The sequence below is a fragment of the Bradyrhizobium sp. Pha-3 genome, from assembly GCF_042258615.1.
Taxonomy (GTDB): Bacteria; Pseudomonadota; Alphaproteobacteria; order Rhizobiales; family Xanthobacteraceae; genus Bradyrhizobium.
In genome coordinates, this window is the sequence record NZ_CP170152.1 from 5,038,264 (window position 1) to 5,495,630 (window position 457,367).

General features: G+C 64.2%; 400 protein-coding genes, 4 tRNA genes and 7 pseudogenes (2 of these 411 only partly in view). 189 read left to right on the forward strand and 222 right to left on the reverse strand.

Going from position 1 to position 457,367, the window contains the following annotated elements:
• Positions 1-272, forward strand: partial view of a type II toxin-antitoxin system RatA family toxin gene (locus ACE10Z_RS24070; protein ID WP_375782989.1) — the 3' portion only. Its footprint begins 196 nt before the window's first position; the window shows 272 of its 468 coding nt (coding positions 197-468); its start codon lies off the left edge, out of view; it ends in the stop codon at positions 270-272.
• A gap of 86 nt (positions 273-358) precedes the next feature.
• On the opposite strand, the gene ACE10Z_RS24075 is transcribed toward ACE10Z_RS24070, so the two are convergent.
• From ACE10Z_RS24075 to ACE10Z_RS24085, 3 genes are all read right to left on the reverse strand, one after another.
• Positions 359-745: a BA14K family protein gene (locus ACE10Z_RS24075; protein ID WP_375782990.1), complete on the reverse strand. Its 387-nt coding sequence runs from the start codon at positions 743-745 to the stop codon at positions 359-361.
• Between the two features lie 172 nt (positions 746-917).
• The gene (locus ACE10Z_RS24080; protein ID WP_375782991.1) at positions 918-1,517 is read right to left on the reverse strand and encodes a CinA family protein; all 600 of its coding nucleotides are present in this window, start codon (positions 1,515-1,517) and stop codon (positions 918-920) included.
• A gap of 1 nt (position 1,518) precedes the next feature.
• On the reverse strand, positions 1,519-2,715 hold the full coding sequence (locus ACE10Z_RS24085) for a bifunctional 2-C-methyl-D-erythritol 4-phosphate cytidylyltransferase/2-C-methyl-D-erythritol 2,4-cyclodiphosphate synthase (protein WP_375782992.1): 1,197 nt from the start codon (positions 2,713-2,715) through the stop codon (positions 1,519-1,521).
• Between the two features lie 285 nt (positions 2,716-3,000).
• On the opposite strand from ACE10Z_RS24085, the gene dusB reads away from it, so the two are divergent.
• The 3 genes from dusB to ntrC are packed head-to-tail and all read left to right on the forward strand — an operon-like array spanning position 3,001 to position 6,626.
• Positions 3,001-4,002, forward strand: a complete 1,002-nt coding sequence (gene dusB / locus ACE10Z_RS24090; protein ID WP_375782993.1) for a tRNA dihydrouridine synthase DusB — start codon at positions 3,001-3,003, stop codon at positions 4,000-4,002.
• Entirely contained in the window at positions 3,999-5,174 is a 1,176-nt protein-coding gene (locus tag ACE10Z_RS24095; protein ID WP_176531356.1) for a nitrogen regulation protein NR(II), read from the forward strand. The genes dusB and ACE10Z_RS24095 overlap by 4 nt, the downstream gene beginning before the upstream one ends.
• A 9-nt stretch (positions 5,175-5,183) precedes the next feature.
• On the forward strand, positions 5,184-6,626 hold the full coding sequence (gene ntrC, locus ACE10Z_RS24100) for a nitrogen regulation protein NR(I) (protein ID WP_029084144.1): 1,443 nt from the start codon (positions 5,184-5,186) through the stop codon (positions 6,624-6,626).
• A 68-nt stretch (positions 6,627-6,694) separates the two neighbouring features.
• On the opposite strand, the gene ACE10Z_RS24105 is transcribed toward ntrC, so the two are convergent.
• Together ACE10Z_RS24105 and ACE10Z_RS24110 are read right to left on the reverse strand one after the other, a co-directional pair.
• Positions 6,695-7,459 carry a DUF5677 domain-containing protein gene (locus ACE10Z_RS24105; RefSeq protein WP_375782994.1) on the reverse strand — a complete coding sequence of 255 codons (765 nt, stop codon included), beginning with the start codon at positions 7,457-7,459 and terminating at the stop codon, positions 6,695-6,697.
• Positions 7,460-7,603: 144 nt separating this feature from the next.
• The gene (locus tag ACE10Z_RS24110; RefSeq protein ID WP_375782995.1) at positions 7,604-8,332 is read right to left on the reverse strand and encodes a DUF3800 domain-containing protein; all 729 of its coding nucleotides are present in this window, start codon (positions 8,330-8,332) and stop codon (positions 7,604-7,606) included.
• Between the two features lie 263 nt (positions 8,333-8,595).
• Here ACE10Z_RS24110 and ACE10Z_RS24115 point away from each other — a divergent pair.
• The 7 genes and pseudogenes from ACE10Z_RS24115 to mgtE form a co-directional block, all read left to right on the forward strand.
• A pseudogene (locus tag ACE10Z_RS24115) lies at positions 8,596-8,775 on the forward strand (helix-turn-helix domain-containing protein); the annotation flags it as partial.
• Between the two features lie 189 nt (positions 8,776-8,964).
• Positions 8,965-11,433, forward strand: coding sequence for an ATP-binding protein (locus ACE10Z_RS24120; protein ID WP_375782996.1), 2,469 nt, complete (start codon positions 8,965-8,967; stop codon positions 11,431-11,433).
• A 17-nt stretch (positions 11,434-11,450) separates the two neighbouring features.
• Positions 11,451-12,821 carry a sigma-54 dependent transcriptional regulator gene (locus ACE10Z_RS24125; RefSeq protein WP_028331957.1) on the forward strand — a complete coding sequence of 457 codons (1,371 nt, stop codon included), beginning with the start codon at positions 11,451-11,453 and terminating at the stop codon, positions 12,819-12,821.
• 371 nt (positions 12,822-13,192) lie between these two features.
• Positions 13,193-13,441, forward strand: a complete 249-nt coding sequence (gene hfq / locus ACE10Z_RS24130) for an RNA chaperone Hfq (protein WP_006020546.1) — start codon at positions 13,193-13,195, stop codon at positions 13,439-13,441.
• 11 nt (positions 13,442-13,452) lie between these two features.
• On the forward strand, positions 13,453-14,847 hold the full coding sequence (gene hflX, locus ACE10Z_RS24135) for a GTPase HflX (RefSeq protein ID WP_375782997.1): 1,395 nt from the start codon (positions 13,453-13,455) through the stop codon (positions 14,845-14,847).
• Between the two features lie 43 nt (positions 14,848-14,890).
• Positions 14,891-16,066 carry an FAD-dependent oxidoreductase gene (locus ACE10Z_RS24140; RefSeq protein WP_375782998.1) on the forward strand — a complete coding sequence of 392 codons (1,176 nt, stop codon included), beginning with the start codon at positions 14,891-14,893 and terminating at the stop codon, positions 16,064-16,066.
• Between the two features lie 160 nt (positions 16,067-16,226).
• Positions 16,227-17,597, forward strand: coding sequence for a magnesium transporter (gene mgtE / locus ACE10Z_RS24145; protein ID WP_375782999.1), 1,371 nt, complete (start codon positions 16,227-16,229; stop codon positions 17,595-17,597).
• A 145-nt stretch (positions 17,598-17,742) separates the two neighbouring features.
• Here the strand turns inward: mgtE and mazG are convergent, their stop codons facing one another.
• Positions 17,743-18,597: a nucleoside triphosphate pyrophosphohydrolase gene (gene mazG / locus ACE10Z_RS24150; RefSeq protein ID WP_375783000.1), complete on the reverse strand. Its 855-nt coding sequence runs from the start codon at positions 18,595-18,597 to the stop codon at positions 17,743-17,745.
• 128 nt (positions 18,598-18,725) lie between these two features.
• On the opposite strand from mazG, the gene queC reads away from it, so the two are divergent.
• On the forward strand, positions 18,726-19,445 hold the full coding sequence (gene queC, locus ACE10Z_RS24155; RefSeq protein ID WP_375783001.1) for a 7-cyano-7-deazaguanine synthase QueC: 720 nt from the start codon (positions 18,726-18,728) through the stop codon (positions 19,443-19,445).
• Positions 19,446-19,776: 331 nt separating this feature from the next.
• On the opposite strand, the gene ACE10Z_RS24160 is transcribed toward queC, so the two are convergent.
• The 3 genes from ACE10Z_RS24160 to nthA are packed head-to-tail and all read right to left on the reverse strand — an operon-like array spanning position 19,777 to position 21,439.
• On the reverse strand, positions 19,777-20,154 hold the full coding sequence (locus tag ACE10Z_RS24160) for a nitrile hydratase accessory protein (RefSeq protein WP_375783002.1): 378 nt from the start codon (positions 20,152-20,154) through the stop codon (positions 19,777-19,779).
• Positions 20,154-20,813, reverse strand: a complete 660-nt coding sequence (gene nthB, locus ACE10Z_RS24165) for a nitrile hydratase subunit beta (protein ID WP_375783003.1) — start codon at positions 20,811-20,813, stop codon at positions 20,154-20,156. Before nthB ends, ACE10Z_RS24160 begins: the two co-directional genes overlap by 1 nt.
• Positions 20,810-21,439 (reverse strand): nitrile hydratase subunit alpha, encoded by a 630-nt coding sequence (gene nthA / locus ACE10Z_RS24170; RefSeq protein WP_173643615.1) that lies wholly within the window; start codon positions 21,437-21,439, stop codon positions 20,810-20,812. The genes nthB and nthA overlap by 4 nt, the downstream gene beginning before the upstream one ends.
• Before the next feature lie 74 nt (positions 21,440-21,513).
• Here nthA and ACE10Z_RS24175 point away from each other — a divergent pair, with 74 nt between their 5' ends.
• Entirely contained in the window at positions 21,514-22,320 is an 807-nt protein-coding gene (locus ACE10Z_RS24175) for an enoyl-CoA hydratase/isomerase family protein (protein ID WP_375783004.1), read from the forward strand.
• Positions 22,321-22,654: 334 nt separating this feature from the next.
• Here ACE10Z_RS24175 and ACE10Z_RS24180 read toward each other — a convergent pair.
• Together ACE10Z_RS24180 and ACE10Z_RS24185 are read right to left on the reverse strand one after the other, a co-directional pair.
• A pseudogene (locus ACE10Z_RS24180) lies at positions 22,655-23,770 on the reverse strand (integrase core domain-containing protein); the annotation flags it as partial.
• A gap of 155 nt (positions 23,771-23,925) precedes the next feature.
• Positions 23,926-25,173: a DUF763 domain-containing protein gene (locus ACE10Z_RS24185; protein WP_375783005.1), complete on the reverse strand. Its 1,248-nt coding sequence runs from the start codon at positions 25,171-25,173 to the stop codon at positions 23,926-23,928.
• Between the two features lie 234 nt (positions 25,174-25,407).
• Between ACE10Z_RS24185 and ACE10Z_RS24190 the strand changes: the two genes are divergently transcribed.
• The 5 genes from ACE10Z_RS24190 to ACE10Z_RS24210 all read left to right on the forward strand — a co-directional run bounded on the left by ACE10Z_RS24190 (position 25,408) and on the right by ACE10Z_RS24210 (position 35,457).
• Complete coding sequence (locus ACE10Z_RS24190; RefSeq protein ID WP_375783006.1) at positions 25,408-26,109, forward strand: L,D-transpeptidase; 702 nt, start codon at positions 25,408-25,410, stop codon at positions 26,107-26,109.
• A 727-nt stretch (positions 26,110-26,836) separates the two neighbouring features.
• Positions 26,837-30,397: an Ig-like domain repeat protein gene (locus tag ACE10Z_RS24195; protein WP_375783007.1), complete on the forward strand. Its 3,561-nt coding sequence runs from the start codon at positions 26,837-26,839 to the stop codon at positions 30,395-30,397.
• Between the two features lie 444 nt (positions 30,398-30,841).
• Complete coding sequence (locus tag ACE10Z_RS24200; protein ID WP_176531343.1) at positions 30,842-31,861, forward strand: TRAP transporter substrate-binding protein; 1,020 nt, start codon at positions 30,842-30,844, stop codon at positions 31,859-31,861.
• Between the two features lie 34 nt (positions 31,862-31,895).
• Positions 31,896-33,782 (forward strand): TRAP transporter large permease subunit, encoded by a 1,887-nt coding sequence (locus ACE10Z_RS24205; protein ID WP_375783008.1) that lies wholly within the window; start codon positions 31,896-31,898, stop codon positions 33,780-33,782.
• Between the two features lie 25 nt (positions 33,783-33,807).
• Positions 33,808-35,457 carry an acyl-CoA synthetase gene (locus ACE10Z_RS24210; RefSeq protein WP_375783009.1) on the forward strand — a complete coding sequence of 550 codons (1,650 nt, stop codon included), beginning with the start codon at positions 33,808-33,810 and terminating at the stop codon, positions 35,455-35,457.
• A 9-nt stretch (positions 35,458-35,466) separates the two neighbouring features.
• On the opposite strand, the gene ACE10Z_RS24215 is transcribed toward ACE10Z_RS24210, so the two are convergent.
• The 8 genes from ACE10Z_RS24215 to ACE10Z_RS24250 all read right to left on the reverse strand — a co-directional run bounded on the left by ACE10Z_RS24215 (position 35,467) and on the right by ACE10Z_RS24250 (position 43,481).
• The gene (locus ACE10Z_RS24215) at positions 35,467-35,934 is read right to left on the reverse strand and encodes a MarR family winged helix-turn-helix transcriptional regulator (protein WP_375783010.1); all 468 of its coding nucleotides are present in this window, start codon (positions 35,932-35,934) and stop codon (positions 35,467-35,469) included.
• On the reverse strand, positions 35,915-36,673 hold the full coding sequence (locus ACE10Z_RS24220) for a nitroreductase family protein (protein ID WP_375783011.1): 759 nt from the start codon (positions 36,671-36,673) through the stop codon (positions 35,915-35,917). The genes ACE10Z_RS24215 and ACE10Z_RS24220 overlap by 20 nt, the downstream gene beginning before the upstream one ends.
• 153 nt (positions 36,674-36,826) lie before the next feature.
• Complete coding sequence (locus ACE10Z_RS24225; RefSeq protein ID WP_375783012.1) at positions 36,827-37,633, reverse strand: MBL fold metallo-hydrolase; 807 nt, start codon at positions 37,631-37,633, stop codon at positions 36,827-36,829.
• Positions 37,630-38,421 carry a TatD family hydrolase gene (locus tag ACE10Z_RS24230; protein WP_375789905.1) on the reverse strand — a complete coding sequence of 264 codons (792 nt, stop codon included), beginning with the start codon at positions 38,419-38,421 and terminating at the stop codon, positions 37,630-37,632. Before ACE10Z_RS24230 ends, ACE10Z_RS24225 begins: the two co-directional genes overlap by 4 nt.
• A gap of 14 nt (positions 38,422-38,435) precedes the next feature.
• Positions 38,436-40,409, reverse strand: a complete 1,974-nt coding sequence (gene metG / locus ACE10Z_RS24235; RefSeq protein ID WP_375783013.1) for a methionine--tRNA ligase — start codon at positions 40,407-40,409, stop codon at positions 38,436-38,438.
• Between the two features lie 87 nt (positions 40,410-40,496).
• Positions 40,497-41,537: a DNA polymerase III subunit delta' gene (locus ACE10Z_RS24240; RefSeq protein ID WP_375783014.1), complete on the reverse strand. Its 1,041-nt coding sequence runs from the start codon at positions 41,535-41,537 to the stop codon at positions 40,497-40,499.
• The gene (gene tmk, locus ACE10Z_RS24245; RefSeq protein ID WP_375783015.1) at positions 41,534-42,220 is read right to left on the reverse strand and encodes a dTMP kinase; all 687 of its coding nucleotides are present in this window, start codon (positions 42,218-42,220) and stop codon (positions 41,534-41,536) included. Before tmk ends, ACE10Z_RS24240 begins: the two co-directional genes overlap by 4 nt.
• A 1-nt stretch (position 42,221) precedes the next feature.
• Entirely contained in the window at positions 42,222-43,481 is a 1,260-nt protein-coding gene (locus ACE10Z_RS24250) for a D-alanyl-D-alanine carboxypeptidase family protein (protein WP_375783016.1), read from the reverse strand.
• Positions 43,482-43,643: 162 nt separating this feature from the next.
• On the opposite strand from ACE10Z_RS24250, the gene ACE10Z_RS24255 reads away from it, so the two are divergent.
• Positions 43,644-44,579, forward strand: coding sequence for an alpha/beta fold hydrolase (locus ACE10Z_RS24255; protein WP_375783017.1), 936 nt, complete (start codon positions 43,644-43,646; stop codon positions 44,577-44,579).
• A 33-nt stretch (positions 44,580-44,612) separates the two neighbouring features.
• On the opposite strand, the gene ACE10Z_RS24260 is transcribed toward ACE10Z_RS24255, so the two are convergent.
• Entirely contained in the window at positions 44,613-45,545 is a 933-nt protein-coding gene (locus ACE10Z_RS24260) for a septal ring lytic transglycosylase RlpA family protein (RefSeq protein ID WP_375783018.1), read from the reverse strand.
• Positions 45,546-46,390: 845 nt separating this feature from the next.
• On the opposite strand from ACE10Z_RS24260, the gene ACE10Z_RS24265 reads away from it, so the two are divergent.
• The gene (locus ACE10Z_RS24265; protein ID WP_375783019.1) at positions 46,391-46,825 is read left to right on the forward strand and encodes an NUDIX domain-containing protein; all 435 of its coding nucleotides are present in this window, start codon (positions 46,391-46,393) and stop codon (positions 46,823-46,825) included.
• Here the strand turns inward: ACE10Z_RS24265 and ACE10Z_RS24270 are convergent.
• The gene (locus ACE10Z_RS24270; RefSeq protein WP_375783020.1) at positions 46,818-47,249 is read right to left on the reverse strand and encodes a low molecular weight phosphatase family protein; all 432 of its coding nucleotides are present in this window, start codon (positions 47,247-47,249) and stop codon (positions 46,818-46,820) included. The two genes, ACE10Z_RS24265 and ACE10Z_RS24270, sit on opposite strands and share 8 nt — an antisense overlap.
• Here ACE10Z_RS24270 and ACE10Z_RS24275 point away from each other — a divergent pair.
• On the forward strand, positions 47,248-47,424 hold the full coding sequence (locus ACE10Z_RS24275) for a hypothetical protein (protein WP_375783021.1): 177 nt from the start codon (positions 47,248-47,250) through the stop codon (positions 47,422-47,424). The two genes, ACE10Z_RS24270 and ACE10Z_RS24275, sit on opposite strands and share 2 nt — an antisense overlap.
• A 518-nt stretch (positions 47,425-47,942) precedes the next feature.
• On the opposite strand, the pseudogene ACE10Z_RS24280 reads toward ACE10Z_RS24275, so the two are convergent.
• The 3 genes and pseudogenes from ACE10Z_RS24280 to ACE10Z_RS24290 form a co-directional block, all read right to left on the reverse strand.
• Positions 47,943-48,096, reverse strand: a pseudogene (locus tag ACE10Z_RS24280) (cold-shock protein).
• A 394-nt stretch (positions 48,097-48,490) separates the two neighbouring features.
• On the reverse strand, positions 48,491-48,823 hold the full coding sequence (locus ACE10Z_RS24285) for a hypothetical protein (RefSeq protein WP_375783022.1): 333 nt from the start codon (positions 48,821-48,823) through the stop codon (positions 48,491-48,493).
• A gap of 75 nt (positions 48,824-48,898) precedes the next feature.
• Positions 48,899-49,258, reverse strand: a complete 360-nt coding sequence (locus ACE10Z_RS24290; RefSeq protein WP_375783023.1) for a nuclear transport factor 2 family protein — start codon at positions 49,256-49,258, stop codon at positions 48,899-48,901.
• Positions 49,259-50,068: 810 nt separating this feature from the next.
• Between ACE10Z_RS24290 and ACE10Z_RS24295 the strand changes: the two genes are divergently transcribed.
• Both ACE10Z_RS24295 and ACE10Z_RS24300 read left to right on the forward strand, forming a co-directional pair.
• Positions 50,069-50,428 carry a tyrosine-type recombinase/integrase gene (locus ACE10Z_RS24295; RefSeq protein WP_375783024.1) on the forward strand — a complete coding sequence of 120 codons (360 nt, stop codon included), beginning with the start codon at positions 50,069-50,071 and terminating at the stop codon, positions 50,426-50,428.
• Positions 50,406-50,495 (forward strand) — tRNA-Ser (locus tag ACE10Z_RS24300). The genes ACE10Z_RS24295 and ACE10Z_RS24300 overlap by 23 nt, the downstream gene beginning before the upstream one ends.
• Before the next feature lie 137 nt (positions 50,496-50,632).
• Here ACE10Z_RS24300 and ACE10Z_RS24305 read toward each other — a convergent pair.
• The 6 genes from ACE10Z_RS24305 to ACE10Z_RS24330 form a co-directional block, all read right to left on the reverse strand.
• Positions 50,633-51,199, reverse strand: a complete 567-nt coding sequence (locus ACE10Z_RS24305; RefSeq protein WP_375783025.1) for a hypothetical protein — start codon at positions 51,197-51,199, stop codon at positions 50,633-50,635.
• Positions 51,200-51,202: 3 nt separating this feature from the next.
• The gene (locus ACE10Z_RS24310; protein WP_375783026.1) at positions 51,203-51,925 is read right to left on the reverse strand and encodes a hypothetical protein; all 723 of its coding nucleotides are present in this window, start codon (positions 51,923-51,925) and stop codon (positions 51,203-51,205) included.
• A 71-nt stretch (positions 51,926-51,996) separates the two neighbouring features.
• Positions 51,997-52,725, reverse strand: a complete 729-nt coding sequence (locus ACE10Z_RS24315; RefSeq protein ID WP_375783027.1) for a hypothetical protein — start codon at positions 52,723-52,725, stop codon at positions 51,997-51,999.
• A gap of 369 nt (positions 52,726-53,094) precedes the next feature.
• Complete coding sequence (locus tag ACE10Z_RS24320; protein ID WP_375783028.1) at positions 53,095-53,949, reverse strand: helix-turn-helix domain-containing protein; 855 nt, start codon at positions 53,947-53,949, stop codon at positions 53,095-53,097.
• A 101-nt stretch (positions 53,950-54,050) separates the two neighbouring features.
• Complete coding sequence (locus tag ACE10Z_RS24325) at positions 54,051-54,431, reverse strand: hypothetical protein (protein WP_375783029.1); 381 nt, start codon at positions 54,429-54,431, stop codon at positions 54,051-54,053.
• A gap of 3 nt (positions 54,432-54,434) precedes the next feature.
• On the reverse strand, positions 54,435-54,620 hold the full coding sequence (locus tag ACE10Z_RS24330; RefSeq protein WP_375783030.1) for a helix-turn-helix domain-containing protein: 186 nt from the start codon (positions 54,618-54,620) through the stop codon (positions 54,435-54,437).
• A 679-nt stretch (positions 54,621-55,299) separates the two neighbouring features.
• Here ACE10Z_RS24330 and ACE10Z_RS24335 point away from each other — a divergent pair.
• From ACE10Z_RS24335 to ACE10Z_RS24345, 3 genes are all read left to right on the forward strand, one after another.
• The gene (locus ACE10Z_RS24335) at positions 55,300-56,040 is read left to right on the forward strand and encodes a hypothetical protein (protein ID WP_375783031.1); all 741 of its coding nucleotides are present in this window, start codon (positions 55,300-55,302) and stop codon (positions 56,038-56,040) included.
• A 111-nt stretch (positions 56,041-56,151) separates the two neighbouring features.
• Positions 56,152-56,484, forward strand: coding sequence for a hypothetical protein (locus tag ACE10Z_RS24340; RefSeq protein ID WP_375783032.1), 333 nt, complete (start codon positions 56,152-56,154; stop codon positions 56,482-56,484).
• On the forward strand, positions 56,481-56,837 hold the full coding sequence (locus ACE10Z_RS24345; protein ID WP_375783033.1) for a hypothetical protein: 357 nt from the start codon (positions 56,481-56,483) through the stop codon (positions 56,835-56,837). Before ACE10Z_RS24340 ends, ACE10Z_RS24345 begins: the two co-directional genes overlap by 4 nt.
• A 7-nt stretch (positions 56,838-56,844) precedes the next feature.
• On the opposite strand, the gene ACE10Z_RS24350 is transcribed toward ACE10Z_RS24345, so the two are convergent.
• The 5 genes from ACE10Z_RS24350 to ACE10Z_RS24370 form a co-directional block, all read right to left on the reverse strand.
• Positions 56,845-57,258, reverse strand: coding sequence for a hypothetical protein (locus ACE10Z_RS24350; RefSeq protein WP_375783034.1), 414 nt, complete (start codon positions 57,256-57,258; stop codon positions 56,845-56,847).
• 532 nt (positions 57,259-57,790) lie between these two features.
• Positions 57,791-58,564 (reverse strand): competence protein CoiA, encoded by a 774-nt coding sequence (locus ACE10Z_RS24355; RefSeq protein ID WP_375783035.1) that lies wholly within the window; start codon positions 58,562-58,564, stop codon positions 57,791-57,793.
• Between the two features lie 100 nt (positions 58,565-58,664).
• Complete coding sequence (locus ACE10Z_RS24360) at positions 58,665-59,870, reverse strand: tyrosine-type recombinase/integrase (protein ID WP_375783036.1); 1,206 nt, start codon at positions 59,868-59,870, stop codon at positions 58,665-58,667.
• A gap of 294 nt (positions 59,871-60,164) precedes the next feature.
• Entirely contained in the window at positions 60,165-61,037 is an 873-nt protein-coding gene (locus ACE10Z_RS24365; protein WP_375783037.1) for an alpha/beta fold hydrolase, read from the reverse strand.
• A 395-nt stretch (positions 61,038-61,432) separates the two neighbouring features.
• On the reverse strand, positions 61,433-63,919 hold the full coding sequence (locus ACE10Z_RS24370; protein WP_375783038.1) for an alpha/beta hydrolase: 2,487 nt from the start codon (positions 63,917-63,919) through the stop codon (positions 61,433-61,435).
• Between the two features lie 130 nt (positions 63,920-64,049).
• On the opposite strand from ACE10Z_RS24370, the gene ACE10Z_RS24375 reads away from it, so the two are divergent.
• From ACE10Z_RS24375 to ACE10Z_RS24395, 5 genes are all read left to right on the forward strand, one after another.
• Positions 64,050-64,976: an alpha/beta fold hydrolase gene (locus ACE10Z_RS24375; protein WP_375789906.1), complete on the forward strand. Its 927-nt coding sequence runs from the start codon at positions 64,050-64,052 to the stop codon at positions 64,974-64,976.
• Positions 64,973-65,578, forward strand: coding sequence for a hypothetical protein (locus ACE10Z_RS24380; protein WP_375783039.1), 606 nt, complete (start codon positions 64,973-64,975; stop codon positions 65,576-65,578). Before ACE10Z_RS24375 ends, ACE10Z_RS24380 begins: the two co-directional genes overlap by 4 nt.
• Before the next feature lie 92 nt (positions 65,579-65,670).
• A complete protein-coding gene (locus tag ACE10Z_RS24385) occupies positions 65,671-66,318 on the forward strand; it encodes a CoA transferase subunit A (protein WP_375783040.1) in 648 nt (215 codons plus the stop codon).
• 3 nt (positions 66,319-66,321) lie between these two features.
• Positions 66,322-66,972, forward strand: a complete 651-nt coding sequence (locus tag ACE10Z_RS24390) for a 3-oxoacid CoA-transferase subunit B (RefSeq protein WP_375783041.1) — start codon at positions 66,322-66,324, stop codon at positions 66,970-66,972.
• An 18-nt stretch (positions 66,973-66,990) separates the two neighbouring features.
• Positions 66,991-67,449, forward strand: a complete 459-nt coding sequence (locus tag ACE10Z_RS24395; RefSeq protein WP_375783042.1) for a MaoC family dehydratase — start codon at positions 66,991-66,993, stop codon at positions 67,447-67,449.
• A 16-nt stretch (positions 67,450-67,465) separates the two neighbouring features.
• Here ACE10Z_RS24395 and fabI read toward each other — a convergent pair whose 3' ends face one another.
• The 4 genes from fabI to ACE10Z_RS24415 are packed head-to-tail and all read right to left on the reverse strand — an operon-like array spanning position 67,466 to position 72,676.
• Positions 67,466-68,257: an enoyl-ACP reductase FabI gene (fabI, locus tag ACE10Z_RS24400; RefSeq protein ID WP_298362461.1), complete on the reverse strand. Its 792-nt coding sequence runs from the start codon at positions 68,255-68,257 to the stop codon at positions 67,466-67,468.
• Positions 68,254-69,468: an acetate/propionate family kinase gene (locus ACE10Z_RS24405; RefSeq protein WP_375783043.1), complete on the reverse strand. Its 1,215-nt coding sequence runs from the start codon at positions 69,466-69,468 to the stop codon at positions 68,254-68,256. The genes fabI and ACE10Z_RS24405 overlap by 4 nt, the downstream gene beginning before the upstream one ends.
• A 5-nt stretch (positions 69,469-69,473) precedes the next feature.
• Positions 69,474-70,439, reverse strand: coding sequence for a phosphate acetyltransferase (locus ACE10Z_RS24410; protein WP_375789907.1), 966 nt, complete (start codon positions 70,437-70,439; stop codon positions 69,474-69,476).
• Positions 70,440-70,465: 26 nt separating this feature from the next.
• Positions 70,466-72,676, reverse strand: coding sequence for a DUF3141 domain-containing protein (locus ACE10Z_RS24415; RefSeq protein ID WP_375783044.1), 2,211 nt, complete (start codon positions 72,674-72,676; stop codon positions 70,466-70,468).
• Positions 72,677-72,792: 116 nt separating this feature from the next.
• Between ACE10Z_RS24415 and ACE10Z_RS24420 the strand changes: the two genes are divergently transcribed.
• Both ACE10Z_RS24420 and ACE10Z_RS24425 read left to right on the forward strand, forming a co-directional pair.
• A complete protein-coding gene (locus ACE10Z_RS24420; protein WP_375783045.1) occupies positions 72,793-73,311 on the forward strand; it encodes a GNAT family N-acetyltransferase in 519 nt (172 codons plus the stop codon).
• A gap of 225 nt (positions 73,312-73,536) precedes the next feature.
• Entirely contained in the window at positions 73,537-73,773 is a 237-nt protein-coding gene (locus tag ACE10Z_RS24425; protein WP_375783046.1) for a hypothetical protein, read from the forward strand.
• Positions 73,774-73,868: 95 nt separating this feature from the next.
• Here ACE10Z_RS24425 and ACE10Z_RS24430 read toward each other — a convergent pair whose 3' ends face one another.
• Entirely contained in the window at positions 73,869-74,546 is a 678-nt protein-coding gene (locus ACE10Z_RS24430; RefSeq protein WP_375783047.1) for a MarC family protein, read from the reverse strand.
• A 443-nt stretch (positions 74,547-74,989) separates the two neighbouring features.
• Between ACE10Z_RS24430 and ACE10Z_RS24435 the strand changes: the two genes are divergently transcribed.
• Positions 74,990-75,277, forward strand: a complete 288-nt coding sequence (locus tag ACE10Z_RS24435; protein WP_375783048.1) for a DUF5658 family protein — start codon at positions 74,990-74,992, stop codon at positions 75,275-75,277.
• A gap of 145 nt (positions 75,278-75,422) precedes the next feature.
• Here the strand turns inward: ACE10Z_RS24435 and ACE10Z_RS24440 are convergent, their stop codons facing one another.
• Entirely contained in the window at positions 75,423-76,343 is a 921-nt protein-coding gene (locus tag ACE10Z_RS24440) for an alpha/beta fold hydrolase (RefSeq protein WP_375783049.1), read from the reverse strand.
• A gap of 149 nt (positions 76,344-76,492) precedes the next feature.
• Between ACE10Z_RS24440 and ACE10Z_RS24445 the strand changes: the two genes are divergently transcribed.
• Positions 76,493-76,963: a winged helix-turn-helix transcriptional regulator gene (locus ACE10Z_RS24445; RefSeq protein ID WP_375783050.1), complete on the forward strand. Its 471-nt coding sequence runs from the start codon at positions 76,493-76,495 to the stop codon at positions 76,961-76,963.
• 85 nt (positions 76,964-77,048) lie between these two features.
• A complete protein-coding gene (locus ACE10Z_RS24450; RefSeq protein ID WP_375783051.1) occupies positions 77,049-77,216 on the forward strand; it encodes a hypothetical protein in 168 nt (55 codons plus the stop codon).
• A gap of 107 nt (positions 77,217-77,323) precedes the next feature.
• Here ACE10Z_RS24450 and ACE10Z_RS24455 read toward each other — a convergent pair.
• Positions 77,324-77,368: pseudogene (locus ACE10Z_RS24455) on the reverse strand (hypothetical protein); the annotation flags it as partial.
• Positions 77,369-77,581: 213 nt separating this feature from the next.
• Between ACE10Z_RS24455 and ACE10Z_RS24460 the strand changes: the two are divergent.
• The gene (locus ACE10Z_RS24460; protein WP_375783052.1) at positions 77,582-77,839 is read left to right on the forward strand and encodes a hypothetical protein; all 258 of its coding nucleotides are present in this window, start codon (positions 77,582-77,584) and stop codon (positions 77,837-77,839) included.
• Positions 77,840-77,989: 150 nt separating this feature from the next.
• On the opposite strand, the gene ACE10Z_RS24465 is transcribed toward ACE10Z_RS24460, so the two are convergent.
• From ACE10Z_RS24465 to ACE10Z_RS24475, 3 genes are all read right to left on the reverse strand, one after another.
• Complete coding sequence (locus tag ACE10Z_RS24465; protein ID WP_375783053.1) at positions 77,990-79,333, reverse strand: PQQ-dependent sugar dehydrogenase; 1,344 nt, start codon at positions 79,331-79,333, stop codon at positions 77,990-77,992.
• A 139-nt stretch (positions 79,334-79,472) separates the two neighbouring features.
• Positions 79,473-80,966 carry a sensor histidine kinase gene (locus tag ACE10Z_RS24470; RefSeq protein WP_375789908.1) on the reverse strand — a complete coding sequence of 498 codons (1,494 nt, stop codon included), beginning with the start codon at positions 80,964-80,966 and terminating at the stop codon, positions 79,473-79,475.
• A 16-nt stretch (positions 80,967-80,982) separates the two neighbouring features.
• Positions 80,983-87,264 (reverse strand): HAMP domain-containing protein, encoded by a 6,282-nt coding sequence (locus ACE10Z_RS24475; RefSeq protein WP_375783054.1) that lies wholly within the window; start codon positions 87,262-87,264, stop codon positions 80,983-80,985.
• Between the two features lie 283 nt (positions 87,265-87,547).
• Between ACE10Z_RS24475 and ACE10Z_RS24480 the strand changes: the two genes are divergently transcribed.
• Positions 87,548-89,503 carry a PAS domain S-box protein gene (locus tag ACE10Z_RS24480; RefSeq protein WP_375783055.1) on the forward strand — a complete coding sequence of 652 codons (1,956 nt, stop codon included), beginning with the start codon at positions 87,548-87,550 and terminating at the stop codon, positions 89,501-89,503.
• Positions 89,504-89,517: 14 nt separating this feature from the next.
• On the opposite strand, the gene ACE10Z_RS24485 is transcribed toward ACE10Z_RS24480, so the two are convergent.
• Together ACE10Z_RS24485 and ACE10Z_RS24490 are read right to left on the reverse strand one after the other, a co-directional pair.
• Positions 89,518-89,736 (reverse strand): hypothetical protein, encoded by a 219-nt coding sequence (locus ACE10Z_RS24485; protein WP_375783056.1) that lies wholly within the window; start codon positions 89,734-89,736, stop codon positions 89,518-89,520.
• A 130-nt stretch (positions 89,737-89,866) separates the two neighbouring features.
• Positions 89,867-90,187, reverse strand: a complete 321-nt coding sequence (locus ACE10Z_RS24490) for a hypothetical protein (protein ID WP_375783057.1) — start codon at positions 90,185-90,187, stop codon at positions 89,867-89,869.
• A gap of 61 nt (positions 90,188-90,248) precedes the next feature.
• Here ACE10Z_RS24490 and ACE10Z_RS24495 point away from each other — a divergent pair, with 61 nt between their 5' ends.
• Together ACE10Z_RS24495 and ACE10Z_RS24500 are read left to right on the forward strand one after the other, a co-directional pair.
• Positions 90,249-90,449 carry a DUF3072 domain-containing protein gene (locus ACE10Z_RS24495; protein WP_246787591.1) on the forward strand — a complete coding sequence of 67 codons (201 nt, stop codon included), beginning with the start codon at positions 90,249-90,251 and terminating at the stop codon, positions 90,447-90,449.
• Positions 90,450-90,552: 103 nt separating this feature from the next.
• Positions 90,553-90,807, forward strand: coding sequence for a hypothetical protein (locus tag ACE10Z_RS24500; RefSeq protein WP_375783058.1), 255 nt, complete (start codon positions 90,553-90,555; stop codon positions 90,805-90,807).
• A 160-nt stretch (positions 90,808-90,967) separates the two neighbouring features.
• Here the strand turns inward: ACE10Z_RS24500 and ACE10Z_RS24505 are convergent, their stop codons facing one another.
• A complete protein-coding gene (locus ACE10Z_RS24505) occupies positions 90,968-91,225 on the reverse strand; it encodes a hypothetical protein (RefSeq protein WP_375783059.1) in 258 nt (85 codons plus the stop codon).
• A 112-nt stretch (positions 91,226-91,337) separates the two neighbouring features.
• Between ACE10Z_RS24505 and ACE10Z_RS24510 the strand changes: the two genes are divergently transcribed.
• Positions 91,338-93,407 (forward strand): ATP-dependent helicase, encoded by a 2,070-nt coding sequence (locus tag ACE10Z_RS24510; RefSeq protein WP_375783060.1) that lies wholly within the window; start codon positions 91,338-91,340, stop codon positions 93,405-93,407.
• Between the two features lie 143 nt (positions 93,408-93,550).
• Here ACE10Z_RS24510 and ACE10Z_RS24515 read toward each other — a convergent pair whose 3' ends face one another.
• The gene (locus tag ACE10Z_RS24515; protein ID WP_375789909.1) at positions 93,551-94,282 is read right to left on the reverse strand and encodes an adenylate/guanylate cyclase domain-containing protein; all 732 of its coding nucleotides are present in this window, start codon (positions 94,280-94,282) and stop codon (positions 93,551-93,553) included.
• Positions 94,283-94,365: 83 nt separating this feature from the next.
• Positions 94,366-94,617, reverse strand: coding sequence for a PilZ domain-containing protein (locus tag ACE10Z_RS24520; RefSeq protein WP_375783061.1), 252 nt, complete (start codon positions 94,615-94,617; stop codon positions 94,366-94,368).
• 267 nt (positions 94,618-94,884) lie between these two features.
• Here ACE10Z_RS24520 and ACE10Z_RS24525 point away from each other — a divergent pair, with 267 nt between their 5' ends.
• The 3 genes from ACE10Z_RS24525 (at position 94,885) to ACE10Z_RS24535 (ending at position 98,014) form a co-directional block, all read left to right on the forward strand.
• The gene (locus ACE10Z_RS24525; protein ID WP_375783062.1) at positions 94,885-96,291 is read left to right on the forward strand and encodes an MFS transporter; all 1,407 of its coding nucleotides are present in this window, start codon (positions 94,885-94,887) and stop codon (positions 96,289-96,291) included.
• Positions 96,292-96,302: 11 nt separating this feature from the next.
• Positions 96,303-97,490, forward strand: a complete 1,188-nt coding sequence (locus ACE10Z_RS24530; protein ID WP_375783063.1) for an acyl-CoA dehydrogenase family protein — start codon at positions 96,303-96,305, stop codon at positions 97,488-97,490.
• 122 nt (positions 97,491-97,612) lie between these two features.
• Positions 97,613-98,014 carry a VOC family protein gene (locus tag ACE10Z_RS24535; protein ID WP_375783064.1) on the forward strand — a complete coding sequence of 134 codons (402 nt, stop codon included), beginning with the start codon at positions 97,613-97,615 and terminating at the stop codon, positions 98,012-98,014.
• Positions 98,015-98,392: 378 nt separating this feature from the next.
• Here the strand turns inward: ACE10Z_RS24535 and ACE10Z_RS24540 are convergent, their stop codons facing one another.
• Positions 98,393-99,139 carry a Spy/CpxP family protein refolding chaperone gene (locus ACE10Z_RS24540; protein ID WP_375783065.1) on the reverse strand — a complete coding sequence of 249 codons (747 nt, stop codon included), beginning with the start codon at positions 99,137-99,139 and terminating at the stop codon, positions 98,393-98,395.
• 453 nt (positions 99,140-99,592) lie between these two features.
• Between ACE10Z_RS24540 and ACE10Z_RS24545 the strand changes: the two genes are divergently transcribed.
• The 9 genes from ACE10Z_RS24545 (at position 99,593) to ACE10Z_RS24585 (ending at position 109,036) form a co-directional block, all read left to right on the forward strand.
• The gene (locus ACE10Z_RS24545) at positions 99,593-100,933 is read left to right on the forward strand and encodes an ABC transporter substrate-binding protein (RefSeq protein WP_375783066.1); all 1,341 of its coding nucleotides are present in this window, start codon (positions 99,593-99,595) and stop codon (positions 100,931-100,933) included.
• A 117-nt stretch (positions 100,934-101,050) separates the two neighbouring features.
• On the forward strand, positions 101,051-101,989 hold the full coding sequence (locus tag ACE10Z_RS24550; protein ID WP_375783067.1) for a carbohydrate ABC transporter permease: 939 nt from the start codon (positions 101,051-101,053) through the stop codon (positions 101,987-101,989).
• On the forward strand, positions 101,989-102,900 hold the full coding sequence (locus ACE10Z_RS24555) for a carbohydrate ABC transporter permease (protein WP_375783068.1): 912 nt from the start codon (positions 101,989-101,991) through the stop codon (positions 102,898-102,900). Before ACE10Z_RS24550 ends, ACE10Z_RS24555 begins: the two co-directional genes overlap by 1 nt.
• A gap of 20 nt (positions 102,901-102,920) precedes the next feature.
• Positions 102,921-104,021 (forward strand): ABC transporter ATP-binding protein, encoded by a 1,101-nt coding sequence (locus ACE10Z_RS24560; RefSeq protein WP_375783069.1) that lies wholly within the window; start codon positions 102,921-102,923, stop codon positions 104,019-104,021.
• Between the two features lie 29 nt (positions 104,022-104,050).
• Positions 104,051-105,040 (forward strand): hydroxyacid dehydrogenase, encoded by a 990-nt coding sequence (locus ACE10Z_RS24565; RefSeq protein ID WP_375783070.1) that lies wholly within the window; start codon positions 104,051-104,053, stop codon positions 105,038-105,040.
• Positions 105,041-105,111: 71 nt separating this feature from the next.
• Positions 105,112-106,536, forward strand: a complete 1,425-nt coding sequence (locus ACE10Z_RS24570) for an amidase (RefSeq protein WP_375783071.1) — start codon at positions 105,112-105,114, stop codon at positions 106,534-106,536.
• A 91-nt stretch (positions 106,537-106,627) separates the two neighbouring features.
• Positions 106,628-107,284, forward strand: a complete 657-nt coding sequence (locus ACE10Z_RS24575; RefSeq protein WP_375783072.1) for a hypothetical protein — start codon at positions 106,628-106,630, stop codon at positions 107,282-107,284.
• A 51-nt stretch (positions 107,285-107,335) separates the two neighbouring features.
• Positions 107,336-108,109, forward strand: a complete 774-nt coding sequence (locus ACE10Z_RS24580) for a transporter substrate-binding domain-containing protein (RefSeq protein WP_375783073.1) — start codon at positions 107,336-107,338, stop codon at positions 108,107-108,109.
• 186 nt (positions 108,110-108,295) lie between these two features.
• Positions 108,296-109,036, forward strand: coding sequence for a DUF2147 domain-containing protein (locus ACE10Z_RS24585; protein WP_375783074.1), 741 nt, complete (start codon positions 108,296-108,298; stop codon positions 109,034-109,036).
• 162 nt (positions 109,037-109,198) lie between these two features.
• Here the strand turns inward: ACE10Z_RS24585 and ACE10Z_RS24590 are convergent, their stop codons facing one another.
• Both ACE10Z_RS24590 and ACE10Z_RS24595 read right to left on the reverse strand, forming a co-directional pair.
• A complete protein-coding gene (locus ACE10Z_RS24590) occupies positions 109,199-109,603 on the reverse strand; it encodes a cupin domain-containing protein (RefSeq protein WP_375783075.1) in 405 nt (134 codons plus the stop codon).
• Between the two features lie 23 nt (positions 109,604-109,626).
• Positions 109,627-110,325 (reverse strand): ribonuclease activity regulator RraA, encoded by a 699-nt coding sequence (locus tag ACE10Z_RS24595; RefSeq protein WP_375783076.1) that lies wholly within the window; start codon positions 110,323-110,325, stop codon positions 109,627-109,629.
• A 213-nt stretch (positions 110,326-110,538) separates the two neighbouring features.
• Between ACE10Z_RS24595 and pxpB the strand changes: the two genes are divergently transcribed.
• The 4 genes from pxpB to ACE10Z_RS24615 all read left to right on the forward strand — a co-directional run bounded on the left by pxpB (position 110,539) and on the right by ACE10Z_RS24615 (position 113,680).
• Entirely contained in the window at positions 110,539-111,270 is a 732-nt protein-coding gene (gene pxpB / locus ACE10Z_RS24600; protein WP_375783077.1) for a 5-oxoprolinase subunit PxpB, read from the forward strand.
• The gene (locus ACE10Z_RS24605; RefSeq protein WP_375783078.1) at positions 111,267-112,301 is read left to right on the forward strand and encodes a biotin-dependent carboxyltransferase family protein; all 1,035 of its coding nucleotides are present in this window, start codon (positions 111,267-111,269) and stop codon (positions 112,299-112,301) included. The genes pxpB and ACE10Z_RS24605 overlap by 4 nt, the downstream gene beginning before the upstream one ends.
• Before the next feature lie 32 nt (positions 112,302-112,333).
• A complete protein-coding gene (locus tag ACE10Z_RS24610; RefSeq protein ID WP_092114433.1) occupies positions 112,334-113,107 on the forward strand; it encodes a LamB/YcsF family protein in 774 nt (257 codons plus the stop codon).
• A 150-nt stretch (positions 113,108-113,257) separates the two neighbouring features.
• Positions 113,258-113,680, forward strand: coding sequence for a hypothetical protein (locus ACE10Z_RS24615; protein WP_375783079.1), 423 nt, complete (start codon positions 113,258-113,260; stop codon positions 113,678-113,680).
• 74 nt (positions 113,681-113,754) lie between these two features.
• On the opposite strand, the gene ACE10Z_RS24620 is transcribed toward ACE10Z_RS24615, so the two are convergent.
• The 3 genes from ACE10Z_RS24620 to ACE10Z_RS24630 all read right to left on the reverse strand — a co-directional run bounded on the left by ACE10Z_RS24620 (position 113,755) and on the right by ACE10Z_RS24630 (position 115,919).
• The gene (locus tag ACE10Z_RS24620) at positions 113,755-113,907 is read right to left on the reverse strand and encodes a hypothetical protein (protein ID WP_167351881.1); all 153 of its coding nucleotides are present in this window, start codon (positions 113,905-113,907) and stop codon (positions 113,755-113,757) included.
• 267 nt (positions 113,908-114,174) lie between these two features.
• Positions 114,175-115,332, reverse strand: a complete 1,158-nt coding sequence (locus ACE10Z_RS24625; RefSeq protein WP_375783080.1) for a CmpA/NrtA family ABC transporter substrate-binding protein — start codon at positions 115,330-115,332, stop codon at positions 114,175-114,177.
• A complete protein-coding gene (locus ACE10Z_RS24630; protein ID WP_028332037.1) occupies positions 115,329-115,919 on the reverse strand; it encodes an ANTAR domain-containing response regulator in 591 nt (196 codons plus the stop codon). The genes ACE10Z_RS24625 and ACE10Z_RS24630 overlap by 4 nt, the downstream gene beginning before the upstream one ends.
• Positions 115,920-116,038: 119 nt before the next feature.
• Here ACE10Z_RS24630 and rimO point away from each other — a divergent pair, with 119 nt between their 5' ends.
• Together rimO and ACE10Z_RS24640 are read left to right on the forward strand one after the other, a co-directional pair.
• Entirely contained in the window at positions 116,039-117,364 is a 1,326-nt protein-coding gene (rimO, locus tag ACE10Z_RS24635) for a 30S ribosomal protein S12 methylthiotransferase RimO (RefSeq protein ID WP_375783081.1), read from the forward strand.
• Positions 117,365-117,653: 289 nt separating this feature from the next.
• Positions 117,654-118,850 (forward strand): acetylornithine transaminase, encoded by a 1,197-nt coding sequence (locus ACE10Z_RS24640; protein WP_375783082.1) that lies wholly within the window; start codon positions 117,654-117,656, stop codon positions 118,848-118,850.
• Between the two features lie 133 nt (positions 118,851-118,983).
• Here ACE10Z_RS24640 and ACE10Z_RS24645 read toward each other — a convergent pair whose 3' ends face one another.
• The 3 genes from ACE10Z_RS24645 to pcsA all read right to left on the reverse strand — a co-directional run bounded on the left by ACE10Z_RS24645 (position 118,984) and on the right by pcsA (position 121,493).
• The gene (locus ACE10Z_RS24645) at positions 118,984-119,958 is read right to left on the reverse strand and encodes a quinone oxidoreductase (protein ID WP_375783083.1); all 975 of its coding nucleotides are present in this window, start codon (positions 119,956-119,958) and stop codon (positions 118,984-118,986) included.
• Positions 119,959-120,042: 84 nt separating this feature from the next.
• Positions 120,043-120,768, reverse strand: a complete 726-nt coding sequence (locus ACE10Z_RS24650) for a TerC family protein (RefSeq protein ID WP_375783084.1) — start codon at positions 120,766-120,768, stop codon at positions 120,043-120,045.
• Positions 120,765-121,493 (reverse strand): phosphatidylcholine synthase, encoded by a 729-nt coding sequence (gene pcsA / locus ACE10Z_RS24655; protein WP_375783085.1) that lies wholly within the window; start codon positions 121,491-121,493, stop codon positions 120,765-120,767. Before pcsA ends, ACE10Z_RS24650 begins: the two co-directional genes overlap by 4 nt.
• Positions 121,494-121,626: 133 nt before the next feature.
• Between pcsA and ACE10Z_RS24660 the strand changes: the two genes are divergently transcribed.
• Positions 121,627-122,811, forward strand: coding sequence for a UbiH/UbiF family hydroxylase (locus tag ACE10Z_RS24660; protein ID WP_375783086.1), 1,185 nt, complete (start codon positions 121,627-121,629; stop codon positions 122,809-122,811).
• Positions 122,812-122,982: 171 nt separating this feature from the next.
• On the opposite strand, the gene ACE10Z_RS24665 is transcribed toward ACE10Z_RS24660, so the two are convergent.
• Positions 122,983-123,936 carry an AEC family transporter gene (locus tag ACE10Z_RS24665; RefSeq protein ID WP_375783087.1) on the reverse strand — a complete coding sequence of 318 codons (954 nt, stop codon included), beginning with the start codon at positions 123,934-123,936 and terminating at the stop codon, positions 122,983-122,985.
• A gap of 121 nt (positions 123,937-124,057) precedes the next feature.
• On the opposite strand from ACE10Z_RS24665, the gene hspQ reads away from it, so the two are divergent.
• On the forward strand, positions 124,058-124,390 hold the full coding sequence (gene hspQ / locus ACE10Z_RS24670; protein ID WP_229169915.1) for a heat shock protein HspQ: 333 nt from the start codon (positions 124,058-124,060) through the stop codon (positions 124,388-124,390).
• Positions 124,391-124,440: 50 nt separating this feature from the next.
• On the opposite strand, the gene ACE10Z_RS24675 is transcribed toward hspQ, so the two are convergent.
• Together ACE10Z_RS24675 and ACE10Z_RS24680 are read right to left on the reverse strand one after the other, a co-directional pair.
• A complete protein-coding gene (locus ACE10Z_RS24675; protein WP_375783088.1) occupies positions 124,441-125,715 on the reverse strand; it encodes an MFS transporter in 1,275 nt (424 codons plus the stop codon).
• A 391-nt stretch (positions 125,716-126,106) separates the two neighbouring features.
• On the reverse strand, positions 126,107-126,940 hold the full coding sequence (locus ACE10Z_RS24680) for an invasion associated locus B family protein (RefSeq protein ID WP_375783089.1): 834 nt from the start codon (positions 126,938-126,940) through the stop codon (positions 126,107-126,109).
• A 384-nt stretch (positions 126,941-127,324) separates the two neighbouring features.
• Between ACE10Z_RS24680 and ACE10Z_RS24685 the strand changes: the two genes are divergently transcribed.
• From ACE10Z_RS24685 to ACE10Z_RS24695, 3 genes are all read left to right on the forward strand, one after another.
• Entirely contained in the window at positions 127,325-129,061 is a 1,737-nt protein-coding gene (locus ACE10Z_RS24685; protein WP_375789910.1) for an extracellular solute-binding protein, read from the forward strand.
• An 88-nt stretch (positions 129,062-129,149) separates the two neighbouring features.
• The gene (locus ACE10Z_RS24690; protein ID WP_375783090.1) at positions 129,150-130,664 is read left to right on the forward strand and encodes an AMP-binding protein; all 1,515 of its coding nucleotides are present in this window, start codon (positions 129,150-129,152) and stop codon (positions 130,662-130,664) included.
• A 106-nt stretch (positions 130,665-130,770) separates the two neighbouring features.
• Positions 130,771-131,997 (forward strand): GGDEF domain-containing protein, encoded by a 1,227-nt coding sequence (locus ACE10Z_RS24695; RefSeq protein ID WP_375783091.1) that lies wholly within the window; start codon positions 130,771-130,773, stop codon positions 131,995-131,997.
• A gap of 101 nt (positions 131,998-132,098) precedes the next feature.
• Here ACE10Z_RS24695 and ACE10Z_RS24700 read toward each other — a convergent pair whose 3' ends face one another.
• The 4 genes from ACE10Z_RS24700 to ACE10Z_RS24715 all read right to left on the reverse strand — a co-directional run bounded on the left by ACE10Z_RS24700 (position 132,099) and on the right by ACE10Z_RS24715 (position 144,766).
• Positions 132,099-137,678, reverse strand: a complete 5,580-nt coding sequence (locus tag ACE10Z_RS24700; RefSeq protein WP_375783092.1) for an AIDA repeat-containing protein — start codon at positions 137,676-137,678, stop codon at positions 132,099-132,101.
• A 371-nt stretch (positions 137,679-138,049) separates the two neighbouring features.
• Positions 138,050-138,208: an SEL1-like repeat protein gene (locus tag ACE10Z_RS24705; protein WP_375783093.1), complete on the reverse strand. Its 159-nt coding sequence runs from the start codon at positions 138,206-138,208 to the stop codon at positions 138,050-138,052.
• Between the two features lie 176 nt (positions 138,209-138,384).
• On the reverse strand, positions 138,385-144,264 hold the full coding sequence (locus ACE10Z_RS24710) for a hypothetical protein (RefSeq protein ID WP_375783094.1): 5,880 nt from the start codon (positions 144,262-144,264) through the stop codon (positions 138,385-138,387).
• 319 nt (positions 144,265-144,583) lie between these two features.
• Positions 144,584-144,766, reverse strand: a complete 183-nt coding sequence (locus ACE10Z_RS24715) for a hypothetical protein (RefSeq protein ID WP_375783095.1) — start codon at positions 144,764-144,766, stop codon at positions 144,584-144,586.
• 143 nt (positions 144,767-144,909) lie between these two features.
• On the opposite strand from ACE10Z_RS24715, the gene ACE10Z_RS24720 reads away from it, so the two are divergent.
• Positions 144,910-145,152, forward strand: a complete 243-nt coding sequence (locus ACE10Z_RS24720) for a hypothetical protein (RefSeq protein ID WP_375783096.1) — start codon at positions 144,910-144,912, stop codon at positions 145,150-145,152.
• A gap of 404 nt (positions 145,153-145,556) precedes the next feature.
• Here ACE10Z_RS24720 and mfd read toward each other — a convergent pair whose 3' ends face one another.
• Together mfd and ACE10Z_RS24730 are read right to left on the reverse strand one after the other, a co-directional pair.
• Positions 145,557-149,075, reverse strand: a complete 3,519-nt coding sequence (gene mfd / locus ACE10Z_RS24725) for a transcription-repair coupling factor (protein WP_375783097.1) — start codon at positions 149,073-149,075, stop codon at positions 145,557-145,559.
• Positions 149,072-149,362 carry a succinate dehydrogenase assembly factor 2 gene (locus ACE10Z_RS24730; RefSeq protein WP_375783098.1) on the reverse strand — a complete coding sequence of 97 codons (291 nt, stop codon included), beginning with the start codon at positions 149,360-149,362 and terminating at the stop codon, positions 149,072-149,074. The genes mfd and ACE10Z_RS24730 overlap by 4 nt, the downstream gene beginning before the upstream one ends.
• A gap of 240 nt (positions 149,363-149,602) precedes the next feature.
• Between ACE10Z_RS24730 and recG the strand changes: the two genes are divergently transcribed.
• Entirely contained in the window at positions 149,603-151,711 is a 2,109-nt protein-coding gene (recG, locus tag ACE10Z_RS24735; RefSeq protein WP_375783099.1) for an ATP-dependent DNA helicase RecG, read from the forward strand.
• 212 nt (positions 151,712-151,923) lie between these two features.
• Here the strand turns inward: recG and ACE10Z_RS24740 are convergent, their stop codons facing one another.
• Positions 151,924-152,709: a DUF502 domain-containing protein gene (locus tag ACE10Z_RS24740; protein WP_375783100.1), complete on the reverse strand. Its 786-nt coding sequence runs from the start codon at positions 152,707-152,709 to the stop codon at positions 151,924-151,926.
• A gap of 197 nt (positions 152,710-152,906) precedes the next feature.
• Positions 152,907-154,733: a glutamine--fructose-6-phosphate transaminase (isomerizing) gene (gene glmS, locus ACE10Z_RS24745; RefSeq protein WP_375783101.1), complete on the reverse strand. Its 1,827-nt coding sequence runs from the start codon at positions 154,731-154,733 to the stop codon at positions 152,907-152,909.
• Positions 154,734-155,267: 534 nt separating this feature from the next.
• Between glmS and ACE10Z_RS24750 the strand changes: the two genes are divergently transcribed.
• Entirely contained in the window at positions 155,268-157,235 is a 1,968-nt protein-coding gene (locus ACE10Z_RS24750; protein WP_375783102.1) for an oleate hydratase, read from the forward strand.
• A gap of 69 nt (positions 157,236-157,304) precedes the next feature.
• On the opposite strand, the gene ACE10Z_RS24755 is transcribed toward ACE10Z_RS24750, so the two are convergent.
• Entirely contained in the window at positions 157,305-158,099 is a 795-nt protein-coding gene (locus tag ACE10Z_RS24755) for an adenylate/guanylate cyclase domain-containing protein (RefSeq protein ID WP_375783103.1), read from the reverse strand.
• A gap of 140 nt (positions 158,100-158,239) precedes the next feature.
• The gene (locus ACE10Z_RS24760) at positions 158,240-159,304 is read right to left on the reverse strand and encodes a carbon-nitrogen hydrolase family protein (protein ID WP_375783104.1); all 1,065 of its coding nucleotides are present in this window, start codon (positions 159,302-159,304) and stop codon (positions 158,240-158,242) included.
• 162 nt (positions 159,305-159,466) lie between these two features.
• On the opposite strand from ACE10Z_RS24760, the gene ACE10Z_RS24765 reads away from it, so the two are divergent.
• From ACE10Z_RS24765 to ACE10Z_RS24775, 3 genes are all read left to right on the forward strand, one after another.
• A complete protein-coding gene (locus ACE10Z_RS24765; RefSeq protein WP_375783105.1) occupies positions 159,467-160,417 on the forward strand; it encodes a LysR family transcriptional regulator in 951 nt (316 codons plus the stop codon).
• 78 nt (positions 160,418-160,495) lie between these two features.
• Positions 160,496-160,798 carry a DUF485 domain-containing protein gene (locus ACE10Z_RS24770; protein WP_375783106.1) on the forward strand — a complete coding sequence of 101 codons (303 nt, stop codon included), beginning with the start codon at positions 160,496-160,498 and terminating at the stop codon, positions 160,796-160,798.
• 14 nt (positions 160,799-160,812) lie between these two features.
• Entirely contained in the window at positions 160,813-162,396 is a 1,584-nt protein-coding gene (locus ACE10Z_RS24775) for a cation acetate symporter (protein WP_375783107.1), read from the forward strand.
• 277 nt (positions 162,397-162,673) lie between these two features.
• Here ACE10Z_RS24775 and glmU read toward each other — a convergent pair whose 3' ends face one another.
• Positions 162,674-164,032: a bifunctional UDP-N-acetylglucosamine diphosphorylase/glucosamine-1-phosphate N-acetyltransferase GlmU gene (gene glmU, locus ACE10Z_RS24780; protein WP_375783108.1), complete on the reverse strand. Its 1,359-nt coding sequence runs from the start codon at positions 164,030-164,032 to the stop codon at positions 162,674-162,676.
• A 183-nt stretch (positions 164,033-164,215) separates the two neighbouring features.
• Here glmU and ACE10Z_RS24785 point away from each other — a divergent pair, with 183 nt between their 5' ends.
• Both ACE10Z_RS24785 and ACE10Z_RS24790 read left to right on the forward strand, forming a co-directional pair.
• Positions 164,216-165,559, forward strand: coding sequence for a hypothetical protein (locus ACE10Z_RS24785; protein WP_375783109.1), 1,344 nt, complete (start codon positions 164,216-164,218; stop codon positions 165,557-165,559).
• A 96-nt stretch (positions 165,560-165,655) separates the two neighbouring features.
• On the forward strand, positions 165,656-166,036 hold the full coding sequence (locus tag ACE10Z_RS24790; protein ID WP_018271584.1) for a hypothetical protein: 381 nt from the start codon (positions 165,656-165,658) through the stop codon (positions 166,034-166,036).
• Here ACE10Z_RS24790 and ACE10Z_RS24795 read toward each other — a convergent pair.
• Positions 165,996-167,624: a beta-(1-6) glucans synthase gene (locus ACE10Z_RS24795; RefSeq protein ID WP_375783110.1), complete on the reverse strand. Its 1,629-nt coding sequence runs from the start codon at positions 167,622-167,624 to the stop codon at positions 165,996-165,998. The two genes, ACE10Z_RS24790 and ACE10Z_RS24795, sit on opposite strands and share 41 nt — an antisense overlap.
• Before the next feature lie 244 nt (positions 167,625-167,868).
• Between ACE10Z_RS24795 and ACE10Z_RS24800 the strand changes: the two genes are divergently transcribed.
• From ACE10Z_RS24800 to rfbG, 6 genes are all read left to right on the forward strand, one after another.
• A complete protein-coding gene (locus tag ACE10Z_RS24800) occupies positions 167,869-168,480 on the forward strand; it encodes a beta-1-3, beta-1-6-glucan biosynthesis protein (protein WP_375789911.1) in 612 nt (203 codons plus the stop codon).
• A gap of 193 nt (positions 168,481-168,673) precedes the next feature.
• The gene (locus ACE10Z_RS24805) at positions 168,674-171,502 is read left to right on the forward strand and encodes a glycosyltransferase (protein WP_375783111.1); all 2,829 of its coding nucleotides are present in this window, start codon (positions 168,674-168,676) and stop codon (positions 171,500-171,502) included.
• Between the two features lie 177 nt (positions 171,503-171,679).
• A tRNA-Lys gene (locus tag ACE10Z_RS24810) sits at positions 171,680-171,755 on the forward strand.
• 699 nt (positions 171,756-172,454) lie between these two features.
• Positions 172,455-174,314 (forward strand): hypothetical protein, encoded by a 1,860-nt coding sequence (locus tag ACE10Z_RS24815; protein WP_375783112.1) that lies wholly within the window; start codon positions 172,455-172,457, stop codon positions 174,312-174,314.
• Between the two features lie 136 nt (positions 174,315-174,450).
• Positions 174,451-175,452 (forward strand): glycosyltransferase family 2 protein, encoded by a 1,002-nt coding sequence (locus ACE10Z_RS24820; RefSeq protein ID WP_375783113.1) that lies wholly within the window; start codon positions 174,451-174,453, stop codon positions 175,450-175,452.
• A gap of 19 nt (positions 175,453-175,471) precedes the next feature.
• Positions 175,472-176,548: a CDP-glucose 4,6-dehydratase gene (rfbG, locus tag ACE10Z_RS24825; RefSeq protein ID WP_375783114.1), complete on the forward strand. Its 1,077-nt coding sequence runs from the start codon at positions 175,472-175,474 to the stop codon at positions 176,546-176,548.
• Here rfbG and ACE10Z_RS24830 read toward each other — a convergent pair.
• Positions 176,545-177,684 (reverse strand): Gfo/Idh/MocA family oxidoreductase, encoded by a 1,140-nt coding sequence (locus ACE10Z_RS24830; RefSeq protein WP_375783115.1) that lies wholly within the window; start codon positions 177,682-177,684, stop codon positions 176,545-176,547. The genes rfbG and ACE10Z_RS24830 overlap by 4 nt on opposite strands.
• Before the next feature lie 201 nt (positions 177,685-177,885).
• On the opposite strand from ACE10Z_RS24830, the gene ACE10Z_RS24835 reads away from it, so the two are divergent.
• The 3 genes from ACE10Z_RS24835 to ACE10Z_RS24845 are packed head-to-tail and all read left to right on the forward strand — an operon-like array spanning position 177,886 to position 180,675.
• Entirely contained in the window at positions 177,886-179,136 is a 1,251-nt protein-coding gene (locus tag ACE10Z_RS24835) for a class I SAM-dependent methyltransferase (protein WP_375783116.1), read from the forward strand.
• 51 nt (positions 179,137-179,187) lie between these two features.
• A complete protein-coding gene (gene rfbF / locus ACE10Z_RS24840) occupies positions 179,188-179,958 on the forward strand; it encodes a glucose-1-phosphate cytidylyltransferase (RefSeq protein WP_375783117.1) in 771 nt (256 codons plus the stop codon).
• 6 nt (positions 179,959-179,964) lie between these two features.
• Positions 179,965-180,675: a class I SAM-dependent methyltransferase gene (locus tag ACE10Z_RS24845; RefSeq protein WP_375783118.1), complete on the forward strand. Its 711-nt coding sequence runs from the start codon at positions 179,965-179,967 to the stop codon at positions 180,673-180,675.
• 302 nt (positions 180,676-180,977) lie between these two features.
• Here the strand turns inward: ACE10Z_RS24845 and ACE10Z_RS24850 are convergent, their stop codons facing one another.
• Both ACE10Z_RS24850 and ACE10Z_RS24855 read right to left on the reverse strand, forming a co-directional pair.
• Positions 180,978-181,223: a hypothetical protein gene (locus ACE10Z_RS24850; RefSeq protein ID WP_375783119.1), complete on the reverse strand. Its 246-nt coding sequence runs from the start codon at positions 181,221-181,223 to the stop codon at positions 180,978-180,980.
• A 208-nt stretch (positions 181,224-181,431) separates the two neighbouring features.
• The gene (locus tag ACE10Z_RS24855; protein ID WP_223975152.1) at positions 181,432-181,626 is read right to left on the reverse strand and encodes a hypothetical protein; all 195 of its coding nucleotides are present in this window, start codon (positions 181,624-181,626) and stop codon (positions 181,432-181,434) included.
• A 256-nt stretch (positions 181,627-181,882) separates the two neighbouring features.
• Here ACE10Z_RS24855 and ACE10Z_RS24860 point away from each other — a divergent pair, with 256 nt between their 5' ends.
• Complete coding sequence (locus ACE10Z_RS24860; protein WP_375783120.1) at positions 181,883-182,122, forward strand: hypothetical protein; 240 nt, start codon at positions 181,883-181,885, stop codon at positions 182,120-182,122.
• Between the two features lie 39 nt (positions 182,123-182,161).
• On the opposite strand, the gene ACE10Z_RS24865 is transcribed toward ACE10Z_RS24860, so the two are convergent.
• From ACE10Z_RS24865 to ACE10Z_RS24885, 5 genes are all read right to left on the reverse strand, one after another.
• A complete protein-coding gene (locus ACE10Z_RS24865) occupies positions 182,162-182,644 on the reverse strand; it encodes a hypothetical protein (RefSeq protein ID WP_375783121.1) in 483 nt (160 codons plus the stop codon).
• A 37-nt stretch (positions 182,645-182,681) separates the two neighbouring features.
• On the reverse strand, positions 182,682-182,846 hold the full coding sequence (locus ACE10Z_RS24870; protein ID WP_375783122.1) for a hypothetical protein: 165 nt from the start codon (positions 182,844-182,846) through the stop codon (positions 182,682-182,684).
• Between the two features lie 87 nt (positions 182,847-182,933).
• Entirely contained in the window at positions 182,934-183,194 is a 261-nt protein-coding gene (locus ACE10Z_RS24875; protein WP_375783123.1) for a DUF3551 domain-containing protein, read from the reverse strand.
• A 299-nt stretch (positions 183,195-183,493) separates the two neighbouring features.
• The gene (locus ACE10Z_RS24880) at positions 183,494-184,345 is read right to left on the reverse strand and encodes a 3-hydroxybutyryl-CoA dehydrogenase (protein WP_375783124.1); all 852 of its coding nucleotides are present in this window, start codon (positions 184,343-184,345) and stop codon (positions 183,494-183,496) included.
• 140 nt (positions 184,346-184,485) lie between these two features.
• Entirely contained in the window at positions 184,486-184,677 is a 192-nt protein-coding gene (locus ACE10Z_RS24885) for a hypothetical protein (protein ID WP_375783125.1), read from the reverse strand.
• 529 nt (positions 184,678-185,206) lie between these two features.
• Here ACE10Z_RS24885 and ACE10Z_RS24890 point away from each other — a divergent pair.
• From ACE10Z_RS24890 to ACE10Z_RS24915, 6 genes are all read left to right on the forward strand, one after another.
• Positions 185,207-185,422 (forward strand): hypothetical protein, encoded by a 216-nt coding sequence (locus tag ACE10Z_RS24890; RefSeq protein ID WP_375783126.1) that lies wholly within the window; start codon positions 185,207-185,209, stop codon positions 185,420-185,422.
• A 127-nt stretch (positions 185,423-185,549) separates the two neighbouring features.
• Positions 185,550-185,807, forward strand: coding sequence for a hypothetical protein (locus tag ACE10Z_RS24895; RefSeq protein WP_375783127.1), 258 nt, complete (start codon positions 185,550-185,552; stop codon positions 185,805-185,807).
• A 216-nt stretch (positions 185,808-186,023) separates the two neighbouring features.
• The gene (locus ACE10Z_RS24900; RefSeq protein ID WP_375783128.1) at positions 186,024-187,313 is read left to right on the forward strand and encodes a hemolysin family protein; all 1,290 of its coding nucleotides are present in this window, start codon (positions 186,024-186,026) and stop codon (positions 187,311-187,313) included.
• A gap of 119 nt (positions 187,314-187,432) precedes the next feature.
• Complete coding sequence (locus ACE10Z_RS24905) at positions 187,433-188,032, forward strand: formyltransferase family protein (RefSeq protein ID WP_375783129.1); 600 nt, start codon at positions 187,433-187,435, stop codon at positions 188,030-188,032.
• Between the two features lie 193 nt (positions 188,033-188,225).
• Positions 188,226-188,585 carry a hypothetical protein gene (locus ACE10Z_RS24910; protein WP_375783130.1) on the forward strand — a complete coding sequence of 120 codons (360 nt, stop codon included), beginning with the start codon at positions 188,226-188,228 and terminating at the stop codon, positions 188,583-188,585.
• Positions 188,530-189,084, forward strand: a complete 555-nt coding sequence (locus ACE10Z_RS24915; RefSeq protein ID WP_375783131.1) for a hypothetical protein — start codon at positions 188,530-188,532, stop codon at positions 189,082-189,084. Before ACE10Z_RS24910 ends, ACE10Z_RS24915 begins: the two co-directional genes overlap by 56 nt.
• Positions 189,085-189,169: 85 nt before the next feature.
• Here the strand turns inward: ACE10Z_RS24915 and ACE10Z_RS24920 are convergent, their stop codons facing one another.
• Positions 189,170-189,568, reverse strand: a complete 399-nt coding sequence (locus ACE10Z_RS24920; protein ID WP_375783132.1) for a RidA family protein — start codon at positions 189,566-189,568, stop codon at positions 189,170-189,172.
• 142 nt (positions 189,569-189,710) lie between these two features.
• Here ACE10Z_RS24920 and ACE10Z_RS24925 point away from each other — a divergent pair, with 142 nt between their 5' ends.
• Entirely contained in the window at positions 189,711-190,586 is an 876-nt protein-coding gene (locus ACE10Z_RS24925; protein ID WP_375783133.1) for a DMT family transporter, read from the forward strand.
• Positions 190,587-190,657: 71 nt separating this feature from the next.
• Here the strand turns inward: ACE10Z_RS24925 and ACE10Z_RS24930 are convergent, their stop codons facing one another.
• Together ACE10Z_RS24930 and cysK are read right to left on the reverse strand one after the other, a co-directional pair.
• A complete protein-coding gene (locus ACE10Z_RS24930) occupies positions 190,658-190,903 on the reverse strand; it encodes a BrnA antitoxin family protein (RefSeq protein ID WP_092114100.1) in 246 nt (81 codons plus the stop codon).
• A 3-nt stretch (positions 190,904-190,906) separates the two neighbouring features.
• A complete protein-coding gene (cysK, locus tag ACE10Z_RS24935; protein WP_375783134.1) occupies positions 190,907-191,881 on the reverse strand; it encodes a cysteine synthase A in 975 nt (324 codons plus the stop codon).
• A 227-nt stretch (positions 191,882-192,108) separates the two neighbouring features.
• On the opposite strand from cysK, the gene ACE10Z_RS24940 reads away from it, so the two are divergent.
• On the forward strand, positions 192,109-192,324 hold the full coding sequence (locus tag ACE10Z_RS24940; protein WP_298363274.1) for a hypothetical protein: 216 nt from the start codon (positions 192,109-192,111) through the stop codon (positions 192,322-192,324).
• A 9-nt stretch (positions 192,325-192,333) separates the two neighbouring features.
• Here ACE10Z_RS24940 and tgt read toward each other — a convergent pair whose 3' ends face one another.
• Positions 192,334-193,467 (reverse strand): tRNA guanosine(34) transglycosylase Tgt, encoded by a 1,134-nt coding sequence (gene tgt / locus ACE10Z_RS24945; protein WP_375783135.1) that lies wholly within the window; start codon positions 193,465-193,467, stop codon positions 192,334-192,336.
• Between the two features lie 240 nt (positions 193,468-193,707).
• Here tgt and ACE10Z_RS24950 point away from each other — a divergent pair, with 240 nt between their 5' ends.
• From ACE10Z_RS24950 to ACE10Z_RS24965, 4 genes are all read left to right on the forward strand, one after another.
• On the forward strand, positions 193,708-194,841 hold the full coding sequence (locus tag ACE10Z_RS24950) for a patatin-like phospholipase family protein (protein WP_375789912.1): 1,134 nt from the start codon (positions 193,708-193,710) through the stop codon (positions 194,839-194,841).
• 97 nt (positions 194,842-194,938) lie between these two features.
• Positions 194,939-195,676: a TetR/AcrR family transcriptional regulator gene (locus ACE10Z_RS24955; protein WP_375783136.1), complete on the forward strand. Its 738-nt coding sequence runs from the start codon at positions 194,939-194,941 to the stop codon at positions 195,674-195,676.
• Between the two features lie 306 nt (positions 195,677-195,982).
• Positions 195,983-196,585, forward strand: coding sequence for a PepSY domain-containing protein (locus ACE10Z_RS24960; RefSeq protein ID WP_375783137.1), 603 nt, complete (start codon positions 195,983-195,985; stop codon positions 196,583-196,585).
• A 249-nt stretch (positions 196,586-196,834) separates the two neighbouring features.
• The gene (locus ACE10Z_RS24965) at positions 196,835-197,872 is read left to right on the forward strand and encodes an aspartate-semialdehyde dehydrogenase (RefSeq protein WP_097672138.1); all 1,038 of its coding nucleotides are present in this window, start codon (positions 196,835-196,837) and stop codon (positions 197,870-197,872) included.
• 49 nt (positions 197,873-197,921) lie between these two features.
• On the opposite strand, the gene queA is transcribed toward ACE10Z_RS24965, so the two are convergent.
• From queA to coaD, 5 genes are all read right to left on the reverse strand, one after another.
• Positions 197,922-198,998, reverse strand: coding sequence for a tRNA preQ1(34) S-adenosylmethionine ribosyltransferase-isomerase QueA (gene queA, locus ACE10Z_RS24970; RefSeq protein WP_375789913.1), 1,077 nt, complete (start codon positions 198,996-198,998; stop codon positions 197,922-197,924).
• 142 nt (positions 198,999-199,140) lie between these two features.
• Positions 199,141-199,605 (reverse strand): peptidylprolyl isomerase, encoded by a 465-nt coding sequence (locus ACE10Z_RS24975; protein ID WP_016846097.1) that lies wholly within the window; start codon positions 199,603-199,605, stop codon positions 199,141-199,143.
• Positions 199,581-200,021, reverse strand: a complete 441-nt coding sequence (locus ACE10Z_RS24980) for a hypothetical protein (RefSeq protein ID WP_375783138.1) — start codon at positions 200,019-200,021, stop codon at positions 199,581-199,583. The genes ACE10Z_RS24975 and ACE10Z_RS24980 overlap by 25 nt, the downstream gene beginning before the upstream one ends.
• Positions 200,022-200,027: 6 nt before the next feature.
• Positions 200,028-200,591, reverse strand: a complete 564-nt coding sequence (locus tag ACE10Z_RS24985; RefSeq protein WP_173643492.1) for a peptidylprolyl isomerase — start codon at positions 200,589-200,591, stop codon at positions 200,028-200,030.
• A 46-nt stretch (positions 200,592-200,637) separates the two neighbouring features.
• Positions 200,638-201,135: a pantetheine-phosphate adenylyltransferase gene (gene coaD / locus ACE10Z_RS24990; RefSeq protein ID WP_375783139.1), complete on the reverse strand. Its 498-nt coding sequence runs from the start codon at positions 201,133-201,135 to the stop codon at positions 200,638-200,640.
• A 267-nt stretch (positions 201,136-201,402) separates the two neighbouring features.
• Here coaD and ACE10Z_RS24995 point away from each other — a divergent pair, with 267 nt between their 5' ends.
• On the forward strand, positions 201,403-201,660 hold the full coding sequence (locus ACE10Z_RS24995; RefSeq protein WP_375783140.1) for a hypothetical protein: 258 nt from the start codon (positions 201,403-201,405) through the stop codon (positions 201,658-201,660).
• A gap of 312 nt (positions 201,661-201,972) precedes the next feature.
• Positions 201,973-203,871, forward strand: a complete 1,899-nt coding sequence (locus ACE10Z_RS25000) for a potassium transporter Kup (RefSeq protein ID WP_375789914.1) — start codon at positions 201,973-201,975, stop codon at positions 203,869-203,871.
• Positions 203,872-203,984: 113 nt separating this feature from the next.
• Here ACE10Z_RS25000 and ACE10Z_RS25005 read toward each other — a convergent pair whose 3' ends face one another.
• Both ACE10Z_RS25005 and ACE10Z_RS25010 read right to left on the reverse strand, forming a co-directional pair.
• Positions 203,985-204,176 (reverse strand): hypothetical protein, encoded by a 192-nt coding sequence (locus tag ACE10Z_RS25005; RefSeq protein WP_375783141.1) that lies wholly within the window; start codon positions 204,174-204,176, stop codon positions 203,985-203,987.
• Complete coding sequence (locus tag ACE10Z_RS25010) at positions 204,173-204,982, reverse strand: transglutaminase family protein (RefSeq protein ID WP_375783142.1); 810 nt, start codon at positions 204,980-204,982, stop codon at positions 204,173-204,175. Before ACE10Z_RS25010 ends, ACE10Z_RS25005 begins: the two co-directional genes overlap by 4 nt.
• 244 nt (positions 204,983-205,226) lie before the next feature.
• Between ACE10Z_RS25010 and ACE10Z_RS25015 the strand changes: the two genes are divergently transcribed.
• Complete coding sequence (locus ACE10Z_RS25015; protein ID WP_375783143.1) at positions 205,227-205,406, forward strand: hypothetical protein; 180 nt, start codon at positions 205,227-205,229, stop codon at positions 205,404-205,406.
• Between the two features lie 413 nt (positions 205,407-205,819).
• Here ACE10Z_RS25015 and gyrA read toward each other — a convergent pair whose 3' ends face one another.
• From gyrA to ACE10Z_RS25030, 3 genes are all read right to left on the reverse strand, one after another.
• Positions 205,820-208,549: a DNA gyrase subunit A gene (gene gyrA, locus ACE10Z_RS25020; protein WP_375783144.1), complete on the reverse strand. Its 2,730-nt coding sequence runs from the start codon at positions 208,547-208,549 to the stop codon at positions 205,820-205,822.
• 234 nt (positions 208,550-208,783) lie between these two features.
• The gene (locus ACE10Z_RS25025; protein ID WP_375783145.1) at positions 208,784-209,182 is read right to left on the reverse strand and encodes a DUF2306 domain-containing protein; all 399 of its coding nucleotides are present in this window, start codon (positions 209,180-209,182) and stop codon (positions 208,784-208,786) included.
• Positions 209,183-209,438: 256 nt separating this feature from the next.
• Entirely contained in the window at positions 209,439-209,933 is a 495-nt protein-coding gene (locus ACE10Z_RS25030; protein WP_097672149.1) for a single-stranded DNA-binding protein, read from the reverse strand.
• A 445-nt stretch (positions 209,934-210,378) separates the two neighbouring features.
• Here ACE10Z_RS25030 and ACE10Z_RS25035 point away from each other — a divergent pair, with 445 nt between their 5' ends.
• The 4 genes from ACE10Z_RS25035 (at position 210,379) to uvrA (ending at position 215,579) form a co-directional block, all read left to right on the forward strand.
• Positions 210,379-211,122, forward strand: coding sequence for an outer membrane protein (locus ACE10Z_RS25035; RefSeq protein WP_375783146.1), 744 nt, complete (start codon positions 210,379-210,381; stop codon positions 211,120-211,122).
• Positions 211,123-211,137: 15 nt separating this feature from the next.
• On the forward strand, positions 211,138-211,464 hold the full coding sequence (locus ACE10Z_RS25040; RefSeq protein WP_375783147.1) for an outer membrane protein: 327 nt from the start codon (positions 211,138-211,140) through the stop codon (positions 211,462-211,464).
• A gap of 294 nt (positions 211,465-211,758) precedes the next feature.
• A complete protein-coding gene (locus tag ACE10Z_RS25045; protein WP_375783148.1) occupies positions 211,759-212,358 on the forward strand; it encodes an outer membrane protein in 600 nt (199 codons plus the stop codon).
• A gap of 245 nt (positions 212,359-212,603) precedes the next feature.
• Positions 212,604-215,579 (forward strand): excinuclease ABC subunit UvrA, encoded by a 2,976-nt coding sequence (gene uvrA, locus ACE10Z_RS25050; protein ID WP_375783149.1) that lies wholly within the window; start codon positions 212,604-212,606, stop codon positions 215,577-215,579.
• A 91-nt stretch (positions 215,580-215,670) separates the two neighbouring features.
• On the opposite strand, the gene ACE10Z_RS25055 is transcribed toward uvrA, so the two are convergent.
• The 5 genes from ACE10Z_RS25055 to ACE10Z_RS25075 all read right to left on the reverse strand — a co-directional run bounded on the left by ACE10Z_RS25055 (position 215,671) and on the right by ACE10Z_RS25075 (position 219,156).
• Complete coding sequence (locus ACE10Z_RS25055) at positions 215,671-216,039, reverse strand: VOC family protein (RefSeq protein ID WP_375783150.1); 369 nt, start codon at positions 216,037-216,039, stop codon at positions 215,671-215,673.
• Between the two features lie 193 nt (positions 216,040-216,232).
• Positions 216,233-216,565, reverse strand: a complete 333-nt coding sequence (locus ACE10Z_RS25060; RefSeq protein WP_050400497.1) for a PRC-barrel domain-containing protein — start codon at positions 216,563-216,565, stop codon at positions 216,233-216,235.
• A gap of 187 nt (positions 216,566-216,752) precedes the next feature.
• Positions 216,753-217,691: a cytochrome D1 domain-containing protein gene (locus ACE10Z_RS25065; RefSeq protein ID WP_375783151.1), complete on the reverse strand. Its 939-nt coding sequence runs from the start codon at positions 217,689-217,691 to the stop codon at positions 216,753-216,755.
• Between the two features lie 2 nt (positions 217,692-217,693).
• Positions 217,694-218,233 (reverse strand): SRPBCC family protein, encoded by a 540-nt coding sequence (locus ACE10Z_RS25070; protein ID WP_375783152.1) that lies wholly within the window; start codon positions 218,231-218,233, stop codon positions 217,694-217,696.
• A 155-nt stretch (positions 218,234-218,388) separates the two neighbouring features.
• On the reverse strand, positions 218,389-219,156 hold the full coding sequence (locus ACE10Z_RS25075) for an AAA family ATPase (RefSeq protein WP_375783153.1): 768 nt from the start codon (positions 219,154-219,156) through the stop codon (positions 218,389-218,391).
• A gap of 177 nt (positions 219,157-219,333) precedes the next feature.
• Between ACE10Z_RS25075 and ACE10Z_RS25080 the strand changes: the two genes are divergently transcribed.
• Both ACE10Z_RS25080 and ACE10Z_RS25085 read left to right on the forward strand, forming a co-directional pair.
• Complete coding sequence (locus ACE10Z_RS25080) at positions 219,334-219,741, forward strand: PaaI family thioesterase (RefSeq protein ID WP_375783154.1); 408 nt, start codon at positions 219,334-219,336, stop codon at positions 219,739-219,741.
• A 22-nt stretch (positions 219,742-219,763) separates the two neighbouring features.
• Positions 219,764-220,069 (forward strand): hypothetical protein, encoded by a 306-nt coding sequence (locus tag ACE10Z_RS25085; protein WP_375783155.1) that lies wholly within the window; start codon positions 219,764-219,766, stop codon positions 220,067-220,069.
• 253 nt (positions 220,070-220,322) lie between these two features.
• Here ACE10Z_RS25085 and ACE10Z_RS25090 read toward each other — a convergent pair whose 3' ends face one another.
• The 3 genes from ACE10Z_RS25090 to ACE10Z_RS25100 form a co-directional block, all read right to left on the reverse strand.
• Complete coding sequence (locus ACE10Z_RS25090) at positions 220,323-221,198, reverse strand: PCC domain-containing protein (RefSeq protein WP_375783156.1); 876 nt, start codon at positions 221,196-221,198, stop codon at positions 220,323-220,325.
• Positions 221,199-221,202: 4 nt separating this feature from the next.
• Positions 221,203-222,843 (reverse strand): acyl-CoA synthetase, encoded by a 1,641-nt coding sequence (locus tag ACE10Z_RS25095; protein ID WP_375783157.1) that lies wholly within the window; start codon positions 222,841-222,843, stop codon positions 221,203-221,205.
• Between the two features lie 215 nt (positions 222,844-223,058).
• A complete protein-coding gene (locus ACE10Z_RS25100; protein ID WP_375783158.1) occupies positions 223,059-223,460 on the reverse strand; it encodes an SPW repeat protein in 402 nt (133 codons plus the stop codon).
• Between the two features lie 345 nt (positions 223,461-223,805).
• Between ACE10Z_RS25100 and ACE10Z_RS25105 the strand changes: the two genes are divergently transcribed.
• Entirely contained in the window at positions 223,806-224,078 is a 273-nt protein-coding gene (locus tag ACE10Z_RS25105) for a GNAT family N-acetyltransferase (protein WP_375783159.1), read from the forward strand.
• Positions 224,079-224,250: 172 nt separating this feature from the next.
• Here the strand turns inward: ACE10Z_RS25105 and ACE10Z_RS25110 are convergent, their stop codons facing one another.
• On the reverse strand, positions 224,251-225,042 hold the full coding sequence (locus ACE10Z_RS25110) for a fumarylacetoacetate hydrolase family protein (RefSeq protein ID WP_375783160.1): 792 nt from the start codon (positions 225,040-225,042) through the stop codon (positions 224,251-224,253).
• 138 nt (positions 225,043-225,180) lie between these two features.
• Positions 225,181-225,594, reverse strand: coding sequence for a DUF3597 domain-containing protein (locus tag ACE10Z_RS25115; protein WP_375783161.1), 414 nt, complete (start codon positions 225,592-225,594; stop codon positions 225,181-225,183).
• A gap of 288 nt (positions 225,595-225,882) precedes the next feature.
• Between ACE10Z_RS25115 and ACE10Z_RS25120 the strand changes: the two genes are divergently transcribed.
• Positions 225,883-226,794, forward strand: coding sequence for a DUF2189 domain-containing protein (locus ACE10Z_RS25120; protein ID WP_375783162.1), 912 nt, complete (start codon positions 225,883-225,885; stop codon positions 226,792-226,794).
• A gap of 233 nt (positions 226,795-227,027) precedes the next feature.
• The gene (locus ACE10Z_RS25125; RefSeq protein ID WP_298363315.1) at positions 227,028-227,843 is read left to right on the forward strand and encodes a lytic transglycosylase domain-containing protein; all 816 of its coding nucleotides are present in this window, start codon (positions 227,028-227,030) and stop codon (positions 227,841-227,843) included.
• A 149-nt stretch (positions 227,844-227,992) separates the two neighbouring features.
• Here the strand turns inward: ACE10Z_RS25125 and ACE10Z_RS25130 are convergent, their stop codons facing one another.
• Complete coding sequence (locus tag ACE10Z_RS25130) at positions 227,993-228,280, reverse strand: hypothetical protein (RefSeq protein ID WP_375783163.1); 288 nt, start codon at positions 228,278-228,280, stop codon at positions 227,993-227,995.
• 734 nt (positions 228,281-229,014) lie between these two features.
• Between ACE10Z_RS25130 and ACE10Z_RS25135 the strand changes: the two genes are divergently transcribed.
• The 4 genes from ACE10Z_RS25135 (at position 229,015) to ACE10Z_RS25150 (ending at position 232,285) form a co-directional block, all read left to right on the forward strand.
• Positions 229,015-229,167 carry a DUF1127 domain-containing protein gene (locus ACE10Z_RS25135; protein WP_016846063.1) on the forward strand — a complete coding sequence of 51 codons (153 nt, stop codon included), beginning with the start codon at positions 229,015-229,017 and terminating at the stop codon, positions 229,165-229,167.
• Positions 229,168-229,382: 215 nt separating this feature from the next.
• On the forward strand, positions 229,383-230,816 hold the full coding sequence (gene trmFO, locus ACE10Z_RS25140; RefSeq protein WP_375783164.1) for a methylenetetrahydrofolate--tRNA-(uracil(54)-C(5))-methyltransferase (FADH(2)-oxidizing) TrmFO: 1,434 nt from the start codon (positions 229,383-229,385) through the stop codon (positions 230,814-230,816).
• Positions 230,817-230,821: 5 nt separating this feature from the next.
• Positions 230,822-231,925: a serine/threonine protein kinase gene (locus tag ACE10Z_RS25145; RefSeq protein WP_375783165.1), complete on the forward strand. Its 1,104-nt coding sequence runs from the start codon at positions 230,822-230,824 to the stop codon at positions 231,923-231,925.
• 120 nt (positions 231,926-232,045) lie between these two features.
• The gene (locus ACE10Z_RS25150; RefSeq protein WP_375783166.1) at positions 232,046-232,285 is read left to right on the forward strand and encodes a DUF1488 family protein; all 240 of its coding nucleotides are present in this window, start codon (positions 232,046-232,048) and stop codon (positions 232,283-232,285) included.
• Here ACE10Z_RS25150 and ACE10Z_RS25155 read toward each other — a convergent pair.
• Genes ACE10Z_RS25155 through yajC form a run of 5 tightly spaced genes read right to left on the reverse strand, consistent with a single transcriptional unit; the run spans position 232,282 to position 236,563 of the window.
• The gene (locus ACE10Z_RS25155) at positions 232,282-233,145 is read right to left on the reverse strand and encodes a phytoene/squalene synthase family protein (RefSeq protein WP_375783167.1); all 864 of its coding nucleotides are present in this window, start codon (positions 233,143-233,145) and stop codon (positions 232,282-232,284) included. The two genes, ACE10Z_RS25150 and ACE10Z_RS25155, sit on opposite strands and share 4 nt — an antisense overlap.
• Positions 233,142-233,525, reverse strand: a complete 384-nt coding sequence (locus ACE10Z_RS25160; RefSeq protein WP_375783168.1) for an Mth938-like domain-containing protein — start codon at positions 233,523-233,525, stop codon at positions 233,142-233,144. Before ACE10Z_RS25160 ends, ACE10Z_RS25155 begins: the two co-directional genes overlap by 4 nt.
• A 6-nt stretch (positions 233,526-233,531) precedes the next feature.
• Positions 233,532-234,560 (reverse strand): protein translocase subunit SecF, encoded by a 1,029-nt coding sequence (gene secF, locus ACE10Z_RS25165; protein WP_375783169.1) that lies wholly within the window; start codon positions 234,558-234,560, stop codon positions 233,532-233,534.
• Positions 234,561-234,570: 10 nt separating this feature from the next.
• On the reverse strand, positions 234,571-236,166 hold the full coding sequence (gene secD / locus ACE10Z_RS25170) for a protein translocase subunit SecD (protein WP_375783170.1): 1,596 nt from the start codon (positions 236,164-236,166) through the stop codon (positions 234,571-234,573).
• Positions 236,167-236,206: 40 nt separating this feature from the next.
• Positions 236,207-236,563 carry a preprotein translocase subunit YajC gene (gene yajC / locus ACE10Z_RS25175; RefSeq protein ID WP_050400518.1) on the reverse strand — a complete coding sequence of 119 codons (357 nt, stop codon included), beginning with the start codon at positions 236,561-236,563 and terminating at the stop codon, positions 236,207-236,209.
• 304 nt (positions 236,564-236,867) lie between these two features.
• Between yajC and ACE10Z_RS25180 the strand changes: the two genes are divergently transcribed.
• The 3 genes from ACE10Z_RS25180 to ACE10Z_RS25190 all read left to right on the forward strand — a co-directional run bounded on the left by ACE10Z_RS25180 (position 236,868) and on the right by ACE10Z_RS25190 (position 240,282).
• Positions 236,868-237,749, forward strand: a complete 882-nt coding sequence (locus ACE10Z_RS25180) for an ATP-binding protein (protein WP_375789915.1) — start codon at positions 236,868-236,870, stop codon at positions 237,747-237,749.
• A 66-nt stretch (positions 237,750-237,815) separates the two neighbouring features.
• A complete protein-coding gene (locus ACE10Z_RS25185) occupies positions 237,816-238,295 on the forward strand; it encodes a hypothetical protein (protein ID WP_375783171.1) in 480 nt (159 codons plus the stop codon).
• A 358-nt stretch (positions 238,296-238,653) separates the two neighbouring features.
• Positions 238,654-240,282, forward strand: a complete 1,629-nt coding sequence (locus tag ACE10Z_RS25190) for a porin (RefSeq protein WP_375783172.1) — start codon at positions 238,654-238,656, stop codon at positions 240,280-240,282.
• Positions 240,283-240,357: 75 nt separating this feature from the next.
• On the opposite strand, the gene ACE10Z_RS25195 is transcribed toward ACE10Z_RS25190, so the two are convergent.
• Entirely contained in the window at positions 240,358-241,734 is a 1,377-nt protein-coding gene (locus tag ACE10Z_RS25195) for a peptidoglycan DD-metalloendopeptidase family protein (protein ID WP_375783173.1), read from the reverse strand.
• 110 nt (positions 241,735-241,844) lie between these two features.
• Positions 241,845-242,501: a protein-L-isoaspartate(D-aspartate) O-methyltransferase gene (locus ACE10Z_RS25200; protein WP_375783174.1), complete on the reverse strand. Its 657-nt coding sequence runs from the start codon at positions 242,499-242,501 to the stop codon at positions 241,845-241,847.
• Positions 242,502-242,872: 371 nt separating this feature from the next.
• Here ACE10Z_RS25200 and ACE10Z_RS25205 point away from each other — a divergent pair, with 371 nt between their 5' ends.
• Positions 242,873-243,250 (forward strand): response regulator, encoded by a 378-nt coding sequence (locus tag ACE10Z_RS25205; RefSeq protein WP_026192734.1) that lies wholly within the window; start codon positions 242,873-242,875, stop codon positions 243,248-243,250.
• A 121-nt stretch (positions 243,251-243,371) separates the two neighbouring features.
• On the opposite strand, the gene surE is transcribed toward ACE10Z_RS25205, so the two are convergent.
• The 12 genes and pseudogenes from surE to ACE10Z_RS25265 all read right to left on the reverse strand — a co-directional run bounded on the left by surE (position 243,372) and on the right by ACE10Z_RS25265 (position 255,992).
• Positions 243,372-244,139, reverse strand: coding sequence for a 5'/3'-nucleotidase SurE (surE, locus tag ACE10Z_RS25210; RefSeq protein WP_375783175.1), 768 nt, complete (start codon positions 244,137-244,139; stop codon positions 243,372-243,374).
• Between the two features lie 94 nt (positions 244,140-244,233).
• Positions 244,234-245,055, reverse strand: coding sequence for a hypothetical protein (locus ACE10Z_RS25215; protein WP_375783176.1), 822 nt, complete (start codon positions 245,053-245,055; stop codon positions 244,234-244,236).
• Positions 245,056-245,155: 100 nt separating this feature from the next.
• Entirely contained in the window at positions 245,156-246,487 is a 1,332-nt protein-coding gene (serS, locus tag ACE10Z_RS25220) for a serine--tRNA ligase (protein ID WP_375783177.1), read from the reverse strand.
• Between the two features lie 204 nt (positions 246,488-246,691).
• The gene (gene tatC / locus ACE10Z_RS25225) at positions 246,692-247,486 is read right to left on the reverse strand and encodes a twin-arginine translocase subunit TatC (protein ID WP_375783178.1); all 795 of its coding nucleotides are present in this window, start codon (positions 247,484-247,486) and stop codon (positions 246,692-246,694) included.
• On the reverse strand, positions 247,483-248,028 hold the full coding sequence (gene tatB, locus ACE10Z_RS25230) for a Sec-independent protein translocase protein TatB (RefSeq protein ID WP_375783179.1): 546 nt from the start codon (positions 248,026-248,028) through the stop codon (positions 247,483-247,485). The genes tatC and tatB overlap by 4 nt, the downstream gene beginning before the upstream one ends.
• 162 nt (positions 248,029-248,190) lie before the next feature.
• On the reverse strand, positions 248,191-248,424 hold the full coding sequence (locus tag ACE10Z_RS25235; RefSeq protein ID WP_375783180.1) for a twin-arginine translocase TatA/TatE family subunit: 234 nt from the start codon (positions 248,422-248,424) through the stop codon (positions 248,191-248,193).
• Between the two features lie 162 nt (positions 248,425-248,586).
• Positions 248,587-249,498 (reverse strand): annotated as a pseudogene (scpB, locus tag ACE10Z_RS25240) (SMC-Scp complex subunit ScpB); the annotation flags it as partial.
• 22 nt (positions 249,499-249,520) lie between these two features.
• Entirely contained in the window at positions 249,521-250,342 is an 822-nt protein-coding gene (locus ACE10Z_RS25245) for a segregation and condensation protein A (RefSeq protein ID WP_375783181.1), read from the reverse strand.
• Positions 250,339-251,361, reverse strand: coding sequence for a beta-N-acetylhexosaminidase (gene nagZ / locus ACE10Z_RS25250; RefSeq protein WP_375783182.1), 1,023 nt, complete (start codon positions 251,359-251,361; stop codon positions 250,339-250,341). Before nagZ ends, ACE10Z_RS25245 begins: the two co-directional genes overlap by 4 nt.
• Positions 251,362-251,407: 46 nt before the next feature.
• On the reverse strand, positions 251,408-252,859 hold the full coding sequence (locus ACE10Z_RS25255; protein WP_375783183.1) for an SPOR domain-containing protein: 1,452 nt from the start codon (positions 252,857-252,859) through the stop codon (positions 251,408-251,410).
• A gap of 118 nt (positions 252,860-252,977) precedes the next feature.
• Positions 252,978-254,774: an arginine--tRNA ligase gene (gene argS, locus ACE10Z_RS25260; RefSeq protein WP_375783184.1), complete on the reverse strand. Its 1,797-nt coding sequence runs from the start codon at positions 254,772-254,774 to the stop codon at positions 252,978-252,980.
• Positions 254,775-254,783: 9 nt separating this feature from the next.
• Positions 254,784-255,992 (reverse strand): deoxyguanosinetriphosphate triphosphohydrolase, encoded by a 1,209-nt coding sequence (locus ACE10Z_RS25265; protein ID WP_375783185.1) that lies wholly within the window; start codon positions 255,990-255,992, stop codon positions 254,784-254,786.
• Positions 255,993-256,130: 138 nt separating this feature from the next.
• Between ACE10Z_RS25265 and erpA the strand changes: the two genes are divergently transcribed.
• Positions 256,131-256,460 (forward strand): iron-sulfur cluster insertion protein ErpA, encoded by a 330-nt coding sequence (erpA, locus tag ACE10Z_RS25270; RefSeq protein WP_021081206.1) that lies wholly within the window; start codon positions 256,131-256,133, stop codon positions 256,458-256,460.
• Between the two features lie 62 nt (positions 256,461-256,522).
• On the opposite strand, the gene ACE10Z_RS25275 is transcribed toward erpA, so the two are convergent.
• Together ACE10Z_RS25275 and ACE10Z_RS25280 are read right to left on the reverse strand one after the other, a co-directional pair.
• Positions 256,523-259,651, reverse strand: a complete 3,129-nt coding sequence (locus tag ACE10Z_RS25275) for an efflux RND transporter permease subunit (RefSeq protein ID WP_375783186.1) — start codon at positions 259,649-259,651, stop codon at positions 256,523-256,525.
• A gap of 3 nt (positions 259,652-259,654) precedes the next feature.
• The gene (locus tag ACE10Z_RS25280) at positions 259,655-260,788 is read right to left on the reverse strand and encodes an efflux RND transporter periplasmic adaptor subunit (protein ID WP_375783187.1); all 1,134 of its coding nucleotides are present in this window, start codon (positions 260,786-260,788) and stop codon (positions 259,655-259,657) included.
• A 162-nt stretch (positions 260,789-260,950) separates the two neighbouring features.
• On the opposite strand from ACE10Z_RS25280, the gene xth reads away from it, so the two are divergent.
• The gene (gene xth / locus ACE10Z_RS25285; RefSeq protein ID WP_375783188.1) at positions 260,951-261,742 is read left to right on the forward strand and encodes an exodeoxyribonuclease III; all 792 of its coding nucleotides are present in this window, start codon (positions 260,951-260,953) and stop codon (positions 261,740-261,742) included.
• A gap of 36 nt (positions 261,743-261,778) precedes the next feature.
• Here the strand turns inward: xth and ACE10Z_RS25290 are convergent, their stop codons facing one another.
• From ACE10Z_RS25290 to ACE10Z_RS25320, 7 genes are all read right to left on the reverse strand, one after another.
• Complete coding sequence (locus ACE10Z_RS25290; protein WP_171947562.1) at positions 261,779-262,615, reverse strand: tetratricopeptide repeat protein; 837 nt, start codon at positions 262,613-262,615, stop codon at positions 261,779-261,781.
• Positions 262,602-264,326 (reverse strand): dihydroxy-acid dehydratase, encoded by a 1,725-nt coding sequence (gene ilvD / locus ACE10Z_RS25295; protein WP_375789916.1) that lies wholly within the window; start codon positions 264,324-264,326, stop codon positions 262,602-262,604. The genes ACE10Z_RS25290 and ilvD overlap by 14 nt, the downstream gene beginning before the upstream one ends.
• Positions 264,327-264,729: 403 nt before the next feature.
• Positions 264,730-266,301: a diguanylate cyclase gene (locus ACE10Z_RS25300; protein ID WP_375783189.1), complete on the reverse strand. Its 1,572-nt coding sequence runs from the start codon at positions 266,299-266,301 to the stop codon at positions 264,730-264,732.
• A gap of 219 nt (positions 266,302-266,520) precedes the next feature.
• Positions 266,521-267,447: a hydroxymethylglutaryl-CoA lyase gene (locus tag ACE10Z_RS25305; protein WP_375783190.1), complete on the reverse strand. Its 927-nt coding sequence runs from the start codon at positions 267,445-267,447 to the stop codon at positions 266,521-266,523.
• On the reverse strand, positions 267,444-269,453 hold the full coding sequence (locus ACE10Z_RS25310; protein WP_375783191.1) for an acetyl/propionyl/methylcrotonyl-CoA carboxylase subunit alpha: 2,010 nt from the start codon (positions 269,451-269,453) through the stop codon (positions 267,444-267,446). Before ACE10Z_RS25310 ends, ACE10Z_RS25305 begins: the two co-directional genes overlap by 4 nt.
• Before the next feature lie 14 nt (positions 269,454-269,467).
• Positions 269,468-271,072 (reverse strand): carboxyl transferase domain-containing protein, encoded by a 1,605-nt coding sequence (locus ACE10Z_RS25315; protein WP_375783192.1) that lies wholly within the window; start codon positions 271,070-271,072, stop codon positions 269,468-269,470.
• Between the two features lie 85 nt (positions 271,073-271,157).
• Positions 271,158-272,330, reverse strand: coding sequence for an isovaleryl-CoA dehydrogenase (locus ACE10Z_RS25320; protein ID WP_375789917.1), 1,173 nt, complete (start codon positions 272,328-272,330; stop codon positions 271,158-271,160).
• Positions 272,331-272,522: 192 nt separating this feature from the next.
• Here ACE10Z_RS25320 and ACE10Z_RS25325 point away from each other — a divergent pair, with 192 nt between their 5' ends.
• Both ACE10Z_RS25325 and ACE10Z_RS25330 read left to right on the forward strand, forming a co-directional pair.
• On the forward strand, positions 272,523-273,176 hold the full coding sequence (locus ACE10Z_RS25325; RefSeq protein WP_375783193.1) for a TetR/AcrR family transcriptional regulator: 654 nt from the start codon (positions 272,523-272,525) through the stop codon (positions 273,174-273,176).
• Between the two features lie 2 nt (positions 273,177-273,178).
• Positions 273,179-273,676, forward strand: coding sequence for an Lrp/AsnC family transcriptional regulator (locus ACE10Z_RS25330; RefSeq protein ID WP_375789918.1), 498 nt, complete (start codon positions 273,179-273,181; stop codon positions 273,674-273,676).
• A 29-nt stretch (positions 273,677-273,705) separates the two neighbouring features.
• Here the strand turns inward: ACE10Z_RS25330 and ACE10Z_RS25335 are convergent, their stop codons facing one another.
• A complete protein-coding gene (locus ACE10Z_RS25335) occupies positions 273,706-274,011 on the reverse strand; it encodes an ETC complex I subunit (RefSeq protein WP_223967722.1) in 306 nt (101 codons plus the stop codon).
• Positions 274,012-274,253: 242 nt separating this feature from the next.
• Here ACE10Z_RS25335 and ACE10Z_RS25340 point away from each other — a divergent pair, with 242 nt between their 5' ends.
• Positions 274,254-275,417: an OpgC domain-containing protein gene (locus tag ACE10Z_RS25340; RefSeq protein WP_375783194.1), complete on the forward strand. Its 1,164-nt coding sequence runs from the start codon at positions 274,254-274,256 to the stop codon at positions 275,415-275,417.
• Between the two features lie 9 nt (positions 275,418-275,426).
• On the opposite strand, the gene ACE10Z_RS25345 is transcribed toward ACE10Z_RS25340, so the two are convergent.
• On the reverse strand, positions 275,427-276,317 hold the full coding sequence (locus ACE10Z_RS25345; protein ID WP_375783195.1) for a VOC family protein: 891 nt from the start codon (positions 276,315-276,317) through the stop codon (positions 275,427-275,429).
• Between the two features lie 266 nt (positions 276,318-276,583).
• On the opposite strand from ACE10Z_RS25345, the gene ACE10Z_RS25350 reads away from it, so the two are divergent.
• From ACE10Z_RS25350 to ACE10Z_RS25360, 3 genes are all read left to right on the forward strand, one after another.
• Positions 276,584-276,991 carry a hypothetical protein gene (locus ACE10Z_RS25350; RefSeq protein ID WP_375783196.1) on the forward strand — a complete coding sequence of 136 codons (408 nt, stop codon included), beginning with the start codon at positions 276,584-276,586 and terminating at the stop codon, positions 276,989-276,991.
• A 184-nt stretch (positions 276,992-277,175) separates the two neighbouring features.
• Entirely contained in the window at positions 277,176-279,428 is a 2,253-nt protein-coding gene (locus tag ACE10Z_RS25355) for a TOMM precursor leader peptide-binding protein (RefSeq protein ID WP_375783197.1), read from the forward strand.
• Between the two features lie 30 nt (positions 279,429-279,458).
• Positions 279,459-280,907 carry a SagB family peptide dehydrogenase gene (locus ACE10Z_RS25360; protein WP_375783198.1) on the forward strand — a complete coding sequence of 483 codons (1,449 nt, stop codon included), beginning with the start codon at positions 279,459-279,461 and terminating at the stop codon, positions 280,905-280,907.
• Positions 280,908-280,947: 40 nt separating this feature from the next.
• On the opposite strand, the gene ACE10Z_RS25365 is transcribed toward ACE10Z_RS25360, so the two are convergent.
• From ACE10Z_RS25365 to ACE10Z_RS25390, 6 genes are all read right to left on the reverse strand, one after another.
• A complete protein-coding gene (locus ACE10Z_RS25365; protein ID WP_375783199.1) occupies positions 280,948-282,765 on the reverse strand; it encodes a carbamoyltransferase in 1,818 nt (605 codons plus the stop codon).
• Positions 282,766-283,773: 1,008 nt separating this feature from the next.
• Positions 283,774-284,550, reverse strand: coding sequence for a cyclase family protein (locus ACE10Z_RS25370; protein WP_375783200.1), 777 nt, complete (start codon positions 284,548-284,550; stop codon positions 283,774-283,776).
• 877 nt (positions 284,551-285,427) lie between these two features.
• Positions 285,428-285,504, reverse strand: a tRNA-Pro gene (locus tag ACE10Z_RS25375).
• A gap of 115 nt (positions 285,505-285,619) precedes the next feature.
• The gene (locus tag ACE10Z_RS25380; RefSeq protein ID WP_375783201.1) at positions 285,620-286,099 is read right to left on the reverse strand and encodes a DUF192 domain-containing protein; all 480 of its coding nucleotides are present in this window, start codon (positions 286,097-286,099) and stop codon (positions 285,620-285,622) included.
• 122 nt (positions 286,100-286,221) lie between these two features.
• On the reverse strand, positions 286,222-286,884 hold the full coding sequence (locus ACE10Z_RS25385) for a cold-shock protein (protein ID WP_375783202.1): 663 nt from the start codon (positions 286,882-286,884) through the stop codon (positions 286,222-286,224).
• A 212-nt stretch (positions 286,885-287,096) separates the two neighbouring features.
• A complete protein-coding gene (locus ACE10Z_RS25390; RefSeq protein WP_375783203.1) occupies positions 287,097-287,858 on the reverse strand; it encodes an NAD-dependent deacetylase in 762 nt (253 codons plus the stop codon).
• Between the two features lie 266 nt (positions 287,859-288,124).
• Here ACE10Z_RS25390 and ACE10Z_RS25395 point away from each other — a divergent pair, with 266 nt between their 5' ends.
• The gene (locus ACE10Z_RS25395) at positions 288,125-288,286 is read left to right on the forward strand and encodes a hypothetical protein (protein ID WP_171947559.1); all 162 of its coding nucleotides are present in this window, start codon (positions 288,125-288,127) and stop codon (positions 288,284-288,286) included.
• Between the two features lie 147 nt (positions 288,287-288,433).
• Here the strand turns inward: ACE10Z_RS25395 and ACE10Z_RS25400 are convergent, their stop codons facing one another.
• The 3 genes from ACE10Z_RS25400 to ACE10Z_RS25410 all read right to left on the reverse strand — a co-directional run bounded on the left by ACE10Z_RS25400 (position 288,434) and on the right by ACE10Z_RS25410 (position 289,801).
• On the reverse strand, positions 288,434-288,706 hold the full coding sequence (locus ACE10Z_RS25400) for a hypothetical protein (RefSeq protein WP_375783204.1): 273 nt from the start codon (positions 288,704-288,706) through the stop codon (positions 288,434-288,436).
• Between the two features lie 317 nt (positions 288,707-289,023).
• The gene (locus tag ACE10Z_RS25405; RefSeq protein WP_375783205.1) at positions 289,024-289,209 is read right to left on the reverse strand and encodes a hypothetical protein; all 186 of its coding nucleotides are present in this window, start codon (positions 289,207-289,209) and stop codon (positions 289,024-289,026) included.
• A 244-nt stretch (positions 289,210-289,453) separates the two neighbouring features.
• Entirely contained in the window at positions 289,454-289,801 is a 348-nt protein-coding gene (locus tag ACE10Z_RS25410; protein ID WP_375783206.1) for a GrlR family regulatory protein, read from the reverse strand.
• A gap of 167 nt (positions 289,802-289,968) precedes the next feature.
• On the opposite strand from ACE10Z_RS25410, the gene ACE10Z_RS25415 reads away from it, so the two are divergent.
• The 3 genes from ACE10Z_RS25415 (at position 289,969) to ACE10Z_RS25425 (ending at position 292,363) form a co-directional block, all read left to right on the forward strand.
• Positions 289,969-290,142, forward strand: a complete 174-nt coding sequence (locus ACE10Z_RS25415; protein ID WP_375783207.1) for a hypothetical protein — start codon at positions 289,969-289,971, stop codon at positions 290,140-290,142.
• Positions 290,143-290,923: 781 nt separating this feature from the next.
• The gene (locus ACE10Z_RS25420) at positions 290,924-291,376 is read left to right on the forward strand and encodes a VOC family protein (RefSeq protein ID WP_375783208.1); all 453 of its coding nucleotides are present in this window, start codon (positions 290,924-290,926) and stop codon (positions 291,374-291,376) included.
• A gap of 345 nt (positions 291,377-291,721) precedes the next feature.
• The gene (locus ACE10Z_RS25425; protein WP_375789919.1) at positions 291,722-292,363 is read left to right on the forward strand and encodes a glutathione S-transferase family protein; all 642 of its coding nucleotides are present in this window, start codon (positions 291,722-291,724) and stop codon (positions 292,361-292,363) included.
• Positions 292,364-292,375: 12 nt separating this feature from the next.
• On the opposite strand, the gene ACE10Z_RS25430 is transcribed toward ACE10Z_RS25425, so the two are convergent.
• The 7 genes from ACE10Z_RS25430 to ACE10Z_RS25460 form a co-directional block, all read right to left on the reverse strand.
• Positions 292,376-292,621, reverse strand: a complete 246-nt coding sequence (locus ACE10Z_RS25430) for a hypothetical protein (protein ID WP_375783209.1) — start codon at positions 292,619-292,621, stop codon at positions 292,376-292,378.
• A 157-nt stretch (positions 292,622-292,778) separates the two neighbouring features.
• Positions 292,779-293,036 carry a PilZ domain-containing protein gene (locus ACE10Z_RS25435; RefSeq protein ID WP_375783210.1) on the reverse strand — a complete coding sequence of 86 codons (258 nt, stop codon included), beginning with the start codon at positions 293,034-293,036 and terminating at the stop codon, positions 292,779-292,781.
• A gap of 459 nt (positions 293,037-293,495) precedes the next feature.
• Positions 293,496-293,963 carry a nuclear transport factor 2 family protein gene (locus ACE10Z_RS25440; RefSeq protein WP_375783211.1) on the reverse strand — a complete coding sequence of 156 codons (468 nt, stop codon included), beginning with the start codon at positions 293,961-293,963 and terminating at the stop codon, positions 293,496-293,498.
• 1,097 nt (positions 293,964-295,060) lie between these two features.
• On the reverse strand, positions 295,061-295,201 hold the full coding sequence (locus ACE10Z_RS25445) for a hypothetical protein (protein ID WP_375783212.1): 141 nt from the start codon (positions 295,199-295,201) through the stop codon (positions 295,061-295,063).
• An 84-nt stretch (positions 295,202-295,285) separates the two neighbouring features.
• The gene (locus ACE10Z_RS25450; RefSeq protein ID WP_375783213.1) at positions 295,286-296,272 is read right to left on the reverse strand and encodes a DUF6538 domain-containing protein; all 987 of its coding nucleotides are present in this window, start codon (positions 296,270-296,272) and stop codon (positions 295,286-295,288) included.
• An 85-nt stretch (positions 296,273-296,357) separates the two neighbouring features.
• Positions 296,358-296,432, reverse strand: a tRNA-Glu gene (locus ACE10Z_RS25455).
• A gap of 385 nt (positions 296,433-296,817) precedes the next feature.
• Complete coding sequence (locus ACE10Z_RS25460; RefSeq protein WP_375783214.1) at positions 296,818-297,159, reverse strand: hypothetical protein; 342 nt, start codon at positions 297,157-297,159, stop codon at positions 296,818-296,820.
• 158 nt (positions 297,160-297,317) lie between these two features.
• On the opposite strand from ACE10Z_RS25460, the gene ACE10Z_RS25465 reads away from it, so the two are divergent.
• Positions 297,318-298,565, forward strand: a complete 1,248-nt coding sequence (locus ACE10Z_RS25465; RefSeq protein ID WP_375783215.1) for a Zn-dependent hydrolase — start codon at positions 297,318-297,320, stop codon at positions 298,563-298,565.
• Positions 298,566-298,569: 4 nt separating this feature from the next.
• On the opposite strand, the gene ACE10Z_RS25470 is transcribed toward ACE10Z_RS25465, so the two are convergent.
• Positions 298,570-298,788, reverse strand: a complete 219-nt coding sequence (locus ACE10Z_RS25470) for a DUF2061 domain-containing protein (protein WP_176531511.1) — start codon at positions 298,786-298,788, stop codon at positions 298,570-298,572.
• Positions 298,789-298,996: 208 nt separating this feature from the next.
• On the opposite strand from ACE10Z_RS25470, the gene ACE10Z_RS25475 reads away from it, so the two are divergent.
• From ACE10Z_RS25475 to ACE10Z_RS25490, 4 genes are all read left to right on the forward strand, one after another.
• On the forward strand, positions 298,997-300,034 hold the full coding sequence (locus tag ACE10Z_RS25475) for a PrsW family glutamic-type intramembrane protease (protein WP_375783216.1): 1,038 nt from the start codon (positions 298,997-298,999) through the stop codon (positions 300,032-300,034).
• 153 nt (positions 300,035-300,187) lie between these two features.
• Positions 300,188-301,978, forward strand: coding sequence for an acyltransferase family protein (locus ACE10Z_RS25480; protein WP_375789920.1), 1,791 nt, complete (start codon positions 300,188-300,190; stop codon positions 301,976-301,978).
• A gap of 89 nt (positions 301,979-302,067) precedes the next feature.
• Positions 302,068-302,640 (forward strand): HdeD family acid-resistance protein, encoded by a 573-nt coding sequence (locus ACE10Z_RS25485; RefSeq protein WP_375783217.1) that lies wholly within the window; start codon positions 302,068-302,070, stop codon positions 302,638-302,640.
• A gap of 234 nt (positions 302,641-302,874) precedes the next feature.
• Positions 302,875-303,960 (forward strand): 3-deoxy-7-phosphoheptulonate synthase, encoded by a 1,086-nt coding sequence (locus tag ACE10Z_RS25490; protein WP_375783218.1) that lies wholly within the window; start codon positions 302,875-302,877, stop codon positions 303,958-303,960.
• 66 nt (positions 303,961-304,026) lie between these two features.
• Here the strand turns inward: ACE10Z_RS25490 and ACE10Z_RS25495 are convergent, their stop codons facing one another.
• The 4 genes from ACE10Z_RS25495 to epmA are packed head-to-tail and all read right to left on the reverse strand — an operon-like array spanning position 304,027 to position 306,670.
• Complete coding sequence (locus ACE10Z_RS25495; protein WP_375783219.1) at positions 304,027-304,287, reverse strand: hypothetical protein; 261 nt, start codon at positions 304,285-304,287, stop codon at positions 304,027-304,029.
• Positions 304,288-304,309: 22 nt separating this feature from the next.
• Positions 304,310-304,561: a hypothetical protein gene (locus ACE10Z_RS25500; RefSeq protein WP_375783220.1), complete on the reverse strand. Its 252-nt coding sequence runs from the start codon at positions 304,559-304,561 to the stop codon at positions 304,310-304,312.
• On the reverse strand, positions 304,530-305,621 hold the full coding sequence (locus ACE10Z_RS25505) for a lysine-2,3-aminomutase-like protein (RefSeq protein WP_375783221.1): 1,092 nt from the start codon (positions 305,619-305,621) through the stop codon (positions 304,530-304,532). Before ACE10Z_RS25505 ends, ACE10Z_RS25500 begins: the two co-directional genes overlap by 32 nt.
• Complete coding sequence (epmA, locus tag ACE10Z_RS25510; protein WP_375783222.1) at positions 305,618-306,670, reverse strand: EF-P lysine aminoacylase EpmA; 1,053 nt, start codon at positions 306,668-306,670, stop codon at positions 305,618-305,620. Before epmA ends, ACE10Z_RS25505 begins: the two co-directional genes overlap by 4 nt.
• Positions 306,671-307,033: 363 nt before the next feature.
• Here epmA and efp point away from each other — a divergent pair, with 363 nt between their 5' ends.
• Both efp and ACE10Z_RS25520 read left to right on the forward strand, forming a co-directional pair.
• On the forward strand, positions 307,034-307,600 hold the full coding sequence (efp, locus tag ACE10Z_RS25515; protein WP_092125602.1) for an elongation factor P: 567 nt from the start codon (positions 307,034-307,036) through the stop codon (positions 307,598-307,600).
• Positions 307,601-307,757: 157 nt separating this feature from the next.
• Positions 307,758-309,344, forward strand: a complete 1,587-nt coding sequence (locus tag ACE10Z_RS25520; RefSeq protein ID WP_375783223.1) for a M23 family peptidase — start codon at positions 307,758-307,760, stop codon at positions 309,342-309,344.
• A gap of 458 nt (positions 309,345-309,802) precedes the next feature.
• Here the strand turns inward: ACE10Z_RS25520 and ACE10Z_RS25525 are convergent, their stop codons facing one another.
• The 4 genes from ACE10Z_RS25525 to ACE10Z_RS25540 all read right to left on the reverse strand — a co-directional run bounded on the left by ACE10Z_RS25525 (position 309,803) and on the right by ACE10Z_RS25540 (position 312,443).
• Positions 309,803-310,225, reverse strand: a complete 423-nt coding sequence (locus ACE10Z_RS25525; protein ID WP_375783224.1) for a chorismate mutase — start codon at positions 310,223-310,225, stop codon at positions 309,803-309,805.
• A gap of 116 nt (positions 310,226-310,341) precedes the next feature.
• Positions 310,342-311,235 (reverse strand): dihydrodipicolinate synthase family protein, encoded by an 894-nt coding sequence (locus tag ACE10Z_RS25530; RefSeq protein WP_375783225.1) that lies wholly within the window; start codon positions 311,233-311,235, stop codon positions 310,342-310,344.
• A gap of 184 nt (positions 311,236-311,419) precedes the next feature.
• Entirely contained in the window at positions 311,420-311,926 is a 507-nt protein-coding gene (locus ACE10Z_RS25535; RefSeq protein WP_375783226.1) for a cupin domain-containing protein, read from the reverse strand.
• Between the two features lie 37 nt (positions 311,927-311,963).
• Positions 311,964-312,443 (reverse strand): carboxymuconolactone decarboxylase family protein, encoded by a 480-nt coding sequence (locus ACE10Z_RS25540; RefSeq protein WP_375783227.1) that lies wholly within the window; start codon positions 312,441-312,443, stop codon positions 311,964-311,966.
• Positions 312,444-312,526: 83 nt separating this feature from the next.
• On the opposite strand from ACE10Z_RS25540, the gene ACE10Z_RS25545 reads away from it, so the two are divergent.
• Together ACE10Z_RS25545 and ACE10Z_RS25550 are read left to right on the forward strand one after the other, a co-directional pair.
• Positions 312,527-313,099: a MarR family winged helix-turn-helix transcriptional regulator gene (locus ACE10Z_RS25545; RefSeq protein WP_375783228.1), complete on the forward strand. Its 573-nt coding sequence runs from the start codon at positions 312,527-312,529 to the stop codon at positions 313,097-313,099.
• A 55-nt stretch (positions 313,100-313,154) separates the two neighbouring features.
• Positions 313,155-314,390: a lytic murein transglycosylase gene (locus ACE10Z_RS25550; RefSeq protein WP_375783229.1), complete on the forward strand. Its 1,236-nt coding sequence runs from the start codon at positions 313,155-313,157 to the stop codon at positions 314,388-314,390.
• 127 nt (positions 314,391-314,517) lie between these two features.
• Here the strand turns inward: ACE10Z_RS25550 and ACE10Z_RS25555 are convergent, their stop codons facing one another.
• The 7 genes from ACE10Z_RS25555 to ACE10Z_RS25585 all read right to left on the reverse strand — a co-directional run bounded on the left by ACE10Z_RS25555 (position 314,518) and on the right by ACE10Z_RS25585 (position 322,297).
• A complete protein-coding gene (locus ACE10Z_RS25555) occupies positions 314,518-315,336 on the reverse strand; it encodes an SDR family NAD(P)-dependent oxidoreductase (RefSeq protein WP_375783230.1) in 819 nt (272 codons plus the stop codon).
• Between the two features lie 18 nt (positions 315,337-315,354).
• The gene (gene recJ, locus ACE10Z_RS25560) at positions 315,355-317,196 is read right to left on the reverse strand and encodes a single-stranded-DNA-specific exonuclease RecJ (RefSeq protein WP_375783231.1); all 1,842 of its coding nucleotides are present in this window, start codon (positions 317,194-317,196) and stop codon (positions 315,355-315,357) included.
• A gap of 153 nt (positions 317,197-317,349) precedes the next feature.
• The gene (locus ACE10Z_RS25565) at positions 317,350-318,069 is read right to left on the reverse strand and encodes a haloacid dehalogenase type II (protein ID WP_375783232.1); all 720 of its coding nucleotides are present in this window, start codon (positions 318,067-318,069) and stop codon (positions 317,350-317,352) included.
• Positions 318,070-318,191: 122 nt separating this feature from the next.
• Entirely contained in the window at positions 318,192-319,190 is a 999-nt protein-coding gene (gene glpX, locus ACE10Z_RS25570; protein WP_375783233.1) for a class II fructose-bisphosphatase, read from the reverse strand.
• Between the two features lie 79 nt (positions 319,191-319,269).
• The gene (locus ACE10Z_RS25575; RefSeq protein WP_375783234.1) at positions 319,270-320,589 is read right to left on the reverse strand and encodes a homoserine dehydrogenase; all 1,320 of its coding nucleotides are present in this window, start codon (positions 320,587-320,589) and stop codon (positions 319,270-319,272) included.
• Positions 320,590-320,627: 38 nt separating this feature from the next.
• Positions 320,628-321,848: an LL-diaminopimelate aminotransferase gene (locus ACE10Z_RS25580; RefSeq protein ID WP_375783235.1), complete on the reverse strand. Its 1,221-nt coding sequence runs from the start codon at positions 321,846-321,848 to the stop codon at positions 320,628-320,630.
• A gap of 215 nt (positions 321,849-322,063) precedes the next feature.
• The gene (locus ACE10Z_RS25585; protein WP_375783236.1) at positions 322,064-322,297 is read right to left on the reverse strand and encodes a hypothetical protein; all 234 of its coding nucleotides are present in this window, start codon (positions 322,295-322,297) and stop codon (positions 322,064-322,066) included.
• Positions 322,298-322,643: 346 nt separating this feature from the next.
• Here ACE10Z_RS25585 and ACE10Z_RS25590 point away from each other — a divergent pair, with 346 nt between their 5' ends.
• Together ACE10Z_RS25590 and ACE10Z_RS25595 are read left to right on the forward strand one after the other, a co-directional pair.
• Positions 322,644-324,452, forward strand: a complete 1,809-nt coding sequence (locus ACE10Z_RS25590) for a PHA/PHB synthase family protein (RefSeq protein WP_375783237.1) — start codon at positions 322,644-322,646, stop codon at positions 324,450-324,452.
• A 109-nt stretch (positions 324,453-324,561) separates the two neighbouring features.
• Entirely contained in the window at positions 324,562-324,960 is a 399-nt protein-coding gene (locus tag ACE10Z_RS25595) for an MAPEG family protein (RefSeq protein WP_212317462.1), read from the forward strand.
• A 42-nt stretch (positions 324,961-325,002) separates the two neighbouring features.
• Here ACE10Z_RS25595 and ACE10Z_RS25600 read toward each other — a convergent pair whose 3' ends face one another.
• The 6 genes from ACE10Z_RS25600 to ACE10Z_RS25625 form a co-directional block, all read right to left on the reverse strand.
• Entirely contained in the window at positions 325,003-325,596 is a 594-nt protein-coding gene (locus ACE10Z_RS25600; protein ID WP_375783238.1) for a class I SAM-dependent methyltransferase, read from the reverse strand.
• A 16-nt stretch (positions 325,597-325,612) separates the two neighbouring features.
• Entirely contained in the window at positions 325,613-326,593 is a 981-nt protein-coding gene (gene argC, locus ACE10Z_RS25605; RefSeq protein ID WP_375783239.1) for an N-acetyl-gamma-glutamyl-phosphate reductase, read from the reverse strand.
• 121 nt (positions 326,594-326,714) lie between these two features.
• Entirely contained in the window at positions 326,715-327,761 is a 1,047-nt protein-coding gene (gene argC / locus ACE10Z_RS25610) for an N-acetyl-gamma-glutamyl-phosphate reductase (RefSeq protein WP_375783240.1), read from the reverse strand.
• Entirely contained in the window at positions 327,761-328,432 is a 672-nt protein-coding gene (locus tag ACE10Z_RS25615) for an FMN-binding negative transcriptional regulator (protein ID WP_375783241.1), read from the reverse strand. The genes argC (ACE10Z_RS25610) and ACE10Z_RS25615 overlap by 1 nt, the downstream gene beginning before the upstream one ends.
• A gap of 220 nt (positions 328,433-328,652) precedes the next feature.
• Positions 328,653-329,642 carry an MBL fold metallo-hydrolase gene (locus ACE10Z_RS25620; RefSeq protein WP_375783242.1) on the reverse strand — a complete coding sequence of 330 codons (990 nt, stop codon included), beginning with the start codon at positions 329,640-329,642 and terminating at the stop codon, positions 328,653-328,655.
• 153 nt (positions 329,643-329,795) lie between these two features.
• Positions 329,796-330,326, reverse strand: coding sequence for a DedA family protein (locus ACE10Z_RS25625; protein ID WP_375783243.1), 531 nt, complete (start codon positions 330,324-330,326; stop codon positions 329,796-329,798).
• 188 nt (positions 330,327-330,514) lie between these two features.
• Between ACE10Z_RS25625 and ACE10Z_RS25630 the strand changes: the two genes are divergently transcribed.
• From ACE10Z_RS25630 to ACE10Z_RS25645, 4 genes are all read left to right on the forward strand, one after another.
• Complete coding sequence (locus ACE10Z_RS25630) at positions 330,515-330,883, forward strand: hypothetical protein (RefSeq protein WP_375783244.1); 369 nt, start codon at positions 330,515-330,517, stop codon at positions 330,881-330,883.
• A 128-nt stretch (positions 330,884-331,011) separates the two neighbouring features.
• Positions 331,012-333,072: a DNA topoisomerase IV subunit B gene (parE, locus tag ACE10Z_RS25635; RefSeq protein ID WP_375783245.1), complete on the forward strand. Its 2,061-nt coding sequence runs from the start codon at positions 331,012-331,014 to the stop codon at positions 333,070-333,072.
• 226 nt (positions 333,073-333,298) lie between these two features.
• Positions 333,299-334,090, forward strand: a complete 792-nt coding sequence (locus ACE10Z_RS25640; RefSeq protein ID WP_375783246.1) for an outer membrane protein — start codon at positions 333,299-333,301, stop codon at positions 334,088-334,090.
• Positions 334,091-334,288: 198 nt separating this feature from the next.
• Positions 334,289-335,059 carry a glucose 1-dehydrogenase gene (locus tag ACE10Z_RS25645; RefSeq protein ID WP_375783247.1) on the forward strand — a complete coding sequence of 257 codons (771 nt, stop codon included), beginning with the start codon at positions 334,289-334,291 and terminating at the stop codon, positions 335,057-335,059.
• Between the two features lie 73 nt (positions 335,060-335,132).
• On the opposite strand, the gene ACE10Z_RS25650 is transcribed toward ACE10Z_RS25645, so the two are convergent.
• The 3 genes from ACE10Z_RS25650 to ACE10Z_RS25660 all read right to left on the reverse strand — a co-directional run bounded on the left by ACE10Z_RS25650 (position 335,133) and on the right by ACE10Z_RS25660 (position 338,916).
• Positions 335,133-335,909, reverse strand: a complete 777-nt coding sequence (locus tag ACE10Z_RS25650) for an outer membrane protein (RefSeq protein WP_375783248.1) — start codon at positions 335,907-335,909, stop codon at positions 335,133-335,135.
• Between the two features lie 199 nt (positions 335,910-336,108).
• Complete coding sequence (locus ACE10Z_RS25655) at positions 336,109-337,353, reverse strand: FAD-dependent oxidoreductase (protein WP_375783249.1); 1,245 nt, start codon at positions 337,351-337,353, stop codon at positions 336,109-336,111.
• Positions 337,354-337,419: 66 nt separating this feature from the next.
• Positions 337,420-338,916 (reverse strand): caspase domain-containing protein, encoded by a 1,497-nt coding sequence (locus ACE10Z_RS25660; protein WP_375783250.1) that lies wholly within the window; start codon positions 338,914-338,916, stop codon positions 337,420-337,422.
• 249 nt (positions 338,917-339,165) lie between these two features.
• Here ACE10Z_RS25660 and ACE10Z_RS25665 point away from each other — a divergent pair, with 249 nt between their 5' ends.
• The 4 genes from ACE10Z_RS25665 (at position 339,166) to ACE10Z_RS25680 (ending at position 347,755) form a co-directional block, all read left to right on the forward strand.
• On the forward strand, positions 339,166-340,119 hold the full coding sequence (locus tag ACE10Z_RS25665; RefSeq protein ID WP_375783251.1) for a helix-turn-helix transcriptional regulator: 954 nt from the start codon (positions 339,166-339,168) through the stop codon (positions 340,117-340,119).
• Between the two features lie 520 nt (positions 340,120-340,639).
• Entirely contained in the window at positions 340,640-344,506 is a 3,867-nt protein-coding gene (locus ACE10Z_RS25670) for an autotransporter domain-containing protein (protein WP_375783252.1), read from the forward strand.
• Between the two features lie 370 nt (positions 344,507-344,876).
• Positions 344,877-346,370 (forward strand): DEAD/DEAH box helicase, encoded by a 1,494-nt coding sequence (locus tag ACE10Z_RS25675; protein ID WP_375783253.1) that lies wholly within the window; start codon positions 344,877-344,879, stop codon positions 346,368-346,370.
• Positions 346,371-346,687: 317 nt separating this feature from the next.
• A complete protein-coding gene (locus ACE10Z_RS25680) occupies positions 346,688-347,755 on the forward strand; it encodes a GGDEF domain-containing protein (RefSeq protein ID WP_375783254.1) in 1,068 nt (355 codons plus the stop codon).
• Between the two features lie 152 nt (positions 347,756-347,907).
• Here ACE10Z_RS25680 and ACE10Z_RS25685 read toward each other — a convergent pair whose 3' ends face one another.
• From ACE10Z_RS25685 to ACE10Z_RS25720, 8 genes are all read right to left on the reverse strand, one after another.
• The gene (locus tag ACE10Z_RS25685) at positions 347,908-348,384 is read right to left on the reverse strand and encodes a TfoX/Sxy family protein (protein WP_375783255.1); all 477 of its coding nucleotides are present in this window, start codon (positions 348,382-348,384) and stop codon (positions 347,908-347,910) included.
• A gap of 143 nt (positions 348,385-348,527) precedes the next feature.
• On the reverse strand, positions 348,528-348,917 hold the full coding sequence (locus tag ACE10Z_RS25690; protein WP_018271449.1) for an iron-sulfur cluster assembly accessory protein: 390 nt from the start codon (positions 348,915-348,917) through the stop codon (positions 348,528-348,530).
• A 167-nt stretch (positions 348,918-349,084) separates the two neighbouring features.
• The gene (locus ACE10Z_RS25695) at positions 349,085-349,456 is read right to left on the reverse strand and encodes an SUF system Fe-S cluster assembly protein (RefSeq protein ID WP_028342143.1); all 372 of its coding nucleotides are present in this window, start codon (positions 349,454-349,456) and stop codon (positions 349,085-349,087) included.
• A complete protein-coding gene (locus tag ACE10Z_RS25700; RefSeq protein ID WP_375783256.1) occupies positions 349,453-350,700 on the reverse strand; it encodes a cysteine desulfurase in 1,248 nt (415 codons plus the stop codon). Before ACE10Z_RS25700 ends, ACE10Z_RS25695 begins: the two co-directional genes overlap by 4 nt.
• Positions 350,697-352,019: a Fe-S cluster assembly protein SufD gene (gene sufD, locus ACE10Z_RS25705; protein ID WP_375783257.1), complete on the reverse strand. Its 1,323-nt coding sequence runs from the start codon at positions 352,017-352,019 to the stop codon at positions 350,697-350,699. The genes ACE10Z_RS25700 and sufD overlap by 4 nt, the downstream gene beginning before the upstream one ends.
• Positions 352,020-352,036: 17 nt before the next feature.
• Positions 352,037-352,789, reverse strand: a complete 753-nt coding sequence (sufC, locus tag ACE10Z_RS25710) for a Fe-S cluster assembly ATPase SufC (RefSeq protein ID WP_375783258.1) — start codon at positions 352,787-352,789, stop codon at positions 352,037-352,039.
• A gap of 58 nt (positions 352,790-352,847) precedes the next feature.
• Complete coding sequence (gene sufB / locus ACE10Z_RS25715; protein WP_375783259.1) at positions 352,848-354,344, reverse strand: Fe-S cluster assembly protein SufB; 1,497 nt, start codon at positions 354,342-354,344, stop codon at positions 352,848-352,850.
• 96 nt (positions 354,345-354,440) lie between these two features.
• Complete coding sequence (locus ACE10Z_RS25720; protein ID WP_375783260.1) at positions 354,441-355,598, reverse strand: cysteine desulfurase family protein; 1,158 nt, start codon at positions 355,596-355,598, stop codon at positions 354,441-354,443.
• A gap of 460 nt (positions 355,599-356,058) precedes the next feature.
• On the opposite strand from ACE10Z_RS25720, the gene ACE10Z_RS25725 reads away from it, so the two are divergent.
• A complete protein-coding gene (locus ACE10Z_RS25725) occupies positions 356,059-356,706 on the forward strand; it encodes an alpha/beta hydrolase (protein ID WP_016843213.1) in 648 nt (215 codons plus the stop codon).
• 107 nt (positions 356,707-356,813) lie between these two features.
• On the opposite strand, the gene ACE10Z_RS25730 is transcribed toward ACE10Z_RS25725, so the two are convergent.
• The 3 genes from ACE10Z_RS25730 to ACE10Z_RS25740 form a co-directional block, all read right to left on the reverse strand.
• Positions 356,814-357,143 carry a DMT family transporter gene (locus ACE10Z_RS25730; RefSeq protein ID WP_375783261.1) on the reverse strand — a complete coding sequence of 110 codons (330 nt, stop codon included), beginning with the start codon at positions 357,141-357,143 and terminating at the stop codon, positions 356,814-356,816.
• Between the two features lie 3 nt (positions 357,144-357,146).
• Complete coding sequence (locus tag ACE10Z_RS25735) at positions 357,147-357,824, reverse strand: glutathione S-transferase family protein (RefSeq protein ID WP_375783262.1); 678 nt, start codon at positions 357,822-357,824, stop codon at positions 357,147-357,149.
• Between the two features lie 83 nt (positions 357,825-357,907).
• The gene (locus ACE10Z_RS25740; protein ID WP_375783263.1) at positions 357,908-359,011 is read right to left on the reverse strand and encodes an anhydro-N-acetylmuramic acid kinase; all 1,104 of its coding nucleotides are present in this window, start codon (positions 359,009-359,011) and stop codon (positions 357,908-357,910) included.
• Positions 359,012-359,163: 152 nt separating this feature from the next.
• Between ACE10Z_RS25740 and tyrS the strand changes: the two genes are divergently transcribed.
• Both tyrS and ACE10Z_RS25750 read left to right on the forward strand, forming a co-directional pair.
• The gene (tyrS, locus tag ACE10Z_RS25745; protein ID WP_375783264.1) at positions 359,164-360,417 is read left to right on the forward strand and encodes a tyrosine--tRNA ligase; all 1,254 of its coding nucleotides are present in this window, start codon (positions 359,164-359,166) and stop codon (positions 360,415-360,417) included.
• A gap of 56 nt (positions 360,418-360,473) precedes the next feature.
• Entirely contained in the window at positions 360,474-361,721 is a 1,248-nt protein-coding gene (locus ACE10Z_RS25750) for an MFS transporter (RefSeq protein WP_375783265.1), read from the forward strand.
• A gap of 117 nt (positions 361,722-361,838) precedes the next feature.
• On the opposite strand, the pseudogene ACE10Z_RS25755 reads toward ACE10Z_RS25750, so the two are convergent.
• Positions 361,839-361,985: pseudogene (locus ACE10Z_RS25755) on the reverse strand (IS630 family transposase); the annotation flags it as partial.
• A 715-nt stretch (positions 361,986-362,700) separates the two neighbouring features.
• Here ACE10Z_RS25755 and ACE10Z_RS25760 point away from each other — a divergent pair.
• The gene (locus ACE10Z_RS25760; protein WP_375783266.1) at positions 362,701-364,035 is read left to right on the forward strand and encodes a TAXI family TRAP transporter solute-binding subunit; all 1,335 of its coding nucleotides are present in this window, start codon (positions 362,701-362,703) and stop codon (positions 364,033-364,035) included.
• Between the two features lie 432 nt (positions 364,036-364,467).
• Positions 364,468-365,217 carry a DUF4239 domain-containing protein gene (locus ACE10Z_RS25765; protein WP_375783267.1) on the forward strand — a complete coding sequence of 250 codons (750 nt, stop codon included), beginning with the start codon at positions 364,468-364,470 and terminating at the stop codon, positions 365,215-365,217.
• Positions 365,218-365,505: 288 nt separating this feature from the next.
• Here ACE10Z_RS25765 and ACE10Z_RS25770 read toward each other — a convergent pair whose 3' ends face one another.
• Complete coding sequence (locus ACE10Z_RS25770; protein WP_375783268.1) at positions 365,506-365,904, reverse strand: hypothetical protein; 399 nt, start codon at positions 365,902-365,904, stop codon at positions 365,506-365,508.
• Between the two features lie 552 nt (positions 365,905-366,456).
• Here ACE10Z_RS25770 and ACE10Z_RS25775 point away from each other — a divergent pair.
• On the forward strand, positions 366,457-368,898 hold the full coding sequence (locus tag ACE10Z_RS25775; RefSeq protein ID WP_375789921.1) for an arylsulfatase: 2,442 nt from the start codon (positions 366,457-366,459) through the stop codon (positions 368,896-368,898).
• Between the two features lie 334 nt (positions 368,899-369,232).
• Complete coding sequence (locus ACE10Z_RS25780; protein WP_375790118.1) at positions 369,233-369,367, forward strand: hypothetical protein; 135 nt, start codon at positions 369,233-369,235, stop codon at positions 369,365-369,367.
• Between the two features lie 252 nt (positions 369,368-369,619).
• Here the strand turns inward: ACE10Z_RS25780 and ACE10Z_RS25785 are convergent, their stop codons facing one another.
• Complete coding sequence (locus ACE10Z_RS25785; protein ID WP_375783269.1) at positions 369,620-371,395, reverse strand: adenylate/guanylate cyclase domain-containing protein; 1,776 nt, start codon at positions 371,393-371,395, stop codon at positions 369,620-369,622.
• A gap of 162 nt (positions 371,396-371,557) precedes the next feature.
• Between ACE10Z_RS25785 and ACE10Z_RS25790 the strand changes: the two are divergent.
• A pseudogene (locus ACE10Z_RS25790) lies at positions 371,558-371,852 on the forward strand (MFS transporter); the annotation flags it as partial.
• Positions 371,853-371,935: 83 nt separating this feature from the next.
• Here ACE10Z_RS25790 and ACE10Z_RS25795 read toward each other — a convergent pair.
• Together ACE10Z_RS25795 and ACE10Z_RS25800 are read right to left on the reverse strand one after the other, a co-directional pair.
• On the reverse strand, positions 371,936-373,690 hold the full coding sequence (locus tag ACE10Z_RS25795) for a hypothetical protein (RefSeq protein WP_375783270.1): 1,755 nt from the start codon (positions 373,688-373,690) through the stop codon (positions 371,936-371,938).
• A 218-nt stretch (positions 373,691-373,908) separates the two neighbouring features.
• Positions 373,909-377,610: a DUF3971 domain-containing protein gene (locus ACE10Z_RS25800; protein WP_375783271.1), complete on the reverse strand. Its 3,702-nt coding sequence runs from the start codon at positions 377,608-377,610 to the stop codon at positions 373,909-373,911.
• A 228-nt stretch (positions 377,611-377,838) separates the two neighbouring features.
• On the opposite strand from ACE10Z_RS25800, the gene ACE10Z_RS25805 reads away from it, so the two are divergent.
• Complete coding sequence (locus tag ACE10Z_RS25805) at positions 377,839-378,573, forward strand: peroxiredoxin (RefSeq protein ID WP_375783272.1); 735 nt, start codon at positions 377,839-377,841, stop codon at positions 378,571-378,573.
• Positions 378,574-378,672: 99 nt separating this feature from the next.
• Entirely contained in the window at positions 378,673-380,037 is a 1,365-nt protein-coding gene (locus ACE10Z_RS25810; protein ID WP_375783273.1) for a peptidoglycan DD-metalloendopeptidase family protein, read from the forward strand.
• Between the two features lie 71 nt (positions 380,038-380,108).
• On the opposite strand, the gene ACE10Z_RS25815 is transcribed toward ACE10Z_RS25810, so the two are convergent.
• Positions 380,109-381,350 carry a DUF5666 domain-containing protein gene (locus ACE10Z_RS25815; RefSeq protein ID WP_375783274.1) on the reverse strand — a complete coding sequence of 414 codons (1,242 nt, stop codon included), beginning with the start codon at positions 381,348-381,350 and terminating at the stop codon, positions 380,109-380,111.
• Positions 381,347-382,222, reverse strand: coding sequence for a DUF6502 family protein (locus ACE10Z_RS25820; RefSeq protein ID WP_375783275.1), 876 nt, complete (start codon positions 382,220-382,222; stop codon positions 381,347-381,349). The genes ACE10Z_RS25815 and ACE10Z_RS25820 overlap by 4 nt, the downstream gene beginning before the upstream one ends.
• Positions 382,223-382,386: 164 nt before the next feature.
• Here ACE10Z_RS25820 and ACE10Z_RS25825 point away from each other — a divergent pair, with 164 nt between their 5' ends.
• From ACE10Z_RS25825 to ACE10Z_RS25850, 6 genes are all read left to right on the forward strand, one after another.
• On the forward strand, positions 382,387-382,821 hold the full coding sequence (locus tag ACE10Z_RS25825) for a hypothetical protein (RefSeq protein WP_375783276.1): 435 nt from the start codon (positions 382,387-382,389) through the stop codon (positions 382,819-382,821).
• A gap of 195 nt (positions 382,822-383,016) precedes the next feature.
• Positions 383,017-383,283 carry a hypothetical protein gene (locus tag ACE10Z_RS25830; protein WP_375783277.1) on the forward strand — a complete coding sequence of 89 codons (267 nt, stop codon included), beginning with the start codon at positions 383,017-383,019 and terminating at the stop codon, positions 383,281-383,283.
• A 17-nt stretch (positions 383,284-383,300) separates the two neighbouring features.
• Positions 383,301-385,241: a glycosyltransferase gene (locus ACE10Z_RS25835; protein WP_375783278.1), complete on the forward strand. Its 1,941-nt coding sequence runs from the start codon at positions 383,301-383,303 to the stop codon at positions 385,239-385,241.
• Between the two features lie 4 nt (positions 385,242-385,245).
• A complete protein-coding gene (locus tag ACE10Z_RS25840; protein WP_375783279.1) occupies positions 385,246-385,986 on the forward strand; it encodes an ABC transporter ATP-binding protein in 741 nt (246 codons plus the stop codon).
• Complete coding sequence (locus ACE10Z_RS25845) at positions 385,983-387,398, forward strand: glycosyltransferase family 4 protein (RefSeq protein WP_375783280.1); 1,416 nt, start codon at positions 385,983-385,985, stop codon at positions 387,396-387,398. Before ACE10Z_RS25840 ends, ACE10Z_RS25845 begins: the two co-directional genes overlap by 4 nt.
• Before the next feature lie 7 nt (positions 387,399-387,405).
• Positions 387,406-388,716 carry an O-antigen ligase family protein gene (locus tag ACE10Z_RS25850; RefSeq protein ID WP_375783281.1) on the forward strand — a complete coding sequence of 437 codons (1,311 nt, stop codon included), beginning with the start codon at positions 387,406-387,408 and terminating at the stop codon, positions 388,714-388,716.
• Positions 388,717-388,953: 237 nt separating this feature from the next.
• On the opposite strand, the gene ACE10Z_RS25855 is transcribed toward ACE10Z_RS25850, so the two are convergent.
• Complete coding sequence (locus ACE10Z_RS25855; RefSeq protein WP_375783282.1) at positions 388,954-390,189, reverse strand: ABC transporter substrate-binding protein; 1,236 nt, start codon at positions 390,187-390,189, stop codon at positions 388,954-388,956.
• 160 nt (positions 390,190-390,349) lie between these two features.
• Between ACE10Z_RS25855 and ACE10Z_RS25860 the strand changes: the two genes are divergently transcribed.
• Entirely contained in the window at positions 390,350-392,503 is a 2,154-nt protein-coding gene (locus tag ACE10Z_RS25860; RefSeq protein ID WP_375783283.1) for a carbamoyltransferase C-terminal domain-containing protein, read from the forward strand.
• Here ACE10Z_RS25860 and ACE10Z_RS25865 read toward each other — a convergent pair.
• From ACE10Z_RS25865 to ACE10Z_RS25885, 5 genes are all read right to left on the reverse strand, one after another.
• Entirely contained in the window at positions 392,463-393,398 is a 936-nt protein-coding gene (locus tag ACE10Z_RS25865; RefSeq protein ID WP_375783284.1) for a DMT family transporter, read from the reverse strand. The genes ACE10Z_RS25860 and ACE10Z_RS25865 overlap by 41 nt on opposite strands.
• Before the next feature lie 84 nt (positions 393,399-393,482).
• A complete protein-coding gene (locus ACE10Z_RS25870; protein WP_375783285.1) occupies positions 393,483-394,352 on the reverse strand; it encodes an NAD(P)-dependent oxidoreductase in 870 nt (289 codons plus the stop codon).
• 3 nt (positions 394,353-394,355) lie between these two features.
• Positions 394,356-395,487 (reverse strand): peptide chain release factor 2 gene (gene prfB, locus ACE10Z_RS25875; RefSeq protein WP_143046567.1). Its coding sequence is split into 2 segments (ribosomal slippage): positions 394,356-395,417 and positions 395,419-395,487, totalling 1,131 coding nucleotides; the frame shifts between segments, so codons are not numbered across the junction.
• A gap of 208 nt (positions 395,488-395,695) precedes the next feature.
• On the reverse strand, positions 395,696-398,197 hold the full coding sequence (locus ACE10Z_RS25880) for a penicillin-binding protein 1A (protein WP_375783286.1): 2,502 nt from the start codon (positions 398,195-398,197) through the stop codon (positions 395,696-395,698).
• A 287-nt stretch (positions 398,198-398,484) separates the two neighbouring features.
• On the reverse strand, positions 398,485-399,795 hold the full coding sequence (locus ACE10Z_RS25885; RefSeq protein ID WP_375783287.1) for an N-acetylmuramoyl-L-alanine amidase: 1,311 nt from the start codon (positions 399,793-399,795) through the stop codon (positions 398,485-398,487).
• Between the two features lie 705 nt (positions 399,796-400,500).
• Here ACE10Z_RS25885 and ACE10Z_RS25890 point away from each other — a divergent pair.
• Positions 400,501-403,722, forward strand: a complete 3,222-nt coding sequence (locus tag ACE10Z_RS25890) for an Rne/Rng family ribonuclease (RefSeq protein ID WP_375783288.1) — start codon at positions 400,501-400,503, stop codon at positions 403,720-403,722.
• 106 nt (positions 403,723-403,828) lie between these two features.
• A complete protein-coding gene (locus ACE10Z_RS25895) occupies positions 403,829-405,061 on the forward strand; it encodes an NAD(P)/FAD-dependent oxidoreductase (RefSeq protein ID WP_375783289.1) in 1,233 nt (410 codons plus the stop codon).
• Between the two features lie 246 nt (positions 405,062-405,307).
• Here ACE10Z_RS25895 and ACE10Z_RS25900 read toward each other — a convergent pair whose 3' ends face one another.
• Positions 405,308-406,642 (reverse strand): dicarboxylate/amino acid:cation symporter, encoded by a 1,335-nt coding sequence (locus ACE10Z_RS25900; protein ID WP_375783290.1) that lies wholly within the window; start codon positions 406,640-406,642, stop codon positions 405,308-405,310.
• 185 nt (positions 406,643-406,827) lie between these two features.
• The gene (locus ACE10Z_RS25905) at positions 406,828-408,015 is read right to left on the reverse strand and encodes a pyridoxal phosphate-dependent aminotransferase (RefSeq protein ID WP_375783291.1); all 1,188 of its coding nucleotides are present in this window, start codon (positions 408,013-408,015) and stop codon (positions 406,828-406,830) included.
• Between the two features lie 227 nt (positions 408,016-408,242).
• On the opposite strand from ACE10Z_RS25905, the gene ACE10Z_RS25910 reads away from it, so the two are divergent.
• The 11 genes from ACE10Z_RS25910 to ACE10Z_RS25960 all read left to right on the forward strand — a co-directional run bounded on the left by ACE10Z_RS25910 (position 408,243) and on the right by ACE10Z_RS25960 (position 418,643).
• Positions 408,243-409,664, forward strand: a complete 1,422-nt coding sequence (locus ACE10Z_RS25910) for a M48 family metalloprotease (protein WP_375783292.1) — start codon at positions 408,243-408,245, stop codon at positions 409,662-409,664.
• An 86-nt stretch (positions 409,665-409,750) separates the two neighbouring features.
• The gene (locus ACE10Z_RS25915) at positions 409,751-410,518 is read left to right on the forward strand and encodes a DsbA family protein (protein ID WP_298363556.1); all 768 of its coding nucleotides are present in this window, start codon (positions 409,751-409,753) and stop codon (positions 410,516-410,518) included.
• A gap of 132 nt (positions 410,519-410,650) precedes the next feature.
• Entirely contained in the window at positions 410,651-410,971 is a 321-nt protein-coding gene (locus ACE10Z_RS25920) for a hypothetical protein (RefSeq protein ID WP_375783293.1), read from the forward strand.
• A 125-nt stretch (positions 410,972-411,096) separates the two neighbouring features.
• Entirely contained in the window at positions 411,097-411,954 is an 858-nt protein-coding gene (locus ACE10Z_RS25925; RefSeq protein WP_375783294.1) for a DUF1236 domain-containing protein, read from the forward strand.
• Positions 411,955-412,254: 300 nt separating this feature from the next.
• On the forward strand, positions 412,255-412,716 hold the full coding sequence (gene aroQ, locus ACE10Z_RS25930; protein WP_342711091.1) for a type II 3-dehydroquinate dehydratase: 462 nt from the start codon (positions 412,255-412,257) through the stop codon (positions 412,714-412,716).
• A 52-nt stretch (positions 412,717-412,768) separates the two neighbouring features.
• Positions 412,769-413,263 (forward strand): acetyl-CoA carboxylase biotin carboxyl carrier protein, encoded by a 495-nt coding sequence (accB, locus tag ACE10Z_RS25935; RefSeq protein ID WP_375783295.1) that lies wholly within the window; start codon positions 412,769-412,771, stop codon positions 413,261-413,263.
• Positions 413,264-413,287: 24 nt separating this feature from the next.
• Positions 413,288-414,646: an acetyl-CoA carboxylase biotin carboxylase subunit gene (gene accC / locus ACE10Z_RS25940; RefSeq protein ID WP_375783296.1), complete on the forward strand. Its 1,359-nt coding sequence runs from the start codon at positions 413,288-413,290 to the stop codon at positions 414,644-414,646.
• Between the two features lie 100 nt (positions 414,647-414,746).
• Positions 414,747-416,288 (forward strand): CHASE3 domain-containing protein, encoded by a 1,542-nt coding sequence (locus tag ACE10Z_RS25945; RefSeq protein ID WP_375783297.1) that lies wholly within the window; start codon positions 414,747-414,749, stop codon positions 416,286-416,288.
• The gene (locus ACE10Z_RS25950) at positions 416,285-416,725 is read left to right on the forward strand and encodes a response regulator (protein WP_375783298.1); all 441 of its coding nucleotides are present in this window, start codon (positions 416,285-416,287) and stop codon (positions 416,723-416,725) included. The genes ACE10Z_RS25945 and ACE10Z_RS25950 overlap by 4 nt, the downstream gene beginning before the upstream one ends.
• Positions 416,722-417,813, forward strand: coding sequence for a sensor histidine kinase (locus tag ACE10Z_RS25955; protein ID WP_207839408.1), 1,092 nt, complete (start codon positions 416,722-416,724; stop codon positions 417,811-417,813). The genes ACE10Z_RS25950 and ACE10Z_RS25955 overlap by 4 nt, the downstream gene beginning before the upstream one ends.
• Before the next feature lie 152 nt (positions 417,814-417,965).
• On the forward strand, positions 417,966-418,643 hold the full coding sequence (locus ACE10Z_RS25960; RefSeq protein ID WP_375783299.1) for a hypothetical protein: 678 nt from the start codon (positions 417,966-417,968) through the stop codon (positions 418,641-418,643).
• Between the two features lie 239 nt (positions 418,644-418,882).
• On the opposite strand, the gene ACE10Z_RS25965 is transcribed toward ACE10Z_RS25960, so the two are convergent.
• From ACE10Z_RS25965 to ACE10Z_RS25995, 7 genes are all read right to left on the reverse strand, one after another.
• Entirely contained in the window at positions 418,883-419,233 is a 351-nt protein-coding gene (locus ACE10Z_RS25965) for a BA14K family protein (RefSeq protein WP_375783300.1), read from the reverse strand.
• Between the two features lie 11 nt (positions 419,234-419,244).
• Positions 419,245-419,556 (reverse strand): hypothetical protein, encoded by a 312-nt coding sequence (locus tag ACE10Z_RS25970; RefSeq protein WP_375783301.1) that lies wholly within the window; start codon positions 419,554-419,556, stop codon positions 419,245-419,247.
• 8 nt (positions 419,557-419,564) lie between these two features.
• Positions 419,565-421,052 carry an efflux transporter outer membrane subunit gene (locus tag ACE10Z_RS25975; protein ID WP_375783302.1) on the reverse strand — a complete coding sequence of 496 codons (1,488 nt, stop codon included), beginning with the start codon at positions 421,050-421,052 and terminating at the stop codon, positions 419,565-419,567.
• Positions 421,053-424,337: an efflux RND transporter permease subunit gene (locus tag ACE10Z_RS25980; RefSeq protein ID WP_375783303.1), complete on the reverse strand. Its 3,285-nt coding sequence runs from the start codon at positions 424,335-424,337 to the stop codon at positions 421,053-421,055.
• A 3-nt stretch (positions 424,338-424,340) separates the two neighbouring features.
• Positions 424,341-427,448 carry an MdtB/MuxB family multidrug efflux RND transporter permease subunit gene (locus tag ACE10Z_RS25985; protein ID WP_375783304.1) on the reverse strand — a complete coding sequence of 1,036 codons (3,108 nt, stop codon included), beginning with the start codon at positions 427,446-427,448 and terminating at the stop codon, positions 424,341-424,343.
• Positions 427,445-428,764: an MdtA/MuxA family multidrug efflux RND transporter periplasmic adaptor subunit gene (locus ACE10Z_RS25990; RefSeq protein ID WP_375783305.1), complete on the reverse strand. Its 1,320-nt coding sequence runs from the start codon at positions 428,762-428,764 to the stop codon at positions 427,445-427,447. The genes ACE10Z_RS25985 and ACE10Z_RS25990 overlap by 4 nt, the downstream gene beginning before the upstream one ends.
• Before the next feature lie 178 nt (positions 428,765-428,942).
• Entirely contained in the window at positions 428,943-430,388 is a 1,446-nt protein-coding gene (locus ACE10Z_RS25995) for a DASS family sodium-coupled anion symporter (protein ID WP_375783306.1), read from the reverse strand.
• Positions 430,389-430,610: 222 nt separating this feature from the next.
• Here ACE10Z_RS25995 and aat point away from each other — a divergent pair, with 222 nt between their 5' ends.
• Entirely contained in the window at positions 430,611-431,291 is a 681-nt protein-coding gene (aat, locus tag ACE10Z_RS26000) for a leucyl/phenylalanyl-tRNA--protein transferase (RefSeq protein WP_375783307.1), read from the forward strand.
• Between the two features lie 143 nt (positions 431,292-431,434).
• Here the strand turns inward: aat and ACE10Z_RS26005 are convergent, their stop codons facing one another.
• Entirely contained in the window at positions 431,435-432,454 is a 1,020-nt protein-coding gene (locus tag ACE10Z_RS26005; RefSeq protein ID WP_375783308.1) for a DUF2155 domain-containing protein, read from the reverse strand.
• Positions 432,455-432,690: 236 nt separating this feature from the next.
• Here ACE10Z_RS26005 and ACE10Z_RS26010 point away from each other — a divergent pair, with 236 nt between their 5' ends.
• The 4 genes from ACE10Z_RS26010 to ACE10Z_RS26025 all read left to right on the forward strand — a co-directional run bounded on the left by ACE10Z_RS26010 (position 432,691) and on the right by ACE10Z_RS26025 (position 436,395).
• Positions 432,691-433,467, forward strand: coding sequence for an SDR family NAD(P)-dependent oxidoreductase (locus ACE10Z_RS26010; protein ID WP_375783309.1), 777 nt, complete (start codon positions 432,691-432,693; stop codon positions 433,465-433,467).
• A gap of 36 nt (positions 433,468-433,503) precedes the next feature.
• On the forward strand, positions 433,504-434,445 hold the full coding sequence (locus ACE10Z_RS26015) for an alpha/beta hydrolase (protein ID WP_375783310.1): 942 nt from the start codon (positions 433,504-433,506) through the stop codon (positions 434,443-434,445).
• Between the two features lie 168 nt (positions 434,446-434,613).
• A complete protein-coding gene (locus ACE10Z_RS26020) occupies positions 434,614-435,837 on the forward strand; it encodes an SLC13 family permease (protein WP_375783311.1) in 1,224 nt (407 codons plus the stop codon).
• Positions 435,838-435,960: 123 nt separating this feature from the next.
• Positions 435,961-436,395: a hypothetical protein gene (locus tag ACE10Z_RS26025; RefSeq protein WP_375783312.1), complete on the forward strand. Its 435-nt coding sequence runs from the start codon at positions 435,961-435,963 to the stop codon at positions 436,393-436,395.
• Positions 436,396-437,111: 716 nt separating this feature from the next.
• Here ACE10Z_RS26025 and ACE10Z_RS26030 read toward each other — a convergent pair.
• On the reverse strand, positions 437,112-438,050 hold the full coding sequence (locus tag ACE10Z_RS26030; RefSeq protein ID WP_375783313.1) for a GlxA family transcriptional regulator: 939 nt from the start codon (positions 438,048-438,050) through the stop codon (positions 437,112-437,114).
• A gap of 129 nt (positions 438,051-438,179) precedes the next feature.
• Between ACE10Z_RS26030 and ACE10Z_RS26035 the strand changes: the two genes are divergently transcribed.
• On the forward strand, positions 438,180-438,878 hold the full coding sequence (locus ACE10Z_RS26035) for a DJ-1/PfpI family protein (RefSeq protein ID WP_375783314.1): 699 nt from the start codon (positions 438,180-438,182) through the stop codon (positions 438,876-438,878).
• A 42-nt stretch (positions 438,879-438,920) separates the two neighbouring features.
• Here ACE10Z_RS26035 and ACE10Z_RS26040 read toward each other — a convergent pair whose 3' ends face one another.
• On the reverse strand, positions 438,921-439,676 hold the full coding sequence (locus ACE10Z_RS26040; RefSeq protein WP_375783315.1) for a molybdate ABC transporter substrate-binding protein: 756 nt from the start codon (positions 439,674-439,676) through the stop codon (positions 438,921-438,923).
• Positions 439,677-439,883: 207 nt separating this feature from the next.
• Between ACE10Z_RS26040 and ACE10Z_RS26045 the strand changes: the two genes are divergently transcribed.
• On the forward strand, positions 439,884-440,753 hold the full coding sequence (locus ACE10Z_RS26045) for a LysR family transcriptional regulator (RefSeq protein WP_375783316.1): 870 nt from the start codon (positions 439,884-439,886) through the stop codon (positions 440,751-440,753).
• A gap of 402 nt (positions 440,754-441,155) precedes the next feature.
• Here ACE10Z_RS26045 and ACE10Z_RS26050 read toward each other — a convergent pair whose 3' ends face one another.
• Positions 441,156-441,566 (reverse strand): NADH:ubiquinone oxidoreductase subunit NDUFA12, encoded by a 411-nt coding sequence (locus ACE10Z_RS26050; protein ID WP_298363605.1) that lies wholly within the window; start codon positions 441,564-441,566, stop codon positions 441,156-441,158.
• A gap of 265 nt (positions 441,567-441,831) precedes the next feature.
• Between ACE10Z_RS26050 and ACE10Z_RS26055 the strand changes: the two genes are divergently transcribed.
• Entirely contained in the window at positions 441,832-442,410 is a 579-nt protein-coding gene (locus ACE10Z_RS26055; protein WP_375783317.1) for a BA14K family protein, read from the forward strand.
• Between the two features lie 49 nt (positions 442,411-442,459).
• Here the strand turns inward: ACE10Z_RS26055 and ACE10Z_RS26060 are convergent, their stop codons facing one another.
• Positions 442,460-443,356 carry a DMT family transporter gene (locus tag ACE10Z_RS26060; protein WP_375783318.1) on the reverse strand — a complete coding sequence of 299 codons (897 nt, stop codon included), beginning with the start codon at positions 443,354-443,356 and terminating at the stop codon, positions 442,460-442,462.
• 180 nt (positions 443,357-443,536) lie between these two features.
• Here ACE10Z_RS26060 and ACE10Z_RS26065 point away from each other — a divergent pair, with 180 nt between their 5' ends.
• Together ACE10Z_RS26065 and ACE10Z_RS26070 are read left to right on the forward strand one after the other, a co-directional pair.
• Positions 443,537-443,941: a response regulator gene (locus tag ACE10Z_RS26065; RefSeq protein ID WP_092113679.1), complete on the forward strand. Its 405-nt coding sequence runs from the start codon at positions 443,537-443,539 to the stop codon at positions 443,939-443,941.
• 19 nt (positions 443,942-443,960) lie between these two features.
• Complete coding sequence (locus tag ACE10Z_RS26070; protein WP_375783319.1) at positions 443,961-446,198, forward strand: CHASE3 domain-containing protein; 2,238 nt, start codon at positions 443,961-443,963, stop codon at positions 446,196-446,198.
• A 200-nt stretch (positions 446,199-446,398) separates the two neighbouring features.
• Here the strand turns inward: ACE10Z_RS26070 and ACE10Z_RS26075 are convergent, their stop codons facing one another.
• A complete protein-coding gene (locus ACE10Z_RS26075; RefSeq protein ID WP_375783320.1) occupies positions 446,399-447,292 on the reverse strand; it encodes a DMT family transporter in 894 nt (297 codons plus the stop codon).
• A gap of 833 nt (positions 447,293-448,125) precedes the next feature.
• On the opposite strand from ACE10Z_RS26075, the gene ACE10Z_RS26080 reads away from it, so the two are divergent.
• A complete protein-coding gene (locus ACE10Z_RS26080) occupies positions 448,126-451,899 on the forward strand; it encodes a vitamin B12-dependent ribonucleotide reductase (RefSeq protein ID WP_375783321.1) in 3,774 nt (1,257 codons plus the stop codon).
• 228 nt (positions 451,900-452,127) lie between these two features.
• Entirely contained in the window at positions 452,128-452,910 is a 783-nt protein-coding gene (locus tag ACE10Z_RS26085; RefSeq protein ID WP_375783322.1) for an ImmA/IrrE family metallo-endopeptidase, read from the forward strand.
• A 205-nt stretch (positions 452,911-453,115) separates the two neighbouring features.
• On the opposite strand, the gene ACE10Z_RS26090 is transcribed toward ACE10Z_RS26085, so the two are convergent.
• Entirely contained in the window at positions 453,116-453,397 is a 282-nt protein-coding gene (locus tag ACE10Z_RS26090; protein ID WP_375783323.1) for a hypothetical protein, read from the reverse strand.
• 402 nt (positions 453,398-453,799) lie between these two features.
• Between ACE10Z_RS26090 and ACE10Z_RS26095 the strand changes: the two genes are divergently transcribed.
• Positions 453,800-454,246 carry a hypothetical protein gene (locus ACE10Z_RS26095; RefSeq protein WP_375783324.1) on the forward strand — a complete coding sequence of 149 codons (447 nt, stop codon included), beginning with the start codon at positions 453,800-453,802 and terminating at the stop codon, positions 454,244-454,246.
• A gap of 69 nt (positions 454,247-454,315) precedes the next feature.
• On the opposite strand, the gene panD is transcribed toward ACE10Z_RS26095, so the two are convergent.
• Positions 454,316-454,705 carry an aspartate 1-decarboxylase gene (gene panD / locus ACE10Z_RS26100; protein ID WP_375783325.1) on the reverse strand — a complete coding sequence of 130 codons (390 nt, stop codon included), beginning with the start codon at positions 454,703-454,705 and terminating at the stop codon, positions 454,316-454,318.
• A gap of 451 nt (positions 454,706-455,156) precedes the next feature.
• Here panD and ACE10Z_RS26105 point away from each other — a divergent pair, with 451 nt between their 5' ends.
• Complete coding sequence (locus tag ACE10Z_RS26105) at positions 455,157-455,342, forward strand: hypothetical protein (RefSeq protein WP_162136641.1); 186 nt, start codon at positions 455,157-455,159, stop codon at positions 455,340-455,342.
• Positions 455,343-455,407: 65 nt separating this feature from the next.
• Here the strand turns inward: ACE10Z_RS26105 and ACE10Z_RS26110 are convergent, their stop codons facing one another.
• The 3 genes from ACE10Z_RS26110 to ACE10Z_RS26120 form a co-directional block, all read right to left on the reverse strand.
• Positions 455,408-455,704 carry a lysozyme inhibitor LprI family protein gene (locus ACE10Z_RS26110; protein WP_375783326.1) on the reverse strand — a complete coding sequence of 99 codons (297 nt, stop codon included), beginning with the start codon at positions 455,702-455,704 and terminating at the stop codon, positions 455,408-455,410.
• Between the two features lie 240 nt (positions 455,705-455,944).
• Positions 455,945-456,214 carry a DUF2312 domain-containing protein gene (locus ACE10Z_RS26115; RefSeq protein WP_097675372.1) on the reverse strand — a complete coding sequence of 90 codons (270 nt, stop codon included), beginning with the start codon at positions 456,212-456,214 and terminating at the stop codon, positions 455,945-455,947.
• Between the two features lie 434 nt (positions 456,215-456,648).
• On the reverse strand, positions 456,649-457,367 hold the 3' portion of the coding sequence (locus ACE10Z_RS26120) for a metallophosphoesterase (RefSeq protein ID WP_375789922.1). 406 nt of this gene lie beyond the right edge of the window; 719 of the gene's 1,125 nt are visible here — the last part of the coding sequence; the start codon falls outside the window, past its right edge; it ends in the stop codon at positions 456,649-456,651.

Consider the following 457,367-nt stretch of genomic DNA (forward strand, 5'->3'; position numbering starts at 1 on the left):
CCTTCACCAGCAGGGTGACGCTCGACCGGCCCAACCTGAAGATCCTGGTCGAATACCTGCGCGGCCCGTTCAGCAATCTGGAGAACCGCTGGAGCTTCGAGCCGAAGTCGGAGACCGAATGCGATGTCGGCTTCTTCCTGAACTACGAATTCAAGAGTCGAATGCTGGCGATGTTGATGGGCTCGATGTTCGACGCCGCATTCTCGCGCTTTGCCGCCGCGTTCGAGAAGCGCGCCGACCAGGTCTACGGCAAGCCTCAGCTGTCGACGTAGCGAACCGTCTCGTTTGCATCCCTGGAACGAAAATGCCCGGCACAAGGCCGGGCATGACAGATGATGCGGTCGATTCGTTCGCCGACTTACGGGCAGGAACGCCGCACGCCGCCGGACGCGATGTAGGTGCCGGATGCGGGGTCGTAGGAGCGGAAACGCTGGGAGCAATAGGCGTCGTTGTTGGCCTTGGCCTGGCTTGCCGCGATGGCGCCGCCGATGATCGCGCCGGCTGCAAGGCCGCCGATGATCGCAGCGCCGTTTCCACCACCGTCATGGCGATGACCATAATAGCCGCCGCGATAGCCGTGACGCGGGCCGCCATGCCAGTGACGATACTGCACGTGCTCGACGGAGGTCGGCTGGTCCTGCAACCGCGCGGGCGCGAGCGGTGCGGCGAACGAGGGGGCAACAGTCGACAGCGTCATGGCGCCAGAGGTGATTGCGGCCACGACCAAAGTTCCCAACTTCATCATTTTCTCCTTGTTGTGGGATTTTGCTGTTTGGAAAAACAATTCAAACAGCAGAGTTGGAACAATGGAAAACGGCGAAGCGACGTCGCAGTTCCACCTGAGATAGGTGGCACAGGGTCGCAGTTGACAGAGGGGTGTGTGAGGTTGGCCTTCGCGCGACTCGACTTGCGCAGGCCTATCCGCGTGGCGGCCGCCGGCGTTTCGCAGTGTGGCTTCGCGGCGAACGGGCCACGCGTGGCCGCAACCGGCTGGCGGTCTCGCGGCGCGGCTTTGCCGCCTGCGGCGGGCGCGCGAGCTCCATCAGCATGCGCAGCGCCTCGACCACCGAGCGTTGCCGCACAGTGCTACGGCCGATCGCGCCAAATCGTTGCTCCCGATGAACGATGCGGCCGTCGCGCGCGGCGACGGCGAAGTGCACCAGGCCGACCGGCTTGCCAGGAGTGGCGCCGCCCGGGCCCGCGATCCCGGTGATCGAGACCGCAAGGTCGACGCCGGCCTTTTCCAACGCGCCGATCGCCATCGCGGTCGCGGTTTCCTTGCTGACCGCGCCGAACGTCTCCAACGTCGCCGCCTTGACGCCGAGCATCACCCGCTTGGCCTCGTTCGAATAGGTGACGAATCCGCGGTCGATCACGTCGGACGATCCGGGAATGTCGGTGAGCGCGCCGGCGACGAGGCCGCCGGTACAGGATTCGGCGGTCGCGATGGTCAGCTTGCGCATCCGGCACAGGTCGAGCAGCGCGCGGGAGAGGGCACGAGCGTCGCTGCCGCCCATGTCAGGCACTCCAGCCGGTTTCATCCCAGGGGAGGCGAACCGTGGCGCTCGCGGTCGCCGCGATGCCTTCCTCGCGGCCGGTGAAGCCGAGCCGCTCGCTGGTGGTGGCCTTGACCGCCACGCGCGAGATGTGGACGCCGGAGATTTCCGCGATCTTCGCCCGCATGGTGTCGCGCAGCGGCCCGATCTTCGGCCGCTCGCAGATCAGCGTCACCTCGAGATTGGCGATCCGTCCGCCGCGCGCGGTGACGCGCTCGACGGCATATTTCAGGAACTGGTCGGAGGAGGCGCCCTTCCACTTGGCGTCGCTCGGCGGGAAGTGCGAGCCGATGTCGCCGTCGGCCAGCGCGCCGAGGATCGCGTCGACCAGCGCATGCAGCCCGACATCGCCGTCGGAATGGGCCAGGAAGCCTCTGGTGTGCGGCACGCGCACGCCGCAGATCATCACATGGTCGCCGTCGCCAAAGGCGTGCACGTCGTAACCGGTGCCGGTCCTGATGTCGCCGAGCTGGCTTGCGAGCCGCGCTTCCTCGCGCACGAAGTCTTCGGGTGTGGTGAGTTTCATGTTGGCAGCATCGCCTTCAAACGTCGCAACGGTCAATCCCGCCCATTCGGCAAGCGCGGCATCGTCGGTGAAATCGCTGCGGCCCTCGCGCGCGGCACGACGATGCGCCTCCAATATTACGTCGAAACGAAATGCCTGTGGCGTCTGCGCGATCCGCAAGCGGGCGCGCTCCGGTGTCGCCTCGACATCGCCGGTATCGCCGGTGAGCTTGATCGTGTCGGTGACGGGAATGACGGGGATCGCAGCGCCGGTCCGGCCGGCCGCGGCGATCGCGCGCGAGATCACTGCCGACGTGACGAAGGGGCGCGCGGCATCGTGGATCAAGACGATGTCGGGCTTCTCGCTCGCGAGCGCCTCGAGCCCGGCATGGACCGAGGCCTGCCGGGTCGCGCCGCCCGGCGTCGGCGATTGATGGCGCAGGCCTGCGACCGCTTCATCGAACAGCGCGGCATCGTCAGGATTGACCACCGGCTGCACCGCAAACACGTCGGGGTGTCCGGAGAACGCCTCCATGGCGCGGTAGATCACCGTCTGTCCGCCGATCGTCCGGTATTGCTTGGGCCCGCCTGCGCCGGCGCGCAGTCCACGGCCGGCTGCGACAAGGATGGCTGCGGTACGCTCAGGCTTCGGCATGTTGAACCAGTGACAAACAAATCGGGGATGAGGGGAGCGGCGGGGACCGCCGCGCACAGCCCTTAGCATGACCGCTGCGCAAAAACAGAGCGTTTGCCGATGACTGTGGGAAAAGCAGATTTTGTTGCAGTGCACTTGTACAGGTGGTAGGAATGTCTAAACCGTAGGCATGAGCCTTGACTGCACAAGAATTGTGCGCAGAATAGACGACGTCAGCTGCAATGGCGTAGCTGACAGAACGACGAGACGGCTGTGACCGGCGTGCAAAGTATTCCTCGTAACCCATTGAAGATAGGCGATATTGCTGTCGCCAACCGGGTTCTCCTCGCGCCCATGTCCGGCATCACCGACGCGCCCTTCCGGCGACTCGCTGCCAGTTTGGGTGCTGGACTGGTGGTCTCCGAGATGACCGCCAGCGACGATCTGGTGAACGGCAAGCCGATGTCGAAGCTGCGTTGTGAGGCAGCCGGGATCGGGCCGCATGTGGTCCAGCTTGCCGGCTGCCAGACCCACTGGATGGCGGAGGGCGCGCGGATCGCCGAGGGCGCCGGTGCCGACATCATCGATATCAACATGGGCTGCCCGGCGCGCCACGTGACCGGCGGCCAGTCCGGTTCGGCCCTGATGCGCGACCTCGACCACGCGGTGACGCTGATCGAGGCGACGCTGTCGGCGGTCAAGGTGCCGGTGACGCTGAAGATGCGGCTCGGCTGGGACGATCGCTCGCTCAATGCGCCCGAACTGGCGCGCCGCGCCGAGGCATCGGGCGTGCAGATGATCACCGTGCATGGCCGCACCCGCTGCCAGTTCTACAAGGGCGATGCCAACTGGAACGCCGTGCGCGCGGTCAAGGATGCCGTCACGATCCCGGTCGTGGTCAACGGCGACATCACCTCGTTCGACAAGGCGCTCGACGCGCTGGAGATGTCGGGCGCCGACGCCGTCATGATCGGACGCGGCGCGCAGGGCCAGCCCTGGCTGCCCGGCCAGATCGGCCGCCGGCTCGATACCGGGGTTGCCGAGGCTGCGCCGTCGCTCGCCGAGCAGCTCAAGCATGTTCGCGCGCTCTATGACGAGGTCTGCAGCCACTATGGCCTGCGCATCGGGCTCAGGCATGCGCGCAAGCATCTCGGCTGGGCGCTGGAGACCGCTGCGGCCTATAGCTGCGCGCCGGCGGCAACGCTGAAGACCTGGCGGCAAGCGATCCTGACCTCCGAGCAGCCGTCCAGCGTGCATCGCGCGCTCGAGGACGCTTACGACGATTTTGCCTGGAGTGCTGCCGCATGACGTCAGCCATGGAATTTCGCCGGCCCGTGCCCACCGACGGCGAGGCCATCCTCAACGCGCTGCCCAATCCGGTGCTGCTGGTCGCACCCGACGGACGGATCGTGGATGCCAACATCGCCGCAGAATCCTTCTTCGAGATCTCGACGCAGTTTTTGCGCCGGCAGTCGCTGAAGGAGCTGGTGCCGTTCGGCAGCCCGCTGCTCGCGCTGATCGAGCAGGTGCGGGCGAGCGGCTCGCCGGTCAATGAATACAAGGTCGATCTCGGCACGCCGCGGATCGGAGGCGATCGCCAGGTCGACCTGCACGTCGCGCCGCTGACCGAGCGCCCCGGGCATATCGTGGTGATGCTGCAGGAGCGCACCATCGCCGACAAGATGGACCGCCAGCTCACCCATCGCAGCGCGGCGCGCTCGGTGATCGCGCTGGCCGCGATGCTCGCCCATGAGATCAAGAACCCGCTGTCGGGCATCCGCGGCGCCGCGCAGCTGCTGGAGCAGCAGGCGTCCTCAGAGGATCGGCTGCTGACGCGGCTGATCTGCGACGAGGCCGACCGCATCGTGACGCTGGTCGATCGCATGGAAGTGTTCGGCGACGACCGTCCGGTGGCGCGCGGGCCGGTCAACATCCATTCCGTGCTCGACCATGTGAAGCGGCTGGCGCAATCCGGCTTCGCCCGCAACGTCCGCTTCATCGAGGACTATGATCCGTCGCTGCCGCCGGTGCTCGCCAACCAGGACCAGCTGATCCAGGTGTTCCTCAACCTCGTGAAGAACGCGGCCGAAGCGGTCGCCGATCTCGGCACCGATGCCGAGATTCACCTCACCACGGCGTTCCGGCCAGGGGTGCGGCTGTCGGTGCCCGGCAAGAAATCGCGGGTCTCGCTGCCGCTGGAATTCTGCGTCAAGGACAATGGCTCAGGGGTGCCGGAAGACCTGCTGCCGAACCTGTTCGATCCCTTCGTCACCACCAAGCAGACCGGCAGCGGGCTCGGCCTAGCGCTGGTCGCCAAGATCGTCGGCGATCACGGCGGCATCATCGAATGCGAGTCGCAGCCGCGCAAGACCACCTTCCGCGTGCTGATGCCGATGTACAGCGCCGCCAAGCAACACGATCACAGCAACCGCGATGACGTTCCGGGTACGTCCTCGCCTGCCTCTCAGGGCGCACGATGAGGAACAACAATGCCTGCAGGTAGCATACTTGTCGCTGACGACGACACCGCCATCCGGACCGTCCTGAACCAGGCGCTGTCGCGCGCCGGCTACGAGGTGCGCCTGACCGGCAACGCCGCCACGCTGTGGCGCTGGGTCAGCCAGGGCGAGGGCGATCTCGTCATCACCGACGTGGTGATGCCCGACGAGAACGCGTTCGATCTGCTGCCGCGGATCAAGAAGATGCGGCCGAACCTGCCGGTCATCGTGATGAGCGCGCAGAACACCTTCATGACCGCGATCCGCGCTTCCGAGCGCGGCGCCTACGAATATCTGCCGAAGCCGTTCGACCTGAAGGAACTGATCACCATCGTCGGCCGCGCGCTGGCCGAGCCGAAGGAGCGGGTTTCCAGTCCCGCCGATGACGGCGAGTTCGACTCGATTCCGCTGGTCGGCCGCTCGCCGGCGATGCAGGAGATTTACCGCGTTCTGGCGCGGTTGATGCAGACCGACCTCACCGTGATGATCTCGGGCGAGTCGGGCACCGGCAAGGAGCTGGTCGCGCGCGCGCTGCATGACTATGGCCGGCGCCGCAATGGCCCGTTCGTCGCGGTCAACATGGCGGCGATCCCGCGCGACCTGATCGAATCCGAATTGTTCGGCCATGAGCGCGGCGCGTTCACCGGCGCCAACACCCGCGCCTCCGGCCGCTTCGAGCAGGCCGAGGGCGGCACGCTGTTCCTCGACGAGATCGGCGACATGCCGATGGAGGCGCAGACCCGTCTGCTCCGGGTGCTGCAGCAGGGCGAATACACCACCGTCGGCGGCCGCACCCCGATCAAGACCGACGTGCGCATCGTCGCGGCCTCCAACAAGGATCTGCGCATCCTGATCCAGCAGGGCCTGTTCCGCGAAGATCTGTTCTTCCGCCTCAACGTGGTGCCGTTGCGGCTGCCGCCGCTGCGCGAGCGGATCGAGGATCTGCCCGACCTGATCCGGCACTTTTTCTCGCTCGCCGAGAAGGACGGCCTGCCGCCGAAGAAGCTCGACACCCAGGCGCTGGAGCGGCTGAAGCAGCACCGCTGGCCGGGTAACGTTCGCGAGCTGGAAAACCTCGCCCGGCGGCTCGCCGCGCTCTATCCGCAGGACGTCATCACCGCCTCGGTCATCGACGGCGAGCTGGCGCCGCCGGCGGTCACCTCGGGCAGCACCGCGACCGTCGGCGTCGACAATCTCGGCGGGGCGGTGGAGGCGTATCTGTCCTCGCACTTCTCCGGGTTCCCGAACGGCGTTCCGCCGCCGGGCCTCTACCACCGGATCCTCAAGGAGATCGAGATTCCGCTGCTGACCGCCGCGCTGGCGGCGACCCGCGGCAACCAGATCCGGGCCGCCGACCTGCTCGGATTGAACCGCAACACGCTGCGCAAGAAGATCCGCGACCTCGACATCCAGGTCTACCGGAGCGGGGGCTAGGGGCTGACGGGGCGGGGCGCAAGCCTCGCTACCCTCAGTTCGGTGCAGCGGTTCTGCTTCGGCATCGACTAATCTAGCTTGTTGGTGCCCTTCGAAGCGTTCGACAGGGCAGATTGCCGACCCGCCAGAGCATTTAGCCGCGCTCCGCCCGCCGTGCCTCCCAACAGTTGATTGGCACCAACACAGACGCCCAGACAGGCCATAGCCAAGTACTCATAAGTTTCGATGGTCTCGCCCGGGCGGACAACAGGTTCGGTATCGAAGCCTGGCCCCTCAGGATGATCGGCTACGACATATCGACTGAGTGCCGACACTGATGGGTGAGCAGCGTCGGACGAGAGCTGCGCATAGAATATGTAGGTCTTACGAAAGTCTTCGCGGATTCCCGCGACGCCTCTCGGGTTCAACGTCTTGGTCGTGGACCCATCTTTGTTGAGCTTGCGCATGAACGCCCGGAGGCGATCCTCGACCTCTCCATCAAGCGCGACATCCATCTCAAAGAACGATTGACCGGTTAACCGTCTGTGGGTCAGCTCGTCGTCTTGCATCTGCTTGACGAATTCGTCGCCATGCTCAGCAAGCCCCACAGTCCAGTAGAGATTTTCGAGACAGCACCGCGTGATGGTTCGAGCCTCAACGATCAAACTGGCATCCAGCAGAATGAGGGCCCCCTTCAGATTTGAAACACACCGAGCGAGCAAGGCCAGCGCAAGGAATTGCGGGTCGGCAAAGCCCTTTGGTGTGATCTTGACGTCGGCGGTCGCGAAGATACCCATCGCGCACGTCTCGATCTCAGAGCAAAGAGACCGCCAATCCGCGATCAGAGGGGACATGTCTTCGTCTCTAAGGTTTTTTGGGGGTCTACAGAACCGATTCTATCGTGTCAGTTCGGCACGATATCAGCCCGTGCTGGGGTGCGGTTAGTCCGAAGCGGTTCGCCGAGACCCAATTGAGGGGAGAAGACGGGTAAGGCAGCGTCAGCGTGTAAGGGAATTCTGCAGGGCCGACCTGAAGAACGCCTCGTCATATACGGAGTGGAGTCGCTTGATTTCGCGTTTTGCTCCCCACGGTAACGCGATTTGCTTCACTCCGTTCTCGTTCCCATCTTCGTACCATTTTCTTACCCACCAAGCCCAAAGGTCGGCGGCCTGCAGCGGCATACACTTTTCGTCATCTCGGTAAGTCGGATTGCGCCCCATCAACCTCCCGACTTCTGACCTGAGTGACGCGCGAAAGCGATCCCAATGCGGTGATAATTTCTTTTCTTCGGCCTCATTGTCGAAAACAAAGTCGACGGGCCCCTTTAAGCCCATTTTCTCCTGCGTAAGGGCCAAATTTTCGACGATCTGCCTGGCGGCGTAGAGGTATGGATTTTTCAACGCCCTGATATCGAGCCCGGGCGAAGGCGGGACAAACTCATCAACGAACCGTACCAGTGCCGCTGTATCAAAAACACATGAGATCGCGGCCAAGATATCGTGCTCTTCGATAGTTCTGTAGAAATAGGCGACAAATTCCAGCTGCTGCGCCATCTCGTTCATCTTAAATCGACGCAACCGCCTTTGACCGAGTTTTTCCTTCCAAGCTTCAGAAAATTTTGCCCATTCGCCGGCCCGTGCGACGTATCCCGCAACGACTAAGACGTTCGGGTCTCCCTTACCACTTGCGTCCACAAATGCTTGAAGTGGGTCGTCGGCGGAGATCACGGCACTCTATCCCCTCACTTGAAAGTACCAGATAGGCGTATCGGCATAGATCGCAACATCGAGCTAGGTCGGGGTCAAGAAGGCTTACCCATGACTTTCAGACCGGATGATGGAATTCCCGGCAAACTGGAGGTCTCCTGCGAGAACGGGCACACTGGACTCAGCATTGAGATGGCCTCCGCGGAGGCCAGTTTAACGGCGGCATCCGTGTCGGTCACAAACCCGTGCCCGCTTTGGGCGGCAAGCTGGGCGCTTCCGTCGCGCCGCCGCCGGGCCTCTACCACCGCATCCTCAAGGAGATCGAGATACCGCTCCTGACCGCTGCACTGGCGGCGACCCGCGGCAACCAGATCCGGGCCGCCGACCTGCTCGGATTGAACCGCAACACGCTGCGCAAGAAGGTCCGCGACCTCGATATCCAGGTCTACCGGAGCGGGGGCTAGGGCTGACGGGGCGGGGCGCAAGCCTCGCTTGAAGCCTCGCTATCGTTTTTGAGTAGTCACAAATGGTTTTGAGGACACGGCGCCGCACCAAGGTTTGCGCCGCGGAAATGTCGCAATTCGGCAACATTGTGATATGATTGCATCAGTTCGCAATTCCCGCGGGCGATCGCACTCAGCTCAATTGCCGGTATGACCAGCGCAGAGACCACCGCTTCAACGTTACACGCGCCCCCGGCCGAGCCCAATGCAGAGGCGCGGGGCTTCCCGCTGCGGCGCTGGCTGGCGCCGTTCGCCGTGGCGATCGCGCTGCTGTCGGCCTTCCTGACCTTCGTGGTGCTGACCGGCCTGACCCCCATCGAGCCGACGTCCGAGGTCGTCCGCTCCTTCCTGATGATCAACGCCGCCACGATCCTTCTGCTGGTCGGCATCATCGTCCGGGAAGTCTGGCAGATGGTGCAGGCCAGGCGGCGGGGGCGGGCGGCGGCACGGCTGCATGTGCAGATCGTCGGCCTGTTCTCGGTGATCGCGGTGCTGCCCGCCGTGCTGGTGTCGATCGTTGCCAACGTCACCATCGAGCGCGGCCTCGACCGGCTGTTCTCGGGCCCCACCAAGCAGGTGATCCAGAACTCGCTGACGATTGCCAGCGCCTACATGCAGGAGCACGCACAACTCATCAACGGCGACACCCTGGCGATGGCCAACGACCTCGCCCATGCGCGGCCGCTCTACGACCAGGATCGCATGACGTTCCTGCAGCTGATGACGGCCGGCGCCGAGTCCCGCAACCTGCCGGTCGCGGTGCTGATGGACAAGGACGGCAAGATCGTCGCCAGCGCCGAAACCGGCGTCCGCCTGAACTATGAAGCGCCGCCGCCGGACATCCTCAAGGACATCAACGAAACCGAGCCGAAGATCTCGGTCTTTCCCGAAAACTACGTCGCCTCCGTGGTCCGCCTGCGGGCCTATGACGACATGTTCCTGTACGTGGCGCGCCTGCTCGATCCGGCTGTGGTTGCCCAGCTCAAGCAGACCCAGACCAGCGCGGCCGAATACGCCCAGCTCGAGACCCGCAGGCTCGGCATCCAGGTGGCGTTCGCGCTGATGTTCGCGGTGATCGCGCTGACCATCCTGATGGCCTCGGTGCTGATCGGCCTCAACTTCGCCAACGGGCTGGTCTCGCCGATCCGCCAGCTGATGGGCGCGGCGAGCGAGGTCTCGACCGGCAACCTCAATGTCCAGGTGCCGGTCAACAAATCGGCAAGCGACCTCGCACTGCTCGGCGAGATCTTCAACAAGATGACCCAGGAGCTGCGCACCCAGCGCAACGAACTGGTCGATGCCAGCGAGACCATCGACAGCCGCCGCCGCTTCATCGAAGCGGTGCTGTCGTCGGCCAGCGCCGGCATCATCGGCGTCGACGCCTCAGGCACCATCGGCGTCCTCAACCGCTCGGCCGAGAAATTGATCGGGCATGCCGAATCGGAGACGCTCGGCCATCCGCTCTCGGACGTGCTGCCCGAGCTCGACGAGATGATGAAGACGGCGCGCGAGGGCACGCAGCGCCTGGTGCAGGGGCAGGTCACGATCCTGCGCGACGGCAATGAGCGCAATCTGTCGGTTCGCGTCTCCGCCGAGCAGACCAGCCAGTCGCGCGACAGCTACATCATCACCCTCGACGACATCACCGAATTGGTCTCCGCGCAGCGTACCTCGGCCTGGGGCGACGTCGCCCGCCGCATCGCCCACGAGATCAAGAACCCGCTGACCCCGATCCAGCTCTCGGCCGAGCGCATTCGCCGCAAGTTCGGCAAGACCATCACCGAGGAGAAGGACAAGTCGATCTTCGAGCAGTGCACCGACACCATCGTGCGCCAGGTCGACGACATCAGGCGGATGGTCGACGAGTTCTCGCGCTTTGCGCGGATGCCGAAGCCCGTGATGGAAGGCGAGGACGTCGCCGACGTGGTGCGGCAGGCGGTGTTCCTGATGAAGGTCGCGCATCCCGATCTCGACATCGAGGCGGACATCAAGCAGTCGCCGCTGCCCGCACAGTTCGACCGCCGGCTGATCTCGCAGGCGCTGACCAACATCATCAAGAATGCCACCGAGGCGATCGAGCAGGTCCCGCGCGAGGAACTCGGCAAGGGCCGCATCGACGTCGTGGCGCAGCGCGAGGATGACGACATCCTGATCGATGTCGTCGACAACGGCATCGGCCTGCCCAAGGTCGCCCGTGCGCGCCTGCTCGAGCCCTATGTCACGACGCGGGCGAAGGGCACGGGGCTCGGCCTTGCGATCGTCGGCCGCGTTCTGGAGGACCATGGCGGCCGCATCGAGCTCAAGGATGCGTCCGATTTCCGCGAGGGCCAGCGCGGTGCCTGGATGCGGTTGCGCTTTTCCGTCACGGGCCAGGCGGCCAAGCCCGAGAACAAGCCGGAGAACAAGGAACAAAAGCCGGACGGGAAATCATCCGGCCCCGACAGCGAAAAAAATCCGCCGCAAGAGCCGACCAACGGCCCGGCACAGGCGACCAACAATGAACCAAAAATCCAAGAACAGATCCAAAAACCCGATCAGCAAGAACCAAATAACCAAGAGCCAAATGCGCAAGAGCCAAGAAGCCAAGAACCAAGAATCAAAGCCGCGACGGGCGACTGACAACGCAGGTGTAACCCATGGCAAGTGACATTCTGATTGTCGACGACGAAGCTGACATTCGCGACCTCGTTGCGGGTATCCTGGACGATGAGGGGTTCTCCACGCGCACCGCGCGCGACAGCGATTCGGCGCTTGCCGAGATCGCCAACCGCCGCCCGAACCTGGTCTTCCTCGACATCTGGCTGCAGGGCTCCAAGCTCGACGGCCTGCAGCTGCTCGAGCAGATCAAGAAGGACAATGCCGATCTGCCGGTCGTGATGATCTCCGGCCACGGCAACATCGAAACCGCCGTCGCGGCGATCAAGCGCGGCGCCTATGACTTCATCGAGAAGCCGTTCAAGTCGGACCGGCTGATCCTGGTCGCGACGCGGGCGCTGGAGACCTCGCGGCTCAAGCGCGAGGTCAAGGAGCTCAAGCAGCTGGCGCCGGCAGCCAGCGTCCTGACCGGCCGCTCGGCCTGCATGAACCAGCTGCGCCAGACCATCGACCGCGCCGCCAAGGCCAACAGCCGCATCCTGATCGTCGGCCCCTCCGGCGCCGGCAAGGAACTCGCCGCGCGCACGCTGCATCACGCCTCCGGACGCGCCGAGGGGCCGTTCGTGGTGATCAATGCGGCCGCGATCACGCCGGAGCGCATGGAGATCGAGCTGTTCGGCATCGAGGGATCGAACGGCGAGCAGCAGCGCAAGGCCGGCGCGCTCGAGGAGGCGCATGGCGGCACGCTGTTCATCGACGAGATCGCGGACATGCCGCGCGAGACCCAGAACAAGATCCTGCGCGTGCTGGTCGATCAGACCTTCCAGCGTCAGGGCGGCACCGGCAAGGTCCATGTCGACGTCCGCATCATCTCCTCGACCGCGCGCAACCTCGAGGAGGAGATCGCGGCGGGCCGTTTCCGCGAGGATCTCTATCATCGCCTCTCGGTGGTGCCGATCCGGGTGCCGCCGCTGTCGGAGCGCCGTGAGGACATCCCCGAACTGATCGACTATTTCATGGATCAGATCTCGGCGGCCACCGGCCTGCCGAAGCGGCAGATCGGCCAGGATGCGATGGCCGTGCTGCAGTCGCATGTCTGGCCCGGCAACGTCCGCCAGCTCCGCAACAACGTCGAACGCGTGATGATCCTGGCCGGCGGCGGCCCGGAGGCGATCATCACCGCCGACATGCTGCCGCAGGACGTCGGCTCCATGGTGCCGGCGATGCCGACCTCCAACAATGGCGAGCACATCATGGGGCTGCCGCTGCGCGAGGCGCGCGAAGTGTTCGAGCGCGATTATCTGATCGCCCAGATCAGCCGCTTCTCCGGCAACATCTCGCGCACCGCGGAGTTCGTCGGCATGGAGCGCTCGGCGCTGCATCGCAAGCTGAAGGCGCTCGGGGTCGGCTGACCCCGATACGGCTGGCCGGCAAATGCCGGCGGCTTGGCGCGAAGTCCCGGCGGTCACCCGCCGGGGAAGCAGGGCCAGGCTCGGGACGTGGTGGGCCGGCGCGCGAGGCGAGGGCAGGGCCGGCACAACCGGGGATTTATCCACTCTCCACGAGAATATTCGTCTCTTTCCCTGCGCTTTCTTAGAATTGCCACCGTGTTCCTACCGACTGCTGCGCGAACCGGCTTGCCTAAAAACCGCGCGTAGCCTCTAATCCTACCGCTACGCCTGCCAGAGGGGGATCTCAGGGCAGGCGGGCAGCCGGAGGAGGCTCCGTCAGAGAGCCGCAACCGGTTCAATAAAAAGAAGCACAAGCTTGCGGGACAAAAACAATGGCGGCAGACCGCGCACAAAATCTACAAGACACCTTCCTTAATCACGTTCGTAAAACAAAAACGCCACTGACGATATTTCTGGTCAACGGGGTAAAGCTGCAAGGCATTGTCACATGGTTCGACAATTTCTGCTTGCTGCTGCGGCGCGATGGTCACTCGCAGCTTGTCTACAAGCACGCGATCTCGACCATCATGCCCGGCGCTCCGATTCAGCTGTTCGAAGGTGGTGAGGACGCACCGGCTTGAGAGTGAACTGATTGGAACCCTTCAATCGTGAAGGGGGCGCCGACCGGACCAAGTCTAGGCCCGGGTCGGCGGGGGAGCTGAGCACCGGGCGGGTGATCGTCATCGGCCCGTACCTGCGCATGCGCCGTGGCGACGGCGATGCGCAAACGGATTCCTCTGTCCGCGACTATGAAGCGCGGATCGAGGAAGCCGCCGGCCTCGCCGGTGCGATCGACCTCACCGTGGTGGAATCCGTCGTCGCGCCGATCAGCCAGATCCGGCCCGCGACCTATCTCGGCAAGGGCAAGGTCGAGGAGATCAACGGCCTCGTCGCCGGCGACAAGGTCGAGCTCGTGGTGATGGATTGCGCGTTGTCGCCGATTCAGCAGCGCAATCTCGAGAAGGCCTGGAGCACCAAGGTGCTCGACCGCACCGGCCTGATCCTGGAAATCTTCGGCCGCCGCGCCAAGACCAAGGAAGGCGCGCTGCAGGTCGAGCTTGCCCATCTCAATTACCAGCGCAGCCGCCTGGTGCGGTCGTGGACCCATCTCGAGCGCCAGCGCGGCGGCTTCGGCTTCATGGGCGGCCCCGGCGAGACCCAGATCGAGGCCGACCGCCGCCTGATCGGCGACCGCATCACGCGGCTTGAGAACGAGCTGAAGAAGGTGCAGGCGACGCGGCGATTGCATCGCGCCGGACGCCAGCGCGTACCGTACCGCGTGGTGGCGCTGGTCGGCTACACCAATGCCGGCAAATCGACCCTGTTCAATCGCCTGACGCGCGCCGACGTGCAGGCCGCCGACATGCTGTTTGCGACGCTCGACCCGACCCTGCGTGCGCTCAACCTGCCGCATGGCGGCAAGGCGATGCTGTCGGACACGGTCGGCTTCATCTCCAATCTGCCGACCCAGCTGGTGGCCGCGTTCCGCGCCACGCTGGAGGAGGTGCTGGAAGCCGACATCATTCTGCATGTCCGCGACATCTCGCACGAGGATGCGGAGGCGCAGGAGCGCGACGTCGAGGCGGTGCTGCACCAGCTCGGGATCGATCCGGACGCCGACGGCGGCCAGCGCATCATCGAGGTCTGGAACAAGATCGATCGCTTCGATCCCGAGGAGCGGGACAATCTGCGCAACATCGCCGCGCGGCGGCCGCCGGAGCGGCCGTGCTTCCTGGTCTCGGCCGTGACCGGCGAGGGGATCGAGGAGCTCTTGACCGCGATCGAGGATCGCCTCGCGGCCAAGCGCATCACGCTCAATCTTTCGATCGATGCCTCCGACGGCGCCGGCATCAGCTGGCTGCATCGCAATGCCGAGGTCCTGAACAAGGAGCTCAATGGCGAGCGCTTCGACATGACGGTGCGGGTCGACGAGACCAAGCGCGACATCGTCATGTCACGATTCGATGCTCTGCCGCACGGGACGTAACGTCCGGACATCCGCGGCGGCAAGGGGGATCGAAGTGGGATCGATGTTCAACCGTCGAACATTTCTCGGCGGCGGCATGGCGAGCGCTGCGCTCGCGGGCATTTCAACGCGTGGGGTCGCCGACAATGCTGCCTTCGTCGACGCACCCGCGCTCCGGCCGGTTCTTGCGCGTCCGGACCGCATGTTTCGTGTCACCGTATGCCTGCGTCCGTTCCGCGCTGCCGGTCCGCGCATCGAAGCGGAATGGATCGACAGCAAATATGTCGTCCACAATTACGGACATGGCGGCAGCGGCTGGTCGCTGTCCTGGGGCGCCGCGCAGGAGGCCGTGCCGCTCGCCCTGCAATTGAGCGCGCGCAACATCGCCGTCCTCGGCGCCGGTGCGATCGGTCTGACGACGGCGATCACCGCGCAGCGGATGGGCGCGACCGTCACGATCTACGCCAAGGAGCGCTTTCCGCAGGTGCGCTCGGCACGTGCGACCGGGGACTGGTCGCCGGATTCGCGGATCGCGATGGAAGCAGACGTCGCGCCGGACTTTGCCGACCGCTGGGAGCGGATGGCGCGCACGACCTTTGCCACCCATCAAAGCTATCTCGGCCTTGCCGGCAATCCGATCGAATGGACGGATCGCTATCTGCTCTCCGACGATGCGCCCGATGCCGACGGCCGTCCGCACAGGCGCCAGCATGCCGCGGGCGATGGCCAGAAGAAATTCCTCGAATTGCGCGGCCGGATCAGGTCGCTCACGCCGCGATGGGACTTGCTGGCCGCCGAATCGAATCCGTTTCCCGCGCCATACGCCTGGAAAAGCGCTTCGCTCACCTACAACGTCACCGATCTCTACCGTCAGCTCGAAGCGGAGTTTCAGGGTGCCGGAGGGCGCTTCATGCCGATCGAGCTGCACGCGCCGTCCGATCTGTCGAAGCTCCGCGAAACCGTCATTGTCAACTGCACCGGCTACGGCGCCCGTGCGTTGTTTCGTGACGAGAGCATCGTTCCGGTGCGCGGCCAGATCGCCTGGCTCATTCCACAGCCGGATGTCAATTACGGCGTCTTCTACCGTAACCTCAGCGTCCTCGGCGGGCGCGACGGCATCGTCGTCCAGCCGGTCGGCGAGAACGACTATTTCGGCTTCAACGACGACAACGAAACGCCGGACCTCGCCGCCGCGCGCCAGGCGGTGGAAGACGCCGCGAGACTGTTCAGCCGGGCCTGATCGCCCCTCCGGCACGGCACCGCGCAATCTCCCAAAATGTGACGGCGCCGTGACGCGATCTCACTCGACCGCGCCTGCGACGTGCCGCCGCACTTTCTGTTTGAAATCTGCGCTGCCTTGGTTCATTGCGCTCTGCTGGACGTAAAGCCGAGGGCGATCGATGCAGGACACCAGCCAAACCATCACCCACGACACGCTCGCCGGCCAGAACGGGGATCTCGCGCATGTGCGGGCGCCCGAGATCGTCGATGCCCTCAATGCACGGGAGCCGGCGGATGCGGCGAAGCTGCTGCAATCGCTGCCGGCCGAGAAGGCGATCGAGGTGCTCGACCTGCCTGGGCTCGACAACACCTGCGAGATCCTGGCCGAGCTGCCGAAGAACGCGGCGGTGTCGCTGCTGTCCGGCGTCTCCGACGACCGTGCCGCCGACATCTTCAAGGAACTGGTCGAGCCGCTGCGCACCACGCTGCTGAACGGCCTTAATCCGGATACTCGTAACGTCATCTCCGGGCTGCTGGCCTATCCCGAGCGCAGTGCCGGCAGCATCATGACGACCGAATTCGTCAGCGTGCCCTCGAACTGGACCATCGCCGAGGTCCTGCATCATATCCGGATGGTCGAGCGCACCCGCGAGACCGTCTACTCGATCTTCGTGATCGACCCGGTCAAGAAGACCCTGATCCAGGCGGTGCCGCTGCGCCGCCTGATCTCGGCCGATCCGCATGCCAATGTGCTGACCGCGGCACCGGCGCGGAAGCCGCTGATGATCTCGCCGGAGGCCGACCGCATGGAGGCGGCGCGGCTGATCTCGCGCTACGATCTGCTCGCCGTCGCGGTCGTCGACGGCCCCGGCCACATCCTCGGCATCGTCACGGTCGACGACGTCATCGACGCCATCGTCGAGGAATCGACCGAGGACGCCCAGAAGTTCGGCGGCATGGAAGCGATCGACGAGCCTTATCTGCGGATCGGCTTCCTCGAAATGATCAAGAAGCGCGGCGGCTGGCTGTGCGCACTGTTCCTGTCGGAAATGCTGACCGCAACCGCGATGCAGTCGTACCAGAGCGAACTCGAGAAGGCGATCGTCCTGACGCTGTTCATCCCGCTGATCATGAGCTCCGGCGGCAATTCCGGCTCCCAGGCCACCTCGCTCCTGATCCGATCGCTGGCGCTGCACGAGGTTCGGCTGCGCGACTGGTGGCGCGTTGCCATGCGCGAACTGCCGACCGGTATCGTGCTGGGCTCCATCCTGGGCTTGATCGGCATCGTCAGGATCACGGTCTGGCAGACCCTCGGCCTGTTCGACTACGGCCCGCATTGGGTGCTGGTGGCCATCACCGTCGGCGCCGCGCTGGTCGGCATCGTCACCTTCGGCTCGCTGTCCGGATCGATGCTGCCGTTCATCCTCAAGCGTATCGGCTTCGATCCGGCGAGCGCGTCCGCGCCGTTCGTCGCGACGCTGGTCGACGTCACCGGCCTCGTGATCTATTTCGGCGTCGCGGCGGTCATCCTGCACGGCACGCTGCTGTAGAGAATTTGCGGGCAGGGTCGCTACGCCACATCCATAAATTCACTGTCGTCCCGGCGAAAGCCAGGACCATAACCACCGGCCTCGTTGTTGAGGACAGTCGCAGTGCCGCATGAGTGCGGTACCGGCACCGTCAGTCACCCATAGATCACGCGGTATGGGTCCCTGCTTTCGCAGGGACGACAGCAGTGACGGCGGTCTTCGCTTCGTTCCACAGCGCGTCCATTTCCTCAAGTGTAGCGTTGTCGAGCGAGCGGCCCTTCGCGGCGAGCGCCTGCTCGATATAGGCAAAGCGTCGCTCGAACTTGGCGTTGGTCGCGCGCAGCGCGGTTTCCGGATCGGCGTCGACGTGGCGGGCGAGGTTGACGAGCGCGAACATCAGGTCTCCGGTCTCTTCCGCGACTTCGTCCTTGTCGTTGCGGTCAAGCGCGGCCTCGATCTCGTCGGCTTCCTCGCGAATCTTGGCGAGCACGGCGCGCGGGTCGTTCCAGTCGAAGCCGACCGTGGACGCCTTACGCTGCAGCTCCATCGCGCGCGTCAAGGCGGGGAGGCCGGCCTTCACACTGGCAAGCAAGGAGTTGTGCGCGGTCTCCTCCGGCTGCCGCCGCGCGGCGCGCTCGGCCTTCTCCTCCGCCTTGATGCGCTCCCAGGCGCTCTTGACGCCGGCGGGCTGGATATTGCCGTCCTTGTCGGCAAAGACGTGCGGATGACGGCGGATCATCTTCTTCGTGATCGCCTCGACCACGTCTCCGAACGCAAAGGCGTTCTGCTCCTCGGCCATCCTGGCGTGATAGACCACCTGCAGCAGCAGGTCGCCGAGCTCCTCGCGCAAATCATCGAGATCGCCGCGCGTGATCGCATCGGCGACCTCATAGGCCTCTTCGATCGTGTAAGGCGCGATGGTCTCGAAATTCTGCACGAGGTCCCATGGGCAGCCGGTCACCGGCGTTCTCAGCGCGGCCATGATCTCGATCAGGCGGGAAATGTCGCGGGAAGGGGTCATGGGACACCGGCATCAGGGAGGTCCTGGCTTTATGCCAAAACACCCCTCCCGATCCCAGCAAAACACGCCGGAAACGCGGCGCTGTCCACGGATTGGCCGCGGCGCCGTCAGGTGCTAAATCGCGTCTCATGACCGATCAGAACAATTCCGACACCGCGCTGGTGCTGTTTTCCGGCGGCCAGGATTCCACCACCTGTCTGGCCTGGGCGTTGGACCGCTTCGCGCGCGTCGAAATGCTCGGCTTCACCTACGGCCAGCGCCATGCGATCGAGCTCGACTGCCGCGACCGCCTGCTGGACGGCATCCGGGCTGTGCGGCCGGACTGGGCAGCAAAGCTCGGCGACAGCCACACCCTGGCGATCCCGACGCTGTCGGAGATTTCCGACACCGCGCTGACCCGCGACGTCGCCATCGAAATGGGCGCCGACGGATTGCCCAACACCTTCGTGCCCGGCCGCAACCTCGTGTTCCTCACCTTCGCCGGGGCGTTGGCCTATCGGCGCGGCATCCGCCACATCATCGGCGGCATGTGCGAGACCGACTATTCCGGCTATCCAGACTGCCGCGACGAGACCATCAAGGCGCTGCAATCCGCGCTCAGCCTCGGCATGGCCAGGGACTTCGAGCTGCACACGCCGCTGATGTGGCTCGATAAGGCCGCCACCTGGCGGCTCGCGCACGAGCTTGGCGGGGCAGGGCTGGTCGACCTGATCCGCGAGCACTCGCACACCTGCTACCTCGGCGAACGCGGCGCGCAGCACGATTGGGGTTACGGCTGCGGCGAATGCCCGGCCTGCAGCCTGCGGGCCAAGGGCTGGCGGGAGTATGTCGCGCAGGGCGGCCCGTAACCTTGGGCGGATAGCCGTCCGCAGGGGCGCACTGCCAAAATATCGAAAACAACCCCATGCAAAGGAGTCGGCGGTCGCCGCCGTTCGACACGGCAACTTGACACGTCGGGCAACTCAGCGGTAACCTTCTATTATTCCGAAATTGTGTAAGGCGCCAAGACGACGGTGTGTGAGGCGCCCACACTGTCATCGCCCGGCTCGACCGGGCGATCCAGTACGCCGCGGCTTCTCGGCTCAAACACTGGCGTCTCTGGAATACTGGATCACCCGCTTTCGCGGGTGATGACACCGAACAAGCTGTTGAGCGAGCGTCGATGCGAAGAGCCTGCCGCTACTCGAAATCCGCCGCCGTCAGCACGATCGGCTGGCCGTGCGGGGTGCGGTCGGCGGCGTGGTCCCAGGCATCGCGGTAGCGGTGCAGCGCGTCCTTCGTCGTGACGCCCTTGGCGGCCACGAGGTGTTCGAGCGTCGCAAGCCAATGCTGGTAATAGGTCTCGCCGGTGTCGGGATCGCCGGCTGCCTGCGCGCGCTTGATCTGATCGGCAAGCGCCGCCGCCCATTCGGTCCAGGTGAACACGCCGCGGTCATGCAGCGTCAACGCCATGGCGAACGCCTGCGCCTCCCACGGTGCACGGAACACCGGGCCGTCCTGATCGCGGGGAATGCTGGACACGGCGCTGGTCGCGCGCGCGGCGGCGCCGGTATCCATCAGACCGCCTCCAGATACGGCTCGAACGCGTCGATCGAGACCTTGATGGTCGGATCGGAGTCCGGTCCCCACAATTCGCGTCCATCGAACACGACGGTGTACAGCCATTGCGGATGCTCGCCGGCATCATTGGCCACCGTATCGGGAAACACGTGACAGCCGTGATCGCGCTCGACCACTCCGACATGACCGCGAACGTAGCGCGGCAGCCGCGTGTGCGTGGCGGGATGGATGTTCTTCGCCCGCACCCGATCGCCGGCCTTGAATTTCGCCGGCGCCGGTGCGGCGCGGCCGAACTTGCCGCGCACCATGATGCGCTCGACATCGGCCATGGAGAATTTGCCGTGCTTGAGCGATTTCGCCGGCGCGACGGAATGTCCGGCTGCGACGTCGTCCTTGGAGATATAGCCCTTGTCGAGCAGCAGGGCCTCGAGCCCGAGCAGCCATTTCCTGTAGTAGGAACTCGACAGATAGACCTGCGGGGGCAGGGTCTCGCGATAGAAGCGCGATGCGTCGATGTTGAACGCACCCGCCGCGCCCATCGCGCGGACCATGGCGAGCACCCGCGATTCCCATTCCTGATGGAACATCGGCTCGTTGGGCTCGGGCTCGACCTTGCCGAACCCGTCCATGCCGCCCATGTCGTGGACCCCGTTCACGACGGTGCTCCCGGGGTTTTCGGGAATCCGGTGCCGATCATGGAATCGCGCGTCACGAGGTCGGCGAGCTGCTCTTCACTCCACCCCTCGGTGCCCGCGGGCCGCATCGGCAGCACCAGGAAGCGTGTTTCAGCCGTCGAGTCCCAGACCCGGATTTCCGTCTCCTTCGGCAGGCTGACGCCGAAATCGGCGAGCACGCCGCGCGGATCCTTGACCGCACGCGAGCGATACGGCGAGGCCTTGTACCAGACCGGCGGCAGGCCGAGCATCTCCCAGGGGTAACAGGAGCACAAAGTGCAGACGACCATGTTGTGGCGGCCAGGCGTGTTCTCGATCGCGACCAGATGGTCGCCGACCCGGCTGACATGGCCGAGGGTGCCGACCGCCTTGCTGGCGTCTTCGAGCAGCGCCTTCTTGAAGGCGGGATCGGTCCAGGCCTTGGCGACGACCCGGGCGCCGTTATGCGGGCCGATCTTCGTCTCATAGGCCTGCACGATGGCGTCGAGCGCGGCAGCCTCGACATAGCCCTTTTCGGTCAGGATCGATTCCAGCGCGCGGACGCGCAGCTCGGTCTCCGACAGTTCGGAATGGTCGTGATCGTGGTGGTGATGATCATGTTCGCTCATGCCTACAGAATAGGCGAAATGGCCATGCTATGTCGAGGCAAGCAGTACACAACAATGCGAGCAGGGAGGTATGCGTGGTTGACGATGTGACGATCGAGAAGGGCCTCGGACCGGAGGGACGCATCGCCGTGGTGCGGTTCGACCGTGGCGACGGTATCAACGCGCTGTCGCCGGAGGCGCTGCGGCAGCTGACCGATGCGGCGCGCAGCTTCGAGGACGATGGCGAAACCTCGGTGGTGGTGCTCACCGGCGGCGCCAAATCGTTCAGCGCCGGCTTCGACCTCAAGGATGCCGAGGGGCGCTCGAGGCAGACCATGGATATGGGCACGCTGCGCCGTCACCTGAAGCTCGGGCCGCGGCTGACGCGCGCCTGGCAGGAGATGGAGCAAGTCACGATCGGCGCGATCGAGGGCTTTTGCGTCGGCGGCGGCGTGGCGCTCGCGGTCGCGCTGGATTTCCGCATCATGGCGCGCGATGCGCATCTGCGCGTGCCGGAGATCGCGCTCGGCATGAACATGAGCTGGCAGAGCGTGCCGCGCATGCTGCATTTGATGGGGCCGGCGCGCACCAAGCAGGCCGTGATCCTGGCCGACGACCGGATCTCGGCCGACGAGGCTTACGAATGGGGCCTGGTGGAGCAGGTGGTTGATTCGGGCAAATCCTACGAGGCCGCGATGGCGTTCGCGGCCAAGGTCGCCGCGCAGCCGCCGATTTCGGTGGCGATGACCAAGCTGACGGTCAACCGGCTGGCGCATGCGCTCGACGATCTCGCCAGCCACATGGATCTCGACCAGTTCGCGCTGGCGAGCCTGACCGACGACCATAAGGAAGGCGTCGCGGCGTTCCTCGGACGGCGCAAGCCGCGCTTCAGGGGACGCTGACAGGTACGCCTAGAGAGGGATGAGTTTTGGTTGAATCGGCTTGCCGCGCTTTCGGTTCACCTCTCCCCGTGGGGAGAGGTCGGATTGCGAAGCAATCCGGGTGAGGGCTCTTGCTCTCTCGATAGACCGTAACCCCTCACCCGATTTGCTGCGCATGAGCAACCGGCAACATGGGTAACAGTTCAGACCGACGACATGGGTAACACAATTCTCGTTTCGTTCAGGTCTGTTGTTGTTGAGGCTGTGGACCCTGAGGGCAACGCGCAGCGTTGTCCTCAAGTCCACAGCCTCTTGCTTTGCGTCTCGGCCTGCGGAGTTGGTCACCGCGGCGAGCGATCGTGCCGAGCACGATCGGGCCATAGCTGACGGTCCAGCCGTCTTGGTCCTCGGCCAGGCCGACGGGCTCACCGATCAGCGCTTCGCTGATGTAGATCGTGTTGCCCAGCCACTTGATCTCTCCGTTCTGCCGGACCGAGCGGACCTCCTGATCGTCAGCGTATTCCGGCTCGCGCAAGACACCGTGGAAGCGGCGCGAGGAGGCTTGGTAACGGTCGGCTGGCGTGGCGTTGTCGAGCGATTGGTGCGGACGTTCTTGGTTGTAGAGATGCTGGAAGCTGTGCAAGCGCTTGAGCTGCTCGCGCATGGTGGGAGCCGGCGGACTGGCAACGTCTTGCAGCAGGGTCAGATGCATGCGTTCATGGCGGCCGTTCTGCTGAGGTTTGCCCGGTGCAATGCGCTCTGGCGTCACGCCGGCTTTGATCAGCTTGACCGACAGCCGCGACAATCCTCCGGCGCCGCGCGAGGCAAACGGCGAGCCGTTGTCCGAGCGCATGTAATGCGGCAACCCAAACTCGCGGAACGCCGCGTCCAGCACCGGCCAGACATGATCCGTGTCGGTGCGCGCCAGAACCTGGCAGCGCAGCAGGTAGCGGCTGTAGGCATCGGTGATCGTCAGCGGCTCGCAGCGCATGCCGTCCCCGGTCAGGAACCAGCCCTTGAAGTCGATGCACCAGGTATCGTTGGCTGCATCGCAACCGGCAAAGGGCGCGCTCGAGGGCGGGCTACGCCGGCGCAGCTTGCGCTTCACCGTCAGGCCCTCACGATCGAACAGCTCGCCGATCGTGCTTGCCGCAGGCCATGCCGTCCGAGGTGACTTCCGTTCAAGAAAGGCCAGCACCTTGATCGGCCCCCAGGTCGGATGCGCCCGACGCACCTCAAGGCAGCGCTCGGCGATCTCCTCCGCAACGCTTTGCGGACGATGCAGAGGAGCTCGCGGACGATCGAACAGTCCGGCCGCGCCTTCTTCCTCGAACCGTGCAAGCCATTTGTAGCCCACCCGACGGCTCACTCCGAACCGCCGACACACCGCCGCAAATGACTCCTCGTGCTTTTGCGCCGCAACCACAAACCGCATCCGCTCATCCACAGCACAGGTCTCCATCCACCCCATCGGCAAGCTCCTCCTTGCCGATCAGTTGACCTGTTACCCATGTCGCCGGTCTATTCTGTTACCTATGTAGCCGGTTAGGACCCGCAAATCGACCTCTCCCAACGGGAGAGGTGAACGTTCGACGCCGTTCCAGTTCAGCCTAATCTCATCATGCTTTAGCGTTTGGTGATGCGGTCGCGGCCGGCGAGGTCGGCCTCCCAGCCGAACACCGAGCGGCCGTCGAGGTCAGGCGAGCGCGCGCGCTCGTTGGCGACGTAAGCATCGAAGGACGGCCCGGTTGCGGTCAGCTCGAGCCTGCGGGCCTGGTCATCCAGCCGCTTCAGCGCCTGCAGCTCCTCGTCGCGGCCGAGCTTCGCCTGCTGCACCGCCGATTTCAGCACGCCGATGGTCTCGTCATAGACCTTGATCGGCACTGGAAACGGATGCCGGTCCTTGCCGCCATGCGCGAGCGAGAAACGTGCCGGATCGCGGAAACGGTACGGCGTCCCGTGGACGACCTCGGCGACCATGGCGAGCGACTCCACGGTGCGGGCGCCGACGCCGGGCGTGAGCAGCAGTTCGGGGAAATCCAGCGGCCCGCGTTCCGCTGCGGCGGCGAGGGTGCCGTGCAGGCGGCGGATGAAGACATCGCTCGAGCGCACATCGTGATGCGCAGGCATGATCAGGTGCAAAAGATCGCCCTGCGCCGCCACCTTCTCGGTCAGCTCGGCATATTCACGCGCGACGCCATCCGGGCCGAGCGCAGCAAGCAGATCGAGCTGAGCCTGGCGCGAGGCGTCGGCGCGGTGGTCGGTGAGATTGACGATCTCGCCCTGCGATGGACCGTCGATCGCGCTGTGCGGCTCGTCGACGAAGCTGCGCAGCCCCTCGGAATGCCAGTGGTAGCGTCGGGCCTGCCGCTTGTGATCGTTCATGCCTTGCTGGACCACGGTCCATTTGCCGTCCGTGGTGACGAAGAAGCCGTGCAGATAGAGCTCGAAACCGTCCTGAACCGCGGCGCTGTCGACCTTGGCGACCAGACGGCTGGCGCGGGTGAGGGCAACGCCGTCGAAGCCGGTCCGGTCGCCCAACGCCGACAATTCGTCCGGTGTGCGCCGCGAATGCTTGCCGCGGCCGCCGCAAACGTAGATGCCGAGCTCGTCCTGCAGCGGCGCGAGCCCGCGCTTGAGCGCGCCGATGACGCTCGTGGTGATGCCCGACGAATGCCAGTCCATGCCCATCACGGCGCCGAACGACTGGAACCAGAACGGATGCGAGAGCCGCTGCAGGAACGCGTCACGGCCGTAATGATGGACCACGGCCTGGGTGATGATGGCACCCAGCGTCGTCATGCGCTCCGCCAGCCATGGCGGCACACGGCCACCATGGAGAGGCAGATCGGCGCTGCCGGTACGTCGGGCCATCGGTCTCCAAGCCTCGAACTGGTGTCGTTGAGTCGGGGCAGACTATCAGGCAAAGCCTTCGGGGGTTGTTGAATCCCCGCATAAGACCGACACACAGAACGGAATTCCTTAGCTTTTTCTTGAAAGTTTCCCTTCATAAAAAAGCGCGAAATCCTCCATAAGGGTGTCGTAACGGGGTGGTTCCCCGACATAAGATTGTCGTGCCTTCTGGAAAAGCTCGGAAAACCCGAAATCATGATCATGGACCGTGGAATTGCCGGCGCGATGGGCAAGGGCGCTCTGTCCAGGCCTCGTTCGCCGTGTCTCAACCGCCGGGCGTTTCTATTCGGCTCCGCTGCCGGTCTTGCAGCACTGGGCCTGGCCGGTTGTGCATCCGACTACATGAGCCTGGCCGAGGCTGAGAAAGTCTACGGGCCCGTACCTGACGAGAAATTCCCGATCCCTGCGGTCGATGTAAGCAAGGTCAAACCGCAATATTTTCGCAAGACAGTGCGCTACGACAGCGACGAGGCACCCGGTACGATCATCATCGATCCGAGCAAGTACTATGTTTACCGCATCGAAGGTGAGGGAAACGCGACCCGCTATGGCGCCAATGTCGGCCGCGATGGATTCCGGTGGAGCGGGGAGGCTTATGTCGGGCGCAAAGCCGAATGGCCTATCTGGACGCCACCCAAGGAGATGATCGCGCGCCAGCCGGAGGCAGGCAAATATGCTCGCGGCATGCCGGGAGGTCTCGACAATCCACTCGGTGCCCGCGTGCTCTACCTCTATCAAAACGGGGCGTACACACTTTACACGATCTATAGCACCAGCGACCCCGAAACGATCGGGAACGGCATTACGAGCGGCTGTACCGGCCTCCTCAGCCAGGACATGATCGACCTCTATTCGCGAACGCCGCTCAAAACGAAGGTGATCGTGCTCCCGGCCTAGGCAACGGCAGGCCGAGGATGCGCTCGCATCCGAGCAGGCGGCCGTTCACCGCGATCCGGCTGTTCGCGCAGATGCTTGGTGAAAGCCTTCTGCAAATCTTTCGATTGCGCCGCCTTCGCCATCTTCGGCAGCGTCTTCACCTGCGGCTATGACCGACACCGGCGTGTCGCAGACGTCGCAAGGATATCGCCCAACTCCGTGGCCAGGGCAAATCCTACGAGGCCGCAATGGCGTTCGCGGCCAAGGTCGCCGCGCAGCCTCCGATTTCGGTGGCGATGACCAGGCTGACGGTCAAGCCGCGCTTCAGGGGGCGCTGACAGGTGTCGCAGCCGAGCTTCGCCCGTCGCTCAACGCGAGTATCCAAAACGAGCCACACTTCAAGATTTTCTTTTGGGATACGCGAGTTTGTCCTGTCGCGCCATTTACGCGGGAACAAAGCCGCCGTATTCGTTCAGCAGAGGTGGCTTGGGGATTTGGGAGTGGTTGGCGCGAGTAGGGGCGTTTTCGTGATCCCGAATTTGGATTCGAGATGGAAATGCAATCTCGACAGGTTTCTGGGAATAGCGGTAGCAGCGGCTGCTAAGAGCCTTACGCAGGGGTTGGCGGCCATGTCCGATGCGCGGCCGGCGCGCGCATCGAAGCTCAATTTTTCCGGTTATTTTGCGACCCGCAGATCGGCGCTGCCCATGGCGCGTACCTTCTTGGCGATGAGAAGGACCTGATACCCATGCTGGCCGTTTCGAGTTTGGCGCGATCGAAGTCCTTCGCAATCGCTCTGCTTGTTGCCTTGCTTTACTTCGTTCAATCGTCGTCGGCATTCGCGGCCGTGGCGGCTGGGCCGGTCAGCGCCACGGTCGCCTATGACAGTTCGGCAAATCCGATCACGTTGAATCTCAGCGGCGGCGCGCCCGCCTCGGTGGCTGTCGCGACGGCGGCAGCGCACGGGACGGCGACGGCATCCGGCACCGGCATTTCCTATACGCCGGCGCCAGGTTTTTTCGGCGCGGACAGCTTCACCTACACCGCGACCGATGGTACCGGCACATCCGCTCCTGCCACGGTCTCGATCATCGTCTCGGCGCCGATGATCACGGGCGGTCCGTCGGTCTTGACGCCGGGTACAGTCGGGAGCGCCTATAACCAGTCGCTGATGGGACTCGGCGGTCAGCCGCCCTATAGTTTCACAATCGCATTCGGAGCGCTGCCGGACGGCCTCAGCCTCGCCAGCAACGGCGCAATCACCGGCACGCCGACCCGCGGTGGCACATTCTTCTTTATGGTGAGCGGCACCGACAGCAGCACGCCCACCAACGCCTCCTTCACCATCCAAACCTTCCTCACTATTAGTAACGTGACCGTGCCCAACGCGCCGGTGATCGGCACTGCGACAGCCGGCAATACCCAGGCGCAGGTGAGCTTCACTGCGCCGCCGTCCAACGGCGGACCGGCGATCATCGGCTATACGGTGACGTCGACGCCCGGCGGCGCGACCGCCACGGGCAGTGCTTCGCCGATTACGGTGACAGGGCTGAGCAACGGAACGGCCTATACGTTCACGGTGACGGCAACCAATAGCGTCGGGACCGGCAGCGCCTCCGCCGCGTCCAATTCGGTCACGCCCCTCGCGCCGCCGACGGCAACCCAGGCGATCACCTCGACGATACTGACGCAGAACCACGCGGCAACGTCTTTTACGCCGGTCATCGGCTCCGGCGGCGCGGCGCCGCTCACCTATAGCGTCTCACCGAGCTTGCCGACAGGGTTGAGCATGGCGTCGGGCACCGGCGCGATCACCGGCACGCCGACGGTCGCAAGCTCGGCCACGACCTATACGGTGACGGTGACCGACGCCAACAGCGCGACGGCGACCGCGACCTTCAGCCTCACGGTCAACGGCGCCGTGACGGCAACCCAGGCGATCGCCTCGACGATACTGACGCAGAACCACGCGGCAACGTCTTTTACGCCTGTCTCCGGCTCCGGCGGCGCGGCGCCGCTCACCTATAGCGTCTCACCGAGCTTGCCGACAGGGTTGAGCATGGCGTCGGGCACCGGCGCGGTCACCGGCACGCCGACGGTCGCAAGTTCGGCCACGACCTATACGGTGACGGTGACCGACGCCACCGGCGCGACAGCGACCGCGACCTTCAGCCTCACAGTCGCGCCTCCGACGCCAACCCTTGCGGTTGCGATGTCGGGATCGCCGGCCACCGTAACGGCCGGCGGCAACATCACCTATTCAGCCGCCGTCACCGTCAGCGCAGGCACGGCGACCGGCCTGTCCCTGTCCGATAGCCTGCCGACCGGTCTGACCTTCGTCGGCGCGACCCCGCCGGGAGGCTGGCTCTGCACGACGCCGGCGGTGGGTGCCGCCGGCACAGTCAATTGCTCGATCGCATCCGCAGCGCCAGGCACTTATAATTTCTCGATTGTCGCCCGGGTTGTCGCGGGTACCACCATGGTCAACACGGCGACCGCCAGCGCCACCAACGCAACATCTGCGTCCGGCAGCGCGACGAACTCTATCAGCTTGCAGACAACGTCCGCTGCGATCGTATCGTCGCTCAATCCGAGCGCGTCGGGGCAGGGTGTTACGTTCACGGCGACGGTAACCGCCGCGGCCGGCACGCCGACCGGCACGGTGACGTTCAGGGAAGGCGCGGCGACGCTCGGCACCGGCACGCTCAACGGCGGCGGGGTCGCCATGCTTGCAACCAGCGCGCTGACCGGCGGTCCGCATGCCATCACCGCGACCTACAATGGCGACAGCAATTTTTCCGGCAGCACGTCACCCGCGCTGACGCAGACGGTCAACTTGACAACGGCGACCACGGCATCGCTTGCGTCGTCCGCCAATCCGAGCGCGCCGGGGCAGGCGGTGACCTTCACCGCGACCGTGGCAAGCGCGGGCGGCACGCCGACCGGCACCGTGACCTTCCGCGACGGCGGCGCCGCGATCGGCACCGGTTTATTGGCAGGCGGCGTTGCCACCTTCGCCACCGCGTCGCTGGCCGCAGGCACCCACAGCATCACCGCGAGCTATGGCGGCGCGACGGGCTTTGCCGCGAGCACGTCGAGCGCGTTGACGCAGACGGTGGCGATCCCGGCCGACAGCGTGAAGCTGCGGCAAATGCAGGTGGTGGTCACCAAAGTGGTGGCGCAGAATTCAGGGCAGGCGATCGCCGGCTCGATCGACAACGCGATCGCCGACGGCTTCGGCGACGGCGGCAGCCTGGTGACGCCGAGCGGCACCGGATTGCGCTTCAACTTCTCGGCCGATCCGGACCAGGTGAGCGCGACAGACGGCGAGAGGGTGGTGTCCGACCGCTGGAACGGTACCTTCGGCCGCGATGGCGCTTCATCGAATGATGCGCGCGGCTACGCAGGCAACCAGCGCAACCCCTCACGTGTCGACGACGCCTTCGCCGCGATCAATCGCAACACCATGGCAACAAAAGCGCCGCCGCTGACGGCGCGTACGCCGAAGGAGTGGCTGTTGTGGGCGGACGTAAGGGGCTCCGGCATCGACCGCTGGGGCTCGACCATAGGCAACGGGGAAGCGCCGCTTTATGGCTCGCAGGTCAACGCGCTGCTCGGGCTGACCCGCAAGCTGACGCCGTCGTTCCTGGTCGGCGTGGTCGGCGGCTACGAGACGTTCGATTACACGTCGAGCGACATCAACGGCAAGCTGAAGGGCAATGGCTGGACGGTCGGCTCCTATCTCGGCTGGAAGCTGTCGCCGGCGATCCGCTTCGATGCGGCGGTGGCATATTCCGGCATCGGCTATGACGGCACGGCAGGAACGGCGCAGGGCAATTTCGACGGCCGTCGCTGGATGGTGTCGAGCGGGTTGACGGGTAACTACCAGGCTTATGGGTTCGACTTCGAGCCGTCGGCAAAAATCTATGCGCTGTGGGAACACGAGAATGCCTACACCGACTCCTTGGGGACGCAACAGGGCAATCGTGACTTCGCCACCGGCCGTGCCTCCGCCGGCATGAAGCTGGCCTATCCGTTTGCCTGGAGCGACACCGTTGCGCTCGCACCCTATGCAGGCCTTTACGGCGACTATTATTTCACGCGCGACGATGCGGCCGCGATCGTGGCGGCGGGTGCACTGCCGCTGGCCTCGACGCCGCTACTCGACGGCTGGTCGGCGCGGGGGACTGCCGGCCTCGCAGCACGATTTGCGAGCGGCGCCGCAATTGCTGTGGGCGGCGAACTCGGTGGCATCGGATCGGGCACCCACATCTGGACCTACCGTGCCCGGGCAGCAGTGCCGTTTTAAACGCAGATGCATCCGGAAAAAGGCCGAGTGCTTAAGGCCTGTGGCCGAACCCAAACACGTCGGTGCCTAAGTCGATCGGGGACGAGGCCTCGGCGTCAAGCGATACGGTCGCCCATATCCGTAATTCGCATAAGGTATATTATGGAATATTTATATCTACAATTAGATCAGATATTTAGTGGGAAATCTTCGCAGCCGTCTGTAAGTCTGCGACCGTCCCGAGAAGTCTGCGACCGTCCCGAGCCGCTCCGACCGTTCGTTCGGTTGATCCAACCGCCACGCTGATCCGCACACATGCATCTCGTCTTAAAGCCGATATTGCCGCGGCGTACGGACGCTGCAATAAGCGCCAGCTGTGCAGAGATCGCTGGTGACCCCGCGGCATCAGGTCCGTATAGGATGGCATCTCAGAACAACAACAAGCCTCTCGAGGGAGCAAACCCAATGAGCTTTTCACGACGCACGCTGCTGAAGGTCTCCGCCGCTTCCGCCGTCCTGGGCGGAATTGGCGCACCGTATGTTGCGCGCGCCCAGTCGGCTGAGTTCTCGTACAAGTTCGCCAACAACCTGCCGGAGTCGCATCCGTTCGTGGCGCGCGCCCGGGAGATGGCTGCGGCGATCAAGACCGAGACCAACGGCCGGTTTGACCTACAGGTATTCCCGAACAGCCAGCTCGGCTCCGATACGGACATGCTGAGCCAGGTGCGTTCCGGCGGCGTCGAGTTCTTCACGCTGTCCGGCCTGATCCTGGCGACCCTGGTGCCGGCAGCCTCGATCAACGGCATCGGCTTCGCATTCCCGGACTATCCCACGGTCTGGAAGGCCATGGATGGCGAGCTCGGCGCCTATGTGCGCGGCGAGATCAACAAGGCCGGCCTCGAGGTCATGGACAAGATCTGGGACAACGGCTTCCGCCAGACCACGTCGTCGACCAAGCCGATCAACGGTCCTGATGATCTCAAGGGCTTCAAGATCCGCGTGCCGGTGTCGCCGCTGTGGACCTCGATGTTCAAGGCGTTCGATGCGTCGCCCGCCTCGATCAATTTCAGCGAGGTCTATTCGGCGCTGCAGACCAAGATCGTCGAAGGCCAGGAAAACCCGCTGGCGCTGATCTCGGCGGCGAAGCTGTACGAGGTGCAGAAGTACTGCTCGATGACCAACCACATGTGGGACGGCTTCTGGTTCCTGATGAACCGCCGGGCCTGGGCGGCGCTGCCGGACGATATCAAGACCATCGTTGCCAAGAACGTCAACGCAGCCGCCGTCAAGGAGCGCGAGGACACCGAGAAGCTCAATGCCACCGTGAAGCAGGAGCTCACGGGCAAGGGCCTCGTGTTCAACCAGCCCGAGGTCGGGCCGTTCCGCGACAAGCTGCGCGCCGCCGGCTTCTATGCCGAGTGGAAGGGCAAGTACGGCGAGAAGGCCTGGGATCTGCTCGAGAAGTCTGTCGGCAAACTGTCCTGATCGATCAAGCGGGAGGCGTGCCAGGAGGATTGCCATGGCTCATGTCGAGATGACGCCGGCCGTGGCCGGCGAGGCGGCGTCACAGCCCCCTCGCCGCCGCTCTGTTCTCGGTTCCATCGAGGCTGCGCTCGGATGGCTGGTCGAAATCCCGGCGGCGATCCTTGTGGTCGCCGAGGTCGTCATCCTGTTCGCCGGCGTGGTGTCGCGTTACGTGCTCCACGCGCCGCTGATCTGGTCCGACGAGCTGGCGTCGATCCTGTTCCTGTGGCTTGCGATGCTCGGATCCGCGGTCGCGTTCCGCCGCGGCGAGCACATGCGGATGACGGCGCTGGTCGCGAGCGCCGGACCCCGGCTGTGGGGCTACCTGGACGTGGTCGCGACCTGCGCGGCGCTGGCGTTCCTGATCCTGATCGTGCGGCCGGCCTACGAATACGCCTACGAGGAAAGCTTCATCACCACGCCGGCGCTGCAGATTTCCAACACCTGGCGCGCGGCGGCGCTGCCGGTCGGCACCTGCCTGATGGGGCTGTTCGCGCTGCTGCGGCTGGCGCGGGTCGGCGACTTCAAAACCTTCCTGCTGGCGGCGCTGACGGTCGTCGCGCTGATCGGCGTGTTCTGGCTGGCGCAGCCGATGTTGCGGCCGCTCGGCAACCTCAATCTGATCATCTTCTTCGTCGGCGTGGTCGGCTTCTGCGTGTTCGCCGGCGTGCCGATCGGCTTTGCCTTCGGCATGGCGATCTTCGGCTATCTGGCGCTGACCACGCGGACGCCGCTGATGGTGCTGGTCGGCCGGATGGACGAGGGCATGAGCCACCTCATCCTGCTGTCGGTGCCGCTGTTCGTCTTCCTCGGCCTCCTGATCGAAATGACCGGCATGGCGCGCGCGATGGTCGCGTTCCTGGCGAGCCTGCTCGGGCACGTCCGCGGCGGCCTGCATTACGTGCTGGTCGGCGCCATGTACCTGGTGTCCGGCATCTCCGGATCGAAGGCCGCCGACATGGCCGCCGTCGCACCCGTGCTGTTCCCGGAAATGAAGGATCGCGGCGCCAAGCCGGGCGATCTGGTCGCCCTGCTCGCCGCCACCGGCGCGCAGACCGAGACCATTCCGCCGAGCCTCGTGCTGATCACGATCGGCTCGGTCACCGGCGTCTCAATCTCGGCGCTGTTCACCGGCGGCCTGCTGCCGGGCGTCGTGCTGGCAATCACGCTGTCGGGGCTGGTGTGGTGGCGCTACCGCGGCGAAGACTTGAGCCACGTCCAGCGCGCCACGGGCAGCGAGATCGGCAAGGCGTTGGTGTTCGCGCTGCCCGCGTTGGCCCTTCCTTTCGTGATCCGTTACGCCGTGGTCGAAGGCATCGCCACGGCCACCGAAGTCTCGACCATCGGCATCGTCTACGCCTTCGCCATCGGCCTGTTGATCTACCGCAAGTTCAACTGGCGGCGGCTGGTGCCAATGCTGATCGACACGGCGTGCCTGTCGGGCGCGATCCTGTTCATCATCGGCACCGCGACCGGCATGGCCTGGGGCCTGACCCAGTCCGGTTTCTCGCGGGCGCTGGCAGCGTCGATGACCGGGCTGCCGGGCGGCTCGGCGACCTTCATCGCCGTCTCGATCCTGGCCTTCGTGGTCCTCGGCAGCGTGCTCGAAGGCATTCCGGCCATCGTGCTGTTCGGGCCGCTGCTGTTTCCGATTGCGCGCCAGGTCGGCGTCCACGAGGTGCACTATGCCATGATCATCATCCTGGCGATGGGCATCGGATTGTTCGCGCCGCCGTTCGGCGTCGGCTATTATGCCGCCTGCGCCATCGGGCGCGTCGATCCGGCCGAGGGTATCCGGCCGATCTGGGGCTATATGCTGGCGCTGTTGATCGGCCTGATCATTGTCGCCATCTTCCCCTGGATATCGATCGGTTTCCTTTAAGGCACCTTGCGGATGGGATAGAGCCATGAGTGCAGCTCAAAACCAGTACTCGATCGGGCTCGACAAGACGCCCGCCAACTACGTGCCGCTGACGCCGCTGAGCTTCCTGGCGCGCTCGGCCGCGGTCTATCCCGACCACGTCAGCGCGGTCTATGAGGGCCGCAGCTGCACCTGGAAACAGACCTTTGAGCGCTGCAAGCGCTTCGCGTCCTATCTCGCCGGCCATGGCATCGGCCATGGCGACACGGTGGCCGCGATGCTGCCGAACATCCCGGCGATGAACGAGCTGCACTTCGCGGTGCCGATGACCGGCGCGGTGCTGAACGCGCTGAACATTCGCCTCGATGCGGAATCGATCGCGTTCCAGCTCGATCATGGCGGCGCCAGGATCGTCCTCGTCGACCCCGAATTCTCCGGCGTGATCGCGGAAGCCCTGACACTGATGAAGGGCGCAAAGCCGTTCGTGATCGACGTCGATGATACAGCCTTCGCCGGCGGCAAGCGGATCGGCGAGATCGAGTATGAGGCGGCGGTCGCCTCAGGTGATCCCGCATTCGTGGAGCGGCCGCCGGCCGACGAATGGAATGCGATCGCGCTGAGCTATACGTCGGGCACGACGGGCAATCCGAAGGGCGTCGTCACCCATCACCGTGGCGCCTATCTCAACGCCGTCAGCAACATCCTCGCCGGCAATCTCGGCCAGCATCCGGTCTATCTCTGGACGCTGCCGATGTTTCACTGCAACGGCTGGTGCTTTCCCTGGACGATTGCGGCGACCGCCGGCGTCAATGTCTGCCTGCGCAAGGTCGATCCGGCCAAGATCTTCGAATTGATCCCGAAACACGGCGTCACCCACATGTGCGGCGCGCCGATCGTCTACAACACGCTGATCAACGCGCCCGATGCACCGAAGGGCGGCAAGGCGAAGCCCGTCGTCGGCCTGATCGCGGGCGCGGCGCCGCCGGTTGCCGTGCTCGAAGGCGCCGAGCGCATCGGCATCAAGCTGACCCATGTCTACGGCCTGACCGAAGTCTACGGCCCCGCCTCCGTTTGCGCCGAGCAGCCGGGCTGGGACGAGCTGTCCGCCGATGCGCGCGCGCAGCTGAAGCGGCGTCAGGGCGTGGCCTATCCGTTGCAGGAAGACGTCACCGTGCTCGATCCCGAGACCATGCGCGAAGTGCCGCGCGACGGCGAGACCATCGGCGAGGTCATGTTCCGTGGCAATATCGTGATGAAGGGTTATCTGAAGAACGAGAAGGCGACGCAGGAAGCCTTCGCCGGCGGCTGGTTTCACACCGGCGATCTCGGCGTGCTCGACGAGCACGGCTACGTCATCATCAAGGACCGCTCCAAGGACATCATCATCTCCGGCGGCGAGAACGTCTCCTCGGTCGAGGTCGAGGACATCCTCTACAAGCACCCGGCCGTGCTGTTTGCCGCTGTCGTCGCCAAGCCCGATCCGAAATGGGGCGAAGTGCCCTGCGCCTTCCTCGAACTGAAGGACGGCGCCAAGGCAACCGAAGCCGAGATCATCGCCTATTGCCGCGAGCATATGCCGGGCTTCAAGACCCCGAAGTCAGTGGTGTTCGGCGTGATCCCGAAGACCTCGACCGGCAAGATCCAGAAATTCCTGCTGCGCAACGAGGTCGGATCGGCCAAGGCGATTTCGGCCTGAGCGGCTGGCTCAGCCTTCCGCAAGGCGGCCGAGCAATTCGTACAGCAGTCGCCTCTGGTCGGCCTTGAGCGGCGCGAGCGTCGTCGCGGTGCATTCGATCTCGATCGGGATCAGCTGCTCGACCAGCGCCACGCCGGCTGTGGTCAGATCGATCAGGATCAGCCGCTTGTCGGTCGCATCGCGCCGGGTCGCGACCAGGCGGCGCTTCTTCAGCCGCAGCACGACGTCGCGGATATTGGCCGGCTCCATCGCGACCAGCCGGCCGAGCAGGTTCTGCGACAGCGCTCCGCGCTCATAGAGCCGGGCCAAGGTCGCATATTGCGGGGCCGTCAGGTCGTAGGATCCGATCCGGTCGACCAGGTTGGACGAAGCGCGCTGATACGCCTTGCGCAGCAGGAAGCCGACCTGGTCCTCCAGCCGGTAGTCCGACGCAACGCGCCTGACCGGCGCGTCCGCTTTAGTCGACGTTCTCGGCATCCCGGTACATCACCTTGTGGCGCGTGGTCGAAACCCATTCATCGATCTGGGATTCGGTCATGAAGTGCTGGTCATCGAACCTGTTCCAGTTGCTGATGTCAGCCAGGCTCTTCTTCCAGCGCTTGTACGGCGGCTTGGCCGGCGGACCGAAGCACATGATGTCGAGCACGGACAATTCCTCGGGGATGCCGAGCAGCGGCTTCATCGCCTGCTGCGCCTTCTCCTGCCCGATCGCGGTCACCCACCAGACGTTGTAGCCGAGCGCGGCCGCCGCGAGATGCGCCGACATCGTCGCCGCCGCCACGCTCTGCAGCAGGATGCGCTCGGCATTCTCCTTGTACATCTTGTCGAGCTCGGAGCCGTCGTTGAGCACGGGAAACGCCTTGACCCAGCGGAAATCGCTGGCGACGACGATGAAGCCGGGGGCCGACGCGAGGCCGCGATAATCGGGGGTTGGAAACTTCATCTTGAGCCGGGCGCGGGCGACCTGCTCCTCGCGGAAATACTCGGTGATCCGGTTCTTCAGATCCTGATCGGTGACGGCAATGAAGTGCCAGGGCTGGGCATTGGCGCCCGACGGCGCGTGCCGCGCAGCTTCCAGGATCATGTCGTAATGCTCCGGCGGCATCGCGTAGCTGGAATCGAACGCTCGGGTCGTCAGGCGGTTCTTCACGACATCCATCAGCGCGTCATATCGCGTGCGATCGGTGTAGTCCCGCACTGCCACAGCTTCCGCCATCGAGGCCTCCCGATATTGTTATGATCATAACGATATCGAAAACACGCAAAAGGTCAATGCCCGAATGCGATCGAGCGCGGTCAGTTTGGCGATCGGAACCACGTGCGACCTGATGGACGCGCGTGATCCCGCCAGCTCATGGTTGTCGAGGTTTCAGCCTGCCCGATCGAGCGTCAGGCGCATGCCGTCATAGGCCGGGATCACGCCGGCCGGCAGGCTCTGCCGCAGCACCTCGTAGTCGAGGTCGGAATGCATGTTGGTGATGACCGCGCGCTTCGGCTTGAAGCGCTCGATCCACGACAGCGCGTCCGCAACGCTGAAATGGCTGGGATGCGGCGCATAGCGCAGGCCGTCGACGATCCAGAGATCGAGACCTTCCAGCGCCGGCCAGCTCTCCGCGGGAATGTCGTGCAGATCGGGCGTGTAGGCGGCGTCGCCGATGCGGTAGCCGAGCGCAGGAATCCGTCCATGCTGCACCAGGAAGGCCTCGAGCTTCAGCGGACCGCCCTTCCCCGGCACCGTGTGGCTCTCGCCGGCCTCGATCGAATGCCGGGTCAGGATCGGCGGATAGTCGCTGCCTTCCGGCGAGATGAAGCAATAGGAGAACCGCGCCATGATGTCCTTGGCGGTCGACTGGTTGAAGTAGACCGGGATGCGACGGCGCTGATGCAGCACCACCGAGCGCAGATCGTCGATGCCGTGGGTCTGGTCGGCATGCTCATGGGTCAGGAACACCGCGTCGATATGCTCGACGTCGCCGTCGATCAGCTGCTCGCGCAGATCGGGCGACGTATCGATCACGACCCGCGTGGTGCCGTGCTCCATGGTGCGCTCGGCCATGATCGAGCAGCGGCGGCGGCGGTTCTTGGGATTGTTGGGATCGCAGGCGCCCCAGCCGAGCGCCGGGCGCGGCACGCCGGCGGATGAGCCGCAGCCCAGAATGGTCAGTGTCAGCGTCATGCAGCAACCTTCGGCGCCGGCACCTTGGAGAACAGCCGGAAGAAGTTTTCAGTGGTCTGCCGCGAGATCTCCTCGAGCGAGACGCCGCGGGTTTCGGCGAGCATCTTGGCGACCTCGACGACGTAGGACGGCTCGTTGCGCTTGCCGCGGAATTTTCCGGGCGCAAGATACGGCGCATCGGTCTCGACCATGATGCGGTCGGCCGGCAGCTCCGCGGCCAGCGCGCGCAGGGTGTCGGACTTCTTGAAGGTCAGGATGCCCGTGAACGAGATCGACAGCCCAAGCGCAATTGCCTTCATCGCCAGTTCGCGGCCACCGGTGTAGCAGTGCAGGACGGCCTTGAACGGCCCCTTCGCGACCTCATCCTCCAGGATGCGGCCGCAATCCTCGTCGGCCTCCCTGGTGTGGATGACGAGCGGCAGGCCGGTTTCGCGGGCCGCAGCGATGTGCGCGCGAAAGCCGCGTTCCTGGGCCTCGCGCGAACCATGCTCATAGAAATAGTCGAGCCCCGCTTCGCCGAGCGCCACGACCTTCGGATGCTTGGTCAGTTCGATCAATTCGCTGGCCGGAATGCCGTCCTCTTCGTCGGCATGATGCGGATGGGTGCCGACCGAGCAGTAGACGTCGGGAAACCGCTCTGTGATCGCAAGCAGGCCGCCGAGCCGCCTCACCCGGGTCGAGATCGTGACCATGCGGCCGATGCCGGCCGCTTCGGCGCGCCCGACGATCCCGTCGAGATCGTCGGCGAAATCAGGGAAATCGAGATGGCAGTGACTGTCGACCAGCATGACTTTCGAACCGCTCACTCGGTCTTCGGTTCCACATAGCGCGGAAACACGCCGACCGGCGCCGGCAGAACCGTGCCCGGCTTGATCCGCTCGGCGATCGCCGCGAAGCTGCGCGCATCCGCTGATATGCCGAGGCTGTCGAGCATCTTGCCGCAGGATTCCGGCATCACGGCCTGCGCCATGATCGCGATCTGGCGCACGACTTCGGCGGTGACATAGAGCACCGTCTTCTGGCGGGCCGGATCGGTCTTCGCCAACGCCCACGGCGCCTCGCCGGCAAAGTAGCGGTTGGCTTCGGCGACCACGGCCCAGACCGTGTTGAGCCATTGATGGATCTGCTGCGTCGCCATCGCGGTCCGCGACGTCTCCAGCATGGCGTCGGCTTGCGCCAGGATCGCCTTGTCGGTGTCGCTGAACTCGCCGGGCTCCGGCAGCACGCCGCCGAGTTGCTTGGCGATCATCGACAGCGAACGCTGCGCGAGATTGCCGAAATCGTTGGCGAGGTCGGCATTGATGCGCGCGACGATGGCCTCGTGGTTGTAGTTGCCGTCCTGGCCGAACGGCACTTCGCGCAGGAAGAAATAGCGCACCTGGTCGACGCCGTACTGGTTGGCCAGATTGAAGGGATCGACAACGTTGCCGACCGACTTCGACATCTTCTCGCCCCTGTTGAACAGGAAGCCATGCGCATAGACGCGCCGCTGCAAGGGGATGCCGGCCGACATCAGGAAGGCCGGCCAGTACACCGCGTGGAAGCGGATGATATCCTTGCCGATGATGTGCACATCGGCCGGCCAGTAGCGCCAGTGCTTGTCGCTCTCGTCGGGATAGCCGACGCCGGTGATGTAGTTGGTCAGCGCATCGACCCAGACATACATCACGTGCTCGGGATCGTTGGGGACCTTGACGCCCCAGTCGAAGGTGGTGCGCGAGATCGAGAGGTCCTTCAGCCCGCCCCGCACGAAGCTCATCACCTCGTTGCGGCGCGAATCCGGGCCGATGAAATCGGGTTGGCTCTCATAGAGGTGCAAGAGCCTGTCCTGGTAGGCCGAGAGCTTGAAGAAATAGCTCTTCTCCTCGACCCATTCGACCGGCGTGCCCTGCGGGCCGCGGCGGACATTGTCCTCGCCGACGGTGGTCTCATCCTCGGCGTAGTAGGCCTCGTCGCGCACCGAATACCAGCCGGCATAGGCGTCGATATAGATGTCGCCATTGTCCTGCATGCGGCGCCAGATTTCCTGCACGGACTTGTGGTGAGCGGGTTCCGAGGTGCGGATGAAACGGTCGAACGAGACATTGAGCCGCTCGTCCATTTCCTTGAACCGCGCCGCGTTGCGGGTGGCGAGATCGTACGGCGTCATCCCCTCGCCGGCCGCGGTCTGGATCATTTTCTGTCCGTGCTCGTCGGTGCCGGTCAGGAAGAATACGTCCTTGCCGTCGAGCCGCTGGAAGCGCGCCAGTGCGTCGGTCGCGATCGCCTCATAGGCGTGGCCGATATGCGGCTGGCCGTTCGGATACGCGATCGCGGTCGTGATGTAGTAGACGTTGCCGCGGTCCGCGGCAGGTGCCGGGACCGACGCGCGCGCAGCAGCCTTGGCTGCGGGTTTGGGTTGCATGGGCGCGCGGACCGTTGCCGTCTTCGGGGCCTTCTCGGCCGCTGGAGCTTTCGGCGCAGCGGGCTTCCTTGCAGCCGGAGCCACGGCCGCTGCGGCTGCCTTCTTCGGCGGAGCCTTGGTGGGCTTGGTGGCGGTCTTCCTGGCCGTCTTCTTCGCAGCCTTCTTGACGGCCTTTTTGGCGACCTTTTTCGCAGCCGACTTCTTGGCTCCTGTCTTGGCCTTTGCGGCTTTCTTCGCCTTCTTGGTGACGCGCCCACTCTTCTTGGTCTTGGCAGCGCGCGACTTCGCCGTGGCTTTGCTGGTCGCGCGGGCGGGCGATGCCTTCTTCGTCTTCTTGGCCTTTTTCGACGATTTCTTGTTAGCGGTCGCCACCACGGAATCCTTTGCAGATCGAAACGAGATTGTCGGGAGTGTTGTCAGACAGGTGTTTTCAGACGGATGTGTTGTAAGACGAGGCGTCTATCGGGTCGCGTCCGCGAGCATCGAAAACACCGAGAAAACCAGCGGCTTGCGCTCCAGATTGTAGGCTTCGGTATCGCGCGCGGCGCGGACGATCTTTTCCCATACCTCCGCCAGCCGTGCAAGGCGCGGCAGATTGGCATTGGCGTCGCCGGTTCGCATGCGCTCGCTCATCCAGCGATCGATGCCGTCGATGAAAGCGGCAAGCGCGACGCGGTCGCTGGTGCCGAGCGCATCGCCCAGTGCGTGCAGCTCGCGTGGATCGACGCTCGGAAGCGTTGCCAGCAGCGCGGCCGTGCGTTGCTGCAGCTTGAGCGCGTCGCCGCCGAGCAGCGATAGCGCCCGCCCGACGCTGCCCTCGGACGCTGCCGCAGCTTCCGCCAGCGCGGGATCGTCGGCCTCGATGCCGGTTGCAGCCGTGGCCGCGCGCACCACATCGCCCGTCTCCAGCGGCCGCAGCAGCAATTTGCGGCAGCGGGATAGAATGGTCGGCAGCACCCGTGACGGCGCGTGGCTGACCAGCAGGAACAGCGACTGCTGCGGCGGCTCCTCGAGGATTTTCAGCAGCGCATTCGCGGCATTGGGGTTGAGCTCATCGACGGTGTCGACGATGCAGACGCGCCAGCCGTCGACCGCCGCGGTCGAGCCGAAGAACGAGATCGTCTCGCGCGTCTCGTCGACCGTGATCACGGTGCGCATCACGCCGCGGTCGTTGAGGCCACGCTCCAGCACCAAGAGCCCGCCATGCGCACCGGCGGTGATCTGGCGCGCCACCGGGTCGGACGGATCGACCCGCAGCGTCGGCGCCGCCTGCACCTGGGACGACTTCGGATTGCGGAACGCCAGCACGAACCGCGCCATGCGGTAGGCCAGCGTCGCCTTGCCGATGCCCTGTGCGCCGCCGATCAGCCAGGCATGCGGAATTCGCCCGCTGCGATAGGCGTCGAGCAAGGCGGTCTCCGCCTCACGATGCCCGAACAGATCGGGGGTTTCGCGCGGGTGGCGAGCGGGGTTCTCCTGTTCGACCTTGCGTGCGCTCATGCGGGAGTATCTGCCGTGAGTGTTGTGCGCAGATGCTCGCGCAGCGCGGCCCATATCCTCGCCGCGACCGTGTCCGGATCGGCCGTGGCGTCGATCAGCACGCAGCGCTGTGGATCGTCCGCCGCGATCTTTTGGTAGGCGTCACGCAAATCCTGATGGAACTTGATGCCCTCGGCCTCGAAGCGATCCGCTGTGGCATTGCCGCGGCGCAGGGCGGCGCGTTGCAGTCCGACTTCGACCGGCACATCGAGGATGAAAGTCAGGTCGGGCTTGAGATCGCCGATGGTGACGCGCTGCATGGCATTGACGAGGCCGGGCGACACCTGCCCGAGCTGGCCCTGATAGGCACGCGTGGAATCGAAGAAGCGATCGCACAGCACCCAGATGCCCTGGTTAAGCGCCGGCAGGATCACGGTGCGGACGTGGTCGTCGCGCGCGGCGGCAAATAGCAGTGTCTCGGCTTCCGGCCCGAGCAGCTTGCCCATCCCCGACAGCACGAGGTGACGTATGATCTCCGCCCCGGGCGAACCGCCGGGCTCGCGGGTCACGATCGCGCGCAGCTTGGCGACATCGAGCCGTTCGGCGAGCTTGCGGATCTGGGTCGATTTCCCCGAGCCCTCGCCGCCCTCAAAGGTGATGAAGCGACCGCGCAAGCTCGGCCGTTGGACTGCTGCTTCCGCCATGTCAGAGCTTCTCGACCCCTGCGCGGAACATTCCGATGACGAGCTCCTGGACGCCGTCGAGCGCACGGCGCATCGTCGATCCCGTGCCGACGGCATCCGCCGCGAACACCGGAGTTTCCACCGCGACATTGCCGCCGCGCCAGACCCGGACGACACCGATCTGCTGGCCGGCGGTGATCGGTGCCTTGACCGGACCATTATAGACGACGCGCGCGAGCAGCTTGTCGTTGCCGTTCTTCGACACCATCACCTTGATCGGATCGGGGCTGACCAGCTTGACCGAACGGCTCTCGCCGCCGAACACCCGGGCGTAGCCGACCGGCTGGTTGGCCGCGATCAGGACCCGGGTCTCGAAGCTGCGGAACCCCCATTCCAGCATCTTCTTGGCTTCGGTCGCGCGGTCTTCGGAATCCTCGAGACCGTTGACCACGACGATCAGCCTTGTGTCGTTCTGCACGGCCGAGCCAACCATGCCGTAGCCGCCTTCCTTGGTGTAGCCGGTCTTCAGGCCGTCGGCGCCGGGCAAAGCGTTCAGCAGCGGGTTGCGGTTCTGCTGGCGGATCTTGTTCCAGGTGAATTCCTTCTCGCCGAACAGCTTGTAGCGGTCCGGGTAGGTCAGGATGATGTGGCGCGCCAGCACGGCGAGTTCCCGCACTGTCATCTTGTTGGTCGGGTCCGGCAGCCCGTTGGAATTGCCGAAGGTCGACTTCGTCATGCCGAGCTCGCGGGCGCGCTTGGTCATGAAGTCGGTCGCAAAGGTATGCTCGTTGCCGGCGATGCCTTCGGCGAGCGCGATGCAGGCATCGTTGCCGCTCGGGATGATCGCACCGTGCAGGAGGTCGTCGACCGAGACCTTGCTGTTGATCGCCGCGAACATCGTGGAGGTCCCGGACGGCGCCCCGCCCCGCCGCCAGGCGTTCTCGCTGATCCGGTACTCGTCTGACAGCTTGATGTCGCCCTTCTTGATGGCGTCGAACACCACCTCGGCCGTCATCAGCTTCATCATGCTGGAGGGCGCGCGGAGCTCGTCAGCGTTCTTCTCGAACAGCACGCTGCCCGAGGATGCCTCGACCAGGATCGCGGTCGGCGCATCGCCGTCGAACCCGCCCTCTTCCTTCTTGGCGCCCTGGACGCTGTTGTTGGCGGCATAGACCACCCCGCCGCAGCCGATCGCCAGCACGACCGCGACCGCGACCAGGCCACGCCAGCAACGCCCGGCGCGAGCGAACAACGTGCGGGGAATTGCGGTCTCGGATGCCATCGGCGATGTCCTGAAAGACTGCGTTCTAACAGCTGGAAGTATCGCAAACAACTGAGGTTTCGCCGCTTGTACACGACCGGCTGGATTGCCGGCTGCGCTGAACGCCCGTATCCTTGGAACCAGCTAACGACAGCAGAACCGGCAAACAAGGCGGAAACGCGAATGCCATCCTCCCGCACCATTTCCGCCAACGGCATCGACATGTTCGTGCGCGACGCCGGGCAAGGCCCACTGGTCGTGCTCTGCCATGGCTGGCCGGAGCTGTCCTATTCGTGGCGGCACCAGATCGCAGCGCTCGCCGCGGCGGGCTTTCGGGTCGTTGCCCCCGACATGCGCGGCTTCGGCCGGACCACCGCGCCGGCCGATGTCGGCGCCTACACGATCTTCGATACCGTGGGCGACATGGTCGGGCTGGTGGCCGCGCTCGGCGAGCAGCAGGCGATGATCGTCGGTCACGATTGGGGCGCGCCGGTCGCCTGGCACGCGGCCCTGTTCCGCCCTGACATCTTCACCAAGGTCGCCGGCCTCAGCGTGCCGCCACCGTTCCGTGGCCGCGGCCGTCCGCTGGAAACCCTGCGCGAGGGCGGCATCACCAATTTCTATTGGCAATACTTCCAGCCATCAGGCGTGGCAGAGGCGGAGTTCGAGCGCGACATCGCCCACACCATGCGGCTGGTGCTCGGGCGCGGCGTCTCCGATCCGAGCTCGATGTTCGTCGACGAGGCCAAGGGCTTCCTCGGCAAGCTGCCGGCCGGAATGCCGCTGCCGGCCTGGTTGACTGAGGCCGATATCGCCGAATTCGCCGAAGGCTACCGCCAATCCGGCTTCCGCGGTGGCCTCAACTGGTACCGCAATCTCGATCGCAATTGGGAGCTGACCGCGCCCTGGCAGGACGCGCAGATCCATCAGCCGTCGCTGTTCATCGCCGGCTCGAACGATTCGGTGATTACCGGGCTGATCGGTGCCAAGCGGGTGGCGGACATGGAGCGCGTGCTGCCGAACCTGCGGCAGAAGCTGATCATCGAGGGCGCCGGCCACTGGATCCAGCAGGAGCGCCCGGACGAGGTCAACGCGGCGCTGATCGCATTTCTGAAATGATCAGGCCAAGAGCCTGATTCGCAACGGCTTGATTCAATAGAGGCCGCGCCCGCTCAGGACTTCGGCCGGTCCACGTGCGTCGATCGGCACATAGGCCGCCGCCGGGCTCGGGGCCGCGGCGTAGCGCGCGTCACCCTCGTAGGAGACTTCGCGCGGATTGTTCGGCACGCGGCGGTGCGACCGGCTCGAGGCCGACATTTCCGAGGTGGCGTTGACCGAGGCATAGTCGGCCTGGGTGTTGCCGAGGCTGTAGGGCCGCCCCTCCGGCAACGGGACGTCGCCGCGCACCCGGCCCGACGAGGACGACATCTCGGGCACGAACGGCCGGGCGGAGGCGACCCGGACCATCGATGGGGACGGCGCCGGCGTACCGGTGCGCAGGGTCGCCATCAGCTGGCGGTCGTCGGAGCCTTCGAGCGGCGCCCGGCCGACATATTCGACGCGGACGCGCGCAACGCCATTGCCTTTGAAATCAAGCAGTTCGGCGGCCTTGTTCGAGACGTCTATGAGGCGATTGCCGTGGTACGGGCCGCGATCATTGACGCGCACCACCAGCGACTTCCCGTTGCTCAGATTGGTGACGCGCGCGTAGCTCGGCATCGGCAAGGTCGGATGGGCGGCCGTGAGCGAGCCCATGTCGAACACCTCGCCATTGGCGGTCAGGCGGCCATGGAAATCATCGCCATACCAGGACGCCATGCCCTCGGCGCGATAGTTCTCGTTCTCCTCCGGTACATAGGTGCGGCCGGCGACGACATAGGGTTTGCCGATGCGGTAGGTACCGCCGCCCTTCGGCACGGGGTCACCGAGCGCCACCACACGCGGGCTCGACGACACGCCGTACTTGGGATCGACCCGGCTGGCGAACTGGTTCGACGAGGCACAATTTGCGAGGACAAGGCACGAGGCCGCCGCAACGGCGCCGCGCGCCGTCCGGATCATCGAATCTGGCCGTCTAATCCCCATCTGCCCCAAGTACCATTCTGCCCGGACCCGCGCCTACTCCGAGGCGTCGGGATCGATTCTGTCACTGTGCGGCCCACCTCCGCACCGGATGGTGAAGATATCGCAACCGGAACACGGCGGAAATGGGGTGAGCCGTCGGGTGGTGGCGCCTTGGTGAATGGTCCGTTGCGCTTCCTCCGTCCTTCTACGGACCTCGATGCGCGCAGAACGCCCTCGCCTGTCCCGCCATCAGACACACTGTTGCAGCAAATCATCAGTCGGGGGGCATCTTCAATTCCAACAATTGAATCTTTTTGACTGTGCAAGGCTGCAATCGTTTTCTCTCGGACGTGGGGCGCAAAGGAAGTTTGCGATGATCGAGACGGTTACAGCGGTGATGGGCCTGGTGAGTGCGGCGATCTTCTTGGCGCACGCCGTGGAAGGCTATCGATACCGGGCCTGACAGTCCGTTGAAGGCGGAAAGACGCGTCACCTCTTTCCTGGAGAGAAGTTCGGAAAGCTTTAATCAATTCGGATGAGCATCGGTTGAAGGCAGGTGTATCATGCGTGGTCACGATTTGGTCTCCGACGGTTTTCTAACCCTGACCGCAGCAAGCCTCGTGCTGCTGTGCTCGAGCCTGCTGGCATTTGCCTTCGGCTGAACACACGATGTCTTGGGCGCCATCTGCGCCCATGCGAAAGACCGCGGCGACCCTCGCCGCTCGACCTGCGGCTTCAGCGTTGGAGTGCTGGCGATACCAGCCAGACGTCTACCCAGCCGAGATGATCCGCGCAGCAAATCCGCCGCCTTCTCCCAGCCCCAGTCCTGACGCACGCTTCTACCTTTCCCGCGAGAGGATTCGCGCATGACCGGCGGGTTACGAGAAGGAACGTCCGCCCTGCTGGTCAGCACGGATGGCCGGTTGCTGATGCAACTGCGTGACGACTCTCCTCACGTTTCCGATCCCGGCAAGATCAGCCTGTTTGGCGGGCGGCGCGAAGGCAGCGAGACCTTCCTGGAATGCGTGGTGCGCGAAATCCACGAGGAAATTGGCCATTACCTGCCGCCCGAGCGTTTTGAGCTGATCGGTCGTTACTTCGGACCGGATCATTCGACGCCAGGCGGCACCCTTCACGGCGAGGTGTTCCTCGCGCGGGACGTGCCGATCGACCGGTTGAAGGTCACTGAAGGCCGCCTCGCGATCGTGGCCGTCGATGACCTCGAACGCGTCAGCGGCAGGCTCGCACGCCCGGCAGAATATGCGCTGGCGATCTTCCTGAAGCGCGAACCGGTTACCTGAGCGATGAAACCAGCGCGCGGACGAGCTCGTCGATCATTGGCAGCGCATCCGCGGGATGGGCAACGTCGATGTCGTGCACATGCCAGTAGGTCACCTTGTCGGCGACCTCGGGGAACCGCCGCTCGATGAGCGGACGGTGCTCGGCCTCCTTGAGCGCGATCACCAGGTCGACGCCGTCGAAATCAGCCAATGAACATGGCTGCGGATAGCGCGCTGCGCCCTCCGGAACGATGCCGTTGGCGCGAAGGCGGTCATCGGCAAACACCGACATGGCGCCGACATTGTCGGGCGAGCCCCGTTCGGCCGCGCCTCTCGAGGAGGCACGCCACGGCAGGTTCTCGCCGCGGGCAAGATGATTGAACAGCTCCTCTGCATATCGACTGCGGTAGTAGTTGCCGGTGCAAAGGAAGAGGACGCGCTTCATGGACATCATGATGGCCAACGGCGGTGGCCGCGGTCAACTGTGGAGCGTGCATGCGACGATGACCCGCGGCCTATTGCTGGGCCTCGGCTGCGTAGCATCGGATCAAGGCCAACTTGTCCTCGCGCTCCAATTCAGTTGGTTCGATCGCGGTGCCAGTATCGAGCCGGAGCCGTAACGGAAAACGACCTCAGCGTGGGGATCGCTGAGGCCGTCATTCCGTCTGCTTGGGGCGCGGGCGCCAGTAAGTAGGCCGCCTCGATTCAGCAGAGCGCCGGTACATCCGCGGCAGCTCGAATTGTACTCGACGTTGGGGCGTGGTTGCCGAGGTCTCACGGGGTACCCCACAGGGCGCATCCGGGGGTCTGCCGTCAGATAATCCGACAGCGCATGTCCTGCTTCGCGCTATTACCGCAACGTAAGCCCCCAGAAGGCGATGAGCAGCAGGGCGCAAGCGCCCAGTCCCATCAGCGGCACGACGGCTTCCAGCATCATGGCCGAATCAACTCCGTCCGTAGCCGAAGCATGCGCGCGAGCGGAGCGTTTGTCGTCGCCCACCTCTAACGCCACCCCAATAAAAACGACCTCGACGCAGGGAGCGTCGAGGCCGCATTCAATCTCCCGCAGTCGGGGTTGGGCAACTGAGACGACGGGAGCAGTGGACTACTCCCGACCCTTCCACTTGTTCCCGGGGCGTCAACCCACCCTCAAATTTTCAGCGGATGTCTTGCCGCGATTTTGGACTTCGTAGCTTACCCTCCCCCTCATCGAGGCTGCTCCGTCCCGCTTTGGCGACCGCTGAGATGTGCACGAAGACGTCTTTGACCGTCCCGCGGTGCGATTGCGCCAGACGGTGAAACGAGACTGAGTCGCTCGAGATATTTGGGCAGCAAGGGTGACGCTGGTCCGGCGTTTTCCACACGAAAGACCGGTGGCAGGCCATTTTCGAGGAACGCACGAAACCGGCCTGAAACAATGGACAGATACCACACCTTCCCGAATAGATCGGGGGTAAGCGTCATGATGGAAGCCGCTATCGTCGTATTGCTATGCCTGAGCGTTGCGATCTTGGGTGCCCACGCTTACGACGCCTTCCGCTTTCGCGCTGATTGACAAAGCTGCTTGGTGGCCGGGTGAGCGATAGCGAACGATGAAAATGACGGAGGAACGCTCCTGGGCCGTTTCAGAGGGCGCCGCTCGCAGAATCATGGCGCACACTCGAGCATTTGAGCCGACGGGTACGCCTAAAACTTACGCCCGGAGGAGTCCATCCTTTTGCATTCCCCGCTGACTGTGAGGGATTTCCGTTCCGTCGACAGGGTTTTGGTAGCCTTGCCTGACTGTCGGGAAATAGTGATCGAAAGCGAAGCTGTGTGATCCTTTCCACCGATGGTAATTTCTGTCGGGCCATCGAAAGAGAAGGAATCCTGGTTCACTCTCCAGCCTGCTGCTGTATCGATGTAGTACTGGAGGGTCGACGCGGCCATGGTCCAATCATCAGTTGAGGCAAGCGGAAAATCGCACTCCAATGATGCGACCAGAGTTTGCGCCTGACCTTCCAAGGTCAACGCTCCCAAGGTCAACGCTCCCAAGGCCAGAAGCGATAGAAATCCATTCCGTATGACTTGCACGTAACAACTCCTCGAAGCGGCTTATCGTCTTGTCGACCGGCGATCTCCCTGTGGCGCCGCTAGAGCGCCCCATTCCATGTAAGCAATCTTGCCTTCTGCATCGAATTCCATAATCGCGGTCGTTGCACCACGCGGTGTAACGAACGATATCGATGTTCCATTCAAGACCGGCTTTAGATCGCCAAGCTCGGACGGAACGCAGTCGTCCAAACGCTCTTTCCAGAAGGCCATCAACCGCGCTTCGCTGGCGACGGTTTCCCTAACGCAGCATCGACAATCCACGACAGCTGAGTCGGCGTGCATCTGTACAATCGCGTTAAGGTCGCGCGCGCGATAGGCGTCCAGCCAATCGATCGCCGCGGCCATCGGGTCAAAGGACATATTTCCTCACCTACATCCGTATCGTAGCTGAGGAATAGAGCGCTTCCAGGAGGAACCGATACTGGGAAAAATACTGCCCGGGTGAAAGCTGCCTCAGCTGGCGGCGTCGTTCAAAAGCAGACGCTGCCGCAAATCGATTTGGTCGCGGGCCTGCGATGCCAGACGCAAGCCACCGTCGGCGGCATCGCGGTTTCGTGAGAAATCCCCGATGTGCACATACTCCGAATTTGACGGTCGCCGCGAACTGGCAGTCATCGTGGCGTCGATACTTGCATGTAAAGTGATGACCAACCGGCGCGAAAGCGCCTCCGAGACACAGGGGGCGTAAATGGAAGAACGAAGGATCGCGATGTTGCGCGTGCACGAGCAAAACATCGAGCATTACCGAGGGTTGCTTCGCACCAGACTTAGCGAAATCGAGACTCACTTCATCGAACGGCGCTTATCCGAAGAGCGTTTCGCAATCGAGATGCTGAAGTTTATGACCCGTGGGGAAACATCACCCAGGACGGATCTGTTCGCATAAGGCGACGCCACATACCCCTTCGGTAGTACCCCGTTTGCGAGATGAACCTTGGCACGCTTTGTGCTGACCCTTCACATGTCGGGATTTTGCACATCCTTCCCGGGGCTAGGATCAACGCCGCCAGCGAGCATTTTAAGCCTGGCGGCGTTGTTGCGCGTAAGCTCAGGTCATGCCCTTCACGCGAAAGCCAATCGAGATCCGGCCGGAATTCGCCGCCAGTCCGCAGCGGACCCGCGCGCCTGTCACGGCTCAAGCTGGGCACCGTAAGGCTTCCTGACGATGCAATGCTGTTCGCCGGCCTCGACGGCGCCCTGCCTTCTCAGAAACGCTACAGCAAAGGCCTGGAGCGACTTCCAGCCCAACACGGGTTCCACAATCTCCGGCACCCCCTTGCGTCCCAGCTGTTCGATGCCGGCGTGGATATCGTCACTATCTCAAAGCGCCTTGGGCCCGCGAAGCCGGACATCACCTTGCGCGTCTACGCCCACTTGTTTAGGAACGACGACGGCAAGGCGGCGGCGGCGATCAATGCGGCGCTGGCGCGTCAGGTGCCAAATCGGGTGCCAATTTCGCGGTTCGTTCTCTTCGAGTCCGCCGCTAAGCACTTGAAACTGTTGGTTTGGAAGGGTGGCCGAGTGGTTTAAGGCACCGGTCTTGAAAACCGGCGTGCCCGCAAGGGTACCGTGGGTTCGAATCCCACCCCTTCCGCCACCTTACTCCCGTATCATATTGAATCTATTTAAGATTGCTGTATTCGGCCCGGTGTGTCCTAGCAGATGCCCTAGCAGCTGCAAGAGCCACCCTGGAGACGGCCAGCGAACGAGCCGCACAGAAAGACCACGTTTGCCTCAGGTAGGTCTGATTTTGTGGAAGAGCGCCAACAGCGCCGCTTTGCCCCGCTCCAAGGCGGTTTTTTCTGGCTCGTTTTCGAGATTGGCTTCAGGCAAGAGGTTGATCTGATCTGGATGGATCGCGTTGAACTTCTTGCTCAATTCCAGAATGAATCGATCGCGTTCAGCCGTTTTCTCGGCCGGCACATTACCGGTGAACGTTAGATCCGAGTGCGCCTGATCACCGCCGTCGATCGGGGTAAAATGGACGCCGAGCACGAGGTTTTCGATTGTCTGTCCGGCGAGTTTCTCTTTTGGAAACATCAGGCCGTAGAACGTCCTGTTGATCCTCTTGCAGTACTCGATGCAGTTCGCACCGACGTCGTCAATCGACCCGGCAAGCGAACGCAGACGGCCCGACGTCTCGGCATCCCAAGGTCGATTCTTATCAGCAGGCGGCGGATTCAAGAACTTGCCTTGAAAGGCGGCGTGCTGGATACGCCCCTTCGTGATGTGATCCTTGCTCGTGAGGATGCGATACCAGATATCACCCTCCGGCGCCGGGTCCCCATCCGTGAGCGCCATTCTTTAGAAACTCAGTTGCTGGAAAATCGTCCGGAGAGTTTCTTCTGTACGATCGGTGAAACCCTCGTGCGTGACCCGGCCGAACTCTCCGTTCCGGAGCGACCAGTAGGCGCGCCACCGCTCGCCCGGCCCGATGTCGAGGAAAAGACGATCGAGCTTATGGTTCAGATCTTCTGGAACCCATTCCAGCGCAACCGAGCCGTCACCAGCCGGGGCCGCGTCCGGATTCCCCAGCGTAGGTGGCATGATCTCCATCAACTTCCGCGCATAAGCGAGTGTCTCAGGCGTGATCGCTTCCGCCCCCTGACCGTCCCAATTTGCTGAGTGAAATTCTTCATATCCTTTTAGCGGCGTAACGGCGTGAGCCGGCCTGCCGTAAAACAACATTGCAGGCTTAGGAATCTCAGAAACGGTCACACTGTTGCAAATGATCGAAAAGACGCCCCCGCTCACCGCCTTATTCACTTCGTCGCGCCACAACAGCACCTGATCACTATCAGGGCCTTTGAATAGACAGGTTTGCCCGAAGAGCAAATTGTCTCTGGTCAAATCGTGGACTGTAAAGAAGTGATCGATGTCAATCGGCGTGTATCGGACGACACAATCTTTAGGTGTGTCAAACGGGCGGTAGCCCAACGCGGCAATCGTCGTCAGGTTGCTATTCGGCAGGTAAGCGTCCGGCTCCGTCCAGTTGGGCCCGTTCGTTCCTGCGGCGACGACAGTCATTGATTCGCCGGCACGCAAAATGGCCCCCGGAGGTGGGGTGGTGTCATTGGTTCGGAAAGTGCGTGCCCGGGTCACAGAACTTCGCCTAATATGGCATTTTCCAACGCAAGGTCGGCCAGCTCCCTATATATGGGAGCCAGTAACGCCGCGTCAAATGCGGTGGCATGCTTGACATCAGTATTATGATCCAGCTCAAGCCGCAGCGCATGCGTGATATCGTCGGAAAAAGCCGCGGGATTAACTGCATCCGGGGTGAAAACCTGCAGTTGAATTTGGACTACCGACCAAGTGGTTATCCGATTCAATCTCAGCGTGCTATCGGTCTTGCTGGCGACGGGCCAATTAATACGAAAGTGGAGGTCATGCAATTTGTCAGCTGGATGCTTGATCGACTTCACCAGCGACGTCAAAGCCTTGTAAGCGTCGAGCCGTTCTGGGAATGGAAGCAATAAAATTGGGGCAAACCCGACTCTGGCGACCGGAAACGACATCCTTTCGAGGAGTGGGATCGTCTTCTCCAAAAACGAATACATAGCGCCCGGCCAGGCTCCCAAAGAAGGGACCCCTGACGCCCCCGGTACGCCCGGAATCAGAACACAGTCACAGCGATTTCCTAACGCTCCGAGGGAAAGCTGACCGCCCATCAGGTTCGACACGAAAATGTGGCGACCACCCCCTTTTTGTTCTTGCTCTGCCTCGTCTTGGCCTGTGAGCCGCTTCCAATCTTCGCCGGTGATGCTGGCGGTCCCGGTTGAGAAGGCCGTTAGTCGGAGACTTTCGCAAATCCAATCAAATGACATCAACCATCCTCGGTGGGCCAACCAACGGTAGCACCGACCGATTAAGGAAAATAGCGGGGACCGGTCCCAAATCGAGCCATTGCGCACGTGCTCAGGGCGCACCTACCGCCTTCCGGTACACGTCCGCGCGGGCCGCTGTATCGTTCGTTGGCGCAGCGAGAAACCCATTTCGGAGCAGCCTGAGACCCGCTTTCTGGTACCCGCGCTAGGGCAGCCGTTAGGGCGCCCTCACCCATCCAACGAGATTGTTGATTGATTTCAGAACGGTGGTCTTCCAACGGGGCGGAGAAGAGATCCGACAAAGTGGCTTCGTGCAGCACTCGCCCTCCCCGCGCGGCCTTGGGTTTCTGTTTCACCGTACGTGCTTGTTCAGTCATCTCCGTCCGCATAACGCGTCTCGTATCGCGCCACAAAGCCACCCAACGACGGCACCTGAGCTTCCGGCGTTTCGCTGAGAAACCAATGAGCATCCGCTACGATGTCGGCCGCGCAATGGCCGGAGCGCAGCAGCTTGTACCAGTTGACCAGCAAGCCCCGTTCCGATCGGTCGCCCAACTCGACGAATGGATCATCCCATTCGGTCCTGAAACCCATCTGCTGAAGCTCGCGCAGCGCACGGGCGGCTTCCTCTCGGGTTTGCCTGTACGGCGGCTTTGGCTTGGCGTCGCTCTTCTGCGATGGCTCAAACTTCAAATCGACATCGCTTGGCCCCGACGCGTTTTCGGCGCCGGGAATGTTGTTAGTTGGTTGTTCTAATTTATTGTTAGATGATTGTTCTGGGTGCGCATCACATGCGCCCCCCTGCGCACCTGCTGCGCTCTCTGCGCGCACGTGCTGCGCCCCCTCGTGCACGTGCTGCGCATCATCCTTCGATATCGCATTGAGCTCGCCACACCCAACCTTGATATTGTAGACAGCTGCAGTGTCGCTTCCGTTCGCGCGGTATCGCTCCGTTCTGAAGACGAGCCCCAAGGTCTCCAGCTTGCGAAGGTGGATTTGGACGGTCCGGCGCGATAAGCCGGTAATGTCGCATATCGTGCTGACTGATGGCCACGCCTTGCCCTCGTCGTTTGCGTGTTTGCACAAGGCGACCAAGACGAACTTCGTCGTAGGATCAGCCAGGCGAACCTGCCTGAAGGCCCAATCAACGGCCTTGATGTTGGTGAAGCTTCCGACGTGCATATTCATATTTGACGATCCGTTTCCGTTGACGGGCATCGTCATCGCGAGACTTGATTTCCAGCTGATGCTGAATCATATTGCTCGCCGCTGAAGCGACGCCCCTTGCATGGATAGTTTCAGTTTGTCTCTCGAGCTCGCACAGTTCACAGGCTGTGCGGGCTCTTCTTTTTGCTGTGCCCAAGGGCTGCTGCTACCGGCGCGGCCGGCTTGCGCTCGACCACCTGCGAGGCAATTGGTTTTTTCCGCTTGTAGCGATGCGGCCCGGACTCGCCGTTCTCGCGGCGGTACGAGTAGCGCGGCAACGCGGATAGGATCGTGACGGCGGCCGGATCGATGTCGCCACAGCGGTGTCTGACGAATTCGAGCAGCATTTCGCGACTCCGGATAGCGTAGAGGCCGCGCCATGCTCCGTCTTCATCTAGCTGTTCGATCCTCCACGCCGCGCATTTCCACACACCCTTGTCGTGGACGAAGGTCACGCGCCAGTCCGCGTTGAGCTGCGCGACAAGAAGCCTTTCGGTCATGATTCACTCGGCTGCGATCAGACGGTGCTTGGGTTCGTAGCTCGGCAAGTCCTCCAGCCAGCGCTGAAGATCCTCGCGCAGGATCAATGTTTTTTTGCCGAGCTTACGCGCGCGCAGAGCGCCTGAATCGACGGCCTTGTAAAGCGTGTTGCGCCCGACCCTCGCAACTAGGCACGCTTCATCGATCATGAAACACAGCGGCTCTATGTGCTCCGGCGGTAAGGGAGCGATCTGCCGCGATACAAAGGGTTTCCGTTGGTCCATAGCACATTGCCTTTCCCCCGGAAAAACCGGGGTTAGTTGGCGGGCGCGGACCGTCTGTGAAACGGGGCGACCGGCAAGTGCTCCTGTGGACGGATGCAAGCAATCACAAAGAGCGTACGCGCGCTAGTCCGGTAACAAGGAAAATTTTGCGCGCGCGGTTGGCCGACATCCTGATCGCGCGCATGACGGTTGGGGCAGTTGCTAGGACAGCGTCGAGCGCGCGGCGACAATCATCGGAAAAGCACGGCCGGCGCGCGCCATGTGTGGCGGACAGCATCTCCGCCTTCCGAAGCAATGACCCGCTGCGCCATGACTCGAAACGCAGCGGGCATCGCGATCGACGGCGCGTACATCCGGCGCCGCATCTCGACTCAAAAAGATCGCCCGCCGGTTTGGGACGGCGGGCGATCCAACACGAAGAGGACTGCGGTCACGATCAGCAACGATCTTGGAGACCATGATCATCATCGCACGATATCGAAGCGTGCACAACATCGCGCAACTACAGGGTAACAAGGGCGAAGGAAGTCGCGCGCGATCGCGACATGCTGTAGGTTTGCAATTCACAGGAGCCACATCACGCAACCCACAAAGGACTGTGAAAATGGCTGACGAAAAGAACGAGACTCTCGATGCCGAGAAGTTGCTGGCCGGGCTCACTGCGCTCGCAGATGCATTCTCCGCTCACACCGAAAAAGTCGATGCGAAACTCGCGGAGATCGAGCGACGATGCGACGCCGTCATCGAGTCGCGGGGCGTGGGCGGCCGGATGGACGGAGGCGATGATCGTGTAATGGCTGAACGGGTCGCAGCCGACGCAGTTGGTCATGGAGAGTTCGCGGCGTTGGCATCGCGTGTAGGCCAGCTTCATGACCGCATGTATCGCAAGACGGACGTCGACAAGCTCGCGGAGACGCAATCGCGCTGTGACAGCGTTTTCCGGGCTCTGGGCGGCCCGGCTGAGCCGCCGATGAACGGTGAGAACCACGTCGACTATGAAATTCGCCTGCACCGCCAATTGCAGAAGCACAGCGCGCGGTGGAAGGGCGCCGACCTGAGATCCCTGAGCAACGATCAGAGGGTGCTTTCGAACGTATGCGCTGACATCCGTGCAGATGCTTTGCAGGCCGGTCTCAATCCGCCCGACCTGAAGCCGTTCGAGCATCGCATGATCGTCGAACGTCCGGAGTCCGGCCATACCGTTCGGCGCTTTATCGGCAACGGCACGATCTACGCGCAAATGTCTCGGCGGCCCATGCGAGTGCGTTCGTTCGGCGCCGACGATCGGTATGGCCGCTCGGCTGGCGGCAGTGTTCAAGCGGCCGGTGCGTCCAGCCCCGTGTAACGTCAAAGCAGAATGGCTGCCTCGCGTAAAAACGCGGAGAGAACGCGGGGGCGCCCGTTCGCCCCCGGCAATGCCGGCCGACCGAAAGGCGCTCGGAACAAGACGACGGTCATGGCTGAGGCGTTGCTCAGCCAGGACATCGAGGCCGTGATCGGCAAAGTTGTCTCAAAGGCGAAGCGCGGAGACATGCAGGCGGCCCGATTGATCTTGGACCGCGTCATGCCGCCGCGCCGGGGCCGCACCGTGCGGTTTCCGTTACCGAAGATGGAAACCTCGGCCGACGTCGTTAGCGCACTGGCGGCCGTCGCAAAGGCGATGGCGGCGGGGCAGCTCTCGCCGGCTGAGGCCGTAGAGGTCGCTGGCGTCATTGAAATGCAGCGGCGCGCGATCGAAACGCAACAGTTGGAGACCAGACTCCACGCACTAGAGGATCGATTTAGATGACCAACGATCTCATTCGCCGTCTTGAGGCATTGGAGCGCCGGATGAATGCAGAACGACCTTCGGGCACGTTGCCGCCGGGCGGTCCGCTTCGAGTGACGATTATCCACGGCGGGCTGCCGCCGGGCGATCCGCTGTTTGCCACGGCGGGCGCTCATGAATGGCTGCGCGAGCCGGGAGAAGACCTCGATGCATTCGCTGATCGGGCGCGCGCGGCCGCGCTGGAGCTGAAGGAGCCGCTGCTGGTGATTGGCGGCCTGCCGGCGACGCAGGCGCAACAGGACGTAGCGATGGCTGCTTATGACGCGTGGCTGCTGACCGACGATGGCGTCCCGCCGTGCGAGCCATCGCGTTGAGATCGGTCTAGTCGACGGGATCGTCCTTCAAGCACGACCGATAAATCCATTGCGGAAAACCGCCTCGCACCAATCTGTAAATGGACTGAGACGATCGGAGCACCTGAATCTGCTTCGTGATTCTCATCATGGCCCCAAGGGCAATCATGTCTGGGTCAGGTGTTTTGCCGACGGCGGACGCCGCCGTTCTCGCCGCCTCTTGGACGCCCCATTGCAGCATCGCATTGATAGTAGCGCCCTTGGCGGAAAGGTCGGCCAGACCGTTCGCATACCGCAGCGAACTAGCGCACGCCGCCTGCAAAGAGGGAAGCTCTGGCTTAGCTGACCACTCACGCATTGACCCCAAGAGTTCATTGTCATCCGCAATGGCTTCGCGGCGAAAGATCAAGAGGGCAAAAAGAAGCGCAAACAATCTAGCCATGTATCTTCCCTGTGTTCGTGCAACCGCCCGCGCCCGCACCGGCTGGCGCCGGGACGGGTGATTGCGCGTGAACACAGGGCTCAGCACGCCCCACGTATTCCCCCGTGGGGTATTATATTTCGTGAGCCGCCCGACATAGCGGGAAGCCCTGTGTCTCAACGCGCATTGCGTATCCCTCAGCCGCAATCACTCGGCGCGGGGATTGAGACAATTAGCCCTATTTGGGCACTCAAGGAAAGATCGAATTGCGATTTTAACCATCTCAACATGGCCGTGCCGGTCGACGGCAAAGTCACCCACACAGCATCGGAAGCAACTGCGCGAGGCCGAATGGGAGTTGCCGCGCCCTTATTCAATCGATCACGGCCCGGGCGGCCGTCTCGACGCTGGGGCCTGCGTTGGGGCACGCGCGCCCAACGCGCAGCATTCTTGATTGATTTCAGTGACCTTAGGCTTCCGATATGGCGGACGAAGCGTCCGCCTACCGTCCGCTTAGGGCCAGAAAGCTGACGATGGTGTAGGCCGAGCTACACTAGAGACGCCGAATGCTACGCCTTCTTGCGAGGTGCTGCGGGAAGCCCGGCAACGGCTGGGGTCTTTGCGCCGCGCGATGAAGACCCTCGACAATCACGCCAACGCCTGCCGAAAACTGCTCCTCGGCGTCGAGTCCTTGGCGATGTGTGTGCAAGAAGGACTCGCGCGACACGGGCGTTAAATACACTCTGCCATTTCGGCTGATGGGATCGCGCCGCCAAACGACGGGCGTTCCATCCTCATTGCCCAAATCAAAATAGACCGGCACGGGGCTAGAATTCCAATCGCGCAACAGCGCGCATTCTTCGTGGTGGTTGGCGACATAAAGAATGCACGGTGGCTGGCCCCACACGCATGGGCCGATACACTTCAATAGCTGGGCGGCATCGCGCTTGCGTCTGCGCCCGTCTACCACCCAAACCATCTTGCGATAGAACGACTCTCGCGCCGCGCGCTCCTCCGCTTTGAGGAACGAATGCTGAAACTCAATGACCATCCCGCTTTGCGTCTTTACGTCGGCGACGTGCTTCTCACCGCCCTGCGCGAAATGGACAGTCTCCTGCCAGTCTGTCGGAAATTCATTCTTCCAAGCTCGATGCCATTCTGTTTCCGGCTCCCACCACGGATCGCAGACGCGAACACCTCGGTGTGCCCAGTGCCAGACTCTGTGATCGCCGCACTTGGCAATGACGGGAGCCCCGCAAGATGGGCATGTAGCGGAAAGCCCAGGTTGAGCCTCGCGACGTTGGCATTCAATGGCTGCGAACTTCATTCTCTGTCATGTCCTCAACCGCAAAGTAGAGCTATCGTAACGGCAAACAGGGGCGCGTTGAAAGGCACGTTTGATGTCCGCTACAAGCGTGACTGCAGCCCTAACCGCTCACATGCTTGCCGCTGAACTGCACCACCTTGCTAGCCTTCGGCGTCGAGCAGAAGATCGCCCAAGCTTCCATCAGCTTGCGCCGCTTCTCGAAGAGATCGCCGCGCCGATACGCGGCTTCCACCTTGCTCTCGATCACGTGTGCGAGTGCAGCTTCGCACACCTCCCTGCTAAAGTTGGTGCACTCGGAGGCCCAATCTCTGAACGAGCTACGAAAACCGTGCGGCGTCGCATCTTCGATCTTCATGCGGCGAAGCATCATCTCCATCGCCATCCCCGACAGAGGTTTCTTGGCTTTCTGACCGGGAAAGACGTGTTCGCCAACTCGGACCTCGTGCAGCGCCTTCAGGATCGCCACTGCGCGCTTCGGCAGTGGGACCCGATGCTCAATGCCGCCCTTCATCCGCTGCGGCGGCACAGTCCACACAGCACGGTCGAGATCGATTTCCTCCCAGCGTGCGCCCAGTGTCTCCCCCGAGCGCGCAGCGGTGAGGACCGTAAATTCGAGAGCACGCGCAGCAACAGCATCGCGAGCTTTCAAATCGCTCATGAACGTGGGGACATCCGCATAGGGCATCGCCGCGTGGTGGCCACGCGTCAGCTTGGATTGCTTCGGCAGCAGATGGTCTAAGTGTCCGCGCCAGCGCGCCGGATTTTCGCCTGAACGCAAGCCCTGCGCCTTAGCAGCGTCTAAAACCTTTTCGATCCGGCCGCGAAGGCGGGACGCGGTTTCCGGCTTGCTCTGCCAGATTGGCTTCAGGACTTCGAGCACGTTATCGACGGTCACCTCCCCGACAGGCAGGCGTCGAAGGGGAGCGGCATAGTCTCGGAGGGTCATCGTCCACTGCGCGCCGTGCTTCTCGTTACGCCAAGAAGGCCGCATGGCCTCAATCAGTCGGTCTGCACATTCGCCGAATGTAGATCCTCCTGCCGGCTTCCGAGCGCCCTTTGGATTGACACCTTCCGCAATCTGCGCGCGCGCCCCGCCGGCAAGCTCTCGTGCGCGTGCCAGCGACACATCGCGTGCGGAGCCGAATCCCAGCTCCGTAGGTTTGCCGTGCCAGCGATACAAGAACGTCCAGCGCCGGCCGCCGTTCGGTGAGATCGAAAGATACAGGCCGCCACCGTCAGCATGGCGGCCGAATTCCTTGATCGTTGCGACTGATCTCGCGTTGAGCCGGTTAATTTTCCGGGCCATCGCCTTCTCCCTGCCCTACTTCGTGCCCTAGCACTTGAGCCGGATTGTAGAAGATGAAGGCAAGCAATGAAAGGCAAGTGCAACGAGAAACCCCTGAAAAACAGGCATATCTCCAATCAACTATGGGCACACACAAGCATTGGCAACGAGTAGTACGGAGGACACCCCTTCCGCCAGTCCATTGCCTGCACCGACCGGTATTGCGGGGTTCTGTGACCATTGGCCGCCGCGCCACGGTTGAATTCCACGGTTGTTCGACCGAATGCCGCGTACGGGACGATTGAGCACGTACCCTCACCGCCGCTCGTCGCCCAAGCCGCCGAACCAGGCGCCGAAATAGCCGGCGTAGAGCGGCGGCATTTCCAGGTTCATCGAGTGGCCGACGCCCGGCACGATCACCAGGCGGCAGTTCGGCATCGCCGCCGCCATGGTCCGCAAATCATCGGGCGCGATCCAGCCGTCGCCCTCGCCCCAGACCACGAGATGGGGATGCCGGATTTCGGGCATCCGCCGCTCGAGTTCGCGGCTCTCCCGTTCCCGCGTGAGATTGACCGGAGTGCCGATCCATACGCCTTCGGAGACGCCAAACGTCTGATCCAGGATGCGCTCGAACAGGGTCTGGATTGCGCCCAGCCCCTCGCGGAACACCGGCACGGCATTCGGCCCAATGCTGTCCGGAAGGAACAAGGAAGATGCGGCCGTCGCCATCATCGCGCGCGTGACCTCACGGCTCGCCATCATTGCGCGGAATAGCCCAATCTGCTCCGCGCTGAACGCGAGTCCAAGTGGCGTCACGGGATCGAGCGCAAATACCCGGCCAAACCGCTCCGGCTGCATCAGCAGCATCCGCGCCGCGATGATGCCGCCAGTGGAATGCGTCGCGAGATGACAGAACGGGATCTGCAGTGCATCGAGCGCCGCCAGCATATCGAGCGCATGTTGCTGCATCGAGTAGTTGGCATAGCCAGCTGTCGCGGGCGGGCGATCGCTGTCGCCACAACCGCGCCAGTCGATTCCGATGACCCGAAGGCCGCTCGGGAACAGGGAGGCGGCGAGTTCGATCCAGTCCTTGCTGGCAAGATTGCCGTGGATGAAGACGACCGTGGTGTCGCCCTGACCCCACTCCCGCCAGCCAAGGCTGACTTCTCCGGCACGAACTTTGGGCATTGCAACCTACCGATTCAATCATCCGAAACCCGGCAGACAACCCTCACTTCTCATCGGCGCCTTGGCGCGTCTCTTATGACGCGCCGCTGAGTGGCGATCTGACGATCTGGAAGCCCCTCGCTTCCAGCTCACGCATGATGGCCTGGGTCAAGTGCGCGCATTCCTCGGGCAGTATCCAATCGGGACCCCGCCAATCTGGATCGCCTTCCTTTGGATAGAAGGCAAACGCTGACCGAATGGCCGTTGCTATGGCATCTGCAGGATCGTCTGACATAGCCGTTGCTTCCCACTGATGACGAGCCAACGCTACAAGCGAAGCCAGGGAACGGAGGACGGTGCTGCCGCGCTCCGTTCACTGCAGGCTTTATCTCCCGATGCGCAACTCACCTTCGACTCTACTTGTTCAAACCGGCCGTCGGATTCGGTCCATCCGGCGTTGGCGCAACAGCCATCGCTGAAACGACGCCATTGATGAGGCGATCGATCTCGATCGGCGAACTGGTATCGAGATTTCCAGTCAACGCGAAATCGGTCACGTCGGCCGGAAATTCCACCGGATTGTCGGTATGGATGAAGTGTCCCGTATCCGGATAGATCTTCAGGATCGGGCGGTTGTTCGCCCGCGTCATCCGCATCATGAACGGCGTGATGATGTCGCGCCCGAGGTCCTTCAACCCGTTAAAGGGAGTGCCGGGAATGAAAGGCTCCTTGTCGCCGAAGGCCAGGAAGATCGGGGCCTTGATGTCGGTCAGCCGCCGGTACAGATTCTTGGGATCATCCTGCTGCAGCTCCGACACCATGCCGTAGATGTCGAGAATATACACAGTGGCCCACTGCTCGAGCTCCTTCGGATCGCCCTTGGTGAGACCGACGCGCTGCTCGGTATGGAACCGTGCATACTCGCTGTCGTTCATGAAGTAGCCGCTCTTGCTGCGTCCAACCACGCCGGTGACGGGATCGCGCTTCTTGAAATAGAAGAAGTCGCGAATGTTCTGCTCGGGACGGGCGATTTCGTTCGCGAGGATCTGGGTCGGTCCCCAGACATCCTTCCATTTCTCGAAGTTGTGCTCGAGCGAGGCGTCGAACAGCTTTGCGGTCTTGCCCGGCGCAATCGTTACTTCGCGCGGATATTCCTCCAGGCCGGCCGGCGCCTCGAGGATCAGGCTCTTCACGGCGTCGGGATATGTCAGCGCGTAGCCCAGGATTAATTGGCCACCCAGCGAATGGCCGAGATAGGTCGCCTGTTTGACCTTGAGCTGGTTGACGACGAGGTCATAGACCACCTCGCGCATGTCCTGCATGGTGCGCGCAGGGCTCTTGTCGAGATTGCCCGGACCTGACATGCCATAGTGCGGCAAGTCGGGCGCGATCACGCGCAGCCCGCTGCGCAGCGCGTACTGCATGATATTGCCGTAGTGGCCGGCGAACGCCCCCTTGCCATGAATGATGACGAGGACCTTCGGATCCTTCTCGTTGCCATTGTATTCATCCATGTAGCCGATCTGCCAGGCCGTACCTTTGGCGTCCTTGGCGTTGGCGTACTTCACCGGATAGGGATAGGTGACATACTCCTTCCAGAAGGATTTCTTCGGATCGATGTCGGATGCCACACCCGGCGTGCGGAAGTTCTTGTCGACGAACTGCTGCGCTCGGTCGAGGCTGGCAACGTCCTCCATGAAGGCCACGAATTTCGGGTCGTTCTTGTGGCCATTGATGATCGAGAATACGCCGTAGTGCGCAACCGGGCTCTCCTCGGCAATCAGGTCGGCGCCCGGGATGTTTTCGACTGCTTTCTCGGCGAGCTTGAAGTTGAGCCACAGGTCGTTCTTGATGTGCATGACCAGTGTGCGCGACTGGATGCGGCCGAGGTCGTTGTTGATATTGTGAAGCTCGCCGACGCGGTTGCGCCAAACAAGGTCAACGGCGTCATATAGCTTGGAGCGATTGATCACGTTGAGCCCGGCCTTCTCGTTCGGCGGATCCCAATAGAAGATTTCGGGCTGCACTGCGGTGAACGCCTGCGTGGTCCGGTACGAGAGATCGTATCCGGTCAGGCCCAATACCGACCAGCCGAATGCCATGCCCATCAACGGGTGCTTCTCCTTGGGCAGCTTGTAGTAGTCACCGTTGGTCTGCTGCCAGACGGGATCGGACTCGATCGCCGCCGTCATCAACTGGAACGTCCAATTGCCGACGGGATCTCCGGCGTCCGATTGCGTCGTGCCGCCGATCGGCATCAGCGCACTGACATATTCCGGATGCATGACGCCCCAAACATAGGTCTGGGTGCCCCCCATCGAGACGCCGGCCGCGAGCGCGACCCGGGCGACTTTCAGATGATCGCGAAGCATCCGGTAGTTTGCCTGCACCATGTCGAAATAGGTGTACTGGGGAAACTTGATCCCGAGGCCATCCGAAGGCTTGCTGGCACCCCAGGTCCCAAGCGGATCGACCATCACGACGTAATAGCGGTCAGTGTCGATCGGCCGGCCCGGTCCGATGATCGGCACGCCGCCGGACAGTGCGGCGCCCTTGACCCACTGCTCATACATGTCGGTCGAGTCGCCGGAGTAATAGGAGTTGATGACCACAGCGTTGGTGATTTCGCCGGCCGCGTTTCGCCGCGGCGTACCAACCGCGATGTAGGCGGTGCGCAGTTTTCCGCCGCCGAGTGATTCAAGGGTGACACCCCCCTCACCGCCGTTTTCCCACTTCGAAGGATTGGCCAGGTCATACTTGCCGCCGAGCTTGAAGTCGGCGATCTCGTAGTATTGCTTCAGGCCGTCATGCTGGACTTGCGACGAGCGGCGCGTGAACGGCTGAGCGGTCGCAACCGATGCGCTAAAAGCCAGCAGCAACAGGCCAATGAAAAGGCGCCTCATGGAAATCCTCCCTGACCGGATTTTGGGGAAGGTTCCGGCGGGCATGCGCGGCCGTCGTTGACCTAAGTCAAGGGAACGGCCAGGTGCGCGCCGCAACTTGACGCTCGAAAGCATCGACCAAGTGAAGCGAATGCCGTTCCTGTCGCATGGGTCGCACCGCATCCGTTATGAGCTGGACGGCCCCACTGACGCGCCGGCCTACGTGCTCGTTAACGGGCTGACCCAGTATTCGGAGCTCTGGGCAGCCTATCGGGACGCGTTGATCGCTAAGGGATTTCGTGTCGCGACTTTCGATCTGCTCGGCCAGGGCGCCTCGGCCAAGCCGGAGCTGTTCATCAGCCAGGATGACCAGGTTGAGGCGCTTCGGCTCCTGATCGAAGCGCTCGGTGATGGTCCGATATTCCTCGGCGGCATCAGTTTCGGCGCACTGATCGCGCTGCGCTACGCGATTCTGCACGGAGATCGACTGTCGGGCCTGGTGCCTATGAGCGCCTTCGCAGAATTGTCGCCGCAGCTCCTGCTGCTCGGTAATGCACTGCGCACCGCCTTGATCCTGGGCGGCACCAGCTATTTGCAGGATTTGTTGCTACCGATGAACCTTTCCGATTCATGGCTCAAGCCGCTGCTTGGCAAGCTCGACGCAGTGAAACGGCAGGGCTGGTTGGTCAACGACGTCTATGCGCTGCAAAATCTGATGGAGTCCTTCCTCGACTTCCAGCCGCTGACGCCGCAACTGGCCTCGATCAAGACGCCGACGATGATCCTCAACGGCGAATTCGACTTCCTCACCCCGCGTTCCCTGCACGAAACCCTGCGCATTCACATCTCCGACAGCTCACTTGTCATCATTCCGAATGCCTATCACGCCTTCACGCTCGAGAAGGCCGCTCTGACGGCAGACCTGCTGGCACGCTTCGCCGAAGACGTGCTGGCGAAGCGCTGGCAGGGCAAACAGGCGGTATGGATCGCACCCGACGACGCAGGTGGCGAGATGATGCCTTTCCCTGCCGGCTTCGACCACCTGCGCGCGATCCCCGTGCCAAGGACCATGTCATGAACCGGTTCCTCGGCCCGCTGGACTCTTCCGGGCGCGTGCCGCCGCTGCAGCAAACTCGGGTCGCATCATTCCTGGTCTCGGTGCATGGCGCGCTTGCACGGCAGCTGGCTTTCGCCTTGCCAGGCCAGTTCAATGCCGGCTGGCAAACCGAGCTGAACACACAGTTGCATCGCGAGACCGAGATCGTTTCCCTTCTCCTGCGCGCGACTTCGTGGGCGCCTGATGTCACGACCTTCTACACCACGCTGATCTGGAAAATGGCTTGGATGCCCAATCCGGTTTCCGGCGTTGCCGATCACCGGCTTGCCACGACGATCGACATTGCGGCCCTCGGGCACGCCGCGCACGGCGCCATCCGGCCCGCCGCCCTGCTGCCCGTCGAGGCGTCCGCGGATGATCCCTTTGTCGTGGCCTTGCGCCGGATCGAATTTGAAAGCAGCCGCCTGATCCAGGCGCAAATCCATTTTCTGAAGGGTGACGATCTCAAGCCCGTCCGCGACGCCGTCAGCGCGGCCGTGAACGATCGGCATCGGCAGGTGCGCAAATTGTGGACGGACGTGCTGACCAGCATTGGGATTGACCGTCACGCAGACGACGAATGACGCGAGCCTTGACCCAGATCAACGTGAGGACCACGCCAAACGGCAGTGTTTGCTGAAACATCCCGCCTCGGATTGATTGCCGGAGCCCAATCATGAAGGCCGTATCCGCCGAAGAAGCTGTTGCGATGATCCCGAACAACGCGCGCATCATGGTCGGCGGATTCATGGGCGTAGGCACGCCGGAACGCTTGCTTGACGAACTGGTCCGACAGAACAAATCGGGCCTCTTGCTGATCAGCAACGATGCGGCAACGCCCCGAAAGGGTGTCGGCAAACTGTTCGAAGGCTCGCAGGTGTCGGGCATGATCGGCACCCATATCGGGCTGAATCCGACGGCGCAGAAGCAAATGCTGGGCAAGCAGATCACGGTCGACCTCATTCCGCAGGGCACCTTCGTTGAACGCATCCGCGCGGGCGGCTGTGGTCTTGGCGGCGTCTTGACGCCCACCGGCGTCGGTACGCTGGTCGAGGAAGGCAAACAGAAGATTGAAGTCGACGGCAGGCCGTACCTGCTGGAGACCGCACTGCGCGCCGATTTCGCGCTCGTACACGCCTTCCTGGCCGACTACGCAGGCAACCTGTCCTATGCTCTCACCGCACGGAATTTCAATCCGGTAATGGCGATGGCGGCCGACACCGTGATCGTGACCGCCGAACATATCGTTCCGGTCGGCGTCATTGCTCCCGATCACGTCGTCACGCCAGGACCACTGGTCGACTATCTCGTCGCGAATGGGTGAACCATGGATGCCCAAACCATCATCGCGCGTCGTGTGGCGAAGGAACTACGCCCGGGTAACCTCGTCAATCTCGGCATCGGGATTCCGACCTTGGTTGCGAACTACGTTCCCGCCGAGCTCAGGGTGTTCTTCCAGTCCGAGAACGGCTTGATCGGCACCGGCCCAATTCCCGAACAAGGTATGGCCCATCCGCTGCTGACCGATGCCGGCGGCAAGCCGATCAGCGCGTTGCCCGGCGCGGCCACCTTCGATAGCGCGATGTCGTTCGGCCTGATCCGTGGCGGCCATGTCGACATCACGGTGCTGGGCGGCCTGCAGGTCGACGCCGCGGGTCATCTCGCCAACTGGATGATCCCGGGCAAGATGGTGCCTGGCATGGGTGGCGCCATGGACCTCGTCAGCGGTGCCAAGCGCGTCATCGTCGCCATGCAACATGCGGCAAAGGGAAAGTCGAAGATCGTGGCCAAATGCAACTTGCCTCTGACATCCGCGCGCTCCGTGGATCTCGTCGTGACCGATCTTGCGGTGATCGCGTTCCCGGGCGGCAAGGCGACCCTCCTGGAAACGGCGCCGGGCGTGACTGTCGCCGAGGTCCTGGCGGTGACGGACGCCGAGCTCACAATTCCCGATGCTGTTCCGGAAATGATCCTCTGAAGGGAGCAAGCCGACGCCATGCGGATTTTCAACGGGTTTGAAGAACTCAAGGAAGCGGTAGGCACCGAAATCGGCGTCAGTGACTGGCTCGAGGTAACGCAAGAGCGCATTAGCAAATTCGCGGATGCCACTTGCGACGAGCAGTGGATTCATGTCGACCAAGAGCGCGCGAAGGCCGAAATGCCTGGAGGCATGACGATCGCACATGGCCTTCTGTCGCTCAGCCTGACACCGATGTTCATCCGCTCGGTAATGGGCCTGAAAGGGCTGAAGAACACGCTCAACTACGGGGCAGATCGGATCCGGTATCTAGCGCCGGTGCCGGCTGGATCGAAGCTGCGCGGTCGCGTCAGCATTGTCGAGGCCGTCGACGTGCCACCGAACGGGCTGAGGGTCAACTACCGCGTAGCGATCGAGATGGAGGGCGGCACGCGCCCGGCTTGCGTCGCCGACGTCATCGGCCTGCATTACAGCTAGCTGGACCTCCCGCCCTCTAATCGATGATGTGGTAGCCCCCGTCGACATAGAGTACGTCTCCCGTGATCAGCTTTGCACCGTCAAGGGCAAGGAACGCTGTAGCCTTACCGACGTCGTCGATGCTGACGAGGCTGCGCGTCGGCGCCTGCGACTGCGCCTTGTCCATCAGTTCGTCGAATTCTGGAATGCCGGATGCTGCGCGCGTGGCAAGTGGCCCAGGCGAGATGGCATGGACCCGAATGCCTTTTGGTCCGAGCTCGGCGGCGATGTAGCGCACCGCCGCCTCGAGCGCCGCCTTCGCGACGCCCATGACATTGTAGTTCTTCACCACCATCTGGCTGCCGTAATAGGTCATGGTGAACATCGTGCCGCCGTTCTTCATCAGCGGTTCGGCGAGATGGGCCATGCGCATGAACGACCAGCAGGATACATCCATGGTCTTCTGGAAGCCCGCCCGGTCGACGTCGACCACACGGCCATGCAAGGCTTCTTTCGGTGAGAACGCGATCGAGTGAAGCAGGAAATCGAGCTGCCCCCACTCCTTTCCGATCCGCTCGAAGACTTTTTCGGTCTCGCCCTCGACCATCACGTCGAGCGGCATGAAGATCGGCGATTCCAGCGCCTTGGCCAGCGGTTCGACGTGCTTCTTGGCCTTCTCGTTCAGGTAGGTGACAGCGAGCTCGGCACCGAGCGCGCGAAACGCCTTGGCACAGCCCCAGGCGATCGATTGGTCATTGGCTATGCCGACGATCAAACCCTTCTTGCCTTTCAGCGCGACATTGGTCTCGGGATAAACCGGGATGTTCATGACACTCTCTCGCGTTTTGGATTTGGCGATGGCTGGTTCATGAGCAGCGTCAGCGTATGCTGCGCGATCATCAGTTCCTCGTCGGTCGGCACGACGTAGACGGGGATTCGGCTGTCCGATCGGGATATCCTGGTGGCATGCCGTGCGTTCTCGACTGGATCGAGCTCGATCCCGAGCCATGCCAGCCGTTCCGAGATGCGGGCACGGATCGAAACGGAGTTTTCGCCGATCCCCGCGGTGAAGACGAAGCCGTCTAGCCCCTCCAGCGCGGCTGCCAGCATGCCGGCGTTGAGGCCAACGCGATAAATGAAATAGTCGACCGCAAATACAGCCCGCGGGTCGGCGCTATTCTCAAGCTCGCGCATGTCGTTGCTGACGCCGGATAGACCTTTCAGGCCGCAATCGCGGTACAGGAAGTCCTGCACCTTGGGCGCGGACATTCTCTTCTCGCTGAGCAGATACAGGACGACACCGGGATCGATCTGGCCGGGCCGCGTTCCCATCGCGAGGCCATCGAGAGCCGTAAATCCCATCGTGCTTTCGACACTCCGGCCTGCCCGCATCGCACACATCGAGGCGCCGCTGCCGAGATGAGCCACGATCACACGACCGACCGCGACCTCCGGCGCCAGCTGCGGCAGCCGCTTGGCCACATATTCGTAGGACAGGCCGTGGAAGCCGTAGCGCCTGACGCCTTCGGCGTACAGCTGGTGCGGAATGGCATAATGGTCCGCCAGCGGGTCATGATCGCGGTGGAACGCCGTATCGAAGCAGGCCACCTGCGGCAGGGCCGGAAAATTGGCTAGCAGGGATTTGATGGGCGCCAGATTGTGTGGCTGGTGCAGCGGCGCCAGCGGCGCGTAGCGTTCCAGCCGCGACACGACCACAGGGTCGATCAGCACTGGGTGCCCGTAATCCGGGCCGCCGTGAACAACCCGATGGCCGACGGCCACAGGGTTGATGTTGAGCTCATCTCTCAGCCAGGCGCCGGCGACGGACATAGCGGCAGGAACGTCGGCAACTGCTTCGATCGGATAGGCCCGGTCGACCAGCGGCTCGCCGCTGGGGCCGCTGGCACGCATCCGCGGCCGGCTGCCGATGCCATCGATCTGGCCCTTTAGCTGCCGCGCCAGCCGGCCCTCGGCCTCCACCGCGAAGACCTGGAATTTCACGCTGGAGGAGCCGGCGTTGACGACGAGGATCGTATCCATGACAGTCACGCGGCAGCGATGGGAGCACCGCGACGCCGGGCCGCCGCGTACAGGCAGGCCACCGCAGCGGATGCCATCCGTGACCGCGCAGAATCGGCGCGCGACGTCAGCACGACCGGCACCCGTGCGCCGAGCACGATGCCGGCGCCATCCGCCTTGGCGAAATAGGCCAGGTTCTTCGCCAGCATGTTGCCTGACTCGAGGTCGGGCACGACCAGAATCTGCGCCCGGCCAGCGACCTCGGACCTGATGCCCTTGATCCGCGCCGCCTCCATGTCGATCGCATTGTCGAAGGCAAGCGGACCATCGAGCAACGCGCCGGTGATCTGCTTGCGGTCTGCCATCTTGCAGAGCGCCGCCGCTTCAATCGTCGACGGAATCTTCGCCGTCACCGTCTCGACTGCCGACAGGATCGCCACCCGAGGTGTCGTGCCGAAGCCGGCCTGATTGTAGAGGTCGACGGCATTCTGGATGATGTCGCGTTTGTCGTCCAGGTCGGGGAAGATGTTGATGGCGGCATCGGTGACGAACACCGTTTCGGAATACGCCGGCACGTCCATCACGAATACGTGGCTGATGCGCCGGTCGGTGCGCAACCCGCCGACCTTTGCTGTCACGCTGCGCATCAGTTCATCGGTGTGGAGGCTGCCCTTCATCAGGACTTCGCCTCGACCTTCATGAATCAACTCGACGCCCCTGGCCGCGGCAGCAGCCTCAGTCGGCGGCGTGTCGACGATCTCACAGTCCGCAATATCGATATTGTGCTTCACCGCGGTATCTCGGATCCGCCCAGCCGGCCCGACGAGAATCGGCTTGATGATGCCAGCCTCGGCGGATTCGATCGCACCTCGCAGCGAGCTCTCATCGCAGGGATGCACGACGATCGTGGAAACCGAGGGAACGCCCTTCGCGGCGACGATGAGACGATCGTATTTTGATCCTGGCTGGGCTTGGTTCGGTCCGGCTGTCATGACACCCATTACTCCGCTCCGACTTGCTATGACGCCCGGGCCTTCGGATCGAAGGGGACGGTGTTGTTGTGACCGTCGAGCCCGAACAGCCCGGCGACCTGATTCAATCGCGTGGCCACTTCGCCGGATATCTCCGCACTGGCCGACAGCACGTCTTGAATGGCTGCAAACGCCCTGCGGCGCGCGTCCATGTCGTCCGGCAGGAGTTTTGGAATGGCCGCCAGTGCGGCCTCTCGATTGAGCAGCAGCATGAAGAACTGCTCGCGGACCAGCATCTTGAATTCCGCGAGTGTCACGCGCGCGGCCTCATCGGCCTGGCGAAGCCGCCGCAGCGCCTCGAGACTGCGCTCGTCCACCATGCCCCGGGCCGATCCGACATAAAGCAAGGCCCGAATGCCGGCCTCTCGCATGCCACCGGAGTTGATCCGGGATGTCAGCTCCGCGATACGAGCTTGCAAGAGCTCTCGGTGCTTTGGATCCATCTCGCGGCGTTGGGAGGGGGTCGACTGCGGATCAACCCCGACCGCGGCCTGCAACGCCGGCGAGCCATAGATGGCAAGGAACATCGCCTCGCTCAGCGCCTCCTGCGAGTCGCGCCACTGATCGAGCGAACTGACGATCTGCTTCGATACCCGCTCCTGGAACGCCAGGAAGGGATTGTCCTTTGCGACCGGCTTGCGCGCTTCGCGGGCCTTGTCCGCAGCGTTCTCCACCATCTTCATCCAGGGGTTCTCGCTGCTGAACGCCTCGTATTGCAGGCGGAGCGGATGCCAGTTGCGCATCATCTCCGCCATCTGTGGCGTCACCATCGATTTGACCCAAGGCTGCACGAATTTCTGATAAGCGGCGAGATTCATTTCGGAGACCCGTTTGGCAGTCTCGAACCGCCGCTCGTCCTCCGGCGAGTTCCCACCCATCGCGCGGATGTCGTCGAGCGTACGGGCCTCGCAGCGCATCACCCACTGCCCAACCGCAAGCTCATCATTGAGCGTGTCGGATCCCCTCGCCTCGAACGTCGCCTCGTAAAGGCCGGGTGGCAGCACGTCGATCAAATCGATGTTGCTCGAGAATTCCGCATGCTCTTTCTTGGCGACGCCACCGGAAACGAATATGCCGAGATGACCGACCGTCTCATGCACGGTGTAGACAATGGTCTGCCCATGCGCCCTGATCTCGTCGACATCCGCATAGAGATCCAGAATCCAGTCCAGCGCCTGTTGCGGAGGCGTGATGTTGTCCCCTTTTGAGCAGAACACCACGATCGGCGAACGAATATTGCGCAGATCGACTGCGGTCCCGTCGGACATCTTGACGCGCCCCGCGGCCAAGTTGTTGCCGATGAAGAGTTCATCGACAATGAACTGGATCTCCTCGGCATTGAGGTTGACGTGCCCGCCCCACCAGCGTTCGAACTCGAGATAGCGATCCGCCTCGGTGTCGACCTTGGTGTAGACGTTGTACTGCTTGGTCCACAACGTATTCGATGGATTCTGGCTCTCGAAGTTTTGCACCAGCCAGGCACCGTCAAACTTGCCGGCGCCGAGGTCACTGGAAAGCGCCGTCAGCCAGCTTCCGCCAAGCAGCCCGCCGGAGTAACGCATCGGATACTTGCCGTGGACGCCGGCCCAATAAGCGAGCGGCGCGCCCGCCACGATCACCGGACCGAACAGTTCCGGCCGTAATGCGGCCAGGATCATGATCGCCCAGCCGGCTTGGCAGTTGCCGATCACGCACGGTTTGCCGTCAGCCTCGGGATGCCGCTCGATGACCTTTTCGATGAAGATGGCTTCGGCGCGGGCAATGCGCTCGATGGTCTGGCCCGGCATTGGCTCGGGCAGGAAGCCGATGAAATAGCAGGGATGGCCTGCCTTCATCGCGACGCCGATCTCACTGTCGGCCTTGAAGCCGCCGATCCCCGGGCCATGACCCGCACGTGGGTCGACGACAACGAACGGGCGGCGGTCGCGGTCGATTTCCACACCCTTGGGCGGGATGATACGCACCAACGCATAGTTGACAGGCTGCTCGAGCGTGCGGCCGTCCAGGATGAGCTCGGCTGCATAGCTCAGGACGTGGGGCGCCGTCTGGGCAACATGCTCGCGATACTGATCGCCGCGTTGGCGCAGGATATCCAGAAGCAGCACGCTACGCTGCCCGGCATCTACCATGTACTCCACGGCCTTGGCGACGACCCCAGACATTGGGCCGCCCGGGAGTTGCGGATTGTCCAGCGACATCGTTTCGGTCCCTCCGCCAACGCCCCCGATTGAAAGCATCTGGCGCGCCCGGATCGTTGATTTAGGTCAAGCCACGGGCGCGGCCGTGCGCCTTTCTGGCGCCGGAGGACAGGTTGATGCCCGTGCCTGAGAATTATGCAGCGAGCGAACGTCTGCGCGATGGCCGGAGCGTCGAGATCCGCATGTTACGGGCTGATGACCAGGACGATATGTTGGCTGCGATCGGCCGCACGAGCAGCCAGTCGCTGCAACGTCGCTTCTTCGGTCCCAAGCGAAGCTTCTCGAAGAAGGAAGTCGATTTCTTCATGAACATCGATTTCACCAGTCACGTCGCCTTGATCGCGCTTGCCGATGAGGACGAACACGAGGTGATCATCGGCGGCGGTCGCTACGTCGTCACGGACTCCGGAATGGCCGAGATCGCCTTCGTGACCATCGACGACTATCAGGGACTGGGCGTTGGCACCTTGCTGATGCGCCACCTTATTATTCTGGCGCGCACGGCCGGGCTCGAGCAGCTCGTCGCCGACGTCCTGCCGGAGAACACGGCGATGCGGAAGGTTTTCGCCAAATTTGGCTTTCAGGAGCGCCACGGAGGGGATCCGCAGGTCATTTGCCTGGCGTTCCCCCTGTGATGATCAGAAACACCTCGGCACTTCCCAGCGAAGGATCAACGATCGAGACACTGCTCATTGCTCTGGAGGAAAATGTCATGGGGAAGTCACATGCCGGAGAACGGGCCGAAAGCAGCTTCGCGAAGCCTCATCCAAAAGCATCGAACAAGGCGGCGGAAAGCAACGACGTTCCCCCCACAATCGAGCCTTGGGATTGCGCAGCCGTCAACATAACTGGATGGCTTCGTGAACACGGCACTTGGCAAGTCCATCTCGGCAAGCCGCCACGGACCCGGCGTTGACCTGTTCCTCCAGACCCGAATGGCACAAAGTGCACTTTCGGAGAGAAATCCTCCCGGCCTATACTTAAAGGTGCCTCTGTCGATCGTGGGGGTGCTTATGGCCGAAATTCTCTTCCGCTCGGGCATCATCGTCCTCGGACTTTGCCCTATCGCACTGGTAGCGGCTGCCCTGCTTATTTGAAAGCAAGGGCACCGCCTGGCAGGTACGCGCCAACCGGGTCGGTCGACGGCCCCGGCAACTGCTTGGGGCGCGCCCATCCCGTCGATCGAGGCGGACTACACAGAGATGCCGGTCACCGACCGCGCGACCTCGACCACGCCGGTGATCACGATCTGAACCCCAATACACAGCAGCAGAAAAGCGGAAAGCTTCGTGACCACGCTCGTTCCCTCTTCCCCGAACAGCCGGGCCATCGCGCTCGACCTTCGATAGGCATGATAGATCGTTGCGGTCACACACACCGTAACGAGCAGGAACACGACGGACGAATAAAACAGGCCATCCATGTCGTCAGGGCGATTGGTGCCGATTGCGATCGCAGTCGCGATTGTTCCCGGCCCCGTCGTCAAGGGGATCGTCATCGGGAAGAACGCCATTCGCCGGATCGCCGAAAAGCCCGCGGTCGACGTCGCATGCACGTCGTGCGCGACCGGCGCGGCGTGGAGCATCGACCAGCCAGTCGCTGCAACAACAAGGCCGCCTCCGATCCGTAGCGCCGGCATCGTGATGCCAAAGAAGCGAAGAACATGACCTCCCACAAAGAGAGACATGAGAATGACTGCGAACGCATACACCGCAATGCGAAGAGCGATGCGGGCACGCTCGCGATCGGTGAGCCCGATCGTTCTATCGTGGAAAATGAAGGCCAAGCCGTAAGGATTGATGATCGCAAACAACGCACCGAAAGCGAACAAGAAGTCGCCCAGCCAACGGGATGTGATAAACTCTGTCATAAGAGCTTTGCGCTTCCAAGCCGGACGGTGAACAAGAGCCGCGCGACAACGATCGCCGGCTCTCGGCGATCACCGCGACATATTTCCGTTTGGCGGTTGATCTAAATCAAGACGACGCAAGCGTGACATCTCCCTCCGTACAGCCGCAGCGACGGCCCAAAAGCCAATCGGTGGCGATCCGAGGTATTCGCCGAGAGGACGAGCGGCGCTAAATGTCACGGCCATTCGTCTGTGTGCCCCCGCGATCGAAATGTACGGTTCCGTCAGGGGCGCTGGTGTCGTTTAGAGCAAATGCAAGGGGGGTAACCGACGCAGCGGTATGCTGACTGGCCGGGCGCTCATCCCGGTGCGGCGGTTGAATCTCCTGCCGCAACAGACAATTAACGAATCAGCCCAAATGATAGGAACATTGCTAGGCTGGCGCTCGGCACCAAGAGGCTGAAATGAATTGGGTGAAGGCACTGCTGCTGCTCTCCGTGCTGCTCCTTGGATGCGCGGACCTCGCGACCACCAACAGGATTTTGGAGCTCGGGTTCGGCGAGGCAAACCCGTTCATGGAGATGGCCCAGACCTGGTTCGGTGCCCGGTGGCTGATCCCGAAATTGGGTTTGACGTACCTCGTCATCGCGCTGCTCTGGCGCAGCGAAAGCCTTTCCAGGATTGCCCTTGTGGTGGCGTTCTGCTCAACGCCTGTCATCAACAACCTCATCATTATCGCAGGCGCGAGCTGAGCCAATCACACGCCAATCGAGATTTGGCGATGTGACCGTCCTGCTCGTTCCTTGCGAGCAGGCATGATCCGATCAACGTCAGAAGCCTCTGCCGCCTGACCGGCGCCTTTGCTGCCCTGCCCCTCGCACGCGATCGGGCACGCAGTCAGGTCTGCCGAATGAACTCCGCGATCAGGCCGCCGATTTCCTCCGGGGCATCCTCAAGACAGTAATGCCCGACGCCGGCGAGACGCCTGACCGGTGCCGCCGGGAAGATCGCGGAAAACAGCGGCAGGAAATGCCCTGCGTGCAGCGTGCGGTCCGCCTCGCCCCAGATGGCGAGCGCAGGCTTGCTGCGGATCGCGCGGTCGGCGGCGGGATCCGGCGCGTCGAGCCTGTGCGCACCGGTCGCAAAGCCCCTGGCCCATCCGATCGCACCGAGGCAGTCAGCCGGGCGCGCGAAGGGGGCGCCGTAGGCGGCAAGCCATGCGTCGGTGATGACGGCGTTGTTCTCGAAGCCGTTGAGCTTGAGCGTGCTCAGGATGTTGAAGCCGAGTTGGCCGAGAACCGGCTCGAGCTCGCCGTTCGCTTCGGCTTTTGCGATCCATTGAAACCACGGCGAAGCCGCCGCATTGGCGGCGACGCGCGCGAACAGATCGCTCTGCCCGAACGGCGTCGGCCCGTTTGCGGAGATGATGCGGCGGATGCGATCCGGATGGCGGACGGCGAACCCCATGCCGACCGGGCCGCCAAAGTCATGCATGACCAGCGTTACGTCGGTGAGATCGAGCGCGAGGACCAGCGCTTCGAGATTGTCGACATGGTCCTGCAGCCAATAGCTGCGCTCCGCCGGCGTCGCGCTCTTGCCGAACCCCATGTGATCCGGAACGACCACGCGGTGCGTCGCGCTGAGGGCCGGCACCAGATGGCGAAACAGGTAGCCCCAGGTCGGTTCGCCATGGAGGCAGAGCACCACCTCGCCGTCCCGTGGGCCTTCGTCGACGTGATGCATCCGGAAGCCAGGGGCCGTGCTGAAATGCGGCGCGAAAGGAAAGGTGCCGTCGAAGGTGGCGTCGGCTTGGATCATGGCTTGGCCCCGGTTGGTTTTAGATTGAAACCACCGTGTATCGCTTGTGGTTTTACTTTGCAACCGATATATCGAGCTTCCGACTGGGCGATCTTTCGGGCCGCGCCCACCGATCAGAACATGGATTGAGCAGCGTCAGGCGGACCACGATGGCGAAGCGAGTGAGCCACAGGGACTCGATGTGCGGCGTGGCCCGGCCGCTGGATGCGATCGGCGACTGGTGGTCGCTGTTGATCGTCCGCGATGCATTCGACGGGCTGCGCCGGTTCGGCGAATTTCAGAAGAGCCTCGGGCTTGCCAAGAACATCCTCGCCGCACGGCTCCGAAATCTCCTGGCGCACGGAATCATGGAGACCGTGCCCGCAGCGGACGGCAGCCCGTATCAAGAATATGTGCTGACCGAAAAAGGACGCGGGCTGTTCCCGCTCCTTGTCGCGCTCCGGCAGTGGGGTGAGGATTTTTTCTTCGAGCCCGACGAAGCGCATGTGCTGCTGGTGGATCGAAAGAACGGGCTGCCGGTGCGCCGCCTCGAGCTGAGAGCGCAGGATGGACGCGTCGTCGGCGCAGAAGACACCATTGTGCGGCTGCCGCAGACTTCACTTGAGAACGGCAGCGCGTGAGACGCGCGTGCGCCACGCAGGACCGCTGTCAGCAACCGGATCTTAACCCTCCTTGCCGCAGCATCCGCGCGTGGAGGTTCGACCAATGCAGACATTCCGGGTATCGCTGAGCGATGGGGAGCGTAAATTCCACACGGCGATTCAGGCGCCGGATCCCGCGTCCGCGCGGATCAAGGCCGCCTACTTCTTCGATATATCGAAGTGGCGGATCTTGAGTGTGTCACTGAGCGGAGCCAGCGCCGCGGCGGCTTAGCGCTGCGCGCCCTACGCCATCCGGTCGATCTCGGCGAGCGGATCGTCATCGCCAAGGAACCATGCCGCCGACAAGCCGGTCCAGGCGAGGATCCATGACAGCAAGCGCCGGCGATCCAGCTTTGGATGCCGCCGTGCGCCTCGCCGAGAGATAGGGTTCGAACATCGGGCGGGCTGACTCGCTGATGAAGGGACGTAACCGTCGTTCTAAGCATTGCCTGCGCGCGCCGCCACGCTGGTTCCCTGCGGCGCATCGTGGCAGCGCCGCGCCAACCGGTTCCTGGCCGCCCTGCCCATGTTGGTTGATGACAGCCCCCACCCATCTCGCGCTACAATGTCGCAGCCGGTGTGACGGAGGGTGTGGTGATGCCGCGAAAGGGAATTACCGGGCACGACGATTGGGTGGTCACGGAAGCGCTGGCCACTGCGCTGGTCGCGCTCGAACAGTTGCCGTCGAAGCATCAGCCACGCGCGCATATGGAGGACGTGCGGAAGCTCCTGGCCGCGAGATGTGAGGCCGGAGCCGTCACGCTGCATCTTGCGCAAGCCAAGTGCCGGTTGTTTCCCGATACCGATCCCTTGACGATCTATGAGGAATACGGCCTCAAGGACGGACTGGGCTAGCAGCCGTCGCCGCGGCGATGCCCTGAAAACCCCGGCGAAGATCGAACGGCTAAAGCATGATCCGGAAAAGTGTGAAGCGGTTTTCCGAAAAGATCATGCTCAAACAAGAAGCTAAAGCGCGATGACGATTCAACCTGATCTCATCGCGCTTTAGTCGTGGCTGACGCGCCAGATCGTGCCGTTGCCGTCTTCGGAGACCAGCAGCGCGCCGTCCCGCGCCACGGTGACGCCCACCGGACGGCCCCAGACCTCATTGTCGCCGATGACGAAGCCGGTGACGAAATCCTCGTACTCGCCGGTCGGCACCCCGTCCTTCAACCTGATGCGGATGATCTTGTAGCCGGTGCGCTTCGCGCGATTCCACGAGCCGTGTTCGGCTGCAAACGCGTCGCCGCGATACTCGGCCGGAAAACTGCTGCCGGTGTAGAAGGTCATACCGAGCGAGGCCGAGTGCGCCTGCAACAGCACGTCGGGAGTAGTCACCTTGTCCTTGAGGTCGGGCCGCGCGCCGGCATGCGCGGGGTCTTCGTTGGCGCCGATATAGTACCAGGGCCAGCCGTAGAACGCGCCCTCGCGGATACGCGTCACATAGTCGGGCACGAGGTTGTCGCCGCGGCCGTCGCGCTCGTTGGTCGAACACCAGGGTGTGCCGCTTCCAGGCTGGATCGCGAGACCGACGCAGTTGCGGATGCCCGTGGCGAACAGTTTCTGGTTCTTGCCGTCGGGATCGAAGGCCAGCACGGCCGCACGATCGGTTTCCGATCCCCAGGCGGCACCAAGCGCGTGGTCGCGGCTCCAGCTTTCGATACCTTCCGGCGGCCGGCCAAGCCCCTCGCCTGCGTTGCCGGCGGAGCCGACCGACACCAGCATGCGCTTGTCGTCTGATGTGAACACGATGTCACGCGTGGAATGGGCGTAACCGTGGGGAAGGTTTGCGACGATGCTCTCAGGCTTTCCCGACGCCTTGAGGTCACCGTTGCGGTAGGCAAAGCGCACGACGCTGTCGGTGTTGGCGACGTAGAGCCATTGCGGATTGTCGCCGTTTGGAAAGAACGCGATGCCGAACGGCCGGTTCAGTCCGGATGCGTAGACCTCATTGGTCGCCGGCCTTGTGGCGCCGTCGGCGCTGCGCAGGACACGGATGCGGCCGGAGCTGGTTTCCACGACGAAGATATCGCCGTTGGGCGCGGTCCGGATAATACGCGGACCACTCAGCCCACTCGCAAACAGCTCGACCTTGAACCCCGCCGGCACCTGGGGCACCGCCGATGCGGGGCGCGACACGACGCGGGACCAATTGCTGCTGGAAGCCGTTTCGCCCGGCTTGGGCAAGTCCTGCGGCGTGATCAAGCGCACCGTGCCCGGTCTGTCGCGCTGCCAGTCGCCGAACGCCTCCGCGCCTTTCAGCACAGATTCAGCGCCCGACCGCGCGATGCCGGTCGCTGCGAGGATGACGACCGACAGACCTACGCCGGCAAGGTTCATTTTGGGCATTTGCTCCTCGCGCGACGTCCCTGTCACACGCGCAGCTCATAGCGCAGCTCGCGCTCAAGCTGCGTTCACAATGTCGTCTGCATCAATGTCCATTGAGAGGCGCCGTCACATCAGCAGGCGAGCTGCTCCGCAGCACGCACTACACGGCCCTGGAACGGACCATGGGCTTGCGCTCGGCCGTCGTCGGTTCGCGGAACGCCGGCGTGTCTCCAACAAGCGGCTTGAGAGGAACCGTCAGCCGGCAGATCAGGCCCTCGGCGCGCCAATCGAAGTCGGCCCGTCCGCCGAGTTGGGTCTCGATGCTGGCGATGACACTTCGTGTGCCGAAGCCCTTCTGCTTCGGCTTGGTCACCGGAGGCCCGCCGGACTCCACCCAGGCCAGGATCAGCGTGTCGTCCTCCACTTCCCAGGTAATCGCGAGCCGGCCCGGCAACACCGACAGGCTGCCATATTTGGCGGAGTTGGTGACGAGCTCGTGCAGCGCCAGTGCCAGCGTCTGCGCGGTCGCGGGCTGCAACTGCACCTCGCCGCCGGCGATCTGGATCTGCCCGGCCTCGGAATAAGGCGCGATCTCCTCGGTCACCAGCCGCCGGATTTCGGCGCCCTGCCAGCTCGACAGCGACAGTACGGTATGAACCCGCGCCAGCGCCGTGATGCGGCCCTCGACCGCCCGCACATAGGCGGTCACGTTCTGCGCGCGCGTCAGGCGCACGATCGACTGCGCCAGCGCGAGCGCGTTCTTGGCGCGATGGTCGACCTCGCGGGTCAACAGGCTCTGCCGTTCCTCGGCCTTCTTGCGATCGGTGATGTCGACGGTGACGCCGCTGACCCGCACCACCCTGCCGTTCCTGTCGCTGGTCGCCGCGGCCGTGCCGACGCACCAGCGTATCTCGCCGTCCGGCCGCACGACGCGGAATTCGGCCTCATAAGAGGTGTGGCCGTTGCCGAAGCCGGTCCAGCCCTGCCTGAGTTCCTCGACATCGTCGGGATGAAACAGCCTTTGGATATTGTCGGAGGTCAGTGCGAAGGATTTCGGATCGACGCCGAAGATCTTGTATTGCCCCTCGTCCCACATCCAGTCGCCGTTGACCCAATCCCAGTCCCACGAGCCCATCTTGCCCGCGGCAATCGCCATGCTGCGGCGCGCCTCGCTCTCGACCAGCCGCGTGGTCGACTGCTCGAGCTCGGCAGTGCGCGCGCGCACCCGGTCCTCGAGCTCGGCATTGAGGCGCTCGAGTTGCCGTGTCTTGCGGTAGAGCTCGGCGAACACGCGGATTTTTGCGCGCAACACTTCCGGCACAACCGGCACCGGCACGTAATCGACCGCGCCCATCTCGTAGCCGCGCAGCCGGTCGATGTCGCTGACCTGGATTGCCGAGATGAAGATCATCGCGGTCTTTTGAAAGCGCGGATGCTCGCGGATCATCGCCGCGAGCTCGAAACCGTCGAGCTCGGGCATGCAGACGTCGACCAGGATGACCGCCACTTCGTTCTTGAGCAGGAACTCCAGCGCCTCGCGACCCGACGAAGCGGCGACCAGCGTCTCGCCGAGCTCCTTCAGGATGACCTCATAGGCCAGCAGCTTGGCCGGCTGGTCATCGACCAGAAGGATGTTCACCTTTTCATGGTCCATCATGTTCGATCGCCGATCAGCGGTGCAGCCACATGCGGATCGCCAGCAGCAGTTGCTCGGTATTCACGGGTTTCGCCAGATAGTCGGATGCGCCTGCCTCCAGGCATTTCTCGCGGTCGCCTTTCATCGCCTTCGCGGTCAGTGCAATGATCGGCAGCCGCGCAAAGGCCGGATTTAGCCGGATGGCGCCGATGGTCTGGTAACCGTCCATCTGCGGCATCATGATGTCCATCAGCACGATCGCGATCTTCGGACTGGACTCGACCAGCGAGATCGCCTCGTGACCGGTTGTCGCAGTCAACACCTTCATACCTCGCCGCTCCAGCACGCTCGACAACGCGAAGATGTTGCGGGCGTCGTCGTCGACCAGGAGCGCGGTCTTGCCAATAAGATCCTCATCGGAACTATTGAGCTTCTCCAGCATCCTTTGTTTTTCGACGGGCAATTCCGTGATCACACGGTGCAGGAACAGTGACGTTTCGTCGAGCAGACGTTCAGGCGACTCCACGCCTTTGACGACGATGCTGCGCGCCATCGTGTGCAGTTCCGCATCCTCTTCAGCCGAAAGTTCCCGGCCGGTAAACACCACAACAGGAATATTGGAGAGCGTCTCGTCCTTGCGGATCTGATCCAGCACCTCGAAGCCGCTCATGTCGGGCAGGCGCAGATCGAGCACGACACAGTCGCACGGATGCTCGCGCAACGTCGAGAGCGCCCCTGCCCCGGTTCCGCTGGTCACGATCTCGATATCCTCGTGGCCGAGCAACTCGGTGATGCTGAGCTGCTCCGCCGCATTGTCCTCCACAATCAGCAGACGCTTGCGACGCGGTCTGGCGTATTCCTTGATCTGCGACAGCGCCGCGCTGACGCCCTCGGTCGTGGTCGGCTTGTTGACGAAGGAGAAGGCGCCGCGCGCCAGCGCATGTTGCCGGTCCTCGTCGAGCGTAATGATCTGGACCGGAATGTGACGGGTCAGCGGATTGTGCTTGAGCTGGCTCAGCACCGTCCAGCCCAGCATGTCGGGCAGGAAGACGTCGAGCGAAACCGCGCTCGGCTGGAACTGCTTGGCGAGATCCAGCGCCTCGGCGCCGCGGCTTGCGACCAGCACCTTGAAGCCCTTGTCGCGCGCCAGATCGATCAGCACCCGCGCGTAATGCGGGTCGTCCTCGACGATCAAGAGGATCGTGTCGCCGGGCTCGAGGTCGAGCCGGTCGTCCGCCAGCTGCTCGATCACACGCTCCTGTACGCCTGACGATTGCAGCGCCGGCGCCGCCGTGTGCGGCATCGCCAGCGCCTGCGGGCGCAAGGCCACCGACGGTCCGGCATATTTCAGCGGCAGATAGAGCGTGAAGGTCGAACCCTTGCCCGGTGCGCTCCGCAGATGGATCTCGCCGCCGAGCAGGCCAGCCAGTTCGCGGCTGATGGCAAGGCCAAGGCCGGTGCCGCCATATTTGCGGCTGGTGCCGGCGTCGGCCTGCTGGAACGCCTCGAAGATCAGCTTCTGCTTGTCCTGGGGAATGCCGATGCCGGTATCCGACACTTCGAATGCGACGACGGCAGGTGCGGCGTTCAGGATCGGATGCTCGGCGCTCCAGCCGCCGAGCGCAGCCGACACGGTCAGGCTGACGCCGCCATCCGCGGTGAACTTGAACGCATTCGACAGCAGGTTCTTCAGCACCTGCTGCAGCCGCTTGGAGTCGGTCACCATGCTGCGCGCAAGGTTGCCGTCGACATCGATGCTGAAGGAGAGGTGCCGGTTCTCCGCCTCGTGCCGGAACGGCCGCCCGACGGTCTCGAGCAGGCTCGACGTCAGAATTTCCTCTGCATCGACCGTAACCGTACCGGACTCGATCTTGGACAGATCGAGGATGTCGCTGATCAGGTTCAACAGGTCGGTGCCGGCGCCATGAATGGTGCGGGCGAACTCGACCTGCTTGCCGGTCAGGTTGCCGTCGGGATTTTCGGTGAGCTGCTGGCCCAGGATCAGGATCGAGTTCAGCGGCGTGCGCAGCTCGTGCGACATGTTGGCAAGGAATTCGGACTTGTACTTCGAGGTCAGCGAAAGCTCGGTCGCCTTTTCCTCCAGCGCGCGGCGGGCCTGCTCGATTTCCTGGTTCTTGCGCTCGACGTCGACGTTGCGCTCGGCGAGCTGCTGGGCCTTCTGCTCGAGCTGGTCGTTGGTCTGCTGCAGCTCCCTCTGCTGGGTCTGGAGCTCGCCGGCGAGCGTCTGCGACTGCTTGAGGAAGGCCTCGGTCTGCATCGTCGCCTCGATGCTGTTGAGCACGATGCCGATGCTGTCGGTCAACTGCTCGAGGAAGGTGATCTGCGAGGTCGTGAACGACGAGATCGAGGACAGCTCGATCACCGCCTTGACCTGGTTCTCGAACAGCACCGGGAATACGACCAGGTTCTTCGGCATGATCCGCATCAGCGCCGAATTGATCGGCACCGCGTCGCCCGGAATGTCCGAGACCAGGCGCTGGCGCTTGTCGAGCGCACATTGACCGATCAGACCCTCGCCGAACTGGACGATCTGCGAATGCGGGTTGCTGCTGTCGTTGGCGTAGGCAGCAAGCAGCCGCAGTTGCGGGCTCTCCGGATTGTCGACCTGATAGATCACGCCCATATGCGCGTTGATCAGCGGCGCCAGCTCGGTCAGCAGCAGACGGCCGACGGTCGCAAGGTCGCGCTGGCCCTGCAGCATGTTGGTGAAGCGTGCGAGGTTGGTCTTCAGCCAGTCCTGCTCGGTGTTGCGCTCCGTGGTGAGACGGAGGTTCCCGATCATGGTGTTGATGTTGTCCTTCAATTCCGCGACCTCGCCGCGAACGTCGACCTGAATCGAGCGCGTCAGGTCGCCCTTGGTCACGGCGGTCGCCACCTCCGCGATGGCGCGGACCTGGGACGTCAGGTTGGCGGCCAGCAGGTTGACGTTGCCGGTCAGATCCTTCCAGGTGCCGGCCGCACCGGGCACGTTGGCCTGGCCGCCCAAGCGTCCTTCGACGCCGACTTCGCGCGCGACGCTGGTGACCTGGTCGGCGAAGGTCGCAAGCGTCTCGGTCATGTTGTTGATGGTGTCGGCGAGCGCGGCCACCTCGCCCTTCGACTTCACCGTCAGGTTCTGCTTGAGGTCGCCGTCCGCGACCGCGGTCACCACCTTGACGATGCCGCGCACCTGCTCGGTCAGGTTCGCCGCCATGACGTTGACGGTGTCGGTCAGATCCTTCCAGGTGCCGGCGACGCCGCGCACTTCGGCCTGGCCGCCGAGCTTGCCCTCGGTGCCGACTTCGCGCGCCACGCGCGTCACCTCTCCGGCGAAGGCATTGAGCTGGTCCACCATCGTGTTGATGGTGTTCTTCAGCTCGAGGATTTCGCCCTTCACGTCGACGGTGATCTTGCGCGACAGGTCGCCGCGCGCTACGGCCGTCGTCACTTCGGCGATGTTGCGGACCTGCGTGGTCAGGTTCGCGGCCAAGAGGTTGACGTTGTCGGTGAGGTCCTTCCACGTGCCGCCGACGCCGGGCACCACGGCCTGGCCGCCCAGCCGCCCTTCGGTGCCGACCTCGCGTGCCACGCGCGTCACTTCGGCGGCAAACGAGCGCAGCTGCTCGACCATCGTGTTCAGGGTGTCCTTGAGCAGCAGGATCTCGCCGCGCACGTCCACCGTGATCTTCTTCGACAGATCGCCGCCGGCGATCGCGGTCGCGACCTCGGCGATGTTGCGGACCTGCGCGGTCAGGTTCGAGGCCATGAAGTTGACGTTGTCGGTCAGGTCCTTCCAGGTGCCGGCGACACCGGGCACTTCGGCCTGGCCGCCGAGCTTGCCTTCGGTACCGACCTCGCGCGCCACGCGCGTCACTTCACCCGCGAAACCGTTGAGCTGGTCGACCATCGTGTTGATGGTATTCTTCAGCTCGAGGATTTCGCCCTTCACGTCGACCGTGATCTTGCGCGAGAGGTCGCCGCGCGCCACCGCGGTCGTCACTTCGGCGATGTTGCGGACCTGCGCCGTCAGGTTGCCGGCCATCGAGTTGACGCTGTCGGTCAGATCCTTCCAGGTGCCGGCAACGCCGGGCACGTTGGCCTGGCCGGCCAGACGTCCCTCGGTGCCGACCTCTCGCGCCACGCGCGTCACCTCACCCGCAAAGCGGTTGAGCTGGTCGACCATCGTGTTCAGCGTTTCCTTCAACTGGAGGATCTCGCCGCGGACGTCGACCGTGATCTTGCGCGAGAGGTCGCCGCCGGCGATCGCGGTCGCCACTTCCGCAATGTTGCGGACCTGCGCCGTCAGGTTGCCGGCCATCGAGTTGACGCTGTCGGTCAGGTCCTTCCAGGTGCCGCCGACGCCGGGCACTTCGGCCTGGCCGCCGAGCTTGCCATCGGTGCCGACCTCGCGCGCCACGCGCGTCACTTCGCCGGCAAAGGCGTTGAGCTGGTCGACCATCGTGTTGAGCGTTTCCTTCAGCTGAAGGATTTCACCCGACACGTTCACCGTGATCTTCTTCGACAGGTCGCCCTTCGCCACGGCGGTTGCGACCTCGGCGATGTTGCGCACCTGTCCTGTGAGATTGGAGGCCATCGAGTTGACGCTGTCGGTCAGGTCCTTCCAGGTGCCGGCGACGCCGCGCACCATGGCCTGACCGCCGAGCTTGCCTTCGGTGCCGACCTCGCGCGCCACGCGCGTCACCTCGCCGGCGAAGGCGTTGAGCTGGTCGACCATCGTGTTGATGGTGTCCTTCAGCTCGAGAATTTCACCGCGCACGTCCACCGTGATCTTCTTCGACAGGTCGCCGTTGGCGACCGCGGTCGTCACCGCGGCGATGTTGCGGACCTGGGCGGTCAGGTTCGACGCCATCGAGTTCACGCTTTCGGTGAGATCCTTCCACGTGCCGGCGACGCCGAGCACGTTGGCCTGGCCGCCGAGTTTGCCCTCGGTGCCGACCTCGCGCGCCACGCGCGTCACTTCCGACGCAAACGCGTTGAGCTGGTCGACCATCGTGTTGAGGGTCTCCTTCAGCTGAAGGATCTCACCCGATACGTTCACCGTGATCTTCTTCGACAGGTCGCCGCCGGCGATCGCGGTCGCGACGTCGGCGATGTTGCGAACCTGGGCGGTCAGGTTCGAGGCCATGAAGTTAACGTTGTCGGTCAGGTCCTTCCAGGTGCCGGCGACGCCGGGCACCTGGGCCTGGCCGCCGAGCTTGCCTTCGGTACCGACTTCGCGCGCCACGCGCGTCACTTCCGAGGCGAATGAATTGAGCTGGTCCACCATCGTGTTGATGGTGTCCTTCAGTTCGAGGATCTCGCCGCTGACGTCGACCGTGATCTTGCGCGACAGGTCGCCGCGCGCCACGGCCGTGGTCACGTTGGCGATGTTGCGGACCTGGGCGGTGAGGTTGCCGCACATCGCGTTCACCGAGTCGGTCAGGTCCTTCCAGGTGCCGGCAACGCCGGGCACGATCGCCTGGCCACCGAGCTTGCCGTCGGTGCCGACCTCGCGCGCCACGCGCGTCACTTCCGAGGCGAATGAACGCAGCTGATCGACCATCGTGTTGATGGCCTCCTTCAGCTGCAGGATCTCGCCGCGGACGTCGACCGTGATCTTCTTGGACAAGTCGCCGTTGGCGACCGCGATCGTCACCTCGGCGATGTTGCGGACCTGGCCGGTCAGGTTGTTGGCCATCGAGTTGACGCTCTCGGTCAGGTCCTTCCAGACGCCGGTCACTTCCGGCACCTGGGCCTGGCCGCCGAGCTTGCCCTCGGTGCCGACTTCGCGGGCCACGCGCGTGACCTCCGAGGTAAACACCGAGAGCTGCTTGATCATCGTGTTGACGATGTTCGCCGATTGCAGGAATTCGCCGCGTAGCGGCCTGCCCTCGACGTCGAGCTGCACGGTCTGCAGCAGGTCGCCCTGCGCCACCGCAGCCACCGCGCGGGTGACTTCGCGGGTCGGCCACAGCAAATCGTCGATCAGGGTGTTGACCGAGCTTTCCATATCGGCCCAGGCGCCGCTGGCGAGGCCGAAATTGACGCGCTGGCGGGTCTGTCCCTCACGGCCGACGACCTGTCCGACGCGCGCCAATTGCTGCGCCATGCGCTCGTTGGCGGCTGCGATTTCGTTGAAGGCGTCCGCGATCTTGCCGTCGATACCGAGATAATCACCACGCATCCGAACCGAGAAGTCGCCGCCGCGCATCGCCTGCAGCGATTGCAGCAGATCGTGCGAGGAATCGAGGCTTCCGTTCGATGATTGAGTGCGGCGATCAGCACGGGGACGAGGCGGCGAACCGAGATCGGTCATGTAATTTCCCCTACGCGCTGGCCACGAATCCAGGGACTCGGAAAAGCCAGTGTGACCATAAGAATGACTGCCCTTGACCTGTTCAAGCGGGAAAACGCCAAAACCGCGATTTGTGACGCAAACCGAGGGACTTAATCGTCGATGGAACCAAAAGTTCCAATGCGCATTGGAACTTTTTGCGCAGCAGCATAAGCCGTTCGTATTGCTTGGGCCCGATCGGCGCATTTGATCGCATTGGAACATTGGCCTCGCCGGAACGTTCCCGGCGTTGGCAGGATTGGTGATGGTTAAGAAATCAGATCAGCTCAAGCGGGGCATTTTCGAGAGTGAGCGCAGCTTCCGGCTGTTGGCTGGAGGGGCGATTGACTATGGGATTTGCACGCTCGCCCCCGACGGACGGGTGATCAACTGGAACAAGGGCGCCGAGCGCATCACCGGCTATCCGGCCAAGGCAATCCTCGGGAAGCACTTCTCGGTCTTCTATCCGGTGGAGGATCGTGCATCGGGCCTTCCCGCGAAGGCGTTGCAGATGGCGCGGAAGGAAAAGCACGCCGTGGCCGAGGGCTGGTGCATCCGCAAGGACGGATCGCAATTCTACGCCTCTGTCGTCATCGATCCGATCTACGAGAAGCGCAAGCTGATCGGCTACGCGATGGTCACCCGCGACGTTACCGAGCGCCAACAGGCGCGCGCGAATCTCGACGCCAGCGAAAGCCAGTTCCGCCTGCTGGTGAGCAACGTCACCGACTACGCGCTGTACATGCTGACGCCGGCCGGCATCGTCGCCAACTGGAACGCCGGCGGCGAGCGCATCAAGGGCTATTCACCCGGCGAAATCATCGGCCAGAGCTTCGCGCGGTTCTATACGCCGGCCGACCAGGCCGCGGGCAAGCCGGCCCGCGCGCTCAAGATCGCGGAAGAGACCGGGCACTACGAGGAGGATGGCTGGCGGGTCCGCAAGGACGGCTCGTTCTTCTGGGCCAGCGTCGTGATCGATCCGATCCGCGACAGCGACGGCAGTCTGGTCGGCTTTGCCAAGATCACGCGGGACATTTCCGAGCGGCGTGACGCGCAGCAGAAGCTCGAACAGGTGCAACGACAGCTGGCGGAATCGCAGAAGATGGATGCGCTGGGCCAATTGACCGGCGGCGTCGCGCACGACTTCAACAACCTGCTGATGATCATTTCGGGCAATCTGCACCGGATCAAGCGCGAGGTGACGAGCGAGCGCGGCCAGCTTGCCCTGAGCGCGATCGAGACCGCATCCGAGCGCGCCGCATCCCTGACCAGCCAGCTGCTCACCTTCGCGCGCCGGCAGAGCGTCAACCCGCAGACCATCGATGTCGCCGACAGGATCACCGCGGTGCGCGAGGTGCTGAGCAGCGCGCTCGGCGGCTCGATCGAGCTGAACGTGGAAATCCAGCCGGATCTCTGGCCGATCTTCGTCGACCCGAACGAGTTCGAGACCGCGCTGATCAACCTCGTCGTCAATGCGCGGGACGCGATGGCCAATGGCGGTGCGCTGACCGTCTCGGCCCGAAACCTTCCCGAAACCACCGAGGTGGCCGTCAGCGTGGCCGATACCGGCGAAGGCATCCCCCAGGATGTGCTGAGCAAGGTCTTCGATCCGTTCTTCACCACCAAGCCGGTCGGCAAAGGGACCGGCCTCGGACTGTCCCAGGTCCACGGCTTTGCGCACCAGGCCGACGGCCGGATCGAGATTGCAAGCACGCTTGGCAAGGGCACCATGGTCAGCATCTGTCTCCCGCGCGGGACCGCGGTCGCAACGGCTACTACCGCGGGCCACAGCGTGCGCGGCTCCGCAACCGTCCTGCTGATCGAGGACAATCCGGCCGTCGCGGATGCGAGCACCGGCCTGCTCGAACAGCTCGGCTACACCGTGCGCTGGGCTTCGAACGCAGAGGCCGCGTTGTCGGAAATCGAGACCAACGGGGTCGACGTCGTGTTCAGCGACATCGTGATGCCGGGCAGGATGGACGGGCTGAAGCTGGCGCGCGCGATCCGGGACAGGAAGCCCGAGCTGCCGATCCTGCTAACGACAGGCTACAGCGAGAGTGCGCGCCACGTGCGGTCCGACTTTCCGGTCCTGCGCAAGCCGTACCGCATTCAAGACCTCAGCCGCGAGCTCTCGAAGCTGACGGAGCAACGCTCTGAAAGCGTGTCGGACGATCTCCCGGCGGATGAACATGCGCCCAGAAAGGCGAGAGCGCGGTCATAATTTCAAAGGGACTGCTATCGGTCGGCTGGCCAGGTTCGCCGCACCAACAACACCCGTTCGACGCGGCTGCATTGTTCGCAGCGGTATTGAAGGATGTCCTTGCCTTCGCTGCCCGGAGAGCTGCTCTCAAGCCGCATCGTCCTGATGCAGCTGATGCAGGAGATCAGCGTCAGCAGCGGACTGCGATCGTCATTCATCGATGCCCGCGGTGGCGCGGTCGGATCGGCGATCATGGCGCTGGGCGATGCTATGGTGTTGGCTCTCACCACAAGAAAATGCCCACCCTTGGCTAGGGTTCCCGCCTCGAAACCAGATTTGGGCCCGAGCCGGTGTGTGACCCGCCCTCCCGCTCGGGTGGACCGATCAAACCCTCGCGTTGTTCTGGCCTGGCCTGAGCCTGCCTTTGTCCGGTTTGCCGGGAGCCGGCTTGCCGGTCGCAACGGAGCGGTCCGCAAAACTTCGGCTCAGCCGCTCCCGCACAGTCGGGAGGCGCTCGCCGCCGCCGGCGGCCTTCCACCGGCCAATGAGCTCGGCCACTTCGGCGCGCATCGCCATCAGCCGGTAGGACGCTTCGCTGCAATCCAGATCGCGGTTGACCTGATCCCGGATCGACGCCTCGACCAAGGTCATCTCAGCCCGCAAAGTGCTGATCTTACGACGAATTTCATTGATCTTATTGTCCATGGCTTGTTAGAACAAAAATAGAACATATTGTCAAGTCACGATCCGGCAAGCGAGGTGAGCGATGAGCATGGCAGCGGTGAGATTTGGCGGGGTTGCGGAGCGGCTGGGCGGGCTGATGTCGCGTGCCCAGGCGCTGCGGTTGAGGAGCCTGGCCGAGGAGGCCTACCAGCCGAACCAGTACGCGCGCGACCTGACATCGGAGGAAGCCGAACGGCGCATCGATGCCCTCAGGGCGGAGATCGCACTGGCGGATTCTTTCTGAACCGCCCACTCCGACCGAGCCGGACACTCCCTTAAGGCTTTGATATAGCGGCGCAGCTAGGTCTGTTCTGTTATTGCTGTTTGCCTTTTTGGGGGAGCCTTTCGTGCTGGAGCTGGAGAAGCGGTCGCCGCTTGCGTTCCCGATCACGCTGAAGGACGGGCGAACACTCGCGACCGTTGGCGACGCGGCGGATTACCTGTCAGCACTGAGCGCGGATCAGCGCGACCGCGGATACTGGAAGACGGCAATCATGATGTTCAACAACGCCATGCGCGAACCCGGGTATCTGAGGATCGCAACGATGAATCTGCGCTCTGCCCTTGTGTACGACCGCCTCGTCGACGACGTCGGCCACTGATTGTGGTGTTGCAGCTACAGCCGAATCGGCGCGCCTTTCGTAAGGCCCGTCCGTTATGGCCGCAAACAAGGTAACGGCGGTACACGCGACGGCCGGGTGCGCAATGCGCTTCGGCCGCACTCTCGGGCCGCCGTGGAGGGCCAAGGCGGCCCATTTCTTTTCAAAGCAGTTTCGCGCGGACGAACAGCATCCGCAGCGCGGAGGTTGCTTGCACCGTCAGCATGGCGTTACCGGCCGCGCGCTCCAGCGCGACCAGCGCGTCGTCATGCAGCGAGCGGAACTCCATCCATTCGACGGCGCTGAGATTGCTGATGAAGTGGTAGGCCTGACCGACGGTCGAGAGCGTCACCGTCTCGCCGTTCAGCCGCACCTTGAATGTCGCCTTCAGCGGCGTGTCGGATTTGGAAACGTCAGCCATGGCGCGGTTGTGCTCCGCGGTGCGTTAATGTCAATCTAATTTCTCTGCTCCCTCGCCGGTGCGCCGGCTCCACGGAATCGCAATGTCTGTTAGCGTTTCGTGGGGGTGATTCGTGCCTGATGTTGCCAACACAGCCTATCTCGATGCGCTCAATTCGGAGCAACGTCGCGCCGTCGAGCACGGGGTCGGCGAGGATGGCATCGTCGGCGCCCCGCTGCTGGTGATCGCGGGCGCAGGCTCCGGCAAGACCAATACGCTCGCCCATCGGGTCGCGCATCTGATCGTCGCGGGCGCCGATCCGCGCCGCATCCTGTTGATGACCTTTTCGCGACGCGCAGCCGCCGAGATGGCCGGCCGCGTCGAACGCATCGCGCGGCGCGTGCTCGGCGATCGCGCCTCCGTCATGACCGATGCGCTGAATTGGGCCGGCACGTTTCACGGCATCGGCGCGCGGCTGCTCCGGGAATTCGCTGAACGCATCGCGCTCGACCCGGCCTTCACGATCCATGACCGTGAGGACTCCGCCGACCTGATGAACCTGGTCCGCCACGATCTCGGTTTCTCCCGCACCGAAAGCCGGTTTCCCACCAAAGGCACATGCCTTGCGATCTACTCGCGCTGCGTGAACGCGGAGATGCCGATCGAGGCCGTGCTGGGCCAGTTCTTCCCGTGGTGCTCCGGCTGGGCCGGCGAGTTGAAGCAATTGTTCGCGGCCTATGTCGAAGCCAAGCAGCGGCAGAACGTGCTCGATTACGACGACCTGCTGCTCTACTGGGCGCAGATGGTGACGGATACGGCGCTCGCAGAGGAGATCGGCGGCCGCTTCGACCACGTGATGGTCGACGAATATCAGGACACCAACCGTCTGCAGTCCTCAATCCTGCTTGCGCTCAAGCCGGCGGGACGCGGGCTCACCGTGGTCGGCGACGACGCGCAGTCGATCTATTCGTTCCGCGCCGCCACCGTGCGCAACATCCTCGACTTCCCGAGCCAGTTCAGCCCGGCCGCCGAGATCGTCACGCTCGACCGCAACTATCGCTCGACGCAGCCGATCCTGGCGGCCGCCAATGGCGTGATCTCGCTCGCCAAGGAACGCTTCACCAAGAACCTGTGGACCGACCGGACCTCGAGCCGCAAGCCGCTGCTCGTCACGATCCGCGACGAGGCCGACCAGGCTCGTTACATCGTCGAACAGGTGCTGGCCAACCGTGAGGAAGGCGCGCTGTTGAAGCACCAGGCGGTGCTGTTCCGCACCTCCTCGCACAGCGGTCCGCTGGAGGTCGAACTGACCCGCCGCAACATTCCCTTCGTGAAATTCGGCGGCCTCAAATTCCTCGACGCCGCGCACGTTAAGGACATGCTGGCGCTGCTGCGCTTCACCGCCAATCCGCGCGACCGGGTCGCCGGCTTTCGCATTCTGCACCTGTTGCCCGGCGTCGGGCCGGCCTCGGCGCAGCGCGTGCTCGACCGCATGGCAGAAGCCGCCGATCCGATCGCGGCGCTCGTGGCGCTGCCTGCCCCGCCCCGCGCGGGCGCCGACTGGCGGCTGTTCGTCGAAGCGATCGAGAACCTCCGCTACTCGGAATGGCCGGTCGACATCGAACGCGCGCGCCTCTGGTACGAGCCGCATCTCGATCGAATCCACGAGGACAGCGAGGTCCGCCGCGCCGACCTCATTCAGCTCGAGCAGATCGCCGCCGGCTGTCCGTCACGCGAGCGCTTCCTCACCGAGCTCACGCTCGATCCGCCCGACGCGACCAGCGACCAGGCCGGCGTGCCGCTGCTCGACGAGGATTATTTGATCCTGTCGACCATCCACTCCGCCAAGGGGCAGGAATGGAAATCCGTCTACGTGCTCAACGTCGTCGACGGTTGCATGCCCTCCGATCTCGGCGCGGGCACATCGGCCGAACTCGAGGAGGAGCGCCGCCTGCTCTATGTCGCCATGACCCGCGCCAAGGACGATCTGCATCTGTTGGTTCCGCAGCGTTTTTTCGTCCACGGCCAGGCCGCCAAGGGCGACCGCCACATGTACGCCTCGCGCACCCGCTTCATCCCGGAACGGTTGCTGCCGATGTTCGAGCGAACCAGCTGGCCGCGCGCCGCCGCAGCGCAAGCCTCGACCGCCAACCGTGCCCCGCCGATCGACATCGGCGCCCGGATGCGCGGCATGTGGCGCTGACGCGGCGCAAAAGGATTCCGTCCGGGCGGGAACGAAGTCGCCCGGTCCCGCGTTGAGGGACGTTCGTAATCGGCAAACGACCATCCCGACGGCTTCGGCGTGCAGTTGCACTGCTGGAGCCGTCTTTTTTGCGTCGCGTCAATTCACGCGGAAAACAGCGTAACCGGCTGGTCGAAGCCCTTCAGCGTATAATCGGAACCGGTAGCCGTGATCATGTCGCGGGTTCGGTCCCGCACGGCCGTCGTGACAAGGATCTCGCCGGATTTCGCGGCGGCCTGGGCGCGTGCCGCCCGATTGACCACCGTGCCGACGGCGGTCAGGTCGCGATGGGTCTGGCCGAATTCACCAAAATTGGTGTCACCGCTATCCAATCCGATGCCGATGCCGATCTCGATGTCGCCGGCGCCGATCACCCGCACCAGCGCATCGTGCCTTTCCCGGAAACGGCGCTGGATGTCGCGGGCCGCCAGCAGGGCCTGCACGGCATGATCCTCCCGCCGCACCGGAAAGTTGAAGATCGCGAACACGGCATCACCGATCGTCTTGTTGAGAATGCCGTCATAACGCCAGATCGCGGCGGCGCAGTCGTCGTAGAACGCATCGAGCAACGACGTCAGCCCGGCCGGCGCGATGGTCTGCGTCAGTGTGGTGTAGCCACGCAGATCGGCGAACAGGAGGGTGGCGTCGATGGTCACGGCGCGCGCCTTCATGATCTTCGAGAAGGCCATTTCGCAGATCGTGCAGGTGTTCGGGTTCATGCGGCTCGGCCGGACGCCGAACAGTCGGAACGGTGCCGACAAGGGGCCGCGCAGCGGGATCGGCATGTGCAGGTTTTGCCAGCAGCCGAGGCAGATCGTTGCGGGTTCCGGAGTCATCGGTGCCTCATCTGCTGTTCCAGTAGCGAAACCCACCCCACCGTGGCACGGTCGGTCATGGCATCCCCACGAGATTGCCGCGCTCAGGCGGTCGTCACAAAGCTCACTCCAATCCGCGTCTTCTTGCTCCAGATCATCTGGCACTCATAGACAACCGAGGCGTCCCGGGCCATCACAAGGCGGAACCTGTGCGGCACGAAGGCCGGATTCTCGACCTCGATGGCGGCCCCCTCAGGCGACATGTTCACGATCGTGCAATGCATGACCGAACCGCCCGACGAGACATAGCCGGGTTCGTTGACCTCGGTTCTCGGATGCTTGCGCTTTTCGTCCACCCGGCCTGCCCCTCAAGCTTTCCTCACGCAAACGTGGGCGATCGGCATTGCTGGAGTCAACGGCTCCCGCGGCCGGCATCCGGCTTTCGCACCACGATTTGTGCGCAGCAGTAAACCGGATTGCGTATCGCACCCATGCAGATGAGCCCCGCGTCGGTGCGGGCTTGCCGTGCGCGACGGCGCGAGGATAGCCTCATCCTATGGGCGATGCGCCGGCGCAACGCACGCTCCCAGCAACAACGAACAGGCGCCATGGGGAGACGCGCCATGTTCGAGATTCTCGATCGCCGGACGACTCTGACCGGCAACCAGATCAAGATCCTTGCGGCGGCCATCATCGGCGATGCGCTGGAATTCTTCGACTACTTCCTGATCGGCTTTGTGCTCGCGTTCCTGATCGGGCCGTGGAAACTCACCTTTGGCCAGTCGGCCACCGTGCTGATGAGTTCCGGCATCGGTGCCATCCTCGGCGCCTATCTCTGGGGCTGGCTCGCTGATCGGGTCGGACGCCGCGTCGTCTTCATCGGCACGGTCCTGAACTTCTCGATCGCAACCGGCCTGCTCTATTTCACGCCCGACAACGGCTGGGTTTACCTCGCGATCCTGCGCTTCTTCGTCGGCACCGGCGTCGGCGGACTCTATTGCGTCGACCTGCCGCTGGTGCAGGAGTTCATGCCCTCGCACAAGCGCGGCTGGGTCGGCGGGCTCGTCACCTGCGTAATCCCGCTCGGTGTCGGTCTCGGCGCGGTGCTGGGCGCGATCATGGGCACCGATCAGTGGCGGCTGCTGTTTGCGATCGGCGTGCTGCCCGCTGTCCTGGTCCTGCTGGTCCGGCTCTGGGTTCCGGAGTCGCCGCGCTGGCTGTGCCGGCAGGGCCGCTATGACGAAGCCCGAAAGTCGCTGGCCTGGGCCCTGCAGGTGCCGCCATCGGAGCTGCCGTTGCCGAGCGCAGCCGACGCCGGCCCGATCGTCAGGACAAGCTGGTTCGACCTGTTCAAATATCCACGCAGCCTGATCGTCTCCTGGCTCGGCAATGCCGGGGCGCAGACCGGCGTCTACGGCATCACGCTGTGGGCACCCGCGCTGTTCGTGCTGCTGCTGAAGGTCACGCCGCAGGAGGCCGCCAAGATGATGATCCTGCTCAGCATCACCGGCTTCCTCGGACGCATCTCGTTCTCCTGGTTCTCGGAACTGCTGGGACGGCGCATCGCCGGCGGCCTGCTCGGCTTCGGCGCCGGCGCGCTGACCATCATTGCCGGCTATCACTACGACGCGAGCCTGTTCGGCATGTCGGCGTTCTGGCTGCTGCTCGGTGCCGCCTTCTTTTTCGCCGACGGCGGCTTTGCGATCGTCGGGCCCTATGCCGCGGAGGTCTGGCCGTCGCATCTGCGCACCACGGGCATGGGATCGGCTTACGGCTTCGGCGGCATCGGCAAGATCATCGGACCGGTCGGGCTTGCCCTGATCGTCGGCTCGAACAACTACCTCAAGCCGGATGTGCCGCTCACCCAGATTCCGACCGCCTTCGTCTATCTCGGCTGCTGGTTCCTGATGGCGGGTGCCGTCTATCTGTTCTTCGGGCTCGAGACGCGGGGCAAGTCGATCGAGCAGATCGACAAGGAGCTCAACGCGACGGCTGACGTCGCAGCATCCGCAACCATCCGGCGCGCCTGAGGGAGGCCAACATGAGCGCGATTTCTGCCGATCTTGCCGGCGATCGCGAGGTGGTCGCCCGCGCCGACGCGGTCAGGGACGCGGTTGCGGCCGCCTCCGACCAGATCGAAGCGACGCGCCGCCTGCCGCCCGATCTGCTCGACCGGCTGCATGAGGCGCGGCTGTTCCGCCTGCTGTTGCCGCGTTCGACCAACGGGATCGAGACCGATCCCGTCACCTTCTTCCATGTCATCGAGACCATCGCCAAGGCCGATGCCTCGACGGCGTGGTGCCTCAGCCAGGCCGGCGGCTGTGCGATGTCGGCGGCCTATCTCGACCTGCCGGTCGCGCAAGAGATGTTTGGCGACCCGCGCGCCGTGCTCGCCTGGGGACCCGGCCCGAAGGTCAAGGCGGTCGAGTGCGCGGGCGGCTACCGCGTCACCGGGGTCTGGTCGTTTGCCTCCGGTGGGCGGCACGCCACCTGGCTCGGCGCCCACTGCCCGGTCTATGCCGCGGACGGCTCGCCGCGCCGCGACGCCAATGGCGAGCAGGTCGAGCGCACCATGCTGGTGCGGACCGAAGACGTCGAATGGACCGACATCTGGAACACGGTCGGGCTGCGCGGCACGGCCAGCGACCAGTTCGCGCTGAACGACGTCTTCGTCCGCTCGGACCATTCGATCACCCGCGAATTCGATCGCGAATGCCGCGAGAATGGTCCGCTGTACCGGATGAGCAACCACACCTGCTACCAGGTCGGCTTCGCCGGGGTTGCCTGCGGCATCGCCCGCAGTGCGCTGGACAATTTCATCGACGTCGCCCGCAACAAGGTGCCGCGCGGCATGAAGAAGACGCTGCGCGACAATGCCGTGGTGCAATCCGGCCTCGCCCAGGCCGAGGTCAATCTGTGCGCCGCCCGCGGCTTCCTGCTGCAGTCGATGGCCGATATCTGGCAGGACCTGGTTGCCGGCCACAGCATCACGGTCGCACAGCGCATGACGATCCGGATGGCGGCAACGCACGCCATCCACAAGGCGCGGGAAGCCGTCGACTTCGCCTACAACACGGCCGGCGCCACCGCGATCTTCGACGGCCATCCGCTGGAACGGCGCTTCCGCGACATCCACACCGTGACCCAGCAATTGCAGGGCCGCCTCAGCCATTTCGAGACCGTCGGCGCCTGGATGCTGGGCGTCGATGCCGACCTCAGTTTCGTCTAGAGCCTCGGTCCGATTGAATCGGACCGAGGCTCTAGATTCTTGTTTTGACGCATTTTCTTCACGCGAACCGGTACCCACTTCGCTCGAAAACGCTCTAATCTGAATTCTCAAGGAGAAGAACCATGCCATTGGGCGGACTACAGCATTACACCATCGAGCCACAGGACCTCGAGCGCACCAAGGCTTTCTATTGCGATGTGCTCGGGCTCGAGAATGGCGATCGCCCGCCGCTCGATTTCCCCGGCTACTGGCTCTATTCCGGCGGCCAGGCCACCGTCCATTTAATGGGCACCCGCAAGCCGCGCGACGGCATCGTGGTGCGCGGCACCGAGAAGAAATATGAAGACACCGGCCGGCTCGATCATATTGCCTTCGCCGCCACCGACGTCGACGCCGTGCGCAAGCGCCTGCAGTCGAACAACGTCAGCTTTCGTGAGCAGATCGTGCCGCGCACCGGCGACACCCAGATCTTCCTTTACGATCCCGACGGCGTCGGTGTGGAGCTGAACTTCCCGAAGAGCTGAACCGGTCTTCGCCGGATTTTGCCCCCTGCTCAACAATTGGCCGGCGCATATGCCGGCCTTTTTTCATGTCAGCAAGGCGGTTCCTGACAAGGCCCTGACTCGGCCATCACTCGGGCGTGATCCGGTCCGTTTTTCTTCAACATTGAATGACGAATTAGCCGGGCCGCGCCGCTGCGGCAGAATAGCCGGGTGCTGCGCCTTTAACCTACCCCAGGGCATGGTGGCCCGGCTATTCGTCCCCACTTCACCTCGACAGGTCCTCAGACCGTCTTCAAGCGAACCTTGTCCCGCACTTGATGCGGGATGGATACCGGTTCGCGTAACGAAAGCGCGTCAGATCAAGAGCCCCGTTCCGATTCGACCGGAACGGAAATGGCGCTAGTCGAGCCCGCGTTCGCGGCTGAGGCGGACCATCTCGTTGATGAAGATTTGTTTCTGCTTGTCGTCGAGGCCCGCATAGAGCGGCTCGGCGGCGTCGGCGACGCCGCGCTGATCGACTGCGCGGTCATTGAGGAACTGGGCCTCGTTGCGCATCTGCTCGATAATGTCGTCGGGCGGATCGCGCTGCGCACGCGCAATGCGCAAGTTGAGCCGGTCGGCGCCATTGTGGCCGAGATAATGCATCGCACTGTTGAAACCGGCCCAATTCTTCTCCTGCTCAGGCGTCAGGTTGAGCTCCTTCTTGATCCGCTCGATGTTGGCGTCGCTGTTGGCGACGATCTGTTCGGCCGTGAGCTGCGGTGCGCCAGCCTGGGTCAGCACGGTCGGCGCTTGTTTTGCACCCTTGTCCCTGGCGGCGGCCTTGGCCGATTTGGCGGCTTTGGCGCCCTGCTTGTCACCGGACGCCGGAGCCTGTGCGTTCTTGCCGCTGCCGGCATTGGCGTTGTTGTTGCCGGTCAGCACCCCGGTCACGCCGGTCACCACCCCGACAACGCCGCCGATTGCTCCGCCCAGAACGCCGCCAACCGGTCCGGCGGCTTTGTTGCCTTCGCGCGCGCCGTTTTCGACGCCCTGCACGATCTGCGCATCGACCATATGAGGCACCACAAGCAGGGTGACGGCGGCGGCCCCAACCGCAACGCACAATCTCCATTGTGCTCGCAGCTTCGCTACCGGGATGAGCATGATCGGGTCTCCGTGATCGATGGTGGATTGCAGGACTGACGCGGCGGGCAGGTTCGACGATCCGGACTTTATCGTTTCCGGCTTCGGCAAGTCTATCGGTCGCGCTGGCCATCAACATGACGGAACACGGCTCGATCAGGCCTGGCCGGAAGCCTGCGGCTCAACCGCGCACCGTCCGCGAGCATCGCTATGCCAGCCTCCGCGTGCGTCGCAGCATGATCACCGAAAGCGCGGCAAACCACCGGCAACTGCTATGATGCCGATGACACTGCCTGCGATTTGACCTCAACGTTAGTACTACTTGGCACAGGCATCTCGTTTCTCGACAGCAGCCGGCAATTCTGTTCTGATCAGTGTGAATGAAATCCCGCGACGTCGCGCGAACGCGACGCACAAAAACAACAACGGGATTCAAAAAGCCTTTTGTCCGTCGGCTACCAGGGAGGGAATGCCATGTCACGGAAGAAGCTTTCGCGCCGCGAATTCGTCGCAGCGACAGCGCTGTCATCGGCGGCGCTCATTACAGCCCCCTACGTGCGTGGCGCCTACGCTGCCGGAAAGCTCTCGATGGGCTTCTGGGATCACTGGGTGCCGGGCGCGAACAGTGCCTCCACCGAGCTCGTCAATGAATGGGCCGCCAAGGAAAAGGTCGAGGTCCAGCTCGACTACATCACCAGCCAGGGCAACAAGAACATCGTCACCATCGCCGCCGAGGCGCAGGCGAAATCCGGTCACGATATCTTCCAGATGCCGACCTGGTGGCCACAATCCAATGCCGAACTGCTCGAGCCGGTCAACGACATCATGGACCCGCTCATCAAGCTGAACGGCGACGTCAACGGCACGGTGAAGTATCTCGGCCAGGCCGACGGCAAATGGCTCGGCGTTCCCGCCAGTGTCGGCAGCCAGATCAAGGGTCCCTGCTCGCGAATCGACCTGATGAAGAAGTACGCCAACATCGACGTCCAGGAGATGTATCCGGCCGGAAGCCCGCCGAAGGCGGACAACTGGACGCTCGATACGTTCCTCAAGGCGGCCGAAGCCTGCCACAAGGCCGGCTTCCCGTTCGGCATCGGTCTCGGCGAGACCAGCGACAATGTCGACACCGCCGGCGCCATCTTCCAGTCGTTCGGCGCGCAGCTGGTCGACGCCAAGGGCAACCTCACCGTCAAGACCGACGCGGTGCGCCAGTCGCTCGAATTCTACAAGAAGCTGCTGGCGTTCCTGCCGCCCGACGTTGCCGCATGGGACGATGCCTCCAACAACAAGTGGCTGGTCGCCGGCAAGGGCGCGATGATCATGAACCCGCCGAGCGCCTGGGCGGTCGCCAAGCGCGATGCGCCGCAAGTCGCGGAGCAATGCTGGACCCACGGGTTCCCGGCCGGGCCGAAGGGACGCTTCGCGCCCTATCTGCCGTTCTTCTGGTCGATCTGGTCGTTCTCGAAGAACAAGGAAGCCGCCAAGAGCCTGCTGTCGTTCCTGTCGCAGCCCGCATCGATCGAGAAGATGGTGGTCGCGAGCGGCGGCTACGACCTGCCGGCCTATGAGAAGCTCACGACGTTGAAGGTCTGGGAAGAGCAAGGGCCGCCGAAGGGCACGCTCTATCACTATCCGAACCCCTACAAGCACCAGACGCTGTCGATCGCGGCCTCGCCCGCGCCGCCCAAGGTCGCGCAGCAGATCTACTTCCAGGCTACCCTGACCAAGATGTGCCTGCGCTACTACCAGGGTGAAGGCATGGAAAAGACACTCGCCTGGGCCGAAGGCGAGTGCGAAGGCTTCATGCGAAGCTGACGAACGGACGAGCTCGCGCGCGGCCGCCGATCGTGCTGGCCGCGCGAGGTCTCGCCATTATAGCCCAACCGCCGAACCGGCGAGCCGTGCAACCGACCCGCGCGAGGAACCTGCGTAATGGTTGATGTCGCATTCCAATCCAGCCGCACAGCTGCGGCCCAGGCAGGGCGAAGGCGCATCGGCCTGCGCAACGCGCTGCGGCGTAAGTCGATGGCCGCGTTCCTGATGACGTTGCCGCTGATCCTCCTGATCGCGGTTCTCGTGCTCTACCCGGCTCTCTACTCGCTGCACCTGGCGACGCTGAACAAGGCGATGACGAAGTTCGTCGGCTTCGGCAATTTCGAGTTCCTGTTCAAGCGCGAAACCTTCTGGCTGGTGGTCAAGCAATCCTGCATTTTCGCGATCTCGGCGGTGGTCTTCAAGGCGCTGATCGGTTTCATCGTCGCGCATTTCGTGCACAACGTCCCCGCCAACAAGCAGCGCAAATGGCGTGGCATGCTGCTGGTGCCATGGGTGATCCCGCCGGCCATGAGCACGCTGGCCTGGCTATGGTTGTTCGACCCGTCCTACAGCGCCTTCAACTACACGCTTTCGTTCTTCGGCCTCGGCCCGATCCCGTGGACCGGCGACGCCATGTGGGCGCGCTTCTCGGTGATCCTGGTCAACGTCTGGTACGGCGCGCCGTTCTTCATGATCATGTATCTGGCCGCGCTGAAATCGGTGCCCGAGCAGCTCTATGAAGCAGCCGCGATCGACGGCGCCAATTGGTGGCAGCGGATCTGGTACGTGACCCTGCCGATGATGCGCAACATCATTGCGATCACGACGCTGTTCTCGCTGATCGTGACCTTCGCCAATTTCGACATCGTGCGCATCCTGACCGCAGGCGGGCCGCTCGACCACACCCACATCTTCGCCACCTGGGCGTTCCGCGTCGGCATCGAGGGCAGCGACATTCCGCTCGGCGCCAGCGTCTCGCTGTTCATGGTGCCGATTCTCGCGATCGCGGCGATCTTCATCCTGCGCGATATCACCAAACGCGGGAATGAATCCTGATGAGCACAGTGACGATCGACAAGTCGGGGCCGACCCGCAAGATCAAGTACGGCAGCATGAGTCGCGACCGGACCTGGGCGCTGCGCTGGTCCTACTTCTTCCTGACGCTGTTTGCGATCTTCTCGCTGGTGCCGCCGTTCTACATGCTGATCACCTCCCTGAAGGGCAGCGCGGAGATCTCGGCGGCGACCAATCCGTGGTGGGTGTATCACCCGACATTCGAGAACTACATCCAGCTGTTGACCTCGAACGAGTTCCTGCGCTTCTTCTGGAATTCGGCCTGGGTGTCGATCATCGTCGTCACCATCACGATGCTGATCAGCGTGCCGGCGGCCTTTGCGCTGGCGCGGATGAAGTTCTGGGGTTCGGCGACGCTCGCGACCGGGGTGTTCCTCACCTATCTCATTCCGGACAGCCTGCTGTTCATCCCGCTGTTCAAGATGTTTGCCGTGTTCGGCGACTGGACCGGCATCCAGCTGGTCAATCGCTGGTATGTGCTGCTGTTCATCTACCCGACACTGACGGTGCCGTTCTGCACCTGGATCATGATCGGCTATTTCGCCTCGATCCCGAAGGAGCTCGACGAAGCCGCAATCATCGACGGTGCGAGCTGGTTCCAGACCCTGACCCGGATCTTCATCCCGGTCGCCCTGCCCGGCCTGATCGCGGCGACGATCTTCGCCTTCACCGTCTCCTGGGCCCAGTTCCTTTATCCCCTGGTGTTCACCACCTCGACCGATCAGCTGGTGCTGCCGGTCGGCATCATCACGACCCTGATCAAGGGTGACGTCTTCAACTGGGGGCAGATCATGACCGGCGCCCTGCTCGGCGCCGCGCCGCCGCTGATCATCTACGCTTTCCTGATGGACTACTACATTGCCGGCCTGACCGCCGGTGCGACAAAGGGCTGAACGCGACAAAGGTAGGATTCATGGCCGACGTGAGTTTGCGCAAGGTGGTGAAACGTTACGACGAGGTCGAGGCGGTGCGCGGCATCGACCTCGACATCGCCGACCATGAGTTCGTGGTGCTGGTCGGGCCGAGCGGCTGCGGCAAGTCGACGACGCTGCGGATGATCGCCGGCCTCGAGGACATCTCCGACGGCGATATCATGATCGGCGGCGATGTCGTCAACGACGTGCCGCCGAAGGACCGCGACATCGCGATGGTGTTCCAGAACTACGCGCTGTATCCGCACATGACCGTCGCCGAGAACATGTCGTTCGGGCTGCGGCTGAAGCACTACCCCAAGGCCGAGATCAAGAGCCGGGTGACGGAAGCCGCCAGGATGCTCGACATCACCGACCTGATCGACCGCAAGCCGAAGCAGCTCTCGGGCGGCCAGCGCCAGCGCGTCGCGATGGGGCGCGCGATCGTGCGCAACCCGAAGGTGTTCCTGTTCGACGAGCCGCTGTCCAATCTTGATGCCAAGCTGCGCGTGCAGATGCGGATCGAGATCAAGAAGGTGCACCAGAAGGTTCGCACCACGACCGTCTACGTCACCCACGACCAGGTCGAGGCGATGACGCTGGCCGACCGCGTGGTGGTGATGAACCACGGCAAGATCGAGCAGATCGGCACGCCCAACGAGCTCTATCACAAGCCGGCGACCCGGTTCGTCGCAAGCTTCATCGGCTCGCCCGCGATGAATTTCGTGCCGTGCCGACTCGAGGACGTCGGCGGAAGGCTCAACGTGCGGCTGACCGATCGCCTCTCCTTCCCGCTGCCGCCGGCGCGCGCCGCCCGCTACCAGGCGCTTTCCCGCACCGACAAGCTGCTGCTGGGTCTGCGGCCCGAGCATGTCATGGAGGCGCGGCCGCATGCCGAGCCCGGCATCGAGCCGTTCGATGCGGTGCTCGACGTTACCGAGCCGATGGGCATGGAGACACTGGTCTACTTCACGCTCGAGGGCTCCCAGCTCTGCGGCCGGGTCAATCCCAATGCCGGCGCGCAGGATGGCAGCCCGCTCCGATTGGCTGTGGACCTCAACAATATGCATTTGCTAAACGAGGTGACCGGCGCCGTGCTTTGACGGCGCACAAGAAACCTCAAGGGCAGGAAATGGCTACCAACAAGAAGAAGATTTTCATCACCCAGACTTTGTCGCCGGGGGCACGGGTCCTCCTCAATGAACGGGATGATGTAGAACTCGTCGAATTTCCCAACCTGATCTCGGCCAGGGACTTCCAGGCGATGCTGGAGCAGCATGCGCCGGTCCATGGCGTGGCGCTCGGCGCGACCCGTTTCGGCGAGGCGGAGCTGGAGGCGTCCAAGGGCATGTTGGTGGTGACCCGGATCGGGGTCGGTTACGACGCGGTCGACGTTCCGGCGCTGTCCCGCCGCAAGGTGCCGCTGATGGTCGCAGGCACCGCGAACTCGCCGTCGGTCGCAGAGCACGCCCTGTTCATGATGCTGACGCTGGCCAAGCGCGCGCAGGAAATGCACGCGATGGTCAAGGAAGGCACCTGGGCGAGCCGGCTCGGCGTGCTGCCGTTCGACCTCTACGGCAAGACCGTCCTGATCGTCGGCTTCGGCCGCATCGGAACCCGCACCGCCAAGCGCTGCCTCGCGATGGAAATGAACGTGCTGGTCTACGATCCCTACAAGGCGGCCGACGAGATCACCGCGGCCGGCTGCGAGGCGGTGCCGAGCCTCGAAGGGGCGCTGCCGCGGGCTGATTTCGTCACGATCCATTGCCCGAAGTCGCCCGAGACGGTCGGCCTGTTCAACGCCGCGCGGATCCGCCTGATGAAGCCGACCGCCTATCTCATCAACACCGCCCGCGGCGGCATCGTGGACGAGAAGGCGCTGCACGACGCGCTGGTGTCGGGCAAGCTCGCCGGCGCCGGCCTCGACGTGTTCGAGGTCGAGCCTCCGCCGGTCGGCCAGCCCCTGCACGCTTTGCCAAACGTGATCATGGCACCGCATGTCGCCGGCGTGACCGTCGAGGCCGTCGATCGCATGAGCGAGCAGACCGCGCGCAATATCCTGAGCGTGCTGGACGGCAATCCGCTGCGCCAGAACGTGATCAATCAGGACGTCCTCGGCTGAGCTTTCAGCCCCTTCCTCGTTTGCGCCGCGGCCGATCCCGCGAGGTCGGCCCGGCGATGCGGAGCATGCACATGGCTTTCAAGGAATTCGGCAACTACGATGCGGTCGGTCTTGCCGAGCTCGTCCGCAAGAAGGACGTCACGCCAAAGGAACTGCTCGACGAGGCGATTGCGCGCACCGCCGCCGTCGATCCTGACATCAACGCGGTCGTCGTCAAGCACTACGACTACGCCGAGCGCCAGATCGCCAAGGGATTGCCTGACGGCCCCTTCACCGGCGTACCGTTCCTGCTGAAGGATCTCGACCTGCTCGAGGGTACCCGCACCACGTCGGGCGCCAGCCTGCTGAAGGACTTCGTCGCCGACCACAATAGCACGCTGACGCAGCGCTTCCTCGATGCGGGTCTTGCGATCTTCGGCAAGAGCGCGAGCCCGGAATTCGGCCTGATGCCGACGACGGAATCGCGCTTGTTCGGCCCGACCCGCAATCCCTGGAATCTCGACCATTCCTCCGGCGGCTCGTCCGGCGGCGCGGGGGCTGCGGTCGCCGCGCGCATCCTGCCCGTTGCGCATGCCAGCGACGGCGGCGGCTCGATCCGGATCCCCGCCTCCGCCTCCGGCGTGTTCGGCATGAAGCCGACGCGCGCCCGCAACCCGTGCGGTCCCGATCGCGGTGAAGGCTGGGGCGGCTTCTCCGTCGGCCATGTGCTGAGCATTACAGTCCGCGACAGCGCGGTCATGATGGATGCGATCCATGGTCCGGAGCCGTCGAGCCTCTATGTCGCGCCGCCGCCGGAACGGCCGTTTTCCCAGGAGGTCGGCCGCGACCCCGGCCATTTGCGCATCAGCTTCACCGACAAGTCGCCCTATGGCGATCCGATCGATCCCGAGATCGCCGCGGCAGTTCGCGACATCGCCAAGCTGCTGGCGGGCCTCGGCCATCATGTCGAGGAGCGCGCTCCGCCGCTTGCCGCCGATCCCGCCGCGGTCATGACGACCATCGTCGGCGGCAACACGGCGCTGACCATCCGCCTGCTCGAGCAGCGCGTCGGGCGCACGCTGACGTCGGACGATGTCGAGCGGCTGACGCTCGCCAGCGGCCAGAACTCGGTCAAGATGACCCCGGCGGACTACGTCGCCGCACAGCTTGCGGCGTTCCAGATCTCGCGCGGGCTCGCGACCTTCTTCGAGGGCTGCGACATCTTCCTCAGCCCGACGCTGTGCGCGCCGCCGCTTCGCATTAGCGAGCTGAACACGATGTCCGAGGACCTGAGCCACATCGCGCCGGTGCTGCGCCGCTACATGCCCGGCACCTCGATGTTCAACATGTCCGGGCAGCCGGCAATGTCGGTGCCGCTGGCCTGGAACAAGGCCGGTCTGCCGCTCGGCATGATGTTCGCGGCCAAGCTTGGCGAGGAAGGACTGCTGTTCCGCCTGGCCGGCCAGCTCGAACAGGCTCGTCCCTGGAAGGACCGGCATCCGCCGGTCTGCGCCTAGCTTAATCGGACGCGACAAAGGGCAGTCCAATCAGGTAGATAGGAAGGGCGCCGGCACGATCCCGCCGGCGTCATGCCTGGGAGACCGAACCGTGAGTGACCCGACCGACAATGCGCTCGCCGCCATCGCGAGCATTCTCGATCAGACGACGACGCCTCCCGAGAAGTCCAAGTCATCTGACAACAAGTCGTCCGACAAGACCGCGGACAAGGCATCCGAGCCTGCCGAGGAGCCGCCGGTCTCGATAGCGATGCCGCCGCCCCTGCCATCATCCGTCGAGGTCGTCACCGTCGAGACGGTAACCATCAAGACCGTGTCCGTGGAGACCGTGCCTGCCGAGCCGCCGATGGTCGAGCCGCCGATCGAAGAACCCGAGCTACTGGTCGAACAGTCTGAGCCGAGCGAGACCGAGGTGAGCGAACCCGAGCCGAGCGAGCCGGAGCCCGAGCCTATCCTGCCGCCCCAGCCGATCGAGGCCAATGGCTATTCCAAGTCCGGACCAGGCCCGATGGCCGCGCTGCGCTTCCGCTGGACGGTGCGCGAGGACGGCGCCCAATACTATGTCGACGAGACCGTCGGCGAAGGATCGACTCCGCTGGTCAACGGCCCGATGGACAGGGACGCCGCGATCAAATTCGTCGACGATCGTGAGGCCGAAGCGCGGCGGCGCTTCGAGCATTTCAAGCACGAGATCGCCAGCCGCACGGCGGCCGCCCTCCAGGCGAGCAGGGACCGCCACGAGGCCTGACACGCGACACGTGCTCACGGGCATCGCTAAAAAGCGGATGGAGAAAACTTGATGTTTCGCGTGCTGGCCGGCCTCGCTCTCGCTTTGCTCATTTCTGCCGCGCAAGCGCAGCCGGCGCCGTCCCGGCTCGATGAGATCGTCAAGCGCGGCACGCTGCGCGTCGGCATGACCGGCGACTACTTGCCCTTCACGGCGCTCGACAAGGAGACGAACGCGTTTCGCGGCTTCGACGTCGACATGGCGCAATCGCTCGGCAAGGCGCTCGGCGTCAAGGTCGAGTTCGTGCCGACATCGTGGCCGCAGATGACCAGGGATTTCGAGGCAGACAATTTCGACATCGCGATGGGCGGCGTCTCCATCACTTTCGATCGGCAGAAGAAGGGCCTGTTCTCGACGCCGATCATGCGCGAGGGCAAGACGCCGATCGCACGCTGCGCCGACAAGGGCAAGTTTGAGACGATCGCCGAGATCGACAAGCCCGGCACCCGCGTCATCGTCAATCCCGGCGGCACCAACGAGCGCTTTGCGCGCGCCAACGTGAAGGCCGCCGACATCCGTGTCTTCAACGACAACACCAAAATCTTCGACGAGATCGCCAAGGGTGACGCCGACCTGATGATGACCGACGCGTCCGAGACGCGCTATCAGCAGAAGCTGCATCCCGGCGTGCTCTGCGCCGTGCATCCCGACAAGCCGTTCGACTTCGCGGAAAAGGCCTACTGGATGCAGCGCGACGTCGCGTTGAAGGCGTTTGTCGACCAGTGGCTCCACATCGCGCGCGAAGACGGCAGCTACGCGAAGATCTATGCCGCGTGGTTCGAATAGCCTGCGTCGGGTTTGCTGCTCGCGTGCCGCAAGTTGATGCGTACGGCCTGAAACCAGATCGCAATCCAGTGATTTGAACCTGGGGCGCGAGGACACGACTCATGTTCTGACCGTGATTTGGAGCACGTTCAGCGAGGCGGCCACCAAATAGCCTCGCGAACGGGATTCCCTGCACTGGAGGTCGAGATGAGAAAGCTTCTGGCGATCGCCACGCTGGTGCTGGCGAGCACGGCGACAGCGCAGGCGCAATACACGTTCGATTACGGCGGCCGCACCATTCGCATCGATCCGGATCGCGGAACGGTCTCGATCCCGGGTGTCTATGACAATACCGGCCGCAGCAGCAAGCGCACCAAGCACAGGGACGCCGAGCAGAAGCGCGAAACGGCTCCGAAGGACGCCAAAACGGATTCTCCGTCCATGCCTGCCACGCCGCCTGCGGCCGCTGCCGCACCCTCTCCGCCTGTCGTTGATCAGGCCGCGGCCCCGGCGCCGACAGCAACAACGACAGAGCCCGCGCCGCCAGTTGTGCAGCAAAGCGCGACGCCGGCGGCAAAGCCGGCCTCAGCGCCGACGGTCGGCGCCGTATCGCCTGCGCCCGAGCCGGCAGCGCCCCCCGTGCAAGCCGCCAACTCGCCGCTCGGCGTCTGGTTGACCGAAGAGAAGGAAGGCAAGGTCCGCATCGAGCAATGCGGCGCCAATCTCTGCGGCTACTCGGTCGACAAGAAATCGAACGCCAACGGCGAGCAGGTTCTGATCAACATGAAGCCGGGCAAGGACAAATGGAGCGGCCGCATCTTCGATCCCAACAGCGGCAGCACCTACGATTCCACCATCGCGCTGAAGAGCCCCGACACGCTGCGCGTCCAGGGCTGCGCGTTCGGCGGCATGTTCTGCGGCGGCCAGACCTGGACGCGGGTGAATTGATCCGCGAGGAATCGTAGCCCGGATGGAGCGCAGCGTAATCCGGGGACATCGCCACATGAAACACCGCCCCGGATTGCGCTTCGCTCCATCCGGGCTACGGGTACGAGTTACAAAAAGCCCCGCTCGATGAGCGGGGCTTTTCCGTTGGCTCGCAGCAGCGCCTCAACCGACCTTGCCGTTGTATTCCTCGTCGGTGACGTGCTCCATCCAGGTCGAATAGACGCCGTCGAGCGCCTCCTGCATGGCGATGTGGGTCATGCTGTTGTCCGGCGAGGCGCCGTGCCAATGCTTCTCGTTCGGCGGGATCCAGACGACATCGCCTGGGCGGATCTCCCGGATCGGACCGCCCTTGGCCTGCACGCGGCCGATGCCTGAGATCACGTACAGCGTCTGTCCGAGCGGATGGGTGTGCCAGGCAGTGCGCGCTCCGGGCTCGAACGACACGCGCGAGGCATTCAGCCGCGCCGGCGCCGGCGCCGTGTTGATCGGGTCCTGCAGCACGCTGCCGGTGAAATTCTCCTTCGGCGCGCGGCGGGTCGGCCGCGAGCCGGAAATGTGGATATCCATGGGGTTACCTCCCTCTCTTGACGTTATTTCTTGGTTGCGGCGTAACGCGCCTTGGTCTCGGCGTTCATCGGATACAGGCCGGGCAACTGGGCGCCATTGTTCACCTCGTTGACGATCCAGGCTTCCATCCGTTCCTGCTCGGGTCCCTCGGCCAACACCTGGTCAAGGAACGCCTGCGGGATCAGCACCGCGCCGTCCTGGTCGGCCACCACCACGTCGTTCGGAAATACGGCAACGCCGCCGCAGCCGATCGGTTCGCCCCAGCCGACGAAGGTCAGGCCTGCAACCGACGGCGGCGCGGCGTAGCCGTCGCACCACACCGGCAGGCCGGTGCCGAGCACGCCCTCGACGTCACGCACCACGCCATCGGTGATCAGCGCCGTCACCCCGCGCTTGACCATGCGGGCGCAGAGGATGTCGCCGAAAATGCCGGCATCGGTGATGCCCATGGCATCGACCACGGCAATGCAGCCAGTCGGCATCGCCTCGATCGCGGTGCGGGTCGAGATCGGCGACGACCAGGATTCCGGCGTCGCCAGATCCTCGCGGGCCGGCACGAAGCGCAGCGTGAAAGCCGGTCCGACCAACCGCTTCTGCCCGGGCTTCAAGGGCTTGGTGCCGCGCATCCAGATGTTGCGCAGGCCCTTCTTGAGCAGGACCGTGGTGATGGTGGCGGTGGACACGTGCGACAGCGTCGCGATCGCTTCGGCGGACAGTGACATCTGGAAAGCTTGCTCCGATGGGAGGAAAAGACCGGCGCATGTTGCCGGGCGAAGGCCCTGCGTCAAGGGCTGCGCGAAAAAGCTCCGATCATCCAAATTTATCGCCGGCATGCCGATTAATTTATTGAAGTTGCTGCATCATTTTGCACGAAGCGAATTCCGTTTTTAATCGAAACACGCTAGCTTGATAGCCTATCCAATCTGCTTGAGCCGATGGCCGAACCCTTAAGTCCTCCCCGCCTTTTGCCGAGTGGCGACAGCGCCATCACGGTGGAATTCAGCCGCACCATCGATGACGCCGCCAACCGGCGGGTGCTCGCGCTCGACCGCGTGATAGCAGCCGAGCCGATCGCCGGTATCACAGAGACCGTGCCGACCTACCGCTCGCTGCTGGTGCATTACGATCCCGTGCAGATCACCTTCGATGCGCTTGGCGAGCAACTGTTGGCGCGCGCCGCCAAGGCACCGCCGACCGAGACCGGAACGCGGCGCTGGCGCATTCCCGTCAGCTATGGCGGCGAGCACGGCATCGATCTGGACGATGTGGCGAAGGCGCTCGGGACCACGCCCGATGAAATCGTCGCGCGCCATGCCGCCGGCGACTATCGCGTCGCCATGATCGGCTTCACGCCCGGCTGGTCCTATCTCAGCGGGCTGGACAAGTCCCTTCATCTGCCCCGGCGCAAGGACCCGCGGCTGCTGACCCCGGCCGGCACCATCTCGATCGGCGGCATCCAGACCGGTGTGCAGTGCCTGGCCGGCCCGAGCGGCTGGCACCTGCTCGGCCGCACCCCGGTGCGAACCTACCAATTGCATCGTGATCCGACCTTCCTGCTGGAGCCGGGCGATGCCGTCACCTTCACGGCGGTGGATGCCAAGACCTTTGCCGAACAGGATCGCGCCGCCGAGGCCGGCGCATTCGTCGCAGAACTGGTGACGCCATGAGCAAGCTCGTCGTCACCTCGATCGGCCCGGCCAGCTCGGTGCAGGACAGCGGACGTCCGGGCTCGCAGCGCTACGGCCTGACGCCGAGCGGCGCGATGGACCGGCTTTCGCTGGCGGCCGCCAATACGCTGGTCGGCAACGAGCCGTTCGCCGCCGCGGTCGAGATCGGCCCGTTCGGCGCCACCTTCACCGCGCGCGGCAGCGCCGTGCGTATCGGGCTCGCCGGCGCATCGCGCAATGCTGACATCGGTGGCCGGCCGGTCGCCTTCGACAGTTCGGCAACCCTCGCCGAAGGTGAGACGCTCAATCTCGGTTTCGCGCGCGGCGGCTCGTTCAGCTATCTCGCGATCGAGCACGGCATCGAGGGCGAGCCGATGTTCGGCAGCCTCGCCGTCAACGCCCGGGCCGGGCTCGGCAGCCCCTACCCGCGCCCGCTGCAAAGCGGCGACGAGTTGGAGACGAGAGCCGCAAGCGCGACCGCCGAGCGCCGCATCGAATTGCCGGCCGCCACCGATGCGCCGATCCGCATCGTGTTCGGCCCGCAGGACGACGAGTTCACCGAGGACAACAAGAAGCAGTTCCTCGACAGCGAGTGGAAGATCTCGGCCACCAGCGACCGCATGGGCTACCGGCTCGAAGGGGCTGTCATCAAGCACCGCGACGGCCACAACATCGTCTCCGACGGCACCGTCAACGGCAGCATCCAGGTGCCCGGCAACGGCCAGCCGATCGTGCTAATGCCGGACCGCGGCACCAGCGGCGGCTATCCGAAGATCGCAACCGTGATCACGGCCGATCTTGGCCGCTTCGCGCAGACCTCCGCCGGCCGGCCGTTCCGCTTCAAGGCTGTGACGATGGCGGAAGCGCAGGCCGAGGCGATCAAGTTCCACGTGCTGCTGCATTCGCTGTCCGACCGCCTTCGCGGAATCGAGGATTTCGGCCTCAACATCGAGGCGCTGCGGGATGCGAATGTCGCGGGTCAGGCCGTCAGCGCCGTCGATGTGTCGACCTGGCAAGTTGCGCTACCCTGAATCAAATACGAACAACAAACGGATCGATCGTCATGACTGCAACCATCGACCTCAACTGCGATCTCGGCGAAAGCTTTGGCCCCTGGGAAATGGGCAATGATGCGGCGATGATCGAACTTGCGACGTCGGTCAACGTCGCCTGCGGCTTCCACGCCGGCGACGCCGACATCATGCGCAAGACGGTCGAACTCGCGAAGGCGCGCGGCGTCAGCGTCGGCGCCCATCCCGGCTACCGCGACCTGCACGGTTTCGGCCGCCGCCCGATGCCGGGGCTGACATCCTCCGAGATCGAGAACCTGATCGCCTATCAGATCGGCGCCTTGCAGGCGATCGCAACCGCGGCCGGCCACAAGGTCACCCATGTGAAGGCACACGGCGCGATCTCCAACGTCGCCTGCGAGGACGACATGACCGCACGCGCGATCGCCAATGCGATCAAGGCGGTGGACCGCAATCTCATCTTCGTGGTGCTTGCCAACTCGAAGCTGGTGCGCGCGGGCGAAGCCGCCAATCTGCGGATGGCGCATGAAGTGTTTGCCGACCGCGCCTATGAGGACGACGGCAATCTGGTGTCGCGCAAGAAGCCCGGCGCGGTGCTGCACGATCCCAAGGCAATCGCCGAGCGTGTGGTGCGGATGGTGCAGGACGGCGCGGTCGTCTCCGTCACCGGCAAGGTGATCAAGATGCAGACCGATACCGTCTGCATCCACGGCGACACCCATGGCGCCGTCGAGATCGCGCGCGGTCTGCGCGAGGCGCTGAGCAAGGCCGGCATCACGGTTGCGCCGTTCAAGACCGCACACTGAGCCGCGAAAACATCGATTGAAAAGGGTCGGCCGTCGCGCCGATTCTTTTAGATTCCGTTAAGAGTCTTCTTAAACCCAAACTTGCCGTTTGATTGCTAGGTGCAGCTTCCGAGCCTTTGATTGTCCTCTCAGGAAATTGGGTACGAAAGCATGTTCCGCACCAGCCTCTCCCTCGCAATTGCTGCGGTGGCCACGGCCGCCTTCACCAGCGCGGCCTCCGCCGGCTGCTACAGCTGCTATACGCCGCCGCCCCAGCCCTGCACGACCTGCTATCAGGTGCAGACCGTGCCGCCGCAGTATCGCACCGTGCAGGAGACCGTGATGGTGGCGCCGGGCCGCGTCATCGCGCATCGCACACCGGCGCAGTATCGTACCGTGATGGTGCCGAGGACCGTGATGGTCGCGCCCGAAGGCGTCGCCTATGAGCGCATCGCGCCGCAATACGCCACCCAGGAACGCACGCAGATGGTCTCGCCGGGCTATTCCTACTACGCGCCGGTCCAGCCGACCTGCAACACCTGCGGCGGTGGATATGGCTACGGCTACGGATATGGACGCGGCTACGGCTACTGATCCGTCAGCATCCAGCCAACACAAAGCCGCCGCCTGAGGCTATCAGACGGCGGCTTTTCAATTCTCTGCGTCGCTCAGAACGGGTGGACGGACAGCGTGCCGAACACGATGGCCGCGATCACCGCAAAGGCGCTGTAGAGCGCCGCAGTGTGAATTCCGGCCCCTGACTTCCTTGAAATTTGTCGCGCGTAAAAGTGCAGGCGGGCTTCCGCCGATAGCTCGCGCATGGTCGATCTCCAACGCCCCATTCTCGGGCATATGGAATAGCGTTCGCGCGCGGATTCAAGCGGGCGGCAGAAATAGCGATGCCGCCGCCTTCGGGAACAGAGTTCCGAGAGGAATATTCTTTCTCGCGCACTGACCCGAGAATCTTATTCGTTGCAATTCGAGGCGTCGGGAACCCGCGCCAAGCCTGCAATAATCGAAAATCTCGAAAACAACCCCATGCAAAGTAGCCGGAGGTGGATAGCTGAGGCGCGGCCGCTGCACCGCGCTCAGGGCTTCCAGCGCCCGATCTTGAAGGCCGCCAGGTGGCCCGGAACGTCATTCGGATCGAACGGCGGACCGGCGAACGCGCCGATGGCGTTGGAGGTGCCGGCCGGGCGCCCGGATGCGGCGTCGTAGAGGTCCGGCCTGAACACCGCCATGGCGGCCTTCAGTGCCTCCGGCCGGTACGGCGTCTGGCCCCAGCGAACCATCTGCGCGTAGAGCCAGGCCGCCTGCCCCGGGTCCGGCCGCGCCGCCGCCTCGCGCCCGACCAGCAAATAGCGGCTGCTTTCGCGCATGGTGCCGTCGGGCAGGATCTTCAGCCGGCCATCGAACGTGCGCTGGATGACGCTGGCGTCGACGCCGAGCCGCTCGGGCTGCGCCAGGATGCGCGCGACCTCGGGCCGGTTTTCCGGCTGCTCGATGAACTCCGCGGCGCGCAGATGCGCGCGCACCAGCGCGGCCACGACGTCGGCGTGCTTCTCCGACCAATTCTGGCGCACCGCCAGCACCTTCTCCACCGCGCTGAGCAGGATGTCCGAGACGAAGTGCAGGATGTGGCCGACGCCGAGATCGACCGCGATCGAATTCCAGGGCGCGCCGACGCAGAACGCGTCGACATGCCCGTTGGCGAGACTGTCCACCATGTAGGGCGGCGGCAGCACCACGAGCTGGACGTCCTCGTCGGGATCGACGCCGCCGGCGGCCATCCAGAACCGCAATTGATAATTGTGGGTCGAGAACGGAAAGGTCATGCCGAACGTCAATGGCTCCGCCCCGCTCTTCCGCCGTTTTGCAACCACGCGCGCGAGCGCCCGCGCGGTCGCCATCGGATCGAAGCGGTCGCCGTCTAGTTCCTCCAGCAGCGCGGCGTGCAGCGCCGGCGATACCGTGATGGCGTTGCCGTTGAGGCCGAGATTGAACGGGGCTGCGATCGGCACCTTGACGTGGCCGAGCCCGAGGTGTGATGCGATCGCCACCGGCGCCAGCAGATGAGCCGCGTCGAACAGGCCTATATTGAGCTTGTCGCGGACGTTCGACCACGACACTTCGCGCACCAGCGTGACGTCGAGGCCCTCGGCCGCAGCAAACCCCTTGTCGACCGCGACGATCAGGGCGGCAGCGTCCACCAGCGGAATGAATCCGATGTGCAGGGGTGTGGTCATTTCAACAGCTCCGACGCCGTCAGGATCGATTGCGCGATCTCGCCGATCTTCTTCTTCTCGCGCATCGCGGTCGAGCGCATCAGCACGTAGGCCTCTTCCTCGGTCAGCCCCTTCACCTTCATCAGGATGCCCTTGGCGCGGTCGATCACCTTGCGCTCCTCCAGCGCATGCTTGGTACGGTCGAGCTCATCCTGCAGCTTGGCGAAGGCATTGAAGCGGGAGACGCAGAGATCGAGGATCGGCTTCATCCGCTCCTTCTTGAGGCCGTCGACGATGTAGGCCGAGACGCCGGCCTCGACCGAGGCCTGGATCGAGGCGGCGTCGCTCTGGTCGACGAACATCGCGATCGGCCGGCGGACGGCACGGCTCACCTGGAACATTTGTTCCAGCACGTCGCGGCTGGGGTTCTCGAGGTCGATGACGATGATCTCGGGATCGAGCGCATAGATCCGCGACAGCAGGCTCTGCATCTCGCTGATGTGGACCACGTCCGTGTAGCCGGCCTCCCGCAGCCCCTCCTCCAGGATGGCCGCACGGATCGGGCTCTCGTCGACTATGACGATCTTTGGAGAGGACTCAGCGCTCATCGACCACTCTTAAGAACCCGGCAACGAGCATCCATATCATGCCGGAAGCCCCGGGAAAGGGTTGTAATTCTCGGCAATTGGGACTAGCTCCTGCCCATCAATCAGGCAGATTCAGAGATATGCAAGAGGCCGCGACGCCGAAAGTGAGCTTTGTGTCCTTGGGGTGCCCCAAGGCGCTGGTCGATTCCGAGCGCATCATCACCCGGCTGCGCGCGGAGGGCTATGAGCTCGCGCGCAAGCATGATGGCGCCGACATCGTCATCGTCAACACCTGCGGCTTCCTCGACAGCGCCAAGCAGGAATCGCTCGCCGCGATCGGCGAGGCCATGGCCGAGAACGGCAAGGTCATCGTCACCGGCTGCATGGGCGCCGAGCCGGAGCAGATCGAGAGCGCCTATCCCGGCGTGCTGTCGATCACGGGGCCGCAGCAATATGAGAGCGTGCTGGACGCGGTGCACCGCGCGCTGCCGCCGGCGCACAATCCGCATCTCGACCTGGTGCCGCCGCAGGGCGTCAAGCTGACGCCGCGGCACTACGCTTACTTGAAGATTTCCGAAGGCTGCAACAACCGTTGCAGCTTCTGCATCATCCCGAAGCTGCGCGGCGATCTGGTGTCGCGGCCGGCCAATGACGTGCTGCGCGAGGCCGAGAAGCTGGTGAAGGCCGGCGTCAAGGAATTGCTCGTCATCTCGCAGGACACCTCGGCCTATGGCGTCGATCTGAAATACGCCGAGAGCCCGTGGCAGGATCGCAGCGTGCGCGCGAAATTCTTCGATCTCGCCAAGGAGCTCGGCGAGCTCGGCGCCTGGGTGCGGCTGCAATATGTCTACCCCTACCCGCATGTCGACGAGGTCATCGGCCTGATGACCGAAGGCAAGGTGCTGCCCTATCTCGACATCCCGTTCCAGCATGCAAGCCCCGACGTGCTGCGCGCGATGAAGCGCCCGGCGGCGCAGGAGAAGACGCTGGCGCGGATCCAGAAGTGGCGCGAGCAATGCCCGGAGCTGACGCTGCGCTCGACCTTCATCGTCGGCTTCCCCGGCGAGACCGATTCCGATTTCGCCTATCTGCTCGACTGGCTGGATGAAGCCGGGATCGACCGCCTCGGTTGCTTCAAATACGAACCGGTTGCCGGTGCCGCATCGAACGCGATCGGGAATGCCGTGCCCGACGAGGTCAAGCAGGAGCGCTGGAATGCGCTGATGGCACGGCAGCAGAAGATTTCGGCCCGGCGCCTGAAGCGCAAAGTCGGCACCCGGCAGCAGGTGATCATCGACGAGGTCGGCCCGACGGTCGCCAAGGGCCGGTCAAAGGCCGACGCGCCCGAGATCGACGGCGCCGTCTATCTCACCAGCCGCCGTCCGCTCAAGGTCGGCGAGATCGTCACCGCCAAGATCGAGCGCGCCGACGAATACGACCTGCACGGCAGCGTCGCCGGGTTCTGAACGCGCCTCACACGCAGTCCGCGCCGCGGCGAGCGCGGGATCCGATCACCTCCCGCTTGACACCACCGCCCCTTCGGCTGTATGGGCCTGCGCCATGAAGCTGAACCGGACCCACTGCCGCGCCATCAACCGTCGTCGCACCCGCGACGATGCTGGGCTGCGCCGTGTCCGACGCCATCGCTGATTAGCTAAATCAGCCAAGGTTTTCGAGAAGGCCGCGCCCCCAAAGCGCGGCCTTCTTGCTTTTCGGCCTGACCATAATCCCCACACCGACCCAGAGGAGATCGACATGACCAACGCTACCCATCCGTTCGATGCGCTGATGGACATCACCGCTCGCCCCGAGGTCGTGTTCGTGCGCGGCGCAGGCTCGTATTTGTGGGACGCCAACCGCAACCGCTATCTCGATTTCGTGCAAGGCTGGGCCGTCAATCCGCTCGGCCACTCGCCGGTCATCGTGGCCGACGCGCTGGCTGCGCAGGCCAGGCGGCTACTGACGCCGAGCCCGGCATTCTACAACGAGCAGAGCCTGAAACTGGCGAAGATGCTGGTCGACAAGAGCTGCTTCGACCAGGTGTTCTTCGCCAATTCCGGCGCCGAGGCCAATGAAGGCGCGATCAAGCTCGCGCGCAAATTCGGCGCCAAGTACAAGGGTGGCGCGCACGAGATCATCACCTTCGAAGGCGGCTTCCACGGCCGGACGCTCGCGACCATGTCGGCCTCGGGCAAGAAGGCGTTCGAGCCGCTGTTCGAGCCGAAAGTCTCCGGTTTCCGGAAAGCGCGGCTGAACGACATCGAGTCGGTGCGGCAGCTGATCAATTCGTCGACGGTCGCGGTCATGCTGGAGCCGATCCAGGGCGAATCCGGCGTGTGGCCGGCGACCGACGCGTTCCTGCAAGAGTTGCGGGCACTGACCCAGCAGCGTGGCCTGCTGCTGATCGTCGACGAGATCCAGACCGGCATCGGCCGGACCGGAAAGCTGTTCGGCTATGAGCACGCCGGAATCGAGCCCGACATCATGACGCTCGGCAAGGGCATCGGTGGCGGTGTGCCGCTCGCGGCGCTGCTTGCGACCGAGCACGCCTCCTGCTTCGATCACGGCGATCAGGGCGGCACCTTCAACGGCAATCCCCTGATGTGCGCTGCGGGGTTTGTCGTGCTCGATCAGATCGGCCGGCCCGATTTCCTGAAATCGGTCACCGACACCGGCCTGCTGCTCGAGCGCGAATTGCAGCGGCTGTCGGCGCGGCACGGGCTCGGCGAGATCAGAGGCCGCGGCCTCCTGCTCGCGCTCGATCTCAAGATGCCGATCGGCGCGGCCGTCGTCGCCGAGGCGTTCGCGGCCGGCGTGCTGGTCAACTCGCCGCAGCCGGACACGCTACGCTTCATGCCGGCACTCAACGTCACGCGGGAGGAGATTTCCGCGATGATCGATTGTCTGGATGGGGTGCTGACGAAGGTCGGTGCGGCCAGACGGGTGGCGTAGGATTGTCGTCATTGCGAGCGAAGCGAAGCAATCCATCCCTCCGCGTATGCGGGACGATGGATTGCTTCGTCGCTTCAGCGCAATATTGCTCTGCAATTTTGTCGCGAGCTCCTCGCAATGTCGGAAGAGAGACCTACGGCCGCAAAATCGCAGCGCCCGTGGTCGCCCGGCTCTCCAGATCGATATGCGCCTTGGCGACGTCCTTGAGCGCATAGGCGTGGTTGATCGGCACGTGCAGCTTGCCGTTGATCACGGCGGCAAACAGCGTGTCGGCGCCTTCGAGCAATTCCTTGCGGGTGCCGACATAGTCGTTGAGCTTCGGCCGCGTCGCGAACAGCGAGCCGTGGTTGTTGAGCTCGGCGAGCGGGAACGGCGGCACCGGACCCGAGGCGTTGCCGAACGAGACGAACAGGCCGCGTGGCCGCAGGCACGACAGCGATCCCGGGAACGTGGTCTTGCCGACGCCGTCATAGACGACGTCGCAAAGTTCGCCGCGGCTGATCTGCTTGACGCGTTCGACGAAATTCTCCTCGTTGTAGAGGATGACGTGGTCGCAGCCATTGGCGAGCGCGATATCGGCCTTCGCCTTCGAGCCGACGGTGCCGATGACGTGCGCGCCGAGCGCGTGGGCCCACTGGCAGGCCAGCAGTCCGATGCCGCCGGCCGCGGCGTGGATCAGCACCCGATGGCCCTGCTCGACCTTGAAGGTCTTATGCAGGAGGTACCAGACCGTGAGGCCCTTGAGCATCAGGACGGCGCCCTGCTCGTAAGTGATGTGGTCGGGCAGCTTGACGAGCTTGTCGGCCGGGATGACGCGCTCGGAGGCGTAACCGCCGAGGTTGTAGTAATAGGCCACCCGATCGCCGGGGTGGAAATTGGTCACCCCCGGACCGACCGCCAGGACCTCGCCGGCGGCCTCGTTGCCGGCGATGAACGGCAGGCCGGGCGCCTTGTAGAGGCCGGTGCGGAAATAGACGTCGATGAAATTCAGCCCGACCGCATGCTGCCGGATGCGGACCTCGCCGGTCCCCGGCGCAGCCACCTCGACATCCTCATAGGTCAGGACCTCAGGGCCCCCCACCTTGTGCACCCGCACAGCCTTGGTCATGTCGTCGCTCCCCTCAAGATAACAGCGTCAGGCGAGCGAATGCCATCGGCGCCGCCTTGTCAACCAAGCGGCCTGGAACCGAGGCTATCGCGCCGGCCTCTTGCGGTTGCGCTTCGCCAGCACGTTGAACATCTCGACCGCCGCCGAGAACGCGATCGCGAAATAGATGTAGCCGCGCGGGATGTGGAATTTGAATCCGTCGGCCACCAGCGCCACGCCGATCAGCACCAGGAACGCCAGCGCCAGCATCTTGGTGGTCGGATGTTCCGCGACGAACCGCGCCACCGGTCCCGACGAGACGTACATGATGATGCACGCGATCACGACCGCCGCGATCATGATCTCGATGTCCTGCGCCATGCCGATCGCGGTGATGATCGAATCCAGCGAGAACACCAGGTCGATGATGATGATCTGCACGATCACCCAGAAGAACGCGTTGGGGCTTGGCTTGTCATTCTCCGCGGCGTCGCGCGCCTCGACCTCGGCGTGGATCTCGTGGGTCGCTTTCGCAATCAGGAACAGGCCGCCGCCGATCAGGATGATATCGCGCCACGACAGCGCGACACTCTCGATGGTGATCACGGGCTGCGTCAGCCCGATCAGCCAGACCAGGACGCTGAGCAGGATGATGCGGAACACCAGCGCGAGCAGCAGGCCGATCTGCCGCGCGCGGGTGGCCATCGGCTGCGGAATCCGCGAGACCAGCACCGACAGGAAGATGACGTTGTCGATGCCGAGCACGATCTCGAGCGCAGTCAGCGTCAGCAGCGCCGCCCAGGCTTCCGGGCTGGTGATCAATTGCATCATGCTCTGAACGCTTTCATCCGGCGGATCAGGGTATCGCTGCCGACGATGTAGACGGCGATGGCGCAGAGGCCGAAGGTGATCGGGGCTCCGACCACGAAATCGTTGGCGAGCGTGTACATGCCGAGCAGCGCCCAGGCGCCGAGCAGCCACAGCGTCAGCCAGCGCAGCCGCACCACGCGGAACGGGTGCAGGACATGGAACGGCGCAAAGGTCAGCGCGATCAGCAGCGCGACCACGATCGTCGACAGCACCGGCGGCAAATGCAGCAGGAACAAATAGAACGCCGCCGCATTCCACAGCGCCGGGAAGCCGCGGAAATGATTGTCGTCGGCCTTCATGCGGCGGTCGGCGAAATACAGCGCGCTGGAAACCACGATGCCGACGCCGAGGATCGGCGCGGCCAGCGGCAGCAGCATGCCGCTCGCGGTGATCGCATAGGCCGGCACGAATACATAGGTGACGAAATCAACCACCAGGTCGAGCACCTCGCCCGACCAGTTCGGCTGCAGCCGCACCACGTCGAGCCTGCGCGCCAGCGGGCCGTCGATCCCGTCGATGATCAGCGCCACCCCGAGCCAGGCGAACATGTTGGCCCAGTGCTCGCGCACCGCCTCCAGCATCGCCAGCAGCGCAACCCCGGCGCCGAGCGCCGTGAAGATATGAACGGAGAATGCGGCGGTCCGCATCCGTTCTGGCAACGCATCCGGCTGGCTCGAGTGCTCCATCGGCCGAAGTGCTATCAGGAATCGGTCACCTTTGCATATGCAGTCTTGCGGCGTGCCGCCGCGCAAACCGTTGGAAACTCTTGGTGGTTACCGATGGCTTGAAAATCGGGCCAGGCATGTCAAATGTCCTGATATGACCGACAGCTCGCAGGATTATGACGTTATCGTAATAGGCGGCGGCCCGGCCGGATTGACGGCTGCGATTGCCCTCGCCGACGCCGGCGCGCGGACCGCGCTGTTGGCGCGCCGCGCCCCCTATGCCGACAACCGGACCACCGCGCTGCTCGGCGCCTCGACCGAGATCCTGGAGCGGCTCGACGTCTGGCGGCGCTGCAGCGACAAGGCTGCCGCGCTCAAGACCATGCGCCTCGTCGACGACACCGGCCGCCTGATCCGCGCGCCGGAGGTGCGGTTCTCCTCCGACGAGATCGGCCGCGAGCAGTTCGGCTTCAACATCGACAACCGCTCGCTGGTCGCAGCGCTCGAGGATCGTGCCGGCGAGATGGCCGCGCTGACGCGGTTCGACGACGAGGCTGCCTCGGTGCAACCGGAGGATACCGCGGTCACCGTGGTGACGCGGCAGGGCCAGTCGCTGTCGGCCCGGCTCGTGGTCGGCGCCGACGGACGCAATTCGCTCTCGCGCGAGGCCGCCGGCATCGAAGTGGTCAGCCGCGAACTCGGCCAATCCGCCCTCACCTTCAACATCACCCATACCCGGCCGCACAACAACATCTCGACCGAGTTTCACACCGAGCATGGCCCCTGCGTATTCGTGCCGCTTGCCGGCAACCGGAGCAGCGTGGTCTGGGTCTCGGCGCCCAAGGAGGCCGAACGGCTGAAGGCGCTTGGCGATGACGAATTGTCCGAAGCGGCCGAGCGGCAGTCGCATTCGATTCTCGGCCGGGTCGAGGTCCAGGGTGGTCGTCACGTGTTTCCCCTCGCGATCGAGCGGCCCCGGCAATTCGCCAAAAACCGTATCGCGCTGGTCGGGGAATCCGCCCATGTGCTGCCGCCGATCGGCGCGCAGGGGCTCAACATGGGGCTGCGCGATGCCGCCGACATCGCCGAGATCACAGGCCAGGCAATCGGCCGCGGCGAGGATCCCGGCGCGCCGAATGTGCTGTCGCGCTATCAGGCGGCGCGGCGTCCCGATGTTGCGAGCCGGACCTGGGCGATCGACATCGCCAACCGGTCGCTGCTCAGCGATTTTCTCGGCGTGCAGACGGCGCGGGCCGCGGGCCTGCATCTGCTCGGCGCCTTCGGCCCGCTGCGGCGGCTGGCCATGCGCGAGGGTCTCGCGCCCTCGTGGCGGCGCTGAACTTCACCTCTCCCTTGGGAGAGGTCGGCGCGTAGCGCCGGGTGAGGGATTACGGTTTATCGTTGGAGTTGCGGCCCCTCACCCGATTTGCTGCGCAAATCGACCTCTCCCCGATGGGGAGAGGTAAACCGAATCCACGGTCCGACCACTTCAATCCAAGTTCATCGCGTCCTACGGAAACACCAGCCGCCCGCTCTGGATGAACCACATCACGCTGGTCAGCGTGACCACCGAGGCGAAGGTGCCGATCAGCACCGCGACCGATGCCGGCTCGATCCAGGTCTCGTTCTGCCGCGCGATCACGAACACGTTGAGTGCCGGCGGCAGCGAGGCCATCAGCACCGCGGTCGCAGCCCAGGGCTGCGCGAACGGACCGAACAGCAGCATCAGTCCGAATGCCAGCAGCGGATGGATCAGAAGCTTGATCGCGACCACACCCGGCACCTCCCACGGCACCCGCTCGAACGGCCGCAGCGCCACGGTGATGCCGAGCACGAACAGCGCCGTCGGTGCTGCGGCGTTCTGCAGGAACTGGATGGTGCGGTCGAGCGCGACCGGGATCGGGATGTGAAACGCGGCCACCAGCGCGCCGAACACCGCCGACATGATCAGCGGGTTCTGCACGATCTGCCGCAGCACCACGCCGAACGCGTGCAGCAGCGAGGGATGGTCGCGGTCGGTGAGTTCGATCAGCAGCGGCACGATCGAGAACAGGAAGATGCTGTCGCAGCAGAAGATCAGCGCGGTCGGCGCGGCCGCCTTGGTGCCGAGCACGGCGAGCGCGAGGCCAGGCCCCATATAACCGATATTGCCGTAGGCGCCCGACAGGCCCGCAAGCGTCGCCTCGCGCAGCGACAGCCCTCCGATCAGTCTGCCTGCGACCATCGCCAGGAAGAATGCGATGACGGTTCCGAGCGTGGTGGCGATCAGGAATGGCGGGTTGTTCAGCTCGGCGAACGGTGTCTTCGACATGATCCCGAACAGCAGCGCCGGCAACGAAACGTAAAGCAGGAAGAAATTCATCCAGGCGAGCCCGCTCTCGGGCAAACCCTTGGCTTTTCCGCACGCGTAGCCGATGAAGATCAAGCCGAAATACGGCAACGCCAGATTGAGGATATCGATCATTCTGAAAGTAGTTTCTCGGCCGGATTTCGGGTCGTTTTGGCCCGGCTAGAATCGGTAAACCGGGGGTTAATTCGAGGCTTAGCCCCTAGCATCGGCCACAATGTTGGTCTATCGACGAACCATGATCAAAGCGCGCACCGCCAAGTTTCAGATCGGGCAGATCGTCCGTCACCGGGTGTTCTCCTTCCGGGGCGTGATTTTTGATATCGACCCGGAGTTCAACAACACCGAGGAATGGTGGCTGTCGATCCCCGAGGAGATGCGGCCGCACAAGGACCAGCCGTTCTATCATCTGCTCGCGGAAAACTCGGAGACCGAGTACGTCGCCTATGTGTCCGAGCAGAACCTGCTGCCCGACGATTCCGGCGAACCGATCCGCCACTCGCAGGTGGCGGAGATCTTCGTGAAGGACAAATCGGGCGGCTACCGTCCGCGCAACCCGTCGCTGAACTGACGCGCGGCGCCTGTCCGGCGACGGACGCGACGGCGCCGCTTCCAGCCTGCTCATACCCCCTCACGTGCGGCCAGCACCGCTGCAATCGCCCAGACCGCAAATCCCGCCAGCGCCAGTCCGGCGCCGACGAGACCGGTCGAGGTCCAGCCGTAACCGGCGGCGACGGCCATTCCGCCGAGCCACGGCCCCAGCGCATTGGCGACGTTGAAGGCGGAATGGTTGAGTGCCGCAGCCAGGCTCTGCGCCTCGCCCGCGACATCCATCAGCCGGGTCTGCAACACGGTGGCGAGCGCTCCGCCCAGCCCGATCAGGAACACGTCGGCGCTCAGCGTCCAGACATTCGCGGCCGCCGGCGGATACAGCGCCAGCGTCGCCGCCGACCACAGCAGCAGCCCGCCCGCGGTTGCCATCAGCGCGCGGTCGGCAAAGCGCGGCACGATGATGTTGCCGGCGGTGAGGCCGGCGCCGAACACGCATAGCGTGACGGGCACCAGCGCGGGCGAGGTGTTCGTCACCGCCAGCATGGTCGACGCCAGATATGTGTAGACCGAGAACAGTCCGCCGAAACCGATGGCGCCGATCCCAAGCGTCAGCCAGACATGCTTGCGCCCGAGCGCCGACAGTTCGCGCAGCGGGCTGGCATTGCTGTCGGCGGCGTCACGCGGCGCGAAGATCAGGACCAGGATGGCGGTCAGGAGCGCGAGGCCAGCAACGATCGCGAAGGCCCAGCGCCAGCCGATCGCCTGCCCCACACCATTTGCCAGCGGCACGCCGATCGTCGTCGCGATGGTGAGGCCGAGCAGCACGCGGCCGACGGCCGCCGTGCGCTTGTCGATCGGGACCAGCGAGGCCGCGACCAGCATGGCGATGCCGAAATAGGCGCCGTGCGGCAGCCCGGCGAGGAAGCGCAGCACCAGCATGGTGTGATAGTCGGGCGCGAGCCCGGAGAGGCCGTTCATCAGTGCAAAGAAGCCCATCAGCGCGATCAGCAGCGTCCGCCGCGTCATGCGCGCCGACAGCACGGCGATCACGGGCGCGCCCACCACGACGCCGAGCGCGTAAGCGCTGATCGCGTGGCCGGCCTGGGGCTCACTGATGTGCAGATCGTGGGCGAAGAACGGCAGCAGGCTCATGGTCGCGAATTCGGCGATGCCGATCGCGAACCCGCCCATTGCCAGCGCAAGATGAACGATGCCCGGATGAAAGCTCCCGGGAGCGTTGTCCTGGTTGAGGCGCCCGCCGGCATCGACCGAAGCACGGCCGCTCGGCTGCTCCGAAGGCCGGGAAAGCGGTTCCCGCCGCTGCGTGCTGACTCGCTGGGACATTGGGAGACTTCCATGATTGCGAACGGCGGACGGGCTTGCGACCCGAGCAAAGTCCGGTCGCATCGCGCCATCAGGCTTCGGCACAGCGGCCAGGGTTCGCACAGAACCACGCGCGCATTTGCGCATCGAAGGCGCGCATTCCGCGCTTTCGTCTGGCCTCCCGTGACAGATTTATGATTGTGCTTCGACGCCGGACTTGTCCGGACAAGGCAATGACGATGCGGCTTGCCGCGATCGATTTGCCTTGAGCGACCATCGCACACGATGGGCATGATCACCAGCGCGGCAGGCCGCCATCAGCCAGTCTGTTTCGCATGACAAAAAAGGCGCCCTTGCGGGCGCCTTTTGCTTGCGATGATCTCGCGATTTCTTGAACGCGTGATCGACGTTTTTACTTGGCTGCCGGATTGGCCGGGGCCGGCGCCGCGCCACCGCCCGCGCCTTCCAGCTTCTTGCGCTGTTCTTCGGCGCGCTTCTGCAACTCTTCCTGCAGCTTCTTCGAGTTTTCCTCGAACACCTTCGGATCGGTCGGCGGGCCGTCATAGGCCTTGGCGAATTCGGTGTTGAGCGGCAGCGGCAGCGTCAGCGGCGCGCCGTTCGAATTGATCGCCTGGACCACGAGGTTCTGGCCCTTCTTCATGTTGGCGATCAGCTCGGGGGTTGCTTCATAGTCGGACATGCAGCCGTTCTGGAAGCAGATCACATAGGGCGCCTGCTGCGGCGGGTTGCCGTCGACGATGATGCGGGTGCCGTGAACGAGCTGCATGCCGAGCGGCAGGGTGACACGCAGGATCTTCTTCGGCTCGCCTTCCGGCTCGATGATCACGGCGGCAATCACCGGCTGGCCGGACTCGATGCGGCCGTCCTTGCCGGTGAAGCAAACCTGCTTGGCGTTGGCTTCCTGGCCCTTCAGGCAGAACTTGGTCCAGGGGGCGTAGATCAGCTGGATCTGCTGATCCTGGGGCGGCTGCTGGGCGGCCGCGGCGGGCGCCTGACCTGCGGCCGGTGCTTGGGCGGCTGGTGCCTGGGCTGCCGGAGCCGGCGCCTTTGGAGCTGCCTTGGGTGCCGCCTTGGGCGCAGCCTTCGGTGCCGCAGGCGCCGGCGCTGCCGGCTGCTGGGCCTGAGCGGCAGGAACCAGGAGCGCTGCAGAGAATGCCGTCGCCGCCATCAGGGCGACAATTCGCCCATGCGGCCGGACCGGGGCGGCCAAGATACGGAAATTCATTGCGGAAAACCCTTTCTGAACGGCAGCGCCCGAAACCGCTGCAGGCGCCGACACATAGCCGTTTGGGCGGCTGTCTCCTAGTCAATTGAGGCGGATACGTGACAGGCGTTCCCACCTTCAAATTGCACGCCTTCAATACAGCGGCGCGCGGAAAGATCAATGCCGACAAGCGCATTTGCGCACCTGTCACGGCGAGTTTCAGCGCCCTGTGATAAACCTCCCGATGTGACGTTTCGCGAATCAAATCCGGCGCCTCATGCGCGTGTTCCCGGGCACGTTTGGCGCGCCGCATTGGCTGCCATCTGGCTCGCCACGGCATTCATTCTGGGTTTTCTGACGACCGCACCTGCCCCTGCGGCCGCCACCGAGAGCCACGCCATCGCGATGCACGGCGTGCCCGCGCTGCCGGCCGGATTCACCCACCTGCCCTATGCCAATCCTGATGCCCCCAAGGGCGGCCGTCTGGTCCTGAGCCCCCGGGACGGCACCTTCGACAGCCTCAATCCCCTGATCGTCAGGGGTCTCGCCGTGCAGCAGCTCCGGGGCTACGCCTACGAGCGCGGCTATGTCTACGAAAGCCTGTTGGTGCGGAACAATGACGAGCCCTTCACGCTCTACGGCCTGCTCGCCCGCAGCGTCGAGACCGACGATGCCAGAAGCTATGTGACGTTGCATATCGATCCTCGCGCGCGCTTCTCCGACGGGCACGAGGTCACGGCGGACGACGTCGTGTTCTCGCTCGAGCTGCTGCGCGATCACGGCCGTCCGCTGCATCACCAGTATTATTCGAAAGTCGCAAAGGCCGAGGTGCTCGACCCGCTCACGGTGCGGTTCGATTTTGGCGGGGTTGCGGACCGCGAATTGCCGCTGATCCTCGGCCTGATGCCGATCCTGCCGCGCCATGCCACCGACGTCTCCAAGTTTGAAGAGACGACTCTGGCGCCGCCGATCGGCTCCGGCCCGTACCGCGTCACGGCGGTCAAACCCGGTGCCAGCGTGACCTTCACCCGCAATCCGGATTACTGGGGGCGCGACCTGCCGGTGAACCGCGGCCTCTGGAATTTTGACGAGATCAGGCTCGACTACTATCGCGACGCCAACGGCCAGTTCGAGGCGTTCAAGCGCGGCCTCTATGACTTCAGGACCGAGCCCGAGCCGCTGCGCTGGCATGACGGCTACGACTTCCCCGCCGCGAACAACGGCGAGGTGATCCGCGAAACCATCAAGATCGGCACGCCCGATCCGTCCGAATTCCTGGTGTTCAACACCAGGCGGCCGAAATTCGCCGACGTCAGGGTGCGCCAGGCGCTGCTGATGCTGTTCGATTTCGAATGGATCAACCGCAATTACTATTTTGGCCTCTATTCCCGCGCCGGCGGCTATTTCGCGGGCTCGGACTTGTCGGCCTATGGTCGCCCCGCCGATGACCGCGAGCGCGATCTCCTCAAGCCGTATCTGTCGCATATTCCGCCCGACATTCTCGAGGGCCGCTATCGCCTCCCCGAGACCGATGGCTCAGGCCGCGACCGCACCATCCTTCGCGACGCGCTCGCGCTGCTGTCGGAAGCGGGCTACGCGCTCGACGGCACGGTGTTGAAGCAACGGGCGACCGGGACACCGCTCCGGATCGAGATCCTGGTGACGACACGCGAGCATGAGCGGATCGCCCTCGCCTACCAGCGCGACCTGAAGCGGGCCGGAATCGACGCCGCAGTCCGGGTGGTCGACGCGGTGCAGTTCGAGCAGCGCCGGGTCGCCTATGATTTCGACATGATCCCCATTCGCTGGGACCAGTCGCTGTCGCCCGGCAACGAGCAGTGGTTCTACTGGGGCAGCCAGGCCGCGGACGTGCCGGGCACCCGCAACTACATGGGCGCCAAGGATCCGACCATCGACGCCACGATCGCCGCGCTGCTCGTAGCACGGGAGCGGCCGGCCTTCGTCTCGGCGGTGCGGGCGCTGGACCGGGCCCTGATGTCCGGCTTCTACGCTATCCCCCTATTTAACTTGGGAGAGCAATGGATCGCGCGCTGGAATCGGATAGAACGGCCTTCGGCCACGGCGTTGACGGGCTACCTGCCGGAGACCTGGTGGCAGAAGCCCGGCGCGCAATCCAAGTGATCTGCCAAGTGAATTGCCAAGTGATCTGCCAAGTGATTTGCGCGGCATGGTCCGGCCCGATCGAAGCGATGCAACCGACGTTGAACCTGTGAACCAGTCGATCACCTCGCCCACGCTCGATACGCTGTTCAAGCGCAGTTTGGCGCGGCAACCCGAGGCGCTGGCGCTGGTCGACCCGATCAACAAGCAGCGCGTCACCGGACAGACCCGCAAGCGCCTGACCTATGCTCAAGCCGATCGCGCGATCTCGGCGATCGCCGCCCACTTCGTCGAGAGCGGATTGCCGGCCAATACGGTAATCGCCGTTCAGCTTCCCTCGACGATCGAATTCGCCCTGACCGTGCTCGCCGCCCATCGGGTCGGCCTCGTGGTGGCGCCGTTGCCGCTATTGTGGCGGCAAGCCGAGTTGACATCCGTCCTCAACCGCACCGCGGCGCGGGCGATCGTCACCTGCGGCAAGATCGACGGCGTCTCCTACGCCGACATCGCCATGAACGCCGCGGCGGAAGCGTTTTCGATCCGCCATGTCTGCGGGTTCGGGACCGATCTGCCCGAAGGCATGGCGTCGCTCGATGATGCGATCCTGCAGGACTCCCGGACCTCGCGCCCGATGATCCAGGACGGCCGCAAGCCGGCGCTGATCTCCTTCGACGTCACCAGCGAGGGTTTTCGTCCGGTGCCGCGCGCGCATTTCGGCCTGATCGCCGGCGGGCTCGCGATGTCGCTGGAGAGCGATCTGGCACAGGGCGCGACCATCATGTCGGCATTCGCGCCGATGTCGTTTGCCGGCATCTGTTCGTCGCTGGTGACTTGGCTGCTGTCGGGCGGAACGCTCGTCATGCATCACCCGTTCGACGAGGAAGCGTTCGAAGCCCAGTTCAACGATCAAGGCTGCGACACGCTGATCGCGCCGGCGCAGCTCGCGCTGCGGCTCGACGAGTGCGGCCTGTCGGAGCGCCTGCCCACCCTGCGCAACGCGATCGGCCTCTGGCGGACGCCGGAGCAGGTTGCCTCCAGTGTGCACTGGAGGTCGCGGCGGGTGACCATGACCGACGTCTACCTGTTCGGCGAGGCCGGGCTGTTCGGCGCCCGGCGCAACGCCGAGGATGGATCGCCGGCCCCGATCAAGCCCGGTCCGCACGGCGCGCCGCGTGAGGCTCCCGGCGCATCGATCGCCGGCGAAATCCTGCTGACCCCGAAGGGCACGCTCGGCCTGCGCGGCCCCATGGTGCCGGTCGCCGCCTATGCGCCGCCGCCCCCGCCCCCGGGCGACAGCCTGATTGCGCCGCCGCCGCGTGATTACGTCGACACCGAATATGCCGCGCGGGTCGACCGCGCGACTGGCGCCGTCAACATCACCGCGCCGCCGTCGGGGGTCATGACGGTCGGCGGCTACCGCTTCCTTGCCGGGGAGTTGCAGGAGTGGGCGCGCCGCCTAGGCCAGGGCGCATTGTTGACGGCACTTCCCGACCGCCTCAGCGGCCACCGGCTGGCCGGACGGGCGCAGGACAATGCGCGGGCCCGCGACGCCCTGACAGAACTTGGGCTTAACCCGTTGATGGTCGAAGCATTTCGCGACCGCAGCGGCACTGGAATGCCTTAAAATCTTATCATTGCGTTAGTCTTAGCATTGTGTTGACGCCGCATTAAGCCATGCCAACTAGCATCGAAGCCGTTTGCTGATCTGTGCATTGGTTTCGAGCGTTCGAATGTCTCAACAAGGTCCGGTCCTCATCGTATCGGCGTCGGCAAAGCCGCCATTTGCCGCGGTCCTCGATGAGACGAAACTGTTTCCGGTCGTGGTCACCGACTGGAGGGAGGTCGGACGCGCCATCGAGCAGGTCAAGCCGGCCGCGATCATCGCAGCCGCCGAGGGCGTCGACTTCATCACGCTGTCGGGCCTCGCCAAGCGCGCTGCCGCCCGCGCGCCCTATCTGCCGCTGATCGCCGTCGATCCGGCGACCACCCTGCCCGACACCGTCATCGCGTTCTTCCAGCACAAGGGCATGCCGGATCGCCTGCTCGCCCGGCTCAATGCGTCCTTACGCGTTCGCGCCTTGCATGCGACCGTGATGCGTCGCCTGGTGCCGCCCGCGCCGATCGCATTATCCGATATCGATCCGGTCGGAGAGGCCACCGCGCTCCTGATCGGTCGCGGCGGCGCCTACCCGGCGCTGTCGGTCGCGCTCGGCGAACGTGCCGGCGTGGTCGGCGCGCTCAGCATCGAGGCGGCTGCAAAGCATCTCTCCAACCGTGACATCGACGGTATCGTGCTGGCCGAAGGCTTCACCCCGCGCGTGATGGATGCGTTCCTGACGGTGCTGACCGAGGATGTTCGCTTCCGTCCGTTGCCCGTGATCGTCGCCTCCGGTGAGCTGACGCCGCGTTACGAACTGCCCAATCTCGAGATCGTCACGGCCGGGCCGACGCGCGTCGGCGACATGGTGTTGCCGATGATCCGGCAGCATGCCTTCGAGGCGCGGCTCGGCCGCATGCTCAAGGCGATCGACGCCAAGGGCCTGATCGACCCCCGCACCGGTCTGCTCACCAAGGCCGCGTTCGAGCGCGACTTCGCGACCGCCGTCTACCAGACCGCCGAGCGCGGCGGCGCGCTCTCGGTGGCGCGGTTCACCTTCGACAACACGCAGCCGCGTGCGCAATTCGACGGCGCGCGGATCATCAGCCGGCTGATGCGCCAGGCCGATTTCGGCGCCGTGCACGACGACCGGTCGCTCATCGTGGCGTTCGCCGGGACCGACCTGCGCAACGCCCAGGCGATCACACGGCGATTGGCAAGCGTGATGCGCCACACCCAGAATGGCCGCCGCGACACCAGGGCCGAGCCCGCCGTCAGCATCGCGACGCTGCTGCCGGGCGATTCCGCCCTCTCACTGCTCGGGCGCCTGTTCAGCATGCCGGAACGCGCGGCGTCGTAACAAGCTCATCGCGCCTATCAATTGCTGCGATCGCTGCGCGGGCATCGCCGGCAGGCGAAGCCACCTTGTCTCGGTGGCTCCGCATGCCTCATCCTCAAGCCTCACGCATGCTGCGGCTGCGCCAGCTGGCTGACCTGCGTCGCCGGCGGATCGACAACCAGGGTACCACCATGGCCATCACTCGAGGTCGTGAAGGTCGAGGCCATGTAGTTGCCGAGCAGCGCAATGCTCGCCGTGACAGTGCCGTCCGTCACCGTCAGCGTTCCGTTCGTACTGGTTCCGCTGAAGGTCGGCGTGTGAACGCTCGCGAAATTGATGTTCGCGAAATCGATCGCGTCCGAACCCGTCATCCCGGCGACGGTGCCCGCAAAGCTCGCGGAATTGTCGAGCTTCAGCGTCCCCGTCGACCCCTGGAAGGCCACGGTGGCACTCGAAGCCCCGGTCAATTCCAGGGTGCCGCCCGCTGCGATGTTGGCGCTGCCGGAGCTCTCGCCCGTCACGTTGAAGGGCTGCCAGGTTCCCCACGCAATGCCGTCATACGCACGGATCCAGAGTTGATCGGTGCCCGAGCCGGCCTGATAGGTCGTCTGGGAAAGTTGCGCCGCAGTGATGTCGATCTCGGTATTCGCGGCCTGCGTAGCTCCGTTAACGCTCCAATGCCCGTTGGTGTTGGAATCCCACAGCGCATATTTCGTGATGGCGTCGCCGTCGGCGTCCGTCGCAGTGACGAGGTTCGCAGCAGCAAAGGTCTGCCCCGAGACCGTCGCGACGTTGGCGACCGAGACGGTCGGCGCCTGGTTGGTTGCGGTGGCCGTGAACGCTGTCCACGTACTCCACTCGCTGCCGTCATTGGCCCGCACGTAGAGCGTATCCGACGGCGAGCCGCCGGGGCCGAACACGTAGCTGACCTGCGACAGGTTCGCCGCGGCAACATCGATCTCGGCGTTGGCCGCCTGGGCGACACCATTCACCACCCAGTGGCCGTTGCCGCCGGTGTCCCAGAACGCGTACTGGGTGATCGGATCGCTCTCGGCATCCGAGGTCGAGAACAGGGTCGTGGCCGCCACCGAATGGTCGTGAATTCCACTGACGTTCGATGCCGTCACGACCGGAGCCGTGTCGGGGCCCGGTGTTGCCGTGAACGCGGCCCAGGTGCTCCACTTCGATCCGTCGTTGGCCCGCACGTAGAGCGTATCTGATGTCGAGCCGCCGGGACCGAACACGTAACTGACCTGCGACAGGTTCGCCGCGGCAACATCGATCTCGGTGTTGGCTGCCTGGGCGACACCATTCACCACCCAGTGTCCGTTACCTTGCGTGTCCCAGAACGCGTACTGGGTGATCGTATCGTGCTCGGCGTCGGTCACCGAGAACAGGCTCGAGGCGAGCGCCGAGAACTGCCCGTGATTGGCAGTCACGTTCGGTGCCGTCACGACCGGGGCCGTATCGATCCCTGGTGTTGCCGTGAACGCGGTCCAGGTGCTCCACTTCGATCCGTCATTGGCCCGCACGTAGAGCGTATCTGATGTCGAGTTGCCGGGGCCGAACACGTAGCTCACCTGTGACAGGTTCGCCGCGGAGACATCGATCTCGGCGTTGGTGGCCTGCACGACACCGTTGACGACCCAGTGTCCGTTACCTTGCGTGTCCCAGAACGCGTACTGGGCGATCGGATCGTTCTCGGCATCCGTCACCGAGAACAGGCTCGAGGCGAGCGCCGAGAACTGCCCGTGAGTGGCGGTCACGTTCGGTGCCGTCACGACCGGAGCCGTATCGATCCCTGGTGTCGCCGTGAACGCGGCCCAGGCGCTCCACAGCGATCCGGCGTCCTTCGCCCGCACGTAAAGCGTATCGGGCGCCGAGCCGCCGGGACCGAAGACGTAGCTCACCTGCGACAGATTTGCCGCGGACACATCGATCTCGGTGTTGGGCGCCTGCGCGACACCATTGACCACCCAGTGACCGTTGCCGCCGGTGTCCCAGAACGCATACTGGGTGATCGTATCGTTCTCGGCATCGGTCACCGAGAACAGGCTCGAGGCGAGCGCCGAGAACTGCCCGTGATTGGCAGTCACGTTCGATGCCGTCACGACCGGAGGATCATCGATCCCCGGGGTTGCCGTGAACGCGGCCCAGGCGCTCCACTTCTGTCCGTCATTCGCTCGTACGTAGAGCGTATCTGGCGTCGAGCCCCCGGGGCCGTACACGTAGCTCACCTGCGACAGGTTCGCTGCCGACACATCGATCTCGGTGTTGGCAGGCATAGCCACGCCGATCACCGACCAGTGGCCGTTGCCGCCGGTGTCCCAGAACGCGTACTGCGTGATGGTGTCGTTGTCGGCGTCCGTGGCCGTGAACAGGCTCGAGGCGAGAGCTGACGCCTGCCCGTGATTGGCGGTGACGTTCGATGCCGTCACGACCGGCGCGTGGTCGGGCCCCGGGGTGGCCGTGAATGCCGTCCAGCCTCCCCACAGCATGCCGTCGTTGGCCCGCACGTAGAGCGTATCAGGCGTCGAACCGGTCGGGCCGTACACGTAGCTCACCTGCGACAGGTTCGCTGCCGACACATCGATCTCGGTGTTGGCAGGCATAGCCACGCCGTTCACCGCCCAGTGACCGTTGCCGCCGGTGTCCCAGAACGCGTACTGGGTCATCGTCTGGTGATCCGGATCGGTCACCGTGAACATGCTGGACGCCGCAGCGGACGTCTGACCGTGGGTCGCAGTCACGTTGATTGCGTTCACGGTCGGCGGGGTGTCGACAAATGCCGTTGCCGTAAATTGAGTCCAGCCGCCCCAAAGCGTGCCGTCATTGGCGCGAACGTAAAGGGTATCACTCGAGCCGCTTGGACCGAACACGTAGCTCACCTGCGACAGGTTCGCCGCCGCAACATCGATCTCGGCGTTGGTGGCCTGCACGGCGCCGTTGACGGTCCAATGTCCGTTACCTTGCGTGTCCCAGAATGCATATTGGGTGATCGGATCGCCATCGGCGTCCGACACCGAGAACAGGCTGGACGCGAGCGCAGAGGTCTCGTTCAAGGTTGCCTGCACGCTGGCCGCTGCCGTGACCGGAGCGATATCCGCGCGCGTCGTGACCAGCGTGCCGGTGCCGGAATCCGTGCTGACGCTGAACCGCACGCCAGGCGTCTGATCAAGCTGCAGACCGTAGGAGGTCCCGCCCTCCGTGACCTGCAGGATATTGCCCGCGAGCAAGTTCGCCGAGCCGCCGGATGAGAACGTCACCCCGGCCAGATCGATGCTGTCGCCAAGAACCAGCCCGCTGATCGTCGTGGTGGGCATCGACGCGCCGTCGATCTTCAACTGCCCGCCGGACCCGCTGAATGTGATGCCGCCGCTGGCGACGCTGCCGACCTGCAGCTCGACCACGCCGCCCGAAATCGTCACCGGACCAGTCGACCCGCCTGAGGAAACGATTTCCTTGCCGCCGGCAAACACCGCCACGTTACTGGTCACTGCGCCGGCCACATTGAACGTACCGCCGCTCGAGACGGAGACATTGTGGGCAGTCGCCCCGGACAGAACGTTCAACACGCCGCCACTGATGACGGTCGTGTGGTCGATCGCGCCTCCCGATGACACGTTGACCGTGCCGCCCGAAATCCCGGTTCCGGAGCCGGTCACGCCGGTGACCACACCTCCCGAGAACACGTTCTCGACGCCGCCGGCAAAGACCGCGACGTTGCTCAGGACCGTGCCGCCGACGTTGAAGATGCCGCCGCTCGAGACGGAGATATGGTCTACCGTCGCGCCGGACGAGACATTCAGATCGCCGCCGTTGAAGACGGTCGCATATTCGAACGATGCTCCGGAGAGAACGTCGACCACACCGGAAATTGCGGTACCCGAACCGGTGACGCCGGTGACGGAGCCGCCCGCAGAGACGATTTCGTGGCCGCCGCTCTGAATAGTGACATTGCTGGTGATCTTGCCCCGCACATTGAGCGTGCCGGACACGTTGATCATGCTGGCCGAGCCTCCAGCCAGCACGTTGAGCGTCGCACCGGATGCGACGAACGTGCCCGTACCGGCCGTGCCGCTGATGGTGCCCTGGATGACGCCTCCGGACGAGACGTTCTCGATGCCACCGCTCAACACCGCGACCGTATTGGACGTGGTCCCCGTCACGTTGAGGGTGCCGCCCACTGAGATCGTCGTCCCGGTGGCAAATCCACCAGCAAGCACGTCGAGCGTTCCCCCGGAGACGAGCGTTCCGCTGGCGGTGCCGCCGCTGCTGACAAACATCGTCGCGCCGCTTGCAACGACGGCATTGGCATCGCTGCCCGCGACCGCTTCGGTGCCGCCGGAGGAGACGATCGTGCCCGTGTCGTTGCCGCCCTTGCTGATGGTCAGAAGGCCGCCGCTGCTGACGGTGGTGCTGACGGCTGTCCCTCCGGAGGCGACGAACATCAAACCGCCATTGAGCACGGTATCACCGGTGTCGGTTTGACCGCTCGACACCGTGTAGGACGATCCGCTGCTTACCGTCACGGGGGCGCTTTCGATAACGACTGTGCCGCCATTGCTGGTCACGTTTGCGACATTGGCGCCAGCGATCAGAATCAAGGTGCCGCCGCTATCGACGGTGATGCCGCTTGCGGTGCCGCCGGACGAAACGACTTCGGTGCCGCCGGAGCTGATCACTGTGGCGCTGGCGGTGCCGCCCGCCATCACGATCTCGGTGCCGCCGGCGCTGATCACCGTTGTTCTGGCGATGCCGCCGGACGAAACGATTTCGGTGCCGCCGGAACTGATCACCGTGCTGCTGGCAATGGGGCTGTACGGGCCGCCGCCCCACACGATCTGTTCACCGCCCGCGATCAGCGTGGTGGAGATCGCCGTTGCGCTTCCGCTGTATTGGCCACTGCCGACGTATTGGATGCTGCCGCTGCCGGTGACCGTCGTGTTGACGGCTGTGCCTGTTGCAATATAATTATATGGCGCAACAAGCTGGATTCCACCGCTGGTGATGGTGGTATTGCTTGCGACACCATGACCGGCGCTTCCGAAGGCGGCATAGCCGATCCACTGCGTTCCGCCCGCGATTGTCGTGTTGGTTGCAACGCCGCCCCCAAGAAATCCGACGATCTGTTCGGAACTGCTTTGGATCGTGGTGTTGGACGCGAGGGCGCTGCCTACGAAGTTGTTGTTGTATGTGTCGGAGACGTACTCGTATCCTCCGTTCTCGATCAAGGTGCTGATCGTGGTGCCGCCCCACATTTGTTCGCTGCCGCCACTGAGGGTGGTGTTGATGGTTGAGCCGTTGAATAGTCTAATCCCGCCGCTGCCGACCGTGGTGTTGCTTGCGGTCGAGCCACTGTAAACGGCCATTATGCCGCTGTTGATGGTCGTTCCAATCGCCGTTCCAGTTCCGGTTGCGTTTGACGGAGTGGTGCCGAGAACCACACCTCCACCACCGTTGACCACGGCGTTGACGAGTGTGCCAAGAACATAAATCTGCCCGGCACTATTGGAAGAACCACTGGAAGTCGTATCGCCGATATCCGTAGCACCGGAGGAAACAACGACGCTCCCGGCATTTACGGTGTCGCTGATATAGCCGCCGTTCAGCACGTAGAGCGTGCCGCCGTACTGGACTGTGTTGCTGGTCTGCGTATCGGACACCGAAGCGCTGGTTCCGCTGGCAACGTTCACGCCCATAGACCCCTCCCCGAAAATAACTGATCTCGAAAATCCGCCTAAGCCTGTCCGGCAATTCGGCTCCACAGCCGCGCCCGGCCGATGGCCTGCGGACTGCGGAATCAAACGCCCGCAAGCCCTCGCCAAGTCACTTGGCGGGAGCCCTTGATCGCTGAGTTTTGGAGAGCAGGTTGAAATGCTGGCGAGACGCGAACCAGATTCAAGTTGCTACGTCATCCAAAATTCCAAATCGCCGATCTGAACGAAAAAACACGATCAGCTTACAATTCGCCCAAAAGCCGTCAAGGTGCTGGGCGCAAAAGTTCAATGTTTCTGGCCCGTTATTCACATTTCGAAACGGTCGGCCCGCTTGGCAGCCGACAGATGACCCGTCAAATTACGGAGTTGTCTCCGCCAAGAGAAGTCTGCCACGCCGCCCTTCTGCTCTCGCGAGATTTGACGGAATAACCATCGTTGAGATCGGCCGCCTGCTGAAAGTATTGCGCAGCCGTGTCGTAGTCGCGCGGCGTTCCCTTGCCGTAGAAGTACATCAGGGTGGTCTGGGCGAGCGCGAAGGGATCGCCCGCCTCGATCGCCTTCTGATAGAGCTCGAGCGCTCTCGCCGGGTCCTTGGCCGCTTGTCAGTTGCCGCGATCGCTGGCGGGCAGCGTCGGCAGCATGCGAAGCCACCTTATCTCGGTGGCTCCGCATGCCCTATCTTCAGGCCTCACGCATGCTGTGGCTGCGCCAGCTGGCTGACTTGCGTCGCCGGCGGATCGACAACCAGGGTACCGCCATGGCCATCACTCGAGGTCGTGAAGGTCGAGGCCATGTAGTTGCCGAGCAGCGCAATGCTCGCCGTGACGGTGCCGTCCGTCACCGTCAGCGTTCCGTGCGTTGAGTCTCCGCTGAAGCTCGGAGTCTGAACGTTCGCGAAGTTGATGTTCGCGAAATCGATCGCGTCCGAGCCGGTCATCCCGGCGACGGTGCCCGCAAAGCTCGCGGAATTGTCGAGCTTCAGCGTCCCCGTCGAGCCCTGGAATGCGACGGTGGCGCTCGACGCCCCCGGCAATTCCAGGGTGGCGCCCGCTGCGATGGTGGCGCTGCCGGAGCTCTCGCCCGTCGCGTTGAAGGGCTGCCAAGTCCCCCACGCAATGCCGTCATACCCACGGATCCAGAGTTGGTCCGTACCCGAGCCGGCCTGATAGGTCGTCTGGGAAAGTTGCGCCGCAGTGATGTCGATCTCGGTATTCGCGGCCTGCGTAGCTCCGCTGACGCTCCAATGCCCGTTGCTGTTGGAATCCCACAACGCATATTTCGTGATGGCATCGCCATCCGCGTCCGTCGCAGTGAACAGGCTCGAAGCCGCAAAGGTCTGCCCCGCGACCGTCACGACGTTGGCGACCGAGACCGTCGGTGCCTGGTTGGTGGCGGTGGCCGTGAAGCTCTGCCAGGCGCTCCACATGCTGCCGTCATTGGCCTTCACCCAGAGCGTATCCGGTGTCGAACCGCCGGGGCCGAACACGTAGCTCACCTGCGACAGGTTCGCTGCCGACACATCGATCTCGGCGTTGGTGGGCTGCACGACGCCGTTGACTGCAAAGTGTCCGTTACCTTGCGTGTCCCAGAACGCGTACTGGGTGATCGTGTCGTGCTCGGCGTCCGAGACCGAGAACAAGCTCGAGGCCGCGACCGAATGGTCGTGAATGCCACTGACGTTCGATGCCGTCACGACCGGAGCCGTGTCGGGGCCCGGTGTTGCCGTGAAGCTCTTCCAGGCGCTCCACATGCTGCCGTCATTGGCCTTCACCCAGAGCGTATCGGGCGTCGAACCGCCGGGGCCGAACACGTAGCTCACCTGCGACAGGTTCGCCGCCGAAACATCGATCTCGGCGTTGGTGGGCTGCACGACGCCGTTGACTACAAAGTGTCCGTTACCTTGCGTGTCCCAGAACGCGTACTGGGTGATCGTGTCGTGCTCGGCATCGGTCACCGAGAACAGGCTCGAGGCGAGAACCGAGAACTGCCCGTGATTGGCGGTTACGTTCGATGCCGTCACGACCGGAGCCGTGTCGGGGCCCGGTGTTGCTGTCAAGCTCTGCCAGGCGCTCCACATGCTGCCGTCATTGGCCTTCACCCAAAGCGTGTCGGGCGTCGAACCGCCGGGGCCGAACACGTAGCTCACCTGCGACAGGTTCGCCGCCGACACATCGATCTCGGCGTTGGTGGGCTGCACGACACCATTGACTACAAAGTGTCCGTTACCTTGCGTGTCCCAGAACGCGTACTGGGTCATCGTGTCGTGCTCGGCATCGGTCACCGAGAACAGGCTCGAGGCGAGAACCGAGAACTGCCCGTGATTGGCGGTTACGTTCGATGCCGTCACGACCGGAGCCGTGTCGGGGCCCGGTGTTGCCGTGAAGCTCTGCCAGGCGCTCCACATGCTGCCGTCATTGGCCTTCACCCAGAGCGTATCCGGTGTCGAGCCGCCGGAGCCGAACACGTAGCTCACCTGCGACAGGTTCGCCGCCGAGACATCGATCTCGGCGTTGGTGGGCTGCACGACGCCGTTGACTACAAAGTGGCCGTTACCTTGCGTATCCCAGAACGCGTACTGGGTGATCGTGTCGTGCTCGGCATCGGTCACCGAGAACAGGCTCGAGGCGAGAACCGAGAACTGCCCGTGATTGGCGGTTACGTTCGATGCCGTCACGACCGGAGCCGTGTCGGGGCCCGGTGTTGCCGTGAACGCGGTCCAGCCTCCCCACAGGATGCCGTCATTGGCCCTCACCCAGAGCGTATCGGGTGTCGAACCACCGGGACCGAACACGTAGCTCACCTGCGACAGGTTCGCCGCCGAGACATCGATCTCGGCGTTGGTGGGCTGCACGACGCCGTTGACTACAAAGTGTCCGTTACCTTGCGTGTCCCAGAGCGCGTACTGGGTCATCGTGTCGCCATCCGGATCGCTCACCGTGAAGAGACTTGATGCGGCAATCGACGTCTGGCCATGCGCCGCAGTCACGTTGCTCGCGTTCACGGTCGGCGGGTTGTCGCCAAATGCCTTGGCCGTAAACTGAGTCCAGTTGCCCCAAATCGTGCCGTCATTGGCTCGAACGAGAAGGGTATCAGTCGATCCACTTGAACCGAAGACGTAGCTCACCTGCGACAGGTTGGCCGCCGCAACATCGATCTCGGCGTTGGTGGCCTGGACGACACCGTTGACGACCCAGTGTCCGTGACCTTGGGTGTCCCAGAACGCATATTGTGTGATGGGATCGCCATCGGCGTCCGACACCGTAAACAGGCTGGAAGCCAGCACGGAGGTCTGGCCAGAGCCTGCGTGGATGTTGGACGCTGTCGTGACCGGCGCGATATCGGCACGCGTCGTGACCAGCGTGCCGGTGCCGGAATCCGCGCTGACGCTGAACCGCACGCCGGGTGTCGCATCAAGCTGCAGATCGAAGGAGGATGCCCCCTCGGTGACGTGCAGGATGTTGCCGGCCCGCAAAGTCGCCGACCCACCCGATACGAAATTGAGGCCTGCCAGATCGATGCTGTCGCCCAGCACCAGACTGCTGATGGTCGTGCCGGCCAGGGAGGTGCCATCGATCTTGAGCTGACCGCCGGAACCGCTGAAGGTGATGCCGCCGTTCGTGACGCTGCCGGCCCGCAGTTCGACCACGCCGCCGGAAATCATGACCGGCCCCGTAGAGCCGCCAGAGGACACGATCTCATTGCCTCCGGCAAAGACCGCGACGTTGCTCGTCACCGCGCCGGCAACGTTGAGCGCACCACCGCTCGACACCGCGATGTCGTGCGCCGCGGCTCCAGATTTAATGTTCAGCACGCCACCGCTGATGACGGTCGTGTGGTCGATCGCGCCTCCCGAGGACACGTTGACCGTGCCGCCCGAAATCCCGGTTCCGGAGCCGGTCACACCGGTAACCACACCTCCGGAGAATACGTTCTCGATGCCGCCGGCAAAGACCGAGACATTGCTCAGAACCGTGCCGCCAACGTTGAAGACGCCGCCGCTCGAGACGGAGATATGGTCTGCCGTCGCACCCGACGAGACATTCAGGTCACCGCCATTGAAGACGGTCGCATATTCGAAAGACGCTCCGGAGAGAACGTCGACCACACCGGAAATTACGGTCCCCGAACCGGCAACGCCGGTGACGGAGCCACCCGCAGAGACGATTTCGTGGCCGCCGCTCTGAATGGTGACATTGCTGGTGATCTTGCCCTGCACATTGAGCGTGCCGGAGACGTTGATCATGCTGGCCGAGCCTCCGGCCAACACGTTGAGCGTTCCGCCGGCCGCGATGACCGTTCCCGTACCGGCCGTGCCGCTGATGGTGCCCTGGATGACGCCACCGGACGAGACGTTCTCGACGCCGCCGCTGGACACCACCACCATGTTGGAGGTGGTCCCCATCACGTTAAGGATGCCGCCCGCCGAAACCGTCGTCCCCACGCCGTTGGAGGATGCCGAGACCAATCCTCCCACCAGCACGTTTTCTATGCCACCGCTCGAGATGAAAACGTTGCTGGTGACGGTGCCGCCAAGGTTGAGCGTGCCACCCGACAGGGTGACGTCGTGCGCCGTCGCGCCAGCGGAAACATTCAAGGCGCCGCCGCTTGAAACGCTGGCGCCAATGGTGACGCCACCAGAGGAAACCACCTGATTGCCACCCGACAGAATCGCGGCGCCGGAATCGACGCCACCACTGAAGACGGCCTCGAATCCGCCAGACAGGATAGTGCCTGTCGCGCTGCCACCGGCTGAGCCGGCACTACCGTTGAACGATCCGAGTTGGAAGTAGCCACCGCTCAGCACCGTCGTGTCGGTCGCCGTGCCGCCGCTCAGCACGGTCATGCCGCCGGAGTTGGAGATCGTCGTTCCGGATACTGCGCCGCCCGAGGTGACTTTCGTGCCGCCGTTGTTGGCGATCGTGGTGGACACCGCGAGGCCACCTGAGTTCACATCGAGCTGACCGCCCGCCACGGTCGTATTGCTTGCGGTTCCGCCCGCCGAACCACCCGATCCCTGGAACGACGGAATGCCGACTTGCATGAAGCCGGCATTGCCGATGAAGGTGCCCAGGGCCGTGCCGCCCGCGAACACGTTCTCGGTCCCGCTCGCGGCGACGGTGATGGCGGAGGTTGAGCCGCCTGACAGAACGTCGAGGATCGGGCCACTCCCCACCGAGTAGCCGCTCACGACAGCGCCAGGACCCACCTCAAGGTAGGTGCCGGCACCGAAAGTGGTGTTGGAAAGCTGCGAAACAGACGCTCCGCTGACCAGTTCTACAGCGCCGAAATTGTTGACCGAAACGCCACTGAGAGACCCGCCTGAGAACAGCTTCAGCAGACCACCATCGACCATCGTGGCATTTGCCGATCCGCCGGAAAGGACGTCGAGCTCACCGCCGCCGAAGACATTGGTGCCGTTCGCAGCACCTCCGGACGAAACGGTTTCCAGACCGCCCCCGTAGATGTTGATGTTGCTGGTCGTGCTTCCCGCCAGATTGAATTGGCCACCGGTCTTCACATTGATGTCATGCGCGGACGCGCCGGCCTGCAAGTTCAAGGCGCCGTTGCTGTTGACAGCAGCGTAGCTGACGGAGGCACCCGCGGATGCATTCACTGTGCCGACGACGGTGACCGTTGGGAGGGCGGATGGATCCAATGATCCGCTGATGGCACCGCCGGAAGAGACGTTCAATGTGGCGCCGCCCGCAACGAACACGAAGTTCGTCGCCGTACCGAGAAGGTTGAGCGTTGCTCCGCTCGATACGGTAAGATCGTGAACGGTGGCGCCGGCTGCGACGCCGGCCGAGGCTCCGGACGACAAGGTGAAGAACTCGGACAGGCCTCCGGAGAGGACGTTGAGCAAGCCTCCCGACACCGTAAAGGACTGCGCATTGCCGCCAGAAAGCACGTTCAGCGTGCCCCCCGAGACATCGAAGTTCTGCGCATTGCCTCCCGAAAAAACATTCTCGGTGCCACCGGCGAAGACCTCCGAGTTGCTAGTCTGAGAACCTGCGAGATTGAGGATGCCGCCATTGCTGACGCCGAAGTCGTGGATCGTCGCGCCATGGTCGGCCGTGACAACGCCGCCACTCTTGACCGTGAAGTAGGAGAGCTGGCCGCCCGAGGTCACGCTGACCGTGCCACCCGACACAATCGTCTCGTCGCTGCCGGGAGCGCCCGTCTCGATGCCGCCGGAAGAGATCACAACAAGGCCGCTCGAATAGACCTCAACGTGGCTTGTCACCGTTCCGGCAACGTTCAGCGTGCCGCCCGACGACACGGTAAGGAACGACGCCGCACCGCCCGAGGAAACGTTGACCATGCCGCCTGCATACACCGTGGCCGAGACGCCGAGACCACCGCTGGAGATATTCTGGCTGCCGCCGGACACAATCGTGGCGCCGCTGTCGACACCACCGCTCGAAATCACCTCGGAGCCGCCGGACACAATCGTTCCAGTGGCGCTGCCGACGGACTCAATGATCAGCGTGCCGCCAGTCAGGACGGTATCGCCGGATTCAGTGCCAGAAGATACGGTAACGGTGACGCCGCTGGAAATCGTCTGCATGGCTCTGCCTCTAGGCCAGAATAAAATTCATTTGCCGGTTTCGGGCGTCGATGCCTGTCGGCGTCGACGCCCTTTACGCGCTACGCGTTGGCGCCGATCGGAAATCCCGGTATCTGCTCTATAACCTGCTTTACGTGATCGGCCGTATTCAGCCGCCTGCATTCAAATTGTCGCGGTGAATTTGCATGCCGCGGACACCACAGGAAATCCTTGTGGTCGAAACGCACCCGCGGATCGTTCCAGCAACTGTCGCACGCGTGGGAGTTGACAATGCGGTAAGGCGTTTCAAATTTGTTGGTGGGATGGGTGAACCCGCTGATCATGATGACCGGCGTTCCTGACGCCCGTGCAAGCCACGACAGGCCGCTCGACAGGCCAATGAAAAAGTCAGCATGACCGGCGCGGCGTCGGTCGAACGATCAACGATGACGTTGGGATGTTCCGGCAAATGGTCCGACGGGCGCATCAGCGCGATCGTCGGCGCGACGGTAATCGCATTCACGAAAAACCCCTGCACTGAAATACAAAGAAACTGCTCGAAATGTGAGAAAAAACTAGGCGAGATTGACAACCTCGTCAACGAAACCTTGGCGAGTACCCCTTCGGGGCTGCTCCGGAATCGCAGGAACAAAACAACATACAGCGATGAACAGCATCCCAGCGCCGCTCCAGCTTGCCTTCGGCGAAGTCTGCTCTGCCCGTGACAACGAACGTGGCGGTCACCATCGCGGCCAGTTGGTAAAGGCCAATACGCAAATTCCGCTCCGAGCCGATGTCCTGCGTATCGCCTTCGACGATGAAGTTGATCGCGGTGGCAGCCACAAGAAATCCAACGATCTTTCGGAACCGCTTTCCACCGCGGTGTTGGACGCGACTGCGCTGCCTTAGGCGCAAGGGTTGTTGTTGCGGTCGTTTGAGACTACTGGAGCCAACCGTTCTTGATCGTCGTATTGATGGCGGTGCCGCGATAGATTTCCTCACCCGGCTCTTCGTTGCCATCGATGGTGGTATCGCCGGTGGTACCGCCGAACACGGTCAGCTTGCCATTGCTGCCGACGTGGTGCTGCTCGCGGTTGAACCACTGTCAACTGTCAGTCGGACGCCATTGATCATGGTGTCGATCGCGCCTCCAACTCCCAATAGGTCTGTCCGGCTACTCGTCCCCGCGGCCGAGCCGGGCCGATGCTCGACAATCGAAGCAAACGTCCGCTGGCCCTCACCAACTCACTTGGCGCGGGATCTCGATCACTGAGTTTTGGAGCCGAGCCTCCCCCTCCGGGCAGGCCAAAACCTCATGCCGCCTTCTTGTTCTCCGCGAGATTGGCGAGCTGGCGCAGGATCTCGGTGGTGCCGGCGAGCCGCTCTTCCGGCGTATCCCATTCCTGGAAGAACACCACCTTCATATCGGGGCGCACCTTGGCGGCCTGGCCGTGCTGGCGGATGAACGTCACCAGCCGCTCCGGATGCGCAAAGCTGTTGTCGCGGAACGCGATCACGGCGCCCTTCGGGCCGGCATCGACCTTCCCGACATTGGCCCTGCGGCAGTAGGCCTTGATCGCGGCAACCTTGAACAGATAACGCACCTCGTCCGGCAGCACGCCGAAGCGGTCGCGCATCTCCGCGGCGAAAGCGTCGATCTCGTCGTCGGTCTCGAGATCGGCGAGCCGCCGATAGAGCGACAGCCGCACGCTGAGGTCGTTGACATAGTCCTCGGGGATCAGGACCGGCATGCCGATCGTGATCTGCGGCGACCAGCGGTCGGCGGCGGGCTCGGCGACGCCGGCCTTGAGGTTGACGATCGCCTCCTCCAGCATCGACTGGTACAGCTCGAAGCCGACTTCCTTGATGTGGCCGGACTGCTCCTCGCCGAGCAGATTGCCGGCGCCGCGAATGTCGAGGTCGTGCGAGGCGAGCTGGAAGCCCGCGCCAAGCGTCTCCAGCGACTGCAGCACCTTGAGCCGCCGCTCCGCCTGCGCCGTGATCTTCTGCTGCGCCGGCAGGGTGAACAGCGCATAGGCGCGCAGCTTGGAGCGGCCGACACGGCCGCGCAGCTGGTAGAGCTGGGCGAGACCGAACATATCGGCCCGGTGCACGATCAGCGTGTTGGCGTTCGGGATGTCGAGACCGGACTCCACGATCGTGGTCGAGAGCAGGATGTCGTATTTGCCGTCATAGAACGCGGACATGATGTCCTCGATCACGGTCGGCGGCATCTGGCCGTGGGCGACCGCGACCTTCATCTCCGGCACGTTCTTGTCGAGGAAATCCTTGACGCCGGCGAGATCCTCGATCCGCGGCACGACGTAGAACGCCTGTCCGCCACGGTAGCGCTCGCGCAGCAGCGCCTCGCGGATCATCAGGGGATCGTGCGGCGCGACGAACGTGCGCACCGCGAGGCGGTCGACCGGCGGCGAGGCAATGATCGAGAGCTCGCGGACGCCGGTCAGCGCCAGTTGCAGCGTGCGCGGGATCGGGGTTGCCGACAGCGTCAGCACATGGACCTGGGCGCGCAGCTGCTTCAGCCGCTCCTTGTGGCTGACGCCGAAATGCTGCTCCTCGTCGACGATCAGGAGGCCGAGGTCCTTGAACTTGATGGCCTTGCCGAGCAGCGCATGGGTGCCGACGACGATGTCGACGCTGCCGTCGGTGAGGCCCTTCTTGACCTGGTTCAAATCCTTGGTCGACACCAGCCGCGACGCCTGCGCGACATTGACCGGGAAGCCCTTGAAGCGCTCGGTGAAGGTCCGCGCGTGCTGACGCGCCAGCAGCGTGGTCGGCACCACGACCGCGACCTGCCGGCCCTCCAGCGCCACGGCAAAAGCTGCGCGCAGCGCCACCTCGGTCTTGCCGAAGCCGACGTCACCGCAGATCAGGCGGTCCATCGGGCGGCCGATCTCGAGGTCGTTCAACGTCGAGGTGATGGCCCCTAGCTGATCCTCGGTCTCCTCATAGGGGAAGCGCGCGCAGAATTCGTCGTAGACATGCGGCTGCAGCGGGAATTTCGGCGCCTCGTGCAGCTGCCGCTCGGCCGCGATCTTGATCAGTTCGCCGGCGATCTGACGAATGCGGTTCTTCAGCTTCGCCTTGCGGGCCTGCCAGCCGCCGCCACCCAAACGGTCGAGCTCGACATTGGCGCTTTCGGAGCCGTAGCGCGACAGCAGCTCGATGTTCTCGACCGGCAGGAACAGCTTTGTCTCCGCGGCGTAGTGCAGCTCGAGACAATCGTGTGGCGCGCCGGAGACTTCCAGCGTCTGCAAGCCGACGAAGCGGCCGATGCCGTGCTCGACATGAACCACGAGATCGCCGGTCGCAAGGCTCGTCACCTCCGAGATGAAATTGTCGAGCTTGCGGCTTGCCTTGCGCGGCCGCACCAGGCGGTCACCGAGAATGTCCTGCTCGCTGATGACCGCGAATTCGTCGGTCTCGAAGCCGGATTCCATACCGAGCACGGCCAGCATGGTCTCGTTGCGCGGGGTCGCCTGCACGATCCGCCAGGTGTTGACGCTGGTGGTGTTGAGCAACTTGTGGTCGCGCAGCATCGCGCCCATGCGGTCGCGCGAGCCTTCGCTCCACAGCGCGACGATGACCTTCTTGCGCTGCGACTGCAGCGCGCCGATGTGGCCGACGACAGCCTCGAACACGTTGACATTGCCGTCGGCACGCTCCGGCGCGAAATTGCGGCCCTGCCGCGCGCCGGCGTCGAACATTTCGGGCGAGCGTTCCGGCACCGCGAACGGCGTCAGCCGCGCCAGCGGTGCATCGCCGAGCAGCCTGGTCCATTCGGCTTCGGTCAAATAGAGCTTGTCCGGCGGCAGCGGCTTGTAGATCGCGCCGCTGCCGGGATGCTCCAGCGCTTCGCGCCGCGCATCGTAGTAGTCGGCGATCTGCGTGAAGCGCTCGCGCGCGGCGTCCTCACCCTGCGGCTCGATCGCGATCGTTGCGCCGTCGAGATAATCGAACAGCGTGTCCATCCGCTCCTGAAACAGCGGCAGCCAGTGCTCCATGCCGGGATGGCGCCGTCCCTCGGAGACCGCCTCATAGAGCTGGTCGTCGCGTCCCGGCGCGCCGAACGCTGCGACATAGCCCATGCGGAAACGCCGGATGGTCTCGGTGGTGAGCTGGAATTCGGAGACCGGCACGAGGTCGAGCCCGCGCATATCGAGCAGCGTGCGCTGGGTCTCGGCATCGAAGGTGCGGATCGACTCCAGAGAGTCGCCGAAGAAGTCGAACCGCACCGGCTGGTCGAGGCCGGCCGGAAACAGATCGAGGATGCCGCCGCGCACCGCATATTCGCCGGGCTCGCGCACCGTGGACGAGCGGGTGTAGCCATTGTGTTCGAGCCAGGCCACGACCGAATCCATCGGCACGACGTTGCCGGGCGCAACCGATAGCGCCTGCGCCGCGACCTGATCGCGCGCCGGCACCCGCTGCACGGCGGCGTTCACTGTGGTCAGCACGATCAGCGGCTTGTCGCTGCCCACAAGGCGCGACAGCTTCGCCAGCGCGGTGAGCCGCTGCGCCAAAATGCCGGAATGCGGCGAGACGCGGTCATAGGGCTGGCAGTCCCAGGCCGGAACCTGCATCACGGCGATATCGGGCGCAAAGAACTCCAGCGCACGGGCGAGCTGCTGCATCCGCGCACCGTCGCGGCACACCACGGCGAGGCTGACCGCCGGCCGCTTCGGCTGCGCGGCAATGGCGCGCGCCAGGTCGGAGATGACGAGCCCTTCGGCGCCCTCGGCGACGTTGGCGATGGTCAGCACCCGGCCCGGCGCGAGCATCGCGGCCGGCGATTTCATCGGCTGCTTCATGCGCTGGGATCCGCGACCCGGAACGCCTTGATGCGGGCAAACAGCGCCGTCGCATATTCGGCCGGCAGCACCTTGTCGCCGGTCAGCGCGGCATAGAGGTCGGGATCCGGCACCTCGATCAGGTGCTCGAGTTCGCCGATCTCCTGATCGGACAGATCCGCGATGGTCGCATCGGCAAAGCGGCCGAGGATCAGGTCCATCTCCCGGGTGCCGCGATGCCAGCAGCGAAACAAAAGCCGCTTGCGGCGGTCATCGAGCCCGCTGCTCGATCGTGTCGATCCCGTCATGTCCCAAAATCCATCCAACGCCAAAAGCCCGGACGTGCCGGGCGGGGCTTGATATAGCGATGGCAGGGGCAGATGTCAGCCCTCTTTCGCCGCGTTTTGGAGATGCTTTGGGCGCATGCCGTCATTGCCGGGCTTGACCCGGCAATCCATCCTCTTGTGAAGATGGGTGCGCGGGTCATCCTCGATCGAGTCGAGGACAGGAGCCCGCGCATGACGTGAGTCGTGTGTATAAGGACACCGATGCGCCCCAGCCTGCTCAATCCGCTGTTTGCCCAGGTCACGACCCTGCAGGGTGTCGGCCCGAAGCAGGACAAGCTGCTGCGCTATCTGCTCGACCGCAGCGAGACGCCGCGACTGGTCGATCTGCTGCTGCACCTGCCGGCGAGCGTCATCGATCGCCGCGCGCGGCCGAAGATCCGCGACGCCGCGGTCGGAACCATGGTGACGCTCGAGGTCACTGTCGACCGCCACCGCCCGCCGCCGCCGCGCAATTCGCGCGCACCCTACCTCGTCTACGCCAGCGACGACACCGGCGATGTCGTGCTGACCTTCTTCCGCGCCCAGCCGGGCTATGTCGAGAAGCTGCTGCCGGTCGGCGAGAAGCGCTACGTCTCCGGCACGCTGGCGATGTATGACGGCATCCCGCAGATCGTGCATCCCGACCGCGTCATCGATGAGGCGGGCTTTGCAAAACTGTCCGGCATCGATCCGGTCTACCCGCTGACCGAGGGGCTCGCGATCGGCTCGCTCCGCCGCGCCATTGCGCAGGCGCTGACCAAGCTGCCGGACCTGCCGGAGTGGATCAGTCCCGAGGTGCTGCGCCGTTGCAACTTCCCGCCGATCAGGGAGGCGCTGACCCGCGTCCACGTTCCGGTCGAATTGACCGACATCCTGCCCGACGGCCCGTTCTGGTCGCGGCTCGCGTTCGACGAACTGCTCGCCGGCCAGCTTGCGCTGGCGCTGATCCGCGCCACGCTGCGCCGCCCCGCCGGCGTCCGCAACGCCGGCGACGGCCATCTGCGCAACCGGATCATCGATGCCCTGCCCTATGCGCTGACCAAGTCGCAGCAGCAGGCGGTCGCGGCGATCATCGCGGACTTGCAACAGCCGGTGCGCATGCTGCGCCTCGTGCAGGGCGATGTCGGTTCCGGCAAGACCGTGGTGGCGCTGCTGGCGGCGGCTGCCGTCGCGGAGGCAGGCAAGCAGGCCGCGCTGATGGCGCCGACCGAAATCCTCGCCCGCCAGCACATCAAGACCATCGCGCCGCTCGCCGAGAGTGCCGGCATGCGCGTCGCCATCCTCACCGGCCGCGAGAAGGGCAAGGAGCGCCGCGAGCTCCTGGCGCGGCTCGCGGCCGGCGAGATCGATCTGTTGGTCGGCACCCACGCGCTGATCCAGCACGACGTGATCTACAAGGCGCTGGCACTCGCCGTGGTCGACGAGCAGCATCGCTTCGGCGTGCGCGAACGCCTCGCGCTGACCTCCAAGGGCGAGGCCGTCGACGTGCTGGTGCTGAGCGCGACGCCGATCCCGCGCACGCTGGTGCTGACCTATTTCGGCGACATGGACGTCTCCGAGCTGCGCGAAAAGCCCGCCGGCCGCCAGCCGATCGACACCCGCGCCGTGCCGATGAGCCGGATCGAGGATGTCATGGACGGCGTCGGCCGCGCGCTCGGCGCGGGCAAGCTGGTCTACTGGATCTGCCCGCTGGTCGATGAATCCGAGGCCGAAGGCACCGAGCATCTCACCAACGCGACCGAGCGTTTCGAGAGCTTGCAGAAGCGGTTCGGCGAGCGCGTCGGCCTGGTGCATGGCCAGATGAAGGGCACCGAGAAGGATCGCGTGATGGCGCAATTCGCCGCGCACGAGATCGGGCTCCTTGTCGCAACGACCGTCGTTGAGGTCGGCGTCGACGTGCCGGCGGCGACCATCATGGTGATCGAGAACGCCGAGCGCTTTGGCCTCGCGCAACTGCATCAGCTGCGCGGCCGGATCGGCCGCGGCTCAGAGGCGTCGACCTGCCTGCTGCTCTACAAGGAGCCGCTCGGCGAGATGTCGAAAGCGAGGCTCAAGGTGATTCGCGAGACCACGGACGGCTTCCGGATCGCCGAAGAAGATTTGAAGCTGCGCGGCGAAGGCGACGTGCTCGGCATCCGCCAGAGCGGCCTGCCCGGCTACCGCATCGCGCGCTCCGAGGTGCACGGCCAGCTCATCACCCAGGCCCGCGACGAGGCGCTGCGGATCATGAAGGACGATCCGAAGCTGAAGGGCGAACGCGGCGAAGCGCTGCGCTGCCTGCTCTATCTGTATGAGCGCGACGAGGCCGTGCCGCTGATCGGCGCGGGGTGATTCAACGCGACACACGCCGCCGTCCGTCCCGTCATCCCCGCGCAAAGGCTTTGCCTTTGTCGCTGGAGGAGCGCGAAGCGCGTCTCGAAGGATCGACGGCCACCTGCGGTGGCCGATTCATCCTTCGAGACGCGCGCAAGAGCGCGCTCCTCAGGATGACGGTGCGATAGCGCGATCGTACGGCTAGACGCGCCGCATGGGCGGGCCAGCCCCTACTCCACCTTCGCCGGTGCGGGCTGCGTGGCCGGCTGCAGCGAGGCCTGGTTGGCGACGCGCGCGGCGTTGGCCATGCCGGCGAGCGCCGCAGCGCGCTGCTTCTGGTCGCTGGCGCCGGGCTGCACCACGCCGGCCGACATGATCAGCGTCGCGGCATCCTCGGTGCTCATCTCGATCTCAATGATCTTGCTTCTCGGCACGTAGAAGAAGAAGCCGGTGGTCGGGTTCGGCGCGCACGGCAGGAATACCGAGATGTGCTCTTCCTCGCCGGGCAGGCTGGCCGCGAGCTCGGCGCTCGGCGCCTGCGAGATCAGCACGATCGACCACATCCCGGGCGAGGGAAACTCGACCAGGCCGACGCGGCGGAAGCTCGATCCGTTGCCGGAAAACAGCGTCTCGAACACCTGCTTCAGACCGCGATAGATCGCACGCACAGCGGGGATCCGGCCGAGCAGCCGCTCGCCGAGATCGACCAGGGTTCGCCCGATCAGATTGGCGGTGAGGAAGCCGAGCAGCGTCAGCGCGATGACGGCGACGATCAGGCCGGAACCCGGCAATCCGAACGGCAGATAGGTCTCCGGCCGGTAGGCCGTGGGCACGAATGGCCGGACCAGATTGTCGACCCAGTTCACGAACCACCAGGTCAGATAGAGGGTGATCGCAACCGGTCCGGCCACCACCAGGCCGGTCAGGAAATAGTTGCGGAACCGCGCCATCAGCCCGCGGGGAGCGTCCGGGGGCAGTTCACCTGGCGCGGGGGGAGGCACTTTGTTGGACGTCATTGCTGTTCCAGATCGTCGAAGCGGCCGTCCTCACCAGCATGATCCGGAAAAGTGCGCCGCGGATTTCCGAAAAGATCGTGCATAAACAAAAGGCTAGCGCGAGATGATGATTCTGCCCCGAACTTCGGCGCGCAGCACCCCTGAGCTAAGCCATTCTAGCAGGTTTTTGAAGGGCCGCGTGACAGCGTCACTTGCGGCTATTCGACCGTGACCGATTTGGCCAGATTCCGGGGCTGATCGACGTCGGTGCCCATCACCACGGCAGTATGATAGGCGAGCAGCTGCACCGGAACGGCATAGACCATCGGCGCGAAGGTCGCCCCCATATCCGGCATCACGATCGTCACCAGCGACTGGATGGTCGCCTCCGCGGCGCCCTTGGCGTCGGTCATCAGGATGATCTTGCCGCCGCGGGCGGCGACCTCCTGCATGTTGGACACGGTCTTCTCGAACACCTTGTCATAGGGCGCGATCACCACGACCGGCATGTGCTCGTCGATCAGCGCGATCGGCCCGTGCTTGAGCTCGCCGGCGGCATAGCCCTCGGCATGGATGTAGGAGATTTCCTTCAGCTTCAGCGCGCCTTCCAGCGCCAGCGGATAGCTGGTGCCGCGGCCGAGATAGAGCACGTCGCGCGACTTCGAGATCTCGCGCGCCAGCTTCTCGATCTGCAGCTCGGTCGTGAGCGCTTCCGACATCAGACGCGGAATTTCAACAAGGCCGTGCACCAGCTTGGCCTCGTCCGCATCGGAGAGCTCGCCGCGCGCCTTGCCGGCGGCAACCGCGAGCGAGGCCAGCACCATCAGCTGGCAGGTGAACGCCTTGGTCGAGGCGACGCCGATCTCGGGACCGGCCAGCGTCTGCAGCACGGTCTCGCTTTCGCGCGCGATCGTCGAGGTCGGTACGTTGACGACGGAGAGCGTGTGCGCGCCCTGCGCCTTGGCGTAGCGCAGCGCCGCCAGCGTGTCGGCGGTCTCGCCCGACTGCGAGATGAAGATCGCAAGGTCGCCCTTGCGCAGCGGGGCCTCGCGGTAGCGGAATTCGGAGGCGACATCGAGCTCGACCGGCAGCCGCGCCAGCCGCTCCAGCCAGTATTTCGCGACGAATCCGGCATAGCTCGCGGTGCCGCAGGCCGTGATCGAGATGCGCTGGATGTCCTTGAAGTCGAACGGCAGCTTGACCGGCAGGGCGACGCGCTCGGTCGCCATGTCGACATAACGGGCGAGCGTGTGCCCGACCACTTCCGGCTGCTCGTGGATCTCCTTCGCCATGAAGTGGCGATAGTTCGCCTTGTCGACCAGGGCGGTCGCAGTCGTGTGCTTGATCGCCTCTCGGTGGACGATGGCGTTGTCCTTGTCGAAGATCGTCGCGCCCTTGCGGTTCAGCACCACCCAGTCGCCGTCCTCGAGATAGCTGATCGTGTCGGTGAACGGCCCGAGTGCGATCGCATCCGAGCCGAGATACATCTCGCCCTCACCATGGCCGACCGCGAGCGGCGGACCGTTGCGGGCGCCGATCATCAGATCGTCCTGGCCGGCAAAGATGAAGCCGAGCGCGAAGGCGCCGCGCAGTTGCGACAGCACCGCCCTCACCGCCTCGACCGGCGCGACGCCGCCCTTGAGCAGATCGTCGACCAGATGCACCACGACCTCGGTGTCGGTCTCGGTCGAGAACACGGCGCCCTTATGCTCGAGGTGATCGCGCAGCTCGCGGAAATTCTCGATGATGCCGTTATGCACGACGGCGACGCGTTCGGTGGCGTGCGGATGCGCGTTGTTCTCAGTCGGCCTGCCGTGGGTGGCCCAGCGGGTGTGGCCGATGCCGGTGTGGCCGCCGAGCGGCTTTGCCTGCAGCCGGGCCTCGAGGTTCTTCAGCTTGCCCTCGGCGCGGCGCCGCGCCAGGGAGCCGTTCTCCAGCGTGGCGACACCGGCGGAATCGTAGCCCCGATACTCCAGCCGCTTGAGCGAATCCACCAGTTGCTCCGCCACCGGAGCGCGTCCAAGAATGCCGACGATGCCGCACATGCGGTTCAATGTCCCCAAAAATCGCCGAAAATTTGCCGAAGCGGCGACATGGTCCCATAACGGGAATCGCCAGCCGCAAGATACTCAATAATTATTGCCGATTGCGACAGTCTTAAACGGCAAGGTTGATGCGAAGGGCTGGTTAATCGGGGCTAACTATTTTGGCAAGAGCGCGTCAACTCCCTGATCGTTCGGACTGCGGCTCAGCCTCCAATGTGGTTCCGCCGACGAGCGCGCTTCGGAATCAGGTCATACCAGTGCTGCGCCGCCTTCCTTTCACGACGGAAACGACCCACACTGACTGCATGATCAAGCTTCACTCTCCCCTCAAGATTGAGCCTGTTCCACAAGGAGGCTGGCAGCTGATCCTGTGGACGGGGGACGCCTTCGACTATACGACGCGATTCCGCGAATTGCTCTGCGAGATCGCGCACGTACCCGGGCAAGACAGCCCAAGTGATCTGCTTGCCTCGCTGCCCCAAGGACATCAGGTCCACGGAGATCGCGAAAGCCAATCACCCAGAAAGGTCGCCAATGACTGATGTCGCAGCTTCCGGCACGCCCACCTTCGAGGTCGAAACCGACGCGTCCAGGCGCTATTGGCACAACAGCCGCCACAACACGCTGCCGCCGCCGGACATGATGGGCGCCTACATGCGCAACCGTCCGGTGCCAAAGGGGCCGGTCGAAGCCCGCAAGGCCTGGATCATCGGGAGCGGCATCGGGGGACTGGCCGCGGCCTTCTACATGATCCGCGACGGCGGCATGAAGGGCGAGGACATCACCATCCTCGACACCATGCATATCGAGGGCGGTTCGCTCGACGGCGCCGGCGATCCCGAGAACGGTTACATCATCCGCGGCGGCCGCGAGATGAACTGGAACTACGACAATCTCTGGGACATGTTCCAGGACGTGCAGGCGCTCGAATTACCTGAAGGATACAGCGTTCTCGACGAATATCGGCTCGTCAACGACAACGATCCGAACTTCTCCAAGGCGCGGCTGATGCACAAGCGCGGCCAGATCCGCGACTTCTCGACGCTCGGCCTGTCGAAGCCGCAGCAATGGGAATTGATCCGCCTGCTCCTGAAGCGCAAGGAGGATCTCGACGACATCACCATCGAGCAATATTTCAGCCCGGGCTTCCTCGAGACCAATTTCTGGTTCCTCTGGCGCTCGATGTTTGCCTTCGAGAACTGGCAGAGCCTGCTCGAAATGAAGCTCTACATGCATCGCTTCCTCGATGCGATCGACGGGCTGACCGACATGTCGGCGCTGATCTTTCCGAAGTACAACCAGTTCGACAGCTTCGTCCGTCCGCTGGTGACCCATCTGCGCGAACGCGGCGTCAAGGTGCAGTTCGATACCCGCGTCCACGATCTCGACATCAAGGTCGAGGGCGATGCCCGCACGGTGACCGCGATCCACGCCAAGGTGGGCGGCGCCGACGCCACGATTCCGATCGGTCCGAAAGACCTGGTCTTCGCACTCACGGGATCGATGACCGAGGGCACCGCCTACGGCGACATGGACCACGCCCCGGTTCTTCAGCGCGGCAAGCATGATCCCGGCGAAGCCAGCGACTGGACGCTGTGGACGAACCTGGCGAAGAAATCGCCGATCTTCGGCAAGCCGCAGAAGTTCTACGGCAATGTCGACAAGTCGATGTGGGAGTCGGTCACCCTCACCTGCAAGCCGTCGCCCTTCGTCGAACGGCTGAAGGAGCTTTCGGTCAACGATCCCTATTCCGGCAAGACGGTGACCGGCGGGATCATCACCTTCACCGACTCCAATTGGGTGCTCAGCTTCACCTGCAACCGGCAGCCGCACTTTCCGACCCAGCCCAAGGACGTCCTGGTCGTCTGGGTCTATGCGTTGCTGATGGACAAGGAGGGCAACTACGTCAAGAAGCCGATGCCGGCCTGCACCGGCCGCGAAATCCTGGCGGAGCTTTGCTATCACCTCGGCATCGAGGACAGGCTGGACGCCGTGGTGGCGAACACCAAGACCCGCCTCGCCTTGATGCCCTACATCACCGCGATGTTCATGCCTCGCGCGGCGGGCGACCGGCCGCATCCGGTCCCCGCGGGCTGCACCAATCTGGGGCTGATGGGCCAGTTCGTGGAAACGTCGAACGACATCATCTTCACGATGGACAGCTCGGTCCGCACCGCGCGGGTCGCGGTGTACACGCTGCTCAAACTCCCCAAGCAGGTGCCGGACATCAGCCCCACGCAATATGATATCCGCACCATCCTGAAGGGGGCCCGTGCCCTGAACAACAACGAACCATTCCCGGGTGAACGCCTGCTGCACCGGCTGCTCGACAAGACGTACTACGCCCACATTCTTCCGCCATTGCCCGAACCCGACTCCACGCGACGCGGCAGTGCGGAGCGCGAACTGGCGGGACTTCTCGGCAAGGGCGATCAGGCGCTCGGCGCCATCATCGGCTGGCTGGAACGAATTCGAGAGAGCATCTCGACCCGCAAGGGTTAGCGCATGCAGTCATAAGCGCGTCACGTCCGCGTTGATCGCAACAGCGGCGTCCAATTCCTGCCGGACGCCTCAGTGTTCGACCCGGTAGAGCCGCCAGCGCTCCGGCACGCCCTTGAGCTGGTGCGCGCCGCGATCCTTGAAGCGGATGTCCGACTCGAGCATCAGATTCCTGACCGCGCTCGAGACCAGCACCTCGCCGGCCCGTGCCTTTGCAGCGACGCGCGCACCGATGTGGAACGCGAGACCGATGACCTCCGCGCCGCTCACCTTGTATTCGCCGGCATGCAATCCCACCCTGATCTCGAGCCCGAGCGTGCGCACGGCCTTGACGATCGCGGTCGCGCAACTGATCCCGGCAGCGGGCGCGCGGAACGTCGCCAGCACACCGTCACCCGTCGTCACGACCTCCTTGCCGCGCAAGGCCTTCAGTTCCCGGCGAACGGCGGCGTAGTAGTGATTCATCACCGTTGCCCAGCGCGAGTCACCCAGCCGCGCGGCTTTTTCGGTGGATCGGACGATGTCGACAAAGAGGATCGTCGCGAGCGCCTGTTTGAGATCCGAGCCTCGGTCCGCGGTCCGGCGCCGGTTCGCAATATTTCCCGCCAGCGGTTCATAGCTATGGCTGCGCCGCCGCGCGACTGCGGCCTTGGTGTAGTCCTGGGCGCGCTGCACCGTGCGGCAGCGGATGGTTTTTTCCTGCGGTGGAAACGTCCAGTAGACCTTTCGCCCGGCTCCAGCGCCCTGAACCTCCACGGCGCCCCATTTCAGGAAGACCGTCGAGCCAGTCCGTCGAATGCACCATGCCTTCGACGTGTATCCGGACACGTTCGACTGATGGACTCCGATGCGAAGGAATTTGGGCATGAGCGTCCGGCCGATAGAACGAGCGCTTGAGGACTAACCTAGGGCAAAACGTAGCCATAGATTTCCGCATTGGCAACGGTGCTAGTTTCCGCACCGATAAAAAGCGCCGGGCTCTGCGATGTCCGAGATCCAGCTGTTAGTCAGCTCCGGCAATCGCGCCTCTGCCCATTCGACACGGCGTCAGCGTCGACGGACAGAATTGCCTCGTCCTGTGCTTTCGCTATTGGCTGTTCTTCATCGCGAAATCGTGCCGGGGTCAGCCGGCTGCGGTCGACGGTGATGCCAAAGATGTCGAAGCGGTTGTAGTAGCCGACGACGTCGTGAAACTGCTTCGGCTCGACGCAGTGATTGAGATCGATCTCCGCATAAGCGATCCCCTCCTGGTCCTGCAATTCATCACCGAAGACACCACCCGTCGGATCGACGAAGAAGCTCGCCGCACGCGGCGTCCGGTCGATCACGTCGGCGATGGTTCTGTCGCGTTCAATCAGGAAGGCCCGCATCGGCTGGTCCATGTAGCCGGCGGTGACGATCCCGAATACCTTGGCTTCGAAGCAGTGGGCACTGGCCCGGATGCGGTTGGCGGCGACGTTGTCGAAATTGCCGCCGCCTGCCGGCCGCCGGGTCGGCCACATCGGCGGCCAGCTCGAGATGTGCACCTGTTCGCCCTGCGCCATCAGCGCGAAGCGGGCCAACGGATTGGTGTTCTCGCCACAGATCAACCCACCGATCCGGCCCTGCCGCGTCTCCGCCACCTTGAGGCCCGCACCGTCCCCCGACGACCACACCAGTTTTTCATAGAAGGTCGGAACCAGCTTGCGGTGATGAACCAGAATTTCGCCGGTCTCGCCGATCAACAGGTTCGAGTTCCACAGCCCCCCAACACTGACGGCCGAGCGCTCGCTGATGCCGATCGAGACGGTGACGCCGAGGCCGCGCGCCTCGGCGCACAGCTGCGCCACCTCCGGTCCGTCCACCAGCACGGACTGCTCCGCCATGCGCACGAACAGATCGTGATTGTCGATCGGGGGCCACAGCGCCGCCCAGACCGGAAAGGCGGGAATGTAGGTTTCAGGAAATGCGATCAGCTCGGCGCCGGCCCTTGCTGCCTCGCGCATGATGGCGATCGCCTTTTCGGTGGTCGCCCGGCTGTCGAGGAAGACGGGCGCGGCGTGGACGGCAGCAGCCTTGAAACGAGGGAGCATGACGAAAATTCCGGCTAGGACCAGGGAGGCGAAGCGGTATCATCCCTGCCTTCCCGGCATGCATGGGAATTGTCGCAAGGTCGGTTGCGGAGGATCGGAGCCGTCGGCGCGTTGGAACGGGAATTGCTTTGCTGACAGGGGCCGTAAATCCGGAGGCAGGTCATGTTCGATACGATCAACTGGGACGATTTGCGGGTCTTCCTCTGCGCCGCTCGCGCCGGAAATTTGAGTCAGACAGCAAAGCGGCTGCGGCTGGACCATTCCACCGTGAGCCGGCGGATCGCCCAGATGGAAGCCTCCCTCGGGATTGCGGTGTTCGAACGCCACCGCACCGGGCTCAAGCTCAACGAAGTCGGCGAGCGGTTGCTGCGTCATGCCGAGCGGGTCGAGAGCGCGGTGATCGCCATTCGCGAGGAAGCCAGCGCCAGCGACACCCAAGAATTGATCGGGACCGTGCGGCTCGCCACCATGGAGGGGATCGCCTCGCTCTATTTGGCGCAACGCTTTGCGAAACTGCGTCGCACCGCGCCGCAACTCTCCGTCGAGCTCGTCACATCAGCGCAGACGGTCTACGTGCACAAGCGCGAAGCCGATCTGTTCGTGTCCTTCTTCCGGCCACCCGGTCCGGGCCTGATCTCCGAGCGCATCGGCAAGTTTCGGCTCGGACTATTCGCGAGCCAGAGCTATCTCGACAATCACGGCATGCCTGCAAGCCTTCGCGACCTCGCCGATCACTGGTTCGTCTCCTATATCGAGGACCTGATCCAGGTCGATTCGGTGCGCTGGCTCGCCGACGTCATCGAGGAGCCGAAGATCGCCTTCCACTCCAACAGCATGATCGCACAGATGAACGCCGCGGCGGGCGGCCTCGGCATCGTCATGCTGCCGAGCTTTGCCACCAACGACCGGCCCGACCTGATCCCCGTGCTGCCCGCCCTCGCCGGCACCGTTCGCGAGGTCTGGCTCAACGTCCACAGCGACCTGCAATTTGCCCCGCGCATCCGTGCCGTCCGCGCGTTTCTGAAAAATACCCTGAAGCAGGACCCCGACATGCAGGTCACGCTGGCCGATGCCCTGCCGCAGCCGCGCACGGCAGATTGCAAAAATCCATAGTTCCCTTCCATCGGAGCCCGGCTGAAGCTCGTTCGATTGGCGCAAGGCAGGAGCGCGCTGAAGCTTGAGGGGGCAAACATGAACGTGGTTATTCCCGGCAATACCGATCCGGCGCCGAGCGTCAGCGCCTTGGCCAAGAAACTGGCCAAGAAGCGGATGATCGTCGCGCTCATGCTCAGTGCCGCGATGATCGTGATCTATTTCGGCTTCATGGGGCTGTTCGCGTTCGACAAGCCGCTGCTCGGCACCATCCTGGTGCCCGGCCTGTCGCTCTGCATTGTGCTCGGCCCGCTCGTCATCATCTCCTCCTTCGCGCTCTGCCTGGTCTACGTGCTGTGGGCGAACCGGGTGTTCGATGCCGGCATCCGCGATCTTCGCTAAAGGGGCAGAGAAAGATGGGCAGCAGCACGCTTTCAATCGGGTTCTTCTTCGCCTTCATGGCGTTGACGCTGGCGATCACCTATTGGGCCGCGCGGCGCACGCGCACCACCGAACACTTCTTCGCCGCCGGCGGCCAGGTCACGCCATGGCAGAACGGCTGGGCACTCGCAGGTGACTTCCTGAGTGCCGCCGCCCTGCTCGGAATTGCCGGCATCGTCACCTCCAACGGCTTCGACGGCATGATCTATTCGATCGGGTGGCTGGTCGGCTGGCCGATCATCCTGTTCCTGATCGTCGAGCCGCTGCGCAACGTCGGCCGCTTTACCTTCGCCGACGTCGTGGCCTATCGGCTGCGCCAGCGCCCGGTGCGCCTCGCCGGCGCCGTCGGGACACTTGCCGTCATCCTGTTCTACCTGATCGCCCAGATGGTCGCGACGGGATCGCTGATCAAGCTGCTGTTCGGCCTGCCCTACACTTGGTCGGTCGTCGTGGTCGGCAGCGTCATGCTGGTCTATGTGCTGTTCGGCGGCATGTTGGCGACGACCTGGGTGCAGGTGGTGAAGGCCGCGCTGTTGATGGGCGGCGGCATCCTGCTCGCCTTTCTCGTGTTGACCCATTTCGACATGAACCCGCTCAAGCTGTTCGCCGCGGCTTCCGAGAAATACGGCACCAAGGTCCTGCAGCCGGGATCGAAGGTGGTCTCGGGCCAATGGGACGCCATCTCGCTCGGGCTCGGCCTGATGTTCGGCACTGCCGCGATGCCGCATGTGCTGATGCGGGCCTATACGGTGAAGGATGCCAAGGCCGCGCGGCTGTCGATCCTCTATGCTACCGGACTGATCGGCGTCTTTCATCTGATGGTGTTCATCATCGGCTTTGGCGCCATGGTGCTGGTCGGCGCCGACGCGGTGGCAAAGGCCGGAGGCGGCGGCAACATGGCGGCGCCCCTGCTGGCGCTCGCGGTCGGCGGCAACGCCTTCTTCGGCTTCATCTGTGCGGTCGCATTCGCGACCATGCTCGCCGTCGTCGCGGGGCTGACGCTGTCGGGCGTCGCCACGCTCTGCCACGACGTCTGGACCAATGTGATCCGCAACGGCAGCGCTTCCGAGACCGAGCAGCTCAAGGTCGCGCGCGTCGCGACCGTCATGATTTCGATCTTCGCCATCTTCCTTGGCATCGCGTTCGAGGGCCAGAACGTCGCCTTCATGGCGGGCCTTGCGTTCTCGATCGCCTGCGCCGCCAACTTCCCCTCGCTGGTGCTCGCCATCACATGGCGCCGCTTCACGACGCCTGCAGCAGTGGCGAGCATCCTCGTCGGCACGCTGAGCTCTCTTGTGCTGATCTATCTGTCGCCGACCATCCAGGTCGACATTCTCGGCAAGCCGCTGGCCGCGATCGAGCACCAATGGTGGTTCGTGTCGCTGCGCAATCCGGCGATCATCAGCATGCCGCTATCGTTCGCAGTCGCGATCCTGCTATCGCTGGTCACGCAGGAGAAGAACGCCGATCTCGCCTTCGACGAGATGCAACGGCGCATCCTGCTCGGACCGGTTCCGCCGAACGCCAGCAAGCAGGGCCGGGTGAAGAGTGCGGCCTGAACCGCGGCGCGCAGGGCGAATGTCGCGATAGCGCGGTAGCTCACATATCGTGCAACACACTCAGTGTCGTCCTGGCGAAAGCCAGGACCCATTACCCCTCACGCCAATTGCTACGCGACGCTGGGGCCCCAATCCCTCTCACAATCACATGTAGTGGTTTTGGGTCCTGGCTTTCGCCAGGACGACGATTGGGAGATTGCGCGCTCAAATCTATCGCCGGTCTGCCGGCTCAATTGCGAAGCCGTTGCGCCGGCGTGACGACGATCACGCCACCCCGTCACTTCCCCTTCGCGGCCTTCGCCTTCAGCTTCGCCGCGCGATAGCGGGCGGCGCCGCCTTCGCGGATCGACTGTTCGCTGCGCTCGAGCGCCATCGCGTCGTCGGGGACGTCCTTGGTGATGACGGAGCCCGAGCCGATATAGGCGCCCTTGCCGACCGTCACCGGCGCGACCAGCGAGGTGTTGGTGCCGATGAAGGCGCCCTCGCCGATCAGCGTCTTGTGCTTGAGGAAGCCGTCATAGTTGCAGGTGATGGTGCCGGCGCCGAGATTGGAGTTGGCACCGACATGGGCATCGCCGACATAGGAGAGATGGTTGACCTTGACGCCGGCCTCCAGCGTCGCCGCCTTGGTCTCGACGAAATTGCCGATCCGCGCGCCGTCGCCGAGCGAGGTGCCGGGCCGCAGCCGCGCATAGGGACCGACCGACACCTTCTTGCCGATACGGGCCTCGACGATGTGCGAGAAGGAATGGATCACGGCGCCGTCGTCGACCGCAACGCCCGGTCCGATCACCACGAACGGCTCGATCACAACGTCCTTGCCGAATTTGGTGTCGGCGGCGAGATAGACCGTCTCCGGCGCGATCAGGGTCACGCCGGCCTCGAGCGCCTGCTTGCGCAGCCGCGCCTGCATCACGGCCTCCGCCTCGGCGAGCTGCGCCTTGGTGTTGATGCCGCGCACTTCATCTTCGCTGGTTTCGATCACGACGGCCTCCAGTCCCAATTCCCTGACGATGCCGACGGCATCGGTCAGATAATATTCGCCCTTGGCGTTGGCATTGCCGATCTTCTCGATGATCGCGAGCGCCTTCCTGCCGTCGAACGCCATCACGCCGGCGTTGCTCAGCGTGATCTTGCGCTCCTCGGGGCTGGCATCGGCATGTTCGCGGATCGCAACCAGCTTGCCGTTGTCGGTCACCAGCCGGCCGTAGCCGGTCGGGTCGGCGGCGTGGAAACCGAGCACCGCGAGCGCAGCGCCCTCGCGCAACGGCGCGCGCATGCGCGCAAAGGTCTCGGCCGAGATCAGCGGCGTGTCGCCGAACGCGACCAGCAGGTCATCGGCGCCGCCGGCGAGCGCCTCGCGCGCCGCGAGCATCGCATGCGCCGTGCCGAGCCGCTCTCGCTGCACGAAGATCTGCGCGTCGGGCCGCACCCGGCGCGCCTCGGCGGCGACCGCCTCGTGGTCGGGACCGATCACGACCGCGAGCTGCGAGCCCTCGCCGGAGGCTGCGGCATCGAGCACATGCGCCAGCAGCGACTGCCCGGCCACCGGGTGCAACACCTTCGGCAGCGATGAGCGCATCCGCGTGCCCTCACCAGCCGCAAGCACCACTGTCAGGCTCGATCGCGCAGTCATTCAGCATCCTCGACGGTTCGCGCAGCCCGCTGCGCAACGCTTTCTTCGAGGCCGTCTTTAATTGTTTTCCCCGGCAGAAGAAACCGATTCGCCTGCGTGGCCCGTCAGATTCAAGTTCCCGGTCCATTTCCTGTTAATCTTTGCCTCGTGATTCGGCGGGCCTTGAGGAGGGCCAAGCGGGCTTTGGCCAAAGATCCCGACAATCTGGCGGCGGATTTCGACACCGAAAGCACCACCGGCTTTTTGGCCGAGGAAGATGCTTTCGATCGCCGGATGCTGTGGCGGCTCGGCTCGTGGGGCGTGGCTGCGGTCGGCGCCGTCGCCATCGCCGTGATGGCCAACCAGTCGGCGCTGACGCTGCGGCGCGACCAGGTCGCTGCATCTGATATCGCGCGCCAGGCCCAGCAGCTGCAGACGCTGGCGAAGGAGAGCCACAACGAGACGCGCCGGCTGGCATCCGCGATCGATACGCTCAACGGGGACCGCGACCGGCTCTATTCGCGCGTCACCACGCTGGAACAGGGACTCGACTCCGTGACCGGCACGATCGCGAAGCAGCCGGTGGCGGCGGTGCCGGCACCACCACCAACTCCGGCAGCGGCGCCCGCTACGCCGCCCGCATCAGCCAATTCGGCGCCCGCAGCGGCGGCACCAGCCGTTGCCGCCGTCGCCACGACGCCGCCTGCCGCATCGGACAAGCCGGTCGCGACCGACAAGGTGGTGGCATCCATCGACCGCAAGGCGCCGGCACCGGTCGAGAAGCCGATTGCTGCCGCCGAGAAGCCCGCGGCGGCTGACAAGAAGCCGACGGCTGCCGCGAGCAGGCCGCAGCTTGCCGCGGAGAAGCCGTCGGCGTCCGAAAATTCGCCGCCGACTTCTGCCTCCGCCCCATCCGTTGCCGGTCCGATGAGCGCCGCTGCTGCCGCGGCCAGTACCGACGAAATAAAGGCGGCCGCGCCAACGCCCGCGGCGCCGAACAAGGCAACCGAGGCGCCCAGCCTGCCGACCGCCAACGATGTCAACGCCGCACCGATCCCGCCGCCCGTGATCACTGCGGATCCGGACTCCGAGGTTGAACAGGATGCGCCGAAGGCGCAGATCCAGCGCACCGAGTTCGGCGTCGATCTCGGCACGGCAAATTCGGTCAATGGACTGCGCGCGCTGTGGCGCAGCCTCTTGAAGTCGAAGGCCAACGCGCCGCTGGCCGCGCTGCGGCCGATCATCGTCATCAAGGAGAACAGCAACGGGCTCGGCATGCAGCTGCGCCTGGTCGCCGGGCCGCTGAACGACGCCGGGACCGCCGCCAGGATTTGCGCCGGCCTCAGCCTGGTCCAGCGGACCTGCGAGACGGCGATCTATGACGGCCAGCGGCTGGCCCTGAACGAGCCGCCCGCCGGGGCCAAGCCGGCTGTGCCGCACCGGCGGGTCGCGCCGAGGCGCACCGTCGCACCGCCGCAGCCGGTCGCCGAGGAAAAGAAGCCGGAGCCGACGACAATCTCCTCGATATTCCGGCGAAACAGCCAATAATCATGCGCGGCAAAGGATTGCGGCCAAATTCTCAACCGATTTCGCTGCTTCTCGCCGAGCCTTGTCCGAAACCCCGTTCCCGACCATAGTGCCGCGATGACAAAACCTCCGTTCCGCCTCTCCCCGTATCAGGTCCAGTTCCTGATGGTCGTGGGCTTCGTCACCGTCGGCTACGCGCTGTACGTGCGGTACCTCGCGATCGAGTTCTCGCCGGTTGCACTGGCTTGCGACGCCGGCACGCAGACCATGCTCTGCAAGGCCCGCGCGCTCTCGACCGTGCTGTTCAAGAACTCGGTGTTCGGGATCACCGCGCTGGTCATTGCGGTGCTGAACCTGACGCGGCCGTCGATCGTGCTGCTCACCGTCGGCCTGATCGCAGCCGGGCTCGGGATCGTGCTCTACAACGTCGTGTTGTCGGGGCTCGCGATCGGGCTGTTCATCCTGGGCTTTGCGCGGCCCGCGCCCGCCACAGCGTAGCGGCGAGCAAGAGGTACATCACGCAGGTCCAGTCCGACTGCCAGTTGATCGTGCCCTCGTTGAACATCGTGTAGAGGGCCGCGACCGCCAGCAGGCCGGCAAACACGGATTCCGCGAGCGGCCGGATGCCTTCCTTCGGGCGATTGAGCATGGTGAGCAGCGCGAACGGCACCACCGCCATGGTGAGCGAGGCGTAGGGGAAATCGCGGTAGCGCGGATCGAAGGCGAAGCCGAGCGCGGTCTCGGCTGCGATCACCGTGGTGATGACCAGCACGATCGCCAGCAATGCGCCGATCGCGCCCTTTCCGCGATAGTCGCGCGGCCCGACCAGTTCGAGGAAGGTCGGCAGCGAGCGCCCGGCGATCAGCGCATGGGCGGTCAGCAGGGGCGATGCGATCGCGGCTGCGAGCAGCATGCCCCAATGCAGCCAGCCGCCGACGCCGTAGCTCTCATAATGCATCTTGTCGCCGGCGATCCCGAGCAGCGTCCCCGCCGTCGTCGCCGAAATCGCGACCGCGATCCAGGCTGAGGGCCGCGGCGTCCAGGGCCGGCGGCGCAGCGTCAGCCAGGCCGCGAGGAAGGTGGCGATCGACAGCGCCATGCCGCCGGCCATCTGCAGCTTCCAGGCCGGATAGTTGCTGATCGCAACGCCCGGCGGATACTTCACCTGCCGCTTGACCGCATCGAACAGGCCCCAATTGCCGCCGACGGTGCCCTCGAGCTTGCGCTTCCAGGGCTGGTCATAGGCCTCGATCAGGTTGACGCGAAAACCCTCGCGCTTGGCGAGATCGAGGATCTCGGACACCACCCGCGCCTGGTTGGTGCGCGACGGCAATGCGCCCTCCCGCATCCGCCCCGCGCTCGGCCAGCCGGTCTCGCCGATCAGGATCTCCTTGCCCGGGAACGTCACCGCCATCCGCTTGCGGATATCGTCGACATGCGCCGCGGCGTACTTCGCCTTGACCGGGATATCCTCCCAATACGGCAGGATGTGAATGGTGACGAAATCGACCGCGTCATAGATCTCGCGGTTCTTCACCCAGTACTCCCAGACGTCGGCATAGGTGACAGGAAGATTGCCCGCCGCGGCCTTCACCGCGCGGATGTTGCCGGCCAGATCGGTAGCGGTCATCTCGCCGCGCAGCAGCACCTCGTTGCCGACGATCAGCGAGGTGACGACACCGGGATATTCCTTGGCGAGCCGGACCGCGATCGCGATCTGCTGCAAATTCTTGAAGCGGTTGCTGCTGAGCCAGATGCCCTGCATCACCTTCAGCCCGACCTTGGCCGCGACGCCGGGCACCTGATCGAGGCCGTTCTCGATCGAATAGGTCCGCACGCAGTCGGTGACCTTGGCGAGATCGGCGAGGTCCTGCTCGATCTGCTCGACCGGAATCTGCGTGGTCGGATCGAGCGGCGTCTGGGCGCCGCGGAACGGCGTGTAGGACACGCATTGCAGCTTTGCGGCAGGATCGATCGGCGCGCGCGCGAGCGTAATCGGCGTGGCGAGCCACCACCACACAGATGCAATCACAGCGAGCGAGATCAGGAGAAGCGCCAGCGGCGTACGAAGCGAAATCGGTTCCATCCTCCGGGGGACCGTCGAATTAGCCGGTCACAGCCCGTCTGCCAAGTCCAGGAATCGGTCAATACCATGGTTGTCCTGCGACAGTTTTGCGCTGGGTCGATAAAGTTGTGAGTTTGCTGGACAAAATACCAAATTCCAGTCATGGGATTCCGCCAGAGTCTCCGCCGCACTGGAGACCTATTTGGACGGCATCACGCGAGCCGTTAGGATGATCCCGCAGGGGCAGGAACATATCGGGGAATGCATGCGTCGACGGCTGCTTGAGTTGAAGAACACTGCTTTGCGCCATCTTGCCGTAACGGGCCTCGTCACAGCGCTCGCGCTCGTGAACGGAGCCGGCGGCGCGTTCGCCCAGAGCGGCACGCCGAATCCGCCTGATCAGGCCAAGCAGCAGCCTGGACAGCCCGACGCCAATGCCAACGCCGTGCGGGAGGCCAACCAGCGCAAGGTCGAGGAGTTCGTCGAGGCCCAGCAGGCCATCAACGGCCCGGCCGGCAACCCGGAATGCGTCTGGCTCGGCCGCCGCGTGGTCCGCCTGATGTGGAACGACGACCTCGATACCGCGTTTCGCCATCTCGACCTGTACGACCGGTTCGGCTGCCCCGGCGGCCACGTCCAGGCAGCCTTCCGCTGCCTGACCCGGTTCGGCGCCCAGATCGACGACAAGGTGCGCGGCAGCCTCGACGGCCGCATCCACGCCTGCTGGATCAACCCGGGCGCCCAGCCGCAGGCCGCGGCAGCCGCCGCCGCGCCTAACCCGGCGCCGGCGCCGGCAGGCAATGCCGCCCCCGCGCCGGCCGCCTCGCCCTCACCTGCGCCGACCCCCGCGGCGACACCGACGCCGGCGTCGAAATAGCCGCATCGCGCGATCGGATCCGGCCGCGATTTTTTTCGCGGCCGGAACGGGTTGCGCCCTTAAAACGCCATTGCGGCACACCAGTTGTTAAATCGGATGGCGGAGATATCTTTCCCTCCGCCGCTATGTTGGTCGAACCCAGGGGACGGGTTCGCTTAGTCCTCAATCTCAGGCCCCGTATGGTTTAACCGCGATGCGCGCCGTCGTCGCCGTCCTGTTGCTTGTCACCGCCGCCCACGCCGCCCTGTGGGGTCTCTTCCAGGAGAAGCAGTCGGCGCCCGATTTCCGTGGCACGCTGCCGAGCCTGTCCTACGCTCCGTTCGAGTCCGGCCACTCCGTCGCGGACGTTGCCGCCGACAGCGAGAAGGTGCGCACCGACCTGCGAAAGCTCTCGACGCTCACCAAAGCGGTCCGCCTCTATTCGTCGACCGAAGGCAACGAGCTGGTGCCGCCGGTCGCCGCCGAGTTCGGCATGAAGGTCACGGTCGGCGCCTGGATCGACAAGGACGCCAACCGCAACAATCGCGAGATCGAAGCCGCGATCAACCTGGCCAAGCGCAACAGCAACGTCATCGGCATCGTGGTCGGCAACGAGACCGTGTTCCGCGGCGAGCAGGTGCCGCTGGAAAACCTCGGCTCGGTTCCGGAGATCGGGGTGCCGCCTGAGGAGTCCGAGCGGATCCTCCGCGAGGAGGCGCAGCGCCTGCACGATGCGGAAACGCAGCCCGAGGACAAGCGGTCCGAAGCCGTCAAATGGGCGATCGCCGAAAGCAACGTGCACCGGCTGATCAAGCTGATCCAGCGCGTCAAGAAGTCGGTCAGCGTTCCCGTCACGACCGGTGAAATCTGGAACATCTGGCGCGACCATCCGCAGCTCGCCAATTCGTCCGACTTCATCGCCGCGCACGTGCTGCCGTACTGGGAAAACTTCACCGACAAGCAGGCGGTGGACCAGGCGGTCGACCGCTACAATCTGTTGCGCGACTCCTTCCCCGGCAAGCGCATCCTGATCGCCGAATTCGGCTGGCCGAGCCAGGGCTACAATCTGCGCAGCGCCGAGCCCGGTCCGTTCCAGCAGGCCACGGTGCTGCGTAATTTCGTCGCGCGCGCCGAAGCGATCGGCATGGACTACAACATCGTCGAGGCCATCGATCAGCCGTGGAAGTTCTTCGAGGGCGGCGTCGGTCCCTACTGGGGCATCCTCAATGCCGACCGCGAGGCGAAATTCGCCTGGACCGGCCCGGTCACCGACCTGAACTACTGGAAGATCGCGCTGGTCGCCGTGCTGGTCGGCCTCTTCATGTCGCTGCCGATCCTGCGGCTGGACCAGCCGACCGTGATGCAGGCGCTGCTGCTGTCGGCCGCGGCCAACGGCGTCGGCGCCTGGGTTGCGACCGTGTTCTCGTACTGGACCACGCACTACTTCGTCTGGGGGTCGGCCTTCGCGCTCAGCCTTGGCCTGGTGCTGCTGGTTCCGCTGGTCCTGATCGCGATGGCGCGGATCGAGGAGATCGCGGCGGTGGCGTTCGGCCGCGGCCCACGCCGCTTGATCGGCAAAAGCGAGCCGCTCGCGCCGGCCACGATGGGCGAGAATGTGACGTTCCCGAAAGTCTCGATCCACATCCCGGCCTATTTCGAACCGGTCGAGATGCTGAAGCAGACGCTCGATGCGGTGTCGCGGCTCGACTATCCGAATTTCGAGTGCGTCTGCATCATCAACAACACCCCCGATCCCGACTTCTGGCGGCCGATCCAGGATCACTGCCGGATGCTCGGCGAGCGCTTCAAGTTCATCAATGCCGAGAAGGTGCAGGGCTTCAAGGCCGGCGCGCTGCGGATCGCGATGGAGCGGACCGCCGCTGACGCCGAGATCATCGGCATCATCGACGCCGATTATGTCGTGCATCCGGACTGGCTCAAGGACCTGGTGCCGGCCTTCGCCGATCCGCGCGTCGGCCTCGTGCAGGCGCCGCAGGAGCACCGCGACGGCGACCGCTCATTGATGCACTACATCATGAACGGCGAATATGCCGGGTTCTTCGACATCGGCATGGTCCAGCGCAACGAGTTCAACGCCATCATCGTGCACGGCACGATGTGCCTGATCCGCCGCGCCGCGATGGACAAGGCCGGCGGCTGGTCCTCTGACACGATCTGCGAGGACACCGATCTCGGCCTCTCGATCCAGCAGCAGGGCTGGCTCACCCACTACACCAATGTGCGTTATGGCGAAGGCCTGCTGCCCGACACCTATGAGGCCTTCAAGAAGCAGCGCCACCGCTGGGCCTATGGCGGCTTCCAGATCGTCAAGAAGCACTGGCGGCGCTTCCTGCCCGGCGCGAGCCGGCTGACGCCGGACCAGCGCCGCGAGTTCTCGCTCGGCTGGCTCAACTGGCTAGGAGCCGAAAGCCTCGGCGTGGTGGTCGCGATCCTCAATCTGATCTGGGTGCCGATCGTCGCATTCGCCGACATCGCGATCCCGGACAAGATCCTGACCCTGCCGATCATCGCCTCCTTCATCGTCTCGCTGGCGCACTTCGTGGTGCTCTACCGGCTGCGGGTGAACATCAAGGCGGCGCAGATGCTGGGCGCCATGATCGCGGCGATGAGCGTGCAGTGGACGGTGTCGCGCGCGGTGGCGCAGGGCCTGATCACCGAGCACCTCGCCTTCGCCCGCACCTCGAAGGGCGGCCTGTCGCGGATGTCGATCGAATTCCAGGCGTTCTGGGAGGCCGTGATCGGCGTGCTGCTCCTGATCGGCGCCATCGTGCTTGTTGTCACCAACGGCTATAAGCAGGTGCGCGAGATCTACATCTTCGCCGGCGTGCTGGTGCTGCAAAGCCTGCCATTCCTTGCCGCGGTTTCCATCGCGATCCTGGAGAATTCGCGGATCAACGAGTTCGCATTCTGGCGCAACAGCGCGATCCGGACCGCGGAACTGATCGGGCTGCGCCCGGTCAGCCTGCCCTCGGTCGCCGCCCCGTCGCAGCCGGTCGGCTCGGAAATCCGCCACGACAGCTGACTAACTTCAAGAAACCGGCCTAACCCGAGGCGCCGGAACGGCAAACTCGCCCTCACGGTGCACAATTGACCACCCCTCGGCTATTGACCCGATGGGCCCTGCCCCCTACACAGCGCGGGCTGGAGCATGATCCGGAGCGGCTCGAAGCCTGCGTCCGGATCCGATGTTCAGGTGAGTGAGCGCGTAGCTCAGGCGGTAGAGCACGTGACTTTTAATCATGGGGTCGAGGGTTCGAGTCCCTCCGCGCTCACCAATCCAGACAATGATTGAATAGCACCATTCTGATTTTGATTCTTCTTTGAAATCAAACCATATCCCGGGTAGCTCGGCGGCTCGCAAATGTTGGCCTGTTGCGGCGATAAGCCCTCGGAACAACAACACGATCGACAATTGCGGTGCGACTACGACACCAAGCTAGTCCGAGTCCTTCGCTACAACGCGCTCAAATGATCCAGCACATCGCCAAAACGCTTTGATCACCTTGGCATCGCTGAATCGTCGGTAGCAGGATCACCAGTGCGGCTGAACGCGACCGCGCCGACGTTCCCCTCTTTTCTTTGACAACGCCTCGGCGCGATCACAGCGGCACTGGAATTGAAGCATGCGATTGGCTCACCGGCCGTGACGCCATCGTCACTGGCGACGACCAGCAGCGCAGTCGTATGACACCTCGGCCATATTCCTCGCTCCTGGCTGATCGCGTGTCAGCCGGCAGGTCATTTTAGTCCGTGAGCTGATGACAGGGACGAAGGCGCAACCAGGAGCTACTGTGTTTCCATAGCTACAACCCGAACGAAAAGAGAGCTTCCGCAGTCACCGAAACCGTCAGTGACTTGTCTTTGCAAGGCATTCCCGTATCAGGTGACACTGAACATTGAATGAGGCGCGCGAATGTCTAGCGGAATGGCAAAGAAGCTCCGGTAGCCCATTCAGTGATTTGGGGAGAGAAGCTTTGCAAAAAACTTTGGCCTGGGTACTTCCCATTCGGATCATACTGCAGGTTATTCGCGATTATGCTCGCGTGGATCGATATATCGCACCAATTCTTCTCTTATGTTTGATCAGTATTGGTTCTCTTGTTCCGCGTAACACTGATAACCCGCAGTTGCTGGCAGCTTTCGCCAACGATGAACCGTGGATGACGTTGGCACTCGATGGCACGACCGCCAAGCCTTTTGGCAATCCCGCCAACTACCTGGATCCGACAGCAGAAGCCTCCAAGAAAATCCCGGGATATTGGGGAACGCTTCGATACTACAATATCGTCTATTACGGCGCGGCGATGTTCGATATCGCCTTTCCCTTCTACGCGACGGCGCGCCTGGTCGGACTCCCTGCCTTTCCAACCGCTCCCATTATCCTCAGAACGATATCGATGCTCGCCGCGTTAATGAGCCTGCTTTTCGTCTATAATTTTGCGAAGAAGCAAGCCGGGGTCGTTGTCGGAATATTATCCTGTTTTGTCCTGCTGACGGACGGCTATTTCATCTATTACACGACGATAATTCATCCGGATACGCTTCAGATATATTTCGGGCTGTTGGCACTCGGACTTGCACTGCGTCATTCGAATGACGGGCTACTCTCAAGCCTCGCGGCATTGGGGTTGATGTGTGGTTTGGTGCAGGGGACGAAATTTGGCGGCCCATGGACGGTGCCGTTGGCAACGGCCGCGTTGTTGATGGGAATTCGAGCGACAGGCGCTCACGAATGGGACAAGAAGGTCGTTGCCCAGCGAGTTGCCGTCCTCGGAGCGGCCGCCTTGGTGGGTTGGCTCGGTACGAATCCTTACGCGATCCTCACGCCCTACTACTTCCAGTCCTGGATCACGCAATGGCGCATCGTCGGCAGCTCGGGTGGACCCCTGGGAACGTTCACGTTTTGGGATTGGATGAAGGCCATCTACGACTACGTCGGCCCGCTCGGTTCAGTGCTGGCCGTGGCGGGATTGCTGCACGCGCTGATCGGCGGCTTCTCGACGCCGCGAAAACGCGCCCTCTTCCTGGCCGCAACACTTTCATTGTCGCAGATTGCTTACTACGCCCTTCTCGGCAAACTCTGGGTCATTGTTGGATACCTTTTGGTCGCGCTGCCTCTAATGGCGTTCCTCAGTTTTGATTTCGTCGTGACTTGGCTACAGTTTCTTCTTGCCAAGCCGTTCGGGCGCATAGCGCGTCCAATCGCAGTCACTTCTGTTTTCCTTGCAAGCCTATACCTCGGCACCGACCAGGTCTTCGCACTGGTTAACCGCACGCTCGAGCTACACCATCGCGATAGCACCTTGTTGGCACTGAACGACTGGGCGGCCAAAGGTGGCATACCGCCGAATGCCCGCATCGTTTTTGACGATCTTGGCTACTTCGACCCAAAGATATTCAAGAACGCCAAGATGTATGGAGGCGTGTTGACGTGGAGCGGCGTCAATGCTCTCGATCCCGAATATATCATCCTTTCGAGCAGTCTGTATGGAAGCCCCCACTACGCCAAGCTGATCGAGACACAACGCCTCGCCGCCGACGATCCCAATCCGTTTTCAATGCTTATGTACCAAGCCCTGATTCCAACGCAGACGCCCGGCCCGACCGCAGCAGAGGGAATCTCCTTTGTTAAAGAAATAGCCCCCGATTCCAGCGGGGTGACGGCCACCGCGCCGATTTATCTCCTCACACCATGGCCGAGCCTTGAATATAGGGTGAGATCCTCGCTCTCTATCCTGAAGGGCATTTGGCAGCCGATCGACAAGCCACGCGTTGGACCGACCCTCAGAATTTATAAACGGAAGCCAAACAGACCTTCCGACGACCAACACTGAGAATTCAACGAATGCTCTTGTCACGGACGCTCGGATGGCCGTTAAAAATAGGCATTCCTGAGCGTTCCAAGAGTTGCATATCTCGAGTGGCCTGCCTAGAAGTTCCGATTGCATTAATCAACAGTAACGAGCCGACATGAACAGCGCCGTCGATGCGGGAACACTGGAGGGAGCGCCGCACAAACGAAGACGGCTGATCTCCCTCGTCATGCCGGTCTACAACGAAGAAGCAAATGTCGATCGCGCCTACGCCGCGCTCACGGCTATTTTCAAAGACCTACCCCAATACGATCTGGAGTTTGTTTTCACCGACAACCACAGCGAGGACCGAACATTCGAACACCTTGCTGCGCTTGCCAAGACCGACAGCAGGGTCAAGGTGATCCGCTTCACGCGCAACTACGGTTTTCAGCGCTCGCTGCTGACCGCCTACCGAAACGCAACCGGTGATGCGGCGATTCAGGTCGATTGCGATCTTCAGGATCCACCGGAATTGATTCCGCAATTCATTGCGCTTTGGGAAAAGGGTCATGATGTGGTCGTGGGGTTGCGCCGACGCCGCGAGGAAGCAAAACTGCTCACCCTCGGTCGCCGTGCATTCTACGCGCTGCTCACCCAGATTTCCGATGATCAGATCACCCGCGACGCCGGCGATTTCCGCCTGGTCGACCGCTCCGTGATCGACCGCCTCAAGGAACTGAACGACTACAACCCTTACGTCCGCGGCGTCGTATCTTCGTTTGCCGCGCGCGAGACCGGCATTCCCTACGACCGAACACAGCGGATACACGGCCGCAGCAAATTCCCGGTGCGGAAACTTGTCGGCTTTGCCCTTGACGGGATTATCGGGCACTCGGTTCTTCCGCTGCGGCTTGCGTCCTATGCCGGCCTCCTGATCTCGATCGCTGTTTTTCTGCTAGGGCTGTTTTATGTCGTCGAGGCGCTGCTGCGGGGCAAGTCATGGCCGAGCGGCTTTGCAACGCTCATCGTCGTTATGCTGTTCGGGATCAGCCTAAACGCAATCTTCCTTGGCATTATCGGCGAATATGTGAGCCGGATTTATCAGCAAGTCCGCTTCAGACCCCTGGTGACGGTCGAGGCCACCGCTAATATCTCCGCAGAACAGAGCAAGCAATGACGTCAGCAATTTTCACAGTATGTATCCTGCGTTGGGAAGAGCGAATTTGACCCCGAGCTTCTGGCACGGCCGCCGCGTCCTCTTGACCGGACATACCGGCTTCAAGGGCGCGTGGGCCAGTGTGATACTGGCCGATCTCGGCGCGAAGGTAACCGCGTTTTCCTTGGAGCCGCAGACCGAACCTAATCTCTGGCAAACCATCGGGCAGCGCGTGGCGATCGACAGCCGCCGCGCCGATCTTCGCGACATGCCGGCGGTGACCGAAATTTGCAAAATCGTCGAACCCGAAATCGTTCTGCATATGGCCGCACAGGCGCAGGTTCGGGAAAGCTATCGCGACCCGGTCGGAACCTTCGCCAGCAATATTATGGGAACGGTGAACTTGCTGGAAGCGCTGCGCACCAGCCCAAGCTTGCAGGCGATTCTGACCGTAACCAGTGACAAGGTCTATGCGAATGCGGAGACTGGCTTGGCATTTGCCGAGAACGCCCCGCTGGGCGGCTCAGATCCGTACAGCGCGTCCAAGGGCGCGACCGAAATCGTGGTCCGGAGTTACGCCGAGAGCTTCTTTGCGCCGCTCGGGGTGCCTCTGGCTTCGGCGCGCGGCGGCAACGTGATTGGTGGCGGCGATTTTTCCAGCGACCGGCTCGTTCCAGACCTCTACAGGGCCGCACGCAAAGGCGTGCCGGTTGAACTACGATATCCTGCGGCAACCAGGCCCTGGCAGCACGTACTCGACTGCCTCGCCGGCTATCTTGGCTTTGCGGAATACCTCGCAAACAGAGGCGCGGCCGATCCACCCTCCCTGAACTTTGGCCCGCTCACGGAGGAGCCAGTGTCGGTCGCCCAGGTGGCGGCGGCGATCGGCGAAGGGCTGGGCAATGGACAAGCCTGGAAGCAGGCGTCGGGCTCATTCCCACCGGAAAAGCAGACGCTGCGGATCAACAGCACGCTGGCTGCCAAGACATTGGACTGGCGGCCGCGGCTCGACGTCAACGAGACGATTGCATGGACGGCGCAATGGTATGCGGATTTCGCGAACGGCAAGGACGCGCTCGAACTTATGCGTGCGCAGATATCCCGTTACGGGACCTAGCGCGCGTCGGAAAATAGCCGACTTCTGGCCAAAAGCATATTCAGTTCAGCTTGACCAGCAATTGCCGGCCAGGCCTTGGAGATGCTGTCGGCGTTCCCGGCTTCGTTGCTGCCGAATTCCGCAAGCGCATAGAGCAGCGCGGTATCGAGCGGTTCGCCCAAGCGCTTCGCCAGCCATTCAGCCTGATGGGCGATGTAGCGGCCGCGAATCGCGTCGGCGAATGCGGCAGATGCGATGGCCCGGTCCGGCGACAAACGCGGATCCAGTGGTGCGCCTTCGACGACGGCAATGAACGCGGAGAGCATTGTTCCCAGTGGCCGGAGCGCCGTGGTCCACTGCGGGTCACCGTTCGCGCGCGTTCCCGCAATATCGATGACCCCTGGCTCCTCGGCGAAATCGAGCACAGCAACGCCCTTTTCGGTTTCGACTTCGATCCGGCGCTGCCGGCCTTGATCGTTGCGTGCAATGAGCAAAGAAACCGGCAGCCCATTGGCCTGCGCTTCGATCGCCAGACGCGCGCCGCCGCGTCGAACATCCAGCGATACGAATGCAAGATCGCGGAACTGCAATTCGCCGACCATCGGCACGATGTGGGGCAGCACATCATCGAACAGTGTCACCGCGGGGTCGTAGCTCTTGGCTTCCCCGTGACGGACGTCCGAAGCGCCGTCGGTCCAAATCAATCGGATGCTCCGCGGGCGGCCGAGCGAGGCCAAGGAGGCCGCATACGCCTCGACGTATCGTGCGAACAGGAAGACGTGGCTGGCTCCGAACGCCGTGCCGTTGGCCCTTGCGATGCTGTTGAGCTGCTCGATATCGTCGCGCGAAAGGGCAACGGGCTTCTCCGACAATACCGGGATACCTCTGGCCAGAAAGCGGGCCGCAGCCTCGAAATGGTCTTCCGCACGGTTAGCGACGATGACGGCATCGGGCCGTTCCGGGCCCGCTGTGGAGGTCGGCCAGGCTTCCACGGCGCTCAACCGGCCGAAAAATTGCGATTGCGCAGCCCACGCCTGCAGGCCCGCAGCATTGCTGGGCGAGTGCATGGTGATCCGGTCCGCACGGCCCGGGAGCCCGCACAGTACCGAAGCGATCGTTCGGGCCCAACGCCCGCCGCCGATGACCGATATTTTCATCGTTATCGCCCTAACCATCTACGAAGGTTCTGGCAATCCGCCGTATGCGAGGCGCTGCGACCCCGCAAAATCCACCGGGGGTAGCCGCCAGCCTCAACCTTTGACAAATGGAGCCCGATAAGCAAAGTCACCACGTATTTCAGGGTACGGCGGCTTCGATGCGACCTTCTGCGCCGTAACAGCTTGTCACATGGATCCCGGATGAATTCGACAATCGTGCCGACCAATCAGATCGATCATTGCGAAGTATGCGGCAACCGAACCCTTGCCCCCGTGCTGGATCTCGGGACCCACCCCATGTGCGACGATCTGATTGCGGTCGGAAGCTCGCGGACGTGCGCCGAATACCCGATCGAAATACTCTTCTGCGACAATTGCCGGACCGCACACCAGCGCTTTCAGGTTCCAAAGCGCGAGCTGTTTCCCGAAAGTTATCACTACCGGTCGCGCTTTACTGCCGACGTGCTCTCCGGAATGAAGAGCCTTGCCGATTCCTGCGAGCAGCGCTTCGGCCTGGTTGCAGGGAGGAAGGTCGTCGATGTCGGCTGCAACGACGGAAGCCTGCTCGATTTCTTCCGTGAGAAGGGCGCCACCACCATCGGCGTTGAGCCGACCTCAGCTGCGCAGGATTGTGCCGCGAAAGGACACTTTACCATCCATGATTTCTTCACCGAGGCAACGGCGGAGCAGATCGTAGCCACGCATGGCAAGCCGGACTTCATCACCTTCACCAACGTGTTCGCGCATATCGAGGACCTCGGCAGCGTTATCGCCGCGCTGAAGCGCCTGATCGGCGAAAAGACCATCCTGGTCATCGAGAACCACTATCTCGGATCGGTTTTGCTCACCAATCAGTTCGACACTTTCTATCACGAGCATCCGCGCACATACAGCTACCGCTCGTTCGTGTTCATCGCCCGCGCACTCGGTCTCAATCTGATCGACGTGCAGTTTCCCGCGCGTTACGGCGGCAACATTCGTGTCTTTGCAGGCAAGCTGGCGTCCGCGGTAGACCTCGCAACGATAGAGAAGCTTGAGGCCAAGGAGGCGCAGTTCGGCCGGGACTTCGCAACACTCCGCAGCGGCGTGACGCGCTGGCGCGACAAGAAGAGTGAGGAGTTGAGGACTCTCGTACAGAACAATGGACCGCTTCGCGGCAAGGCCTTCCCGGGGCGCGCCGCCATCCTGATCAAGCTGCTGGCACTCGGCAATGACTCGATCTCGATCGTGCATGAGAAGCCCGGCTCGATGAAGATCGGCCATTACCTGCCGGGCACGCGGATCCCGATCGGTTCCGACGATGATCTGCTCAAGGCCCCACGGGGCGCCAATCCATTGCTCAATCTGGCATGGCACATTCCGGTCGAGATACGCAATTATCTCAAGGAAATTGGCTATGAAGGTCCGGTGATCGACATTTTGAGCCAGCAGGATTTTCAGCCTGGCGCGTGAGACCGCCAATACAACTCAACCGCCACGACGCGGCGAATTGAAAGCCAAGACATGAAAGCGGTCATTCTCGCTGGTGGGTTCGGCACACGTCTTTCCGAGGAAACCGACCTTGTGCCCAAGCCGCTGGTTGAAATCGGCGGCCGGCCGATTTTGTGGCACGTGATGAAGCTGTACGCGGCAGCCGGGCTGAATGATTTCGTCATCTGCGCGGGCTACAAGGCATCGATGATCAAGCACTATTTCGCCAGCTACTTCCTCGAAACCAACGACATCGAAATTCGCACCGCCACGCGCGAAGTCCACTACCTCACGCCCAAATCGCTTGATGACTGGACAGTGAAGATCATCGATACCGGCCTGAATACTATGACCGGCGGACGTATCAAGCGTGCTGCACCGTACTTGGATGGAACCTTCTGCCTCACCTATGGCGATGGCGTCGCCAACCTCGATATCGCCAAGGTGATCGCATTCCATCGCAGCCATGGCAAGCTTGCGACGGTGACGTCAGTCCCCTCACCTGGCCGTTTCGGCATTCTCGATATGGACCAGCACGATGCCGTATCGCGGTTTCACGAAAAGCCGGACGCCGAAATGGGCTGGATCAATGGCGGGTTCTTCGTCCTCGAACCTCGCGTCCTCGACTATATCGACGCCGACGAAACGGTTTGGGAACGTCGGCCGCTGGAACGGCTGGCAGCCGATGGACAATTGATGGCCTATCGCCATCCAGGATTCTGGAAGGCGATGGATACGCTGCGAGAGAAGCGCGAGCTCGAAGAAATGTGGGCCTCAGGCTCGGCCCCGTGGAAGCTTTGGTGAGAACCGATGACACAGCCCGACGACATCAAAGCTGCCGAGTTCGACGCCTACACGGCGAACTACAATGAAGAGATCAACAGGGCCTTGAATTTTTCGGGCCTCGATATCGACTTCTTCGCGCGCGTTAAGAATGACTATCTGGTCGATATCCTCGACGCACGTCAGGGCGGCGCAGCCAAAGCCGAACTGCTCGACGTCGGCTGTGGCGTTGCCAATGCCCACAAGCAATTGACCGATCGGGTCGGCGGGATTTCGGGAATTGACGTTTCGGGCGCCAGTATCGCGGTGGCGCGTCAACGCAATCCTGGCATCCGCTACGAAGTCTTCGACGGCACTCATCTGCCGTTTGGCAACCAGTCATTCGATGGCGCGTTCGCGATCAATGTGTTTCATCACGTCCCCGTCGCACAGCGGCCGGCGCTGGTTGCCGACGTGCGCCGCGTGCTGCGTCCCGGAGGATTGTTCGCGATCTTCGAGCACAATCCATTCAATCCCGTGACCCGGCGCATCGTCAACACCTGCGAATTCGACAGGGATGCGGTGCTGTTGAAACGACGTGATTCCGAAGCACTTCTCGCGGGCGCGGGCTTCAAGGATATCAGCACGCGATATATCTTTTCGGTGCCGGCGGCCGGCCCCCTGCTCCGCAGAGTTGACCGGCTGTTTTCGTTGCTACCGTTCGGCGCGCAGTATTATACGCTGGGGACCAACCGCTAGAGTGCTGCCAAAGCTTCGAGCGGCTCTCTGGCGGGATTCGCAGCCCCTCTGGCGGAAGTTGATTTCAAAACTCCCGATGCGGATCTACTCAAACAAATACAAGTGCTTTGCAAGAGCCATCCAGCCAACCTACCTTAGGGCGATCCGTGGTTGATGTCCGATTAGGAGCAAGCACATCGCACGGCTTCGCCGACGGCATCTGTCGTCAATTGCCTCCTACCTCGATTGCGCCTAAGACTGTCGCGCTCGATGTGGTGAGTGACGGAAATGAAACGCCGACCCAAGCCCTCTGCGCTACATGCTCACGGGTCCACCGTCAGCGGCAGCTCGCCCTGACCGCCCGTCCAGTCGATGATGTCGAGCTGCAGCCCTCGCTTCAGCATCTCGGCCTCGAGACTGCCGGCGTGGCGTTTCCATTCGGGCGTCGTGCGGACACGGAATCTTGGCTCTTCGCCGTGTGACTCGAATTCATCGTCGGCCTTGAGCGCGCCGCGGATGGCCTCGTACATCATCTTCAGGCTGGCGTCGGTGAAGGCGCCGTAGTCCATCGGTCGTCTCCCTCAGCACTCTCGGAACGCAAAAGGCCGCCACGGAGCTTATCGTGGCGGCCTACTGCATAGCGGCCCATCCAGACGGCCCAAGGAGAGCGTGAGTGAGTCGAGTTAACGAAACGTTGTTGGTGCGGTGGCGGCATCCCCGGGGAACAAGGCCAGGATCATCTGCACGGCGCCGCAGCCGTGCCGGCCCGACCGCGCGTCACAGCCTCAGGCACCGAAACAGTTGGGCGAGCGCCGTGTTGGCGGATTGTGCGCGCCGTTCGAGGATTTCGGCCGCCGTGGCATAGTTGCGCGCCAGGATCTGGAGCGCGCGTCGAGCATCCGGCAGCGTGGACTGCCTGGCCATCTCCAGGCACTGGTGCTCGAAGTAGCGAAGCTCCTCAAGTTCGGTCATTGCGATTCGTCCGATTTCATCTGCATCTTCGAACTCAGTGCGCCAACGGCCTAGTGAAAGTTTGGCAAGATTGTTGCGGACGCGGGATGATCTGGTCGGAGTGTTGCTGGACGCGCGATTTGATAATCACTGCTCCGTGACCAGCGCGGTGCGTGCTGCGCGGATCGACAAGCACGCCCGATCGCTTCACTATGCGCGAGTCTTGCTCCGGACGCAGCAATGTCCTGACCGCAGGCGCGTCGCTGAGTTGGCATTGTTGAACCCGATGAAGAAACGCGATTGGGTCTTTGTGGCCGCCTGTGTGGCCGGCGCGCTGCTGTTCGGTGTCTGGAGCTTCCGGATGGGTGTTGCGTTTCATCGCTCCCGGCAGGGCCCAACCGATCTCTCCAGTTCGCACCGCCGCGGCCAGGACGGCGCTCAGGACGGCTCTTCTGCGAGCAGCCCTGCCCGGCCCGCGGCCGACGACAGCGACGAACAGGCCCGACAGCCGCGATAGGTGGCGCAACTGCATTCTTCACCGCCGCATGGCCTCGATCTATGCCCACGCCAGGCCCGCGACGACAGCGGGCTCATCATCGTCCGTCCTCGCACCGGTGAGCCGCCTGCGGCGCGCGCTGTCCTTGGCGCGACGATGACGCGTGTCGAACCGGCGTAGCGCCATCGGCACACGCTGCGCGAGGCTTTGAGCGAGCTCGATGGCCTGTCTGACGACGGCCATGACGGTCGCCACGCGCGTGAACAGGCCGACCAGGAAAATCATCGAGAAGACGTCGATATAGGCCAGCATATCGCCGACCAGCATCAATTCGGGAGGAAGCGGGATCCGGTGCAGATAGGCTCCGATCACGATGACGACCGGGATCAGCGCAATCAGCTTCCGCAACGTCAGCCGGTCCAGCAAGGCGGCGAACTCAACGACCAGTACCTGCCAGAGCCAGTCGCCAAGCGCGGCCGGCTTGTCGATCGTCCAGGACTTCCACAAGGTCCACCACAACTGCCGCCAGTTCCGTTTCCACATCGCGGCGTCCGCATCCTCTCGAGCGCAATTCCGGCGGCTACGGCTTCGAGGACGCCTCGCTGCCGTCGCCCTCGACCGCAGCGCCTTCCACATCAGCCGAGTCGGCCGATGGAAAGATGCGCTCGTAGTTGGCCCTGGCCTCGCGAATCAGCCGCGCACGCTCGCGTTCCGATTTCGAGATGAACCTGATGATCTCGCCCATGTGCTCTCCAACGCAGGGGGAATTATCCGATCATCGGCAATGCAACCATCGTGCCTGATGGCGGCCTGGCCGACATGCTCGCGGCGCTTACCGTACCCGCCGCGGCGCTATCCGCTGCTGGCTGAACGCGACACGCGGATTGATGCCGCAATAGGCATCGCGGCCCGACGCCGACGCCTGGCACTGCTCGTAGGTCTGGTAGCCGCAATAGCCGGGATATCCCTCGTCCCTGCCCTGGATGCACCAGGGATAGTCGTAGGGATCGGCCGCCGCCGGCTGTGCGGAGCCGACAATCCAGCTCGTCCCGAGCGCCGCGAACGCCAGAATTGCCAAATTCGACCTGCGCATGAGCCAGCTTCCTTCCTCGATCGGCACCCAGCCGTTGATTTAGGTACGCCGGGGAAATCTGCGAGGTTTCCGCTCGCCGCCTCAAGAAGGTGTGACCCGCGCGCGGAGCAGCGCATCGGAAGCCAGGGCGCCCCGGAAGGGCGCGGGACCCAACAAAAAACACGAGGCCCGGTGTGCCTAGGAGCCCGGGCCTCGTGTCTGATGTCCCCCGCCTCAGTGGCGGATCAGGTATTGTGGTTACGCGAGCTTGTCGGCGCGATCCATCCCGGATGACTACGGGGGTCAGGCGCGCGCAGACTTCACTTGCTGTAGCTGTAGAACCCCTGCCCGGTCTTGCGGCCGAGATGGCCGGCATCGACCATCTCCTTCAGCAGCGGCGCCGGCCGGTACTTGGGATCGTTGAAGCCGGTGTAGAACACCTCCATCACCGACAGCATGGTGTCGAGCCCGATCAGGTCGGCAAGTGCGAGCGGGCCGATCGGATGGTTGCAGCCGAGCTTCATGCCGGCATCGATCTCTTCCGCGGTCGCAATGCCTTCCTGCAGCGCGAAGATCGCCTCGTTGATCATCGGGCACAGGATGCGGTTCACAGCAAAGCCCGGGCTGTTCTTCGCCGTGATCGCGACCTTGCCGACACGCTTGGCGAAGGCTTCGGCCTTGGCGACCGTGTCGTCCGAGGTCTGCAGGCCGCGGATCAATTCGAGCAACGCCATCACGGGCACCGGATTGAAGAAGTGCATCCCGATGAAGCGGTCGGGACGATCGGTCGAGGCCGCAAGGCGGGTGATCGAGATCGACGAGGTGTTGGTCGCGACCAGCGCGCTCGGCTTCAGCCCGGCGCAGAGATCCTTGAGGATCTTGACCTTCAGCTCTTCGTTCTCGGTGGCGGCTTCGATCACGAGATCGCAGGCGGCAAGCTTGGACTTGTCGGTGGTCGCGTCGATCCGCGCGAGCGTCGCGTCGCGATCGGCCGCCGTCATCTTCTCCTTGGCGACCAGGCGATCGAGACTCGACCCGACCGTCTTCAGGCCGCGTTGCACTGCCGCGTCCGAGATATCCACCATGGTCACGGCAAGCCCCGCCGCCGCGCAGATTTGCGCGATGCCGTTGCCCATGGTTCCGGCGCCGATGATGCCAACCGTCTCGATCATTGTGTCTGTCCCTTCTCGTCGCTTGCGCCGCCGCGCGGCCGCATCGTCAAAAACGGCGGACCCTTGGGGTCCGCGGATGGCGCATGCATAGCAGTCCGGCCGAACGGCCGATACAGGAGATGGCGGTATTCTGGTGAGGTCTATTCCGGGCGCGGCGGGATGGATCGCCGTGGCGGGACGGCGGCGCGCGGCGGCAATTGAGGGCGCGGCGGCTCTGCCGCGCGCGACGGCTCGAGCACGCGGTTGAGCCGCACGATCCACCAGGCGAACCGCCCGTAGCTGCGGCGCAGCGCCGATCCAAATCCCTCGTCGGTGTCCTGGTCGCGATCCATGCCGCAATCGTTAACGCCGATCGTTGAAGGAACGGTGTGACGCACTCACGGGCTGCGCCAGCCGCCGTTAGGAATTTGGCAACCATCTACGCGCAGGCTGAAGGCTGCGGCGCCGGTCATCTCCCGGATTGCACGGGCCAGACCCGTGCCGCAGCATCGCCATGGCGGCGCGACTCGCTTTTAATTGATCGAATTTTCCGCCGGGTGCCGCGACATAAGGACATTAGACGACGAGGGCTACGCCCATGCTTTCTGAAAAATTCTTTTTGGTTCTCGAGACATTGCTCAACGGCCAGACCCATTCCGACGGAAGCCCGCGTGTGGTGAGCGCATCACCCCACGTCCCGGTCAAGCTTCCGCAGGAGAGCCAGCCGGGACGCAAGCCTCCTCGCTAGGCTTCCCGCCGCGAGCCAACCTGATCGATCGCCGCGACGCGTAAAGCTGGTCGTCGGGCTCGCGCACGTGATCCAGCTCATAGTCGGTGAAGGTGAGCCACGCTACACCACGCCCGCAACGAAGTGGTGCCGCCGTGAACTATAAGAGCGACAGCAAGACCGATTTCGGGAGCATCGCCGTCGCGATCTGCGTCGGCGCCTACACAGCGATCATGCTCGCCTATCTCGCCCAATACGATCTCGGGCTGACGGCCACAGAGACGCGCCATCTCTCGGTGGTGGCCGCGCTGTTCCTCGCGCTGCCGATCGCGCTGGATCTCCTGCGCACCGGCCCCGGCAACGCGCGCTGAGCCGGGCAACGGCGCGCCCACCCATCCGATCTCCCCTGCCGAACACGCGCCTGCGCAACATAGCGCTAGGTGAAGCGACGCGAATCAGCGTTACTTTGCAACTGATCACTTCGTGGGATTTGGCTGCATGACCCAGCCCAGCGTCCTGGATCAGAAGATTTTGGATCAGAACATTCGCGAGCTGCAGGAATGGCTCCGCAACGCCTGGCAACAGCTTGCGGACCCCTCGCTCACCGCCTTCTCCCGACGCGAACTGCGCAACCAGATGAAGCAATGCAACGCCGATCTGCGCGTGCAGTTACAGGCCGCTTCCAAGCAAATGCTGAGTCAGCCGGCTGCATCGGGCAAGACGTTCGTCAGACCCGAGCTGCGGATACTCGCCTAGGAGCGCTTTCCAGCGCAGCGGATGGCGGCTCGCGCAAAAAAACGCGCCGGTGTCACACGCGCCAGCGCGCCAATATGCCGCGATCTCCTGCTGCATGCGCGCCATACGCACCCTCTGCTTGTGCAGGGGCGCCCGACAAGGCACAGCAAAACGGCCCCGGCATGCCTATATAGGGCGTCGCAGAGCGGCCCATGCCGCCAAACCTCAGGGACTCCCGTGTTATATCTGGAACTTGCGATCGTGGCGGTCTTGATCGTCGTCAACGGTCTGTTGTCGATGTCGGAGCTCGCGATCGTCTCCTCCCGTCCGGCGCGCCTCGCCGCGCTGGTCGAACGCGGCGTCAGCGGCTCGCGCCGCGCGCTTGCGCTGGCCTCCGATCCCGGAAAATTTCTCTCCACGGTGCAGATCGGCATCACGCTGATCGGCGTGCTGTCGGGCGCCTTCTCGGGTGCGACGCTGGGCCAGCGGCTTTCGCAATGGCTGTTCGAGGTTGGAGTGCCGGCCAACGTCGCCGACGCTGCCGGTGTCGGCATCGTGGTCGGCGTGATCACCTACGCCTCGCTGATCGTCGGCGAGCTCGTGCCGAAGCAGATCGCGCTGCGCGATCCGGAGGCGATCGCGGTGCGGGCCGCTCCGGCGATGACGGTGATGGCAAGACTGTCGCTGCCGGTGGTGTGGCTGCTCGACCGCTCCGGCAAGTCGTTGCTTTGGCTGCTGGGCCATCGCGAGGATGCGCAGGACCGCGTCAGCGAGGACGAGATCAAGACGCTGGTGGTGGAGGCCGAAAACGCCGGCGTGCTGGAGCCAGGCGAAAAGGAGATGATCGCCGGCGTGATGCGGCTCGGCGATCTGCCGGTCGGCGCCGTCATGACGCCGCGCCACGAGGTCAGCCTGATCGACCTCGCCGCTCCCGCGGCCGAGATCCTGTCGGCGCTGCAGAAGAGCAGCCACTCGCGCTGCGTGGTGTTCGACGGCAACCGCGATCATGCGCTCGGCATCGTGCAGGCCAAGGACGTGCTCGACGTCTACCTCGCCGGCCAGACGCCCGACATCCGCGCGCTGACGCGCGATGCGCCGATCATTCCGGAGACCGTCGACGCCCGCGACGTGGTCGCGATCCTGCGCGACTCCGCGGTGCATATCGGCCTCGTGCACGACGAATACGGCACCTTCCAGGGAGTCGTCACCAGCGCCGACATCCTCGAGGCCATCGTCGGCGCCTTCCATACCGAGGAAGGCCCGGCCGAGCCCGCCTATGTCAGGCGCGACGACGGCTCCTACCTGATCTCGGGCTGGATGCCGGCGCTCGAGTTCAGCGAACTGCTCGGCATCGTGCTGCCCTCGCCGCGGCCCTACCAGACCGCCGCCGGCTTCCTGCTGCATGCGTTCGGCGCGATCCCCGATACCGGTGCGAAAACCAGTGCACAGGGCTGGGATTTCGAGATCGTCGATCTCGACGGCCGGCGCATCGACAAGGTGCTGGCGAGCAAGCAGCCGGCGGCCTGAGGTTGCCAGCCGGCCGGCCTGTTGATAACGGGCAGGACAACGAAACAGGCGGCCGCTGTGTGCTATCGGCATAACGGCCGCCGAAAAGCCCTCCGAGTGAACCCCACGGAATTGATCCCATGCGCATAACTCTTGTCGGTTCCCGCCATTTCGGCGTGACGACCCTGAACATGCTGCGCGAGCACCACGTCACGCTGGTCAGGGTGGTGGTCCATGACGGCGAGGACCGGCTGGCGGCAGCGGCCAGGGCGGCCGGCATCGACGTCGTCGTCCAGGCCGACCCCAAGCTGGTGACGGCCGCCGAGATCGCGCCGGGCACGGACCTGATCGTAACCGCCCATAGCCACGCCCGGGTCAGCAAGGAAGCACTTGCCGTGGCCAAGCTTGGGGGCATCGGGTACCACCCGTCGCTGCTGCCGCGTCACCGCGGCATCGCAGCGGTGGAGTGGACCATCAAGGAAGGCGATCCGATCGCCGGCGGCAGCATCTATCACCTCGCCGATCGCATGGACGCCGGCGCGATCGCCGCCCAGGACTGGGTGTTCGTCAAGAAGGGCGAGACGGCCCGCGAGCTGTGGGAGCGCGCGCTGGCACCGCTCGGGCTGCGTCTGCTCGCCGAGGTCATCGACTACGGCAAGGTCAATGGCGCGCTGCCGGCCAAGGTCCAGGATGAGCAGTTTGCGACCAAGGCGCCTAACCTCAGCCCAAGCAAGCATTAATCCAAGCCCTCGGTATAATAATACCACAAAACCGAAAAAGCGGGTCGGATTCTCCGTTCCTGATCGGGAACCGAATTCACCATGATGTGTTTGAATTCACAGGAACATCCGGGGCTCTCGCGACGCAGCAAATTTTGAACACATTGTGACAGGATAAGCCGCGTCATCACACGAAATTACAGGGATTTGATTCATGCGTTCGATCCGCATTCGCGACCTGATTTTGGTCACTTCGGTCGCTTCGGCTGCCGCCCTCACCGCTGCTCCCGCCTCCGCCCAGCAGCCCTATGACGGCCTTTGGAGCGTCACTGTCGTCACCAAGACCGGTAGCTGCGAGCCGTCGTCCAGCTCGACCTTGACCGTGTCGGAAGGAAAGATCACCGCGCCGGGCGCGACGATCTCCGGCACCGTCGGCAGCGGGGGCCTTGTGCGAGTCTCGATCAATGGTGCATATGCGAACGGACAACTCAGTGGCAACTCCGGATCGGGGAAGTGGAATGGGGCATCAGCTGGCGTACCGTGCAGCGGCCGATGGGAAGCATCCCGTCAGTAAGATCAGCAGCGTATCAAGTTTATTCGCCATCGCGCGGCGGCCAGCATTTGCAGCCGCCGCGTTTTTCGTGACGGCATTGGCAAGCACCGCAGGCCATGCCCAGTCCAGCCCGTTCGCCGGCATGGCGGGCACCTGGTCCGGCGCCGGCTCAGTCACCCTCGACGACGGTTCCAGCGAGCGTATCCGCTGCCGTGCGACCTATCACGTCGGTGGGCCCCGGATGACCATGAGCCTCACCTGCGCCAGCGACGCCTACAAGTTCAACCTGGCGGCCGACGTGCAGGCCGAGGGTAATGCGGTCACTGGCTCCTGGAGCGAGTCCAGCCGCAATGTCAACGGCGATCTGCGAGGTCGCGGCGGCGGCGGCAACTTCCAGGTCGTTGCCAGCGCGCCCGGCTTCAACGCCGACATCGCGATGCGCACCGCCGGCAACAAGCAGTCCGTCACGATCAGGGCCGACAGCCAGTTCCGCGGCGCCAATATCACGCTCTCGAAGTAACCAATCGGTACTCAGACGAGAAAAGCCCTCGGGGATGACCCGAGGGCTTTTTGTTTGGCCGCGCGGCAATCGCGCGCAGGTGCCTCTATGCGGCGGGTACGAACGCGGTGACCTCGATCTCGACCTTGGCGCGCTGATCGACCAGCCCGTCGATATAAAGCAGCGTGGACGGCGGGAAATTGCGCCCGAGCGTCTCCTTCCACGCAGCACCGATACCGGCGCCCGCGGCCTCGTATTCGCTGCGGCTGGTCAGGTACCAGGTCAGGCGGACGATGTGCTCGGGACCGGCGCCGGCTTCGTTCAACAGCTTGATGATGCGCTTCAGCGCCATGCCGACCTGGGCAGCCATCTCGGGCGCGTACTCGCCCTTCTCGTCGCCGCCGGTCTGCCCCGCCAAGACGATCCATCGACCCGGGGCGTCGAACGCGACACCGTGCGAGAAGCCGCGGGGTTTCGACCACTCGGCCGGTTGCAAGACACGCATGAGCAGATCCTCCTGATGTGATTATTCCCATCCTGCTTAGCAGAGATCGCGCGGCCAGCGCACCACGCATCGGCAGAATTGCGCGTTGCAAATTCATAGCGGCTCACCGATACCGGGAATCCCTCCTCATCTCGTTCCCATCATGGACCGCCCCCCCTCAAAGACTCGCGCAGCACTGTGGATGTCCGGCTGGCTCGCGCTGATGCTGATCGTGGCTGTAGCCGGCCGCGAGGCGACGCGCGAGGTCAACGTCTTCCAGCTGATGGCCGTGCGTGGCGTGCTCGGCTTCGTGATGCTGTATCCGCTGGTCCACATCAACGGCGGGTTTGCGATCGTGAAGACCGCACGCGTGCACGTCCACATCGCGCGCAACCTGATCCACTTCTGCGCGCAGCTTGGCTGGTTCTATGCGCTGACACTGATCCCGATCGGCCAGGTGGTCGCGATCGAGTTCACCATGCCGATCTGGACCGCGATCCTCGCGGCGGGCTTCCTCGGCGAACGGATGACATCCTGGAAGATCGTCGCGATCGCGCTTGGCCTCATCGGCGTCATCGTGATCGTGCGGCCGGCGACCGGTGCGATCAATCCGGGCCAGCTGATCGCGCTCGCCGCGGCCATGGGCTTCGGGGTCTCGATCGCCGTGGTCAAATCGCTGACGCGAACCGAGCAGACTCTGACGATCATCTTCTGGATGCTGATGGTGCAGTCGCTCGCCAGCATCGGGCCTGCGCTCTATCTCTGGACCTGGCCGCCGCTCTCCACCTGGGGCTGGCTTGCCGTGATCGCATTCTGCGGCACCTTCTCGCATTACTGCATGGCGCGCGCCCTGCTCCACGCCGACGCGACCGTCGTGATCCCGATGGATTTCGTCCGGGTCCCGCTGACCGCGATCGTCGGGTGGCTGATTTATGCTGAGCGGCTCGACGCCTATACGGTGCTTGGCGCGGCCATGATTCTGGCCGGCAACCTCCTGAACCTGAAGCCCGCCGCAATGGTGCCGGCGCGCACAACATGACCACCGCGCAGCGCTGCGGCTCGGCCGCAAAGCCTGCGGATTAATGCCGGGATTGCTGCTTCGAAAGCGCGTTACTTCCCGGCGGCCTTGCGCAGCGCCGCATTGATGCGGTCCTGCCAGCCAGGGCCGCCCTCCTGGAAATATGCCAGCACGTCCTGATCGATCCGCAGCGTGACCTGCTCCCGGACGCCGGGGACCGGAACGGCGGCAGTCTTTGGCAGCGCATCCGCGACCTTGGTGGTGGCCCGTTTGAACGCCGCCTCGGCTTCGCTACGGGCATCGTTCAGGGTTCGCGGTCGTCTCGGCTGGTCGGCCATGTCCTAGATTCCTTCAAACAGCACCGTCGAGAGATAGCGCTCCGAGAATGACGGCACAATCGCCAGGATGGTCTTGCCCGCTGCCTCCGGCCGCTTGCCGATCTGCAAGGCGGCGGCGATCGCTGCCCCCGACGAGATGCCGCCGGGGATGCCTTCGTTGCGCGCCAGCGCGCGCGCGGTCTCGATCGCGGTCGCGCTGTTGACCTTGACGATCTCGTCGATCACCGAACGGTCGAGGATGTCAGGGATGAAGCCCGCGCCGATGCCCTGGATCTTGTGCGGCGTATGCTGGCCGCCCGACAGCACCGGGCTCTCCTCCGGCTCCACCGCGACGACGCGCAATGACGGCTTGCGCGGCTTCAGCACCTGCCCGACGCCGGTGATGGTGCCGCCGGTGCCGACGCCGGCGACGAAATAGTCGATGTCACCGCCGGTGTCGTTCCAGATCTCCTCCGCCGTGGTGCGGCGATGGATTTCGGGGTTGGCGAGGTTCTTGAATTGTTGCGGCATGACGGCGTTGGGGGTCGTGCGCACGAGTTCTTCCGCAGTCACGATCGAGCCCTTCATGCCCTGCGCCGCCGGGGTCAGCACGATTTCTGCGCCGAGGAAGGCGAGCATGCGCCGCCGCTCGATCGACATCGATTCCGGCATCACGAGCTTCAGCCGATAGCCGCGCGACGCCGCGACATAGGCAAGCGCAATCCCGGTATTGCCCGAGGTCGGCTCGATCAGCACGGTGTCGGCGTTGATGATGCCGGCCTTCTCCATCGCCACGATCATCGCCGCGCCGATGCGGTCCTTCACGCTGGCCGCCGGATTGAAGTATTCCAGCTTGGCAAGGATCGTCGCGTTGACGCCATTTGCCTGCGGCAGTCTGCGCAGCCGCACGATCGGCGTCGAGCCAATCGCATCGACGATGGAGTCAAAGACGCGGCCGCGTCCGGGTTGCACTGCACTCGTTGTCGACGGCGCGTCCATCAAGCGGCTCCTGCTGCGGGATATGCTGGAAATATGCGGTCTTCTCTCATTAGAAGCAGCGCATCATGGCGCGCAAGTGAGAAACCGCCGAGACGCAAATTCGTTGCATCGCAAAAACTAGAACCTGCGCAAATAACGTAAAACCTACGCATTTGTGTTGCGACAAGGTCAAACAAGTGCGTCTATATGCTTTCGTCAGATGCAGCTCAGAACGCAAAGGAGGTCACATGCCAGCTCTCGCTGAAGTTCTGTCGACCGCAGCGTCCAGGCCCGATCCGCGCGGCAGCGATTTGCCGACCTGTCCGGTGTGTGCTGACTCCATGGTGGCGGCCGAAGCGTCCGCGTACCTGTTCGACAATCTGATCAGCTATCTCTGGACCTGCGACAATTGCGGTTACGGGTTCGTGACCAAGCACTCGGTGAAACCGATCGTGTGCAACTGATCACACAGCTCAGTTCGGAGCGATGTCACCGCGCGCCCAACCGGCGCGCGTTTTCGTTTTGAATTCCTCGAAAGTGCCGCTTGCCACCGCATCGCGGATGCCCTGCATCAGCTCCTGGTAATAGGCAACGTTGATTTCGGACAGCAGCATTGCCCCAAGTGTCTCGCCGGCACGCACCAGATGGTGCAGATAGGCTCGCGAAGTGTTGCGCGCGGCAGGCCACGAACTCTCCTCATCGAGCGGGCGCGGATCGTCGATGTGCCGGGCGTTGCGCAGGTTGATCTGCCCGAACCGGGTGAACGCCATGCCGTGGCGCCCGTTCCGCGTCGGCATCACACAGTCGAACATGTCGACGCCGCGCGCCACCGCCTCCAGGATGTCTTCGGGCGTGCCGACGCCCATCAGATAGCGCGGCCGATCGGACGGCAGCGCCGGCGCGGTCTCCTCGATCATCGACAGCATCACCGCCTGCGGCTCGCCGACCGCCAGCCCGCCGATCGCGTAGCCGTGAAAGCCGATCCCGGTGAGGCCACGCGCGCTGGCGTGGCGGAGATCGGGGATGTCGCCGCCCTGGACGATGCCGAACAGCATGTAGCCGTCCGGCGCGCTCTCGAAGGCACGCTTGGAGCGTTCGGCCCAGCGCAGCGACAGCTGCATCGCGCGCTCGATGTCGGCGCGCTCGGCCGGCAGCCGCACGCATTCGTCCATCTGCATCGCGATGTCGGAGCCGAGCAGCCGTTGCACCTCGATCGAGCGCTCCGGCGACAGCTCGACCTTGGCGCCGTCGATATGCGAGCGGAAGGTCACGGCCTTCTCGGTCACCTTGCGCAGCTCCGAGAGCGACATCACCTGGAAGCCGCCGGAATCCGTCAGCATCGGGCCGCCCCAGCCGGTGAAGCGCTGCAGGCCGCCAAGCCCTGCGATCCGCTCGGCGCCGGGCCGCAACATCAGGTGATAGGTGTTGCCGAGCACGATATCGGCGCCGGCATCGCGCACCTCGCGCCAATGCATGCCCTTCATCGCCCCCGCAGTACCGACCGGCATGAATGCGGGTGTCCGGACGACGCCATGCGGTGTGGCCAGGCGCCCCGTGCGGGCGGCGCCATCAGTTGCCAGCAGTTCGAAATGATTGGGAAGATTCATGCGGCTGCTTATTGCGTGTCGCCGGGGCCCGATCAACCCGTCGGGTAACGGCCTCCGCGCGACTTCGTGAACGGCAACGGCCGGACGGACGCTTGCCCCGGAACAGTCGTTCCATTAAACAAAACGAAACCGTATCGTTTTATGTCGAGGATATGGCCGTGGGTCGTTCCCGCCGCGCGAAACCTGACTGACGAGATGTTCTCACCCTCCAGCGCCCGGCCTGGCGGCATCCGCCATCGGATGACGATCGCTCATGCGATCCGGCACGCACTGCTGCTGTGCGGGCTCGCCTTCGTGCTGGCAGCCTGCAGCTCGCTGCCGCGGATGCCCTACACCGCGGCCGACGCCGCCACTTCGCGGGTGCTCGATCTCGACGGGCTGCGGCGCTACGCCGACGAGCCGGCGTCCAAATTCCGGCTCGAGCAGAGCGACCACGCCCCGATCAAGACCTATCTCGCCCTCTCCGGCGGCGGCGCCGACGGCGCCTATGGCGTCGGTGTCCTCAACGGCTGGACGGCGGCCGGCAACCGTCCAAACTTTTCGGTCGTCTCCGGTGTCAGTACCGGCGGACTGATTGCGCCCTTTGCATTCCTCGGCCCGCGCTACGACGATGCGCTGAGGGAGGTCTACACGTCAGGCATCGCCGAAAGCCTGCTGCAGGACCCAAGCCTGATGCGGGTGCTGTTCGGCTCCGGCCTGTTCGGCAACAAGCGGCTGCGCGAGCTGGTGGCGCGTTACGTCGGCCAGGACATCCTGAGCGAGGTGGCGCGCGAAAACGCCAAGGGCCGGAAGCTCCTGATCGTGACCACCGATCTCGATACCCAGCGCACGGTGATCTGGGACATGGGACGGATCGCCGCCGTCGGAACGCCGGAGGCGCTGCAGCTGTTTCGCGACGTGATGGCGGCTTCCGCCAGCATCCCGCTGGTGTTTCCGCCGATCATGATCGACGCCGAGGGCCAGGGTCGCCGCTTCCAGGAGATGCATGTCGACGGCGGCGTGACCGCGCCGGTGCTGACGCTGCCGGACGCGCTGCTGTTCCGAGAGCGTGCCTGGCCCGCCAATGGCCGCATGAACATCTACATCCTGGTCAACAAGAAGCTCGAGGGCAACTTCGAGCTGGTGTCGAACTCGACGATCGACGTCGCCTCGCGCAGCATTTCCGCGATCACCCAGGCGCAGACGCGCTCGGTCATTCTCTCGACCTATGATTTCGCCCGCCGCAACCGGCTGGGCTTCCATCTGTCCTACATCGAGCGCGACTATCCGGCGCCGGAAACCCAGGGTTTCGACACCGCCTATATGCGCGCGCTCTACCAGCACGGCTACGAGAAGGCCGCCGCGGGGCAGGCCTGGACCGCGACGCCGCCCTAGCCGGGCCAGCCCCCGGTACCACCGAATGGACGAATCCGCATCGCGCGGGTTATAGACCGGACAGACCCGTCCGAACGCACAACGAGATGAATGGGCAATGGGATTGACGGCAACCAAGGCCAAGGCGGCCAAGCGCGGCGTGATCAAGTCACGCGGCGGCCGGCCGACCCGGGATGCTGCGATCGAGCGCGACCAGCGGCTGATCGAGGTCGCCACGCGCCTATTCCTTGAGCGCGGCTTCGATGCGACGTCGATCGACGCGGTGGCGGAGGCCGCCCGCGTCAGCAAGCCGACTGTCTACGGACAGTATGGCGACAAGCGCGGCCTGTTCACCGCGGTGCTCAGGCGCGAAATTGCCCGCTGGCTTGCCCCGCTCGCCGCCGCGGCGGCCGAAGCGCAGGCCGGCGGCAGCTGCGATGGTTCGGTCGAGGAACGGCTGATCGAGCTCGGGCGCCAGCTGCTGGTGCTGAACTGCAGCGCCGACTCCATCGCCTTCAGCCGGATCCTGACCGCGCAGGCAATCAATTTCCCCGAGGTCGCCAAGCTTGCCGTCGACGAAGGCTGGTCGAAAGCGGTGTCGACGACGGCGGATTTCTTCGACCACCTGGTCGACAACGGCGCCCTCGACCTCGAGGACACAACGATCGCGGCCGAGACCTTTCTCAACATGGTGGTCGGCCACACCCACAGGATGGCGACATTCGGGATTGTGATCGACATGAAAGCCGCCGTAATGCGGATGGAAGTCTCGATTCGGTTGTTCCTCGCCGGTGCCGTGGGACCGCGGGACCGGCTGCGCGCCGCCGGCAAGGCACGTCGCCGACCGGCGCGCTGACCGTTTTATAGGATCGTTTCGTCGTCCTACACGTTGCCGTGATGAGTCTTGAATAAACAGAACGAAACCGTATTGTTTAGTTACAAAGAGACGCTCGGCCCGGATCGCCCCCCAAGGGTTCTGCGTCACCTTGTAACTTCGATCGTCACGACGGAGCTGCCGCCATCGCTCCGCCTGAACGTTCGGCGGCCGACCTCTGACTAACAAAGGTCGGCCGCACCTTTCTCGGCCCGCCCCTCGCGCTGCGAACGCGGGTTCATGCGCGTGCACATGTTCAATACAGGTTCGACGATGAGGACAGGACGATTGCGCGCACTGAGGCATTGGGCATTGGGAGCGCGGCTGCTTGCAACCGCGCTGCTGGCGCTGCCCTTCGCGTCGCCTGCCTATGCGATCACGAGCTCGGCTGCCGCTGCGCTCACCCCGCAGGACAGCGACAGCGCGCTCGACGTGCATGCGGTTCGCCGCGAGCTCGACAGCTTCCAGTCCGCCCAGATCTCGCTGCGCAAGGCGATGGCGATTGCGGAGGCGCTGCACTCAGGCTCGATCACCGCCGACATCAGCTTCGACGGCGCGTCGGATCCAGCAGTCTACCGGGTCAAGACCATGCAGCAGAACCGCATCTGGCAGCATGCGATCGACGCCTCGACCGGCCAGGTGGTCGGCGGCGAGCCCCCTTCGCCGCTGGCCTCCCTCGGCGCCGAAGACCGCGACAATCTCGTTGTGCTCAGGGCGCTGCGGCATCGGCTCGCCGATGCTGTGCGCGTCGCCGAGCACACGACCTCGGGCAAGGCGATCAGCGGCGGCTTGATGCGCGAGGGCGGCAAGCTCAATTTCGTCATCGTGGTGCTGACGGGCGGCGATCTGAAAGAGGTGATCCTCGAGCCGCCCGGCGCGCGCCGGCGCTGAGAGCGGCGCGGGCGCTGCCAGGTTCTCCCTTGCCGAGTTTTCACCCAAAAGCCGTTGACGGACGCCGATCTCTGCCGCATAAGTCCGCACCATGATCACCGCGACCAAACGCACCACCAAAACCACCAAGCCCTCTGGGGCCTCGGGAGGCGTGCGCGCGTAGTCGGTCGTACAGCATCATCTCTACCCGAAGCCCCGCCTGATGAAGGTCCGGGGCTTTTTTGTTGCCCGCGTCATGCTCAAATTCGAATGGAGGACAAAGTGAGTAACGATCCCGTCGTCGCGATTGTCGGCGTCACCGGCGCAGTCGGCGCCGAATTCATCGCCACCATGGACAAGCGCGGCTTCCGCGTCGGCAAGCTGAAGGCGCTGGCGAGCGCCCGTTCGGCCGGCAAGACCGTCAGCTTCCGCGGCAAGCCGGTCGTGATCGAGGAACTGACCGAGCGCGCTTTCGAAGGCGTCGACATCGCGCTGTTCTCGGCCGGCAGCGGCATCTCGAAGAAGTTCGCACCTGTTGCCGTGAAGTCCGGCGCCGTGGTGGTCGACAATTCGTCGGCCTTCCGGATGGATCCGAACGTGCCGCTGGTGATCCCCGAGATCAACGCCAACCGCATCCGCGACCACAAGGGCATCATCGCCAACCCGAACTGCGCCGCCATCACCGCGCTGGTGCCGCTGTGGCCGATCCACCGGAAGAACCGCATCAAGCGCGTGATCATCTCGACCTACCAGGCCGCAAGCGGCGCGGGAGCAGCCGCGATGGAGGAGCTCGTCGAATCCACCCGCGCCAATCTCAACGGACAGGTCTATACCCCGAAGGTGATGCCGCACCCCTACGCCTTCAACCTGTTCAACCACAACACGGCCATCGATCCGGAGACCGGCTACAACGACGAAGAGACCAAGGTCATCAAGGAGACCCACAAGATCTTCGAGGACGACAAGATCGCGGTCGGCGTCACCTGCGTGCGGGTGCCGGTGCTGCGCGCGCATTGCGAGGCGATCACCTTCGAATGCGAGAAGCCGATCACCGAGGACCAGGTGCGCGCGATCATGGCGCAGGCGCCGGGCGTCAAGATCGTCGACGATCGCGCCAAGAACTACTTCCCGATGCCGATCGACGCCTCCGGCCAGGACGACGTGCTGGTGGGCCGCATCCGCAAGGATCTCAGCGACCCCAGCGGGCATTCGATCTCGATGTTCGTCGCGGCCGATCAGCTGCTCAAGGGTGCTGCGCTGAACGCGGTGCAGATCGCCGAGCTGCTGCCCGAACGCGCGATGGCGTGAGACGACGAACTGCGCAGTTCGTAGATGGGTTAGCGAAGCGTGACCCACCCTACGCCTTTGCCCGGAACAGCAAACACGCATCGCCGTACGAATAGAACCGGTAGCCGTCGCTGATCGCGTGCGCGTAGGCACGCTGCATCGTCTCGAGGCCGGAGAAGGCCGAGACCAGCATGAACAGCGTCGAACGCGGCAGATGGAAGTTCGTCAGCAGGATATCGACCGCGCGGAAGCGATAGCCTGGCGTGATGTAGATCGAGGTTTCCGCCGCAAACGGCTGGATGGTGCCGTCGGCATTGGCGGCACTCTCCAACAGCCGCAGCGACGTGGTGCCGATCGCGACGATCCGGCCGCCCCTTGCGCGCGCGGCATTCAAGGCAGAAGCGGTCTCGGCGGTGATGCAGCCCCATTCGGCATGCATCTTGTGCTCCGAGGTTTCCTCGGCCTTCACCGGCAGGAACGTCCCTGCCCCGACATGCAGCGTCAGGCGATGCAGCGCGACGCCGCGGCTCCTCAGCGTGGCCTCCAGCGCCGGCGTGAAATGCAGCCCCGCCGTCGGTGCAGCGACCGCGCCTTCATTGGCGGCGAACATGGTCTGGTAGTCGCTGACGTCCTTCTCGTCGGGCGTGCGCTTGGAGGCGATGTAGGGCGGCAGCGGCGTGGCGCCGACATCGGCGATGGCCTGGTCGAGCACCGGACCATGGAACGAGAATGACAGCGTCACCTCGCCCTCCTGCCCCTTGGCCTCGACCGCTGCATCGAGATTGCCGAGCAGGCAGACCTTGCCCTCGTTGCCAAAGCGGATGGTGTCGCCGGGTGCAAGCTTCTTCGCCGGCTTCACCAGCGCCTGCCAGCGCGAGCCGTCGAGCCGCTTGATCAGGGTCGCGTCGATCTTCGGCTCGGTCTCGCGCCCGATGCGGCGGCCCTTGAGCTGGGCCGCGATCACCTTGGTATCGTTGACGACGATCTGATCGCCCGCCTCCAGCCAATGCGGCAGGTCGGCAATCGTGGCGTCGCGCAGCACGCCGTCCGGATGCACCACCAGCATCCGCGCGGCATCGCGCGGGCTCGCGGGACGAAGCGCGATGCTCTCGGGCGGCAGGTCGAAATCGAAGAGGTCGGTGCGCATGGCGGAGATAGTCATTGCCGGGCATAGCCGTTCGAAGAACGGCGTCGCTTCCGCTCGCCTATGCCCCGGCAATCCATCACTTACGGAAAAGCGTTTCGAAAGATGGATGCCCGGGTCAAGCCCGGGCATGACGATCTTGATTTTACGCCGCGTCGGCGGCCATGCGCGCCTTGACGATCTTGTCCGGATCCTTCACCGGCTCGCCGCGCTTGATCTTGTCGACGTTCTCCATGCCCTCGGTGACCTTGCCCCAGACCGTGTACTGGCCGTTGAGGAACGAGGCGTCGTCGAAGCAGATGAAGAACTGGCTGTCGCCGGAATCCGGATTGGCGGCGCGGGCCATCGAGGCGGTGCCGCGGACATGCGGCTCCTTGTTGAACTCGGCCTTCAGCTTCTTGCCGGAGCCGCCCATGCCGGTGCCCTGCGGGCAGCCGGTCTGCGCCATGAAGCCGTCGATCACGCGGTGGAACACGATGCCGTCGTAGAAGCCTTCGCGCACCAGCTCCTTGATTCGCGCGACGTGGCCGGGCGCGAGATCCGGGCGCATTTCGATCGTGACCGGGCCCTGGGTGGTTTCGAGGATCAGAGTATTTTCGGTAGCAGCCATGCTCGCTTCTCCTGGCTTCGGGGTGGATATTTCTTGTTCCTGAACGGGATCGCGAATGGGCGGCCCGCAACCGCGCCGCCCAGGCTCTCGGTAAATGGCATCGGCGTGCAGCGTTGCAACGCCTCCATCACCGCGACCCGGTAGGCGATCCGGTCGTTGTCGGTCGCTTCCTGCGATTCATAGCTGATCCTGGGATGCCCGAGGATCGCGCCCTCACGGTTGAAGCTGACAATGACGGTAATGTCGATCGGAGCGGCCTTGTCCGCCGGCGGCGGCCGCCAGCAGCGATGGATCGCCAGGACAACGTCCCGGATCGTATTGAGTTGCTCCGGCTCGGCCGCCGCCGATCCGGTCAGCGCGAGCCACAGCACCAGCGGCGCGGCGAACCAGGCAAGTGGCTTGCTGCGCGCCGCCATCGCCGATCACTTGATGTCGGATGCGACCTGCACCTTCACCATCTTGTCGGGATCGGTGACGGCACCGCCCGGAGAGCCCGCGGGAGCCTTCTTCAGCTTGTCGACCACGTCCATGCCCGACACCACCTCGCCGACCACGGTGTACTGGCCATTGAGGCTCGATCCGTCGGCGAACATGATGAAGAACTGCGAATTGGCGCTGTCGACACTGTCGCCGCGCCGGGCCATGCCGACGATGCCGCGCTTGAACGGGACCTGCGAGAATTCCTGCTTGAGGTTCGGATATTTCGAGCCGCCGGTGCCGTTGAAGTTCTGGCCGTCGCCGGTCTGCGCCATGAAGCCATCCATCACGCGATGGAACGGCACGTTGTTGTAGAAGCCCTCGCGTGCCAGCTGCTTGATGCGCTCGGCGTGCTGGGGCGCGATGTCGGTGCGCAGCTTGATGACGATGCGGCCCTTGGTGGTGTCGATCACGATCGCATTGGCCTTGTCGAGATTGGCAGGCAGCGGCTGCGCGACCGCAGGCACGACGCAGAGCAGCGCGGCAACGAATGCAAGAATGCGGATCATGGAAACTCCGGACCTTTGACGTTCTGGGTGTGGCAAGCCACCGGCATCAGCCGGCGAACTTGGCCTTCAGGCTAGCGGCGACTGATGACGGCACGAATGCAGAGAAGTCGCCGCCCATCTGGGCGATTTGGCGCACCAGTGTGGCGGTGATCGGGCGGACCGCGACCGACGCCGGAACGAACACGGTATGCACCTCGGGCGCCATCGCCTCGTTCATGCCGGCCAGCTGCATTTCATAGTCGAGATCGGTGCCGTCGCGCAGGCCGCGAATCATCAGCGTGGCCTTGGCCGCGCGCGCGGCCGCGACCGTGAGGTTGTCATAGGTCGAGGCCTCGAAGGCGCAGCCCGCCTTTTGGGCAATCGGGTCGAACACCTCATGGACCATGGCCAGCCGTTCCTCGGTGGAGAACAGCGGCTTCTTACCGGGATGGACGCCGATGGCGACGATCAGGCGGTCGCAGAGGAAGACGGCCTGTTTCACCACGTCCAGATGGCCGTTGGTGACGGGATCGAAGGAGCCGGGATAGATCGCGATACGGGACATGGTCCCTCCTAACCCGCCCGGCTCTCCCCGGCAAGCCGCCCAGGTTCCGCTCGCCGCGCGAAATAAATACCTGCTCGTCCAGTGAACGAGTCCTGGGATGCCAGCGTCTACGTGGGTGAATGTTTCGTCGGCCGCTGGCGGACGAAACAAAACCGGCCCGCGATGAAACCATTTTCCACCCTGGCGAAGGCACCAGGAAACGTGCGGCCGGTAGACATTGGACAACGAAACGACGGGCCCGGGGGGCCCGATCATATAGGGACCGTCATGATCAAGGCACTTTCCGCTATCACCGTTGCTGCGTTCATTGCCGCCGCGCTCACCGTTCTGCCGGGCTTTGCGCCGCAGGTGGAAGCCTCCACCCCGCAGCCGCTGGCCAAGAGCGACCGTCTCGACATTCACTCGGTCGGCAAGGACTGCTCGCAGCAGGCCTGGCCGAATTTCGAGGCCTCCTGCCTGCGCAGCGCCGGCAACAAGACGGTGGTTCGCGAAGCCCGCCTCGTCACCGCCGATCGTACCCCGTAGGTGATTTGAGGACACTCGGCACTGGTCCAGATGCAGACGACCAATCCCGACAAGTTGCATGGGCGTCGCCAAAATATCGAAAACAACCCCATGCAAAGTAGCTGCCCATCGCAGCAACCCGAAGCGATCGCCTTGCCGCTCCGGCGCGATCAGAGCGGAAACCCGCCCGTCAGTTCGGTGTAAGCTCAGTCCGTCACACAAAACCCAATGGTAATTTGCGACGTCCCGTCGCAGACTATCGTCTAAAGCGCCCGCCAGGATGATCCGGAGGGCGCAAGCCATCAGGGGATTGCCGTGACCAGTACGCCCGCCATCGTTTCTTCTGGCCATCCTCCCAGCAGTCCGCTCCCGGTCGCGGTCACACTCGGTGCCCTGGGTGTGGTCTACGGCGACATCGGCACCAGCCCCCTCTACGCCCTGAAGGAAGCCGCCAAGGCCGCCGCCCATGGTGGTCCGCTGACGCAAAGTGCCGTGCTCGGCGTGGTCTCGCTGATCCTGTGGGCGCTGATCCTGATCATCTCGGTCAAATACGCGATGCTGATCCTGCGCGCGGACAACCGCGGCGAAGGCGGTATCGTCGCGCTGCTGGCGCTGCTCTCGGCGCGCAATGCGGCGCCCGGCACCTGGCGCTCCCATCTGCTGGTCGTCGGCCTGATCGGCGCCGCCCTGCTCTACGGCGACGGCGCGATCACACCGGCGATTTCAGTGCTGTCGGCGATCGAAGGCCTCAAGGTCGACGCGCCCTCGCTGACGCCGGCGGTGGTGCCGCTCACCGTCGTGATCCTGATCGGCCTGTTCTTCATGCAGAAGCAGGGCACCGGCTTCATCGGCAAAATCTTCGGCCCGGTGATGCTGTTCTGGTTCGCCGTGCTCGCAGCGCTCGGCATTCACGGCATCGTCAAGGCGCCCGGCGTGCTGGTTGCGCTGAGCCCGTTCTATGCGTTCGATTTCCTGATCCATCAGGATTTTCACGTCAGCTTCGCCATCCTCGGTGCCGCATTCCTCGCCGTCACCGGCGGCGAGGCGATGTACGCCGACATGGGGCATTTCGGCCGCTTTCCGATCCGGCTCGCCTGGTTCGCCGTCTGCCTGCCCGCGCTGGTGCTGAACTATTTCGGCCAGGCCGGTGAACTGATCAACGACCCCAATTCGATCGACAACCCGTTCTTCCAGCTCGCCCCCGACTGGGCGCATTACCCGCTCGTCCTGCTCGCAACCGTAGCGACCGTGATCGCCTCGCAGGCCATCATCTCCGGCGTGTTCTCGCTGACCCAGCAATCGATCCAACTCGGCTTCCTGCCGCGCATGCATATCCAACACACCACGAGCGACGCGATCGGGCAGATCTATGTGCCTCTGGTGAACTGGCTGCTCGCGGCCGGCACGCTCGGCGCGGTGCTGGCGTTCGGCACCTCCGACGCGCTCGCCGGCGCCTACGGCATCGCAGTGTCGCTGTTGATGGCGATCACCACACTGCTCGCCGCGCTGGTCGCGATCCAGTGGGGCTATTCGCCGATCATCGTGGTCGCGGTGAACGGCTTCTTCTTCATCATCGACGCGATCTTCTTTGCGGCGAACACCGAAAAACTCTTTGAAGGCGGCTGGTTCCCGCTGCTGCTCGCGGCTGCCGTGGCGTTCCTGATGATGACCTGGCGCGGCGGCGTGAAGCTGGTCGAGAAGGCGCGCGGCAAGCTGCGCCAGCCCGAAGAGGATCTGATCGAGACCGCGGTCAACAAGTGCAGCGCCCGCCTGCCCGGCACCGCGGTGTTCCTGGCCTCGGCCCCCAACGGCGTGCCGCTCGCGCTGACCCAGTTCGTCAAGCACAATCACGTGCTGCATCAGCGCGTACTATTGGTCACCGTGCAGATCGAGGAGCGGCCGCGGATTCCCGACGAGGAACGCGCCGACGTGAACGAGATCAGCCCGGGTATCACCCGGATCATCCTGCACTACGGCTTCATGCAGTACCCGACGATCTACGAAGGGCTGCAGCTCGCCTGCCGGCAGGGCAAGCTGCCCGGCATCGATCTCTCCGACGTGACCTACTATATCGGCCGTGAAACCATCATCCCGCGCGAGGACGTTCCGGGCATGTGGGTGTGGCGAGAATCGCTGTTCGCCTTCCTGCAGCGCAACGCCGAGCGCTCCGCGGCCTTCTTCGGCGTGCCGACCGGTCAGGTGGTGGAGTTCGGCACCGAGATCGAGATTTGATCGAGCGGCTCGCGTAGCCCGGATGCAGCGAAGCGTAATCCGGGACCGTTGATGCTGCATCGACGGACCCTCATTGACCCAAATCGGGCAAGGACATCCGAGGGGCTTAAGGTCTATTCGCCCGCCGCGAGACGACGAACGCCGGATGCGGTCAGGCCGAGTTCTCCGAGCCGTCTGACTGCGTAGCCGAGACCGACAAGGCGCTCCCCGTGCGATTGGGGAATCTCCCGTTGCGCTTCGCCTTTGCCGACCTCGACGAGGGAGGCGAACTCGTCCGAACTGAGGGCTTGGGGATCATGCGTCATGAAGCGGCCTCGTCGGTCCAGACCTTGAACGAAATCAGCGTGTTTGGCCCAAACGTCTGGGTGATCGGAACGTCGGAGGCATCCCGTCCCTGTGCGATCAGAACCCGGCCGATCCTCGGCACGTTGTTGCGCGGATCGAACATATGCCAGCGGCCGCCGATATAGGCCTCGAACCAGCCGGCGAAATCACCAGCCGCCCAGGGCAGCGGGGTGCCGATGTCGCTGAGATAGCCGGTGCAATAGCGCGCCGGAATGTTCATGCAGCGGCAGAAGGCAATAGCGAGATGCGCGTAGTCGCGGCATACGCCCTTGCCTTCGTCGAAGGCCTCCCGCGCCGTCTTGGTGGCGCGGGCGTGCTCGTAACCGAAAGCGATGTGGCGATGGACGAAGTCGCAAATGGCCTGGACCCGCGGCCAGCCCGGAGGTGTGCCCTCGAACAGCTTCCATGCGATTTCTGAAAGCCGGTCGGTCTCGCAATAGCGGCTGCCCAGCAGATAGACCAGCGTGTCGGCCGGCAAGTCCTCGACCGCGTGCTGGCTGGCCGAAGCAAACACGGGATCAGGCTCGCCGCTGTCGCGCACAACGCCATCGGCCGCCAGACGCATCGGACCGGCCGGCGCGACAATACGGCTGCACCAATTGCCGAATCCGTCGCGATACGGCGTGATCGGCACCGCGGGGGTGGTGGTCAGGTGGTCGGGGACGATGATATCGGACGCGCGCGTGAAGTGCGTGCCCAGCACCATGATCATGGGCGTCGGCTGCGGGAACTCGTAGTGCATTTCGAATCCGACGCGAAGCTTCATTCGAAATACATTCCTCTTTGTCCTACCGACATGGCTATGATGCGGTCGTATACAAGGTACGATCTGCCTGATCGGACAAATACCCGTATCGCGCGAGAAAGTGCTGGCTATTTGCTGCAATCGCGCGCAGGAACGACGCGGCTTGCCAGCGCGAGGCGAAACCCGACCAATGTTCCAGTCGGATGGTTGAAAGCCTCCTCCGTGCGTTCAAGACAGCTTCGAACGCACTCACCGAAAGAGCTTCATGCAAAATCTCTCGCCTCGTCACGTCAAGACCGAAGAGTCCGTGCGCCTCGGCGTGACGTCCGGTTGGTATTCCACAAAAGTCAGCGGAACATTCGTGACCGGCCCGCATGAGACCGAAGCCGATTGCCTGCGCAAGATCGCCGAGATCAATCCTCCCCCGCCGAGGAAGAAGAAGTAACTCCTGCGCAGCCAGATTGGGCGCATGGGCAAATGCCAACTCAGACGCATGTCGGCAAGATGGCCAAACAAACCCGCGTTCGCCTCCTGGAAGTTATCGTGAGTGCGCAGAAGGAGCCCACTCGCTGGAAATGGCATGTTTCCGAAGGCGGTCTGGAGCTCGTGCACGGCTACGCGACGTCACGCGAAACAGCGCAACGGGACGGCGATCGCGTTCTGTTCAGAATGCTATCTGCCGCCCAGGCGCCCTGAGCGGGTCGCCCTTCGACGAACAGAGACGCACGTTCTCGAAGCTCGGCGAAGCGACGCATAGGCGCGGCCCTGCGCGCCCGAACAATCAGGCATTAATCAACCTGGCGGGGCGTGGCGCCCCAACCTCGAGCCGCATGCAACGAACCACGTTCGGGAACGGCCCTAGTCGCCGTTCCCGTTCGCGCCGTTCTCTTCCTCCGGAATGTGCTCGACCGAGACGACATGCTCGTCCTCGGCGGTGTCGAACACGATCACGCCCTGGGTCGAGCGGCCGGCGACGCGGATGTCGGCCACCGGGCAGCGGATCAGCTGCCCCTTGTCGGTGACCAGCATGATCTGGTCGGCGTCCTCGACCGGGAACGACGCCACCAGGTTGCCGTTGCGGTTGTTGACGCTCATCGCGACGATGCCTTTGCCGCCGCGGCCGGTGGTGCGGTACTCGTAGGATGAGGTCCGCTTGCCGAAGCCGTTGACGGAGACGGTGAGCACCACCTGCTCCGCCGCCGACAGCTCGGCGTAGCGCTCCTGCGAAAGCTGGATTGCGTCGTTCGACGCCTCTTCGCCCTCCGCATCCGCGGGCTCCTCGGCCGTCGCCTCGCCGGCCACCGCGCGGCGCATCTTCAGGTAGGCCGAGCGCTCGTCCGAGGTGGTCTCGACATGGCGCAGGATCGCCAGCGAGATCAGCTTGTCCGCCTCGGCCAGCGCGATACCGCGCACGCCCATCGAGGTACGGCCGGTGAAGACGCGCACATCGGTGACCGGGAAGCGGATGCATTGCCCGCCGGCGGCGGTCAGCAGCACGTCGTCACGCTCGGTGCAGATCTGCACGTCGACGATCGCCTCGCCCTCCCCGAGCTTCATGGCGATGATGCCGGAGCGGCGGACGTCGACGAAATCGGACAGCTTGTTGCGGCGAACGGTGCCGCTGGTGGTCGCGAACATCACGTCGAGATTGCCCCAGGAGGATTCATCCTCCGGCAGCGGCATGATCGTGGTGATGCGCTCGCCCTGCTCCAGCGGCAGGATGTTGATCAGCGCCTTGCCGCGCGCGTTTGGCGCGGCCATCGGCAGCCGCCAGACCTTCTCCTTGTAGACCTGGCCGCGCGACGAGAAGAACAGCACCGGCGTATGGGTCGAGGCCACGAACAGCCGCGAGACGAAATCCTCGTCGCGGGTCTGCATGCCGGCGCGGCCCTTGCCGCCGCGGCGCTGCGCCCGGTAGGTCGACAGCGGCACGCGCTTGACGTAGCCCGCATGCGACACGGTGACGACCATGTCCTCGCGCTGGATCAGGTCCTCGTCCTCGACCTCGCCTTCCTGCTCGATGATCACGGTCTTGCGCGGGGTGGCGAACTGCTGCTTCACCTCGGCGAGCTCGGTCTTGACGATGCCCTGCACGCGGGCTCGCGAGCGCAGGATGTCGAGATAATCGGCGATCTCGGCCGCGAGCTTGTCGAGCTCCTCGGATATCTCGTCCCGTCCCAGTGCGGTCAGGCGCTGCAGCCGGAGATCGAGGATGGCCCTGGCCTGCTCCATCGACAGCCGGAGCGTGCCGTCATCGTTGATGCGATGCCTGGGATCGTCGATCAGCGTAATCATCGCCTCGACGTCACGCGCCGGCCAGTCGCGCGACATCAGGGCCTCGCGCGCGGTGTTCGGATCGGGCGAGGTTCGGATGACACGGATCATCTCGTCGATGTTGGCGACTGCGATCGCGAGGCCGACCAAAATGTGGGCGCGATCACGGGCCTTGCCGAGCAGGAACCTGGTCCGCCGGGTCACCACCTGCTCGCGGAACGCGACGAAGATGGTGAGCAGGTCCTTCAGATTCATGGTCTGCGGACGGCCGGAATCCAGCGCCAGTATGTTGGCCGGGAAATTCGTCTGCAGCGGCGTGAACCGGTAGAGCTGGTTCAGCACCACGTCGGGCACCGCTTCGCGCTTCAGTTCGATGACGACGCGATAGCCGTCGCGGTCGGACTCGTCGCGCAGGTCGCCGATGCCCTCGATCTTCTTCTCTTTCACGAGATCGGCGATGCGCTCGACCATCGTTGCCTTGTTCACCTGATAGGGAATCTCGGTGATGATGATCGCTTCGCGATCTTTCCTAATGGTGTCGATCGCCACCTTGCCGCGCATCACGATCGAGCCGCGGCCGAGATGGTAGGCCGAGCGGATGCCCTGGCGCCCCAGGATGACGCCGCCGGTCGGGAAGTCCGGTCCGGGAATGATGTCGATCAACTCGTCGATCGTGAGCGCCGGATTGTCGATCAGCGCCACGCAGGCGTCGACGACCTCGCCGAGATTGTGCGGCGGGATGTTGGTCGCCATGCCGACGGCGATGCCGCCGGCGCCATTGACCAGGAGGTTCGGGAACCGGGCCGGCAGAACCGACGGCTCTTTCTCCGAGTTGTCGTAGTTCGGCTGGAAATCGACGGTCTCCATGTCGATGTCGGCGAGAACGGCAAGCGCCGCCTTGGTCAGCCGCGCTTCCGTATATCGATAGGCCGCCGGCGGATCGCCGTCGACCGAGCCGAAATTGCCCTGGCCGTCGATCAGCGGCACGCGCAGCGAGAAGTCCTGCGCCATGCGAACCATCGCGTCGTAAATCGACTGGTCGCCATGCGGATGATATTTACCGATCACGTCGCCGACGACGCGCGCGGACTTGACGTATTTCTTGTCCGGCGTGTGTCCCTGCTCGTGCATCGAATAGAGGATGCGCCGGTGCACGGGCTTGAGCCCGTCGCGCGCATCAGGCAGCGCACGCGACACGATCACGCTCATCGCGTAATCGAGGTAGGACTTCTTCATCTCGTCGAGGATGGAAACGGGACGAATATCTGAGGGCACCGGCGGTTCGCCGGGCTTGTCGTCTTCGGGTTCGGACAAAGGGGAAATCCGGTCAGTTCTGCTGGAGAATCATATAGACCATCGGAGGCCTGATAACCACCCTTGCGCGGCTCCGGCAAGCCGTTTTTCCCTTCGTTTTTTCATGCACTTACGGGCTTGTTCGCGGCCCCGGTCGTGGCCCGGCCCGAGAAGCGAATTGCGAATGGGGAATAGCCAATGGAACCGGCTCCCCCATTCGCTGTTCGCCACTCACTATTCGCGATTTCGCTTTCCTCAGTGCCCGAACACCACTGCGTGCATGATCCGCCCGGGCATGAAGGTGAACAGGCCGGCAATGACCAGTGCGCCGAAGAAAATGCCCATCATCGTGAACTTGTGGCTGCGGACATTGTGGCTCCGCGCGGCCGTCACGCCGAGCACCAGCATGACCAGCGAGAAGATCGACAACAGGTGGATCGGGCTCCACGGGCCCACGAGCTTGATCTGATGGATCCAGAACGAACTCCCGGCGACCACGAGCATGAGGATCACCCAGATCCAGCCCAGCGTCCGGTGCGGCAGCGTGCCCTTCGGTGCGGCGAGCTGGATGGAGCCGAGCACGAAGGCTGCCATCGCGGCAAAGGCGTGGAGCGGGATCGCAGGCGCAGCGTCGAGCAATGGCGCGAGGCTCATGATGGCAGCCCTCGAGTGAAGCTCGCGGCCAGACGTCGCTCGCCACAGGTCAATGTAAATATCATTCACATTGACCTGTGTCAAAGTCTGGGGAACTTGCGCCGACGGCCTTCAGTTGAATAAGGCGTCACAGTCGTTTAGAGAATTATCCTCATAATCCACACGAGGAAACTGCCACGACAAATCACAACGCCGCTCCGCGAAATGATCTTCACGGAACGGCATCCAGGTGAACGGTGGGAAGCACGACCTGCGGTCAGAACGGGATGTCGTCGTCCATGTCGCTGTTGCGGCTGCCGCCGCCGGCGGCGACCGCACGGCGCGGCGCCGAGCTGACCGGACCGGACGATCCGAAATCGCTGCCGCCGCCATCATCGGCGAAGCTGCCGCCTCCGCCGCCACGCCCGTCGAGCATGGTGAGGTTGGAGTTGAAGCCCTGCAGCACGACCTCGGTCGAGTACTTCTCGACGCCGCTCTGGTCGGTCCATTTGCGGGTCTGCAACTGCCCCTCGATGTACACCTTGGCGCCCTTCTTCAGATACTGCTCGGCGACCTTGCAGAGGCCTTCGTTGAAGATCACGACGCGGTGCCACTCGGTCTTTTCCTTGCGCTCGCCGGTGCCCTTGTCACGCCAGGTTTCCGAGGTGGCGATGGAAAGATTCGCGATCGGACGGCCGTCCTGCGTCCGCCGGATCTCCGGATCCTTGCCGAGGTTTCCAACGAGGATCACCTTGTTCACGCTTCCTGCCATCGCATCATCTCCACTCAAAAACCGGGCGCCGGACATCGGCCACCACTCTCAACCATCGCCACTTACTTGCAGGCGTCGCGAATGACCTATACGGCCGGTGCCGGCTCGACGCCCACGCCGACGCGCGGTTATCCACGATTATCGAGATATAGCACCGCAGCCGGCACCGTTCCAGTTTTGTTCGCCACAACCAGTCGTAGAGGCGGCCGATGGCGATGGCGCGACCGCGGATTTCGGCCGCCGCCATCGACCGGCTCCGACGCCTTACGAAAATAGTAGCTAAATCAATGTCTTGCGCTATCGATACTTCTTCCGCGAGTGTTGCACTTGGGAGACGGCGCTTCCGGTTGAATCAGCGTATAGCTACCAGCCATCAGACGGGCGCTCGCGTCTGAGATCGCGCTTCGGGACCTTTGGAAGCCGATCGGGGAGCTGGGGTTCGATTGTGAAGAAGTTTTTGCTCGCTACGGTTGCGCTGATTGCGTTCGCCGCGCCGGCCGCGGCTGCCGATCTCGCCGCGCGCCCCTACACCAAGGCGCCGCCGATGATTGCCGCCGTCTATGACTGGAGCGGCTTCTACATCGGCGCCAACGGCGGCTGGGGCTCGAGCCACAATTGCTGGGACCAGGTCCCGGGCGGCGTCTTCACCGGATCGGATGGTTGCCACGATGCGACCGGCGGCGTTGCCGGTGGCCAGATCGGCTATCGCTGGCAGGCTGGCACCTGGGTGTTCGGCCTTGAAGCGCAGGGCGACTGGGCTGACCTGAAGGGCAGCAACAACAGCGCGATGTTCCCGGGCCTGCTCACCAACCAGAGCAAGATCGACGCGTTCGGCCTGTTCACCGGCCAGATCGGCTACGCCGTCAACAACGTGCTGCTATACGCCAAGGGCGGTGCGGCGCTGACCGACAATCGTTTCAGCACCTACTTCACGCCGACCGGCGTGCTTGCCGGCCGCGCGACCGACACCCGCTGGGGCGGCACCATCGGTGCCGGCATCGAAGTCGGCGTCGCGCCGAACTGGACCGCCGGTGTCGAGTACGACCACCTGTTCATGCAGGACAAGACCTACAACCTCACCACCCCGACCGGCGCGCCGTTCAGCAGCACCCGCGATCGCCAGGACGTCGACCTCGTCACCGTCCGCGTCAACTACAAGTGGGGTGGCCCGGTGGTTCCGCGCTACTGATCGCGCGGCACGGATTTGATCCAGACGAAAGGCCGGCTTCGCGCCGGCCTTTTGTTTGCGCGGTCCGGTCGGCGACGTCCTCCACCGCTACAATGCCGGGCGGTCTCGGCCAGCGACACGCGCTGGGGTTGGACCGCCGGCGCCGGCGTCGAAGACACGTTCGCCGCCAACTGGTCGGCCAAGCTCGAGTACAACTACATCGATCTCGGCAAGGTCGCGCCGATCCAGTACACGCCCGCGATCAACGATCGCTCCGAGTGGAAGGACACGTTCCACACCGTCAAGCTCGGCATCAATTATCACTTCAACGCGCCGAGCCCGGTCGTGTCAGCGAAATACTGAGCTACCGGCGGCCGCGCGCTGCAACTGCATAGCGAACACCAGAGCCGGCCTTGCGCCGGCTCTTTCGTTGCGCGCAAGCGCGCCTCTCCGGGCCATTTTTCGCGCATTGTGGTTTCACGGATACACAACTTCCAAGATTTCTATGTAGAAACACGCGAGCGTCACACGACAGGGCTGTGACGTTCCCTTCAATGTTTGAAGGGACAACAAGAAAATGGGACTGGGACTTTGAAAATCAGGAATGTTTTGCTGGCATCGGCCGGCTTGTTTGCTCTCAGCGCAATTGCACCGGCAATGGCCGCCGATATGGCGGCACGCGCGCCTTACGTGAAGGCTCCGCCGCCGGCCGCGATCTACAACTGGACCGGCTTCTACATCGGTGGCTTCGGTGGCTATGCCAGCGAGGACTCCGGCAACCCGAAGATGGAAGGCGGCTTCGGCGGCGGCACCATCGGCTACAATTGGCAGGCCGGCAACATCGTGTACGGCCTCGAGGCTGACGGCGCCTGGGCTGACGTCAATGCGTCCGCTACCGCTTTCGGCATCACCGCGACGAGCAAGATCGACTCGCTCGGCACCGCGCGCGGCCGCATCGGCTTCGCCGTCGACAAGGTGCTGTTCTACGGCACCGGCGGCTACGCCTGGGCCGACAACAAGCTCACCCTCAGCGCTGGCGGCGTGAGCGTCTCGCAGAGCAACTTCCACTCCGGCTGGACGGTCGGCGCCGGCATCGAGGCGTTCATCGCGCCACAGTGGTCGATCAAGGGCGAGTACCTGTATCGCAGCCTCGGCGGCGAGACCTACTTCGGCATTCGGTCTGCCGACATCAACCTGCACACCGTGCAGTTCGGCGTGAACTATCACTTCGGCGGCCCGATCGTCGCCAAGTACTGAGCGAAAAGCAGACCTCATGGTCTCGGAAAGGCCGGCCTCGCGCCGGCCTTTTTCGTTGCCGGAACCGGGTCCTGCTGACGGCTGCTGCCATCAGGCAAACTATCCGTTGATGGACGCGACTCAGCACTGGAAATTGTCGGCCGTTCTTCCTACGTTCCAGTCTTCTCACCCATCGGCGCAAGGTCCCGGCAGCACCGGCGATGCGCGCCCAAAAGGCGCCCGATCATGCGCCCGGAAATGTCGCTATGGATGAAGTGCTCAAGGCGAAGCGCCAACAGAACGCCGGCTCCTCATCGCGCGCCATCACGATCCGCGGCGCGCGCGAACACAATCTGAAGAACATCGACGTCGAGATTCCGCGCGACAAGCTCGTGGTGTTCACCGGCCTGTCCGGCTCCGGCAAGTCGTCGCTCGCATTCGACACCATCTACGCCGAGGGCCAGCGCCGCTACGTCGAGTCGCTGTCGGCCTATGCGCGCCAGTTCCTCGAGATGATGCAGAAGCCGGATGTCGACCAGATCGACGGCCTGTCGCCGGCAATCTCGATCGAGCAGAAGACCACGTCGAAGAATCCGCGCTCCACCGTCGGCACCGTCACCGAGATCTACGACTACATGCGCCTGCTGTGGGCGCGCGTCGGCGTGCCCTATTCGCCCGCCACGGGGCTACCGATCGAGAGCCAGATCGTCTCGCAGATGGTCGACCGCGTGCTGGCGCTGCCCGAAGGCACCCGCCTCTATCTGCTGGCGCCGGTCGTGCGCGGCCGCAAGGGCGAGTACAAGAAGGAGCTCGCCGAGTACCTCAAGAAGGGTTTTCAGCGCGTCAAGATCGACGGCACCTTTTATGAGCTGTCGGAGGCTCCCGCGCTCGACAAGAAATTCCCGCACGACATCGATGTCGTGGTCGATCGCATCGTGGTGCGCCCCGATCTCGCCCAGCGCCTCGCGGAAAGTTTTGAGACCGCGCTGAAGCTCGCCGAGGGCCTCGCCGTGATCGAATACGCCGACGCGCCCGCAGCGGCCGCCACCGAAGACAAGAAGAAGACCGCGAAGATCCACGACAAGAGCGGACCCGAGCGCATCCTGTTCTCGGAGAAGTTCGCCTGTCCGGTGTCCGGCTTCACGATCCCCGAGATCGAGCCGCGCCTGTTCTCGTTCAACAACCCCTATGGCGCGTGTCCCGCCTGCGGCGGCCTCGGCGTCGAACAGCATATCGACGAGGACCTGGTCATCCCCGACAAGGAGCTGACCTTGCGCAAGGGCGCGATCGCGCCGTGGGCGAAGTCGTCCTCGCCCTATTACATCCAAACCCTGACCGCGCTCGGCAAGCACTACAAGTTCACGCTCGACACCAAGTGGAAGGACCTGACCAAGAAGGTGCAGGCCGCGCTGCTGCACGGCTCGGGCGACGACGAGATCAAGTTCTCCTATGAGGACGGCGTCCGCTCCTACGACACCAAGAAGCCGTTCGAGGGCGTCGTCACCAACATCAACCGCCGCTACCGCGAGACCGAAAGCGAATGGGCGCGCGAGGAGCTCGGCAAGTATTTCTCCGACGTGCCCTGCGCCGGCTGTAACGGCTATCGGCTGAAGCCCGAGGCGCTGTGCGTCAAGATCGGCGGCAAGCATATCGGCGAGATCTCGGAGCTCTCGGTCAAGCGCGCCGGCGAATGGTTCGAGACGGTGCCGGAAGCGCTGAATGCGCAGCAGAACGAGATCGCGACGCGCATCCTGAAGGAAATCCGCGAGCGCCTGACCTTCCTGCTCGACGTCGGCCTCAACTACCTGACGCTGTCGCGCTCGTCAGGCACGCTGTCCGGCGGCGAGAGCCAGCGCATCCGCCTCGCCTCGCAGATCGGCTCGGGCCTGACCGGCGTGCTCTACGTGCTGGACGAGCCGTCGATCGGCCTGCACCAGCGCGACAACGCCCGCCTGCTCGACACGCTGAAGCGGCTGCGCGATCTCGGCAATACCGTGGTCGTGGTCGAGCATGACGAGGACGCCATCCGCCTCGCCGACTATGTACTCGACATCGGCCCCGGCGCCGGCATGCATGGCGGCCACATCGTCGCCGAAGGCACGCCCGACCAGATCATGCGCAACCCGAAATCGCTGACCGGCAAGTATCTCACCGGCGAGCTTTCGGTGCCCGTCCCCGACCGGCGGCCGCCGAACCACCGGCGCACCATCAAGGTCATCAATGCCCGCGGCAACAATCTGAAGAACGTCTCGGCCGAGATCCCGCTCGGCCTGTTCACCTGCGTGACCGGCGTCTCCGGCGGCGGCAAGTCGACCCTGCTGATCGACACGCTCTACAAGTCGATCGCCCGCAAGCTGAACAATGCAAGCGAAGGCGCCGCCCCGCACGACCGCATCGAGGGCCTCGAGCACATCGACAAGATCATCGACATCGACCAGTCGCCGATCGGCCGCACGCCGCGTTCGAACCCCGCGACTTATACCGGCGCCTTCACGCCGATCCGCGAATGGTTCGCCGGCCTCCCCGAGGCGAAGGCGCGCGGCTACGAGCCCGGGCGCTTCTCGTTCAACGTCAAGGGCGGCCGCTGCGAGGCCTGCCAGGGCGACGGCGTCATCAAGATCGAGATGCACTTCCTGCCCGACGTCTACGTCACCTGCGACACCTGCAAGGGCAAGCGCTACAACCGCGAGACCCTCGAGGTGCTGTTCAAGGGCAAGAGCATCGCCGACGTGCTCGACATGACCGTCGAGGAAGCCGCCGAGTTCTTCAAGGCGGTGCCGCGCGTGCGCGAGACCTTCCAGACCCTGCACCGCGTCGGCCTCGACTACATCCATGTTGGCCAGCAGGCCACCACGCTGTCGGGCGGCGAGGCCCAGCGCGTCAAGCTGGCGAAGGAATTGTCAAAGCGCGCCACCGGCCGCACGCTCTACATCCTGGACGAGCCGACCACCGGCCTGCACTTCCACGACGTCGCAAAACTTCTGGAGGTGCTGCACGAGCTGGTTGCCCAGGGCAACACCGTCGTGGTGATCGAGCACAATCTCGAAGTCATCAAGACCGCCGACTGGGTGATCGACCTCGGCCCCGAAGGCGGCGACGGCGGCGGCGAGATCGTCGCCTGGGGCCCGCCGGAGGACATCGTGAAAGCGCCGAGGAGCTACACCGGCAAGTTTTTGGCGCCGGTGCTGAAGAAGGCGAACAGCAAGCCGCGGAAGAGCTCAGCGAGCGAGGCGGCGGAGTAGCCGCATCGCGCGCGGGCGGTGCGTGCGGGTCTTTTCCGGGTGAGTGCGTAGGATCGGTAGAGCGAAGCGAAACCCATCTACGGACGACGAGTCACCGACCGCGGTACGTGGCTATCTGCCAGACGTTGGCCCAGGAATCCCGGACCATCGCGCGCCTGTCGCCATAAGGCGTATCCGCAGGCATCTCGATCGATTCCGCGCCTGCCGCGATCGCACGCCGATAGGTCTCGTCCGCGTTCTCAACATAAACATAGAGAAAGGCCGGTATGGCGTCTCGCACGCCTCCGCCGTCGCTGATCAGGATGATCGAGTCTCCGATCCGAATTTCCGTTGGCGCTCCGGATCGAACTTCGCCCTCCGCTTCGAAGACGTCGCTTAGGAATCCGGCCAAGCCGGTGAGGTCGCGCGTGACAATTCGCGGTATGACGGAAGGCCAGCCGGCGGGCTTGAATTGGGACATGTGTCTGCTTTTGCCTAGGCCACGCCGATGCGTCGTCGATTAGAGCGGTAGCCCGGATGAGCGAAGCGATATCCGGGGGCCCTCTCGTAGTCGTCGACCTCTGTCCCGCATGTCGCGGAGCCTGTCATCGGGCGCGCGTTCGCGCGACCCGTTGGCGCATGCGGGCTACAACAACCGTCCCCTCACCCCGGCCCTACACCGCCCAATAATTCGGGTGCGTGTACGCGTGCGAGCGGTCGCCCCAATCGAATTCGTCGCCGTCGAACTCGGACGGACCGGTTCGCAGATCGTCCAGCGTCACCTCGGCCTCGAAGGCCTGGCGCGCGGGATCGAATTTCAAGGCTGTCCACTTGACCGGATAATGGTGGTGGCTGCTGAGCACGCCACCGGTCTTGATCACGGCGTAGGCCACCGTTCCGCTTACCTTGTCGAGCATCAGCCGCTCGATCGATCCGAGTTTTGAGCCATCGCGCCCGAACACACAGACATGCTCGACGCGGTCGCTGGGCACCAAGGTATGATGCATGGCATCCTCCCTGTTTTCCCTTGTTCGGCCGAGATTATAGCACCGGCGCATGCCGAGTGGCAGAGATCGTAGGGCGGATTAGCAAAGCGTAATCCGCCGATGCGTGCGGCCACAACGGCGGGTTACGCCTTCCGCCTTCGCTCGTTGAGCTACGGCGGGCGTTGTCGGCTAATCCACCCTACCGTCCCTACTCTGTCCTTCTCAGAAATGCCCCGAACGCCCTCGGGCCGTCACCGACCTTGACCTCGCCGACGACCTTCAGCTCGGCGGCATCGATCACACTCAGCGTGTTGCTCTCCCAGTTCGCGACCAGGACGCGCTTGCCGTCCGCCGTCGCCTCGATGCCTTCGGGGTAGTCCCCGACCGTGATCCGCTTCACCGGCTGCAATGTCGCGAGGTCGAACACGCTGACCTTGCCGTCATACTGGTCGGTGACGAAGCCGCGGCCCTGCGCCAGCGCCACGGCGTAGGGACGCAGGCCGACATGGACGCGGCCGATCTCGCGGGCGGTCAGGATGTCGATCACCGAGACGTCGTCGGAGCCGACATTGGCGGTGTAGGCGCGCTTGCCCTCGGCATCGATGGTGACGCCGAACGGACGGGTCCCGACCTTGACGACCCCTCGCCGCTCATGCGCGGAAATGTCTGTTATCGACACGCTGTCGTCGTCGCGGTCGGCCGAGAGCAAGAGCCGCCCGTCCGGCGTCACGGCAAGCCCGGACGGCGATGCGCCGACCGCAAGACTGCCGACGACGCGCTGCTGCCTGGCATCGATCACCCGCACCGCGGCGGCGTACCAGTCGGCGACATAGACCGTCGCACCGTCGGGGGCCACCGCGATGCCGAGCGGGCCGCCGCCGACGTCGATGCGGCCGACCACCATTCGCGCCGACGCGTCGACCACCGTGACCGCCTTGGCGTCCGGGCTCGTCACATAGGCGAAGCGGCCGTCACGGCTGACGGCAACACCCGCGGGCTTGCCGCCGATCGCGATCGTCGCGACCGGCTTCGAGGTCGCAAGATCGACGACCGTCAGATCGTCGCTGAGCTGGTTGGTGACGAAGGCCTCCTCGGCGCGCGCGCCACTGAAGCCGGCGAGCAGCGCCAGCAGCGCGATCGCGCGCATGCTCAGCTACCGCTCTCGATCTTCTTCTTCAGCGCCGCCAGCCCGCCCCTGTACAGCTCGCTCACCGCCTTCACCGCGGCCTCGTCGTTCAGCTCCGGCGGCGGATCGTTGTTGGGAAAGCCGCGATAGAACGCGCCGGCCCATTCCAGCTTCGCCTTGCCGCCGGCCGCCGGCGACACCGACAGCGTCGAGGAGTAATTGGTGACCGGCAGCACCTTCACGTCGACCGCCGTGATCCGGTACGAATAGCTCATCATCTCGGGCTCGTATTTGTAGAGCTCCTCGTCAATGGTAATGCCGGGCGCCAGGGTCAGCCGCCGCGTGGCGCCGATCTCGTTGCCCTTCTCGCCCTCGGTCTTGGCGACACCGGCAAGCCAGCTCATGTCCTGGAAATTGCCGATCACCGCCCACACCTTGGCCTGCGGCGCGTCGATCTCGATGGATTCCCGCACCTTCTGGCGGGTCGGCCCGTGGGCCCAGGCGGCCCCCAATACGGCCAATGCCGCCACCACCACGCCAACCCTCGCGATCGTCAGCCTCATCCTTGCTCTCTCCCGATGTCTGTCGATCATGCGCCGCCTGGCGCATGCCGCAGTTTATGATTGGAGGTTCTAGACCAGGTCGGCGACCCGCTTCTTGCACCAGAGCGAAGTCGCCGCCGGCGGCTTCCCCGGGAGGCAAGCGGCCGGGATCGGCGTCAATCCTCGATCGCCGCCTCGACGAACCCGTTCGGATCGTCGCAGAACTCGCGCATCAGCCGGTAGTGATCGGTCTCCCGCAGGCTGACCGGCTCGAGCCCGTATTTGCTCAGCCGCAGCAGCGTCGCGTCGGGATACGCCATCAGGACCGGCGCATGCGTCGCCATGATCACCTGGCAGTGGCCGGTACCGTTCATCCGGTGCAGCAGCTTGAGGAATTCGATCTGCCGTGACGGCGACAGCGCGGATTCCGGCTCGTCGAAGATGAAGATGCCCTGCCGCTGGCAGCGCTCCTCGAAGAAGCGCAGGAAACCCTCGCCGTGGGAATAGGACAGGAAGTTCGGCGGCAGGTCTCGGACGTCAACCGCTGCCTGATCCAGATAACGCGCGACCGAAAAGAAGCTTTCCGCCCGAAAGAACCAGCCGTTGGTGATCTTGGGCAGCCAGCTCGCGCGAAGCGCTGACGCAAGCGAGCCGCCCATCTTCTCCACGACATTGCTGTGGTCGACCGCGCGATAGCCCTTGCCGCCGCCGGCGTCGTCATAGCCCGCCATCACGGCGATGCCTTCCAGCAGCGTCGACTTGCCGGTGCCGTTCTCGCCGACGATGATGGTGATCGCCTTGTCGAAGCTGAGTTCGAATTCGTCGCGCAGCAGCGGCAGCACGAACGGATATGCGTTGCGATTGGGAATGCGCTCGGGATCGAGCCAGACCCGCCCGAGATACGGCGCGGGCATGTTGATCGGGCGATGTCGTGCTCTGGCCATTCGTCCTGCTTCCGGCACTCCGCCGCGGCGCCAACCACGATCCCAGATAGAGGTGAAGCCGTCAAGAACACAACGGGAACACGCGGACTGGTCTGGCGCGCACGTCTGCGCACAATGCTAGGTTCAGCGTCCCGCGCATACGACGCGGAATCAGCAAGCCTTGTTGGGATTCCCGAAATGACAACCTCGCCTCCAGAAGGGTTCAAGCTCCTGCCGAGCCGCCCAGGGTTCATCGACCATAATGGCCCCTACTACTGCCGCGAGACGGGCGACGCCGCACCTGAATGGGGGTTTCAGAGCGACGACCGGCACGGCAATCCCTACGGCTACATTCATGGCGGGGCGATCCTCGGCTTTCTCGATACCGCCCTTGGCAGTGCCGTGTTCATGGCAACGAAACGCAAATGCGCGACCGTTTCGCTGGACACCCGCTTCGTCGGCGGCGCCGCGCCGGGTCCATGGATCATCGGCCGCACGACGGTGAAAAAGGTGACGCGGACCTTCGCCTTCGTCGATGCTGAAGCCTTCGCCGGCGACAGACTGTTGGTGACAGCCGCCGCCGTCTTCCGCGTGTTCGACGACTGAGCCGATGCCAAGTCGCACCTAAATGCTCTTGCGCAAGGCGATCCTCACCGAGCAGCAAGCGGTCTGCATCTATGATGGCCGGCCGCGCGAGCTCTGCCCGCAGATCATCGGCCGCAACAAGAGCGGTGACGAGGTCGTGCTGGCCTGGCAATTCGCGGGCGAGAGTTCGGGCAAGCTGCCGCAATGGCGCTGCCTGCGGCTCGCCCACGTGACCGCGATCAGCTTGCGCAAGGGCCCCTGGCGCGAGGGCGGCTCGCACCGCACCGAGCAGACCGGTGTCAGTGCGATCGACCTCGACATCAACATCCATGTCCGCAAGCGGCGGTGAGCGAATGCGAAACTGCGTCCTCACCACACCTGTCATCGCCCGGCTCGACCGGGCGATCCAGTACGCCGCGGCCTCTCGGCTCAAGCACCGGCGTCTCTGGAATACTGGATCACCCGCTTTCGCGGGTGATGACATCGCGTCTGTGACAACTTGAATCGCACCCCACCTCCATCGTCGTCCCGGCGAAGGATGTGGCGCGATACCGACTTCAGCGAACGCCGGGACGACGCGTGGAGAGACCAGAGGAGGCCCCCTACGGCCGCTCCGCCTCCTCCAGCACTTCCAGCACCAGCTCCATCGTCATCAGCACGGGATTGTCGCCGCGCACCAGGTGTCCCTCGGCGATGCCGCCGAGATAGTCGACCAGCGCGACGTCGAGGCTGGCGCGCACCCGACGATTGGCGTCAGGCGCGATCTGCCCCGCGGTCAGCGCAAGCTCGGTCGCGAACGGCACAACGCTATGGCCCTCGCTGAAGACCGCGCCGATGGTCGAGCCGACGCCGCCATGCAGCCGTGCGCGCAAAATGCCGTGCTGGCGGCAGAAGCCCTCCAGCGCACAGGCAAAATCCTGGTTCGGCCGCAGCCGCAATGCGAAGGCATGGCTCGTGGTCTTCGCCCCGCGCGGCGCGCTGGCGACCGGACCGAACAGCTTGAAATTGGTCTCGCTGTCGGGCTCGGCCACAAACGTCGCGCCGTCGATCCCGAACGCGCTGACCTCGAACGGCTCGGCGACGATGGTTTCATCCGGCAGCATGTGCCCGCCGTTGAAGCGGCCGTCGGCCTCGGTCCACAAGCCGTGGCAATGGAAGAACGGCGCGCCGTCGCGTTCGCCGAACGTCAGCGCCGCGAGCTTGAGCCGCGTCACACCATCCGGACGGAACGTGTCGCTGTAGAACGCAGCGTTGACGCCGTCCTTCGACAGCGCCGGCATCACATAGGCGAACGGCCCGAGCGCGCCGCCCGTCGCGCTCAGCACACCGCTCGAAAATCCCGCCGCCGCAAAGCCGCGGCGCACGGCTTCGAGCAAGGGAATGCCGGCCTCGAGCATGAACGAAAAGGCGCGGCCGCGCGCGGCGACCGATTGGATGCGCTCGGGTATGGGAGCGCCAGGCTGGGCGATGCTGCGCATCGCCTCAGGCGCCCGTCGATTTGGCGATCACCTCAAGCAGCCCGCGCGCCTTGAGCTCGTCGCGGATCAGCCGCTTCGGCACCTTGCCGTAGCCGGACTTCGGCAGCGCCTCCCAGAAGAAGAAGCGTTTTGGCATCTTGTAGCGCGGCACCTTCGGCGCGAGGTACGCCGCAAGCTCCGCTTCCGCGACCGCGTCGATGCCCTCGCGCGCGACGCAGACGGCGACACCGACCTCGCCCCAGAACGGATCGGGCACGCCGAGCACGGCGACCTCGCCGACCGCGGGATGGGTCAGGAGCTTCTCCTCGATCTCGCGCGGATAGATGTTGGAGCCGCCTGAGATGTACATGTCGGAGGCGCGGCCGGTGATGTAGACAAAGCCCTCCTCGTCCATGTGGCCGAGGTCGCCGGTACGGAACCAGCCGTCGCGGAACGCCTTCGCATTGGCCTCGGGATTGTCGTAGTAACCCGCGAACACGCCGGGCCCGATCACGCAGATCTCGCCGGTCTCGAGCGCCTTCAGCTCGCTTCCATCGTCGCCCTGGATCGAGACCTGCATGCCGGTGCGCTCAAAGCCGCAGGTGCCGATCCGCGCATGTGGTCCGTCCTCGGGATCGTGCAGGCCGGGCGGCAGCACCGTGATGTTGCCGGTGACCTCGCCGAGCCCGAAATACTGCACCAGCACACCGCCGAGCTTGTGCAATGCCGCCTTCTGGTCCTCGCGATACATCGGCGCGCCGGCATAGATGATGTAGCGCAGCGAGGAATGGTCGTGCTGGTCGGCCGCGGGATGCTCGACCATCATCTTCAGGATGGTCGGCACTGTGAACATGTTGCTGACGCGATATTTGGCGATCAGGCGGAACGCCTCGGCGATGTCGAACTTCTCCGACGGCAGCAGGATAGTCGGCACACCGCGCGCGGTCTGCACCAGCTGGTGCACGCCGGCGCCATGCGACAGCGGCGCCACCACCAGCGAGGCGTCGTCTTCGGTGGTGCCGGGCATCAAATCGGCGAGATGGTTGGTGATCACGAAGGCCATCTGGCCGTGGGTCAGGACCGCGGCCTTGGAGCGGCCGGTGGTGCCGGAGGTGAAAAAGAACCAGCAGGGATCGTCGTAGTCGACCGGCGTGTTCTCGACCACAGCACCGGCATGCTTGGCGATGACGTCACCGAGCGTCGCCTCGCCGAACGTGCCCTCCTCGCCGATCCGCCAGACGAATTCGAGCGCGGGATTTGCAGCCGCCTTGGCGTGCTCGGGAAAGTCGGCATGACAGAGAAACGCCTTGGCGCCCGAGGCCGCCGCCAGATAGGCAACCTCGTCGGGCATCAGACGGAAATTGGTCGGCACCCAGACCGCGCCAAGCCGGAAGGCGGCGAACATCGACCAGAACATCTCGTCGCAATTCTTGGAATGCACCAGGATGCGATCGCCCTTGCCGATGCCGCGCGCGGCGAGCGCCGCCGCCAGCGCCGAGACGTTCTGGTCGATATGGCGCCACGACCAGACCTTCTCGTTCCAGATGAAGCCGGGACGATCGCCGTGACGGCGGGCGTTCTGGGTCAGGATGTAGGCAAGATTCATTACCCGGCGCGACACCCGCGCGATCCCGCCGCGCGGCGCGGTCCTCTCAGTCCCGCTCATTGCCGCTCCGCCGATACGCACAACAGACGGGGCAAGATCAGAACGGTCATCGGGTATTTCCTCGGTCAGAACCGGGCGTCTTCAAGCGCCGCAAGGGATTGGTGCCACCCGGTTTATCGCCAAGCAGCGCACCTCGGCAAGGCCCGCCGGGCGCGGCGCGATGATACCGCGCCGGCGGCTGCCAACCCGACAATGCCTGGCCCGACAATACTCGGCTATTGCGGATACTTGGCCAGGTCCTGCTCGCTCAGGTTCCAGTCCTGCCAGAGCTGCAAGGCGCCGATCATGGCGACCAGCCCTCCGAGCAGGATGTGCCAGAGCTGCAGCGCCTGGTCTTCCGAATAGCCGAAGATGTTGGGCGACGCGATCAGCCAGAGGCCGAGCACGATGCTCGCCACCTCCTCCCAGCGATGCAGCGCGACATATTCGAGCTGGGCCAGGCCCAGCACCAGCATGCCGACCACGAAGCTGTTGAGCACCAGGTGGCTGCGCTCGACATCGACGACGTCGCTGACCTGCATCGGAAACCAGGGCGAGACCATGATCAGCACGCCGAGCAGCATGCCGAGCCAGTCCTCCCAGGGGCGGTGTGTGCCGAAGAAACGATTGTCCGACATGACGAACCTCCTTGCGACAAGGGGCATACGTCGGCGGCCGGCCTCACCACTCGGTACCAGACGACCATGGGGCCGCATCCGGGGGCGTATGTCAGGGATCAATCCTAGTCGAGTTGCATCGGCCCGCAAGGCCCGATCGGCGTATGTGCGATGCGGCATCATCGCCGGCGGCGGCTTGCGGAGGATTTGGCAGCGTCGACGCGGCGCAGAGCAAATGCGGCGGTCAGGCAAGCCGAAATGCGCATCTCGTCAATCCACAAATGCCAATCTGCGGGCTGGTCGCGGCTTTGCACCGGCGGGTTCACGGGCTTAGATCAAGGCAGGTGAATCAACAGGGATTTTGCGATGGCTGCCGTCCGCGACAACAAGGCCGAAAGGCGTTTCGAACTCGACACCGAGGGCGGCACAGCCTTTGCGAATTACCGGCAGACGCCCTCGGCCGTCATCATCACCCATACCGAGACACCGCGCGCTTTGCGCGGTCGCGGCATCGCATCGGAGCTGGTCAAGGGCGCGCTGGAGCTGATCCGCGCCGACGGCCACAAGGTGATCGCCGGCTGCAGCTTCGTGGTGGATTACCTCGACAAGCATCCGGAATATGCGGACCTTGCGGGCTAGTGTGCTGAATGCGAAGTTCGTGCGATTTCGCGGCAGCCGCTTTCACGAACTTCGCATTCATAAAGCACACTAGAATCATAAGTTTGCTAGTGTCCTTATCGAATCCGAAGTTCGCTCCGAAAGTGCGGCAAATGATACGAACTTCGGATTCGGGACACTAGCGCCGCGTTCGTCAGACGATCTTGATCGACATGTCGGGCAAGCCCTCGAGCTTGCAGAGCAGCACGTCGCCCTTGACGACCGGTCCGACATTTTCCGGCGTTCCGGAATAGATGATGTCGCCGGCCTTGAGCTCGAATGCCTCGGAGAGCTTCGCGATCTGCTCGGCGACGCTCCAGATCATGTTCTTCAGATCCGAGCTCTGCCGCACCGTGCCGTTGACCGCGAGCGAGATCGCGCCTTGCGTGAAATGGCCGGTCTTATCAGCCGGATGGATCGGCCCGAGCACCGCAGCGTGGTCGAAGCTCTTGCCGATCTCCCACGGCTTCTTCTCCGCGGCCATGCCGTTCTGCAAATCGCGCCGCGTCATGTCGAGGCCGAGCGCGTAGCCATAGACGTGATCGAGCGCCTTGTCGGCGGGGATGTTGGCGCCGCCGGACTTCAGCGCGGCGACCAGCTCGACCTCGTGGTGATAGTTCTTGGTCAGCGACGGATAGGGATGATCGGCGACCGTGCCGATCGCAACATTCTGGATCGCATCCGTCGGCTTCTGGAAGAAGAACGGCGGCTCGCGGGTTGGATCGGAGCCACGCTCGATCGCATGCGCGGCGTAGTTGCGGCCGATGCAGTAGATGCGGCGGACCTGGAACACCTCAGTGACGCCGACGATCGGGATCGTCACGGCCGGGACCGGAAACATCGCCTTCGGCGCGGCCTCGGCGTGAGCCGGCACAGACTGCGCGGCGGCGCCGGCCAGCGCGAGGGCGCCGGTCGCAAGCATCGTCCGGCGATCGAGATCAGTCATGGAAGTTTTCATGGGAGTTTTCACGGGCGTTTTCATGGGCGCTCTCCTTCTTGTCCGCCGATCTATAGATGCTCGCCGGCCCATGAAAAAGGGCCCGCGTTGGCGCGGGCCCTGGCCGTGTACTGGATGATGATCCCGTCAGTGCTTGATATCCGGGGGCAGCTTGCCGCCATTGGCCGCGAGCTTTGACATCACCTGCTTGTGCAGCCAGATGTTCATGCTGGCGGAGTCGTTGGTGTCGCCGGTGTAACCGAGCTCCTTGGCGAGCTCCTTGCGCGCCGACAGGCTGGAGTCGATGTCGAGCGCCTTCATCAGGTCGACGATCGAGGTTCGCCACTCGAGCTTCTCGCCCTTCGCGGCAACCGCCTTGTCGAGGATCGGGGCGACGTCAACGGACTGTGCGGGCGCCGCGCCGGCGGGTACCGCTGCAGGAGACGGCGATGCGCTACCGGATCCACCGGCGGGAGCTGCGCTCGTGGCCGTTCCGCCGGCGGGCGCGGCGCTGGCGCTGCTGCCGAAGATCGCGCCCATGATTTTTCCGAAAATGCTCATCGTTCGCTCCCAAGAGAGTTGAGATGTGAAGGCCACACGGCAACGCGCCGGCTGACCGAGGTCGCAGTTCAAGTGTATCGCTCCCTCAATACCTTGCCAATGCGACATTCACTTAAGCGTGAGTGCTTTTGCCGCGGTTTGGGAGTACCCTCGCTGCACAGTTCGCGACACGGCCAGTTCCCTGCTTTGTCTTTCGCGTCTGGCTTGCTCGTGATCGCTTCGAGAGGCGGTACGTTTGTGCCCGCGCGCCGGGCGCAGAATGTGCCCGCCCAGAGGGAGACAACGACCATGGCCAGTCCATACCAAGGCAATGTCACATCGATGACGCAGAGCGGACAAGGCGCCGCATCTGCGCCGGTTATCCGCACCATCGGCCTGTCCGATTTGCATCAAGCGCTGCGTCTCGGCTGGGAAGACTTCAAGGCAGTACCAAGCCACGCCATCATCCTATGTCTGATCTATCCGGTGCTCGGCATCGTGCTTGCCCGCACCGTGCACGGGTATTCCGTGCTGCCCCTGCTGTTTCCGCTGGCCGCGGGCTTTGCCCTGCTCGGCCCGTTCGCCGCGATCGGTCTTTACGAGATGAGCCGCCGCCGCGAGGACGGCGGTGAGGCATCCGCATGGGATGCCATGCAGGTATTCCGCTCGCCGTCATTCGGCGCGATGCTCGGGGTCGGAACGTTGCTGTTCGCACTGTTCGTGACCTGGATCGCGACTGCGCAGGCGATCTACACTGCGGTGTTCGGCTATCAGGTCGCGGCCAGCATTCCCGATTTTGCCGAGCGCGTGCTGACCACCTCGCAAGGCTGGTGGTTGATCGTGGTCGGCTGCAGCGTCGGCTTTCTGTTCGCGCTCGTCGCGCTTTGCATCAGCGTGGTCGCCTTCCCCATGATGCTCGACCGCCAGGCAACCGCCGGCGAAGCCATGGTGACGTCGATGCGCGCCGTCGCGCAGAACCCGGTGCCGATGGCGGCCTGGGGCCTGATCGTCGCGGTGTTGCTGTTGCTCGGCACGATCCCGTTCTTCCTCGGCCTTGCCGTCGTGATCCCCCTGCTCGGTCACGCCACCTGGCACCTCTATCGCGAGGTCATCGTCAAGGATCCGAATGCACGGCCGGTGATCCCCGAGCCGCGCGAACGCAAGCCCGCCGCCGACTTCCCGGCCAACCTGTTCCCGTGGCGGCGCAGCGATCGCGGATAAGCGCCAGTCACCCCGAACGCGTAAACGCCAAAGCAACCGTCGGCCGATTATATTCGGCCGGCGGTTTGTCGTTCCGGATCGTCAAATGGGTGTGAAATTGGCGTGGCATTTGCAGCGCTGGCCGAGATAAACGGCTCGATCACGAGCCTTGTTTTGGCCGCTGTTGCCGCGAACATACCCGCCGGGTTTCGCGACCAATCGATGACATCGCAGACTCCGGAGTGAAATTGCCTATGACCTCGCGCTTTTCCTTTCACACGCTCGCCGTCGGGGCGTGGCTCTTGACCTCGACCGCGTCTGCGCTCGCCGCCCAATGCGGCACGGGCACGTTCGAGTCCTGGCTCGACGATTTCAAGAAAGAGGCTGTGACGAAGGGCATTTCGCAGAACGCGATCCAGGCCGGGTTGAATGGCGTCACGCAGGACAAGGCTATCCTGGCGCGCGACCATTCGCAGCAGGTGTTCAGCCAGACCTTTGAGCAGTTCTCGGGTCGCATGGTGCCGCCACGGCTCAATCGCGGCTCCGACATGATGAAGCGCTACGGCTCGGTGCTGTCGCGGATCGAGGAGACCTACGGCGTGCCCGGTGAAATCCTGGTCGCGATCTGGGGGCTGGAGACCGATTTCGGCGTCAACACCGGCAAGTTTCCGACCATGCGCTCGCTGGCGACGCTGGCCTATGATTGCCGCCGCTCCGACATGTTCAAGGCCGAGTTGATGGATGCGTTGCGCATCGTCGAGCGTGGTGATCTGGCGCCGCAGGAGATGCGCGGCGCCTGGGCCGGCGAGATCGGCCAGACCCAGTTCATGCCGTCGTCCTACATCAAGTTCGCGGTCGATTTCGACGGCAACGGCAAACGCGACCTCTTGCATAACGTGCCTGACGTGCTGGCGTCGACCGCGAACTTCCTGAAGAGCTACGGCTGGAAGAAGGGCAAGGGCTGGGAGCCCGGCAGCGAGAATTTCGCGGTCATCCAGCAGTGGAACAAGAGCGAGGTGTACGCCAAGACAATCGGCTACTTCGCGACCCAGCTCGCCAAGGCTCCGTAGCACCGCCGAGTTGCGCAGCAGCGAGAAGCTCGCACCTCGGCTCAGGTTCGATTGGGCTCAGGTTCGATCAGCACTGCCCCCCTGCTCCGGCTGAAACAAAAAGGGCCGATTGCCCCAGGCAATCGGCCCTTATCGCCATGATCAAAGGCTTACTTCGCCATGCTGCCTTCAGCAGCCTTGCTGAGGTGCTCGCCGCATGCGCCCCACTTGTTGTTCAGCATCGCGTCCTGAGCGAGCGAGACTTCCTTCTCCGCCGCGAATTTGACCTCATTGTCGGCCATAGCTTCCACGGCAGCTTCAGTCTTGCCGAAATTGGCACCGCTGCAACCGACGCCCATATGATGGCGATGAGCGGCCTGGGCGGGAGCAGCGAAAGTGTAAGCGACGGCAGCCATGCTGGCTGCGGCGATGAATGTTTTAATCATGGGATGATCCATCTCTTGTTCTTGGACAGATCCCTGCGTGATTGCGGAATCTGCAGCGCAATTATTCGCTGTTCCCGGCGCCGTTCAGAATGAACTTCGCGCGACACGAATGTGATCGGCGCTGCACGCGGATCGCGCATGCGTTGCATCGTGTTTCGATTACATGTCGGTAAGGAAGCGACGCCGCATTAGCTTTGCTGCCAACGTTCAATTCAACCGAAATGCACTTCCGATAATCCTCAGCACATTCCGCGCGACACGCCGGATGCGACGGAGATCCGCCACGCGGCGGCGGATCGAATTACCTCTCGCATCAATGCGACTGATTGACGCTCCGCCCATCCAGAGGACGCTGCACCAACAGATGAATTAATAATCATTTCAATGTCATCCTGTTGCATGCGAATCGCGCATGGAACACATCGACGTGATCCGGTGAGCGAGGACGCGGGAAGACTAGATTGAACGGTCTTCAATTACCATATATCCAGCCTGATCTGGCTTATCGAAATTCTGACAACCAATTGATTTCAGGATTATTTTGGTGACACTCGATACGTCGATGGAACTTTCGTTTGCGGACCTTCTCGGCAAGCGCCAAACGGTTAATCGAAACTTACCGCCGCCATGCGTTTTGTGCTTAGCTGCATCGCACCATTGGAACTACCGCGCCGCACCATATCATCTATATTCACTTCAACGATGAGGCTTTGGAAAAGCTGAATCTGAATTACTAGGAGACTACCATGTTGCTCTCGCTCATCCGCATGATCCAGGCTTTCCGGGATTATCAGCGCAATGTCAGCGAACTGTCCCAGCTCAGCGATCGCGAACTGGCCGATATCGGCCTCGACCGCTCGGACATTCCGCGCGTTGCCGCCGGTACCTACAACGGCTAATCGGCCGCAAGCCATTTGATGAACGGATAACGCCCGCTTCCACAGCGGGCGTTCTCGTTTTCAGAGCCCATCCCGTTCCGACGGCATCGGAACGGGATGGGCTCTGGTCCTAGGTTTGACGCGTTTTCTTCACGCGAACCGGTACCCACCTCGCTTGAAAACGCTCTGCTGCAGTTTCAGATGCATATGATCTCGAAACGCGCTAACGCTGCGCGATGACACCGCATCAATCCTCTTCCCAACCCGTGCACATCGTGGGCGCGGGGCTCGCCGGCTCGGAAGCCGCCTGGCAGGTTGCCAATTCCGGCGTCCGTGCCGTCCTGCATGAAATGCGTCCGCATCGGATGACCGAGGCGCATCGGACCGAGGGCTGCGCCGAACTGGTCTGCTCGAATTCCTTCCGCTCCGACGATGCCGCCAACAACGCGGTCGGGCTGCTGCACGCCGAGATGCGGCGGCTGGGCTCGCTCATCATGCGCTCGGCCGACGCCAACCAGGTGCCCGCCGGCGGCGCGCTGGCGGTCGACCGCGATGGCTTCTCCGCCGCCGTCACCAAAGCGCTGAACGAACATCCGCTGATCGAGATCAGCCGCGAGGAAGTCGCGGGCCTGCCGCCGGCCGACTGGAGCAACGTGATCGTCGCCACCGGTCCCCTCACCTCGGCGCCGCTCGCCGATGCAATCAGGCAGCTCACCGACGAGAACGCGCTGGCGTTCTTCGATGCGATCGCACCGATCGTGCACAAGGATTCCATCGACATGTCGGTGGCCTGGTTTCAGTCGCGCTACGACAAGGTCGGTCCCGGCGGCACCGGCGCCGACTACATCAACTGCCCGATGACCAAGGAGCAATATGACGCCTTCGTCGCGGCGCTGCTCGAGGGCGAGAAGGTCGATTTCAAGGATTGGGAGACCAACACGCCCTATTTCGACGGCTGCCTGCCGGTCGAGGTGATGGCCGAACGCGGCCAGGAGACGCTGCGCCACGGGCCGATGAAGCCGGTCGGATTGACCAATCCGCACAATCCGACGGTCAAGGCTTATGCGATCGTCCAGCTGCGGCAGGACAACAAGCTCGGCACGCTCTACAACATCGTCGGTTTCCAGACCAAGCTGAAGCATGGCGCGCAGCAGCGCGTGTTCCGCGCCATCCCGGGCCTCGAGAACGCGGAGTTCGCCCGCCTCGGCGGCCTGCATCGCAACACCTTCCTGAATTCACCGAAGCTGCTCGATAGCCAGCTGCGCCTGCGCGCGCAGCCGCGGCTGCGTTTCGCCGGCCAGATGACGGGCTGCGAGGGCTACGTCGAGTCGGCCAGCGTCGGCCTGATTGCCGGCCTCTGCGCCGCCGCCGACATGCGCGGCACCGCGCTGACGCCACCGCCCGCCACCACCGCGCTCGGCGCGCTGCTCGGCCACATCACCGGCGGCCATATCGAAACCATCGACGCCGGTTCGCGCTCGTTCCAGCCGATGAACATCAATTTCGGTCTGTTTCCGCCGCTGGCCAGCGCTCCGACCAAGAAGCCGGACGGCTCGCGGCTGCGCGGCAACGAGAAGACGGTCGCCAAGAAGCAGGCGATCAGCGCACGGGCACTCGCCGATCTCGACCACTGGATCGCAGAGCACCTGCGCGTTGCGGCAGCGGCCTGACCATCATGAGCTTGCCGAAAGACGACGACGCCACCCTGTCGGCGCGATGGAGCCAGGGCGTCCTGCTCAAGCGCGACGTATTCTCGACTGTCGAGCGCGGCCGTTTCCGGACCGATGACGGCGAGGTCGACGGCGTGCTGCGCCGGCTCGATCAGGTGCCGTTCTGGTCGTTCGCCGTGGCGCTGCACCTGTTCTCGCGCGAACGCCGCGCGCTGACCCTGGCGCGCGATCTCGACGTCGGCCCCAAGCTGCTGTGGGCAGGCAGGCGCGCGCTGGTGCGTGGCTTCATCGACGGCGCGGCGCTGCACCTGGCGAAGCCGCATGGCGACGTCGCCTATTTCAGGTCCGCCAAGGCCGCGTTGCGCAAGCTGCATCGCGCCGGCATCTGCCACAACGACCTCGCCAAGGAGCAGAACTGGCTGGTCGGCCGCGACGGCCGCGCGTACCTCACCGACTTCCAGCTTGCTGCCTGCTTCAAGACCCGGAGCCGGCTGTTCCGCATCGCGGCCTATGAGGATCTGCGGCATCTGTTGAAGCACAAGCGCAGCTACGCGCCGGAGGCGTTGACGCCCAAGGAGCGCAAGGTGCTCGCGAAGAAGTCCGCGGTCGCCAGCGTCTGGCTCAAGACCGGCAAGAAGGTCTATCAGGCGATCACCCGCGGCATCTTCAATTTCACCGACCGCGAGGGCGGCGGCCGGCGGCTGGTCAACGACGCGCCGGTGCTGGTCGATTTGATCCGCAGGAATCCTGACGTGCGCGACACCGCGATCGTCGCCTTTGCCGACCGGCGCGTCGGCGTCGGGCTCTACGCCTTCGTCGAGGCCGACCAGTCCGCGCTGGAGAAGACGCTGCGCAGCGAGCTTGCCGGGGCCAAGGGCGTCAAGCCGCCGGAACACATCCAGATCGTGCATGCATTGCCGCGCGATGCGGCCGGCAAGCCGCGCACCGAAATCCTGCAGCTCGTCGCCATGAACCAGATCGACCTGATCGAACCGATGATGCGCAGCGACGCCGATCGCGAGTTCCTCAAGGACATCCTCGAGCAACGCAAAAATCTGCGCGATCGCTTCAATTTCGAAGTTGCCGAGATGGATCGGCCGGCACGCTGAAGCGCGCGCACTCTCGACAAACGCAGCTCGAAGCGCCAATCTTGTGAGGGCTAGCGCGCTCAAGGGACAAGCTTAATGCCACTCACCCGTGGCCGTATCGGGGGATATGATTCCGAACGCTTGGCGTTCGGATTCACCATGATGCACGGCGATCAGGAAATTGAATGTCAGATCAGCGACGCCGCAATGGACGAATTGGCCGGCACGCGCGGAACACCGAGCCTGGCCCGGCAGGCGCAGTTCATTGCGCTGCGCGACGCGATCGAGATGATCGCATCCGACATCTTTGACAGCGGCCCGGTGGTAAGAGGTGCGACGATCCGGATCTTCACCAAGCACATCTCGAAAGAACAGAGCTAGCGACCGAACTCTTCGGTGCGCGCAGCCCGCCACAATGTCCAGAGCGTGCGCAGGCGTGAGACCGGCTTCGGCAGGAACGGATCGTAGTCGGCCCTCCTCGCCCGGTTCAGTTCGCGCCTGATGTGAGCGAGCGGCAGGAAGATCGGCCTCACGCCGGACGGCACATCGGCCAGCAGCCCGAATGCGGTCTTGAGATGGCCCTGCGCCTCGTCCGCCAGCTGATCGATCGCGGCACGGATGTTCGGCGTGGGCTTGCCGGCAAACACCTCCTCCTTGCTGCTACCGTGCTGCTGCAGCAGTTGCACCGGCAGAAACAGCTGCTGCCGCGACGCGTCGCGGCCCAACGCCGCGATGACCTGCGCCATGCCCTGGGCGAGGCCGGCATGACGGGCCAGGTGATCGATCGCCTCCGATGGCCGCGCCACCACGCGCGTGGCCTGCGAGAACAGCGCCGCCGCCGTGGCGTCGAGATAGCCCTCGAGTGCGGCCAGCGACGGCATCGGGTCGTTGTAGAGATCGAAGTGATGCTCCTCGACCAGGAGCGAGAACGGCGAGACCGGCAGGCGGTGATTGCGGATCGCATACAGCAGCTCTGCCGCGACCGGATTGCCCTCGACGCCGCCGTGTCCGGCGCCTGCCAGCACGTCGGTCCACCATTGCAGCCGCATCTCGCCGGGCAGCGGCTGGCTGACCTGCTCGTGCACGCGCGAGACCTCGATGTTGAAGGCGTAGATTGCGAGCAGCGCCCGGCGCTCCGGACCCGGCATGAACAAGGTCGACGCGTAGCGCACGAAATCATGGGTCCGGACCAGATCGGCGCAAAAGGCCGCGCCGTCGGTCGGCGCCACCGCCGCGCTCATGGCACCGCGATCAGCGCCGCCGCGACGCGACGCCGCTCGCCCAGCATGATGTTGTAGGTGCGGATCGCGGGGCCCGTCTGCATCGGGTCGAGCACCACCCGCACCGCGCGCAGGGCCTCGCGCAGGCCCTTCGGCGGCACCCAGACCTCGGTGCCGGTGCCGACGATCAGCGTGTCGATCGCATTGGCGGCCGCGAATACCTTTTGCAGCGCGTATTCGTCGATCTCCTGCGGCCGGGTCACCGGCCAGGCCCAGATCGAGTCGGGCAAGCACAGCAGCGAGCCGCGGTGCGACATATCGGCGAACGCGAAGCCGCCCTTGCCGTAGGCCTCGATCGGCGCCGACCTCGGAAGATGGGGAGCGTCCGAGGGATTGCTCATGACCGGCTACTTCTTGGCTGCCGCGTTCGGCTTCTTCTCCGATTGATCGTCGGCGGCGTCGCGCCTCGTGGTGCCGACGCCGAGATAGATCAGGATCGGGGCCGCGATGAAGATCGAGGTGTAGGTGCCGACCAGCACCACGCCGAACATCATCACGGCGGTGAAGCTGTGAATCGCCTGGCCGCCGAACAGCAGCAGCGCGAGCAGCGCCAGGGTCACGGTGACGTGGGTGATGATCGAGCGCGACAGCGTCGAGTTGATCGATTCGTTGAGCAGCTGCGGCATCGGCATCTTCTTGTAGCGCCGCAGCATCTCGCGGATACGGTCGTAGATGACGACGGTGTCGTTGAGCGAATAGCCGAGAATCGTCAGCAGCGCCGCGATGCTGGTGAGATCGAAATCGACCTGGGTGATCGACATGAACCCGATCGTCAGCACGATGTCGTGGACGTTGGCGATCATGGCGCCGAGCGCGAACTGCCACTCGAACCGGAACCAGAGATAGATCAGGATGCCGACGATCGCGAGCATCAGGCCGAGCATGCCGTAGGCGAGCAGTTCGCCGGAGACGCGCGGTCCCACCACTTCGACGCGGCGGTAGTCGACGGAATCGCCGAGCGCACCGCGAACCTTCGTCACCGCATCTTGCTGGGCCTGGTCGCCGCCGGGCTGCTCCGCGACGCGGATCAGGACTTCGGCCGGACCTCCGAACTGCTGCAACTGCACCTCGCCGAGGCCAAGCCCGTTCAGGGTCGTGCGCATCGCGGCAATGTCGGCGGTGCCGGACTTGGCCCGTACCTCCAGCAGCGTGCCACCCTTGAAGTCGATGCCGAAATTCAGGCCGTGGGTGAAGAACAGCGTGATCGCAAGGATCGAGAGCAGCGCCGAGATCGGGAAGCTGATGCGGCGGAAGCGCGTGAAGTCGAAATGCGTGTCGTCGGGCACGATGCGCAGCGCCGGCATCAGCCCGAGCGCCGCGACCACGGTCAGCACGGCAATCAGGATGCCAAGGCCAATGAGAACGGTATGAGTCACAATAGGCCTCTCAGATCGGCACGGTTTGCGGCCGCTTCCACCGCACCCATGCCGCGACGATCAGGCGCGTCAAGGTAAAGGCAGTGAACACCGTGGTGATGATGCCGATGCCGAGCGTCACGGCAAAGCCGCGCACCGGTCCGGTGCCGATGTAGAACAGCACGGCGGCAGCGATGAAGGTGGTGATGTTGGAATCGAGGATGGTCGCCAGCGCCCGCTTGAACCCGGCGTCGATCGCCGAGATCGCGTTGCGGCCGCCGCGCAATTCCTCGCGGATGCGCTCGTAGATCAGCACGTTGGAGTCGACCGCGATGCCGACCGTCAGCACGATGCCGGCGATGCCGGGCAAGGTCAGCGTGGCGTTGAGCAGCGACAGCAGCCCGAAGATCATGGCGACGTTGATGGCCACCGCGATGTTGGCGAACACCCCGAACAGCCGGTAGGTGATCAGCATGAACACGATGACCAGGATCGAGCCGACATAGGCCGCAAGCTCGCCCTTTTCGATCGAGTCCTGGCCGAGGCCGGGACCGACAGTGCGCTCCTCGACCACCGTCAGTGGCGCCGGCAGCGCGCCGGCGCGCATCAGGATCGCCAGATCGTTGGCCGACTGCACGGTGAAGCTGCCGGAGATCTGGCCCTGTCCTCCGGTGATCGGTTCGCGAATCACGGGTGCCGAGATCACCTTGTTGTCGAGCACGATCGCAAACGGCTGGCCGACATTATCGGCGGTCGCCTGAGCGAATTTGCGCGCGCCCGACGTATTGAACTTGAAGCTGACGATCGCCTCGCCGGTACGCTGGTCGAAGCCGGGCTGGGCATCGGAGAGTTCGCTTCCGGAAACCAGCACCTGCTTCTTCACGATGTACGGAACCGGTGGCGGCGACGCGCTCACGAGCCGCTCCGAGTCCGCCGGCACCGTGGCCTGATCGGGCGACGCCGTGGTGTCGACCATGCGGAATTCCATCTTCGCGGTCTTGCCGAGCAGCTCCTTCAGATGGGTCGGGTCCTGCAGACCCGGCACCTGCACCAGGATGCGATCGGTGCCCTGACGCTGGATCAAGGGCTCGACGGTGCCGAGCTCGTTGACGCGGCGCTCGACGATCTGGATCGACTGCTCGATGGTCTTGCGCATCCGCTCGATCATCGCGGGCTGCGACACGGCCAGGCGGATCAAGCCGCCCCCCGCGTCCGTCACATCGACGTCGCGCTGGGCGCTGGAGCCGAGCAAGCCGCCGATCGGCTGCGCGACCTCGCGAAGTTTCGCCAACGCCGCCGGAACATCGGTCTCCTTGGCGATCCGGGCCTCGACGGCATCGTTGCGGATCGTGATGCCTCCGGTAAAGCCGATCCGGGCGTCACGCAGCGCCTTCCTTGTATCGTCGCGAACCTGTTCGAGCTTTTCCTTCTTCACATAGTTGGCGTCGACCTCGAGCAGCAGATACGAGCCGCCCTGCAAATCGAGGCCGAGGACGAGGCGCCGCTGCGCCCAGGCCGGCCAGGTCTTGACCTGCGCCTCGGGGAAGAAATTGGGCACGGCGCACAGGCAGACCACCAGCGCTGTCAGGATAATCCCCAGCGCTCGCCACCGCGTGAAATACAACATCGAATTGACCTGTCAGATTCGGCAAAAGGCTCCGCGGCAATCAGCTCGCGGACGCCTCGTCCTTGGCATCGCCCTTCGCCGGCTCGCCCTTGGTACGCACGCCCGAAATCATCTGGCGCATCTGCCGCACGCGAACGCCGTCCGAAATCTCGAACTCGATCTGGTCGTCGTCGACCACCTTGGTCACCTTGCCGACGAGGCCGCCCGAGGTCACCACGGTGTCGCCGCGGCGGATGTTCTTCACGAGATCCGCATGATCGCGCACCTTCCGCTGCTGCGGGCGCAGAATCAGGAAGTACATGATGACGAAGATCAGTGCGAATGGCAGCAACGACATCAACATGCTGTTGGTATCAGTGCCAGCTCCAGCCTGAGCAAACGCAGGAGTAATCAGCATTCGGACGATCCTCGGATAAGACGGGAAAGGACCGGCAGCGCCCTCGGGTTCGGGGCGGTATGGCGGTCCGGACAAATTCGCGCGGACTATAGCGGCCGCGGTCCCAATTGCAACGTTAACGGACCTTCATTTAGGGCGCTTGCGGGACCGCCGCCAGCCCGATAAGGCTGCGCCGTCAGGAACTGGACAAATGCCGAAAAAAGCCAAGAAATCCACCAGCAAAACTACCAGTAAAGCCGCCCGCAAAACCGCCCCTCACGCTGCCGCCAAGCATGCCGCAAACGCCGCGACAAAACGCCCGGTAATGCCGCTCGACGGCGCCACTGCCGAGCGGATCGCGAATGCCCTTGAGACCATTGCAAGCCGCCTTGCGGCCGCCTCCCCGGCCCCCGACCCGGCCGAGTCGTTCGGCGCCGCGGACGCCTTTGTCTGGCATCCAGACGGACGCCTTGCCCCGGTGCCGCGCGTCAGCCGGGTCGAGATCGGCCTGCTCAAGGGCGTCGACCGGGTGCGCGATATCCTGATGGAAAATACCGAGCGCTTCGCCAACGGACTGCCCGCCAACAATGCGCTGCTGTGGGGCGCCCGCGGCATGGGCAAGTCGTCGCTGGTCAAGGCGACGCATGCCAGCCTCAATGTCGATCGCAAGCCGGCCGACCGGCTGAAGCTGATCGAGATCCACCGCGAGGACATCGAGAGCCTGCCCGGCCTGATGGAGCTTCTGCGCAGCTCCTCCTTCCGTTTCATCGTGTTCTGCGACGACCTCTCCTTCGACGGCAACGATGCCTCGTACAAATCGCTCAAGGCGGTGCTGGAAGGCGGTATCGAGGGACGCCCCGAGAACGTCATCCTGTATGCGACCTCGAACCGGCGGCATCTCCTGGCGCGCGAGATGATCGAGAACGAGCGCTCGACCGCGATCAATCCGGGCGAGGCGGTCGAAGAGAAGGTGTCACTGTCGGATCGCTTTGGCCTCTGGCTCGGCTTCCACCGCTGCAGCCAGGACGAGTACCTTGCGATGGTGAAGGGCTATTGCGACCATTACGGCATCAAGATCGCCGAGGACCAGCTTGAGCGCGAGGCGCTCGAATGGTCGACCACCCGCGGATCGCGTTCCGGCCGCGTCGCTTGGCAGTACACGCAGGAACTCGCCGGCCGGCTCGGCGTGCGGTTGAGCGGGGCTTAGCGCGAGCCACACGTCCGGCAAGTCGCAGGCCTTCTGAATTCGGTGCGGCATGGGTACACTCGACGCATGCCGGCCGACCCCAGCACGACTGCGAGACGATGTGGCGAGTGCACCGCTTGCTGCGATGGCTGGCTGAAAATTCGGATTCGTGGCCACGACGTCCATCCGGGGCAGCCGTGCCCGTTCAGCAGCGCGGGCAAATGCACGATCTACGACGAGCGTCCGGTCGATCCCTGCCGGAATTTCGTCTGCGGCTGGCTTACGCCGACAAGCCCGCTGCCCGACTGGATGCGACCGGATAGATCCGATGTCATCTTTCTTCCGGCAAGCTTTGTCTGGCGCACAATTCCAGTCGACGTTGCGGTTGCCATCGGCGCTCGTCCGAAAGCCAAGGCGCGCGCGTGGCTGGAAGCCTTCAGCCGCGACGCGCGCCGTCCCCTGCTGCTGCAATCGGATGGGGATTGGCACGCGTTCGGACCGCCGCAATTCCTGAGCGACATGGTCGAGCGCCTCGCAGATAGACGAGACCCCTGGCAGCCGATCTAGGCCTGGCGCCAGGCGTCAGTTCGCTTCGAACCAGGCAGAACTGGCATCCATTATTCCAAAACAGACGTCTGTTTCTGCGTTGCAATATTTTAGGTCAGCATTGCTGTCTGATTTTTTCAGACAAAATTTCCGATCAGAAATTCAAGCACATCTACGTAAGTCAAATCTTATTCCAAAATCCGAGATGCGACAAATTGATGCAGTGCAATAGTATCATAGTACCATTTAAGTCACATCGCGTGTTTATCGGCCTGACCTTGCCCGCATCCATGTATCTGGTGTGTGGTATACATTAACGTCCCTCCACTTTGTGACCCTCAGCACACCGCTGAGGTGATCTGACAAAGGGGGGGAATGGATGAAGAAGGGACTTCTCGCCGGAACCGCTCTCGCGGCGATCGGCCTGGCGCTCACACAACAACCGGTGCAGGCAGCAACGCTCGACGACGTGATGGCGCGTCTGGATGCACTCGAACGAAACAATGCGAAGCTGGCGAAGGAGAATGCGCAGCTCCGGGATCGCGTGAATAACATTGCAAGCCGCAGCGCCGCGCCCCCTGCGGCGACCTCAACGCCAAAGGGCAACCCGGTACAGCATGCCGGCGTTGCGCCATCCCCGAAGCCACCGGCTCCCGAACATGCCGTCGTCAGCATCGGAGGCGCGCCGCTCTACAGCAAGGCGCCGGGCGGCAACGCCTTCGTCGACAACACCACCGTCACGCTTTACGGCCACGTGGATTTGTCCGGCGACGTCTTCAACGCCGGCGTGTTCGATCAGGGCACCAAGTTCGGTGTGGCAAGCAACCTCACCTTCTTCGGCGTCCACGCGCGTCACGATCTCGCACCGTATGGCTTCGCCGGCTGGGCCGCCATCGCCCAGTTTGAATCCCTCGTCGAGGTCGCCGCGGTTCCGACCGAGCGTGCCGCGCTCGGAACGCGCGACAGCTTCATCGGGATGGCAACGCCGTGGGGCACGATCAAGGCGGGCAAATCGGATACGCCCTACAAGAAAGCCACATCGAAGTTCGATCCGTTCTCGGCGACGCTCGGCGACTACAACTCGATCATGGGCAATACCGGCGGGGACCTGCGTGCGGAGTTCGATTGGCGTGCGGCCCATGCGCTCTGGTACGAATCGCCGGTCTGGAACGGTTTCCAGACCACGCTGATGATCTCGCCCGGGCAGAACACGGCAAAGGACAACAGCGATTTCGCGCTCGGCGACTTCAACTGCCCCGCCACCTCCTCGCGCGGCAGCGGCAGCGGCTTCCCGCTGACGGCGGCCCCCGAAGGCTGCACCGACGGCTCGTACGGCAACCTCTACAGCGCCTCGCTGACCTACAATCAGGGACCGTTCACGGCGGTCGGCGCCTACGAACTGCATGAGGGCACCAACCGTACCGGCGACGAAGGCGTCACGCCGTTGAGCAATGGCGGCGTGCTGATCGTTCCGCCGGGAGCCGTCGGCATCGCCAACGAATGGGCCGCGAAGATCGGCGCCGGGTATCGCCTCGACGACGGCATCGGCAAGCTGCAGCTCTATGGCATCTACGAGGTGATGCGGCGCGAGAACACCGTGGCCGACTTCAACGAGCGGTCGCGCGACGGCTACTACCTCAGCGCCACCCAGAGCGTCGGCGCCTGGGACGTCAGCGCGTCATGGGCTCATGCCAATGCATCGCCCGGCTCGCCGGGGACCGGCATATTCAATAACTACACCGTCACTCCGGCGGCAGGCTCGGCCGATTTTGCGCTCAACTCGGTCGACAGCAGCGCCGATCAGTATGCGGCCGGCGTCAAGTATCACTTCAGCCCATTCGCGACGTGGTACCTCGTCGGCAGCTACCTGCGGAACGGTCCCGGCGCACACTACTGCCTCGGCGCAAGCGGCCACGGCTACGCGATCTGCGGACGCGATGCCAACAACAACGTGGTCGCCGGCAACAAGGCCTCGGCGGTCACAACTGGCATGACGTTCGACTTCTAAAGCAAACCAAAACGGGGGAGGCTTGCGCCTCCCCCGTTGTCTTTGTTGTGAGACTTGGAAGTCCCGGCGCGTAACTTACGCACCGTTGAGGAACTGGAGCGGATCGACCGGAGACGATCCCTTGCGAATCTCGAAGTGAAGCTGCGGCGAGCCGGCCTCGCCCGACTGGCCCGACTTGGCGATCACCTGGCCGCGCTTGATGGTATCGCCGCGCTTCACCAGAATTTCGCTCGCATGAGCATAGGCGGTGACGTAGCCGTTGGAATGGCGAACCAGCACGAGATTGCCGTAGCCCTTCAGCTCATTGCCCGAATAGGCGACGACGCCGTCTTCGGCCGCCTTCACCGGCGTGCCTTCGGGCACCGCGACGTTGATGCCGTCATTGACCTTGCCGTTGGTCTTCGAGCCGTAGGCGGTGATGACCTTGCCGCGCACCGGCCAGCGGAACGTCGGCAATGCGCCGGTGGCTTCGCTCGACTTGGTGGCAACGGGCGCTTCTGCGGCGGCGACCGGCTGTTCGACGGTCGCGGTCGGCTGAACCAGCCGCGCGCTCTGCTGCGGCAGCGCCGTGGCGACGACCTTCGGAGCCGCCATGGCTGGTGCCGGGGCAACCGCAACCGGTGTGGCAGCAACGCCTTGCGCAACCGGCGCAGGTGCCGCCATCGCGGTCTTGGCGCCAGGCACCACCAGCTTCATGCCGAGGCTTAGCCGGGCCGACTGATCGAGATTGTTGGCGCGGGCGAGCTCAGCCACGGGAATGTGGTGCTGGCGCGCGATGCTGTGCAGTGTATCGCCGCGATTGACATAGTGGACGCCGGCAGGCGCAGCTGCCACGGCAACGGGCCGCGTCGCAGGTGCTGCCATCGCCGGTGCTGCGGCGGCGGCCATCGGGCGCGGAATGACCAGCTGCTGGCCGGGCGACAGCGCGCGCGGTCCCTTGTAGCCATTGGCGCGCAGGATCTCGGCGGTCGAGACGTTGTAGCGGCGCGCCAGCAGTTCGAGCGTATCGCTGGTGCCGACGATGATGGTGGTGCCGCTATGGCCGGCATGTGCTGCCGCGACCGAACGCGGAACGGTGCCGGTGGCTTCGATCTGCGCCTGCGCCGGCGGCGGCGTGTAGGACGAAAGCCCACGCCCTCCGCCGGAGACGCCGGCGTTGGCGACCGGGTATGACTGCGGCGCCGCAACCGGCGGCGGCAATGGCTGCGACTGATACTGCGAATATTGCGGCTGCGTTCGCGGCCGCGCGTATTGCGGCAGCTCGCGCGGCGGCTGTGCCTGCACGGTGCCGGTCGGCTGCGGATCAAACGCAAACGGATTTTGCGAGTAGGAGTTTTGCGAGAAGCGCGACGACATATCGGCGCTGCAACCGGCAAAAGCCATGGACATCAGCGTCAGCACCGCAACCTGCGGTACGCGACGCGAGCGAAGCAACTCGACAACCCCAGACATGGTTACTCACTCGTACGCAACAAAAGACTGTTTTGAGTAAACACGTCGCGAGTAAATAACCGCTTAACCCTGCGAATAAGGCGTTGGCGCCAAGCCGCAAATCGCCGGATTTACAGTTCGCGCGCGATTCCCGGCAGCGCCGGCACAAAGCGGACGTCGACCAATTCCTTGCGGTCGAAGCCGCTCTCCGTCCGCACCACGCGGACCAGGGTCTGGGTCCCCTGATGCGGTCCGACCGGGGCGATCAGGATGCCGCCCGGATCGAGCCGCTCCAGCAGCTTCTCGGGGATCTGCTCCATCGCCGCGGTGACGATGATGCGGTCGAAATCCCCGGCCCCCGCCGGGACGTCGAAGCCGTCGCCGAGCAGCACCTCGATGTTGTAATAGCCCAGCTTTTCGAGGCGTTTGCGGGCGCTGTCAGCCAGCGTCCGGTAGCGCTCGATGGTCAGAACCTGTTTGCACAGCCGGGACAAGACGGCCGCCTGGTAGCCCGAGCCAGTGCCGATCTCAAGCACGCGGTGGTCCTTCTGCAGCCGCAGCTGCTCGGTCATGTAGGCGACGACAAAAGGCTGGCTGATGGTCTGCCCGCAGGCGATCCCAAGCGCGCTGTCGCGATAGGCATCGTTTCGGTCGCGCGGATCGACGAACATCTCGCGCGGCACCTCCTCCATGGTGCGCAACACCGCCTGATCGCTCACCCCTCGCCGCCGCAGGGTGAGCTGAAACATCATCTTCTCGGTCGGATCGGGCTTCACGGCCATGTTCATCAGCGTCTCTGGGCAGCAGCGCGGAATCTTCCTTACGCTTGATGCCATTGAAATCCGAAATACCGCGTTAAGGAAAAATTTCCCGTCACGATTTGTTCCCGGTCAGGAACCCGCAGTCCTATTTCGTATTGGCGCCACCACGGCAGCTTCCCATATAATCACAGCGATACGCGGTGAACGCCCAGGCGCGGGGGCTCTGGTTGAGTGGTTTGCACCCGGTCGGAGACTGGACGAATCTCGCGTAACAAGTCAGTCAGGGCGGTCCGGCGAGGCAGCGTCGCGCGCTGGAAACCGACTAATTCCCAAACGTTTGCATTGCACCTTATAGTGTTATTTGCGAGCCTATTTCAGGGACGGGCAAGGATTCCATCATGACAGCGATACGGCCGGCGGGCTGTTCAGTTTTCCTCGTGGAGGACGAGGTCATGATCCGGATGATGGTCGCCGATATGCTGGAAGAGCTCGGCCATAGTGTCGCGGCCGAGGCCGGCGAGATCGGCGAAGCGGTCAAGCTCGCGCAATCGACCGAATTCGACCTCGCGATCCTGGACGTCAACGTCAATGGCAAGGTGATCACCCCGGTCGCCGAGCTGATCAACGCCCGCAACCGCCCCTTCATCTTCGCGACCGGCTATGGCTCGTCCGGCCTGCCCCCGGAGTATCGCGATCGTCCGGCGCTGCAAAAGCCCTTCCAGCTGGAAACGCTGGCGCAGGTGATCTCCAGCGCGATGAAGGGCGCGCCGGTTTAAATCTCACCCGCATTCGTATTCGTGGCCCGGATGCAGCGAAGCGAAATCCGGGACCGCTCTCTATGCGCTAAAGATTTTCCCGGATTTCGCCGCGCTCCATCCGGGCTACAGATTGCCTGCATCACTTCAGCGTCGCGGACAGCGTTTCCGAAAACACCTCATCGGTGCGGTCGAGCCGCAGCGGCGTCACCGAGACGTAGCGCGCGGCAAGCGCGGCGAGATCGGTGCCTTCGGCCGGCGCATCCATCATCGCCGCGCGCTCGAAGCCGATCCAGAAATACGGATTGCCACGTCCGTCGTGACGGCGATCGATCTTCAGAAAACCCTGATTGCGCTTGCCCTGCCGCGTGATCCGGATGCCCTTGACGTCGTCGGGCATGCAGGACGGGAAGTTGACGTTGATGACGGTGTTGCGGGGCACGCCTGCACCGATCACCTTGCGGATGATGTCGGGTCCGAATTTCAGCGCGGTGTCCCACAGCGGCGCGTTGCGCGTCTCGATCGAAAACTCCTGCGACAACGCGAACGACGGAAAGCCCAGAATGGTGCCTTCCAGCGCGCCGGCGATGGTGCCGGAATAGACCACGTCCTCGGCGACGTTGCGGCCCTTGTTGACGCCGCTCAGCACCAGATCGGGCAGCTTGTCTCCGAGGATGTGGCGCGCACCCATGATGACGCAATCGGTCGGCGTGCCGCGCACCGCGAAGTGACGCGGGCTGACTTCGCGCAGACGCAGCGGATCGTTGAGCGACAGCGAATGCGACACGCCGGACTGGTCGAGCTCGGGGGCAACGATCCAGACGTCGTCGGACAATGCGCGTGCGATCTCCTCGACGACCTGCAGGCCGGGGGCGTGGATGCCGTCATCATTGGTGCAGAGAATTCGCATCCGTCAAAGTGCCTCTTGTTCCGATTCGACGCCGGTTTCGTGAATTGCGGTTTCTTGAGTTGCAGTTTCTTGAGTTGATTGCCGTCTTAACCGGCTAGGGCCGCGGAGGCAAACCCGGCCCGTGCCATCGCGCCGACGTCACGCGCCATGGATGCACGAATCTGCCGCTGCAGGCGATCTTGCGGTCGAACACCGGCCAGGCCGGTCGGGCTGACTGCCGAACCGCCGTAACAACCGGTGCCGGCGCTGGCGCTTCGAGCGTCTTAGCCGGCGCCGTCTGTCGCACTTCGGACGTGAGGGCCTCGGATGTGAGGGGCTCGGTCTTCGCAGGCTCAGCTTTGGCAGGTTCAGCCTTTGGAGCTTCAGGCTTGGGAGCTTCGGCCTTGGGCCGTTCAACCTTGGGCGGTTCAACCCTCCGAGATTCGGGCTTAGGCAGCTCGGGGGTGACGGAAGCCGCCTGAAGAAGCTCGGGCCTCGGAGCCTTCGGAAGCTCGGATTTGGGGAACTCGGATCCGACGGGGTCGACCTTGCGAGGCTCAGGCTTCGGCGGTTCAGGCTTCGGCGTTTCGAGTTTGGGCGGTTCAGGTTTGGGCGGCGGCGCGGGCGCCTTCTCGGCTGGCTTTGCGACGGGCGCTGCCGCAGCCGATTTCGATTTCAGTCTCGCCAGCAGCTCCTCGATCGAGGGCACCGATTCCGCGTCAAACGGAGCACGCGGCACGGCCGGCGGCGTGGCCCGGACCGGCGGCGGCGCGACGGCTGCGGGCGCGGGCAGATCGGCCGGCGCCAGGTGGGCGAACTTGCCGCGCGCGATCTCCAGCGCCTTGTCGAAATCGGGCCTGTCGATCCAGGCCTTCGTTTGCACCTCGGTGACGCGGGCTTCCCACAAGCGCGCGGCCTCGATGTCGTAATAGCCCATCTGCTTCTGGTTGATCAGCTGCAGGCCGTGGCCCGTGACGGCCCATTGTCGACCAAGCCAGTGGATGTCACGGTGAAGCGGCATCGCACTGGCCCTCGCCTCACATGCCGTGCTCGATGACTTTGAGCCCGCCCATATAGGGCTGCAGCACATCGGGCACCGCGATCGAGCCATCCTGCTGCTGATAGGTCTCCATCACAGCGATCAACGCGCGCCCGACCGCCGTGCCGGAACCGTTCAGCGTATGCACGAAGCGCGGCTTGCCGTCGGGGCCGCGATAGCGCGCGTCCATCCGGCGCGCCTGGAAGTCACCGCACACCGAGCAGCTCGAAATCTCGCGATAGGCACCGCCATCGCCCTGCCCCGGCATCCACACCTCGATGTCGTAGGTCTTCTGCGCGGAGAAGCCCATGTCGCCGGCGCACAGCGTCATGACGCGATAATGCAGGTCGAGCTTCTGCAGCACCTGCTCGGCGCAGGACAACATGCGCTCGAGCTCATCCTTGCTGGCTTCCGGCGTCGTGATCGACACCAGCTCGACCTTCGTGAACTGGTGCTGCCGGATCATGCCGCGGGTATCGCGTCCCGCAGCACCGGCTTCGGCGCGGAAGCACGGCGTCAGCGCGGTGAGCCGCATCGGCAGCTCTTTTTCGTCGAGGATGGATTCGCGCGCGAGGTTGGTCAGCGAGACCTCCGCGGTTGGAATCAGGCCGAGCCGCTCGCTGCGCAGATCGGCATTCGGCGTCGAGAGCAACTCGCCCTTGATCGCCCAGAACTGATCGTCCTCGAACTTCGGCAACTGGCCGGTGCCGAACATCACGGCGTCGCGCACCAGCAGCGGCGGATTGATCTCGGCATAGCCGTGCTCGCCGGTGTGCAAATCGAGCATGAACTGCCCGATCGCACGCTCGAGCCGCGCCAGCCCCTTCTTCAGCACCACGAAGCGCGCGCCGGACAGTTTCGCCGCGGCCTCGAAATCCATATAGCCGAGCGCAGTGCCGAGATCGTCATGCAGCTTCGGCGCAAAGCCGTAGTCGCGTTTCTTGCCGAACACATGGTGCTGGACATTGCCGTGCTCGTCGGTGCCGTCGGGCACCTCGTCGAGCGGCAGATTGGGAATCGACGAGAGCTCCTTGATCAGCTCGTCATCGAACGATTTCGCAGCCAGCTCGAGCTCCGGCATCGTGGTCTTCAGCTCGGCGACCTCGGCCATCAGCTTGGCCGCGCGCGCCTCGTCCTTTGCCTTCTTGGCGTCGCCGATCTCCTTTGAGGCCGCATTGCGCCGCGCCTGGACCTGCTCCGACGCCAGGATCGCCGCACGCCGCTTCTCGTCGATCGCCAGCAGCGACGGCGACAGGGCCCCAAGTCCGCGGCGCTTCAGGCCGGCGTCGAAGGCTGTCGGGTTGTCGCGGATCGCTTTGATGTCGTGCATGGCGTGGTAGTCCTGACGGCGGGCTTGCAGATAACGTTGTATGTCAACGTTTGCGTTGTATGTTTCCAGTACCACGACCGTCATCACCCGCGAAAGCGGGTGATCCAGTATTCCAGAGACGTCAGTGTGTGACCGAAAGGCCGCGGCGTACTGGATACCCCGCTTTCGCGGGGTATGACACCGAGTGTGAGGCCGAAAACCGCCCTACTCGGCCGGATTGGTCGCCGACGGCGCGGACGAGGCCGTGGCCTTCTTCTCCACGATCCCGACCGCGATGATGGCCCCTTCATAGAGCAAGAGCAGCGGGATCGCGAGCGAGGCCTGGCTCAGCACATCGGGCGGCGTCAGCACGGCGGCGATGATGAAGGCGATCACGATGAAGTAGCGCCGCTTCTCTTTCAGCATCTTCGAGGTGACGATGCCGATGCGGCCGAGCAGCGTCAGGATCACCGGCAGCTGGAACGCGATGCCGAAGGCGAAGATCAGCGACATCATCAGCGAGAGATACTCGCCGACCTTGGGCAGCAACTGGATCTGAGCCGTCTCCGTGCCTGCCGACTGCTGCATGCCGAGCGAAAAGCGGGTCAGCATCGGGAAGACCACGAAATAGACCATCATGGCGCCGAGCACGAAGAACACCGGCGTCGCGATCAGATAAGGCAGGAATGCGTTGCGCTCATGCTTGTAGAGCCCGGGTGCCACGAACTTGTAGATCTGCGTCGCGACGATCGGAAACGAGATGAAGCCTGCGCCAAACAACGCGAGCTTGAGCTGCGTTAGAAAATATTCGAGCAGCGCGGTATAGATGAATTTGGAATTTTCCGGCCCTGCCACCCAGATGAAGGGCCAGACCAGCACGTTGAATATCTGCTTGGCGAAGAAGAAGCAGATGATGAAGGCCACGCCGAAGCCGAGCAGCGCCTTGATCAGCCGCGAACGCAGCTCGATCAGATGATCCATCAAGGGGGCCTTGCTGGCCTCGATATCTTCGGCGCTCATGACGCCCTCGCGTCCTTGAGCACGTCAGGCTGTGCCGGCGTCTCGTCATGCGCAGGCGCCGGCTCGGGCTTCGCCTCGCCGGTGATCGCGAGCGGCTCGCCGGCAGCAACGTGCGTCTCTGCCTCGACGAAGGTTTCCGGCGTCGGCTCCACCGGTGTAGTCGGAGTGACCGGTGCGTCGCTTGACGTCACCAGTGCGTCACCCGACGTCACCGGTGCGTCGATTGCGGAGGCGACCTGCGCATCGACCGGCTTGTCGATCTGCAGGGCGTCGCTGACGTCCTTGTGCAGCGAGGTCATGATGTTGCCGCTGGTGATGCCGGTTGCGGCTTCCCTGACCTCGTCAAAACTCTTCTTGAGGTCGGCCATCTCGGCCTCGCGCATGGCCTCCTGGAACTGGCCCTGGAATTCGGAGGCCATCTTGCGGGCCTTGCCCATCCATTGCCCGACCATGCGCAGCACGCCCGGCAGCTCTTTCGGGCCGATGGCGATCAGCGCGACGACCGCGATGACGACCAGTTCACTCCACCCGATATCGAACATGAATTCTTCCGCCTAAGCGCGCCGCCATCGGCCCCATCGGTCCTGACAGAGGATCTGGGGCTGCCGGCGCCTTTTCTCAATCGGCGTCCATAGCGCGTCTCTGCGACGGCGTCACCGTTTCGCGCAAGGAAAAACGTCGAAATATGCGTCAGTGCAAGCGCGTTAGACGGCCTTGCTGCCGACGTCCTGGCGCGCGGCCGTCGGCGCCGCATTGTGATCGATCGCCTTGGTGGACTCCGGCTTGTCCGCGACCTTGTCGTCGTCCTGCATGCCTTTCTTGAAGGCCTTGATGCCTTGGGCGACGTCACCCATCAGGTCCGAAATCTTGCCGCGTCCGAACAGCAGCAGGACCACTGCGATCACGACGATCCAGTGCCAAATGCTCAGCGAACCCATCCTGCAACCCTCCAGAAATGGCCGGCGGACCGGCCTGAACTTTGCCGGAAGTTAGGCCCGCGGGGTGTCAAAAACAAGGACCTCGGCCGCGGCAAATCGCTGTCGCGGCTACGTAATATTGCTAGGCTTAACCGGGAATATTCCGGGCTATTCGCCCTTCTCCTCGGCGCCGTCGTCATCGCCCGCGTGGTCGATGTGCGCTTCCGGCTCACCAGCGTCAGGTTCGGCCGCGTCGGGTTCGGCCGCGGCAGCTTCCGCCTCGAGTTCGGTATCGGCTTCCGCTGTCGTTTCGACCTCGGCAGTCCCAACCTCGGCAGCCTCAGCCTCGACAACCGCTTCGCTCTCGGTCTTCGGTTCCTCGGCTTCCGGCTCGACGGACGGCGCCAGCAGCAGTTCCAGCGTGTCGCCGGGCTCGAGCGGTTCCTCGTCCTCGCGCAGCGTCGCATCATCCGACGGCGAGGGAACGGAAAAGCCGGTCGGCAGGCGCGAGTCGAGCAGGCCCGTCCCCTTCAGTTCCTCAAGCCCCGGCAGGTCGCCGAGCGCTTCCAGGCTGAACTGCGAGAGGAACCCGTCGGTGGTTCCGAAGGTCAACGGACGGCCCGGCGTCTTGCGGCGGCCGCGCGGACGGATCCAGCCGGTCTCCAGCAGCACGTCGATCGTTCCCTTCGACGTGACCACGCCGCGAATCTCTTCGATCTCGGCGCGGGTCACCGGCTGGTGATAGGCGACGATCGCCAGCACCTCGATCGCTGCACGCGACAGCTTGCGGGTCTCGGTGCTCTCGCGCGTCATCAGCCACGACAGATCGCCGGCGGTACGGAACGTCCACTTGTTGGCGACCCGAACCAGGTTGACGCCGCGCGGGGCATATTCCGCCTGCAACTGTGCGAGCGCCGCCTTGATATCGACGCCGTCGGGCATCCGCTTTGCCAGCGTTGCCTGATCGATCGGCTCGGCCGATGCAAACAACAGGGCTTCCAGGAGCCGCAATTCCTCAGGACGCGCTACCGGATGATCCATCGGAGAAACCTCCTCCTCGGGCTCGTCTCTGCGCACTTCCGCCAAGCTTGCCATGGGCTTGCTCTCCTTCTTCCACTTACTCAACCGACAGGTCCGGCGCAGCCATTGCGGCCTGCGCTTGACGCTTTCGGAAATAGATCGGCGCGAACGCCTGCTTCTGGTTGATTTCCATCTCGCCCTCGCGAACCAGTTCGAGGGCAGCAGCGAAGCTCGATGCGAACACCGTCGCCTTCTGCTTGGGATCGGCGACGTAGTTCATCAGGTACTCGTCGAGGCAGCTCCAGTCCTCGGCGAGGCCGACCAACCGCTCCAGCGAGGCGCGCGCTTCCGCCAGCGACCACACCGTCCGCTTTGCCAGATGCACCGAGGTCAGCACGCGTGACGCGCGCTGCGTGGCATAGGCCGACAGCAGGTCGTACAAGGTTGCGGTGAACTTCGGATGCTTGATCTCGGCGATCGACTCTGGATTGCCGCGCGGAAAGATATCGCGCTGGAACTGCGGCCGGTTCATCAGCCGGTTCGCCGCCTCGCGGATCGCTTCCAGACGGCGCAGCCGGTTGGCGAGCGCGGTCGCCATTTCCTCGGCACTCGGCCCCTCCGCGGTCGGCGGTTCGGGCAGCAAGAGCCGCGACTTCAGGAACGCCAGCCAAGCCGCCATCACCAGATAATCGGCGGCAAGCTCGAGGCGGATTTTGCGCGCGGCCTCGATGAACGAAAGATATTGGTCGGCGAGCGCAAGGATCGAAATCTTCGACAGGTCGACCTTCTGCTGCCGCGCCAGCGTCAACAGCAGGTCGAGCGGGCCCTCATAGCCCTCGACGTCGACCACCAGCGCCGGTTCGCCCTCGGCGAGGTCGGCCGGCCGCCCGGTCTCAAACGATAGAATTTCAGCGGTCATGCCGTCCCTACCCGATCCAACAACGCATCCAGTTCAGCCCGTGCCGCCTGCCGGTCGAGCGGCTCAGGCTGCTTCCGCGCAGCGAGCGTCGCCTTGGCCCGCTCAAGCGCCTTGCCGGTCAGTTCCGGCGTCTCCCGCGCGACCTCGCGCATTTCGTCGATGTTGCCGTTGCAGTGCAGAACCATGTCGCAACCGGCGTTGACGATGGCGCGGGTTCGCTCGGCAATCGATCCGGCCAGCGCATTCATCGACACGTCATCACTCATCAACAAACCTTGGAACCCGATCAGGCCGCGAATCACCTGTTCGATGATTGTCGCAGAAGTCGTTGCCGGATGGACGGGGTCCAGCGCGCTAAACACAACATGTGCAGTCATCGCCATCGGCAGGTCCGCCAGCGGCTGGAACGCGGCAAAATCGGTCCGTTCCAGCTCGGCTTTGGCGGTATCGACCGTCGGAAGCCGGAAATGACTGTCCGCAGTGGCGCGGCCATGGCCGGGAATATGCTTGAGAACCGGCAGCACGCCGCCCTGTTCCAGCCCGTCTGTGACCGCCCGGGCGATCGCCACGACCTTGCCGGGCTCGGTTCCATAGGCCCGGTTGCCGATCACCGCATCCGCGCCTGCCACCGGAACGTCGGCCAACGGCAGGCAATCGACGGTGATTCCGAGATCGATCAGGTCGGCCGCAATCAGCCGTGAGCTGAGCCGGGCCGCAGTCAGGCCGAGTTTCGGGTCGATATCGTAGAGCGCGCTGAAGCTCGCACCGGGCGGGTAGACCGGCCAATGCGGCGGTCCGAGCCGCTGCACCCGTCCGCCCTCCTGGTCGATCAGGACCGGCGCATCGGCCATGCCGGCCGCCGACCTGAGTTCCCCAACAAGAGCCGCCACTTGGGCAGGACTGTCGATGTTGCGCTTGAACAGGATGAAGCCCCATGGCCGCTCGGCGCGAATGAATTCGCGTTCGGCGTCGTTGAGGATCAGTCCGGATACGCCCGTGATGAATGCGCGGTTCGTCATTCGGCCGATTAGGCCGTAAGCAGCTCACGGGTCAAGGAAACGGCCTTTAATTTCTTTGGATGAGGCACTGCGGCCCACCGGCCGACATCAGGCTCCGGCACACTTGGTTCGCCTCTTCCGACGACGCGAACGGGCCGGCAAAGGCGCGATAGTAGACGCCCTTCTCACCGAGATCGACGCGTTTCACCACCAAAGGCTGCGAACCGAGCACGCTGCGATACTTGCCCTGCAGCATCCGATAGGACGACTGCGCGTCCGCCTCGTTCTTCTGCGACGACACCTGGACCAGATATCCGCCGCCACCAACCGAGGCCGTCGAGGTGGACGCCACCCGGGTCGGAGGCGCTGCCGGAGCTGCGTCGGCCTGTCCGGGAACCAGCGCCATTGGCGCGTTCACGCTGGCATTGGCCGCAGCTGGATTACCACGCGACACCGGTGGCTTCGCCGCCGCCGGAGGTTTCGCCGGCACGGCCGCCGTGGCTTGCGTACCATCGGGCGAATCGCCCTTGACCGCGAGCGTGCGGATCTTGCGCGGCTCGTTGTTCGGCAAGGTCCCGTTCGCGGTGATCGGCGCTGGTGCGGGCTGCGCCGTCTGCACGGTTGATGCCGGCGGCGGATTCGCATTCGCGTTCAGCGGCGGAAACACGACGCGCGGTCCGGCGGTCTTCGAATTGACGTCGACCGGCGTCTCTTCACGCGACACGATCTTCTCGGTGCCATCGCCCGGCGCCATACGGTCCGGCGTCTTCGCCGGCGCATCGGCCTGAGCGGGGATCACCTTGGTCGGCGTGTTGTCGGCCTTGATGATCGGCGGCTCACCGGTACGGGGCGAGCCGACATAGGTCCGATAGGCGTACGCGCCACCGACGCCGAACACGCCAAGCGCCAGCACCGCGGCGACCGTCATCAGGCCGCTGCTCCGCCGGCGCGGTTCAGGCTCCTCCTCGTCGACCTCATACGCGTAGGGATCGTCCGGGTAGGATGGATCGCGCTGCAAATCCTGTTCGCCGGCTTCCACCTGGCCGTAGAGCGCATCGTCATAGCGCGACGGATCGTGGCCCTGATCGCCGCTCTGATAGGGCGGCTCGTCGTCAAAGGCCTCGGGCTGTCGGGGGGGCTCGACCGGCCGATAGGTTGCGACCGGTTCGGGCGCGGGCGGCTGCGCCTGCTGGGCCGCATAGCGATGCAACGGATGCACCGGCTTCGGCTGGTAGTGCTGTTCGGGCTCTTCGTATTCGGTGTGCTCCACGGGCGGCGGAACGACAGCCTCCTGCCGCGCGCGCTGCATCCACGGCGGCGGCCCCGCGGGCGGCGCATCCTCGTCGTCCTGTTGCGGCCGCGCGTTGGCGCGCGACTGCAGCGGACGCGGCGGCGGCTTGTTCGCGGAGCCAAATGGATCCGTCTGTCCGATCAGCCGGGCCAGTTCCGCAAGCGGATCGCTCTCGGCCTTGGAGGCCGCGTCGGTGGAAAAAAGTCGGTCCTGATATCGATCAGCCATCGTGATGATGCATCCCCTTCGGGACAGCGCCAAGATCGCCGGCACAGCCGGTCCGAACGAGTTGGCCCCTGCCAGATGCCCTCACAAATCCCCACTCGTGAGGGCCTAATGCCCCTGCCTACCGCATCTCGGTTGGAGCGTGGACGCCTAGAACAGCTAAGCCCGATGCCAGAACCGAGACGACGCCCTGAACCATTGCCAGTCGCGCCCTGGTGATTTCTGCATCATTATTGATAATGAAGCGTAAATAGGGCAAATCGCGCCCCTTGGTCCACAGCGCATGAAATTCACTGGCCAAATCATATAGATAAAAAGCGATTCGGTGCGGCTCATGTGCCACCGAAGCGGCTTCAATCATCCGGGGATAAAGCGCAAGCCGCTTGAGCAGATCGAGCTCGGCCTGGTCAGTCAGCCGTTCGACCGCAGCGTTCCGCAGATAGGCCAGCCGGGCCTCGTCGGTCTCGGGCAGATCGGGAACCGCCTCCTCCCGCGCATTGCGGAAGATCGAATGGCCACGGGCGTGGCCGTACTGCACGTAGAAGACGGCGTTGTCCTTTGACTGCTCGATCACCTTGGCGAGATCAAAATCGAGTACCGCGTCGTTCTTGCGGAACAGCATCATGAACCGGACCGCGTCCGAGCCGACCTCGTCGACCACTTCGCGCAGCGTGACGAATTCGCCTGAGCGTTTCGACATCTTCACCGGCTCGCCGTCGCGCAGCAGCTTGACGAGCTGCACGATCTTGACGTCGAGCGTGGCTTTGCCGGCAGTCACCGCTTTCACCGCCGCCTGCATCCGCTTGATGTAGCCACCGTGATCGGCGCCGAACACGTCGATCAGATTGGTGAAGCCACGCTCGAACTTGTAGCGGTGGTTTGCGATGTCGGACGCGAAGTAGGTGTACGAGCCGTCCGACTTGATCAGCGGACGATCGACGTCGTCGCCGTAGGCGGTGGCGCGGAACAGCGACTGCTCGCGGTCTTCGTAATCCTCGACCGGCTTGCCCTTCGGCGGCGGCAGGCGGCCCTCGTAGATGTCGCCCTTCGCGCGCAGGAAATCGATGGTCTCGGCGACCTTGTTGTTTCCTGATGCAATCAGCGAGCGCTCGGAGAAGAACACGTCGTGATGGATGTTGAGCGCGGCGAGATCGCCCTTGATCATCTCCATCATCATGGCGATCGCCTTGTCGCGCACGATCGGCAGCCACGCGGCTTCCGGCATGGTCAGGAGTTTATCGCCATGTTCCTTGGCGAGCACCTCGCCGACCGGCACGAGGTAATCGCCGGGATAAAGGCCTTCCGGGATCGCGCCGATGTCCTCACCGAGCGCCTCGCGATAGCGCAGGAACGCCGAGCGCGCGAGCACGTCGACCTGGGCGCCGGCGTCGTTGATGTAGTATTCGCGACAGACGTCGAAGCCCGCGAACTGCAGGAGGCTGCATAGCGCATCGCCAAACACGGCGCCGCGGCAGTGGCCGACATGCATCGGCCCGGTCGGGTTGGCCGAGACGTATTCGACATTGACCTTCTCGGCCTTGCCGATGTCGCTGCGCCCATAGGCCGAGCCGGCCGCCAGCACGGCGCGCAGCGCGTCCGCCCAGACCTGCGGCCTCAAGGTCAGGTTGATGAAGCCAGGCCCGGCAACTTCGACGGACTCGACCAGCGCGTCGGCACGCAGCCGCTCGGCGATCTTGTCGGCGAGCTCGCGCGGCTTGGCCTTGGCATCCTTGGCGAGCACCATCGCGGCATTGGTCGCCATGTCGCCATGGCTGGCATCGCGCGGCGGCTCGACCACGACGCGGGACAGATCAATGCCCGCGGGCCAGTTGTCCTCGGCAGCGACAGCGGCACAGATCGCGTGCACGCGCGCCAGCATGTCGGCAAAAAGGTGAGGTTGTGCAGTGGTGTCGGCCATGGCAGGGCGCTAACGCAAATCCGGGGTCGAGTCAAAAAGCCTTTGGTGCTCGATCAGGGCGAAACGGTCGGTCATCCCGGCAATGAAATTGCCGATCCGCCTGTTCCGCGCGCTCCCGGTCTCCTGCACGCTCCCCTCGATCCATTCCGCCGGCAGGTCACCTGGCGATTGCCGGTAACGCTCATAGAGATTGCGCACCACCTGCTCGGCCTCCCGCATGACAAGCATCACCCGCCGGTGGCGATACATCCGCCGGAACAGGAACGCCTTGATCGCCGCCTCCTGCTCGCCCACCTCGGGCGGAAACGCGATCAGCGGCGCATTGTGGTGGCGCACATCCTGCGCCGATTGCGGCTGCGCAACCGCAAGCCGCCGGGTCGCCTCGTTGAACACCGCGCTGATGAAGTGTGAGATCAGCTCACGCACCAGTTCGGCGCCGCGCCGGACCTCGTCGAGCCCGGGATAATGGCGGTCGATCTCGGCGATGATCCCTGCGGTCAGCGGCATCTCCTTGAGGTCGTCGACCACAAACAGACCGGCGCGCAGGCCGTCGTCGATATCGTGAGCGTCGTAGGCGATGTCGTCGGCGAAGGCCGCGATCTGCGCCTCGAGCGAGGCATAGCTCCAGAGCTCGAGATCGTAGGTCTTGTTGTAATCCGCGATCCCGATCGGAATGCCGCTGTCGAGGTAGCGGCCGCTAGGCGCGCCGTTGCGATCGGTCAGCGGGCCGTTGTGCTTGACGATACCCTCGAGCGATTCCCAGGTCAGGTTCAGCCCGCCGAATTCGGGGTAGCGATGCTCCAGCGAGGTGACGACGCGTAGCGCCTGCGCATTGTGGTCGAAGCCGCCATCATCCTTGAGGCAGTCGTCGAGCGCCCGCTCCCCGGCATGCCCGAACGGCGGATGGCCGAGGTCGTGCGCCAGCGCCAACGTCTCGGTCAGATCCTCGTCGACCCCGAGCTGGCGCGCCAGCGCGCGGGCGATCTGCGCGACCTCCAGCGAATGGGTCAGCCTGGTGCGGTAATGATCACCCTCGTGGAAGACGAAGACCTGGGTCTTGTGCTTGAGGCGGCGAAACGCGGTAGAATGGATCACCCGGTCGCAATCGCGCCGGAACGGGCTGCGGGTCCGGCTCGGCGGCTCCACGACAAGCCGGCCGCGACTGCGGTCGGGGTCGCAGGCATAAGGCGCGCGGGGGGCAGCCATTCCGACCGACACGGTATTTTAGTCCTTATCCATTTGATTCCATGGTCCGACGCACTTAACTATGACTGAGGCGGCCGACCAAATGAATTGGGCATGACGCCGGGCATGATCCGATCAGATCATGCGCAGATTGGGTTTCGGAGACCGACCATGACTGCTGCCATCACCGTCAGCGAACGGGCCGCCCGCCGGATCGGGCAGATCCTCAGCAAGGAAGGCGACGGCGCCAAGCTGCGCATTTCGGTCGAGGGCGGCGGCTGCTCCGGTTTCCAGTACAAGTTCGACGTCGAGCGCACCCAAGCCGATGACGACCTCGTGATCGAGCGCGATAGCGCCGTGGTGCTGATCGACCCCGCCTCCGTCCCGTTCCTTGCGGGCTCGGAGGTCGACTTCGTCGACGACCTGATCGGCGCCTCGTTCCGCGTCGTCAATCCGAACGCCACCGCCTCCTGCGGCTGCGGCACCAGCTTCTCGATCTGACGCTTCCTCGCCTAACGCGAATACCCGGCGCGAGCCGGTAACCGGCTCGCCGGAGAGGCCAGCTATTCCGCCGCAACCACCTGCGGGCGCTCGACGTCGCCGCCCGCTTCCGCCTGCGGGTCGAGCTTGCGGCGCAGCCTGCGATCGATACGGTCGAGATAGATGTAGATCACCGGCGTGATGAACAGCGTCAGCAGCTGCGACACGCAGAGGCCGCCGACCACCGCGACGCCGAGCGGCTGACGCAGTTCGGCGCCGGCGCCCGCGCCGAGCGCGATCGGCAGCGTGCCGAAGATCGCCGCGAACGTCGTCATCATGATCGGGCGGAAGCGCAGCAGCGCCGCCTCGCGGATCGCGTGCTCGGCGCTGAGGCCGACGCGGCGGCGCTCCAGCGCGAAGTCGACCATCATGATCGCGTTCTTCTTGACGATGCCGACCAGCATCACGATGCCGATCATCGCGATGACAGACAGCTCCATCCCGAACAGCATCAGCGTCAGGATCGCGCCGATGCCGGCCGACGGCAGGCCGGAGATGATCGTGATCGGATGGATGAAGCTCTCGTAGAGAATGCCGAGGATCACGAAGGCCGCGAACACCGCAGCAAGGATCAGCACTCCCTGCCCGCGCAGCGAATCCTGGAATACCTGCGCGGTGCCGGAGAACCCGGTCGCAATCGTCGGCGGCAAATTGGCGTTCTGCTCGAGCTCGGTGATCTTGTCGACCGCGTAGCCGAGCGAATTGCCGGGCGCGAGATTGAACGAGATCGTGACCGCCGGCTGCTGGCCCTGGTGGTTGATCTGCAGCGGCCCGACCGTCGGCACCAGCCGGGCCACAGCATCAAGCGGAATGGTCTGGCCGTTTGCGGTCTTCATGTAGAGCTTCGAGAGATCGGACGGATCGACGCGGAACTGCGGCTGCACCTCCAGGATGATCTGGTAGTCGTTCGACGGCATGTAGATGGTGCCGACCTGTCGCGAACCGTAGGCGTTGTAGAGCTGGTTGCGGACCTGATCGACGGTGATGCCGTAGACCGCCGCCTTTTCACGGTCGATGTCGACCGTCATCTGCGGGTTCTTGATGTAGAGGTCGGTGGTGACGTCGAGCAGGCCCGGGATCTTCTCGATCTTGTCGCGCATCTCCGGCGCCAGCCGGTACAGCGACTCGGTGTCGCCGCTCTGCATCACATACTGATATTGGCTCTTGGAGATGCGCCCGCCGATGTTGAGGTTCTGGACGCTCTGGAAGAACGCCTGCATGCCCGGGATCTCGCGCGCCTTCTGGCGCAGCCGCCCGATCACGACAGCGGCATTGTCGCGGGTCTTCTGCGGCTTCAGCGCGATGAACAAGCGACCGTAATTGGTGGTCGGATTGGGACCGCCGGAGCCGACCGTGGAATTGATGTAATCGATCGCCGGATCGGTCCGCATCACCTCGACCAGCGCCTGCTGGCGGACCTTCATCGCCTCGAACGAGGTATCGGTCGCCGCTTCCGTCACGCCGATCAGGAAGCCGGTGTCCTCCTGCGGGAAGAAGCCCTTCGGCACGATCATGTAGAGATAGACGGTGCCGCCGAGCGTCGCGAGCGTCATCACCAGCATCAGGGCTTTCCTGGCCAGCACCCAGTCCAGCGCCGATTCATACGCGCGCAGCCAGGCCTCGAACATCGCCTCGAACGCCCGCAGCACGATGTTCGGCCGCTTGGTCGCGTCGTGCGCGCGCAGCACGCGGGCGCACAGCATCGGCGTCAAGGTCAGCGACACGAAGCCGGAGACGATGATCGCGACCGAGATCGTGACCGCGAATTCGCGGAACACGCGGCCGACGATGCCGCCCATTAGCAGCACCGGGATGAACACCGCGATCAGCGAGAAGGTGATCGAGATGATGGTGAAGCCGATCTCGCGGGCGCCCTTCAGCGCCGCCTCGAACGGCTTCATGCCGTGCTCGATATGGCGGACGATATTCTCCAGCATGACGATGGCGTCGTCGACCACGAAGCCGACCGAGAGCGTCAGCGCCAGCAGCGTCATGTTGTTGATCGAGTAATCCAGCGCATACATCGCAGCGCAGGTGCCGAACAGCGAGATCGGCACCGCAAGCGCCGGAATGAAGGTCGCCGACGCCGAGCGCAGGAACAGGAAAATCACGAGGATCACCAGCGCGATCGCGATCAGCAGGGTCTCCTCGACGTCGCTGACCGCCTGCCGGATCGAGACCGAGCGGTCCATCATGACCTGCATGGTCACCGAGGGCGGGATCGCGGCGCGCAGCGACGGCAATTTCGCCAGCACGGCGTCGACCACGGCCACGGTGTTGGCGTCGGGCTGCTTCTGGATCGCGAGCACGATGGCCCGCTCGTCGTTCATCCAGGTCGCGATCTTGTCGTTCTCGACGCTGTCATAGACCTTGGCGATCTCGTCGAGGCGAACCGGCGAGCCGTTGCGCCAGGCGACGTAGATCTGGCGGTAGTCGGCCGCCTTGTCCATCTGGCCGGAGGCCTGCAGCGCGACGTCCTGCTTGGGCCCGTTCAGCGTGCCGACCGGGGTTGAGGAATTGGCGCGCGACACCGCGGCGCGGATGTCCTCCATGGAGACGCTGCGGGCAGCCGCAGCCTCCGGATCGGCTTGAACGCGGATCGCGAATTTCTGCGCGCCGTAGATCAGCACCTGGGCGACGCCCGGCAGCTGCGACAGCGCCTGCCCGATGGTGATGTCGCCGTACTCGTTGACCGCCGACAGCGGCAGCGTCGCCGACCCCAGCGAGACGAACAGCACCGGGAAATCGGCCGGGTTCACCTTCCGGAAGCTCGGTGGGATCGTCATCTCGATCGGCAGCCGGCGCTGCGCGATCGTCAATGCCGTCTGCACGTCGAGCGCGGCCGCATCGATGTTGCGGTTGAGGTCGAACTGGATGGTGATGACGCTCGTGCCCTGCGAGGAGTTCGAGTTCATCGATGAGATGCCGGCGATGGTCGAGAGCTGACGCTCGATGATGCCGGCGACCGAGGCGGCCATGGTGTCGGCGCTGGCGCCCGGCAGCGTGGCGGTGACCGCGATGGTCGGGAAGTCGACCTTGGGCAGCGCCGAGACCGGCAGCAAGCGGAAGCCGAACACGCCGAATGCGATGATCGAGGCCGTGATCAGCGTCGTCATCACCGGGCGGCGGATGCAGAGCTCGGAGAGCGTCATCGGTCAGGCTCCGGCCTTGCGCGCCCGCAGCTCGACCCGCGATCCTTCCGACAGCAGCAGCTGACCGTCGACAACGATGCTTTCATCGCCCGCCAATCCGTCAGAGATCACCGACGAGCCCTGGAAGGTGCGATCGACCTTGACCGGCCGGACCTTGGCGACGCCGTCCTGGACGACGAAAACGAAATTGCCGTTCTGACTGCGCTGGACTGCGACCGTCGGCACCACGACCGCGTCTTCGCTGCGGATGATCAGCTTGGTCTGCACGATGGTGCCGGGCCACAGCGTCTCGCCCGCATTGTTCATGATGCCGCGCACCGTGACCATGCCGGTGGTCGCATCGACGGCGTTTTCGACCATCGCGACCTTGCCACTCTCGGAGCGCTGGTGGCCGGGAATGGTCGCGATCACCCTGGGATCGTCCTTCCCCATGGCGTCGCGCAGATCGACCAGCGCGCGCTGGGGAATGGCGAAGGTGACATAGACCGGCGCCATCTGGTTGATGACGGCGAGCGGCTGGGTGTCGGCGGGGCGGACGAAGTTCCCGACCTTGACGTTGGCGGCGCTGATCCGCCCGGTGAACGGCGCACGGATCACGGTGTAGCTCTTCTGGACGCGGAGGTTTTCCAGCGCGAACTGGTCGGCCTTGATGGTGCCGATCAGGACGTCGGACTGGGTCTTGGCATTGTCGAGATTGACCTGCGTGGTGGCGCCCTTGCCGACGAGCTCCGTATAGCGGCGGAGGTCGCGCTGCGCGCCCTCGAGCTGGGCCTGGTCGCGGGCCAGGACGCCCTCGGCCTGCTCGATCTGCGCGTCGATCTGCCGCGCGTCGAGCATGAACAGCAGGTCGCCCTCGTTGACCTTGGCGCCGTCCTCGAAGTGCACCGAGACGATGGTGGTTTCCAGCCGCGACTTCAGCGCCACGCTGGAGATCGGCGTGACCGTTCCGATCGCATCGACATCGACCGGCACCGATCTGCGCTCGGCCTTGGCGAGATCCACCGAGACCACCCGCGGCCGCGGCGTCCCTTGCGCGGTGGCGGCACCGCCCCCCATCCAAGAAGTGCGGGTCATGTAAGCCGCCCCGGCCGCAATGCCGAGAACAGCGACAGTCAGAACCAAATTGCGTTTTTTCATACGCCTTGCACGTGCGCCGCCCACTGGCCTTGAAGGCCGGGACGCTTCGCAACTCCCCCATCGGCAATTGTTACGCCTTGTTTCTGGAGAGGGTTAGCACAGGCGAACCGCCCATGGTATGCCACCTAAGTAAAATCCTGCGGCTTCAATCCGGTCACTTGCATGCGCATCGCTACGTGGAACGTCAACTCGGTCCGGCAACGGATCGAACTTCTGGTCAGCTGGCTGAAGGAGTGTTCCCCCGACCTCGTCTGCCTGCAGGAGATCAAATGCGTCGACGACGCATTCCCCCGGCTCGAGGTCGAGGCGCTCGGATATAATGTCGTCACCCACGGCCAGAAGACCTTCAACGGCGTCGCACTGCTCTCGAAGCTGCCGTTCGACGAGACCAAATCGGGCCTCGCCGGCGACGACGAGGACGCCCATGCCCGCTTCCTCGAAGGCGTCGTCACGCTGAAGCAGGGTGTGGTGCGGGTCGCGTGCCTTTATCTGCCCAATGGCAACCCCGCCAATACCGACAAATATCCCTACAAGCTCAAGTGGATGTCGCGGCTTCTTGAGTACACGCGGGAGCGCCTTAAGGCCGAGGAGCCGCTGATCCTGGCCGGCGACTTCAATGTCATTCCGGCGGCGCGTGACGTCTACAACCCTGCCGCCTGGGCCGATGACGCCCTGTTCCGGCCTCAGACCCGCGAAGCATTCCAGTCGCTGCTCGGCCTCGGCCTCACCGATGCGCTGCGCGCGGTCAACGATGAGCCCGGCCAGTACACCTTCTGGGACTACCAGGCCGGCGCCTGGCAGAAGAACTGGGGCCTGCGCATCGACCATCTCCTGATGTCGCCGCAGGCGAGCGACCGGCTGATCGATGTCGGGATCGACAGCTATGTCCGCGCTTGGGAGAAGCCGTCCGACCATGTCCCGGTCTGGGCCGATCTCGATTTCGAGACCGCTTGAGCCCGCCGGCCGCCCGCGGATCAATCCCGGCGGCCTCTAATCGCGGCGACCCTGCACCCAGTGCTCGAGCATCTGTAGCGCCATCGCGCGGTCGTCTTCGGACGCCTTGGCGATCGCCCGGTTGTAGCTTTCCTTGATCCAGGCCTCTTCCGGCGTCGCGCTGTCGCGCGCCAGGGTCAGCCACATCAGGCCACGCGCCCGCTGCGGTGGCAGCCGGTCGCCGTTGAACAGCATCTGGCCAAGCAGCGCCTGTGCCTGATGCTGGCCCTTCTGGGCAGCCAGCCCGAGCCAGCGCGCGCCATAGCGGAAATCGTCCCGCGAGGCGTCCGGCGTCTTCAGGTACAGCCGGGCAAGGTCGTACTGGGCGTCGGCATTGCCGAAATAGGACGCGGCATAGGAGAACATCTCGCGCGCCCGTTCGGTGTCCGCCTTGACCTTGGAATTGGGAATGCCGCTCAGATAATAGCGGCCGAGCGCCACGAAGGCGTTGGCGACGATCGAGGCCTGCGGCGCCGACGGCGAATCCTCGGCATGCGCATTGGCGATCCGGCTGAAATACTCGAAGGCGCGCATGTCGTCCTGGATGACGCCGTCGCCCTCCGCGTACATCTTGCCGAGCTTCCACTGCGCCACGGGGTGACCGCCCTCGGCCTGGTATTGCAGCGTGCTGAAGGAGGAGGTCGGCGAGGTCGCCGCAGGAGCAACCGGCGTTGCGGCGCGCTTCAGCGCAGCGGCTGAGCCGGGCTGCGGAGCGACCACCGGAAGAACGGTATCCTGGGGGCTGACCGGGGCGCCGTCGAATCCGAATCCGGGGCCCGCCACCGGAATGGCCCCTAACGCAAACGCAAATATCGCACGCTTAAACGTCCGCATAACACTGTTTCTCGTACGCGCCACCCGGATGGGTGACTGCACCATCCACCGCCGGCCCCACTTGCTCGGCGTACTTCCACAGCGCACCAGATGTATGGTTCGTCGCGCGAGGGGCCCATTTGGTCTTACGATTTGCGAGTTCGGCGTCGCTCAAATTTACGTTAAGGGTGCCGGCGACCGCATCGATCTCGATGATGTCGCCGTCTTGCAACAACCCGATCGGCCCGCCGACGGCCGCTTCAGGTCCAATATGGCCGATGCAGAAGCCACGGGTGGCGCCGGAGAACCGGCCATCGGTGATCAGGGCAATCTTGCCGCCCATCCCCTGCCCGGTCAGCGCCGCCGTGGTCGCCAGCATCTCCCGCATCCCGGGACCGCCCTTCGGCCCCTCGTAGCGGATCACAATCACTTCGCCTTCCTTGTAGGTGCGCTTCTGCACCGCCTCGAAGGCGTCTTCCTCGCGGTCGAAGCACCGGGCCGGACCGGTAAACTTCAGGTTGGACATTCCCGCGACCTTCACGATCGCACCCTCCGGAGCGAGATTACCCTTCAGCCCGACAACGCCACCTGTCACGGTGATCGGATTGTCGGCGGGCCGCACCACGTCCTGGCGCGGATTCCATTTCACGCTTTTGAGGTTTTCGGCGATCGTTCGGCCAGTGACGGTCAGGCAATTCCCGTGCAAGTGGCCATTGTCGAGCAGCGTTTTCATCAGCAGCGGAATGCCACCAACTTCAAACATGTCTTTGGCAACATAACGGCCGCCCGGCTTCAAATCCGCGACGTAAGGAGTCTTTTTGAAGATTTCGGCAACGTCGAACAAATTGAATTTTATGCCGCACTCATGGGCGATCGCCGGCAGGTGCAGCGCAGCATTGGTCGAACCACCTGAGGCTGCAACCACGGCTGCAGCATTTTCAAGAGCTTCCCGGGTGACGATGTCGCGGGGCCGGATGTTTTTCTCGATCAGCTCCATCACCTTCTCGCCGGCGGCGGCGCAGAAGGCGTCGCGGATCTCGTAAGGCGCCGGGGCCCCGGCCGAGTACGGCAGCGCGAGGCCGATCGCCTCGGAGACGGTCGCCATGGTGTTGGCGGTGAACTGGGCGCCGCAGGCGCCGGCTGACGGGCACGCCACCCGCTCGATCTCGTCGAGGTCCTCGTCCGACATGGCGCCGACCGAGTGCTTGCCGACCGCTTCGAACATGTCCTGCACGGTCACCGGCTGCCCGCGGAAGTTGCCGGGCAGGATCGAGCCGCCGTAGATGAAGATCGAGGGGACGTTGAGCCGGACCATCGCCATCATCATGCCCGGCAACGACTTGTCGCAGCCGGCGAGCCCGACCAGCGCGTCATACGAGTGACCGCGGACGGTCAGCTCGACCGAATCGGCGATGCATTCGCGCGACGGCAGCGACGAGCGCATACCGTCATGGCCCATCGCGATGCCGTCGGTGACGGTGATGGTGCAGAATTCCCGCGGCGTGCCGCCGGCGGACGCCACGCCCTTCTTCACCGCCTGCGCCTGGCGCATCAGCGAAATGTTGCAGGGAGCAGCTTCATTCCAACATGAAGCAACGCCGACAAAGGGTTGATGAATCTGGGTTGTCGTCAGCCCCATCGCATAGAGATAGGAACGATGCGGTGCGCGCTGGGGCCCCTCCGTCACGTGACGGCTCGGCAACCTGCCCTTGATGTTCGTTTTGGCGTCCATCGCGACCCTGTTCCCGGCGCTCTTTCCTCCAACAACGCCGGAACCGATCAAAAGTCCCGTCGTCGCGAGCGCTGGCTATTCAGCTAGGTAAATATCCTTTCATGTCAGGGTGTGGCTAAAAAGCGGCGTGACTACGGACCGGCTGTGTTTAGGGTTAAATGCCCAGTAACTGTTGCGATGGCGCAACAATCGTGGCTCCCAGGCAACGATATATTATCGGCTCTTATGGGAACCTGACATACATCTGACCAAGCAGCCGTGGAGTTGCCGTCCCGTGACGAAGCTCGCTCGAGTTGTGGATTGAATTGCCGCCCTCTCTTGCATAGAGGGCGCGTCGAGACACAATGGCTATGCCTGCGCTCTTTGAGCTACGGCGGACAAGTCGCTCCGCCCAACCAACAATCTACTCGGCCGCCAACTTCGGTGGCGCCGGAGGCGCCCAGCACTCGACACGATTCCGGCCCCGCTCCTTGGCCCGGTAGAGCGCGGCATCGGCGGCCTTCATCAGCGCCTGTATCCCGGGCATGCTGGTGAAGGCCTCGGCAACGCCGATGCTCACCGTCAGTCGCACCGGACGATCATCCGTCCCCAACGCCAATCCTTCCGCCCTCTTGCGAATGCGCTCGGCGACGGTCCGGGCGCGCGACAATGTCGTTTCCGGCAGCAGAACCGCGAACTCCTCGCCTCCGACACGGCCGACAACGTCGGACTTGCGCTTGCCGCGCGTGCAAATCTCGGCGACGGCCTTGATGGCTTCGTCGCCGACCGCATGACCGAACTGGTCATTGATGCTCTTGAAGTGATCGATATCGACCATCAGGACGGAGACGGAACGATAGTAGCGCTGGAACCGGCTCCATTCTGCATCCAGCGTCGTCAGGAAGTGCCTGCGGTTGAACAGTCCGGTGAGCGGATCGGTGGTCGCGAGCACCTCGAGCTGTCGCGCGTTACCGACTAGATCGGTCACGTCGACAAAGGTCAGCATCCGGCCGCCGTTCGCCATCGTCGAGCAATGGATCCTGATGTTGCGGCCGTCAGGCGTCTGGACGTCGCGCTTGTGATCGCCCGCCCTGATCTCCGCGATCCGCTTCGCCGGAAAGGCTCTGATTTGCTCGGGCGTCGAGCCGGTTGGGACTGCCCGGCGATTGCGGGTGATCAGCGTGAGGTATGCCGGATGCCGCGCCACCTCCTCCTCGCTCACCTCCCAGAATTCCCGCATTCGCCGGTTGAGGAAGATCGCATTGAGATCGCGATCGAGCAGGACGACGCCGTCCTCCACGTTCTCGAGCGCACCGGTCAGCACCTTCAACTTGTCCGATGCGCGCACGATGTCGGTCACGGGCGTGTAGCTCACCATCCTGCCGCCGTCGGGCAGCGGCGTGCACTGACACCGCACCACATCGCCATTGCTGCGCCTGAGATCGATCGGGTTTGCGTCGCCGACGCTGACGAGGCGGACGCGTTCGGCAACATAGGCTTGAAGCTGCTCAGCCGGCAGCTCATAGGCCATGGTCTTGCAGCCGTGATGCATCAGATCGGTGAAGCTGGGATTGCGGTCGGCAACTGCGTCCGGAAGCTGCCACATGTTCCGGAATGCGCGGTTGATGAACAGGGCTTTCAGTTCCGCGTCGAGGAGCAGGATGCCGACCGGGATCTGATCGAGCGCCGCACGCAGCGTCAGCATGTGCCCGCGCAGAATATCGCCGCTGCGCCGCTCCGGAATGGCGGCCGGCGCAGGAGCGGCGGGCGCGGCAGGCACGGGTGCCGCAGCATTCGCCTGCTGCGCCTCAAACACCAGCCCCAGCTGGCGGTCCGATTGCCACAGCCGTTTGCATGGCCTCACCTGATTGGTGCCGACGATCAGCAGCTGGACCTGGTCGGGAATGCCGACGACACTCTCGAGTTCCACGGTCGCTCCGGTATCGGTGAGCTGCCGGACCGTGCAATCGAAGGCCGACCGACCGAAATTGAACACGATCTTTCCGGCCAAAAACGTTCGGCCGCGGGAAGCTGACACCTGTCCGGACATGGCGAGACGCACCTGGAGCAATTGCGAGCCCCCTCACCTCAGCATGTTTGAGTCACCAAGCCATGAACGCTTTCGGGGCGTTTTGACCCAGAGCAGAAAACGAAGGCGGTATGCGCTGCAAAACGGGTTCCAGCTTGCGGTTCCCGGAACCCTTGCCGTGGAGAACTACGATCCGCCGAGGCGCTTCCGTTTCGCGTTCAGCGCGGAGGCGACGCGGCTGACCGGCGGACGGCCGAGCAAACCGGCGACCTCGTTCGTCGTGGCCAGCAGCTTGTCCACATCGACACCGGTTTTCACGCCCATGCCTTCGAGCATGTAGACGACATCCTCGGTCGCGACGTTGCCGGTGGCGCCGGGCGCATAGGGGCAACCGCCGAGGCCGCCGGCGGCGGCATCGATGACGCGCACACCCTCCTCCATGCCGGCATAGAGATTGGCGAGCGCCTGGCCATAGGTGTCGTGGAAATGCATCGCGAGGTTGGCGACCGGAAGCTCGGCGCCGACCGCACGCAGCATCTCCTTGGCCTTCAGCGGCGTGCCGACGCCGATGGTGTCGCCAAGCGAGATTTCGTAGCAGCCGAGGTCCCACAGGGTCATCGCGAGATCGGCAACCGCCTTCGGCTTGATCTCGCCGTCGAACGGACAACCGAGCACGCAGGAGATATAGCCGCGCACCTTGACGCCATCGGCCTTGGCGCGCGCCAGCACCGGCTTGAAGCGCTCGATCGATTCCGCGATCGAGCAATTGATATTGGCGCGCGAAAACCCTTCGGAGGCCGCCGCAAACACCGAGACCACCTGGGCGCCGGCCCCGCGCGCGGCGTCATAGCCCTTCTCGTTCGGCACCAGCACGTGGAATTCGGCGTCCTTGACCTTGTCCCTGATTTGGCTGACGCCGCGCAGCACCTGGTCGGAGCCTGCCATCTGCGGGATCGCCTTCGGCGACACGAAGGCGCCGACCTCGACTGTTTTAAGCCCCGCCGCCACCAACGCCTCGACGAAGGCGATGCGCGCCTCGACGCTGACCGGCGTCTTCTCGTTCTGCAGGCCGTCGCGCGGCCCCATCTCAACGATGTGGATCTGATCGCTCATGACGCGGCCGCGGGCTCGACTTCGGCAAGCTCGACGCCCTCGCCGACGATGTCGCCGACCTTGCATTTGAGCTTCTTCAGCACGCCGGCATAAGGCGCGCGCAGGGTCTGCTCCATCTTCATCACTTCGAGCGTGAGGATCGGCGCGCCCTTCTCCAGCGTCGCGCCCTCCTCGGCCAGCAGCGCGACCACGGTGCCCGGCAAGGGCGCGACGATCTTGTCCTCGCCGACCTGCTCCTCGCTCTCGCCGCCGAACGGATCGACCCAGTGCAGATCGAAACGGCCGTTGCGGGTGCGCAAGTAAAGTTCGTGGCCCTCGACGACCGAGGCGACGCGCGACTTGATACCGTTGAATGTCAGGTCGAAGCCATCCTCGCCGGCCGACGAGATGGCAAAGGCGATCTCATGCCCGCCGACGGAAAGCGTCGACGGTCCGTTGCCATAGTGCAGCGTGATGGTGCGGGCCGGCTCATGGCCTTGCCGGAACGAAAACACCCGCTGGCGGCGGCCGACCGGCATCCAGCCGAAGGCCTGCCAGGGCGAGTTCGCCTCGCTCCGCGCCGCTTTCTGCTCGTCGTTGACGATCGCGGCCACCGCCGCACACAGCTCGAACTCACCGGCCGCGCCGGTGCCTGAAGTCAGGTTCTTCAGCTCGCGCTCGATGAAGCCGGTATCGATCGCGTTGGCCCTGGTGTCCGGATGCGTCACCAGCGCCGACAGGAACGGAATGTTGGTGACGATGCCGCGGACATCGGTCCCTTCGAGCCCGCGGTTGAGCTTCTCGATCGCGCCCTCGCGCGTCGGCGCCCAGGCAATCACCTTGGCGAGCATCGCGTCGTAGTACGGCGAGACGTTGTCGCCGCTGCGATAGCCGGCATCGATGCGCAGGCCGTCGCCCTCCGGCGGCGTGCGCCAGGTCTTGATACGGCCGACCGAGGGCATGAAGTTCTTCTGCGGGTTTTCGGCGTAGACGCGGGCCTCGATGGCGTGTCCGTTCAGCCTGATCTCGTCCTGCTTCAGCGGCAGCGCCTCGCCGAACGCGACGCGCAGCTGCCACTCGACGAGATCGACGCCAGTGATCAGCTCGGTGACGGGATGCTCGACCTGCAAACGCGTGTTCATCTCGATGAAGAAGACGTCCTTGCCGTCGGAGACGAACTCGATCGTGCCGGCGCCGACATAGTTGACTGCGCCGGCCGCCTTGCGGGCGGCCTCGCAGACCGTCTCGCGCTGCGCGGCGTTGAGCGTCGGCGACGGCGCTTCCTCGATCACCTTCTGGTGCCGGCGTTGCAGCGTGCATTCGCGCTCCCACAGCGAGAGCAGATTGCCGTGGCTGTCGCCGATGATCTGCACCTCGATATGGCGCGGGTTCTGCACGTACTTCTCGATCAGCATGCGGTCGTCGCCGAACGCCGCCTTGGCCTCGCGCTTGGCGCTGGTGATCGCGGCTGCAAGATCGGCCGCCGAATTCACCACGCGCATGCCGCGGCCGCCGCCGCCGGCCGACGCCTTCACCAGCACCGGGAATCCGATCCGGTTGGCGGCCTCCGCCAGGATCGCCTCGTCCTGCGCCTCGCCGTGATAGCCGGGCACCAGCGGCACGCCGGCCTTCTCCATCAGCGCCTTCGATCCGGATTTCGAGCCCATCGCGGTCATCATCTCGGCGGTCGGGCCGACGAACACCAGGCCGGCCTCGAGACAGGCCTGCGCGAACTCGGCGTTTTCGGACAGGAAGCCGTAGCCGGGATGCACGGCCTCGGCGCCGGTCTCTTTTGCAGCCGCGATCACGTGCTCGATGTTCAGATAGCTGTCGCGCGCCCGCGCGGGCCCGAGCAGCACGGCCTCGTCGGCGAGCGCGACATGCATCGCGTCGCGGTCGGCCTCGGAATAAACCGCGACCGTACGCAGCCCCATGGCGCGCGCCGAGCGGATGACGCGGCAGGCGATCTCGCCGCGGTTGGCGATCAGAAGCGTCCGGAAGCGCCGGTAGAGTTTTGAGCGGTCCATGGTCAGATCCTGGGTCACATCCTGAACAGGCCGAATTTCGTCGGCTCGATCGGCGCGTTGGCCGCGGCCGACAGGCCGAGTCCGAGCACCAGGCGGGTGTCGGCGGGATCGATCACGCCGTCGTCCCAGAGCCGCGCGGTGGCGTAATAGGGATTGCCCTGCTTCTCGTATTGCGCGCGGATCGGCTCGCGGAATTTGTCTTCCTCTTCCGCCGACCAGCTCTCGCCCTTGGCCTCGACGCCGTCACGCCGCACCTGGCTCAGCACCATCGAGGCCTGCTCGCCGCCCATCACCGAGATGCGGGCGTTCGGCCACAGCCAGAGGAAGCGCGGGCTGTAGGCGCGGCCGCACATGCCGTAATTGCCGGCGCCGTAGGAGCCGCCGATCACGACAGTGAATTTCGGCACGCTGGCCGTCGCAACCGCCGTCACCAGCTTGGCGCCGTCGCGCGCGATGCCGCCCGCCTCGTACTTCTTGCCGACCATGAAGCCGGTGATGTTCTGCAGGAACACCAGGGGAATGCCGCGCTGGCAGCACAGCTCGATGAAATGCGCACCCTTCAGCGAGCTCTCGCTGAACAGGATGCCGTTGTTGGCGATGATACCGACCGGATGGCCCCAGATATGGGCGAAGCCGCAGATCAGCGTGGTGCCGTACAGCTTCTTGAATTCGTCGAATTCGGAGCCGTCGACGATCCGCGCGATGATGTCGTGCACGTCGAACGGCTTGCGGCCGTCGGCGGAGACCACGCCGTAGATCTCCTCGGCGGGAAACAGCGGCTCCTGGACGGTGCGCATGTTGAGCGGCGCCTTCGCCGGCGGCTTCAGCGTGCCGACAATGCGGCGCGCGATCCCGATCGCGTGCGCATCATTCTGCGCGTAGTGATCCGTCACGCCCGACTGCCGGGAGTGGACGTCGGCGCCGCCGAGCTCTTCGGCGGTAACGACCTCGCCGGTCGCAGCCTTCACCAGCGGCGGGCCACCGAGGAAGATCGTGCCTTGGTTGCGCACGATGATGCTCTCGTCCGACATCGCAGGCACATAGGCGCCGCCCGCGGTGCAGGAGCCCATCACGATGGCGATCTGTGGGATGCCTTGCGACGACATCTGCGCCTGATTGTAGAAGATGCGGCCGAAATGCCGCTCGTCGGGAAATATCTCGTCCTGCAGCGGCAGGAACGCGCCGCCGGAATCCACCATGTAGACGCAGGGCAGATTGTTCTGCCGCGCGATGTCCTGGGCGCGCAGATGCTTCTTCACCGTCAGCGGGTAGTAGGTGCCGCCCTTGATAGTGGCGTCGTTGGCGACGATGATGCATTCGCGCCCCGAGATGCGCCCGACGCCGGTGATGACGCTGGCCGAATGCACGTCGCCGCCATACAGCCCGTTGGCGGCGAGCGGCGACAGTTCGAGGAACGCGGTGCCGGGATCGACCAGCAGATCGACGCGATCGCGCGCCAGCATCTTGCCGCGCGAGGTGTGGCGCTTGCGCGAGGTCTCGCCGCCGCCGCCGGCGACCTGCTTGAGCTTGTCGCGGAGTTCCGCGACCAGGCTGCGCATCACATCGGCGTTGCGGGCGAATTCGGAGGATGTGGGATCGATCGTCGAATGAAGCGGCATCGCTGTTGCACGTTTCGTTGGAGGAGCCGACAGGATTTTGGGAGAGCGGGCCGCCGCGCGGAAGGCGCGACGGCAGGTGCGCAGTTCAGGCCGTCTTGGCGAACAGCTCGCGGCCGATCAGCATGCGGCGGATCTCGCTGGTGCCGGCGCCGATCTCGTAGAGCTTGGCATCGCGCAGCAGCCGGCCGGTCGGATAATCGTTGATGTAGCCGTTGCCGCCCAAGAGCTGGATCGCGTCCAGCGCGCATTGGGTGGCCTTCTCGGCGGCATAGAGGATGGCGCCGGCGGCGTCCTCACGTGTGGTCTCGCCGCGGTCGCAGGCCTTTGCCACCGCGTAAACATAGGCGCGCGAGGCGTTCATCGTGGTGTACATGTCCGCGATCTTGCCCTGCACCAGCTGGAACGAGCCGATCGGCTCGCCGAACTGCTTGCGCTCGTGGACGTAAGGCAGCACGACGTCCATGCAGGCCTGCATGATGCCGATCGGTCCCGCCGCCAGCACCGCGCGCTCATAGTCGAGACCGGACATCAAGACGTTGACGCCGCGGCCGACCTCGGAGAGCACGTTCTCCTCCGGCACCTCGCAATCCTCGAACACCAGCTCGCAGGTGTCGGAGCCGCGCATGCCGAGCTTGTCGAGCTTCTGCGCGGTGGAGAATCCCTTCATGCCCTTCTCGATGATGAAGGCCGTGATGCCGCGCGGGCCGGCGTTAGCATCGGTCCTGGCATAGACCACCAGCGTCTCGGCATGGGGACCGTTGGTGATCCACATCTTGTTGCCGTTGAGCACGAAGCGGTCGCCCTTCTTCTCGGCGCGGGTCTTCATCGAGACCACGTCGGAGCCGGCGGAGGGCTCCGACATCGCCAGCGATCCGACATGCTCGCCGGAAATCAGCTTGGGCAGGTATTTGCGCTTCTGCGCCTCGTTGCCGTTGCGGCGGATCTGGTTGACGCAGAGGTTGGAATGCGCGCCGTAGGCCAGCCCGACCGAGGCCGACGCGCGCGAGATCTCCTCGACCGCGATGCAGTGCTCGAGATAGCCGAGGCCCGACCCGCCAAACTCCTCCTCGACCGTGATGCCGTGCAGCCCGAGCGCACCGATCTTGGGCCAGAGGTCGCGCGGAAAGCTGTTGGAGCGATCGATCTCGGCGGCGCGCGGCGCGATCTCGTTGGTCGAGAAATCATGCACCGTCTCGCGGATCGCATCCGCGGTCTCGCCAAGGTCGAAATTGAAAATTGCCGCCCGGTTCGAGGCCATGATCCCTCCCATGAGATTCATCCTGCAATTAAACGATCATACGTTTTTTTCTTGGCTTCGCAAGCGACTGTGCTATGGTTTGCGTATGAAATCCGCAGTTCATTGAATTCGCTGGGATTTCATGCGATATACATACGGTCGTTTGCTTGTTTCCGGCACTCCCTGACAAGCCAACATCCCTCCGAGGCCTCGATGGCACGTACGATCGGCTCACATGGCCCCACGACGCTGGAGGCGATCCGCAAGGCCGGCGTGCGCCTGATCTTCGAGCGCGGCTACGAGGCGATGAGCCTGCGCCAGCTCGCCGCCGAGGTCGGCATCCAGGCCGGCTCACTCTACAACCATATCTCAACCAAGCAGGACCTGCTGTTCGATCTGGTGCAGGAGCATATCAACGATTTGCTGCGCGAGCTCGATCTCGCGCTGGAGGGCAAGGCCGATCCGGTCGAAAGGCTGCGCGCCTTCGTTGCCTTCCATGTCAGCTACCATATGACCCGCAAGCGCGAGGTCTTCATTGCCAATTCCGAACTGCGCAGCCTCGAGGCGAAGAACTACGAGGCCGTGGTGACGTTGCGCGGCGCCTATGAGCAGCGGCTGGCGCAGATCCTCACCGAGGGGGTCTCGGACGGCGTGTTCGAGGTCGGCGACATCCAGGTCGCGACGTTTGCCATCATCGCGCTGCTGACGGGTCTGTGCACCTGGTACCGCCCCGGCGGCCGGCTGACCCGCGATGCCATTATCGCGGCACACGAGAAGCTGGTACTGTCGGGCGTCGCGCCGCAGGCCGCGCTCGGTCAGGTCGGCAACGGCATCAAGGGCCCGCGGACTGCGGTAGCGGGCTCGTGACTGTGACAGAGCGCCCACAGCTCGATGAAATCGATCTGCGGATCCTGTCCGAATTGCAGCGGGACGGCCGGATCAGGATCAACGAGCTCGCCGAGCGCGTCGGCATCACCGCCCCGCCCTGCCTGCGCCGGGTCCGCGCCCTGCGCAGCCGCGGCGTGGTGCAGGCGATCCGCGCCACGCTGGACGAGCGGCTATTGGGCTATGAGGTGACGACCTTCGTCCTGATCCAGCTCGACAGCCAGACCCTGACGGCGATCGAGGCGTTCGAGGCCGCGGTGGCGGCCGTGCCGCGCTTCCTGCAATGCTGGCGGATATCGGGCGATGCCGATTTCATGCTGAGATGCGTCGCACCCAGCGTCGACGACATGCGTCAGCAGCTGCTGCAATTCGCCGGCCTGCCCAACGTGCGTAAAATTAGAAGCTTTCCGGTGCTCGGCGTCTCCAAGGATGCGCCGCTGCCGATCCCGGGCGCCCTCGCCGCGCCAAGCCCTGCGAGCTGATCGTCAGCCCTGATGGGCCAGATCCAACCTTAGTGCGTCCAAGGCTCCCAGCGGCGGAATGCAAAATTGTCGGCATAGGCGATCTGGCGGTGCGCCGAATCCTTCGGCTCGATCACCTGGTAGGCGATGCCCTTGCGCTCGCAATAGGCGACCGCCTCCTCCTTGGTCTCGAAGTGCAGTGTGAGCTGCTGCTTCATGTCGGTGGACGAGGTCCAGCCCATCAAGGGCTCCACGGTGCGCGGCTGCTCCGGCTCATAATCCAGCTGCCACTCCTTGGTCTTGGCACGTCCCGATTGCATCGCGTTTTTGGCGGGCTTAAAAATGCGTGCGGTCATGGATGGTCGGCCCCGTGGGATGTGCGATATGGAAGCGATTTGAAGGAAACCGCCGGGATAGTATAGAGACACCGTTCAACGATCTGATCGGTGATTCCTCGATCTCGGAGGGAGCCTTCGCCGGACCGGTATAGTCATTCTACCGCGCTGTGACAATCTGGCCTCGGGAGGCTTCCATTTGGAGTCCTCCGGGCCCGCGGCGCGGCCTTCTCGACAGCATCATATCGAGGAAGCGGCGCCCCATGGAAATCCACGCTCACCTGCCCGAAAAAGGACGTGACCTCCGGCTCGACCTGTTCCGCGGGATCGCGAACTGGGCGATCTATCTCGATCACATCCCCGACAATATCGTGAACTGGATCACGACGCGGAACTACGGCTTCAGCGACGCCGCGGACCTGTTCGTCTTCATCTCCGGCTACACCGCGTCCTTCGTCTATGCCCGCATGATGCTGGAGCGGGGCTTCATCGTCGGCGCCACTAGGCTGACCAAGCGGGTCTGGCAGCTCTACGTCGCCCACATCATCCTGTTCGTGATCTACATCGCCTCGATCAGCTATCTGGCGCTACGCTTCGGCGATTCCGAGATCATCAACGAGTTCAATGTCGCGGGCCTCGTCGACAACGCCACCGAGACGCTGCGCCAGGGACTTTTCCTGAAGTTCAAGCCGGTCAATCTCGACGTGCTGCCGCTCTACATCGTGCTGATGGGGCTGTTTCCGCCGGTGCTGTGGTTCATGCTGCGGCAGCCGAACTGGACCATGCTGGCCTCGCTCGCGCTGTGGCTGGTGTCGCGGCACATGGGCTGGAACCTGCCCGCCTACCCGGCCGGGACCTGGTACTTCAATCCGTTCGCCTGGCAGGTGCTGTTCGTGTTCGGCTCGTGGTGCGCCATGGGCGGCGCGCGCCAGAACATGCACATCATCAATTCACGCTACACGCTGTGGTTCTGCATCGCCTATCTGATCTTCGCCCTGATCATGACGATGGCCGGCCGCTTTCCGGACTTCGGCGCGATGTTCCCGGACTGGCTCTATTCGACCTTCAACCCGAACGACAAGACCAACCTCGCGCCCTATCGCTTCCTGCACTTCGTGGTGATCACGGTGCTCGCCATCCGCTTCGTCCCGAAGGACTGGTCGGCGCTGGAGTGGAAGGTGTTCGATCCGGTGATCGTCTGCGGCCAGCAGTCGCTCGCGGTGTTCTGTGTCGGCGTGTTTCTGTCCTTTGTCGGACATTTCGAGCTCTCGATGAGCTCGGGCTCGCTGTTCGCGCAGATCTTCGTCAGCATCTCCGGCATCGCGATCATGACGATCGTGGCCTATTACATCTCGTGGTCGAAGCGGCAGGACAAGCCGATCAAGCCGCCGGCGCCGAAACCCGCGGCGCCGGCAAAGGCAACGTGACAAAGCGCGTCATTTGCCCGGCCGCCGCCCTTTGCCACCCGGCTGGCCGCTTCGCCACCTGCCCTGCGAAGTGAACCCATCCCAGGTGGTGGTCCAGCGATACTCGGCCGCCGGCGCCTTCGCGATGCTATCGGAGCTGCGCGCTCCCTCCAGGGCAAACGTGGCGCCCTGCGGGTCAAGGCAGCGAACAATCCAACTGCCGTTCGGCAGCTCCAGCGGCCCCTCATAGACCCGTCCGCCACCGGCCCTGACTCGCACGATGGCTGCGTCGACGTCGTCGACGTTGAAATAGTAAAGCCAGAACGGGATCGGTTCGAGCGGACGCTTGTTGAAGATTCCACCGATGGTCTGCCCACCAGCAGAGAACAGTTGGTAGGACTCGGCGCCGGCGACGTCGCTGTCGACCTGCCGCCAGCCGAAAACCTCGCTGTAGAAACCAAAGGCCTTCCGCCAATCGGCAGCCAGCAGTTCATGCCAGCCGACCCGCCCAGGGGCATCGAGGCCTTCAACCGCGGGCCGAGCGATCCTTGATCCGCTAAGCAATCCGAACGTCGCCCGCTGCGGATCGGCGACGATCGAGATACGGCCGATATTGGTGCCGGTCGGCGGCACGTAGACGGCGCCACCACGTTCTCGCATTCGGCGGACCGCAAGCTCCATGTCGTCAACACCGACATAACCAATCCATCGCGGGGTTGCGCCCTGGCGTATGCCCTCCTCCGGCAACTCCATCAGACCGCTTCGGGTGAGCTCGCCCGACATGAACAATTGGTAAGAAATCGCCGGTGTAGACGCATCCTTCGTCACCCAGCCGAGGACGCTGCCGTAAAAGGCACTCGCGCCTCCCACGTCCGTGGTCAGCAGCTCATACCAAGCGAAGCTCGCACCATCATCAGCCATGCCGATCCCTCGCTTCGGCGGCGGGGCAACCGCAGTGCAGCATGCAAATTCCCACATCGTCAACGATCGCGCCTGAGCGACAAGGCCGGCCAATCATCGCGTTCATCAAGATGAACCTAGGAACGAAGATGAACGACAGCACTTGATGCACGACGCTAGCGCCTCGCGAGACTGTGCGCGCAGCGCGTCTTGCATGCAGCTGCGACAATTTGTACAACTGCGCGAGAGTTGAATTCGACAACACGTCTAGAATGGAGGATGCGAGCATGCCGAAGCAAGCCCCCAAGACCAAGCGTGTGACCAGCAAGCGTATGACCAAGGCCGCTGTGCCCGCTTTGGGTGCAGCCGGATTGACTTTCTCGCTGGTAGGGGGTGCATCCGCATCCGCCGTTCCGGCAGCAGACGCGCCGCAGACTCAGAAGTACGGACCGACGCAAGCCATCACACTCGGCGAAGAAGAAATCGCCGACGTCAGCCTGGCGACGTTCCACCTGTTCGACAAGGAAGACATCGGAGCCGGCGTCCAGGTGGCGTGGCGCGGATGCGGCGGCTGCCGAGGTTGCCGTGGCTGCCGCGCCTGTCGCTGCGGTGGCTGCCGCGCCTGTCGCTGCGGTGGCTGCGCTGGTTGCGGCGGCGGCTGCTGTCTGTCGTGGGGCGCCTGCCGCATCTGCTAGTCGAAACAGCATCGCGTTGACACACATCGATCGTCATGGCCGGGTCCGACACACGTCGACCCGGCCAAATTTGTATTGTCTCCGTATCGTTGCGCGGCTCGCTGCGGGCGATGGCGCGGAGGTGTCGGGGCCGGCGCCTCGCCCGCTTCAATGATCGACCCACAAGCTGCACAGGAACGATTCTTTGCCAGGCAAATCCACCCAGCGCGCCAACAACGACGTTCTGCAGTTCGCACCCAATTTCACGGCCTACGTGCTGCCTCCGGAGGTTGTCTGCCTCTATTCCGAAGATCGAAAGTTCTTTCTCCATGGCGAGCTCTATTGCACGCTGGCATCAGCAATCGGTGCAAATGGATGCAGCCTCGCCAAGCTCACGGACAAGCTCGGACGAAAGTTTCCGTCCGACAAGATCAATGAAGCCATCAAGCGACTGCTCGACCGCCGCTATGTGATCGCGAAATCGCCTGGTCCCGGCACCGCCGCGGCGGGGCTTTGGGCGAGCCTGGGCCTTCCCGACGCGATAGCCGAACAAAACCTTCACAACTGCCGCGTTCGACTTGAGACGATCGACGTCAAGGGCGCGGCCGAATTGAGCAAGGCATTGCATGAGCTGGGGGTCCGCGTCGTCAAGACATCGCCCGACCTTACGGTTACGTTGGTGAACGACTATCTCGATCGGCGGCTCGCCGAACGCAACCTGCAGCGCGTGTCCGACGGATCAGCCTGGTTGCTGGTGCAGCCCTCCGGGGTATTTCCCCTTGTAGGCCCCATGTTCAGCCCGGGCGAGACCGCGTGCTGGACCTGCCTGTACGACCGGATGATCCGTAACCGCGAGGTCAAGGGCTTCCTGGATCGCGGCGGAGCGCGGGCGATCGCGGTGTCTCCGCTCGCACAGCACACCGTTGGACAGAGCGCCATCCATTTTGCGGCGGTTGAAGTCGCCAAGGCGATCGCGAGCGGCTTCCGCACCGATCTGCGCAATCACATCGTCAGTCTCGACTTGCTGGGCTCGACCATTGCCAAGCACTACGTGGCAGCGCGCCCGCAATGCCCAACCTGCGGCAACAAGAAACTGCAAAACCCGCGGCGGTCACCACAGCCGGTCGAATTGGGACCCGGCGCCAAGCTGGTCATGACCAGCGGCGGCTATCGCACCGTTCCGTCCCGCACCACGGTGGCGCGGTACAAGAAGCACGTCAGCCCCCTCACCGGTGTGGTGACGCGGCTGGAGCGGATCGAAGTCGATCTGCCGATGAACACCAATTTCTATGCCCAACATAACTTCTCCGCGCCGGCGCAGAACGTGGATCAGCTCCGCGCCGGACTGAGCGGCGGCAGTTTCGGCAAGGGCAGCACGGCCGAGCAAGGCGAGGCCAGCGCGCTGATGGAAGCAATCGAGCGATATTCGGGAATTTTCCAGGGTGATGAGATCCGGGCCCGAAAGCGCTTCGCCGACTTCCCCCCCGGCGACGCAATCCGTCCCAACGACATCCTGCTCTTCAGCGACGAGCAGTACCGCAGCAGCGCCGTGCCGGATCCCCACGACTCACACCACACCCAGCCCGCCCCCGAGCCGTTTGATCCGTCGGCGAAAATCGAATGGTCACCGGTCTGGTCGTTGCGCGACAAGCGGTTCAGGCAGATTCCGACCAGCCTGCTGTATTTCTTCTATCAGGGTCCGGCGGCCTTCGCCGCTGATTCCAACGGCTGTGCTGCCGGCAATACCCGCGAGGAAGCCATCGTGCAGGGCTTCCTCGAATTGATGGAGCGCGACGCCTATGCGATCTGGTGGTACAACCGGTCGCAACGCGCTGCGGTCGATCTGAACCAGTTCGACGATTCCTACGTCCGCGATCTGAAGACCCAACTCGAGGAATCGGGCCGGCGGCTCTGGGTGCTGGATATCACCAGCGATCTCGGCGTCCCGACCTATGTCGCGATCGTGCACTGGATGCAGAACGGTCAGGAAAACATCGAGTTCGGCTCGGGCGCTCACTTCGATCCGCGCATCGCGTTGCTGCGGTCGTTGACCGAGTTGAATCAGTTCCTCTCCATCGGTCTGATGGGTGGTGGCAGCGGCGAGAAGCCGAGCCTCGATGGCGTCAATCCGCTGCGGCTCGACGAATATCCGTTCCTGATTCCAAGTGCCAATCCCGTCATCCCGCCGGCTGCCGCGACAGACGTGCCGCTCGGCAACACCCGTGCACAGGTGGATGCCTGCGTTGATATCGCCGCTCGCGCGGGTCTCGACTTCCTGGCTCTCGACCAGACGCGACCGGACGTCGAGGTTCCGGTGGTCCGGGTCATCGTTCCCGGGATGCGCCATTTCTATCGCCGCTTCGCGCCGGGGCGGCTCTATGATGTGCCCGTCAAGCTCGGATTGCGCGATCGGCCATCGCTGGAAAGCGAGTTGACGCCATTTCTCCCGCACACTTGAGGTGATGCCGGCGTGCGCGCGCCCAGCAAAATGTACCAGAAAAAGAAATCGCCACGCACCACGCCGCCGGTTGTCCTGGTTCGGCTCAACCCGCTCGTCGCGCTGGAAGCGCAACCTAGTGGGAGTATAGCGGCCCATGTCGAAGGCTATTCGGAGCCTCTGGGAACGTTCAGCGCAGCCGCAGCGGAACGCGCCCTCCAACTGCGAGCAGGCCTGCCACTCCCTCGCTCTGAAGGCGACGCGGTCGAGCGAGAGGTCGAGCGCCTGATGCGGCAATTGGCACGCCGCGGCCTGCTGGAATATCGCCTGACGCGTCCGGGCGACGCCAATGATCTCGTCACGATCGAGCCGCAGACCCCTGATTACTGGCCGCGAACGCCAAAGCTCGACGATGCGGCAACAGTCGTGCTGTCACGCTTCGCCTATCTTCGGCGGCGTGGCACCGAGATGGTTCTGGAATCACCGCGGGCCGACGCACTGTTGAGGATCCATGATGCGCGGATTGCAGCCCTGCTGACCATCCTTGCCACTCCTCAGAAGATCAGCCGCATCCGACGTCTGGATGGCTATCCGGGCCCTGCATTGCTTGCGCTGCTGCTGGACTGCCAAATCCTGGTCGAGGTCGACGCTGCAAAACGCGATACGCTGCGAAAGGCGGAAGGCGATGACGGCCTCGTGCTCTGGGATTTTCACGACTTGCTGTTCCATGCCCGCAGCACGGAAGGCCGGCAGGCTAGTCCGCTGGGTGGCCTCTATCCCCACACCGGCCTGATTGCGCCGCTTCCCGCGATCCGACCTGCCTGGCCCGGTAAGACCATCAAGCTGCCGGAATCCGACCGCATCGCCTCGTCGCTGGAACAACTGCTGCATGACAGGCATTCGACGCGCGATTTCGACGATCACAAGCCTATCACGTTGGCTGAACTTTCGACGTTCCTGCACAGGGTCGCACGGGTCCGGGCGAAGTGGAGCGGACAGTTGGAGTTTGCCGACGATGGTCCCGATATCGAATATACCAGCAGGCCGTATCCGGCAGCGGGCAGCGCCTACGAGCTTGAGCTCTATCTGGCCGTCGCGAATTGCGACGGCCTGACGCGAGGTTTCTATCACTACGACGCCGATGCGCATGCGTTGGCAGCCATCGACGTCCGTCCACAACACTTCGAGGCCATGTTGCAAAGCGCGGGATTTGCCATGGACGCGCCGTCTCCACCGCAGGTCCTGATCACGATCGCCGCGCGATTTGGCCGGATCTCCTGGAAGTACAGCGCCATCGCTTATGCGCTCATCCTGAAGGATGTCGGCGTCCTGACCCAAACGCTGTACCTGGTGGCGACGGATTTGGGCCTCGGTGGCTGTGCGATCGGCACCGCCAATATCGATCTGTTCGCGAAGATGACCGGGCTCGACTTTCACGTCGAGGGGCCCGTCGGCCAGTTCGGGCTGGGCCGCGGCATGGAACCGCCTCCCGCCGGATAGTCCTCGATCCGCCGCGACAAGCTTGCCTGGAGGACTGTGATCAGCCGCCGCGGCTGCCGTCCTGCGTGGTCGAGGAGACGATGGTGGCGACATCGCCGAACGTCGTCATGACCGGCGTGACGACCTTGTGCATTTTGGTCTTCGACACCAGCGTGTCGTGCAGCACGAGGTTGTCGATGCCGGTGGTGAGGAAGCAGCTCACCGCATCCTGCGGCGTCTCGATGATCGGCTCGCCCTTGACGTTGAACGAGGTATTGATCAGCACCGGGACGCCGGTCAGCGCCTCGAACTCCTTCAGCAGGCGATAGAGCGCCGGGTTGGTTCCTTCCCGCACGCTCTGCACCCGCGCCGAGCCGTCGACATGCACGATCGCCGGAATCTTGTCGCGCCATTCGGGGCGTACCGGCTTTGCGATCAGCATGTAGGGCGAGTCCTCCTCGCCCTCGAATATCTCCCTCATGCGCTCAGCCAGCACGATCGGCGCGAACGGGCGGAAGGCCTGGCGGTGCTTGACGCGGCTGTTGAGGATGTCCTTCATCTCGGCCTTGCGCGGATCGGCGATCAGGCTGCGGTTGCCGAGCGCGCGCGGACCGAATTCAGAGGGGCCTTGAAACCAGCCGATCACGCGCTGGTCGGCGAGCAGCTTCGCGGTGTCGCGGCAGATATTGTCGCTGCGCTTGGCGTCGATCTGGATGCGCACCAGGAAGCTTTGCAGCGCGGTCGCGACCTCGGCGTCGCTGTAGCGCCGGCCGACATAGGCGTGGTCCATCACGAACGAGCGGCGCTGCTTGAGAATCTCGAGCCAGCCATAATAGGCGCAGCCGATGGCGATGCCGTCGTCGCCGGCGGCGGGCTGAATCCAGACGTTCTCGAAGCCAGCCTCGCGCGCGATGCGCCCGTTGGCGACGCAGTTCAGCGCGACGCCGCCGGCGATGCAGAGGTTCTTCGCGCCGGTGGTCTCGCGGAGCCAGCGCGCCCGCGCCAGCAACACATTCTCGGTGTCGTCCTGCACCCGCCAGGCGATGTCCTCCCAGTGCCGCATCGTCGGGCTCTTGTCCCAGCTGCCGCTGTCGAGCACGAAAGGCTGCTCGTTGTCGGCGCCCCAGAACGGCACGTGCAGCCTGCCGTCCTTCATCTCGAGCAGATGGCCGACCTGCTCACGGCGGCCATAGGGCGCAAGCCCCATCAGCTCGCCGCACTTGTTCCAGTCGCCGAACACATAGGTCGAGACCCGGCTGTACAGCGCGCCGAGACCGGGCATGTTGTAGAACTCGTCCGACAAGAGACCGCGCGCCGGCTCCATGAAGACCTTCTTCAGGCATTCGAGCCTGGTGTCGTCGAACCTGTAGTAACTCTCGGACTCGCGGGCGAGCGGCGACGCCCCATCCCGCGGCCAGGTTTCCATTGCGTCGGCCTGGTAGTTGCCGACGCCGTCGACGATCATCACGACGCCCTCCTTGAACGGCGACACCGCGAACGCGCTGTAGGCATGCGCGAGGTGATGCGAGATCGACACCACCTTGTCGGACTTGGAGCGAAACAGCGGGTGCTTGATCGCCTCATTGCGCTCCGCGATCGGCAGGAACCCCGGCATGTCCTGGTGGAGCATCCGCTCCTCCATCTCGGGCACCGGCAGGATGTAGCAGTTGCTCACCACGAGATCGACGTCGTCGAGCGTGATGCCCTCGGCGGACAGGCAGTAGTCGATGACCTCCTTGTAGAAGCCGGAGGCGTGCTTCTCGCGGGTGATGCGCTCCTTGGAAATCGCATAGGCAATCGCGCCGTCACGCAGCAGGCAGGCGCTCACGTCATGGTCGTAGACGTTGAGACCAAGGACGTAGGTGTGTTGTTTCGGCATGGGCACTCTTCGGGGAGGATTCTGAAACTCTCAGAGAACATGATCGTGTCGACTTCAAGTTCTCGACGACATTTTCCGCGGCTCGCAAATCTATGCTTCTGCGATGCACAAATCACATCGGCGTAATGCAAGATGAACAGGATGAACGGCGGATGAACGACAAGATGAGTGTAGCAACCACATCATCCTTTGCAGGCGGGAACGTAACTTGACCTTACCTGTTGGTCTCAATAGAGTCGTTAAAGCTCGCAAGAACCTTAGTGAAAATATTGTCTTAGCATGCTCGAACCGGATGCCGGTGTCGCGCGTCCAAGCGAGACAGCCAGCATCAGTTCAGATGTTTGGAAGTGACTGGAGATCTTCGGAATGACTAAACGCTACAATATCCTGACTCGTTGCCTTGCAGCAGTCGCTTTGTTGTTCGTCTATGTCGCAAGTACCTCTGCCATCCTGGTCGGCGCCACCACGTCGTCTGCGCAGGCGCAATGGCGCGGACGTGGCTATGGGTATCGCGGCGGCTGGGGTCGCGGCCGCGGATGGGGTTATGGTCGCGGATATGGTTATGGCCGCGGCTATGGCTACTACGGCGGTTATGCCGGTCCCCGTTGCTGGTGGACCCCGCGTGGTGTTCGCGTTTGTCGGTGGTAACAACCGCCCGACCGACACAAGCGATATCGAGGACATCAATCAGGTGCGTCCATCCCGGCGCACCTGATTTTCTTTTTGCGGCTTGGTTGTCCTGCTGGGATTTGGCTCACCCGCCGGGGCTCGGCTCATCTCCGGCACGCAAGAAAGAGCCCCGGGAGACGCCGGGGCTCTAGTCACGGGAGAGAACGCTTCAGAAATCGGGACGCGAGGACGAGCCGCCGGCCCGATCACCCAATGCATCTACGACGTGCATGAGAGCAGATTCGGCTGCCTCTGGCTGTAGCCATGCCGCAACAACCCGCCGTTATGCACAGCCAGTCCACCGGTTCCCGAACTGGGTGAAAACAGCCCCGACGCGCCCTAATCGTCAAGGATCGCGACCGCCCTCGTCCATCCCGCCGACGCCCGCTCGATCTTCACCGGGAAGCACGACACCATGAACCCGGTCGACGGCAATTGCTCGAGATTGTGCAGCTTCTCGATGTGGCAGTAGCCGATGTGCCGCCCGGCCTTGTGGCCCTCCCAGATCAGGCTGGCGTCCCTGGTCTCGGCATATCTCTTCGCGGTGAAGACGAACGGCGCATCCCAACTCCAGCCGTCGATGCCGGTCAGCCGTACACCGCGCTCGAGCAGATACATCGTCGCTTCATAGCCCATGCCGCAACCCGAATTGACGTAATCCGGCTGGCCATACTTCGCGCCGGCGCTGGTGTTGACGACGACGATCTCGAGCGGCGACAGCGTGTGGCCGATGCGCTTCAGCTCGGCTTCGACATCGCCTGCGGTCGCGACGTAGCCGTCAGGCAGATGCCGGAAGTCGAGCTTTACGCCCGGCTGAAAGCACCATTCCAGCGGCACCTCATCGATGGTCCACGATCGTTCGCCGCGGTTCATGGTCGGATGGAAATGCCAGGGCGCATCGAGATGCGTTCCGTTGTGTGTCGAGAGCGAGACCTGCTCGACGGCCCAGCCCTGCCCGTCAGGCAGATCCGCAGCCTTCAACCCATCGAAGAACTGCAGCATGCGCGGCAGCCCTTGCTGATGGTCGATATACTGGATGGTCGGGTGATTGCCCGGAGGATCGGCCGGAACGTCGTTCTGCAAGGGAACCGAGATATCGATCAGTCTGCGCGCCATGGTGCCTCCTCGCGGATTGGTCTTGTCAGGCTGAGCCAACCTGCCAGTCCGCGCGCACCATCGGCAAGCCACATCCGCTCGGGATCAGGTCACGCTCTGCCCCTCTTGCGATAGCGGCGGCAAGGCGCCGCGACGTTGAACCTATTTCCCGCGCGGACGACCCATGGGCACTGGGGATTTCAGGGCCCAGTATTCGGCGACGCCGTCTGGGCGATCCATATTCCGTCCAGGCGGCGTTGTTGCGTCACGCAAGACAATCCCGGCCAAAACTTGGTAGCCGTGCCAGAACGCTGTTCACGCACAGAGAGCCACAGAAACAATCCGTGTCCTCATGTCGGGCGGATTGCTGGTGGTGTTGCCACGACGATACAGAGATACCCTTACAACGATGCTAACCAACCTGCATCTGAATCAAAGACGGGGTTGCGTCGTGTCGGGATTTGATCACTGGAACGGTGCAAATAGAGCTTCCTCGTCCGCCGAAGCGCCACATCTGCGCGATGAGCAGCAGCAGTTCGACCGCTATCACAAATTCGACGACGCCATCTCGCGACCGCCGGAGAGAGGCTCAAGAACCGTGATCTTGGATCGCTACAACCCGCCGGCTCGTTGATCTGGTCAGCTCCCGGACGGCTGAAGTAGCGAGGAGCGGACCGTGGGGGCCCCGCGCTTGCCATTTCAGGATACCAACTGAGCGCGACCTGTGGATTAGCGGAGCGTCGCGACGTGCCGGTCGCTAACCACCTGCTGGTTCGGATCCCACACGTTGGCAAGCCTGGTCAGCGAGAGCATTTCGCCGCCGGACTTTGTCCAAAACGCCGCCCTCTTCCTTCCATGCTCTTCCCAAACGCAAAATCTGGGAAGTCTTTGATTTATATGGTCGGGGCAGCTGGATTCGAACCAACGACCTGCAGTACCCAAAACTGCCGCGCTACCAGGCTGCGCTATACCCCGATATTTCCGAGAAGCCCCGTGGATACACGCTTCAGCCAGCGCCAGCAAGGCACCGGTGCGGGCTTGCCGCGGCGAAATCGGCAGCGGTTTCCGTCCCCGCAGTCGCCTCAAAACGCTAGTGGCCGCCGAACAGCGGGTGGCCGACCCGGTCGCCGGGCTGGATGCCGTATTTCTGCGCGGTGCCGGCGATCACCTCGAGGACGCCCCTGGCGAGCCCCCGCGACGGAATGATCTTGGTCGACATCGGCTCCGTGTTTTCGGCGATGCGCAGGATGCGCCCGTCGGCGCGGATGAAGATCATGTCGAGCGAGATGTAGGTGTTCTTCATCCACATCGACACTTCCTGCTCCGGCGTGAAGTCGAACAGCATGCCTTTGCCGTCCGCGAGCTCCTTCCGGTACATCAGGCCGGTCTCCTTCTCCTGCTCGGTGGTCGCCATTTCGACGGAGAAGACATGCACGCCTGACTTGGTGACGATCTCGAGCGGCTGGACGCTGGCGGCCTGCGCGGCCGGCGCCAGCAGCACACCCAGCATGACGACGAGGCAGGCCAGCAGTTGCGGGTGAAGGCGCCCAACCATGCGAACGAAATTCATCGACAAATACTCACACCGGAGAACATTTTCCGGCGGACCCTAACCCGATGATTGCGGCAAATGCCAGAGCCCTGAAGGCTCGCCGGCGGCTCACGTTTGCGTCAGGGAGTCCTGCTCGGGGCTCAGTGCGACGACAGCGCCGAGGGGCCGGTCTCCGGATGGATCTCGGCGGCCATCATGCCCTTGGAGCCGGGCCCGAACCGCACCAGCACATACTGGCCGGGGCGCAGCTCGGTCATGCCGAAACGGCGCAGCGTCTCCATGTGCACGAAGATGTCGGGCGTGCCCTCCCCGCAAGTCACGAAGCCGAAGCCGCGCAGCCGGTTGAACCACTTGACCTGTGCACGCTCGAGCCCGCTGGTCGCGGTCACGGTGACGTGGGTTCGCGGCGGCAGCATCTGCGCCGGATGGATCGCAGTCGACTCGTCCATCGAGACGATGCGGAAGGCCTGGTAGCCCTTCGCGCGCTGCACGCATTCGACGACGAGCCGCGCGCCCTCATAGGCGGTCTGATGGCCGTCGCGCCGCAGCACCGTCACGTGCAGCAGGATGTCGGGCCAGCCATTGTCGGGGACGATGAAGCCGTAGCCTTTCGAGGCGTCGAACCATTTGATGACGCCGGAGACTTCGACGAGGTTCGCCGCCGTGTCGCCGAGACCGGAGAAGGCATCGATCGCAGGATCGCGCGGCGCGCTGCCGTACTCGCCTTGTGCAATCCTGCTTTGCCCAACTCCGCCTAACGGCGGTCCGCCGAGCTTCTTGGACTCAAATCCGTCCGACCCCATGACCCCGGACCCCACACATCAAATGCAGAGCGCCGACGTTGCGGCGCACCCTGTACACGCTGCTTTCCATGACCAACTCACTTGGACAACTCACCTGGACGCTGCGCGAATCTCTCAACCAAAAGATAACACTCCCGCTTGCCGGGCATAGCTAAAAAACGATTCTCGCGGGAACTATGAACAGGCTTGCACAGCCGCGAATCAATCAGGCGTCAATTGCCTACGAACGGACCAAGCGTGTCGCCGATGTCATGCCGGATCACCAGGTCGGCGATGTCGTCCTGATCGGTCTGCTCGTTGTTGATGATCACGAGCCGCGCGCCGCTCTCCTTCGCCATCATCGGAAAGCCCGCAGCGGGCCATACCACCAGCGATGAGCCGATCGCAAGGAACAGGTCGCAATGCCTTGCAAGTTCCGCCGCGCGACGCATCGCATCCTCGGGCATCGACTGCCCGAACGAGATCGTCGCGGTCTTCACCGGGTCGCCGCACTCCGCGCAGTCGGGCGCACCACCGATCTTGTCGAAGTGCAACTTCACCCACGCGAGGTCGTAATCCTTGCCGCAACCGATGCAGCGGGCGTAGGTGGTATTGCCGTGCAACTCGATGACGTCATCGGCCTTGAAGCCCGACGCCTGATGCAGATTGTCGATATTTTGGGTGATGATGCCGGGAACCTTGCCGGCCCGGTAGAGCGACGCGAGCGCGCGATGCCCGCGCCCGGGCTTGGCGGCCGCAAATGTCGGTTCCATCGCGAAGCGCCGGCGCCATGACTCGTCGCGCGCCTCCTGACTGGCCACGAACTCGTCGAACGGGATCGGCCGGTTGCGCGTCCACAGCCCGCCAGGCGAGCGGAAATCGGGAATGCCGCACTCGGTGGAGATACCCGCCCCGGTAAAGGGCACGATCGACGATGCCTCGGCAATCATGTTGCCGAGCTGCTCGACGCCGCTGCGCAGATCTTTTGCAATCACTGGGAATGATCCGGTTGACCGGCCGCGACTATAGCATGGTCGGAGCGATTGCGAGCTCAACCATGACGCGAGCGATCGGTGGTGAGGCCGCCGCGATCGGGTTGCGTTGGCGACCTGCTCCGCCGTCGCATCAGCTTCGTCGCCCTTCTGCTGCCTCTTCTGCTGCCTTGGCTTCATCACAATCCTGCAAAGCCTGCTCCGCATTGACGCCCAATTCACTGATGCCAATGCGCGGCGGGATAGGACCACGACGAAGAGGATGGGCGATGGCCGATCAGAAGGACAGTGCCGCGCGCGAGCGCGAAGAGATCGTCGCACGCGTTGCCAGCTTCCGGGCGACGCAGCAGAAGTTCGAGCGCGATCGCCAGGAATACTACGACAACACGCTCGGCAATGTCTGGAGCGGATTGCAGCGCAAGAGTGCTTGATCGCAGGAGCGCGCCTGACGTCGCGCCGAGCGAGCGCTCACGGTCCGATGATGCCGGAAGCTGCCGTTGATGCGCGTACTCGCACGCGATCGCGCCATGAGGCGCAATCGAGAAAGCCCGGAGCGATGTGCTCCGGGCGGATCTCCGTTACCAATAATGGCGGTAGTAATGGTGCCGGTAGTACGGACCGCGATAGTAGGCGTATCCGTCGTCGTAGTAGCCGTAGCGCGGGCCATAATAACCGTAGCCGGGCCCGTAATAGCGTGGGCCGTAATACGCGCCAGCCGCGCCCGCGGCGAGCGCACCGGCGGCCAAACCGAATGCCAGGCCGGGGCCGATACCGCGCGCCTGCGCCGGCGCGCTGACCATCGTTGCGCCCACCGTCGCAACCGTCGCCAAAACTGCCAATGTTTTTTTCATGGCCAACCTCCTCACGTGGTTATGTCGACCAACGCGGGCGCAATGGGATGGTTGCAGCAAAACGCCTGTTCGGGTTCCGCAGCCATGCGCTAGCGCAAAGCTACCATCGGTTAGCGCTGGAACAAAAACACAACCTCAATGATTAGGTTGCCGATGAGCGAGGTTGGCATCGATGCCGGCGTGGATGGAACTGCTGCTGAATGTGATGGGCTTTGCCGGCTTTATCGGCATCGCGATGTATCACAAGCACCCGAACGGGAAGCTGCCGGACTGAGCGCCGGGACGCAGCCCAGCTTGTCAATTCCAGTTTGATTTCTCTAGTTTGATTTCCGTGCCTCTCCCGCCGTGCGGACCAGCCGGTCCGCCTTCACGAGCACCTTGCCACTCTCGGGCTGCGGCCGAAGCCAGAAGCTGATCGTCACAAAGGCGGAACAGAACAGCAAGCCCACCACCATCACGCGCCGGTGGGTCGGTCTGTCAGCGCTATGGAACGATGGCGTCATGGCTGTCACCTGCAACCATCCCTACCGCAATCACAGGTGGTGACAACGCGATGCCGCCCTTAACCTAACCCGGTAGGGTTAGCGGTGGCCCGGTAAGGCGCCGCCAGGATGCCTCCACTGGCCGCCGCGCCATCATCCACAACGATATCCCGCGCTTGTCCGCAGCAAATCCACAGCCGCAGCAAGTCCGTTTGCTCAACAAGCTCCGGCGCTTGCTGCGCACTCGTCCACAGCCCCGCCGCAATCAGGCGTCCGCCAGCCTTTTCAGGGTTGCCCGGAAGCTCAGGCTGCGGGTTCCAACCAGCACGGTCCCGAACACCTCGGCCTCGTCACCGCTGAAGGTGCCGGAGAAGCCGCTCGTCACCTCTTGTCCTGCGAACAGCGGCCGGGCGAACGGATCGGACAACGGAGAATGCTGGTTGGTCCTGAGATGCCCCTTCCAGGTACCCTCGCCGGCCGTGTAGGCCCCGATCGACCAGAAATACGGCCCGCCGCCGACCAGCAGACCATCGCGCAGGATCAGGACGCCGCTGTCGCGGCCCCGCACGCCGTCCATCATATGGATATGGATCGAATAGAGCCCGTTCCTCATCGATCGCGCCGTCCCGTCCCAGCGGCCCGCAGTATGGCTCCAAGCAGGGCGGCAGGCGAGCGGCCCGATACCGCCCTGCCGCTGATTCGGGCCGCAAGCGCGGGTTCAAGCGCTTACAATTCATTAAGAAAGCCCTGACAGGGTTCGACGGCCGGAGGGAGGGAGCCATGCTCGTTTACCCCGTACCTGTCGAAGTGACGCAAGCCAGAGTGCAGCTCGTCGTCGATCAAACGGCGAAGGAGCAACCGCGCATCATCAGCGAGGATGTGCTCGACGTCTTCGCCGCCAAGAACAAGGCCGACCGCGATGCCGTCGAGACCCTTCTCGACATCAAGGTGTGAGATCGCAACCAGCCTTGAGGCGCTTGCATTGCACACGTGCCGGCGCGCGCCCGCGCCCATCCTGCGTGATCCGAGACCCGCCGCCCGGCCGCCCTTGGGCGCCGCCGCAGCCTCGCGGGTCTTTCCCTTGAACCTTTTGCGCGGTGCCAAGACATAAATGCGCTGGGGGATTTCAGGGCCCAGCGTTTGGCGCAGCGCTGTGGGACGAGCATATTCCGTCTACGCGGCGCTGTTGCATTTTATAAATTCAACCTTAAGTTTGGACCCCAACAGTTGACGGCTCACGCCCTGAGAGATCCCCAGTCCGTCAACTGGGAAAGCCCCGCATCCAGCCTGCGGGGCTTTCTATTTTCGGGATGCTGGAACCTGCCGCCGCGCGCACCGTGAGATGGCTGGTTTGCCGGCACGATCTCCCCAAGGCCGGCTTGCATCAGACCTCGCGAGAGCACTCGCGGGGTTTTGCTTTAGAGGAGGTCCAACCTCGCGCGTCCTTGATTGGCGGTGACGGGCATTCGATGAGATAGAGGGCCGTGCCTCCAAGGCTCGACCACGAAAGCCCCGTTCCAGAATTTTCCTGGGCGGGGCTTTCACGCATCGCGCACTGCGTGAGCGTGTTGTCGGTCGCTCAGTGCGAAGGCTCGCGAAAGCTTGAAATGCAACCGCCCCGGACGGTCGGCAAAAGTCGTCCAAGCCCCTGCCCCGCGCCGCGTTTTGCTGCTATTTCTTGGCGCGTCTCGCCCGAGCCAAAACAAAATCTCTGAATTCCCAGGAGGACAAGAAAATGCGCTATCTGCACACCATGCTGCGCGTCCGCAATCTCGATGTCGCGATGAAATTCTATCAGGACGCGCTGGGACTGAAGGAAGTGCGCCGCATCGACAATGACAAGGGCCGCTTCACGCTGGTGTTTCTCTGCGCGGAGGAAGACCTCCATCTGCTCAAGTCGCAGCCGCAGACCCGCGGCGCGCCGCTGGTCGAATTGACCTACAATTGGGACGAGGAGAAATACGGCGAGGACCGCCATTTCGGCCATCTCGCCTACGAGGTCGACGACATCTACGCGACCTGCGAGAAGCTGATGAAGATGGGCGTCACCATCAATCGTCCGCCGCGCGACGGCAACATGGCGTTCGTGCGTTCGCCCGACCTGCATTCGATCGAGATCCTGCAGAAGGGCGATCCGAAGGCGCCGGCCGAACCATGGGCCTCGATGCCGAACACCGGGCACTGGTAAACGCCGCGCACGCGCGCACGTTCCTAATCCGCGTTTCTCCCTCGGTGAAGCGCGGAGCGATCGCGAGGAACATGGCGCTTTGGTTGACGTTGCCTCCTCACACGAATGCGAGGAGGCGAGGAGATGGGAAAAGGACTTTTGCTTTGGCTGTTGGGTGTGCCGATCCCGGTGATCATCGTGCTGTGGTTGCTGTTCGGTCACTGACCGCGCTTTGACTGAAATCGACGAGGCTCTGCCGCACCGCGGCGGAGCCTCTTTTTTGCGCTCGGTACGATTCACCCCGCGCTTTTCCCCGACGGTTCGGCTAGAACGCGCGCAAAGCACAACAGCGGAAAGAAACGCGTGATGGACAGCAAGCCGCAACTGACGATCTGGGGCCGGCCAAATTCGGTCAATGTGCAGAAGGTGCTCTGGTGCCTCGCCGAGCTCGACGTCCCCTATCATCGCATCGATGCCGGGATGCAATTCGGCAAGAACGATCAGGCGGACTATCTCGCGATGAATCCGAATGGCCGCGTCCCGACGCTGGTCGACGGCGACTATGTGCTGTGGGAATCCAATTCGGTAATGCGCTATCTCTGCATGGCCTACGGCCAGAGTTCGCCGGTCTATCCGCAGGCGCCGAAGGCGCGCGCCGCCGTTGACCGGTGGCTCGACTGGACGCTGTCGACGCTGCAACCGGTCGAGCGCCCGCTGTTCTGGGGACTGGTCCGCACGGCGCCGGACAAGCGCGACATGGTTCAGAGCCAGAAGGACGCCGATGCCGCGGGCCTGGTGTGGCGCGTCGTCGAGGCGCAGCTTGCAAGCCGCCGCTACGTCGAGGGCGATCAGTTCACGATCGCCGACATCGCGCTCGGCGCTTTTGCGCGGCGCTGGTTCGGTGTCGAGGGCGTGACGAAGCCGAAGCTGCCTCATCTCGAGCGCTGGTTCGCCGAGATCGCGCAGCGGCCAGCCTTCGTGCGCATCGTCGCGCCGCCGATGTCGTGAGCGGCAAGCCGCTCAGCGTCCGCTGGACACCCCCGCACCGACACTGATGGCGCCACCCAACCTCACGCAGGTGTCGGAGCCCTCGACCTTGACGAAGCCCGGTCCGTACGAAGAGCAGGGATTGCTCCGCGTCGCGGATTTCGACGGCAGGGCTTTGCCGGCATCGGGCGGCGTCTGGAAATTGCGGCGGTCGCCGGCTTGCGCGAACGCAGCGGCGGGAACCAGGACGGCGATGACGGCGAAGCAGGTCTTGCGCATCCGGCCTTTTATCGCGCGCGGCGAGATCAGGCTAGTTCATGATGCGATTGGGAGGAATCGCATCATGAACCAGCTCTTCTTTCGAAGCATGATCTCCGCGCAAACGCTGCGCGTTTGTCGCGAGGGAAAACCGGTTTCCACTTTTCCGGATCATGCTCTAACGCACGAATCTGACGCCGAACGTCTTGCCCTCGCGCCAGACCACTTCGCAGGCGCGCCCGGTGCGGGCGTCGCGCGAAAACGCCAGCCGCAGCTTGGCCGGCAGCGTGTTGTTGTCCTGCACGGTGATTTTTGCGCCCGACGCGGAAATGTCCTCGACCACGCAGGGCCGCGCGGCGAATCCGCCGTCGAGCGTGATCCAGCCGGATTGCCGCAGCGATTTGCGCGTTTCGCGCTTCTTGGATCCCAAAGCCATCACATCATCCCCGGCTCAGCCGTATCGCCGCGGGCTTACCAAAGAGTTGCGAAAGATCGGCGGATTGCAGTGATTGTGCCGTTGTTCACAGTGAGCCGAACCGCATGCCAAGGCGTTCGCCTGCGCGATAATTCGTTGAGTCTGCTGGATTTCCGGTTTGGCGCCGATGGCGCTCCCTGGCGAACCAGGGCGAATCTAACGAAATCAATACGATAGCGGAAACCTTGGGTGAAAACCCCGGCATTGACTTGCAAGACGTTCCACCGGCTACGCCCAAACCGCCGATGATCGCGATCATGGTGGAAGATGTAATCGAGCTGCCTGCGTTCCTGCCGAGGAAGGTTTGCCCGTGACCGGCAATCCCCTCCCCGCCACCAACCGCCATCCCGCCGATCGATGAGAGACGCCGATCGCATATTTGAGACCCGATGCCGCGCGGAAGCACGGCATCGGTCGCCTTTACTGCTTGTCGGCGTTGGCTTCCTTGGCCGGAGGAGGCTTCATGCCAGCGGTCAGCATGCGGATCTTCATTTGGCCGTCTTCCCGGACGTCCATGACCGACCAGAACATCGTCACCTTTTTGGTTTCGCCCTTGTCGTTCTTGATGAAGATGTCGGTATCTCCATCGGCCACAACTAGGTCATTGCTGAGCGCCTGGACGTGATTGACCCTAATCACGATGTGATCTGTGCCGTTCTTAAAATTGTTCTCGTAGGTGCTCTTGAGGTCGGAGAATACGCCACCCGGATTGATCTGGACGCCGTCCTTAGAATAGAGCGACGCGACGCATGCGGCATCGTGCTTACCGACACAATCTTGGTAGGCGACAGCGAGTTTCTCAGCGTCCTGCTTCGCGTCCTGCGCGTGGGTTGGCGTCGCCAGCGCCAAGGTCACCAGTGATGCGGAGGCGAAAAATGCTTTCAACATAAAATTTCCCCTCATTGTCGGTCGGAGCGGAATTGCTCCAGTGTACGCCTCATCGCGAGGCGCACCGTTGGAACAATCTTTTCAAGAGGGAAGAAAGGTCGCAACTATTCCGAGTTCACGATGGCCTGTGCGGCAGACACCAGCCACAGACGTCAACAAAGCGAAAAATGAATTAGTGAATAGGACACGAGCGTAACACCGCTGCTTTTGAAAGGCTAGGCGTCCCGATCTCACGGCGAGCTGAGCCCCCACGCGCGTCCCCCACGCCGGATTTTTTCTCGGCTCGTTATCGTGCGGGGCGTCCCTATGCGAACATGATGTACAGGAGCGCTGCGGCCACGACTGCCACCCAAAGCAAAGAAAGACGGAAATACAGAAGATCGTATTTCATTGGGCCGGGCTACCGCGACGGCATCGCCGCACTGCCCAATTTGAAGCTCGTCACCCCGATCCTGCAAAGGTTCGATCAGGCCGCTGGTATGGTGAGTTTTGTCCAGCGTCAGCCGAGATCCCGCGCGGTTTGCTCAGCAGTCAAAGCATAACGCCAAACCACAGCACGAGCGCGAACAGCACCACCAGGGCGGCGGTGATGATCACTTCGCTCGTGGGGATCTTCATCGACCCGGCCTTCGCGCAAGGGACGACGCAGCATATCACGGATAGCGCGGTCGGGCTTGCCGGGATTGGCCGGCACCAACTCCTCAGCGCGCTTGTCGCGCGGCCTGGTTATTCCGAAAGTCAAGGAAAACAACCCCAAGCCATGCGCCGATGGCGCTCCCTAGCGGAGGGCGTGGGGAACGCTACTTGCCCTTGATTTAACAGCAGAATTTCTCGGCTACCGCGTCGCTTCTGTACCAGCACGCTGTACCCTCGGCAAGGGTCACCTAGCTCAGGCCGCCACGAACTAAAGTTGAAGAGACGCGGAGCGACAGCGACTCTTACACATCCCCCGAGAGGGACTGGAGTAAAGGCGCATCATGCGGCCTACGCTATTGTTGACGACAGGAGCGCTGGTCGCTGCGGCTTTGGCTTGCGCGCTCTACGTGGCGCCCAATTTCAAAATTGCCGACAAGGCGGCAATGCGAGCTTATCGAGTCTCAACCCTGTCTGACGACGCTCTGCGGGAATTGCACGAGACCGCGCAGCGATCTGTCAAACAGCGTCGCGATCAGAATATCGAAGTGATACGGCAGGGTCTCGCCGAGCGGGAGGCTCGCGTTGCCGATTGTGAAGCGCACATCAACGACCCTGCCTACAGGGCACGAAACCCCGGACGATGCGAAAGACGGTACTCAGGCTCTGCGGAGGATGCCTACCAAGAGTCAGTTAGGGGCATCTATGTGCGGACAGTTGACGACGAGTTTGAGGAACTCATCATGGCCCACTGTGAAGCCGTCAGCTTTGTGGGCGACCGAGGGATGTGCGCGGCCGTACTCGCTCAGCTCGGGCAACGACGCCTTCAACAGCGCCCCTCTGCGCACCTTGGGCACCATCTGAAGCTCCTCGCGGAACGTGCGCGCGTGCGAACGTCTCAGGTCGACAAGCTGCAGATTACCGTGCAACTGGATGAACATCTCCACGGCGCGGTTGTACTCGTGCACGGTGCCTTCAGGACGGTCTCGCTCCTTCTTCCAGCCCTCGAAGGCAGCACGTAGGGTGTCCTCCCCGGTCTGCGCTCTCTGTGGTGCAACTGAGGGGTACGGAGGTGTCTCTACGGGTTCACCTTCGTTGCGCTGTTGCTTGACCTTCCCCGCTCGAATGACAGCGGCCTGCAGCTCTCTGGCAATGAGCTTGCGGCTCGGGGATGTTGGGGCGAGGCGCAATCTAAACTCTGGCCATGACAAGACCTCGTCGACCTCGCTCATATAGAACACGTCGACCTCACCCCTCGCCCACCCATTCCGGGCGTCCGCCTCAAACTCGGCTTGGCTGTCGGCGTATTCCTCGAAGGTCGGTGTAGGCTCCTCGGGCAGGATGTCGGACTGCATGAAGCCGGCCAGGCGCCTGTCGTCGTCCTCTTCCAACAGATACGCGAAGTAGGCCTCGCCAGCGCGCTTGATGATGGCCGCGTCCAGCTCGGCGAGAGGTGGAGTGGCGATGCGTCGCCGAAGCTCGGTCCACTCCCGTTCGACCTGAGCGGCCACTTCAGTGTGCTTACGGCGTGCCTCGGCTTGGTCCTTGGTTTCGAGGGATTGCTTGCGCTCCCACGCGTTGCCGAGGTGATCTCGGAGGTCCTTTGGAACCGCCTTCCGGAAGTAATAGACGCCGGTCTTTGGATGCCGCCACGGACGGGCCATGCTGAGAGCCATTCTGTACCACCTCGCTGTACCAGAGGCGGCCGAGAAGTCGTTGTCTAGCAAGGGCTTGTAGGAATAACAACAGCTTACGTGAAGCTGGCGCTCCCTAGCGGAATCGAACCGCTCTCTCCACCGTGAAAGGGTGGCGTCCTAACCGATAGACGAAGGGAGCAAAACTCCCGGCAAATCAATACGTTAGACGTGAGATATGCCGTACTGGCCGTGACCTGCGACCGGCCGCGACGGGCGAACGTATAGTGGCGATTGGCCGGACGGGCAAGCGTTCAGAACGGTTTTCCCGGACTGCCGCCCAGACCACCTACGGGAGATTACCTGCACGACAATCCGGCCTCGATCGAGGTCCAGAAGCCGCAATGCGATGGCACATGCGCATGGGCCCGCGAACCGCCCCCATGAATCAGGATGGCGGCGGCAAGCGCGACGACGATGGCGGGAACAATGAGTTTTCGGAACGACATGGGCCTGCGCATCGAACGACATCGTGGCCTAACTAAGGCCTGTACGCCGGACGGCAACAGCGCGCTCCGCGCAGGCCGCTAGTGATTGCTGGCGACGTCCTGACGATCGGTCGGCTGCGCCGCCGCCACCGCCGGCTTCTGCTTGATGCAGGTGCTGCAGATCACGAGCTTGCGCGCCAACCGGTTGTCGGCATCCTCTTCCGACAGTTGCGTCTCTGCCGCCGCGGGTGACGCATTCCGCGCATGGCGTCGCGGCTGCGGCTGATTGGGATCCTGCCCGGCGCCATCCCAGGCCAACGGACCTGTTCCCGGCGACGGAGCCGTCATGCTGTATTGCTGCGAGTATTGCGCGCAGGCGCCGAGCGCGATCGGAAGAAACAGCACAGCGGCCTTGCGAGCCCAGTTCCTGAATGCAGACATGATCACACTCACACGCTATTCGTACCGCGACATCAGTTCTGCGAACTAAGAGCAGAACCGCTAAGAAATCGTTCACCCTGATTGTTCCGTCGCATCCAACCGCGACCGCATCAAGACGGGATTGAGGCACCAAGACGCTAATCCGGAGTAGTCCAACCATGCCAGGCATCAACGGTCGCTTCGACGGCAAGCGCGTGCTCGCCGATCTCAATGCGTTGCGCGCGATCGGCGCCTACAAGACCGGCGTGCACAAGCCGACATTCTCGGAACCGCATCTGCGCTCGCTGGACTGGCTTGCTACGCACCTGCCCGATGCTGACCTCACCGCGACGATCGACGGCATCGGCAATGTGTTCGGCACCAGTGCGAAGACGGGACCGAAACTGCTCGCGGGCTCGCATCTCGAAAGCCAGAACCATGCGGGCTGGCTCGACGGGCCGCTCGGCGTGATCTACGCGCTGGAAGCCGCACGCGTCATCAACGGCGATCCCGGCATCAACGGCGCAGTCGAGGTCGCCGCATGGTGCGACGAGGAAGGACATTTCGGCAGCTTCCTCGGCAGCCGGTCGTTTGCCGGCGCGGTGACCGAGGCCGACATCGATGCGGCGCGCGACCGCTCCAGCGATCGCTCCATGCGACAGGCGTTGCGCGATGCGGGCTTCGCCGGCCGCCCGCGCCTCACCGCCGAACCTCGCCGCCATATCGGTTATCTCGAAGCGCATATCGAGCAAGGCGACACGCTGGAGAGCAGCCGGCTGAAGATCGGCGTCGTCACCTCCATCGTCGGCATCTGGCAATATCGCATCACGTTCACCGGCGCGCAGAACCATGCCGGCACCACGCGAATGGCGGTGCGCAAGGATGCCGGCCTGGCGCTGGCGCGGTTCTGCGTCGCGATCGACGACAGCTTCCCTGCCCTGTGCGGACCGCGCACGGTCTGGACCACCGGCCGCATCACGCTGGACCCGGGCGCGCCGAGCATCATTCCAGGCCGCGCCGACATGCTGTTCCAGATCCGCGACGACAATCCCGAGGTGATCGCGCGGCTCGAGGCGCACCTGCATCGCCTGGCAGAAGAAGCCACCGCGCAGGGCCGCTGCGGCGTGAAGGTCGAGCGGATCCGCACCGGCGTGCCTGCCATGATGACGCCTGCGTTCCAGGATGCGATCGAGGCCGCGAGCGCGGCCTGCGCCGGCGGCAAATCGATTCGGATGCCGAGCGGCGCCGGCCATGACGCCCAGGTCCTCGCCACCCTCATGCCGGCCGCGATGCTGTTCGTGCCGTCGATCGGCGGCATCAGCCATCACTGGAGCGAGAACACCGACGACGCCGATATCGTCACCGGCGCCGAGGTGTTCGTCGAAACCTGCCGGCGGCTGCTGACGCAAGCGGCGGCGGCGAGCTGATCGGTCAGGCGCGCCGTCCGAACGGAACAACGGCCCAGACCCGCTCGTGTACATAGTACCAGGCGATCTTGGTGACGATCTCGAGCCCGGCGATCGAGCCGGCGAGCGAGACCTTGCCGGTCATGAACCAGCTGATGGCGAAAGTATCGAGCGTCCCCAATGTCCGCCAGCTGATGGCCTTGAGGATCGATCGCGTGTGACTCTCTGCTGCGCGTAAATGCACCCGGTAAACTCTCCCGTCTGATCGAACACTTCTATCATGCCGTTCACCGGCGCGCTCGCGCCCGCCGCGCAACCATCCAGGATCCACTGTGCCAGCCGCCGGATACAGCCAAACGTGAATTCCCAAGCGCGTGTCCGCGACCGCCGGCCACCTTGCAAAGTGCTGGGTTTGCGGCCATTTTCGCCGTTCACGAGAACAGATTGACCCCATGTTGTTGCTTGAGTCGCTTCCGACTGTGATTGGCGCCGCCGCCATCGCACCCGCGCTGCTGGTGCTGTGGCTGGTGATTGCCGCCGACGAGCGCCCCGGACCGCCGGCGCAGGTGTGGCTCGCCTTCGTGCTCGGCGCGGCCAGCATCTCGCTGCTGGGCCTGGCGCGAATTCCGTTCAATGCGCTGCTTGCCATTCCCGACAATCCCTGGGCGACGCAGGCGGTGCGCGCGCTGTTCGGCGTCGCGGCGCCGGAGGAGATCGTCAAGGTTCTCGTCATCGTCGCGATCTCGACGCGCCGCCGCGCGTTCGCCGATCCGATGGATACGGTGGTCTATGGCGCGGCCGCGGGCCTTGGGTTTGCGGCGTATGAGAACCTCGCCTACCTCGTGCAGCACAAGGACATGTGGCGGGCGCTCGCCGCGTTGCGCAGCGTGCTCACGGTGCCGTTTCACGGCGCCCTCGGCATCATCGCCGGCGCTTACCTTGCGATCGCGCGCTCCGGCGGCGCGCTCGGCGCGTACCGGGGTCACCGCGACTGGGCGCGCGTCACCAACTGGGCGCTGGTGCTGGTCGCGCCGGTCGCGCTGCATGCGGCGTTCGACTTTCCGCTGCTCGCGCTGCAGCGCATTCCCGATCTCAGCTCGACCACGCACCTGCTGCTTGGCTCGGCAAGCGTCTTGATCGGCTTCTCCTCGATCGGCTTTGCGATCCGCCTGGTGCGCCGCCTCGGCAGGCATCATGCCCCCCGCACCGACGTTGCGCGCGAGCGGCTGAGCCAACTGCGGCGGATGTGGGCGCTGCTGCTGGTCGGCGGCGGCACCGGCTTTGCCGGGGTCTCCTTCCTGCTCACCTCGTTGCATCACTGGTACGTCAATCCCGAGCGCAATGCGTCGTTCATCCTGGTCCCGATCGGCTTCACCTCGATCCTGATCGGACTCGCGCTGCTGATCGCGACCACCGCCGTCTATTTCCTCGGCCGCAACCGGATGCGCTCCGCCGCGGAGGGCTTTCCGTCCGCGCCGGGCCAGAGTTAGCGCCCTCGCCCGAGCAACACAGCGCCCCTTGCAAAACAACCTCGGCCGGTTCAGGGAGAGAAACGAACCATGCACGAGAGGACCATGGGGCACAACTACAAGACTTATCGGCCCGATATCGACGGCCTGCGGGCCGTCGCCGTCTCGTTGGTCGTGCTCGGCCACGCGTTCCCGCAATATGTTCCCGGGGGTTTCGTCGGGGTCGACATCTTCTTCGTTATTTCCGGCTACCTGATCACCGGGATCATCTATGGCGACATTCAGAATGGGAGCTTCAGCCTTGCGACGTTCTATGCGCGTCGCATTCGCAGGATATTTCCCGCCCTGATCATCGTCTTGATCGCCGCCTTCATCGCCGGATGGCAACTTTTGATGCCGAGCGAGTTGGTGGCCCTTGGAAAGGAGATTGCGGCAGGCGCGGGTTTCTCGGCAAACCTGCTGTTCTATTCGGAGGGTGGCTATTTCGATGCGGCCGCGCAAACGAAGCCGCTGCTCCATCTCTGGTCGCTCGGCATCGAGGAACAGTTCTATCTTGTCTGGCCTTTGCTGCTGTGGGCGCTGATGCGATGGCGGATCGCCGTCGCCGGTCCCCTTGCCCTGATCTTCATCGCATCGCTTGTCGCAAATATCCTGGTCGTTCGAACCAACCCTGAAGCCGCATTCTACCAGCCGTTCACGCGGGCATGGGAGCTCGCGGCCGGAGCATTGGTGGCCGTCTGCCTGCCCAACGGAATCTCCGCTACGCGCGACCTTCTCGGATGGTCCGCGCTCGCAGTGATCGCGGCGGTAACCGCGTTCTATTCACCCTCCATGACCTACCCCGGGATCGCAGCGGTGGCGCCGGTCGCCGCGGCTGCCGCCCTCATCGTGTCAGGTCACAATCGATTTCTCTCGACCCGTACCGCGGTCGCGATCGGGCTGATCAGCTATCCGCTCTACCTCTGGCATTGGCCGATCCTGGTTTTTGCGGCGAGCTTCAAAGGTCGTCCCCTGACTTTGGCCGAGAACGGGCTGGCCGTTGGAGCCAGCTTCATTCTGGCCTGGGCAACCTATCGCTACGTCGAGCGCCCAATCAGGTTCGGGCAGTGGCGGGTGGCGCCGGTCCTTGCGGCATCGATGGTGGCCGTTGCATCGGTGGGAGCGTTGACGATCGTCGACGGTTTTGCGTTTCGGCTTCCGGCGATCGTTCGCGAAGCCGGCGCCATGACCGTATCGAGGGACTTCCTGAGATACGGCGAATGCCATATCTCCGCTTCCGCCGACCCCACGTTTGATCCGAGTTGCGTCGACGCCGGAAAGCGCCCGCTTGTTTTTGTATGGGGCGATTCGACCGCCGGCATGCTTGCCGCCGGGCTGCGGCAAGTCCAGGGCGATCAATTCGGGTTAGCCCAGTTCACCGTCAATTCCTGCCCGCCGCTCTTCACCGCGCAGGCCGAGACCGTTCCGTTTTGTGTTCAAACCAACCGCCACATCGTTGCTGCGGTTGCCCGCTCGCACCCCGATGTCGTGCTCCTGCACCTGGTGTGGAGCAGAGAACCCACCGCCGACGATCTCCGCCCGACGATTGCGGCCCTCAGACAGGCCGGCGCCGCCCGTGTCATCCTGGTCGGCGCTGTCCCGGTCTGGACCGACACGGTGCCCCATCTGACGGTGCAATATTTCCTGCGCCATCATGCGTTGATCCCGGAACGCAGCCACGATGTGCGATCGACCAAGCAGGCTGACGACAGGGTTGGGCAGATCGCCGCCGATCTCGGGATCGAATATCTGTCCCCCTATGACGAGCTCTGCAACGTGGACGGATGTCTGACGAGGGTCGGGACCAGCGCAAACGATCTGGTATCGGCCGATTTCCTGCATCTGTCGCCGCGCGCCTCGCGATATCTGGCGGCCAGGCTTGTGCCAAGGATTCTGGCTGTCGAAAACCGCCATGCGGAAAGATGAGCGCACAGCTATTGCTGCCGCAACTGACGAGCTGACCATTTGTAACCGGTTAGGATAGACTGCACGCGCGCACATCAGGAGAGCCCCCGATGACCCTGTCCAACGATCTCGACAAGCTGCGATCGGAGATGAAGGCCGCGGTCAAGCAACACTGGAAGGCGTTCCTGTTCGAAGGCATCCTGCTCGTGATCCTCGGCATCGCGGCGATGATCGTGCCGACATTCGCGAGCCTCGCCGTCACGATCTTCCTCGGCTGGATGTTCCTGATCTCAGGCATCGGCGGGCTGATCGTAACCTTCTGGGCACGCAACATGCCGGGCTTCTGGTGGTCGCTGATCTCGGCCGCGCTCGCCGTGCTGGCCGGCATGGTGCTGCTGGCCCGTCCGATACAGGGCGTGCTGACGCTGACCATCGTGATCGGCGCCTATTTCGTCGCCGAGGGCGTCGCCACCATCATGTATGCGCTGGAGCACCGCCGCGAATTGTCGGGACGCTGGTCCTGGCTGCTGATCGCCGGCCTGATGGATGTCGTCGTCGCCTTCTTCATCATCGCGGGCCTGCCGGAGTCGGCGGGATGGGCGATCGGCCTCCTGGTCGGCCTCAATCTGATGTTCGGCGGGGCGACCCTGATAGGTATGGCGTTGGCGGCGCGCAACACCTGACGGCGAACTGGCCCCCTCGCGGATTTGGGGGGTGACAGGCCGAAAGCCGTGCGCTATAGACCCCGCCATGATCACCGTCGCCACCAGCTATTTTTGGTACTTTAGCTACGACAGCTCGCTGGCGGCAGGAGGATCGCGCTCAATCTGAAGAATTGCAGCAAACGTCCAAAACAAGCCGCCAGACCTGGCGGCTTTTTTTGTGCCGGCAGGTCCCGAACTCCAAAGGAGCCAGCCGTGTTGAGTACGACAGACGATCTTCGCATCAAGGAACTGAAAGAGCTGAGTACGCCCGAAGAGGTGATGCGGGAGGTCCCGCGCACCCTGACGGCGACCCGCGTCGTGATGGGCGCCCGCAACGCCATCCACGCGATCCTCAACGGCACCGATGACCGCCTGCTGGTCGTCGTCGGCCCCTGCTCCATCCACGATCCCGCGGCGGCCGTCGATTACGCCGAGCGTCTCACGAGCCTGCGCGAACAGCTCGCCGACCGCCTCGAGATCGTGATGCGGGTCTATTTCGAGAAGCCGCGCACCACCGTCGGCTGGAAGGGGCTGATCAACGATCCCGATCTCGACGGCAGCTTCGACATCAACAAGGGCCTGCGGCTTGCCCGCAACGTGCTGTCGGCCGTGAACAATCTCGGCCTGCCGGCCGGCACCGAATTCCTCGACATGACGACGCCGCAATACATCGCCGATCTGGTCTCCTGGGCCGCGATCGGAGCACGCACCACCGAGAGCCAGATCCATCGCGAGCTGGCGTCCGGCCTGTCGTGCCCGGTCGGCTTCAAGAACAGCACCGACGGTGGCGTGCGGATCGCGGCGGACGCGGTGAAATCGGCGTCGCACCCGCATCATTTCATGGCGGTCACCAAGGGCGGCCGTTCGGCGATCGCCGCGACCAGCGGCAACGAGGACTGCCACGTCATCCTGCGCGGCGGCCGGGTGCCGAACTATGATGCAGCAAGCGTCGATGCGGCCGCGGCCGAGCTCGGCCACGCCGGTGTCGCGCCGCGGCTGATGATCGACACCAGCCACGCCAACAGCAGCAAGAAGCCGGAGAACCAGCCGCTGGTTGCAGCCGACATCGCACGGCAGGTCGCAAGCGGCGAACAGCGCATCATCGGCGTGATGATCGAGAGCAACCTTGTCGCGGGACGTCAGGACGTCGTGCCGGGCAAGCCGCTGACCTACGGCCAGAGCATCACGGACGGCTGCATCGACCTCGCGACGACGGCTGACGTCTTGAAGCAGCTGGCCGATGCCGTCGAGGCAAGGCGCAGCGTGCGGCGTGACGGCTTGCAGGAGCGTTCGGCCTGACACAGCCGAACGGATTGAGCGTTGCCGGCGGGGCGGATATCGCGCTCCGCCGGTCTCTTCCGTGGCCTAGCAGCCGCGGCAGATGCTCTTGATCTTCTTGTCGAGCGCCGCGTCTTCCTTGTTGGCCTGACTGTTCGGATCGCTGATATTCTTCTCGTTGCCAACGTCGCCACGGCGTGGCTGACGATGTCCGACCGGCGCCTCCGGCAGCGGCGCGTTCTTCTGCATGGAGGACGATCCGCCCTGTTGCTGCGCCCATGCCTGGGACGTTCCAACCTGGGGCGCTCCAACCAACATCAGAGCCATCAACAAAACAGTCTTCCGCATCTCGCGTCTCCGCTTCTCAACCCTATTGCGCCCGTTCCGGCACCTCGACGGTAGCACAGTTGCGTCGCCCCTGCGCTGCGCAATCCTGAACCTTCCGTATATCGGCCATGGTGCCAAGGAGCCAGATTCCCGCCGCGACCAGCACCACAAAGAAGCCGAACATCACAGCATTTTCGATGCCGCGGCCGCCCTCGTCCTCGGGCGGCTCCTGCCGTCCGTCCCCGGCCCCGGCCATCGCAGGCTCACGGTTGCGGCGGGTAAAGATGAACGTCACCGCAATAATCGACGATACGGTACCGCCGTTCCGGCGGATCTTCACGTTCGCGGGAAGCCGGCTGCGACAAATAGGTCGGGCCGATCGGCGCCTTGCCGTAGCCGCCGGGAATGTCGAGCACGTAATCCGGCTGGCACAGTCCGGAGACGCGCCCGCGCAACGCCCGCATCAATTCCTGCCCGGCTTCGATCGTGGTGCGCAAATGCGCGGTGCCGGGTGCAAGGTCGCCGTGGTGCAGATAATAGGGCTTGATCCGGCACTCCACGAAGGCGCGCATCAGCGCCGCCAGCGTCGCGGCATCGTCGTTGACGCCGCGCAGCAGGACGGACTGGCTCACCAATGGGATGCCGGCGTCGGCAAGGCGCGCACACGCGGCACGGGCGTTGGCACCCAGCTCGCGCGGATGGTTGGCGTGGATCGCGATCCAGGTCGCCGCCCCCTCGACCCGCAGCGCCGCGACCATATCGGGATTGATGCGTCCGGGATCGGCGATGGGGACACGGGTGTGAAGGCGGATGATCTTCACATGATCGATGCCAGCGAGATCGGCCATGATCTCGGACAGCCGGCGCGACGACAGCATCAGGGGATCGCCGCCGGTCAGGATGACTTCCCAGACTTCCTGATGGGTACGGATGTACTCCAGCGCCCCGCGGTAGGCATCGTCGGACAAGGCCGAGGCCTTGCCCGGCCCGACCATTTCGCGCCGGAAGCAGAACCGGCAATAGACCGCACAGACATGGACGAGCTTGAACAAGACCCGGTCCGGATAGCGATGCACGATCCCGGCGACCGGCGAATGCGCATCGTCGCCGATCGGATCGGCGTTCTCGCCCGGCTGCTCCACGAGCTCGTCAGCGCTCGGGATGAACTGCCGCGCGATCGGGTCGTTGGCGTCGGCCGGATCGATCAGCGCGGCGAGCTCCGGCGTCACTGCGACCGCGTAGCGCGCAGCCACCTGCTCGAGTTCGGCAAGTGCCGCGACCGGCACGAGGCCGGCATCGGCCAGCTCGCGCGGCTGGCGCAGCGTTGCCGCCAGTTTCGGATCGATCCTGTTCATGGCTCTCCTGCAGGCGGCGTCCAGACCACCTGATCAATTCGTGGCGCGCCGCTCGCCAGCATCACCAGCCGGTCGAAGCCCAGCGCGACGCCGCTCGCCTCAGGCATCTGGCCGACGGCGGCAAGGAAATCGTCGTCGAGCGGATAGCGCTCGCCGTAGCGGCGCGCCTTCTCGTCCATCGCCGCGGTGAAACGATGGCGCTGCTCGGCCGCATCGGTCAACTCGCCAAAGCCGTTGGCGAGCTCGACCCCGCAGGCATAGACCTCGAAGCGCTCGGCGACGCGAGGTTCGCCCGCCTTGGCGCGCGCCAGCGCGGCCTCCGGCGACGGGTATTCGAACAGCACCGTCAGGCGGCCCTGTCCGAGGTTGGGTTCGACATGTTCGACCAGCACCTTGCTGAAGATGTCCGACCAGGTGTCGTCATCGGTGATCCGCACCTGCTCTCGCGCGGCTGACGCCAGCGCCGCGCGATCGCCCTCGCCGCCCGAGATCGTGGCCAGCAGGTCGATGCCGGCGAAGCGCTCGAAGCCTGCGGCAACGGTCAGCAACTCCGGCTCGGCAAAGGGATCGGCCATCTTACCACGGAATGAAAACCGCCCAATCCCGGTCGCCTGCGCGGCATGGGCGATCACCACGATCGTGTCGGCCATGATGGCATCATAGCCGGCATTGGCGCGGTACCATTCCAGCATGGTGAATTCGGGCAAATGCAGGTCGCCGCGCTCGCGATCGCGGAACACCCGCGCGAACTCGTAGATCTTCGGCTCGCCAGCCGCGAGCAGCTTCTTGCAGGCGAACTCGGGCGAGGTGCGCAGATAGCGTGGCGCAGGCGAGCCATCGGGTCGTCTGAGCTCGGTACGCGGCGCGTGCAGATGCGTCTCGTTGCCAGGCGAGATCTGTAGAATGGCGGTCTCTACCTCGGCAAAGCCCTGCTCCTCGAACCAGGCCCGGAGCGCCCGCGTGATCGCGGTCCGCGCCTGCAGGAAGGGCCTGCGATCGGCGTAACGCGACGGTGTCCACCAAGACGAGGGCTGGTCTTGGGTTGTCATCGGCCGGCCGCTCCGGCGGATGCAGATTCAACATCAACAAGCCACCGCCCCGATTTAACAGCCGGGCGCAAACGCTTGATTCCATACAAATACATGGCCCACACGGTCTTGGCCTCCGCGCAACGCAGCGAAGCTGGTCCCTTCTTGTCGAAAGAAGCCGGCATTGTCCATGTGCAGTCTCGGCTGAACCTGGGCGAGCGGCCCGAATTCGGGCGGCGGCAACGGCCGGCAAACTGCCGAATTCGGCCGCAAAAGACTGGCATCTCAGGGACAAATCAGTATGTTGCAGCCGAAATCGCCGCCACGGCCGAGGGGCTGCCGGTCCGGTTTGCGCCCCCGCTTCTCAAATTCAGGAAAACACCTTTGAAAGTCATCGCCAGTTCCATCCGCAAGGGCAACATCATCGAGCAGGATGGCAAGCTCTATGTGGTGCTCTCCGCCGAAAACATTCATCCCGGCAAGGGCACCCCCGTCAGCCAGATCGAAATGCGCCGCATCGGCGACGGCGTGAAGGTGTCGGAGCGCTACAAGACCACCGATCAGGTCGAGAAGGCCACCGTCGAGGACCACAACTACAACTACCTCTATGAGGACGCCGACGGCTTCCACTTCATGAACAACGACAACTACGACCAGGTCCAGGTCTCCAAGGAGATCGTCGGTTCGTCTGCGCCGTATCTGCAGGAGAACATGACCGTGAAGCTGTCGATGCACGACGGCAATCCGGTCGCGATCCAGCTGCCCCAGCGCGTGACGCTGGAAGTGGTGGAGACCGAGCCCGTCACCAAGGGCCAGACTGCCTCGTCGTCGTACAAGCCCGCGATGCTGTCCAATGGCATCCGCACCGGCGTGCCGCCGCACGTTTCCACCGGCACGCGCATCGTCGTCATGACCGAGGACGGTTCCTACGTCGAACGCGCCAAGGATTGAGCGGCCAAGGATTGTGGGGCTAAGCGCGGTGACAGTCGCAATGAAACATCACCGCGCATCAGGTTGTTGTTTAACCTCAAACTTTCCGGAAAACTGCTACACACTTTTCCGGAACTTGCTCTAATCTCTCGCGATCAGACATGACCCGGGGAGTGCAGTGAACAGGAAGGTCGTCAGCTTCATCAGTTGCTGGCTGGCAGCCCTGCTCTTGCCTCCTCCCGGCGCTCACGCCGACGAATTCCGGACGCCTTCGATCTCGGCCATGCGGGTCGAATGGCGCTCGGTGCTCGACCAGCTCCGGCAAGAGATCACCACCCGCCCGGCCGTCGCCTCCAGCTTCACGTTCGCCGGACAGCGCCGCGTCCCGGCCACCGATCCGCGCGCGACGCCCGTGCTGGTGCAGCTGAACGCGGTGACGTCGCCGCTCTTCCCCGGCATTGCGCAGAGCCCGATCCCGGTGCTGCTGCCTTTCGACCCCGCAAGCTATCTCGACGCACGACAGAACGGGGCACCGGACAGCCTGCCGGTCGCACGCTACCAGGCCGATTTCCGCGCGGCCGATGTCTTCCATGCCGGCGCGTCCGGCTATGATGCGGTGTTCTCGCTCGAGCCGGGCGCCGGCGACGGCATGCCGCAGCGGACCTATGCAAAGCCTGTCGAGGTACAGATATCGGGCTCGATCCTGGTCTACGACCTCGCCGACCGGCTCGGCGGCAAGGGAGAGCCGGTCAAGGCGCTGGCCGCGCAGTTTCCGGACCTGCGCCGCTTCATCCGCGAAGGCTATGTCCGCTACGCGTTCACCCGCTTCGGGATTCCCTATGTCGTGGCGATCCAGTGCCTCGACAGCGCGCCGCGGCCGAAGCGGCTCGCCTGCCGCGAGGCCTATCCGGTGGCGGAACGGTTCCTGAAGGCGTTGCGCATCGCCGGCGGCCAGCCGTCGCGGCCGCGCAGCGACATCGCCTCCGATATCGCCGAGCGGCCGATCGTGCAGTCGGCGGATTTCACCTACCGCCCGAGCGGCGACATCGTCGCGGGCAGCGGCGGCCGCAGGCAGCAGGGCGGCCACGCCGATTTCACCGTCTATTCGCAGATCCGCTTTCCGCTGCAGAAGGCGCCGGCCTTCGCTCACTCGCAATCCTTCGCCAGACGCAAGGCGGGCGCGACCGTCGACGAGTATCCCTGGCAGGACAATTTCTGCGAGGCGCGCAGCTTCGAGGTCGGCCAATGCGCCAGCGGCTACGGTCATCAGGGCCAGGATATCAGGCCGGGCGCGTGTCCGGCCGACAGCAAGGACAGTTGCGATCCCAGGCAGCAGGCGGTCGTCGCGGTGCGCGACAGTATCGTGATGCGCTCGGCGCAGCAGCAGGCCGCGACATTGCAGGTCAACACAAGCACCGAGCATGTTCGTTTCCGCTATATGCACATGAACCCGTCCGTGATGGATGCCGGCGGTCTGCTCAACGGACGCCGCCTCGGCGAGGGCGAGAAGATCGGCGTGGTCTCGAACTATCTCGACCATCCCAACGGCACGTCGCGGCATCTGCATTTCGACGTGCAGGTGTTCACGCGCGACGGCTGGCTCTGGGTCAATCCCTACACCACGCTGGTGTCGGCCTATGAGCGGCTGATCCGCGGCCGTGGCCGCGAGATCGGACCGGAGCCCGGACCTGCGGCCGCCGTGGCCCATGCCCTGCCCGACGACGTCGTGCATCGCATCGACACCCAGGAAGGCGGCGGCAATTAGGGCGAGCAAAGCCTGTCCCGCACTTGATGCGGGATGGACAGCCGGTTCCGGGGCGCACTGCGAAAATATCGAAAACAACCCCATGCAAAGTAGCCGGCGGCTGCCGTCATCAGACACGACAACTTGACACGTCGGGAAACTCAGCGGCATAATTCCATTATTCCGAAATCGTGCAGACGTCCCTCGCCCTAAGGCATGATGAGATTAGGTTAGGCTGGATCGGCATCGCAGGTTCACCTCTCCCTTGGGAGAGGTCGATTTGCGTAGCAAATCGGGTGAGGGGTTACGGCCTATCGAGAGAGCAAGAGCCCTCACCCGGATTGCTTCGCAATCCGACCTCTCCCCGTCGGGGAGAGGTGAACCGAAACCGCCGTGAGCCGATTCAACCCAATCTCATCGCGCTTTAGGGCCGTGGCGCACCGGTCGCGTCATCGGTCCGCATGGTGAGCCGCGTCCGCCTATTTCTTCCAGGGCGCATCGCCGCGTGCCGCGGCGTCCGCGAAGATGCCCTGCTCGTAATCGATGAAGGCGCGCACCATTGCGCGATAGGCGGCTTCCGCAACCTTGGGCGAGAGCCCGTCCGCTTCCGCAAGCGCCATCGCCTTCTTCACGACAGCCTCGGCGCGCTCCGGCGCCTCGACCTGCGCGGGGTTGGCCTTGAATCGAGCGGCTTCATGGACGTAGCGGCCGCGCTCGGCCATCAGGCGCACGATTTCGCGGTCGAGCCGGTCGATGTTGCTGCGCACCTCGCCAAGCGTCTTGCAGCAGGCGCCGTTGTCGACGGTGGGACTGCCCCACAGCGCCGGCGCGTTGGTCGCGGGCTCCTCGGCCCACGCCACCGCAGGGATCAGAAGCGTCAAAAGAACCACCGGCGATCGCATCGAACGCCTCCCAGTCAGCGAGCACGACGGGCGATTGTTATGCCTATTTTACGCGTGGATGGAAGCCGCGATGGCGCTCGAGCGACCGCAAATTCCATCGAGAACCGCGCCGATGATCAACCGATCTCCATTCCGGCCAACACCTCACCGACCTTCTTCTGGGCGTCCGGAGGCAACGGCAGGATCGGACGCGGAGGCTCGGCTGCACAGATCCCTCTGAGATTGGCAATCGCGTAAACCACCCGCAGACCCGAGAATGTCTTGAACAGCTGCCAGACCGGTTGCAGCCGCGCATCAAGCTGCCGCGCCCTGGCGGCATCGCCACTCGTCACGGCACGGACGATGTCGACGCAGACCTTGGGGAAAATTCCTGCGAGCACGCTGTACCAGGTCTCGCCACCCGCCAGCAGCGCCTCGGTGCAATTCCAGTCGGCACTGTAACCGAGCGAGAATCCGCCCGGCACGACAGCGCGCAATTCGGCGATATGGCCCGGCACCGCGGCAGCGTCCAGCGCGGGGCTCTTCACCGCGAAAATTCCCGCAACGTGACTCAAGCGGCCGACCAGAGCCGGCGTGAACCGAAAATGCGTCGTGCCGGGATTGTCGTAGATGCAGATCGGCAATCCGCTTTCACGCGCCACTGTCTGAAAGTGCTCGAAGACCTCATCATCGGTCAGCGGCGTATAGGACACCGGCGCCAGCAGGCCTGCCGCCGCGCCGGCATCACGCGCATCCTGGGCCAGTTTCACCGCATCATCGGTGCGCAGCGCGCCGACGCCGACCAGGATCGGCGTCTTGCCATCTGCGAGGGCGACCGCCGCCTGCACCGCAAGCCGCCGCTCATCGCGGCTGAAATACGGATATGAGCCGGTGCTTCCGAGCAGCCCGATCGAATCCACCTTCGCCGCGATCAAGGGCTCCAGCAATGCGCGCAGAGCTCCCGCATCGACCTGCCCATCTCTGTTCGAGGGCGTGATCGGGAAGGCGGAAAGCCCCTTGAGATCGACCATCGGTTGCTCCTGTTCGGTCACCGCCGCTCGCGAAGCGGCGAAATCGCGTTGCGGCCATCAATCACCGCGCTCGATTCTGCTTGCAAGGTCCAGTTTGCTGCGGACTTCGCAGCAAACTGGTCCAGTGCGCGGCGGCGCTGGCGGCCTGTGGAATTGGACCGGCTTCGATCGGAATTGCCGGCGGCTATTCCAGCATCGCGGTCAGCTGCGCGCCCTCGTCCGCGACGAACACCGCGATCAGTTCCGCCGGCTCCGCGGTGCTGGCATTGGCCGAGACCATGTGGGTCGAGCCCGGCGGCTCGAAGAAGGACTGGCCGACCTTGAACGTCTCGACCGGCCCGCCGCCGAGTTGGGAGCGGATCTCGCCCTTGGTGATGTAGGCCGTCACCGAGCCGGAATGGCGGTGCGGCGGCGTGAAGCCGCCGGGACCATAGAACACGCGCACCACCGTAACGCGCTTGCCCGGCACGTTCGGCAAGGCATGCGAGGTAATGACCTCGACCTTGTCGAGCGGCGACGCCGCATTGGCGCTCGCGCAGAGCGGTGCAATCACCGCGGAGATCGCATCCATCGGGGTCGGCAAGGCCTTGCCGATCACGAAGGCCGCGGCCAGCCCCGCAATCACGGCCAGCAAAATCGGCCGCGGCGGCCGCGCGAATGAAAGAGACGGTGTCATCGCCATCGAGGTCATCGGTTGTTCTCCCCTGTCGATTGCCGTTCGTTCCGTCTCATGAAGCCGCTGCGGCCGCACGCTGCCGGCGCGGCGGCGGCGTCCAGCGATAGGCGGCGCCGAACCGGTTCCAGACATTGATCGAAGCGATCGCCGAGGTCAGGTAGGTCAGCTCCGTTTCGGAGAATTCAGCGGTGGCCTCGGCATAGACCTCGTCGCTGACGCCGTTCGGCAGGGTCGTCAGCGCCTCGGTCCAGGCCAGCGCCGCGCGCTCGCGCGCCGAGAATTGCGGCACCTCGCGCCACACCACGACGAGGTTGAGCTTGTCGACGGGGACGCCGAGGCTCTCGCCTTGCAGGATGTGATACTGCACGCAGAAGGCGCAGCCGTTGATCTGCGACGCTCGCAGCTTGACCAGTTCGAGCAGCTGCTTGTCGAGACCGGCCTTCGCCGCGAGCTGGCCGAGGTCACGCACGACGGCGAAGACATCGGGGGCGAGCTTCTCGAAGTCGGTGTATTCCTTGCGCGCATGTGACATCGGCTCGGCCCCATGTTATCAGTGCACTGATACATTATCAGAGCTCTGATATAGAGCAAGACGCAGACATTCGCGAAGGCAACATGGCGGGAATGCAGAAACGAGGGAAATCCGGCGCCGCCGGGCGGCGCCCGGTAGGGAACGCAGCCGCCGGCAAGGTCGCGAGCGGGGCAGGATCGGCCGCGGAGGCCCTGCCCGCCTCCGCCGTCCCGCCACCCGGCGAAGGCAAGCGCGGCGAACAGGGCTATCTCGCCTATTTGCTGCGCCAGGCGCATGCGGCCTCGCGGCTGTCGATGGAACGCGGGCTGGCAGGTCTCGGCGTCACCTCCCCGCAATTCGTCGTGCTGACGATGCTGAAGGCCTATCCCGGCCTCTCGGGCGCCGATCTGGCGCGGGTCGCATTGCTGACGCCGCAGACCGTCAGCGTGATCATCCGCAACCTCGAGCGCGACGGCGCGATCCGCAAGACGCCGCACCCGGTCCACGGCCGGGTGCTGCAATGGACGCTGACCAGCCATGGAACCGCGCTGCTGGAGAAATGCCGCCATATCGCCCAGGCCCAGGAGCGCCGGCTCGCCGCCGGCCTCGACGCCAGGTCGGAACAAATTGTCCGGCAATGGCTGTCAAAAATCGCCACAGATTTGCAGGATAGCTAGTTCTTGCGGCGTCATGGCTTTTGGCCCACCCGGAAGGCGCCGCTAGACTGGGCGCATGAAACAGCCTGATTCTCCGAATTTCCTTCGCCGCCGCGCCGTGCTGAAAGCAGGACTTGCCGCGAGCGTGACGCTCGCCAATCCATTCGGCGCGCTGGCGGCCGCGCCTCCAGGCTTCGACCAATGGCGCGACAATTTTCGCGCCCGCGCACTGGCAAAGGGCATTTCGGAGGCGACCTGGAATCGCTGCATGGGACGGGTCGAGCCCGACATGAGCGTGTTCAAGCAGATGCGCAACCAGCCTGAATTCCACGAGCAGATCTGGCAGTACATCAACCGCCGCGTCTCTGACTGGCGCGTCATCCACGGCCGCGAGGCACTGAAGAAGAACGAGGCGCTGTTCGCGCGGATCGAGCGCGACTTCGGCGTCGAGCGCGGTACCCTGCTCGCGCTGTGGGGCGTTGAATCAGCCTATGGCGATCCGCTGGTGCAGCAGAACCACATGACGCCGGTGTTTCCCTCGCTTGCCGCACTCGCCTGGAACGAGCCGCGCCGCAAGGCCTATTGGGAAACCGAGCTGATCAATGCGATGAAGATCGTGCAGCGCGGCTGGAGCACGCCGGCCGAGATGAACGGCTCCTGGGCCGGCGCGATGGGCCATTCGCAGTGGATGCCGGAAGTCTGGCTCAATGTTGGATTCGACTATGACGGCGACGGCAAGGTCTCGCCGTTCGGCCGACCCGACGACGCGCTCGGCTCGACCGCGAAATATCTCGTCAATCGCGGCAAATGGCACCGCGGCGAGCACTGGGGCTACGAGGTTCGCGCGCCCGGCGGCAGCGCCGGCGGCAGCCGCACCTATGCCGCCTGGGCCAGTGCCGGGGTGACCCGCGCCGACGGCCAGCCGTTTCCGCAACCGAACGCGTCTGCGCAGCTCTGGATCCCGGTCGCGGGCGGCCCGGCCTTCCTGCTCGGCCCGAACTTCAATTCGGTGAAGAGCTACAATCCGTCGATGAACTACGCGCTGGCAATCTGCCATCTGGGCGACCGCTGTCTCGGCGGGCCGCCCTTCATCCAGCCGTTCCCGGGTTCGGAGCGCGCGCTGACGCTCGCCGAGGTCCAGGAGATGCAGACGCGGCTGACCAAGGCGGGCTTCGACACCGGCGGCACCGACGGCCGCGTCGGCAACGACACCATGCAGGCGATCAAGGATTTCCAAACCAAAACGGGCCTGTTGCCCGCCGACGGTTACGGCGGGCTCAAGGTGCTGGCGCGGCTGCGGCAAGGCGGCTGATCGGCGCTCACCGCGACCGAGGCTGCGTAGCCCGGATGGAGCACCGCGAAATCCGGGGCGGCTCTCGCCTGTGATATGACCGGTCCCGGATTGCGCTGCGCTCCATCCGGGCTACGACAGTTTGCTGCTAACGGGCCGCCGGCTGCCGCACCACGCCGCCGGCATTCATGCCGCCGTCGATCACGAGCTCGGTGCCGGTCACGTAGCGCGACGCATCGGAGGCGAGATAGAGCACGCCCTGCGCGATCTCGATGGCCTGGCCGGCGCGGCCGAGTGGCGTGGCGAACCTTGCGCGCTCCTCCGGATCGATCGGCGCATTCTGGCCGGCGCCCGTCGCGCCGGTCGGAATCTTGCCCCAGATCGGCGTGTCGATGATGCCGGGATGCACGGAGTTGACGCGGATGCCGTCGTTCACCTGCGCGCATTCCATCGCGATCGATTTGGCGAACAGCCGCACGGCGCCCTTGGTCGCGCTGTAGCCGGAGAGCGTCGCCGCACCGCGCAGGCCGGCCAGCGACGACATCATGATGATCGAGCCGCCGCCAGTTTTGCGCATCAGCGGCAGCGAATGCTTCACGGACAGGAATACGCCGTCGATATTGATGGCGGTCTGCCGGTGCCAGTCTGCGAGCGACATCTCGACAATCGAAGGCGCCCCGATGCCGATGCCGGCGTTGGAGACCATGATATCGAGGCGGCCATAGCGCTTGCCGATATCAGCGACGACCTCGATCCAGCGCTCTTCGCTGGTGACATCCTGCGGCAGGAAAACCACCTCGCGACCAGCCTTCTTGAGCCGCGCGGCGAGCTCGGGTCCCCTCAACTCGTCGATATCGGTCGCAATAACCGTCGCGCCTTCCTGCGCGAACAATTCGACGATCGCCTCGCCGATACCCGACGCGCCGCCGGTCACCAGCGCGACCTTGCCTTCAATCTGTCCTGCCATGTCCACTCCCGACGTTTCTTATCTGATTACCGCCGGGCCCTGATCCGGTACCGCGACGTCGAGAACACGGAATTGCACACGTTCGGTGCCTTGCCAACGGTCGACTGCAAGAGAGCCCGCCACGTGCAATTGCTGGCCGCGATTTTGCGTCAAGGCGCTGCCGAGCTTCTGTCCGACCGAGCGGAATGCGATGCCGTTGACGATGGAACCGTCACCGGACTTGAAGCGCAGCCGGAGATGCGCCTGCCCGACCTCGTCGGCATAGACCAGCTGATGTGACGGCAGCGCGATCACCGGCTCCGGATTGGCGGCACCGAACGGGCCTGCGCGATTGAGCGTCGCGGCGAATTCTGGCGTCACCGCGCGCGCGGTGACGGCGCCATCGATGAACAGCTCGTTCTCGTGGCGCGAGTTGGCGACGTCCGCCGCCAGCGCGCTTTCCATGTAGGCGCGGAATTCGGCGAGCTTCTCCTTGCGCAGCGTGACGCCGGCCGCCATCGCGTGGCCGCCGCCCTTCATCAGCAGTCCGTCATGCACCGCCTGCCGCACAGCCTTGCCGATATCGACGCCGCCGATCGAGCGGCCCGATCCGGTGCCGATGCCACCCGGCTCGAGCGCGATCGCAAAGGCCGGCCGCGCGAACTTCTCCTTCAGCCGCGCCGCGACCAGCCCGACCACGCCGGGGTGCCAGCCTTCAGCCGCGGTGACGATCACCGCGCCCTTGTCCTCGAGCCCGAGCGAGGCCAGCGCCTCGGCTTCGGCCTGCGCCTCGGCCGCCTGTTCGATCACCCGCCGCTCGGCATTGAGGCGATCGAGCTCGGCCGCGATCCGCGCGGCCTCCGAGACATCGCCTTCGAGCAACAGCCGCACACCGAGATCGGCACGCCCGATGCGGCCGCCGGCATTGATGCGCGGGCCCAGCATGAAGCCGAGATGCCAGGCCTCCGGCGGGCCATTGAGCCGTGCCACATCCATCAGCGCGGTGTGGCCGACATGGTCGCGGCGGCGCATCGCGATCAGGCCCTTGGCGACGAAGGCCCGGTTGAGACCGATCAGCGGCGCGACGTCGGCGACGGTGCCGAGCGCGACGTGATGCAGCACGCTGAGCAGGTCGGGCTCCGGCATCTCGCGGGTCCAAAAGCCGCGCTGGCGCAGCTCGCGGTTCACCGCGACCAGGGTCACCAGCACGAGGCCGACGGCTGCGAGATGGCCGAGGCCGGAGAGATCGTCGGGCCGGTTCGGATTCACCAGCGCGTCGACCTCGGGCAACTCATCGCCGGTCTGGTGATGATCGATCACCACCACCGACATGCCGAGCTTCTTTGCTTCCGCCAACGGCTCGATGCTGGTGGTGCCGCAATCGACCGTGACCAGCAGCGTCGCGCCCTTGGCCGCCAGCGCGCGGACGGCGTCGACGTTCGGCCCATAGCCTTCAAAGATGCGGTCGGGAATGTGGATCAGCGGATCGAGTCCGCAATGGCGCAGATGCCAGGTCAGCAACGCCGCCGAGGTCGCGCCGTCGACGTCGTAGTCGCCGAAGATCGCGACCTTCTCGCCGCGATCAGCGGCGTCCGCAATCCGCTTGGCCGCATGCTCCATCTCGGTGACCGTGTGCGGGTCCGGCATCAGCTTGCGGATGGTCGGGTCGAGGAAGTCGGCCACCTCGTCGATCGCGACGTCGCGGCCGGCCAGCACGCGCGCCAGCATTTCCGGCAGATTGTGACGCTGCACGATCGCGAGCGCCCGCGCCGCCCCGCGCGCGTCCAGCCGGTCGCGCCAGAGCTTTCCGGTCAGCGACCGCGCCACGCCGAGGAACGCCTGTGGCGCCTCGACGGGCAGTGCGGATGCGTGGAGCGTCATGATTCCCTTCCAACCAGCGCGTTTTCGAGCGAAGTGGGCACCGGTTCGCGTGAAGAAAACGCGTCAAAGCAAACCCGGAATATCGGTCCTGATCCAGTCAGGATCGATATTCCGGGCGGGAATCGTAGCGCCTCGGTGAATCCCAAGCCAGTTCTAGCAGCCCATCCGGGTGGCGATTTCCCCGAAATCCTTGGCCACAATGTCCCAGCTGCCGGTGGCCTCGAAATCGACTTTCTGCAACGGACCGTATTCGGTCGGCCGCGCGACGAACGCCGTCTTCAGGCCGTGCTTCTGCGCGTGCTTGAGATCGTAATTATGCGCGGCAACCATCATCACCTGCTCCGGCGGCAGGCACAGCAGCTTCGCAGCGCCGAGATAAGTCTCCGGATCAGGCTTGTAGTGCTCGAACAGCTCGGCCGACATCACGAGGTCCCAGGGCAGGCCTGCGAACTTCGCCATGTTGGTGAGCAGCGCGACGTTGCCGTTCGACAGCGGCGAGATGATGTATTTGCTCTTCAGCCGGGTCAGGCCGGCGACGCTGTCGGGCCATCCGTGCAGGCGATGCCAGCCCAGCGTCAGATGCTGCAGGTCGGCCTCGGTGAGGCCCTTGATGTCGAACTGCGCGACCAGCTTCTCCAGCGAGCGGCGGTGCAGGACGTCGAGGATGACATAGCCGTTCTGCGGGCTCTTGCGCACCTCGTCCATCGAGGCCGCGTAGACCGCGCGCCAGCCGTCGACCAGCGCGGTCCAGTCGGCCTTGATGCCTGATGTCTCGCCCCATTTGGTGAAGTCGTTGATCAGGCTGGTGCGCCAGTCGACCACGGTTCCGAACACGTCGAACACCAGTGCCTTGACGCCGGAAAGATCGGACATGGGGGCCTCCCGTTTTCTTGTTGTTATTTGTCCCGTCGTTCCGGGATGGTGCGCAGCACCAGACCCGGAACCTCGAGGTTCCGGGTTCGATGCTGCGCATCGCCCCGGAACGACAGCGGTTATCAATCCAGGTGGAACTTCTCCAGCTGCCGGTGCTCGGCCTTGATGTAGCGCACGGTGCCGGTGACCGAGCGCATCACGACCGTCTCGGTCTCGATCACGTCCTTCTTGAACTTCACGCCCGAAAGCAGCGAGCCGGTGGTGACGCCGGTGGCGGCGAACAGGCAGTCGCCCTTGGCCATGTCCTCGATGCCGTAGATCATCTTCGGATCGATGACGCCCATCTTGTGCGCGCGCTCGCGCTTCTCCTCGGTGTCGAGGATCAGGCGGCACTGCATCTGGCCGCCGATACAGCGCAGCGCGACAGCTGCCAGCACGCCTTCGGGCGCGCCGCCGGTGCCGATATACATGTCGACGCCGGTCTCATCGGGCTTGGCACAGTGAATGACGCCGGCGACGTCGCCGTCGGTGATCAGCTGCACGGCAGCGCCGGTCGAGCGCACGCTGTTGATGATGTCGGCATGGCGCGGACGGTCGAGCACCAGCACATTGATGGCGGTGGGATCGACACCCTTCGCCTTGGCGAGCCGGCGGACGTTGTCGGCCGGCGGCGCGTCGAGCTCGATCACGTTCTTGGCGTAGCCCGGACCGATCGCGATCTTCTGCATGTAGACGTCGGGTGCGTGCAGCAGCGTGCCGCCGTCGGCCATCGCCATGGTGGCGATCGAGCCGGGCATGTTCTTGGCGCACAGCGTGGTGCCTTCGAGCGGATCGACCGCGATGTCGACCTTGGGGCCGGCATTGAGGCCGACCTTCTCGCCGATGAACAGCATCGGCGCCTCGTCGCGCTCGCCCTCGCCGATCACGACCGTGCCCTCGATCGGCAGCTTGTTGAGCTCGCGGCGCATCGCGTCGACCGCGGCCTTGTCGGCGGCCTTCTCCTGGCCGTGGCCGCGCAGCCGCGCGGCCGACACCGCCGCGCGCTCCGTCACGCGCACGATTTCGAGCGTCAGGATGCGCTCGAGCAGCATCTGCGGCGGAACGGAAATATGGGTCGACATCGGCGTACTCCTTAAGCCTCGGGGACAGGCCAGCCTGCCCGCATCAATCGTCTCACGCCCGACCCGTTCAGGCCACGCGTTAGTTTTTCTCGATCCGGATCACCTGCGGCCGGCCGCTGATGACCTTATCGCGCTGCACTGCGGCCAGCGCACGATGCACCGCATCCTCGCTGGTCGCGTAGGTAATCAGAATGACCGGGACCGGTGAAGGTTTTTTGGCCGCACCGTTCACATCGACGCCATCCGGATGCCGCTGAACGATGGACTCCAGAGATATCTTTTGTTCCGCGAGCCGGGTGGCGATTGTTGCGGCAGTGCCTGCAAGATCGCGCGCCATCAGGCGGATATAGTAGCCACCCTCATGGCGTTCCATCGGCGCCTTGGTGGTGTCGCGCAACCGCTCCACCGGACGCCCGAACGGCTTGGCGCGGATGCCACGGGCGACGTCGGCGATGTCGGCGACCACGGCCGAGGCGGTCGCGCCGCCGCCGGCGCCGGGGCCGACCAGCGTGATCGGGGGAATCCCCTCGCCGTCAATCGCCACCGCGTTGGTGACGCCCATCACCTGCGCGATCGAGGATGATTTCGGCACCATGGTCGGATGCACGCGCTGCTCAATGCCCTTTGCCGTGCGCACGGCAACGCCGAGCAGTTTTACGCGGTAGCCGAGTTCCGATGCAGCCTTGAGATCTTCCGGCGTGATCGAGGAGATGCCTTCGACATAGACCGCGCTTTCCGCGACCTTGGTTCCGAAGGCAAGGCTCGCCAGGATCGCAAGCTTCTGCGCGGTGTCATGACCATCGACGTCGAATGACGGGTTGGCTTCGGCATAGCCGAGCCGCTGGGCGTCCTTCAGGCATTCTTCGAACGACAAACCCTCCTGCTCCATCCGGGTCAGGATGTAATTGCAGGTGCCGTTGAGGATGCCGTAGACGCGATTGACGCTGGTGCCGGCGAGGCCCTCGCGCAGCGTCTTGATGACCGGGATCGCCGCACCGACCGCGGCCTCGAAATTCAGCGCGCCGCCGTGCTTCTCGGCGGCGGCGGCAAGCCGCAGCCCGTGCTTGGCGATCAGCGCCTTGTTGGCTGTCACGACCGACTTGCCGGCCTTCAGCGCGGTCTCGATCGCGGAGAGCGCGGGATCGCCGGCGCCGCCCATCAACTCGACGAAGCAGTCGATATTGGGATCTTCGGCCAGGTCCTGCGGGGTCTTGGCCCATGCGATGCCGCGCAGGTCGAGGCCGCGCTTCTTGGCTTTCGAGCGCGCCGTGACGGCGACGACGCGGATGCCGCGGCCGCTGCGCTCGGCCAGCGCCCGTCCTTGCGTTTCGATGAGGCGGACGACATCGGCACCGACGGTGCCGAGCCCCGCTATGCCCACGTTCAGGGGTGCGACCATGGATTTAAGGGACCTGGAGATTGAGCAACCTGGAAGGATTAGCGCCGGTTGGCGAGAGGAACGACGTTGTGCAACGTTTCGATGCCGCTTTCAAGGAAGCGGCGCACGCCGCGCGCGGCCTGCCGGATACGCTGCTCGTTCTCCACCATCGCGATCCGGACATAGCCTTCGCCATGCTCGCCGAACGCAACGCCGGGCGACACCACGACGCCGGATTTCTCCACCATCAGGGTTGCGAACTGCATGCTGCCGACCGCCTCGAACGCCTTGGGCAGCGGCGCCCAGGCGAACATCGAGGCCTGCGGCGGCGGAATGTCCCAGCCGGCGCGGCCAAATGACTCAACCAGCGCATCGCGGCGCTTGCGGTAGGTGTCGCGCATCTCGCGGATGCAGTCGTCGGGACCGTTCAGCGCGGCGGTCGCCGCCACCTGGACCGGCGTGAAGGCGCCGTAATCGAGATAGGATTTGACCCGCGCCAGGGCCGCGATGATGCGCTCATTGCCGACCGCAAAGCCCATGCGCCAGCCGGCCATCGAGAACGTCTTCGACATCGAGGTGAACTCGACGGTGACGTCGAGCGCACCCGGCACCTGGAGCACCGATGGCGGTGGATTGTTCTCGTCGAAATAGACTTCCGCGTAGGCCAGATCCGACAGGATGAAGATGTCGTGCTTCTTCGCGAACGCGACCAGATCCTTGTAAAAGTCGAGGTCCGCGACATAGGCGGTCGGGTTCGACGGATAGCAGACGATCAGCGCGATCGGCTTCGGAATCGAATGCTGGATCGCCCGTTCGACCGCCTCGAAGAACTGCGGCGTCGGCTCCGACGGCACCGAGCGGATCACGCCGCCCGCCATCAGGAAGCCGAACGCATGGATCGGGTAGCTCGGGTTCGGGCACAGCACGACGTCACCGGGCGCGGTGATCGCCTGCGCAACGTTGGCGAACCCTTCCTTCGAGCCGAGCGTCGCAACCACCTGGGTATCGGGGTTCAGCTTGACGCCGAAGCGGCGCGCATAATAGGCGGCCTGGGCCTTGCGCAGGCCGTTGATGCCACGGGAGGCCGAATAGCGGTCGGTCCGCGGCTTGCCCAGCGTCTCCTTGAGCTTCTCGATCACGTGCGGCGGGGTCGGCAGGTCCGGGTTGCCCATGCCCATGTCGATGATGTCGGCCCCGGCATTGCGCGCGGCCGCCTTGGCCTGGTTGACCTTTTCAAAGACGTAAGGCGGCAGACGGCGAATGCGGTAAAAATCTTCCATGGGACCCTTGCTCCGACAACCGCGATGCCAGAATCGTCCCCCTTTGGTTCGCTGCTGAAGCCGGCTCGGCCTCTTGCATAAATCGCACTGAATCAATGACTTAGAGCGAATTCAGGCGCACGATCGGGGGACTGCGGCCGGATCTGCGGTTGAACTGGGTTTCTTTTAGCACGGACGCCGGGCGGCGCCAGCGCTGATCAGCCGATCTCGCGCGCTCACTTCCCGCTTTGGGCTGCCGTCGAGGCCTGAGCCTGTGCCTGGCGTTCACGCGCGGCAATCAGCTCCTGCTCGATCTTGGCCTGATCGGCCGGCTTGATGGTCGGATCCGCGCGATCGGGCGGAATATCGTGCACCGGAAGGTAGCCGTTGGCATCCTTTTGCCGCGCCGGCGCATCGGCCGGCATGGCCATATCGGCGATCGTGCTCGAGCACCCGCTCAGCGCCAGCATTGACGCGAGCAGCGCTGCGGCCGCGAGCCCCCTGTTCATTCGATCGATCGGCATGCGCCGAATTGTCCCCAACAAGCTAGCGCGCAAGTCGCACATTGCCGACACGGGTCGCACTGGTACGAGCCTTGCAGCGTCCCTGCTGCATTAATCCTGGCTTTAGCCGTTTCAAACCATTGTCGCCCGAAACGCTTAAACCGTGAACAACAAAAGCGACCCCTGAGGCTTCAATATGACAGAACAAAGATTTTTTATCGCACCGCAACACAGCGAAACATCATGTTTTGACTGATTTCCGCTACCGCACCGCGCGATGACGCCCCCCAAACGACGCGATATTGTCCCTGAAATGAGCAACGTCAGTACCGACACCCAAGCCACCCCGAAATTCAACGCCGAAGCCTTCGCCATGAACATCGCCCGGGCGATGGAGAGCAGCGGCCAGGCGCTGGCGGCCTATCTCAAGCCGCGCCAGACCGGGGAAGTCCGCGACAAGCCGCCGAACGAGCTCGGTGAGGTCATCAAGACCTTCAGCGTGATCGCCGAATACTGGCTGGCCGACAAGGAGCGCGCCTCGTCGCTGCAGATGCAGCTCGGCAAGGATTACCTCGATCTCTGGGGATCGGCCGTGCGCCGCATGGCCGGCGAAGCCGATGCCAGGCCCGCGATCGCGCCGGCCCCGCGCGACAAGCGCTTCCAGGACCCGGAGTGGAAGTCGAATCAGTTCTTCGACTTCATCCTCCAGCTTTATCTGCTGACCGCGAAATGGGCGCAGCAGCTGGTCCGCGACGCCGACGGAATCGATTCGCATACCCGCAAGAAGGCCGAATTCTACGTCCAGCAGATCACCAACGCGCTGGCGCCGTCGAATTTCGTGCTGACCAATCCGGAAGTGCTGCGCGCCACGGTCGAGACCAATGGCGACAATCTGGTCCGCGGCATGAAGATGCTGGCCGAGGATATCGAGGCCGGCCACGGCACGCTGCGGATCCGCCAATCCGACCCGGCCAACCTTCAGGTCGGCGTCAACATGGCGACGACGCCGGGCAAGGTGATCTACCAGAACGAGCTGATGCAGCTGATCCAGTATTCGCCGGCGACGGAGAACGTGCTGCGCACGCCGCTCCTGATCGTGCCGCCGTGGATCAACAAGTTCTACATCCTCGATCTGCGCCCCGAGAAATCCTACATCAAATGGTGCGTCGACCAGGGCATCACGGTGTTCGTGATCTCCTGGGTCAATCCGGACAAGGAGCTCGGCAAGAAGACCTGGGCCGACTACATGGCCGAAGGTCCGCTCACGGCGATGGACGTGATCGAGAAGGTCACCGGCGAGATGAAGGTGCACACCGCCGGCTATTGCGTCGGCGGCACCATGCTCGCCTCGACGCTGGCCTATCTCGCGGAGAAGCGCCGCCAGCGCGTGACGTCGGCGACGTTCTTTGCCGCGCAGGTCGACTTCACCCACGCCGGCGACCTTCTGGTGTTCGTCGACGAGGACCAGATCTCGGCGCTGGAACGCGACATGCAGGAATCCGGCGTGCTCGAGGGCAGCAAGATGGCGATGGCCTTCAACATGCTGCGCTCGAACGACCTGATCTGGTCGTATGTCGTGAACAATTACCTGAAGGGCCAGTCGCCCTCCTCGTTCGACCTGCTGCACTGGAATTCGGACGCGACGAGGATGCCGTCGTCGAACCACTCCTACTACCTGCGCAACTGCTATCTGGAGAACCGGCTGTCGACCGGCACGATGGTGCTCGACAACACGCTGCTCGATCTGTCGAAGGTGAAGGTGCCGGTCTACAACCTCGCGGCACGCGAGGATCACATCGCGCCGGCGGAATCGGTGCTCTACGGCTCGCAGTTCTTCGGCGGTCCGGTGAAGTATGTGCTGTCCGGCTCCGGCCATATCGCTGGCGTGGTCAATCCCCCCGCCTCGAAGAAGTACCAGTACTGGACCAACGACAACATCAAGGACGTGAAGCTCGCCGACTGGCTGAAGGGCGCCGAGGAACACAAGGGATCGTGGTGGCCCGACTGGCGCGGCTGGCTGGAAAGCCATGATCCGGAGACGGTGCCGGCGCGCATTGTGGGCTCGCACGGGGTGTCGGTGCTCGAGGACGCTCCGGGCAGCTATGTCCGCGTCCGCGCGTAGCGCCAAGTCTCCGTTTAGCGCAAAGTCTTCGCGTAGCGCCAAGTCTTCCGCTCAGCTATAAACAGATGGTCCCGACGGTCGGGAATCGAATTCACGTGAGGGGGAGACGATGACGCGCGAACTGTTCTGGCTGTCGCTGACGGTGATCCTGACCGGGCTGCTGTGGATTCCCTACATCATCAACCGCTGCCAGGTGCGCGGCCTCTCCGGCGCCATGGGCAATCCCACGCGCAACGACAAACCACACGCGGAATGGGCCAACCGGCTGATGTTCGCCCATGACAACGCGGTCGAAAATCTCGTGATCTTCGCGCCGCTGGTGCTGATCCTCAACGCGGCCGACTATTCCACCAAATGGACGGTGCTGGCCTGCGCCGTGTATTTCTGGGCCCGCGTCGCGCATCTGATCGTCTACACGCTCGGACTGCCGGTGTTCCGCACCCTCGCCTTCACGGTCGGTTTCATCGCCCAGGCGGTGCTGGCGCTCGCGATCTTCAAGATCGTCTGAGCAACACACTCGCGCCGGGGCCCGGTGACGGCCGCGCCGGCGCTATTCCACAGCCTTGCGCACCACGATATGCAGCATCGTCGCGGGCGCCTCGTCGAAACTCTTGATCTCGCTGGTGTCGGACGAGACCTGGACCCACGGCCCTGACGCGGCGTAGGTCGCCGCCAGCCAGTCGGCGGCGGGATAATTGTAGTAGCGGCCGATGCTGTCGCGGCCGTCGCCATGGCCGATCTTGTAGCTCGCGTAGAAGATGCCGCCGGGCTTCAGTGCGCGATGGATGCGGCCGAGGATGCCGGCCAATTCGTCGCGCGGCACGTGCAACAGGCAAGCGCTGGCCCAGACGCCGTCATAGGCCTCGCGATCCTCGAGCTCATCGAACAGCATCGCCTCGACGGGATGGTTGATGCGACGCGCCGCGACCTCAGCCATCTCGGGTGAACCGTCGGTCGCGCGCAGCACGAAGCCTTCGGCGAGCATGACAGCGGCATGATTGCCGGCGCCGCAGCCGAGTTCGAGGATCGCGCCGCCCGGCGGCAGCAGCTTGAGAAAACCGGTCAGCCGGGTGGACGGTGCTTTCGCCCACCCGGCATAGGCCTCGGCATTGCGCCGGTAGAATTGCAGCGTGGCGTCGTCCACGATGCGCCCCTCGCCGTCAGTTGTCGGCCAGCCCGAGCATCAGCCGCATGTTCTGGACCGCGGCACCCGAGGCCCCCTTGCCCAGATTGTCGAGCCGGGCAACCAGCACCGCCTGGCGGTGCTTGTCGCTGGCGAACACATAGAGCTCGAGCTGGTTGGTCTCATTGAGCGCTTCCGGCTCGATCCGCCCGTCCTTGGCGGCCTCGTTCTGCAGCGGCATCGCCGAGACGTATTTGCTGCCGGCGTACCACTTCGCCAGCACGGCCTGCAGGTCGGCGCCGGTCGGCTTGCCCGGCAACGCGTCGAGCTGCAGCGGCACCGAGACCAGCATGCCTTGCCGGTAGTTGCCGACCGACGGGACGAAGAGCGGCCGCCGCGTCAGATGCGAATAGAGCTGCATCTCCGGCACGTGCTTGTGCTCGAAGCCGAGGCCGTAGAGGTGGAAGGCCGGCGCCGATCCGTCCTCGAAGCTTGCGATCATCGACTTGCCGCCGCCCGAATAGCCGCTCACCGCATTGATGGTGACGGGATAATCCGCAGGCAGCAGGCCGGCATCGACGATCGGCCGCAGCAGCGCGATCGCGCCGGTCGGATAGCAACCCGGGTTGGAGACCTTCTGCGCGTGGCTGATCTTGTCGGCTTGTCCGGGCGCGAGCTCGGCGAAGCCGTAGGCCCAGTCGGGCGCGACGCGATAGGCGGTCGACGCATCGAGCACCTTCGGCGCCGAATTGCCCATCGTGTCGATCAGCGCGACGGTCTCCTTGGCAGCCTCGTCAGGCAGGCAGAGGATCACGAGATCCACCTCCTCCATCAGCGCACGCTTGGCGCCTGCGTCCTTCCGCTTATCGTCGGCGATGTGCTTTACCGCGACGTCACCGATGGCGTGCAGCCGTTCCTGGATGCCGAGGCCGGTGGTGCCGGACGCGCCGTCGACGAACACGGTTGCCTTGGTCGCACCGCTCCTGGTTTTCGGCTGGTTGGTGTCGGTGACGGTCATGGCATGCTCCTTTCGAGTTCGTTCGTTTCGTTTGCTAACACATCTGGCCGCACCTGCGCCGCCGATCCGGGGCTGTTCTCCCTAGATTGAGCGCATCCTCGTCCACGACAAGAACCCCTGCTCACGGAAACAGCGCGATCTGCTCCAGCCCGGTGGTTTCGGGCAAGCCGAACATCAGGTTCATATTCTGGATCGCCTGTCCGGCCGAACCCTTCACAAGATTATCAAGCGTCGAGAGCACGATGGCGCGGTTCTTGATCCGGTCGGCGACGACGCCGATCTGAACGTAATTCGAACCGCGCACGTTCTGCGTCTGTGGCAACACGCCCTTCTTCGTCACATATACGAACGGCTCGTTGGCGTAGGCCTTTTCCAGCTCGGCGCGCAAATCGTCCGGCGTAGCCCCATTGAGCTTGACATAGGATGTGCAGAACTCACCCCGCGCCATCGGAATGAGATGCGGGGTGAAGTTCACTGTCACAGCCGAGCCAGCGGCTGCACCGATCTCCTGCTCGATCTCCGCCGAGTGTCGATGGCTTCCGATCGAATAGGGCGACAACCCTTCGCCGGCCTCGCTGAACAGCGTGTTCTGCTTCAGTCCGCGTCCGGCGCCGGTGACGCCCGACTTTGCGTCGATGATGATCTCGTCGACGTCGATCAGCTTTGCCTTCGCCAGCGGAACAAGTGCCAGCAGCACCGCCGTCGGATAGCAGCCGGGACAGGCCACCAGCCGCGCGGCCGCGACCTTCTCCCGGTAGAGTTCGGTCAGCCCATAGACGGCCTCGTCCTGCAATTCGAGCGCCCGGTGCTCGTGGCCGTACCATTGCGCGTAGCTGTCTTTGTTGCGCAGCCGGAAATCCGCGGACATATCGAGGATCTTGATTCTGGGATTGGCTTTCAGCACCGCGGCGATGATCTCTTGCGTCGTCCCATGCGGCAGTCCGCAGAACGCGGCATCGAGCCGCGTCCAGTCGACTTTTTCCCATTCCACGAGTTTTGGCAGGTCGAGCATGAAGAAGTGAGGAAACACCTCGCTCATCGCCTTGCCGGCATGGGTGTTGGCGGTAAGCGCGGTGATTTCGGCATTCGGGTGCCGTGCCAACAGGCGCACCGCGTCGGCGCCGGTGTAGCCGGACGCGCCCAAAATTCCGATTTTCTTCTTCGTCATTACTCGCTCCCCGGAAGCGTAGTCATCTCGGCCTGTACCATCGCGAAAGCCTGCGGGCGCACATCGCGCATCAAAGCCGCGATGTCCCGGGCACCGGCTTCGGCCTGCAATGCGAGCGTGTTGCCGACCGCCGCGAAATCGGTTTCAGACTTGTGCTGGTTCAGCTTGAAACTGCCCTCCACCTCTTCCACCATCATCTCGAGGCCCACGATGGCCTTCTTCATGGCTTCCAGCCGCGCGGCGGTCATCTTGCCCGACACCCACGGCTTTTTCGGCAGCAGCCGGTCCTCGAACTTGGCGCTCAGCACGTCGATCTGAACGGCAAGTTCCTCGTCCGACAGGGTCCGCACCGGTCCGGTCAGATGCACGGCCTGATAAAGCCAGGTCGGCACTTGATCGGGCGACACATACCAGTCCGGCGACACATAGGCATCCGCGCCGGTGACGGCCAGCAGCCAAGGGCCCCCGTGCGTCAGCTTTACCAGCGGATTGTGACGGGCAACATGAAACAGCGCCCGCGGCGTACCGTCGGCGGCGTAGGTCAAATAGAACGGCAGCGCAGAGGCGATCGGCTTGCCGCCGTCCCACGCGCAGGCGATGCCGAAACCGCGCGCTTCCGCGAACGCAAGGCTCGCGGCGCGGTCAGGCTTGAAGGGCGGTGGCGTATACATGGTCGAAACTCCTGCGTGACGAAGGAGCCGCCAGATCGAACCGCGTGTCTTTTTCAGGAGAGCGCCGCGGGATCGGGTCCGGCGGCAGAGGCGATGGTCTTAAACGCGAGCGACCGCCCATACCGCGAGAATGCGGCGGCGGCGGGCGATGATGATGGTCGCGGCGTTGATCATGGGCGCGGCTATAAGGCCGCGCCCGTTTTGCGTCAAGGAAAACCGTTCAGATCGCCGGATTCCACGGCGCCGGCACGACGCGGTAGCCGTTGCCGTCCTTGACCACATTGCCGAGGCCCGGGAACGGATAGTGATAGCCCTGCACCTGCAGCCGCTCCGCGACCACCATGTCGTAGATGCGGCGGCGGGTCTTCTCCGCCACGTCGCCGTCCTGGTCGAAGAACGCATGCCAGCCGGGATTGGCCGCGAACAGGTTGGGATTGTTGGTGACGTCGGACTGGATGAAGACCTTGTCCGCTCCCGAAGCCAGCACGTAGGAGGTGTGGCCCGGCGTGTGGCCGACGGTCTCGACCGAGGTCAGGCCGGGCGCGATCTCCTTGCCCCACTCGTAGGGCGTGACCTTCTTCTTCAGGCCGGCCTCGAAGATATTGCGGTTGTTCTTGAACAGGCCCTGCATGCGGCCGGCCGGCGCCCGGCTCATCTCGCCGTCATCCATCCAGAACTTCCATTCGGTCGCCGGCACCAGCACCTCGGCATTCGGGAACGCCGGCGTGCCCTCGGCCGTCAACAGACCGTTCACGTGGTCGGTATGGAAGTGCGAGATCACGACCATGTCGACATTCTTCGGATCGAAGCCGGCCGCGGCGAAATTGTCGGCGAACTGGCCGCTTGCGCCCTTCGTGCTGGCCTTCGCCAGCGCGCCATTGCCGGTGTCGATCACGACCAGCTTGCCGCCGGTGTTGAGCACGAGCGGCGCGTACCAGATCGACACCAGGTCGCGCGGCATGAAGGCCTTCTCCAGCGCCGCGTTGATATCGTCCCGCTTCGCATTCGGGATGAAGGAATCTTCCAGCTTGAAGACGTTCTTGCCGTCCGACACCGCGGTGACGAAGATGTCGCCGACCTTGTAGCGATAGAAGCCCGGCGCCTGCTTGTCGGCGACTGGCGCTGCGGCTACCGCAGGAACGGCAGGCAACAACGGTGCGGCGGCGATGCCGGCAGCACCCGCGAGAGCGTGGCGTCGTGTCAGGTCCATCTGATGTCCTCCCAGTGAAACAATGCTGCGCCCGGCGGAGCCGCGTCTGCCGCGGTGAGTTTTGCTCAGCGTTTTGACAGTCGCGTGAAGACGGCTGTGCAAGCTATTGTTCTTCCGCCTAACCCCTGCATCGGAGCAATATTCCTGAAGTCGTTACACCACGCGCCACATCCACTCGACAACCTGGCCGATGACGTCGCCGAACAGCAGCAGCGCCGCCGACCAGACCAAGGCGGAGACGAAATTGGCGATCTGGAATTGCCAGTAGGACATCTCGAAAATGCCGGCCGCAAGCGGCACCGAGGCACGCAGCGGGCCGAAGAAGCGGCCGATGAAGATGCTGGGCACGCCCCAGGTCTTCACGAAGGCCTCACCGCGCGGCAGTATCTCCGGGTAGCGCGACAGCGGCCACATCTGTGCGACCTGCTCCTTGTAGCGGTAGCCGAACCAATAAGAGACCCAGTCGCCGAGTGCAGCCCCGATGCCGCCCGCGATCCAGATCGGCCAGAAATTGATCCCGCTGACGCCGATCAGGGCGCCGATCGCAACCAGTGCACCCCAGGCGGGCACCAGCAACGAGATGAAGGCGAGCGATTCAGCGAACGCCAGCAGCATGACGATCGGAGCGCCCCAGGCCTGGTGATGGCGGACGAATTCGGCCAGGGCCCGCGCAAAGTCTTCCATCTCGCCGAGTGCCCTCCGCTCCGTTGAAACCCGAGTGAACCTTTGTAGCGGCACACAGCCTAAGAACAGGTAAGCCAGCCCATTGCGTGACATCAAGTCACAAAGGCGGGGATCAAACGTGATTTCCGGTAACGCCGCTGCGGTCCGGGCGGGCTCGCATCTCGCTCAAAAGAAAAAGGAAGCACTTGATGATCGGGTCACTGATGATGTGCGTCGGCGTTCTCGTCTTGTTGTTCGGAATGCTCGCGGGCATCGTTATGGGTATCCAGCACGACTTCACGTTGGGGCCAGCGCATGCGCATCTCAATCTCGTCGGCGGCGTGCTGCTGTTCCTGTTCGGCCTGTATTACCGGCTGGTGCCGGCGGCAGGAACCATGTTGCTCGCCAAAATCCAGGGCTGGCTGCATATCGTCGGCGGCATCCTGTTTCCGGCCGGCGTTGCCGCCGTGTTGCTGAAGGGTCCCTCGTTCGAGGCGGCCCCGATCATGGGATCGCTGATGGTGGTTGCCGCCATGGCCCTGTTCACGGTCGTTGTATTCCGCACCTCGCGGGCGTAATCGCAGGCTCCTATCTACACAGGCGGCCGGGCCCTCACGGCGCGGCCGCCCCCATTTGGCAGCCCATCCGTGGCATAGTCAGAGCAACCGATTCGCTGCGCCGTAACCGGCGCGCCACTTGAAGAACCATGGCCAAACCACTGAAATCGAACGCTAAAAGTAAATCTGCCGACGACCTGTTCGGCGCCCCGGAGCCGAAGGGACGCGCCCCGGCGAAGGCTGCTTCCCGGCCCACGGGAGGCGCTGAAGCCGGCTATACAGCGGCCGACATCGAGGTGCTGGAAGGACTGGAACCGGTCCGCCGGCGGCCCGGCATGTATATTGGCGGCACCGACGAGAAGGCGCTGCACCATCTGTTCGCCGAGGTGATCGACAATTGCATGGACGAGGCCCTGGCCGGCCACGCCACCTTCATCGACGTGGAACTGACCACTGACGGCTTCCTGACCGTGACCGACAATGGCCGCGGCATTCCGGTCGATCCGCATCCGAAATTCCCGAAGAAGTCGGCGCTCGAAGTCATCATGTGCACGCTGCATTCGGGCGGCAAGTTCGACTCCAAGGTCTACGAGACCTCGGGCGGTCTGCACGGTGTCGGCGTCTCCGTGGTCAATGCCCTCTCCTCACGGCTCGAGGTCGAGGTCGCGCGCAGCGGGCAGCTGCACCGCATGACCTTCGAGCGCGGCCATCCCAAAGGCAAGCTCGAAGACCTCGGCAAGGTCAACAACCGCCGCGGCACGCGGATTCGCTTCAAGCCGGACACCGACATCTTCGGCGCCAAGGCGGCCTTCAAGCCGCAGCGTCTGTTCAAGATGACGCGCTCGAAGGCCTACCTGTTCGGCGGCGTCGAGATTCGCTGGCACTGCGATCAGGAACTGCTGAAGGGCGTCGAGGACGTCCCGGCGGAAGCCAAATTCCACTTCCCCGGCGGCCTGAAGGATTATCTCGCCGCCGCGATCCACGCCGACACGCTGGTGCATCAGGACATCTTCTCCGGCAAATCCGGCCGCAGCGGCGCGCATGGCGCCTGCGAATGGGCGGTGGCCTGGACTGCCGATGCCGACGGCTTCCTGTCGTCCTACACCAACACGGTGCCGACGCCCGATGGCGGCACGCATGAATCGGGCCTGCGCAGCGCATTGCTGCGCGGCTTGAAGGACCATGCCGAGCGCGCCGGTCAAGGCAAGCGCGCGGCCTCCATCACCTCGGAAGACGTGATGGTGGGAGCGGCCGTCATGCTCTCGGTGTTCGTGCGCGAGCCTGAATTCCAGGGCCAAACCAAAGATCGCCTCGCCACCGCCGAAGCGCAGCGCATCGTCGAACAGGCGATGAAGGATCCGTTCGACCACTGGCTGTCGGGCAATCCGAACCAGGCCAACCGGCTGCTCGACTTCGTGATCGATCGCGCCGAGGAACGGCTGCGCCGCCGCCAGGAAAAGGAAACCGCACGCAAGACCGCCGGCAAGAAGCTGCGTCTTCCCGGCAAGCTTGCGGATTGCTCCGATGCCGGCACCGAAGGCTCTGAACTCTTCATCGTCGAAGGCGATTCGGCCGGCGGCAGCGCCAAGCAGGCGCGCGATCGCAAGACGCAGGCCGTGCTGCCGCTGCGCGGCAAGATCCTCAACGTCGCCTCCGCCGGCAAGGACAAGCTGACTGCCAACGCGCAGCTGTCCGATCTCGTGCAGGCGATCGGCAGCGGAACGCTCGCGCACTACCGCGAAGAGGATCTGCGCTATCAGCGCATCATCATCATGACCGACGCCGACGTCGACGGCGCGCATATCGCATCGCTCCTGATCACCTTCTTCTACCGGCAGATGCCGCGGCTGATCGACGAAGGGCATCTCTATCTGGCGGTGCCGCCGCTCTACAAATTGAAGCACGGCACCAAGTCGGTTTACGCCCGCGACGACGCCCACAAGGAAGAGTTGCTCAAGAGCGAATTCAACGCCAACGCCAAGGTCGAGGTGAATCGCTTCAAGGGCCTCGGCGAGATGATGCCGGCGCAGCTGAAGGAGACCACGATGGATCCGGCCAAGCGCACGCTGCTGCGCGTGGTGCTGCTTGCCGACGATCGTGAGGGCACCGCCGACTCGGTTGAGCGGCTGATGGGCACCAAGGCGGAAGCCCGCTTTGCCTTCATCTCCGACAAGGCCGAATTCGCGAGTGACGATCTGCTTGACGTCTAGGGCCCAACTAGCTGATTTGAAATGATTTTCCGGCCGACTCCAGATCGAGGCGGCCGTTTTCATTCGCCTTCTCGGAGAGTGCCTGCGGTTTCGTTTTCGGGCGGTTGTGTCTCACCCGCAACAGCATTTGCGGCGGAACCACGTATAGTCCTGACATGAGTTTCGGGAATCGGTGCCATCGCCCCCGTCAGCGACCCGATCGAACGCTAAAGTCGAGGACTTGAAAATGAAGAAGGTTTTGCTCGCTCTGACCGCGGTTGCTGCGATGACGGGTTCCGCGTCGGCTGCCGACCTGGCCGCCCGCCCCTACACCAAGGCTCCGGCCCCGATCGCGGTGGCGCCGAGCTGGACCGGCTTCTACATCTTCGGCGGTGGCGGCGGCGGCGTCTGGGACGCTGACACCGGCGTCCAGTCGACCGTCACGGGCGCGCCGATCCTCGGCTTCAACCAGCGCCAGGGCGGCGATGGCTGGTACGGCACCGTCGGTGCGGGCTACGACTGGCAGACCGCCAACAGCTGGGTGATCGGCGTGTTCGCCGACGGTCAGTTCGGCAGCCTGAAGGGCACCATCCAGGATCAGGGCCTCGGAATCGCCGGCAACATCAAGAACGACTACAGCTGGGCCGCCGGTGCGCGCCTCGGTTATCTGATCGCTCCGAACGTTCTGTCCTACGTCAACGCCGGCTATTCCAACTCGCACTGGAAGGGCACGACGCTGTTCAACACCGCCACTGCTCTCCCGGTGGGTGGACACACCAACGGCTTCGATCGCAGCGGCTGGTTCGTCGGCGGCGGCGTCGAGAACAACCTGAACATCTTCGGCATCACCGCGCCGGGCTGGTTCATGAAGACCGAGTACCGCGCCGCTTACTACGACAACAAGAACATCTCGGAACTCTCCGACGTCACCAATATCTCGAACGGCCGCGACATCACCTTCAAGCCGCTCGTCCAGACCATCAGCACCTCGCTGGTCTACCGCTTCAACTGGACCGGTCCGGTTGTTGCCAAGTACTGAGCTGAGTACTGATCCCTGCTGACCTAGCAGACGAAAAGCCCCGGCATTGTCCGGGGCTTTTTTGTTGCCCGAACATTTTCGAGAACGATTTCGCGCGCACGCCTCTTCGTGCAGTGCCGACCAGCCGCGCCCGATCTGGTCAGCGCGGTCGCGATCGGGCACTCTCTCCGCAGGTTCAAACCACAGCGGACAACAACAATGAGAAACGGACAGTTTGATCTCTCGGGCCGGGTCGCGATCGTCACCGGCGGCAATGGCGGCATCGGGCTTGGCATGGCGCGCGGCCTGGCCGATGCCGGCGCGGCGGTTGCGGTGGTCGGTCGCAACGAGGCGAAATCGAAGCTCGCCGTCGAGGATCTGGGCAAGCGCGGCGTCAAGGCGATCGCGGTGGCAACCGACGTGACCGACAAGGCCGCCGTCGCGGCGATGGTCGAGCGGGTGATCGGTGAGCTCGGCCGGATCGACATCCTCGTCAACAACGCCGGCATGAGCATCCGCAAGCCGCCGCACGAGCTCGAGCTCGACGAGTGGAGCAAGGTGATCGACACCAACCTCACCAGCGCCTTCCTGTGCTCGAAGGCGGCCTATCCTGCGCTCAAGGCCTCGGGCCACGGCAAGATCATCAATATCGGCTCGATGATGTCGATCTTCGGCGCAAGCTTTGCTGCGGCCTATGCCGCCAGCAAGGGCGGCATCGTGCAATACACCCGCGCCTGCGCCAACGCCTGGGCCCCGGACAACATCCAGGTCAACGCCATCCTTCCCGGCTGGATCGACACCGATCTGACGAAGGGCGCGCGCCAGCAGGTCGCCGGGCTGCACGAGCGCGTGCTCGCACGCACGCCGGCGGCGCGCTGGGGCGCCATCGACGACTTCTCAGGGATTGCCGTGTTCCTGGCCTCGCCGGCGTCGGACTTCGTCACCGGCACCGCTATCCCGGTCGACGGCGGCTATTCGGTGATGGCCTGAAGCACGGGACCCATGAAACACAAGAGCCCCGGCATTCGCCGGGGCTCCTGCATCCTGTTCGCCTCAGTAGAGTTCAGTAGCGCGCGATCACCGGCGCGTCGAATTTGTAGTTCATGCGCACCACCGCCCACTGGATGTCGCGCGGCTTGGCGTCGAACGTGTAGGTGCCCGCCGCGGTGCCGGCGAGCTGATAGGTCTGACGCTCGAAGGCGGCGTAGTTGTATTCGACGCCGATGGTCCAGTTGCGGGTGATGCCGTATTCCCAGCCTGCGCCGACCGTCCAGCCGCTGGCCCAATGGGTCTGGCTGCCGGAGCCGGTTGCCGGCGGAAGGTTGTCGACGACGGACAGGCGGTTGTTCACGCCGGCATAGCCGCCCTTGAAATAGAGCAGATTGTTCTGGATCGCGTAGCCAGCACGACCGACGATCGTCGCCATGACGTTCGAGCGCCAGCTGAATTGATCGTCGCGTCCGGCGCCGAACACCGTGTTGGTGACGCGGCCGGAATTGTCGAGCCCGGAGATCGTGCCCTCGATGCCGAACACGAAGTTGTTGGCCTGCCAGTTGTAGCCGATCTGACCGCCACCCATGAAGCCTGAGCCGCGCTGCCGAAAGCCCTGGCCGGGCGCGAGATCGCCGAACGCCGTCGTGTTCGCGCTGTTGACCCACTGCTCGTTGGTCCAGGCGCCGCCGAGGTGGCCGCCAAGGTAGAAGCCGGACCAGTTGTAGACCGTTTCCACATAGGCCGGCGCCTTGGTGTACGGACGGGCGGCAAGGTCGGCGGCCGATGCTGCACCGACGCCGAGCGCCGTGGTCACCGTCAACGCGGCAATGAATTTGGCATGAGACATGGTGGCATCCCCAGGCTGTCTGATGGGGACGAGCTTTCCCAGAGAGACCCTTACCAAAAGCAAACCGCGGGAACCGGTCGCGCAGAATCCGTGTGCGCCGGTTTCGAATCATGTCTGTCTGTTGCAATCACGCAACTTCTAACGGCTCCTTTAAGGAGCTGTTATCCTTGATAAATTCCTTCCCAGCGCGAGACCCCTGTCAGTGCGCCGCCGGCGAATGCACGTGCTCCGGCCGCACCCCGACCGCGACAAGACGCGCCGTCAGCCCTTGCAGCCAGGGCATCGCGGTGATCAACCGCAACGCGAACGGCACCGGTTGATCGCCACCCCTCAGCGCGGCGCTGATGATGTTGTTCTGCGCGATCACCTGCATCCGTTGCGTCACCCGCACCGGGAATTCGCGGCGGCGCCGCACGGCATCGAGCTCGTCCTCCGGCGGACAGCCTCGTGCGAGCTTGGCCGCCAGGATGTTGGCGGTTGCGACCGCGTCCTGCACCGCGAGGTTGACGCCGACGCCGCCGATCGGCGACATCGCGTGCGCCGCATCGCCGATACAGAGCAGGCCCGGACGGGTCCAGCGCGTCAGGCGATTGATCGCAACCGTGAGCAGCTTGACGTCGTCAAAACTCTTCACATCGGCAATGCCGGCCTTGAGGATCGGCGCGAGCCGCAGCACGTCGTCGAGCAGCGCCGGCAATCCCCTCGCCTTCACGGCCTCGTATTGTCCCTTGGCGATCACATAGGCGCATTGCCAATAGTCGCCGCGGTCGAACGTCACCATCATCTTGCCGTGGTCGATGCGGGCGAACAAATTCTCGGTCTCGTCCCGACGCCGCCCGACGCGAAACCACAGCACGTCCATCGGCGCGCCGATCTCCTCAACGTCGAGGCCGGCGCGCTCGCGCACGATCGAATGGCGGCCATCGCAGCCGATGGTGAGATCCGCCTCGATCTCGATCGGGCCATCAGGCGCGTTCACATGGACGCCTGCAACCGCGTCGCCGCGCCGGATCAGGCCGGTCGCCTCGGCGCTCATCAAAACCTGCAGCGAGGGGAAACGCTTGCCGCTCTCGCGCAGGAAACTGAGGAAGTCCCACTGCGGCATCATCGCGATGAAAGGATATTTGACGCTGAGGCGGCTGAGATCGGCGATCCGCACCGAGGTGCCGCCGAACATGCCGTCGAGCTTCTGGATGTCCTGGTGCGGCAGCTTCAAGAAGCCGTCGATCAGGCCGAGTTCGTCCATCACCTGCAGGGTCGACGGATGCACGGTGTCGCCGCGGAAGTCGCGGAAGAAATCGGCGTGCTTCTCCAGCACCACGACATCGACGCCGGCGCGCCCGAGCAGATAGCCGAGCATCATGCCGGCCGGCCCGCCGCCGACCACGCAGCAGCGCACCTTCATCTGACGCGTATTCGGCGCTGCCGGATTGCCTGCATCCATGGTGCCGTCCTTACCGTTGTCTCGCCGCTCCCACTGTAACGCGGATCGGACGACAAGGATGCGAGGCTATCGCCTGAACGTCTTGATTTCCGACACGCTGCCGTCGCGATAGGTCAGCTCGACCGAGACCGATTTGGTCTGCGGCGCGAGCTTCAGATAGGGCTGCGCGTCGGACGGGATTGCGCTCGGATCGCGCGAATTGCAGGCCGGCATCTTCAACACCTTGTCCGGCACCGCGGTGTCGATGCCGATCCGCACCTCGCGGATCGCACAGCGATACGACATCAGGTGCGTATAGTAGACCAGCAGCCCGTTGAACTCGCGGAACGACAGCCAGCTCGTCGCGGTCATGTCGAGGATCTTGCGCTGGTCGCGGATCAGCGCGGCGTCGGGATCGAACTTGATCGGGAACGGCCCCTGCATCTCGCCCTGCGTATCGACATAGCGAAGCTCGATCGTGGCCGCCGGCGCATCGGCCGGCAGCTCGATCGATGGATTGGGCATCCGCTTGCGCGTGCGCGGATCGAGCGTGTCCATGAAGCCGGTTTCGCGGAAGTCGCCGCTATCGCCGATCCGCCAGGAAATGCCGAGCGTCGGATCGGCAATCGAGAACACGACGGTCCAGCCGCCATTGTGCCGCGAGAAGCTCGCGATCGGCGCGTTGATGGAGTCCTCCTTCGGCAGCTTCGGCACCGAGACCGGCGGCAGCGCGGCCACCTGCTGCGGCGGAGCGGACGGCTTGGCCGCCTCGGCCTGCCCCTTGGCGATCCCGTTCAGGAAGACGTCGTCGACCATCTGGTCGAAATAGACCGGGATCTGCTTGTGCTTCACGGTCTCGGCCATCTCGCTGACCAGGCGCCGCGTGCGCTGGGCGACCTGCACCAGGTTTTCACCGGGCTGCAGCAGCTCCTTGGCAAAGGTTCGCGTGAACACCGAATTGGGATTGGCGTCGTCGTTCGAGAGACGGTCGAGCGCGGTCTGGCGCGGCCCGGCCGAAAACACCGAGAACACGCCTTCGGGCAGCTGCGTCATCGGCGCGAGGCCACCGCCGCCGGCAACGGCGCGCGTGCCGGCGCGCTCGAACGGATTGTTGCGGCAGGCGTCGAACACCAGGATCGAGGTCCGCGCCTTCTTGTTCTGCAACCGCTCGATGATGCGGTCGGCGAGCACCGAGGCGTCGCGCACCAGCTCCTCCTGCCCTTCGGTGGCGGCCGGTACGTCGGTCGGCAGCAGGAAATTCTGGCCCGCGATCTCGAAGCCGTGACCGGCATAGAAGAAGAACGCGGTGTCGCCGGGATCCACGGCGCGGTCGAAGGCGAGCAGCGTCTCGGAGAACGCCTGCCGGTTCAAATTCTCGGCCACCATGACGTTGAAACCGAGCTGCTTCAGCGTGTCGCCCATGGTGCGGGCGTCGTTGACCGCCTTCTGCAGCTTGGGCACGTTCCTGTAATCATTGTTGCCGATCACCAGCGCGACGCGCTTTTCGGCCTGGGCGGGTGCCGCCGATGCGACAAAGGCGACCGCCAACAGCGTCGCGGAAAGTCTCGAAAGCCAGCTCTTCATCCCAATTCCCGCCTGCACGACAAGTGCGCCGCTCGTGCGACCGCCGCCTAATAGTCGGATCAGCCGTTTGGCCGGTTCAAGGCCGACGCCGGATGGCCGCCGTGACCGCCCCTTGGCGACCTGCTTGGCCACCATGGGGCGCCCCGTCGGTCTCAGGTCAAGTTTCTTTTTACGGCCCGCGTGATAGATTTCGGCTTCCATCCGGCGCGAACTCTCCGCACGTCCCAAGGGCACTCCAGGGGCTTTTCCGTGTACACATGGTCCACTGAGCAAGTCGATCCCCGCGATCGCTTCGACTATTGGCGCGAGGTGCGCGCCAAGGGGTTGTTCGGCGTTACCGCCGAACTCGAACCCGAGCGCCGCCGCGACTTCTTCGGCGAGTTCTCGCTGCGCCAGCTCGGTGATGCCGGGCTGGTCGAGCTGCGTGCCTCGCCCTACCGCGTCGAGCGGCGCGCCGGCGACATCGCGGACGCGCGCAGCGACAGCCTGTGCATCTACCAGCAGCTCGGCGGTGGCGGCTGGTTCGGCGGCGCACGGCTCGATGAATTCGCGGTGCGCGACGGCATGTTCGCGACCAGCTATTCGGACCTGCCGTATCGCACCGTCCCGCTGCACGATGACGGCTTTCACCTGCGCGTCATCAAGATCCCGGTGACGAACATCGTCCCGCCGGGCGCCGAGCTCGGCGAACTGGTCCCGAGGCCCGTGCAGGATGAGACCGCGCTGCAGCCATTGTTGGAATCCTGCTTCCGCGACCTCGTCGAAGGCCATGACGCCACCGCGGCGGATGCGGCCCCGATGGTGCAGGCACTCGCCCATATCGCGCTGATCGAGCGCGGCATCATGCGGCCGAAGAGCCGGCTCGCGCAGCAGGCCCTGCGAAGCGCCCATCTGTCGCTGGCGCGCCGCCTGATCCGGCGGCATCTATCGAGTGCAGCGCTGACGCCAACCCTGATTGCCGGCCTGCTCGGCATCTCGGTCCGTCACCTGCACATCCTGTTCGAGGAAACGGACAAGACCTTTTCGGAGACGGTCACCGCACTTCGGCTCGCGCAAAGCCGCCGCCTGCTCCGCGAGCAGTCCGGGCAGACGATCGCCGAGGTGGCGTTCGCCTGCGGCTTCGAAAGCCTCGCGACGTTCTACCGCCTCTTCAATGCGTCCGAATCGATGACCCCGGGCGATTACCGGGCGCGTCGGACCTGAGCGCGGACGGGCCTCGCAATGTTGGCGGCCCGGCATTCGGGCGCTGGTGAGACAGATCGACCGGCGGTTCTCGATAACGGCAATAGCGGACCTCGTGCGCCTTTCCCGCAATGACCGGCCCGCCGCCCGATCCGAAGCTCTCACGACCGAACTGAACAGCCTGCGCGCATTGAGAAGATATTTTCCGGCGATTTCGCCAGAACAATGCAGGCGCTTCGCCCGGTCGCGGCACCGCAAATCTCCTGACCGGTGACGCGCGCGCTCACGCGGAGTGAGGGATCATGCACGATGCGCGGTAAGCACCAGGAACACAGCCCGGAAGGCTTGGTTGATACGCGTGCCTGATGCCGCGGGCCTGGAGCCGGATCCAACTTCGGCCCCCCGGCCGGCTCGTCAGGACGCTCCGACGACAAGCAATCGCGGCTGGGCGCTTTGGATCGACGGGATGCGCGCACTGAGAAGACAGCGCACGACCGTTGCGCGAGAAACATGCAGATACATTGGGGCTTGGGGCAAGGTTATGATCGGCATCGGCGGCAGGCTGACGATGTGGCGCGGCGCGCTGCTTGGCTCGGCGTCACTGATTGCGATGGCCTCCACGGCCGAGGCGCAGGTGGACTGCACGGGCGTCGGCACCGCGAACGTGGTCTGTGACGCCGCCCATCCGTCGGACGGCGGGCTCAACACGAGTTTCAACGGTGATCTCACCGTGAACGTCAACGCCGGCGCCGGGATCAACTCCCGCGGCGTGGTCGTCAGTGCCGGCGGCAGCATCACGTTCAATCACAACGACCCCGCGGGCATCACATCGTCCCTCTACGACGGCATCCAGCTCGTCGGCGGCCAAGCCCCGATCACCTACACGGGATCGGCCGACGTCACCGCCAACTGGTACGCGATCCACGTCTCGGCCAGCGGTCCGGTCTCGATTACGCAGACCGCCGGCACAATCACCGGCGGCACCGGAATCGATGTCGTGAGCGCGGGACCGGGGGGTAGCGTCAACATCAATACGGTTGGCAGCCAGATCGTGGCCCCGAACGGCACTGGAATCTTCGTCGACGCCAGCGGCAGCCAAACCGACGTCACGATCACCACAGGCGCAGTCACCGGCAATACGACCCAAACCGGCGGCGGGATCTACGTCCGGATGGGACGGGGCTTCCAAATTGCGCGCAATCTTTCCGCCACGACCAACGGCGCGGTCGTCGGCGGCATCTATCTCCAGAATGGTGGCATCGGCACCGTCGATCTCACAACGAATGCGAGCGTCCTTGGGGGTATCAACCTCCTGGCCGACAATTCAGCCAACACCAATGCGTTCACAGTGAAGCTCAATCAGGATGTCACCGGCAACGTCAGTCTGCTGAACTACGGCTCCGGCACCAACACGGTCCGGACACGCGGGATCACCGGCGGGACGCTCTCGGTGTCCGGCGGCGGCGGCGCCAACAACAGCCTCGTCGTGGACGGCAATATTGCCAAGGGAAACGGCCTGGACCTGGCCTATTACGGGGCCCTGGCGACCGTCAGTTTCTCTCGTGCCAGCGGCACCAATACCGCGACCTTCAATGGCGGCATCTCCGGAACCTTCGACACCAGGACTTCCACCTCCGCTTCGGCCGGTGGCAGCGTCGCCGGCCTTGCCGCCGGATTGGGAAGCACATCCACCAATGGCTCGGCGGCGCTGAACGTCAACGGATCGATCACGGTCACCGGCATGACGCCGTCCGGCAAAGTCGCAAATGTGACCGGAGCGTCCCTCGGAGCCTCCGGCGTGGTCCCGGTCGACTTCAATCTGCACGGCGCAGTGACGGCAACGTCGATCAGCGACACCGCGTCGAACGTCGTCGGCATCAGCGTGGGACAATACAATCAGGCCGCGACGCGGCTGACCGCCGACGGTGCCGTGACAGCCACCGCGATCGGCGCCGGCGGCACGGCCACCGGAATCAGCGCCTCGAGCACCAGCTTTGCTCCGACCAACATCAACGCCGGCACCATGACCGTTCACGCCAATGGCGACGTGACCGCCACCTCCGACGGCGCTGCGACCGGCATCACGCTGAGCCGCGGCAGCACCAGATTCGCTGCCTCGACCGCGGGGCTCGGCGGCATCGATCTCGACACCAAGGGGACCGTGAGCGCGACCTCGACAAGCGCGGCGGCGATCGGCATCAGCGGCGTCATCGTCAATGGCGCGGACAATTCCGCGACGCTGGCGCTGCGCGCCGAAGGCAACGTGATTGCGAGCGGCACGGCCGCCGGCAGTTACGGCATCTTCGCCCAGCGCGATGGCCTCGGCGACATCAGGATCGACGCGCTCGCCGGCGTGCAGAGCTCAGGCGTCGGCATTGCCGCATCGCGCTCGACACCGGGCAACATCTTCATCACGACCGGGACCTTCGTCACCGGCACCACCGGCATCACGACGTCGGGCGGCACCACCACGCTGATCGCCAATGGCACGATCACCGGCACCGGCGGCACCGCCGTTCAGTTCGGCGGCACCAACGACGTGCTGCAAATGCAATCCGGCGCTGCGATCAACGGCAACGTCGTCGGCACCGGGACCAGCATTCTGCAGTTCGGCGGAACGACCGCGACGAGCTTCGATCTGTCGAAGCTCGGCAGCGGCGCCCAATTCTCGGGCTTCGCCAGTCTTGGATTTCTTGCAGGCTCGAACTGGAGCTTCACCGGCAACTCGACCTTTGCCGGGTCCGTCAACGTCGACGGCGTGTTCATCCTCAACGGCGCGCTGCCGAACGCCAACGTCACGGTCGGCCCGGCCGGCACACTCGGCGGCAACGGCACCATCGGCAACGCGACCATCAGCGGCATGCTGTCGCCCGGCAATTCACCGGGCACGATCACGATGGCAAGCCTGACCATGACGGCGGCCGCGACCTATCTGGTGCAGGTCACCAACACCATCAGCGACAAGGTGAACGTGACCGGCACGGCCAACATCGCCGGCAACGTCGTCGTCGAGCCGCTCGAACGGATCACGAAGAAGACCACCTACACGATCGTCAACGCGGGAACGCTGAGCGGCACGTTCGGCTCGGCAAGCCTGCTGCTTGCCAACAACCTCGCCCGCAATCCGGTGCTGAGCTATGTCGGCAACGACGTGCTGCTGTCGGTCGATCCCGGCCTGCTCTCCCAGATCCTGCCGGCCACCGCCGGCATCAACCACAAGAGCGTCGCTGGTGCGATCGACAACGGCCTGCTCGGCGGCGCCAACCTCTCCAACGCGTTCAGCGCGATCTTCAAGCTGCCGGGCGACAACCTCCTCAACGGCCTGACCCAGCTCTCCGGCGAGACCGCCGCCGGATCGCAGCAGACCACCTTCAACGCCATGAACCAGTTCATGGGCACGATGCTGGATCCCTTCGTCGACGGCCGCAGCGCGACGGCGATGCCGGCCGCCGCCACGCCCTACACTGACGACAACTCGCTAGCCTACGCCGCCCGGCGTTCGACCAGCGACGCCGCCGCCGCGATCTATCGCAAGGCGCCGATTGCCGAGAGCTACGATCCACGCTGGAGCGTGTGGGCGGCGGCCTACGGCGGCTCACAGAGCACTGACGGCAACCCCACGCTCGGCTCGAACAACACCACAAGCCAGGCGTTCGGCACCGCCATCGGCGCCGACTATCGCTTCTCGCCAAACACGATCGCCGGCTTCGCGCTCGCCGGCGGCGGCACCAACTTCAGCGTCGCCAATGGTGGCGGCGGCCGCTCCGACCTGTTCCAGGCCGGCGCCTTCATCCGGCACAATATCGGCGCGGCGTATCTCGCCGGTGCGCTGGCCTATGGCTGGCAGGACGTCACCACCGACCGCACCGTGACGGTCGGCAGCCTCGATCGCCTGCGCGCCGAGTTCAACGCCAACGCCTGGTCCGGCCGCGCTGAAGGCGGCTATCGGCTCGTTGCGCCATGGATCGGCGGCGTCGGCGTCACGCCCTATGCCGCCGGCCAGTTCACGACATTCCAGCTGCCGGGCTACGCCGAACAGGCCGTCGTCGGCGCCAACACCTTTGCGCTGGCCTATAACGCGAAGAGCGTCACCGACAGCCGCAGCGAGGTCGGCCTGCGCGCCGACAAATCCTTCGCGCTTTCCAACGCGGTTCTGACGCTGCGCGGCCGCGCTGCCTGGGCGCACGATTTCAACCCCGACCGCAGCATCGCCGCGACGTTCCAGACCCTGCCCGGCGCGAGCTTCGTCGTGAACGGCGCGGCGCAAGCCTCCGACTCCGCCCTCACCACCGCCTCGGCCGAACTGAAATGGGCCAACGGCTGGTCGGCGCTCGCAAGCTTTGAGGGCGAATTCTCCAACGTGACCCGCTCCTATGCCGGCAAAGGCGCGGTCCGTTATGCATGGTAGGGTAGCCCGACCCGCAGTGGGGCCGGCGCGGCGGATTTGGGGGGAAAAGCAGCGCGAACGCCCTCGCCGAGGCCCGCCGTCGGATACCGGATCAGTGATTCATTTGACCGCCAAATGACGGAAACGGCGCTTATTTTGGCGAAATCATTAAGCTTTTTCGGCTCTCCGGCTGGTTCCAAGATTGACTTTACCGCTTTCGCCCCTATGTTGCGGGCAACGCGGCCCTCGGATCGAAACGCGATTCGTCAGGTTTGCCGTCCGTCAGCGTTAGTCAGAGCCCCCGAGCTTTATAGAAAAGCGAGCCGTTTCGGGGCCGAACGCGACAGCCTTTTACCTGCGATGCCGAACGGCGGTTTCGACCAGAGGCTCAATGTCTTTTTCCAATCTAGGCCTGTCCGATAAGGTCCTCGCCGCAGTTGCGGCCACCGGTTACACCACCCCCACTCCCATCCAGGAACAGGCAATCCCGCACGTCCTCGCCCGGCGCGACGTGCTCGGCATTGCCCAGACCGGCACCGGCAAGACCGCTGCCTTCGTTCTCCCGATGCTCACCCTGCTCGAGAAGGGCCGCGCGCGGGCACGCATGCCGCGCACCCTGATCCTCGAGCCGACCCGCGAGCTTGCCGCGCAGGTGAAGGAGCAGTTCGACAAATACGGCGCCGGTCAGAAATTGAACGTCGCACTCCTGATCGGCGGCGTCTCGTTCGGCGACCAGGACTCCAAGCTGATGCGCGGCGTCGACGTCCTGATCGCAACGCCCGGCCGCCTGCTCGACCACACCGAACGCGGCGGATTGCTGCTCACCGGCGTCGAGCTGCTGGTGATCGACGAAGCCGACCGCATGCTCGACATGGGTTTCATTCCCGACATCGAACGCATCTGCAAGCTCGTCCCGTTCACGCGGCAGACCCTGTTCTTCACCGCGACGATGCCGCCTGAGATCAGCCGCATCACCGAGGCCTTCCTGCACAATCCGGCCCGGATCGAAGTTTCCAAGCCCGCGACCACCGCCGTCACCGTGACGCAGTTGCAAGTCCCCGCCGGCCGCGAAGCGCATGACAAGCGCGAGATCCTCCGCCGCCTGCTGCGCGACGCCAAGGACCTCAACAACGCGATTATCTTCTGCAATCGCAAGCGCGAAGTCGCCGTTCTTCACAAATCACTCCAGAAGCACGGCTTCAGTGTCGGCGCCCTCCACGGCGACATGGATCAGTCCGCCCGCACCGCGGCGCTGGATCAATTCCGCAAGGGCGAGATTCCGCTGCTCGTCGCCTCCGACGTCGCCGCTCGCGGCCTCGACATTCCCGCGGTGAGCCACGTCTTCAACTTCGACGTACCGCACCACCCCGACGATTACGTTCACCGCATCGGCCGTACCGGCCGCGCCGGACGCACCGGTACAGCGATCTCCATCGTCACCTCGCTCGATAGCAAGTCGATGACGGCAATCGAGAAGCTGATCGGCCAGCCGATCCCGCGCGCCGAGGGCGACTACACCGTTCACAGCGAGACCTCCGACGAGGACGCCGCGCCGCGCCGCTCGCGCAGCCGCGAAGGCTCGCGCGATGGTGCCCGTGGCGGCCGCAAGCCGCGACGTGAGCGCGAGGCGCGCCACGGTGAGCGCGAGCCGCGTCAGGGTGAACGCGAGCCGCGTCACGACCAGGAGCCCCGCCAGGAGCGTGCAGCCAAGCCGGAGCGCGAACCGCGCCACGGCCGCAACGCCTCGCCCCAGGCCACCCCGTCGCACGTGCCGTCGATCGGGCGTGCCGAGCCACGGCGGCCGCAGCGCGAGGTGGACCACGAGCCCGCCGATCATTCGCACCTGCCCGCCTTCCTGCTGCGACCTGTGCGCGCACGCGCCTAAGGCCGGCTCCGATGCCGCCGCGCCAGCGGCGGCATTCTGCGGAATCTGTGTCGCTGCCGGCGACCGTCGCAGACGCTGGTTCCTCGCGTTTGAAGCAAATGCGCGCAGTTTTGCCGTCGCATTGGCGTGCAAGCGAAAAGCTTGCGAAAGCCGAGCCCGATCTGCGGGCGGAATCGCGCTCGTACGACATTAGTCGCGGCGAAATCTCCGTAGTTCCACTGTTTACCTTGCCTTCATTCTCGTCCCGTACCCTCGCGCAAATAATTTAGTCATTGCTGCCGGGCATGACCGGCAATGCGTGCATTGAGGACGTAACAGTGGTCAAGCTGCTGGACGAACACGAACGTACGTTGGCCTTTGCCGAAGTCGCGCTTGGTCAGATTCGCTCGCTTCGCCAGACCGCGGTCCCCCGCAACTATGAGATCTGGTACGTCTACGCGACCGGATACAACGCACCGCTCAACAAGGTCATCAACGAGACGCTCGCGCGCAGCGGCAAGCTCTCGGAATCCGATCTCGAGCAGATCTACGAAACCTATCTTTCGCACATCAAGACCTCGGACCGCATCGACAAGGTCGGCGCGCGCGTCATCGGCGAGATCGACGCCGTCATGCGGCTGATCACCGATGCGCTCGGCGTGTCCGCGACCTACGACGCCAGCCTCGTCGGCGCCAGCGACCGGCTCTCGACCGCGACCACCCGCGACCAGATCAAGACCATCGTCGAGGGGCTGGCCAAATCGACGCGCGAGATGCGCGAGACCAATCAGGCACTGGAGAACCGGCTCGCGCTGTCGAAGTCGGAGATCAGCGACCTGCAACACAGCCTCGAGGCGATCCGCGCCGAGAGCCTGACCGATCCGCTCACCGGCCTCGGCAACCGGAAATATTTCGACCGCTCGATCGACATGGCGGTGCAGGCCGCGTTGGCCAGCGGCGAGCCGCTGTCGCTGCTGATGTTCGACATCGATCACTTCAAGTCGTTCAACGATTCCTACGGCCATCTCACCGGCGATCAGGTGCTGCGGCTGGTGGCGCAGTCGCTGAAACAGACCATCAAGGGCCAGGACATCACCGCCCGCTATGGCGGCGAGGAATTCGCGGTCGTGCTGCCGAACACCGCGCTGCGCCAGGCGCTGACGGTTGCCGACCACATCCGCCGTGCCGTGATGTCCAAGGAGCTGAAGAAGAAGTCGACCGGCGAAATCCTCGGCCGCGTCACGATCTCGGTCGGCGTCTCCATGCTGAAGCCGGCCGACGACACGGATTCCCTGATCGAGCGCGCCGACGCCTGCCTCTACGCCGCCAAGCGCGCCGGCCGCAACCGCGTGATCTGCGAAGCCGATCCGGAATACAGCGCCGAGACGCAGACCCGGGTGGCGTGACCTGCTCGCCTCGTAGCGAGACAGCAGGCCATACGCGCAGCTACATCCACGTCATTGCGAGCAAAGCGAAGCAATCCATCCAACCGCATATGCGGACACATGGATTGCTTCGTCGCTATCGCTCCTCGCAATGACGTGGATGCATTTGGCCATCAGGATGATGACCGTTTCCTCGGTGCGCGTTTCTTGGCCGGAGGCTTTCTGGCAGCTGACTTCCTCACCGCGGCCTTCCTGCCAGTGGCCTTCTTCGTCACAGTCTTCTTCGCCGGCGCCGCCATCCTCGCAGCCGGTCGTTTCCTCGGCCGCTTGCGCAGCGCAGCGCGCTGGGCCGCGCCGAGCGCCGAGCGTGCCCAGACAGCAAGCTCCTCGGAATCATCGAACAGCCGCGCCGGCAGTTGCCAGTACGAGTTCACCGTCACCGTCTTGGCGCGGGTCTGGTACTGGAACGGCCCGCAGCCTTCGGCCTCGAATTGCGGGATGGTCTCCTCATCGGCGCGGAAGTAGAGCCCGGCGCGCAGCGCGAGCGCGAAGTTGGTGCCGTCAGCGGAGATGCCGTAGCCGGAGAACATCCGGCGCAGCGTGACCGGGCCGAAATCGGCGAACAGGTCGGTGAGGAATTCGCGGTCCATATGGCTGCCTCATGCCCCGGACGCAGCGCAGCGTGGAACGATGCGCTGCAGAGCCGGGGCCCATCGGCCTTTGCGCAATTGGGGAATGGGTCCCGGCTCTGCGATGCAGCGTTACACGCCGCATCGCGTCCGGGACGCGATGCCTAGACCGTCGCCGGCTTGAGCTGCACCGATTCGCCGCAGCCGCAGGCGGAGACCTGGTTCGGGTTGTTGAACACGAACTGGGCCTGCATCCTGTCGGCCACGTAGTCCATCTCGGTGCCGAGCAGGAACAGCACGGCCTTCGGATCGACCAGGATCTTCACGCCCTTGTCCTCGACCACTTCGTCGGTCGGACGGATCTCATGGGCATATTCGACGGTGTAGGATTGTCCGGCGCAGCCGCCGTTCTTGATGCCGACGCGCAGGCCGACGATCTCGGAATCGGCGCGCTTGGTCAGCTCGGTGATCCGCTCCGCCGCGGCATCGGTCAGTCTCATGACCTGCGGGCGTGGCCGCTTCGGCTTGGCTGGGGTCGGTGAGGCTTGTGTCATGTCACTCATGTGGTCAGTCCCAGCGGCAAATCAATTGCCAGTCATTCCAAGGTTAAGCTCGATCCCCCCAGAGATTGACCCGATTCGGATCAATCTCTTCTCCTTTGTTTGGTCGCGTTTTCTTCACGCGAACCGGCAGCCACTTCGCTCGAAAACGCTCTAACGCATCACCACATATTGAGGACGAGGCGCGCCTCGTCCGACATCCGGTCCGGCGTCCAGGCCGGATCCCACACCAGATTGACGTTGACGACGCCGACGCCGGGAACGCTGGCAACCGCGTTCTCGACCATCTGCGGCAGCTCGCCGGCGGCCGGGCAGTTCGGCGTGGTCAGCGTCATCAGGATGTCGACCGAGCGATCATCCTTGAGATCGACCTTGTAGATCAGGCCGAGCTCGTAGATGTCGGCCGGAATTTCCGGGTCGAACACCGTCTTCAGCGCCGCGACGATCTCGCCGCTCATGCGCTCGGTCTCCTCCGCCGGCAGTGCCGAGGTGGTTTCCATGGTGGCCGTCTTGACTTCGGCTGTATCGGTCATGCGAACAATTCCCGCGCCTTGATCAGCGCTTGCGCCAGATGGTCGACTTCTTCCTTTGTATTATACATCCCGAAGGATGCGCGGCAGGTGGCCGTGACGTTGAACCGCTCTAAAAGCGGCATCACGCAATGGGTGCCGGCACGCACCGCGATGCCCTGACGATCGATCACGGTCGCGACATCGTGGGGATGCGCCCCCTTCATCTCGAACGAGATCACCGGCCCCTTGTTGCGGGCGGTTCCGATCACGCGCAACGAGTTGATCTCGCGCAAACTGTCCTGCGCGTAGGTCAGCAGCTCGTGCTCATGCGCGGCGATGCGCTCCTTGCCGATCGAATTGACGTAGTCGATCGCGGCACCCAGCCCGATTGCCTCGACGATCGGCGGCGTCCCGGCCTCGAACTTGTGCGGCGGATCGCCATAGGTGACCCAGTCCTTGGCCACTTCACGGATCATCTCGCCGCCGCCGTTGAACGGCCGCATCGCCACCAGATGCTCATGCTTGGCGTACAGCGCGCCGATGCCGGTCGGCCCGTACACCTTGTGGCCGGTGAAGGCATAGAAATCGCAATCGAGGTCCTGCACGTCGATCGGCAGATGCACCGCGCCCTGTGCCCCGTCGACCAGCACCGGAATGCCGCGGGCGTGGGCCAACCGGACCACCTCCTTGACCGGAACCAGGGTGCCGAGCGCGTTCGACATCTGGGTGATCGCGACGATCTTGGTGCGCGCCGTCAGGAGCTTCTCGAACTCCTCGATCAGGAAGTTGCCCTCGTCGTCGACCGGCGCCCACTTGATCACGGCACCATGGCGTTCCCTGAGGAAGTGCCACGGCACGATGTTGGAGTGGTGCTCCATGATCGAGAGGACGATCTCGTCGCCCTCCTTGATGTTCACCCCGCCCCAGGACGATGCCACCAGGTTGATCGCCTCGGTGACGTTGCGGGTGAAAACGATCTCTTCGTTGCGGCGCGCGTTGATGAACTGCGCGACCTTGCCGCGGGCGCCTTCATAGGCCTCCGTCGCCGCATTGGCGAGGTAATGCAGGCCACGATGCACATTGGCGTATTCGCTCTTGTAGGCCTCGGTCATGCGATCGAGCACCGCATTCGGCTTCTGCGCCGAGGCCGCGTTGTCGAGATAGACCAGCGGCTTGCCGTAGATCTGCATGGCGAGCGCCGGGAAATCCTGCCGCACCAGGGCGACGTCGTAAGAACCGTTGGCGACCGCCTTGTGCATGCTCACGCCCTCGCCTGAAGCCAGCGCTGCGCGGTGGCAATTGCGACCTCGCGCAGCGCGTCGCTGGCGATGCTCTCGATCGCCTCACCGACGAAAGCCTGGATCAGAAGCGCCTGCGCCTCCTTCTCGGGCAGCCCGCGGGCGCGCATGTAGAACAGCAGGCTCTCGTCGAGCGCACCGGTGGTCGCACCATGACCGCAGGTGACGTCGTCGGCGAAGATCTCGAGCTCCGGCTTGTTGTCGGCTTCCGCGTCGTCGGACAGCAGCAGCGCGCGGGTCATCATCTTGGCGTCGGTCTTCTGGGCGTCCGGACGGACGATGATGCGCCCCTGGAACACGGAATGGGCGCGGTCATCGACGACAGCGCGGAAGATCTCCCGGCTCGCGCAGTGCGGCACCGCGTGATCCATGAACAGCGTGGTGTCGGCATGCTGCTTGCCGTTGATCAGATTGACGCCGTTGGTCTCGACCTTGGAGCCCTCGCCGGCGCAGGTGATCGTCAGCTGGTAGCGGCTGACATGACCGCCCGAGGTCAGGCCGAACGTGTTGAAATGGGCATGCGCGCCGAGCGAAACCGTCGCCGAGGAAATGTTGAATGCCTCGATCGAGTCCTCGACCAGCCTGACATGATCGAGCCGCGCATTGTCGCCGATCGCGACAATCAGCCCGTCATGGGTCTGGTAGGCCTTGGCGCCCTCACCGGCGAGATAGCTCTCCACCAGCGTCACGCCGGTATCGCGGCCGAGCCGGAGCAGCGAACGCGTGAACATCGCAGCCGGCGTCGCGCCCGATGCGACGTGCACGATGTGCAGCGGCTGGGCCAGCACGGCCCCATTGGCGACGTCGATGACGACGCCATCGGTCGCCATCGCACCGTTCAGCGCGAGCATGGGGTTGGAGGTGTCGGTGGCAAAGGCCTCCGCGGAAAGCACACCGTCGCCGGCGTCGAGCACCTCGCGCAGCGGGCGGATGCTGAGGCCCTTTTCGAGATTGCCGAGATCGGACAGATCAGGCGCGAACGCGCCATCGACCAGCACCAGGCGGCGCACGCCGTCGATCGCCCGCAGCTTGACGGCGGCAGCAGCACGACCCAGCGCGGCTGAATCCGGCGCAGGGGCCAGCGGCAGCACCTCGCGCATCAGCGCGCGCAGGTCGGTGTATTTCCAATCCTCGATCCGGCGATGCGGCAGGCCAAGGCGCTCATAGGCCTCGAACGCCTCTCGGCGCTGATCGGCGATCTTGCCCTTGCCCGGCAGACGGTCGCGCACCACGGCGAATGCATCGCCCAGCGCGCGCCCGGTCTCGGTCTTTGCAACAACGTTCATCTGAGAACCCGCATTTGTCAGGCAGCGTCTTCGAACTGCGCGTAACCGGACTCTTCCAGCTCCAGCGCCAGTTCCTTGCCGCCGCTCTTCACCACCCGGCCCTTCGACATCACGTGCACGACATCGGGCACGATGTAGTTGAGCAGCCGCTGATAGTGGGTGATGACGACCATCGCGCGCTCCGGCGAGCGCAGCGCATTGACGCCGTCGGCGGCGATCCGCAGCGCGTCGATGTCGAGGCCGGAATCCATTTCGTCGAGGATGCAGACGGCCGGCTCGAACAGTGCCATCTGCAGGATCTCGTTGCGCTTCTTCTCGCCGCCGGAGAAGCCGACGTTGACGCCGCGCTTCAGCATGTCCTGCGGGATGTTGAGCGACTTGGCAACTTCGCGGACCTTCTTGAGGAAAGCCGGCGAGGAGATCTCTTCCTCGCCGCGCGCCTTGCGCTGGGCGTTGAGCGCCGCGTGCAGGAAATTCCACGTGGTCACGCCGGGGATCTCGACCGGATACTGGAACGCCAGGAACACGCCCTTGGCGGCGCGATCATTGGGCGCCATCTCCAGGAGGTCCTCGCCCTTGAACAGAATTTGGCCGCCGGTGACTTCATAGCCGGGCTTGCCCGCGATGACGTGGGAGAGCGTCGACTTGCCGGAGCCGTTCGGCCCCATGATCGCATGCACCTCGCCCGGGTTCACCGTGAGCGACAGCCCGTGGAGGATCTCGCGCTCCTCGACACGGACCTTCAGATCTTTCACTTCAAGCAGAGACATCTGATTTTTCCTGAGCATCATCCGCGAGGCGCGTCGGCCGCGCCGTTAGGGGGATGGATTAGCCAACCGAACCTTCAAGACTGATCGAGATCAGCTTCTGCGCTTCCACCGCGAACTCCATCGGCAGTTGCTGCAGCACGTCCTTCACGAAGCCGTTGACGACGAGGCCGACGGCTTCTTCCTGCGAGAGCCCGCGCTGGATGCAGTAGAACAGCACGTCCTCGGAAATCTTCGACGTCGTCGCTTCGTGCTCGAACGTCGCCGAGGAATTCTTGGCCTCGACATAGGGCACGGTATGCGCGCCGCATTTGTCGCCGATCAGGAGCGAGTCGCAGGCGGTGTAGTTGCGCGCGCCGGTGGCTTTGCGGTGCGCGCTGACGAGGCCGCGATAGGTGTTCTGCGACCTGCCGGCGGCGATGCCCTTGGAGATGATGCGGCTCGACGTGTTCTTGCCGAGATGGATCATCTTGGTGCCGCTATCAACCTGCTGGAAACCGTTCGAGATCGCGATCGAGTAGAACTCGCCGCTCGAATTGTCGCCCCGCAGGATGCAGCTCGGGTACTTCCAGGTGATCGCCGAACCGGTCTCGACCTGGGTCCAGGAGATCTTGGAATTTTTGCCGCGGCAGTCGCCACGCTTGGTGACGAAATTGTAGATGCCGCCCTTGCCTTCCGAATTGCCGGGATACCAGTTCTGCACCGTCGAATACTTGATCTCGGCGTCATCGAGCGTGACGAGCTCGACCACGGCGGCGTGCAGCTGGTTCTCGTCGCGCTGCGGCGCGGTGCAGCCTTCGAGATAGGAGACGTAGGAGCCCTTGTCGGCGATGATCAGCGTGCGCTCGAACTGGCCCGTGTTGCGCTCGTTGATGCGGAAATAGGTCGACAGCTCCATCGGGCAGCGCACGCCCGGCGGCACGTAGACGAACGAGCCGTCGGAGAACACCGCCGAATTCAGCGTCGCGAAGTAATTGTCCGAGGTCGGCACCACGGTGCCGAGATATTTCTGCACCAGATCGGGATGCTCGCGGATCGCCTCAGAGATCGGCATGAAGATCACGCCGGCGGCCTTCAGCTCCTTCTGGAAGGTGGTCGCGACCGAGACCGAGTCGAACACTGCGTCGACCGCGATCTTGCGGCTCGGCGACGGCGGTCCGCCGGGCGGCGGCTCGACGCCTTCGAGGATTGCGACCTCACGCAGCGGGATGCCGAGCTTCTCGTAGGTCTTGAGGATTTCCGGATCGATCTCGTCGATCGAGGACAGCGTCTTCTTCGGCTTCGGCGCCGAGTAATAGTAGATGTCCTGATAGTCGATCTTCGGATATTCGACGCGCGCCCAGGTCGGCTCGGTCATGGTCAGCCAGCGGCGATACGCCTCAAGGCGCCATTCCAGCATCCAGGCCGGTTCGTTCTTCTTTGCCGAGATGAAGCGGACGGTATCTTCCGATAGCCCCTTCGGGGCCTTGTCGGACTCGATCTGAGTCTCAAACCCATATCGATACTGGTCGACGTCGATGCGCCGGACGCGCTCGACCGTCTCTTGTACAGCAGGCATTCAATCCTCCGCTCGCGGTTTCAAGGACCGCGGTGGATCTCAAGTTCCGAAGTCTCTTACGATGCTTTGAAGACGAAATCACCCGCTTAGAACTGTTCAAGCTGTGTTTCGTCGCTCTCCCTTAACTAAGGTATCGGCGAGCTTTCGCCAAGCCTTGAGGGTCAAATCCACGTCTGTCTCGGTGGTAGACCAGCCAAGACTAAGCCGCACCGCTCCCTGGGACACCTCTGAACGGTATCCCATTGCCTCCAGCACGTGGGACGGCTGGACCTTGCCCGATGAGCAGGCGGACCCCGAGGACACCGCGACCCCCGCCAGATCGAATCCGATGACCGCCGTCTCGGCCTTCATACCGGGCGCGGTGAACAGAACGGTATTTGGCAACCGTTTCACGTCATCGGAGAAGATCACCATGTCCGGCGTCTGCCGGAGCCCATGCTCGAGCCGGTCGCGCAGTCCCCTGACGCGGGCGGCGTCGGCCTTCAGCGCCGCCATCGCGGCCGTCACGGCCGCACCAAAGCCTGCGATGCCTGCGACGTTCTCGGTCCCTGCCCGCCGCCCGAGCTCCTGCCCGCCGCCGCGCAGGAACGCCTCCAGCCCTTCGACGCCTTCGGCGAGCACCAGCGCGCCGGCGCCCTTCGGTCCACCGATCTTGTGCGCCGACAGCGTCACGAGATCGGCCTGGGTCGAGGCGAGATCGAACCGGATCTTCCCGAATGCCTGGATCGCATCGACATGCAGCAGGCCACCGGCCGCGTGGACGAGCTCGGCGACGTCAGCCACCGGCTGGATGGCGCCGGTCTCGTTGTTCGCCAGCATCACCGAGACCAACGCCGGCGGACCGTCCGCCAGCAGCGCACGCAGATGATCGAGATCGATCACCCCGGCGCGCGTGACGTTGATCGCGAGGGGCGCCTCACGCGCAAACCGCCCGCCCGCGAGCACGGACGCATGCTCGATCGCAGACACCAGGAGCCGCCCGACCGGCGCGCCCGCACCGCGGCGCAATCCCGGCGTCAATGCGAGCGCGTTGGCTTCGGTCCCGCCGGAGAGAAACACCACGTCCTGCGGCCGGCCGCCAACCGCCTTCGCCACCGCATTGCGGGCATCCTCGATCAGCCGGCGTGCGCGGCGGCCCTCGCTGTGCACCGAGGAGGGGTTGCCGCTCAATTCCCATGCCGCAGTCATCGCCGCCTTCGCCTCCTGGCGAAGCGGCGTAGTGGCATTCCAGTCGAGATAGACGCGATCGGCCATCAAGCTTGTCCGCGGCAACCACCGTGGTTGCGGCCTTCCACTGCGACATAACGACAGTCGGGCAGCGAGACCAGATCGGAGTCGCCAATGCGGGAGATTTTTCACGCCCGCCGAGAGCCCCATCGTGTTGCCAGGCGAGACAACCCCTGCGCCGCGCGCGATAGCAATATGACAAAGCAAAACTTCAGGTAGCCAACGAGCAATTCGGCGCGCTGATCCGGATCGCCGCCGACGCAGCGGCTGCGCGCGCGTCGCGGAGCGGATTCGCCTCCGCCAAGCGGCACAATTTCCTTGATTTTTGCCCCTTGCGTCATGCTAGAAGGCCTTCCAGCGTGCCGCCCGGCGGCGCCTGCACCCGATTTCATCACGAGCCGCTCTGCTCGCGCCCGACGCCGAAGATGGCTCCAACCGGTTGATTGATCGACGTCAATCAAGGGAACGCGTCAATCAAGGGAACACAATGCCTGAAGTCATTTTCACCGGCCCTGCTGGCCGTCTCGAAGGCCGCTACCATCCGGCCAAGCAGAAGAACGCGCCGATTGCGATGATCCTGCATCCGCATCCGCAGTTCCACGGCACGATGAACCACCAGATCGTCTATCAGTGCTACTACGCGTTCGCGCATCGCGGCTTCTCGGTGCTGCGCTTCAACTTCCGTGGCGTCGGCCGCAGCCAGGGCTCGTTCGATCACGGCACCGGCGAATTGTCCGACGCCGCGAGCGCGCTCGACTGGGCGCAGGCGATCAATCCGGAAGCGCGTGCCTGTTGGGTTGCGGGCTTCTCGTTCGGCGCATGGATCGGCATGCAGCTTCTGATGCGCCGGCCTGAGGTCGAGGGTTTCATCTCGATCGCGCCGCCCGCCAATCTCTACGACTTCTCGTTCCTCGCGCCCTGCCCGTCGTCGGGCCTGATCGTACATGGCGACAAGGACGCCGTGGTGCCGCCCAAGGACGTCAACACGCTGGTCGAGAAGCTGAAGACGCAGAAGGGCATCGTGATCGACCAGCAGGTCATCCCCGGCGCCAACCATTTCTTCGACGGCAAGCTCGAGCCGTTGATGGAGACGGTGACCGGCTATCTCGACATGCGGCTTGCCAACGTGCGGTGAGCGCTGATCTCGTGGCCCGGATGGAGCGCAGCGAAATCCGGGAGCGCTGGCTCCGCGGTTAGACCTGCCCCGGATTGCGCTTCGCTTCATCCGGGCTACGAAGCCACTTACTCCGGTGCGAATTTCAGCGCCGCGATTCCGACCAGCACCAACGCGATCCCGGCCACCTTCATCGGGTTCAACGCTTCGTTGAACAACAGCATGCCCATAGTCAGCGTGCCGACCGCACCGATGCCGGTCCATACCGTGTAGGCGACGCCGACCCCGAGCACCTGCAACGCGCGCCCGAGCAGGAATACGAACGCGGCGAGCAGCGCCAGCGAGACCAGCGTCCAGCCGAGGCGCGTATAGCCTTCGGCATATTTCATCGAGATCGCCCAGCCGACGTCGAGCAGACCGGCGACGACCAGCGCGATCCAGGCAATGGAATGCGACATAGCTTACGCGGCAAGCTTCAGCATATGCGCGCGGTGGCCGACCAGGAACGCGTGCAGCAGCGCGGGATATTCAGGTGAAACGGCGCTGCGCACGCTCGGCCGCTGCGCCAGCGCGCTGCGCCACGCACGGAGCTTTGGCGTGTGCGTGAAAACGGCCAGATCGGTCAGCTGGTCGAACAGATCGAAATAGCGGAAGACCGGCGCGAACACCGCATCCACCAGACTGAACTTCTCTCCGGCGAAGAACGGACCCGCGCCGAGCGCGGCCTCGACACGCGCGAATTTTGCGGCGACCGCCTGGCGCTTGCTCTCGAAGGTCGCGGCATCGGTCGCGGTCTCGAGCCCCCAGAGGTCGCCGAGAACGGCCGAGCCGAACTCCATCCAGGCGCGATGCTCGGCGCGCGTCAGCGCATTCTCGGGATGCAGCTTCGCGCCGCCTTGCGTCTCCTCGATATACTCGCAGATCACGTTGCTCTCGAACAGCGCGACCTCCTTGCCGTCGTCGCCGGTCACGACAAGCACCGGCACCTTGCCGAGCGGCGAGATCTTCAGGAACCAGTCCGGCTTGTTGGCGAGATCGATGTCGATCCGCTCGAACGGCACGCCCTTCTCATGCAGCGCGATCACCGCGCGTTGCACATAGGGACAGAGCTTGTGGCTGATCAACTTCAGGGCGGCCATGGACGAACCTCGCGTTCAATGCAACTGCATCGAATTAAATGCAGCGGCATGGAACTGTCAAGGTAGATGCATTTGCATCTAAATCACGGTCGCGCGATGATGCCCCCGGTCATCGGGATCGGCACCCCCGTGGTGGCGGGGTAGCTCAGCGGCAGCCCCTTCATTCCGCGCGCGGCGAGGAAGCCGAAGGCCTGCGCCTCGATCGCGTCCGCCGCCCAGCCGAGCGCCTCGGCCGGCTCGACAAGCGCCGGCGCCAGCCGCTCGCGCAGCATCCGCAGCATCGTGAGGTTGGAGGCGCCGCCGCCGCAAATGATCCAGCTCTTCGGCCGTTTGGGCAGCAGCGGCACCACGCGGGCGATCGCGGCCGCCGTGAAAGCGGTCAGCGTCGCGGCGCCATCGGCCGGCGCCACGGCACCGAGCTTCAGGCCGGCAAAGTCGTTGCGGTCGAGCGATTTCGGCGGCGGCAGCGCAAAGAACGGCAGCCTCAAGGCCTGAGCGATCCAGGCCTCGTCCGGTTTGCCCAGCGCTGCGAACTTGCCGGCGGTGTCGAACGGCTGATGCATCTGGCGGAACATGAAGTCGTCGAGCAGCGCGTTGCCGGGGCCGGTGTCGCAGGCGATCAGCGCGTCGGTTCCGTCGATATAGGTGATGTTGGAAACGCCGCCGATATTGACCACGACGGTCGGCCCCTCGCGGTTCAGCGATTGCGCCAGCGCGCGGTGGTAGACCGGCACGAGCGGCGCGCCCTGTCCGCCGGCCTCGACGTCGGCGGCACGGAAATCATGCATCACCGGAATGTGGATCGCCTTGGCGAGTGCCAGGGCATCGCCGATCTGGACCGTCAGCTTCCGCTCCGGGCGATGCAGCACGGTCTGGCCATGGAACCCGACGATGTCGATGTCCTGGGCGGAGATCCTGGTCTGCGCCGTGAAGCTGGCGACCGCCTCGGCATGAGCAGTCGTGATGGCCTGCTCGGCCTGCCGCAAGACCCCCGGCCGGGCGTCGCGCCGCGACAGATGAACGGCCTCGGTCAGCGCCTGGCGCAGCAGGCTGCGCTCGCCGTCGGTATAGGGGCGATAGCCCGTCGGTCCGAAGGCCTTGATCTGGCGGCCATCGGTCTCGATCAGTGCCACATCGACCCCGTCGAGCGAGGTCCCGCTCATCAGACCGAGTGCCGTTAACATCATCTTGGAAGCGCCCCAGCCGGGAACCCCCGGCTTGTCTCAAACAAGTACATCCTATAATGCCACTGCGCGTCCGCCTGCGGCAGCCTCAAGCGTCAAGGTTCCGCAAATAGATGCAAAAACCGTAAAACAAGAATGATCTGGCTCGCCGACAAATGACTGCATTTAAATCGGATTTCCTGAACACTCTACAGGAACGCGGCTTCGTCCACCAGTGCTCCGATTTCGAGGGCCTCGACGCGCTTGCCGCGAAGGGCGAGGCGACCGCCTATGTCGGCTATGACTGCACCGCGCCGTCGCTGCATATCGGCAACTTCCTCACCATGATGATGCTGTACTGGCTGCAACAGAGCGGCAACAAACCGATAACATTGATGGGCGGCGGCACCACGATGGTCGGCGACCCCTCCGGCAAGGACGAGACGCGCGCAATGCGCACGGTGGCGGAGATCGAAGCCAACAAGGCCTCGATCCGCGGCGTGTTCGCCAAGGTGCTGCGCTATGGCAATGGGCCCTCCGACGCCATCATGCTCGACAACGCCGAGTGGCTGACGAAACTGAACTGGATCGAGATGCTGCGCGACATCGGCCGGCACTTCTCGGTCAACCGCATGCTGACGATGGACTCGGTGCGGCTCCGGCTCGAGCGCGAGCAAGAGATGAGCTTCATCGAATTCAACTACATGGTCTGCCAGGCCTACGACTTCGTCGAGTTGTCGCGCCGCACCGGCTGCCGGCTGCAGATGGGCGGCTCCGACCAGTGGGGCAACATCGTCAACGGCGTCGATCTCGGCCGCCGCATGGGCACGCCGCAACTGTTCGCATTGACCACGCCGCTGCTGACCACCGCCTCCGGCGACAAGATGGGCAAGACCGCCAAGGGCGCGGTGTGGCTCAACGCCGACCAGTTTTCGCCGTACGATTTCTGGCAGTACTGGCGCAACGTCGAGGACGCCGACGTCGTCAAGTTCCTCAAGCTGTTCACGATCCTGCCGATGAGCGAGATCAATAAGCTCGCGGCGCTCGGTGGCAGCGAGATCAACGAGGCCAAGAAGGTGCTGGCGACCGAGGCCACGGCCCTGCTCCACGGCCGCGATGCGGCCAATGAAGCCGCCGAGACCGCGCGCCGCACCTTCGAGGAAGGCGCGCTGGCCGAAACCCTGCCGACGGTGGAAATTCCGCGCGGCGAATTGGAAGCCGGCGTCGGCGTGCTCGCCGCCTTCGTCAAGGCCGAGCTCGTCGCGTCCAACGGCGAAGCGCGGCGGCAGATCAAGGGCGGCGGACTGCGCGTCAACGATGCTGCCGTCACCGACGAGAAGATGCTGCTGACGCCGGCCAATCTGACGCCGGAGGGTGTGGTCAAGTTGTCGCTCGGCAAGAAGCGGCACATCCTGCTGAAGCCTGCATAGGCGCATTCGCATTTGTCGGTTGTGGGGAGCGCCCAAAGCGCGCTCCCTCTTTTCCGATGGACCAGACCACGCCTCCGAACGAGACGCTTGCAACGCCGGCGAAACAGTCGCGCGTCGCGCTGAACGTGCTCGCGCTCTGCTTCGTGCTGTCGGTGCTCGGGCGCGGCCTCAGCGACAGCTTCACGGTGTTCCTCAAACCGATCTCGGAAAATTTCGGCTGGGACCGCGCCTCGGTGGTGTCGGTCTATTCGCTGACCTGGCTCGCCAGCGGCCTCACCGCGCCGCTGGTCGGGCGCCTGTTCGACCGCTCGGGTCCGCGCGTGGTCTATGCGCTGGGCCTGTCGCTGCTCGGCTGCGCATTCCTGATCGCCTCACGCGCCGAGCAGCTCTGGCAATTCCAGCTCAGCGTCGGCCTCTGCGTCGGCTTCGGCACCGCGCTGATCGGCAACGTCTCGAACTCGATCCTGCTCGGCCGCTGGTTCGGGCCGCGACTGCCGACCGCGATGGCCGTGATGTATTCGGCGACCGGCGCCGGCCTCCTCTTGCTGCTGCCGCTGTCGCAGGTGCTGATCGACCGGATCGGCTGGCGCGAGGCCTATCAGGTGTTCGGCGTCGGTGCGCTTGGCCTGCTGGTCCCGCTGGTCTTCCTGCCGTGGCGGTTGCTCGCAGGCGGATCGCCGCACATCGTGAAGAAGGCGCAAGCTGGCCTCGCCGAGGAAGGCTGGACGCTGCTCCGCGCGATGCGCCACCATGCCTTCTGGGCGTTGTTCTCGACCTTCTTCTTCACCGCGATTGCGATGTATGCGCTGACGGCGCAGATCGTCGCCTACCTGATCGATGTCGGCTTCCCGCCGCTGCAGGCAGCGACTGCCTGGGGCTTCTCCGGCGTTGCGCTGTTCGTCGGCATGCTCGGCGTGTCCACCCTCGACGGCATCATCGGCCGCCGGCCCTCGGTGCTGTTCAGCTACGGCGTCTCGATCCTCGGCATCATCCTGCTCTGGCTGTTGCAGTGGTATCCGAACTACTGGCTGCTGACCGGCTTCATCGTCTGCTTCGGCAGCATGATCGGCTCGCGCGGCCCGCTGATCACCGCGACCGCGCTGAAGATCTTCCGCGGCGAGCGCGTCGGCACGATCTACGGCACGATCATGATCGGCAGCGGCCTCGGCTCGGCGCTCGGCTCCTGGGGCGGCGGCCTGATCCACGACTGGACCCACAGCTACAATCCGCTGATCGCCTTCGCGCTCGTCAACGTGGTGCTCGGCCTGATTCCGTTCCTGGTGGTGCCGGCGCTGCGGCGCTGACGAACGTTATCGGCTCCATAGAGCGAACAACGCCGGTTCATGCCCGGACGCGCCGTCGGATGTACACAGCGCGTTTTTATTTTGAGAGCAATTCCCGCGATGACTAGTCACGTGAATCTAAAGTTCACCACATAAAGTCTGGTGGGCTTTGTGGCAGAAGCGTTTGACGGAAGCCAAAATCTGGTCAGCAGACTTGGTCCATTTGAAGGGCTTCGGATTTTCGTTGTGCAGGTCGATGAAGGTACGGATGTCGGCCTCGAACTGCTTGCGGCATCGTTCAGATAGCGACCGCGCAACACGATGACGACGAACTTGCCTCTCTAGGTACGTGCGCTCCTGCGGACTGAGCACTAACGGCGCGATCGGCCGGCCTCTCACACCTGCCCCACAAGCGCTCTCCTCTACAAAGATTCGAGCCATCAACTAATGCGACGAACTTGCGTTCCAGATGACTAGCTAGCGCGTGGGCTCACTAAGCGACCGTCGGACTGATGTCCGGTTAACTCTGCTTTGGGCGCAATAACGGACATGGCCGGATTTTTCGCTGGATCGCCCATGTAGCGAATGACCCACCCCGGACATCCCACTGCTGGGCCTCGTAAATTTTCTCTCTCCGTTAAATCGTTCGTCCAACCTGCACATTTGATCTGAGTCAAGGTAGGCTCGCTCAAGGCGACCACCTTGCGAGACTGCGAGACCTTATCTTTGCCAAGGCACAGCGGCTCTCGACGAGAGTTCTCCGCCATGAAAATAAGTCGCATCAAGCTTGCGCATCAATCGCGCACGATGTCCCGCGGAAGTCGCCAGCCGAAAGGCACGAGCGATCCGCGTGGTGCCCTAGTGGCACCATCGAGGTGAAGAAGCGCCAAATGAGAGTGCTACGCGAATAACAACAACTTTGAGAGTTTTTTTTGAGGCCCGTGTAGACACCGCCGTAGCTTCGGACCGAAAGGGCTAATGAGCTGGAGTGACGAGCACAATGTCGACAAAACTGCCTGTCTGGCTTCGCTTTTTTCTGCTTATCGGCGTCGTCGTCTTTGCGGCAGGCGCAGGTCTCCTTGGCTATCGGTACTTCACTCGTCCGGTAACGCTGACCGTGGCGGTCGGCTCGGTCGACGGCGAGGCTGTCAAGGCAATGTCGGCAATAGCAGGCGAGTTCATTTCGACGAACGCGCCGGTGCGGCTCAAGGTCGTCGACAGCGGCACCGCGCTTGAGGCCGCTAACGCCTTCTCGGCGGGTAAGGTCGATCTCGCCGTGGTTCGCGGCGATGTTGGTGACTTGTCGCAGGCGCAGGCCGTTGTCGTCGTTAGCCATCTGGTCATACTGATCATCGTGCCGCCTGGATCGTCTATCGACAGCATGGACAACCTGAAGGGACGCACGGTCGGCGTAGTCGGCGGAGTGGCGAACGCCAAAATTGTCGATGCGTTGACCAAGGAATACGATCTTGCGAGCGCAAGAGTTACGTTTAAGAACCTTGCTTTGACGGATGTCCGGCAGGCCGTTCAGTCAAAACAGGTCAGTGCGCTGCTTGTCACGATCCCGCTCGCCGAAAAATACCTCTCGCTCGTTCGCGGATTTTTTCAGCTCGACCATAAAAAGATGCCGGTGCTGATCCCCATCGAGTCCGCGGCTGCAATTGCAGAGGCCGATCGTGCCTTTGAAAGTTTCGACGTCCCGAAGGGCACGCTGCGGGGGGCGCCGCCGGTTCCGGAAGACGATCTGACGACTTTGAGGACCTCGCTATACTTGGTTGCGCACAAGAAACTCGGCACTGATCTGGTAACCCGCCTCACGCAGGCGATTATGCGCGTACGCAGGGATCTTCTGCGCGAGCAGCCGATTTTCGCCCAGATAACCGCACCCAGCACCGACCAGGATGCCTACCTTCCGCTGCACCCTGGAGCGGCAGCCGTTTACAACAGCACCACGCAGAGCTTCATGGATGAGTACGGCAATTGGATCTATTTGACGCCGATGGTGCTGGGCGGCGCCTTCACCATGCTCGCGGCGGCGTGGAAATTCCTCGGCATCGGCAACCGCGCGCCCGAAGGACCGCTGGATTCTCTCTATGCCCTGGCGCGTCGGATCCGGAAAGTCGAGGCTGAGGCTGAACTGTCGGATATCGAAGAGGAAATCGACGGCATTCTAAGGGCGGAACGTGCCAAATCTGCTGCCGGAGACGAGAGCGCGGTGGATGATGCCACACTGACCGTGGCAGCTCACCGGCTGGAGAGCTTGATTCACGATCGACGCACATTGATCGGCAAGAGACCCGCAGTTGCCTCCGCGGCGCAGGCGACACACCGCTGAGTCGCGACACGCCGCGGCACCGCGATCAGAACCGCAGAATAACAACCCAAGGAGAGCCGTCATGAAACATCCGATGATTCTCGTATTGCTGGCAGGAAGCCTCATCGCCCTTAGCACGATGGAAGCGGGCGCCGTCGTTTGCGCTCGTGGGGTGGTTCGCGCAGGCTGCGTCGCCGCCGGCGGGGCTGCCGTCGTGACGACGGCGCCCGTGGTGAGAGCGCCGGTCGTCCGTCCTGCCGGTGCAGTTGTCGCGCCGCGGGCGCCCGTTGTTCGGCGCAGGGTGTACTGACAGGCCACGACGCATCGGGATGCCCCGATAACGATACGCGGCAGAGACCGAGGCTGCGCGCAGGCGAACGAACTTGAAGCTACGGCCTAAAACGAGATGACCGGCAGAGAGACGGCCGCTGCCTCGCGACACACTGGTGAATCATGAATGCAATCGCGTTATCGTGCATCACGTTTATATGCATCTCAGGCGGCGCCCTGCTCGGTATGTTCCTTCCTGGGCATCACCTGAGCACAGATGACAAGGATGTGGTCAGGCTGGGCACGGGTCTCATCGGGACGATAGCCGCGCTTGTCCTCGGCCTGCTTATCGCTTCGGCGAAGGGATCCTACGACACGCAGAGCACTCAAGTCACGCAGATGACGAGCAATGTTGTCCTGCTCGACAATCTGCTGGCGCAGTACGGACCGGAGACGAACAACGTACGCAATCTATTAAGGCGCAGTATCATTACCTTGGCTGATCGAATGTGGCGCGAGAAAAGTTCGGAGGTTGCCAAGACCAACCCCTTCGAGGCGAGCGTCGCAAGCGAGACATTCTTTGCGAAGCTTCAGCAGCTTCCGCCGCAGAACGATTCCCAGCGCTCCCTGCAAGCCAGGGCCATACAGATCACCACCGACATTGCGCAAACCCGCCTGCAGCTGTTTGCACAGACGAACAACTCGATCCCTATGCCGTTCCTGGTGGTGCTGATTTTCTGGCTCACCATCATCTTTGGAAGCTTCGGCCTGTTTGCCAAACCCAGCGCAACCGTTTTCGTCTCGCTGTTCGTTTTTGCACTGTCGGCCGCCGGGGCGATCTACCTAGTCCTGGAACTGGGTCAGCCATTTGCAGGTTTGATGCAAATTTCCAGCGCGCCACTCCGCAACGCCCTCACGCCGCTCAGTCCCTAAGCCATTCGCATGATCGGGGTTGCCGGCCTGAACAAGCCCCGGCTGCTATCGCGGTCGTCGCGACCTGCTGCAGCGGCTTTTCGAATTGATCAAGATGCGCGTTGTGCTGGGATGTCCGAATTTGGACCATCGCGTCATTTCGTTGCTCTGCAACAATACGTCGGCTATCGGGGCACACCGGCCTCTGGCGCTTCGTCAGCGCGGCAGACTAATGAGTTCACGGCCCAGTCACGTGAATCTAAAGTTCACCACATAAAGTCTGGTGGGCTTTTCTTCCCCGCGCGGACGTCACATCGAGCAGCGAACATACTGCGTTTCCATTGGCACCGGCTTCTTGGAGCTGAGTGTGATGCTATTCTCTCCGGTGATTTTCACGTCAAATGGCACGTCTGAAACCGCGACGCCGTCCGAGCACGAAGCAGTCACTTGCAGATTCGTCCCGTCATCGCGCAACGATTTGACAGTGCATTTTTGAAATGTGCCGGTTATTTGCTTTCCGTGGACAATTAAACCGCCGGCGTGGAGATCAGCATCTTGCTTGAACGCAAGTTTGTTGTTCTCTTTGGTAAAGATTTGACTGCAGGCCGAGGCGTCATCGGTCCAAGCTCCGTTCAAATCCGCAGCCTCTGTCGAGGCGGATTGCGTGAGGAGAAGTGTTAACAGCACCAACGGACTGAGGGCTTTCATGAACCTCTCCTAGAATGGTCAATACGCTACCGGTGTCCGCAAGGTTAGCAACAGGTCACTCCTAACCACGAAACTCGAACTTGATCTGAATCAACGGTTGCCGCGACGCGCGCAGGCACGGAACCGGGAAGCGACCGTGGCTTGGCCGATTGATGGAGCGCCGACCGATGAAAGTGACGGCCGTGGCACTCGCCGACAAGACTGCGAGAATGGCTCGGACCATCATGGTCCTCAACGAGAGACACAACGAGCCGAAACTGTTGCTGGCAGCATGAGGCAGACCGGCGGCTAGATCGGCAACACTGATTGGCGAGGGCGCCGTCCACACGTGACCCCAAAACGGTCATCCTTTGATCTAGATCAATAGAAGCGTTGCGGCATGGTGGCTCGGGTAGGCATCCACAGGGTTCTGACGTTTCCAAGGGGGAGCTTCCCATGACCCGTACCCGTCACGACGACGACAGCTTAGAGCCAGAAAGCCACTTACTAAACCGCCACAACTCGCTGCTTAGTGGCACCGCACTGACCGCCGCTTTTTTGCTGTGTTGCACGATGGGGACGACCAGCCTTGCGCAGACCACCGGCACGCCGGGTTCGCCCGGCGCCACCACGACGATTGATGGAAAGTACCTTCCGCCGCCACCGCCGAAGTTCGGCGGCGACATCAACCTGCAGGCCAGTCAGTCCAAACCGTACTGGCCCGCCCGAGTGGTGCCGCCGCAGGGCGCGCCCAACGTGCTCCTGATCATGACTGACGACCAGGGCTATGGAGTTTCGGGAACCTTTGGCGGCGTCGTCCCGACACCTGCGATGGATCGCATCGCGCAGATGGGCCTGCGCTACACCCAGTTTCACTCTACAGCCCTATGCTCGCCGACCCGGGCGGCGCTGATCACCGGCCGCAACCACCACTCGGTGGGGTTTGGCATCATCTCGGAGCAAGCGACCGGTTATCCGGGTTACGACAGCGTTCTCGGACCGGAGAGCGCCACCATCGGCACGATCCTGAAGCAGAACGGCTACGCCACCTCCTGGTTCGGCAAGAACCACAACACGCCGAGCTATCAGTACAGTGCGGCCGGTCCCTTTGATCAGTGGCCCGTCGGCATGGGCTTCGACTACTTCTACGGCTTCATGGGCGGCGAGACCGACCAGTGGACGCCGTACCTGTTCCGGAACACCACCCAGGTTTTCCCCTGGGTCGGCAAGCCCGGCTACAATCTGACGACGGACATGGCGGACGAAGCGATCGCCCACATGCGACAGCTCAATGCCGCCGCGCCCGATCAGCCGTTCTTGGTCTATTACGTGCCGGGCGGCACCCATTCGCCGCATCAGCCGACCAAGGAATGGATCGACAAGTTCAAGGGCAAGTTCGACTTGGGCTGGAACGCCCTGCGCGACCAGATTTTCGCCAATCAAAAGCGGCTTGGCGTCATCCCCGAGAACACGCAGCTCACCGCCTGGCCGGATGTCCTGCAAAAGTGGGACACTTTGACGGCCGACGAGCAGAAGTTGTTCGCGCGTCAAGCTGAGGTGTTCGCCGCCTACGTCGCCTACACCGACCACGAGATCGGCCGCGTGATCCAGGAAGTCCAGGACGAAGGCAAGCTCGACAACACGCTGATCATCTATATCAGCGGTGACAACGGCACGAGTCCGGAAGGCACGACGCGGGGGACGCCAAACCAATATACCGCGTACAACGGCATATTGGACCTCCCCATTGCCGAGCAGTTGAAGGCATACGACGCCTGGGGCTCGGCAGCGACCTATCCGCACATGGCCGTGGCCTGGTCATGGGCCTTCGACACGCCATTCAAGTGGACGAAGCAGGTCGCGTCGCACTTCGGCGGCACCCGCCAAGGCATGGCGATCTGCTGGCCGAACCGGATCAAGGATGCCGGCGGCATCCGCACCCAGTTCCACCACATGATCGACATCGTGCCGACCATCCTTGAGGCAACCGGCATTCCCGCACCAGTGATGGTCAACGGCATCGCGCAGAAGCCGATTGAAGGTGTCAGCATGACCTACACCTTCGACAAGTCGAGCGCCAACGTGGCGTCCGCGCGGACGACGCAGTATTTCGAGATGTTCGCCAACCGCGCGATCTATCACGATGGCTGGATCGCAGCGACAACGCCGCCTGCGCCGCCTTGGCTCCTGGGCACCGCCAAGCTGCCGGAGGACGTGGTCAATGGCTACAAGTGGGAACTCTACAACATCGCCGAGGATTACTCGGAGAGCAACGACCTCGCCGCCAAGATGCCAGACAAGCTGCGCGAGATGCAGGAGCTGTTCATGGTAGAGGCGACGAAGTACAATGTGTTTCCGCTGGACAACTCGGTCCTTGCGCGCATCATAGCGCCAAGGCCAAGCGCGACCGCCGGTCGGAACACTTTCACCTACTCGGGTGAGTTGTCGGGTATCCCCACAAGCGATGCACCCAGCATCCTGAACAGGTCCTTTACGATCACCGCGGAGCTCGACATTCCAAGCGCGGGCACTACCGTTGGGCGTACTGGCTCACAGGACAGCAACGAAGGGATGATCGTCACCCTCGGCGGCCGTTTCGGTGGCTATGGCCTGTATCTGCTCAAGGGCAAGCCGGTTTTCGTCTATAACTTCGCCGACCTCGAGCGCTTCCGCTGGGAAGGCAAGGACGCGCTCACGCCGGGCAAGCACACCATCGTGTTCGACTTCAAATACGATGGACCTGGCTTCGGCAAGGGCGGCACGGGCGTCCTGAAGGTGGACGATAAGGAAGCTGCGACCAGCAAAGTCCCGCGCACCCTTCCTTTCATCATGTCAATTGACGAAACCTTCGACGTGGGTGTCGATACCCGTACCCCCATTGACGACAAGGACTATCAGGTTCCCTTCCGGCTCACCGGCAAGCTCGACAAGCTCACCTTCAAGGTGGGGCCCGTGCAGCTCACCAGCGAGGAGCATCAGGTCATCCGGCACGCGCGCGCCGACGCAAACAACTGATGCCCCAGCACTCCGGCCGGCCCCCGAGGAAGGGACGCCCGGCCGGAGACTTGTCCGCTTCTGACGATAATGCGGACGTGCCGTCTAAATGGCGCTAGCGTGCTGAATGCGAAGTTCGTGCGATTTCGCGGCAGCCGCTTTCACGAACTTCGCATTCATAAAGCACACTAGAATCATAAGTTTGCTAGTGTCCTTTTCGAATCCGAAGTTCGCTCCGAAGGTGCGGCGAATGATACGAACTTCGGATTCGGGACACTAGCGTTTTTGGCAGATGGGATAGCCGTCAGTCTATAAATGCCGATGATTAGCCAATAACATCAATGCGATTGTGTTGTTGCAGTGGTATCCAAACTACTGGCTGCTGACCGGCTTTGTGATCTGCTTCGGCAGCATGATCGGCTCGCGCGGCCCGCTGATCACCGCGACCGCACTGAAGATATTCCGCGGCGTGCCGGCGCTGCGGCGCTGACGAACGTTATTGGCTTCATAGCGCGAACAACGCCGGTTCGTGCCCGGACGCGCCGTCGGATGTACACAGCGCGTTTTTATTTTGAGAGCAATTCCCGCGATGACCAGCGTGCGAACTCATAAACTAGGACGCCCGCTTTCAGGGGCGAAGCGGACACGCGACCTGACGTCAGGGACATCGCCTTGTGACCCAAGGGCGACACTGCCCGAGAGCGGTGTAATCCTTCCTTGGAACGCCTTGTCCGAACGCAAGTCACTCCGGTTGGTCGGCGGCCAAGCGTAAGCCTTGCAGGTAGAACTCTCGATACCCAGGGTCGCGCCAGTGCGTAGCACCTGGCACCACGACCGGCGTAATGTCGCGCAGCCTTTTGACAATGGATCGTGCCTCGTCAAGGCGCCCCATGTGAGCATAGCAGGACGCAAGAAAGCGATATGTCGGCGCCCAGCTCGGTCTTTCTCGCAAGGCAAGAAGCAACATCGCTTCGGCTTCCTCAAAACGTCGAGCGAAAAGGTGCCCGATACCTATGCCGACGTGAGCTCCTGCCCCGGCAGTGCCTTCCCGCGGGCTGAGGCGAATGGCAGTCTTGAAATGCTCGATTGCGAGCTCGGGTTTTCCCGCAAAAAGTCTGACCCAGCCGCTCCATATCCATCCGTAAGCGAAGCTCGGGTTGAGATGCAGGGCTCGATCGATCAACGTGGTGGCCGTGGCGAGGTCGTCACCGAACTGAGCGAGAGCGTAGGCGCCTCTTGCAACAAGGGATGGATCGTCAACGATCAGGAGCACCCGTCGAGCAAGATCAAAGCCCTCCCGGCGCGTCAACTCCAGATCATCGGTCCAGTTGTTGACGTAGAGATTAGCATGGCAGGTTGCTGCCAGCGCGAGAGCGGGGCCATAGTTGGGGTCGCGATCAAGTGCTTGCTTGAGCAGATCAAGCGCGCGCAATATCCGGACCTTTTCCCACGATTGGGCCTCCGCCAATGCGCGAAGATATAAGTCATAGGCAGTAAGATCATCGGTCGGCTTTCGAAGAGACCGGCGCTGCTCTGCGGCTTCCAGCGCTGTCCCAATGATGCCGCAGACCTCGACGGCCACCCTATCCTGCAGGTCGAATATATCGTCGAGCGCGCCGTCGAAGTGGTCGGCCCAAAGATGCGCTCCAGTCGCTGCATTGATGAGCTGCCCAGTTATGCGGACTCGGTTTGCCGACTTGCGCACGCTGCCTTCGAGCACGTAACGCACTCCAAGTTCACGTCCGACCTGCTTTATGTCCACAGCGCGGCCCTTGTAGGTGAAACTCGAATTGCGGGCTATCACGAACAGCTGGCGCACGCGCGATAGCGTCGTAATGATTTCTTCCACCATGCCGTCGGCGAAATACTCCTGCTCGGGGTCACCGCTCATGTTCTGAAACGGCAGGACGGCGATCGACGGCTTGTCGGGCAACGCGAGCGCCGAGACCTCACCTTTGGACGTCGCAGGCCACCCGCCGGGATCGATCGTGATACGGTAAACGTGAACCGGCCGCGCGATATTCTTCAGAGTTTGCTCGCCCGCATCCTCAACGTTGAAGGGCACCTTGTCGCGTGAGTGATTGAGGACTGCCTGAGAAATACAGATGCCACCGGGTTCTGCGATGCTCTCAAGCCGCGCGGCGATGTTGACGTCATCTCCAAAGATGTCGTGGGCCTCGATGATTACGTCGCCAATATTGACGCCCACGCGAAAGGCAATGCGCTTGTCCTCGGCTTCGCCGCTTGTGATTTCCTTGATGCGGACCTGGAACTGCATGGCAGCGCGAACCGCTTCGACCGCGCTCGGAAACTCCGCCAAAAACCCGTCGCCAGTGCTCTTCACGATGCGGCCACGATGTTCGGCAATCGCCGGATCGACGGCATCCGCCAAGAGCGCCGCCAGTTTGGCATGCGTCCCCTCTTCGTCGCCATGCATGAGCCGCGAATAGCCCGCTACGTCGGCGGCCAATATCGCCGACAACCTGCGCTCGACCCGGACTGGCCGCTCCTGCACCATCGCCCGCATCCAATCAAATATTTATTGTACGACGAATCGGACGGCCGGGCCAAATGGGTTTTCGGGGATGTGCCGTCTAAATGGCGCTGGCGTTTTTGGCAGATGGGATAGCCGTCAGTCTAAAAATGCAGATGATTAGCCAATAACATCAATGCGATTGTGTTGTTGCAGTGGTATCCGAACTACTGGCTGCTGACCGGCTTCATCGTCTGCTTCGGCAGCATGATCGGCTCGCGCGGCCCGCTGATCACTGCCACCGCGCTGAAGATATTCCGGGTGAGCGCGTCGGTACCATCTACGGCACGATCATGATCGGCAGCGGCCTCGGCTCGGCGCCTGGGGTGGCGGCCTGATCCATGACTGGACCCACAGCTACAACCCGCTGATCGCCTTCGCGCTCGTCAACGTCGTGCTCAGCCTGATCCCGTTCCTGGTGGTGCCAGCACTGCGGCGCTGAGCCGAGGGCTCATGAACTTGGCTGGTCGACAGCCTCTCCCCACAGGCACGTGGGGAGAAGCCGAAGGTTGCGACGTCTCTCGTTCAGTCGGTGTCGCGGCAATCGTCGCTGCGGTGGTCACGGCCGCAGGAGCCGCGGTCATGAGCTTCCTCCCGGCCATCGCCGGTGCCCGGCGTGAACGACACGCCACGCAGCGCCTCGCCGGAGTTCGCGGTCCGCAGCGTGACAAAACGTTCGCCGGCCGGCAGCGTGGCCGCGGAAAGCTTGTCGGTGATCATCACGAGCTTGTTCGGATCGGCACCCTGGTCGCCGCTGCCGCTCACCGTGGAGGTGATCGCCCAGATCGACACGCTGCCGTCGCGATTGACGCGGCCGGTGATGTTGCGCAGGCCGTCGGTCGCCGGCGACCACGGCTTGCCGGTCGCGGCGTTGTTGCCGGTCGGATAGCCCTGCACCGTGTAGGGCACACCGAGATCAAGTCCCGCCTGCAGGGTGTAGGCCTGCTTCCACGCGCCGGCAGTGCTGTCGAACACCCACTTCTGCAATCCGGCTGATGTCTGCGCCTTGGCGGCGGTATAGCTGTTCGATGTCGGGTCGAATGTCGCGGTGCCGTTGCCTTCGTCGGCGACGTAGAGCGTGTTCGCGTCGGCGAACCAGATGCCGAACGGGAACGAAGTTGTGCTCTTGAGCGCAGTCGGGAAACCGCTCAGCACGCACATGTTATAGGGCGTGACGCCCTGCCCCGCCAACTTCGAACCATCGTAGAAGATCTGCGTCGTCGGCAGCGACGCAGACGGAGCCGGCACGCCGACGCCGTTCGGGCACGCCTTCGGGCTGCCGTTGGCGGCGTTGCCGGTGGTGTCGATGAAGTACACCGTGTTGATTCCGTTGCCGCCGCTGCCCTTGGTCGTGTAGATCACGTTGTTGAACACGGTGAGGCCGCGGAAATTGGTGTCCTTGCCGATCTTGTCGGCTTTCTGGCCGAGCTCGGTGATGTTGAAGCTGCCGAGCGGGAAAGGTCCGCCCGGATCAGCTTGGCGAGCGAGCGGCGCGTCGGCCTCTCTCGCGATCTGCATGCCGGCGCCCGTGATAACCCCCGCAGGCTGCGGATTGCCGCCATTGCCCGCATTGCCGGCCGTGTAGAACACACCGGCGCCATGCCAATCGTTGAAGACCGCAGCGCGGCCGTTGTTGCCGCTATAGCCATTCACCTTGGTGAAGTGGAAGCGACCGTTCTCGTCGACTTCAGCGACCAGGCGATAATAGGCGCCGGGCACCGGATTGCTCGGATCGATGACGTCAGGCGTATTGGAGTTCGACACGTCGAGAGTGCCGATCGGGGCGAGATAGCCCATGAAGGTCACGCTGCGGTGATCCAGCGACAGATTGAGCGCCAGCTCGGATTTTGACGAGAAGCTGGTGACCATCTGGTCCTTGCTTCGGGAAACGCCGCGCTGGGCGCTGTTCGGGACCTCGAGCGACTGCACATGTCTGCCGTCGAGACGCAGTTCGTCGAGCAAGATCTTCGCAGTCAGGCCGAACGAGCCGTCGACACCGTCGTTGTTGAACACCGTCGGATAGGTGCCGTCCGCCGTAGCGGTCACGCAATTCGGCGACACGCAGTTCGGCGGCAATTGTGTCACGCCGGGCGTGATGGTGACGGCGTTGTTGACGAACACCGCACGGCTCAACAACAGATGACCCGGCCGGAAATGCACGTCGTCGCCGTCGGCGCGCGCGAGACTGCTGGCGAGCGCCGTTGAGGCGAGCAGCGTTAACGCAAGAACCGAGCGAGACAACGGAAACCCAACAGGCGGGCGCAATCCTTTGGCGATCATTGCTTTTCTCCCAATGTCAGATTTTTAGAAAACGAGGGGCGCATAGCCGCCCGCCATGTCGGTGGTCGGCGCGCGCAATCTGCGGGCGGACTGTTACGGGCATGCGACAATCAACCGCACGTCCACTGCGCCATCACGCTCGTCACGATGGATGATCAGTCAGTCATGCCCGGCAATCTCGTCCGGGCCCTCGGCGGCCGAGGCAATCTGCCGACGCGCTAGTTGTTCGTCGTCGGCAGATCGTTCGGGCCGTACTGCTTGAACTCGAAGATCTTGCGCGTCAGGCCGGGCGCCAGTGCCGAGATCGGGTTGACGCGCAGCACCGGCTGGCTGGGCGTGCCGACCACTTCATAGGTCACGCCGATCAGGCCTTCGTTGCTGCCGGCGCCGAGGAAAATCCCGAAGAACGGGATCTGGCCGAACATGTTGTTCAAGCCGTACATCGGAATGAAGGTACCGTTCATCCGCACCTGGTTGCCGAGATAATCGATGCTGCCTTCGATGGTCGCGCCGATGCTCGGTCCCTTGACCACGCCGTTGCGGATCGAAAGCTGGCCGCTCTGGCGCGTGAACTCGGCGCGCAACGCGTCGAACCCGATGCCGTTCTGGGTGCTGACCGGCCCGCCGGCGACGGCGCGGTCGAGCTGGGTTTCGCCCTTCACCGAGAAGCCGGTGATATTGAGCAGTCCTTCCCTCGGGCCCGGATCGGGAATCGGCGGCTCCATTGCAAGCATCAGCTGGCCGCCGATCACCTTCGAATAGGTGTCGATGAAGCGCAGGAACGCGCCGGCGTCAGCGGTCTGCAGGTAGATCACCTCGCGCGCCTGCTGGCGCCGCAAGTCGGCGCTGACCGGGGTATCGCGGCCAACCCTGCCGCTCAGCGTGAACGTCTTGAAGTACCCGTTGCGACGCGAGACCTTGGCGTCGACGCCGCGCAGCGCCTCGCCGTTGAAGCCCGCCACTGCGCCGAGCTTCAGGTCGACGTCGAAATCGGTGGTCTTGGCCTTGTTCTTGGGATCGCTGTCGCGGCCGGAGATCGCCGATTTCAGGAAGCCGCGACCATCGAACACGTCGCCACGCATCGTCACCTTGATCACGCCGTCAGGACCGCGATCGGCCCGCAACGATGTCTTGTCGCCGTCCGACGGCGCATAGGTCGGGAAGTTCGCATTCATCAGGTCGCCGTTCTGGTCGACCTCGAGCGCGCCCTTGATCGAGACGCCGCTGCCGTCGATCGAGATATCCTCGAACCGCGTCGACTGCCCCTTCGGCACCACGTTGAAGGTCGCCTTGCCGGCCCTGCCCTGCGCCTTGACCCATCCAGGCAGAATGTTGTCGAGCTTGAGCTGGGTCAGGTCGGCCTCGACGCCCATCTTGGTGGTGGGATTGTCGCCACTACCGATCTTGCCGCTCAGCTTGATCGGGATCGCGCCGGACACTGCGGGGCCGAGATCAAGCCCGAGCCGTGCGCGGCTCGCGTCATCCAGCGTCGCCTGCAGCTTGACGTCGGCATCGCCGTCGGCCGGCTTGCGGTAGTCGAGCGAGGCCGCCTGCCCGTTGATCTTGACGTCGCCCTTGACCTGGAAGCCGGCATTGCTCGCAATCACCTTCAGCGTGTTGGCCTCGAGCTTCTGGTTCATCACCAGCTTGTCGACGGCAACGCCGGAGATGTCGGCGGTGACGGAATATTGCGTGTCGGCCTTGGTCAGCCCGCCCGTCACCGGCATGCCGAGATTGATCGTGGCCGTGACGTTGCCCTTGCTGGCGTTGGGATCGATCGGTGGACCGGAGAGATCGCTGAGCCGATCGGATGCGAGGATCTCGGCGGCGGCCGGCACCGGACAGTCGACCCGGAACTTGACCTTCGACGGCGACGGCTTCGGCGCCATGTCCGGCACCTCGAAGCTGAAATCCGACAGCGTGATCTTGCGGCCCGCCGGCGTGTCGGCAATGCCCTGGTTGATGGTCACGGTCGCAGTGCGGCCGGTCACCCTGGCCTTCAGATCCGCATCATGCACCGCGGGCATCTGATCCACCGGGCGCACCGTGACACCCGAGGCGACGATGTTGACCGCGAGGCCGTCATCCGGGATCGGCGGTCCCTTGCGCGACAGATTATGGACCGGCGAATTGACGCCGACATCGATGCGCTGGAGCGTGCCGCGGTCGATCCGCTCGAGCACCCATTCGCGCACCTCGGGCACGATGATGATCGGCCACATCCGCTTCAGGGCGGAGGCCGACATCGGCGTGCCGGCGAAGCCGAGTTGCAACCGCGGCTCGCCCGAATAGTCGATGCTGCCGGTGCCGGCGACCCCGATCTCGCCATTGCTGATATCGGCCTGGGTCAGCAGCACCCGCTTCTTCTCGGTGTCGAACCGGAGACCGATGTTGATGCGATTGAAGATCAGCGGCGGTTCGTCCTTGTCGGCGCCGGCGAGCACGATGGTGCCCCCGGACAGGCCCGCCTGCCAGTCGGTGACGTTGTCGTTCGGTGGCTCGAGATGGCCGAGCAGCGTGATGCGGTTGGTGCCCGAGACGATCTTGATCGGCGCCAGCAGCACGCGGCGCCCCGAATCCCATTCGACGCTCATCTCGGCCGAATCGACCGGCATCGGATAGTCGGGCGTGTCGGTGTCGATGATGTTGCCGGCGCCGACATTGATCTTGCCGCGGAAATAGGTCGGCAGGCCGTCGCGGCCGAGCTCGCCCTTCATCTCGCCCGACAGCGGCAGGTCGGCGGTGTAGGTGAGATCCTTGGTCCTCATCGCGAGCAGGATGTTGCGGGTGGAGACCTTGTCTGCCTTGATGTCGACCGAGCGCACGCCGTTCTGCTGTGGTCCAACCAGGACGCGGACCGACCAAGGCTTTGCGCCGTCCTCGCCGAAGCTGAGCGCAACTCCGCCGCCGCTCGGGCGCCGCAGGCTCAGGCTGATATTCTCAAAGCTCCATTTGTTGCCGCGCTGCTGGTCGTCGACGACGAGATTGCCGTTCTTGAGGCCGATCTCGTTGAGGTTCTGACCGTCGAGGCCGGTCATGCTGAGGCTGTCGAGCCAGTCGAGGCCGGCGAGCAGCCCGCTCTGGGCCGAATCGGGTGCGGCCGCAGCGGGTCCGGAGGCAACCGGAGGCAAGGCAACCGGCGGCGGCGGTGCAGCGGTTGTCGGCCGCGGGAATGTCGGCGGCAGCCCCGCCTCCCGCTTGGATGCAACGCCGGTGGCGAGCGGTTTTGCGGTGTCGCCGGCGGACACGGTGACATTGCCGTCGGGCGTGATGCGCACCGACAATTCCGCATCGACCAGATTGAGGCTCTCCGCCCGCAACTGGCCCATCAGCAATGCCGTTCCGGACAAGCGCACTTCGGCTTTCGGCGCGCTGGCAACGACCACGTGGTCGCGGTCGCGGACGATGATGTCACGGATGCGCACCGCGATCCTGACCCTGCCGGCGCGCTCGATCTGCGTTCCACCGACCTCGACCGTGTTGCCGTGGCCGATATTCTCCTCGATCGCCGCGGCAAGCCATGGCGTCGCCAGATCGAGATTGATCGGACCGGCGCCGAGCCGCCACCACAATGCTCCGAAGCAGGTCGCGAACATCACGACCAGCACCGCGAGGACCAGTCCGATGCGACGGATCCAGCGCTCGCGATGCAGCCAGCGCTGCATGCCAGAGCAGAAATCGCTGAAACGATGCAGGTTGGTGTTGGAACGCGCCAGCAATTGCCGCGCACGGTTGCCCGCCGCCTCATCCTGCTCGTCCCACGCGGCGTCGTCTTCCCATTGCGAGAAGTCAGTCCCGGCGCGCGGATTTGGACCCTGCGGCGACTTGTTCCTTGCCATTGCCTCTCGGTGCTGACGGCGAAGCTGATCGCCGCCATCGGGGCGCCCGTCGACTGTTATCGAGCGCTCCCTTGCCGGCATCGCCGCCTATCCTCGCCTAATCATGTTACTCGCCGATGGCCCCGGAACGGACCAAACCAACCAATCAAAAAGCCAATTCAGCAAGCGGACGGGTAACGCGTCGAATTCCTTGTCACCATACTCCGTGGCCATCAAACTTGCCCAGCGGCCGATGCGAATCCGGCCGATGCGAATGAGACCCGCAATACCCCAATGGTTGAGCTTCGGAAAGCGACGAAAGGAAGGCGTATGTCCAAGAAAACGCGCAAGAAATCCTCCAACACAACCGGAAAGCGGGTCGCAACAAAGGTTGCGCGCGCCGCAAGCGCAAGCACTGGGAAGTCCGCGATGAAAACCCGCACAACGGTTGCGAAGAAGGCGGCGGCCAAGAAAGCAACAAAGGTGAAGGCCAAGACCACCACAAAGACCGCAGCGGGTGTTCGAGGCAAAGCCTCGCACAAGACCACATCGAAACCGTTAAGGTCTGAGCCGGCCGCGACCGTGACCAAGTCGTCCGCCGTCACACTCACCGAGGGCGCCGCGGCGCCAACGTTTGACCTGCCGCGCGACGGCGGAGGCAGCGTTTCGCTGAGGGATTTTGCCGGCAAGAAGCTGGTGCTGTTCTTCTATCCCCGCGCCGACACCCCCGGCTGCACAAGGGAGGCGATCGACTTCACCCGCCTCAAGAATGAGTTCGCCGCGGCGGGGGCCGAGGTGGTCGGCATTTCCGCCGATACGGTTAAGGCGCAGGAGTCATTTCGAAACAAACACCAGCTGTCGGTGCCGTTGGGCTCGGACCCGGCCCATCAGATGCTGGAGGCGTATGGCGCCTGGGGCGAAAAATCCATGTATGGCAGGACTTTCATGGGAATTATTCGCACCACGGTTCTGGTCGATTCCAGCGGAAAAGTCGCCCGCATCTGGCGTCACGTGAAGGTCGACGGTCATGCCGAAGCGGTATTGGAGGCCGCCCGATCGCTCTGACCGGCGGGTTCCGTTTCCTGAAAATTAACCATGGCGGGCTCAAATCGGCCCCGCAAATTAGCCGTACGGAGCTTGGTCCGACCGGCCGCGGGAGTACCGATGTCGAGCCGGTCCGGTCATCACCAGGAATACCAGAAACACCATCACCCTCAGGACCATGGCCGGACGCCGGCGCGCCGTCCCGTGGCCCAGCATGCCGCACCGGCGGCTGCCGTTGCCGGCTCCGGCGAGGGCTATACGCTGGTCCATGCCGGCAAGCAGGTCCGGTTCGGACCGGTGGTGTTCTGGATCGCGGTCGGCACCGTGGTCCTGCTCGGCATGTGGTCGGCGGCGACCGCAACCTATTTCGCGTTCCGTGACGACGTCCTGACCCGGCTGATCGCGCGCCAGGCCGAGATGCAATACGCCTATGAGGACCGCATCTCGGAGCTGCGCGCCAAGGTCGATCGCACCACCAGCCGCCAGCTGCTCGACCAGGAGCAATTCGACCAGAAGCTCGACCAGATCATGAAGCGGCAGTCGGCGCTGGAATCGCGCGCCACCGCGCTCGGCGCGATGCCTGATGTTGCGACCACCGGATCGATCAGGCCGCAGGGCCGCGCCGACGCCGCGCCGTCATCCGGCACGCCAAAGCCCTCCCCGATCAGCGACACCGTGATCTTCGTGGCGCCGCCGGATCGCGAGGCGCGGCTGGAATCGCGCGCGCCGCTGATCGCCAAGGCGCAGCCGAACCAGTTCGCCAAGGCCCAGGGCGTCGATAACGTCCTGGTCCGTCTGCAAACCTCGCTCGACCAGGTCGAGCGGCGCCAGGTCGCCGCGCTCTCCTCGGTCGAGGACGGCATCGAATCGCGGGTGCGCCGGATGCGCGGTGTGATCTCCGATCTCGGACTCAACATGGCGCAGCTCGAAGCCGCGACACCGCGCTCCGGCATGGGCGGCCCTTATGTGCCGGTGAAGCTCGCGCCCGACGCCGGCGCGTTCGAGCGCCAGCTCTATCGCATCAACATCAACCGCGCGCAGATGCAGCGCTTGAACCAGACGCTGGCACTGGTGCCGTACCGCAAGCCCGTGGTCGGCGAGGTCGAATTCACCAGCGGCTTCGGCGTTCGCTCCGATCCCTTCCTCGGCCGTCCGGCAATGCACACCGGGCTCGACTTCCGCGCCGCGCAGGGCGATCCGGTGCGCGTCACCGCCAACGGCAAAGTGGTGTCGGCGGGCTGGGCCGGCGGCTACGGCCGCATGGTCGAGGTCGATCACGGCAACGGCCTCTCGACCCGCTACGGCCATCTCTCCGAGATCGGCGTCAAGGTTGGTGAATACGTCAAGATCGGCCAGGTGATCGGCGCCGTCGGTTCGACCGGCCGATCCACCGGTCCGCATCTGCACTATGAGACCCGCATCGACGGCGAAGCGGTCGATCCGCAGAAATTCCTCCGCGCCGGCGTCCGGCTCAGCGCGGGCTAATCTCCCAAATCCGCTCCGCACGTTCTGAAGCCGGCGCTGGCCCAGGCCCGCGCCGGTTTTGTTTTGTCGGATCAGCGGCGGCCACCGCCGCCCATGCCGCCGGGCGGCCCGCCGCCACCGAATCCACCGCCGGGCCCGAATGGACCACCGCCGCCGCCGCCACCCGGGCCGAATGGTCCGCCAGGCGAGCCGAAGCCGCCCGGACCTGGGCCGGTTGTTCCACCATTCAGCGGATCGGGCGCAGGACCGCCACCACCCTGCGGTCCGCCGCCGAGCGCACCAGATGGCCCACCGGGGCCGCCGCCACCGGGCGCGCCGCGCCCGCCCGGTCCGGATCCATGTCCCCCTGGCCCCGAGCCGCCGCCACCGGAGCCGCGGCCCGGCGTGCCGGGGCTCCGCACCGACGAGCCCGGGAATCTGGTGACCGATTGCACCGACTCGACACGCAGCTCGCGCGTCCCCGACAGCTGCGCGTTGACGACCACGCGCGTATCGGCGGCCGGCGAAAAGCGCGAGTGGTCGCGCGCGATGAAGCCGGAGCCGAGCTGCAGCTCATTGCCGACCCGGCGCACATAGGCCTCGATCAACAGCCGCTTGGCGCCGGTGAGATCGGAGAAGTCGTCGGCACGGCTGCGCGAGACCTGCATCACGCCCTGTGCAACGTTGCCTTCGGCCTGCACGCGCTGACCGACCAAACCCGCATCGACGCCGCTGAGCTTGAGCTCGCCGATCCGCAAGCTACCTGCGCGGTCGCGCTCCAGCGGTCCTGCGACGCGCATCGCGGCGTCATGACGCTCCTGCACCAGGCTTGCGACGACGACACCGTCGGTGCGGCGCAGCCCGAACACGGCGACATGCGCGCCGACCTTCAGCCAGTTCTCGCGGCCGCTCCAGGCGACCCTCTGGCCAAGCACCATCAGCTCGCCCGATTTCACCTGCTCGACCGGTCCGGTCACTTCGCTCGCCACGTCGATGCGCCTGGTCGACAGCGTACCGCCGGCATCGCGCTCGGCCACCACGCGTGCGAGCTGTCCGATCCGCAGCGCTTTGGCGCTCGCCGCCTCGCCGTCGATCCGGACCGGTACGTCGGCCGCATAGGAAACGCGCTCGCCATTGACGTAGATCGAACCGAACCGCTGGATCACGCCGACAATGCCGGTGCCACCGATGCCCTGATCGGAGCCGGTGATCCCGGTGCCGCCGATGCCCTGATCGTTGCCGCGCTTCTTGACCTGCGCGCCGGCGAGCGACGTTCCGGCGAGCCAGAAGCCGATCAGCAGCGCGCGACGGGAAATGACCGGCGGCCTTTTCATGCCGCACCGCCTTCGTCGGCATCGTCATCGACCGGGCCGTCCGGACCCTCGCGATAGATGTAGATGCCGAAATTCCAGCGGTAGTCGCCGCCCTTGTCCTTGGCCAAGGCGCGGTTGGCCTCGCGGTTGGCGACCTTCAGCGCCTCCATCGCGAGCTCGCGCGAGCGGCCCTCGAGCCGTTTTGCCAGTTTGGCCGACAGCCCGTCGTAATGTACCGCGCGTTCGAGGAAGCGCGGTGTCGCCGACGACACGTTCAGCTCGGCGGCGGCGACATGGTCGTGCAGATTACGGCCGAGATAATGCCATTTGCGGTCGTCGTCGCCATGCGGGACGAAGGCCTCCTCGACCAGCATGATCTCGTCATCGTCATTGATGGTGACGAGCTTGCGGTCGAGCCATTCGTCAAGCACCGCGCGCGGCCGCACGTCCTTGGTGATCGATTCGACCAGCGTCTCGAACGACGGCGCGCCGCCATCGGCGGTGCGCGGCAACGGCAGCGGATCGCCCTTGGCGTCGGTGAACTCGGGCGCGGCCAGCCAGCGCGCGATGATCGCGCTGGTGCGCGACAGCGTCGCCGGCACCGCATTGACCGGCGCGCCCGCGCCGCGCAGCCGCGCGACCTCCTTGCGGTGAATGCCGGTCAACAGGCTGACGCGGCTGTCGGTCTGCTCCTTGCCCTCGAGCGCGAAGTCGTGCTCGGCGACGTTGACGTAGAGTTCGCGCAACAGCTGGGTCAGCGCCGGAAATGTCATGCCGCCGCGGACGCAAAGCCGCACCAGCGGGCGCAGCATCCGCGCCAGCGGCGCGTGCAGCTTCGCTGCGGCGATCGGCGCGGACGATCCCGGCTTCGGCTTCGGGGGCTTGGCATTCATGCCTAAACTTTTAGCCGTCCGCTGCGTGGGACACAATCCCACCTTACTTGACGTGTGACATTTTCCCACTTATGGGAAACAAAAGTAACCTCCGGACACGGCGCGGCCTGCGGGCGCCGATGTCCCGGGTGTCCGGCACTGTCGCCATCGCTACGGACCGCTCCATGACGCCTGCCCGATTCGACCTTGCGATCGCGGAAGCCTGCCGGATCGCCCAGGTTCCCTACGAGGAATTCGTGTCGACGGTGATGGCGGGCAGCTATCCGTGCCTGCCGGGCGTGGCGCCCGGCTCACCGCGCCGCTTCGGCGAAACCGATCTGCTGACGCTGTACATCTATGGCCGCCTGCTCGCCTTCGGCTTCGGCGGCTTGCGCGCCGGTGAATATGCCAGCCGCGCGCATGCCGGCCTCACCGCCGAGCCACGCGCGAACTCGATCTCGATCGCGCTGACATCGGATGGCGGCAAGCGCGTCGTCATCGAGCAGGATCTGCAGCGGCCCGCAGCCGCGATGCTGCCCGAGCGGATCCATTTCGACACCGTGGCGATCCGCCGCCAGTTGCTGCCATCCACGGCCGGCAGCACGGCAGAGCCGGCGTGACACGTCGCTAGCACACCCGGCGCACTCGCCCCGCGCTGTCGCGGCGCGATCGCGCCGTCATGCGTGCCGATCCCTGCTTCTAAAAAAATCATCCACCGCCATACGTGGGACATAATCCCACATTTTAGTCCGGCACGATTGACGTGTGAATTTTTCCCACGTATCCAGAATCCATTCAGCAGGGAATCCGACGCAATGTCTCTTCGTTCGGCCCACGAAACCGGTTCGTCTTGCGAACCCGGTTCGTCTTTCGAACCCGGTTCGTTTCGCGAACCCGGTTCGTTTCGCGAACCCGGTCGGTTCGCCGCCACCGCCCTCCGTTTCACGCCACAGGCGCCCTTCTGCTTCACGCCGCAGGCGCCTTACGGCCCGATCGAGCCGGTGCTTCCGGCGCTGCTGCGCTCGCTGGTGTTCGCCGCCGCGCTGGCGCTGCCGTTCGTCGTCGCCCTGTTCGTCGCATGATCCGGATCGAGCCGCCCATGATTGGTCTCAACGCGCCGGCCCGGCGTCCGTCGGTGCTCCACATCTTCAAGGTCTACTACCCGGATCTGTTCGGCGGCACGCTGACGGTGATCCGCGACATCTGCGCCTCCCTGAAGGACACGTTCGACGCCGCCGTGCTGGTCTGCTCGCGCGCCGGCGGCGAGCGGCAGATCGTGATCAATGACGTTGCCGTCGAGCGCGTGCACTCGTTCGGCGACGTGCTGTCGCTGCCGGCGGCGCCGACCTATCCGTGGCGGCTGTGGCGCCGCATCGCCGAGCACGATCTGCTGGCGCTGCACGCGCCCTTCCCGCTGGCCGACCTCGTGTTCGCATTCGGGCTCGGCCGCGCGCGTCCGCTGGTCGTGCACTGGCACGCCGACATCGTCTCGCACGCAGCCTTGCGCTTCCTGGTCGAGCCGATGATGCGGCGAACCTTGCGCCGCGCCGCGGCGATCATCGTCTCCGATCCGGTGCTGATCGAAACCACGCCGCTGCTGCAGGAGTTTTCCGACAAGTGCCACGCCGTTCCGTTCGGCGTCGATGTCGAGAAGTATGACCGGCCCGCCGCGCAACCCGACGACGTCAACGCCCGCGGCCGCCTCGTCCTCGCTTGCGGCCGGCTGGTGCCCTACAAGGGCTTTGACGTACTGGTGCGCGCCGCCCACGCCCGCAATTTCGAGGTCTGGATCGTCGGCGAGGGCCGTGAGCGCGGCCATCTCGAGCAGCTGATCCGCGACTACGGCTTGCAGGACCGCGTCCGCCTGCTCGGCTCGGTGTCCGAGAGCGAACGCGTCAAGCTGATGCGCATCGCCGACGTCTTCGTGATGCCGTCGGTGACCAATGCGGAGACCTTCGGGCTGGCCCAGCTCGAGGCGATGGCGGCGAGCCGTCCGATCGTCAACACCGCGCTCGACACCGGCGTTCCGCATGTCGCCCGCGACGGCCTCGAGGCCATCACGGTGCCGCCCGGCGATCCCACCGCGCTCGCCGACGCCATCGAGACGCTGATCAACGACCCCGAGCGGCGCCGCCGCATGGGCCAGGCCGCGCGGCATCGCGCGATCACGAAATACTCAACCACAGCCTTCAAGGAGGGAGTAGAGACGGTGTACCGCAAGGTCGTGACCGAAGAGGCCGCCGCAAAGGACGCAGGGTCACTAGCCCCAGCCCCGCGCCCCCGAACGGCCGGTCTCGTCGGCGCGATCCAGATCGCGGCAGCGCTGGCCTGGTCAGACGTCCGCCATCGCTACGTCCGCTCCCTCCTTGGACCCTTCTGGATGTCGATCCAGATGGCGATCATGGTGGCCGTGCTCGGCTCGGTCATCGGCCATCTCTCCAACGCCAGCGCGGTGGCGCGGCTGCCGATGCTGGCGGCGAGCCTCACCGCCTGGACCTTCCTCAACAGCGTCGTGCTCGACGCCACCACCGCGCTGCAGGGCTCGGCCAGCCTGATCAAGGATCGCGCGCTGCCGCCGGTGATCTTCCTGCTGCAATGTACCTTCCGCCAGGCGCTGTTCGCGGCCCACAACGCGGTCGTGCCGCTGGTCCTGTGGCTCGCGCTGACGCCGCGGGATGTTGGCGGTGCGATCGCCGCCCTGCCCGGCCTCGTGCTGTTCGTCATCTGCACGCTCGGCGTCAGCCTCGTGCTCGGCGCGCTGGCGACGCGCTACCGCGACATCAAGCCAATCATCGAGTCCTCGCTGACGCTGGCCTTCCTGGCTTCGCCGATCATCTGGACGCCCGAGATGATCGATCGCGGCTCCACGGTGATGCGGCTCAATCCGCTGACGCATCTCTTCGCAATCTGGCGCGACCCGCTGGCATCGGGCCATGTCGCGATGACGAGCGTGATCTATGTGCTGGCCTGCCTTGCTTTGCTCGCGGTCGCGGCGATCGTGACGGTCGCTCAGTTGCGCAAAGCGGCATTCTGGATCTAGCAACATGGCAAGCATCCACCTCAGCGACGTCTGCCTCGATTATCCGCTGTACGGCGCCTACGACTTTTCGCTGAAGCGCCGCGTGCTCGGCCGCCTGTTCCGCCAGAGCAGCGAGATGCGCACCATCCGCGCGGTCGACAACATCTCGATCGAGGCGAAGGCCGGGGCCCGCATCGGTCTCGCCGGGCCGAACGGCTCCGGCAAGTCCACTTTGCTGCGGCTGATCGCCGGCGTGTTTCCGGCAACCAGCGGCGAGGTCCAGATTTCCGGCAACATCGTGCCGCTGCTTGGCCTCGGCGCCGGCGTCAATCTCGATTTCGTCGCCGCCGACAATATCAACCTGCTGCTGCGGATCTCCGGCCGCAAGCCGACGCCGGCGATCCTGGACGAGATTTGGGCGTTCACGGAACTGGAGGCACGGATGCAGCGGCTGCCGCTGCGCATGTTCTCCTCGGGCATGCTGATGCGCGTGCTGTTCGCGACCGCGACCGCCTTTCCCGCCGACATCCTGCTGCTCGACGAATGGCTCAGCGTTGTCGACGAGAATTTCTCGGCCAAGGCCGAGCAGCGGCTGCGCAAGATGGTCGAAGCCGCGGCGATCGTGATCATCGCCTCGCACGACCAGGGGCTGCTGCGCCGGACCTGCAACCGCATCGTCAATCTCGACCACGGCCGCATCACCAGCACCGTTGCGCTGGATCCGCCCGTCCCGCATCACCTCGAGCTCAGAGAAATAAGCGCATGACAAAGATCCTGGTCGTCAGCGAGGCGCTCGGCGAACCCAACCACAAGCGCGGCATCTTCCATTTCACGCGCGAACTGATCCGCTCGCTGGCCGGCGACGGCCACGAGCTGACGCTGCTGGTCGAGACCACGCGCCGCTACCGCAAGCTGCGCCAGCGCCAGCAGCGCACAAGGCTGCTGCCTGACGGCTCGCGGCTGATCGAGCTGCTCGCGCTCTATCGTTTCCTCGACGAGGCCGATATGAATGCGCCTGTCATGCGCAGCAGCGGCGGCCTGCGCCGCACCGTCGACTGGTTCCGCGGCAAGCTGCGCGGCGCGACCTCGCGGGAGTTCGCGGTCAGCTTCCTGCGCGCGGTCCATTTGCTGCCGGCCGGCATCAGCCTGATCGAGAACCACGCCGAAGGCCTCGAATACATCCCGACCGATTTGCGCCATCTCAAGCTGTTCGGCGACTTCCTGCTCGAGCCCGGCTTCTACAGCTATCAGGACACCTCGGCGCTGCTGCAGCTGCCGCCGCCGCGGGTCGATGCGCGCGGCTACGACGTCATCCTCGTCGACACGCCGACGCGGGTCGCGATCCAGCGCAAGCGCGGCGCCAAGGTGATCTGCGTCGTGCATGACCTGCTGCCGCTCACCGACCTCAAGCTCAGCGACGTCGCGACCCGGCTGTTCCTGTCGCGGCTGTTCACCAGCCTGCAACAGGCCGATGAGCTCGCCTTCGTCTCGAATTACAGCCTGGGCCGGTTCCGCGCCCTGCTGCCGCAGTTCGCGCATCTGCCGGCGCGGGTGGTCTATCCCCGCACCAGGTTCGATGCACAGGCGCTGCTGGCAACCGGTGCGCCGAGCGGACGGCCGTACTTCGTCGTGATCGTCTCCGCCGAGCCGCGCAAGAACCTCGCCGCGGTCATCCGCGCCTTCCGCAAATTGCCGCAGGCCGACCTCGTCGTGATCGGCTACACCGGCGCGCCCAGCCTGACCCGCAATGCGCCGCCCAATGTCCGCTTTTCCGGCTATGTCGAGGAACACGAGAAGGCCGCCTTGATTGCCGATTCTTATGGTCTGATCATGCCGAGCCTCGCCGAGGGCTTCGGCGTACCAATCATCGAGGCGCTGGCGGCGAACACGCCGGTGCTGTGCTCCGACATCGCCGTGTTCCGCGAGGTCGCGGGCGAACTCGCCGATTATTTCGACCCGTTCTCGATCGAGTCCATCGGCGCCTCGGTCACCCGGGTTCTGGCGGAGCAGGAGCAATGGCGGAGCAAGATCCGCGCGCGGCGAGCCGAGCTCGCCGAGCGCTTCGGCCACCATACCCAGGCCCGCGACCTGCTGTCCCATAGGGTTGCGACGGAAAGCGTGACCTCGGTGCCGACGGCGTCCGCCACGATGGCGGCATTCAACGGCGCTACCGTATAGGCCGGTCATGACCACCGAGTTCCACGCGTTCGGCGGCGCCGTCAAGCCTGCACTACGATGGCGCGACCGCGTCCGTGCCTGGTCAGGCTCGGCCGCCTATGCCCGGACGACAGACGTCCTGATCGTGCTCGCTGCGGCCTCGCTGCCATGGTCGACGACGGCGCTTGCCGTCTTCATTCTGCTGTGGCTCGTCGCCGTGATCCCGACCATCGACTGGGAGCAGTTCATTCTCGACCTCGCGCAGCCGGCCTTTGCATTGCCGCTCGCGCTGGTCGCGCTGGCCGTGATCGGCGTGGCATGGTCGGAGGCGGGCTGGGCCGAACGGTTGCAAGGCATCAAGCCGCTCGGCAAGCTGCTGCTGCTGCCGTTCCTGCTCGGCTACTTCCAGCGCTCGCAGCGCGGGTTTTGGGGGTTCTTAGCTTTCCTGGTGTCGTGCACGCTGCTGATGATCCTGTCCTGGATCGTGCTGGCGCTGCCGCAGCTCAAGCTCGCGCACACTGCGTCCGACGGTGTGCCGGTCAAGAACTACCTCGACCAGAGCCAGGGGTTCGCGCTGTGCGCCTTTGCGCTGGCGCTGCCGGCGCTGACCGCGCTGCGGGAGCGGCAATGGCGCATCGCAGCCGGCGCCATCGCGCTCATGCTGCTGTTCGTCGTCAACATGCTCTACGTCGTCTCGGCGCGGACCGCGCTGGTCACCATGCCGGTGCTGTTGATCCTGTTCGCTTCGCTGCATTTGTCCCGGCGCGCCACGCGGCTGCTGTTCGCCGGTGTCGCGCTGGCGAGCCTGCTGGTGTGGACGACGTCACCCTATCTTCGTCAACGCATCGCCGACGTCGGTATCGAGTATCGCGCGCACGATACGTCCGGGATCGCCTCCACCGCGCAGCGCCTGACCTATTGGCGGAAGTCGGTGAAATTCATCACCGAGGCGCCGCTGCTCGGCCACGGCACCGGCGCGATCAAGCACATGTTTACGCTGGATGCGACAGGACAAACCGGCCTGGACGCCGAGGTGATCAACAACCCGCACAACCAGACCTTCAATGTCGCGATCCAGTGGGGGCTGATCGGCATCCTGCTGCTTTACGCGATGTGGATCAGCCATGTCCGCCTGTTCGCCGGCCGCGATCTCGTGAACTGGATCGGCCTCGCCGTCGTCGTGCAGAACATCACGAGCTCGCTGCTGAACTCGCATCTGTCCGATTTTCACGAGGGCTGGATGTATGTGATCGGCGTCGGCGTCGCCGGCGGCATGACGCTGCGCGCCCGCCGGCCCGAGAATATCCTGGCTAGCACCACCGCGGCACACCCGGGATGATGCGAGAGGTGCGAAAAACCCCGACGGGCAGCTCGAAATCGTAGGATGAGTGGAGCGCAGCCATCCCCATCGTCGTCCTGGCGAAAGCCAGGACCCATTGCCCCAAATGGTCATTGCTGCGCGACGCTGCGGCCCCAATCCCTCTCACAATCATATGCGATGATTATGGGTCCTGGCTTTCGCCAAGACGACGGCAGTGTTTGCTGCACCGGCAACGCCTTCATGACCACCAACCACCTATCGCGTCGCGTCGTGCCCGACCTCTCCCGTGATGACGTCGCCGAACAGCTCCCACGCTTCGCCGTTGAACCGCATCAACTGCATCTGCTCGATCGGGTAATAGTCGTCGGGCGAGGTGTTGACCATGATGCCCGGCAGCATCAGGTCGGAGTGGAAGTCCTTCAAATTGGCCGCCTGCTTCATGACGTTCTCGCGGGTGAGATTGTCGCCGCATTGCTTCAGCACCTGCACCATGGCCTCAGACTGCACATAGCCATAGACGTTGTTGAAATTGGCCTTGTCCCCCTCAGGATAGTATTTGTCCATGAAGCCGCGCCACTGCACGACCGCGGGGTCCTTGTCCCAGGTTGGGTCGGTCGGATCCTTCAGGTATTGGGTCGAGATGATGCCCTTGGCATATTCGAGCCCCGCCGGCTTCAGCACCGAGGCGACCGTGGTCGCGGTGTTGGCGAGGAAGAACTTCGGCTTCCAACCGAGCTCGCCCACTTTGCGGATCGCCTGCGCCGATCCCTTCGGCGCCGCCCAGGAGAAGAAGATGTCGGCGCCGGAATCGTGCAGCGCGACGATCTGCGAATCGATCGAGGGATCGGAGACCTCGTAGGACTTGTCGGCGATGATCATGCCCGCTTTGTCGCCGAGCCCGTCCTTCAGGCCCTTGAACTGATCCTTGCCGGCGTCGTCATTCTGCCAGAACACCGCGATCTTGCTGTCGGGGAATTTGTCGCGAATGTATTTCGCATAGATGCGACCCTCGCTCTGGTAGTTGGGCTGAAAGCCCATCGTCCAGGGGAAGTTCTTGGGGTCGCCGAATTTCGTGCCGCCGGACGCAACGAACAATTGCGGCACTTTCTTGGCATTCATGTACTTCATGATTGCCGAATTCGACGGCGTGCCCAGTGCCTGGAAGATCAGCAGCACCTCGTCGCTCTCGACCAGCTTGCGCGCCTGCTCGATCGCCTTCGGCGGCGAATAGGCATCGTCGTAGCTGATGAAGCTGATCTTGCGGCCATTGATGCCGCCCTGCTCGTTGATCATCTTGAAGAACGCAGCCTCGGTCTTGCCGATCACGCCGTAGGACGACGCCGGGCCGCTATACGGCATGATGTTGCCGATCTTGATTTCGCCATCACTTGCGCCGGGATCGTATTTCTTCTGTGCTGTGGCCGAGGTCGCGATCAGTGCGGCACTTGCGAAGGCCGCGATCGCGCCAATATATCCAGAACGAGCCGGCATCGTTTTCTCCCCGATTTTTGTCGTTGGTTTTGGCGGCAAGTCTCGCAAGAGACGCATGTGCTGGCAAGCGCCGGGTTTTTCCGTTGGGCGAAACGGCATTGTTGCCTGGCGCTATTTATGATGAAAGTCGATCTGGGGATCACGAGTCGAGGCGTTCTGATTGCGTAAACCGGACATTCGTACCGGTCCGCGGCATCCGCGTATTGCGGCCGTGGGCTATGAGATCACGCGCCGCCTCAGCGAACCCGCGCTGGCGAAGCGTGGCCTGCACAAGGTCAATGGCGAGTTCGCGCAACGCACGATCGCATCGATCCGCGAGAAGCTGCAGCGCGGCGAGACCGTCTACATCGCCGGCCTCGCCTGCCCGGGCACGCACAACACCGGCGTTGCACTGGTCGAGGTCACACAGAAGGACGGACCGCGCCTGATCGTCAACAACGAGGAAGAGCGCTTTTCCGGAAACAAACACACCAACGAGTTTCCGCAACACGCGCTCGACGACATGCGCCAGGTGCTGCAGCGGATGGGCCGCGACATCGGCGACATCGCGGCCTTCGTCACGACGTGGGACTATCCGGCGCTGATGGCGATGCTGATCCGCACCTCGTTCGAGGAAGCGCCGGCCAGCTTCAAATTGCTGCGCGCGCCGGTCGCGCCCGCGATCAAGCTGCGGCACATGGACCAGGTGCGGCGCATCTCGCGCAAGCTCGGCAACATGTACGGGCTCGGAGAACAGCTGCCGCTGATCTGCATGCCGCATCACGACAATCATGCCTGGTACTCGTTCACGGCCTCGCCCTTCGCCGACACGGGCGAGCGTGTTGCGATTGCGGTGCTCGACGGCACCGGCGACGTCGGCTCGATCTCGCTTTATGTTGCCGAGAACGGCGAGATGAAGCAGCTCTATTGCAATGAGAGCCTGTTCGACTCGCTCGGTGCTTTCTACACAGTGATCTCGTCGAGCCAAGGCGGCTGGACCTGGCTCTCCAGCGAGGGCCGCTACATGGGCGCCGCCGCCTGGGGCGACATGAACCGCGCCACCAATCCCTATTACCAGCGCCTGAAGGCGGTGCTGCAGCTCGGGCCCAACGGCAGCGTGCAGCTCAATCGCGCGATGGCCAATTGGTATGCCGATCCCGCCGACAATCCCTATCATCAGCCGTTGATCGATATTCTCGGCCCGCCGCTGCGGCCCGACCAGCTGTGGAATCCCGATGCCGTGCTGCGCGTCGAAGACATCCATCACCGTCCCGACACCAAGGACCGCGTCGACAGGGCCGCGGCAACGCAATTGGTGCTCGAGGACGCGATGATCCATGTCATCGATCATCTCCTCCGCATCACCGGTACCGACCGCCTGGTGCTGACCGGCGGTGTGGCGCTGAACGCGCTCGGCAACATGCGGCTGCTGGAGCATTTCGACGAGGCGTGGTTCGAACGCGTGCAGCAGCGCAAGACCCGGCTGCACATGTGGGTGCCGCCGGTGCCCGGCGATCCCGGCGTGCCGATCGGTGCGGCCTGGCTGTTCGCGCACATGGCGGGCGCTGCGCGCGGTGCGCCGCTGTCGCACGCATTCTATTGCGGCCTGCCGCCCTCGAACGCCGACATCACCGCGGCGCTGCGCGCCGACGACGTCGCCTCGACCGAGATCGGCAATGTCGCGACATCCGAAGGGCGCGATGCGATCGCCGATCTGATGGCCAGCATGGTGGCGCAAGGCGGCGTGATCGCGATCTATCAGGGCGCGGCCGAGACCGGACCGCGGGCGCTCGGCCATCGCTCGATCCTCGCCAACCCCTGCGATCCTGAAGTCCGCGAACGGCTCAACGAGCGCGTCAAGTATCGCGAGGCGATCCGGCCGCTGGCGCCGATGGCGACGCTGCAGGCGGCACGCGACTATTTCGAGCTGGAAGACGGCGCATCCGACGCCGACTACAACGCCTACAACTACATGGTGCTCACGGCGCATTCGAAGCCGGCGGCCCGCGAGAAGATTCCCGCCGTGGTGCATGCCGACGGCACCGGCCGCATCCAGATCGTGCGCGAGGCCGACGATCCCCTCACCTACGCCTATCTGAAGGCGCTCGGCCGCCATATCGGCGTCGAGATGTCGGTCAACACCTCGTTCAATGTCGCGGGCCCGATCGCGCAGACGCCGGCGCAGGCGATGGACACGCTGCGCCGCTCCAGGGGGCTCGATGCCGTGGTGCTGGTCGCCGACGACGGCACCGCTTACGCCGCCTGGCACGGCGGCGAGCGCGACAGCGGCCGCTTCACCGGCTGGTATGCGGCGTGGAAGCAGGCGCGCGGCTGAACCAGGTCAAGACGCGCCCGTCGATCAGGAGCAGCGCGCTGGCGATCACGAGCGCGCCGATCACCTCGCGCGGCGCGACCGGCTCGCCGAGCACGAGATATCCGAGCAGCATCGCGGTGACCGGAAGCAGCAGCGTCACCAGCATCACATTGGTCGCGCCGGAGCGCTGCAGGATCTGAAAGAACACGATATAGGCCAGCGCCGTCGACAGCGCCGCGAGCCCGAGCACGGCGAGCCACGTCACCGGATGCGGCATCGGCAACAGCCAGGGTCGCTCGGCCACACCGGCGACGACCGCCATCATGACGCTGGAGGCCATCATCTGGAACGTCGCCGTGCCCAGCGCCGGCACGCGCTGCGGCAGCCGCCGCCCGACCAGCGCCGCGATCCCGTAGCTGAAGGCGCCGGCGAGGCACAGCAGGATGCCGATGCCCTGCCTGCTCTCGAAGCCGAGCGCATCACCATGCAGGATCGCGACCCCGATCAGCCCGACCACCACGCCCGCTACGCGGCGCGCCTGCAGCCGCTCCTCGCCGGCCGCCGCCATCACGACCACCGCAAACAGCGGCGTCGTCGCATTGAGGATCGAGGCCAGCCCGCTCGGAACATAGGTCTGCCCGAACACGATCAGCGAGAACGGCAGCGCGTTGTTGAACAGCCCCATCGCGGCGAACGGCGCCCAGCCGGCCAGGCCACGCGGGAATTCGATCTTCCGGGCCCGCAGCAGCGGCAGCAGGATGAGCGCGCCGAGCACGACGCGCAGCAGCACCAAGGTCAGCGGCGGCAACTCGCGCAGGATGACGCCATTGAAGAAGAACGAGCCGCCCCACAGCACCGACAGAAATAGAAGCAGTCCCCAGTCGCGGCGATCGATCCTGTTGTCGGCGGAAGGCATGGCGGGCACTCAACTGCGCTGGCGCAGATGCCTAGCCGGGCGCGGCGGCGCTGGCCACCCGATTTCCGCGAATGGCGGCTCCGCCTATTTCGGTCGCGACACGATCTCGATCATCTGGCCTTCGTCGGCGTCGGGCGCATGCGCCTTGGCCTTGTCGTAGGCGGTGAGCGCGGCGCGGCTCACGGGCACGCCGGGCAGCAGCGTCTCGGCAAGCCGCACGGCGTAGTCGGCATCCTTGTGGCGCAGCGCCGCCGTGAACGACGCGCCGGAGAAGTTGCGGTCGATCATCCGCCTCGAGTGGCGGATCACCTGCGGACTCGCGACTGCGCCGGTCGCGAGCGCCTCGGCCACCAATTGCATGTCGAGGCCGGCCTGCTCGGCGATCGCAACGCCCTCGGCGAGGCTTGCGATCTGCACTGCACCGATCAGATTGTTGATCAGCTTGAACACGGTGCCGGTGCCGACCGCACCGAAATGTCGGATCGTGCTGCCGATCGGGGCGAGGAACGGCTGCGCCCGTTCGAGATCGGCCGGATCAGCCCCGACCAGCAGCGTCAGCTTGCCGCTAGCTGCCGCCTCCGGCAGCCCGGTAACGGGACAATCGATGTAGATCAGACCGCGGGTGCGCAGCTCGCGCGCCATATCCAGCGTGTGCTGATACGAAACCGTGGAGCATTCGATCGCGAGCGTGCCGGCCTTCATGGTGGCGGCGGCGCCGTCCCGGGTCAGCCAGACCGCGCGCGATGCCTCATCGTCGGCGACCATGGTCACGACGGCATCGGCATCGATCGCGGCATCCTCCGGCGAAGTCGCCCAGAGCGCGCCGCGCGCGATCAAATCCTCGGCCTTGGCCTTGCTCCGGTTCCACACCGCGACGGTGAAGCCGGCATCGAGATAGCGGCCGGCCATGCCGTGGCCCATGCGTCCCAATCCGATGAAAGCGACGCGCGGCATGAGCTAATCCACATCCTCGACGGAGCCGGGCCCGGTGCCGAAGGCACGCTGCGCCAAGGTCGCCGCCATGAATTCATCGAGGTCGCCGTCGAGCACCCCCGAGGTGTCGGAGGTCTGCACGCCGGTGCGCAAATCCTTCACCATCTGGTAGGGCTGCAAGACGTAAGAACGGATCTGGTGACCCCAGCCGATCTCGGTCTTTGCGGCCTGATCGGCAGCAGCCTGCTCCTCGCGCTTCTTCAGCTCCATCTCATAAAGCCGCGCGCGCAGCATGTCCCAGGCCTGCGCCCGGTTCTTGTGCTGGGAGCGGCCGGCCTGGCAGACCACCGCGATGCCGGTCGGAATGTGCGTCAGGCGCACCGCGGACTCGGTCTTGTTGACGTGCTGACCGCCGGCGCCGCCCGACCGCATCGTGTCGGTGCGGACATCGGCCTCCTTGATCTCGATCTTGATCGAGTCGTCGATCACGGGGAAAATCTGCACCGACGAAAACGACGTGTGCCGCCGCGCGTTGGAATCGAACGGCGAGATGCGCACCAGGCGATGCACGCCGGCCTCGGTCTTCAGCCAGCCATAGGCATTGTGGCCGGAGATCTGGATGGTGGCGGACTTGATGCCAGCCTCTTCACCCTGCGACTCCTCGAGGAACTCGATCTTGAAGCCGTGCTTCTCCGCCCAGCGCGTGTACATGCGCAGCAGCATCTGCGCCCAGTCCTGGCTCTCGGTGCCGCCGGCGCCGGCATGGACTTCGAGATAGGAATCGAACTTGTCGGCCTCGCCTGAAAGCAGCGCTTCCAGCTCGCGCCGCGCGACCTCCTTCTTGAGGTCCTTGAGCGCCTTCTCGGCCTCGGCGACCACGGCCGCATCGTTCTCGGCCTCGCCGAGCTCGATCATGCCGATATTATCCTCGAGCTCGCGCTCGACCTTGCCGATGCCCGAGAGCGCGTCCTCCAGCGAGGTGCGCTCCTGCATCAGCCGCTGGGCCTTCTGGGGATCGTTCCAGAGATTGGGATCTTCAGCGAGCTTGTTCAGCTCAGCGAGGCGTGCCGTCGATTGTTCGACGTCAAAGATGCCTCCTCAGCAGCCCGACTGACTGCTTGATCTCTTCAACAAGGCGTTCGATTTCCGCGCGCATGGTCTTTCAGGTGTTGGTGAAAAAGCTTGCCGGGGATGTAGCGACCGGCGCGGCAAAGCGCAATCGGCTTGGCCGCGCTATCCCGGCGATTTGGATCGGCCAGCCGCTAGAGCCATTTCCGTTCCGATTGGATCGGAACGGGGCTCTAGGTTTTTGTTTTGACGCGTTTTCTTCACGCGAACCGGCATCCACTTCGCTTGAAAACGCTCTAGTACAGCCCCCCGGTTCCCGGCCGCATGAAGAAGCCGCCGTCCGGCTGCCCACCACTCTGCGACGGCTGCGGACCGGGTGCAGGGCCGCGGCCATCGGCATCGGCGACACCGATCACCGAGTAGTTGTCCGGCGGCGCGGTGCCCGGCTTGAAGGCTTCGAGGATGGTGTTGCCGCCATCGCCCGGGCCGGCCCGCATGCCGGTCTTGGCGTCGACGCGGATCAGCTTGATGCCGGCCGGAACCTTGAACGGGGTCGGCGGCTTGTCGGCGAGCGCGAGCTTGAGGAAGTCGCGGGCGATCGGCGCCGCGACGTGACCGCCGGTGGCGGTGCGGCCGAGATTGCGTGGCTTGTCGTAGCCCATGTAGACGCCGACTGCGAGATCCGGCGAGAAGCCGACGAACCAGACGTCCTTCTCGTCATTCGTTGTACCGGTCTTGCCGGCGATCGGCTTGCCGACCTCCCTCACGACGGTCGCGGTGCCGCGCTGGACCACGCCTTCCATCATCTCGGTGATCTGGTAGGCCGTCATCGGATCGAGCACCTGCTCGCGGCGGTCGACGAGCTGCGGCTCCGGCTGGCTCTTCCAGCCCCCGGGCGCGTCGCAGCCGCGGCATTCGCGGGTGTCGTGCTTGAAGATGGTATGGCCGTAGCGGTCCTGGATGCGATCGATCAGCGTCGGCTTCACGCGACGGCCGCCATTGGCGAACATCGAGTACGCCGTGACCATGCGCATGACGGTCGTTTCACCGGCACCCAGCGCATACGACAGATAGTTCGGCAGCTCGTCATAGACGCCGAAGCGTTTTGCATACTCGCCGACCAGCGGCATGCCGATGTCCTGCGCAAGCCGCACCGTCACGGTGTTGAGCGAGCGCTGCAGCGCGTTGCGCAGCGTGGTCGGGCCGTAATATTTGCCGGTCGAATAGTTCTCCGGACGCCACACGCCTGCGCCCTGCCCCTGATCGATCTCGATCGGCGCGTCGATCACGGTGGTCGACGGCGTATAGCCGTTGTCCAGTGCCGACGAATACACGATCGGCTTGAACGACGATCCGGGCTGCCGGTAGGCCTGCGTCGCGCGGTTGAACTGGCTCTGGTCGAACGAGAAGCCGCCGACCATCGCGAGCACGCGGCCGGTCCACGGATCCATCGCCACCATGGCGCCCGACACTTCAGGCAATTGCCGCAGGCGATACTGGCCCTCAACCGCAGTGCCTTCCTTGGTCACCAGCGGGTCGGCATAGATCACGTCGCCGGGCTGCAGCACCTGCGAGACCGCCGTCGGCGCCTTGCCCTTGCTCTTGGCCCAGCGCACGCCGTCGATCGTGATGATGCCGGTCTGCCGCTCCTTGCTCACCGCGCCGCCGAGTTCGCGGCCCGGCTGGAAGCCGATCCGTGCCGACTGATCGCTGGTCTCCAGCACGACCGCCATCCGCCATGGCGAGACGTCGGAGAGCGATTTGACGTCGGCAAGCTTGACGCCCCAGTCGCCGGACACGTCGAGCTTGTGCAGCGCCCCGCGCCAGCCCTGCGCCTCGTCGTAATTGACGAGACCTGCGACCATGGTCTTGCGCGCCATCACCTGGATCTTGGGATCCAGCGTGGTACGGACCGACAGACCGCCCTCATAGAGTTTCTTCTCGCCGTAGCGCTCGAAGATGTCGCGGCGGACTTCCTCGGCGAAATATTCGCCGGCGAAGATGTGCGCGCCGTTCGAGCGGCTGGTGACATTGAGCGGGTCCTTGCGCGCCTTGTCGGCGTCGGCCTGCTTGATCCAGCCGTTCTCCAGCAGGCGATCGATCACATAGTTGCGGCGCTCGATGGCGCGGTCACGGTTGCGGACCGGATGCAGCGCGGCCGGCGCCTTCGGCAGCGAGGCGAGATAGGACGCTTCCGCGATCGTCAGCTCGTTGACCGACTTGTCGAAGTAGACCAGCGAGGCGGCCGCGATGCCGTAAGCGCCGAGCCCGAGATAGATCTCGTTCAGATAGAGCTCGAGGATGCGGTCCTTGGAATAGGCGCGCTCGATGCGCATCGCCAGCAAGGCTTCCTTGATCTTGCGCGCGAACGAGACTTCGTTCGTCAGCAGGAAGTTCTTCGCGACCTGCTGGGTGATGGTCGAGGCCCCCTGCGGGCGGCGGTTGGAGCCGTAGTTCTGCGCGTAGACGATCGCAGCGCGCGCCATGCCCTGATAGTCGATGCCGCCGTGCTCGTAGAAGTTCTTGTCTTCGGCAGCGAGGAACGCGTTGATCACGAGCTTCGGCACTGCCTGGATCGGCAGATAAAGCCGGCGCTCCTTGGAGTATTCGCCGAGCAGCGCGCCGTCGGCGGCATGCACGCGGGTCATCACCGGCGGCTCGTAGTCCTGAAGCTGCGAGTAGTCGGGCAGATCCTTGGAGAAATGCCAGATGGCGCCGGCGACGGCGGCGACACCGACCAGGAACACGACGGTTCCGGCGGCGAACAAGAAACCCATGAACCGCACGAGCAGGCGCATTATCGACGTTCCGTTCCTACCCTCCGGCGCTCAATCGTCAGAAGCGCCTGTCCAAAAGTGCGAAGCCTCACATAACGAAGCCTCACACAACGAAGGCTCACATAGCGAGGCCGGCCTTTACATCGAAGCTTTGGCCCAGCGAGCCGCCTTGCGCACGCGAATATATACAAGAGCCGCCGGACAATATGGTCGATTCTGCGGACCTGCGGTCCTTTGTCTATAGCGTCGCCGCTGTGGCCAAACTAGGGCTTCCGCGCAACGGCCCCCGGCTTTTCAGCCGGCCAATTTCACTTTGCCGGTCCGGCGGTTGCCAGCCGTTTGGCGAAGAACGTGTCGATCGCCTGGACCATCGATCCGACGGCCTTGTTGCGCCAGTTCTCGGAGACCAGATGCTCGAGGTCGCCCTTGTTGGAGACGTAGCCGATTTCCACCAGAACGGACGGCACGTCGGGCGCCTTCAGCACCCGGAAGCCGGCCGATTTCAGTGGATGCTTGTGCATCCGCACCGTGGTCTTCATCTCGTCCATCAGGAGACGGGCGAAGCGGTTGGAGAACGTCTTGGTCTCGCGCTGCGCGAGGTCGATCAGGATGTCGGCGACCTCGGTCGGCTCGTCGGTCAGGTTCACGCCGGCGATCGCGTCGGCCTTGTTTTCCGCTTCCGCCAGCCGCTCGGCCTCGGCGTCGGAAGCCTTGTCCGACACCGTGTAGATCGTGGCGCCCTGCGCGTCGCCCTCGCGGCGCGGCAAGGCATCGGCGTGGATCGAGACAAACAGCGCCGCAGATTGCGAGCGGGCGATCTTCACCCGGTCGTTGAGCGGGATGAAGGTGTCGTCGGACCGGGTCATGACCACCCTATATTTGCCCGACTTCTCGATCCGGTCGCGCAGGGCAAGGCCAAAGCCCAGCACCAGGTTCTTCTCGGTCTGGTCGCCGGACTGGGTGCCGTTGTCGATGCCGCCGTGACCTGGATCGATCACGATCAGCGGGCGCGAGTCGGTGGTCGCAACCGGTGGCAATGCCGCCGTGGTGACGGCGGGGATGCTCGCCGTGTTGCCTTCGGAGATCGCGGGCTTCAATTCGGGCCGGCTCTCCGGCGCGAGCGACTGTACAAAGCTGGTGCGATCGACCTGCTCGAAATCCAGCACCAGCCGCGGCGGCTGGCCGTTGGCGGCATCGAGCACGTAGGAATTGGCGATCTTCACCGGGCCGGTCATGTCGAACACGATCCGGGAGCCGCCGGGCATCACGAGGCCATAGCGGAACGCCTTCACCAATCCCCGCGCCGCCGAGCCGGTGCCTGCAGCGAGCTGGAAATTGACCTGCGGGATATCGACCACGACACGGTAGGGGTCGGCCAACGGGAAGGCGCGAAACTCGATCTTGCGGTCGAGATCGAGGATGAATCGGGTCTGCTTGTCGTCGCCGGCAAGCCTGGCGCCGGATGCGACCGGGAAATCCGGAGCACTGGCCGCCGGCGCTGGCTGGCCGTCCGGTGGTCCCTCGGCCGCGCTCGGAGCGCTGGCCACGGCAAGCGCCAATGCTGCAGCGCACAACAGCCCGCATCCCAGGAAAACAAGGTGTTTTGCGCGGTTCTCCACCCGATTCGGAGCCTCCCAGCTGCTTCTTACCGCATTAGAACCACACGGTTAATCGCACCCTAATGACGCGCGGACGAAAAGAGCCGAGTGTTGCGGCGGCGTGACGCTTCCCTTGCACGCGGCGGGCAATCCACGTATGTACGGAGTGCTGACGGCTAGTACTCCCGGTTGTGTCGCGTTCAGCCTCTTGGTGCAGCGGTGGAACCTTCCAAGTCGAAGATCCCGCCGTGTTTTTCCGGTCCCTCCCCAGCCAGCGCCGCGCGCGGCTGACACGGAGTGGCGGATTCAAGCCCGAGCGGCGTCCGGTCCCAGACACACTCCCTCGCCAGAGGGACGGTTTGAGACACGGCGTAACCGATTATCCGGCCCCTTGGGGCCTCGATATGCGATGGCCGGCAGGCGCTTCGGCGCCAGGCGGGGCCTTCAGCAAAAGATACGGCGGTAATTTTCGCCGCCAACATGTTTAGACGGGCCGACGCTTAATGCGCCAGACTGCATTGCCGACCAGGATCCCCCGAATGCTCGCGCTGACGCGAGGTGAAAACTTCGCACGTCGCATCACCCCGGTGGGTTCCCGTCCGGCGCTGCGCCGCGAGACGCGTTTTGGCCTTCCCCTCACCCCCGAATCAGGTGGACCGTCGCGTCACCGGGCGGCGCAGTTTGCGCGCGCCATGATCCGCGCCCGCCGCCGTCAAGAGCTCCAAAATGCCCAACAAGATGTTGATCGATGCCACCCACCCGGAAGAGACCCGGGTCGTCGTGGTCCGTGGCAATCGCGTCGAAGAGTTTGATTTCGAGACCGCCCAGCGCAAACAACTGCGCGGCAACATTTACCTCGCCAAGGTCACGCGCGTAGAGCCGTCGCTGCAGGCTGCCTTCATCGAGTATGGCGGCAACCGTCACGGCTTCCTGGCCTTCAGCGAAATCCATCCCGACTACTATCAGATCCCGGTCGCCGACCGTCAGGCGCTGATCGAGGCCGACGAGCGCGCCCATCGCGAGGCCGAGGAAGAGCACGAGAACCGCGGCCATCGCCGCCGGTCGCGCCATCGCAATGCCCGCCGCCGCGGCCATGGCGACCGTGTCCAGAGCGAGGTGATCGAGGGTGCCGCCGACGCGCAGGCGCTGCCGGCAGCCGAGGCTCACGAACATCCAGTCGATGCCGAGCATCATGAACATGATGCCGGGCATCACGAGCACGGCGTGGTCGCCTATGAAGGGCACGAGCATGAGGCGCATGATCATGCGCATCATGACGACCATGAGCATCACCACGATCATGGGCATGGGCATCACCATGACCATGGTCACGACGATCATGGCCACGATGATCACGCTCATGACCACCATGACCACGATCATGTGCACGATCACGACCACGCCCCCGTAGCGAGCGAGGCAGCGGCCGCCGAAGCCCCATCCGACCCCGTCGTCGCGGTGGTCGAAGCCTCCGTTGCGTCAGCCGCGCCGGAATTCGTCGAGACCGCCGAGGTCAATCATGAGCCCGAGCGGACCCATGAGGAGCAGGTCGCGGAAAACACCGCGCATGCCGACGACGCGCCGCATGGGGTTGCCGACGACGTTCACGCCGCGGCCGATGAGCACGCCGTTGCCGACTACGCAACGCTTGCGGACGGAGCCGCGCTCGAGGCTCGGCATGGCGACGATGCCGGCGAAGACGATGACGAGGATGACGGCGAGGAAGGCGAGGAAGAGGATGTCGTCGAGTCCGTCGGCGGCGACGACGTGCTCGAGGAGGTTCCGGAGCGCGCGTTCCGCCCCCGTCGCCAGTACAAGATCCAGGAAGTGATCAAGCGCCGGCAGGTGATGCTGGTGCAGGTCGTCAAGGAAGAGCGCGGCAACAAGGGCGCCGCGCTGACCACCTATCTGTCGCTCGCCGGCCGCTATGCCGTGCTGATGCCCAACACCGCGCGTGGCGGCGGCATCAGCCGCAAGATCACCTCCGCCCAGGACCGCTCGCGGCTGAAGGAAGTGGTGCAGGACCTCGACGTGCCCGAGGGCATGGGGATCATCCTGCGCACCGCCGGCGCCTCCCGCAGCAAGCCGGAGATCAAGCGCGACTTCGAGTACCTGATCCGGATGTGGGAGACGGTGCGCGACCTGACCTTGAAGTCGCAAGCCCCGACCCTGGTCTACGAGGAAGGCTCGCTGATCAAGCGCTCGCTGCGCGACCTCTACAACAAGGAAATCGACGAGATCCAGGTGGCGGGCGAAGCCGGCTACCGCGAAGCGCGCGACTTCATGAAGATGCTGATGCCGGCCAATGTGCGCGCGGTGAAGCAATATCGCGACGGCCAGCCGCTGTTCTCGCGCATGGGCGTCGAAAGCCAGCTCGACGCGATGTTCTCGCCGACGGTGCAATTGCGCTCCGGCGGCTACATCGTGATCAACCAGACCGAGGCGCTGGTCTCGATCGACGTCAACTCCGGACGCGCCACGCGCGAGCACCATATCGAGGACACCGCGCTCAAGACCAATTTGGAAGCCGCCGAAGAAGTCGCGCGTCAATTGCGTTTGCGTGACCTCGCGGGCCTGATCGTCATCGACTTCATCGACATGGACGAGAAGCGCAACAACCGCGCGGTCGAGCGCAAGCTGTCCGACTGCCTGCGCCAGGACCGTGCGCGGATCCAGGTCGGCCGCATCTCGCATTTCGGCCTCTTGGAAATGTCGCGGCAGCGCATCCGCGCCAGCGTGCTGGAGAGCTCGACCGAGCCCTGCCCGCAATGCGGCGGGAGCGGCCACGTCCGCTCCGTCTCATCGGTGGCGCTACAGCTCCTGCGCGGCATCGAGGAAATCCTGATGAAGGGCGCGACCCACAATCTGGTGGTCCGCACCCGCACCGACGTCGCGCTCTACGTACTCAACCACAAGCGCGGCCATCTGCGCGACCTCGAGGACTCCTTCCGCGTCTCGCTGTCGATCGTCGCCGACGCCACGGTGCACGGCCAGCAATCCTACATCATCGATCGCGGCGAGCAGGTGCATACGCTCGAAGCCGCCAAGGCGCTGCTTGCTGCGCAAGCTGCCGCTGCGCCGGCGCAGGTCGATGAGCCGGATGACGAGGAAGAGCTGTTCGAATATGAGGCCGAGATCGAGACCGACGAGACCGAAGGGCTCGTCGACGACCGGGCGGCCGGCGAGGAAGCAGGCGCCGCTGAGGGCGAAGGCGACGGTCAGCGCCGCAAGCGCCGCCGCCGGCGCCGCGGCCGCGGTGGCAGCGAAGCGCGCGAAGGCGCTACGCAGCCGCGCGAGGACGGCGATCTGATGCATGTCCTGCCCGATGGCACCGAGGTGGTTGCCGCGGGCGAAGCGGAAGGCGATGAGGACGAAGGCGACGAAGCCCAGGGCGCTGCCCGCGACGACCAGGCCGGCAACGGCGATCGCCGCCCGCGGCGCCGCGGACGTCGTGGCGGCCGCCGGCGGCGCGGCACTGGCGGACCGGAAGACGGTCTCGCCGGATCGATCTCCGATGAGCTGAGCCCGGTGGCAGCACCTGAAGCCACCGACGCGGTCGCCGATTTCGACAGCCACGACGCGGAACCGGCTCCCTCGCTCGCGCAGCCCGAGCTGTTTGCGCAGCCGACGGAATGGCAGCCGATCGAGGCCGCGCCGGTTGAGGCGATCGCGGCGCCCGAGCCCGAACCCGTTGCAGCACCTGCTGCCGAGGACACGGCCGAAAGCGACCGCGCGCAGCGGCGCCGCTCGACGGTGCGCGAAAAGGTCAGCTTCGCGTCGAGCCCGCAGCCCGAGGCCGCGGCGCTGGCTCAGAGCCCGGCGGAGGAACCTACCCCCGCCCCTGAACCCGCGGCCGCTGCCCCGCAGCCCGCACCGGACGCCGCCACGGCCGAGGCTCCGGCCCGCAAGGGCTGGTGGTCGCGCCGCTTCGGCGGCGGCGGCAACTAGCGCCACCTGGAAGTCAAAACGCCCGGTTCACGCCGGGCGTTTTTATTGGACAGGCCATCCGTTCGTCAGGCGCCGGCGTGACGGAGCCTGACGGAGACGGATCCCAATGCAAAGCGCGATCGTTCTTGGCGGCGGCATGGTGGGCGTCAGCACGGCGCTGCACCTGCAACGCCGCGGCTGGTCGGTGACGCTCGTCGATCGCAAGGAACCGGGCCGCGAAACCAGCTACGGCAATGCCGGCATCATTCAGAGCGAGGCGGTGCGGCCCTATCCGATGCCGCGCGATCCAGCCACGCTCGCCAGGATCGCGATGGGACGCACCAACGACGTGCGCTATCGCCTGGCATCGTTGCCCCGGCACGCCGGACCGCTGCTGCGTTATTGGTGGAACTCGACGCCCGAGCGGCACCGCGAAGCCACCATCGCCTGGGCGCGCCTGATCGCCTACGCCACGGCAGAGCACGACACGCTGATCCGCGATGCGCACGCCGACAATCTGATCCGCCGCGCCGGCTATCGCCTGCTGCATCGCGACCCGGCGGCACTGGAGCAGGCGATCGCAGTCGCCGAAGAGAACCAGCGTGATTTCGGCGTGCAGTTTCGCGTGCTTGACGGCAGCGAACTCGCCAGGGCCGAGCCATTGCTGCGCGACGACTTGCCCGGCGCCATTCACTGGCTCGGGCCGTGGACTGTGTCGGACCCCGGCGGTCTTGTCTCGGCCTATGCCGGATTGTTCGAGCGTCTCGGCGGCACGCTGCTGCGCGGCGACGCGCAGACGTTGACGGAGACCGCAACCGGCTGGTCGGTCGACACCACCGGCGGCCGGATCGATGCCGCCCACGTCGTGGTCACGCTCGGGCCGTGGTCACCGCAATTGCTGCGCAAGTTCGGCTACCGGATCCCGCTGGTGCGCAAGCGCGGCTACCATATGCACTATCAGGGCGGCCGCTCGCTCGACCTGCCGCTGGTCGACACCGCGAATGGATATGCGATGGCGCCGATGGCCAAGGGGATCCGCATCACGACCGGCGCGGAGCTGACCAGTCCCGATGCGCCGGCGACGCCGATCCAGCTTGGTTACGCCGAAGCGGCGGCACGCGAGTTTATCGAGATCGGCAGCCGCGTCGAGCCCGAGCCCTGGTTCGGCACCCGCCCCTGCACCACCGACATGCTGCCGGTGCTCGGGCCGGCGCCGCGCCATCGCGGGCTGTGGGTGAATTTCGGTCACGGCCATCAGGGCTTCACGCTCGGCCCGGCGACGGCGCGGGTGCTGGCCGAAACGATGAACGGCGAGGCATCCACCGTGGATACCTCGCCGTATCGGCTGGATCGCTTCTGACGTCGAGCTAAGGCGGGATGCGTTTTGGTTGAATCGGCTTGGCGCGGTCTCGGTTCACCTCTCCCCGTTGGGGAGAGGTCGGGTTGCTCTCGGCGATGCGAAGCATCGTCCGGTGCAATCCGGGTGAGGGCTCTTGCTCTCTCGATAGACCGTAACCCCTCACCCGATTTGCTGCGCAAATCGACCTCTCCCAAGGGAGAGGTGAACTTGCGACGCCGTTCGAGCTCAACCTAATCCCATCAGGCTTTAGTCCGTCGTCAGTGCGGTCTCCAGGTCGGTCGGGTCGATCTGCCGGGCGAGATTGGCATTGAGCTTGTCGCGGTCGAGCTCGCCCTCCCACCAGGCGACGATCACACAGGCGACGCCGTTGCCGCACAGATTGGTCAGCGCGCGGCACTCGCTCATGAACTTGTCGATGCCGAGCACGATCGCCATGCCCGGCACGAGCCGCGGATCGACCACCGCAAGCGTTGCCGCCAGCGTGATGAAGCCCGCGCCGGTGATCCCGGAGGCGCCCTTCGAGGTCAGCATCGCCACCACCAGGATCGTGAGCTGCTGACTGAACGAGAGGTCGTAGCCCAGCGCCTGCGCGATGAACAACGTCGCCAGCGTCATGTAGATGTTGGTGCCGTCGAGGTTGAACGAATAGCCCGTGGGCACCACGAGGCCGACCACCGACTTCGAGCAGCCGAGACGTTCGAGCTTCTCCATCAATGACGGCAGCGCGCTCTCGGAGGACGAGGTGCCGAGCACGATCAACAGTTCGTCCTTGATGTAGGCCAGGAACCTGAAGATCGAGAACCCGGCGATCCGCGCGATGATGCCGAGCACCACGAAGACGAACAGCGCGGCGGTCAGATAGAACGTCGCGATCAGCCCCATCAGATTGAGGATCGCGCCGGTGCCGAACTTGCCGATGGTGAAGGCCATCGCGCCGAACGCACCGATCGGCGCCGCCCGCATCACGATCGAGATCACGCCGAACACCGCATGCGCGGCGTCGTCGATGAACGAGCGGATGGTGTGGCCGCGCTCGCCGAGGCCCATGATTGCAAAGCCGAACAGCACCGAGAACAGCAGCACCTGCAGAATCTCGCCCTGCGCGAAGGCGCCGACGACGGTGTCCGGAATGATGTGCAGCACGAAGTCGACGCTCTTCTGCGCCTCCGCCTGCTTGGCATAGCCGGCAACCGCCTGCGCGTTGGCCGCCGCATTGCCGAAGCCCGCGCCCGGCTTGACGATGTTGCCGATGAGCAAGCCGATCACCAGCGCGAAGGTCGAGACGACCTCGAAATAGACCAGCGCCTTGACGCCGATGCGGCCGACCTTTTTGGCATCCTGGATATGGGCAATGCCCGACACCACGGTGCAGAAGATGATCGGCGCGATCACCATCTTGATCAGCTTGATGAAGCCGTCGCCGAGCGCCTTGATCCACTCGTTGGTGGCAAGCGACGGCCAGAACGCGCCAACCAGGGCGCCGAGCACGATCGCGATCAGAACCTGGACATAGAGAATCTTGTACCACGGCTTGCCACCGGCGGACGCCGGTGAAGCCGTGGCAACGGTTGCCGTTGCCATGTGTCACTCCCCCTCAGAAATGGCGGAAATAGCCAAGATCAACTTGGCCGTTCAAGTCAAATGGAACTGTGCGGGCCCTCCCGTTTACCCGCGGCGATCTGTCGCGCGCCCCTCCGCCGAAACCGGAGTGAGCGCTTGCGAAACCGAACTAACCGACAAGACGGAGGGCTCTTGAAGTTTGCGGGCTATTTAAGCCAATGCGCGATCCGCGCAACTGCTTCCTGCATCTCCGCCGCCGAACGCGCATAGGAAAATCGGATGAAGGCGCGGCCGTGGATCGGATCGAAATCGACGCCCGGGGTCGCCGCGACATGCGCCTTCTCGAGCATCTCGCTGGCGAAGGCGAAACTGTCGGCGGTGAAGTCGGAGACGTCGGCATAGAGATAGAACGCGCCGTCGGCCGGCAGGAACTTGGTCAGCCCGGCCTTGGGCAGGCCCTCGATCAGGATGCGGCGGTTCTCCTGATAGCCACGCTTGATCGCTTCCATTTCCTCGCGGCCCTCGAACGCCGCCTCAGCGGCGATCTGCGACAAGGTCGGCACCGAGATCGACAGGTTCTGCTGCAGCCGCTCGATCGGCCGCACCAGCACGTCGGGCACCACCATCCAGCCGACGCGCCAACCGGTCATGCAGAAGTACTTCGAGAACGAGTTGATCACGAGCGCGTTCGGCGACAGCTCCGCCGCCGTCACCGCAGGGAACGCGTAGTCGAGGCCGTGATAGATCTCATCGGAGATGAAGCGGATGCCCGCGCTGTCGGCGGCGGCCATCAGGTTCGACAGCGCCTCACGCGACATCATCGTGCCGGTCGGGTTCGCAGGGCTGCCGACCAGCACGCCCTTCAGCGGCGCCTTGCGATGGGCGGCCAGCAGCGCCTCCCCGGTCAGCGCATGGCGGGTATCGCCGGAGGTCTCGATCAGCACGGGCTCGCAGCCGAGCGCGGTCAGGATGTGTCGGTAAGGCGGATAGCCCGGCACGGTGACGGCGACCCGGTCGCCCGGCTCGAACATGGCAAGAAATGCCAGGATGAACCCGCCCGACGAGCCCGTGGTGACGATGATGCGCTCCGCATCGACCGCGCAGCCATACGTGTCGCGGTAATGCCGGGCGATGCGCGCGCGCAGCGAGGGAATGCCGAGCGCGGAAGTGTAGTCGATCCGCCCGCCGGCAAGCGCGGCCTGCGCGGCCGCAATCGCCGGCTTCGGCGCGCCCTCGGCGGGCTGCCCCACCTCCATGTGGATGACATGGCCGCCGGCGGCCTCGATTCGCGCCGCGGCCGCCATCACGTCCATCACCATGAACGGCGGAACATCGCTCCGGCCGGACGCTGTCAAAAGGCTGCTCACACGGTCTCTCGCTGTCGCTTCACGCATGGATTTCTGCTATGGCACGGCCGCAGCCGAATTCGTGGTTCCCACACCGGCTACCGCCCCAGACTGGCCGCATTCGGTGGCTCCTTATAACGCTTTCAGGCCAAGTGAATACCCGGTTCGCGTGAAGAAGAACTGCAAAAACAACAGACTGTGCCACGCGCCTGCCTCGGTCGGGCCGGGAACCGGACTTTGCCGGGGCGCGGCCAGAAATCGCCGATAGATCGCCCATGCTGTTCCGCCTCACGCTGCGCGCCAGGACCCTAAAGCCTTCTGCGTTCAAGCTGACCGCATTGCTGACCGCGGCTGCGCTCGCCGTTGGTCCCGTCGTCCCTGCGCGAGCCCAGCAGAAGGGGCCGCCGGTGCTGCGCGACACCGAGTCCGAGCAGCTGCTGCGCGAATATACCAGGCCGATCCTGCGCGCCGCGGGTCTCGAGAAGCAGAACATCCAGATCGTGATCATCAACGACGGCTCGTTCAACGCCTTCGTCGCCGACGGCCGCCGCATCTTCGTCAATTACGGCGCCCTGCTGCAATCGGAGACGCCGAACCAGATCATCGGCGTGCTGGCGCATGAAACGGGACATCTGGCCGGCGGCCATCTTGCCAAGATGCGCGAGCAGCTGGCGCAGGCGCAGACCCAGATGATCATCGCGATGCTGCTCGGCGTCGGTGCGCTGGCCGCAGGCGCCGCGGGTGGCGGCGTCGGCAACGGCCTCTCCAGTGTCGGTGCCGCCGCGATCTCGGCGCCGCAGTCGGTCATTCAGCGCACGCTGCTCTCCTACCAGCGCCAGCAGGAGGAAAACGCCGACCGCGCCGGCGTCAAGTTCCTGAACGCGACCGGCCAGTCCGCCAAGGGCATGTACGAGACGTTCAAGCGCTTTACCGACGAGAGCCTGTTCGCCGCGCGCGGTGCCGACCCCTATCTGCAATCGCACCCGATGCCGGTCGATCGCGTCTCGGCGCTGGCGGACCTGGCGCGCTCGAGCCCCTATTGGGACAAGAAGGACGATCCGGCGCTGCAGCAGCGTCACGACATGATGCGCGCCAAGATCTCGGGCTTCATGGAACGGCAGGACACGGTCTACCGCCGCTATCCGCTGTCCAACACCAGTCTGCCGGCGCGCTATGCACGCGCGATCACCACCTATCTGCACGGCGATCTGCGTTCGGCGATCGCGCAGATCGACGGGCTGATCCAGGTTCAGCCGAACAATCCCTATTTCTACGAATTGCGCGGCCAGGCACTGCTCGAAGGCGGCCGGCCGGCGGAGGCGATCGCGCCGTTGCGCCGCGCGGTGCAGCTCTCCGGCAACTCGCCGCTGATCGAGATGCTGCTCGGCCAGGCGCTGGTCGCCTCCGACAACAAGGCCTACACCGACGATGCGATCAACATGCTGCGCGCAGCCGTGGCGCGCGAGCCCGAGGCGCCGATCGGCTATACTCAGCTCGCGATGGCCTATGGCCGCAAGGGCGACTATGCCCAGGCCGACCTTGCCTCGGCGCAGGCCGCCTATCTGCGGGGCGACAACAAGACCGCCCGCGAACTTGCCTCGCGCGCCAAGACGCGGTTCGCGATCGGCACGCCCGGCTGGGTCAAAGCTGACGACATTGTGAGCGCCAAGCCCATGCCGGGTCAGAAAAACAACTAGAAATAAACCGTAGTTCCATACAACGATCACCGAAACCGGCCCACGGCCGTGCCGTATTTTGGGCCACCTCGAACAAGGATTTTGTCATGCCAGCGCTTCGTTTTCTCGCCCCCGCCCTGCTCGCGCTCGGCATTTGCGCCGCGCCGCTGACTGCGTCCGCGCAGAGCTTCAACGACACCCAGCGCGGCGACATCGAGACCATCGTGCGCAACTACCTGATCGCGCATCCCGAGGTGCTCGAAGAGGCGATGAACGAACTCAGCAAGCGGCAGGCTGCGGCCGAAGCCGAGAAGCATGAGCAGAGCGTCGCCAAGAACGCCGACACGATCTTCAACTCGCCGCGCGGCGTCATGCTCGGCAACAAGGACGGCGACGTCACCTTCGTCGAGTTCTTCGATTACAACTGCGGCTACTGCAAGCGCGCGATGTCCGACATGCTCGACCTGATGAAGTCGGATCCGAAGCTCAAGGTCGTGCTGAAGGAGTTCCCGGTGCTGAGCCAGGGCTCGGTCGAGGCCGCGCAGGTCGCGGTCGCCGTGCGCATGCAGGATCCGACCGGCAAGAAGTATCTCGAGTTTCACCAGAAGCTGCTGGGCGGCCGCGGCGCCGCCGACAAGGCGCGCGCGCTGGCGGTCGCCAAGGAGGTCGGTCTCGACATGACCAAGCTCGAGAAGGACATGGCAAGCCCCGAAGTCAAAGCCACCATCGAGGAGAACTTCCGCCTCGCCGAATCCATGGGCATGAACGGCACACCGAGCTACGTGATCGGCAAGCAGGTCGTGATCGGCGCCGTCGGCGTCGACGGTCTGAAGGAAAAGATCGGCATCGCCCGCTGCGGCAAGGCGACCTGCTGATCGTCCTTTCGACAGCGCTCATCCATTCGAAAAATCCGGCTGCCAGGCAGCCGGATTTTTTATTTGCGGCACCGAACCGCTTTCGCGCTGGCCGCAACCAAGCGGCATCACCAACAACCGAAGTCGCGCGCCGTGCCCCTGGCCCTGCCAACCCTTGCTCCGCCGACTCTCGGCTACGATCTCACGCTCCTGAAGACGGCGCCACAGCGTGGCACCGACCACGATCACGGCTGGTGCTACGGCTTGCCATCAGGCATTCGCACCCGCTCAGCCCGCATGACGGCTTTCCGATGCAGCACCCATCTCGGCGGCACGATGTTTCCGAACCAGTGGACGCCGAAATACAGCGCGACCTATCTCGAGATCGAAGAGCATTTCGGCGGGTTCAATTTCGGCGGCGGCAACGGCCAGCTCGATCTTGCGAGCATGGAGTTCGACTGGGCCTGCGGTTGAAGCGCAAATTGTTCATCGCGCGTTCACACAAGAAACAAACCGCAAGGAACCGAAAATCAACAGGAACATCGCACATCCTCTCCCGTTGTCGGCGCGGGCAATGCTGAATAACGAGGAGCAATATGATGATGAACCGCTTTCTGATTTCGGTCGCTGCGGCGGCTTTGATCGCCGGTACCGGATTCGCGAATGCACAGGGCGCCGGCGGCGCCAACAAGGAATCCGGGGCCGGCGGTGGCGCGACCGTGCAGCACTCTGCACCGTCCGGTGGCGCATCGTCGGGCACCATGCAGCGCGATACAGGCGGCATGAAGGGTTCCGAGCACTCCACGACCGGTCAGTCTTCTTCGGGCATGAAGGATGACGCATCGGGCATGAAGGGCGCCGAGTCCGAGAAGTCCGGCCCCGCCACCAAGGGTGCACAGGAGAACACGCAGAAGTCGAAGAGCATGAGCTCGGAGAACGATGCGACCAAGGGCGCCAAGGAAGGTTCGAAGGAAGGCCCGAAGGACATGAAGGCCGAAGGCCGCGACAAGAGCGGCAACATGAGGGCCGAGGAGCATGACAAGAGCGGCAAGATGAACAACGCCGCCGAGAGCCGCGAGAAGAGCGGCGCCACCACCAACCAGAACGCTCAGACCAAGAGCCCGACCGACACCAACCGCGCCCAGACCAACGACACCAGCCGGACCCAGACCACGACCGGCAACGCGGCAACGTCGGCCACCGCGGCTCCGCCGGCCGAGAAGCGCACCCAGATCTCGACGGCGATCAGGTCGGAGCATGTGACCGAAACCACCAACGTGAACTTCAACGTGGCGGTGGGCACCCGCATTCCGGCTGACGTGCACTTCTACCCGGTGCCGGAGCGCGTCGTGACGATCTACCCGCAGTGGCGCGGTTACGAGTTCATTCTGGTCCACGGCCGCTACATCATCGTGCAGCCGGAGACCCACGAGATCGTCTACATCATCGAGGGCTAAGCCGGCCTCGGCGCGAGGGTGCCTTGACGGGCCCTCGCCTCGATCTCAACCCCGCCCCCTCAGGGGCGGGGTTTTGCATGCGGCTGCAGCCCGCAGTCGCCGGTGGATGGCCGGCGGGAGCACAGCCGAGGGGCGCCCACCTCCGGATTTGGTTAATCAGCAGTTTCCGTAGGTTACGGCAGCTATCTGACAGGGCAGACGAAGCTGTTGAAGACGTTCCGATTTCACCTAAAGACTTCCCCTGCGGCCGGTTGTTACCTATAACCCGGCCCACTTTCCCCTTCGCCGGAACCCTTGGAAATGGCTGCTGCCGGAACGATCTATGTGCTGAACGGCCCGAACCTCAACCTGTTGGGGACGCGCGAGCCGGAGACGTACGGCCATGCCACCCTCGCCGACGTCGAGAAGCTGTGCGCGGACACCGCGCGGCAGTTCGGGTTGACCGCCGATTGCCGGCAGTCCAACCGCGAGGGCGAACTGATCGACTTCATCCATGAGGCCCACGCCAAGAAGGCGGTCGGCATCATCATCAACGCCGGCGGCTACTCCCATACCTCGATCGCGCTGCATGACGCGCTGGTCGCGGTCAAGATCCCCGCCGTCGAGGTCCATGTCAGCAACATCCACGCCCGCGAGAGCTTCCGGGATCATTCGTTCACTGCTAAAGCCGCCTTCGCGTCACTTTGCGGCTTCGGCATCGACGGCTACCGGCTTGCGATCATCGGCCTCGCCACCAGGATCGGTGCGAAGGCAAAGACTTAATCGTCAATCCTGACGTTCCCCGTCACCAGACAGAGATTTCGGATCAAACAACATGGCGCGCCAGCCAGACGACAAATCAGCCGCAAAGTCCAAGAACGACTCCAAGAACGACGACAGCGTCCTCATCCGCGAGCTCGCGCTGCTGCTTGCTGAGACCAACCTCACCGAGATCGAGATCGAGCGCGCCGGCCTGCGCGTCCGGGTCGCGCGCAATATCAGCATCGCCGCATCCGTGCCGTCAGCCGTGCATGCGGTCGCCGCCCCGATGGCGGTGCCGGCCGCGGTTGCTGCCGCCACCGACCTCGCCAAGCACCCGGGTGTCGTCCCCTCGCCGATGGTCGGCACCGCCTATTGGGCTCCGGAACCGGGCGCCAAGCCGTTCATTGAAGTCGGCACCAAGGTCACGGCCGGCCAGACGCTTCTGATCATCGAGGCGATGAAGACGATGAACCAGATTCCGTCGCCGCGCGCGGGCACCGTGACGCAGATCCTCATCGAGGACGGCCAGCCGGTCGAATTCGGCGAGCCGCTCGTCATCATTGAATAGCTTCCGTCAACGTCAGGCGCTGCGATGTTCGACAAGATCCTCATAGCCAATCGCGGCGAGATCGCGCTTCGCGTGCTCCGGGCCTGCAAGGAACTCGGCATCGCCACCGTCGCGGTGCATTCCACCGCCGACGCAGACGCCATGCATGTGCGGCTCGCCGACGAGAGCGTCTGCATCGGTCCGCCGCCGTCGAAGGATTCCTATCTCAACATCCCGGCGCTGCTCGCCGCCTGCGAGATCACCGGCGCCGACGCCGTGCATCCCGGCTACGGCTTCCTGTCCGAGAACGCGCGCTTCGCCGAGATACTCGCCGACCACAATCTGGGCTTCATCGGACCGAAGGCCGAGCACATCCGCCTGATGGGCGACAAGATCGAGGCCAAGAAGACCGCCAAGCGCCTCGGCATCCCGGTGGTGCCCGGCTCGGACGGCGCGGTGACGGCGGACGACGACGCCATGGCGAACGCCAAGGAGATCGGCTTCCCGGTGCTGGTGAAGGCGGCGGCCGGCGGCGGCGGCCGCGGCATGAAGGTCGCCCACACCGAGGCCGACCTCGCGCTGGCGCTGACGACCGCGGCCAACGAAGCCAAGTCGGCGTTCGGCGACGCCTCGGTCTATCTGGAGAAATACCTGCAGAAGCCGCGCCACATCGAGATCCAGATTCTCGGCGACGGCCGCGGCGGCGCCATCCATCTCGGCGAGCGCGACTGCTCGCTGCAGCGCCGTCACCAGAAGGTCTGGGAGGAAGGCCCCTCGCCCGTGCTCGCGGCGGCGGCGCGAGCCAGGATCGGCGAGACCTGCGCCAAGGCGATGCGCGACATGAAGTATCTCGGCGTCGGCACCATCGAATTCCTCTACGAGGACGGCGAGTTCTATTTCATCGAAATGAACACGCGCATCCAGGTCGAGCATCCCGTCACCGAAAGCATCACGGATATCGACCTGGTGCTGGAGCAGATCCGGATTGCCGCCGGCGGCGAGCTTCCGGCCAAGCAGAGCGACATCGCGATCATCGGCCACGCCATCGAGTGCCGCATCAATGCGGAGAACCCGCAGACCTTCCGTCCCTCGCCCGGACGGATCACGCAATTCCATCCGCCGGGCGGCCTCGGCGTACGGATCGATTCCGCCGTCTACCAAGGCTACGTGATTCCGCCCTACTACGACTCGCTGGTCGGCAAGCTGATCGTGCACGGCAAGACCCGTGGCGAATGCCTGATGCGGTTGCGCCGGGCGCTGGACGAGATGGTGGTCGACGGCATCGAGACGACGCTGCCGCTGTTCCGCGCACTGGTGCGCGAGCCCGACATCATCGAGGGCGATTATCACATCCATTGGCTGGAGCAGTATCTCGCCGGCCAGCCGTCCGACACCCCGAAATAGTTCGGAACTTTGTGGAACCCAGCGCCCCGCTCAAACGTACTAAAGGGTTGTTGGCTTTCCACGGGGACGCATTGAATCCCACTCTCGCGAAGAGACCGTCGTGACCCCAGTTTCACGACGCCGGTCCACGTTACAGATCCTGCTGCTTTCGGCGGGATTTTTCGTGCTGGTCGCGGTCAGCGTGGCGTCCGTCCTGCTGGTCAACAAGGCGCGTGAGGACAACGCCTGGGTCGTCCATACCGTCGAGGTGGAGAGCCAGGTTGCCAATCTGCTGCTTGACGTCAGGCGCGCCGAAAGCGCGACCAGGGCGTATCTGCTGACATCAGCACCACAATACCTGTCCGAGTACCAGTCGGCCGCGGCAGGGCTCCCGGCTGCGCTCGGCCATCTCCAGATGATGACCGTCGATAATCCGGCGCAGGTCGCCAATGCCGCAAAGCTCAAGGCCGCCGTCGAGCAACGGCTGGCCGAGTTCGCCCTCAGCATCGAGCGCGTCAACAACAACGATGCCGCGACCAGCGTCGACATCCTGCGCAAAGGCACTTCGGCCGATGCATTGGAGGCGATCGCCCGGATCGGCCGCGACATGCGCACCGAGGAAGATCGGCTGCTGGCGGCGCGCACCGCAACCGCGGACAGGACCCAGGTGCTGGCCTCCTCGGTCACCATCGCCGGCTCCTGCATGGTGCTGGCGCTCGCCGCGCTCTCCCTCGTGCTGCTGCGGCAATCGTCGCGGGCGCGCGACGAAGCCGAGGCCAAGCTGCGCGACAGCAACGTCAATCTCGAAACCATCGTCGACGAACGGACCGCCGACCTGCGCGAGGCCAACGAGGAAATCCAGCGCTTCGCCTATATCGTCAGCCACGACCTGCGCTCACCGCTGGTCAACATCATGGGCTTCACCAGCGAGCTGGAGGAATTGCGCGGCGACATCTTCAAGCGCATCGCCACGCTCAATCGCACCGCATCGCTGGCACCGGCGATGCCGGAAGACGCGACCGACGTGGCCGAGCCCGAGCTCGAAGGCTCCGACAAGCAGCTATCCAACGATTTCAACGAATCGCTCGGCTTCATCAAATCCTCGATCGCCAAGATGGACCGCCTGATCAGCGCCATCCTCAATCTCACCCGCGAGGGCCGCCGCGAATTCAAGCCGGAGCGGATCGATCTCCGCGAGCTGATCGACGGCATCGTCAAGACGGTCGCGCATCAGGCGGCCGAGGCCAATGCGACCGTCAAGGTCGGCGCCTTGCCGAACATCGTCAGCGACCGCCTCGCGTTGGAGCAGATATTCTCCAACCTGATCGACAATGCACTCAAATACCTCAAGGATGGCGTCCCCGGCGAGATTTCGATCGAGGGCCGCACCAAGCTGGGCTTTGCGATCTTCGAAGTGACGGACAATGGCCGCGGCATCGATCCGAAAGACCACCAGCGCATCTTCGATCTGTTCCGCCGCGCCGGAACCCAGGACAAGCCCGGTCAGGGCATCGGGCTTGCCCATGTCCGCGCACTTGTGCGCAGACTGGGCGGCACCATGTCGGTAGCATCGGAACTTCACAACGGCAGCACGTTCACGATCACGCTGCCTATCAAATGGTCAGGCAAGAACTCAGGCAAGAACCGGGATAAGGAATCATGAGCGATCCAGTCACCATCATCATGATCGAGGACGACGAGGGCCATGCCCGCCTGATTGAGCGGAATATCCGGCGCTCAGGTGTCAACAATGAGATCGTCCCGTTCACCAACGGTACAGAGGCCGTGAACTACCTGTTCGGCAAGGATGGCAGCGCGGTCGAGCGCAAGGGCCAGGCCCTGCTCATCCTGCTTGATCTCAATCTGCCTGACATGACCGGCATCGATATTCTGAAGCGGGTCAAGGAGAACAAGCATCTCAAGTCGACGCCGGTGGTCGTGCTGACCACGACCGACGACTCCCATGAGATCAAGCGTTGCTACGAACTCGGTTGCAATGTCTACATCACCAAGCCGGTGAACTACGAGAGCTTTGCCAACGCCATTCGCCAGCTTGGCCTGTTCTTTTCCGTGATTCAGGTGCCGCCAGCTTCCCTATGACCAGCGCAACGCCGACACTGCTCTATATCGACGACGACGCGGCGCTGGCGCGCCTGGTCGAACGCGGGCTGACGCGCGCGGGCTACAAGGTCGTGCACGCCGCAAGCGGCCAGGAAGGCCTCGACCGGCTCGCCCAGGGCGGCATCGACGTCGTCGCGCTCGACCAGTACATGCCCGGCCTCGATGGGCTGGAGACGCTGGAGCAGATCCTCAAGATTGCGGACGCACCGCCGGTGGTGTTCGTCACCGCCTCACAGGATTCGGCAATTGCCGTCACCGCGCTGAAGGCCGGCGCGGCTGATTATCTGGTCAAGGACGTCAGGGGCGAATTCATCCCCCTGCTCCAGGTCGCGGTGAACGGCGCGGTCCGGCGGGCCGCGATCCAGAAAGCGCGCGACGAGGCCGAGGCCGAGGTGCACGCCTCGCGCGACCGCTACGCCGCGCTCGCCGCCGAGCGCGAGGTTCTGTTGCGCGAGGTCAACCATCGCGTCGGAAATTCGCTGCAGATCATTGCCTCGCTGCTGCATCTGCAAGCCAATTCCTCGACCCAGCAGGACGTCAAGGCGGCGCTCACCAATGCGATGGGCCGTGTCGCCGCCGTCGCGCAGGTGCACCGCCGCCTCTACACCTCGCACGACTTCAAGACCGTGATGCTCAACCAGTATCTGGAGGCACTGCTCGAGGATCTCAGGCGATCGGCCGAAGGCAACAAGATGTCGCGGCTGACGCTGAAGGCCGACCCGGTCGAGATCGATCCCGACCGCGCGGTCGCGATCGGCATCATCGTCAACGAGCTGGTGATGAACGCCGTGAAATACGCCTATCCCGACGGCGCCGGCCCGATCCATGTCGAGCTGAAGCCGCACGCGGACGATTTGCAGCTTGCGATCAGCGATGAAGGCGTGGGCTTCTCCGACAAGGCCGATCCGCGCGGCACCGGCATGGGCCAGCGCATCGTCGCGGCGATGGCCGTCAAGCTCGACGCCAGCGTCGAGCGCGACCCCGGCCACAACGGCACCCGCTTCGTGGTGCGGTTCGCCCGCGTCACCCCGGCGCCGGCGAAATCGACAAGCGTTGCCGCCAGTTAGATCACAGCCGGTCGCGGATTGATCGAATTTTCGCGTTGGCCTTAACGGCCGCGTCACCCTGTTGTTCGATCGCAGCCGCCTGCCCTGACCGGTTAAGACAAATCTGGGCGTTGTTTGCCATGCTTTTCCCCCAGCTTGGCAGGAACGGCACGATGTTCGAGCGCAGGGTGGTTTTTGGAAAGAAGCAGGCGGCGTCGGGCGACCTTAAGGAGCCCTTGCGTCCGGCACCGGGTGCCGACGGCGCGGCACCCGCCTTTCACAAGAGGCAGTGGGAAGATCCGCGGATCGGGCCGATGCTGCGCGATGCGGGGTTCGCGCCCGACGACGCAGCCAGCATCGTGCCGGCGGCGGACAATCGCCTCGCCGTGTTTGCTGCGGCCAACCAACGGCTGCAGGAGCGCACCGAGAGTTTCAACCGTGACATGACGGCGCGCCACGGCTACTGCCATGCGTTGCCGTTCCTGGTCATCGACCACAAGATCTGGGACGGGCCGCATGGCGCGTTTCTCTACGCGCAGCTGGATCTGATCGGCTACGACGAGTGGAACGTGATCATGCTGGCGGAGGATCCGCAGACCACGGAAACATGCGGCCTGGCAGGCCATCCCGGCTTCCTTCCGGCGGTGACGCAGCTCATGACCGAGCATGTGATCGCGTGGGAGGCGCGGCACGACGCCATGCTCGAGACATTCGGAATCACCGCGAGCGGCGGCCGCGACAGCTCGCGCGATCAATACGAGATGGAAAAGGACACGCTGCGCAGGGAGATCATCGACAAGGCCGGCTGGATGAAGCTGCGCATCATCGACGACCTTCTGCGCAAGAGCTAACGCATGAAGAGATTAGGTTGAGCTCGAGCGGCATCGAATGTTCACCTCTCCCTTGGGAGAGGTCGATTTGCGCAGCAAATCGGGTGAGGGATTACGGTCTAACGAGAGAGCAAGCGCCCTCACCCGGATTGCTTCGCAATCCGACCTCTCCCCGACGGGGAGAGGTGGCCTGAAATCGCGGCAAGCCGATTCAACCCAATCTCATCAAGCTCTAGAAGCGCCCTCTGGTCCCGAGCACCTCAATCAGGCCGATCGCGGTGCCGCCGCGTGCGATGCGGACGGCAATCCTGACATGGCGCGCCGAAGATCACCTGCGACGGATAGGGCCGCGCGGAGTGATACGGCGTCGAGCCGAACAGGCCCGCCGCGCCGAAGCCCGCGCTGAATGGATCGGCGGCAAAGCTGCCCGGAAAGGAGCCGTTGCTGCGGAAATCGCGGTCGTCGTTCCTGCCGTCGAAATACGCGCCGCCGGTGCTACCGTAGCGCAGCGGCCGTTGCGGCGCCAAGTCATGAGACAAGTTCTGGGCCGAGACAGCGGCCGTGCCGAGCGCGATGGCGGCGCAGGCGATCAATGCTCTGATGGCGGTCATGGCCAAGGCCCTCATTGCGGAATGGTCCCCCAATCGCCCTTCCAGGCGATCAGGCGTCCCTTGCCGAATTGCAGATAGAGCCCGTCGCTGCGCCGCGACAGCACGCTGCCCCGGACATTGGGCAGCGCGACGAACAATTCATTGCCCGGCGTGCCACGAACATAGTTCAGGGGGACGCCGAGCGACTGGCTGGCCTGGTCCGCGCTCATGCCGAAGGCGAGCGGAATGCTGTTGGGTGGCCGCTGCTGCGCACGCGCCGCGCCGCCTGGCATACCCAGCGCAATGACGAGGGAAACGACGAAGGGTGTGATGAACCGCTGCATGACCGACCTCATGGCACTGCCGCCGCGAGCGTGCCGGCCGGCGTCCAGCCGCCGCCCAGCGCCTGGAACAGACTGCTCGCCGCCAGCAGCTTGTTGAGCCGCACCGAGACAAGATTGAGTTCAGCCGTGAACAGCGTCTGCTGTGTCTGCAGCACCGTGATGAGATTGACCGTGCCGCCGCGCAGCTGCGTCTCGGAGACCTCGAACGCCTTGCGCGAGCTCGCCACCACGTCGGACTGCAGCCGTTCCTGCAGCGTATACTGCTGCAACGCGATCAGCGCCTTTTCGACATCGGCGAAGGCCGACAGCACCGCCTTGCGATAGGCCTGCAGGTTCTGCAATTGCTGGCCCTTGGCGAGCTTGAGCTGGCTCTCCAGCAGGAAGCCGTCGAACAGCGGCTGGGTCAGCCCGGCGGCGAGCGTGTAGTACCAGGCGCCCGGCGCGAACAGCGAGGCGAGCGCCGCGCTCTGGAAGCCCGTGGTGCCGGTCAGCTGGATCTGCGGGAAGAACGCCGCGCGCGCCGCGTCGACGCTGAAATTGGAGGACGCGAGCTGCGCCTCGGCCTGGCGGACGTCGGGCCGCTGGTAGAGCAATTCCGACGGCATCCCCGGCGTGATGCGCGGCACCGAGATCTGCGTGGTGCTGCCGCCGCGCACCGAGAAATCAGCCGGCGCGCGCGCCACCAGCACGGCGAGCGCGGCGGTGTTTTGCCCCAGCGTCACCTCCAGCGGCGGGATCGCCGCGCGCTGGGTGGCGACCAGCGCCTCCTGCTGGGACAGGTCGAGCTGCGAGGCGGTGCCGCCGGCGAACTGCGACTTGATCAAGGCCAGGATGCGCTCGGCCGCCGCCAGATTGCGCCGGGTCGCCTTGATCTGGTCCTGCGCCGCCAGCACCTGGAAATAGGTATTGGCCACCGCCGCCATCGTGGTCAGCGCGACCACCTCGCGATTGTAGCGGGCAACCGTCGCGCTCTCTTCCGACGCCGACAGCGTCGCGCGGTTCTTGCCCCAGAAGTCGATGATGTAGCTCGCGCTCAGCCCCAGATTGAACTGCGAGAACGTACCGCTGCTCCCGCCGAGCAACGAACTCGATCCCGTCGCGACCTTTTGACGCTCGGCATTCGCCGATCCGGAGATCGACGGCAGCAGCGCGGCGCCGGACACGCCGGCCTGCGCGTCGGCCTGCACGATCTGGGCGATCGCCACCGCGATATCGAGATTGTAGAGCTGCGCGGATTCCATCAGCCCGGTCAGCTCGGGCGAGCGGAAGCCGCGCCACCAGGCGAGCGCCGGGACGGCGGCATCGGCATCGCCCTTGGCGGCGGCGCGATAGCTCGCCGGCACTTCGAGACTGAGCTCGGGCTTCTCCACCCCGGGAATGCAGCCGGTCAGGCCAAGGCTCAGACCAAGGCTGAGGCCGCCGAACGCCGCCACACGCCGAAACCGGACCGGCTTCCGCAATATTCGAAGACTAAGCAACGCTGCAGCTGTCGGCATTTACTCGCCCGGTTGAAGTGAGGAGCCCGGCATCCGCATGGCGCCGCCGCGGCGGACGCGCAGCGCCCACAAGCGGAACCGGTCGAGATAGAGGTAGATGACCGGCGTCGTGTAGAGCGTCAGGACCTGGCTCAGGATCAGGCCGCCGACGATGGCGATGCCGAGCGGCTGGCGGAGCTCGCCGCCGTCGCCCATCCCGATCGCGAGCGGCACCGCGCCGAGCAGCGCGGCCATCGTCGTCATCATGATGGGACGGAAGCGCAGCAGGCATGCCTCCTTGATCGCCTCGAGCGGCTCCAGCCCCCGCCTGCGTTCCGCGTCCAGCGCAAAGTCGATCATCATGATGGCGTTCTTCTTCACAATGCCGATCAGCAGGATGACGCCGATCAGCGCCATGATACTGAACTCGGTCTTGAATGCCATCAGCGCCAGCAAGGCACCCACACCTGCCGAGGGCAATGTGGACAAGATGGTGAGCGGATGGACGTAGCTCTCATAGAGCACGCCCAGCACGATGTAGATCGTGATGATCGCGGCCAGGATCAGGAACGGCTGGTTGCTGAGCGAATCCTGGAACGCCTTCGCGGAGCCCTGGAAAGTACCGCGGATCGTGGCCGGGACGCCGATCCGGTTCATGGCCGCCTCGATGCTGCCGACCGCGGTGCTCAGCGACACGTTCGGCGGCAGGTTGAACGAGATGGTGTTGGCGACCAGCAGACCCTGGTGATTGACCGCAAGCGGCGTCGCGCCCTGCTTGAACGCCGCAACCGCCGACAGCGGGATCATGGTCTCGCTGCTGGTCGAGACGGCCGACCCGGTCGAGGCCACGCCCTTCCCGGTCGACCCGATCGAATTGGTGGCCTGGTTGCGCGCGGCCTGGGCGTTTGCCGAACTCGTCGCGCCCGAGGTCCCCGATGCGACCACCGTGCCCGCCACGGCATTGGTCGATTGCGACCCGCCGACCGAGGCACCCGAGGTGCTGACATAGACATCCTTCAGCGTCTCCGGGCTCTGCCAGTAGCGCGGCGCGACCTCCATGACGACATGGTACTGGTTGCGCGCGACGTAGATCGTTGAGACCTGGCGCTGTCCGAACGCGTCGTACAGCGTGTTGTCGACCTGGCTGACCGTGATGCCGAGCCGTGCCGCGGCGTCGCGGTCGATCACGAGGTCGGACTCCAGGCCCTTGTTCTGCTGGTCGCTGTTGACGTCGGTGAGGTTCGGATCGCGTTGCAGGGCCGCCGCAATCTTCGGCGTCCACTCATCGAGCTCCTCCAGCGTCGAGCCCTGCAGCGTGTACTGATACTGCGCGTTCGACTGACGTCCACCGACGCGGATATCCTGGACCGCCTGCAGAAACAGGGTCGCGCCGGGCACCACCGACATCTCGCGGCGCAGCCGCGCGATCACGCCGTCGGCGCCGATCTTGCGCTGGTCGAGCGGACGCAGCGAAACGAACACGAAGCCGGAATTGGTCTGTCCGCCCCCGGTGAAACCGACCACCGTCTCCACCGCCGGATCCTTCTGAATGATGCCGACGAACTGCACGAGCTTCTGCTGCATCAGCTGGAACGACACGCTCTGGTCGGCCTGGATTGATCCGACCAGCCGCCCGGTATCCTGCTGCGGGAAGAAGCCCTTCGGGATCACGACGTAGAGATAGACGGTGAGGCCGATGGTGACGAAGAAGATGAGCACCACGCTCAGGGGATGTTCGAGTGCGCTCGTCAGCGTCCGGCGATAAAAGCCCAGCATCGCATCGAAGAAGCGTTCGCTGATCTGATAGGCCCTGCCGTGGCGACCGGTTTCCGGTCGCAGCAGCACGGCGCACATCATCGGCGTGGTTGCCAGCGAAACCGCCAGCGAGATCAGGATCGAGATGGAGATCGTCATCGCGAATTCGCGGAACAGCCGACCGATGATCCCTGACATCATCAGAATCGGGATGAACACCGCGATCAGCGAGATGCTCATCGACAGCACGGTGAAGCCGACCTCGTTGGCACCCTTCAGCGCCGCCTGGAGCGGGCTCATCCCCGCCTCGATGTAACGCGTGACGTTCTCGAGCACCACGATGGCGTCGTCGACGACAAAGCCGGTCGCGACCGTCAGCGCCATCAGCGACAGATTGTCGAGGCTGTAGCCGATCAGGTACATCGCCCCGAAAGTCGCGACCAGCGACACCGAGACGGCGACGACCGGAATGAAGGTGGCGCGTGCGCTGCGCAGGAACGCGAACACCACGATAATGACCAGCATCACCGCCAGGACAAGGGTCCGTTCGACGTCCCGGAGCGAGGTGCGGATGGTCGTCGAGCGGTCCACCGCAAGGCCGATGTCGATCGCCGGCGACACCGATGCCTGCAGCTGCGGCATCAGCCCCTTCACCAAATCCACCGTACTGATGATGTTGGCATTCGGCTGCCGGTAGAGAATGATCAGCACCGCGGGTTTGCCGTTGGCCAGGCCGGCGTTACGCAGGTTTTCCACGCCGTCGATGACCTCGCCGACGTCGGACAGATGGACCGGCGCGCCGTTACGGTAAGCCACGATCAAGGATTTGTAGTCGTCCGCCTTGTTGGCCTGGTCGTTGGCGTAGACCTGGTAGCGCTGGTCGCCGACGTCGATGCCGCCCTTCGGACTGTGGGCGTTGGCGTTCGACAGCGCCGCGCGGACGTCCTCCAGACCGATGCCGTATTTGTAGAGCGTCTGCGGGATCAGATCGACGCGGACGGCGGGCAGCGAGCTGCCGCCCACCACGACCTCGCCGATGCCCTCGACCTGCGACAGCTTCTGCGCCAGCACCGTGGAGGCGGCATCGTAGAGAGCGCCGCGGGTCAGCGTGTCCGACGTCAGCGTCAGGATCAGGATCGGCGCGTCCGCCGGGTTGACCTTGCGATAGGTCGGATTGCTGCGCAGGCTGGTCGGCAGATCGGCCCGCGCCGCGTTGATCGCGGCCTGCACGTCCCGCGCCGCGCCGTTGATGTCGCGGTTCAACCCGAACTGCAGCGTGATCCGGGTCGAGCCGACCGAGCTCGACGACGTCATCTCCGTGACATCGGCGATCTGACCGAGATGCCGCTCAAGCGGGCTGGCGACCGTGGTCGCGACGTCCTGCGGGCTGGCGCCGGGCAGCGTCGCCTGCACCGATATGGTCGGAAAATCCACCTGCGGCAGCGGCGACACCGGCAGCTTGAAGAACGCGACAAGGCCGGCCGCCGCAAGCCCGAACGTCAACAGCGTGGTTGCGACCGGCCGGCGGATGAAGGGCGTTGACGGATCCATGGCTCAACGCGACCCGCTCGCCTCGCCGACCTCGTCCGCCCGCCCGGCAAACCGCAGCGCCAGACGATCGAACCAGAGATAGATCACCGGTGTCGTGAACAGGGTCAGCAGCTGGCTCACCAGCAGACCGCCGACGATCGAGATGCCGAGCGGATGCCGAAGCTCGGAGCCCGCGCCGCTGCCGATCATCAGCGGCAGCGCGCCGAGGACCGCTGCCATCGTCGTCATGATGATCGGCCGGAAGCGCAGCAGGCAGGCCTGGTAGATCGCCTCCCGCGGCGGCTTGCCCTCGTTGCGCTCGGCATCGAGCGCGAAGTCGATCATCATGATCGCGTTCTTCTTCACGATGCCGATCAGGAGGATGATGCCGATGATCGCGATGATGGTGAGGTCCTGGCCAGCCATCATCAGCGCCAGCAACGCGCCGATGCCGGCCGAAGGCAGCGTCGACAGGATGGTGAGCGGATGGATGAAGCTCTCATAGAGCACGCCGAGCACGATATAGACCGTGATGATCGCGGCCAGGATCAGGAACAGCTGGTTGGACAGCGAGGACTGGAACGCCAGTGCCGCACCCTGGAAGCTCGTGATCATGCCGAGCGGCTGGCTGATCTCGGCCTGCGCCTGCTTGATCGCGGTCACCGCGCCGCCGAGCGAGGCGCCCGGGGCCAGGTTGAACGAGACGGTCGCCGAGGGGAACTGGCCGAGATGCGAGACCTGTAGCGGCGCGGTCTCGACCCGGAACTTCGCCATCACGGACAGCGGCACCGGCGTCGAACCCACCGATGACGGCAGATAGATCGACGACAGCGAGTCCAGCGAGTTCTGCAGCGACGGATCGGCCTCGAGGATCACCCGGTACTGGTTCGAATTGGTGAAGACGGTGGAGACGATGCGCTGGCCGTAGGAGTCATAGAGCGCATTGTCGATCGTCGCCGGCGTGATGCCGAACCGCGCGGCCTGGTCGCGGTCGATATCGACGAACACCGAAAGACCCTGCGCCGAAATATCGCTGGTGACGTCGCTGAGCTCCGGCAACTCCCTGAGCTTGTCGACCAGCTTCGGCGTCCACTCCGCAAGCTCGTTCGGATCGGCGTCCTGCAGGATGAACTGATACTGCGTCCGGCTCACCGTGCCTTCGATGGTGAGGTCCTGGACCGGCTGCATGTAGAGCGTGATGCCGGTCAGATCAGCGGTGCTCGCCTTGATCCGGTCCATCACCGTCGAGACGCCGGCCTTGCGCTGCTCGTGCGGTTTCAGGTTGATCAGGATGCGGCCGCTGTTGAGCGTGGTGTTGGTGCCGTCGACGCCGATGAAGGACGACAGGCTCTCGACATCAGGATCCTTCAGGATCGCGCTGGCGAGCCGCTGCTGCCGCTCGGCCATCGCCGCATAGGACACCGATTGCGGCGCCTCCGAGATCGCCTGGATCACGCCGGTGTCCTGCACCGGAAAGAAGCCTTTCGGAATGACCACGTAGAGCAGCGCCGTGAGCCCAAAGGTGGCGAGCGCGATCAGCAGAACGAACGTCTGGCGATCCAGCACCCAATTGAGCATCCGGGCGTAGATCGCGATGACATGGTCGAACCCTTCGCGGCTGAGCCGCTGGAAGGTGTTCTCGCGCGTCATGCTCTCCGGCTTCAAAAGCTTGGCGCAAGCCATCGGCACCAGCGTCAGCGACACCACGGCGGAGATCAGGATCGTGACCGACAGCGTGATGGCGAATTCGCGGAACAGGCGGCCGACGACGTCGCCCATGAACAGCAGCGGGATCAGCACCGCGATCAGCGACACCGTCAGCGAGATGATGGTGAAGCCGATCTGCTCGGAGCCGCGCAGCGCGGCTTCCAGCGGCGACTCGCCCTCCTCGATATAGCGCGAGATGTTCTCGATCACGACGATGGCGTCGTCGACCACGAAGCCGGTCGCGACCGTCAGCGCCATCAGCGACAGATTGTTCAGGCTGAAGCCGAACAGGTACATCGCGCCGAGCGTGCCGACCAGCGACAGCGGCACCGACAGGCTCGGGATCAGCGTCGCGCGGGTCGAGCGCAGGAACACGAAGATCACAAGCACGACCAGGATCACCGCAAGCGCCAGCTCGTATTCGACGTCGCGGACCGAGGCCCGGATCGTCACGGTCCGGTCGGTCAGGATGTTGAGGTTGATCGCAGCCGGCAGCGTCGCCTGCAGCTGCGGCAACAGGTCCTTGATGCCCTGGACCACCGAGATCACGTTGGCGCCGGGCTGGCGCTGGATGTTGAGGATGATCGCCTGCGTCTCGTTCATCCAAGCGCCGAGCTTGTCGTTCTGCGCGCCGTCGACGACGTTGCCGACATCGCTGAGGCGGACCGGCGAGCCGTTCTTGTAGGCGATGATCAGCGAGCGGTAGTCGCTGGCATTGCGTATCTGGTCGTTGGCATTGATGGTGTAGGCGCGCATCGCGCCGTCGAAATTGCCCTTCGGCGTGTTGACGTTGGCGTTGCCGAGCGTGGTGCGGAGATCGTCGATGTTGAGGCCATAGGCCGCGAGCTTGCGGATGTCGGCCTGGATGCGCACGGCGGGCCGCTGGCCGCCGCTGATGCTGACGAGACCGACGCCGGGCAGCTGCGAGATCTTCTGCGCCAGGCGGGTGTCGACGAAGTCCTGCACCTGGGTCAGCGGCATGGTCTTCGAGGTCAGGCCGAGGGTCAGGATCGGCGCGTCAGCCGGATTGACCTTGGCGTAGATCGGCGGCGCCGGCAGGTCCGACGGCAAGAGATTGCCCGCGGCGTTGATCGCGGCCTGCACCTCCTGCTCGGCGACGTCGAGCGAAATCGACAGGCCGAACTGCAGCGTGATGACAGAAGACCCAGCAGAGCTCACCGAACTCATCTGGTTCAAATTCGGCATCTGGCCGAACTGCACCTCGAGCGGCGCCGTCACCGACGACGTCATCACGTCGGGGCTGGCGCCCGGATAGAAGGTCTGCACCTGGATGGTCGGATAGTCGACCTCCGGCAAGGCCGCGACCGGCAGGAATCTGAATGCCAGCATGCCCGACAGCATGATGGCGATCATCATCAGGGTCGTCGCCACCGGCCGCAGGATGAATGGCCGCGACGGGTTCATTTCTTCTGCCCGTCCGCGGAACCCTTATGGTCGCCGCCTCCCGCTTTGTCGGGAGCAGCGCCGCCTCCCTTTGCGGCCCCATTCGCCGCGCCGCTCGCCGTCCCCTTGGCCGCGCCGGCTGGGCTCGCAGTATCGGCGGCCGAGCGCACCACCACCTTGGCGCCCTCGCGCAGCTTGTCGGCGCCGTCGATCACGATGCGATCGCCGGGTACAAGCCCCGAGAGCACCTCGACACGGTCGCCGTCGGTGACGCCGATTTTCACCGGCCGCACCGAGACCGTGCTGTCGACGTTGACGAGATAGACGAAGGTGCCGGGGACGCCGCGCTGGATGCCCGCGGTCGACATCGTCGTGGCATCCTTGTGGGTGTCGAGCAGCAGGCGGATGTTGACGAACTGGTTCGGATACAGCGTGCGCTTGTCGTTCTCGAACTGGGCGCGCAGCTTGATCGTGCCGGTGGTCGCATCGATCTGGCTGTCGAAGGTCTGCAGCGATCCGTCGGCGAGCTTGCTGGCGCCGCTGCGGTCATAGGCCGCCGCCGGCAGCACCGCGCCCTCTTTCAACCGCTTCGCGACCGCCTGCAGATTGTCCTCCGGCAGCGTGAACAGCACGCTGATCGGCTCGAGCTGCGTGATCACGACAAGGCCGTTGGTGTCGCCCGGCGTCACGTAGTTGCCGAGGTCGACCTGGCGCAGTCCGACCCGCCCGTTGATCGGCGAGACGATGCGACAATATTGCAGATTTACCTCGGCCGATTTCACCGACGCCCGGTCGGCCTCGACCGTGCCCTGATACTGCGCGACCAGCGCGACCTGGGTGTCGAGCGTCTGATGCGCCACGGCATTCTGCGTGGCGAGGTTCTGGTAGCGGGTGAGATCGACCTGGGCGCCCTTCAGCTGCGCCTCGTCGCGCGCCAGAGTGCCTTTGGCCTGCGCCAGCGTCGCCTCATAGGGACGCGAATCGATCTCGGCGATCAGGTCACCCTTCTTGACCTCATCGCCCTCCTTGAAATCGATCTTCATCAGGTAGCCGCTGATCTGGCTCCGGATCGTTACGGTCGCGAGCGACGTCACGGTACCGAGCGCATTCAGGCTGACGCCGATATCGCCCTTGCCGACGGCCTCCGGCACGATCGACATCGGCCCGGCATTGCGCCCGCCGCCGGCCTGCGGCGGCGCGGCCTGCTGCCGCGTCCACCAGACGATGCCGGCAAGCACCGCCAGCACGACACATCCTGTCAGAAACCCTCGCCCGCGCGACGGCCGCCTGGTTTGCTCGGGCGCCACGATCAACGGGTCTTTGATATGCTGGTCCATCACTTGCCCACGAAGAAACACGAACGAGCTCGCGCGGCTCTATGTGTCCCCTGAAGTCCGCGCGCGCCACATCCGAGGAAGCATTTTGGACGCTTCGGTCGGACAAAGCGCGTTAAGAATCGGAAAGGAAAGTCCTCCTTCCCGGCCGGGCGCTGTTTCTCGCTGGATTGTGGCTATTTTACCCGATCGTCTGTAGCCAGGGCAACACGATCAGCAACAATCCGGCAAAGTAGATCAGGCCGAAGATCAGCCCGAATTTCCAGAAGTCGCCTTTGCCGATATAGCCGCTGCCGTAGTACATCGGCGCCGGTCCGGTGGCGTAGGGCGAGATCACCCCCATCAGCCCGAGCGAATAGACGCACAGCAGCATCAGGGTCTGCACCGACAGGCCGGGAATGCTGGAGCCGACGGCGAGCACCACCGGCAGCACCGCGGCGGTATGCGAGGTGATGCTCGAGAAGAAATAGTGGATCCAGAAGAAGAATGTGACGAGCAGGATCATCCCGACCATCGGCGACGTGCCGGAGAGCGGCTTCGCATAGCCCTCGGCCACCCATTTGATGAAGCCGATCTCGTTGAGACCTGACGACAGCGTGAGCAGCGAGGTGAAATAGAAAAAGACCTCCCACGCGCTCTTCTCCGCGACGATGTCCTCGAATGCGATCACGCCTGTGAGCAGCATCAGCGAGATCACGACGAACACCACCGTGGTCGCGTTGATGAAGTTCGAGCCGAGCAGCGGCACGTTGACATTGGGGTTGGAGCCGCAGATCCACAGGAACATCGCGAGCAGCACCAGCACCGCCATGACCCATTCGTGCCGCGACGGCGGCCCCATCTTGGCGAGCTCGCCCTCGCTCCAGGTCACGATCTCCGGGCTCTGCTTGATCTCGGGCCGACAGATGACGTAGCTGAGCAGCGGCACCAGCAGCAGCAAGAGGATGCCGAGCGGCGCGAAGCCGATGAACCATTGCGACCAGCCGACCTCGATATTGACGAGCTTCTTGGCGATCGAGAGCGCGGCGGCGTTCGGCGCCAGCGCGGTCAGAAACAGCGAGCTGGTGACGGCCGTGGTCGCAAACGCCGTCCACATCACGAAGGTGCCGATCTTGCCCGCGGTCGGACCGGGCTCGGAGCCGTAGATGCGCGGGATGTTGCTGACGATCGGATAGATGGTGCCGCCCGAGCGCGCGGTGTTGGAGGGCGTGGCCGGCGCCAGCACCAGATCGGAGAACGCCACCGCATAGCCGAGCCCGATGGTGCGGCGGCCGAGCCCGCGCACCAGCAGCAGCGCCAGCCGGCGGCCGAGGCCGCTCTTGCGGTAGCCGATCGAGAACACGAAGGCGCCGACGATCAGCCACACCGTGCTCTCGGAGAAGCCGGCGAGCATCCAGCGCAGCGACTTGTTCGGGTCGGGCTCGACATAGCCGCCGACCCCGGCGACCGTCAGTCCGATCAGGCCGACCGCGCCGACCGGCATCGATTCGAGGATCAGCCCGGTGATGACCGCGGCGAACACCGCAAAATAGTGCCACTGATTGGCGTTCAGCCCTGATGGCACCGGGACCAGATAGATCACCAGCCAGACCAGCAACGGCGCAAACGTCCGCCATGACGATTTCATGCAGCGTCCCCCTCACCTGTGTTGATTGTCAGGCGCGCAAGCCGCCATGTCCCGGGCGGCGGCGCCTTCTTTTTGCGGCAATGTAGCATGGCCGCGCAGTCCGTCTCGGGAAACTGCGGCGGAATGGCGCGGCTTGTGGAGGAACCGGAGCGTTTCGTCAACACGTCGCGACCCCTGGCAGGCCCATCGCAAGACCGCCCGCGCTTTGCTATCCTCGCCGCCATGACCTCACGCGACTCTGCCTCCTCCGAGATCACGCCCGAGGTGCTGCTGCGCGCCTATGCCTGCGGCATCTTCCCGATGGCGGAGAGCGCCGACGATCCGACCCTGTTCTGGGTCGAGCCGGAATTGCGCGGCGTGATTCCCTTCGACGGCTTTCGCGTCGCCTCCCGCCTGGCGCGCACCGTGCGCTCAGATCAGTTCACCGTGACCGTCGATACCGCATTCAAGGCCGTGATCGCCGGTTGCGCGGCGCCGCAGCCCGGCCGCGACGACACCTGGATCAACAAGCGCATCCGCGATCTCTATGTCGGGCTGCACGCGTCGGGCCATTGCCACAGCGTCGAGGTCTGGCAGGACGACAATCTGGTCGGCGGGCTCTACGGCGTCAGCCTCGGCCGCGCCTTCTTCGGCGAAAGCATGTTCCACACTGAACGCGACGCATCGAAGGTGGCGCTGGTGCATCTGGTGGCCCGGCTGATCGCGGGCGGCTTCGAATTGCTCGACACCCAATATGTGACCGAGCATCTGAAGACGTTCGGCGCGGTGGAGATTTCGCGCCGCCGCTATCGCGCGCTGCTCGACAAGGCGATCGCAGGCGCGCCGGCGGATTTCCGCAAGCTCGACACTACGCAGCCGGTCAAGGGCGCCGACGCGCTGGCGATCATCGCCGCGCGCAATTGAACGGTTGATCGCGTAGCCCGGATGAAGCCAACGGGTCGCGCGAACGCGCGCCCGATGACAGGCTCCGCGCAATCCGGGAAAGTCTCTCCGCGGAGAAAGAACCCGGATTTCGCTAACGCTCCATCCGGGCTACGCAGTGCCAATCAATTCCCGAACAATCCGCCGAACAGTCCGCCCGGCCGCTGTTGCTGGGGCGGCGGAGGTGGCGGCTGCTGCTGCTGCTGGTATTGCGGCAGCGGTTGCGGCGGCGGACGCGGCGCGGCCTGCTTCGGCGGCGCGCGCTTCTGGGCCGGCGGCGGAGGCGGCGTCGGCGCCTTGGGCGGATCGGGCGCGGCGGTCACGATGGTCTGGTCCGGCCCTTTGCAGTCGGTCAGCCAAATGTCGTAGATCGGATGCTCGACGCCATGCAGGCCGGGGCTCGCCGCGAACATCCAGCCCGAGAAGATCCGCTTCACCTCGCCCTGCAGCGTGATCTCGTCGACCTCGACGAAGGCGTCGGTGTTGGCGGCTTCCGTCGACGGCCTGGTGTAGCAGGCGTCGGTCTTCACCCGCAGCGCGCCGAACTGCACGGTCTCGCCGATATCCTCGTCGAAATTGATGATGCGTCCGGTGATCTTGTCGAGGCCGGAGAAGCTCGCCTTCTTGTTGGTGATCTTGGTCGACGGCGGCTCCTGCACGACCTCATCGCCCGGCTGCAACGCGGCAGGCGTCTGCGGCGCGGTGCCCTGGGGCGCGCCCTGCGGAGTCCCCTTGGGCTGACGCTGCCCCGGCGGCAGGCCCGGCAGCGGATTGGCGCCGGGCGGCGTGTTGGCAACGGCGGGCCCGCCGGGCTGCGGCGGCTGCACGGCAACGCCGGGCGGAGCGACCGTGGCACCGGGCGGCGGCGCCAGCGGCTGCGACTGCACACTGCCGGGCGGCGGCACCGCCTGGCCCGGCGGCAACGCCCGCGGCTGCGTCGGCAGCAGGCGGCCGCGCGGCAATTCCGGCACTTCCTCGTCGTCGTCGCTGGGAGGCGCCACCTGGCCACGCGGAATCGAGCCGGGCGGACGCGGCGCGGGATCGGAGAAAATCGTTCCGATCTGCGCGCGCGCGGGCGGCGCAAGCGAGATGGTTGAGGCGGCAACCAAGGCCGCAAAGCCAGTCAGGGCAATGGTTCGAAGCATCTCGCGGGCTTTAAAAGGCGAATCGGGCTCGCGACAGTCTACCTTGATATCGGCCGCTCGCAGGCCACCGGTTAACACGCCGAATACGGCGGGGAAAGGGCGCCCGGACGCCCGTCCCCGGCCCTCTGGTCACCTCTGGGAACACGTGTGATAGTCCTCACGCTGAAGCCGCGCGGCACCGCGCGAAAACCTGAGAAAATCCGGATCGAACCGGACCAGCCAGAGGAAACCCAGACATGCCAGATCGCATCAGGCTCGACGGCCGGGTTGCCGTCGTCACCGGGGCTGCCGGCGTCATCGGAACCGCCACGCTCCAGCTGCTCGCCGAGCGCGGGGCGCGGATTGTCGCGGTCGACCGCAAGAAGGCCGACCTCAAAGCCGCCATCAAGGACCTGCCCGCCTCGGCCGAGGCCCTCGCGATCACCGCCGACGTCACCGATGAGGACGAGGTCAAGGACTATGTCCGCGCCGCCGTCGACCGCTTCGGCGCCATCGACGCCTTTTACAACAACGCCGGCATCGAGGGCGACATCAGGCCGATCGCGGAATACTCGCTGGAGAGCTTTCGCCGGGTGCTCGACGTCAATGTCGTCGGCGTCTTCCTCGGCATGAAGCATGTGCTGCCGGTGATGCTGAAGCAGAACAAGGGCAGCATCATCAACACCGCCTCGATCGCCGGCCTGATGGGATCGCCGATGATCGCGGTCTACAGCGCCAGCAAGCATGCGGTGATCGGGCTGACCAAGAGCGCGGCCTGGGAATGCTCCGGCACCGGCGTGCGCGTCAATTGCGTCTGCCCCGGCATGATCGAGAGCCGGATGCTGAGCACCATCCTGCAGGGACGTTCCGGCAACGCGCCGCCGCCGGTCGAGAAGATCGTCGACCGCATCCCGGCGCGCCGGCTCGGCCTCGCGAGCGAGGTCGCATCGATCGTCGCCTTCCTCGCTTCCGACGAGGCAAGCTACGTCTCCGGCTCCGCCTACACCGTCGACGGCGGCCGCACCGCCGCCTGACAGTTCAGTTCAGCATCACAAGAAGGTTCGTTGCCTATGCCCGTCGTTCTCGATCCCGATGCCGCTGCCGTCTACAAGGCGTTCCAGGAGGCCGGCCGCCCCGCTTACGAGACGCTGACCGCACCGGAAGCGCGCGACTATTATCGCGCCGCCCGCGTCGTCTCCAATCCCGAGCCGCCGGCGCTTGAATCGAGCAAGGCGCTTGCGATCCCGGCGCCGCACGGCAGCATCCCGGCCCGCATCTACACGCCGAAGACGCTGCGCAAGAAGGGCGGACTCGCGCCGTGCCTGCTGTTCTTCCATGGCGGCGGCTGGGTGATCGGCGATCTCGACACCCATGAGGTGGTTTGCCAGAAGCTTGCCCATGAGGGCGAGCTGATCGTGATCTCGATCGACTACCGGCTCGCGCCCGAGCACCGCTTCCCTGCTGCGGTGGACGACGCCGTCACCGCGACCAAATGGGTCGCCGCCAACGCCGGGGATCTCGGCATCGATGCCACGCGCCTGATCGTCGGTGGCGACAGTGCCGGCGGCAATCTTGCGGCCGTGATTGCCCTCACCGCCCGCGACGGCGGACCGAAGCTCGCCGCCCAGCTGCTGGTCTATCCCGCCACCGATTTCTCGCGGAAGCATCCCTCGCACCGCGAGCCCGAGACCAGCATCCTCCTGACGCATTCGGTGATCGGCTGGTTCGGCGACCACTATCTCGGCGACGCCGACAACAGCGACTGGCGCGCTTCGCCCGCGCGCGCGAAAGACTTTGCCGGATTGCCGCCTGCCTATGTGCTGACCGCCGGCGCCGATCCCTTGCGCGACGAAGGCGACGAGTATGCAAAATTCCTCAGGGATGCCGGCGTGCCCGTGACCTACCGGCATTTCCCCGGCCAGTTCCATGGCTTCTTCACCATGGGCAAGCTGCTCAACCAGGCCAATGTCGCGGTGACCGAGATCAGCGCCTGGTTGAAGACACTAGGCTAGCGATCCGATCGGGGACGACGCGCTTGCAGCGTCGCCCTCTCGATCGAGGCTCGGAGTGCATGGCGCGCGCAGCTTGCGGCGTTAGCGCGCCTTGAAGTTCCCCGCGCCGCGCGATAGTGCGGCCGGACACGCTTCGCGCCACCGGGCACTCCAGCCATCGAGATCGTCTTGTTCACGCCCATCCTCGTCTACGGTATCCCGCTCGATTTCATCCTGTTCGCGCTGACGCTGCTCGGCGTCGCGATCTTCCATCACCATACGCTCGCCGTGGCATTGACGGGCCTTGCCGCGATCGTCGCCTACAAGCTGATGTTCACGGGCTTCGCAAGATTCGGCACGGGCCTGCCCGGTCTCGTGCACCAGATGGAGCATGAGTGGGTCACGCTCGCGAACCTGTTCCTGCTCCTGATGGGATTTGCGCTGCTGTCGCGGCATTTCGAGGAGAGCCGCATCCCGGACGAGATGCCGGCGCTGCTGCCTGACGACTGGAAGGGCGGACTGGTCCTGCTGGTGATCGTGTTCGTGCTGTCAGCTTTCCTCGACAATATCGCGGCCGCGCTGATCGGCGGCACCGTCGCGCGCTCCGTCTTCCGGGGCCGCGTCCATATCGGCTACCTCGCGGCGATCGTTGCCGCATCGAATGCCGGCGGCGCCGGCAGCGTCGTCGGTGACACCACGACGACGATGATGTGGATCGACGGCGTCAGCCCGCTCACCGTCGTCGACGCCTATGTTGCAGCCATCGTCGCGATGCTGGTGTTTGCGGTGCCGGCCTCGCTGCAGCAGCACCGCTATTCCCCGATCGTGAAGGATGCGCCGTCCGGCCTTACCATCGACTGGGCCCGGGTTGCGATCGTAGCGGTGATTTTGCTCGCCGCGCTGAGTGCCAATGTGACGGCCAATCTGAAATTCCCCACGCTATTGGACGCGCTGCCCGTGCTCGGGCTCGCGGTCTGGGCCGCAATCCTCATCACCTCGCTGCTGCGGCGGCCGGACTGGTCGGTGATGCCCGAGACGTTCAAGGGCACCGTGTTCCTGCTCGCGCTGGTGACGGCGGCCTCGATGATGCCGGTGGAGAAGCTGCCGGCCGCATCATGGCAGACCGCGCTCGGGCTCGGCTTCATCTCGTCGGTGTTCGACAACATTCCCCTGACCGCGCTGGCGCTCAGGCAAGGCGGCTACGACTGGGGCTTTCTCGCCTACGCGGTCGGATTTGGCGGATCGATGGTCTGGTTCGGTTCGTCCGCGGGCGTTGCGGTGTCCAACATGTATCCGGAAGCCAAGTCGGTGGTCCGCTGGATCACCCAGGGCTGGCCGATCATGGTGGCCTACGTCGTCGGCTTCTTCGTGATGCTGGCCCTGCTCGGCTGGCATCCCGACGCGCCGCATTGAGGCAAATGTGGAACTCGTCGTGCTGCGGTGCACAATTGGACTTCCTCAAACTTGTGGAAAAGCGAGACAAATCCGTTGACATTGATAAACTCCATTCGCCGTAACAACTTATGGAGCGTTCGCATGAGTGTTAGTGCAGAAGTCCTCGCCCGCGCCCCGTTGGAAACTACGGAGGGCGAAATCGAAACGGTGAGTTCGCATCGACCACGCGGCAACATTCGGCCGCTCTCACCGATGCCGGACTACGTCGAGCATCGCAACGGCGTCAACGAGGTGGGCAAGCTATCGGCCGAGGCGGTCGTGCGCGAATACGAAGCGGCGGTGAAAGAGATCGAGGCCCTTGGAACGGAACTGCAGTTGGCCGCCAAGAACTGCGAGGTCATGGTGGCCGGCGTCCATGACATGATCGCGGAAATCAAGGAGTTCGCCGCAGGTTACCGCGATCAGGGCAAGCGTTTCTTCCTGCAGATCGAAGCCGTCTCGTTGATGACCACGGAGGTCAGGAATACCTGCGAAGCACTCAAGAAGAAGATCGCGACCGACACATTGAGCAACTGATATTTCGGCTCGGGCACGTTTCGTGCTCGGCCATCCGTGGATTTTCAGCGATCGGGCTGATCGCGTGTAAGGTGAATGGCTGCGCTATTCCGGCGCCGCGGAACCGTTAGTTCTATTCAAGACCAAGTCGTTTGAGATCAAGTCGTTCAAGATCAAGTCGTTCAACATCTGGCCCCGCTTCGGCGGGGCGCTCGTGCTGCGCTAATCTCTGCACGCGAGGTGTCCGCGATGAGCCGGATCTACGACCGATTTAACGCACGTCAGGTGCGCGCTCGGCCATGTCAGTTGCCGGCGGCAAAGCGGATATCGGGGACCAGCGGTCGCTAAAATCCATAGCCGGGAGCGCGTCGGTGTGGGCGACGGCAACGCCCTCGGTCCGGGACGCGTGCGACCTCATCGTCGCGGCCGTTGCAGTGACAGCCAGCAGGGCGACGGCCACGAACCCGGTAATCGTTCGATGCTTTGTCATGTAGAACCTCCTCGGGTCCCCAACGCCCACTTAACGTAGGTCACAGGAACCTTGCGCCGGTTCATCCGTGCAACGACAGCATGGATCGTGTCAGATCGGACAACGAGCTTGTCCCAAACTCAAATTGCCTCTGCCGGCAGCGCCGGTGAGGTTGGCGACGGTTCCTCATCGGCAGCTGTGTACGCTTCGCCGTTGGAATCATTCCCCTTCTTTCCAACAACGCGCCGGAGTTGCCGGAGCCGATGACCTACCCCGCGCGCGATGCCCGGCGCAGCGATTGCGGCGGCTGGCCGAAGGCGCGGATGAAGGCGCGGCGCATCCGCTCCGGATCGCGGAAGCCGGTGATCTCGGCGACGCGCTCGATCGCCTCGCCCGACGACTGCACGCGCTGCCGCGCAACTTCGATCCTCAGCCGCTCCACCGCTTTCGACGGCGTGGTGCCGGTCTCCGCGATGAAGGCGCGGGTGAAATGCCGCGAGCTCATCCCGGCCTTGTCGGCGAGATCCTCGACCGTCAGCGGCGCGTCGAGATGCTCGCGCGCCCAGGCGAGCAGCGGCCCGAACCGGCCGTTCGGCGCCTTCAATTCCAGCAGCGAGGAAAACTGCGACTGTCCGCCGCTGCGCCGATGGTACAGCACGAGCTGCCGCGCGGTGTTCTGCGCGACCTCGTCGCCGTAGTCTTCGGTGATCATGGCGAGCGCGAGGTCGATGCCGGCGGTGATGCCCGCCGAGCTCCAGATGTTGCCGTCGCGGACGAAGATCTGGTCCGGCTCGAGCTTGACCTTCGGATAGGTCTTCACGAAATGCGGTGTGCGCTGCCAATGCGTGGTGGCGCGGCGGCCGTCGAGAAGGCCGGCCTCGGCCAGCACATAGGCGCCCGAGCAGACGCTGGCGACGCGGATGCCGCGGCTCGCCATCCGCCGCACGAATGACAGCGTGACCGGACAGGTCGCCGGCGTGCGCACGCCGTTGCCGCCCGCGATGATCAGCGTCGTGATCGCCGCCGACGGCTTGAAGCCGCGCGCCAGCATCTCGACGCCGGACGAAGAGCGCACCGGCCCGGCCTTCACCGCGATCGTCCTGATCGCCGGCGGGTTGTTGGCGAACCGCGCCGCGATCTCGAACGCCGCGATCGGGCCGGCCGCGTCGAGCAGCTGGAAGTCGGGAAAGATCAGGATGCCGATCATCTGCCAAATCCTCGCAATGCCAGATCTTCGGAGGGGGCGGCAACGTCCGAAAATGAGGGAATTATGCCATTTTGGACAAGAGGCCACCATGGCATCGTGGTTCCGTCAAGCGCTATTTGGAGACCTCCGATGTCCGAACCCCTGCAAATTGGATTGCTCGTCTTCCCGAAGGTGACCCAGCTCGACCTGACCGGCCCGCTGCAGGTGTTCTCCTCGGTCCCCGGCGCCAAGGTGCATCTGATCTGGAAACGGATCGAACCCGTTCCGACCGACTCCGTCATGGTCCTGACGCCGACCACGACCTTTGCCGACTGCCCGCAGCTCGACGTGATCTGCGTGCCCGGCGGGTTCGGCACCGACGACATGGCCGGCGACGAGGAGATGCTCGCCTTCCTGCGCAAGCAGGCCGAGGGAGCGAAATACGTCACGTCGGTCTGCACGGGCTCGCTGGTGCTCGGCGCCGCCGGTCTGCTGAAGGGCTATCGCGCCACCACGCATTGGAGTGCGATCGATTTCCTGTCGGGCTTCGGAGCCATCCCGACCAGGACGCGCGTCTGCGTCGACCGCAACCGCTTCACCGGCGGCGGCGTCACCGCCGGCATCGATTTCGCGCTGACGCTGGTGTCCGAGCTCGTCGATCGCAAGACCGCGGAAGCGATCCAGCTCAGGCTCGAATACAACCCGGCCCCGCCGTTCAATGCCGGCTCGCCCGATACCGCGCCGGCCGAGATCCTCGCCTTCATGAAGGAGCGGATGGGACCGGCACACGCGCGCCGGGGCGAATTGATGAGCCGCGCCGCGGCACGGCTCGGCCAGGGGGCGTCCTGATCGTTCCTCGCGACAATCGCCGTCGGCCGCGAGCACAGAGCTTCAGGGGGCAACGGGCTCCAGTCCCCTGCTCCGTATCGCAGCAACCGCCACCGGCGAGTGCAGGAATGCGATCAGTTGCTCGGCGGCCTTCGGCTCGCTGGCGTTGGCGCTGATACCGACGCTGAACGTGGTGTAGTTCTGCAGCTCGTCTGGTAGCACCCCTGCGAGAGCAACGCCCTCGACACCCACGATGTTCGGCACGGTAATCACCGTGAGCTCCGCTTCGCCGCGCGCGACGGCATCGACCGGGCTCCGCCCTGTGACAGCCAAAAGCCTCGGCTTCACTTCGCCTTCAATTCCGAGGCGATCGAGCAAGCGAAGAAAATAGCTTCCGCTCACGCTGTCGCTCGAATAGGCGATCGTTGTCGCCGCCAGCAATGTTCGCTTGAGGTCATCGCGGGAGGCGACCTGAGGCTTCGGCGCACCCGCGCGAATCGCCACACCGGCAGCCGTGCGGGCGAAGTCCGATCGCGAACCCGCGGCGATCCTGCCCAGCCGCGCAAGATCATCGACCGCCGCAGGCAGCAAGACGGCGGCATCGAACTTCTCGCCCGCTTCGATCTGCCGCTTCAGCACCGGCACACCTTCAAAGGTCAGGACAAGCGTATGGCCGGTTGCGCGCGTGAACGCCGGTGCCAGCTCATTGAAGGCCCCCTTCATGGTCGGCGTGCTGAGAACGGCGACCTCGGCCGCGCCGCAGGCCGTGGCGCCCATCGCCAATACGAACGCCGTGGCTACGACGCGAATGTGCCCCATCACCATCTCCTGTGTATCGAGCGGGCCCGGGCCGAGAATTCAGGCCCGGAGCTGGAGTCAGCGCGAAAACAGGAGTATCCACAAGATCGATTATGAGACAGGCCGGTAGCCGTTTAGGTACGTCATATGCGCTGGGCCGACAGGGTTGGGCGTTCTCTCAAGCCTCGCGACCTCCACGTCTTCATGACGGTGGTCGAGGAGAGCAGCATGGCGAAGGCTGCCGAGCGCCTGGCGATCTCGCGGCCGGTGATCTCGCGCACGATCGCCAATCTCGAACAGATGCTCGGCGTGACACTGCTCGACCGCACGGCTCGCGGCGTCGAGCCGACGCTGTTCGGCAAGGCGCTGCTCAAGCGCGGCACCGCGGTGTTCGATGAACTTCGGCAAAGCGTCGAGGAGATCGCGTTTCTCGCCGATCCCCAGGCGGGCGAGCTGCGCATTGCCTGCACCGAGGTGTGGGCCGCCGGCCTCGTGCCGGCAGCCATCGAGCGGCTTTCAAAGCGACTGCCGCGCCTGCGCGTCAGGCTGGAGCAAGGCACTGCGCTCCATCAGTTCAACTTGCTCCGGGAGCGTCAATGCGAAATCGTAATCTCGCGGCTGCTGACGGAGACGCCGGACTACGACATCGACATGCAGCCGCTGTTCTACGAGCCGCTTGCCGTCGTCGCCGGCCCGCAAAGCCCCTGGTCGCGCCGCCGCAAGCTGACGCTGTCAGAGTTCGTCGACGCACCGTGGATCCTGTCGACGCTGGAAGTGGAGTCCGGCTCGCCGTTCGTCGAAGCATTCCGTGCCGCGAACCTGCCGATCCCCGCCGCAACGATCTTCAGCAACTCGTTAAACCTGCGCATCAGCCTGCTCGCCACCGGGCGCTACCTCACGCTCGTTCCGGGCTCGGCGCTACGATTCGGCCCCGGAGCTGCTCTGCTCAAGGCGTTGCCTGTCGCATTGCCGCGATGGCATCTGCCGACGGCGATTTTCACCCTGAAGGGCCGAGCGCTGAGCCCGGTCGCGCAAGTGTTTGCCGATTGCGTTCGCGACGTTGCGAGGCCGTTTGCCCAAAGCAAGGGGGCGCCCTGACGCCTTCAGCCGTCCTGCGAAAGAAAAAGGCCGCCCGGTTTCCCGAGCGGCCCTTCCTGTCTCACGGTGGCCTCACATTTGCGGGCGATTTCAGGACGTCTGCACCGGGGGCCTATCTCCCGGCCGCATCCAACTCGGAGGCCGCTGCTTATCGGGACAGTCGCGATCTGGAGCCCGATCCGACGCGATGGTTTCCCATCTCCGTAAGATGGCTTCATTGAGCCGCGAAGACGCGCACAGTGCAAGCGCACAGCATCGGATGCGGCGCACCTGTCCCCGCTGTTACCGTTGTCCACAGGCACGCACTTGCGTTGCCACAGGCGAGCGTGCGCTGCCACAGATACGCGTGCGACGCACGCGCGGCGTTACGCAGCGCACGGCAGAAACAACAATGCGTGAAGCTCAGCTTCCCGGCGTCCAGGCGTGATAGTCGCCGGTCGCCTTGGGGCGGCGGCCGCTGGCCAGCGTCGAGCCGGACGGACGGTAGGCCTGCGCAGTGCCGGTCATGTTCGGCAGATGCGGCTTTTCCCATTCCCGCGGCGCGTACTTGTCCTCGGTCGGGGGCACATCAACCGTGTGATGCAGCCAGCCGTGCCAGCCGGCCGGAATCCGGGACGCTTCGGCATAGCCGTTATAGACCACCCAGCGGCGCTCGAAATGCAGCGTCGGATCGATCTCGCCGCCCTTGGTCCGGTAGTAGCGATTGCCCTGCTCGTCCTCGCCGACCAGTTCGCCGTAGCGCGAGGTCCAAAATTGCGTGCCAAAGGTCTGGCCGTTCCACCAGGTGAAGAATTTCAGCAGGAATTGTTTCATGCGTGGCCGGTCGGTTCGAGGCAGTCCGGCTCTGATGCCACCTGAATCTCCAAATGTCCAGCCGCCGCCAAGGTAGCCTGGCACTCCCGGAATGGGCCCGGGCTACGGGCCCGTTTGGCGACCAAATGACGCGGTCACAAGGAGTTTTGTTCACCTGCCATACATGCGCCGCCGGTCAAGCAAAGATGACGGACAGTCAATGTGAAACGCGGGAACGTCCGACCGCAGAGATGGTTAGACATTGTCCGTTTTGATGGAGTCCAAAATGATCAATATGAAGGTTCTGAGCACCGCCGCGGCGCTGGCGCTTGCGCTGCCGTTGGCTGTGGCGCCGACCGTTTCGTTCGCGCAATCTGCCGCACAGATGGGCGCGATGGGCGGTGGCGGTGGTGCGCGCGGCGGCGGCGGCGGCGGCGGCCATGTCGGCGGCGGCGGTGGTGGCTTTGGCGGCGGCCGTGGTGCTGCGATGGGCGGTGGCGGCGGCTGGCAAGGCGGTGGTGGCGGCGGCCGCTGGGCCGGTGGCGGCGGCGGAGGTTGGCACGGCGGCGGCGGTGGCGGCTGGCACGGCGGCTATCACCGTGGCGGCGGCTTCTGGCCGGGCGCGGTTGCGGGTGCAGTCGTCGGCGGCGCGCTCGCCTCGGGCGCGTATTACGGCTCCGGCTATTACGGCTACGGCCCCAGCTACTATGACGACAGCTACGGCTATTACGACGACAGCGCGCCTGTGGCCGTAGAGGCCGCGCCGGGCGGCGACGCGAGCTATTGCGCGCAGCGCTACAGGTCCTACGACCCGGGTTCGGGCACCTATCTGGGCTTTGACGGCCTGCGGCACCCCTGCCCGTAACGGCCTCAATGCCTGAGTTGGCGAAGGGCGGCGGCAACGCCGCCCTTTTTCATGTCCGGAGCGCCACCGCGACGGCTGCGAAGGTCACCACGAGCGCCGCGATGTCGCTCGCGCTGAGCGGCTCGCGCAGCATGGCCGCTGCCGCCAGCACGCCGACGATCGGCACCAGCAGCGTACCGATCGACGCGGTCGCCGCCGGCAGCCGCTCCAGCGCCGCGAACCAGCAGACATAGCAGAGACAGAACTGGATCAGCGTCATGTAGACCATCGACGCCCAGCCGAACTGCGACAGCGCGGCAAGCTGCGGCTGCTCGATCAGGACGCCGGCGATGGCGATCGGCACGCAGCCGATCGCGAGCTGCCAGGCGGCGAGCGACAGCGGCGGCATTGCGAGCTTGAAGGACTTGGTCAGCACCGTGCCAAGCCCGACGCAGAGCGCGCCGGCGAGCGCGAACAGGATGCCCGGCAACTTGCCGAGGCTCGCGTCGAGACCGCCACCGCCGATCAGCGCCGCGATTCCGGCAAGCGCCACGCCAAGCGCGAGCGCACGCGGCAGCGAGATGCGCTCGCCGAGCACCGGCCATGCCACCAGCGCGACCCACACCGGAATCGAGATCCCGAGCACGGCCGCCTCGCTGGCCCGCAGCCAGATCAGAGCCAGGCCCATCGACGCGACCCAGCCGCCGATCGAAAGCGTCGACACCAGGGCAAGCCGCAACCACATGCCGTCGGGGACGCGCAGCTTCTGTCCGCGTGCAACCGCTACCAGACCGAGTGCGATCGCGCCGACCACGCCGCAGAGCCCGCGCGAGGACAGCGGCGGCCACTCCGTGAGCAGGAACTTCATGATCGGGAAGTTGAGACCCCAGCCGGTCGACGCGACCACCAGGAATGCGAGGCCGAGCGGTGACGGCGGGGCGCGGCCGGCGACTGGAACTGCGGTCATGGACCCGTCGTAATGTGGGCGGACAAATACAAGTGATGGCGTCAGGGCTAGCTGGAAATCTGCTTGTCAGCAAACAGCATATGCATTCTATGATACAGACTTTCCATCCAGGTTCCGCCTTAATCGGCAGACGGGCCAAGCGAGTCGCCGGCACGCGAGGCCGCAGGAAGAGGATGCATCGTGCCGAGCGTTCTCGTGGTCGATGACGACCCGATGGTGTGCGTCGCCATCGAGGTGTGTTTGCAGCGCCAGGGCTTCGACGTCACCGTCGCGGATGGCGGTGAAGCGGGCATGCGCGCGCTGGACAAGGCGTCGTTCGACGTCATGCTGGTCGACGTCTTCATGCCGCATATGCGCGGTTTCGAGGCGATCCGCGTCTTTCACGAGCGCGCCCCCCATATTCCCGTGATCGCGATGTCCGGCTATGCCTTCGCCAATGCCGACCGTGCGCCGGATTTCCTGCGGATGACGATCGAGCTCGGCGCGTCGGCCTGCCTGCGCAAGCCGTTTACCCCGCAGGCGCTGATTGCCGCCGTTAACGAATGTCTTGCGAAGTCCGCTCCTTCTGCTCGTCTTTCCAAGTAATTGCTCGTACTAATCGTCGATGGTTTCCCAGCGTCTCATCCTCGGCAGCGGCCTTGCGATCCTCCTCGTCATCAGCGCGGCGTCGATCGGGCTGGACGTCAAGTCGCGCAGCGAGATTGATTCGGTCGATCACGCACTCGGCATCCTCAAGCGCATTTCGGATGCGCGTTCGCTGCCGCGCGGCGTCGAGAGCGCGGCGCGCGGGTTCGCACTGACGGGCGACGCGTCCTTTGCCGAAGAGTTTCGCCAGCAGAGCACCACCCTCACCGCCGCCTTCGACGATTTGATGGCTGCGGTGCAGTCGGCCCCGGAGGAAGCGCGGCTGATCACGGGCACCAGGGCAGACGTCGCGCGCGCCATTGCGCTCGGTGCCGAACTGATCAGGTTGCGCACGGCGGGCGATACCGCCGGCGCGGCGGCGCTGATCTCGGCGGGCGAGAGCCGCGCGCTGATGGACCAGGTCGGTGCGGCGCTCGACCGCTTGGTCACTGAAGAGCGCCGCCTGCTCGGGATTCGCACCGAACAGTCGAAGACCAATGGGCGGCTGTTGCTGGCGGTCGACCTTGCCGGCGTGGTGATGATCCTGCTGCTCGCGGTCGCGCTGACGCTGGCGGCGCGGCGCGCCAGCCGCGAACTGCAGGGCGCGCTCAGCGCGACCAAGGCGACCAATCTGTCGCTCGAGGGCAAGGTGGCCGAACGCACCAAGGATCTCGGCGCCGCGCTCGAAGGGCTCCGCCGTTCCACCTCGGTGATGGAAACCACGTTCCGCACCATGGCGGAGGCGGTGCTGGTGATCGACGGCGCCGGCACCGTGCTGCTCTCGAACCCGGCCGCCGAGAAGATGCTGCGCTACAAGCCGGGCATGACGGTCCGGCAGCTGCGCGCCATGAGCAACGTGTTCCAGGCCGACGGCGTCACGCCGATGCAGGCCGACGACATGCCCTCGGCCAAGGCACTGCGCGGCGAGGAATTCGACGGGCTGGAATTCGTCGCCCGGCCGGTGCGCGGCGCGCCGGAGATTCATCTCGTGGTGTCGGGCCGGCCGCTGCGCGACGGCGACAACACCGTCACCGGCGCGGCGCTGATCTATCACGACATCACCGCCTCGCGCGAAACCGAGCACAAGCTGCAGCAGGCGCAGAAGCTCGACGCCATCGGCAAGCTGACCGGCGGCGTCGCACACGACTTCAACAACATGCTGACGGTCATCACCGGCACCACCGAGACGCTGGTCGACAGCCTGCGCGGCCAGCCGAAGCTCGCGCAAACCGCCGAGCTGATCGACCGCGCCGCCGAGCGCTGCCGCGAGCTGATCCAGCATCTGCTCGCCTTCGCCCGCCGCCAGCCGCTGGAGCCGCGCACCGTCGACATCAACGGCACCGTGGTCGATATCGCCAAGCTGCTGCGGCCGACGCTCGGCGAGCAGATCGAGATCGACTCGGTGCTCGCGCCCGATGTCGCCAGCGTTCACATCGACCCGTCGCAGCTTGCCAACTCGCTGCTCAACATGGCGATCAACTCCCGCGATGCGATGCCGAACGGCGGCAAGCTGTTGTTCGAGACCAGCAACATCGTGCTCGACGACACTTATGCGGCTGTTAATCCCGACATCACGCCGGGCCGTTACGTGCTGCTCGCGGTCAGCGACACCGGCACCGGCATGTCGCTCGCGGTGCAGGACAAGGTGTTCGAGCCGTTCTTCACCACCAAGGAGGTCGGCAAGGGCTCCGGCCTCGGCATGAGCATGGTGTACGGCTTCGTCAAGCAGTCCGGCGGCCACATCAAGATCTACAGCGAGGAAGGCCACGGCACCACGATCAAGCTCTATCTGCCCCCTGCCCGCGGCCAGGTCGAGGTCGAGGCGCCTGCGCCGGAGCCGGTGCGGCGCGGCACCGAGGTCATCCTGGTCGTGGAAGACGACCAGCTGGTGCGCAACTACGTGGTCACGCAGCTTGGCACCCTCGGCTACAAGACCATCGCGGTGCCCGACGCCCGCGCCGCGCTGGCGCTGGTCGACAAGGGCGAGAAGTTCGACCTCTTGTTCACCGACGTCATCATGCCCGGCGGCATGAACGGCCGGCAGCTCGCCGACGAAGTGACAAAGCGGCGGCCCGGCCTCAAGGTGCTCTACACCTCCGGCTATACCGAGAACGCGATCGTGCATCACGGCCGCCTCGACGAAGGCGTGCTGCTGCTGGCAAAACCCTATCGCAAGGCGCAGCTCGCCAGCATGCTGCAACAGGCGCTGGGCGAGTGATGTGACGCGTGCCCGATCCATCAACCCCGTCATCCTGAGGAGCGCGCATCGCGCGCGTCTCGAAGGGTCGACGGCCCGGCTGGTGGCCGTGCATCCTTCGAGACGCCGCTGCGCGGCTCCTCCAGCGACAAAGGCAAAGCCTTTGCGCGGGGATGACGGGGTTGGACGTCTTCTAGCGCTGCCGCGGAGCGGGATGCGAGCTACCTTGTCGCCAGCGCGACGCCGGCGAGCGTGAACAGCAGCGCTGTGATCTGGGTCGGCCCGAGCGGCTCGTGCAGCGCGACGGCGGAAGCGATCACGCCGATCACCGGCACCGCCATGGTGCCGATCGCCGCCACCGAGGCCGGCAGGCGGGCGAGCGCGGCAAACCACGCGACATAGGCGACGCAGAACTGGATCAGCGTCGAATAGACCAGCAGCCACCAGCCGACCGTCGTGACCCGATCGAGATGCGTGGTCTCGATCAGGAGGCCGATGATCGCGATCGGCACGCAGCCGAGCCCGATCTGCCAGGCCGCGGCCGGGATCGGCGGCATCACCAGCGGGTATTTCTTCGCCAGCACCGTGCCGAGCGCAAAGCCGAACGCGCCGCCGAGCGCCATGATGATTCCCGGCAGCTTGTCCTTGCTCGCGGAAATCCCGTTGCCGCCCATGATCGCCGCGAGCCCGGCGAACGCCATCACCAGCGCAATGGTCCGAAGCCACGTCGGCCGCTCGCCGAGCACCGGCCAGGCCAGCAGCGAAGCCCACACCGGCATGGTGTAGGCAATCAATGCGGTCTCGCTCGCCGGCAGCCACAGCAGCGCCAGCCCCATCAGCACCATCCAGCCGGAGACGTTGAGCGCCGCATACAGCACGAGGCGCGGCCACAGCCGGGCCTCGACATGCAGGCTCTGGCCACGGATCAGCGCCAGCGCCGCCAGCAGCACGGCGCCGATCACGCCGGTGGCGCCGCGCAAGGTCAGCGGCGGCAGCTCGCTGAGCAGGAACTTGGTGGACGGCCAGTTGAACCCCCAGCCCACCGAGGTGATGGCGAGGAACATCAGGCCGGCGGGCGCAAGGCGCGGCCGCCCGTGAGGCTTCTGGTCTGTCATGGAACCCGGCAAGGGTATGAAGAGCAAGGGTATGAAGAGGAGTGAGTCGGCCGCACCTTGCCCGCGATTTTGTCGCCCGACCATCACGGCTCTGACATGCCTGATCCGTAGTTTGCCCGTAGGCTTACGTGAGTCCCCAAAATTCAATCCGCCGCGGCGAATAAAAACTTCGCCTGTGAACAGCGGGGCGAAACTCCAATCCACAGGCGGAGCGAATTTTTTTGGCTTGGGAATCCCTGAGGACTCACCGATAGTTGGCTCGATCACAGGCGCGGCACCGCCCCCTGTTATCCCCCTCCTTCCACCATATTTAGTGTTTGATTCAGAAACTCGTACTAGTCCTTGACGGGCGCAACGGACATGGCCTAGCTTTCAACCTGTTCGGCGCGAGTGTGTTTGGGTCCCCGCCGGTCGCTCCCACAAGGGTTCCAAAATGACCACTCCGCCAGGCCTTCGGGCCGCGGGTGAAGGGCTTGTCTGCCCTGATTTTGGGCCGCTGTAGGGACGACAGAACGGGCCGAGAAGGACCCGGAAACAGAGGCCGTAACCGGCCCGCGAGAAGCGTTGGCGTGACGTGTCGCGTGAAGCGTTTTGGGGCGTTGAATGCATGACCCGGAGGACCCGACCAGTCGGGCGCCGCCTTGGGATCATGCCGCCGCAGGGCCGGGTCAAACCGGCGCCTGACGGATGAGAGAAACAGGCCGGATCCACCGGCTGAGCTGCGGATGACGGGAGGCGTGCTGACGCATTTTCCCTGAGTCCGCGAACAGACAACATTCCGGTAACCTGCGGCGAAACGTGGGACCGGGCAGAAGAAGAGACGGGGCTCGACCATGCGAATCGAACGACGCAACACCACCAGCGGACAGTCTCCCTATGCCGGGATCAATTTCCGCCTGACCACATCTGAGATCCGCAACCCGGACGGCTCGGTCGTGTTCCGCGCCGAGAACGTCGAGGTTCCGGAGTTCTGGTCGCAGGTCGCCTCCGACGTGCTGGCGCAGAAGTATTTCCGCAAAGCCGGTGTTGCCGCGCGCCTGAAGAAGGTCGAGGAAGAGACCGTGCCGTCATGGCTGTGGCGCTCGGTGCCCGACACCGACGCACTCGCCACCCTGCCCGAGAACGAGCGCATCGTCGGCGAGACCTCGGCCAAGCAGGTGTTCGATCGCCTCGCCGGCTGCTGGACCTATTGGGGCTGGAAGGGCGGCTACTTCTCCACCGAAGAAGATGCGCTGGCCTTCTTCGACGAGCTGCGTTTCCAGCTCGCGAAACAGATGGTCGCGCCGAACTCGCCGCAGTGGTTCAACACCGGGCTGCACTGGGCCTATGGCGTCGATGGTCCCGGCCAGGGCCACTACTATGTCGACTGGAAGACCGGCAAGCTCACCAAGTCGAAGTCGGCCTATGAGCATCCGCAGCCGCATGCCTGCTTCATCCAGGGCGTCGGCGATGACCTCGTCAACGAGGGCGGCATCATGGACCTCTGGGTGCGTGAAGCGCGCCTGTTCAAGTACGGCTCCGGCACCGGCTCCAACTTCTCCAGCCTGCGCGGCGAAGGCGAAAAGCTGTCCGGCGGCGGCCGCTCGTCCGGCCTGATGAGCTTCCTCAAGATCGGCGACCGCGCCGCGGGCGCGATCAAGTCGGGCGGCACCACCCGCCGCGCCGCCAAGATGGTCGTGGTCGATGCCGATCACCCCGACATCGAGACCTATATCGACTGGAAGGTGAAGGAGGAGCAGAAGGTCGCCGCCCTCGTCACCGGCTCCAAGATCAACCAGAAGCACCTCAAGGCCGTGATGAAGGCCTGCGTCAACTGCGAAGGCAGTGGCGACGATTGCTTCGATCCCGAGAAGAACCCGGCGCTCCGCCGCGAGATCAAGCTCGCGCGCCGCAACCTCGTGCCCGACAACTACATCAAGCGCGTCATCCAGTTCGCCAAGCAGGGCTACAAGGAGATCTCGTTCGACATCTACGACACCGACTGGGATTCGGAAGCGTACCTCACCGTCTCCGGCCAGAACTCCAACAACTCGGTGTCGCTCAAGGATGATTTTCTGCGCGCGGTCGAGACCGACGGCGACTGGAACCTGGTCGGTCGCACGACCAAGAAAGTCACAAAAACGCTGAAGGCGCGCGACCTCTGGGAGAAGATCGGTTACGCCGCCTGGGCGTCGGCCGATCCCGGCCTGCACTTCAACACCACGATGAACGACTGGCACACCTGCAAGGCGTCCGGCGACATCCGCGCGTCCAATCCGTGCTCGGAATACATGTTCCTGGACGACACGGCGTGCAACCTCGCCTCCGCCAATCTGCTGACGTTCTACAGCTCGACCACCAAGCGGTTCGACATCGAGTCCTACGAGCACCTCTGCCGGCTCTGGACCATCGTGCTCGAAATCTCCGTCATGATGGCCCAGTTCCCGTCGAAGGCGATCGCCGAGCTGTCCTACGAGTTCCGCACCCTCGGCCTCGGCTTCGCCAACATCGGCGGCCTGCTCATGACCATGGGCCTGCCCTATGACTCGAAGGAAGGCCGTTCGCTCTGCGGCGCGCTGACCGCTGTGATGACCGGCATCTCCTACAAGACCTCGGCCGAGATGGCGGCCGAGCTCGGCACCTTCCCGGGCTACAAGAAGAACGCGGCCCACATGCTGCGCGTGATCCGCAACCACCGCCGCGCCGCCCACGGTGAAAGCCGCGGCTATGAGGCGCTCGCCGTCAATCCGGTGGCGCTCGACCACGAGTCCTGCCCGCAGGCCGACATCGTCGCACATGCCAAGCTGGCGTGGGACGACGCCCTCGCCCTCGGCGAGGTCAACGGCTATCGCAATGCCCAGACCACCGTGGTGGCGCCGACCGGCACCATCGGCCTCGTGATGGATTGCGACACCACCGGCATCGAGCCTGATTTCGCGCTGGTGAAGTTCAAGAAGCTCGCCGGCGGCGGCTACTTCAAGATCATCAACCAGGCGGTGCCGGCAGCGCTGCGCGCGCTCGGCTATCGCGAAGCTGATATCGCGGAGATCGAGGCCTACGCCGTCGGCCACGGCTCGCTGTCGAATGCCCCCGGCATCAACGCCACGACCCTCAAGGCAAAAGGCTTCACCGATGAAGCCATTGCCAAGGTCGAGAAGGCGCTGCCGACCGCGTTCGACATCAAGTTCGCCTTCAACAAGTGGACGTTCGGCGAGGACTTCATCCGCGACCAGCTCGGCATCGGCGCGGAAGCCATTGCCGCCCCCGGCTTCGACCTGCTCTCGGCGGTCGGCTTCTCCAAGCGCGAGATCGAGGCTGCCAACGTCCACATCTGCGGCGCCATGACGGTCGAAGGCGCCCCGCATCTGAAGGCCGAGCACTATCCGGTGTTCGACTGCGCCAACCCGTGCGGCAAAATTGGAAAACGCTATCTGTCGGTCGAGAGCCACATCCGGATGATGGCGGCCTCCCAGCCGTTCATTTCGGGCGCGATCTCCAAGACCATCAACATGCCGAACGACGCCACGGTGGAGGACTGCAAGTCCGCCTACCTGCTGTCGTGGAAGCTGGCGCTGAAGGCCAACGCGCTGTACCGCGACGGCTCAAAACTGTCGCAGCCGCTCAACTCGCAGCTCATCTCCGACGATGAGGACGAGGACGATGCGGTGGAGGCGCTCTACGAGAAGCCGATGGCGGCGCGTGCCGCCCAGGTCTCGGAGAAGATCGTCGAGAAGCTGGTCGAGCGCATCATCGTGATGCGCGAGCGCGAGAAGATGCCGGACCGCCGCAAGGGTTACACCCAGAAGGCTGTTGTCGGCGGCCACAAGGTCTATCTCCGCACCGGCGAATACGACGACGGCCGGCTCGGCGAGATCTTCATCGACATGCACAAGGAAGGCGCGGCGCTGCGCTCCTTCATCAACAACTTTGCGATCGCGGTCTCGCTCGGTCTGCAATACGGCGTGCCGCTGGAAGAATATGTCGACGCCTTCACCTTCACCCGCTTCGAGCCCGCGGGTCCGGTGCAGGGCAACGACTCGATCAAGTACGCGACCTCGATTCTCGACTATGTCTTCCGCGAGCTCGCGGTGAGCTATATGAGCCGCTTCGACCTCGCCCATGTCGATCCGAACGAGTCTGGCTTCGACGCGCTCGGCAAGGGCGTCGAGGAAGGCAAGGAGCCGGATGAGGCCCCCGCCCAGCAGGCGACGAAGTATGTGTCGAAGGGCCTGACCCGTTCGCGCACCGACAACCTCGTCGTCATGCGCGGCGGCTCGGCCGCAGTCAGCGGCAACGCCGACAACGCGCCCGCCGGCGGCAATCGCGTCACCGCGCTCGCCCCGCACGGCGCCACCGCCCGCGGCGTCTCCGACACCATCGAGGGTGCAGTCGCCCTGAAGCAGGAGGTCAGCCACGACCTGTCGCCGACCGAGAAGCTCGAGGCACTGAACTGGAGCAAGCCCGGCACCGCCGCAGCCGCCGCACCAAGCAAGGCGGAGCGTCGTGCCGAAGCGAAGGCCAAGGGCTACGAAGGCGAGATGTGCTCGGAGTGCGGCAACTTCACGCTGGTGCGGAATGGCACGTGCATGAAGTGCGATACTTGCGGCAGCACGACGGGGTGTTCGTGAGGCGGTGGGTTGCTGCTGTTGTAGTTTTCACGAAAGAACGCCCGCGACTCCCACTCTGACGCCCGTGATCGCGGGGCCTACAAATCCACGGATTCCTCGCAAAATCGCGAGGTTTCCAGCCGACGGGAGGCCCGGATGGCCTCTCGCCGGCAGCATCTACCGGCCCAACGGCCAAGTGCCTGAGGCATTACTGAGTGAAGAATTGTTCGTTTCGACGAGGTCAATTCTATGTCGAGTGACGATTTCATAGTTGATCCGCTCCGTGATCTCGAGGTCCACGAGCACGCGAAGGCTCTCCGCCGCTTTCTGGGGTGGGAGAACTCCGAGCGGGTCGACCCTCTTGCTCTCGAGTCAGTCAACGAGATCTGGACTGTTCGCGGAAAAAAGCCGTTTAGGCTCGAAGTAGTGTCCGATGCCGAACTCCCGGACGATTCGGGGCTGACCATCTACGATGGCGCATGCATCGTCGTGAAGATTCCTAGGCGAATCCGGCACAAGGCATTCATGGGTGATGGTTATGCTCGCTACACCATTGCCCATGAGCTCGGCCATGCCGTTCTTCACGTCGATCGGTTGGTAAAGGGAGCGACGCTCCCACGGCGTCGCGTCGGCAACGTAACCCCGATCTGGATTCCCAAGTTCAAGTCGGCCGAGCACCAGGCCATGGTCTTCGGCGCGGCGTTCCTGATCAACGACGACACCGCACGCGGACTCTCCTCGGCCGACGAGGTGTCAGTTCAGGCTGGCGTCAGCTTGCCTGCCGCGCGCATCTATTTCGAGCAGGTGCAGGAGGAACTGGCAAGACCGGCGGTTGCAGCTCGGGTCCGGAAGATCGCCGACGAGGTTCGGGAGAAATTATCGTCAAATCCCGTCACTCGGCAAACTTCGTTCTTGAGCGAGGTCTGCTCTTTCTGCAATCAACAGAAGCTCTTTCCAGTCGGCCACAAGTTCATGTGCCACGCCTGCGACAGGGTCTACGACCGTTTCCAGGACGGCGACGAAGTCCAGTAGCGGAGCGTCGCCTACGCTGCATTGGCTTGGCGGCGCTGGAAGGCGGAACGGAGCAAGCGTAGCCCGGATGAGCGAAGCGACATCCGGGGGCCGACACGCAACTCGCAAGATCAATCCCGCATATCGCTTCGCATACTTAGAACCCCGCGAATAAAGGGTGGCGGAAAGGCCACCCTTTCTTCAACAGGCTCGTCTCGACCAGTCGCTAGGCGGCATCAAGACCAGACCACGTCCGGCCAGCCGACTCCGTAACAAACACGGCATACGAAGTTTTGACCTGCGCTGCCGCAGCTTTCGCCTTGGCCAACACATCCGCCCGGCTCGATGCTCCCTCGAAGTTGTATTCTGCCGGCGGCAATTGGTAGCGCTTGCCGTCGTCAGATGCGATGACGCGCGAAAAGCCGTGCATCGCCATCTTCTTGTGCAACAATTCGTAGTCGCTCCAATCTGCATTATGGAGTTCTACACGCGTAGTGAAACTGGCCACAAAGGCCTCCTCTTTGGGCAGGGTTGCCTTCTGAGACCTTTCCGGATATCTCAAACGTGCGAAGACTGAGATCCGTTGTCGCCGTGGGCAATCCGCCCGTACGATTTAGGGTCACAACGACGAAAGGGCGCCAGCAATATTCGCTGGTGCCCTTTTTTCATAGCGACGCGCGCAACGGTGTCAACGCGCAACAGTCGCCTACGGCGACTCTACACACGAAATGACATTCGGCAACGCATCTCGTTTCTGTAACGCGTCGAAAATGTTAGTGACGCAACGTCGAATGACGTTGCGTCACTAACATTTTTTCCATGATTCGCCTAGGGTCACTAAGGCATTGAAAAATCGTGGCTGTGGAAAGAAGTTTCTTGCATCTCGCGTTACAAAATACACAACTGAAACATGACCGATTTCCGCGACCAAGCCACCGCCGCCGAACTTGAAAAGCGAATCCGCGAAGAGATTGCATCGCGGCAAGCCAAAATACGTGAGCTCCAAAACGAGATTCACTCATTCGAGCAGATGCTGCTTAAGGCGCGCCGGCAAAATGCACTGGTGAAGCGAGTAGACGTTACACGTAAGAACAGTCTTGGACGCGTGCTGGTCGAGAGTTCAGTACTCGAAGCCTTAGCGCAAACAGGCAGGGTACGAGGCACAACATCCCTCTACCGAGATGCATGCTTGATCGTTGGCACATTGAGGGAAGGAACATTTCGAACGACCCTTCATCGCATGAAGAATCGAGGCCTCATCGCTTCCGTTGGCAATGGAAAATGGCAAATCACGCTGCCAGGCATGCAACTCGTAAATCCAAGCTTATCGCCTCAATCGCGCAGCACAGAGAACTAGCAATCAGTACGGCAGTCGCGGCGGGTTATGCTTCACTAACTGCCCTATGCAGCTAAACGACGCCGCGATCTAGGCCTCAGCCAACGCAGCACCAGCCGAAACCTCACCCGCCTCCACCCGCCGGTTCTTCTCGTCCACCATCACCACGCGCGGGCGAAACCTGCGCGCCTCCTCGGCTTCGAAGCCGGCATAGGCGACGATGATGACCTTGTCGCCAGCCATGGCGAGGCGCGCGGCGGCACCGTTGAGGCCGATGGTGCCGGAGCCCGCTTGCGCCTCGATCACATAGGTCGAGAAGCGCGCGCCGGTGTCGATGTTGTAGATGTCGACGCGTTCGTTGATCAGGAAGCCGGCGGCCTCGATCAGGTTGCGGTCGATCGAGATCGAGCCCTCGTAGTGCAAGTCCGCCTCGGTGACACGCGCGCGATGAATCTTGCCCTTCATCAAAGTCACTTGCATCGAGCCCATCCCGTATCGTTGCATCGGAATTCTCCGTGGCCGCCAATAGGGACCGTGCGGCTCCCGGTCAATACTTGCCGCGCGACCGGGTGTGACCTTGCGTCGGTAGGTTTGTTCTGAGATCGCAGACTGCTTTGGTCGGAATAGGCTGCTTGTCGCAGCGCTCTGAAATAATCGCACTGCAATTCGTCCCTCAGGGAGCATGGCATTATCTTCTCATCGTCGCAGCCGACCACCTCCGCCGTCGTGCGACGAGCAAAGGCGGAAGGCGTAATCCGCTTCGCCAGCAACCGTTTCGGCGGGTTACGCGGAGCCTGTCATCGGGCCGCCCTGCGGGCGGACCCGTTGGCTAACCCGCCCTACTCGCTCAGCGACCTGCCGTTGTGACCTGCTATGATGGCAGTTCGCCTGAGTGATTCAGCAATGGCCGCTCGCAACTTGACGAGGAACAATGTCCCAGTCTTTCAAAGTCGGCGATCTCGTCAGGAAGCGTGCCGGTTATGAGTATCCCGGCATCATCGTTTCAGTTTTCACGACGCGAGCCGGTGCAGTGCGTTACGTGGTGGAGGCCGATCATCCCGGATTTGCGGGGATGCTCCATATTTTCAATGGCGAGCAACTGGAGCCTCGCGCCTGAGTTTCGCAGCGCTTCATCGCGCGCCTCGTCACGTTCGCCGATGACCCGTCGCGACATCATGCGGGCTACTGGCCGGCACGCTTTTCAAGAAGCAGCGTGCGGTCGGCGATATCCTTCAATTCGAACGCCTGGGAGTCGAGGAACGCGACGGACCCGTTGTTGGGGTCCGCGGCGAGGCGATGGGTTTCACCCAGATGATGCTTCAGCCAGGCCCGCTGCTCGGTCTGCAATTGCGCGTGCGCCTCGCCCTTCGACTTTGCGAGCAGCGCTTGATAAGCGGTGTTGAGCCTGATGTCCCACGTCTCGATTGCGGCCTTGCCGCACGCAAGCATCCTCGTTGACACCCCTTCGGCCTTGTCCATGCACGCATCATACTCGGTGCCTTGCTGCGCGCGCACCGACAAAGTCCCGAGCACGAGCGTAGCTGCAACAATGACAAGCCTTCGCGAAAGTATGACCACGTCCAAATCACCCCAACCGCATCTGCGGACAACCATCGTCGCACGAGAGCAGAACGTAGGGCGGATTAGCCGAAGGCGTAATCCGCCACCTCGCTCGCAACAGTCGCGGCGGGTTACGCTTCGCTAACCCGCCCTACGGCCTCACGCCGCCTTCGCTTCCTTCTCCGCCGGCGCGGTTTCCATCGCGCGCATGTAGAGATCGAGCAGGGATTCGCGCTCGTCGCGCTCGTCCTGGTCCTGCTTGCGCAGCTTTATGATCTCCTTGAGGATCTTCACGTCAAAGCCTTCGCCCTTCGCCTCCGAGAAGACTTCCTTCTTCTGCTCGCTGAGTTCCGCCATTTCAGTGTCAAGGTTCTCGATCCGCTCGACGAAGGAACGAATTTTTCCGCCGGGAATGGTGATGTCAGACATGGTGCCTCTTTGCTGAATGAGGTCGTGAAAATGAAAGCAAAGAGATGACCAATGTCTTAAGCTGCGCGACCGCTGCGGCGTGTTCATTGCTTGAATTATGCATTGCTTCGCTTCGCTCGCGACGAAACGAGGAGCACAGCTGGGACAATCATGTCGCGAGAACGCAAGGCTGCGCCCTCACCCACACTGTCATCGCCCGGCCTGTGCGCAATTGCGCACAAGGACCGGGCGATCCAGTACGCCGCGGCCTCCCGGCTCCAGCACCGGCGTCTCTGGAATACTGGATCACCCGCTTTCGCGGGTGATGACACCGACCTGGCTGTATGACAGGTGAATCAGGCCGATCCGTCATCCCCGCGAGCATCGCGCCACGCAGCTGAGGTGTACTTTTGGGACGAGGGCGCGATCGCTTCTCCGCATGCGAAGCAAATCACTCAGGTGTCTTCAGCCACCCGCAACGTGATCCGGGTCAATTCGGACGGGCGGCCGAGCCGCAAGGCAAAGCCCGGCCAGAGCGCGGTGCCGTTGTTGACATAGAGCGTCATGCCGTCGACGTCGTAGCGGCCCGAGACGAAGCCGGCATTGGCGGGCGCGGCGAGGCGATCGATGCCCAGGATCAATCCGCCATGGGTGTGTCCGGAGAGTTGCAGGGCGACGCCGAGCGCAGCCGAGTTGCGTGCGTCGCTGGGCTGGTGATCGAGCAGGACGACGGGCGCGCCCTTGGGGGCGCCTTCGAGAACCGCGGCAAGATCGCGAATGGAATGCCCCCGGTGGCGCGACGCGCGGTCGGTAATCCCCGCGATCACCAGGCGGCCGGCGCCGCGTTCCAGCACGATGTGCCTGTTCTCGAGCGAGCCCAAGCCCAGCGCAGCGTAGTGCGCCATCCAGGCGTCATAGCCGAAGATGTATTCATGGTTGCCCGAGATCACATACACGCCATCGGCGGCCACAAGATCCCGCAACGGATCGATGTCCTTGCGCCGCGCGTCGATGGTGCCGTCGATCAGGTCGCCAGTGATCGCGATCAGGTCCACGCCGAGCTTGTTCGATCGCGCGACGACCTCGCGCGCCCACGGCGCAGGAAACAGCCGGCTGATGTGAAGATCGGTCAGTTGCAGGATGGTGTAGCCGTCGAACTGGCGCGGAAGTCCGC

Bases quoted from the DNA above. Each gene is read 5' to 3' on its own strand.
- ACE10Z_RS24075 (WP_375782990.1), bottom strand. From the start codon at position 745: ATGATGAAGTTGGGAACTTTGGTCGTGGCCGCAATCACCTCTGGCGCC.
- ACE10Z_RS24080 (WP_375782991.1), bottom strand. From the start codon at position 1,517: ATGGGCGGCAGCGACGCTCGTGCCCTCTCCCGCGCGCTGCTCGACCTG.
- ACE10Z_RS24085 (WP_375782992.1), bottom strand. From the start codon at position 2,715: ATGCCGAAGCCTGAGCGTACCGCAGCCATCCTTGTCGCAGCCGGCCGT.
- ACE10Z_RS24095 (WP_176531356.1), top strand. From the start codon at position 3,999: ATGACGTCAGCCATGGAATTTCGCCGGCCCGTGCCCACCGACGGCGAG.
- ntrC (WP_029084144.1), top strand. From the start codon at position 5,184: ATGCCTGCAGGTAGCATACTTGTCGCTGACGACGACACCGCCATCCGG.
- ACE10Z_RS24105 (WP_375782994.1), bottom strand. From the start codon at position 7,459: ATGTCCCCTCTGATCGCGGATTGGCGGTCTCTTTGCTCTGAGATCGAG.
- ACE10Z_RS24120 (WP_375782996.1), top strand. From the start codon at position 8,965: ATGACCAGCGCAGAGACCACCGCTTCAACGTTACACGCGCCCCCGGCC.
- ACE10Z_RS24125 (WP_028331957.1), top strand. From the start codon at position 11,451: ATGGCAAGTGACATTCTGATTGTCGACGACGAAGCTGACATTCGCGAC.
- hfq (WP_006020546.1), top strand. From the start codon at position 13,193: ATGGCGGCAGACCGCGCACAAAATCTACAAGACACCTTCCTTAATCAC.
- ACE10Z_RS24140 (WP_375782998.1), top strand. From the start codon at position 14,891: ATGTTCAACCGTCGAACATTTCTCGGCGGCGGCATGGCGAGCGCTGCG.
- mgtE (WP_375782999.1), top strand. From the start codon at position 16,227: ATGCAGGACACCAGCCAAACCATCACCCACGACACGCTCGCCGGCCAG.
- mazG (WP_375783000.1), bottom strand. From the start codon at position 18,597: ATGACCCCTTCCCGCGACATTTCCCGCCTGATCGAGATCATGGCCGCG.
- queC (WP_375783001.1), top strand. From the start codon at position 18,726: ATGACCGATCAGAACAATTCCGACACCGCGCTGGTGCTGTTTTCCGGC.
- ACE10Z_RS24160 (WP_375783002.1), bottom strand. From the start codon at position 20,154: ATGGATACCGGCGCCGCCGCGCGCGCGACCAGCGCCGTGTCCAGCATT.
- nthA (WP_173643615.1), bottom strand. From the start codon at position 21,439: ATGAGCGAACATGATCATCACCACCACGATCACGACCATTCCGAACTG.
- ACE10Z_RS24185 (WP_375783005.1), bottom strand. From the start codon at position 25,173: ATGGCCCGACGTACCGGCAGCGCCGATCTGCCTCTCCATGGTGGCCGT.
- ACE10Z_RS24190 (WP_375783006.1), top strand. From the start codon at position 25,408: ATGATCATGGACCGTGGAATTGCCGGCGCGATGGGCAAGGGCGCTCTG.
- ACE10Z_RS24195 (WP_375783007.1), top strand. From the start codon at position 26,837: ATGCTGGCCGTTTCGAGTTTGGCGCGATCGAAGTCCTTCGCAATCGCT.
- ACE10Z_RS24200 (WP_176531343.1), top strand. From the start codon at position 30,842: ATGAGCTTTTCACGACGCACGCTGCTGAAGGTCTCCGCCGCTTCCGCC.
- ACE10Z_RS24205 (WP_375783008.1), top strand. From the start codon at position 31,896: ATGGCTCATGTCGAGATGACGCCGGCCGTGGCCGGCGAGGCGGCGTCA.
- ACE10Z_RS24210 (WP_375783009.1), top strand. From the start codon at position 33,808: ATGAGTGCAGCTCAAAACCAGTACTCGATCGGGCTCGACAAGACGCCC.
- ACE10Z_RS24215 (WP_375783010.1), bottom strand. From the start codon at position 35,934: ATGCCGAGAACGTCGACTAAAGCGGACGCGCCGGTCAGGCGCGTTGCG.
- ACE10Z_RS24220 (WP_375783011.1), bottom strand. From the start codon at position 36,673: ATGGCGGAAGCTGTGGCAGTGCGGGACTACACCGATCGCACGCGATAT.
- ACE10Z_RS24225 (WP_375783012.1), bottom strand. From the start codon at position 37,633: ATGACGCTGACACTGACCATTCTGGGCTGCGGCTCATCCGCCGGCGTG.
- ACE10Z_RS24230 (WP_375789905.1), bottom strand. From the start codon at position 38,421: ATGCTGGTCGACAGTCACTGCCATCTCGATTTCCCTGATTTCGCCGAC.
- ACE10Z_RS24240 (WP_375783014.1), bottom strand. From the start codon at position 41,537: ATGAGCGCACGCAAGGTCGAACAGGAGAACCCCGCTCGCCACCCGCGC.
- tmk (WP_375783015.1), bottom strand. From the start codon at position 42,220: ATGGCGGAAGCAGCAGTCCAACGGCCGAGCTTGCGCGGTCGCTTCATC.
- ACE10Z_RS24250 (WP_375783016.1), bottom strand. From the start codon at position 43,481: ATGGCATCCGAGACCGCAATTCCCCGCACGTTGTTCGCTCGCGCCGGG.
- ACE10Z_RS24255 (WP_375783017.1), top strand. From the start codon at position 43,644: ATGCCATCCTCCCGCACCATTTCCGCCAACGGCATCGACATGTTCGTG.
- ACE10Z_RS24260 (WP_375783018.1), bottom strand. From the start codon at position 45,545: ATGGGGATTAGACGGCCAGATTCGATGATCCGGACGGCGCGCGGCGCC.
- ACE10Z_RS24265 (WP_375783019.1), top strand. From the start codon at position 46,391: ATGACCGGCGGGTTACGAGAAGGAACGTCCGCCCTGCTGGTCAGCACG.
- ACE10Z_RS24275 (WP_375783021.1), top strand. From the start codon at position 47,248: ATGGACATCATGATGGCCAACGGCGGTGGCCGCGGTCAACTGTGGAGC.
- ACE10Z_RS24270 (WP_375783020.1), bottom strand. From the start codon at position 47,249: ATGAAGCGCGTCCTCTTCCTTTGCACCGGCAACTACTACCGCAGTCGA.
- ACE10Z_RS24290 (WP_375783023.1), bottom strand. From the start codon at position 49,258: ATGTCCTTTGACCCGATGGCCGCGGCGATCGATTGGCTGGACGCCTAT.
- ACE10Z_RS24295 (WP_375783024.1), top strand. From the start codon at position 50,069: ATGCTGTTCGCCGGCCTCGACGGCGCCCTGCCTTCTCAGAAACGCTAC.
- ACE10Z_RS24305 (WP_375783025.1), bottom strand. From the start codon at position 51,199: ATGGCGCTCACGGATGGGGACCCGGCGCCGGAGGGTGATATCTGGTAT.
- ACE10Z_RS24310 (WP_375783026.1), bottom strand. From the start codon at position 51,925: ATGACTGTCGTCGCCGCAGGAACGAACGGGCCCAACTGGACGGAGCCG.
- ACE10Z_RS24315 (WP_375783027.1), bottom strand. From the start codon at position 52,725: ATGTCATTTGATTGGATTTGCGAAAGTCTCCGACTAACGGCCTTCTCA.
- ACE10Z_RS24320 (WP_375783028.1), bottom strand. From the start codon at position 53,949: ATGACGATGCCCGTCAACGGAAACGGATCGTCAAATATGAATATGCAC.
- ACE10Z_RS24325 (WP_375783029.1), bottom strand. From the start codon at position 54,431: ATGACCGAAAGGCTTCTTGTCGCGCAGCTCAACGCGGACTGGCGCGTG.
- ACE10Z_RS24330 (WP_375783030.1), bottom strand. From the start codon at position 54,620: ATGATCGATGAAGCGTGCCTAGTTGCGAGGGTCGGGCGCAACACGCTT.
- ACE10Z_RS24335 (WP_375783031.1), top strand. From the start codon at position 55,300: ATGGCTGACGAAAAGAACGAGACTCTCGATGCCGAGAAGTTGCTGGCC.
- ACE10Z_RS24340 (WP_375783032.1), top strand. From the start codon at position 56,152: ATGGCTGAGGCGTTGCTCAGCCAGGACATCGAGGCCGTGATCGGCAAA.
- ACE10Z_RS24345 (WP_375783033.1), top strand. From the start codon at position 56,481: ATGACCAACGATCTCATTCGCCGTCTTGAGGCATTGGAGCGCCGGATG.
- ACE10Z_RS24350 (WP_375783034.1), bottom strand. From the start codon at position 57,258: ATGGCTAGATTGTTTGCGCTTCTTTTTGCCCTCTTGATCTTTCGCCGC.
- ACE10Z_RS24355 (WP_375783035.1), bottom strand. From the start codon at position 58,564: ATGAAGTTCGCAGCCATTGAATGCCAACGTCGCGAGGCTCAACCTGGG.
- ACE10Z_RS24360 (WP_375783036.1), bottom strand. From the start codon at position 59,870: ATGGCCCGGAAAATTAACCGGCTCAACGCGAGATCAGTCGCAACGATC.
- ACE10Z_RS24365 (WP_375783037.1), bottom strand. From the start codon at position 61,037: ATGCCCAAAGTTCGTGCCGGAGAAGTCAGCCTTGGCTGGCGGGAGTGG.
- ACE10Z_RS24370 (WP_375783038.1), bottom strand. From the start codon at position 63,919: ATGAGGCGCCTTTTCATTGGCCTGTTGCTGCTGGCTTTTAGCGCATCG.
- ACE10Z_RS24375 (WP_375789906.1), top strand. From the start codon at position 64,050: ATGCCGTTCCTGTCGCATGGGTCGCACCGCATCCGTTATGAGCTGGAC.
- ACE10Z_RS24380 (WP_375783039.1), top strand. From the start codon at position 64,973: ATGAACCGGTTCCTCGGCCCGCTGGACTCTTCCGGGCGCGTGCCGCCG.
- ACE10Z_RS24385 (WP_375783040.1), top strand. From the start codon at position 65,671: ATGAAGGCCGTATCCGCCGAAGAAGCTGTTGCGATGATCCCGAACAAC.
- ACE10Z_RS24390 (WP_375783041.1), top strand. From the start codon at position 66,322: ATGGATGCCCAAACCATCATCGCGCGTCGTGTGGCGAAGGAACTACGC.
- ACE10Z_RS24395 (WP_375783042.1), top strand. From the start codon at position 66,991: ATGCGGATTTTCAACGGGTTTGAAGAACTCAAGGAAGCGGTAGGCACC.
- fabI (WP_298362461.1), bottom strand. From the start codon at position 68,257: ATGAACATCCCGGTTTATCCCGAGACCAATGTCGCGCTGAAAGGCAAG.
- ACE10Z_RS24405 (WP_375783043.1), bottom strand. From the start codon at position 69,468: ATGGATACGATCCTCGTCGTCAACGCCGGCTCCTCCAGCGTGAAATTC.
- ACE10Z_RS24410 (WP_375789907.1), bottom strand. From the start codon at position 70,439: ATGACAGCCGGACCGAACCAAGCCCAGCCAGGATCAAAATACGATCGT.
- ACE10Z_RS24415 (WP_375783044.1), bottom strand. From the start codon at position 72,676: ATGTCGCTGGACAATCCGCAACTCCCGGGCGGCCCAATGTCTGGGGTC.
- ACE10Z_RS24420 (WP_375783045.1), top strand. From the start codon at position 72,793: ATGCCCGTGCCTGAGAATTATGCAGCGAGCGAACGTCTGCGCGATGGC.
- ACE10Z_RS24430 (WP_375783047.1), bottom strand. From the start codon at position 74,546: ATGACAGAGTTTATCACATCCCGTTGGCTGGGCGACTTCTTGTTCGCT.
- ACE10Z_RS24435 (WP_375783048.1), top strand. From the start codon at position 74,990: ATGAATTGGGTGAAGGCACTGCTGCTGCTCTCCGTGCTGCTCCTTGGA.
- ACE10Z_RS24440 (WP_375783049.1), bottom strand. From the start codon at position 76,343: ATGATCCAAGCCGACGCCACCTTCGACGGCACCTTTCCTTTCGCGCCG.
- ACE10Z_RS24445 (WP_375783050.1), top strand. From the start codon at position 76,493: ATGGCGAAGCGAGTGAGCCACAGGGACTCGATGTGCGGCGTGGCCCGG.
- ACE10Z_RS24450 (WP_375783051.1), top strand. From the start codon at position 77,049: ATGCAGACATTCCGGGTATCGCTGAGCGATGGGGAGCGTAAATTCCAC.
- ACE10Z_RS24460 (WP_375783052.1), top strand. From the start codon at position 77,582: ATGCCGCGAAAGGGAATTACCGGGCACGACGATTGGGTGGTCACGGAA.
- ACE10Z_RS24465 (WP_375783053.1), bottom strand. From the start codon at position 79,333: ATGCCCAAAATGAACCTTGCCGGCGTAGGTCTGTCGGTCGTCATCCTC.
- ACE10Z_RS24470 (WP_375789908.1), bottom strand. From the start codon at position 80,966: ATGGACCATGAAAAGGTGAACATCCTTCTGGTCGATGACCAGCCGGCC.
- ACE10Z_RS24475 (WP_375783054.1), bottom strand. From the start codon at position 87,264: ATGACCGATCTCGGTTCGCCGCCTCGTCCCCGTGCTGATCGCCGCACT.
- ACE10Z_RS24480 (WP_375783055.1), top strand. From the start codon at position 87,548: ATGGTTAAGAAATCAGATCAGCTCAAGCGGGGCATTTTCGAGAGTGAG.
- ACE10Z_RS24485 (WP_375783056.1), bottom strand. From the start codon at position 89,736: ATGATCGCCGATCCGACCGCGCCACCGCGGGCATCGATGAATGACGAT.
- ACE10Z_RS24490 (WP_375783057.1), bottom strand. From the start codon at position 90,187: ATGGACAATAAGATCAATGAAATTCGTCGTAAGATCAGCACTTTGCGG.
- ACE10Z_RS24495 (WP_246787591.1), top strand. From the start codon at position 90,249: ATGAGCATGGCAGCGGTGAGATTTGGCGGGGTTGCGGAGCGGCTGGGC.
- ACE10Z_RS24505 (WP_375783059.1), bottom strand. From the start codon at position 91,225: ATGGCTGACGTTTCCAAATCCGACACGCCGCTGAAGGCGACATTCAAG.
- ACE10Z_RS24515 (WP_375789909.1), bottom strand. From the start codon at position 94,282: ATGACTCCGGAACCCGCAACGATCTGCCTCGGCTGCTGGCAAAACCTG.
- ACE10Z_RS24525 (WP_375783062.1), top strand. From the start codon at position 94,885: ATGTTCGAGATTCTCGATCGCCGGACGACTCTGACCGGCAACCAGATC.
- ACE10Z_RS24530 (WP_375783063.1), top strand. From the start codon at position 96,303: ATGAGCGCGATTTCTGCCGATCTTGCCGGCGATCGCGAGGTGGTCGCC.
- ACE10Z_RS24535 (WP_375783064.1), top strand. From the start codon at position 97,613: ATGCCATTGGGCGGACTACAGCATTACACCATCGAGCCACAGGACCTC.
- ACE10Z_RS24540 (WP_375783065.1), bottom strand. From the start codon at position 99,139: ATGCTCATCCCGGTAGCGAAGCTGCGAGCACAATGGAGATTGTGCGTT.
- ACE10Z_RS24545 (WP_375783066.1), top strand. From the start codon at position 99,593: ATGTCACGGAAGAAGCTTTCGCGCCGCGAATTCGTCGCAGCGACAGCG.
- ACE10Z_RS24550 (WP_375783067.1), top strand. From the start codon at position 101,051: ATGGTTGATGTCGCATTCCAATCCAGCCGCACAGCTGCGGCCCAGGCA.
- ACE10Z_RS24555 (WP_375783068.1), top strand. From the start codon at position 101,989: ATGAGCACAGTGACGATCGACAAGTCGGGGCCGACCCGCAAGATCAAG.
- ACE10Z_RS24560 (WP_375783069.1), top strand. From the start codon at position 102,921: ATGGCCGACGTGAGTTTGCGCAAGGTGGTGAAACGTTACGACGAGGTC.
- ACE10Z_RS24565 (WP_375783070.1), top strand. From the start codon at position 104,051: ATGGCTACCAACAAGAAGAAGATTTTCATCACCCAGACTTTGTCGCCG.
- ACE10Z_RS24570 (WP_375783071.1), top strand. From the start codon at position 105,112: ATGGCTTTCAAGGAATTCGGCAACTACGATGCGGTCGGTCTTGCCGAG.
- ACE10Z_RS24580 (WP_375783073.1), top strand. From the start codon at position 107,336: ATGTTTCGCGTGCTGGCCGGCCTCGCTCTCGCTTTGCTCATTTCTGCC.
- ACE10Z_RS24585 (WP_375783074.1), top strand. From the start codon at position 108,296: ATGAGAAAGCTTCTGGCGATCGCCACGCTGGTGCTGGCGAGCACGGCG.
- ACE10Z_RS24590 (WP_375783075.1), bottom strand. From the start codon at position 109,603: ATGGATATCCACATTTCCGGCTCGCGGCCGACCCGCCGCGCGCCGAAG.
- ACE10Z_RS24595 (WP_375783076.1), bottom strand. From the start codon at position 110,325: ATGTCACTGTCCGCCGAAGCGATCGCGACGCTGTCGCACGTGTCCACC.
- pxpB (WP_375783077.1), top strand. From the start codon at position 110,539: ATGGCCGAACCCTTAAGTCCTCCCCGCCTTTTGCCGAGTGGCGACAGC.
- ACE10Z_RS24605 (WP_375783078.1), top strand. From the start codon at position 111,267: ATGAGCAAGCTCGTCGTCACCTCGATCGGCCCGGCCAGCTCGGTGCAG.
- ACE10Z_RS24610 (WP_092114433.1), top strand. From the start codon at position 112,334: ATGACTGCAACCATCGACCTCAACTGCGATCTCGGCGAAAGCTTTGGC.
- ACE10Z_RS24615 (WP_375783079.1), top strand. From the start codon at position 113,258: ATGTTCCGCACCAGCCTCTCCCTCGCAATTGCTGCGGTGGCCACGGCC.
- ACE10Z_RS24620 (WP_167351881.1), bottom strand. From the start codon at position 113,907: ATGCGCGAGCTATCGGCGGAAGCCCGCCTGCACTTTTACGCGCGACAA.
- ACE10Z_RS24625 (WP_375783080.1), bottom strand. From the start codon at position 115,332: ATGACCACACCCCTGCACATCGGATTCATTCCGCTGGTGGACGCTGCC.
- ACE10Z_RS24630 (WP_028332037.1), bottom strand. From the start codon at position 115,919: ATGAGCGCTGAGTCCTCTCCAAAGATCGTCATAGTCGACGAGAGCCCG.
- rimO (WP_375783081.1), top strand. From the start codon at position 116,039: ATGCAAGAGGCCGCGACGCCGAAAGTGAGCTTTGTGTCCTTGGGGTGC.
- ACE10Z_RS24640 (WP_375783082.1), top strand. From the start codon at position 117,654: ATGACCAACGCTACCCATCCGTTCGATGCGCTGATGGACATCACCGCT.
- ACE10Z_RS24645 (WP_375783083.1), bottom strand. From the start codon at position 119,958: ATGACCAAGGCTGTGCGGGTGCACAAGGTGGGGGGCCCTGAGGTCCTG.
- ACE10Z_RS24650 (WP_375783084.1), bottom strand. From the start codon at position 120,768: ATGATGCAATTGATCACCAGCCCGGAAGCCTGGGCGGCGCTGCTGACG.
- pcsA (WP_375783085.1), bottom strand. From the start codon at position 121,493: ATGGAGCACTCGAGCCAGCCGGATGCGTTGCCAGAACGGATGCGGACC.
- ACE10Z_RS24660 (WP_375783086.1), top strand. From the start codon at position 121,627: ATGACCGACAGCTCGCAGGATTATGACGTTATCGTAATAGGCGGCGGC.
- ACE10Z_RS24665 (WP_375783087.1), bottom strand. From the start codon at position 123,936: ATGATCGATATCCTCAATCTGGCGTTGCCGTATTTCGGCTTGATCTTC.
- hspQ (WP_229169915.1), top strand. From the start codon at position 124,058: ATGATCAAAGCGCGCACCGCCAAGTTTCAGATCGGGCAGATCGTCCGT.
- ACE10Z_RS24675 (WP_375783088.1), bottom strand. From the start codon at position 125,715: ATGTCCCAGCGAGTCAGCACGCAGCGGCGGGAACCGCTTTCCCGGCCT.
- ACE10Z_RS24680 (WP_375783089.1), bottom strand. From the start codon at position 126,940: ATGAATTTCCGTATCTTGGCCGCCCCGGTCCGGCCGCATGGGCGAATT.
- ACE10Z_RS24685 (WP_375789910.1), top strand. From the start codon at position 127,325: ATGCACGGCGTGCCCGCGCTGCCGGCCGGATTCACCCACCTGCCCTAT.
- ACE10Z_RS24695 (WP_375783091.1), top strand. From the start codon at position 130,771: ATGTCTCAACAAGGTCCGGTCCTCATCGTATCGGCGTCGGCAAAGCCG.
- ACE10Z_RS24700 (WP_375783092.1), bottom strand. From the start codon at position 137,678: ATGGGCGTGAACGTTGCCAGCGGAACCAGCGCTTCGGTGTCCGATACG.
- ACE10Z_RS24705 (WP_375783093.1), bottom strand. From the start codon at position 138,208: ATGTACTTCTACGGCAAGGGAACGCCGCGCGACTACGACACGGCTGCG.
- ACE10Z_RS24710 (WP_375783094.1), bottom strand. From the start codon at position 144,264: ATGCAGACGATTTCCAGCGGCGTCACCGTTACCGTATCTTCTGGCACT.
- ACE10Z_RS24720 (WP_375783096.1), top strand. From the start codon at position 144,910: ATGAACAGCATCCCAGCGCCGCTCCAGCTTGCCTTCGGCGAAGTCTGC.
- mfd (WP_375783097.1), bottom strand. From the start codon at position 149,075: ATGAAGCAGCCGATGAAATCGCCGGCCGCGATGCTCGCGCCGGGCCGG.
- ACE10Z_RS24730 (WP_375783098.1), bottom strand. From the start codon at position 149,362: ATGACGGGATCGACACGATCGAGCAGCGGGCTCGATGACCGCCGCAAG.
- recG (WP_375783099.1), top strand. From the start codon at position 149,603: ATGCGCCCCAGCCTGCTCAATCCGCTGTTTGCCCAGGTCACGACCCTG.
- ACE10Z_RS24740 (WP_375783100.1), bottom strand. From the start codon at position 152,709: ATGACGTCCAACAAAGTGCCTCCCCCCGCGCCAGGTGAACTGCCCCCG.
- glmS (WP_375783101.1), bottom strand. From the start codon at position 154,733: ATGTGCGGCATCGTCGGCATTCTTGGACGCGCTCCGGTGGCGGAGCAA.
- ACE10Z_RS24750 (WP_375783102.1), top strand. From the start codon at position 155,268: ATGACTGATGTCGCAGCTTCCGGCACGCCCACCTTCGAGGTCGAAACC.
- ACE10Z_RS24755 (WP_375783103.1), bottom strand. From the start codon at position 158,099: ATGCCCAAATTCCTTCGCATCGGAGTCCATCAGTCGAACGTGTCCGGA.
- ACE10Z_RS24760 (WP_375783104.1), bottom strand. From the start codon at position 159,304: ATGCTCCCTCGTTTCAAGGCTGCTGCCGTCCACGCCGCGCCCGTCTTC.
- ACE10Z_RS24765 (WP_375783105.1), top strand. From the start codon at position 159,467: ATGTTCGATACGATCAACTGGGACGATTTGCGGGTCTTCCTCTGCGCC.
- ACE10Z_RS24770 (WP_375783106.1), top strand. From the start codon at position 160,496: ATGAACGTGGTTATTCCCGGCAATACCGATCCGGCGCCGAGCGTCAGC.
- ACE10Z_RS24775 (WP_375783107.1), top strand. From the start codon at position 160,813: ATGGGCAGCAGCACGCTTTCAATCGGGTTCTTCTTCGCCTTCATGGCG.
- glmU (WP_375783108.1), bottom strand. From the start codon at position 164,032: ATGACTGCGCGATCGAGCCTGACAGTGGTGCTTGCGGCTGGTGAGGGC.
- ACE10Z_RS24790 (WP_018271584.1), top strand. From the start codon at position 165,656: ATGACAAAACCTCCGTTCCGCCTCTCCCCGTATCAGGTCCAGTTCCTG.
- ACE10Z_RS24795 (WP_375783110.1), bottom strand. From the start codon at position 167,624: ATGGAACCGATTTCGCTTCGTACGCCGCTGGCGCTTCTCCTGATCTCG.
- ACE10Z_RS24800 (WP_375789911.1), top strand. From the start codon at position 167,869: ATGCGTCGACGGCTGCTTGAGTTGAAGAACACTGCTTTGCGCCATCTT.
- ACE10Z_RS24805 (WP_375783111.1), top strand. From the start codon at position 168,674: ATGCGCGCCGTCGTCGCCGTCCTGTTGCTTGTCACCGCCGCCCACGCC.
- ACE10Z_RS24820 (WP_375783113.1), top strand. From the start codon at position 174,451: ATGAACAGCGCCGTCGATGCGGGAACACTGGAGGGAGCGCCGCACAAA.
- rfbG (WP_375783114.1), top strand. From the start codon at position 175,472: ATGTATCCTGCGTTGGGAAGAGCGAATTTGACCCCGAGCTTCTGGCAC.
- ACE10Z_RS24830 (WP_375783115.1), bottom strand. From the start codon at position 177,684: ATGAAAATATCGGTCATCGGCGGCGGGCGTTGGGCCCGAACGATCGCT.
- ACE10Z_RS24835 (WP_375783116.1), top strand. From the start codon at position 177,886: ATGAATTCGACAATCGTGCCGACCAATCAGATCGATCATTGCGAAGTA.
- rfbF (WP_375783117.1), top strand. From the start codon at position 179,188: ATGAAAGCGGTCATTCTCGCTGGTGGGTTCGGCACACGTCTTTCCGAG.
- ACE10Z_RS24845 (WP_375783118.1), top strand. From the start codon at position 179,965: ATGACACAGCCCGACGACATCAAAGCTGCCGAGTTCGACGCCTACACG.
- ACE10Z_RS24850 (WP_375783119.1), bottom strand. From the start codon at position 181,223: ATGGACTACGGCGCCTTCACCGACGCCAGCCTGAAGATGATGTACGAG.
- ACE10Z_RS24855 (WP_223975152.1), bottom strand. From the start codon at position 181,626: ATGACCGAACTTGAGGAGCTTCGCTACTTCGAGCACCAGTGCCTGGAG.
- ACE10Z_RS24865 (WP_375783121.1), bottom strand. From the start codon at position 182,644: ATGTGGAAACGGAACTGGCGGCAGTTGTGGTGGACCTTGTGGAAGTCC.
- ACE10Z_RS24870 (WP_375783122.1), bottom strand. From the start codon at position 182,846: ATGGGCGAGATCATCAGGTTCATCTCGAAATCGGAACGCGAGCGTGCG.
- ACE10Z_RS24875 (WP_375783123.1), bottom strand. From the start codon at position 183,194: ATGCGCAGGTCGAATTTGGCAATTCTGGCGTTCGCGGCGCTCGGGACG.
- ACE10Z_RS24880 (WP_375783124.1), bottom strand. From the start codon at position 184,345: ATGATCGAGACGGTTGGCATCATCGGCGCCGGAACCATGGGCAACGGC.
- ACE10Z_RS24885 (WP_375783125.1), bottom strand. From the start codon at position 184,677: ATGGATCGCGACCAGGACACCGACGAGGGATTTGGATCGGCGCTGCGC.
- ACE10Z_RS24895 (WP_375783127.1), top strand. From the start codon at position 185,550: ATGACCCAGCCCAGCGTCCTGGATCAGAAGATTTTGGATCAGAACATT.
- ACE10Z_RS24905 (WP_375783129.1), top strand. From the start codon at position 187,433: ATGCGCATAACTCTTGTCGGTTCCCGCCATTTCGGCGTGACGACCCTG.
- ACE10Z_RS24910 (WP_375783130.1), top strand. From the start codon at position 188,226: ATGCGTTCGATCCGCATTCGCGACCTGATTTTGGTCACTTCGGTCGCT.
- ACE10Z_RS24915 (WP_375783131.1), top strand. From the start codon at position 188,530: ATGGGGCATCAGCTGGCGTACCGTGCAGCGGCCGATGGGAAGCATCCC.
- ACE10Z_RS24920 (WP_375783132.1), bottom strand. From the start codon at position 189,568: ATGCGTGTCTTGCAACCGGCCGAGTGGTCGAAACCCCGCGGCTTCTCG.
- ACE10Z_RS24925 (WP_375783133.1), top strand. From the start codon at position 189,711: ATGGACCGCCCCCCCTCAAAGACTCGCGCAGCACTGTGGATGTCCGGC.
- ACE10Z_RS24930 (WP_092114100.1), bottom strand. From the start codon at position 190,903: ATGGCCGACCAGCCGAGACGACCGCGAACCCTGAACGATGCCCGTAGC.
- cysK (WP_375783134.1), bottom strand. From the start codon at position 191,881: ATGGACGCGCCGTCGACAACGAGTGCAGTGCAACCCGGACGCGGCCGC.
- ACE10Z_RS24940 (WP_298363274.1), top strand. From the start codon at position 192,109: ATGCCAGCTCTCGCTGAAGTTCTGTCGACCGCAGCGTCCAGGCCCGAT.
- tgt (WP_375783135.1), bottom strand. From the start codon at position 193,467: ATGAATCTTCCCAATCATTTCGAACTGCTGGCAACTGATGGCGCCGCC.
- ACE10Z_RS24950 (WP_375789912.1), top strand. From the start codon at position 193,708: ATGACGATCGCTCATGCGATCCGGCACGCACTGCTGCTGTGCGGGCTC.
- ACE10Z_RS24955 (WP_375783136.1), top strand. From the start codon at position 194,939: ATGGGATTGACGGCAACCAAGGCCAAGGCGGCCAAGCGCGGCGTGATC.
- ACE10Z_RS24965 (WP_097672138.1), top strand. From the start codon at position 196,835: ATGGAGGACAAAGTGAGTAACGATCCCGTCGTCGCGATTGTCGGCGTC.
- queA (WP_375789913.1), bottom strand. From the start codon at position 198,998: ATGCGCACCGACCTCTTCGATTTCGACCTGCCGCCCGAGAGCATCGCG.
- ACE10Z_RS24975 (WP_016846097.1), bottom strand. From the start codon at position 199,605: ATGGCTGCTACCGAAAATACTCTGATCCTCGAAACCACCCAGGGCCCG.
- ACE10Z_RS24980 (WP_375783138.1), bottom strand. From the start codon at position 200,021: ATGGCGGCGCGCAGCAAGCCACTTGCCTGGTTCGCCGCGCCGCTGGTG.
- ACE10Z_RS24985 (WP_173643492.1), bottom strand. From the start codon at position 200,591: ATGATCCGCATTCTTGCATTCGTTGCCGCGCTGCTCTGCGTCGTGCCT.
- coaD (WP_375783139.1), bottom strand. From the start codon at position 201,135: ATGTCCCGTATCGCGATCTATCCCGGCTCCTTCGATCCCGTCACCAAC.
- ACE10Z_RS24995 (WP_375783140.1), top strand. From the start codon at position 201,403: ATGATCAAGGCACTTTCCGCTATCACCGTTGCTGCGTTCATTGCCGCC.
- ACE10Z_RS25005 (WP_375783141.1), bottom strand. From the start codon at position 204,176: ATGACGCATGATCCCCAAGCCCTCAGTTCGGACGAGTTCGCCTCCCTC.
- ACE10Z_RS25010 (WP_375783142.1), bottom strand. From the start codon at position 204,982: ATGAAGCTTCGCGTCGGATTCGAAATGCACTACGAGTTCCCGCAGCCG.
- ACE10Z_RS25015 (WP_375783143.1), top strand. From the start codon at position 205,227: ATGCAAAATCTCTCGCCTCGTCACGTCAAGACCGAAGAGTCCGTGCGC.
- ACE10Z_RS25025 (WP_375783145.1), bottom strand. From the start codon at position 209,182: ATGAGCCTCGCGCCATTGCTCGACGCTGCGCCTGCGATCCCGCTCCAC.
- ACE10Z_RS25030 (WP_097672149.1), bottom strand. From the start codon at position 209,933: ATGGCAGGAAGCGTGAACAAGGTGATCCTCGTTGGAAACCTCGGCAAG.
- ACE10Z_RS25045 (WP_375783148.1), top strand. From the start codon at position 211,759: ATGGCCGCCGATATGGCGGCACGCGCGCCTTACGTGAAGGCTCCGCCG.
- uvrA (WP_375783149.1), top strand. From the start codon at position 212,604: ATGGATGAAGTGCTCAAGGCGAAGCGCCAACAGAACGCCGGCTCCTCA.
- ACE10Z_RS25055 (WP_375783150.1), bottom strand. From the start codon at position 216,039: ATGTCCCAATTCAAGCCCGCCGGCTGGCCTTCCGTCATACCGCGAATT.
- ACE10Z_RS25060 (WP_050400497.1), bottom strand. From the start codon at position 216,565: ATGCATCATACCTTGGTGCCCAGCGACCGCGTCGAGCATGTCTGTGTG.
- ACE10Z_RS25065 (WP_375783151.1), bottom strand. From the start codon at position 217,691: ATGCGCGCGATCGCGCTGCTGGCGCTGCTCGCCGGCTTCAGTGGCGCG.
- ACE10Z_RS25070 (WP_375783152.1), bottom strand. From the start codon at position 218,233: ATGAGGCTGACGATCGCGAGGGTTGGCGTGGTGGTGGCGGCATTGGCC.
- ACE10Z_RS25075 (WP_375783153.1), bottom strand. From the start codon at position 219,156: ATGGCCAGAGCACGACATCGCCCGATCAACATGCCCGCGCCGTATCTC.
- ACE10Z_RS25080 (WP_375783154.1), top strand. From the start codon at position 219,334: ATGACAACCTCGCCTCCAGAAGGGTTCAAGCTCCTGCCGAGCCGCCCA.
- ACE10Z_RS25085 (WP_375783155.1), top strand. From the start codon at position 219,764: ATGCTCTTGCGCAAGGCGATCCTCACCGAGCAGCAAGCGGTCTGCATC.
- ACE10Z_RS25090 (WP_375783156.1), bottom strand. From the start codon at position 221,198: ATGCGCAGCATCGCCCAGCCTGGCGCTCCCATACCCGAGCGCATCCAA.
- ACE10Z_RS25095 (WP_375783157.1), bottom strand. From the start codon at position 222,843: ATGAGCGGGACTGAGAGGACCGCGCCGCGCGGCGGGATCGCGCGGGTG.
- ACE10Z_RS25100 (WP_375783158.1), bottom strand. From the start codon at position 223,460: ATGTCGGACAATCGTTTCTTCGGCACACACCGCCCCTGGGAGGACTGG.
- ACE10Z_RS25105 (WP_375783159.1), top strand. From the start codon at position 223,806: ATGGCTGCCGTCCGCGACAACAAGGCCGAAAGGCGTTTCGAACTCGAC.
- ACE10Z_RS25110 (WP_375783160.1), bottom strand. From the start codon at position 225,042: ATGACTGATCTCGATCGCCGGACGATGCTTGCGACCGGCGCCCTCGCG.
- ACE10Z_RS25115 (WP_375783161.1), bottom strand. From the start codon at position 225,594: ATGAGCATTTTCGGAAAAATCATGGGCGCGATCTTCGGCAGCAGCGCC.
- ACE10Z_RS25120 (WP_375783162.1), top strand. From the start codon at position 225,883: ATGGCCAGTCCATACCAAGGCAATGTCACATCGATGACGCAGAGCGGA.
- ACE10Z_RS25125 (WP_298363315.1), top strand. From the start codon at position 227,028: ATGACCTCGCGCTTTTCCTTTCACACGCTCGCCGTCGGGGCGTGGCTC.
- ACE10Z_RS25130 (WP_375783163.1), bottom strand. From the start codon at position 228,280: ATGGATCATCCCATGATTAAAACATTCATCGCCGCAGCCAGCATGGCT.
- ACE10Z_RS25135 (WP_016846063.1), top strand. From the start codon at position 229,015: ATGTTGCTCTCGCTCATCCGCATGATCCAGGCTTTCCGGGATTATCAG.
- trmFO (WP_375783164.1), top strand. From the start codon at position 229,383: ATGACACCGCATCAATCCTCTTCCCAACCCGTGCACATCGTGGGCGCG.
- ACE10Z_RS25145 (WP_375783165.1), top strand. From the start codon at position 230,822: ATGAGCTTGCCGAAAGACGACGACGCCACCCTGTCGGCGCGATGGAGC.
- ACE10Z_RS25155 (WP_375783167.1), bottom strand. From the start codon at position 233,145: ATGAGCGCGGCGGTGGCGCCGACCGACGGCGCGGCCTTTTGCGCCGAT.
- ACE10Z_RS25160 (WP_375783168.1), bottom strand. From the start codon at position 233,525: ATGAGCAATCCCTCGGACGCTCCCCATCTTCCGAGGTCGGCGCCGATC.
- secD (WP_375783170.1), bottom strand. From the start codon at position 236,166: ATGTTGTATTTCACGCGGTGGCGAGCGCTGGGGATTATCCTGACAGCG.
- yajC (WP_050400518.1), bottom strand. From the start codon at position 236,563: ATGCTGATTACTCCTGCGTTTGCTCAGGCTGGAGCTGGCACTGATACC.
- ACE10Z_RS25180 (WP_375789915.1), top strand. From the start codon at position 236,868: ATGCCGCTCGACGGCGCCACTGCCGAGCGGATCGCGAATGCCCTTGAG.
- ACE10Z_RS25185 (WP_375783171.1), top strand. From the start codon at position 237,816: ATGCCGGCCGACCCCAGCACGACTGCGAGACGATGTGGCGAGTGCACC.
- ACE10Z_RS25190 (WP_375783172.1), top strand. From the start codon at position 238,654: ATGAAGAAGGGACTTCTCGCCGGAACCGCTCTCGCGGCGATCGGCCTG.
- ACE10Z_RS25195 (WP_375783173.1), bottom strand. From the start codon at position 241,734: ATGTCTGGGGTTGTCGAGTTGCTTCGCTCGCGTCGCGTACCGCAGGTT.
- ACE10Z_RS25200 (WP_375783174.1), bottom strand. From the start codon at position 242,501: ATGAACATGGCCGTGAAGCCCGATCCGACCGAGAAGATGATGTTTCAG.
- ACE10Z_RS25205 (WP_026192734.1), top strand. From the start codon at position 242,873: ATGACAGCGATACGGCCGGCGGGCTGTTCAGTTTTCCTCGTGGAGGAC.
- surE (WP_375783175.1), bottom strand. From the start codon at position 244,139: ATGCGAATTCTCTGCACCAATGATGACGGCATCCACGCCCCCGGCCTG.
- ACE10Z_RS25215 (WP_375783176.1), bottom strand. From the start codon at position 245,055: ATGGGCTATTACGACATCGAGGCCGCGCGCTTGTGGGAAGCCCGCGTC.
- serS (WP_375783177.1), bottom strand. From the start codon at position 246,487: ATGCACGACATCAAAGCGATCCGCGACAACCCGACAGCCTTCGACGCC.
- tatC (WP_375783178.1), bottom strand. From the start codon at position 247,486: ATGAGCGCCGAAGATATCGAGGCCAGCAAGGCCCCCTTGATGGATCAT.
- tatB (WP_375783179.1), bottom strand. From the start codon at position 248,028: ATGTTCGATATCGGGTGGAGTGAACTGGTCGTCATCGCGGTCGTCGCG.
- ACE10Z_RS25235 (WP_375783180.1), bottom strand. From the start codon at position 248,424: ATGGGTTCGCTGAGCATTTGGCACTGGATCGTCGTGATCGCAGTGGTC.
- ACE10Z_RS25245 (WP_375783181.1), bottom strand. From the start codon at position 250,342: ATGACCGCTGAAATTCTATCGTTTGAGACCGGGCGGCCGGCCGACCTC.
- nagZ (WP_375783182.1), bottom strand. From the start codon at position 251,361: ATGACGAACCGCGCATTCATCACGGGCGTATCCGGACTGATCCTCAAC.
- ACE10Z_RS25255 (WP_375783183.1), bottom strand. From the start codon at position 252,859: ATGGCTGATCGATATCAGGACCGACTTTTTTCCACCGACGCGGCCTCC.
- argS (WP_375783184.1), bottom strand. From the start codon at position 254,774: ATGGCCGACACCACTGCACAACCTCACCTTTTTGCCGACATGCTGGCG.
- erpA (WP_021081206.1), top strand. From the start codon at position 256,131: ATGACTGCTGCCATCACCGTCAGCGAACGGGCCGCCCGCCGGATCGGG.
- ACE10Z_RS25275 (WP_375783186.1), bottom strand. From the start codon at position 259,651: ATGACGCTCTCCGAGCTCTGCATCCGCCGCCCGGTGATGACGACGCTG.
- ACE10Z_RS25280 (WP_375783187.1), bottom strand. From the start codon at position 260,788: ATGAAAAAACGCAATTTGGTTCTGACTGTCGCTGTTCTCGGCATTGCG.
- xth (WP_375783188.1), top strand. From the start codon at position 260,951: ATGCGCATCGCTACGTGGAACGTCAACTCGGTCCGGCAACGGATCGAA.
- ACE10Z_RS25290 (WP_171947562.1), bottom strand. From the start codon at position 262,615: ATGCGGACGTTTAAGCGTGCGATATTTGCGTTTGCGTTAGGGGCCATT.
- ilvD (WP_375789916.1), bottom strand. From the start codon at position 264,326: ATGGACGCCAAAACGAACATCAAGGGCAGGTTGCCGAGCCGTCACGTG.
- ACE10Z_RS25305 (WP_375783190.1), bottom strand. From the start codon at position 267,447: ATGAGCGATCAGATCCACATCGTTGAGATGGGGCCGCGCGACGGCCTG.
- ACE10Z_RS25310 (WP_375783191.1), bottom strand. From the start codon at position 269,453: ATGGACCGCTCAAAACTCTACCGGCGCTTCCGGACGCTTCTGATCGCC.
- ACE10Z_RS25315 (WP_375783192.1), bottom strand. From the start codon at position 271,072: ATGCCGCTTCATTCGACGATCGATCCCACATCCTCCGAATTCGCCCGC.
- ACE10Z_RS25320 (WP_375789917.1), bottom strand. From the start codon at position 272,330: ATGGCCTCGAACCGGGCGGCAATTTTCAATTTCGACCTTGGCGAGACC.
- ACE10Z_RS25325 (WP_375783193.1), top strand. From the start codon at position 272,523: ATGGCACGTACGATCGGCTCACATGGCCCCACGACGCTGGAGGCGATC.
- ACE10Z_RS25335 (WP_223967722.1), bottom strand. From the start codon at position 274,011: ATGACCGCACGCATTTTTAAGCCCGCCAAAAACGCGATGCAATCGGGA.
- ACE10Z_RS25340 (WP_375783194.1), top strand. From the start codon at position 274,254: ATGGAAATCCACGCTCACCTGCCCGAAAAAGGACGTGACCTCCGGCTC.
- ACE10Z_RS25345 (WP_375783195.1), bottom strand. From the start codon at position 276,317: ATGGCTGATGATGGTGCGAGCTTCGCTTGGTATGAGCTGCTGACCACG.
- ACE10Z_RS25350 (WP_375783196.1), top strand. From the start codon at position 276,584: ATGCCGAAGCAAGCCCCCAAGACCAAGCGTGTGACCAGCAAGCGTATG.
- ACE10Z_RS25360 (WP_375783198.1), top strand. From the start codon at position 279,459: ATGTACCAGAAAAAGAAATCGCCACGCACCACGCCGCCGGTTGTCCTG.
- ACE10Z_RS25365 (WP_375783199.1), bottom strand. From the start codon at position 282,765: ATGCCGAAACAACACACCTACGTCCTTGGTCTCAACGTCTACGACCAT.
- ACE10Z_RS25370 (WP_375783200.1), bottom strand. From the start codon at position 284,550: ATGGCGCGCAGACTGATCGATATCTCGGTTCCCTTGCAGAACGACGTT.
- ACE10Z_RS25380 (WP_375783201.1), bottom strand. From the start codon at position 286,099: ATGAATTTCGTTCGCATGGTTGGGCGCCTTCACCCGCAACTGCTGGCC.
- ACE10Z_RS25385 (WP_375783202.1), bottom strand. From the start codon at position 286,884: ATGGGGTCGGACGGATTTGAGTCCAAGAAGCTCGGCGGACCGCCGTTA.
- ACE10Z_RS25395 (WP_171947559.1), top strand. From the start codon at position 288,125: ATGGCCGATCAGAAGGACAGTGCCGCGCGCGAGCGCGAAGAGATCGTC.
- ACE10Z_RS25400 (WP_375783204.1), bottom strand. From the start codon at position 288,706: ATGAAAAAAACATTGGCAGTTTTGGCGACGGTTGCGACGGTGGGCGCA.
- ACE10Z_RS25405 (WP_375783205.1), bottom strand. From the start codon at position 289,209: ATGACGCCATCGTTCCATAGCGCTGACAGACCGACCCACCGGCGCGTG.
- ACE10Z_RS25410 (WP_375783206.1), bottom strand. From the start codon at position 289,801: ATGAGGAACGGGCTCTATTCGATCCATATCCATATGATGGACGGCGTG.
- ACE10Z_RS25415 (WP_375783207.1), top strand. From the start codon at position 289,969: ATGCTCGTTTACCCCGTACCTGTCGAAGTGACGCAAGCCAGAGTGCAG.
- ACE10Z_RS25420 (WP_375783208.1), top strand. From the start codon at position 290,924: ATGCGCTATCTGCACACCATGCTGCGCGTCCGCAATCTCGATGTCGCG.
- ACE10Z_RS25425 (WP_375789919.1), top strand. From the start codon at position 291,722: ATGGACAGCAAGCCGCAACTGACGATCTGGGGCCGGCCAAATTCGGTC.
- ACE10Z_RS25430 (WP_375783209.1), bottom strand. From the start codon at position 292,621: ATGCGCAAGACCTGCTTCGCCGTCATCGCCGTCCTGGTTCCCGCCGCT.
- ACE10Z_RS25435 (WP_375783210.1), bottom strand. From the start codon at position 293,036: ATGGCTTTGGGATCCAAGAAGCGCGAAACGCGCAAATCGCTGCGGCAA.
- ACE10Z_RS25440 (WP_375783211.1), bottom strand. From the start codon at position 293,963: ATGTTGAAAGCATTTTTCGCCTCCGCATCACTGGTGACCTTGGCGCTG.
- ACE10Z_RS25450 (WP_375783213.1), bottom strand. From the start codon at position 296,272: ATGGCTCTCAGCATGGCCCGTCCGTGGCGGCATCCAAAGACCGGCGTC.
- ACE10Z_RS25460 (WP_375783214.1), bottom strand. From the start codon at position 297,159: ATGTCTGCATTCAGGAACTGGGCTCGCAAGGCCGCTGTGCTGTTTCTT.
- ACE10Z_RS25465 (WP_375783215.1), top strand. From the start codon at position 297,318: ATGCCAGGCATCAACGGTCGCTTCGACGGCAAGCGCGTGCTCGCCGAT.
- ACE10Z_RS25475 (WP_375783216.1), top strand. From the start codon at position 298,997: ATGTTGTTGCTTGAGTCGCTTCCGACTGTGATTGGCGCCGCCGCCATC.
- ACE10Z_RS25485 (WP_375783217.1), top strand. From the start codon at position 302,068: ATGACCCTGTCCAACGATCTCGACAAGCTGCGATCGGAGATGAAGGCC.
- ACE10Z_RS25495 (WP_375783219.1), bottom strand. From the start codon at position 304,287: ATGCGGAAGACTGTTTTGTTGATGGCTCTGATGTTGGTTGGAGCGCCC.
- ACE10Z_RS25505 (WP_375783221.1), bottom strand. From the start codon at position 305,621: ATGAACAGGATCGATCCGAAACTGGCGGCAACGCTGCGCCAGCCGCGC.
- epmA (WP_375783222.1), bottom strand. From the start codon at position 306,670: ATGACAACCCAAGACCAGCCCTCGTCTTGGTGGACACCGTCGCGTTAC.
- ACE10Z_RS25525 (WP_375783224.1), bottom strand. From the start codon at position 310,225: ATGCGATCGCCGGTGGTTCTTTTGACGCTTCTGATCCCTGCGGTGGCG.
- ACE10Z_RS25530 (WP_375783225.1), bottom strand. From the start codon at position 311,235: ATGGTCGATCTCAAGGGGCTTTCCGCCTTCCCGATCACGCCCTCGAAC.
- ACE10Z_RS25535 (WP_375783226.1), bottom strand. From the start codon at position 311,926: ATGACCTCGATGGCGATGACACCGTCTCTTTCATTCGCGCGGCCGCCG.
- ACE10Z_RS25540 (WP_375783227.1), bottom strand. From the start codon at position 312,443: ATGTCACATGCGCGCAAGGAATACACCGACTTCGAGAAGCTCGCCCCC.
- ACE10Z_RS25545 (WP_375783228.1), top strand. From the start codon at position 312,527: ATGGCGGGAATGCAGAAACGAGGGAAATCCGGCGCCGCCGGGCGGCGC.
- ACE10Z_RS25550 (WP_375783229.1), top strand. From the start codon at position 313,155: ATGAAACAGCCTGATTCTCCGAATTTCCTTCGCCGCCGCGCCGTGCTG.
- ACE10Z_RS25555 (WP_375783230.1), bottom strand. From the start codon at position 315,336: ATGGCAGGACAGATTGAAGGCAAGGTCGCGCTGGTGACCGGCGGCGCG.
- recJ (WP_375783231.1), bottom strand. From the start codon at position 317,196: ATGACGCTCCACGCATCCGCACTGCCCGTCGAGGCGCCACAGGCGTTC.
- ACE10Z_RS25565 (WP_375783232.1), bottom strand. From the start codon at position 318,069: ATGTCCGATCTTTCCGGCGTCAAGGCACTGGTGTTCGACGTGTTCGGA.
- glpX (WP_375783233.1), bottom strand. From the start codon at position 319,190: ATGTCGACCCATATTTCCGTTCCGCCGCAGATGCTGCTCGAGCGCATC.
- ACE10Z_RS25575 (WP_375783234.1), bottom strand. From the start codon at position 320,589: ATGGTCGCACCCCTGAACGTGGGCATAGCGGGGCTCGGCACCGTCGGT.
- ACE10Z_RS25580 (WP_375783235.1), bottom strand. From the start codon at position 321,848: ATGGAAGATTTTTACCGCATTCGCCGTCTGCCGCCTTACGTCTTTGAA.
- ACE10Z_RS25585 (WP_375783236.1), bottom strand. From the start codon at position 322,297: ATGCTGGCGCTGAGCGGGTGCTCGAGCACGATCGCCGATATGGCCATG.
- ACE10Z_RS25590 (WP_375783237.1), top strand. From the start codon at position 322,644: ATGAGCAACGTCAGTACCGACACCCAAGCCACCCCGAAATTCAACGCC.
- ACE10Z_RS25595 (WP_212317462.1), top strand. From the start codon at position 324,562: ATGACGCGCGAACTGTTCTGGCTGTCGCTGACGGTGATCCTGACCGGG.
- argC (WP_375783239.1), bottom strand. From the start codon at position 326,593: ATGACCGTCACCGACACCAACCAGCCGAAAACCAGGAGCGGTGCGACC.
- argC (WP_375783240.1), bottom strand. From the start codon at position 327,761: ATGACGAAGAAGAAAATCGGAATTTTGGGCGCGTCCGGCTACACCGGC.
- ACE10Z_RS25615 (WP_375783241.1), bottom strand. From the start codon at position 328,432: ATGTATACGCCACCGCCCTTCAAGCCTGACCGCGCCGCGAGCCTTGCG.
- ACE10Z_RS25620 (WP_375783242.1), bottom strand. From the start codon at position 329,642: ATGGACCTGACACGACGCCACGCTCTCGCGGGTGCTGCCGGCATCGCC.
- ACE10Z_RS25625 (WP_375783243.1), bottom strand. From the start codon at position 330,326: ATGGAAGACTTTGCGCGGGCCCTGGCCGAATTCGTCCGCCATCACCAG.
- ACE10Z_RS25630 (WP_375783244.1), top strand. From the start codon at position 330,515: ATGATCGGGTCACTGATGATGTGCGTCGGCGTTCTCGTCTTGTTGTTC.
- parE (WP_375783245.1), top strand. From the start codon at position 331,012: ATGGCCAAACCACTGAAATCGAACGCTAAAAGTAAATCTGCCGACGAC.
- ACE10Z_RS25640 (WP_375783246.1), top strand. From the start codon at position 333,299: ATGAAGAAGGTTTTGCTCGCTCTGACCGCGGTTGCTGCGATGACGGGT.
- ACE10Z_RS25645 (WP_375783247.1), top strand. From the start codon at position 334,289: ATGAGAAACGGACAGTTTGATCTCTCGGGCCGGGTCGCGATCGTCACC.
- ACE10Z_RS25650 (WP_375783248.1), bottom strand. From the start codon at position 335,909: ATGTCTCATGCCAAATTCATTGCCGCGTTGACGGTGACCACGGCGCTC.
- ACE10Z_RS25655 (WP_375783249.1), bottom strand. From the start codon at position 337,353: ATGGATGCAGGCAATCCGGCAGCGCCGAATACGCGTCAGATGAAGGTG.
- ACE10Z_RS25660 (WP_375783250.1), bottom strand. From the start codon at position 338,916: ATGAAGAGCTGGCTTTCGAGACTTTCCGCGACGCTGTTGGCGGTCGCC.
- ACE10Z_RS25670 (WP_375783252.1), top strand. From the start codon at position 340,640: ATGATCGGCATCGGCGGCAGGCTGACGATGTGGCGCGGCGCGCTGCTT.
- ACE10Z_RS25675 (WP_375783253.1), top strand. From the start codon at position 344,877: ATGTCTTTTTCCAATCTAGGCCTGTCCGATAAGGTCCTCGCCGCAGTT.
- ACE10Z_RS25685 (WP_375783255.1), bottom strand. From the start codon at position 348,384: ATGGACCGCGAATTCCTCACCGACCTGTTCGCCGATTTCGGCCCGGTC.
- ACE10Z_RS25690 (WP_018271449.1), bottom strand. From the start codon at position 348,917: ATGACACAAGCCTCACCGACCCCAGCCAAGCCGAAGCGGCCACGCCCG.
- ACE10Z_RS25695 (WP_028342143.1), bottom strand. From the start codon at position 349,456: ATGACCGATACAGCCGAAGTCAAGACGGCCACCATGGAAACCACCTCG.
- sufD (WP_375783257.1), bottom strand. From the start codon at position 352,019: ATGAACGTTGTTGCAAAGACCGAGACCGGGCGCGCGCTGGGCGATGCA.
- sufC (WP_375783258.1), bottom strand. From the start codon at position 352,789: ATGTCTCTGCTTGAAGTGAAAGATCTGAAGGTCCGTGTCGAGGAGCGC.
- sufB (WP_375783259.1), bottom strand. From the start codon at position 354,344: ATGCCTGCTGTACAAGAGACGGTCGAGCGCGTCCGGCGCATCGACGTC.
- ACE10Z_RS25720 (WP_375783260.1), bottom strand. From the start codon at position 355,598: ATGGCCGATCGCGTCTATCTCGACTGGAATGCCACTACGCCGCTTCGC.
- ACE10Z_RS25725 (WP_016843213.1), top strand. From the start codon at position 356,059: ATGCCTGAAGTCATTTTCACCGGCCCTGCTGGCCGTCTCGAAGGCCGC.
- ACE10Z_RS25730 (WP_375783261.1), bottom strand. From the start codon at position 357,143: ATGTCGCATTCCATTGCCTGGATCGCGCTGGTCGTCGCCGGTCTGCTC.
- ACE10Z_RS25735 (WP_375783262.1), bottom strand. From the start codon at position 357,824: ATGGCCGCCCTGAAGTTGATCAGCCACAAGCTCTGTCCCTATGTGCAA.
- ACE10Z_RS25740 (WP_375783263.1), bottom strand. From the start codon at position 359,011: ATGATGTTAACGGCACTCGGTCTGATGAGCGGGACCTCGCTCGACGGG.
- tyrS (WP_375783264.1), top strand. From the start codon at position 359,164: ATGACTGCATTTAAATCGGATTTCCTGAACACTCTACAGGAACGCGGC.
- ACE10Z_RS25750 (WP_375783265.1), top strand. From the start codon at position 360,474: ATGGACCAGACCACGCCTCCGAACGAGACGCTTGCAACGCCGGCGAAA.
- ACE10Z_RS25760 (WP_375783266.1), top strand. From the start codon at position 362,701: ATGTCGACAAAACTGCCTGTCTGGCTTCGCTTTTTTCTGCTTATCGGC.
- ACE10Z_RS25765 (WP_375783267.1), top strand. From the start codon at position 364,468: ATGAATGCAATCGCGTTATCGTGCATCACGTTTATATGCATCTCAGGC.
- ACE10Z_RS25770 (WP_375783268.1), bottom strand. From the start codon at position 365,904: ATGAAAGCCCTCAGTCCGTTGGTGCTGTTAACACTTCTCCTCACGCAA.
- ACE10Z_RS25775 (WP_375789921.1), top strand. From the start codon at position 366,457: ATGGGGACGACCAGCCTTGCGCAGACCACCGGCACGCCGGGTTCGCCC.
- ACE10Z_RS25785 (WP_375783269.1), bottom strand. From the start codon at position 371,395: ATGGTGCAGGAGCGGCCAGTCCGGGTCGAGCGCAGGTTGTCGGCGATA.
- ACE10Z_RS25795 (WP_375783270.1), bottom strand. From the start codon at position 373,690: ATGATCGCCAAAGGATTGCGCCCGCCTGTTGGGTTTCCGTTGTCTCGC.
- ACE10Z_RS25800 (WP_375783271.1), bottom strand. From the start codon at position 377,610: ATGCCGGCAAGGGAGCGCTCGATAACAGTCGACGGGCGCCCCGATGGC.
- ACE10Z_RS25805 (WP_375783272.1), top strand. From the start codon at position 377,839: ATGTCCAAGAAAACGCGCAAGAAATCCTCCAACACAACCGGAAAGCGG.
- ACE10Z_RS25810 (WP_375783273.1), top strand. From the start codon at position 378,673: ATGTCGAGCCGGTCCGGTCATCACCAGGAATACCAGAAACACCATCAC.
- ACE10Z_RS25815 (WP_375783274.1), bottom strand. From the start codon at position 381,350: ATGAAAAGGCCGCCGGTCATTTCCCGTCGCGCGCTGCTGATCGGCTTC.
- ACE10Z_RS25820 (WP_375783275.1), bottom strand. From the start codon at position 382,222: ATGAATGCCAAGCCCCCGAAGCCGAAGCCGGGATCGTCCGCGCCGATC.
- ACE10Z_RS25825 (WP_375783276.1), top strand. From the start codon at position 382,387: ATGACGCCTGCCCGATTCGACCTTGCGATCGCGGAAGCCTGCCGGATC.
- ACE10Z_RS25830 (WP_375783277.1), top strand. From the start codon at position 383,017: ATGTCTCTTCGTTCGGCCCACGAAACCGGTTCGTCTTGCGAACCCGGT.
- ACE10Z_RS25835 (WP_375783278.1), top strand. From the start codon at position 383,301: ATGATTGGTCTCAACGCGCCGGCCCGGCGTCCGTCGGTGCTCCACATC.
- ACE10Z_RS25840 (WP_375783279.1), top strand. From the start codon at position 385,246: ATGGCAAGCATCCACCTCAGCGACGTCTGCCTCGATTATCCGCTGTAC.
- ACE10Z_RS25845 (WP_375783280.1), top strand. From the start codon at position 385,983: ATGACAAAGATCCTGGTCGTCAGCGAGGCGCTCGGCGAACCCAACCAC.
- ACE10Z_RS25850 (WP_375783281.1), top strand. From the start codon at position 387,406: ATGACCACCGAGTTCCACGCGTTCGGCGGCGCCGTCAAGCCTGCACTA.
- ACE10Z_RS25855 (WP_375783282.1), bottom strand. From the start codon at position 390,189: ATGCCGGCTCGTTCTGGATATATTGGCGCGATCGCGGCCTTCGCAAGT.
- ACE10Z_RS25865 (WP_375783284.1), bottom strand. From the start codon at position 393,398: ATGCCTTCCGCCGACAACAGGATCGATCGCCGCGACTGGGGACTGCTT.
- ACE10Z_RS25870 (WP_375783285.1), bottom strand. From the start codon at position 394,352: ATGCCGCGCGTCGCTTTCATCGGATTGGGACGCATGGGCCACGGCATG.
- ACE10Z_RS25880 (WP_375783286.1), bottom strand. From the start codon at position 398,197: ATGCGCCTGCTCGTGCGGTTCATGGGTTTCTTGTTCGCCGCCGGAACC.
- ACE10Z_RS25890 (WP_375783288.1), top strand. From the start codon at position 400,501: ATGCCCAACAAGATGTTGATCGATGCCACCCACCCGGAAGAGACCCGG.
- ACE10Z_RS25895 (WP_375783289.1), top strand. From the start codon at position 403,829: ATGCAAAGCGCGATCGTTCTTGGCGGCGGCATGGTGGGCGTCAGCACG.
- ACE10Z_RS25900 (WP_375783290.1), bottom strand. From the start codon at position 406,642: ATGGCAACGGCAACCGTTGCCACGGCTTCACCGGCGTCCGCCGGTGGC.
- ACE10Z_RS25905 (WP_375783291.1), bottom strand. From the start codon at position 408,015: ATGCGTGAAGCGACAGCGAGAGACCGTGTGAGCAGCCTTTTGACAGCG.
- ACE10Z_RS25910 (WP_375783292.1), top strand. From the start codon at position 408,243: ATGCTGTTCCGCCTCACGCTGCGCGCCAGGACCCTAAAGCCTTCTGCG.
- ACE10Z_RS25915 (WP_298363556.1), top strand. From the start codon at position 409,751: ATGCCAGCGCTTCGTTTTCTCGCCCCCGCCCTGCTCGCGCTCGGCATT.
- ACE10Z_RS25925 (WP_375783294.1), top strand. From the start codon at position 411,097: ATGATGAACCGCTTTCTGATTTCGGTCGCTGCGGCGGCTTTGATCGCC.
- aroQ (WP_342711091.1), top strand. From the start codon at position 412,255: ATGGCTGCTGCCGGAACGATCTATGTGCTGAACGGCCCGAACCTCAAC.
- accB (WP_375783295.1), top strand. From the start codon at position 412,769: ATGGCGCGCCAGCCAGACGACAAATCAGCCGCAAAGTCCAAGAACGAC.
- accC (WP_375783296.1), top strand. From the start codon at position 413,288: ATGTTCGACAAGATCCTCATAGCCAATCGCGGCGAGATCGCGCTTCGC.
- ACE10Z_RS25950 (WP_375783298.1), top strand. From the start codon at position 416,285: ATGAGCGATCCAGTCACCATCATCATGATCGAGGACGACGAGGGCCAT.
- ACE10Z_RS25955 (WP_207839408.1), top strand. From the start codon at position 416,722: ATGACCAGCGCAACGCCGACACTGCTCTATATCGACGACGACGCGGCG.
- ACE10Z_RS25960 (WP_375783299.1), top strand. From the start codon at position 417,966: ATGTTCGAGCGCAGGGTGGTTTTTGGAAAGAAGCAGGCGGCGTCGGGC.
- ACE10Z_RS25965 (WP_375783300.1), bottom strand. From the start codon at position 419,233: ATGACCGCCATCAGAGCATTGATCGCCTGCGCCGCCATCGCGCTCGGC.
- ACE10Z_RS25970 (WP_375783301.1), bottom strand. From the start codon at position 419,556: ATGCAGCGGTTCATCACACCCTTCGTCGTTTCCCTCGTCATTGCGCTG.
- ACE10Z_RS25975 (WP_375783302.1), bottom strand. From the start codon at position 421,052: ATGCCGACAGCTGCAGCGTTGCTTAGTCTTCGAATATTGCGGAAGCCG.
- ACE10Z_RS25980 (WP_375783303.1), bottom strand. From the start codon at position 424,337: ATGGATCCGTCAACGCCCTTCATCCGCCGGCCGGTCGCAACCACGCTG.
- ACE10Z_RS25985 (WP_375783304.1), bottom strand. From the start codon at position 427,448: ATGAACCCGTCGCGGCCATTCATCCTGCGGCCGGTGGCGACGACCCTG.
- ACE10Z_RS25990 (WP_375783305.1), bottom strand. From the start codon at position 428,764: ATGGACCAGCATATCAAAGACCCGTTGATCGTGGCGCCCGAGCAAACC.
- ACE10Z_RS25995 (WP_375783306.1), bottom strand. From the start codon at position 430,388: ATGAAATCGTCATGGCGGACGTTTGCGCCGTTGCTGGTCTGGCTGGTG.
- aat (WP_375783307.1), top strand. From the start codon at position 430,611: ATGACCTCACGCGACTCTGCCTCCTCCGAGATCACGCCCGAGGTGCTG.
- ACE10Z_RS26005 (WP_375783308.1), bottom strand. From the start codon at position 432,454: ATGCTTCGAACCATTGCCCTGACTGGCTTTGCGGCCTTGGTTGCCGCC.
- ACE10Z_RS26010 (WP_375783309.1), top strand. From the start codon at position 432,691: ATGCCAGATCGCATCAGGCTCGACGGCCGGGTTGCCGTCGTCACCGGG.
- ACE10Z_RS26015 (WP_375783310.1), top strand. From the start codon at position 433,504: ATGCCCGTCGTTCTCGATCCCGATGCCGCTGCCGTCTACAAGGCGTTC.
- ACE10Z_RS26025 (WP_375783312.1), top strand. From the start codon at position 435,961: ATGAGTGTTAGTGCAGAAGTCCTCGCCCGCGCCCCGTTGGAAACTACG.
- ACE10Z_RS26030 (WP_375783313.1), bottom strand. From the start codon at position 438,050: ATGATCGGCATCCTGATCTTTCCCGACTTCCAGCTGCTCGACGCGGCC.
- ACE10Z_RS26035 (WP_375783314.1), top strand. From the start codon at position 438,180: ATGTCCGAACCCCTGCAAATTGGATTGCTCGTCTTCCCGAAGGTGACC.
- ACE10Z_RS26040 (WP_375783315.1), bottom strand. From the start codon at position 439,676: ATGGGGCACATTCGCGTCGTAGCCACGGCGTTCGTATTGGCGATGGGC.
- ACE10Z_RS26045 (WP_375783316.1), top strand. From the start codon at position 439,884: ATGGCGAAGGCTGCCGAGCGCCTGGCGATCTCGCGGCCGGTGATCTCG.
- ACE10Z_RS26050 (WP_298363605.1), bottom strand. From the start codon at position 441,566: ATGAAACAATTCCTGCTGAAATTCTTCACCTGGTGGAACGGCCAGACC.
- ACE10Z_RS26055 (WP_375783317.1), top strand. From the start codon at position 441,832: ATGATCAATATGAAGGTTCTGAGCACCGCCGCGGCGCTGGCGCTTGCG.
- ACE10Z_RS26060 (WP_375783318.1), bottom strand. From the start codon at position 443,356: ATGACCGCAGTTCCAGTCGCCGGCCGCGCCCCGCCGTCACCGCTCGGC.
- ACE10Z_RS26070 (WP_375783319.1), top strand. From the start codon at position 443,961: ATGGTTTCCCAGCGTCTCATCCTCGGCAGCGGCCTTGCGATCCTCCTC.
- ACE10Z_RS26075 (WP_375783320.1), bottom strand. From the start codon at position 447,292: ATGACAGACCAGAAGCCTCACGGGCGGCCGCGCCTTGCGCCCGCCGGC.
- ACE10Z_RS26080 (WP_375783321.1), top strand. From the start codon at position 448,126: ATGCGAATCGAACGACGCAACACCACCAGCGGACAGTCTCCCTATGCC.
- ACE10Z_RS26085 (WP_375783322.1), top strand. From the start codon at position 452,128: ATGTCGAGTGACGATTTCATAGTTGATCCGCTCCGTGATCTCGAGGTC.
- ACE10Z_RS26095 (WP_375783324.1), top strand. From the start codon at position 453,800: ATGACCGATTTCCGCGACCAAGCCACCGCCGCCGAACTTGAAAAGCGA.
- panD (WP_375783325.1), bottom strand. From the start codon at position 454,705: ATGCAAGTGACTTTGATGAAGGGCAAGATTCATCGCGCGCGTGTCACC.
- ACE10Z_RS26105 (WP_162136641.1), top strand. From the start codon at position 455,157: ATGTCCCAGTCTTTCAAAGTCGGCGATCTCGTCAGGAAGCGTGCCGGT.
- ACE10Z_RS26110 (WP_375783326.1), bottom strand. From the start codon at position 455,704: ATGGACAAGGCCGAAGGGGTGTCAACGAGGATGCTTGCGTGCGGCAAG.
- ACE10Z_RS26115 (WP_097675372.1), bottom strand. From the start codon at position 456,214: ATGTCTGACATCACCATTCCCGGCGGAAAAATTCGTTCCTTCGTCGAG.